The sequence below is a fragment of the Klebsiella sp. B345 genome (genome assembly GCF_051131735.1).
GTDB lineage: Bacteria > Pseudomonadota > Gammaproteobacteria > Enterobacterales > Enterobacteriaceae > Klebsiella.
In genome coordinates this window covers 1,603,202-2,064,574 of record NZ_CP180443.1, presented here as the reverse complement: position 1 = coordinate 2,064,574, position 461,373 = coordinate 1,603,202, and the positions used below count along the sequence as shown (strand labels likewise).

The 461,373-nt window shown below is 55.9% G+C and carries 411 protein-coding genes, 9 tRNA genes, 3 rRNA genes, 2 other RNA genes, 6 pseudogenes and 1 other annotated feature (2 of these 432 only partly in view); of the genes and pseudogenes, 246 read left to right on the top strand and 185 right to left on the bottom strand.

Annotated elements, in window-relative coordinates:
- Both ACMYSO_RS09585 and ACMYSO_RS09580 read right to left on the bottom strand, forming a co-directional pair.
- Window positions 1-703 carry the 5' portion of an amidase gene (locus ACMYSO_RS09585; protein ID WP_434670310.1) on the bottom strand. The gene continues 440 nt to the left of window position 1, outside the view, so 703 of the gene's 1,143 nt are visible here — the first part of the coding sequence; its start codon is at window positions 701-703; its stop codon lies beyond the left edge, outside the window.
- Between the two features lie 356 nt (window positions 704-1,059).
- Window positions 1,060-1,536, bottom strand: a complete 477-nt coding sequence (locus ACMYSO_RS09580) for a MarR family winged helix-turn-helix transcriptional regulator (protein WP_373876251.1) — start codon at window positions 1,534-1,536, stop codon at window positions 1,060-1,062.
- Window positions 1,537-1,640: 104 nt separating this feature from the next.
- On the opposite strand from ACMYSO_RS09580, the gene ACMYSO_RS09575 reads away from it, so the two are divergent.
- A complete protein-coding gene (locus tag ACMYSO_RS09575) occupies window positions 1,641-2,600 on the top strand; it encodes a nickel/cobalt transporter (RefSeq protein WP_434670780.1) in 960 nt (319 codons plus the stop codon).
- Here the strand turns inward: ACMYSO_RS09575 and ACMYSO_RS09570 are convergent.
- The gene (locus ACMYSO_RS09570) at window positions 2,597-3,103 is read right to left on the bottom strand and encodes a MarR family winged helix-turn-helix transcriptional regulator (protein WP_434670309.1); all 507 of its coding nucleotides are present in this window, start codon (window positions 3,101-3,103) and stop codon (window positions 2,597-2,599) included. The genes ACMYSO_RS09575 and ACMYSO_RS09570 overlap by 4 nt on opposite strands.
- A gap of 81 nt (window positions 3,104-3,184) precedes the next feature.
- Between ACMYSO_RS09570 and ACMYSO_RS09565 the strand changes: the two genes are divergently transcribed.
- Window positions 3,185-4,057 carry an EamA family transporter gene (locus tag ACMYSO_RS09565; protein WP_434670308.1) on the top strand — a complete coding sequence of 291 codons (873 nt, stop codon included), beginning with the start codon at window positions 3,185-3,187 and terminating at the stop codon, window positions 4,055-4,057.
- A 95-nt stretch (window positions 4,058-4,152) separates the two neighbouring features.
- Here ACMYSO_RS09565 and ACMYSO_RS09560 read toward each other — a convergent pair whose 3' ends face one another.
- Window positions 4,153-4,365 carry a YdgH/BhsA/McbA-like domain containing protein gene (locus ACMYSO_RS09560; protein WP_015585822.1) on the bottom strand — a complete coding sequence of 71 codons (213 nt, stop codon included), beginning with the start codon at window positions 4,363-4,365 and terminating at the stop codon, window positions 4,153-4,155.
- 365 nt (window positions 4,366-4,730) lie between these two features.
- Here ACMYSO_RS09560 and ACMYSO_RS09555 point away from each other — a divergent pair, with 365 nt between their 5' ends.
- From ACMYSO_RS09555 to ACMYSO_RS09520, 8 genes are all read left to right on the top strand, one after another.
- Window positions 4,731-5,057, top strand: a complete 327-nt coding sequence (locus ACMYSO_RS09555) for an antibiotic biosynthesis monooxygenase family protein (protein ID WP_434670307.1) — start codon at window positions 4,731-4,733, stop codon at window positions 5,055-5,057.
- Window positions 5,050-5,436 carry an amino acid-binding protein gene (locus ACMYSO_RS09550; RefSeq protein ID WP_434670306.1) on the top strand — a complete coding sequence of 129 codons (387 nt, stop codon included), beginning with the start codon at window positions 5,050-5,052 and terminating at the stop codon, window positions 5,434-5,436. The genes ACMYSO_RS09555 and ACMYSO_RS09550 overlap by 8 nt, the downstream gene beginning before the upstream one ends.
- A 9-nt stretch (window positions 5,437-5,445) precedes the next feature.
- Window positions 5,446-6,144, top strand: coding sequence for an ArsR/SmtB family transcription factor (locus tag ACMYSO_RS09545; protein ID WP_434670305.1), 699 nt, complete (start codon window positions 5,446-5,448; stop codon window positions 6,142-6,144).
- A 453-nt stretch (window positions 6,145-6,597) separates the two neighbouring features.
- On the top strand, window positions 6,598-7,206 hold the full coding sequence (locus ACMYSO_RS09540) for a fimbrial protein (RefSeq protein WP_434670304.1): 609 nt from the start codon (window positions 6,598-6,600) through the stop codon (window positions 7,204-7,206).
- Window positions 7,207-7,303: 97 nt separating this feature from the next.
- A complete protein-coding gene (locus ACMYSO_RS09535) occupies window positions 7,304-8,005 on the top strand; it encodes a fimbrial biogenesis chaperone (RefSeq protein ID WP_434583210.1) in 702 nt (233 codons plus the stop codon).
- An 11-nt stretch (window positions 8,006-8,016) separates the two neighbouring features.
- The gene (locus ACMYSO_RS09530) at window positions 8,017-10,503 is read left to right on the top strand and encodes a fimbria/pilus outer membrane usher protein (protein ID WP_434670303.1); all 2,487 of its coding nucleotides are present in this window, start codon (window positions 8,017-8,019) and stop codon (window positions 10,501-10,503) included.
- Entirely contained in the window at window positions 10,494-11,486 is a 993-nt protein-coding gene (locus ACMYSO_RS09525; protein WP_434670302.1) for a fimbrial protein, read from the top strand. The genes ACMYSO_RS09530 and ACMYSO_RS09525 overlap by 10 nt, the downstream gene beginning before the upstream one ends.
- A gap of 77 nt (window positions 11,487-11,563) precedes the next feature.
- Entirely contained in the window at window positions 11,564-12,151 is a 588-nt protein-coding gene (locus tag ACMYSO_RS09520) for a fimbrial protein (RefSeq protein ID WP_434670779.1), read from the top strand.
- 47 nt (window positions 12,152-12,198) lie between these two features.
- Here the strand turns inward: ACMYSO_RS09520 and mrkJ are convergent, their stop codons facing one another.
- The 6 genes from mrkJ to ACMYSO_RS09490 all read right to left on the bottom strand — a co-directional run bounded on the left by mrkJ (window position 12,199) and on the right by ACMYSO_RS09490 (window position 17,568).
- On the bottom strand, window positions 12,199-12,915 hold the full coding sequence (mrkJ, locus tag ACMYSO_RS09515; protein WP_434670300.1) for a cyclic-di-GMP phosphodiesterase MrkJ: 717 nt from the start codon (window positions 12,913-12,915) through the stop codon (window positions 12,199-12,201).
- Between the two features lie 161 nt (window positions 12,916-13,076).
- The gene (locus tag ACMYSO_RS09510; RefSeq protein WP_434670299.1) at window positions 13,077-13,592 is read right to left on the bottom strand and encodes a LuxR C-terminal-related transcriptional regulator; all 516 of its coding nucleotides are present in this window, start codon (window positions 13,590-13,592) and stop codon (window positions 13,077-13,079) included.
- 64 nt (window positions 13,593-13,656) lie between these two features.
- Window positions 13,657-14,361 carry a flagellar brake protein gene (locus ACMYSO_RS09505; RefSeq protein WP_434670297.1) on the bottom strand — a complete coding sequence of 235 codons (705 nt, stop codon included), beginning with the start codon at window positions 14,359-14,361 and terminating at the stop codon, window positions 13,657-13,659.
- Between the two features lie 399 nt (window positions 14,362-14,760).
- The gene (locus ACMYSO_RS09500; RefSeq protein ID WP_434670296.1) at window positions 14,761-15,627 is read right to left on the bottom strand and encodes an aldo/keto reductase family oxidoreductase; all 867 of its coding nucleotides are present in this window, start codon (window positions 15,625-15,627) and stop codon (window positions 14,761-14,763) included.
- A gap of 115 nt (window positions 15,628-15,742) precedes the next feature.
- Entirely contained in the window at window positions 15,743-16,972 is a 1,230-nt protein-coding gene (locus ACMYSO_RS09495; protein ID WP_434670294.1) for an amino acid permease, read from the bottom strand.
- Between the two features lie 134 nt (window positions 16,973-17,106).
- Complete coding sequence (locus ACMYSO_RS09490) at window positions 17,107-17,568, bottom strand: multidrug/biocide efflux PACE transporter (protein WP_434583219.1); 462 nt, start codon at window positions 17,566-17,568, stop codon at window positions 17,107-17,109.
- Window positions 17,569-17,705: 137 nt separating this feature from the next.
- On the opposite strand from ACMYSO_RS09490, the gene ACMYSO_RS09485 reads away from it, so the two are divergent.
- From ACMYSO_RS09485 to ACMYSO_RS09475, 3 genes are all read left to right on the top strand, one after another.
- Window positions 17,706-18,575, top strand: a complete 870-nt coding sequence (locus ACMYSO_RS09485) for a LysR family transcriptional regulator (protein ID WP_434670292.1) — start codon at window positions 17,706-17,708, stop codon at window positions 18,573-18,575.
- A 117-nt stretch (window positions 18,576-18,692) separates the two neighbouring features.
- Window positions 18,693-19,871 carry an acetyl-CoA C-acetyltransferase gene (locus ACMYSO_RS09480; protein WP_123756636.1) on the top strand — a complete coding sequence of 393 codons (1,179 nt, stop codon included), beginning with the start codon at window positions 18,693-18,695 and terminating at the stop codon, window positions 19,869-19,871.
- A gap of 242 nt (window positions 19,872-20,113) precedes the next feature.
- Window positions 20,114-20,809 carry an oligogalacturonate-specific porin KdgM family protein gene (locus ACMYSO_RS09475; RefSeq protein ID WP_434583222.1) on the top strand — a complete coding sequence of 232 codons (696 nt, stop codon included), beginning with the start codon at window positions 20,114-20,116 and terminating at the stop codon, window positions 20,807-20,809.
- 215 nt (window positions 20,810-21,024) lie between these two features.
- Here the strand turns inward: ACMYSO_RS09475 and ACMYSO_RS09470 are convergent, their stop codons facing one another.
- Window positions 21,025-22,200, bottom strand: coding sequence for an oligogalacturonate lyase family protein (locus ACMYSO_RS09470; protein ID WP_434583223.1), 1,176 nt, complete (start codon window positions 22,198-22,200; stop codon window positions 21,025-21,027).
- 556 nt (window positions 22,201-22,756) lie between these two features.
- On the opposite strand from ACMYSO_RS09470, the gene kduD reads away from it, so the two are divergent.
- Window positions 22,757-23,518 carry a 2-dehydro-3-deoxy-D-gluconate 5-dehydrogenase KduD gene (kduD, locus tag ACMYSO_RS09465; RefSeq protein ID WP_123756640.1) on the top strand — a complete coding sequence of 254 codons (762 nt, stop codon included), beginning with the start codon at window positions 22,757-22,759 and terminating at the stop codon, window positions 23,516-23,518.
- 308 nt (window positions 23,519-23,826) lie between these two features.
- Window positions 23,827-25,245 (top strand): arabinose-proton symporter AraE, encoded by a 1,419-nt coding sequence (gene araE / locus ACMYSO_RS09460; RefSeq protein ID WP_434670290.1) that lies wholly within the window; start codon window positions 23,827-23,829, stop codon window positions 25,243-25,245.
- On the opposite strand, the gene ACMYSO_RS09455 is transcribed toward araE, so the two are convergent.
- On the bottom strand, window positions 25,246-26,241 hold the full coding sequence (locus ACMYSO_RS09455; protein ID WP_434670288.1) for a LacI family DNA-binding transcriptional regulator: 996 nt from the start codon (window positions 26,239-26,241) through the stop codon (window positions 25,246-25,248). It abuts the gene before it with no gap.
- Between the two features lie 109 nt (window positions 26,242-26,350).
- Here ACMYSO_RS09455 and ACMYSO_RS09450 point away from each other — a divergent pair.
- The 3 genes and pseudogenes from ACMYSO_RS09450 to ACMYSO_RS09440 all read left to right on the top strand — a co-directional run.
- Window positions 26,351-26,428 (top strand): annotated as a pseudogene (locus ACMYSO_RS09450) (hypothetical protein); the annotation flags it as partial.
- A 58-nt stretch (window positions 26,429-26,486) separates the two neighbouring features.
- Window positions 26,487-27,728: an MFS transporter gene (locus tag ACMYSO_RS09445; RefSeq protein ID WP_434670286.1), complete on the top strand. Its 1,242-nt coding sequence runs from the start codon at window positions 26,487-26,489 to the stop codon at window positions 27,726-27,728.
- Between the two features lie 18 nt (window positions 27,729-27,746).
- Window positions 27,747-29,180, top strand: coding sequence for a glycoside hydrolase family 32 protein (locus tag ACMYSO_RS09440; protein ID WP_434670284.1), 1,434 nt, complete (start codon window positions 27,747-27,749; stop codon window positions 29,178-29,180).
- A gap of 55 nt (window positions 29,181-29,235) precedes the next feature.
- Here ACMYSO_RS09440 and ACMYSO_RS09435 read toward each other — a convergent pair whose 3' ends face one another.
- From ACMYSO_RS09435 to ACMYSO_RS09410, 6 genes are all read right to left on the bottom strand, one after another.
- Complete coding sequence (locus ACMYSO_RS09435) at window positions 29,236-30,363, bottom strand: oligogalacturonate lyase family protein (RefSeq protein WP_434670282.1); 1,128 nt, start codon at window positions 30,361-30,363, stop codon at window positions 29,236-29,238.
- 64 nt (window positions 30,364-30,427) lie between these two features.
- Window positions 30,428-31,714 carry an ABC transporter substrate-binding protein gene (locus tag ACMYSO_RS09430; protein ID WP_434583230.1) on the bottom strand — a complete coding sequence of 429 codons (1,287 nt, stop codon included), beginning with the start codon at window positions 31,712-31,714 and terminating at the stop codon, window positions 30,428-30,430.
- A 16-nt stretch (window positions 31,715-31,730) separates the two neighbouring features.
- Window positions 31,731-32,858: an ABC transporter ATP-binding protein gene (locus ACMYSO_RS09425; RefSeq protein WP_434670281.1), complete on the bottom strand. Its 1,128-nt coding sequence runs from the start codon at window positions 32,856-32,858 to the stop codon at window positions 31,731-31,733.
- Window positions 32,859-32,870: 12 nt separating this feature from the next.
- A complete protein-coding gene (locus tag ACMYSO_RS09420) occupies window positions 32,871-33,773 on the bottom strand; it encodes a carbohydrate ABC transporter permease (RefSeq protein WP_434670279.1) in 903 nt (300 codons plus the stop codon).
- Window positions 33,766-34,656, bottom strand: coding sequence for a carbohydrate ABC transporter permease (locus ACMYSO_RS09415; RefSeq protein ID WP_434583232.1), 891 nt, complete (start codon window positions 34,654-34,656; stop codon window positions 33,766-33,768). The genes ACMYSO_RS09420 and ACMYSO_RS09415 overlap by 8 nt, the downstream gene beginning before the upstream one ends.
- A 504-nt stretch (window positions 34,657-35,160) precedes the next feature.
- Window positions 35,161-35,481, bottom strand: coding sequence for a cupin domain-containing protein (locus ACMYSO_RS09410; RefSeq protein ID WP_123756650.1), 321 nt, complete (start codon window positions 35,479-35,481; stop codon window positions 35,161-35,163).
- Between the two features lie 139 nt (window positions 35,482-35,620).
- On the opposite strand from ACMYSO_RS09410, the gene ACMYSO_RS09405 reads away from it, so the two are divergent.
- Window positions 35,621-36,313 carry an aspartate/glutamate racemase gene (locus tag ACMYSO_RS09405; protein ID WP_434670778.1) on the top strand — a complete coding sequence of 231 codons (693 nt, stop codon included), beginning with the start codon at window positions 35,621-35,623 and terminating at the stop codon, window positions 36,311-36,313.
- On the opposite strand, the gene ACMYSO_RS09400 is transcribed toward ACMYSO_RS09405, so the two are convergent.
- Complete coding sequence (locus ACMYSO_RS09400) at window positions 36,300-37,226, bottom strand: LysR family transcriptional regulator (RefSeq protein ID WP_434670277.1); 927 nt, start codon at window positions 37,224-37,226, stop codon at window positions 36,300-36,302. The two genes, ACMYSO_RS09405 and ACMYSO_RS09400, sit on opposite strands and share 14 nt — an antisense overlap.
- A gap of 134 nt (window positions 37,227-37,360) precedes the next feature.
- On the opposite strand from ACMYSO_RS09400, the gene lysA reads away from it, so the two are divergent.
- Window positions 37,361-38,623: a diaminopimelate decarboxylase gene (gene lysA, locus ACMYSO_RS09395; RefSeq protein WP_434670275.1), complete on the top strand. Its 1,263-nt coding sequence runs from the start codon at window positions 37,361-37,363 to the stop codon at window positions 38,621-38,623.
- Here lysA and ACMYSO_RS09390 read toward each other — a convergent pair.
- On the bottom strand, window positions 38,620-39,618 hold the full coding sequence (locus ACMYSO_RS09390; protein ID WP_434670777.1) for a LacI family DNA-binding transcriptional regulator: 999 nt from the start codon (window positions 39,616-39,618) through the stop codon (window positions 38,620-38,622). The two genes, lysA and ACMYSO_RS09390, sit on opposite strands and share 4 nt — an antisense overlap.
- Window positions 39,619-39,931: 313 nt before the next feature.
- Between ACMYSO_RS09390 and ACMYSO_RS09385 the strand changes: the two genes are divergently transcribed.
- The 4 genes from ACMYSO_RS09385 (at window position 39,932) to ACMYSO_RS09370 (ending at window position 44,021) form a co-directional block, all read left to right on the top strand.
- Entirely contained in the window at window positions 39,932-41,269 is a 1,338-nt protein-coding gene (locus ACMYSO_RS09385; protein ID WP_434670274.1) for a PTS sugar transporter subunit IIC, read from the top strand.
- A 7-nt stretch (window positions 41,270-41,276) separates the two neighbouring features.
- On the top strand, window positions 41,277-42,704 hold the full coding sequence (locus ACMYSO_RS09380; protein ID WP_434670272.1) for a glycoside hydrolase family 1 protein: 1,428 nt from the start codon (window positions 41,277-41,279) through the stop codon (window positions 42,702-42,704).
- A 67-nt stretch (window positions 42,705-42,771) separates the two neighbouring features.
- Window positions 42,772-43,545, top strand: a complete 774-nt coding sequence (locus ACMYSO_RS09375; protein ID WP_434670270.1) for a GntR family transcriptional regulator — start codon at window positions 42,772-42,774, stop codon at window positions 43,543-43,545.
- Window positions 43,542-44,021 (top strand): GNAT family N-acetyltransferase, encoded by a 480-nt coding sequence (locus ACMYSO_RS09370; RefSeq protein WP_434670267.1) that lies wholly within the window; start codon window positions 43,542-43,544, stop codon window positions 44,019-44,021. Before ACMYSO_RS09375 ends, ACMYSO_RS09370 begins: the two co-directional genes overlap by 4 nt.
- Here ACMYSO_RS09370 and galR read toward each other — a convergent pair.
- Entirely contained in the window at window positions 43,982-44,998 is a 1,017-nt protein-coding gene (gene galR / locus ACMYSO_RS09365) for an HTH-type transcriptional regulator GalR (RefSeq protein ID WP_174509725.1), read from the bottom strand. The genes ACMYSO_RS09370 and galR overlap by 40 nt on opposite strands.
- A 631-nt stretch (window positions 44,999-45,629) precedes the next feature.
- On the opposite strand from galR, the gene aas reads away from it, so the two are divergent.
- Entirely contained in the window at window positions 45,630-47,789 is a 2,160-nt protein-coding gene (aas, locus tag ACMYSO_RS09360) for a bifunctional acyl-ACP--phospholipid O-acyltransferase/long-chain-fatty-acid--ACP ligase (protein ID WP_434670265.1), read from the top strand.
- A complete protein-coding gene (gene lplT / locus ACMYSO_RS09355) occupies window positions 47,782-48,975 on the top strand; it encodes a lysophospholipid transporter LplT (RefSeq protein WP_434670263.1) in 1,194 nt (397 codons plus the stop codon). Before aas ends, lplT begins: the two co-directional genes overlap by 8 nt.
- A gap of 49 nt (window positions 48,976-49,024) precedes the next feature.
- On the opposite strand, the gene ACMYSO_RS09350 is transcribed toward lplT, so the two are convergent.
- The 5 genes and pseudogenes from ACMYSO_RS09350 to ACMYSO_RS09330 all read right to left on the bottom strand — a co-directional run.
- The gene (locus ACMYSO_RS09350; protein ID WP_434583246.1) at window positions 49,025-50,065 is read right to left on the bottom strand and encodes an NADP(H)-dependent aldo-keto reductase; all 1,041 of its coding nucleotides are present in this window, start codon (window positions 50,063-50,065) and stop codon (window positions 49,025-49,027) included.
- A 220-nt stretch (window positions 50,066-50,285) separates the two neighbouring features.
- Window positions 50,286-50,504, bottom strand: coding sequence for a YgdI/YgdR family lipoprotein (locus ACMYSO_RS09345; protein ID WP_004867116.1), 219 nt, complete (start codon window positions 50,502-50,504; stop codon window positions 50,286-50,288).
- A 250-nt stretch (window positions 50,505-50,754) separates the two neighbouring features.
- Window positions 50,755-51,468, bottom strand: coding sequence for a TerC family protein (locus ACMYSO_RS09340; protein WP_123756663.1), 714 nt, complete (start codon window positions 51,466-51,468; stop codon window positions 50,755-50,757).
- Between the two features lie 63 nt (window positions 51,469-51,531).
- Window positions 51,532-52,227, bottom strand: a complete 696-nt coding sequence (gene mutH, locus ACMYSO_RS09335) for a DNA mismatch repair endonuclease MutH (RefSeq protein ID WP_434670261.1) — start codon at window positions 52,225-52,227, stop codon at window positions 51,532-51,534.
- Between the two features lie 88 nt (window positions 52,228-52,315).
- Window positions 52,316-52,456 (bottom strand): annotated as a pseudogene (locus ACMYSO_RS09330) (hypothetical protein); the annotation flags it as partial.
- Between the two features lie 453 nt (window positions 52,457-52,909).
- On the opposite strand from ACMYSO_RS09330, the gene rppH reads away from it, so the two are divergent.
- From rppH to recD, 12 genes are all read left to right on the top strand, one after another.
- Entirely contained in the window at window positions 52,910-53,440 is a 531-nt protein-coding gene (gene rppH / locus ACMYSO_RS09325; protein ID WP_123756667.1) for an RNA pyrophosphohydrolase, read from the top strand.
- A 12-nt stretch (window positions 53,441-53,452) separates the two neighbouring features.
- A complete protein-coding gene (gene ptsP / locus ACMYSO_RS09320; protein ID WP_434583249.1) occupies window positions 53,453-55,699 on the top strand; it encodes a phosphoenolpyruvate--protein phosphotransferase in 2,247 nt (748 codons plus the stop codon).
- Window positions 55,700-55,928: 229 nt separating this feature from the next.
- On the top strand, window positions 55,929-56,804 hold the full coding sequence (gene lgt / locus ACMYSO_RS09315; protein WP_434670259.1) for a prolipoprotein diacylglyceryl transferase: 876 nt from the start codon (window positions 55,929-55,931) through the stop codon (window positions 56,802-56,804).
- 6 nt (window positions 56,805-56,810) lie between these two features.
- Window positions 56,811-57,605, top strand: coding sequence for a thymidylate synthase (gene thyA, locus ACMYSO_RS09310; RefSeq protein WP_434583251.1), 795 nt, complete (start codon window positions 56,811-56,813; stop codon window positions 57,603-57,605).
- A 186-nt stretch (window positions 57,606-57,791) separates the two neighbouring features.
- Complete coding sequence (locus tag ACMYSO_RS09305; RefSeq protein WP_434670257.1) at window positions 57,792-58,259, top strand: prepilin peptidase-dependent protein; 468 nt, start codon at window positions 57,792-57,794, stop codon at window positions 58,257-58,259.
- A complete protein-coding gene (locus ACMYSO_RS09300; protein WP_434670255.1) occupies window positions 58,250-58,813 on the top strand; it encodes a prepilin peptidase-dependent protein in 564 nt (187 codons plus the stop codon). Before ACMYSO_RS09305 ends, ACMYSO_RS09300 begins: the two co-directional genes overlap by 10 nt.
- Window positions 58,810-59,217 carry a DUF2509 family protein gene (locus ACMYSO_RS09295; protein WP_434670254.1) on the top strand — a complete coding sequence of 136 codons (408 nt, stop codon included), beginning with the start codon at window positions 58,810-58,812 and terminating at the stop codon, window positions 59,215-59,217. The genes ACMYSO_RS09300 and ACMYSO_RS09295 overlap by 4 nt, the downstream gene beginning before the upstream one ends.
- Window positions 59,202-59,525 carry a prepilin-type N-terminal cleavage/methylation domain-containing protein gene (locus ACMYSO_RS09290; RefSeq protein WP_434670253.1) on the top strand — a complete coding sequence of 108 codons (324 nt, stop codon included), beginning with the start codon at window positions 59,202-59,204 and terminating at the stop codon, window positions 59,523-59,525. Before ACMYSO_RS09295 ends, ACMYSO_RS09290 begins: the two co-directional genes overlap by 16 nt.
- A 12-nt stretch (window positions 59,526-59,537) precedes the next feature.
- Entirely contained in the window at window positions 59,538-62,909 is a 3,372-nt protein-coding gene (gene recC, locus ACMYSO_RS09285) for an exodeoxyribonuclease V subunit gamma (protein ID WP_434670251.1), read from the top strand.
- A gap of 121 nt (window positions 62,910-63,030) precedes the next feature.
- Entirely contained in the window at window positions 63,031-65,916 is a 2,886-nt protein-coding gene (ptrA, locus tag ACMYSO_RS09280) for a pitrilysin (RefSeq protein ID WP_434670249.1), read from the top strand.
- The gene (gene recB / locus ACMYSO_RS09275; protein WP_434670247.1) at window positions 65,913-69,458 is read left to right on the top strand and encodes an exodeoxyribonuclease V subunit beta; all 3,546 of its coding nucleotides are present in this window, start codon (window positions 65,913-65,915) and stop codon (window positions 69,456-69,458) included. The genes ptrA and recB overlap by 4 nt, the downstream gene beginning before the upstream one ends.
- Complete coding sequence (gene recD / locus ACMYSO_RS09270; protein ID WP_434670245.1) at window positions 69,455-71,293, top strand: exodeoxyribonuclease V subunit alpha; 1,839 nt, start codon at window positions 69,455-69,457, stop codon at window positions 71,291-71,293. The genes recB and recD overlap by 4 nt, the downstream gene beginning before the upstream one ends.
- A gap of 50 nt (window positions 71,294-71,343) precedes the next feature.
- Here recD and argA read toward each other — a convergent pair whose 3' ends face one another.
- Complete coding sequence (gene argA / locus ACMYSO_RS09265) at window positions 71,344-72,675, bottom strand: amino-acid N-acetyltransferase (protein WP_123756679.1); 1,332 nt, start codon at window positions 72,673-72,675, stop codon at window positions 71,344-71,346.
- 226 nt (window positions 72,676-72,901) lie between these two features.
- On the opposite strand from argA, the gene amiC reads away from it, so the two are divergent.
- From amiC to cobS, 6 genes are all read left to right on the top strand, one after another.
- The gene (gene amiC / locus ACMYSO_RS09260; RefSeq protein ID WP_434670243.1) at window positions 72,902-74,155 is read left to right on the top strand and encodes an N-acetylmuramoyl-L-alanine amidase AmiC; all 1,254 of its coding nucleotides are present in this window, start codon (window positions 72,902-72,904) and stop codon (window positions 74,153-74,155) included.
- A gap of 18 nt (window positions 74,156-74,173) precedes the next feature.
- On the top strand, window positions 74,174-75,259 hold the full coding sequence (gene cobD, locus ACMYSO_RS09255; protein ID WP_434670241.1) for a threonine-phosphate decarboxylase CobD: 1,086 nt from the start codon (window positions 74,174-74,176) through the stop codon (window positions 75,257-75,259).
- Window positions 75,260-75,457: 198 nt separating this feature from the next.
- Complete coding sequence (cbiB, locus tag ACMYSO_RS09250; RefSeq protein ID WP_434670239.1) at window positions 75,458-76,417, top strand: adenosylcobinamide-phosphate synthase CbiB; 960 nt, start codon at window positions 75,458-75,460, stop codon at window positions 76,415-76,417.
- A 64-nt stretch (window positions 76,418-76,481) separates the two neighbouring features.
- On the top strand, window positions 76,482-78,005 hold the full coding sequence (locus ACMYSO_RS09245) for a cobyric acid synthase (protein ID WP_434670238.1): 1,524 nt from the start codon (window positions 76,482-76,484) through the stop codon (window positions 78,003-78,005).
- Window positions 77,999-78,544: a bifunctional adenosylcobinamide kinase/adenosylcobinamide-phosphate guanylyltransferase gene (cobU, locus tag ACMYSO_RS09240; RefSeq protein WP_434670237.1), complete on the top strand. Its 546-nt coding sequence runs from the start codon at window positions 77,999-78,001 to the stop codon at window positions 78,542-78,544. The genes ACMYSO_RS09245 and cobU overlap by 7 nt, the downstream gene beginning before the upstream one ends.
- A complete protein-coding gene (gene cobS / locus ACMYSO_RS09235) occupies window positions 78,541-79,284 on the top strand; it encodes an adenosylcobinamide-GDP ribazoletransferase (RefSeq protein WP_434670236.1) in 744 nt (247 codons plus the stop codon). Before cobU ends, cobS begins: the two co-directional genes overlap by 4 nt.
- Window positions 79,285-79,421: 137 nt before the next feature.
- Here the strand turns inward: cobS and ACMYSO_RS09230 are convergent.
- Window positions 79,422-79,498 (bottom strand) — tRNA-Met (locus tag ACMYSO_RS09230).
- A 215-nt stretch (window positions 79,499-79,713) separates the two neighbouring features.
- On the opposite strand from ACMYSO_RS09230, the gene mltA reads away from it, so the two are divergent.
- Window positions 79,714-80,811, top strand: a complete 1,098-nt coding sequence (gene mltA / locus ACMYSO_RS09225; RefSeq protein WP_174509742.1) for a murein transglycosylase A — start codon at window positions 79,714-79,716, stop codon at window positions 80,809-80,811.
- 108 nt (window positions 80,812-80,919) lie between these two features.
- Window positions 80,920-81,726, top strand: coding sequence for a tRNA cyclic N6-threonylcarbamoyladenosine(37) synthase TcdA (gene tcdA / locus ACMYSO_RS09220; RefSeq protein ID WP_434670235.1), 807 nt, complete (start codon window positions 80,920-80,922; stop codon window positions 81,724-81,726).
- Window positions 81,727-81,776: 50 nt separating this feature from the next.
- Here tcdA and csdE read toward each other — a convergent pair whose 3' ends face one another.
- Both csdE and csdA read right to left on the bottom strand, forming a co-directional pair.
- Window positions 81,777-82,205, bottom strand: a complete 429-nt coding sequence (csdE, locus tag ACMYSO_RS09215; protein ID WP_434670234.1) for a cysteine desulfurase sulfur acceptor subunit CsdE — start codon at window positions 82,203-82,205, stop codon at window positions 81,777-81,779.
- A complete protein-coding gene (gene csdA, locus ACMYSO_RS09210) occupies window positions 82,205-83,410 on the bottom strand; it encodes a cysteine desulfurase CsdA (RefSeq protein WP_434670233.1) in 1,206 nt (401 codons plus the stop codon). Before csdA ends, csdE begins: the two co-directional genes overlap by 1 nt.
- A 450-nt stretch (window positions 83,411-83,860) precedes the next feature.
- Here csdA and gcvA point away from each other — a divergent pair, with 450 nt between their 5' ends.
- The 3 genes from gcvA to rlmM are packed head-to-tail and all read left to right on the top strand — an operon-like array spanning window position 83,861 to window position 86,287.
- Window positions 83,861-84,778 (top strand): glycine cleavage system transcriptional regulator GcvA, encoded by a 918-nt coding sequence (gene gcvA, locus ACMYSO_RS09205; protein WP_123756690.1) that lies wholly within the window; start codon window positions 83,861-83,863, stop codon window positions 84,776-84,778.
- Between the two features lie 20 nt (window positions 84,779-84,798).
- A complete protein-coding gene (locus ACMYSO_RS09200) occupies window positions 84,799-85,194 on the top strand; it encodes a DUF423 domain-containing protein (protein ID WP_123756691.1) in 396 nt (131 codons plus the stop codon).
- Window positions 85,187-86,287 carry a 23S rRNA (cytidine(2498)-2'-O)-methyltransferase RlmM gene (rlmM, locus tag ACMYSO_RS09195; RefSeq protein ID WP_434670232.1) on the top strand — a complete coding sequence of 367 codons (1,101 nt, stop codon included), beginning with the start codon at window positions 85,187-85,189 and terminating at the stop codon, window positions 86,285-86,287. The genes ACMYSO_RS09200 and rlmM overlap by 8 nt, the downstream gene beginning before the upstream one ends.
- Before the next feature lie 97 nt (window positions 86,288-86,384).
- On the opposite strand, the gene fucR is transcribed toward rlmM, so the two are convergent.
- Genes fucR through fucP form a run of 5 tightly spaced genes read right to left on the bottom strand, consistent with a single transcriptional unit; the run spans window position 86,385 to window position 92,169 of the window.
- Window positions 86,385-87,101, bottom strand: a complete 717-nt coding sequence (fucR, locus tag ACMYSO_RS09190) for an L-fucose operon activator (protein ID WP_434670231.1) — start codon at window positions 87,099-87,101, stop codon at window positions 86,385-86,387.
- Between the two features lie 56 nt (window positions 87,102-87,157).
- Entirely contained in the window at window positions 87,158-87,580 is a 423-nt protein-coding gene (gene fucU, locus ACMYSO_RS09185; RefSeq protein ID WP_434670229.1) for an L-fucose mutarotase, read from the bottom strand.
- 1 nt (window position 87,581) lies between these two features.
- A complete protein-coding gene (fucK, locus tag ACMYSO_RS09180) occupies window positions 87,582-89,000 on the bottom strand; it encodes an L-fuculokinase (protein WP_434670227.1) in 1,419 nt (472 codons plus the stop codon).
- A 52-nt stretch (window positions 89,001-89,052) separates the two neighbouring features.
- Window positions 89,053-90,828 carry an L-fucose isomerase gene (gene fucI / locus ACMYSO_RS09175; RefSeq protein ID WP_434670226.1) on the bottom strand — a complete coding sequence of 592 codons (1,776 nt, stop codon included), beginning with the start codon at window positions 90,826-90,828 and terminating at the stop codon, window positions 89,053-89,055.
- A gap of 30 nt (window positions 90,829-90,858) precedes the next feature.
- Window positions 90,859-92,169 (bottom strand): L-fucose:H+ symporter permease, encoded by a 1,311-nt coding sequence (fucP, locus tag ACMYSO_RS09170; RefSeq protein ID WP_434583276.1) that lies wholly within the window; start codon window positions 92,167-92,169, stop codon window positions 90,859-90,861.
- A 598-nt stretch (window positions 92,170-92,767) separates the two neighbouring features.
- Between fucP and fucA the strand changes: the two genes are divergently transcribed.
- Window positions 92,768-93,415, top strand: a complete 648-nt coding sequence (gene fucA / locus ACMYSO_RS09165) for an L-fuculose-phosphate aldolase (RefSeq protein ID WP_434670224.1) — start codon at window positions 92,768-92,770, stop codon at window positions 93,413-93,415.
- 25 nt (window positions 93,416-93,440) lie between these two features.
- Complete coding sequence (gene fucO / locus ACMYSO_RS09160; RefSeq protein WP_434670222.1) at window positions 93,441-94,589, top strand: lactaldehyde reductase; 1,149 nt, start codon at window positions 93,441-93,443, stop codon at window positions 94,587-94,589.
- 60 nt (window positions 94,590-94,649) lie between these two features.
- Here fucO and xni read toward each other — a convergent pair whose 3' ends face one another.
- Window positions 94,650-95,405 (bottom strand): flap endonuclease Xni, encoded by a 756-nt coding sequence (xni, locus tag ACMYSO_RS09155; protein ID WP_434670220.1) that lies wholly within the window; start codon window positions 95,403-95,405, stop codon window positions 94,650-94,652.
- A 538-nt stretch (window positions 95,406-95,943) separates the two neighbouring features.
- Here xni and kduI point away from each other — a divergent pair.
- A complete protein-coding gene (gene kduI / locus ACMYSO_RS09150) occupies window positions 95,944-96,780 on the top strand; it encodes a 5-dehydro-4-deoxy-D-glucuronate isomerase (RefSeq protein ID WP_434670219.1) in 837 nt (278 codons plus the stop codon).
- Window positions 96,781-96,853: 73 nt separating this feature from the next.
- Here kduI and ACMYSO_RS09145 read toward each other — a convergent pair whose 3' ends face one another.
- The 4 genes from ACMYSO_RS09145 to queF all read right to left on the bottom strand — a co-directional run bounded on the left by ACMYSO_RS09145 (window position 96,854) and on the right by queF (window position 102,466).
- Window positions 96,854-98,221, bottom strand: coding sequence for an L-serine ammonia-lyase (locus tag ACMYSO_RS09145; RefSeq protein WP_434583283.1), 1,368 nt, complete (start codon window positions 98,219-98,221; stop codon window positions 96,854-96,856).
- A gap of 54 nt (window positions 98,222-98,275) precedes the next feature.
- A complete protein-coding gene (locus tag ACMYSO_RS09140; RefSeq protein WP_434670217.1) occupies window positions 98,276-99,565 on the bottom strand; it encodes an HAAAP family serine/threonine permease in 1,290 nt (429 codons plus the stop codon).
- A gap of 576 nt (window positions 99,566-100,141) precedes the next feature.
- Complete coding sequence (gene ppnN / locus ACMYSO_RS09135; RefSeq protein ID WP_123756705.1) at window positions 100,142-101,509, bottom strand: nucleotide 5'-monophosphate nucleosidase PpnN; 1,368 nt, start codon at window positions 101,507-101,509, stop codon at window positions 100,142-100,144.
- Window positions 101,510-101,620: 111 nt separating this feature from the next.
- Window positions 101,621-102,466 carry an NADPH-dependent 7-cyano-7-deazaguanine reductase QueF gene (queF, locus tag ACMYSO_RS09130; RefSeq protein ID WP_123756706.1) on the bottom strand — a complete coding sequence of 282 codons (846 nt, stop codon included), beginning with the start codon at window positions 102,464-102,466 and terminating at the stop codon, window positions 101,621-101,623.
- 68 nt (window positions 102,467-102,534) lie between these two features.
- Between queF and syd the strand changes: the two genes are divergently transcribed.
- The 8 genes from syd (at window position 102,535) to ACMYSO_RS09090 (ending at window position 111,235) form a co-directional block, all read left to right on the top strand.
- Window positions 102,535-103,080, top strand: a complete 546-nt coding sequence (syd, locus tag ACMYSO_RS09125) for a SecY-interacting protein (protein WP_434670214.1) — start codon at window positions 102,535-102,537, stop codon at window positions 103,078-103,080.
- An 851-nt stretch (window positions 103,081-103,931) separates the two neighbouring features.
- Window positions 103,932-104,261, top strand: a complete 330-nt coding sequence (locus tag ACMYSO_RS09120) for a YqcC family protein (protein WP_434583288.1) — start codon at window positions 103,932-103,934, stop codon at window positions 104,259-104,261.
- Window positions 104,261-105,055, top strand: coding sequence for a tRNA pseudouridine(65) synthase TruC (truC, locus tag ACMYSO_RS09115; RefSeq protein ID WP_434670213.1), 795 nt, complete (start codon window positions 104,261-104,263; stop codon window positions 105,053-105,055). Before ACMYSO_RS09120 ends, truC begins: the two co-directional genes overlap by 1 nt.
- Before the next feature lie 2 nt (window positions 105,056-105,057).
- Window positions 105,058-105,501, top strand: coding sequence for a flavodoxin (locus ACMYSO_RS09110; RefSeq protein WP_434670212.1), 444 nt, complete (start codon window positions 105,058-105,060; stop codon window positions 105,499-105,501).
- 459 nt (window positions 105,502-105,960) lie between these two features.
- Window positions 105,961-107,313: a galactarate/glucarate/glycerate transporter GudP gene (gene gudP / locus ACMYSO_RS09105; RefSeq protein ID WP_123756711.1), complete on the top strand. Its 1,353-nt coding sequence runs from the start codon at window positions 105,961-105,963 to the stop codon at window positions 107,311-107,313.
- Between the two features lie 2 nt (window positions 107,314-107,315).
- Window positions 107,316-108,656, top strand: coding sequence for an enolase C-terminal domain-like protein (locus tag ACMYSO_RS09100; protein ID WP_434670211.1), 1,341 nt, complete (start codon window positions 107,316-107,318; stop codon window positions 108,654-108,656).
- Window positions 108,657-108,685: 29 nt separating this feature from the next.
- Complete coding sequence (gene gudD / locus ACMYSO_RS09095) at window positions 108,686-110,026, top strand: glucarate dehydratase (RefSeq protein WP_434670210.1); 1,341 nt, start codon at window positions 108,686-108,688, stop codon at window positions 110,024-110,026.
- A 69-nt stretch (window positions 110,027-110,095) separates the two neighbouring features.
- Window positions 110,096-111,235: a glycerate kinase gene (locus ACMYSO_RS09090; RefSeq protein WP_434670209.1), complete on the top strand. Its 1,140-nt coding sequence runs from the start codon at window positions 110,096-110,098 to the stop codon at window positions 111,233-111,235.
- A gap of 73 nt (window positions 111,236-111,308) precedes the next feature.
- Here the strand turns inward: ACMYSO_RS09090 and barA are convergent, their stop codons facing one another.
- On the bottom strand, window positions 111,309-114,080 hold the full coding sequence (barA, locus tag ACMYSO_RS09085; protein WP_434670208.1) for a two-component sensor histidine kinase BarA: 2,772 nt from the start codon (window positions 114,078-114,080) through the stop codon (window positions 111,309-111,311).
- A 168-nt stretch (window positions 114,081-114,248) separates the two neighbouring features.
- Here barA and rlmD point away from each other — a divergent pair, with 168 nt between their 5' ends.
- The 5 genes from rlmD (at window position 114,249) to eno (ending at window position 122,101) form a co-directional block, all read left to right on the top strand.
- Window positions 114,249-115,553 (top strand): 23S rRNA (uracil(1939)-C(5))-methyltransferase RlmD, encoded by a 1,305-nt coding sequence (rlmD, locus tag ACMYSO_RS09080; protein ID WP_434670207.1) that lies wholly within the window; start codon window positions 114,249-114,251, stop codon window positions 115,551-115,553.
- A 167-nt stretch (window positions 115,554-115,720) separates the two neighbouring features.
- Entirely contained in the window at window positions 115,721-117,958 is a 2,238-nt protein-coding gene (gene relA / locus ACMYSO_RS09075; protein WP_434670206.1) for a GTP diphosphokinase, read from the top strand.
- A 113-nt stretch (window positions 117,959-118,071) separates the two neighbouring features.
- Window positions 118,072-118,863: a nucleoside triphosphate pyrophosphohydrolase gene (mazG, locus tag ACMYSO_RS09070; RefSeq protein ID WP_434670205.1), complete on the top strand. Its 792-nt coding sequence runs from the start codon at window positions 118,072-118,074 to the stop codon at window positions 118,861-118,863.
- Window positions 118,864-119,086: 223 nt separating this feature from the next.
- Window positions 119,087-120,724, top strand: coding sequence for a glutamine hydrolyzing CTP synthase (gene pyrG, locus ACMYSO_RS09065; RefSeq protein WP_123756719.1), 1,638 nt, complete (start codon window positions 119,087-119,089; stop codon window positions 120,722-120,724).
- Window positions 120,725-120,805: 81 nt separating this feature from the next.
- Window positions 120,806-122,101, top strand: coding sequence for a phosphopyruvate hydratase (eno, locus tag ACMYSO_RS09060; RefSeq protein WP_123756720.1), 1,296 nt, complete (start codon window positions 120,806-120,808; stop codon window positions 122,099-122,101).
- A 62-nt stretch (window positions 122,102-122,163) separates the two neighbouring features.
- On the opposite strand, the gene ACMYSO_RS09055 is transcribed toward eno, so the two are convergent.
- Entirely contained in the window at window positions 122,164-123,273 is a 1,110-nt protein-coding gene (locus ACMYSO_RS09055) for an SDR family oxidoreductase (RefSeq protein WP_434670204.1), read from the bottom strand.
- A gap of 338 nt (window positions 123,274-123,611) precedes the next feature.
- On the opposite strand from ACMYSO_RS09055, the gene queE reads away from it, so the two are divergent.
- Window positions 123,612-124,283, top strand: coding sequence for a 7-carboxy-7-deazaguanine synthase QueE (gene queE / locus ACMYSO_RS09050; RefSeq protein ID WP_434670203.1), 672 nt, complete (start codon window positions 123,612-123,614; stop codon window positions 124,281-124,283).
- Window positions 124,284-124,364: 81 nt separating this feature from the next.
- Here queE and queD read toward each other — a convergent pair whose 3' ends face one another.
- Window positions 124,365-124,727, bottom strand: a complete 363-nt coding sequence (gene queD, locus ACMYSO_RS09045; protein WP_174509763.1) for a 6-carboxytetrahydropterin synthase QueD — start codon at window positions 124,725-124,727, stop codon at window positions 124,365-124,367.
- 445 nt (window positions 124,728-125,172) lie between these two features.
- Here queD and cysJ point away from each other — a divergent pair, with 445 nt between their 5' ends.
- From cysJ to cysH, 3 genes are all read left to right on the top strand, one after another.
- Entirely contained in the window at window positions 125,173-126,972 is a 1,800-nt protein-coding gene (cysJ, locus tag ACMYSO_RS09040; RefSeq protein WP_434670202.1) for an NADPH-dependent assimilatory sulfite reductase flavoprotein subunit, read from the top strand.
- Window positions 126,972-128,684 carry an assimilatory sulfite reductase (NADPH) hemoprotein subunit gene (gene cysI / locus ACMYSO_RS09035; RefSeq protein WP_434583300.1) on the top strand — a complete coding sequence of 571 codons (1,713 nt, stop codon included), beginning with the start codon at window positions 126,972-126,974 and terminating at the stop codon, window positions 128,682-128,684. The genes cysJ and cysI overlap by 1 nt, the downstream gene beginning before the upstream one ends.
- 97 nt (window positions 128,685-128,781) lie before the next feature.
- On the top strand, window positions 128,782-129,516 hold the full coding sequence (gene cysH, locus ACMYSO_RS09030) for a phosphoadenosine phosphosulfate reductase (protein ID WP_434670201.1): 735 nt from the start codon (window positions 128,782-128,784) through the stop codon (window positions 129,514-129,516).
- Window positions 129,517-129,594: 78 nt separating this feature from the next.
- Here cysH and ACMYSO_RS09025 read toward each other — a convergent pair whose 3' ends face one another.
- Window positions 129,595-130,638, bottom strand: a complete 1,044-nt coding sequence (locus ACMYSO_RS09025) for an aminopeptidase (protein ID WP_434670200.1) — start codon at window positions 130,636-130,638, stop codon at window positions 129,595-129,597.
- A gap of 247 nt (window positions 130,639-130,885) precedes the next feature.
- On the opposite strand from ACMYSO_RS09025, the gene cysG reads away from it, so the two are divergent.
- From cysG to rpoS, 13 genes are all read left to right on the top strand, one after another.
- Entirely contained in the window at window positions 130,886-132,292 is a 1,407-nt protein-coding gene (cysG, locus tag ACMYSO_RS09020) for a siroheme synthase CysG (protein ID WP_434670776.1), read from the top strand.
- A 31-nt stretch (window positions 132,293-132,323) separates the two neighbouring features.
- Window positions 132,324-133,232 (top strand): sulfate adenylyltransferase subunit CysD, encoded by a 909-nt coding sequence (gene cysD, locus ACMYSO_RS09015; protein ID WP_434583303.1) that lies wholly within the window; start codon window positions 132,324-132,326, stop codon window positions 133,230-133,232.
- A gap of 9 nt (window positions 133,233-133,241) precedes the next feature.
- Window positions 133,242-134,669 carry a sulfate adenylyltransferase subunit CysN gene (gene cysN / locus ACMYSO_RS09010; RefSeq protein WP_434670198.1) on the top strand — a complete coding sequence of 476 codons (1,428 nt, stop codon included), beginning with the start codon at window positions 133,242-133,244 and terminating at the stop codon, window positions 134,667-134,669.
- On the top strand, window positions 134,669-135,274 hold the full coding sequence (gene cysC, locus ACMYSO_RS09005) for an adenylyl-sulfate kinase (RefSeq protein ID WP_434670197.1): 606 nt from the start codon (window positions 134,669-134,671) through the stop codon (window positions 135,272-135,274). Before cysN ends, cysC begins: the two co-directional genes overlap by 1 nt.
- A 48-nt stretch (window positions 135,275-135,322) precedes the next feature.
- On the top strand, window positions 135,323-135,649 hold the full coding sequence (locus tag ACMYSO_RS09000; protein WP_434670195.1) for a DUF3561 family protein: 327 nt from the start codon (window positions 135,323-135,325) through the stop codon (window positions 135,647-135,649).
- Between the two features lie 140 nt (window positions 135,650-135,789).
- A complete protein-coding gene (ftsB, locus tag ACMYSO_RS08995) occupies window positions 135,790-136,101 on the top strand; it encodes a cell division protein FtsB (protein ID WP_123756733.1) in 312 nt (103 codons plus the stop codon).
- A 19-nt stretch (window positions 136,102-136,120) separates the two neighbouring features.
- Complete coding sequence (ispD, locus tag ACMYSO_RS08990; RefSeq protein WP_434670194.1) at window positions 136,121-136,831, top strand: 2-C-methyl-D-erythritol 4-phosphate cytidylyltransferase; 711 nt, start codon at window positions 136,121-136,123, stop codon at window positions 136,829-136,831.
- On the top strand, window positions 136,831-137,310 hold the full coding sequence (gene ispF, locus ACMYSO_RS08985; RefSeq protein WP_123756735.1) for a 2-C-methyl-D-erythritol 2,4-cyclodiphosphate synthase: 480 nt from the start codon (window positions 136,831-136,833) through the stop codon (window positions 137,308-137,310). Before ispD ends, ispF begins: the two co-directional genes overlap by 1 nt.
- Complete coding sequence (gene truD, locus ACMYSO_RS08980; protein ID WP_434670192.1) at window positions 137,307-138,356, top strand: tRNA pseudouridine(13) synthase TruD; 1,050 nt, start codon at window positions 137,307-137,309, stop codon at window positions 138,354-138,356. Before ispF ends, truD begins: the two co-directional genes overlap by 4 nt.
- On the top strand, window positions 138,337-139,098 hold the full coding sequence (surE, locus tag ACMYSO_RS08975; protein ID WP_434670191.1) for a 5'/3'-nucleotidase SurE: 762 nt from the start codon (window positions 138,337-138,339) through the stop codon (window positions 139,096-139,098). The genes truD and surE overlap by 20 nt, the downstream gene beginning before the upstream one ends.
- Window positions 139,092-139,718, top strand: a complete 627-nt coding sequence (locus ACMYSO_RS08970) for a protein-L-isoaspartate(D-aspartate) O-methyltransferase (protein ID WP_434670189.1) — start codon at window positions 139,092-139,094, stop codon at window positions 139,716-139,718. Before surE ends, ACMYSO_RS08970 begins: the two co-directional genes overlap by 7 nt.
- 124 nt (window positions 139,719-139,842) lie before the next feature.
- Window positions 139,843-140,967, top strand: coding sequence for a murein hydrolase activator NlpD (nlpD, locus tag ACMYSO_RS08965; RefSeq protein WP_434583310.1), 1,125 nt, complete (start codon window positions 139,843-139,845; stop codon window positions 140,965-140,967).
- Between the two features lie 217 nt (window positions 140,968-141,184).
- The gene (rpoS, locus tag ACMYSO_RS08960; protein ID WP_123756740.1) at window positions 141,185-142,177 is read left to right on the top strand and encodes an RNA polymerase sigma factor RpoS; all 993 of its coding nucleotides are present in this window, start codon (window positions 141,185-141,187) and stop codon (window positions 142,175-142,177) included.
- A 65-nt stretch (window positions 142,178-142,242) separates the two neighbouring features.
- Here rpoS and ACMYSO_RS08955 read toward each other — a convergent pair whose 3' ends face one another.
- Window positions 142,243-142,620 carry a DUF4440 domain-containing protein gene (locus ACMYSO_RS08955; RefSeq protein WP_434670188.1) on the bottom strand — a complete coding sequence of 126 codons (378 nt, stop codon included), beginning with the start codon at window positions 142,618-142,620 and terminating at the stop codon, window positions 142,243-142,245.
- A complete protein-coding gene (locus ACMYSO_RS08950; RefSeq protein ID WP_434670186.1) occupies window positions 142,617-143,831 on the bottom strand; it encodes an MFS transporter in 1,215 nt (404 codons plus the stop codon). The genes ACMYSO_RS08955 and ACMYSO_RS08950 overlap by 4 nt, the downstream gene beginning before the upstream one ends.
- 109 nt (window positions 143,832-143,940) lie before the next feature.
- Between ACMYSO_RS08950 and ACMYSO_RS08945 the strand changes: the two genes are divergently transcribed.
- Window positions 143,941-144,828, top strand: coding sequence for a LysR family transcriptional regulator (locus ACMYSO_RS08945; RefSeq protein ID WP_434670184.1), 888 nt, complete (start codon window positions 143,941-143,943; stop codon window positions 144,826-144,828).
- Window positions 144,829-144,917: 89 nt separating this feature from the next.
- Here ACMYSO_RS08945 and mutS read toward each other — a convergent pair whose 3' ends face one another.
- Both mutS and ACMYSO_RS08935 read right to left on the bottom strand, forming a co-directional pair.
- Window positions 144,918-147,485, bottom strand: a complete 2,568-nt coding sequence (gene mutS, locus ACMYSO_RS08940) for a DNA mismatch repair protein MutS (RefSeq protein ID WP_434670183.1) — start codon at window positions 147,483-147,485, stop codon at window positions 144,918-144,920.
- Between the two features lie 273 nt (window positions 147,486-147,758).
- Window positions 147,759-148,691: a LysR family transcriptional regulator gene (locus ACMYSO_RS08935; protein ID WP_434670182.1), complete on the bottom strand. Its 933-nt coding sequence runs from the start codon at window positions 148,689-148,691 to the stop codon at window positions 147,759-147,761.
- A 92-nt stretch (window positions 148,692-148,783) separates the two neighbouring features.
- On the opposite strand from ACMYSO_RS08935, the gene ACMYSO_RS08930 reads away from it, so the two are divergent.
- Window positions 148,784-149,260, top strand: coding sequence for a GNAT family N-acetyltransferase (locus ACMYSO_RS08930; RefSeq protein WP_434670181.1), 477 nt, complete (start codon window positions 148,784-148,786; stop codon window positions 149,258-149,260).
- Window positions 149,261-149,350: 90 nt separating this feature from the next.
- Here ACMYSO_RS08930 and ACMYSO_RS08925 read toward each other — a convergent pair whose 3' ends face one another.
- The 5 genes from ACMYSO_RS08925 to ACMYSO_RS08905 form a co-directional block, all read right to left on the bottom strand.
- Window positions 149,351-150,130: a heme ABC transporter ATP-binding protein gene (locus ACMYSO_RS08925; protein ID WP_434670775.1), complete on the bottom strand. Its 780-nt coding sequence runs from the start codon at window positions 150,128-150,130 to the stop codon at window positions 149,351-149,353.
- 1 nt (window position 150,131) lies between these two features.
- Window positions 150,132-151,127 carry a FecCD family ABC transporter permease gene (locus ACMYSO_RS08920; RefSeq protein WP_434670180.1) on the bottom strand — a complete coding sequence of 332 codons (996 nt, stop codon included), beginning with the start codon at window positions 151,125-151,127 and terminating at the stop codon, window positions 150,132-150,134.
- Window positions 151,127-151,945 carry a heme/hemin ABC transporter substrate-binding protein gene (locus tag ACMYSO_RS08915; protein WP_434670178.1) on the bottom strand — a complete coding sequence of 273 codons (819 nt, stop codon included), beginning with the start codon at window positions 151,943-151,945 and terminating at the stop codon, window positions 151,127-151,129. The genes ACMYSO_RS08920 and ACMYSO_RS08915 overlap by 1 nt, the downstream gene beginning before the upstream one ends.
- Window positions 151,942-152,973, bottom strand: a complete 1,032-nt coding sequence (locus ACMYSO_RS08910; protein WP_434670177.1) for a hemin-degrading factor — start codon at window positions 152,971-152,973, stop codon at window positions 151,942-151,944. Before ACMYSO_RS08910 ends, ACMYSO_RS08915 begins: the two co-directional genes overlap by 4 nt.
- Before the next feature lie 75 nt (window positions 152,974-153,048).
- Window positions 153,049-155,418 carry a TonB-dependent receptor domain-containing protein gene (locus ACMYSO_RS08905; protein ID WP_434670176.1) on the bottom strand — a complete coding sequence of 790 codons (2,370 nt, stop codon included), beginning with the start codon at window positions 155,416-155,418 and terminating at the stop codon, window positions 153,049-153,051.
- A 215-nt stretch (window positions 155,419-155,633) separates the two neighbouring features.
- Between ACMYSO_RS08905 and ACMYSO_RS08900 the strand changes: the two genes are divergently transcribed.
- Window positions 155,634-155,927 carry a SelT/SelW/SelH family protein gene (locus ACMYSO_RS08900; protein WP_123756752.1) on the top strand — a complete coding sequence of 98 codons (294 nt, stop codon included), beginning with the start codon at window positions 155,634-155,636 and terminating at the stop codon, window positions 155,925-155,927.
- A 75-nt stretch (window positions 155,928-156,002) separates the two neighbouring features.
- On the top strand, window positions 156,003-156,353 hold the full coding sequence (locus tag ACMYSO_RS08895) for a nitrous oxide-stimulated promoter family protein (protein WP_434670175.1): 351 nt from the start codon (window positions 156,003-156,005) through the stop codon (window positions 156,351-156,353).
- A gap of 30 nt (window positions 156,354-156,383) precedes the next feature.
- On the opposite strand, the gene ACMYSO_RS08890 is transcribed toward ACMYSO_RS08895, so the two are convergent.
- The 9 genes from ACMYSO_RS08890 to ACMYSO_RS08850 all read right to left on the bottom strand — a co-directional run bounded on the left by ACMYSO_RS08890 (window position 156,384) and on the right by ACMYSO_RS08850 (window position 164,006).
- Window positions 156,384-157,229 carry a metal ABC transporter permease gene (locus tag ACMYSO_RS08890; RefSeq protein WP_434670174.1) on the bottom strand — a complete coding sequence of 282 codons (846 nt, stop codon included), beginning with the start codon at window positions 157,227-157,229 and terminating at the stop codon, window positions 156,384-156,386.
- On the bottom strand, window positions 157,223-158,071 hold the full coding sequence (gene sitC, locus ACMYSO_RS08885; RefSeq protein WP_434583327.1) for an iron/manganese ABC transporter permease subunit SitC: 849 nt from the start codon (window positions 158,069-158,071) through the stop codon (window positions 157,223-157,225). Before sitC ends, ACMYSO_RS08890 begins: the two co-directional genes overlap by 7 nt.
- Entirely contained in the window at window positions 158,068-158,889 is an 822-nt protein-coding gene (locus ACMYSO_RS08880; RefSeq protein ID WP_434670173.1) for a manganese/iron ABC transporter ATP-binding protein, read from the bottom strand. The genes sitC and ACMYSO_RS08880 overlap by 4 nt, the downstream gene beginning before the upstream one ends.
- Window positions 158,886-159,803, bottom strand: coding sequence for a metal ABC transporter substrate-binding protein (locus ACMYSO_RS08875; RefSeq protein WP_434670171.1), 918 nt, complete (start codon window positions 159,801-159,803; stop codon window positions 158,886-158,888). The genes ACMYSO_RS08880 and ACMYSO_RS08875 overlap by 4 nt, the downstream gene beginning before the upstream one ends.
- A 215-nt stretch (window positions 159,804-160,018) precedes the next feature.
- A complete protein-coding gene (locus tag ACMYSO_RS08870) occupies window positions 160,019-160,981 on the bottom strand; it encodes a LacI family DNA-binding transcriptional regulator (RefSeq protein WP_123756757.1) in 963 nt (320 codons plus the stop codon).
- Between the two features lie 54 nt (window positions 160,982-161,035).
- Entirely contained in the window at window positions 161,036-161,950 is a 915-nt protein-coding gene (locus ACMYSO_RS08865) for an ROK family protein (RefSeq protein WP_434670170.1), read from the bottom strand.
- A gap of 71 nt (window positions 161,951-162,021) precedes the next feature.
- A complete protein-coding gene (locus ACMYSO_RS08860; RefSeq protein WP_434587155.1) occupies window positions 162,022-162,336 on the bottom strand; it encodes a PTS lactose/cellobiose transporter subunit IIA in 315 nt (104 codons plus the stop codon).
- 23 nt (window positions 162,337-162,359) lie between these two features.
- Window positions 162,360-163,682: a PTS sugar transporter subunit IIC gene (locus tag ACMYSO_RS08855; protein ID WP_434670169.1), complete on the bottom strand. Its 1,323-nt coding sequence runs from the start codon at window positions 163,680-163,682 to the stop codon at window positions 162,360-162,362.
- 9 nt (window positions 163,683-163,691) lie between these two features.
- Window positions 163,692-164,006 (bottom strand): PTS sugar transporter subunit IIB, encoded by a 315-nt coding sequence (locus tag ACMYSO_RS08850; protein ID WP_434670168.1) that lies wholly within the window; start codon window positions 164,004-164,006, stop codon window positions 163,692-163,694.
- 174 nt (window positions 164,007-164,180) lie between these two features.
- On the opposite strand from ACMYSO_RS08850, the gene ACMYSO_RS08845 reads away from it, so the two are divergent.
- Both ACMYSO_RS08845 and ACMYSO_RS08840 read left to right on the top strand, forming a co-directional pair.
- Window positions 164,181-165,452 carry a PTS sugar transporter subunit IIC gene (locus ACMYSO_RS08845; RefSeq protein WP_123756762.1) on the top strand — a complete coding sequence of 424 codons (1,272 nt, stop codon included), beginning with the start codon at window positions 164,181-164,183 and terminating at the stop codon, window positions 165,450-165,452.
- 288 nt (window positions 165,453-165,740) lie between these two features.
- Complete coding sequence (locus ACMYSO_RS08840; RefSeq protein ID WP_434670167.1) at window positions 165,741-167,141, top strand: glycoside hydrolase family 1 protein; 1,401 nt, start codon at window positions 165,741-165,743, stop codon at window positions 167,139-167,141.
- A gap of 54 nt (window positions 167,142-167,195) precedes the next feature.
- On the opposite strand, the gene ACMYSO_RS08835 is transcribed toward ACMYSO_RS08840, so the two are convergent.
- The 8 genes from ACMYSO_RS08835 to hypA all read right to left on the bottom strand — a co-directional run bounded on the left by ACMYSO_RS08835 (window position 167,196) and on the right by hypA (window position 174,664).
- Window positions 167,196-168,143 carry an alpha/beta hydrolase gene (locus tag ACMYSO_RS08835; protein WP_434670166.1) on the bottom strand — a complete coding sequence of 316 codons (948 nt, stop codon included), beginning with the start codon at window positions 168,141-168,143 and terminating at the stop codon, window positions 167,196-167,198.
- A gap of 115 nt (window positions 168,144-168,258) precedes the next feature.
- Window positions 168,259-168,687, bottom strand: a complete 429-nt coding sequence (locus tag ACMYSO_RS08830; RefSeq protein WP_434670164.1) for a TOBE domain-containing protein — start codon at window positions 168,685-168,687, stop codon at window positions 168,259-168,261.
- 39 nt (window positions 168,688-168,726) lie between these two features.
- A complete protein-coding gene (flhA, locus tag ACMYSO_RS08825; protein ID WP_434670163.1) occupies window positions 168,727-170,799 on the bottom strand; it encodes a formate hydrogenlyase transcriptional activator FlhA in 2,073 nt (690 codons plus the stop codon).
- A 187-nt stretch (window positions 170,800-170,986) separates the two neighbouring features.
- On the bottom strand, window positions 170,987-171,997 hold the full coding sequence (gene hypE, locus ACMYSO_RS08820) for a hydrogenase expression/formation protein HypE (RefSeq protein WP_434670162.1): 1,011 nt from the start codon (window positions 171,995-171,997) through the stop codon (window positions 170,987-170,989).
- Window positions 171,994-173,115, bottom strand: a complete 1,122-nt coding sequence (gene hypD / locus ACMYSO_RS08815; protein ID WP_434670161.1) for a hydrogenase formation protein HypD — start codon at window positions 173,113-173,115, stop codon at window positions 171,994-171,996. Before hypD ends, hypE begins: the two co-directional genes overlap by 4 nt.
- Entirely contained in the window at window positions 173,115-173,387 is a 273-nt protein-coding gene (locus ACMYSO_RS08810) for a HypC/HybG/HupF family hydrogenase formation chaperone (protein ID WP_123756769.1), read from the bottom strand. The genes hypD and ACMYSO_RS08810 overlap by 1 nt, the downstream gene beginning before the upstream one ends.
- Entirely contained in the window at window positions 173,378-174,250 is an 873-nt protein-coding gene (gene hypB / locus ACMYSO_RS08805) for a hydrogenase nickel incorporation protein HypB (protein WP_434670160.1), read from the bottom strand. The genes ACMYSO_RS08810 and hypB overlap by 10 nt, the downstream gene beginning before the upstream one ends.
- Before the next feature lie 63 nt (window positions 174,251-174,313).
- Window positions 174,314-174,664, bottom strand: coding sequence for a hydrogenase maturation nickel metallochaperone HypA (gene hypA, locus ACMYSO_RS08800; RefSeq protein ID WP_434670159.1), 351 nt, complete (start codon window positions 174,662-174,664; stop codon window positions 174,314-174,316).
- Window positions 174,665-174,875: 211 nt separating this feature from the next.
- Here hypA and hycA point away from each other — a divergent pair, with 211 nt between their 5' ends.
- The 9 genes from hycA to hycI all read left to right on the top strand — a co-directional run bounded on the left by hycA (window position 174,876) and on the right by hycI (window position 182,680).
- Window positions 174,876-175,325, top strand: coding sequence for a formate hydrogenlyase regulator HycA (gene hycA, locus ACMYSO_RS08795; RefSeq protein ID WP_434670158.1), 450 nt, complete (start codon window positions 174,876-174,878; stop codon window positions 175,323-175,325).
- An 81-nt stretch (window positions 175,326-175,406) separates the two neighbouring features.
- The gene (locus tag ACMYSO_RS08790; protein WP_434670157.1) at window positions 175,407-176,015 is read left to right on the top strand and encodes a 4Fe-4S dicluster domain-containing protein; all 609 of its coding nucleotides are present in this window, start codon (window positions 175,407-175,409) and stop codon (window positions 176,013-176,015) included.
- Window positions 176,012-177,838, top strand: coding sequence for a formate hydrogenlyase subunit 3 (gene hycC / locus ACMYSO_RS08785; RefSeq protein ID WP_434670156.1), 1,827 nt, complete (start codon window positions 176,012-176,014; stop codon window positions 177,836-177,838). The genes ACMYSO_RS08790 and hycC overlap by 4 nt, the downstream gene beginning before the upstream one ends.
- Window positions 177,839-177,840: 2 nt before the next feature.
- A complete protein-coding gene (locus tag ACMYSO_RS08780; RefSeq protein WP_434670155.1) occupies window positions 177,841-178,764 on the top strand; it encodes a respiratory chain complex I subunit 1 family protein in 924 nt (307 codons plus the stop codon).
- A gap of 17 nt (window positions 178,765-178,781) precedes the next feature.
- Window positions 178,782-180,491 carry a formate hydrogenlyase subunit HycE gene (gene hycE, locus ACMYSO_RS08775; protein ID WP_434670153.1) on the top strand — a complete coding sequence of 570 codons (1,710 nt, stop codon included), beginning with the start codon at window positions 178,782-178,784 and terminating at the stop codon, window positions 180,489-180,491.
- Between the two features lie 9 nt (window positions 180,492-180,500).
- Window positions 180,501-181,043, top strand: a complete 543-nt coding sequence (locus tag ACMYSO_RS08770) for a formate hydrogenlyase complex iron-sulfur subunit (protein ID WP_123756777.1) — start codon at window positions 180,501-180,503, stop codon at window positions 181,041-181,043.
- Entirely contained in the window at window positions 181,043-181,810 is a 768-nt protein-coding gene (locus ACMYSO_RS08765; protein ID WP_434670151.1) for an NADH-quinone oxidoreductase subunit B family protein, read from the top strand. The genes ACMYSO_RS08770 and ACMYSO_RS08765 overlap by 1 nt, the downstream gene beginning before the upstream one ends.
- Entirely contained in the window at window positions 181,807-182,217 is a 411-nt protein-coding gene (locus ACMYSO_RS08760; RefSeq protein ID WP_434583348.1) for a formate hydrogenlyase maturation HycH family protein, read from the top strand. Before ACMYSO_RS08765 ends, ACMYSO_RS08760 begins: the two co-directional genes overlap by 4 nt.
- Window positions 182,210-182,680, top strand: coding sequence for a hydrogenase maturation peptidase HycI (gene hycI, locus ACMYSO_RS08755; RefSeq protein ID WP_434670150.1), 471 nt, complete (start codon window positions 182,210-182,212; stop codon window positions 182,678-182,680). Before ACMYSO_RS08760 ends, hycI begins: the two co-directional genes overlap by 8 nt.
- A 108-nt stretch (window positions 182,681-182,788) precedes the next feature.
- Here the strand turns inward: hycI and ACMYSO_RS08750 are convergent, their stop codons facing one another.
- From ACMYSO_RS08750 to ascF, 4 genes are all read right to left on the bottom strand, one after another.
- Window positions 182,789-183,280, bottom strand: coding sequence for a GNAT family N-acetyltransferase (locus ACMYSO_RS08750; protein ID WP_434670149.1), 492 nt, complete (start codon window positions 183,278-183,280; stop codon window positions 182,789-182,791).
- On the bottom strand, window positions 183,277-183,570 hold the full coding sequence (locus ACMYSO_RS08745) for a DUF1778 domain-containing protein (protein ID WP_123756782.1): 294 nt from the start codon (window positions 183,568-183,570) through the stop codon (window positions 183,277-183,279). The genes ACMYSO_RS08750 and ACMYSO_RS08745 overlap by 4 nt, the downstream gene beginning before the upstream one ends.
- 323 nt (window positions 183,571-183,893) lie before the next feature.
- Window positions 183,894-185,318 carry a 6-phospho-beta-glucosidase gene (locus ACMYSO_RS08740; RefSeq protein ID WP_434670147.1) on the bottom strand — a complete coding sequence of 475 codons (1,425 nt, stop codon included), beginning with the start codon at window positions 185,316-185,318 and terminating at the stop codon, window positions 183,894-183,896.
- Between the two features lie 26 nt (window positions 185,319-185,344).
- On the bottom strand, window positions 185,345-186,787 hold the full coding sequence (gene ascF, locus ACMYSO_RS08735; RefSeq protein WP_434670146.1) for a PTS cellobiose/arbutin/salicin transporter subunit IIBC: 1,443 nt from the start codon (window positions 186,785-186,787) through the stop codon (window positions 185,345-185,347).
- Window positions 186,788-187,052: 265 nt separating this feature from the next.
- Between ascF and ACMYSO_RS08730 the strand changes: the two genes are divergently transcribed.
- From ACMYSO_RS08730 to ACMYSO_RS08715, 4 genes are all read left to right on the top strand, one after another.
- Entirely contained in the window at window positions 187,053-188,066 is a 1,014-nt protein-coding gene (locus tag ACMYSO_RS08730; RefSeq protein ID WP_434670145.1) for a LacI family DNA-binding transcriptional regulator, read from the top strand.
- A gap of 147 nt (window positions 188,067-188,213) precedes the next feature.
- Window positions 188,214-188,741, top strand: a complete 528-nt coding sequence (hydN, locus tag ACMYSO_RS08725; RefSeq protein WP_123756786.1) for an electron transport protein HydN — start codon at window positions 188,214-188,216, stop codon at window positions 188,739-188,741.
- A gap of 12 nt (window positions 188,742-188,753) precedes the next feature.
- Window positions 188,754-190,988: a carbamoyltransferase HypF gene (gene hypF / locus ACMYSO_RS08720; protein ID WP_434670143.1), complete on the top strand. Its 2,235-nt coding sequence runs from the start codon at window positions 188,754-188,756 to the stop codon at window positions 190,986-190,988.
- Window positions 190,985-191,998, top strand: a complete 1,014-nt coding sequence (locus ACMYSO_RS08715; protein ID WP_434670142.1) for a HoxN/HupN/NixA family nickel/cobalt transporter — start codon at window positions 190,985-190,987, stop codon at window positions 191,996-191,998. Before hypF ends, ACMYSO_RS08715 begins: the two co-directional genes overlap by 4 nt.
- A 58-nt stretch (window positions 191,999-192,056) precedes the next feature.
- Here ACMYSO_RS08715 and norW read toward each other — a convergent pair whose 3' ends face one another.
- Window positions 192,057-193,190: an NADH:flavorubredoxin reductase NorW gene (gene norW, locus ACMYSO_RS08710; protein ID WP_434670141.1), complete on the bottom strand. Its 1,134-nt coding sequence runs from the start codon at window positions 193,188-193,190 to the stop codon at window positions 192,057-192,059.
- Window positions 193,187-194,638 carry an anaerobic nitric oxide reductase flavorubredoxin gene (gene norV / locus ACMYSO_RS08705; protein WP_434670139.1) on the bottom strand — a complete coding sequence of 484 codons (1,452 nt, stop codon included), beginning with the start codon at window positions 194,636-194,638 and terminating at the stop codon, window positions 193,187-193,189. Before norV ends, norW begins: the two co-directional genes overlap by 4 nt.
- Window positions 194,639-194,825: 187 nt before the next feature.
- Here norV and norR point away from each other — a divergent pair, with 187 nt between their 5' ends.
- On the top strand, window positions 194,826-196,370 hold the full coding sequence (norR, locus tag ACMYSO_RS08700) for a nitric oxide reductase transcriptional regulator NorR (protein ID WP_434670137.1): 1,545 nt from the start codon (window positions 194,826-194,828) through the stop codon (window positions 196,368-196,370).
- Here the strand turns inward: norR and gutQ are convergent.
- From gutQ to srlA, 7 genes are all read right to left on the bottom strand, one after another.
- A complete protein-coding gene (gene gutQ / locus ACMYSO_RS08695) occupies window positions 196,333-197,298 on the bottom strand; it encodes an arabinose-5-phosphate isomerase GutQ (RefSeq protein ID WP_434670136.1) in 966 nt (321 codons plus the stop codon). The two genes, norR and gutQ, sit on opposite strands and share 38 nt — an antisense overlap.
- Window positions 197,291-198,064, bottom strand: a complete 774-nt coding sequence (srlR, locus tag ACMYSO_RS08690) for a glucitol operon DNA-binding transcriptional repressor SrlR (RefSeq protein WP_434670135.1) — start codon at window positions 198,062-198,064, stop codon at window positions 197,291-197,293. Before srlR ends, gutQ begins: the two co-directional genes overlap by 8 nt.
- 71 nt (window positions 198,065-198,135) lie before the next feature.
- The gene (gene gutM / locus ACMYSO_RS08685) at window positions 198,136-198,495 is read right to left on the bottom strand and encodes a transcriptional regulator GutM (RefSeq protein WP_434670134.1); all 360 of its coding nucleotides are present in this window, start codon (window positions 198,493-198,495) and stop codon (window positions 198,136-198,138) included.
- Window positions 198,496-198,565: 70 nt separating this feature from the next.
- Entirely contained in the window at window positions 198,566-199,345 is a 780-nt protein-coding gene (gene srlD / locus ACMYSO_RS08680; RefSeq protein WP_434670133.1) for a sorbitol-6-phosphate dehydrogenase, read from the bottom strand.
- A 17-nt stretch (window positions 199,346-199,362) separates the two neighbouring features.
- A complete protein-coding gene (gene srlB, locus ACMYSO_RS08675; RefSeq protein WP_434670132.1) occupies window positions 199,363-199,725 on the bottom strand; it encodes a PTS glucitol/sorbitol transporter subunit IIA in 363 nt (120 codons plus the stop codon).
- A 13-nt stretch (window positions 199,726-199,738) separates the two neighbouring features.
- A complete protein-coding gene (gene srlE / locus ACMYSO_RS08670; protein WP_434670131.1) occupies window positions 199,739-200,716 on the bottom strand; it encodes a PTS glucitol/sorbitol transporter subunit IIB in 978 nt (325 codons plus the stop codon).
- Window positions 200,713-201,276, bottom strand: a complete 564-nt coding sequence (gene srlA, locus ACMYSO_RS08665) for a PTS glucitol/sorbitol transporter subunit IIC (RefSeq protein WP_154143960.1) — start codon at window positions 201,274-201,276, stop codon at window positions 200,713-200,715. The genes srlE and srlA overlap by 4 nt, the downstream gene beginning before the upstream one ends.
- A gap of 298 nt (window positions 201,277-201,574) precedes the next feature.
- Between srlA and mltB the strand changes: the two genes are divergently transcribed.
- From mltB to ACMYSO_RS08580, 17 genes are all read left to right on the top strand, one after another.
- Complete coding sequence (gene mltB, locus ACMYSO_RS08660; RefSeq protein WP_434670130.1) at window positions 201,575-202,651, top strand: lytic murein transglycosylase B; 1,077 nt, start codon at window positions 201,575-201,577, stop codon at window positions 202,649-202,651.
- Between the two features lie 201 nt (window positions 202,652-202,852).
- Window positions 202,853-203,563 (top strand): metal ABC transporter ATP-binding protein, encoded by a 711-nt coding sequence (locus ACMYSO_RS08655; protein ID WP_434670129.1) that lies wholly within the window; start codon window positions 202,853-202,855, stop codon window positions 203,561-203,563.
- Window positions 203,560-204,423, top strand: coding sequence for a metal ABC transporter permease (locus ACMYSO_RS08650; protein WP_434670127.1), 864 nt, complete (start codon window positions 203,560-203,562; stop codon window positions 204,421-204,423). Before ACMYSO_RS08655 ends, ACMYSO_RS08650 begins: the two co-directional genes overlap by 4 nt.
- A 7-nt stretch (window positions 204,424-204,430) precedes the next feature.
- Window positions 204,431-205,309 (top strand): metal ABC transporter substrate-binding protein, encoded by an 879-nt coding sequence (locus ACMYSO_RS08645; RefSeq protein WP_434670126.1) that lies wholly within the window; start codon window positions 204,431-204,433, stop codon window positions 205,307-205,309.
- A gap of 138 nt (window positions 205,310-205,447) precedes the next feature.
- Window positions 205,448-205,945: a nicotinamide-nucleotide amidase gene (pncC, locus tag ACMYSO_RS08640; protein ID WP_434670125.1), complete on the top strand. Its 498-nt coding sequence runs from the start codon at window positions 205,448-205,450 to the stop codon at window positions 205,943-205,945.
- Window positions 205,946-206,025: 80 nt separating this feature from the next.
- Complete coding sequence (recA, locus tag ACMYSO_RS08635; protein ID WP_434583370.1) at window positions 206,026-207,090, top strand: recombinase RecA; 1,065 nt, start codon at window positions 206,026-206,028, stop codon at window positions 207,088-207,090.
- 111 nt (window positions 207,091-207,201) lie between these two features.
- Window positions 207,202-207,702, top strand: a complete 501-nt coding sequence (recX, locus tag ACMYSO_RS08630; protein ID WP_434583371.1) for a recombination regulator RecX — start codon at window positions 207,202-207,204, stop codon at window positions 207,700-207,702.
- A 254-nt stretch (window positions 207,703-207,956) separates the two neighbouring features.
- Window positions 207,957-210,584, top strand: a complete 2,628-nt coding sequence (gene alaS, locus ACMYSO_RS08625) for an alanine--tRNA ligase (RefSeq protein WP_434670123.1) — start codon at window positions 207,957-207,959, stop codon at window positions 210,582-210,584.
- Window positions 210,585-210,822: 238 nt separating this feature from the next.
- Entirely contained in the window at window positions 210,823-211,008 is a 186-nt protein-coding gene (gene csrA / locus ACMYSO_RS08620) for a carbon storage regulator CsrA (protein WP_000906486.1), read from the top strand.
- A gap of 340 nt (window positions 211,009-211,348) precedes the next feature.
- Window positions 211,349-211,441, top strand: a tRNA-Ser gene (locus ACMYSO_RS08615).
- A gap of 4 nt (window positions 211,442-211,445) precedes the next feature.
- Window positions 211,446-211,522 (top strand) — tRNA-Arg (locus tag ACMYSO_RS08610).
- A gap of 318 nt (window positions 211,523-211,840) precedes the next feature.
- Window positions 211,841-212,155, top strand: coding sequence for a BON domain-containing protein (locus tag ACMYSO_RS08605; protein ID WP_434583384.1), 315 nt, complete (start codon window positions 211,841-211,843; stop codon window positions 212,153-212,155).
- A gap of 120 nt (window positions 212,156-212,275) precedes the next feature.
- Window positions 212,276-212,842, top strand: a complete 567-nt coding sequence (gene yqaB / locus ACMYSO_RS08600; RefSeq protein ID WP_434583385.1) for a fructose-1-phosphate/6-phosphogluconate phosphatase — start codon at window positions 212,276-212,278, stop codon at window positions 212,840-212,842.
- A complete protein-coding gene (locus ACMYSO_RS08595) occupies window positions 212,839-213,267 on the top strand; it encodes a YqaA family protein (protein WP_434583386.1) in 429 nt (142 codons plus the stop codon). The genes yqaB and ACMYSO_RS08595 overlap by 4 nt, the downstream gene beginning before the upstream one ends.
- A 187-nt stretch (window positions 213,268-213,454) precedes the next feature.
- Window positions 213,455-215,011 carry a glutamate--cysteine ligase gene (gshA, locus tag ACMYSO_RS08590; protein ID WP_434670122.1) on the top strand — a complete coding sequence of 519 codons (1,557 nt, stop codon included), beginning with the start codon at window positions 213,455-213,457 and terminating at the stop codon, window positions 215,009-215,011.
- A gap of 164 nt (window positions 215,012-215,175) precedes the next feature.
- Window positions 215,176-215,691, top strand: a complete 516-nt coding sequence (luxS, locus tag ACMYSO_RS08585; RefSeq protein WP_434583388.1) for an S-ribosylhomocysteine lyase — start codon at window positions 215,176-215,178, stop codon at window positions 215,689-215,691.
- A 52-nt stretch (window positions 215,692-215,743) separates the two neighbouring features.
- Window positions 215,744-216,511 carry an AraC family transcriptional regulator gene (locus ACMYSO_RS08580; protein ID WP_434670121.1) on the top strand — a complete coding sequence of 256 codons (768 nt, stop codon included), beginning with the start codon at window positions 215,744-215,746 and terminating at the stop codon, window positions 216,509-216,511.
- Here ACMYSO_RS08580 and leuA read toward each other — a convergent pair.
- From leuA to ACMYSO_RS08510, 14 genes are all read right to left on the bottom strand, one after another.
- A complete protein-coding gene (gene leuA / locus ACMYSO_RS08575; protein WP_434670120.1) occupies window positions 216,490-218,166 on the bottom strand; it encodes a 2-isopropylmalate synthase in 1,677 nt (558 codons plus the stop codon). The two genes, ACMYSO_RS08580 and leuA, sit on opposite strands and share 22 nt — an antisense overlap.
- 156 nt (window positions 218,167-218,322) lie before the next feature.
- The gene (emrB, locus tag ACMYSO_RS08570) at window positions 218,323-219,861 is read right to left on the bottom strand and encodes a multidrug efflux MFS transporter permease subunit EmrB (protein WP_434583391.1); all 1,539 of its coding nucleotides are present in this window, start codon (window positions 219,859-219,861) and stop codon (window positions 218,323-218,325) included.
- A 15-nt stretch (window positions 219,862-219,876) separates the two neighbouring features.
- Window positions 219,877-221,049, bottom strand: coding sequence for a multidrug efflux MFS transporter periplasmic adaptor subunit EmrA (gene emrA / locus ACMYSO_RS08565; protein ID WP_434583392.1), 1,173 nt, complete (start codon window positions 221,047-221,049; stop codon window positions 219,877-219,879).
- 130 nt (window positions 221,050-221,179) lie between these two features.
- On the bottom strand, window positions 221,180-221,710 hold the full coding sequence (mprA, locus tag ACMYSO_RS08560; protein ID WP_041146855.1) for a transcriptional repressor MprA: 531 nt from the start codon (window positions 221,708-221,710) through the stop codon (window positions 221,180-221,182).
- A 90-nt stretch (window positions 221,711-221,800) separates the two neighbouring features.
- Complete coding sequence (ygaH, locus tag ACMYSO_RS08555; protein WP_434583393.1) at window positions 221,801-222,136, bottom strand: L-valine transporter subunit YgaH; 336 nt, start codon at window positions 222,134-222,136, stop codon at window positions 221,801-221,803.
- Window positions 222,126-222,872 carry an AzlC family ABC transporter permease gene (locus ACMYSO_RS08550; protein WP_434670118.1) on the bottom strand — a complete coding sequence of 249 codons (747 nt, stop codon included), beginning with the start codon at window positions 222,870-222,872 and terminating at the stop codon, window positions 222,126-222,128. The genes ygaH and ACMYSO_RS08550 overlap by 11 nt, the downstream gene beginning before the upstream one ends.
- Window positions 222,873-223,107: 235 nt before the next feature.
- On the bottom strand, window positions 223,108-224,106 hold the full coding sequence (gene proX, locus ACMYSO_RS08545; RefSeq protein ID WP_434670116.1) for a glycine betaine/L-proline ABC transporter substrate-binding protein ProX: 999 nt from the start codon (window positions 224,104-224,106) through the stop codon (window positions 223,108-223,110).
- A 68-nt stretch (window positions 224,107-224,174) separates the two neighbouring features.
- Entirely contained in the window at window positions 224,175-225,239 is a 1,065-nt protein-coding gene (gene proW, locus ACMYSO_RS08540; RefSeq protein ID WP_434670115.1) for a glycine betaine/L-proline ABC transporter permease ProW, read from the bottom strand.
- Window positions 225,232-226,434 carry a glycine betaine/L-proline ABC transporter ATP-binding protein ProV gene (gene proV / locus ACMYSO_RS08535; RefSeq protein WP_434670114.1) on the bottom strand — a complete coding sequence of 401 codons (1,203 nt, stop codon included), beginning with the start codon at window positions 226,432-226,434 and terminating at the stop codon, window positions 225,232-225,234. Before proV ends, proW begins: the two co-directional genes overlap by 8 nt.
- A 356-nt stretch (window positions 226,435-226,790) precedes the next feature.
- Window positions 226,791-227,753, bottom strand: a complete 963-nt coding sequence (gene nrdF / locus ACMYSO_RS08530) for a class 1b ribonucleoside-diphosphate reductase subunit beta (protein ID WP_434670113.1) — start codon at window positions 227,751-227,753, stop codon at window positions 226,791-226,793.
- 10 nt (window positions 227,754-227,763) lie between these two features.
- Window positions 227,764-229,908, bottom strand: coding sequence for a class 1b ribonucleoside-diphosphate reductase subunit alpha (gene nrdE / locus ACMYSO_RS08525; RefSeq protein ID WP_434670111.1), 2,145 nt, complete (start codon window positions 229,906-229,908; stop codon window positions 227,764-227,766).
- A complete protein-coding gene (gene nrdI, locus ACMYSO_RS08520) occupies window positions 229,890-230,291 on the bottom strand; it encodes a class Ib ribonucleoside-diphosphate reductase assembly flavoprotein NrdI (protein ID WP_434670110.1) in 402 nt (133 codons plus the stop codon). The genes nrdE and nrdI overlap by 19 nt, the downstream gene beginning before the upstream one ends.
- Complete coding sequence (gene nrdH, locus ACMYSO_RS08515; protein WP_434583407.1) at window positions 230,288-230,530, bottom strand: glutaredoxin-like protein NrdH; 243 nt, start codon at window positions 230,528-230,530, stop codon at window positions 230,288-230,290. Before nrdH ends, nrdI begins: the two co-directional genes overlap by 4 nt.
- Window positions 230,531-230,714: 184 nt before the next feature.
- Window positions 230,715-231,146: a carboxymuconolactone decarboxylase family protein gene (locus ACMYSO_RS08510; RefSeq protein ID WP_434670109.1), complete on the bottom strand. Its 432-nt coding sequence runs from the start codon at window positions 231,144-231,146 to the stop codon at window positions 230,715-230,717.
- Between the two features lie 89 nt (window positions 231,147-231,235).
- Between ACMYSO_RS08510 and ACMYSO_RS08505 the strand changes: the two genes are divergently transcribed.
- The gene (locus tag ACMYSO_RS08505) at window positions 231,236-232,591 is read left to right on the top strand and encodes a PLP-dependent aminotransferase family protein (protein ID WP_434670108.1); all 1,356 of its coding nucleotides are present in this window, start codon (window positions 231,236-231,238) and stop codon (window positions 232,589-232,591) included.
- A gap of 570 nt (window positions 232,592-233,161) precedes the next feature.
- Here ACMYSO_RS08505 and ACMYSO_RS08500 read toward each other — a convergent pair.
- Window positions 233,162-233,488: a DUF883 family protein gene (locus tag ACMYSO_RS08500; RefSeq protein WP_123756826.1), complete on the bottom strand. Its 327-nt coding sequence runs from the start codon at window positions 233,486-233,488 to the stop codon at window positions 233,162-233,164.
- A 151-nt stretch (window positions 233,489-233,639) separates the two neighbouring features.
- On the opposite strand from ACMYSO_RS08500, the gene ACMYSO_RS08495 reads away from it, so the two are divergent.
- Window positions 233,640-234,002: a DUF2002 family protein gene (locus ACMYSO_RS08495; RefSeq protein WP_123756827.1), complete on the top strand. Its 363-nt coding sequence runs from the start codon at window positions 233,640-233,642 to the stop codon at window positions 234,000-234,002.
- A gap of 78 nt (window positions 234,003-234,080) precedes the next feature.
- On the opposite strand, the gene alaE is transcribed toward ACMYSO_RS08495, so the two are convergent.
- A complete protein-coding gene (gene alaE / locus ACMYSO_RS08490; RefSeq protein WP_123756828.1) occupies window positions 234,081-234,530 on the bottom strand; it encodes an L-alanine exporter AlaE in 450 nt (149 codons plus the stop codon).
- Window positions 234,531-235,245: 715 nt separating this feature from the next.
- On the opposite strand from alaE, the gene stpA reads away from it, so the two are divergent.
- Window positions 235,246-235,647 (top strand): DNA-binding protein StpA, encoded by a 402-nt coding sequence (gene stpA, locus ACMYSO_RS08485; protein WP_434670107.1) that lies wholly within the window; start codon window positions 235,246-235,248, stop codon window positions 235,645-235,647.
- Between the two features lie 93 nt (window positions 235,648-235,740).
- On the opposite strand, the gene ACMYSO_RS08480 is transcribed toward stpA, so the two are convergent.
- Genes ACMYSO_RS08480 through ACMYSO_RS08470 form a run of 3 tightly spaced genes read right to left on the bottom strand, consistent with a single transcriptional unit; the run spans window position 235,741 to window position 236,803 of the window.
- The gene (locus tag ACMYSO_RS08480) at window positions 235,741-235,920 is read right to left on the bottom strand and encodes a hypothetical protein (protein WP_434583416.1); all 180 of its coding nucleotides are present in this window, start codon (window positions 235,918-235,920) and stop codon (window positions 235,741-235,743) included.
- A 46-nt stretch (window positions 235,921-235,966) separates the two neighbouring features.
- Window positions 235,967-236,494, bottom strand: a complete 528-nt coding sequence (locus ACMYSO_RS08475) for a rhodanese family protein (RefSeq protein ID WP_434583418.1) — start codon at window positions 236,492-236,494, stop codon at window positions 235,967-235,969.
- Between the two features lie 9 nt (window positions 236,495-236,503).
- On the bottom strand, window positions 236,504-236,803 hold the full coding sequence (locus ACMYSO_RS08470; RefSeq protein WP_434583420.1) for an ArsR/SmtB family transcription factor: 300 nt from the start codon (window positions 236,801-236,803) through the stop codon (window positions 236,504-236,506).
- Between the two features lie 171 nt (window positions 236,804-236,974).
- Here ACMYSO_RS08470 and ACMYSO_RS08465 point away from each other — a divergent pair, with 171 nt between their 5' ends.
- A complete protein-coding gene (locus ACMYSO_RS08465; protein WP_434670106.1) occupies window positions 236,975-237,571 on the top strand; it encodes an undecaprenyl-diphosphatase in 597 nt (198 codons plus the stop codon).
- Window positions 237,572-237,602: 31 nt separating this feature from the next.
- On the opposite strand, the gene ACMYSO_RS08460 is transcribed toward ACMYSO_RS08465, so the two are convergent.
- Entirely contained in the window at window positions 237,603-239,399 is a 1,797-nt protein-coding gene (locus tag ACMYSO_RS08460; RefSeq protein ID WP_434670105.1) for a sigma-54-dependent Fis family transcriptional regulator, read from the bottom strand.
- Window positions 239,400-239,649: 250 nt separating this feature from the next.
- Between ACMYSO_RS08460 and exaC the strand changes: the two genes are divergently transcribed.
- From exaC to ACMYSO_RS08430, 6 genes are all read left to right on the top strand, one after another.
- A complete protein-coding gene (exaC, locus tag ACMYSO_RS08455) occupies window positions 239,650-241,170 on the top strand; it encodes an acetaldehyde dehydrogenase ExaC (protein WP_434670104.1) in 1,521 nt (506 codons plus the stop codon).
- A gap of 741 nt (window positions 241,171-241,911) precedes the next feature.
- Window positions 241,912-242,508 (top strand): fimbrial protein, encoded by a 597-nt coding sequence (locus ACMYSO_RS08450; RefSeq protein WP_434670103.1) that lies wholly within the window; start codon window positions 241,912-241,914, stop codon window positions 242,506-242,508.
- A gap of 101 nt (window positions 242,509-242,609) precedes the next feature.
- Window positions 242,610-243,278 (top strand): fimbrial biogenesis chaperone, encoded by a 669-nt coding sequence (locus ACMYSO_RS08445; protein WP_434670102.1) that lies wholly within the window; start codon window positions 242,610-242,612, stop codon window positions 243,276-243,278.
- Window positions 243,279-243,400: 122 nt separating this feature from the next.
- Complete coding sequence (locus ACMYSO_RS08440) at window positions 243,401-245,848, top strand: fimbria/pilus outer membrane usher protein (RefSeq protein WP_434670774.1); 2,448 nt, start codon at window positions 243,401-243,403, stop codon at window positions 245,846-245,848.
- A 17-nt stretch (window positions 245,849-245,865) separates the two neighbouring features.
- Complete coding sequence (locus ACMYSO_RS08435; protein WP_434670101.1) at window positions 245,866-246,969, top strand: fimbrial protein; 1,104 nt, start codon at window positions 245,866-245,868, stop codon at window positions 246,967-246,969.
- A gap of 160 nt (window positions 246,970-247,129) precedes the next feature.
- On the top strand, window positions 247,130-247,891 hold the full coding sequence (locus ACMYSO_RS08430) for a transporter substrate-binding domain-containing protein (RefSeq protein ID WP_434670100.1): 762 nt from the start codon (window positions 247,130-247,132) through the stop codon (window positions 247,889-247,891).
- A gap of 36 nt (window positions 247,892-247,927) precedes the next feature.
- Here the strand turns inward: ACMYSO_RS08430 and ACMYSO_RS08425 are convergent, their stop codons facing one another.
- Entirely contained in the window at window positions 247,928-248,830 is a 903-nt protein-coding gene (locus ACMYSO_RS08425) for a LysR family transcriptional regulator (RefSeq protein WP_434670098.1), read from the bottom strand.
- A gap of 135 nt (window positions 248,831-248,965) precedes the next feature.
- Between ACMYSO_RS08425 and speB (ACMYSO_RS08420) the strand changes: the two genes are divergently transcribed.
- Both speB (ACMYSO_RS08420) and ACMYSO_RS08415 read left to right on the top strand, forming a co-directional pair.
- A complete protein-coding gene (gene speB, locus ACMYSO_RS08420; protein ID WP_434670097.1) occupies window positions 248,966-249,937 on the top strand; it encodes an agmatinase in 972 nt (323 codons plus the stop codon).
- Between the two features lie 14 nt (window positions 249,938-249,951).
- A complete protein-coding gene (locus ACMYSO_RS08415; protein ID WP_434670096.1) occupies window positions 249,952-250,767 on the top strand; it encodes a transporter substrate-binding domain-containing protein in 816 nt (271 codons plus the stop codon).
- Between the two features lie 50 nt (window positions 250,768-250,817).
- On the opposite strand, the gene ACMYSO_RS08410 is transcribed toward ACMYSO_RS08415, so the two are convergent.
- The 8 genes from ACMYSO_RS08410 to speB (ACMYSO_RS08375) form a co-directional block, all read right to left on the bottom strand.
- On the bottom strand, window positions 250,818-251,612 hold the full coding sequence (locus ACMYSO_RS08410; RefSeq protein ID WP_434670095.1) for an SDR family NAD(P)-dependent oxidoreductase: 795 nt from the start codon (window positions 251,610-251,612) through the stop codon (window positions 250,818-250,820).
- Window positions 251,613-251,698: 86 nt separating this feature from the next.
- Entirely contained in the window at window positions 251,699-252,631 is a 933-nt protein-coding gene (locus tag ACMYSO_RS08405) for a 2-hydroxyacid dehydrogenase (protein WP_434670094.1), read from the bottom strand.
- A 5-nt stretch (window positions 252,632-252,636) separates the two neighbouring features.
- Window positions 252,637-253,365 carry a class II aldolase/adducin family protein gene (locus ACMYSO_RS08400; protein WP_434670093.1) on the bottom strand — a complete coding sequence of 243 codons (729 nt, stop codon included), beginning with the start codon at window positions 253,363-253,365 and terminating at the stop codon, window positions 252,637-252,639.
- Window positions 253,366-254,886, bottom strand: coding sequence for an amino acid ABC transporter permease/ATP-binding protein (locus ACMYSO_RS08395; protein WP_434670092.1), 1,521 nt, complete (start codon window positions 254,884-254,886; stop codon window positions 253,366-253,368).
- A 31-nt stretch (window positions 254,887-254,917) separates the two neighbouring features.
- The gene (locus ACMYSO_RS08390; RefSeq protein WP_434670773.1) at window positions 254,918-255,721 is read right to left on the bottom strand and encodes an ABC transporter substrate-binding protein; all 804 of its coding nucleotides are present in this window, start codon (window positions 255,719-255,721) and stop codon (window positions 254,918-254,920) included.
- Between the two features lie 9 nt (window positions 255,722-255,730).
- A complete protein-coding gene (locus ACMYSO_RS08385; RefSeq protein WP_434670091.1) occupies window positions 255,731-256,807 on the bottom strand; it encodes an isopenicillin N synthase family dioxygenase in 1,077 nt (358 codons plus the stop codon).
- A gap of 2 nt (window positions 256,808-256,809) precedes the next feature.
- A complete protein-coding gene (locus tag ACMYSO_RS08380; protein WP_434670090.1) occupies window positions 256,810-257,667 on the bottom strand; it encodes a sugar phosphate isomerase/epimerase family protein in 858 nt (285 codons plus the stop codon).
- Window positions 257,668-257,678: 11 nt separating this feature from the next.
- Window positions 257,679-258,629 carry an agmatinase gene (gene speB, locus ACMYSO_RS08375; protein ID WP_174510397.1) on the bottom strand — a complete coding sequence of 317 codons (951 nt, stop codon included), beginning with the start codon at window positions 258,627-258,629 and terminating at the stop codon, window positions 257,679-257,681.
- Window positions 258,630-258,741: 112 nt separating this feature from the next.
- Here speB (ACMYSO_RS08375) and ACMYSO_RS08370 point away from each other — a divergent pair, with 112 nt between their 5' ends.
- Entirely contained in the window at window positions 258,742-259,653 is a 912-nt protein-coding gene (locus ACMYSO_RS08370; protein ID WP_123756852.1) for a LysR family transcriptional regulator, read from the top strand.
- 67 nt (window positions 259,654-259,720) lie between these two features.
- Here ACMYSO_RS08370 and ACMYSO_RS08365 read toward each other — a convergent pair whose 3' ends face one another.
- Window positions 259,721-260,716, bottom strand: a complete 996-nt coding sequence (locus tag ACMYSO_RS08365; RefSeq protein WP_434670089.1) for an HAD family hydrolase — start codon at window positions 260,714-260,716, stop codon at window positions 259,721-259,723.
- A 267-nt stretch (window positions 260,717-260,983) separates the two neighbouring features.
- On the opposite strand from ACMYSO_RS08365, the gene ACMYSO_RS08360 reads away from it, so the two are divergent.
- Window positions 260,984-262,094 (top strand): IS3 family transposase gene (locus ACMYSO_RS08360; protein WP_434670087.1). Its coding sequence is split into 2 segments (ribosomal slippage): window positions 260,984-261,237 and window positions 261,236-262,094, totalling 1,113 coding nucleotides; the frame shifts between segments, so codons are not numbered across the junction.
- A 17-nt stretch (window positions 262,095-262,111) separates the two neighbouring features.
- Here the strand turns inward: ACMYSO_RS08360 and ACMYSO_RS08355 are convergent.
- The 3 genes and pseudogenes from ACMYSO_RS08355 to smpB form a co-directional block, all read right to left on the bottom strand.
- A pseudogene (locus ACMYSO_RS08355) lies at window positions 262,112-263,167 on the bottom strand (integrase domain-containing protein); the annotation flags it as partial.
- Between the two features lie 228 nt (window positions 263,168-263,395).
- Window positions 263,396-263,759: a transfer-messenger RNA gene (gene ssrA, locus ACMYSO_RS08350) on the bottom strand.
- Between the two features lie 143 nt (window positions 263,760-263,902).
- Window positions 263,903-264,385 (bottom strand): SsrA-binding protein SmpB, encoded by a 483-nt coding sequence (gene smpB, locus ACMYSO_RS08345; protein WP_123756903.1) that lies wholly within the window; start codon window positions 264,383-264,385, stop codon window positions 263,903-263,905.
- A gap of 152 nt (window positions 264,386-264,537) precedes the next feature.
- Here smpB and ACMYSO_RS08340 point away from each other — a divergent pair, with 152 nt between their 5' ends.
- Window positions 264,538-264,975 carry a type II toxin-antitoxin system RatA family toxin gene (locus ACMYSO_RS08340; protein ID WP_195723713.1) on the top strand — a complete coding sequence of 146 codons (438 nt, stop codon included), beginning with the start codon at window positions 264,538-264,540 and terminating at the stop codon, window positions 264,973-264,975.
- Window positions 264,965-265,255 carry an RnfH family protein gene (locus ACMYSO_RS08335; RefSeq protein ID WP_434670085.1) on the top strand — a complete coding sequence of 97 codons (291 nt, stop codon included), beginning with the start codon at window positions 264,965-264,967 and terminating at the stop codon, window positions 265,253-265,255. The genes ACMYSO_RS08340 and ACMYSO_RS08335 overlap by 11 nt, the downstream gene beginning before the upstream one ends.
- A 72-nt stretch (window positions 265,256-265,327) precedes the next feature.
- Here ACMYSO_RS08335 and bamE read toward each other — a convergent pair whose 3' ends face one another.
- From bamE to nadK, 3 genes are all read right to left on the bottom strand, one after another.
- Window positions 265,328-265,669, bottom strand: a complete 342-nt coding sequence (bamE, locus tag ACMYSO_RS08330; protein WP_123756906.1) for an outer membrane protein assembly factor BamE — start codon at window positions 265,667-265,669, stop codon at window positions 265,328-265,330.
- A 147-nt stretch (window positions 265,670-265,816) separates the two neighbouring features.
- Window positions 265,817-267,478 (bottom strand): DNA repair protein RecN, encoded by a 1,662-nt coding sequence (gene recN / locus ACMYSO_RS08325; protein ID WP_434670084.1) that lies wholly within the window; start codon window positions 267,476-267,478, stop codon window positions 265,817-265,819.
- A gap of 86 nt (window positions 267,479-267,564) precedes the next feature.
- Window positions 267,565-268,443 carry an NAD(+) kinase gene (nadK, locus tag ACMYSO_RS08320; protein ID WP_004866566.1) on the bottom strand — a complete coding sequence of 293 codons (879 nt, stop codon included), beginning with the start codon at window positions 268,441-268,443 and terminating at the stop codon, window positions 267,565-267,567.
- A gap of 124 nt (window positions 268,444-268,567) precedes the next feature.
- Here nadK and grpE point away from each other — a divergent pair, with 124 nt between their 5' ends.
- The gene (gene grpE, locus ACMYSO_RS08315) at window positions 268,568-269,158 is read left to right on the top strand and encodes a nucleotide exchange factor GrpE (protein WP_148060401.1); all 591 of its coding nucleotides are present in this window, start codon (window positions 268,568-268,570) and stop codon (window positions 269,156-269,158) included.
- Window positions 269,159-269,275: 117 nt separating this feature from the next.
- Here the strand turns inward: grpE and ACMYSO_RS08310 are convergent, their stop codons facing one another.
- Window positions 269,276-270,562, bottom strand: a complete 1,287-nt coding sequence (locus ACMYSO_RS08310) for an HlyC/CorC family transporter (protein WP_434670772.1) — start codon at window positions 270,560-270,562, stop codon at window positions 269,276-269,278.
- Window positions 270,563-270,637: 75 nt separating this feature from the next.
- Window positions 270,638-271,429, bottom strand: a complete 792-nt coding sequence (locus ACMYSO_RS08305; protein ID WP_123756911.1) for a cytochrome C assembly family protein — start codon at window positions 271,427-271,429, stop codon at window positions 270,638-270,640.
- A gap of 171 nt (window positions 271,430-271,600) precedes the next feature.
- Between ACMYSO_RS08305 and ffh the strand changes: the two genes are divergently transcribed.
- The 7 genes from ffh to ACMYSO_RS08270 all read left to right on the top strand — a co-directional run bounded on the left by ffh (window position 271,601) and on the right by ACMYSO_RS08270 (window position 277,195).
- Complete coding sequence (gene ffh, locus ACMYSO_RS08300) at window positions 271,601-272,965, top strand: signal recognition particle protein (RefSeq protein WP_123756912.1); 1,365 nt, start codon at window positions 271,601-271,603, stop codon at window positions 272,963-272,965.
- A gap of 249 nt (window positions 272,966-273,214) precedes the next feature.
- A complete protein-coding gene (rpsP, locus tag ACMYSO_RS08295; RefSeq protein ID WP_434670082.1) occupies window positions 273,215-273,463 on the top strand; it encodes a 30S ribosomal protein S16 in 249 nt (82 codons plus the stop codon).
- Between the two features lie 18 nt (window positions 273,464-273,481).
- Window positions 273,482-274,030 carry a ribosome maturation factor RimM gene (gene rimM, locus ACMYSO_RS08290; protein WP_004866548.1) on the top strand — a complete coding sequence of 183 codons (549 nt, stop codon included), beginning with the start codon at window positions 273,482-273,484 and terminating at the stop codon, window positions 274,028-274,030.
- A gap of 31 nt (window positions 274,031-274,061) precedes the next feature.
- Window positions 274,062-274,829, top strand: coding sequence for a tRNA (guanosine(37)-N1)-methyltransferase TrmD (trmD, locus tag ACMYSO_RS08285; RefSeq protein WP_123756914.1), 768 nt, complete (start codon window positions 274,062-274,064; stop codon window positions 274,827-274,829).
- Between the two features lie 39 nt (window positions 274,830-274,868).
- Window positions 274,869-275,216 (top strand): 50S ribosomal protein L19, encoded by a 348-nt coding sequence (gene rplS / locus ACMYSO_RS08280; protein WP_434583481.1) that lies wholly within the window; start codon window positions 274,869-274,871, stop codon window positions 275,214-275,216.
- A 120-nt stretch (window positions 275,217-275,336) separates the two neighbouring features.
- A complete protein-coding gene (locus ACMYSO_RS08275; protein ID WP_434670081.1) occupies window positions 275,337-275,771 on the top strand; it encodes a DUF2946 domain-containing protein in 435 nt (144 codons plus the stop codon).
- A 53-nt stretch (window positions 275,772-275,824) separates the two neighbouring features.
- Window positions 275,825-277,195, top strand: a complete 1,371-nt coding sequence (locus ACMYSO_RS08270) for a PepSY-associated TM helix domain-containing protein (protein ID WP_434670080.1) — start codon at window positions 275,825-275,827, stop codon at window positions 277,193-277,195.
- Between the two features lie 5 nt (window positions 277,196-277,200).
- Here the strand turns inward: ACMYSO_RS08270 and ACMYSO_RS08265 are convergent, their stop codons facing one another.
- The 3 genes from ACMYSO_RS08265 to ACMYSO_RS08255 are packed head-to-tail and all read right to left on the bottom strand — an operon-like array spanning window position 277,201 to window position 279,423.
- Entirely contained in the window at window positions 277,201-277,686 is a 486-nt protein-coding gene (locus tag ACMYSO_RS08265; protein ID WP_434670079.1) for an OmpA family protein, read from the bottom strand.
- A gap of 11 nt (window positions 277,687-277,697) precedes the next feature.
- Window positions 277,698-278,921 (bottom strand): diguanylate cyclase DgcN, encoded by a 1,224-nt coding sequence (dgcN, locus tag ACMYSO_RS08260; protein ID WP_434670078.1) that lies wholly within the window; start codon window positions 278,919-278,921, stop codon window positions 277,698-277,700.
- Complete coding sequence (locus ACMYSO_RS08255; RefSeq protein WP_434587167.1) at window positions 278,914-279,423, bottom strand: YfiR family protein; 510 nt, start codon at window positions 279,421-279,423, stop codon at window positions 278,914-278,916. Before ACMYSO_RS08255 ends, dgcN begins: the two co-directional genes overlap by 8 nt.
- Before the next feature lie 349 nt (window positions 279,424-279,772).
- Between ACMYSO_RS08255 and aroF the strand changes: the two genes are divergently transcribed.
- The 3 genes from aroF to ACMYSO_RS08240 all read left to right on the top strand — a co-directional run bounded on the left by aroF (window position 279,773) and on the right by ACMYSO_RS08240 (window position 282,913).
- Window positions 279,773-280,843, top strand: coding sequence for a 3-deoxy-7-phosphoheptulonate synthase AroF (gene aroF, locus ACMYSO_RS08250; RefSeq protein ID WP_123756920.1), 1,071 nt, complete (start codon window positions 279,773-279,775; stop codon window positions 280,841-280,843).
- Window positions 280,844-280,852: 9 nt separating this feature from the next.
- The gene (tyrA, locus tag ACMYSO_RS08245; protein WP_434670076.1) at window positions 280,853-281,974 is read left to right on the top strand and encodes a bifunctional chorismate mutase/prephenate dehydrogenase; all 1,122 of its coding nucleotides are present in this window, start codon (window positions 280,853-280,855) and stop codon (window positions 281,972-281,974) included.
- A 66-nt stretch (window positions 281,975-282,040) separates the two neighbouring features.
- The gene (locus ACMYSO_RS08240; RefSeq protein WP_434670074.1) at window positions 282,041-282,913 is read left to right on the top strand and encodes an SMP-30/gluconolactonase/LRE family protein; all 873 of its coding nucleotides are present in this window, start codon (window positions 282,041-282,043) and stop codon (window positions 282,911-282,913) included.
- Here the strand turns inward: ACMYSO_RS08240 and pheA are convergent.
- From pheA to bamD, 4 genes are all read right to left on the bottom strand, one after another.
- Window positions 282,910-284,070 (bottom strand): bifunctional chorismate mutase/prephenate dehydratase, encoded by a 1,161-nt coding sequence (gene pheA / locus ACMYSO_RS08235; RefSeq protein WP_434583493.1) that lies wholly within the window; start codon window positions 284,068-284,070, stop codon window positions 282,910-282,912. The two genes, ACMYSO_RS08240 and pheA, sit on opposite strands and share 4 nt — an antisense overlap.
- Before the next feature lie 32 nt (window positions 284,071-284,102).
- Window positions 284,103-284,227 (bottom strand) — a sequence feature (Phe leader region).
- A complete protein-coding gene (gene pheL, locus ACMYSO_RS08230) occupies window positions 284,179-284,226 on the bottom strand; it encodes a pheA operon leader peptide PheL (RefSeq protein ID WP_125294913.1) in 48 nt (15 codons plus the stop codon). It overlaps the preceding feature by 48 nt.
- Before the next feature lie 106 nt (window positions 284,228-284,333).
- Window positions 284,334-284,669, bottom strand: coding sequence for a ribosome-associated translation inhibitor RaiA (raiA, locus tag ACMYSO_RS08225; protein WP_004866516.1), 336 nt, complete (start codon window positions 284,667-284,669; stop codon window positions 284,334-284,336).
- 271 nt (window positions 284,670-284,940) lie between these two features.
- Window positions 284,941-285,678, bottom strand: a complete 738-nt coding sequence (gene bamD, locus ACMYSO_RS08220; protein WP_434670073.1) for an outer membrane protein assembly factor BamD — start codon at window positions 285,676-285,678, stop codon at window positions 284,941-284,943.
- A 131-nt stretch (window positions 285,679-285,809) separates the two neighbouring features.
- Between bamD and rluD the strand changes: the two genes are divergently transcribed.
- From rluD to ACMYSO_RS08180, 8 genes are all read left to right on the top strand, one after another.
- On the top strand, window positions 285,810-286,790 hold the full coding sequence (gene rluD, locus ACMYSO_RS08215) for a 23S rRNA pseudouridine(1911/1915/1917) synthase RluD (RefSeq protein WP_123756924.1): 981 nt from the start codon (window positions 285,810-285,812) through the stop codon (window positions 286,788-286,790).
- Window positions 286,787-287,518 carry a purine nucleoside phosphorylase YfiH gene (gene yfiH, locus ACMYSO_RS08210; RefSeq protein WP_434670071.1) on the top strand — a complete coding sequence of 244 codons (732 nt, stop codon included), beginning with the start codon at window positions 286,787-286,789 and terminating at the stop codon, window positions 287,516-287,518. The genes rluD and yfiH overlap by 4 nt, the downstream gene beginning before the upstream one ends.
- Before the next feature lie 128 nt (window positions 287,519-287,646).
- Complete coding sequence (gene clpB / locus ACMYSO_RS08205) at window positions 287,647-290,220, top strand: ATP-dependent chaperone ClpB (protein WP_434670070.1); 2,574 nt, start codon at window positions 287,647-287,649, stop codon at window positions 290,218-290,220.
- Window positions 290,221-290,686: 466 nt separating this feature from the next.
- A 16S ribosomal RNA gene (locus ACMYSO_RS08200) occupies window positions 290,687-292,228 on the top strand.
- Between the two features lie 84 nt (window positions 292,229-292,312).
- Window positions 292,313-292,388: transfer RNA gene (locus ACMYSO_RS08195), tRNA-Glu, on the top strand.
- A gap of 218 nt (window positions 292,389-292,606) precedes the next feature.
- Window positions 292,607-295,511 (top strand): 23S ribosomal RNA (locus ACMYSO_RS08190).
- A gap of 95 nt (window positions 295,512-295,606) precedes the next feature.
- Window positions 295,607-295,722: ribosomal RNA gene (gene rrf, locus ACMYSO_RS08185) — 5S ribosomal RNA — on the top strand.
- The 16S, 23S and 5S rRNA genes sit together here with 1 tRNA gene alongside, the layout of an rRNA operon.
- A gap of 401 nt (window positions 295,723-296,123) precedes the next feature.
- A complete protein-coding gene (locus ACMYSO_RS08180) occupies window positions 296,124-297,422 on the top strand; it encodes an MFS transporter (protein ID WP_434583497.1) in 1,299 nt (432 codons plus the stop codon).
- Window positions 297,423-297,425: 3 nt separating this feature from the next.
- Here ACMYSO_RS08180 and ACMYSO_RS08175 read toward each other — a convergent pair whose 3' ends face one another.
- From ACMYSO_RS08175 to trxC, 5 genes are all read right to left on the bottom strand, one after another.
- Window positions 297,426-297,749: a YfiM family lipoprotein gene (locus ACMYSO_RS08175; RefSeq protein ID WP_434670069.1), complete on the bottom strand. Its 324-nt coding sequence runs from the start codon at window positions 297,747-297,749 to the stop codon at window positions 297,426-297,428.
- Between the two features lie 41 nt (window positions 297,750-297,790).
- Window positions 297,791-299,146: a CDP-diacylglycerol--serine O-phosphatidyltransferase gene (pssA, locus tag ACMYSO_RS08170; RefSeq protein WP_123755427.1), complete on the bottom strand. Its 1,356-nt coding sequence runs from the start codon at window positions 299,144-299,146 to the stop codon at window positions 297,791-297,793.
- A gap of 120 nt (window positions 299,147-299,266) precedes the next feature.
- Window positions 299,267-301,918 (bottom strand): bifunctional acetate--CoA ligase family protein/GNAT family N-acetyltransferase, encoded by a 2,652-nt coding sequence (locus ACMYSO_RS08165; protein WP_434670068.1) that lies wholly within the window; start codon window positions 301,916-301,918, stop codon window positions 299,267-299,269.
- A gap of 35 nt (window positions 301,919-301,953) precedes the next feature.
- Entirely contained in the window at window positions 301,954-302,652 is a 699-nt protein-coding gene (locus ACMYSO_RS08160) for a tRNA-uridine aminocarboxypropyltransferase (RefSeq protein ID WP_434670067.1), read from the bottom strand.
- Window positions 302,653-302,722: 70 nt separating this feature from the next.
- A complete protein-coding gene (gene trxC, locus ACMYSO_RS08155) occupies window positions 302,723-303,148 on the bottom strand; it encodes a thioredoxin TrxC (RefSeq protein WP_434583501.1) in 426 nt (141 codons plus the stop codon).
- A gap of 203 nt (window positions 303,149-303,351) precedes the next feature.
- Here trxC and ACMYSO_RS08150 point away from each other — a divergent pair, with 203 nt between their 5' ends.
- Entirely contained in the window at window positions 303,352-304,422 is a 1,071-nt protein-coding gene (locus tag ACMYSO_RS08150) for a tRNA/rRNA methyltransferase (RefSeq protein ID WP_123755423.1), read from the top strand.
- A gap of 69 nt (window positions 304,423-304,491) precedes the next feature.
- On the opposite strand, the gene ung is transcribed toward ACMYSO_RS08150, so the two are convergent.
- Window positions 304,492-305,181, bottom strand: coding sequence for a uracil-DNA glycosylase (ung, locus tag ACMYSO_RS08145; RefSeq protein ID WP_434670066.1), 690 nt, complete (start codon window positions 305,179-305,181; stop codon window positions 304,492-304,494).
- A 316-nt stretch (window positions 305,182-305,497) separates the two neighbouring features.
- On the opposite strand from ung, the gene grcA reads away from it, so the two are divergent.
- A complete protein-coding gene (grcA, locus tag ACMYSO_RS08140) occupies window positions 305,498-305,881 on the top strand; it encodes an autonomous glycyl radical cofactor GrcA (protein WP_434583503.1) in 384 nt (127 codons plus the stop codon).
- A 56-nt stretch (window positions 305,882-305,937) separates the two neighbouring features.
- Here grcA and srmB read toward each other — a convergent pair.
- Window positions 305,938-307,262, bottom strand: a pseudogene (gene srmB / locus ACMYSO_RS08135) (ATP-dependent RNA helicase SrmB).
- 132 nt (window positions 307,263-307,394) lie between these two features.
- Between srmB and trmN the strand changes: the two are divergent.
- Window positions 307,395-308,132 (top strand): tRNA(1)(Val) (adenine(37)-N(6))-methyltransferase TrmN, encoded by a 738-nt coding sequence (gene trmN, locus ACMYSO_RS08130; RefSeq protein WP_434670065.1) that lies wholly within the window; start codon window positions 307,395-307,397, stop codon window positions 308,130-308,132.
- Here the strand turns inward: trmN and nadB are convergent.
- On the bottom strand, window positions 308,117-309,736 hold the full coding sequence (gene nadB / locus ACMYSO_RS08125; RefSeq protein WP_434583507.1) for an L-aspartate oxidase: 1,620 nt from the start codon (window positions 309,734-309,736) through the stop codon (window positions 308,117-308,119). The genes trmN and nadB overlap by 16 nt on opposite strands.
- A 422-nt stretch (window positions 309,737-310,158) precedes the next feature.
- Here nadB and rpoE point away from each other — a divergent pair, with 422 nt between their 5' ends.
- The 11 genes from rpoE (at window position 310,159) to acpS (ending at window position 319,573) form a co-directional block, all read left to right on the top strand.
- Window positions 310,159-310,734, top strand: coding sequence for an RNA polymerase sigma factor RpoE (gene rpoE / locus ACMYSO_RS08120; RefSeq protein WP_004866461.1), 576 nt, complete (start codon window positions 310,159-310,161; stop codon window positions 310,732-310,734).
- A 31-nt stretch (window positions 310,735-310,765) separates the two neighbouring features.
- On the top strand, window positions 310,766-311,416 hold the full coding sequence (gene rseA, locus ACMYSO_RS08115) for an anti-sigma-E factor RseA (protein ID WP_434583509.1): 651 nt from the start codon (window positions 310,766-310,768) through the stop codon (window positions 311,414-311,416).
- Entirely contained in the window at window positions 311,416-312,372 is a 957-nt protein-coding gene (gene rseB, locus ACMYSO_RS08110; protein WP_434583511.1) for a sigma-E factor regulatory protein RseB, read from the top strand. Before rseA ends, rseB begins: the two co-directional genes overlap by 1 nt.
- Window positions 312,369-312,848 carry a SoxR-reducing system protein RseC gene (rseC, locus tag ACMYSO_RS08105; RefSeq protein WP_123755415.1) on the top strand — a complete coding sequence of 160 codons (480 nt, stop codon included), beginning with the start codon at window positions 312,369-312,371 and terminating at the stop codon, window positions 312,846-312,848. The genes rseB and rseC overlap by 4 nt, the downstream gene beginning before the upstream one ends.
- Before the next feature lie 186 nt (window positions 312,849-313,034).
- Complete coding sequence (gene lepA, locus ACMYSO_RS08100) at window positions 313,035-314,834, top strand: translation elongation factor 4 (protein WP_434670064.1); 1,800 nt, start codon at window positions 313,035-313,037, stop codon at window positions 314,832-314,834.
- Window positions 314,835-314,850: 16 nt separating this feature from the next.
- Complete coding sequence (gene lepB, locus ACMYSO_RS08095) at window positions 314,851-315,825, top strand: signal peptidase I (RefSeq protein ID WP_174507685.1); 975 nt, start codon at window positions 314,851-314,853, stop codon at window positions 315,823-315,825.
- A 293-nt stretch (window positions 315,826-316,118) separates the two neighbouring features.
- Window positions 316,119-316,799 (top strand): ribonuclease III, encoded by a 681-nt coding sequence (rnc, locus tag ACMYSO_RS08090; protein WP_123755539.1) that lies wholly within the window; start codon window positions 316,119-316,121, stop codon window positions 316,797-316,799.
- Window positions 316,796-317,701 (top strand): GTPase Era, encoded by a 906-nt coding sequence (gene era / locus ACMYSO_RS08085; RefSeq protein ID WP_434583514.1) that lies wholly within the window; start codon window positions 316,796-316,798, stop codon window positions 317,699-317,701. The genes rnc and era overlap by 4 nt, the downstream gene beginning before the upstream one ends.
- 11 nt (window positions 317,702-317,712) lie before the next feature.
- The gene (gene recO / locus ACMYSO_RS08080) at window positions 317,713-318,453 is read left to right on the top strand and encodes a DNA repair protein RecO (RefSeq protein WP_434583515.1); all 741 of its coding nucleotides are present in this window, start codon (window positions 317,713-317,715) and stop codon (window positions 318,451-318,453) included.
- Between the two features lie 8 nt (window positions 318,454-318,461).
- Window positions 318,462-319,193: a pyridoxine 5'-phosphate synthase gene (pdxJ, locus tag ACMYSO_RS08075; RefSeq protein ID WP_434670062.1), complete on the top strand. Its 732-nt coding sequence runs from the start codon at window positions 318,462-318,464 to the stop codon at window positions 319,191-319,193.
- Complete coding sequence (acpS, locus tag ACMYSO_RS08070) at window positions 319,193-319,573, top strand: holo-ACP synthase (protein WP_434583517.1); 381 nt, start codon at window positions 319,193-319,195, stop codon at window positions 319,571-319,573. The genes pdxJ and acpS overlap by 1 nt, the downstream gene beginning before the upstream one ends.
- Window positions 319,574-319,591: 18 nt before the next feature.
- On the opposite strand, the gene ACMYSO_RS08065 is transcribed toward acpS, so the two are convergent.
- On the bottom strand, window positions 319,592-319,852 hold the full coding sequence (locus ACMYSO_RS08065; protein ID WP_004866440.1) for a YfhL family 4Fe-4S dicluster ferredoxin: 261 nt from the start codon (window positions 319,850-319,852) through the stop codon (window positions 319,592-319,594).
- A gap of 56 nt (window positions 319,853-319,908) precedes the next feature.
- Window positions 319,909-320,757, bottom strand: a complete 849-nt coding sequence (locus ACMYSO_RS08060) for a MurR/RpiR family transcriptional regulator (protein WP_123755407.1) — start codon at window positions 320,755-320,757, stop codon at window positions 319,909-319,911.
- Between the two features lie 283 nt (window positions 320,758-321,040).
- On the opposite strand from ACMYSO_RS08060, the gene yfhb reads away from it, so the two are divergent.
- Entirely contained in the window at window positions 321,041-321,613 is a 573-nt protein-coding gene (yfhb, locus tag ACMYSO_RS08055) for a phosphatidylglycerophosphatase C (protein WP_434670771.1), read from the top strand.
- Between the two features lie 58 nt (window positions 321,614-321,671).
- Window positions 321,672-322,178 (top strand): tRNA adenosine(34) deaminase TadA, encoded by a 507-nt coding sequence (gene tadA / locus ACMYSO_RS08050; protein WP_434670060.1) that lies wholly within the window; start codon window positions 321,672-321,674, stop codon window positions 322,176-322,178.
- Here the strand turns inward: tadA and mltF are convergent, their stop codons facing one another.
- Window positions 322,179-323,792, bottom strand: coding sequence for a membrane-bound lytic murein transglycosylase MltF (gene mltF, locus ACMYSO_RS08045; protein ID WP_434670059.1), 1,614 nt, complete (start codon window positions 323,790-323,792; stop codon window positions 322,179-322,181).
- A 174-nt stretch (window positions 323,793-323,966) separates the two neighbouring features.
- Here mltF and purL point away from each other — a divergent pair, with 174 nt between their 5' ends.
- The 5 genes from purL to glnB all read left to right on the top strand — a co-directional run bounded on the left by purL (window position 323,967) and on the right by glnB (window position 332,373).
- On the top strand, window positions 323,967-327,854 hold the full coding sequence (gene purL, locus ACMYSO_RS08040) for a phosphoribosylformylglycinamidine synthase (protein WP_434670057.1): 3,888 nt from the start codon (window positions 323,967-323,969) through the stop codon (window positions 327,852-327,854).
- A 632-nt stretch (window positions 327,855-328,486) separates the two neighbouring features.
- Window positions 328,487-329,923 carry a sensor histidine kinase gene (locus tag ACMYSO_RS08035; RefSeq protein ID WP_434670056.1) on the top strand — a complete coding sequence of 479 codons (1,437 nt, stop codon included), beginning with the start codon at window positions 328,487-328,489 and terminating at the stop codon, window positions 329,921-329,923.
- A 17-nt stretch (window positions 329,924-329,940) separates the two neighbouring features.
- Window positions 329,941-330,645, top strand: coding sequence for a two-component system QseEF-associated lipoprotein QseG (qseG, locus tag ACMYSO_RS08030; RefSeq protein ID WP_434670770.1), 705 nt, complete (start codon window positions 329,941-329,943; stop codon window positions 330,643-330,645).
- Window positions 330,632-331,969: a two-component system response regulator GlrR gene (gene glrR, locus ACMYSO_RS08025; RefSeq protein ID WP_123755400.1), complete on the top strand. Its 1,338-nt coding sequence runs from the start codon at window positions 330,632-330,634 to the stop codon at window positions 331,967-331,969. The genes qseG and glrR overlap by 14 nt, the downstream gene beginning before the upstream one ends.
- Window positions 331,970-332,034: 65 nt before the next feature.
- Window positions 332,035-332,373, top strand: coding sequence for a nitrogen regulatory protein P-II (glnB, locus tag ACMYSO_RS08020; protein WP_002914032.1), 339 nt, complete (start codon window positions 332,035-332,037; stop codon window positions 332,371-332,373).
- Between the two features lie 67 nt (window positions 332,374-332,440).
- Here the strand turns inward: glnB and hmpA are convergent, their stop codons facing one another.
- Complete coding sequence (hmpA, locus tag ACMYSO_RS08015) at window positions 332,441-333,631, bottom strand: NO-inducible flavohemoprotein (protein WP_434670055.1); 1,191 nt, start codon at window positions 333,629-333,631, stop codon at window positions 332,441-332,443.
- Window positions 333,632-333,954: 323 nt separating this feature from the next.
- Here hmpA and glyA point away from each other — a divergent pair, with 323 nt between their 5' ends.
- Window positions 333,955-335,208, top strand: coding sequence for a serine hydroxymethyltransferase (glyA, locus tag ACMYSO_RS08010; RefSeq protein WP_123755398.1), 1,254 nt, complete (start codon window positions 333,955-333,957; stop codon window positions 335,206-335,208).
- 67 nt (window positions 335,209-335,275) lie between these two features.
- Here glyA and ACMYSO_RS08005 read toward each other — a convergent pair whose 3' ends face one another.
- Window positions 335,276-335,698: a DoxX family protein gene (locus ACMYSO_RS08005; RefSeq protein ID WP_434670054.1), complete on the bottom strand. Its 423-nt coding sequence runs from the start codon at window positions 335,696-335,698 to the stop codon at window positions 335,276-335,278.
- 73 nt (window positions 335,699-335,771) lie between these two features.
- Window positions 335,772-336,968, bottom strand: coding sequence for an ROK family protein (locus tag ACMYSO_RS08000; RefSeq protein WP_434670053.1), 1,197 nt, complete (start codon window positions 336,966-336,968; stop codon window positions 335,772-335,774).
- A 112-nt stretch (window positions 336,969-337,080) separates the two neighbouring features.
- On the opposite strand from ACMYSO_RS08000, the gene ACMYSO_RS07995 reads away from it, so the two are divergent.
- From ACMYSO_RS07995 to ACMYSO_RS07980, 4 genes are all read left to right on the top strand, one after another.
- Window positions 337,081-340,356, top strand: a complete 3,276-nt coding sequence (locus ACMYSO_RS07995) for a DUF5107 domain-containing protein (RefSeq protein WP_434670051.1) — start codon at window positions 337,081-337,083, stop codon at window positions 340,354-340,356.
- Between the two features lie 70 nt (window positions 340,357-340,426).
- Window positions 340,427-341,863 carry a sugar porter family MFS transporter gene (locus tag ACMYSO_RS07990; RefSeq protein WP_434583532.1) on the top strand — a complete coding sequence of 479 codons (1,437 nt, stop codon included), beginning with the start codon at window positions 340,427-340,429 and terminating at the stop codon, window positions 341,861-341,863.
- Window positions 341,863-342,690, top strand: coding sequence for an aldose 1-epimerase (locus ACMYSO_RS07985; RefSeq protein WP_434670050.1), 828 nt, complete (start codon window positions 341,863-341,865; stop codon window positions 342,688-342,690). The genes ACMYSO_RS07990 and ACMYSO_RS07985 overlap by 1 nt, the downstream gene beginning before the upstream one ends.
- 87 nt (window positions 342,691-342,777) lie before the next feature.
- Window positions 342,778-343,911 carry a 3-phenylpropionate MFS transporter gene (locus ACMYSO_RS07980; RefSeq protein ID WP_434583534.1) on the top strand — a complete coding sequence of 378 codons (1,134 nt, stop codon included), beginning with the start codon at window positions 342,778-342,780 and terminating at the stop codon, window positions 343,909-343,911.
- On the opposite strand, the gene csiE is transcribed toward ACMYSO_RS07980, so the two are convergent.
- Window positions 343,908-345,185: a stationary phase inducible protein CsiE gene (gene csiE / locus ACMYSO_RS07975; RefSeq protein ID WP_434670048.1), complete on the bottom strand. Its 1,278-nt coding sequence runs from the start codon at window positions 345,183-345,185 to the stop codon at window positions 343,908-343,910. The genes ACMYSO_RS07980 and csiE overlap by 4 nt on opposite strands.
- A 124-nt stretch (window positions 345,186-345,309) precedes the next feature.
- Between csiE and ACMYSO_RS07970 the strand changes: the two genes are divergently transcribed.
- Both ACMYSO_RS07970 and ACMYSO_RS07965 read left to right on the top strand, forming a co-directional pair.
- On the top strand, window positions 345,310-345,948 hold the full coding sequence (locus tag ACMYSO_RS07970) for a DUF1007 family protein (RefSeq protein ID WP_434670047.1): 639 nt from the start codon (window positions 345,310-345,312) through the stop codon (window positions 345,946-345,948).
- Window positions 345,939-346,919: a nickel/cobalt transporter gene (locus tag ACMYSO_RS07965; protein ID WP_434670046.1), complete on the top strand. Its 981-nt coding sequence runs from the start codon at window positions 345,939-345,941 to the stop codon at window positions 346,917-346,919. Before ACMYSO_RS07970 ends, ACMYSO_RS07965 begins: the two co-directional genes overlap by 10 nt.
- 43 nt (window positions 346,920-346,962) lie before the next feature.
- Here ACMYSO_RS07965 and suhB read toward each other — a convergent pair whose 3' ends face one another.
- On the bottom strand, window positions 346,963-347,766 hold the full coding sequence (gene suhB / locus ACMYSO_RS07960; RefSeq protein WP_434670045.1) for an inositol-1-monophosphatase: 804 nt from the start codon (window positions 347,764-347,766) through the stop codon (window positions 346,963-346,965).
- A gap of 120 nt (window positions 347,767-347,886) precedes the next feature.
- On the opposite strand from suhB, the gene trmJ reads away from it, so the two are divergent.
- The 11 genes from trmJ (at window position 347,887) to sseB (ending at window position 356,713) form a co-directional block, all read left to right on the top strand.
- Window positions 347,887-348,621, top strand: coding sequence for a tRNA (cytosine(32)/uridine(32)-2'-O)-methyltransferase TrmJ (gene trmJ, locus ACMYSO_RS07955; protein WP_434583538.1), 735 nt, complete (start codon window positions 347,887-347,889; stop codon window positions 348,619-348,621).
- A gap of 208 nt (window positions 348,622-348,829) precedes the next feature.
- The gene (gene iscR, locus ACMYSO_RS07950) at window positions 348,830-349,321 is read left to right on the top strand and encodes a Fe-S cluster assembly transcriptional regulator IscR (RefSeq protein ID WP_434670044.1); all 492 of its coding nucleotides are present in this window, start codon (window positions 348,830-348,832) and stop codon (window positions 349,319-349,321) included.
- Between the two features lie 178 nt (window positions 349,322-349,499).
- Window positions 349,500-350,714 carry a cysteine desulfurase gene (gene iscS / locus ACMYSO_RS07945; RefSeq protein WP_123755386.1) on the top strand — a complete coding sequence of 405 codons (1,215 nt, stop codon included), beginning with the start codon at window positions 349,500-349,502 and terminating at the stop codon, window positions 350,712-350,714.
- 26 nt (window positions 350,715-350,740) lie between these two features.
- Window positions 350,741-351,127: a Fe-S cluster assembly scaffold IscU gene (iscU, locus tag ACMYSO_RS07940; protein ID WP_002913991.1), complete on the top strand. Its 387-nt coding sequence runs from the start codon at window positions 350,741-350,743 to the stop codon at window positions 351,125-351,127.
- A 15-nt stretch (window positions 351,128-351,142) separates the two neighbouring features.
- Window positions 351,143-351,466, top strand: coding sequence for an iron-sulfur cluster assembly protein IscA (gene iscA / locus ACMYSO_RS07935; protein WP_123755385.1), 324 nt, complete (start codon window positions 351,143-351,145; stop codon window positions 351,464-351,466).
- A 73-nt stretch (window positions 351,467-351,539) separates the two neighbouring features.
- Window positions 351,540-352,055 carry a co-chaperone HscB gene (hscB, locus tag ACMYSO_RS07930; RefSeq protein ID WP_123755384.1) on the top strand — a complete coding sequence of 172 codons (516 nt, stop codon included), beginning with the start codon at window positions 351,540-351,542 and terminating at the stop codon, window positions 352,053-352,055.
- Window positions 352,056-352,070: 15 nt separating this feature from the next.
- Window positions 352,071-353,921 (top strand): Fe-S protein assembly chaperone HscA, encoded by a 1,851-nt coding sequence (gene hscA, locus ACMYSO_RS07925; RefSeq protein ID WP_434670043.1) that lies wholly within the window; start codon window positions 352,071-352,073, stop codon window positions 353,919-353,921.
- Window position 353,922: 1 nt separating this feature from the next.
- Window positions 353,923-354,258, top strand: coding sequence for an ISC system 2Fe-2S type ferredoxin (fdx, locus tag ACMYSO_RS07920; protein WP_004866372.1), 336 nt, complete (start codon window positions 353,923-353,925; stop codon window positions 354,256-354,258).
- Window position 354,259: 1 nt separating this feature from the next.
- Window positions 354,260-354,460, top strand: coding sequence for a Fe-S cluster assembly protein IscX (iscX, locus tag ACMYSO_RS07915; protein WP_154144164.1), 201 nt, complete (start codon window positions 354,260-354,262; stop codon window positions 354,458-354,460).
- A gap of 110 nt (window positions 354,461-354,570) precedes the next feature.
- Entirely contained in the window at window positions 354,571-355,857 is a 1,287-nt protein-coding gene (gene pepB, locus ACMYSO_RS07910; RefSeq protein ID WP_434670042.1) for an aminopeptidase PepB, read from the top strand.
- 79 nt (window positions 355,858-355,936) lie between these two features.
- On the top strand, window positions 355,937-356,713 hold the full coding sequence (gene sseB, locus ACMYSO_RS07905) for an enhanced serine sensitivity protein SseB (RefSeq protein ID WP_434670041.1): 777 nt from the start codon (window positions 355,937-355,939) through the stop codon (window positions 356,711-356,713).
- Between the two features lie 33 nt (window positions 356,714-356,746).
- On the opposite strand, the gene sseA is transcribed toward sseB, so the two are convergent.
- The gene (sseA, locus tag ACMYSO_RS07900; protein WP_434670040.1) at window positions 356,747-357,595 is read right to left on the bottom strand and encodes a 3-mercaptopyruvate sulfurtransferase; all 849 of its coding nucleotides are present in this window, start codon (window positions 357,593-357,595) and stop codon (window positions 356,747-356,749) included.
- A 351-nt stretch (window positions 357,596-357,946) separates the two neighbouring features.
- On the opposite strand from sseA, the gene ACMYSO_RS07895 reads away from it, so the two are divergent.
- The 12 genes from ACMYSO_RS07895 (at window position 357,947) to ACMYSO_RS07840 (ending at window position 376,078) form a co-directional block, all read left to right on the top strand.
- Entirely contained in the window at window positions 357,947-362,893 is a 4,947-nt protein-coding gene (locus ACMYSO_RS07895; protein ID WP_434670038.1) for an alpha-2-macroglobulin family protein, read from the top strand.
- Complete coding sequence (gene pbpC / locus ACMYSO_RS07890; protein WP_434670037.1) at window positions 362,894-365,212, top strand: peptidoglycan glycosyltransferase PbpC; 2,319 nt, start codon at window positions 362,894-362,896, stop codon at window positions 365,210-365,212. It begins immediately after the preceding gene.
- A 161-nt stretch (window positions 365,213-365,373) separates the two neighbouring features.
- The gene (gene ndk / locus ACMYSO_RS07885) at window positions 365,374-365,805 is read left to right on the top strand and encodes a nucleoside-diphosphate kinase (protein ID WP_041146713.1); all 432 of its coding nucleotides are present in this window, start codon (window positions 365,374-365,376) and stop codon (window positions 365,803-365,805) included.
- A gap of 359 nt (window positions 365,806-366,164) precedes the next feature.
- Complete coding sequence (locus tag ACMYSO_RS07880) at window positions 366,165-367,331, top strand: bifunctional tRNA (adenosine(37)-C2)-methyltransferase TrmG/ribosomal RNA large subunit methyltransferase RlmN (RefSeq protein ID WP_123755374.1); 1,167 nt, start codon at window positions 366,165-366,167, stop codon at window positions 367,329-367,331.
- A 272-nt stretch (window positions 367,332-367,603) separates the two neighbouring features.
- Window positions 367,604-368,581: a cytoskeleton protein RodZ gene (gene rodZ, locus ACMYSO_RS07875; RefSeq protein ID WP_434670036.1), complete on the top strand. Its 978-nt coding sequence runs from the start codon at window positions 367,604-367,606 to the stop codon at window positions 368,579-368,581.
- Window positions 368,582-368,607: 26 nt separating this feature from the next.
- Entirely contained in the window at window positions 368,608-369,729 is a 1,122-nt protein-coding gene (gene ispG, locus ACMYSO_RS07870; RefSeq protein WP_123755372.1) for a flavodoxin-dependent (E)-4-hydroxy-3-methylbut-2-enyl-diphosphate synthase, read from the top strand.
- 91 nt (window positions 369,730-369,820) lie between these two features.
- A complete protein-coding gene (gene hisS, locus ACMYSO_RS07865) occupies window positions 369,821-371,095 on the top strand; it encodes a histidine--tRNA ligase (protein ID WP_123755371.1) in 1,275 nt (424 codons plus the stop codon).
- Window positions 371,096-371,129: 34 nt separating this feature from the next.
- Window positions 371,130-371,750, top strand: a complete 621-nt coding sequence (locus ACMYSO_RS07860; RefSeq protein ID WP_174507706.1) for a YfgM family protein — start codon at window positions 371,130-371,132, stop codon at window positions 371,748-371,750.
- Window positions 371,751-371,760: 10 nt separating this feature from the next.
- Window positions 371,761-372,939, top strand: coding sequence for an outer membrane protein assembly factor BamB (bamB, locus tag ACMYSO_RS07855; protein WP_123755369.1), 1,179 nt, complete (start codon window positions 371,761-371,763; stop codon window positions 372,937-372,939).
- A 160-nt stretch (window positions 372,940-373,099) separates the two neighbouring features.
- Window positions 373,100-374,578 carry a ribosome biogenesis GTPase Der gene (gene der, locus ACMYSO_RS07850; protein ID WP_123755368.1) on the top strand — a complete coding sequence of 493 codons (1,479 nt, stop codon included), beginning with the start codon at window positions 373,100-373,102 and terminating at the stop codon, window positions 374,576-374,578.
- 145 nt (window positions 374,579-374,723) lie between these two features.
- Entirely contained in the window at window positions 374,724-375,809 is a 1,086-nt protein-coding gene (locus ACMYSO_RS07845) for a Gfo/Idh/MocA family oxidoreductase (protein WP_434670035.1), read from the top strand.
- Between the two features lie 50 nt (window positions 375,810-375,859).
- On the top strand, window positions 375,860-376,078 hold the full coding sequence (locus ACMYSO_RS07840) for a zinc ribbon domain-containing protein (RefSeq protein WP_434670034.1): 219 nt from the start codon (window positions 375,860-375,862) through the stop codon (window positions 376,076-376,078).
- Window positions 376,079-376,091: 13 nt separating this feature from the next.
- Here ACMYSO_RS07840 and xseA read toward each other — a convergent pair whose 3' ends face one another.
- Window positions 376,092-377,462, bottom strand: a complete 1,371-nt coding sequence (gene xseA, locus ACMYSO_RS07835; protein ID WP_434670033.1) for an exodeoxyribonuclease VII large subunit — start codon at window positions 377,460-377,462, stop codon at window positions 376,092-376,094.
- 158 nt (window positions 377,463-377,620) lie between these two features.
- Between xseA and guaB the strand changes: the two genes are divergently transcribed.
- Complete coding sequence (gene guaB / locus ACMYSO_RS07830) at window positions 377,621-379,087, top strand: IMP dehydrogenase (RefSeq protein WP_123755364.1); 1,467 nt, start codon at window positions 377,621-377,623, stop codon at window positions 379,085-379,087.
- Window positions 379,088-379,152: 65 nt separating this feature from the next.
- The gene (gene guaA / locus ACMYSO_RS07825; RefSeq protein WP_434670032.1) at window positions 379,153-380,730 is read left to right on the top strand and encodes a glutamine-hydrolyzing GMP synthase; all 1,578 of its coding nucleotides are present in this window, start codon (window positions 379,153-379,155) and stop codon (window positions 380,728-380,730) included.
- 66 nt (window positions 380,731-380,796) lie between these two features.
- Here the strand turns inward: guaA and ACMYSO_RS07820 are convergent, their stop codons facing one another.
- The gene (locus ACMYSO_RS07820; RefSeq protein WP_434670031.1) at window positions 380,797-381,789 is read right to left on the bottom strand and encodes a nitrilase family protein; all 993 of its coding nucleotides are present in this window, start codon (window positions 381,787-381,789) and stop codon (window positions 380,797-380,799) included.
- 92 nt (window positions 381,790-381,881) lie between these two features.
- Here ACMYSO_RS07820 and ACMYSO_RS07815 point away from each other — a divergent pair, with 92 nt between their 5' ends.
- Entirely contained in the window at window positions 381,882-382,739 is an 858-nt protein-coding gene (locus ACMYSO_RS07815; protein WP_434670030.1) for a LysR family transcriptional regulator, read from the top strand.
- A gap of 48 nt (window positions 382,740-382,787) precedes the next feature.
- On the opposite strand, the gene ACMYSO_RS07810 is transcribed toward ACMYSO_RS07815, so the two are convergent.
- Window positions 382,788-383,903 (bottom strand): MFS transporter, encoded by a 1,116-nt coding sequence (locus tag ACMYSO_RS07810; protein ID WP_434670769.1) that lies wholly within the window; start codon window positions 383,901-383,903, stop codon window positions 382,788-382,790.
- A 191-nt stretch (window positions 383,904-384,094) separates the two neighbouring features.
- Between ACMYSO_RS07810 and ACMYSO_RS07805 the strand changes: the two genes are divergently transcribed.
- A complete protein-coding gene (locus ACMYSO_RS07805) occupies window positions 384,095-384,988 on the top strand; it encodes a LysR family transcriptional regulator (RefSeq protein ID WP_434670029.1) in 894 nt (297 codons plus the stop codon).
- Window positions 384,989-385,028: 40 nt separating this feature from the next.
- Here the strand turns inward: ACMYSO_RS07805 and ACMYSO_RS07800 are convergent, their stop codons facing one another.
- A complete protein-coding gene (locus tag ACMYSO_RS07800) occupies window positions 385,029-385,202 on the bottom strand; it encodes a YfgG family protein (RefSeq protein ID WP_154144172.1) in 174 nt (57 codons plus the stop codon).
- A 368-nt stretch (window positions 385,203-385,570) separates the two neighbouring features.
- Between ACMYSO_RS07800 and ACMYSO_RS07795 the strand changes: the two genes are divergently transcribed.
- Complete coding sequence (locus ACMYSO_RS07795; protein ID WP_434670028.1) at window positions 385,571-387,808, top strand: EAL domain-containing protein; 2,238 nt, start codon at window positions 385,571-385,573, stop codon at window positions 387,806-387,808.
- A gap of 53 nt (window positions 387,809-387,861) precedes the next feature.
- Here ACMYSO_RS07795 and ppx read toward each other — a convergent pair whose 3' ends face one another.
- From ppx to purM, 4 genes are all read right to left on the bottom strand, one after another.
- Window positions 387,862-389,394, bottom strand: coding sequence for an exopolyphosphatase (gene ppx / locus ACMYSO_RS07790; RefSeq protein WP_434583567.1), 1,533 nt, complete (start codon window positions 389,392-389,394; stop codon window positions 387,862-387,864).
- Between the two features lie 2 nt (window positions 389,395-389,396).
- Window positions 389,397-391,457: a polyphosphate kinase 1 gene (gene ppk1, locus ACMYSO_RS07785; protein WP_434583568.1), complete on the bottom strand. Its 2,061-nt coding sequence runs from the start codon at window positions 391,455-391,457 to the stop codon at window positions 389,397-389,399.
- A 275-nt stretch (window positions 391,458-391,732) separates the two neighbouring features.
- Window positions 391,733-392,374 (bottom strand): phosphoribosylglycinamide formyltransferase, encoded by a 642-nt coding sequence (gene purN, locus ACMYSO_RS07780; RefSeq protein WP_434670026.1) that lies wholly within the window; start codon window positions 392,372-392,374, stop codon window positions 391,733-391,735.
- Window positions 392,371-393,408 (bottom strand): phosphoribosylformylglycinamidine cyclo-ligase, encoded by a 1,038-nt coding sequence (gene purM, locus ACMYSO_RS07775; RefSeq protein ID WP_123755354.1) that lies wholly within the window; start codon window positions 393,406-393,408, stop codon window positions 392,371-392,373. The genes purN and purM overlap by 4 nt, the downstream gene beginning before the upstream one ends.
- A gap of 237 nt (window positions 393,409-393,645) precedes the next feature.
- Between purM and ACMYSO_RS07770 the strand changes: the two genes are divergently transcribed.
- The 4 genes from ACMYSO_RS07770 to ACMYSO_RS07755 all read left to right on the top strand — a co-directional run bounded on the left by ACMYSO_RS07770 (window position 393,646) and on the right by ACMYSO_RS07755 (window position 398,068).
- A complete protein-coding gene (locus tag ACMYSO_RS07770; protein WP_434670025.1) occupies window positions 393,646-395,076 on the top strand; it encodes a 6-phospho-beta-glucosidase in 1,431 nt (476 codons plus the stop codon).
- Window positions 395,077-395,258: 182 nt separating this feature from the next.
- Window positions 395,259-395,885 (top strand): uracil phosphoribosyltransferase, encoded by a 627-nt coding sequence (gene upp, locus ACMYSO_RS07765; RefSeq protein WP_434583573.1) that lies wholly within the window; start codon window positions 395,259-395,261, stop codon window positions 395,883-395,885.
- A gap of 97 nt (window positions 395,886-395,982) precedes the next feature.
- Complete coding sequence (uraA, locus tag ACMYSO_RS07760) at window positions 395,983-397,272, top strand: uracil permease (protein WP_434670024.1); 1,290 nt, start codon at window positions 395,983-395,985, stop codon at window positions 397,270-397,272.
- Between the two features lie 94 nt (window positions 397,273-397,366).
- Window positions 397,367-398,068, top strand: coding sequence for a DnaA inactivator Hda (locus tag ACMYSO_RS07755; protein ID WP_123755350.1), 702 nt, complete (start codon window positions 397,367-397,369; stop codon window positions 398,066-398,068).
- 47 nt (window positions 398,069-398,115) lie between these two features.
- Here the strand turns inward: ACMYSO_RS07755 and arsC are convergent, their stop codons facing one another.
- On the bottom strand, window positions 398,116-398,475 hold the full coding sequence (gene arsC / locus ACMYSO_RS07750) for an arsenate reductase (glutaredoxin) (protein ID WP_123755349.1): 360 nt from the start codon (window positions 398,473-398,475) through the stop codon (window positions 398,116-398,118).
- Window positions 398,476-398,484: 9 nt separating this feature from the next.
- Entirely contained in the window at window positions 398,485-399,948 is a 1,464-nt protein-coding gene (gene bepA, locus ACMYSO_RS07745) for a beta-barrel assembly-enhancing protease (protein WP_434583575.1), read from the bottom strand.
- A gap of 226 nt (window positions 399,949-400,174) precedes the next feature.
- Between bepA and ACMYSO_RS07740 the strand changes: the two genes are divergently transcribed.
- Window positions 400,175-401,242: an AI-2E family transporter gene (locus ACMYSO_RS07740; RefSeq protein WP_434583576.1), complete on the top strand. Its 1,068-nt coding sequence runs from the start codon at window positions 400,175-400,177 to the stop codon at window positions 401,240-401,242.
- A gap of 88 nt (window positions 401,243-401,330) precedes the next feature.
- On the opposite strand, the gene bcp is transcribed toward ACMYSO_RS07740, so the two are convergent.
- Window positions 401,331-401,801: a thioredoxin-dependent thiol peroxidase gene (bcp, locus tag ACMYSO_RS07735; protein ID WP_434670023.1), complete on the bottom strand. Its 471-nt coding sequence runs from the start codon at window positions 401,799-401,801 to the stop codon at window positions 401,331-401,333.
- A gap of 3 nt (window positions 401,802-401,804) precedes the next feature.
- Window positions 401,805-402,374: a glycine cleavage system transcriptional repressor gene (locus tag ACMYSO_RS07730; RefSeq protein WP_434587176.1), complete on the bottom strand. Its 570-nt coding sequence runs from the start codon at window positions 402,372-402,374 to the stop codon at window positions 401,805-401,807.
- 153 nt (window positions 402,375-402,527) lie between these two features.
- Here ACMYSO_RS07730 and dapA point away from each other — a divergent pair, with 153 nt between their 5' ends.
- The 6 genes from dapA to ypfH all read left to right on the top strand — a co-directional run bounded on the left by dapA (window position 402,528) and on the right by ypfH (window position 409,166).
- On the top strand, window positions 402,528-403,406 hold the full coding sequence (dapA, locus tag ACMYSO_RS07725) for a 4-hydroxy-tetrahydrodipicolinate synthase (RefSeq protein WP_123755344.1): 879 nt from the start codon (window positions 402,528-402,530) through the stop codon (window positions 403,404-403,406).
- 16 nt (window positions 403,407-403,422) lie between these two features.
- On the top strand, window positions 403,423-404,457 hold the full coding sequence (bamC, locus tag ACMYSO_RS07720) for an outer membrane protein assembly factor BamC (RefSeq protein ID WP_434670022.1): 1,035 nt from the start codon (window positions 403,423-403,425) through the stop codon (window positions 404,455-404,457).
- A 211-nt stretch (window positions 404,458-404,668) separates the two neighbouring features.
- Window positions 404,669-405,382 carry a phosphoribosylaminoimidazolesuccinocarboxamide synthase gene (gene purC, locus ACMYSO_RS07715; RefSeq protein WP_123755342.1) on the top strand — a complete coding sequence of 238 codons (714 nt, stop codon included), beginning with the start codon at window positions 404,669-404,671 and terminating at the stop codon, window positions 405,380-405,382.
- A gap of 120 nt (window positions 405,383-405,502) precedes the next feature.
- Complete coding sequence (gene ypfJ, locus ACMYSO_RS07710; RefSeq protein WP_434670021.1) at window positions 405,503-406,378, top strand: KPN_02809 family neutral zinc metallopeptidase; 876 nt, start codon at window positions 405,503-405,505, stop codon at window positions 406,376-406,378.
- Window positions 406,379-406,390: 12 nt separating this feature from the next.
- On the top strand, window positions 406,391-408,391 hold the full coding sequence (locus tag ACMYSO_RS07705; protein ID WP_434670020.1) for a tRNA(Met) cytidine acetyltransferase TmcA: 2,001 nt from the start codon (window positions 406,391-406,393) through the stop codon (window positions 408,389-408,391).
- Between the two features lie 76 nt (window positions 408,392-408,467).
- Window positions 408,468-409,166 (top strand): esterase, encoded by a 699-nt coding sequence (ypfH, locus tag ACMYSO_RS07700; RefSeq protein ID WP_434670019.1) that lies wholly within the window; start codon window positions 408,468-408,470, stop codon window positions 409,164-409,166.
- A gap of 81 nt (window positions 409,167-409,247) precedes the next feature.
- On the opposite strand, the gene ACMYSO_RS07695 is transcribed toward ypfH, so the two are convergent.
- From ACMYSO_RS07695 to ACMYSO_RS07685, 3 genes are read right to left on the bottom strand one after another with little or no spacing between them, the layout of a single operon-like run.
- A complete protein-coding gene (locus tag ACMYSO_RS07695) occupies window positions 409,248-409,448 on the bottom strand; it encodes a YpfN family protein (protein ID WP_123755338.1) in 201 nt (66 codons plus the stop codon).
- Window positions 409,449-409,477: 29 nt separating this feature from the next.
- A complete protein-coding gene (gene dapE, locus ACMYSO_RS07690) occupies window positions 409,478-410,605 on the bottom strand; it encodes a succinyl-diaminopimelate desuccinylase (RefSeq protein ID WP_434583585.1) in 1,128 nt (375 codons plus the stop codon).
- A gap of 3 nt (window positions 410,606-410,608) precedes the next feature.
- A complete protein-coding gene (locus tag ACMYSO_RS07685) occupies window positions 410,609-410,965 on the bottom strand; it encodes an ArsC family reductase (RefSeq protein ID WP_434583586.1) in 357 nt (118 codons plus the stop codon).
- Between the two features lie 408 nt (window positions 410,966-411,373).
- Here ACMYSO_RS07685 and ypfM point away from each other — a divergent pair, with 408 nt between their 5' ends.
- Entirely contained in the window at window positions 411,374-411,433 is a 60-nt protein-coding gene (ypfM, locus tag ACMYSO_RS07680; protein WP_100181659.1) for a protein YpfM, read from the top strand.
- Between the two features lie 130 nt (window positions 411,434-411,563).
- Here ypfM and acrD read toward each other — a convergent pair whose 3' ends face one another.
- Complete coding sequence (gene acrD, locus ACMYSO_RS07675) at window positions 411,564-414,677, bottom strand: multidrug efflux RND transporter permease AcrD (RefSeq protein WP_434670017.1); 3,114 nt, start codon at window positions 414,675-414,677, stop codon at window positions 411,564-411,566.
- A gap of 380 nt (window positions 414,678-415,057) precedes the next feature.
- Between acrD and aegA the strand changes: the two genes are divergently transcribed.
- The 3 genes and pseudogenes from aegA to ACMYSO_RS07660 all read left to right on the top strand — a co-directional run bounded on the left by aegA (window position 415,058) and on the right by ACMYSO_RS07660 (window position 418,828).
- Window positions 415,058-417,040 (top strand): formate-dependent uric acid utilization protein AegA, encoded by a 1,983-nt coding sequence (aegA, locus tag ACMYSO_RS07670; protein ID WP_434670016.1) that lies wholly within the window; start codon window positions 415,058-415,060, stop codon window positions 417,038-417,040.
- 57 nt (window positions 417,041-417,097) lie between these two features.
- Window positions 417,098-417,695: pseudogene (nudK, locus tag ACMYSO_RS07665) on the top strand (GDP-mannose pyrophosphatase NudK).
- Window positions 417,696-417,760: 65 nt separating this feature from the next.
- Window positions 417,761-418,828, top strand: a complete 1,068-nt coding sequence (locus ACMYSO_RS07660) for a DUF1176 domain-containing protein (RefSeq protein WP_434670768.1) — start codon at window positions 417,761-417,763, stop codon at window positions 418,826-418,828.
- On the opposite strand, the gene tkt is transcribed toward ACMYSO_RS07660, so the two are convergent.
- Complete coding sequence (gene tkt, locus ACMYSO_RS07655) at window positions 418,797-420,791, bottom strand: transketolase (protein ID WP_434670015.1); 1,995 nt, start codon at window positions 420,789-420,791, stop codon at window positions 418,797-418,799. The two genes, ACMYSO_RS07660 and tkt, sit on opposite strands and share 32 nt — an antisense overlap.
- 287 nt (window positions 420,792-421,078) lie before the next feature.
- On the opposite strand from tkt, the gene maeB reads away from it, so the two are divergent.
- On the top strand, window positions 421,079-423,358 hold the full coding sequence (maeB, locus tag ACMYSO_RS07650) for an NADP-dependent oxaloacetate-decarboxylating malate dehydrogenase (protein WP_123755332.1): 2,280 nt from the start codon (window positions 421,079-421,081) through the stop codon (window positions 423,356-423,358).
- 26 nt (window positions 423,359-423,384) lie between these two features.
- Here the strand turns inward: maeB and hemF are convergent, their stop codons facing one another.
- Window positions 423,385-424,284: an oxygen-dependent coproporphyrinogen oxidase gene (gene hemF / locus ACMYSO_RS07645; RefSeq protein WP_434670014.1), complete on the bottom strand. Its 900-nt coding sequence runs from the start codon at window positions 424,282-424,284 to the stop codon at window positions 423,385-423,387.
- Window positions 424,281-425,156, bottom strand: coding sequence for an N-acetylmuramoyl-L-alanine amidase AmiA (amiA, locus tag ACMYSO_RS07640; RefSeq protein WP_434670013.1), 876 nt, complete (start codon window positions 425,154-425,156; stop codon window positions 424,281-424,283). The genes hemF and amiA overlap by 4 nt, the downstream gene beginning before the upstream one ends.
- Window positions 425,157-425,367: 211 nt before the next feature.
- Here amiA and ACMYSO_RS07635 point away from each other — a divergent pair, with 211 nt between their 5' ends.
- The 4 genes from ACMYSO_RS07635 (at window position 425,368) to ACMYSO_RS07620 (ending at window position 427,912) form a co-directional block, all read left to right on the top strand.
- Window positions 425,368-425,793, top strand: a complete 426-nt coding sequence (locus ACMYSO_RS07635) for a GNAT family acetyltransferase (RefSeq protein ID WP_434583598.1) — start codon at window positions 425,368-425,370, stop codon at window positions 425,791-425,793.
- Window positions 425,780-426,229 (top strand): DUF2919 domain-containing protein, encoded by a 450-nt coding sequence (locus ACMYSO_RS07630; protein WP_434670012.1) that lies wholly within the window; start codon window positions 425,780-425,782, stop codon window positions 426,227-426,229. Before ACMYSO_RS07635 ends, ACMYSO_RS07630 begins: the two co-directional genes overlap by 14 nt.
- 61 nt (window positions 426,230-426,290) lie before the next feature.
- A complete protein-coding gene (locus ACMYSO_RS07625) occupies window positions 426,291-426,866 on the top strand; it encodes an RpoE-regulated lipoprotein (protein ID WP_434583600.1) in 576 nt (191 codons plus the stop codon).
- Window positions 426,867-427,012: 146 nt separating this feature from the next.
- Window positions 427,013-427,912, top strand: a complete 900-nt coding sequence (locus tag ACMYSO_RS07620) for a Dyp-type peroxidase (RefSeq protein WP_434670010.1) — start codon at window positions 427,013-427,015, stop codon at window positions 427,910-427,912.
- Window positions 427,913-428,016: 104 nt separating this feature from the next.
- Here ACMYSO_RS07620 and ACMYSO_RS07615 read toward each other — a convergent pair whose 3' ends face one another.
- Entirely contained in the window at window positions 428,017-428,829 is an 813-nt protein-coding gene (locus ACMYSO_RS07615) for a hypothetical protein (protein WP_434670009.1), read from the bottom strand.
- A gap of 44 nt (window positions 428,830-428,873) precedes the next feature.
- Window positions 428,874-429,422 (bottom strand): hypothetical protein, encoded by a 549-nt coding sequence (locus tag ACMYSO_RS07610; protein ID WP_434670008.1) that lies wholly within the window; start codon window positions 429,420-429,422, stop codon window positions 428,874-428,876.
- A 426-nt stretch (window positions 429,423-429,848) separates the two neighbouring features.
- Here ACMYSO_RS07610 and ACMYSO_RS07605 point away from each other — a divergent pair, with 426 nt between their 5' ends.
- From ACMYSO_RS07605 to cysM, 5 genes are all read left to right on the top strand, one after another.
- Complete coding sequence (locus ACMYSO_RS07605; protein ID WP_123755323.1) at window positions 429,849-430,865, top strand: sulfate ABC transporter substrate-binding protein; 1,017 nt, start codon at window positions 429,849-429,851, stop codon at window positions 430,863-430,865.
- On the top strand, window positions 430,865-431,698 hold the full coding sequence (gene cysT / locus ACMYSO_RS07600; protein ID WP_174507727.1) for a sulfate/thiosulfate ABC transporter permease CysT: 834 nt from the start codon (window positions 430,865-430,867) through the stop codon (window positions 431,696-431,698). Before ACMYSO_RS07605 ends, cysT begins: the two co-directional genes overlap by 1 nt.
- A complete protein-coding gene (gene cysW, locus ACMYSO_RS07595) occupies window positions 431,698-432,573 on the top strand; it encodes a sulfate/thiosulfate ABC transporter permease CysW (protein WP_123755321.1) in 876 nt (291 codons plus the stop codon). Before cysT ends, cysW begins: the two co-directional genes overlap by 1 nt.
- Window positions 432,563-433,657 carry a sulfate/thiosulfate ABC transporter ATP-binding protein CysA gene (cysA, locus tag ACMYSO_RS07590; RefSeq protein ID WP_434583604.1) on the top strand — a complete coding sequence of 365 codons (1,095 nt, stop codon included), beginning with the start codon at window positions 432,563-432,565 and terminating at the stop codon, window positions 433,655-433,657. Before cysW ends, cysA begins: the two co-directional genes overlap by 11 nt.
- A gap of 137 nt (window positions 433,658-433,794) precedes the next feature.
- Window positions 433,795-434,706 (top strand): cysteine synthase CysM, encoded by a 912-nt coding sequence (gene cysM, locus ACMYSO_RS07585; RefSeq protein WP_434670006.1) that lies wholly within the window; start codon window positions 433,795-433,797, stop codon window positions 434,704-434,706.
- Here cysM and ACMYSO_RS07580 read toward each other — a convergent pair.
- A pseudogene (locus tag ACMYSO_RS07580) lies at window positions 434,703-434,915 on the bottom strand (YybH family protein); the annotation flags it as partial. The gene cysM and the pseudogene ACMYSO_RS07580 sit on opposite strands and share 4 nt — an antisense overlap.
- Window positions 434,916-434,940: 25 nt before the next feature.
- Window positions 434,941-436,236 (bottom strand): transcriptional regulator PtsJ, encoded by a 1,296-nt coding sequence (gene ptsJ / locus ACMYSO_RS07575; protein ID WP_434670767.1) that lies wholly within the window; start codon window positions 436,234-436,236, stop codon window positions 434,941-434,943.
- An 82-nt stretch (window positions 436,237-436,318) separates the two neighbouring features.
- On the opposite strand from ptsJ, the gene pdxK reads away from it, so the two are divergent.
- Window positions 436,319-437,176 (top strand): pyridoxine/pyridoxal/pyridoxamine kinase, encoded by an 858-nt coding sequence (gene pdxK / locus ACMYSO_RS07570; protein ID WP_434670005.1) that lies wholly within the window; start codon window positions 436,319-436,321, stop codon window positions 437,174-437,176.
- 56 nt (window positions 437,177-437,232) lie between these two features.
- Here pdxK and crr read toward each other — a convergent pair whose 3' ends face one another.
- The 5 genes from crr to cysZ form a co-directional block, all read right to left on the bottom strand.
- Window positions 437,233-437,742, bottom strand: coding sequence for a PTS glucose transporter subunit IIA (gene crr, locus ACMYSO_RS07565; protein ID WP_003861316.1), 510 nt, complete (start codon window positions 437,740-437,742; stop codon window positions 437,233-437,235).
- 42 nt (window positions 437,743-437,784) lie between these two features.
- Window positions 437,785-439,512 (bottom strand): phosphoenolpyruvate-protein phosphotransferase PtsI, encoded by a 1,728-nt coding sequence (gene ptsI, locus ACMYSO_RS07560; protein WP_123755315.1) that lies wholly within the window; start codon window positions 439,510-439,512, stop codon window positions 437,785-437,787.
- A gap of 44 nt (window positions 439,513-439,556) precedes the next feature.
- Window positions 439,557-439,814 (bottom strand): phosphocarrier protein Hpr, encoded by a 258-nt coding sequence (ptsH, locus tag ACMYSO_RS07555; protein WP_000487600.1) that lies wholly within the window; start codon window positions 439,812-439,814, stop codon window positions 439,557-439,559.
- A gap of 379 nt (window positions 439,815-440,193) precedes the next feature.
- On the bottom strand, window positions 440,194-441,165 hold the full coding sequence (gene cysK, locus ACMYSO_RS07550; protein ID WP_434583615.1) for a cysteine synthase A: 972 nt from the start codon (window positions 441,163-441,165) through the stop codon (window positions 440,194-440,196).
- 200 nt (window positions 441,166-441,365) lie between these two features.
- A complete protein-coding gene (gene cysZ, locus ACMYSO_RS07545; protein ID WP_434670004.1) occupies window positions 441,366-442,127 on the bottom strand; it encodes a sulfate transporter CysZ in 762 nt (253 codons plus the stop codon).
- Window positions 442,128-442,357: 230 nt separating this feature from the next.
- Between cysZ and zipA the strand changes: the two genes are divergently transcribed.
- From zipA to ACMYSO_RS07530, 3 genes are all read left to right on the top strand, one after another.
- The gene (gene zipA / locus ACMYSO_RS07540) at window positions 442,358-443,371 is read left to right on the top strand and encodes a cell division protein ZipA (protein WP_434670003.1); all 1,014 of its coding nucleotides are present in this window, start codon (window positions 442,358-442,360) and stop codon (window positions 443,369-443,371) included.
- Window positions 443,372-443,446: 75 nt separating this feature from the next.
- On the top strand, window positions 443,447-445,462 hold the full coding sequence (gene ligA / locus ACMYSO_RS07535; RefSeq protein WP_434670002.1) for an NAD-dependent DNA ligase LigA: 2,016 nt from the start codon (window positions 443,447-443,449) through the stop codon (window positions 445,460-445,462).
- A 1-nt stretch (window position 445,463) separates the two neighbouring features.
- Window positions 445,464-445,682: a DUF3820 family protein gene (locus ACMYSO_RS07530; RefSeq protein WP_434670001.1), complete on the top strand. Its 219-nt coding sequence runs from the start codon at window positions 445,464-445,466 to the stop codon at window positions 445,680-445,682.
- Here the strand turns inward: ACMYSO_RS07530 and ACMYSO_RS07525 are convergent.
- Window positions 445,679-446,677, bottom strand: coding sequence for a bile acid:sodium symporter family protein (locus ACMYSO_RS07525; protein ID WP_434669999.1), 999 nt, complete (start codon window positions 446,675-446,677; stop codon window positions 445,679-445,681). The two genes, ACMYSO_RS07530 and ACMYSO_RS07525, sit on opposite strands and share 4 nt — an antisense overlap.
- Window positions 446,678-446,766: 89 nt before the next feature.
- Here ACMYSO_RS07525 and ACMYSO_RS07520 point away from each other — a divergent pair, with 89 nt between their 5' ends.
- A complete protein-coding gene (locus ACMYSO_RS07520) occupies window positions 446,767-447,693 on the top strand; it encodes a LysR substrate-binding domain-containing protein (RefSeq protein ID WP_434669997.1) in 927 nt (308 codons plus the stop codon).
- A gap of 32 nt (window positions 447,694-447,725) precedes the next feature.
- Here the strand turns inward: ACMYSO_RS07520 and ACMYSO_RS07515 are convergent.
- The 5 genes from ACMYSO_RS07515 to ACMYSO_RS07495 all read right to left on the bottom strand — a co-directional run bounded on the left by ACMYSO_RS07515 (window position 447,726) and on the right by ACMYSO_RS07495 (window position 448,278).
- A non-coding RNA gene (locus ACMYSO_RS07515) (RtT sRNA) lies at window positions 447,726-447,851 on the bottom strand.
- A gap of 31 nt (window positions 447,852-447,882) precedes the next feature.
- Window positions 447,883-447,958: transfer RNA gene (locus ACMYSO_RS07510), tRNA-Lys, on the bottom strand.
- Between the two features lie 4 nt (window positions 447,959-447,962).
- Window positions 447,963-448,038: transfer RNA gene (locus ACMYSO_RS07505), tRNA-Val, on the bottom strand.
- Window positions 448,039-448,084: 46 nt separating this feature from the next.
- Window positions 448,085-448,160 (bottom strand) — tRNA-Val (locus ACMYSO_RS07500).
- Between the two features lie 42 nt (window positions 448,161-448,202).
- Window positions 448,203-448,278, bottom strand: a tRNA-Val gene (locus ACMYSO_RS07495).
- Between the two features lie 258 nt (window positions 448,279-448,536).
- Here ACMYSO_RS07495 and gltX point away from each other — a divergent pair.
- The gene (gene gltX, locus ACMYSO_RS07490; RefSeq protein WP_434669996.1) at window positions 448,537-449,949 is read left to right on the top strand and encodes a glutamate--tRNA ligase; all 1,413 of its coding nucleotides are present in this window, start codon (window positions 448,537-448,539) and stop codon (window positions 449,947-449,949) included.
- 54 nt (window positions 449,950-450,003) lie between these two features.
- Here gltX and ACMYSO_RS07485 read toward each other — a convergent pair whose 3' ends face one another.
- Entirely contained in the window at window positions 450,004-450,396 is a 393-nt protein-coding gene (locus tag ACMYSO_RS07485) for a YfeC-like transcriptional regulator (RefSeq protein WP_434583621.1), read from the bottom strand.
- 4 nt (window positions 450,397-450,400) lie between these two features.
- Complete coding sequence (locus ACMYSO_RS07480) at window positions 450,401-450,754, bottom strand: YfeC-like transcriptional regulator (RefSeq protein ID WP_434669994.1); 354 nt, start codon at window positions 450,752-450,754, stop codon at window positions 450,401-450,403.
- Window positions 450,755-450,973: 219 nt separating this feature from the next.
- On the opposite strand from ACMYSO_RS07480, the gene ACMYSO_RS07475 reads away from it, so the two are divergent.
- Window positions 450,974-451,049 (top strand) — tRNA-Ala (locus ACMYSO_RS07475).
- Window positions 451,050-451,259: 210 nt separating this feature from the next.
- Entirely contained in the window at window positions 451,260-453,440 is a 2,181-nt protein-coding gene (locus ACMYSO_RS07470; RefSeq protein WP_434669992.1) for an EAL domain-containing protein, read from the top strand.
- Between the two features lie 40 nt (window positions 453,441-453,480).
- On the opposite strand, the gene ACMYSO_RS07465 is transcribed toward ACMYSO_RS07470, so the two are convergent.
- Window positions 453,481-454,683, bottom strand: a complete 1,203-nt coding sequence (locus tag ACMYSO_RS07465; RefSeq protein WP_434583624.1) for a NupC/NupG family nucleoside CNT transporter — start codon at window positions 454,681-454,683, stop codon at window positions 453,481-453,483.
- Between the two features lie 345 nt (window positions 454,684-455,028).
- Here ACMYSO_RS07465 and ACMYSO_RS07460 point away from each other — a divergent pair, with 345 nt between their 5' ends.
- Window positions 455,029-456,267 (top strand): Nramp family divalent metal transporter, encoded by a 1,239-nt coding sequence (locus ACMYSO_RS07460; RefSeq protein WP_434669990.1) that lies wholly within the window; start codon window positions 455,029-455,031, stop codon window positions 456,265-456,267.
- Window positions 456,268-456,315: 48 nt separating this feature from the next.
- Here the strand turns inward: ACMYSO_RS07460 and ACMYSO_RS07455 are convergent, their stop codons facing one another.
- Together ACMYSO_RS07455 and mgrA are read right to left on the bottom strand one after the other, a co-directional pair.
- Window positions 456,316-456,666 carry a DUF2502 domain-containing protein gene (locus tag ACMYSO_RS07455; RefSeq protein ID WP_434669989.1) on the bottom strand — a complete coding sequence of 117 codons (351 nt, stop codon included), beginning with the start codon at window positions 456,664-456,666 and terminating at the stop codon, window positions 456,316-456,318.
- A 152-nt stretch (window positions 456,667-456,818) separates the two neighbouring features.
- Window positions 456,819-457,811 carry an L-glyceraldehyde 3-phosphate reductase gene (gene mgrA, locus ACMYSO_RS07450; protein WP_434669988.1) on the bottom strand — a complete coding sequence of 331 codons (993 nt, stop codon included), beginning with the start codon at window positions 457,809-457,811 and terminating at the stop codon, window positions 456,819-456,821.
- 176 nt (window positions 457,812-457,987) lie between these two features.
- Here mgrA and ACMYSO_RS07445 point away from each other — a divergent pair, with 176 nt between their 5' ends.
- The gene (locus ACMYSO_RS07445; protein ID WP_434670766.1) at window positions 457,988-459,649 is read left to right on the top strand and encodes an alpha-keto acid decarboxylase family protein; all 1,662 of its coding nucleotides are present in this window, start codon (window positions 457,988-457,990) and stop codon (window positions 459,647-459,649) included.
- On the opposite strand, the gene ACMYSO_RS07440 is transcribed toward ACMYSO_RS07445, so the two are convergent.
- Window positions 459,646-460,881 carry an ion channel protein gene (locus ACMYSO_RS07440; protein ID WP_434669987.1) on the bottom strand — a complete coding sequence of 412 codons (1,236 nt, stop codon included), beginning with the start codon at window positions 460,879-460,881 and terminating at the stop codon, window positions 459,646-459,648. The genes ACMYSO_RS07445 and ACMYSO_RS07440 overlap by 4 nt on opposite strands.
- A gap of 264 nt (window positions 460,882-461,145) precedes the next feature.
- Between ACMYSO_RS07440 and glk the strand changes: the two genes are divergently transcribed.
- Window positions 461,146-461,373, top strand: partial view of a glucokinase gene (gene glk, locus ACMYSO_RS07435; protein ID WP_434669986.1) — the 5' portion only. The gene runs 738 nt beyond the window's last position; only the first 228 of its 966 coding nucleotides appear in the window; the start codon lies at window positions 461,146-461,148; its stop codon lies beyond the right edge, outside the window.

The window sequence follows — 461,373 nt, the reverse complement described above, 5'->3', positions numbered from 1 at the left end:
CGTCGGCAAAGCCCGGCAGCGTGGTATCCGCCGCAAAGATCCCTGACTGCGCCAGGCGTGCGAGGATCAACTGTTCAATCTCGGCTGTCGCTAGCCCGGAGAGAAAGGCGGTGGCCGGTCGGGCCGGGGCGGCAGGGGCGCGTTCGCCCAGCACGCTTTCCAGCACCGGTCGCAGGGTTGCTACGTCGCGACTGAAGAAACCAACGCAGTCCAGCGAGCTGTCGGCGGGCATCACTCCCTGGCGACTCACGCGGCCCCAGGTCGGTTTCAGGCCCACGACGCCACAACAGGCTGCCGGCATGCGTACTGAACCGCCGGTGTCGGTGCCAATCGAAAAATCGACCTCGCCTGCAGCCACCACGGTAGCGGAACCGCTCGACGATCCGCCGGGGATCAGCGCCGGATAGTGCGGGTTGACCGGCGTTCCGCTCCAGCTGTTGATGCCGGTGACGCCAAAGGCCAGCTCGTGCAGGGTGGTTTTCCCGCGCAGCTGATAGCCGTTATCCAGCAACTGCTGAACTACCCGGGCGTGGGCTTCAGCCGCCGGTACATTCTGTCGCACCGGGCTGCCGGCCTGGGTGGCGTGGTCGGCGATATCGATGGTGTCTTTGACCGCAAACGTCACTTCTCCGGCGCCCAGCGTAAAGCGCGAGATAAATCCGCAAGGCGCGGATGTCATGTCTGAGCGATGTTCATTAGCCATGGTTCATTTATCCGTTTAACGATACTGAGCGAAGTGATATGGGCATAAAACGTACAGCGTCGAACTTGAGATAATCTTGTCATTAAAACTTGAAAGTTCAAGTAATTTGTAACGTATTTTTCACATGGAATTTGATGATATGAATTTTTATAAATAAAAAATAATTTTTAATTTATTGTTTTTATGGTTATTATTGGGTGGTTATATTTTAATCTCTTGAGGGGGGTCACAAAAAAACAGCGCAAAATATAAGTTAATAAAATGATAAAAACTGTGCGAAAAACGCAGGGTAAACGGGATGAACGACAATACCCTTTTTGATATAAAGGTTATTGTCGCGTCGTCAGTGAGGGGGGTTAGTCGTTGAGATTGTGGAGCAGCAGGGACAGCACGTGGTTCATTTTCTTTTCCTGAGCGGGCGTGATGCCTTTAAATGCCCTGGCGAACACTTTTTTGCTCAGTATCTGGGCCTCGGCGACCTTCGCCTGGCCGGCGGGCGTTAGCTCTGCTTCCGTGACGCGGCCATCGCTGGCGCTGATATGGGTGGTCAGCAGTCCGTCATCGCGCAGGCGCCCCACAATTTTGGTGACGGTGGGCATTTTACTGACGGCATACTCCGTAATACGGGAGATGCTGGCTCTGTGATACTGATGGACCAGCATCAGCACCCGGAAACGGGAAAGATCGATGTCGATTTTTTTTAATTCGATTTCCATCAACTGCGTATACTTTGCATACACGTTGACCACCCAGAAGAAGGGAAACTCTTCTTTATGGAAGCGGCTCTCGTGGCTGTCGGGGTGTTCAGAGGTGTTATTTTGCTCCACAAGCATCTCCTTGCCTGACGACGGTAGAATGGCTGATGGTATGCGTAATCGGCGGGCATTGCAAAATGCAATCTACGCCTACTGAGGTAGGCTCTTAATGGTTAAAAATGATGACAACTCGCATTCTGACGCGTGACTGGCGTCTTCTTTCGCTGGGGCTGCCGGTGCTGGCGCTGCTGTGGGCCGGGGTGGCGCTCCATGCGCACTGGGGCGCATTCCTGCAATGGTGCCTGGCAACTCAAATTACTCTGCATCGCTATCTGGTGATGTATCTTTTGCAGCTCAATAACCATGAGTACAGCGGCGGGATGTGGCTGCTGGGCGGGGCGTTTCTGTACGGTGCACTCCACGCGGTCGGGCCCGGGCACGGCAAATTTATCGTCACCACCTATCTCAGCACCAACCAGGAGAGCCTGGTGGCGGCGCGGGTGGTACCGTTTCTCGGCAGCCTGATGCAGGGAGTGAGCGCTATTCTGTTTGTCTTTATCCTGGCGGTAGGGCTGAATCTGGCCTCTGGCGATCTCAGTACCAGCCGCTGGTATGTGGAGAAAATTAGCGCCCTGATGATCGGGGCGTTTGGCGCCTTTGTTATCTATCAAACCCTCAGGGGCCTGCGGCCGCGGAAGATGACTATCCGGGTGGCGACCCCGCTGCATCAGCACGACGAGCATTGCGGCTGCGGCCATCACGGCGTCGGGCGCGACCTGACCCAGGTTGACTGGAAAACCCGGCTTGGTGTGGTGCTGGCGATCGGTGCCAGACCGTGCAGCGGGGCAATCATGATCCTGCTGTTTTCTAACGCCCTGGGGATTGTCAGCTGGGGCATTGCCGCAGTCATGACGATGTCGCTGGGGACCGCATTATCGATTCTTGGCCTCTCGCTGGCGGTACGCTACGCGCGTGAACGGGCGGTCAGTCTGTTTGGCGGAGGCGATGAGCGTCGCCTCACGTGGCTGGTCCCGACGGTAAAAATTATCGGCGGAGTGATCCTGATGTTATTCGCCTGCGTGCTGTTTTTAACCGTGATCCCGATGAGCGCGAACGGCGACTATATCGCCGCCGGCTGCTAGCGGGTTTCCAGCAAACGCATCAACAGCGCCAGCGACTGATCCAGCTGCTGGCGCTGGGCGGTGGTCAATCCGGCCAGCAGCTGGCGTTCGTTTTCCACGTGGGTTTCTACCGCACTATCGATCCGCTCGCGCCCTTCAGGCGTCAGGGCAACCAGCATGCTTCGCGCATCGTTCGGGTCAGCTAACCGGCTGATAAAGCCTCTTTTCTCAAGCGCTTTCAGACGATGGGTCATGGTGCCGGAGGTGATCATCAGCGTCGAAAAAAGCTGGGTGGGAGAGAGGATAAATGGCGCGCCGGCCCGGCGCAGCGTTGCCAGCATGTCAAACTCCCAGCGCACCAGATCGTGGCGAATAAAAGCGGCTTCTATTTGCGGCTCCAGCAGCATGGCGCAGCGCTTCAGGCGCCCGATCGGCCCCATCGGGCTGCAATCGAGATCCGGGCGCTCCCGTTTCCACTGTTCAAGAATACGATCTACGGCGTCAGCCGGGCGGGACTTGTCCAATTGTGCTCACTTATCTTGATATCAAGACATTTATCGATACATACTTTAGCGACCAACTTACCTTGAAGTGAAGATAAAATCATGCGCTTTCTCTCGCAGTCTCCCGTTGTCGATTTACTGTTGACCGCCCTGGCTCCGGCTATCTGGGGAACAACCTATATTGTGACCTCGCAGTTTTTGCCGCCGGACCGCCCCTTTATCGCGGCACTGCTGCGGGTGCTGCCAGCTGGCGTAGCGCTGCTGATCTGGTGTCGGCGTTTTCCACGACGTGGGGAGTGGTGGAAGCTGATTGTCACCGGGATCCTCAATATTGGCGCATTTCAGGCGCTGCTGTTTATTGCCGCCTACCGTCTGCCCGGAGGGCTGGCCGCGGTGATTGGCGCCATACAGCCGCTGCTGGTGATGCTGCTGGCATGGTGTGTCGACCGACAGCGTTCGCCGTGGCTGGCGGTGGTCTCGGCGTGCAGCGGCATTATCGGCATGGCGTTGTTGCTGCTGTCGCCGGACGTTGTACTGGATCCGCTGGGGATCCTGGCGGCATTCGCCGGGGCGGTGAGTATGGCGCTGGGTACCTGGCTGTCGCGGCGTTGGGCGATATCACTGCCGGTAGTGGCATTAACGGGCTGGCAACTACTGATTGGCGGCGTGGTGCTGGCTCCGGTGGCGTGGTGGGTGGATCCGCCGTTGCAGCAGGTGACAATGACCCAGGCCGCCGGCTACCTGTGGTTGTGCGTAGCCGGGGCAATGCTGGCTTACGGGTTATGGTTTCGGGGGATTAGCCGTCTGCCTTCGGTCGCGGTATCGGCATTAAGTCTGCTGAGCCCGGTGACGGCTGTATTATTAGGCTGGGTTTTTCTCGGACAGAAAATTGAGGGGCTGGCGCTGCTGGGATTGGTCGTGGTGCTGGTGAGCGTGCTGACTATCCAGCGCGCACTCACAAAAAAAGCCCCATAAAGGGGCCCGACATTGCTGCATGGTGCTTGTGCGGTGGGAACCAAACGGGCCGCCTTTCGGCGGCCAGTCTGGCAGCTCCCTCTGCAACCATTCTCTTATTTAGACAGTTCGGCGGTCATATGAACCTGATTACCGGTATAGGCTTCGGTAATGTGGTAAGACGCGCCTTGATCTTTAGCGATAGTGGCAATTTTTGCTTCTGCGCTGTCCAGGGTGTCTGCAGTGACGCTGACCGGGTGCTGGGCAAAGCTTGCGAAAGAAACCAGGGAGAGCATACCGGCAGCGGCAAGTAATTTTACGTTTTTCATGGTGTGTATCCTTTTAACTTTTTAGGTGGAAAGCGTTGTGCTTTCGATGGGTTTATAATAAGCCTGCTAACTATAACCAGCGTTGCAAAAAGTGCGATTTAGATCACACTTTTGTGCCATCTTGATGACGATCAGGTGACGTTTTGGATCTTGTATCCATCAAAAACAATGGGTTAGTTACTGGCTTGTGAACCCGGTGAATTAAAAAAAAGTAGTGCTGATACCATTATTTTTTGAAATGTACGGCGATGTCGCGTCTTCCTGGCTGGTTAAAAGAGGGCCGGGGATACTTCGCTGGCCGGCGAAGCATCGGGTGAGCGGGAGCATTACAGTGGCGTCATCACTGACAGTAGAAGGACGACACAATGATCGCGGTACTCTTTGAAGCCGATGTCACCCCGGCAAAACAGGCGCGTTACCTGGCCCTGGCAGCGGAACTGAAACCGTTGCTTAGCACGATTGATGGCTTTATCAGCATTGAACGTTTTCAAAGCCTGACAACGGAGGGGAAAATTCTTTCCCTCTCCTGGTGGCGTGATGAACAAGCGGTGCTGGCATGGAAACAGAATCTCTGCCACCAGGCGGCCCAGCAGGAGGGCAAGGCAGATATCTTTTCCGCCTGGCAGATTCGCATTGCGCAGGTTATTCGCGCCTATGGCTCGGCCAACCGGGAGGAGCGCGGTGATGTATGATGTTCATGTGATCCTGCCCAATATGCCTGGCCAGCTGGCGAAGCTCGGGCAAACGCTGGGAAAACAGGGCGTGGGGCTGGAAGGGGGCGGCGTGTTTACCTGCGGCAATCAATGCCATGCCCATTTTCTGGTGGTTGAAGGCGAACGGGCCAGAGCGGTGCTGGAGCAGGCGGGGATCCCGGTCGCGGGCGTTTGCCAGCCGCTTATCCGCAGGCTAAAACAGGAACAACCCGGCGAACTGGGGGCGATAGCGCAGGCGCTGGCTGAGCAGGGAATCAATATCCTGACCCAGTACAGCGATCATGCCAATCGCCTGATTCTGGTGACCGATAACTTTTCACTGGCGCAGGACGTGACGCGTGCCTGGGCCATCACCTGATGAGGCACTATGTTAAAACCGGCCAACACGATTGCTGATGATGAGTCACTGGCGGAGGCCATCACCGCGCTGGCTGCCGCCATGGCCGACGCCTCGCGCATGAAAATGCTCTGCGCCTTAATGGATGGTCGGGCGTGGACCGCCACGGAGCTGTCGACGGTTGCTGAGGTTTCTGCCTCAACCGCCAGCGCCCACCTTAACCGGCTGGTCACCAGCCAGCTGCTGGTGTGCCTGGCGCAGGGGCGCCACCGTTATTACCGGCTGGCGAGTGCCGATGTGGCCGCACTGCTGGAAAACATGATGGTCATGGCTGGCAAACACGCGACGCCGCTCACCACCCGCACCCCGGTGAATTTGCGTACGGCGCGAACCTGCTACGATCATCTGGCGGGCGAAGTGGCGGTCGGGCTCTATGATTTCTTATTGCGCGAAGCGTGGATCACGCCGGATGGCGAGGCGCTGACGGCAACCGGAGAGGTGCAGTTTGCACGTTTAGGGGTGATCTTGCCGGCCGGGAGGCGCAGGGTATGCTGCGCCTGTCTGGACTGGAGCGAGCGGCGTTTTCACCCCGGAGGCGCCGTGGGAGCGGCGTTATTGCGCCATGGTCAGCTCCACGGCTGGTTTGTGGTCACCCCAGGATTTCGCCAGGTGACGATCGGCCCGAAAGGCAAGCAGGCACTGCGTCAGCACTTTCAACTGCTGCTGTAGACACATCGCGCAGGGGGTATTTGACGCGACTGATGACCCCTGCGTTTATTATTAAGAATATTCACGATAGCCAGGAAATAGCATTGTTTGTCATGATATTCCCTCCTCGATATATATCTATTGCGCCTTTTCCTTTTCAATGTAAATAACTTGTTGTTTGTTTTTGGCTATTGTTATGGTTTTATCAATAGTCAAAACTTATCGTCCATGGGATGTAACAAGTTATAAGCAAATGTATATTTGTTGCCGATAAATAGCATTCTTTGACGCCGATAGCATTACCGAACGCCATCAATTGTGTTCGTGTCCTGACGCCTTAAATATTGCGGCTTCCGGTCAGTCGAAGTTTCTATTCACAGTTGCACAAGTGAGCATCGCATAACGCTTCTGACTTTTGTGCAGATTTACTGCTGGTTTTATTGATATAAAACTCACTCTGACAAGGAAATGGCAATGAAAAAGGTTCTTCTCTCTGCAGCAATAGCGACTGCATTTTTTGGTATGACTGCGGCAAATGCGGCTGATACCAATGTTGGTGGTGGCCAGGTTAATTTCTTCGGTAAAGTGACCGATGTATCCTGCACCGTTTCTGTTAACGGCCAGGGCAGCGATGCTAACGTTTACCTGTCTCCGGTGACGCTGACTGAAGTTAAAGCGGCCGCTGCGGATACCTACCTGAAACCAAAATCTTTCACCATCGACGTCAGCAACTGCCAATCCGCGAGCAACGAGAAGCTGGATGAAGTCAGCAAACTGGGCGTGAACTGGACCGGCGGTAACCTGCTGGCTGGCGCGGCAGGCAAACAAGTCGGCTACCTGGCGAACACCGAAGCAGCAGGTGCGAAAAACATTCAGCTGGTTCTGTCCACCGATGACAGCAGCACCCTGACTAATAAAATCATCCCGGGTGACGCGACTCAGCCGAAAGCCACCGCTGATGAATCCGCAGTTCAGGACGGCGCGCGCTTCACTTACTTCGTGGGTTACGCGACCAATACCCCGGATACCGTGACCACTGGTGTCGTTAACAGCTACGCGACCTACGAAATTACTTATCAGTAATTCTCGCCAGAAAATAAAACCGTCGGTTACACCGGCGGTTTAAAACAATAATAAAGCGGCGATTGCTGCCGCTTATTTTTTTTCTTCTGAGGTCAGCATGAAGCATATTGTCCTTTTTTTCTGTTTCATTTTTAGTATTGCGGCTCATGCCAACAATATTATCGTCAATGGCACCCGCTTTATTTACCCAGGAAATGAAAAAGAAATAACGGTTCAGCTTTCTAATACCGCCGACCGTCCGGCCCTGGCGCAAGCCTGGCTGGATAACGGTAATGCCGACGCCACGCCGGATACCATTACCACGCCATTTATTATTACCCCGCCGATTTCACGCGTTGACGCGAAAAGCGGGCAGACCTTACGCATTAAGCTGGGGAGCGCTGCCGGGCTGGCACAGAATAAAGAGACGCTGTGGTGGCTGAATCTGCTCGAGATCCCGCCGGTGGTTGCCAACCAGAAAAATGAAGGCGACAACATCCTTCAGCTGGCGATCCGTTCGCGCTTCAAATTTATCTATCGTCCTGTCGGACTGGGCAACCGCGACGCCGCGCCAGAGCAACTGACGCTGACCGCGAATGGCAGCAGCCTGGCAGTTAACAACCCGACGCCGTTTTATCTCACCATCAGCCGTATTTCCCGCGAGGGCGGTAAAGCCCTGAACAGCAAAACGGTGATGCTGGCGCCGCAGTCAAGCCAGACCGTAGCGCTCTCTGGCGCCGTGAACCGTGGCGAGACCCTGACGCTCAACAATATCAATGACTATGGCGCAGATGTGGCGGTGAAAGTCGCGGTTAAATAAGGGATTCGATCATGACGCAGAGGTCTATCTGCCCGGGAAGATTAAGCACGGCGATCGCGATGGCGCTGTTCTGCTTCCCGCCATTTTCCAGCGGACAGGAAAACCCGGGAACGGTATACCAGTTTAATGATGGTTTTATCGTTGGCAGCCGGGAAAAGGTCGATTTGTCCCGCTTCTCCGCCAGTGCCATTACGGAAGGGACCTATTCGCTCGACGTTTACACCAATAACGAGTGGAAGGGGCGCTATGAGCTCAACGTCACCCGTGACAAAGAGGGCAACCTCGGGATCTGCTACACCCGCGAGATGCTCGAGCGTTACGGCATTTCGGCAGAAAAACTCAACCCGCAGCTGAGCAAGCAGGCAGGCTTTTGTGGCCGTCTGCAGGCGTGGTATGACGACGCTTCCGTCAAAGACAATCTGATCCAGTCCGCCCTGCGACTGGAGATTACCGTCCCGCAGATCTTTCAGGATCAGCGTCTGAAAAACTTTGTCAGTCCGGAATTCTGGGATAAGGGCATTGCCGCGCTGAATCTCGGCTGGATGGCGAATACCTGGACCAGCCATACCTCGGCGGCCAACGGTTCGGATAACAGCAGCGCCTATCTTGGTATCAATGCCGGTCTGTCCTGGGACGGCTGGCTGTTCAAGCATATCGGCAACCTCAACTGGCAACAGCAGCAGGGGAAGGCCCACTGGAACAGCAACCAGACCTACCTCCAGCGGCCGATCCCGCAGATTAATTCGATCGTCAGCGGCGGGCAGATTTTCACTAACGGTGAATTCTTCGACACCATTGGCCTGCGTGGGGTCAACCTGGCGACCGATGACAATATGTTCCCGGACGGCATGCGCTCCTACGCCCCGGAAATCCGCGGCGTGGCGCAAAGCAACGCGCTGGTAACCGTGCGCCAGGGCAACAACATTATTTATCAGACCTCGGTGCCGCCGGGGCCGTTTACGTTGCAGGATGTCTATCCTTCCGGCTACGGCAGCGATCTTGATGTCACGGTCAAAGAGGCCGATGGGTCGGTGCAGGTCTTCAGTGTCCCTTACGCTTCGGTCGCGCAGCTGCTGCGACCGGGCATGACCCGCTATGCGTTGTCAGCCGGTAAGGTCGATGATAATTCGTTGCGGAATAAACCGATGCTCTATCAGGCCACCTGGCAACGTGGTCTGAGCAACCTGTTTACCGGCTATACCGGCGTGACCGGTTTTGATGACTATCAGGCCTTTCTGCTGGGGGCCGGGATGAATACCGGTATCGGTGCGCTGTCGCTGGATGTCACCCAGTCGCGCTTGAAGAGCGACACCCTGGATGAGAAGGGGCAGAGCTATCGGGCCACTTTTAACCGGATGTTTACCGAGACCCAGACCAGTATCGTCCTGGCGGCCTATCGCTACTCTACTAAAGGCTATTACAACCTCAACGACGCGCTGTACACCATCGATCAAGAAAAGAACCGTAACCGTAACTACACCCTGTGGCGGCAGAAAAACGGCATGACCTTTACCGTTAACCAGAACCTGCCGGACGGCTGGGGCGGTTTTTATCTCAGCGGTAGCGTCTCTGATTACTGGAACCGTTCGGGAACCGAGAAGCAGTATCAGCTCAACTACAACAACACGTACGGGCGTCTTTCGTGGTCCGTTGGGGCGCAGCGCGTCTACACGCCGGATAACAGTGGGCATCGTCGTGACGATCGCGTCTCGCTGAACTTTAGCTACCCGTTATGGTTTGGCGAGAACCGTACCGCCAACCTGACCTCGAATACTTCGTTCAACAACTCGCGCTTTGGCAGCTCGCAGATTGGCATTAATGGCGCGCTGGATCGCGAAAATAACCTTAACTACGGCATCTCAACCACCACGGCTACCGGAGGGCAGCATGATGTGGCCCTGAACGGCAGCTACCGCACGCCATGGACCACCCTCAACGGCAGCTACAGCCAGGGCGAGGGCTACCGCCAGAGCGGACTCGGGGCCAGCGGGACATTGATTGCCCATCGCCATGGCGTGGTGTTCTCGCCGGAAAGTGGTAGCACCATGGCGCTGATTGAAGCCAAAGATGCCGCTGGCGCGATGCTGCCGGGGTCGCCGGGCACCCGTGTTGACAGTAATGGCTACGCTATTTTGCCGTATCTGCGCCCGTACCGGATTAACTCGGTAGAGATCGACCCGAAAGGGAGTCAGGAAGATATCGCGTTTGCGCGTACCGTGGCACAGGTTGTCCCGTGGGAAGGCAGCGTAGTGAAGGTGTCGTTCGCGACCACGGTGCAGAACAGCATCACGCTTCTGGCACGACAGTCGAATCATCAACCGCTGCCGTTCGCCGCCACCATTCTTGACCCGTCAGGAAAGGATATTGGTGTGGTAGGTCAGGGCAGCATGATGTTTATCAATGATGCCAGCGTTAAGCGCGTCACGGTGAAGTGGAGCGACGGACAATGTTCGGTGGATCTGGGTCAGGCAAAAACAAAGGAAACGGTATGTCGCTGAGTAAACGACTGATCATGGCGGCTGGCTTGCTTGCCCTCGGTACATCAACGGTGTGGGCGGACTGTTCGCGCCGTTCGGCCAGTACGGTGCAGTTTGATATGACTCTGGGACGCGTGGTGGTGTCGCCAGACCTGCCGGTCGGTGCGGTTATCGTCAAACAGGACTGGACCATGCCGGGCGGCAATGGCGTTAGCTACTACTGCACCAATAACAATACCTTTAAGGCCGACATTGTGGCCGCCGGCGTGCATGATCTGGGAAACAAGGTCTACTCCACCAACGTGCCGGGTATCGGCATGCGTTTTAGCCGTGGCGGTTCGACGGTGAATATTGTTTATCCCGGTAGTTACACCTCCAACGGTGGGCGGGGGACTAACTATACGCTGGAGGGCTCACGTTTTACCCTGGAGCTTATCAAGACTGCCGCAGTCACCGGCAGCGGGACGTTGGCGGCAGGAAAATATACCTCTTATGACTGGGAAAGAGGCAATAACCCGATCCTGGAAACCTACCTGAGCGCCAACGCGATCACCATCGTCTCCCCTTCCTGTACGGTGGTGGGCGGTAAGAATATGAACGTTGAGGTGGGCAGCATTAAACGCAGCGATCTGAAAGGGGTTGGCACCACCGCTGGCGGTCGTGATTTTAATATTGAACTGCAGTGCAGCGGCGGGTTAAGCGACACGGGATTCGCCAATATTCAGACCTCGTTCTCCGGCACGCTGGCGACCAGCACCACCCTCAAGCAGGGAGCATTGCTGAACGAAAAAAGCGGTAGCTCAGCAGCGAAAGGGGTCGGTATTCAGGTGCTGCGGGAGGGCGTGCCGCTGGAGTTTAACAAAAAGTACAGCATCGGCTCTCTACGTAATCAGGAGACGCGTTACTTTACGCAAGCTTATCATGCGCGCTTTTACCAGTATTTGCCGACTACCAGTACCGGCGAGGTGGAGTCGCATATGATCTTTAACCTGACATACGATTAATTCGGGAGGCCGGGATGAAGGATTATGAATGGGTTACCCGCAGCAAACAATGTCTGAGACTGGCGGTGGCAGGCAGCATGATTGTCACGTCGTCGGTCTACGGGTTTATGCCGGAATACGATAACGGACGAGTCGACTTTGCCGGGCGGGTGACGGATATTTCCTGCAGCGTGGCGCTTAACGGCGGCCATAATGCCGGCAGTGGCAACGTCTGGCTGGCGCCGGTGAGCCTGGCTGAGGTCCACGCGCGTGGTGCCGGAGCATTGATGAAACCGCAATCTTTCACTCTTGAGTTGTCGAACTGTCAACTACGTCACGATGGCGGCGCGGCGGATAGCCATGAGATCCGCTCGGTGAATGTGCGTTGGGTTGATGGATTTATGCTGACGGCGGCGGCCAACGAAAACGCCGGCTATCTGGCTAATATGCTGCCGGACGGGGCGCGAAATATCTATCTGGCGCTATCGACCAATGACAATAATACCCTCGATAAGAGCAATAAAATTGTGCCCGCAGATCCGCAGCAAAACCGGGTATCGATGGTAGAAAAATCGGTTAATGGCGGGGTATTTACTTACTATATTGGCTACGTGTCGCCGACACCGCTGCAGGCCACCAGCGGCCCGATAACCAGCTGGGCCACCTGGGAATTAGTATATAACTGAAGGTGTGCGCTTTTCGTCAGTAAAAATACCGGGTGGTTCCGGTATTTTTACTGGGTAATGTTTTCCTGAACCAGTTGTTCAATACTGACTTCTTTCCAGTAATGGCCCTGAACAGCAAACCACTCCATCCCCTGAAGCCATTTTTTATGCGCTTCGCTTTCCACCCCTTCAATAATGACGTTATGGTTATTGCGTGAAAGGAAGGTTACCAGAGCATCCATTAAAGGACGGCCGGACTCTTTTTTCATTAAATGCCAGAAGAAGTCTTTATCAATTTTGACATAATCAAAATGATATCCACGAATAGCATTAATGCCCGCATAACCAGAGCCAAAGTCATCGAGCCATAAGGTTGAGGTAGGGGTTGTTTGCCAGTTAGCAAGCGCATCGTTAAGCAAACTGTTGGCGTTTTCAGTCACCTCAAAGTGAACACAGCCCAGTCGTTTAATATAGTCTTCGATTTTTGGATGATGGAGCATGCTGAGAATGTGGTCGTCGACATTGATTGTCGCCGAAATGCCATTATCGATAAACCACGCTTTGTGCTTTTCAATTAATGCTAATTGCTCCATGAAAATACTTTCACGCAGCGCGGTGTTAGCGTGGCGAAAGAAATACTCCGGGGCCACCGGCATGGTATCGAAACGGCTTAAGCACTCCACAGCAACCAATGTATCTTGTGGTGAGAACATTTTTTGAAAGACATAACGTACGGCGATGTCACTACGGGACAAGTTGTTATCTGAAAATAGGTTGGCTTTCATTTTTTCTCGCCGGGAAATTACACATTGTTGTTGCAGGGTGTCATGATTATAAGTGACCTTGTTGTAGTTGGGAATAATTATTAAATGTAACTTCCCAATTAATTGTTTGGTTTTGATTGGTCTCCGATTGTTTTTATGCTGAAGATGGAAGATACCCGTTTTTAGCATTGATACAGGTTGACTATTTTCTGGTTCATCATCCGGGAATTATCCATACCCAGCTTTTTCATGATATGCATTTTATGGCTGTGTACCGTTTTATGGTCGATGTTCAGCAGGGTGGCGATTCGTTTGTTGTTATGGCAGGTCATCGTCAGTTCAAGAACCTGTAACTCTCTGGCGGAAAGTTTCTTCTGCGCCGGAGCATGGCGTCCGTTGAGCGGCGTGCTGGTGGCAAGATAAAAATCACCCAACGACGATTTTTCTGTGAGTATCAATACATTACCTATATCTATCAGCTCCAGGCACAGGCTGGCAATGTCACTTTTTACCATCAAAATCAGCCGGGTGCAGTTCAGGAGATACCCGCGCAGCGTATTGAGCCGCGACATTGTTTCGGCAGCCGATATGTCCTGATGGATGACATTAACGATGACGATGCCGGCGAAAGGCATCCCTGCCTTTTGCGCAATATCCTGATAACGAAATATTGAAATATTTTTATTATTATCAACCATATAGCGGTGTATTGATTGACCAATGATATTGTCATCAGTGTACAGCGATATCCTGTCCAAAAGATCAGACTCTCTTTTTACGTTTGGCTTCCAGAATCAAATCCAGCAGCATTTTCTCTATTCTGGTTCTGTCATCATGATGGCGGAATTTAAATTGACAGGACACCTGATGGTAGGTCTCCTGGTCTACGCTGCCATCGTCGAGGGTGACTTCAATGACATTCTTGATGACTAAATCGATAGTGATTTCGCCGTATTCAGCTAATGACAGAATTGAATTTTTTAACACCGAATGATGGCCGAGAAACTTTAAGTTAGGGTTTTTCGCCATCAACGCGCAGCCGCCATCTGAGATGTCTTTAATTTCGAACGTATAGTTCTCACCATTTTTATGTCGGCCACGACAAAAGAAATCATAGTGGTGATGAAGGCGAAAGCGCGGGTCGCGTCGGCGTTGAATCACCTGCAGACAGTCAGGCAGGGTAAATGAGAATTTATTACCCTGTTGGTGCTCGCCATCATAATTTTCCAGCAACGTCGAGTTGAATTCAATCTTGCCTGAATCACTATGCAGAATGAATCTATATCTATTCCCTGGAGGGATCTTGCTATGCGTGACGATATGGAACTCGGCAAAATCAACCCGTGTGAGTTGGGTCATGATGCTTTTGTTATTGAGGAAGATTTCTATCTCAGACTGTTTTCTGAGTTCTTCCCTGAAAATAGCAATGATCTCATACCTGCTGGTTTTTATTGTTCCCTCAGTCATCTAGATTCCTTGTTGATTTTTATTGTGTGTAGTTAATTTTTTGTATAGCAATGCCAACATTCTGATTGTATTAACCAGATGTTTTTCTGAGCATTTGATGTTATTAGCTATCTTTGTAGCTGGATTGATTTGTATAAACGTCGATTCAGATATTGTTTTTCCTGTAATCAAGAGTTCAAAAAAGTCTGGAAGGCAAAAACGACAGAAGTCCCCATTAAGGAGACTCGTCAAAAAAAGTATAATTCACTGCTGTGTATGAGGTTATTGGTTACGGAATGGTGTAAACAACTACCTGTTTATTCTATATATAGTGCCAGCACTGTTGAGCTAATTCCAGGCAAATAATGGGAGGACGAGCGGGTCGGTGCGAAAAGCCTCCGCACCGGATGCCCGCGACCATCAGGCCTGCAATTTATCTAACGTTGCAATAGCCTCTGGCGGAAGAGTCAGCGCGCCAGCGGCGAGGTTTTCCTGCAAATGCTGCAGCGAAGAGGTGCCCGGAATCAGCAGGATATTAGCCGAGCGTTGCAGCAGCCAGGCGAGGGCCACCTGCATCGGTGTTGCCTCCAGCGCGGCGGCGATATCGTTAAGTTCCTGCACCTGCAGTGGGCTAAATCCACCCAGCGGGAAGAACGGGACGTAGGCAATATTCTGCGCGGCAAGCTGGTCGATCAGCGCATCGTCGCCGCGGTTGGCGACGTTGTACTGGTTCTGTACACAGACAATGGGCGTCAGCTTTTGCGCGTCGGCCACCTGCTGTGCGGTAACGTTGCTGAGGCCAATGTGGCGGATAAGTCCGCGTTCTTTAAGCTCGAGCAGGGTGGTCAGCGGCCCTTCGAGCGACCCTTCGACCGGCCCGTGGGCGCTGAGCATGCTGCGCAAATTCACGACCTCCAGCACCTCGAGACCCAGATTACGCAGGTTATCTTCCACCGCTTGCGTCAGCTCTTCCGGCGATATTGCCGGGAGCCAGTTCCCTTGTTCATCACGGCGGGCACTGACTTTGGTCACGATGCAGAGATCGTCGGTGTAAGGGTGCAGGGCCTGTCGAATTAGCTGGTTGGTGATGTGAGGACCGTAAAAATCGGAGGTATCAATATGGTTGACCCCGGCTTCCACCGCCGCTTGCAGTACCCGGATGGCGCCGTCCGGGTCGGCCGGTGGGCCGAAGACGCCAGGGCCGGCCAGTTGCATGGCGCCGTACCCCAGGCGAAAAACCTGGCGATGACCTAATGTGCCGCTTCCGGATTGTTTTACGCTGGACATGGATTTTCCCCGATGATGAGCAAAGCCTAAGTGTAAGTCAGGGGGAAAACTTGTCGCGACAGGAATGTTGGCAGAACGTGCGGTGGCGGTAAGAACCGCCGCCGCAGAGGGGAGTTTAGCTGAAGAACATCACGGAAACGCACATCAGTCCGACGACCAGAGTGATGAAGTTACCCACGGAGCGGTATGGCTTCAGGGTCGGAATAATGTAGGTCGACAGCGTTGGCATGATGAACAGAATCATGGCGATCAGCGGTCCGCTGATGGCGTAGATCATCGAGATGGCATTCGGGTTGATAAAGCAGACCACGAAGGTCAGCGCTGAGACCAGCAGAATCGAGATCGCACGGTTAAAAGCGCGGCTTTTCCGAACGCCCACCTGACTCAGCGTGGTTTTGACGATTTCGCTGGCGCCTTCAATCACCCCGAAGTAGGTGCCAAGGAACGATTTGGACATGGCGACCACGGCGACCACAATTCCGGTCACCGCCAGCCACGCCGGAGAACCCGGCATCATCGAGAGGGCGGAGAGGATCGTTACCCCTTCATTTCGCGCATTCTCAATATAGGAGGCCGGGATCGCCAGCAAGCAGCTAAAGACAAAAAACAGCACGCTGGCGCAGATGATCGTGTAGGCCACCTTCATGATTTTTTTGCATTTACCCATGGCCTGCTCGCCGTATTTCTCCTGCTGATCGATGGCAAAAGTCGAAATGATAGGCGTATGGCTAAAAGCGAAAACCATCACGGGAATCGAGATCCAGATCTGGTGGAACGTGTGCGAAGTCAGCTGCATCTGGCTGGTGAGATGGTCTGGCTGCCAGTCGCGGATAAGATAGACAGACAGGAACAGGAAGCAGGCAATCAGTGGGAACACCAGAAAGCCCATCACTTTAATCGTGATGTGACGACCCATCAAAAAGATCAGATTCAGCACCATCACCACGCCGAGGCTCAGCAGCGCGCGAACGCCTGGCGTAATCGGCATATGCCGGCTCAGCTGCTCCGCCAGGGAGTTGGTGATGGCGACCGCGTAAATCAACACCACGACAAAGAAGGCGAGAAAATAGAGCGCGGTGATCAGGTTCCCCACTTTCTTGCCGTAGTAGTGATTGACCGCACCGGTGATCCCGAGGCCGGGGACGGCTTTCGCGGAGAGGATGAACTGACTCAGGGCTTTATGCGGCCAGTAGGTTAACGGCCAGGCGACGAGGGCAGTAATGAACAGGACAATGGCGCCCGCGGATCCTAGCTGGATCGGCAAAAACAGGGTACCAGCGCCTACGGCAGTGCCATATAAGGCAAAACTCCAAAGAGTTTCTTCTTTTGACCAAATTTTAGACATCGTGTGAATTTATCAACCGTAAAACCAAAAAAAAGGAGTGTAATTTACCACAACAATGGATGAGCCGTGGCGATAGTTTAGGATGACAAATAAGCGCGGCGATCGCCGGGTGGCCTCCCGGCGTCGCGTATCGATTAGCTGCGGGCCAGCATTCGCTGCTGGCGATATTTCAGGACCCGCTCGCGCAAGGTATCCCACAGCCAGTTAAACAGCATGGTGTAGGGCAGGAAGAACAACATAAAGCCGATTTCCAGCATAAATGCCTGGATCAACGAGACGCCGAGGACCCATGCCACGGCGGTGACCCCGATGATAATGAAGCCGCTCTCAAAGCCGATCGCATGCAGGGCGCGCACTTTCAGGGTGCGTATCACCCGAGAAACAGGCCACAGGCGATCGAAAACGGCGTTATAAATCAGGTTCCATACCATCGCCAGGGTGGCGAGCAGGATGCTCAGCCCACCCATCTCGACGACCGAGCGCTGCATCAACCAGGCGGCGGTTGGGGCGAGGATCAGCGTGGCGAGCCCTTCAAAGCTGACCGCATGGATAACGCGTTCTGTCAGCGTTTTACGTTGTAACGTATTCTGTTGCATGGTGTATGGCCTCCGATAAAACCATTATTCCGATCGACCCCTTCAGGGATGGGAAATCTATTGTCAGAATTTATGCCGCATTTTATGGATAATTGTGATAAACAAAAGATAGGTTCCATCGATAAAGTAGATAGTTCATGCGCTATTCACCTGAAGCTCTGATCGCTTTTGTGGAAGCGGTCGCCTGCGGTTCGTTTTCTGCCGCCGCCCGCCGCTTGCGGAAAAGCCAGTCCACCATCAGCACCGCGATTGCCAATCTTGAAACCGACCTCGGAGTGGAACTGTTTGACCGTTCCACCCGGCAGCCCACGCTTACCCCGCAGGGGGAGCAGGTGCTGAGCTACGTCAAAGCGATTCTGGCGGCCAGCGAACGCCTGGATGAGCTGGCTATTTCGCTCTCGGATGAGACCGAGGCGCGCCTCACCTTCGTGCTTTCTGACACCCTCCATCCGGACGTGCTGGAAGACCTGTTACAGCAGTTCGACCGGCGCTTTCCCCATACCGAGTTTGAGTGCCTGATTGGTGAAGATGAGGACGTCATTGACCTGCTGCAAAAGGAGCGTGCGCAGGTCGGGTTAATTGAGGCCAGAGACCGCTATCCGACAGAGATCGGCAGTACCCGACTGCCGTTGCAAACCGCGATGGCTATCTACGTTGCGCCGACGCATCCGCTGGCCCTGCAGGAGCGGGTGATCTGGGATGAGCTGCATAGCTGGCGCGAGCTCCGTCTCAGTACTTTCCTTGGCAACCCGGCGGAACCGGCAAAGGGGCAGGTGTGGTCCGCCCCTAACTATTTATTGCTGCTCAGTATGACGGTGCAGGGGCTGGGATGGTGCATTTTACCCTGCGCGTTGGTGGAGGAGTTTGCCGGTTCAGGTGGCCTGGTTGCACTGAACATTCCCGGTTGGCCACGGGCTATTTCCGTGGATTTATTATGGAATAAGCGGGCGCCACCGGGAAAAGCCGGGAGTTGGTTGCGTCAGCATTTACAGCACCAGGAGCACTGAGGCAGTCGCAATTCTTTGTGATTTACCTCACTTTTTTTAAACAATTGCGAAATTTTTTGATAACAATTCTCTACTATGTTGCTGTTTCTTTGCGCAGAGGCAGGCCAGAGGTAGAGGATGAAAGATGTCGTGATCGTCGGTGCGTTGCGGACCCCAATCGGTTGTTTTCAGGGGACCTTAGCGCGACACTCGGCGGTGGAACTGGGAAGTCTGGTAGTGAAGGCGCTGGTGGAGCGGGCCGGTATCGACCCCCACAGTGTGGATGAGGTGATCCTCGGGCAGGTATTAACGGCTGGCACCGGACAAAATCCGGCGCGGCAGTCGGCCATTCGTGGCGGGCTGCCGAATACCGTTTCCGCCATCACGATTAACGATGTCTGTGGCTCCGGGCTGAAGGCGCTGCATCTGGCGACCCAGGCGATCCAGTGCGGCGAAGCCGATGTGGTGATTGCCGGTGGCCAGGAAAATATGAGCCGCGCGCCGCATGTTCTCACCGATAGCCGTACCGGTGCGCAGCTGGGGAACAGCCAGCTTATTGACAGCCTGGTGCATGATGGCCTGTGGGATGCCTTCAACGATTACCATATGGGCGTGACCGCGGAAAACCTGGCGCGGGAGTATGGCATCAGCCGTGAGCTTCAGGATGCCTGGGCGCTGAGTTCACAGCATAAAGCCCGGCGGGCGATTGACTCCGGGCGTTTTCGCGATGAGATCGTGCCGGTGAGCACCGAGTTAAATGGCGCCCCGCGCATGGTCGATACCGACGAGCAGCCGCGGGTGGATGCCAGCGCAGAGGGGCTGGCGAGCCTGTTGCCGACCTTCGACCGTCTGGGATCGGTGACCGCCGGTAACGCCTCGAGCATCAATGATGGGGCGGCGGCGGTGATGATGATGAGCGAGAGCAAAGCGCAGGAGCTTGGCCTGCCGATCCTCGCGCGGATCCGCGCATTTGCCAGCGTCGGGGTCGATCCGGCGCTGATGGGCATTGCACCGGTGCATGCGACGCGTCGTTGTCTGGAAAGAGCCGGATGGCGCCTGGATGAGGTTGATCTTATCGAAGCGAACGAAGCCTTTGCGGCGCAGGCGATTTCGGTGGGAAGGGTGCTGGAGTGGGATGAGCGTCGCGTCAATGTCAACGGCGGCGCGATTGCGCTGGGCCACCCGATTGGCGCTTCTGGCTGTCGTATCCTGGTGTCGCTGGTACACGAGATGATTAAGCGCGATGCCCGTAAAGGGCTGGCAACGCTGTGTATCGGCGGCGGGCAGGGCGTGGCGCTGGCGGTGGAACGCGAATAAGTTCTTTCTTTAACGATTATTTATCAAGCCTCCGGTCGGAGGCTTTTTTTATTCCTGTTTTTTGCAAAACACCACCGTGAAAACGTCCCGCCGGGGCGTTTTTTGGTGAGCTTTGTCACGTCTTCTTGTGCCATGTTTTTTGAAACAAATAATTACGATCTCGATCACTAAAACATGAGTGTATAAAAATAAAATCCAGTTTCATAAAATAGAAACATAATTTTAATTTTGAGGGGTACCCCATGTTTGCAAGAACTCTGGCTCTGGCTGCGCTCTGTGCTGCAACTTTCTCTGCATCTGCTGTAACCGTCGATCTGCGTCATGAATTTATTGATGGTGGTAAAACCGATAAAACTAACGCCGACCGTGTTGCGGTCTCACATCGTTTTGCTAATGGCTTCGGCTTCTCCGTCGAGGCGAAGTGGAAATCAGGTGGCGATAATACCGACCAGCCTTATTCAGATTTCGTTGGTAATGGTCACGAGGAGACCATTAGCTGGCAGTGGAAGGCCAATAAGAATTTCTCAGTAACGCCTGGATTTAATATCGAGAGTAACGATAGCCGCTCAATCTACAAACCGAACCTGCGCGTGCAGTACAGCTTCGATAATGGCTTCTATGTAGCCGCCCGTTACCGTTATGACTACACCCGCTATCCGGCCAGCGCGGGTAAAGAAGATGATAAAGTGAACCGTGGCGATGCGTGGGCCGGTTATGTCCTTGGCGACTGGCGTGCCGAGCTGAACTATGTGTATGCACGTAGTTCCGAAGGCGTGAACCGTAACGACAACAAGCCGTACTCGCAGGAATACAACCTGAAAGTGGCGTATAAGCTGGATAAAAACTGGGCGCCGTATGGTGAGTTAGGTAACGTTGGGGTGAATGACCGTAGCGATCGCCAGACGCGTTTCCGTGTAGGTGTGGCTTACACCTTCTAAGAAAACCAATTTTGATGATGACCCTGGCGTAGTTGGCCGGGGTTTTCTGTTTTTGGCGAAACGTAAAAGCGGGGGAATATTTATTTAGATGGGCAAACATGCCAGCCAGTTTAATTCATCTCCCCATCCCATTCCCCTGAATTACCAGCCAAAAAAAAGCCCTCCGCGGGGGAGGGCAAGGCCAGTTACAGAAACACTCAATCAAAAAGTCTACGTTATGCTTTTAACATCTCTGGGTTTTCAGGCAATTTGGCAATGTAAAGCGCCGGCTTACCGTCTTTATCAGAGCTGTACAGAATGGCACTGTCGTCCGGCGTGAACGACGGGTGCGGGTGGGTAACCTGACGGCTGTTCGCCACCGTCGCCCAGGAGGTATCGTGACGCGCAACGCGATAGTAAGCCTGCTTCGCGACATCGAAAACATACAGATACGGATCGTTATCGATGGTGTAGCCGCTGGTATCTTTCACATCTACCGGCGTACCGGAGCCGTCGCCAACCAGCAACGTGCCGTCAAAATTGCTCATCAGATGGGAACAGGCCGGCATCTGCATCAACGCGGTGTTGACGCCGGTATCCGGGTTAAAGCTGTAAATGGTACGTCCCTGCTGACCTTTCAGATAAGAGACGTACACCAGCGCTGAACCGTTCGGCACCCAGAACTCATGGGTGCAGCTCTCGCCTTCCGCATGCTCTTTGACTTTGCGAACATGACTGCCGTCTTCATTGACCATCCACATACGCGCATCCACCAGATCGTGCGGGCCTTCGTGGCAGAAAGCGACGGTGTTATCGTCGAATGGGCGATAGATCGGGTGGCCCAGCCAGTTCTTCTCTTCATGAATCACGCTGCTGGCCCCGGTTTTTAAATCAACGCGCAGCAGGCGGCAGTGTGGACCTTTATGGAAGAAATCATGGAAAATCTGCCAGTCGTTGAGCGGCGTCCAGTCGCTTTTGGCAATTTCGATGCCGACCAGTTTGGTGCAGTCGCTGTTGGCAACCCAGGTACCGTAGCCGACCCACTCGTCGGAGACGCGATACACTTCGCGCTCCTTAAGGGTGGTGAGGTTCACTTCTAGCAGCGTGCGGTCGTTCTTCACGTAATACAGTGAAGCGTCATCCGGGGAAAGGAAACCGCCGAAGGTGTTGTCGCCAGCCCCTTCAGTCAACTGGATGGCTTCGGCTTTCGCGATATCTAACAGATAGTAGTTCCAGTGACCGTCGAACTCGCCTGCAAACAGCAGATGGCTGCCATCATTGAAAAAACACTTCTGATAGAAATAGTTACGATGACAGGTTACTTCCGGTGGGGTTAAGCGGGTAATTTCCGCGCCGGTATCCGGATCGTGACTGACTTCGTAGTTTAATTTTACCCGCATGCCTTTAGCCATGATGTACTCCTTTTCTTTCCTGCAGTATCGCCAGCCGCGAAGGGGGCGCGCGTCGCCAGGTGAAGTTGATTTAAAAGATGGGTGTTAATTTATCAAAACATTGTTTCATTATTTGTGATGGCGAACGCAAATCACCATAAAATCTTGCACTGGATCGCAGTTTTTTCCCGTCTCTGGCCGCGCGACGACGGCTAACTTTGATTTCATGCTCACTTATTGCCTTGTTTTGTCTTTTTTTGAAGATTGTTTAATTGACTGTATTTTAATGTTTTTTTAATGGTTTTTCCTCGTGATCAGGGACACGCTTCGTGATCCGTTTTGCATTTTTGATAATTACATCGTGAAAATATGAAACATCGTTTTAATAAAAATTGAAAACAATTTTCTCAAGGGGTAAGATGGCCGCAATAGCAAAGCAAAACTGTGTTTTATTTTTCTATTACGGATAACGCTCCGGGCGTTTCCCCAGGCGTCAGGAGCCGTGCGGGTTGCGGGCCGGACAACGAATAGAACCTTGCCTGTGTTGTACGGGCTCTGAAAGATTAAGGAATAAATTATGATTCTCGATGCATTCTCTCTACAGGGTAAAGTGGCAGTAGTAACGGGCTGCGACACCGGACTGGGCCAGGGTATGGCGGTAGGTCTGGCGGAAGCGGGCTGCGATATTGTGGGTATCAACATTGTTGAACCGACGGAAACCATCGAGCGTGTCACCGCGCTGGGTCGTCGTTTCCTGAGCCTGACGGCCGATCTGCGCCAGATTGATGGTATCCCGCAGCTGCTGGAGCGTGCGGTAGCTGAATTCGGTCATATCGATATTCTGGTGAACAACGCTGGTCTGATTCGTCGTGAAGATGCCATTGAGTTCAGCGAGAAGAACTGGGATGACGTCATGAACCTGAACATTAAGAGCGTGTTCTTTATGTCTCAGGCGGCGGCGAAGCACTTTATCGCTCAGGGCAACGGCGGCAAGATCATTAACATCGCCTCGATGCTCTCCTTCCAGGGCGGCATCCGCGTGCCGTCTTACACCGCATCGAAAAGCGCCGTGATGGGCGTGACCCGTCTGCTGGCGAACGAGTGGGCGAAGCACGGCATCAACGTGAACGCCATCGCGCCGGGCTATATGGCCACCAACAATACCCAGCAGCTGCGTGCTGACGAACAGCGTAGTACCGAGATCCTTGACCGTATCCCGGCGGGTCGTTGGGGTCTGCCGTCTGACCTGATGGGTCCGGTGGTGTTCCTGGCATCCGGCGCATCGGATTACATCAACGGCTATACCGTTGCGGTCGATGGCGGCTGGCTGGCGCGCTAATTGAGTGCCTCTTAGCGTCCAATAAAAAAACCTGCTGCGGCAGGTTTTTTTATATCGCAATAATAATTGTCCATACTCAAAAGCAGGAATAATCCATATTCATTTGTTATGAATTTCATGAGTCCCTTTATTTAAGCGGCTTTATCGTTGTTCGGATATTATTCATTGTTGTATTGAAAGTTGAATGTCCATCACAAAACAGGCTTTGCCAGCAAATTAGTCCATATCTTTGACCTGTCCTCCCTGACACATTATCGCGTCAATCACGTACTTTCAGTGCACGTCTTACTTTGCTCAGGCAGGAAAAAATGACTTCAATCAGTGATGGCGTGACGGCAATGCCGCGTAATCAGCGCGATACCCGACGCATGAACCAGTTCGTTTCGATTGCTGCCGCGGTGGCAGGATTGCTTTTTGGCCTTGATATTGGGGTCATTGCCGGGGCGTTGCCCTTTATTACCGACCATTTTGTCTTATCCAGCCGGCTTCAGGAGTGGGTGGTGAGCAGCATGATGCTGGGGGCGGCGATTGGCGCCTTGTTTAACGGCTGGCTCTCGTTTCGCCTTGGGCGCAAATACAGCCTGATGGTCGGGGCGGTCCTGTTTGTTGCCGGTTCCCTCGGTTCGGCGTTTGCGAGCAGCGTGGAAATGCTGCTGGCTGCGAGGATCGTGCTGGGCGTTGCCGTTGGGATCGCCTCCTATACCGCACCGCTGTATCTTTCTGAAATGGCAAGTGAAAACGTGCGCGGCAAGATGATCAGCATGTATCAGCTGATGGTCACGCTGGGTATCGTGATGGCCTTCCTGTCCGATACCGCGTTCAGCTATAGCGGTAACTGGCGGGCGATGCTGGGCGTGCTGGCTCTGCCGGCCGTGCTGCTGATTATTCTGGTGATTTTCCTGCCGAACAGCCCACGCTGGTTGGCGGAAAAAGGGCGCCATGTCGAAGCGGAAGAGGTCCTGCGTATGCTGCGTGATACCTCAGAAAAAGCCCGCGATGAGCTGAATGAAATCCGCGAAAGCCTGAAGCTGAAGCAGGGCGGCTGGGCGCTGTTTAAAATCAACCGTAACGTCCGTCGCGCGGTGTTCCTCGGCATGTTGTTGCAGGCGATGCAGCAATTTACCGGGATGAACATCATCATGTACTACGCGCCACGTATTTTTAAGATGGCCGGTTTTACCACCACCGAACAGCAGATGGTTGCCACCCTGGTGGTTGGCCTGACCTTTATGTTCGCCACCTTTATCGCCGTCTTTACCGTCGATAAGGCCGGGCGTAAACCGGCGCTGAAAATCGGCTTTAGCGTCATGGCACTGGGAACCCTGGTGTTAGGCTACTGCCTGATGCAGTTCGATAATGGCACCGCCTCCAGCGGCCTTTCCTGGCTGTCGGTCGGCATGACCATGATGTGTATTGCTGGCTATGCGATGAGCGCCGCGCCGGTAGTGTGGATCCTGTGCTCCGAAATTCAGCCACTGAAATGCCGCGACTTCGGGATCACCTGTTCCACTACCACGAACTGGGTGTCGAACATGATTATCGGCGCGACGTTCCTGACGCTGCTTGATTCGATTGGCGCCGCCGGGACCTTCTGGCTGTACACCGTTCTGAACGTCGCGTTTATCGGCGTGACTTTCTGGCTGATTCCGGAAACCAAAAACGTCACCCTCGAGCATATCGAACGTAAGCTGATGGCGGGCGAAAAGCTGCGCGATATTGGGATTTAATTACAGTGATGAACGGGGTAGCCACGGGCTGGCGACGCGTACCGTCTCCCGATGGCTGTCCCCGTTAATAATATGCAGGGCGCTGAGGCGCCCGATATCATAGTGCGGAAGCTGCACCGTCGACAGCGGCGGTAAAAACAGATCGCCAATCCCCACCATATTGTCATAACCCACCACTGCCACGTCCTGCGGGATCCGCAATCCCAGTCCCAGCAACGTTTGATAGACCATAAAGGCGATGCGGTCGTTACCGCAGATCACCGCGTCGAACTGCGCTTTCCCCTCGCGAATACCGGCCAGCACCATAGCGGGAATATCATGATAATGGCGATCGCCCAGGGCCATGTAGTGATGGGTGAGCGTTTCCGGCGCGATACCGGCCTCCCGGCAGGCGCGTTCCAGCCCCCGGCGGCGGCGCACGGTTGCCAGATGGTTTTGTGGAAGATGCAGGCACAGCGGGTTGCGATAGCCAGCGGCCAGCAGCGCCTGCACCGCGGCGTACTGACCCTGCTCATCATCCGGAATATAGCTGGCGACCGGATCGTTGAGGCTTTCGCAGTTGGCGAGGACGCAGGGCAGCGTCAGCAGTTTGGCCGGTACCGGCACCTGGCGCAGCCCCATGGTGGTGTAGATGATACCGTCAGGGCGGTGGGAGAGCAGCAGGTCGACAATGGTGTCCGGGCTGTCGTCGGAGAACATATTCACCACGAAGCTGTTCCAGCCGTGCGCCCGGGCGGTCTCTTCGATAGACAGCGTGATATCGACCGAAAACGGGGTGGTGACGGTATCCAGCGCCAGCACGCCGATGGTATTCGGCGTGGCGTGCGCGCCGCGGATTTTCTTGGCGGAAAGGTCAGGGACGTAGTTGGTCTGCTCGATGGCGGACTGCACGCGGGCCAGGGTCTCAGGCTTGAGACGTTCCGGGTTATTCAGCGCCCGCGAAACGGTCATCAGAGATACGTTTGCCAGTTTTGCTACATCTTTCAAGGATGCCATCTTTCATACTCCACCGTTGCTGCCCTGCCACAGGCTATACAACTAACTCACTGATGTAAAAGGATCATGCGATATTCTATCGCACGCGATGCGGGTGCTGGGGTGACGAATCTTTGATCGCGATCGCATCTCCATTATGTTAACGTTAACTTTTGTGATTAACATCATGTATCGCAGCAAAACGCCATGATTTATGTTTTTTGTTAACGTTACCATTGCATTCGTCACCCCTACACGAGCATGTCATGATGAAAGCACATCACTCTCACAGCTATCCGTTACTCAGTGCCTTACTGTTTTTCTTTTTTGTGACCTGGTCTTCCTCCGGCTCTTTGCTCTCTATCTGGTTACACCAGGAGGTGGGGCTGAAGGCGGGCGATACCGGGATTATCTATGCCGTTTTGTCGGTGTCGGCCCTGTTTGCACAGGTCTGTTACGGTTTTATTCAGGATAAGCTCGGGCTGCGTAAAAACCTGCTCTGGTATCTCACCGTGCTGCTGATCCTCTCGGGACCGGCCTATTTACTGTTTGGCTATCTGCTGAAAATGAACGTGCTGCTCGGCAGTATCTTCGGCGGGATCTATATCGGCTTAACCTTTAACGGCGGTATTGGTGTGCTCGAGTCCTACACCGAGCGCGTGGCGCGCCAGAGTCAGTTTGAGTTTGGCCGGGCGCGGATGTGGGGATCGCTGGGCTGGGCGGTGGCGACCTTTTTTGCCGGCCTGCTGTTTAACATCAACCCGAAACTCAACTTTGCGGTCGCCAGTTGCTCCGGTGTGGTGTTCTTTATTCTGCTGGCGCGGCTGCGGGTTTCGTCCGCGCCGCAGGCCATGCAGGAAGCGATCGCGGGCGGCAAAGTGACGCTGGAAGATGCGCTGCGGTTGCTGACGCTGCCGCGCTTTTGGGCGCTGGTGTTTTTCGTCGTCGGCACCTGTATTTACGGCGTCTACGACCAGCAATTCCCGGTCTATTTCTCCTCGCAGTTCGCGACCTTGCAGGAAGGGAACGCGATGTACGGTTACCTCAATTCGTTCCAGGTGTTCCTTGAAGCCGCCGGCATGTTCTGTGCACCGTGGCTGGTTAACCGCATCGGGGCGAAAAACGGGCTGATTTTCGCCGGGATGGTTATGGCGCTGCGTATGGTCGCTTCTGGCCTGGTGGAAGGGCCGCTGCTGATTTCCATCACCAAGCTGCTGCATGCGGTGGAGCTGCCGGTGCTGCTGGTGGCGATTTTTAAATACAACAGCATCAACTTCGATAAACGTCTCTCTTCGACGCTGTACCTGGTCGGCTTCGCCTGCACCAGCTCGGTGATTGCCACGGTGCTGTCGCCGCTGGCGGGCTACAGCTACGAGATTTATGGCTTCGCCCGGTCCTATCTGATCATGGGCCTGCTGGTGTTCTGCACCACTTTTATCTCCATTTTCTTGTTGCGCTCCAGCCGGTCATCTTCGGATCCGTTGATGTCGCAACCCTCCGCTATCTGAATGAAAAGAGTGACGAATATGACTTACACCATTGCTAACGCCGAACAGGAACTGCAGCAGAAAAGCGACGCGTTGAATCCGCGCTGGTATCCCCGCTATCACCTCGCCGCACGGGCGGGCTGGATCAATGACCCGAATGGCCTGGTCTGGTTTGACGGCTGGTATCACGCTTTTTATCAGCATCATCCGTACTCCACCCAGTGGGGGCCGATGCACTGGGGCCACGCCCGTAGCAAGGATTTGGTTCACTGGGAGCATCTGCCGGTAGCGCTGGCGCCGGAAGGGCCGGAGGATAAAGACGGCTGCTTCTCCGGTTCCGCCGTGGTGGATGGCGATACCCTGGCGCTGATTTATACCGGGCATAAATTCCATGGTGAGGCCGGTAACGAAGAACATCTTTATCAGGTTCAGTGCCTGGCCACCAGCCGCGATGGCGTGCACTTCGAGCGTCAGGGAACGGTGCTGGATACGCCGCCGGGGCTGCATCATTTTCGCGATCCAAAGGTGTGGCGTGAAGGGGAAAACTGGTACATGGTGGTCGGCGCCCGCGTCGGCGATACCGGGCAGGTGCGGCTGTACCGCTCGGCCGACCTGCGCCAGTGGCACGACGAAGGGATCCTTGATGAAGCCGAAGCCGGGATGGGCTATATGTGGGAGTGCCCCGACTTCTTTACCCTTGGCGATAAGCGGGTGCTGATGTTCTCACCTCAAGGCATGGCGGCTCATGGCTATCACAACCGCAATCTGTTTCAGAGCGGCTATCTGACCGGCGAGTGGCAGCCCGGGCAGCCGTTTGTTCGCGACGGGGAATTTGTTGAGCTGGATCTCGGCCATGATTTTTATGCACCGCAAAGTTTCCTGACGCCCGATGGTCGCCGCCTCATCATCGGCTGGCTGGATATGTGGGAATCGCCGCTGCCGGAGCAGGAGGATGGCTGGTCGGGCATGCTCTCGCTGCCGCGGGAGCTGATGCTGGGGGCGGACAATCTTCTGCTGATGCGCCCGGCGCAAGAGGTGGAGTGTCTGCGTGGCGCCTGGTTCCCCTGGCCGGTGAGCACCCTGAACAACCAGCAGTCGCTGATGGTGGAAAACGCTGAGGCGATGGAAGTGATTCTGCATTGGGATTGCGCTGGCAGCACCGCGGAACAGTATGGGCTGAGCTATGGTGACGGCCTGCGCATTTATGTTGATGCCCAGATGCAGCGGCTGGTCGTGGAGCGCCACTATCCGCAACACGGTCTGTGCGGTGTTCGCAGCGCCGCGATCTCCCTGACATCGCCGCTCAGGCTGCGCCTGTTTTTCGATCGGTCTTCGGTGGAAGTGTTTGTCAATGAAGGTGAGGCCTGCCTGAGCAGCCGTATTTACCCGGAGGCTGAGCGCCGGTCGCTGTCGTTATTCGCCTGCAACGGTAGCGCACTGCTCTCGGAAGCCGGTGCCTGGCAGCTAGAGTAATCGGCCAGATTGTGGTTAAGCCCCGTCCGTGATGCCGGACGGGGTGTTACTACGTTCAGACTTCAGCCAGATACAGCGCCGGCATACCTTCTTTGTCCGAGGTAAACAGCACCCAGCGGTTATCCGGTGAAAACGAAGGGTGAGGGTGGCTGACCTGACGTTCGCCGTTAATCACCGTCCAGGTGGAGTCATGGCGACAAATTGCTTTCTGCTCGCCAGAGCGCAGATCGAACAGCCAGATGTAGGGATCGTTAAGCTGAATATCGCCGGTATGATGAGGCGAACCGTCGCCGACTACCAGCGAACCATCATGGTTGCTCATCAGGTGAGAGCAGGGCGGTATTGTCATCAACTGGTGGTTCTCCAGGGTTGCCGGGTCGGCGCGCCAGAGATAGCGGTGCGGATCGTTCTCCTGGTGGGCAACGTAATACAGCGCCGAGCCGTCGGGAACCCAGAACTCATGGGTGAAGCTTTCGCCGGGCTGGTGCTGACGTACTTTACGCATATTGTTGCCATCGGCGTCGATAAGCCACATTCTGGCATCGATTGCATCGCGCGGTCCTTCATGGCAGAAAGCAACCGTGTGGTCATCAAACGGTCGGTAGATCGGATGGCCCAGCCAGCGTTTTTCCTGCAGGACCACGCGCTGTTCTCCGCTATGCAGATCGATGTTGATCAGCCGACACTCGGGTTCAGTAAAGTAAAATGCGCGGAATTTGCCCCAGTCGGTCAGCGGCTGCCAGTCGCTTTTTTTGATCTCAATCCCCACCAGTTTGCTGCCATCGCTGTTCGCCACCCAGGTGCCGTACGCGACCCACTGATCATCCACTTCGTAGACAACCTGTTCTTCCAGCGAGGCCAGATCCACCCGGCGCAGCTGATGGTTATTTTTGACATACCACAGCGAGCGATCATCGGCGGATAAGAAGCCGCCAAAGGTATTGTCGCCGGGGCCGTCGGTCAGCTGTATCGCCTGCTGCGCGGCGATATCTAACAAATAGTAGTTCCAGTGGCCTTCGAATCCGCCACCAAACAGCAGTTTACCGCCGTCGCGGGTGAAGCATTTTTGATAGAAGTAGTTGCGGTGGCAGATGACGTGCGGGGGCGTCATCCGGATCACCCGATGACCGGTTTCGCTGTCTTCCGTGGTGCGAAAATTCAGCGGGATGATTTTGCCTTTCATGACTCACTCCTGATAAAAAAATACCCCGCAGCTGGCGCGGCGGGGTAGGGACAGTGATATCGGATTAACGCATTGCGCGGCGCAGAATACGGTCAGACTGACGCTGGAAGTCTTCTGCCGTCTCTTCGACAGTTTTTTTGCCGTAGTCGATGTACTGCAGCGAAGTACCAAACTGCGCCACGATCTGCGGGTCATCAAAGTATGGCGAAACCGGCAGCTTGGTTGGCAGCGATTGCGCCAGCTTCAGACCGGCAACCGCCGGGTCATCGGCTTTAATGGTGCCGTCTTCGGTCAGGTATTGCACCGCCACTTTGCTCAGCGGCACGCCGCGCTCCAGGCCGAGGGTATCGACCCCTTCTTTGCTGTTCAGCAGGAAGTTAATCACTTTTGCTGCCGCTTCCGGGTTTTTCGTCGATTTACCGATCGACAGCATCTGTGCCGGTTTAAAGAACAGACCGGCATCGGTGGCCCCCGGCAGCATCGGGTAGGCGCCCAGATCCAGTTTCGCTGGTGGCTTCAGGTTATCGGAGTATTTGTTGATGGTGGAGTTCCACATATAGGTCCCCGCCCATTCACCCTGAATCCACGGCTTCATTTCGTACATATTGCTCTTACCGAAAGAGGCATAGTACTTGGTGTCCGGCATTACGTGGCTGTCGACCAGCTTTTTGTACATCTGGAAGAATTCCACCCACTGCGCTTTACTGTAGGAGAATTTCTTCGTTTTTTCATCGATAGCCGGCTGGTTATATTTCTGAATCATATAGGAATTCAGCAGGGCCAGCGTATCCTGGTGTTCCAGTACTACCGGGTAATACTGTTTGCCCAGTTTGCTCTCAAAGGTTTTCCCAGCCGCCATCAGATCGTCCCAGGTTTTTGGGTATTCGACGCCGGCTTTCTTCCAGGTTTCATCGTTGAAGTAGAACACGCGAGCGGTGACGGAGATCGGGATCCCGTTGAGCTTGCCGTCTACGGTGGTGGATTGCAGTTCTTTCGGATCGAACTGGCTCAGGTCGATCACGTCCTTCATTTTGTTCAGATCGTAGAAGCCGTCACCGTTTTTCGAGAAGATCGGCAGCCAGTTCCAGTTGGTCTGCATCACATCGGGCTCGGTACCCCCGGCGATCTGGGTGGTCAGACGCGAAAGATGGCCATCCCAACCGGTGTATTCGGCTTTAACGTTAATGTCCGGATTTTGTTTATGAAACTCTTCCAGCGCCTTCAGAGTGACCTGGTGACGGCCGTTGCCGCCCCACCAGGACATACGTAAATCAACATCTTTTGCCATAGAAGGTAATGCGGTCAGGCCCAACGTTGCGGAGATTGCGGCGCTTAAAAGCACTTTTTTCATTTTAATACTCCAGTAGTTACAGAGAGATATTCTGTTCTGTGGTGGCATCAAAGAGATGGCACTTGTTCATATCGAATTTGAACCAAACCTTACGGTGAAGCCCTTTTTCAATCATCGGTTTCGCTTCATCGGAAGGAACGCGGGCGGTCAGTTCATAGTCGGCGACTTTCAGGTAGACGAAGAACTCGTGACCCATGTTCTCGACGCGGACCATTTCGCCGGAGCAACCGCCCTCGGCAAAAGGTTCATCGGAAATGGAGACGAACTCCGGACGCACGCCGTAGAACAGTGACTGATTGGTGTGGCCGCTGGCTTTCTCCTGCAGCGCGTCGCTTAACGGCAGCAGTTCATCACCAATAGTCAGGTGCAGACGACCGGCGCGATCCACCAGTTTGCTCTGGCGGATGTTCATCTCTGGTGCGCCGATAAAGCCGGCCACGAACATGTTTTTCGGTTTGTGGTACAGGTTGTCCGGCGTATCGACCTGCATGATATGACCCAGCTTCATCACGCAGATGCGGTCACCCATGGTCATCGCTTCGGTCTGGTCGTGGGTCACGTAGACGGTGGTGGCCGGTTTGCCGGATTTCTTCAGCTGCTTGTGCAGGTCGGAAATACGGATACGCATCGAGGCACGCAGCTTCGCATCGAGGTTAGACAGCGGTTCATCGAACAGGAACACGTCCGGCTTTTTGACGATGGCGCGACCGACCGCGACACGCTGTGCCTGGCCGCCGGAAAGCTGGCGCGGCAGACGATCAAGCAGCTCTTCCAGCTCCAGAATTTTGGCCGCTTCATTAACCTGGCTTTCAATCTGATCTTTCGGCAGTTTGCTGAGCTTGAGGCCAAAGGCCAGGTTCTCACGCACGGTCATGTGCGGGTAGAGTGCATAGTTCTGGAACACCATCGCGATACCGCGTGATTTTGGCGCGAGGTTGTTGACGATTTTCTCGCCGATGCGCACTTCGCCACCGCTGATGGTTTCCAGTCCTGCCAGCATGCGCAGGGTGGTGGATTTGGCACAGCCGGATGGCCCGACGATAACCATAAATTCGCCATCCGCAATTTTCAGGTCGATAGCATGTACCGCTTTGAAGCCGTTGGAGTAAACTTTTTCCAGTTTTTTGAAAATAACTTCAGCCATGATATTTCCCTCTTAACCTTTAATTCCGCTGCTGGTAACGCCCTGTACGAAGTAGCGTTGTGCCAGGAAGAACACGATGATGGACGGCAGAATGGAGATACTCGCCATTGCCAGAATTTCGTTCCACGGAGCGCCTTCCGTGACGTCGATGGACATTTTCAGTGCCAGCGCGATTGGGTATTTATCAACGCTGTAGACATAGATCAGTGGGCCGATAAAGTCGTTCATTGACCACATGAACTGGAACAGCGCCACGGAGATGATTGCCGGTTTCAGAATCGGTACCACCACATACCACAGCACCTGGAAAGAGTTACAGCCGTCAATCTGCGCCGCTTCTTCCATATCACGCGGTACACCGCGCAGGAACTGAATCAGCATGAAGACGAAGAACCCTTGGGTCGCGAATGCCAGCGGCAGATACAGCGGCAGATAGCTGTTCAGCATGCCCATTTCACGGAACATCAGGTACTGCGGGATCAGCAGGACGGTGCTTGGCAGCAGCATGGTGGTGATCAGGGTGGCGAACCAGAATTTCTTCCACGGGATCTCGAAGCGGGCAAAGCCGTACGCCACGATGGTGGAGGAGATAATGGTCAGCAGCACTTTCGGGATCACATACTTGAAGGTGTTCAGCATGTAGTGACCGAAGTTGTACTCGGTGCCGGTTTTCCAACCGTTAATAAAGCCATCCCAGGTGGCGTGAGCCGGCCACAGGCTCAGGGTGGTGAAGATCTCATGGTTCGGTTTGAACGACGCAGAGAACATCCACACCAGCGGATAGAGCATCAGCAGGCCAACGAACAGCAGGATCACGTAGCGGATCATCCGGCTGATCTTTTCGCGGCGCAGGGTACGGGCCACTTCACGTTCCGCAATTTCCATCGCCGGGGTCATTTGTTGGATATCAGCCATTTTTGCCTCCCTTATCGGCGGAGTAGAACACCCAGTATTTCGATGACTTGAACGCGATGGCGGCAAAGACCGCGACGACGAGGAACAGCACCCACGCGAGCGCGGCACCATAGCCCATATCAAAGTACTTAAAGGCCGTATCGTAGATGTAGAGCGAGAACAGATAGGTGGAGTAGGTTGGGCCGCCGCCGGTGATAACGTACGGTCCGGTAAACTCCTGGAATGCCTGCGTCGTCTGCATAATGAAGTTGAAGAAGATAACCGGCGTAATCAGCGGCACGGTCACTTTCATAAACATCTGCCACTTGGAAGCACCGTCGATCATCGCCGCTTCATACTGTGACTGTGGGACGTTCTGCAGCGCTGCGAGGAAGATAACCATCGCGGAACCGAACTGCCAGACGCGCAGCAGCGTCACCGACATCAGCGCCAGAGACGGTTCGCCAAGCCAGTTCACCGGGTCAAATCCCAGCACGCCGATAAAGCTGTTCAGCAGGCCATCGATCGCAAACAGCGCACGCCACAGGACGGCAATGGCCACCGAGCTGCCGAGAATCGAAGGGATGTAGTAAGCGGTACGGAAAAAGCCGATGCCGCGCAGTTTAAAGTTGAGAACAAAGGCAATGCCTAACGCAAAAGCCAGTTTTAACGGGATCGTTAAAAAGACGTAAGCAAAGGTCACGCCCATGGATTTCCAGAAGAGCGAATCTTCGGTCAACATGTAGCGATAGTTTTCAATGCCGTTAAAGACCGGCGGACTCATCAAATCGTACTCAGTGAAACTGAGGAAGAAAGATGAAACAAAGGGAAAAGCGGTAAAGAGTATCAGCCCGATGATATAGGGCGATATCCATGCCAATCCCAAAAGCTTGTTTTCATTCATACATACCTACCTGGCTTACGAGTTTGTAAAACGGATTCGGTGTAATGGCTTTTTCCCGTGCCGAAGTTCGGCAGGAAAGTTAATCTGTTGCTGGTGTCTTCGCTGGCGTTAGCTTCCTTTTTAACCTTGTGTTTATTATCGAGGGTTGCTCGCAGCTTCCCTGCTGAACCTGTTCGTTTCGTTTTTTACCTACCCGACGCGTTAGTTTTATAAAACGCCGTTTTATTTTTATTTTATTGCTATTTATTACAGAGTCATTCGATTCATAACGGAAATGTGATCGAAGTCGAAACGATGTTTCAAAAAATGCGGGTCATGAACGATTTCTGTGGGGCATGGGACGGAGAAAAAGGGCGAGGCGGAGATTTGAACAATACGGAGTGATAATAAATAGTGGGCTAATGATTTGTTCGTAGAGGGTTTTTTGGTTAACGGAGCTGATGAGAAGAAGGGCGTCGTTACGTGAAGGGGGCATGTCAGGAATGCCCCCTAATGGGACTCGTTTTACAGGAAATCTTCACGGATAGGGGTGAAGGTATCCAGCAGGGTGCCAGGCTTCAGGCAGATGCAGCCGTGCATGATATGCGGTTTTTTATAGAGGGTATCGCCGGCGCGGACCACGTGTTTTTCTTCGCCGATGGTGAACTCAAATTCACCGGAAAGCACATAAGTCAGCTGCTCGTGCGGGTGGTTGTGCATCGGCCCGATGGCGCCGACGTCGAAATTCACCTCGACGGCCATCATGTGACCGTCGTGCGCAAGGATACGACGGGTCACGCCATTGCCCAGATCTTCAAGGGTGGTCTCTTTGTGAAAAATAAACATCCGGCAGTCCTGTTGTTAAGTGAAACAATGTTTCATTTAATTTATATCAGATTGCCTTGAAAAGAAACGATCGACAAGAGAAGTGGAAAGTTGATCACAAGTTTGTTTCACTGGAACAAACCCTGTTAAGGAGCAAATGATGAAAACGATTGGCCTGTTGGGCGGCATGAGCTGGGAATCCACCATCCCCTATTACCGCCTGATTAATGAAGGCGTCAAGGCGCGCCTGGGCGGGCTGCACTCGGCCAGCCTGCTGCTGCATAGCGTTGATTTCCATGAAATCGAAGCCTGCCAGTCTTCAGGGGAATGGGATCGTGCCGGGGAGATCCTGGCGCAGGCCGCGTATGGCCTGCAACAGGCCGGCGCGGAAGGGATCGTGCTGTGTACCAATACGATGCACAAGGTGGCGGAGGCTATCGAAAGCCGCTGTGAGGTGCCGTTCCTGCATATTGCCGATGGTACCGGGCGGGCGATTAGCGCCCAGGGGCAACGTCGCGTGGCGCTGCTCGGCACCCGCTATACCATGGAGCAAGATTTTTATCGTGGCCGCCTGCAGCAGCAGTTCGCCATCGAAACGCTGATTCCCTCTTCTGACGATCGTCAGCGCATTAACGAGATCATTTTTGACGAGCTGTGCCTCGGAACATTTAGCGATGCGTCACGCGATACCTATCTGCAGATCATCGCGGAGCTGGGGGAGCAGGGGGCTGAAGCGGTGATCTTTGGCTGCACCGAGATTGGCCTGCTGGTTCCCCCGGCGCTCAGCCCGCTGCCGGTGTTTGATACCACGGCGATTCACGCCAGCGATGCGGTGAATTTCATGCTCTCTTAAGCACCGCCTCGAGCGGTGTCTGAATACGCGTCAGGCTGCTTTGCAGATGCTGAATAAACGCCTCGACCAGCGCCGAACCGGGGCGGTGCAGCGGGCGGATCAGGCTGACGGTAAACGGGACATCGACGCTAAAGCGGCGCACCACCACGCCGCTCTCGGCGTAGTCTAGGGCGGTCAGCGGGTTGACGACGGAGATGCCGACGCCTGCCCGCACCATCGCACAAATGGAGGCCGCGCTGTGGGTCTCCACCACCATCCGGCGTTTGATCTGATGCTCCTGAAACAGGGCGTCAAGCAGCTGGCGATAGCTGTCGGTACGCGACAGGCTGATATAGTTTTCACCGTGGAAATCCGCGGGTGTCAGCAGCGGTTTACTGGCAAGCGGATGGTCCTGCGGCAGCACGCAGACTTCGTTGAGGGTCAGCAGCGGTGTGCGCTCGGTACCGGCGGGGGTGTGCAGAGTTTCCGTCAGGCCGAGGTCGTGGCGCTGGGCGGAGAGCCACTCCTCAAGCAGCGGTGACTCCTGGGGGACGATTTGCAGGCTGACTTCCGGATAGCGTGCCAGAAACGGCTGCAGCAGCAGCGGCAGAAACGACTGGGAAAATACCGGCAGACAGACCACCGACAGTTCCCCCTGGCGGAACTCGCGCAGGCTTTCCGCCGCGCTGACGATACGGTCCAGCCCGTACCACGAGCGCTGTACCTCTTCGAACAGTCGTAAGCCTTGGACCGTCGGCTGTAAACGCCCGCGGGTGCGGGTAAACAGCGTCAACCCGATCACTTTTTCGAAACGCGCCAGCTCCCGGCTGACGGTCGGCTGGGAAGTATGCAGCAGCTGCGCCGCTTCGGTCAGGTTGCCGGTGGTCATCACCGCATGGAAGATTTCAATATGGCGCAAATTGACGGCTGGCATAGCGACTCGCAAAAAGTGTCCGGTATCCATATCATTTTTGCATAGAGTCACGATAAAACGATATTTTTTATTCTCTTCACCCTATGGCGTAATCATAAAAAACACGCACAGTACAGACAACACCGGAGTTCACCATGCCACGCTCGCTTTATGCCACCGATACCGACCTGACCGCCGAGCATCTGCTCCGCCTGCCTGCCGAATTTGGCTGCCCGGTGTGGGTCTATGACGCGCAGATTATCCGCCGCCAGATTGCCCAGCTCAGCCAGTTCGATGTGGTGCGTTTTGCCCAGAAAGCCTGCTCTAACATCCATATTCTGCGCCTGATGCGCGAACAGGGAGTGAAGGTGGATTCGGTGTCGCTGGGAGAAATCGAGCGCGCGCTGGCGGCAGGGTATGATCCGCAGCAGCATCCGGAAGATATCGTGTTTACCGCCGATCTGATCGATGACGCGACGCTGGAACGCGTTAAGGCGTTACAGATCCCGGTCAACGCCGGTTCGGTCGATATGCTGAGCCAGCTAGGGGAAGTCTCGCCGGGACATCGCGTGTGGCTGCGGGTTAACCCGGGTTTCGGTCACGGCCACAGCCAAAAAACCAACACCGGTGGCGAAAACAGCAAACACGGGATCTGGTACAGCCATCTGCCGGCGGCGTTGGACGTGATCCGCCGCTATAAGCTGCAGCTGGTCGGGATCCACATGCATATTGGTTCCGGGGTCGATTATGGCCACCTCGAACAGGTGTGCGGCGCGATGGTGCGCCAGGTGATTGAATTTGGTCAGGATCTGCAGGCGATCTCCGCCGGTGGCGGCCTGTCGATTCCTTATCGCGAAGGCGAAGAGACGATCGATACCGATCACTACTACGGTCTGTGGAACGCCGCGCGTGAGCAGATCGCAAAACATCTGGGTCATCCAGTGAAGCTCGAAATCGAGCCAGGCCGTTTCCTGGTGGCGGAATCCGGAGTGCTGGTCTCCCAGGTGCGCAGCGTCAAAGAGATGGGCAGCCGCCACTTTGTGCTGATTGACGCCGGGTTTAACGATCTGATGCGTCCGTCGATGTACGGCAGCTATCACCATATTTCAGCGCTGGCGGCAGATGGCCGCGACCTGCGCGCTGCACCGCTGGTCGAGACCGTGGTGGCCGGGCCGCTGTGCGAATCCGGCGACGTCTTTACCCAGCAGGAAGGGGGCAAAGTGGAAACACGTCTGCTGCCGGATGTGGCGCCGGGTGACTATCTGGTGCTGCATGATACCGGCGCGTACGGGGCGTCAATGTCCTCTAACTACAACAGCCGTCCGCTGCTGCCGGAAGTGCTGTTCGACAACGGCCACGCACGGCTGATCCGTCGTCGCCAGACCATTCAGGAGCTGCTTGTCTTAGAGCAGTGCTAAATAAAAGGTCCCGTCGATACCGAGTCGCGCAATACCAGCGTGCCGGTAAACGGCGGGATCGTTTCGATCGGCTGGTCGTTGGCGAGCTTAATAGCCTGATCGATGGCGGTGGTGATCATGTTATCGATCGGCAGATAGACCGTCGACAGACCCGGCTCCAGCCATTTCGCGCTGGGGGCATCATCAAAACCGAACAACGAAATATCCTGCGGGATCCGCAGCCCTGCCTGGTGCAGCGCCTTCGAGGCGCCTAACGCCATATCATCGTTACAGGAAAACAGCGCGCTGAACGTGGTTTTCTCTGCCAGTAGCTCGCAGCACAGCTCGTAGCCGCGGGTCATTGTCGAATCGCCGTATTTTACTTTTGCCGGGTCCCACGCAATACCGTTCTTTTTCAGAGCGTTGCGGTAGCCCTGTAGACGGGCTTTACCGGTTGGCGTGTGCATCGGCACGGTGATACAGGCGATGTCGCGGTGGCCCTGGTTAATCAGATAATCTACCGCCTGGAAAGCCGCATCTTCCTGTTCGAAGAAGACGCAGCGCTCCCGCGCGAGGCTGACGTCACGGTTAATCACCACCAGCGGTGCTTCAATCGATTCGATCAGCGACATGATCTTTTTTTCGCTCATGTGGCGGGTATAGAGAATGATGGCATCGCACTGGCGGTCGGCGAGCATCTGCACCGCCTCTTCTTCACGCTCCGGCGCATCGTGGCCGTCGGTGACGATCAGCTGTTTTCCCCAGGCTTCCGTCTGACGCGAGGCCTGCTGCAACAGGCGACCAAAGTAGAAGCCATCAAAGGTGGATACCACCAATCCGATGCTGTTGCTTGTGCGGTTCGCCAGTGAACGCGCGAGAAAGTTTGGCCGATATCCCAACTCTTCCATCGCCTTGAAAACCTGTTGGCGGGTGCTCTCTTTTACCTGACCTGTGCCGTTCAACACGCGGGATACCGTCGCTTTAGAGACGCCTGCGCGAATTGAGACATCCAGCATTGTTGCCATTGATCGTTTCCTGATATCACGTGATAGGCCGCAGTTTATCACAGACATTCAGGGGGATATGCGCTCAACACAGAGCAAACAACCATCGCGATCACGCTTTTTACAGGAACTGCACGCCGCGAAAAGTGAACCCGGTTATGCGGTATACCAATATTAAATATTCTAATAATTTGGAATGCCACATTGCGTGTTGAGAGTTGAGTCACAGAACTTTTTACCACCAGTGACTATTTTTTGGTATGCCAAAAGGTGTTTAGCAGTACACCTTGTGTGCTAAAAAGCCCTTAAACCAGAGGTATCCTTTATGGCATTGCAGGAAAAACTGATCGACTCGCTGGGGAGTTTCGCCACGACATTCAACAGCTACCGCTACATCATGGCGATAAAATCTGCTTTTATTACCCTGATGCCGGTGATCATCGTTGGCGCCTTCTCGGTGCTGATTTCAAACATGGTGCTGGATCCGAAGAACGGGCTCGCCAGCTTTCAGTCGCTGTCATTCCTCGCCGCCCTGAAGCCCATTACCGGGGCGATTAACTACGCCACCCTGAACTTCCTGAATATCGGCGCGGTGTTCCTGATCGGGATCGAACTGGGGCGCATCAACGGGATTAAAAGCCTGTTTCCCGGCCTGCTGGCGGTTATCTGCTTTATCTGTGTCACGCCGACCACCGTCGAAATGATGGTCGACGGGCAGATGCGCGAAGTGAAAGATGTCCTGATGCGCCAGTTCTCCGATACCCGCAGCCTGTTCCTCGGCATGTTTATCGCCATTCTGTCGGTGGAGATTTACTGCTGGCTGGAGGCGCGCAAGGGGCTGAAGATCAAGATGCCGGATACCGTGCCGCCAAACGTCTCGGCCTCATTTTCGGCGCTGATCCCGGCGATCATTACCACCACGGCGATCGCCACCTTTGGCTTTATTTTCCATCAGGTCACCGGCATGTATCTGTACGATGCCATCTACCAGGTGGTGCAGCAACCGCTGGAACGCGTGATGCAAAGCCTGCCGGGGATCCTGCTGCTGATGTTTGTCGCTCAGTTGTTCTGGGTTATCGGCATTCATGGCAATCAGATGATTAAACCGATCCGCGAACCGCTGCTGCTGGGGGCCATTACCGTCAACATGAGCGCCTTTGAGCAGGGCAAAGAGGTGCCTAACATCATCACCATGCCGTTCTGGGATGTGTATATGAGCATCGGCGGCTCGGGGCTGACCATCGGGCTGCTGATTGCGGTGATGATCGCCACCAAACGCAAAGAGATGAAAGAGATCGCCAAGCTGTCGATAGGGCCTGGGCTGTTCAATATCAACGAGCCGGTTATTTTCGGCATGCCGATTATGCTCAATCCGATCCTCGCCATCCCGTTTATCATCACGCCGCTGGTAACCGGCAGCATCGGGTACTTTGCGACGGTGACCGGGTTTGCCGGTAAAGCTGTGGTGATGGTGCCGTGGACCACGCCGCCATTGATTAACGCCTGGCTCTCCACCGCCGGTTCGATGGGGGCCGTTGTGACCCAGCTTATCTGTATCGTCACCGCGGTGCTTATCTATCTGCCCTTTGTGAAGATTGCCTCGCGCCGGGCGGAAATTGCCCAGCGTGAAGCCGAAAATGCCCAGATCGCCAACAATGCATGAGGATGTCATGAGCACAAAAAGGATTGCGATTCCCCACGATTTTATTCTGGGAGCGGCCGCTTCCGCCTGGCAGACCGAAGGCTGGAGCGGCAAAAAAGAGGGTCAGGATTCCTGGCCCGATCTATGGTACAAGAACGACCGCCATGTCTGGCATAACGGCTATGGCCCGGCGGTGGCGACCGATTTTATCAACCGCTTTCGCGAAGATGTCCAACTGATGAAGCTGGCCGGGCTGACCCACTACCGGACCTCAATTAACTGGTCGCGCTTTCTGACCGACTATGAAAATGTCACCGTCGATGAAAGCTACGCTGCCTACTACGACCAGCTGTTCGATGAACTGCTGGCCAACGGTATCGAGCCGATGATCTGCCTTGAGCACTATGAGCTGCCAGGGTATCTGCTGGAGCACTACGGCGGCTGGGGCTCGAAAAAGGTGGTGGAGCTGTTCGTGCGTTACGCGGAGAAGGTGTTTGCCCGCTATCACCACAAAGTGACGCGCTGGTTTACCTTCAACGAACCGATTGTGGTGCAGACCCGGGTTTACCTTGATGCGTTGCGCTGGCCCTACGAGCAGAACACCGCAAAATGGATGCAGTGGAACCACCACAAGGTGCTGGCGACGGCGAAGGTGGTGGCGATGTTCCGCGAGAAGGGCTATCGCGGCACGGTGGGCTGTATCCTCAACCCGGAAGTGACCTACCCACGTTCGCAGGCGCCGCACGATCTTCATGCCGCCGAGATGTACGATCTGTTCTATAACCGTGTCTTCCTCGATCCGCTGGTGCATGGCGCCTATCCGCCAGCGTTGTTCGCGTTGCTCGAACAGCACCATGTGCGCTGGGACTACAACGATCGCGAGCTGGCGATTATTCGCGATAACACCGTCGATGAACTGGGGATTAACCTCTATTACCCGCACCGGGTGAAGGCGCCGTCGCGAGCCTGGCATCCGCAGACGCCGTTTCATCCGGCGTATTACTATGAACCCTTCGAGTTGCCAGGACGGCGGATGAATAACTCCCGCGGCTGGGAAATTTATCCGCGCATTGTTTTCGATATGGCGATGCGCATCAAAGACGACTACCGCAACATCCCGTGGTTTGTGGCAGAAAGCGGTATGGGCGTGGAAAACGAAGGGCAGTTTCGGAATAGCGAAGGCACTATCGCGGACGACTACCGGATCCGTTTTATCAGCGAACATCTCTGGCAAACGCTGCGTGCGCGGGAGGAGGGGGCCAACTGCCACGGCTATATGCTGTGGGCCTTTACCGACAATGTGTCGCCGATGAACGCCTTTAAAAACCGCTACGGGCTGATTGAGATCGATCTGCAAAACCAGCGTGCACGGCGGCCTAAGGCCTCCGCCAGCTGGTTCAGTACGTTAGGAGAAAGACGCGAACTGACGCTGGATATCGACGATGAGTGGCGCTAGCCCGGCGTAAACTTTGCTAAGATAGCGCCGATATGGATTCCCTCGCAGACAACGCACAGGTGATATTGTGGAGAAGGCTATCATTCCGCCGGAAAAGAAACCCTACCAGGAAATTGGTGATGATTTACGCGCACAGATTGCGCAGGGGCGCTATCCCGTTGGCTCGCGCCTGCCGCCGGAACGCAATATCGCCGAAACCTATGGCGTCAGCCGGACGATCGTCCGGGAAGCGCTGTTGATGCTGGAGCTGCAGGGAACGGTCGATATCCGCCAGGGGTCCGGGGTCTATGTCATGCGCATTCCGCACGAGGACGACAGCGAGGAAGAGCAGATGCTGAGCAGCGACGTCGGGCCGTTTGAAATTCTCCAGGCGCGTCAGCTGCTGGAGAGCAACATCGCCGCTTTCGCCGCCAAAATGGCCACCCGCGCCGATATCGATAATCTCAAACGTATTATCGAGCAGGAGCAGCGGGCGATTGCGACCAATGACACGGCCCAGGATAACGCCCGCCTGTTCCACCTGGTGCTGGCCGGGGCGACGCAAAACCAGATGCTGCTGGCGACCGTGGAGCGGATCTGGCTGCAGATGGACAGCAGCCCGCTGTGGCAGCAGTTTAATGTGCATATTGCCAGCCGTGCCTACCGTCTGAAGTGGCTCGGTGAACGGCAGGCGATTCTCGCTGCGCTACGTCGGCGCGATGTGATGGGAGCCTGGCAGGCGATGTGGCAGCACCTCGAAAACGTCAAAAACAGTCTGCTGGAGCTATCCGATGAAGATGCACCGGATTTTGACGGCTATCTGTTTGAGTCCGTACCTATTTTTCAGGGAAAGCTGGTATGACAATCCTGCCGCTGTATGCCGCACCGCAGCACGCGGAGCAGGTGACGGATTGGTTGTGGCAGGCCTTCGGCGGGGAGACGCTGCCGCGGCCCTTTTTTGCCAGCATCATTGCGCACAGTCAGGAGCCAGAGGCATTACCGATCACCTTTATCGCCGTCGAGGGTGAGCGGCTGTTGGGAACGGTGGGGCTATGGCGCTGTGATTTAATCAGCCGCCAGGATCTGTTTCCGTGGATGGCGGCGCTGTACGTTGCCGAGGATGCGCGCGGCCAGGGACTCTCTGGGGCACTGCAGCAGCAGGCGATCGACTATGCCCGCCAGCGTGGGTATCCGCAGCTCTATCTTTACTCCGGCTGCCGCGATTTTTATGAGCGTTTTGGCTGGCACTATATTGGCGAAGGCCTGGATTACCCGGCCACCGCCGTGAGCCTCTATCGCTACGATTTATCGCTTTCCGACGGCGCGCTGACCGAGTGACGGCGAACCAGCGTCGGGCTGAACAGATGAGTGATTTCCGGTGCTGGGCGTTGATCAGCCAGCGCCAGCGCCAGTTCTGCGGCCTGAGTTGCCATGGTGACGATAGGGTAACGCACGGTGGTCAGCCGTGGGCGAACATAGCGTGAGATCAGCACATCATCGAAGCCAATCAGTGAAATTTCCCGCGGCACATCAATACCATTGTCATTAAGCACGCCCATAGCACCCGCCGCCATTGAGTCGTTATAGCAGGCCACGGCGGTAAAATTGCGCCCGCGTCCCAGCAGTTCCGTCATCGCCAGTTCACCCCCGCTCTCATCAGGCTCAGCAAAGGTCACCAGCCGATCGTGACAGGGTAAACCGCTCTCTTTTAAGGCGTCGTAATAGCCCTGCAGGCGGTCTTCGGCATCGGAAATCGCGTGGTTGGAGCACAGATAGCCGATGCGGGTGTGTCCCTGTTGGATCAGGTGACGGGTCGCCAGCCAGGCACCGTAACGGTCATCCAGCGCGACGCAACGCTGTTCAAAGCCCGCCAGTATACGGTTGATCAGCACCATACCGGGGATCTGTTTCATCAACCCGGCGAGCTCGTCATCAGGGATCATTTTGGCGTGAACAACCAGCGCCGCACACCGATGGCGGATGAGTTGTTCAATGGCCTGGCGCTCTTTCTTCACGCTGTGGTAACCGTTGCCGATCAGCAAAAAATTACCGGTGTGGTAAGCCACCTGTTCGACGGCTTTGACCATCGCGCCGAAAAAGGGATCAGACACGTCACCGACTACCAGGCCAACGGTTTCTGTCGACTGCTGGGCAAGCGCGCGGGCATTGGCGTTGGGATGATAATTCAGCGTTTCCATCGCCGCGGTAACAGACTGGCGCGAGGTTTCACTGGCCTTGGGGGAGTTATTAATAACGCGGGATACGGTAGCGACGGACACTCCAGCGAGTCGGGCTACATCCTTTATTGTCGCCATACCTGACCTTTTATAGGGTAAGCGTTTACATAGAGGTTATGTTACGGGAAAGCTCGGCAGATTCAAGGCTGGCGGCATCTGGTATCACGCAAATGTGATACAGATTTGCCTTAACGGTGAAAAAGTTACACCGCGATAAAGTGCGAGGAAGGGGAATGAAACCGGGAAGGGAAGATTCACACCTTTGGTTACACTTTGCGATTAGCTGTTGCGAATGTTCGCTGGTTTATCCATTCAATGCATTGATATTCTGGCTATCCCAGAGGTATTGATAGGTGGAGTCAACGTTACGTTGGCCACTCTAATTACACCAGCCTGCGCAGATGCGCAGGTTTTTTTTTGCCCGCCGTTCCCCCTTGTTACAGTTACCGAAAATGGCAATAACTGGTTGCACTTAGCGTTATTCCCTTGCGTTTTATCGCTGGTGCGTCAGGGGCAAAAAACAGGACAATCAGGGTCCCAGAGGTATTGATAGGTGAGTTTTTAAGTACGCATTTCGTACTGATTATCTTGCACCAACCTGCGCAGATGCGCAGGTTTTTTTTATCCTGAATTCCGCGCCCTACACTGCATTTCCCACCTCTTCTCGTGTAACCTGCTTTGACTTACTCACCGGTCAAATGGAGTTGTTATGCTGTTGGCATTTTTCAGGTTGCTGTTCAAAGGGTTGTATCGGGTCAGATTGACCGGTGACACGCAGTCCTTGCAACAACAAAAGGTCTTGATCACCCCGAATCACGTCTCTTTTATCGATGGGATCTTGTTAGCCTTATTCCTGCCCGTCAAACCGGTCTTTGCAGTTTACAGCTCTATCAGTGAGCGCTGGTTTATGCGGGCGTTAAAGCCGATCATCGATTTTGTCCCGCTGGATCCGACCAAGCCGATGTCGATTAAGCATCTGGTGCGACTGATTGAGAAGGGGCGACCGGTGGTGATTTTCCCGGAAGGCCGTATTTCAGTCAGCGGCTCGCTGATGAAAATCTATGACGGCGCGGCTTTCGTGGCGGCGAAATCACAGGCGACGATCGTTCCGCTGCGTATCGAAGGCGCAGAGCTGACCCCGTTCAGCCGCCTGAAAGGGCTGGTGAAGCGCCGCCTGTTTCCACGCATTCAGCTCCATCTACTGCCACCAACCCGCATTGAGATGCCGCAGGCGCCTCGCGCTCGCGACCGCCGTAAAATCGCCGGTGAAATGCTGCATCAGATCATGATGGAAGCGCGCATGGCGGTTCGCCCGCGGGAAACCCTGTATGAATCGCTACTGGCAGCGCAGGATCGGTTCGGGGCGCGTAAAAACTGCGTGGAAGACATTAACTTTACGCCGGATACCTATCGCAAACTGCTAACCAAAACCCTGTTTGTGGCGCGTATTCTGGAAAAATACAGCGCTCAGGGTGAGAAAATTGGCCTGATGTTGCCTAACGCCGGCATCAGCGCGGCGGTAATCTTCGGCGCCATTGCCCGCGGGCGTATCCCGGCGATGATGAACTATACCGCAGGGGTAAAGGGACTGAGCAGCGCTATTACCGCCGCCGGGATCAACACCATTTTTACCTCCCGCACTTTCCTTGATAAAGGCAAACTCTGGCATCTACCAGAGCAATTGACGCAGGTACGCTGGGTCTTTCTGGAAGACCTGAAAGGCGACGTCACGACCGGCGATAAACTGTGGATCTTCGGCCATTTGCTGGCGCCAAAGCTGGCGCAGGTGAAACAGCAGCCAGAAGATGCGGCGATAATCCTGTTTACCTCCGGCTCGGAAGGCCACCCGAAAGGGGTGGTGCACAGCCACAAGAGCATTCTTGCTAACGTCGAGCAGATAAAAACCATTGCCGACTTCACCGCCAACGACCGCTTTATGTCGGCGCTGCCGCTGTTTCACTCCTTCGGTCTGACCGTTGGCCTGCTGACCCCGCTGTTTACCGGTGCTGAAGTGTTCCTTTACCCCAGCCCGCTGCATTACCGCGTGGTGCCGGAGCTGGTTTACGATCGCAACTGTACGGTGCTGTTCGGCACCTCAACCTTCCTTGGAAACTACGCGCGCTTTGCCAACCCGTATGATTTTTATCGTCTACGCTACGTGGTAGCCGGAGCGGAAAAGCTTCAGGAGAGTACCAAGCAGCTGTGGCAGGACAAATTTGGCCTGCGCATCCTCGAAGGCTACGGTGTCACCGAATGTGCGCCGGTGGTGTCAATTAACGTGCCGATGGCCGCGAAGGTGGGAACCGTCGGGCGCATTCTGCCGGGGATGGATGCCCGCCTGCTGGCAATGCCGGGCATTGAAGAGGGCGGCCGTCTGCAGTTAAAAGGGCCGAACATCATGAACGGCTATCTGCGGGTTGAGCAGCCTGGCGTGCTGGAAGCGCCAGCCGCCGAGAATCAGCATGGTGAAATGGAAACCGGCTGGTACGACACCGGGGATATCGTCACCTTTGATGAGCAAGGCTATGTGCGGATTCAGGGGCGAGCCAAACGCTTTGCGAAAATCGCCGGTGAGATGGTGTCGCTGGAGATGGTCGAGCAGCTGGCGCTGGCGCTCTCTCCGGACAAGATGCATGCCACGGCGATTAAGCAGGATGCCAGCAAAGGTGAGGCGCTGGTGCTGTTTACCACCGATGATGAACTGAACCGTGAAAAACTGCTGCGCTACGCCCGCGAACATGGCGTACCGGAGCTGGCAGTACCGCGCGACATTCGCTGGCTGAAGCAGCTTCCGGTTCTCGGCAGCGGTAAGCCGGACTTTGTCACTCTGAAAGGCATGGTTGAAGAGACGGAACATTCGCATGAGTGAGTCAGTACACACTAACACTTCGCTGTACTCGAAAGGCATGATGGCGGTCATCTGCGCTCAGTTTTTCTCGGCCTTTGGTGACAACGCTCTGCTGTTCGCCACCCTGGCGCTGATGAAGCAACAGTTCTATCCGGACTGGAGCCAGCCGGTGATGCAGATGTTGTTTGTAGGTGCTTACATACTCTTTGCGCCGTTTGTCGGACAGTTCGCCGACAGCTTTGCTAAAGGGCGGGTGATGATGGTCGCCAACGGCATGAAGTTGGTTGGTGCTGGCTGTATCTGCTTCGGTCTCAACCCGTTTATCGGCTATACCCTGGTGGGGATTGGCGCTGCTGCTTACTCACCGGCCAAATACGGCATCCTTGGCGAACTGACCACTGGCGATAAGCTGGTCAAAGCCAACGGCCTGATGGAATCATCCACTATTGCGGCGATTTTGCTGGGGTCCATGGCCGGCGGGATCCTTGCCGACTGGCACGTGCTGGCGGCACTGGCGATCTGTGCGCTGGTGTACGGTGCTGCGGTGATCGCCAACCTGTGGATCCCGAAACTGCCAGCGGCGCGCCCCGGGCAGTCATGGCGTTTCACGCCGATGACTCACAACTTCTTCAGCGCCTGCCGCACGCTGTGGCGCAATGGCGAAACGCGGTTTTCCCTGATGGGGACCAGCCTGTTCTGGGGGGCTGGCGTGACCTTGCGTTTCCTGCTGGTGCTGTGGGTTCCGGCGGCGCTGGGCATCACCAGTAACGCCATGCCGACCTACCTCAATGCGATGGTGGCGGTAGGGATTGTGTTGGGGGCCGGGGCGGCGGCGAAGTTGGTTACGCTGCAAACGGTCTCTCGCTGCATGCCTGCCGGGATTTTGATTGGTGTGGCGGTGATCTTTTTCACCGTGCAGCACGCACTGTTGCCGGCGTTTGGCCTGCTGTTGCTGTTGGGTATCTGCGGCGGTTTCTTTATCGTGCCGCTCAACGCGCTGCTACAGGAACGCGGGAAGCATACGGTTGGCGCAGGTAATGCTATTGCGGTGCAGAACCTCGGTGAAAACGTGGCGATGTTGCTGATGCTGGGGCTCTATTCGCTGGCGGTCAGCATCGGTATTCCGGTGGTTGGTGTCGGGATTGGTTTTGGCGCGGTGTTTGCGCTGGCGATCGCCGCGCTGTGGATCTGGGGACGGTGCAAATAAGTGCCTGTGTTTACCCGGGCTACAGCCGGTAGCCCGGGGCTTTCCCTTCTTACGGTGCCGGGTAGGTATACACCTGATGCACCGCTTCAATCTCTGCCAATACCTCAGCGCTCAGCTCAAGATGCAGGCTCTCGACGTTGGTCTTAAGCTGATCCATCGTGGTTGCGCCCAGCAGGGTACTGGCGACAAACGGCTGACGGCGTACGAAAGCCAGCGCCATCTGAGCCGGGTCAAGATTATGACGTTTGGCGATATCGACATAGGCCGCGACCGCTTTCTGCGTCTGCTCACCGCTGTAGCGTGTGAAGCGGCTGAACAGCGTATTGCGCGCCCCGGCCGGTTTCGCGCCATTCAGGTATTTCCCGGTCAGCGTACCGAAGCCCAGGCATGAGTATGCCAGCAGCTCCACGCCCTCATACTGACTGACTTCCGCCAGGCCCACTTCGTAGCTACGGTTGAGCAGGCTGTAGGGGTTCTGAATGGTCACAATGCGCGGCAGGTCGTGTTTGTCCGCCAGGTGCAGGTAGCGCATGACGCCAAAGGCCGTTTCGTTGGAAACGCCGATATAGCGGATTTTACCGGCGCGCTGGAATTCGGTGAGTGCTTCGAGGGTATCGAGCAGCGTCACCACCGGCGCGGAGTCGCTCCAGCTATAGCCCAGTTTGCCGAAACAGTTGGTCGGGCGCTGCGGCCAGTGAACCTGATAGAGATCGAGATAGTCGGTTTGCAGACGTTTCAGACTGTCGTGCAAGGCATCGCGGATATTTTTACGGTCGAGCACATGGTTAGGGCGAATGCTGCTGTCGCTGTTCCGCGCCGGGCCGCTGACTTTAGAGGCGAGAATGAGCTTTTCGCGATTTCCGCGTTTCGCCAGCCAGTTGCCGACGTAGGTTTCTGTCAGCCCCTGGGTCTCCGGGCGCGGTGGGACAGGGTACATCTCAGCAACATCAATCAGGTTAATGCCCTGACTGACCGCGTAGTCGAGCTGTTCGTGCGCGTCGGCCTCGCTATTTTGCTCACCAAACGTCATAGTGCCCAGCCCAAGCGTACTAATCTCAAGAGAACTGTGTGGGATACGGTGATACTGCATAGCCGGCTTCCTTTTTTATTAACAAGGTCAGGAGTTCCCCGACAAAGGAGTATCAACATGGCAGAGGGGAAGAAAAAGAGGAAGTAAAAAGATCAAAAAAGCCGGGCTTTCAGATTCCGCAAGCGTGATGCGGCGGATGTATCAGAACGTCCCGACTCTTTTATTAAGACGATACGGCGATGTTACAAGCGACGCCACGAATGCGTGCCGCTGAAGCGTGTTAACGTTTAATAATCTGTGAAACGTCATCGCGATTGATCTGCATTTTGTTGCCTTGCTGATCTTCGTAGCTGATAAGACCGGTGTCATCATCGACGGCCGGCTTGCCATCGGTCAGAATCATGCGTCCATCTTTCGTTGCCATCACGTAATCGCTGCTGCAACCGGAAACCGAGAACGCCAGTCCTACGGCGGAAATCAATACTGCCCATTTTTTCATCGTTATTACCTCTTTAATACCCAAAATAATTCGAGTTGCTTGTAGGCGGCAAGGCCGTAAATCCTCAGGAGCTTACTCAGGTAAGTGACTGGGGTGAACGGGCGCAGCCAACACCCAAGCAACTTGAAGGATGAAAGGTATAGATGGTCGCACCTCACACCAGTGTATTAATAGCCTGATTTGTGAGACATAAAAAGCAGTTAAGTCTTAAAAAAGATTACAGCCCAGGTTTGGGCTGTAATTTTGTGGGTTACAGCGGATTTTTTTTGTTGCGCAGCAGGTTAAGACTTTCGACGGCAATCGAGAAGAACATCGCGAAGTAGATGTAGCCTTTCGGGATATGTATCTCGAAGCTTTCCAGCATCAGGGTAAAGCCGACCAGAATCAAAAATGACAGGGCCAGCATTTTTACCGACGGGTGTCGGTCGACGAAATCGCCGATTGGACGAGCGGCGAACATCATGACGCCGACGGCAATCACCACTGCAGCCATCATGATAAACAGGTGATCCGACAGACCCACGGCGGTAATGACCGAATCGAGGCTGAAAATAATATCCAGCAGCATGATCTGCACGATCGCCCCCATAAATGAGTGGACGTTGGTTTTGAGCCCTTCTTCCTCGCCTTCTATCGACTCATGGATCTCTTTACTGGCTTTCCAGATAAGGAACAGTCCGCCGAGCAGTAAAATCAAATCGCGAAACGAAACTTCATGGCCGAGCACGCTAAACAACGGGTTGGTGAGCTTAATAACCCAGGCAATAGAGGCCAGCAGCGCCAGGCGCATTATCATCGCGCCCATCAGGCCGATTCGTCGCGCGTGAGCACGTTGAGCGGTCGGAAGTTTGGCGACAACCAGAGAGAGGAAAATAATATTATCAATCCCGAGCACGATTTCCAGCAGCGTCAGTGTACCGAGCGCCAGCCAGGCGTTAGGGTCGGTTATCCATGCAAATAACATTGTTCAAAGTCCAGCAAAAAAGAAAGTCGTAATTATATGCAACCCGGCTGGCAGAACAAAAATTTAATCGTGGCGTAGAAGAAAATGGCGGGCCAACAGGGCGGCGGTAAAATTCTTCTTCAGATAAAAACCCCGGGGCAGCGTGAGAATGGGTTCGCCGTGTGCGCCAATCGCTTCGGTTAGCGCTTTGCTGTTGGCGGCTTTTGGGCGCAGCTGCAGCACCTCGCCGTGACGGGCGGTGATACGCTCAACCTGGCCGAGGACGATCAGATCCATCAGCTCCTCCCAGTCCATTCGCAACTGACGATCTTCTTCCTCGTTTGGGGTCCACAGCAGCGGCGTGCCGACACGGCGTTGTGCCAGGGGGATCGCCCGATCGCCCTCTACCGGCACCCACAATACCTGTTTGAGCTTATGACGCACGTGGCTGCTTTCCCAGGTCACACCGCTGTTACCGGTCAAGGGGGCGACGCAGACAAAGGTGGTTTCCAGCGGGCGACCCTGGCTATCGACAGGAATGGTTTTGAGCTCGACGCCCAGCGTCGCGAAATCCTGCTCGGGCTTGCTGCCGGCGCTGGCGCCAAGCCACATCTCCAGCAGAATGCCGATCCACCCCTTATCGCGTTTTAAATCGCGTGGGATGGGAATGCCCGCCAGTGCCGCCAGTTCACCCAGCGAGTAGCCCGCCAGCTGCTGGGCCTGGGCCAGAAGTTGCTGTCGGGTTTGCGGTGGTGACGTCAACGGCGCGATGGCGGTCATACGATGAGTTTCCTGGTTAAAAAATGAACGCTAAAATAGCGCGTTGTGGACAGAGTTTACCTTTTCTTGAGTAACTATGACAATATGATGATTCATATGGTTTTTTTTTGATTTTTTTGTCGTTATGAAAATGATGGAAACAGGTTTTCCAGAACTGGTCACTGGCAATGAACAGGATCTTACACCATGTTATCCACAGAAAAATGGGATAACTGGGGAAAAGCCCCACTACTGTTTCCATTTACAGCCTTGACGTGCGACGAAAATCGAATTTTTAGACAAAATGTGCCCAGTGAGCTCGCATAATCTGTGGATAAAATCGACATTGTTCGATCTTTCATCAGTTCCAGGATTGCATGTGTGATGATCATCACGTTATGTTGCAATTATTGAAATATATATGTGCTAACATGATGAATATAATGCCATTATTAAATGATGTTATCCGTAAGCGGTTCAGACTACTCCGGGTTTTCCCTGGGTAATTCCATACTTCTTCACAACTCTATCCACAGAAAAAGTGAATAAAATGGGGCTGCGATCGCTTTCACTGTTTATAACTCTGCTGATTACTGTGAGTTATTCAAATGTTATTCGATCGCACAGTGGCAACAGAGTGGTTTACCGTTTACAGCGAGTGTGAAACAATCGTTCACATTGAAGATTATTTTGAGGTAGTCCGGTGATTGATGACGATGGCTACCGCCCAAATGTCGGTATTGTAATCTGTAATCGTCAGGGCCAGGTCATGTGGGCCAGACGCTATGGTCAGCACTCGTGGCAGTTCCCGCAAGGGGGCATTAATCCAGGGGAATCAGCCGAGCAGGCGATGTACCGGGAGTTGTTTGAAGAGGTTGGGTTAAGTCGTAAAGATGTACGAATCCTGGCTTCTACCCGGAACTGGTTGCGTTACAAATTGCCTAAACGTTTGGTGCGTTGGGACACAAAGCCGGTTTGTATCGGCCAGAAACAGAAGTGGTTTCTTCTGCAGTTGATAGGCAGTGATGCAGAAATCAATATGCAAACCAGTAGTACACCTGAGTTTGATGGTTGGCGATGGGTAAGTTACTGGTACCCGGTTCGTCAGGTGGTGTCGTTTAAGCGCGACGTGTACCGCCGGGTGATGAAAGAGTTTGCCAGCGTCACCATGTCGCTGGCAGAAACGGCACCTAAACCGCAAAGCGCGCCTGCTTATCGACGCAAAAGAGGTTAAGCCACGCACATTATGCTCACTCGGTTACGAGAAATCGTCGAGAAAGTCGCGAGTGCGCCACGTTTAAACGAGGCGCTGGATATTCTGGTCACAGATATCTGCCAGGCGATGGAAACGGAAGTCTGTTCGGTCTACCTGGCCGATAACGATCGACGATGCTACTACCTTATGGCCACTCGCGGGCTGAAAAAACCTCGCGGGCGTACCGTTGCGCTCGCCTTTGATGAAGGCCTTGTTGGCCTGGTTGGCCGCCTGGCCGAGCCTATCAACCTTGCTGATGCGCACAAGCACCCCAGTTTTAAATATATTCCGGCCGTTAAAGAGGATCGCTTCCGCGCGTTTCTTGGCGTACCGATAATCCAGCGGCGCCAGCTGCTGGGCGTGCTGGTGGTGCAGCAGCGCGAGCTGCGCCAGTTTGACGAAAGCGAAGAGTCGTTCCTCGTCACGCTGGCAACGCAGATGGCCGCCATTCTCTCGCAGTCACAGCTGACGGCGTTATTTGGCCAGTATCGACAAACTCGCATTCGCGCGCTGCCAGCATCTTCTGGTGTCGCGATTGCCGAAGGCTGGATGGACATTAGCCTGCCGTTGATGGAGCAGGTCTATGAAGCCTCGACGCTGGATACCGCTTCTGAACGCGAACGTCTGACCGGCGCGCTGGAAGAGGCGGCTAACGAATTTCGTCGCTACAGCAAGCGCTATGCCGCCGGGGCGCAAAAAGAGACCTCGGCAATCTTTGACCTCTATTCACACCTGCTGTCTGATGCCCGACTGCGCCGCGAGCTTTTTGCCGAAGTCGATCAGGGCGCGGTGGCCGAATGGGCGGTGAAAAAGATCATTGAGAAGTTCGCCGAGCAGTTTGCCGCGCTGAGCGATGGCTACCTGAAAGAGCGTGCTGGCGATCTGCGTACGCTCGGCCAGCGCCTGCTGTTCCATCTCGATGACACCATCCAGGGCCCCAATACCTGGCCGGCTCGCATCGTGCTGGTGGCGGATGAACTCTCGGCGACAACGTTGGCAGAGGTTCCTCAGGACCGGCTGGCGGGTGTTGTTGTGCGCGACGGGGCCGCTAACTCCCACGCGGCAATCATGGTTCGTGCCTTAGGTATCCCAACGGTGATGGGCGCCGATATTCAGCCCTCGCTGCTTCACGGCCGCATGCTGGTGGTGGATGGCTACCGCGGTGAACTGCTGGTGGATCCTGAACCGGCGCTGTTGCAAGAATATCAGCGGCTGGTCAGTGAAGAGAACGAACTCAGCCGCCTGGCCGAAGACGATCTTGAACGGATCTCAGAGCTAAAAAGCGGCGAGCAGGTCAAGGTCATGCTGAATGCTGGCCTGAGCCTCGAGCATGAAGAAAAGCTCGGCAACTTTATCGACGGAATCGGCCTGTATCGCACCGAAATACCGTTTATGCTGCAGAGCGGCTTCCCGTCGGAAGAGGAGCAGGTTGCCCAGTATCAGGGCATGCTGCAGATGTTTAATGAAAAACCGGTAACCCTGCGTACGCTGGATATTGGGGCCGATAAACAGCTGCCGTATATGCCGATCAGCGAAGAGAACCCGTGCCTTGGCTGGCGTGGGATCCGCATTACCCTCGATCAGCCGGAGATTTTTCTCATTCAGGTTCGCGCCATGCTGCGTGCCAACGCCGCCACCGGCAACCTGAGTATTTTGCTGCCGATGGTGACCAGCCTGGATGAGGTGGATGAAGCTCGACGGCTGATCGATCGTGCCAGTCGCGAAGTGGAAGAGATGATTGGCTATGCCATCCCGCGTCCGCGTCTTGGGGTGATGCTGGAAGTCCCGTCGATGGTCTTTATGCTGCCGCATCTGGCCAGCCGCGTCGATTTTATCTCAGTCGGTACCAATGACCTGACCCAGTACATCCTGGCGGTCGATCGCAACAATACCCGGGTTGCCAGTCTGTACGATAGCCTGCATCCTGCGGTACTGCGGGCGCTGTCGATGATTGCACATGATGCCGAACGTTTCGGCATCGACCTGCGGTTGTGCGGTGAAATGGCGGGTGACCCGATGTGTGTGACGATTCTGATTGGTCTCGGCTATCGCCATCTCTCGATGAACGGCCGTTCGGTGGCAAGGGTAAAATATCTGCTGCGCCGAATCGATCTCGAGGAAGCGCAAGAACTGTCGCGTCGTAGTCTTGAAGCGCAGATGACGACGGAAGTCCGTCATCAGGTGGCGGCCTTTATGGAGCGCCGTGGCTTAGGCGGTCTGATCCGCGGCGGCCGGTAGCCTTACTTCCGGGTAAGGCATTGACGCCGCAACCCGGGAGAACCTCACCGATTGAATCGTCTGCAGCACGATGGTCGTTAGCATCCGTATACATATCTTTTACAACAACGGCACGGCCAGTGAATTAACCTTATGTTATTATTCGCCCCCTTGGAGCACCCGCATAGCTCGGGCGTGTATGATGACCGCTGTCCACTTTCGGCGGAATAACAAGTCTTTATGGTGACAGATGAATAGTGGCTACCTGCATTTTCCGGAGTTTGATCCGGTAATATTTTCCGTTGGGCCGGTTGCCCTCCATTGGTACGGCATGATGTATCTGGTCGGGTTTGTTTTTGCGATGTGGCTGGCCACCCGTCGGGCTAATCGTCCGGGCAGCGGCTGGACCAAAAACGAAGTCGAAAACCTGCTGTATGCCGGATTCCTTGGCGTCTTCCTCGGCGGTCGTATCGGTTACGTTCTGTTCTATAACCTGCCGGTCTTCCTGCAGGATCCGCTGTATCTGTTCCGCGTCTGGGATGGCGGAATGTCGTTCCACGGTGGCCTGATTGGCGTCATCCTGGTGATGATTATTTTTGCCAAACGCACCAAACGCACCTTCTTCCAGGTATCCGATTTTATCGCGCCGCTGATCCCGTTTGGCCTTGGCGCCGGACGACTGGGCAACTTTATCAACGGCGAACTGTGGGGCCGCGTTGACCCGAGCTTCCACTATACGATGATTTTCCCTGGCTCACGGGCGGAAGATCTGGCGCTGTTGCCATCACATCCGGAATGGCAATCGCTGTTTGATACCTACGGCGCGCTGCCGCGTCACGCTTCACAGCTGTACGAGCTGGCACTGGAAGGGATTGTGTTGTTCCTGATCCTGAACCTGTTTATCCGCAAACCGCGCCCGACGGGCTCGGTATCGGGCCTGTTCCTGATTGGCTACGGCCTGTTCCGCATTATTGTGGAATTCTTCCGTCAGCCGGATCAGCAGTTCACCGGTGAGTGGGTACAGTACATCAGCATGGGCCAGATCCTTTCCATTCCAATGGTGCTTGCGGGTATCATCATGATGGTCTGGGCTTACCGTCGCCGTCCGCAGCAACAAACTTCTTGAGGAACCATGAAACAGTATCTTGATTTGATGCAGAAAGTGCTTACAGAAGGCACGCAAAAAAATGACCGCACCGGTACCGGCACGATCTCTATTTTCGGCCATCAGATGCGTTTTAACCTGCAGGAAGGTTTCCCGCTGGTGACGACCAAACGCTGTCATTTACGCTCCATCATCCATGAGCTGCTGTGGTTCCTCCAGGGTGACACCAACGTCGCGTATCTGCATGAGAACAACGTCAGCATCTGGGACGAATGGGCCGATGAAAATGGCGATTTGGGGCCGGTCTACGGCAAACAGTGGCGCTCCTGGCCTGCGCCAGACGGCCGCCATATTGACCAGATCAGCACCGTGATGGATCAGCTGAAAAACGACCCGGATTCGCGCCGTATCATCGTTTCTGCCTGGAACGTTGGCGAACTGGACAAGATGGCGTTGGCGCCGTGTCATGCGTTCTTCCAGTTCTATGTCGCGGACGGAAAACTCTCCTGCCAGCTCTATCAGCGTTCATGTGATGTGTTCCTCGGCCTGCCGTTTAACATCGCCAGCTATGCGTTGCTGGTGCATATGGTGGCCCAGCAGTGCGATCTGGAAGTGGGTGATTTTGTCTGGACCGGCGGGGATACCCACCTGTACAGCAACCACCTCGAGCAGACGGATCTGCAGCTGAGCCGCGAGCCTCGTGCACTGCCGAAGCTGGTTATTAAGCGCAAGCCGGCGTCGATTTTCGACTACCGCTTTGAAGACTTTGAGATCGAAGGCTACGACCCGCATCCGGGAATTAAAGCGCCGGTGGCGATTTAATTTACGCCGAATTCGACGTGACAGGAAACAACAACCGGTGCCAGTGGCGCCGGTTTTTTTTGTGTCATGAATAACTCTTCCAGATTTCCCGCAACGCGCTGCAAATGTTGATTCTTGCTTCGGCGCGCCACGCGAATCGCTCTTTTTCCTGTCGTTCCGGTGCCGCAACTTCCCCATACTTGCGCCATGAACAGACAACGCGGCTACACCCTCATTGAAACGCTGATAACGCTGGCTCTGATGTTAATCCTTAGCGCTGGCGCGCTGTACGGTTGGCAGAGTTGGCAGCAGCAACAGCGATTATGGCAAACGGCTAATCAGGTGCGCGATTACCTGGTGCTGCTGCGCGATGATGCCAACTGGCATAACCGCAACCGCCTGCTGAGCGTAGTCCAGCACGCCGATGGCTGGTGCCTGAGCGCCATGGAGGCTACTGCGAATTGTACGCCAGCCACCCCGTTTATATTACTGCCGCGCTGGCCAGAAGTATCGCTCAGCCATATCACGCCGGGCCTTGGCTTTTATGGGCTACGCAATAGCGCCTGGGCCGGTCACATCCGGCTGCAAAGCGCGGGCGGCAGTTGGAACATTATTGTCTCCAACTGGGGGCGCATTCGTCTGTGCCGCAATGAAGAGACCGCATCATGCCTGTGATCTCCCGTGGGTTCTCACTGGCTGAGACGCTCATCGCCATGGCCATCAGCGCCATTTTGCTGACCGGTGCCTCGCGTTTTTTACCTGCGCTGCAACGACAGGTACTGTGCCAGACGCAGCAACAGTCGCTGGATGACGAACTGTGGCAGCGCCTTTATACGGTAGCTAAACATCTACAACGGGCAGGGTATTGCCGTGGGAAGTGTGCGGGGGAGCCACTGCTGCTCCTCAGCAACGGCCACTGCATCATCGTCCGCTGGGACAGCAATAGCAACGGCGTATGGGATACCACGCCGGAGGCAACTTCCGATGCCACCGGTTTTCGTCTGAGTAACGGCGCGCTAGAAACCCGACGCGGGGTGGCCAACTGTTCTGGCGGCGGTTGGGAAAAAATGACCAATCCCGCGGCAATCAACGTGACGCAATTTCAGGTGACCCGTCAGGAGATTACCGGCTTTGCGCCAGAGCTTAGCGTGATCCTGGCCGCACATTCGACTGCGGACCCGCGAATGACGTCCCACGCGGAGTACCGCGTGACGGGATATAACCTATGAGTCGCCAGCAGGGGTTCTCGTCACTGCTAATGGTGCTTTTGCTACTGGTACTCGGTAGTACCTTGCTACAAGGGTTGAATCAGCGTCAGCGGGCATTACTGGCGCAAACTGCCGAAGAAACCCGAGCCATCCGGGAAACCGCCGGGGCGCACTCCGCTCTGCAGTGGGGAAAAGCGCAGTCGTGGTCGATAGATAATCCCGTGGCCTGTCTGCACGCCGGCAATGATGGCTGGCGCGCCTGTTTGCGTATCTTTAGCGATGCCTCCGTGCTGCTGATAGCCAGCGGCGGCAGCATCTTGTTATGGCAATCTGGGTGGGTTGAAAAGGGGACGGTGCAGTTTTCACCCCACGGCTGGAGCGACTTTTGCCCGCTGACGGAGGTTGAGTTATGCCAAATACCCTGAGTCGGGAGAACGGTTTTAGCCTGCCGGAAACGCTGTTGGCGATGGTACTGCTGATGATGGTGGTGACCGCACTTGGCGGCTATCAGCGTGGGTTAGCCAACGGTTTTATTCAATTAAATCAGTATCGCCAGCTGTGGCGTGATGCGTGGCGCTATGGTCAACTGAACCCTCCTGCCATCTCGGGCGGCAGGGCTGTCAGCCGTTTGCAGACATCGGCGGCAAGATGTGTCAGCATCACGGTAACGATCACCATGCCCGTTGAAAAACGGGTGCAGATGACCCGGCTGCATTGTCCGGTAAGCCAGTAGTCAGGAGCGAATATGTTAAGGGTGTACCACTCAAACCGTCTGGATGTTCTTGAAGCGTTGATGGAGTTTATCGTCGAGCGCCAGCGGCTGGACGACCCTTTCAAACCGGAGATGGTACTGGTGCAAAGTACCGGTATGGCGCAGTGGCTCCAGATGACCCTGGCAAAACGATTTGGCATTGCGGCCAATATCGACTTTCCGCTGCCAGCCAGCTTTATCTGGGACATGTTTGTTCGCGTACTGGCGGATATCCCCGGCGAAAGCGCCTTTAATAAACAGAGCATGAGCTGGAAGCTCATGACTTTACTGCCCCAGCGGTTGGACGATGACGCTTTTACGCTGCTGCGCCACTATCTGAGCGACGACAGCGATAAGCGCAAGCTGTTCCAGCTCGCCTCGAGGGTGGCAGACCTCTATGACCAGTATCTGGTCTATCGCCCGGAATGGCTGATGCGCTGGGAGGCTGACGAACGTGTTGATGGCCTTGGCGATGCGCAGCAGTGGCAGGCACCGCTGTGGAAAGCGTTGGTCGAACACACCGCCGGGCTGGGGCAGGAATCCTGGCACCGTGCGAATTTGTACCAGCGTTTTATCAGCACCCTGGAAGCGGCAGACGAGCCACCGGCCGGGCTACCTTCACGGGTCTTTATCTGCGGTATTTCGGCGCTGCCGCCGGTCTATCTGCAGGCGCTACAGGCGCTGGGCAAGCATGTGGATGTCTACGTGCTGTTTACCAACCCTTGCCGCTACTACTGGGGCGATATTAAAGACCCGGCTTTTCTGGCGAAGCTGATGTCGCGCCAGCGACGTCATCATCGCGAATCACGGGAGCTGCCGCTGTTCCGCGATGCTGAACAGGCGCCGGGGTTGTTTAACGACGCCGGGGAACAGGATGTCGGCAACCCGCTGTTGGCTTCCTGGGGCAAGCTGGGGCGGGACTATATCTATCTGCTGGCCGGGCTGGAGCGCTATGAAGAACTGGATGCCTTCGTCGATATCACGCCGGATAACCTGCTGCACAATATACAGGCCGATATTCTCGATCTGCGCAATGCGGCGGTGGCCGGGCGTAACGCCGAAGAGTTTGCCCGCAGTGACAGCAAGCGCAGGCTGGCTCTGGACGATCGTAGTTTGACTATTCAGGTGTGCCATAGCCCGCAGCGCGAAGTAGAAGTCCTGCACGACCGGCTGCTGGCGATGCTCGAAGAGGACCCGACCCTGACGCCGCGCGATATTATCGTGATGGTGGCGGATATCGACAGCTACAGCCCCTACATTCAGGCGGTATTCGGCAGCGCCAGCGGCGAACGCTGGTTGCCGTGGGCGATTTCCGACCGCCGCGCCCGTGAATCGCACCCGGCGCTGCAGGCGTTTATTACGCTGCTGTCGCTACCCGACAGCCGCTTTGCCAGTGAAGATGTCCTGGCTCTGCTGGATGTACCGGTCCTTGCCGCCCGCTTTAGCATTGACGAAGCGGGACTACGCTACCTGCGTCAGTGGGTTAACGAGTCCGGCGTACGCTGGGGAATGGACGACGATAACGTGCGTGAGCTGGATCTGCCCGCCACCGGGCAACATACCTGGCGTTTTGGTCTGACGCGTATGCTGCTGGGCTATGCGATGGACAGCAGCCAGGGCGAGTGGCAATCGGTTTTACCGTATGACGAATCCAGCGGGCTGATTGCCGAACTGGTCGGCAATCTGGCTTCACTGCTGATGAAGCTCAACCAGTGGCGCCACACGCTGGCGCAGGAGCGCCCGCTGGCCGAATGGCTACCGCTGTGTCGCGAATTGCTAGACGACTTTTTCCTGCCTGATAGCGACACGGAAGCCGCTCTGGCGCTGATCGAGCAGCAGTGGCAGACGGTCATTAGCGAAGGTGTTCAGGCGCAATATGCGCAGAGTGTTCCCTTGTCATTACTTCGTGATGAACTGGCCCAGCGCCTGGACCAACAGCGCATCAGCCAGCGTTTCCTCGCCGGACCGGTCAACATCTGCACCCTGATGCCGATGCGTTCGATCCCGTTCAAAGTGGTATGCCTGCTGGGAATGAACGACGGCATCTATCCGCGCACGCTGGCGCCGCTGGGCTTCGATTTAATGAGCCAGAAGCCGCAGCGGGGCGATCGCAGCCGTCGTGATGACGACCGCTATCTGTTCCTCGAGGCCCTGATGTCTGCCGAACAGACCTTATATATCAGCTATATCGGCCGCTCGATTCAGGATAATAGCGAACGTTACCCGTCGGTACTGGTACAAGAGCTGGCGGACTATATTGGCCAGAGTCACTGCCTGGAAGGTGATGAAGCGCTGGATTGCGACGCCAGCGAGCGGCGGGTCAAAGCGCACATCACCCATCTGCATACCAGGATGCCCTTCGATGCAGCCAATTTCCTCGACGATGAACATCGAAGCTATGCCCGGGAATGGCTGGCAGCTGCCAGCCAGCAAGGGGAGGCGCACAGTGACTTTATCCAGCCGCTGCCGGCGCCGCCCATTGACACCCTGCCGTTTGAGCAGCTGTTGCGCTTCTGGCAGCACCCGGTCCGGGCCTTTTTCCAGCAACGCCTGCGGGTTAACTTCCGCTCTGAAGAGAGCGATATCCCCGATGATGAACCCTTTACCCTGGAAGGGCTTAGCCGCTATCAGCTGAATCAACAGCTGCTGAATACCTTGATTGAACAACAGGATGCCGTAACGATGTATCGCCGTTTCCGGGCTGCGGGCGAGCTACCATTCGGTGCTTTTGGCGAGCTGGCCTGGGAGACGCAGCGTCAGGAGATGCAGAACCTTGCGGAGCGGGTTATTGCCAGCCGCCAGCCGGGGCAGAGCGTGGAAATCGATCTGCAATGTCACGGCGTTAACATTACGGGCTGGCTGCAGCAGGTACAATCGGACGGCCTGTTACGCTGGCGGCCTTCGCTGCTGAGCGTGGCGCAGGGGATGCAACTTTGGCTGGAACACCTTGTCTACTGTGCTGGTGGCGGAACCGGCGAAAGTCGGCTGTTGGTGCGAAAAGAAGGCGAGTGGCGTTTCCCACCGCTGGCGCAAGAACAGGCAAAGGCATATCTTGATGAACTGGTAGCGGGTTACCTGCAAGGCATGTCCAGACCGCTACTGCTGCTGCCTGAAAGCGGCGGCGCATGGCTAAAAGTCTGTTATGACGCTGAAAAGGATGTCATGTTAACGGACGAAGAGACACAACAAAAAGCGCGGAGTAAATTTCTTCAGGCCTATGAAGGCAATATGGTGGTCAGCGGTGAAGGTACCGATGTCTGGTATCAACGCCTGTGGCGCACTCTTGAACCGGAATACTATGACGAAATTATTACCCAAACACAGCGTTACCTGTTGCCGATATTTCGTTTCCATCAGTCCGAATAAATTGTAATAGTATAAAAATTGCGCAGATCAAGGTGTTCAATTATCATGCGCAACCAATCACGGACTGATGTGCACCGCGCCGATGCAACCGGCGCAAATTTGTTAATGATGAGGTTCGTGAATGCCCCGCAGTGTATGGTTCAAGGTTATTTTAGTGCTGGCGGCCCTTTGGGCGCCGTTAAGTCAGGCAGATACCGGATGGCAACCGATTCAGGACACTATCCGCAAAAGTGAAAAAGATCCCCGGCAGTATCAGGCAATTCGTCTGGATAATGGCATGGTGGTTCTGCTGGTTTCCGATCCGCAGGCGGTGAAATCGCTGTCTGCGCTGGTGGTGCCCGTGGGATCGTTGCAGGATCCCGTCGAACACCAGGGGCTGGCGCATTTCCTTGAGCACATGACGCTGATGGGCTCGCAAAAATACCCGCAGCCTGACAGCCTCGCCGAATTCCTCAAAATGCACGGCGGCAGTCATAACGCCAGTACCGCGCCTTATCGCACGGCGTTCTATCTTGAAGTCGAGAACGATGCGCTGGACGGTGCGGTCGATCGCCTGGCGGATGCCATCGCGGCCCCGTTGCTGGATAAAAAATATTCCGACCGCGAGCGCAACGCTGTCAATGCCGAGCTGACCATGGCGCGGACCCGGGACGGGATGCGTATGGCGCAGGTCAGTGCCGAAACTATTAACCCGGCTCACCCGGCATCACATTTTTCCGGTGGTAACCTCGACACGCTCAGCGACAAGCCCGGTAAACCGGTGCTCGAGGCCCTGCATGCTTTCCGTGATAGCTGGTACTCCGCGAACCTGATGAAAGCGGTGATTTACAGCAATAAACCGCTGCCGGAGCTGGCGAGTATCGCGGCTAATACCTATGGCCGGGTTCCCAACCACAATATCAGCAAACCGGAGATCACCGTTCCGGTGGTGACCGATGCGCAAAAGGGCATCATCATCCACTACGTCCCGGCGATGCCGCGTAAAGTGCTGCGCATTGAATTCCGTATTGATAACAATAGCGACCAGTTCCGCAGTAAAACCGACGAGCTGGTAACCTACATGATAGGGAACCGTAGCCCGGGGACCTTATCCGACTGGTTGCAGCAGCAAGGCCTGGTAGAAGGCATTCGTGCAGACTCCGACCCGGCGGTGAATGGCAACAGCGGCGTACTGGCGATTTCCGCGACCCTGACGGATAAAGGCCTGGCAAACCGCGATGAAGTCGCCGCGGCGATCTTCAGCTACCTTAACCTGCTGCGGAGTCAGGGCATCGACAAACGTTATTTCGATGAGCTGTCCCACGTTCTGGCGCTCGATTTTCGCTATCCCTCGATCAACCGCGATATGGACTATGTTGAATGGCTGGCGGATACCATGATCCGCGTGCCGGTAGAGCATACGCTGGACGTGGTGAATATTGCCGACCGGTACGACCCGCAGGCGATTAAAGACCGGCTGGCGATGATGACGCCGCAAAACGCCCGCGTCTGGTATATCAGCCCGCAGGAACCGCATAACAAAACCGCTTATTTTGTGAATGCGCCCTATCAGGTCGACAAGATTGGCACCCAGACCTTTAGCGACTGGCAGCAGAAGGCGAGCGCTATCGGCCTGAAACTGCCGGTGCTGAACCCCTATATTCCTGACGATTTTACGCTGATCAAAAGCGACAAAGCGTACCCGCATCCGCAGCTGATCGTGGATGAGCCGACACTGCGCGTGGTCTATGCGCCAAGCCAGTACTTCGCCAGTGAACCGAAGGCCGATGTCTCGCTGGTGCTGCGCAATCCGCAGGCCATGGATAGCGCCCGCAGTCAGGTGATGTTCGCCCTGAATGATTATCTGGCGGGTATCGCGCTCGACCAGCTCAGTAATCAGGCGGCGGTAGGCGGAATCAGTTTCTCTACTGGTGCCAATAACGGATTAATGGTCAATGCCAATGGCTACACCCAGCGTCTGCCGCAGCTGTTTACTGCGCTGCTGGATGGTTACTTCAGCTACACGCCAACCGAGGAACAGCTGGAGCAGGCGAAATCCTGGTACGCGCAGATGATGGACTCGGCGGAGAAAGGGAAAGCGTACGACATGGCGATTATGCCGGTGCAGATGCTGTCTCAGGTACCTTATTTCCAGCGGGAAGAGCGTCGTGGGCTTCTGCCATCTATCACTCTGAAAGAGGTGCTGGCCTACCGGGATAACCTGAAAGCCAAAGGGCGACCGGAGCTGATGGTCATCGGTAATCTCAGCGCCGAGCAGTCCACCGCTATGGCGCGCCAAATCCAGCAACAGCTGGGGGCCGATGGCAACGAGTGGTGTCGGAACAAAGATGTGCTGATCAACAGCCAACAGCTGGCGATTTTTGAAAAAGCCGGTAACAGCACCGACTCGGCGCTGGCCGCCGTCTTTGCGCCGCCGAATGTCGATGAGTACAGCAGTTCCGCTGCCAGCTCCCTGCTCGGGCAGATTATCCAGCCGTGGTTCTATACCCAACTGCGTACCGAAGAGCAGCTTGGATACGCGGTCTTTGCCTTCCCGATGAACATCGGTCGCCAGTGGGGGATGGGCTTCCTGTTGCAAAGCAGCGATAAACAGCCGGCGTTCCTCTGGCAGCGCTTTAAGGCCTTTTTCCCCACGGCTGAAGCCAAACTGCGGGCCATGAGTCCGGCTGAGTTTGCGCAAATCCAGCAGGCGGTGATTGGTCAGATGACTCAGGCGCCGCAAACCCTCGGCGGGGAAGCCTCGCAGCTGAGCAAAGATTTCGATCGCGGTAATATGCGTTTCGATTCACGTGATAAAGTAGTGGCTCAGATAAAACTGCTGACGCCGCAAAAACTTGCCGACTTCTTCCATCAGACGGTGGTGGATCCGCAAGGCATGGCGATATTGTCCCAGGTCTCCGGCAGCCAGAATGGCAAGACCGATTACGTCCACCCTGATGGTGGCAAAGTCTGGGAAAACGTCAGCGCATTGCAGAAATCCTTACCCCTGATGCGAGAGAACGAATGACCGAAACCGCCGAGCCTCTGAATCCTCTGCGCTTGCCCTTAACGGGCGAGCGCCTGATAGAAGCCTCTGCGGGCACCGGAAAAACCTTTACCATCGCCGCACTCTACCTGCGGCTGTTGCTGGGACTCGGCGGTGAATCCGCCTTTCCCCGGGCGGTCAGCGTGGAAGAGCTGCTGGTGGTGACCTTCACCGAGGCGGCCACCGAAGAACTCCGTGGCCGTATCCGCAGCAATATCCATGACCTGCGCATTGCCTGCTTGCGTGAAAGCACGACCGATCCCCTCTATGCTGCGCTGCTGACCGAAATCCCGGACAAAACCCAGGCGGCGAACACGCTGCTGCTGGCAGAACGGCAGATGGATGAAGCGGCGGTGTTCACCATTCACGGCTTCTGCCAACGGATGCTCAGCCTGAATGCCTTTGAATCAGGCATGTTGTTCGAACAGCAGCTGATCGAAGATGAATCCCGACTGCGCTACCAGGCCTGTGCCGACTTCTGGCGCCGCCACTGTTACCCGCTGCCGCGCGACATTGCCGCGGTGATCCACGAGGCATGGAAAGGCCCGCGCGATCTGTTGAAATCTCTCGATCGCTGGTTACAGGGCGAAGCCCCGCAGCTTAAATCCCCACCTGCGGCAGAAGAGACGCTGGCTGAACGTCATCAGCAAATCATCACCCGCATCAATGCGCTGAAAGCGCAGTGGCGCGAGCAGGTAGGCGAGATTGACGGCGTGCTGGAGAGTTCCGGTATTGACCGACGCAAGTTCAATCGTGGCAATCAGGGTAAATGGATCGACAAGATCAACGCCTGGGCCCAGGAGGAGACGCTAAGCTACCTGCTGCCCGACGCGCTGGAGAAATTCTCTCAGCCCTTCCTGTATGAACGCACCAAGGCTGACGGCGACCCGCCGGTGCATCCGCTGTTTAGCGCGGTGGAACAGCTGCTGGCCTCTCCGCTGACGCTGACGGATCTGGTGATTGCCAGGGCGATGGTGGAGATCCGCGACGCCGTGGCGCGGGAAAAACGTCGCCGCGGCGAGCTGGGTTTTGACGACATGCTCAGCCGGTTGGATGATGCGCTGCATAGCGAAAGCGGAGACGCGCTGGCCAGCGCTATCCGCCAGCGTTTCCCGGTGGCGATGATCGATGAATTCCAGGATACCGATCCGCAGCAGTATCGCATTTTCCGCCGCATCTGGCGGCACCAGCCGGAGACGGCGCTGCTGTTGATCGGCGATCCCAAACAGGCCATCTATGCCTTCCGCGGGGCGGATATTTTCACCTATATGAAAGCCCGTGGTGACGTTGCGGCTCACTATACGCTGGATACCAACTGGCGTTCTGCCCCCGGGATGGTGGGCAGCGTTAACCGCCTGTTTGGCCTCAGCGACAACCCTTTTATGTTCCGGGAAATCCCCTTTTTGCCGGTCAAAGCGGCCGGGAAGAATCACGGATTGCGGTTTACCGTGGATAACGCCGCGGTGCCGGCGATGAACATCTGGCTGATGCCGGGGGAGGCCGTCGGGGCAGGCGAGTATCAGGCGTATATGGCGCAACTGTGCGCGGCGCAAATTCGTGACTGGTTAAGCGCCGGTCAGCAGGGAAGTGCACTGCTCTGGCGCGGCGAAGATGCCCGGCCGGTCCAGGCCTCGGATATGACGGTGCTGGTGCGTAACCGCCAGGAAGCCTCGTTGATCCGGGATGCCTTGCGGGCGCTGGCGATCCCGTCGGTATACCTCTCGAACCGCGACAGCGTGTTTGAAACCCCGGAAGCGCAGGAGATATTGTGGATCCTGCAGGCGGTGCTGGCCCCGGAGCGCGAAAATACACTGCGTAGCGCGCTGGCGACATCGGTCTTTGGCCTGAACGCGCTGGATATTGAGAGCCTTAATCAGGACGAACGCGCGTGGGATGCGCTGGTTGAGGAGTTCAGCGAATATCGACAAATCTGGCGCCAGCGTGGCGTCATGCCGATGCTGCGGGCGCTCATGAGCGCGCGGAAAATTGCGGAAAACCTGCTGGTGACGGTCGGCGGCGAGCGCCGGTTAACGGATATTCTGCATATCAGCGAACTGCTTCAGGAAGCGGCCAGTCAACTGGAGAGCGAACATGCGCTGGTCCGTTGGTTGACGCAGCATATCGCCGAACCGGACAGCAATGCCTCAAGCCAGCAGATGCGCCTGGAGAGCGACAAGCACCTGGTGCAAATCGTCACTGTGCATAAATCGAAAGGTCTGGAATACCCGTTGGTCTGGCTGCCGTTTATCGCGCGTTTTCGTAAGCAGGATCAGGCGTTTTATCACGACCGTGACTCCTTTGCCGCGGTACTTGACCTCGACGAGAACGAAGGCAGTCTGGAGCTGGCGGAAGCGGAGCGCCTGGCGGAGGACTTACGTCTGCTGTACGTCGCGCTGACTCGTGCGGTCTGGCACTGCAGTCTCGGCGTCGCGCCGCTCAGTACCCGCCGTAGCGACAAACCTGGCGCCAGTGATTTTCACCAAAGCGCCCTGGGACGCCTGTTGCAGAGCGGCGAAGCGATGGATGCCGCCGGGCTGACGGCGCGTCTGCAGGCTTTATGCTGCGAAGATATTGCGCTGCAAACCCCGGCGGCGCTGGACCCAACGCCCTGGCAGGCGCCGCAGGAGTCGTTGCCGCCGCTGTCAGCGAGATTCCTGGCGCGCCAGGTGACGGACGACTGGCGCGTCACCAGCTATTCCGGGTTACAGCAACATGGTCATAGCCAGGCCCAGGATCTGCTGCCTCGTCTTGACGTCGATGCCGCTGGCGTTGGTGAGGTGGCCGACGATCCACAGCTCACTCCGCATCAGTTCCCACGTGGCGCATCGCCGGGAACCTTCCTGCACAGCCTGTTTGAAGACCTCGATTTTACCCAGCCGGTGCCGGCTGAGTGGATGGCGGCACAGCTGCAGTCCGGCGGTTTCGGCGAACAGTGGACGCCGGTCCTGACCCAGTGGCTGGACGACGTACTGCGTACGCCGTTGCCGGGCGCCGGTATTGCGCTAAATCAGCTTAGCGCGGGCGATAAACAGGTGGAGATGGCATTCTACTTGCCCATTGAACAGCCTCTGGACCCGCAGCGGCTGGATGCCTTGATTCGCCGCTACGATCCCCTCTCCGTCGATTGCCCACCGCTGGATTTCCGCCAGGTTCGCGGCATGTTAAAAGGCTTTATTGACCTCGTGTTCCGCCATAACGGCCGCTACTACCTGCTGGATTACAAATCGAACTGGCTGGGACCCGACCGCGAGGCCTACACCCGTCAGGCGATGGAGCAGGCCATGCGCGGGCATCGCTACGATTTGCAGTACCAGCTTTATAGCCTGGCGCTGCACCGCTATTTGCGCCACCGCATTGCTGACTACCAATATGAACACCATTTCGGTGGCGTGATTTATCTCTTTTTGCGCGGCATGGATGGCCAGGGCGGCGAACAGGGGATATTTACCACCCGTCCCGTTCAGCCACTGATTGAAGGCCTGGATGCGCTGTTTGCCGGAGACGTTCAGGAGAACATGTCATGACAATGGATGAACTGTTGCTGGAAGCGGCAAATCAACGGGTATTGCGCCCGCTAGACGTGCAGTTCGCGCTGATGGTGGCCCACGATGCGCATCCGGCGGTGAAACTGGCGGCTGCGGTGCTGAGTCGTGATGCCGGAGAAGGCCATGTTTGTCTGCCAGTGTCGCGCTTGTGCTCAGCGGAATTTCTGAGTGGTAAAGCCAGCGAGATGCGCGAGCAACTGCTGGCGCTGGCGGGATCGCCGGATGACTGGCCGGCGCTGCTGCTGGCATCACCTGCGGTTAGCGTCGGCGATCGCCCAACGCCGATGATCCTCTGCGGCGAACGGCTCTATCTCAATCGCATGTGGCGAAATGAGCTGACCGTGGCCCATTTCTTTACCGATGCGAACGAGGTTATCGAGGTGGACGATGCCCAGCTGGCCGCCACGCTGGATGCCCTGTTCCCGACAAGCGATGAGACCGACTGGCAAAAAGTCGCCGCTGCGGTTGCGTTGACCCGCCGTATATCGGTGATTTCAGGCGGCCCCGGTACCGGAAAAACCACCACCGTCGCCAGGCTGCTGGCGGCGTTGATTCAGACCACTCGCCAGCCCCGTTGTCGTATCCGTTTGGCGGCCCCGACCGGGAAAGCCGCCGCCAGATTAACCGAATCGCTGGGGGAAGCGCTGCGTCGTCTCCCGCTGAGCGATGAACAAAAAGCGCTGCTGCCCAGCGAGGCCAGTACGCTGCACCGTCTGCTGGGCGCCCAGCCTGGCAGCCAACGTCTGCGTTATCACGCCGGTAACCCGTTGCATCTGGACGTGCTGGTCGTGGATGAGGCCTCAATGATTGACCTGCCGATGATGGCGCGACTGATTGACGCGTTGCCGGAACACGGGCGGGTTATTTTCCTCGGCGACCGCGATCAGCTGGCGTCGGTAGAGGCCGGGGCGGTGCTTGGCGATATCTGTGCCTGGGTGAATGCCGGCTATACCGCCGGGCGTGCAGCGCAGCTGACGAAACTGACCGGCTATCCGCTGCCTGCCGGCGAAGGTGAGGTTGCCGGTGCGCTGCGCGACAGCCTGTGCCTGCTGCAAAAAAGCTATCGTTTTGGTCGTCATTCCGGGATCGGCAATCTGGCGCGTGCGGTGAATAATGGCGATCGTCAGGGGGTCAGGGCGACGTTACGCCAGCCGTTTGACGATATCGTTTTGCATCCGCTAAGCACCACCGAGGAGTACTCTGCGATGCTCGCCCAGTCTCAGGATGGGTATAGCCGCTATTTACAGCTGCTGCGTGAACGGGCGGAGCCCGAAGCGCTGCTCGCCGCTTTCGCGGAGTTCCAGCTGCTGTGCGCCCTGCGTGATGGCCCATATGGCGTTAGCGGCGTCAATGAGCAGCTAGAGCAACGGCTAAACCGCAACCGGGCGATTTCGTTGCTGCGCCATTCGCGTTGGTACGAAGGACGGCCGGTGATGATTTCGCGCAACGATAGTGCATTAGGGCTGTTTAATGGCGATATCGGCATTGCGCTGGAACGAGGGGAAGGGCTGCGGGTCTGGTTCCCGATGCCGGATGGCAGTATCAAGTCGGTACAGCCGAGTCGTTTGCCAGAGCATGACACCGCGTGGGCGATGACGGTGCATAAATCACAAGGTTCAGAGTTTGATCATGCGGCACTGATTCTGCCAGCGAAGAGCGTCCCGCTGGTGACCCGCGAGCTGGTCTATACCGCGATCACCCGCGCAAAACAGCGTTTATCGATGTATGCCGACGAGCAGGTACTGCTCCAGGCCATCGTTGCCCGCACCGAGCGGCGCAGTGGGCTGGCGGATATCTTCGCCAGTCATCAATAGTCGGCAGTAGCCCGGATACGGCGTTTACGTCGTTATCCGGGAAGGTTGCTTTAGCCGAGGTCGGCCATCATCACTTTTGAACGGCGCTGATAGTTGTACATCTCTTTCTTACTTTCCGGCAGCAGGTCGATATCCACTGGCGTGAAGCCGCGCTCCTGGAACCAGTGAATGCTGCGGGTGGTGAGAACAAACAGTTTGCTCAGCCCCATCTGTTTCGCCTGGGTGGCAATCCGGTTCAGCAGCACTTCGCCGCGGGATGAACTACGGTAATCCGGATGCACCGCCACGCAGGCCATTTCACCGATTTTCTCTTCCGGGAACGGATAAAGTGCGGCGCAGGCAATGGTGGTGTTATCGCGCTGAATAATGGTGAACTTATCGATCTCCATTTCCAACTGCTCACGGGAGCGGCGCACCAGAATCCCCTGTTGCTCCAGCGGGCTAATCAGTTCGAGGATCCCGCCGATATCGTTAATGGTGGCGCGGCGAATCTGCTCCGCACTCTCCATCACGATCTGGGTCCCGATGCCGTCGCGTGAGAACAGCTCCTGCAACAGTGCGCCATCTTCCTGATAGCTGATCAGGTGGCAGCGACGGACGCCGCTACGACAGGCTTTCACTGCGCCACGCAGAAAACGCACCGTGCCGGAGTTGTAATCTTCTTCCGCTTCCAGCTCTTCCACCCGAACCTGGGCTTCGTTTGGGAAGAGCTCGGGAACAATCTCGCCATCCTGGTTGTAAACGCCTTGCGAGGAGCAGAAGCCGATCATTTTCTCGGCTTTCAGCTTAATCGCCAGTTGGGTGGCGATCTCTTCCGAGGTCAGATTGAAGCTTTCGCCGGTCACCGAAACGGCAACCGGTCCCATCAGGACGATGGCGCCGTTATCCAGCTGACGATGGATAGCTTCTTCATCGATGCGACGAATGCGCCCGCTATGGCAATAATCAACGCCGTCATCAACGCCCAGCGGCTGGGCGATAATAAAGTTGCCGCTCACCACGTTAATATGGGCGCCCTGTAACGGGGTATTGTTCAGGCTCATCGACAGGCGCGCGGTAATTTCCAGCTGCAGCATACCGGCAGCCTGCTTCACCAGTTCGAGGGTTTTGGCGTCGGTTACGCGGGTCTGTTTATGGTAGACCGGTTCGTGACGGTGCTCCGACAGATTGGCATCAATCTGCGGACGGGCGCCATAGACCACCACCAGGCGGATGCCCAGGCTGTGTAACAGACCAATGTCATTGACTATGCTGGAGAAATTTTCATGCTCAATCGCTTCACCGCCAAGCATGATGACAAACGTTTTTCCCCGATGGGCGTTAATATAGGGGACTGAATGGCGGAATCCTTCTACCAGTTCGGTGCGACGTTCCTTCACCATGACAAACCCTCAATGCATGATTATTCGTAATAAGTGTATTTTTATTCTGTTTTGCGATTAAACGCAAGCCCAAATTTAGGGCTAAATTGATAATAATCTGTGGCCAAATACGCGTTCTCTAAGTTTGTTTACCCTTTTATTGATGACAGGTTATGCCGCTTTGGTTAAAGTTTCTGGTCAATCTGTTTGTTTTGAATACCAGTACGTTTTATTGCTTGGGAGTGGCATGCCGGGATACAAGTCAGGATTAAGCCGCCGTCGCCTGTTAAAAGGGGCGGGTGCGATGTGGTTAATGAGCGTCAGCCCGATCGGTTTTGCTGCGGCGGCGCAGGTCGTCGACGTCCGCGTCTGGCCGTCGTCAACCTATACCCGCGTGACGGTAGAATCTAATCATGTGCTGAAATACCGGCAGTTTGCTTTGAGCAATCCGGAACGGCTGGTGGTGGATCTGGAAGGGGTGAACCTGAACTCCGTGCTAAAAGGCATGGGGGGGAGCATCCGCGATGACGATCCCTATATTAAATCCGCGCGCGTCGGGCAATTTGATCCCCAGACCGTACGGATGGTGTTTGAGCTGAAGCAAAACGTCAAACCGCAACTGTTTGCCCTGGCGCCGGTGGCCGGCTTTAAAGAGCGTCTGGTGATGGATCTCTATCCGTCCAACGCCACCGATGTGCAGGATCCTCTGCTGGCCCTGCTGGAAGATTACAACAAAGGCGACCTCGAACGGCAGGTGCCGCCTGCGGAGAGCGGCCCGAAGCCGGGGAAAGCCGGGCGCGATCGGCCGATTGTGATCATGCTCGATCCGGGCCACGGCGGCGAAGATTCCGGCGCGGTAGGCAAATACCATACCCGCGAGAAAGACGTGGTGCTGCAGATTGCCCGCCGGCTACGGGCGTTAATCGAAAAAGAGGGCAATATGCGGGCCTACATGACCCGCAATGAAGATGTCTTCATTCCGTTAAAGGTGCGCGTTGCCAAGGCGCAAAAACAGCGCGCCGATCTGTTCGTCTCCATTCACGCCGATGCCTTTACCAGCCGGCAGCCACGGGGTTCTTCGGTCTTTGCCCTGTCGACCAAAGGGGCGACCAGTACCGCCGCTAAGTATCTCGCGCAAACCCAGAACGCCTCTGACCTGGTGGGGGGCGTCAGCAAGAGCGGCGATCGCTACGTCGACCATACGATGTTCGATATGGTGCAGTCGCTGACCATCGCCGATAGCCTGAAATTTGGGAAAGCGGTGCTGCAAAAAATGGGTAAAGTGAATAACCTGCATAAAAACCAGGTCGAGCAGGCGGGCTTTGCGGTGCTGAAAGCGCCGGATATTCCGTCGATCCTCGTGGAGACGGCGTTTATCAGTAACGTTGAAGAAGAGCGTAAGCTGAAAACCGCCACCTTCCAGCAACAGGTTGCCGAGTCCATTCTTGCAGGGATCAAAGCCTACTTCGCTGATGGCGCAACGCTGGCAAGACGCGGTTAATCAATACGGGAGCAGGAAATGGCGCTACTGAAGAGCGCGCATGGCGGTAATACCCGGGAAGCCGCAGCGCTGCTGGGGATTACGGCGGAACAGCTGCTGGATTTTAGCGCCAATATTAATCCGGCCGGCATGCCGGAAAGCCTCAGGCGCGCGCTGATCGATAACCTCGCGTGCGCCCAGCATTACCCCGATCTTGATTATCAGCAGCTGCATCTTGCTCTGGCCGAACATCACCAGATCCCCGCCGCCTGGATCCTCGCGGGCAATGGCGAAACCGAGTCCATTTTTACGCTGGTCAACGGCCTGAAACCGCGTTCGGCGATGGTGGTGACGCCTGGTTTTGCGGAGTATCGCCGCGCGCTGCTGGCGATTGATTGCGTTCCCCGGAGCTATGCGCTGCGTGAAGAAGATGACTGGCAACTGACCGAGGCCATTCTTGAGGTGCTGACGCCAGATCTGGACTGTCTGTTCCTTTGTACCCCCAATAATCCTACCGGCCTGCTGCCGGAACGCCCGCTGCTGGAGGCCATTGCCGCCCGCTGCCAGACCGCCGGTATTGCGCTGATTCTGGACGAAGCGTTTCTTGATTTTATTCCCGACCAGACAGGGTTTATCCCTTTCCTGCAGCACAATCCGCATATCTGGGTGCTACGGTCGCTCACCAAGTTTTACGCTATTCCTGGCCTACGACTGGGCTATCTGGTGAACAGCGATGAACAGGCCGTGGCCCGACTGCGCGAGAAGCAGATGCCCTGGTCGATCAATGCTTTTGCCGCGCTGGCCGGCGAGGTCGTCCTCAAGGATCGCGCTTATCAACAGGCGACCTGGCAATGGCTGGCGCAGGAGGGGGCACGCTTTTACCAGGCGTTGAACCAGCTTGATGATCTGACCGTCTATCCGGGGCGGGCCAACTATCTGTTTTTACGCTGTAATCGCCTGGGGCTGGACCTGCAACAGGCGTTGTTGCAGCAGCATATTTTAATTCGCAGCTGCGCGAACTATCCGGGCCTGGGTGAGGGTTATTATCGTGTGGCGATTCGCAGTACGGAAGAGAATCAGCGCCTGCTTGCGGCACTCCGTGCTATCTTCGCCGTCGATGTTTAACGCGGCAAGCGACCGACACCGCCCTATGGCATAATAGCGCCCCTGGTGCCTCCATCATCAGGGCAGATTCTCATCAACAGGTGCCAGGGAAGGGGGGATATTCCCCCACAGCGACCACTCTGAACAGGAACAGGGTATGGCGGTAACACTCCATCCATACATTTTCATTCACCGGCTGGCAACCGCGAGGCGTAAGTCATGACGCTGCTGGCCTGGTGTGTCGCCTGGGTTCTCGATGTTTTGATCGGCGATCCCCCGCGTTGGCCGCATCCGGTGCGCTGGATGGGCAATCTCATTACCGTTATTCAGTCTCTCGTCCGTCGACACTGCCGCAGCGACCGCGCGCTGCGCATCGGCGGCGCGCTGCTGTGGCTGGCCGTCGTCGGACTGACGTGGGGCCTGAGCTGGGCGGTGCTGAATGTCGCCCGGCATATCCATCCCTGGCTTGGCTGGGGAATTGAAGTGTGGCTGATCTTTACGCTGCTGGCCGGACGTTGCCTTGCGGACTCTGCCCGGGAGGTCGAACGTCCACTGCGGGCTGGCGACCTGGCGCAAAGCCGCGAAAAGCTCTCCTGGATTGTCGGGCGCGATACCTCTCAACTGCAGCCTGAACAGATTAACCGCGCGGTGGTGGAAACGGTGGCCGAGAACACCGTAGATGGCATTATTGCGCCGCTGTTCTTCCTGTTGCTGGGCGGTGTGCCGCTGGCGATGGCCTACAAAGCGGTGAACACCCTCGACTCGATGGTGGGGTATAAGCATCAAAAATACCGCGCCATTGGTATGGTCAGCGCCCGTCTCGACGACATCGCAAATTATATTCCCGCCCGCCTGAGCTGGCTGCTGATCGGCTTCGCGGCGTTCTTATGCCGTAACGACGGCGCGCGTGCCCTGCGGATCGGCTGGCGCGATCGCTATTGTCACAGCAGCCCCAATTGCGCATGGTCAGAAGCCAGCGTGGCGGGGGCACTAGGGATTCGCCTCGGTGGCCCGAATGACTATTTTGGCGAGCGGGTTGAAAAGCCGTGGATTGGCGACGCCGTGCGCGATATTTCGGTCGATGATATTCCCCGAACCATTCGCCTGATGTGGGTCGCCTCAACCTTAGCCCTGGTACTGTTTATGGTGCTGCGCTATCTGTGGTCAGGAGCTGCCTGAGCGCCGGCAGAGAACACAAAATGGATTGTAATGACATGCGAGAAACCGCGAGCGAGGAAGCCTTATGAAGCAGGCAATTATGTTGCAGGGGACGGCGTCCGATGTCGGCAAAAGCGTGCTGGTGGCCGGATTATGTCGAATTTTTTATCAGGATGGCCTGCGCACGGCGCCGTTTAAATCGCAGAATATGGCCCTGAACTCCGGTATTACCGCCGACGGGAAAGAGATGGGGCGGGCGCAGATTTTCCAGGCCGAAGCGGCCGGTATTGCGCCGGACGTGCGCATGAACCCGATACTGCTGAAACCGACCAGCGATCTCAAAGCCCAGGTGGTGCTGATGGGGAAAGTGGCCACCAACATGGACGCGGTGAGCTACCACGAGTACAAACCGCGCCTGCGCGAGCAAATCCTTGAGGTCTATCGTAGCCTGGCACAGGAGTACGATGTCATGGTTCTGGAAGGGGCCGGCAGTCCGGCGGAGATCAACCTGCGCGACCGAGATATCGTCAACATGGGCATGGCGGAGATGGCGCAATGTCCGGTGATCCTTGTTGCCGATATCGATCGCGGCGGGGTGTTTGCCGCCATCTACGGCACTCTGGCGCTGCTGCAGGAGCAAGAGCGCGCCAGGGTTAAAGGGGTGATCATCAATAAATTCCGCGGCGATATCGCGCTGCTCTACTCCGGGATCGAACAGATCGAAGCATTAACCGGCGTTCCCGTGCTGGGCGTGCTGCCGTGGCTGGAGGTCGACCTGGAAGATGAAGACAGCGTCGCGTTGCAGAAAGGCAAATACCTGAGCACCGCGCAGCGTGAGATAGACATCGCGGTTATTCAGCTACCCCATACCTCGAACTTCACCGATTTCAACGCGCTGGCGGCGCAGCCGGATGTCCGCGTCCGTTACGTCCGTTATCCGCAGGATCTGGCGGGCTGCGATCTGGTGATTCTGCCCGGCAGCAAAAATACACTGGGCGATCTACTGTGGCTGCGCGAAAGCGGGATGGAGCAGGCGGTGCTGCAGGCGCATCAGCAGGAGATCCCTGTTCTGGGGATCTGCGGGGGATATCAGATGCTGGGCGAGACGATCGTCGATGGCGTCGAGTCCGGTCTGGAGACATTGCCCGGACTGGGCCTGCTTAATACCGTGACCCGGTTTGCCCACCATAAAACCACCACCCAGGTTGAGGCGACGATGTCGGCTGTTCTGCCGGGTTGGCTGGCAGGTGTTGGCGGATTGCGCGTACGCGGCTATGAAATTCACATGGGAGAGACGGTGCTCCACGGAGACAACCAGCCGGTGATGGCGCTGGAGAAAAACGGCCAGCGGGTTGCGGACGGAGCAATGACCGCCGATGGCCAGGTATGGGGCACCTATCTGCACGGGCTGTTCGACAGCGATGATTTCACCCGCGCGCTGGTCAACGGCCTGCGTATGCGTAAAGGGCTGGACGCGCTGGATCTGGCGGTCCATTACGCACAATACAAATCACAGCAGTTTGATGTGCTGGCCGCCGCTATGCGCCAGCATATTGATATCGAAAAAATTTACCATATTATGCAGCAGCATCAGGAGCCATCATGCTGATTCTGGTTACCGGCGGCGCCCGTAGCGGCAAGAGCCGCCATGCCGAAGCGCTGATTGCCGATTCGCCGCAGGTTCTGTACATCGCGACGTCGCAGATTATTGATGACGAAATGGCCGAGCGGATCCAGCATCACCGCGATAGCCGACCGGCGCACTGGCGGACCGCCGAGCGCTGGCAGCATCTCGATGAACTGATTACGCCGCACAACGACCCGCAGGAAGCGGTGTTGCTGGAGTGCATCACCACCATGGTGACTAACCTGCTGTTTGCTCAGGGCGGCGAGAGTTCCCCGGACAACTGGGATTTTGCGGCGATGGAGCGGATGATAGACGACGAGATCCACATGCTGATCGCCGCCTGCCAGCGTTGCCCGTCGACGGTGGTGCTGGTCACCAATGAGGTGGGGATGGGTATTGTCCCGGAAAATCGTCTTGCACGGCATTTCCGCGACATTGCCGGGCGGGTCAACCAGCGTCTGGCGTCAGCAGCGGATGAAGTCTGGTGGGTAGTATCAGGTATTGGAGTCAAAATTAAATGATCAAATTATTCTGGGCAACGCTCTCTTTTATCAGCCGTTTACCGGTGCCGGGCCGCTGGTCGCAAGGGCTTGAGATCGAAAACTACGTGCGCGGGATTGTGATGTTCCCGCTGGTCGGGGTCTTGCTGGGTGGGCTGAGCGGACTGGTATTTCTGGCCGTGGCGTCGTGGTGCGGCGTGCCGCTGGCGGCGCTGTTCTGTGTGCTGGCGCTGGCGCTGCTGACCGGTGGTTTTCATCTTGATGGTCTGGCCGACACCTGCGACGGGGTGTTTTCCGCCCGTGGCCGGGAACGGATGCTGGAGATCATGCGTGACAGTCGGCTGGGTACCCACGGCGGGCTGGCGCTGATTTTTGTCCTGCTGGCAAAAGTGTTGGTGATTAGCGAACTGGCGCTGCGCGGGGCACCGGTACTGGCTGCGCTGGCGGCTGCCTGTGCGGCGGGGCGAGGTGTCGCCGTACTGCTGATGTATCACCATCGCTATGCCCGTGAAGAGGGGCTGGGCAATGTGTTTATTGGCAAAGTGAGCGGTAAACAAACCTGCGTGACGCTAGGCGTGACTGCCATTCTTGCGGCTATATTGCTGCCCGGTATGCAGGGCGTCTTAGCGTTGGGGGTCACCATGGTGGCAATTTTTGCTATTGGGCAATTATTGAAACGTACCCTGGGCGGGCAAACCGGCGACACGCTGGGAGCCGCGATAGAACTGGGTGAGCTGATTTTCCTGCTGGCGCTGTTGTGAGTCAGGACAAATGACCGTGCGCCATGGTCGCTCCGCATGGGGTGGCGATGGCGTATCTGGCATCAAAGTTATTGGATGGTTATGAGGATGAGTGTGTCGCAGAAACAAAAAAACACCCGTCAGGGTGTTCATTGTGTTGGTTGCGGGGGCCGGATTTGAACCGACGACCTTCGGGTTATGAGCCCGACGAGCTACCAGGCTGCTCCACCCCGCGTCCGTGGATGCGCACTATACTCCGCTAACGTTCTGATGCAACCCTTTTTCATCTAAAACAGCAATTTTGTAATAACTGATGTATAAAAGAGCGCTTTTAGATTGTTTTTTGCTCAAATTTGTATTTGTGATGCTTTAGCGCATTTCAATAGCCCTGGGGGTTTGTTATCTTCCCTCCTCACGAACCGCGACTAAGCAGCGTAAAGAAGAGATACCATGAAAGGACGTTGGGCAAAGTATGTAGTGACCGGGGCAATGATGGCAATGCTTGCCGCTTGCTCCTCAAAACCGACCGATCGCGGCCAGCAGTATAATGAAGGGAAGTTAACCCAGCCGTTTTCGCTGGTTAACCAGCCTGATGCGGTGGGTTCGCCCATTAACGCCGGTGACTTCTCCGAGCAGGTCAGGCAGATTCGCAGTGCCTCACCGCGCCTCTATAATAGCCAGAGCAACGTTTATAGCGCGCTGCAGCAGTGGTTAAGCGCCGGTGGTGATACTCGTACCTTAAGCCAGTACGGTATTGACGCCTGGCAGATGCAGGGTGCCGATAGCTACGGTAACGTGCAGTTCACCGGCTACTACACCCCGGTGGTGCAGGCGCGCCATACCCGCCAGGGTGAATTCCAGTACCCGATTTATCGCATGCCGCCGAAGCGCGGTAAGCTGCCGTCCCGCGCCAGCATTTATGCCGGTGGACTGAGCGACGCCTATATTCTGGCCTACAGCAATTCGCTGATGGACAACTTTATTATGGACGTACAGGGCAGCGGCTATATTGATTTTGGCGACGGCTCGCCGCTGAACTTCTTCAGCTATGCCGGCAAAAACGGCTGGTCTTACCGCAGTATTGGTAAAGTACTGATCGACCGCGGCGAAGTGAAGAAAGAAGATATGTCGATGCAGGCGATTCGTGAATGGGGCGAAACCCATAGCGAAGCACAAGTGCGTGAACTGCTCGAACAGAACCCGTCGTTCGTCTTCTTTAAACCGCAGTCTTTCGCACCGGTGAAAGGGGCGAGCGCCGTTCCGTTGATTGGCCGTGCGTCGGTGGCCTCTGACCGCAGCATTATTCCGCCGGGGACTACCCTGCTGGCAGAAGTGCCGCTGCTGGATAATAACGGCAAGTTTAACGGTCAGTACGAACTGCGTCTGATGGTGGCTCTGGATGTGGGCGGGGCAATTAAAGGACAGCACTTCGATATTTATCAGGGCATTGGGGCGGACGCTGGCCATCGTGCCGGTTGGTATAACCACTATGGCCGCGTATGGGTGCTGAAGAACGCACCGGGCGCTGGCAACGTCTTTAGCGGTTAACGCCTCCTTTTCCTCGTTCCCCGGTCGCCGCTGTGCGTACCGGGGCGACGGTAGCCCGCGACGGCGCCTGTGGCACCCTCCGGGTTTTTCCACTTATTCTGAGGTTTTATGTCTGTTGTAATCAGCGATGCCTGGCGCCAGCGTTTTGGCGGTACGGCGCGTTTATATGGTGAAAAAGCGTTGCTGTGTTTTGCGCAGGCGCACGTCTGCGTCGTTGGCATTGGCGGCGTTGGCTCCTGGGCGGCGGAAGCGCTGGCTCGAACCGGTATTGGCGCGATCACTCTCATCGACATGGACGATGTCTGTGTTACCAACACCAACCGGCAGATTCACGCCCTGGGCGGCAACGTCGGGCTGGCGAAAGCTGAGGTGATGGCCGAGCGTATCCGCCTGATTAACCCGGAATGCCGGGTGACGGTGATTGACGATTTTGTCACGCCGGAAAACGTGGCTGAGTATATGGGTGCCGGTTATAGCTACGTGATTGATGCTATCGATAGCGTGCGTCCCAAGGCGGCGCTGATTGCCTGGTGTCGCCGTAATAAAGTGCCGCTGGTGACCACCGGCGGTGCGGGCGGGCAAATCGACCCGACGCAGATTCAGGTGGCTGATCTAGCGAAAACTATCCAGGATCCGCTGGCGGCGAAGCTGCGTGAGCGGCTGAAAGGGCAGTTTGGCGTGGTGAAAAACAGCAAAGGTAAGCTGGGGATTGATTGCGTCTTCTCTACCGAAGCGCTGGTCTATCCGCAGGCCGACGGCAGCGTATGCGCCATGAAGAGCACCGCCGAAGGCCCGAAACGGATGGATTGCGCCTCCGGGTTTGGCGCGGCGACGATGGTGACCGCCACCTTTGGCTTTGTTGCCGTATCCCATGCATTGAAGAAAATGCTGGCGAAGGCCGAACGTCAGGGATAAGCGTTTTGCTTTCCCCGGCCAGGCGCCGTGCCAGCCGGGGGAATCAGTTGCTATACCTCGCGGGCGGCGGCAAGCACCGCAGCGCTGAGGGCCGACAGCCCCTGGCTGCGTGAAGCACTCAGCTGAGCGCGAAGCCCCAGCTCATCAAACAACGCCAGCGGATCCTGCGCCAGCAGCTCGGCTGCGCTTTTGCCTTCAACGGCGGTCAGCAGCACCGCCAGTAGCCCACGCACGATGCGCCCTTCGCTGTCGCCGAAGAAATGCAGCCTGCCATCAACCACCTGATATCCCAGCCAGACGCGGTTCTCACAGCCGGCGATCTCCCGAGCCTGAGCTTTTAATTCGTCGCTCAGCGCGGGAAGCTTTTTGCCGAGTAAAATCAGTTGCCGGTATTTATCCTCCCACTGGGTCAGCGGGACGAAGGTTTGCCGTAACGTTGCATCGGTGACGGCAGTGCCGAACGGATGTGAAGCTGTCATTAATCCACCAGTATTTCCAGGGCGCGGTCAACGGCGTGAACCAGCGCGTAAACATCGTCCTGGGTATTATAAGGGGCAAACGAGGCCCGCAGGGTACCGCTGACGCCCAGTGCCGCCAGCAGCGGTTGGGCGCAGTGCTGCCCGGCGCGTAACGCAATACCGGACTCTGCCAGCAGGGTGACCATATCGCTGTGGTGTACGCCGGCGAAATCAAAGGCCAACAGGCTGGAATCCTGGCAGCGGAACGAACGGAACCCCGGTCGTTTGGCCAACGCCTCTTCGGCCAGCGTCGCCAGGCTACGACTCCAGCTTTCGGCCTGGGTGATATCGCAATCTTCCAGCCACTCCAGCGCCGCGCTCAGGCCAATCACCCCGGCGACGTTGGGCGTACCCGCTTCCAGGCGATAGGGCACCGGCTGGGTGGTGAATCCTTCGAAGGTCACCTGCGAAATCATCTTGCCGCCGCCGAGCCACGGTGACATGGCGTCGAGGAGATCGCTTTTGCCATAGAGCACGCCAATCCCGGTCGGGCCATACAGTTTATGGCCCGAAAAAGCATAAAAATCGATATCCAGCGCCTGTACGTCGGCGGGGAAATGAACTGCGCCTTGCGCCCCGTCTACCATGACCACCATCCCGGCATCATGGGCGTGACGAATCGCGCTCGCCAGGTCCGGACAGCCGCCGGTGACGTTGGACATCTGACCGATCGCCAGCAGCCGGCTGCGCGGGGTGATCAACGAAGGCAGCAGGGTGACATCCGGTAGGCGATCGGCGCCGATCGGCAGTTTAACGATCCGCGCACCGGTCTGCTCTGCCACCATCAGCCAGGGCACCAGGTTGGCATGATGCTCCGCCTCGCTGACGATGATCTCATCGCCGGGCTTCAGGCGCGGGCGAAGATAGCTTTGCGCCACCATATTAATGGCTTCTGTGGTGCCGCGGGTCCAGACGATGTCTTTGGCGGATGGCGCGTTGAGCAGCGTTGCCACGCGTTCACGGGCATCTTCATAGCGCTCGGTCAGCCGCTGGGCAGCAGCGAACTGGCTGCGATGCACGTTACCTGCGCTAAGGCGATAAAACTGGTCGCTGGCGTCGATCACTGCAAGCGGCTTCAGCGCCGTCGCAGCGCTATCAAGGTAAACGCCAGCATCGGCCAGCGCAGGAAACTGGGCGCGAAATTGCGCAGGGTTGAATGCGTTCATGGAGCTCGAATTATTTAGGTTATATACGACGATCGTCGCGCAAATTAGCCATCAGGGCAAGGCTGGAGAGAGCAAGAGTGTGGGGAATTGTGAGCAAGCGGTGACGGACAGGCAAAAAAAAGCACCGCTTGTTGCGGTGCTACATTAAATCACTATGGACAGACAGGGTAAATGTACAGGAAGTGAAAAGGGGTAGCTTAGCTACCATGGTCCGCAAAGACAGACCAATTGCAAACACAACAACACAACATCACAACCGTAAGCCAAAAGCTTGTTGGAACACGCATTCCAAAAAAAGCTCTTCGTTCCGGCTCAGGAAGTGCCGCCACTATAGGTATTTGCTGGTAGAACCTCAACGGACAAATTATAATGTCTCAGATAAAAAAAACTAATAGGTTAACTGTTGTTTCCTGTTTGTTAAATTGCCTTAACATCTAAGCCAGAATAACTATGTCAAAGCGATTACCCCCCCTGAATGCATTACGTGTTTTTGATGCAGCCGCACGTCATTTAAGCTTCACTCGCGCCGCCGATGAGCTTTTTGTGACCCAGGCCGCAGTAAGTCATCAAATCAAGTCACTAGAGGATTTTCTAGGGCTGAAGCTGTTTCGACGCCGCAACCGTTCGCTGCTGCTGACGGAAGAAGGACAGAGCTATTTTCAGGATATTAAAGAGATTTTTTCGCAACTGACCGAAGCGACGCGTAAACTGCAGGCCCGCAGTGCAAAAGGGGCCTTAACGGTCAGTTTACTGCCCAGTTTTGCGATTCAGTGGCTGGTGCCGCGACTTTCAAGCTTTAACTCAGCTTATCCGGGGATCGATGTCAGGATCCAGGCGGTGGACCGTCAGGAGGATAAGCTGGCGGATGACGTCGACGTGGCGATTTTCTATGGCCGGGGCAACTGGCCGGGGCTACGCGTCGAAAAACTGTACGCTGAATATCTGCTGCCCGTGTGCTCACCGGCCTTGTTGACCGGCGACAGAGCATTGAAAACGCCTGCCGATTTGGCGCAACATACGCTGTTGCACGATGCTTCCCGTCGTGACTGGCAAACTTATACCCGCCAGCTAGGTCTAAGCCATATTAATGTGCAACAGGGGCCTATTTTCAGCCACAGCGCGATGGTGCTGCAGGCGGCGATTCACGGGCAAGGGGTGGCGCTCGCGAATAACGTGATGTCCCAGTCCGAAATTGAAGCCGGGAGACTGGTCTGCCCGTTTAATGATGTCCTGGTCAGTAAGAATGCTTTTTATCTGGTTTGTCATGACAGTCAGGCTGAACTGGGTAAAATAGCCGCCTTCCGGCAGTGGATTCTGGCGAAAGCGGCGAGCGAACAAGAAAAATTTCGTTTTCGTTACGAACAATAGATGATTGTAGGGTAAAAAACATGACCAGCCGTTTTATGCTGATATTCTCCGCGATAAGCGGTTTTATTTTTGTTGCTCTGGGCGCCTTTGGCGCTCATGTGCTGAGTCGCACCATAGGGGCGACGGAAATGGCCTGGATCCATACCGGGCTTGAGTACCAGGCGTTCCATACGCTGGCGATTTTCGGCCTGGCGGTGGCGATGCAGCGTCGCATCAGTATCTGGTTCTACTGGAGCAGCGTGTTTATGGCGCTCGGTACCGTATTATTCAGCGGCAGCCTCTATTGCCTGGCGCTGTCGCATTTACGCCTGTGGGCGTTTGTTACGCCGGTGGGAGGCGTGAGCTTCCTCGCCGGTTGGGTATTAATGTTAATTGGTGCAATTCGTCTGAAACGTAAGGGCGTTGTTCATGAATAAGGTTGTCCTCTATTGTCGCCCCGGGTTTGAGAAGGAGTGCGCAGCAGAAATTACGGACAAGGCTTCCCGCCTTGACGTCTTTGGCTTTGCCAGGGTTAAAGAAGACTCTGGCTATGTCATTTTTGAATGCTATCAGATGGAAGATGGCGACAAGCTGGTGCGCGAACTGCCGTTCAGCTCGTTGGTCTTTGCCCGTCAGATGTTTGTCGTTGGCGAGCTGCTGCGCGACCTGCCGCCAGAAGATCGCATCACACCGATTGTCGGCATGCTGCAGGGCGTGGTGGAGAAGGGCGGCGATCTGCGGGTTGAAGTCGCCGACACCAACGAAAGCAAAGAGCTGATGAAGTTCTGCCGCAAGCTGACGGTTCCGCTGCGCGCTGCATTGCGCGAAGCTGGCGTACTGACCAACTACGAAACGCCAAAACGCCCGGTAGTACACGTGTTCTTTATTGCCCCGGGCTGCTGCTACACCGGTTATTCCTACACCACCAACAATTCGCCATTCTATATGGGGATCCCGCGTCTCAAGTTCCCGTCCGATGCGCCGAGCCGTTCAACGCTGAAGCTGGAAGAGGCGTTCCACGTCTTTATTCCTGCCGATGAGTGGGACGAGCGCCTGGGCAACGGCATGTATGCGGTAGACCTCGGGGCCTGCCCTGGCGGCTGGACCTATCAGCTGGTCAAACGCAATATGTGGGTCTCTTCCGTGGATAACGGCCCGATGGCGCAGAGCCTGATGGATACCGGGCAGGTGACCTGGTTACGTGAAGATGGATTCCGCTACCGCCCAACCCGCAACAACATCTCGTGGATGGTGTGTGATATGGTGGAAAAACCGGCTAAAGTGGCGGCGCTGATGGCCCAATGGCTGGTGAATGGCTGGTGCCGTGAAACCATTTTCAACCTCAAACTGCCGATGAAAAAGCGTTACGAAGAGCTGTCGCGTAACCTTGCCTTTATCCAGGAACAGCTGGACGAAAATGGCATCAATGCGCAGATTCAGGCGCGTCAGCTGTATCACGATCGTGAAGAAGTGACCGTGCACATCCGTCGCCTGTGGGCGGCGGTTGGCGGGCGTCGGGACGAGCGCTAAGCGCAAGTGAACGCCCGGAGAGACTTGCCTTCAGTTACCGCATGATGAGGGTATCGCGGCGCCGCCTGTCGGCGCCGTGTCCGCGGCGACGATGGCGCTACTTCACCGTCAGTTGCTCATCAGAAATGATATGTGTCACATCATCAAGATGGCCAATACTGGCCTCTCCAGAACGGTTAAACTTACTTTTATCGATCAACAATAACGACTGTGCCGCGCGTTTGAGCAGCAGCGATTTAAACTCGGCATTTACAGTGTTCGAATCCCACAATGCACCGTTGCTATCGATGCCCTCGCAGGAAAAAATAAACAGATCGATCTCCAGCGACTTGAGCTGGGAGATCAGCGACGGACTGACGTAGCAGCCATATTTGCGTTGCAGAGTGCCGCCGGAGCAGGTGAGCTGAATATTTTCGCGCTTGCTCAGCTCCTGGCAAATGGGCTGGCTGTTGGTAAACACGTGCAGGTTGATATCCGGCAGCTGACGGGCCAGATACCAGCAGGTGGAGCTGGCATCCAGGGCGATTATCATCCCTTCTTCGATCCACGCCAGCGCGCCGCGGGCGATGTCCGCTTTATGGGCATAATGGCTTTTGAGGCGGATGTGAAACGGATCGCCGCTGTCCTGGCTCTCCCGATGAATGATTTTGACCCGCCCGTGGTTACGCAACACTTTGCCCCTGGACTGCAGGTCGCTGAGATCGCGGCGAATCGTCTCTTTACTGACGTTAAGCTGGAGTGATAAGGCTTCGGTCGTCAGGCTACTGTGGCTGATTAGCAGGTCTATTATCGCTTGCTGGCGTGCCGCTTTCATTGTCTCATCCTGTCATTCGATGAGCGCCCGCATCAGGCGGACGCTCCGGCATGAGATTACGGCGTTACTCCTTTTTTTAAAAGAATATTCCCGTACTTAGCTCGCTCGCCTGTGATAACGATCGCAAAGGCTTTTTGCGCCCGTTCATAGAAGGCAAAACGGTCGATACGCGTGATCTCCGGGCAGGAACCCTGGTACGAAAGCGCGTCGCGGTAGCGCGTTTCCACCTGCGGGTCGAGCGTATCGCCCTCAACCACCGCCATCATCACCAGCGGCGGTGCGTAGCTGTCGAGCTCAAACAGCGGAATAATCGCCCGCAGCAGATCGCTGACCAGCAGACCGTCGGCACGCAGTACCTGCGGCCCGACACTGTGGGCAGGAAAGTGCGCGTCGGAGAAAATAATTTCATCCCCATGGCCCATCTCAGCCAGCACCTTAAGCAGTTCCGGAGAGATAAGTGGAGAGATCGTTTTTAACATTTCAGGCTCCCTCTGTCAGTTCAGGTTCGGTTTGCGGGTAAAAGTAACGGTAATGATAGTTCACCTGGGCTCTGGCCTCCTCGGGCGTGGCAAACTCCCCCGCGCCAGACCAGGCGTACATTGCCGCGCCGGCGACGGTGGTTTCGGCGTCATCCAGGACTTTGATTGGGATATTCAACATGTTGGCTTTGATTTGATTCCACAGCAGGTTGCGACTGCCGCCGCCGACCAGCAGCAGTTCGCTGGCCTTAAAGTGGCCGATGGTTTCAAGGGTATGCAGGTTATTTCGCAGCTGGACGGCTAAGCCTTCCAGCGCGGCGCGATAAAAATGGCCGCGGGTGGTATTGAGCGTGACGCCTTGCCAGCCGGCATTCTGGCAGGCGAGCAGATCGCACTGCATGGTCACCCCCCCGGCACCCTCGGGGATCTGACGGGCCTCGTCAATCAGGGTTTGCCACGGCGTTTCTGCGCTCCAGAGCAGCTTGCGTACCCACTCCAGCACGCCGGATGCCAGCCACTGCATGCCGGGGTTAGTCAGTCCGGCCCGACTGTCCAGCTCGCAGGTAGAACCGGAATACTGGCTGAGCAATGATGTGTTAACCCTGGCGCTACGCACCATCAGGATTTCCCATGTCCCGGAGGAGAGCACCGGCTCATCCTGCTGCGCGCCAGCGCCAAACAGGGCAAATTGCGTGTCGTGACCGGCAGAGAACACCGGTATCCCGGCAGGCAGCCCTAGCAGCGTGGCGGCTGTATGTTGCAGGACGCCAATTCGCTCACCGGCTTCAACCAGCGCAGGAAACAGGCGACGAGGAATCCCGGCGGCATCGAGGATCGCCGGGCTAAAGTCACGCTGATGAAGATCGAGCATCTGGCTGGTGCCCGCCATGGTGATATCGGTGGTGAACACCCCGGTTAAGCGGTGGTTGATTAATGAGGAGATAAACAGCCAGGCGTGCGCTTTTTCCAGCAGCTGCGGATGGTTCTCTTTGAGCCATACCAGCTTGTATAACGTATTGAAGCTGAATGCGCCGACGCCGGAAATTTCCTGTAGCCGTTGCGGGGTCATGATGCGGCCGATGTTTTCCATCACCGCGAGCGTACGCGGGCATTTCCAGCTAATGATCGGGTAGAGCAGTTCGCCCTGTTCATCGACCAGCGCGCCGTCCACGCCGAAAGTGGTGACGGTGATGCCGCGGATCCGGCAGTGAGCCAGCTCCGTGCTCAGGCGCCGGCAGCACTCAGCGAAGCGTTGCAGAATGGCGTCCAGCGACCACTGGTGCCAGGCCGCATTCTCGTAGGCACTCTCGCTGGCGTTGGCGGTCGATGCGCGGGCGACAATCTTCCCCTGGCGATCGACAGCGATGGCCCGCACGTTGGTGGCGCCGCAATCGAGGACCAGGATGACTTCATTTTTCATAATCTCTCCCAGCAAACCATTACGCCCTACCGCGTGGGGAGGGCGCAGCGCATTAACGTTTGTACAGTGGTCCGTAATTCTGACAGGCGCGATAATCCTGGCCTTCGCTGTCCATGCCGTGGGCCGACCAACTGGAAGGCCGGTAGATTTTGCCCTCTTCCACGTTGTGCATGCACACCGGAATACGCAGCATCGACGCCAGGGTGATAAAGTCAGCGCCGACGTGACCAATGGTCAGCACTCCGTGGTTGGCGCCCCAGTTAGCCATCACCGAGTAGACATCGGCGAACGGGCCTTTGCCGGTCAGGCGCGGCGCAAACCAGGTGGTAGGCCAGGTGGAGTTGGTCCGCGCATCCAGCTGGGCATGTACCTCTTCAGGTAGTTCGACGCTCCAGCCTTCGGCAATTTGCAGTACCGGCCCCAGTCCTTTGATGATGTTCACGCGGGTCATGGTAAACGGCACGCCGCCTTCGGTCAGGAAGCGGGAAGAGAAGCCGCCGCCGCGGAAATATTCGTGGATCGCCGGGCACCACTCGGTGGCCGCCAGGCAGGCATCGGCCTCCTGTTGCGTAATGTCCCAATGCGGTTTGATCGTCGGATTACCGGCGCCGTCCCGCTGTTTACAGGAGCCGTCGAGCGCCGCTGAACCGGAGTTAATCAGGTGAATAATGCCGTGCTGCGCCAGGCCTGTAAGCGGCTGGCCGGTGACGCGTTCGACGGCATCCGGCGACCAGTAGGTACGCACGTCGGCAAAGACCTGCGCGGTACCGGTCAACTGGTGGCCCATCAGCATCGCCACCCCGTTAAGGCTGTCGTTCTCGGTGGCGACAACAAACGGTTCACGCACGCCGTTCCAGTCGAAGGAACTGTTGAGCAGCGCCTCGGCGGTATCGCCGTTGGGGTATTGATCGGTCCAGTGACGCTGGCCCTGGAAGCCGGCGGCAATGGCGTTAAAGCCCAGCGACTCTTCAACCAGCCCTTTTTCCGCCAGCTTGCTGTTGCCCTGCATCATGTCGCGAATGCACATCGCCATCAGCAGGCTCTCTTTCAGCACCGCGCGGCTCTGTTCTTCATTGCGCTTATACTGCTGGGCGTTCTGGTCCTCGCCATAGCGGAAGTTTTTATCCGCCCAGGCCAGCGCCATTTCCAGTTCGACTTCGTCATAGATCTTCTGGTCGATGCGGCGGCGCAGCTCGGTCATGTCCACCGCCTGGACCTTCATCCCCAGCCAGGATTCAAAGAAGTTATGGTCAACGATGGAGCCGGCGATGCCCATCGATACGCCGCCAACGGAGAGATAGCTTTTACCTTTCATGCTGGCAACTGCCAGCCCGGCGCGGGCAAAACGCAGCAGTTTTTCTTCGACGTCGGCCGGAATGGTGTTGTCGTCGGCATCCTGAACGTCATGGCCATAAATAGAAAAGGCCGGAATGCCTTTCTGGCTGTGGGCGGCCAGCGCGGCGGCGAGATACACGGCGCCGGGGCGCTCGGTGCCGTTGAAGCCCCAGATGGCCTTCGGGCGCATCGGGTCCATGTCGATAGTTTCGCTGCCGTAGCACCAGCAAGGAGTGACGGTAATGGTCACGCCGACGTTCTGGCGGCTGAACTTCTCTTCACAGGCGGCGGATTCCGCCATGCCTGCGATGCAGGTGTCGGCAATCACGCACTCAATCTGCGCGCCGCAGGCATGACGGAGTTTCTCGCCGATCAGCGCGGCGGTGGCTTTCGCCATGTTCATGGTTTGTTCTTCCAGCGACTCGCGAACCCCCATACGACGTCCGTCAATCACCGGGCGAATACCAATTTTCGGTAAGCTGATACTTTTCATTTCAGACTCCTCACGTTATTCGGAAAATGTTCAGTGTGTTGCCGCTTGTGAACGGAAGCGGGCAAAAATAAAGATGACGGCAAAGCACAGCGCCGGGACCAGTTCTGCGGTGGGAATATTGCCGGCGGCATCGCTGACAAAGCCCATCACTGGCGTGACGATCCCGCCGCCGATAATCGTCATGACGATAAACGACGACCCGTATTTGGTGTCCTGGCCGAGATTTTTGATCCCCAGCGAGAAGATGGTTGGGTACTGAATGGACATAAATGCGCTGCACAAGGTCAGGGCCAGCAAGCCGATATGCCCACCGCTGATGGCAGAGATCAGGCACAGCACCATGGCCAGCAGGGCGTAGGCCGCGAGCACTTTATGCGGGGCAAAGCGGCTGATAAGCCAGGTTCCGCTAAAACGACCGATAAAGAAGCACACCATCGTGCCGGTCAGGTAGTTAGCGGCGAACCCTGGGGTCATGCCGGGGATCTCTTCAATGGCGTAGCGGATCAGATAGCTCCAGCAGGCGGTTTGCGCGCCGACGTAGCAGAATTGTGCCAGCACCGCCCAGCGCCAGTGGCGAATACGGGCAAGTCTGGCAAATGAGGCCATGAAGGAGCTCTGTTCGGTTTCACTGTGGTCGTCACTCTGTAGCGCCGGGAATTTTGCCAGCATGATCAGCAGAGCAACCAGCAGCACGATAGCGACGATAATCATGTACGGGGTCTGAACCGACAAGACCAGGCTGTGTTTGTAGGCGCTGAGTTGCTCAGGGGTCAGTTTATCGAGCACGTCCTGAGATTGATGCGGCACGCGTGACAAAATAAGACTTTGCCCAAATACCACCGCAATAATGGCGCCAAAGGAGTTAAACGTTTGTGCCAGATTGAGACGAAAGTGACCGCCGCTTTCAGGCCCTAATACCGTGACAAAAGGGTTGGCCGCGGTTTCAAGGCACCCGAGTCCGGCTGCAATAATAAAAAGGCCGATTAGGAATAAAGTGTAATTCATTATTTCAGCTGCAGGCCAGAATAGCGCCGCACCGAAAGCATATAAGAACAATCCGGTAATAATACCCGCTTTATAACTAAGCTTTTTCATCAGTATCCCGGCGGGGATAGGAATGACAAAGTAGCCAAAATAAAATGCCGACTGAATCAAACCAGCCTGGAAATTACTTAAGGTAAAGGCCTGCTGGAATTGCGGCAGCAAAATATCATTAAGGTTATTGGCGACAGCCCACAGAAAAAATAATGAACACAGTAAGGCAAATGGAATGATATAGCGCTGGCGTTGGCCGACATCGACCGCGCGAAAGCTCTGCGTTTGTATTGTTGTGTTTCCCATAGCATCCTCATTAGTTCAGAAGCATTATCAGCATCTTAAGAGTGCGGTTGATATTGTTCACCAGACCATCAACAGGGTGAGTGCCTGGGCGTACAGACTCGTTATTCACCATTCGCCACGACACTGCATTTTGAATAAATCGTGGGGTAAATGAATTCGTGGAGGTCATTTTCAAATAAAAAAGGGCTTTTAATATGATAGCGGTCACATTTCCCCAGGGAACGGTGATTTTATGTGATAGCTATCACTTTAATTTTCATAAAAGAATGACCGTTTGCGACGATTTAATTTAAAAGCCACAGTCGGAGTGACCGATTTAATTTATTGTGGTGAAAACGGTCAGTTGTTAAATGCCATTGATGAATGACCGTTTAGAAACGTAAAAATAATAACGGGCATTTTTTTCTGCTGAAAGAGATGGCGCCGGAATTAAACCAATGGAATTAGTTGATGGGGGTCACAGAATACGCTGATGTAAATTCCATTCTGATTATTCAATATGATCATAGCGAATAACTATAAAGCTTATTCAACAGAACCAGAGCGGCGTGAAAACGGTTCTGTTGGTCGGGTTATGAATCACTGAGAGAGGTTAAGAATGGAACGTAACAGACTGGCGCGACAGATTATTGATACTTGCCTGGAGATGACCCGACTGGGGCTGAACCAGGGCACCGCAGGGAATGTCAGCGTGCGCTATCAGGGGGGAATGTTGATTACCCCGACGGGCATTCCTTATGAAAAGCTGACCGAGTCGCACATTGTGTGGATCGATGCAAACGGCCAGCACGAGCAGGGGAAACTGCCGTCGAGCGAGTGGCGTTTCCATATGGCGGCCTACCAGACACGGCCCGATGCTCATGCGGTTGTTCATAACCACGCGGTGCACTGCACGGCGGTGTCGATCCTCAATCGTCCGATCCCGGCGATCCACTACATGATTGCCGCCGCCGGAGGGAACTCGATTCCTTGCGCGCCGTATGCCACGTTTGGCACCCGTGAGTTGTCTGAGTTTGTCGCCGTGGCGTTAAAAAATCGCAAAGCGACCTTGCTGCAACACCATGGCCTGATTGCCTGCGAAGAGAATCTGGAAAAGGCGCTGTGGCTGGCCCACGAAGTGGAAGTCCTGGCCCAGCTTTATCTCAGTACCCTGGCGATAGTCGATCCCGTTCCGGTGCTGGACGACGAGGCGATTGCCATCGTGCTGGAAAAATTCAAAACCTACGGGTTACGGATTGAAGAGTGATTCGCAAAGCAAGCGGGAGGCAGCGATGGCGAACAGAATGATTTTAAATGAGACGGCATGGTTTGGGCGGGGATCGATCGCCGCGTTAACCGATGAAGTGGCCCGTCGGGGATATCGTAAGGCGCTGATTGTGACCGACAAAAATCTGGCGCAATGCGGTACGGTTGAGCAGGTGACCCGCAAGATGGATGCCGCGGGGCTGACGTGGGATCTCTTTGCAGGGGCGATCCCTAATCCAACAATTGCCGTGGTACAGGAAGGGCTGCGGGTATTCCAACACAGTGGTGCGGACTATCTGATCGCAATAGGTGGCGGCTCTCCGCAGGATACCGCGAAGGCGATCGGCATTATTAGCAATAACCCGGAATTTGCTGATGTGCGCAGTCTGGAAGGTCTGTCGCCGACCCGCCAGCCGAGCGTGCCGATCATGGCCATCCCGACCACCGCCGGGACGGCGGCTGAGGTGACCATTAACTACGTGATCACCGACGAAGACAAGCGGCGCAAATTTGTCTGTGTTGACCCGCATGATATTCCGCAGGTGGCGTTTATCGATGCCGATATGATGGACGGCATGCCGCCGGCATTAAAAGCGGCGACCGGGGTGGATGCGCTGACCCATGCCATTGAAGGTTACATCACGCGGGCGGCGTGGGCGCTGACCGATGCGCTGCACATTAAAGCCATCGAGGTAATTGCCGGGGCGCTGCGAGACTCTGTCGCCGGCGATCGCCAGGCGGGAGAGGCGATGGCGCTGGGGCAGTATATTGCTGGCATGGGCTTCTCCAATGTGGGATTGGGGTTGGTGCACGGCATGGCGCATCCTTTAGGGGCGTTTTACAACACCCCGCATGGGGTAGCAAACGCCATTTTATTGCCTCATGTGATGCACTATAACGCCAACTTCAGCGGCGAGAAGTTTCGCGATATTGCCCGGGCCATGGGGGAGAAAGTCGAAGATCTGAGTCTGGAGCAGGCCCGGCAGTCGGCGGTTGACGCGGTCTTGCGTCTTAACCGCGATGTTGGGATCCCGCTGCATTTACGCGATGTCGGGGTTCGCAAAGAGGATATTCCGGCGCTGGCGCAGGCGGCTTTTGACGATGTCTGCACCGGCGGAAATCCGCGGGAAGCCAGCCTGGCAGACATTGTGGCGCTGTATCATACGGCCTGGTAGATAATGTTGTCGGTCAGTACACAGGGCGATACTGCTATCGCCCTGTCGCCGCAGGCAAGTTTACGGCGTCAGTCGAAGCTGCTGTAAATTGCCGTCGAGCTGCAGGTCGGTCTGCAGACGGGCTACCTCGCGGCAGGTAAACGCCATCTCTTTATGCATTTCCAGCTTCTTGCGCCACTTCTCAGGCACGTCGGCCAGACGGGCATAGATCCCCTCCAGATCCTGAAAATCTGTCAACAGCTGTGCCGCGCTTTTTGGGCCGATCCCTGCCACCCCCGGCACTTTTGAACTGCTGATCCCGGCAAGTCCCCAGTAATCGGGTAGCTGCTCGGGCATGACGCCAAACTCGTTGGCGATGAAAGGGGCATCCAGCCAGCGCTTTTGAAAGTAGTCGCGGATACGGATCGGGGGTGACAGCAGCTGGCAGTAGCCTTTATCGGTGGAGACGATGGTTGCCTGATGCCCGGCATGCGCGACTTTTATCGCCAGGGTGGCGGCGAGGTCGTCTGCTTCATTGCCTGCTAAGGTCCAGCAGCGTATTCCACGTTGCTCAAAGGCCGCACGCAGCGCGGGCATTTCAGCCTCCAGCGTTTCTGGCATCGGCGAGCGCCCGGCTTTGTATTCCGGCAGACGCTGGTGGCGCCAGCCGTGAGCGCGATCTTCATCATCAAACACCGCCACGGCATGTGTGGGCTGACTATGGACGATGAGCTGTTCCAGCGCATGCAGGCAGGTATCCACGCAGGGAGAGCCCTGAACAGCATGGATGCGACGGATCAGATTGAGTGCGTCGACAATTAACAGATGAACGGCCACAGATGCCCCCTTAGCGCCCGGTGTTCTCTAAACCCTAAGGGTATCAAAGCCGTGCGGGAGTGGCTATCGGCATGCGGATATTCAGGAATGCGCCGCGCAAAGGCGTCATATTCGGCGGTGATGAATGCTGACTGGGATAGTCTCTAAATGACAAAACGGTGGCATAGCTGAAAATAAAAGGAGCCTTATGGCTCTTTGGACTGAATGATCACCCGTTAATGATTTCGTACTACCTGGGCCAGATCTTGTTCTTTTGCCTTATCACCGACCCTGCGTGACTCCGGAGAGCCTTGTTAAGGCTATAGCCTTAAATGTTGTGACCTGTCTGGGTATGCCATCCTTTTAAAAAACCATAACCAAATAAAATTGAAATAACATTTCAATTTGGATTACATTGTTTTTATTACCGCACTGATAAGATATTTTCAACGCAACTAAATGTGAACAATGGGTAATTAATTTTATTAAATATCGTTTTTTATGAATGAGATAGAGGTGGTTGCCGCGCCTGTATTGATTTTTCAGTGAGGAGTCATAAATGGATATTCGTCAAAGCATTCACAGCGATCATGCCAAAACGCTTGATACTGCAGGCTTACGCAAAGAGTTTCTGGTTGAGACCATCTTTACCGCCGATCGCTATACCATGACCTACAGTCATATCGATCGCATTATCGTCGGCGGCGTGATGCCGGTGACCCAGACCGTGAGCGTAGGCGGCGAAGTGGGCAAGCAGCTCGGCGTCAGTTACTTCCTTGAACGCCGCGAGCTGGGGGTTATCAATATCGGGGGACCGGGCACCATTACCGTCGATGGTACCTGTTATGAAATCGGCCATCGCGACGCGTTGTATGTCGGGAAAGGGGCAAAAGAGGTGGTCTTTGCCAGCGTCGATGCGGCGAAGCCTGCCCGTTTCTATTATAACTGCGCGCCAGCCCATACCACCTATCCGACAAAACGCGTGACCCCTGCGGACGTCGCGCCCGTTGTGCTGGGTGAGGATGTGACCAGTAACCGTCGCACCATTAACAAGTATTTCGTACCGGATGTGCTGGAAACCTGCCAGCTGAGTATGGGGCTGACCGAGCTTGCGCCTGGCAATTTGTGGAATACGATGCCGTGCCATACGCATGAGCGCCGGATGGAGGTCTATTTCTACTTCGGTCTGGAAGAGAACAGCTGCGTGTTCCATATGATGGGACAACCGCAGGAGACGCGGCATATTGTGGTGCAAAACGAACAAGCGGTGATTTCACCGAGCTGGTCGATTCACTCGGGTGTGGGGACGCGCGCGTATACCTTTATCTGGGGGATGGTAGGGGAGAACCAGGTGTTTGACGATATGGACCACGTCAAAGTCGGAGACCTGCGCTAACGCCTGAACAAGTCTGTCTGAGACAAGATAATATCGCCCTGAGCGTTGCTGCTCAGGGCGTTGTTTGTGCTGATTAATCGCAGGCGACGATTTTCATTGCCAGACCGCCGCGAGAAGTTTCGCGGTACTTGGCGTTCATATCTTTGCCCGTTTCGTACATGGTTTCGATAACTTTATCGAGACAGACGCGCGGCTCGCTGGTGCGGCGAAGCGCCATGCGCGCGGCGTTTACCGCTTTCACGGCGGCGATAGCATTACGCTCGATGCAGGGAACCTGCACCTGGCCTGCTACCGGATCGCAGGTCAGACCCAGATTGTGTTCCATGCCGATTTCAGCCGCGATACACACCTGGCCCGGGCTGCCGCCTAGCAGTTCTGCCAGACCAGCCGCCGCCATTGAACAAGCTACGCCGACCTCGCCCTGGCAGCCCACTTCGGCGCCGGAAATAGAGGCATTCATCTTATACAGCGAGCCGATGGCGCTGGTGACCAGCAGGTAGCGAGCCAGCGAGTTAGCGTTCACCTTACGGATAAACTTATCGTAATAGGCGAGTACCGCCGGCACGATACCGCAGGCGCCGTTGGTGGGCGCCGTGACCACGCGACCACCGGCCGCATTTTCTTCGTTGACTGCCAGAGCAAACATATTAATCCAGTCAACAACCGCCATCGGGTCGCTGTTGGTATTGTCCTGGCTGACCAGCATCCGGCGCAGGGCGGCGGCGCGGCGCGGTACCCGCAATCTGCCCGGCAGAACGCCTTCGGTGGTAATGCCACGTTCAATGCCGCCGCTCATCACTTCCCACACCGCCGCGAAGTGCTGTTCCAGCTGTGCTTTGCTGTGCAATGCCAGTTCGTTTTGCATCATCAGGCCGGACAGAGAGAGCCCACTTTCACGGCAGTGTCGTTGCAGATCTGCGGCATTTTTGTACGGGTAAGGTACTACGGCCGGGGCTTCATTGGTCTGGCCGAAGTGTTGCTCATCGACGATAAAACCGCCGCCAATGGAGTAGTAGGTTTGCGTATAGAGCACCTTGTCGCCGTTAAGGGCGGTGATACGCATGCCGTTTTCGTGCAGCGACAGGTTGTCGGCATGGAAATTCATGCACTGGTCAACCGGGAAGTCGACTTCATGCTGGCCGTTCGCCAGCATCAGACGTCCGTGGGTGTTGACGTCCTGAATAAACCCCGGGATGGCGTCGATATCGACGCTGTCTGGCAGGTTGCCCGCAAGGCCCATAATAATGGCGATGTCGGTGTGGTGGCCTTTACCGGTCAGGGAAAGGGAGCCGTAAACGTCGACAACGACTTTGCTGACGTCAGCAAGCAGCCCACGTGCAATAAGGTCATCGGTGAATTGTTTGCCCGCTTTCATGGGTCCAACGGTATGGGAGCTGGACGGGCCAATGCCGATTTTAAAAATATCGAATACGCTGATCATGATGCATCCAGTACTGTCGGGAAGCGCGCCGCCAGTTGGCGGCGCGAAGGGGGATTAGCTGAACAGAGAGTAGAAAATAGCGGAGATGGCAATCAGGCCCATAATCACAACAAAGACGTTGCTGATGTGGCCGCTGTATTTGCGCATGGCCGGGACTTTCTGAATCGCGTACATCGGCATCAGGAACAGAATCATCGCGATAATCGGGCCGCCGAGGGTTTCGATCATGCCGAGAATGCTTGGGTTCAGGGTCGCCACAATCCAGGTGGTGACCAGCATGAACAGCGCTGTGATTTTGTTCAGTTTGTTGATTTCGATGCTTTTACCTTTACCGCGCAGGGACTTGATCACCATGCCGTTAAAGCCTTCACGTGCGCCAAGGTAGTGGCCGAGGAAGGATTTGGTGATGGCAATCATTGCAATGATCGGTGCCATCCAGGCAATCAGCGGTGCGTTAAAGTGGTTCGCCAGGTAAGAGAGAATCGAGATGTTTTGATCTTTGGCCGCCGCCAGGTCTGCCGGAGACAGGCTCAGTACGCAGCTGAAGACGAAGAACATCACGGTGATAACCATCATGACGTGGGCGCGAGCCAGGATGCTGGAGCATTTCTTCTCTGCGCCGTCGCCGTACTCTTCGCGCTTCGCCACGGCGAAGGAGGAGATGATCGGTGAGTGGTTAAAGGAGAACACCATTACCGGAATCGCCAGCCACAACGTCATCCACAGGCCGTTACCGGTGGCGGAGGCGCTGCTCAGGGAGAGGGTTTCCAGTGCTGCGCCGTTCCACTGCGGGATCAGGTACAGTGCCAGAATCATCAGGGCGACCACAAACGGGAAGACCAGAATACTCATCGCTTTAACAATCATCTGCTCGCCGAAACGCACGATGGTCATCATACCCACGATCAGAATCAGCGAGAGGATTGCACGCGGCGGTGCCGTCATCTGCAGCTGGTGCGTCATAAAGCTCTCGACGGTATTGGTGATCGCCACGCTATACACCAACAGAATCGGGTAGATGGCGAAGAAATAGAGCAGCGTAATCAGCTTACCTGCGCCAACGCCAAAGTGCTCTTCAACCACTTCAGTGATGTCTTCGCCCGGGTTTTTACCGGAAAGCACAAAACGGGTCATTCCGCGGTGAGCGAAATAGGTCATCGGGAAGGCAAGGATTGCCATGATAATCAGGGGGATCATACCGCCGACACCGGCATTAATCGGCAGGAACAACACGCCCGCACCGATTGCCGTGCCGTACAGGCCCAGCATCCACATGGTGTCTGTTTTGCGCCATCCGCTGCGGGATTCACCCGTAACGATAGTGCTGGTTTGAGTGGTTTCCATCTGTTTCTCCTGGAGGAAGCGACCAAATATAATGATTAAAATCAATTAAGTAATACTAAATTCGTTTGTTTACGGTTTTTTAATGATTTTCTCCGTAACAAGTGGGGCGGGAAGATACATTTATCTGGTAAATGCATCAGTGATCGCGATCCCAATTGCAATAATCCACTTTCTATATGGGTGTTTTTAGTTCAACAGTCTGTTTCTGGTGATCAGCCAGATATTTGTGGCGCGAAGGCTATCATTTACAGGATATGAGATAAAAGGAGTGGGTCGTAATAACGAGGTTTTTGCTGTAAAAATGAGATGTAGACGATGTTTTCACGCTTAAATGCATTTTTATTAGTGATATTTATTGCTGTTTATGGAAACGCAAACGATTGGCTTTGTAAAAACAGAACAAACGATTCTTAAAATAATTGAATCATTCGGAAAGCTGCGCCGGGGAAAGGCAAGGCAACACGCAGGAGAAAGCAAGGGAGAGCGTTGGGAAGAACTAGGGAAGAACCAGGGCAGGAAAAGCGGGTTACGGCATCGCGCGTCGTAACCCGGTATGACTGGGAAATGGGCTACCTGTCAGGAGCCGATTTCATAGCAAGGAATATAGGCACTGCCGCCTGGCAGCTTCATACGATGCTGGGCGACGAAGCCCTGCAGCAGTTCGTCCATCCGACGCATGATTTCCGGATCGCCGTGCAGCTTGTAAGGACCGAACTTCTCAATCGCCTGAATACCCACCTCTTTGACGTTGCCGGCCACGATGCCGGAAAATGCACGACGGAGGTCCGCCGCCAGCACTTCTACCGGTTGGTCCGGATAGAGCTTGAGGTTGGCCATGTTTTCATGCGTTGGATCGAACGGCATTTGCAGGTCAGGAGTAATACGGATCGACCAGTTGAAGCTATAGGCATCCCCGGTCTCGCGGCGGTTTTCTTTCACCAGCGGCATCGCTTTCTTCATCTGCCGTGCCACCTCTGCGGCATCGTCAACGATAATGCGGTAGTGGCGACGGGCCGATTCACCCAGCGTGTGCACGATGAATTCATCCAGCACGCGGAAATAGTCAGCGCTTTCTTTTGGTCCGGTCAGGATCAGCGGCAGCACCTGCGACTGGTTCGCCGGGTGCATTAAAATACCCAGCAGATAGAGCAGCTCTTCTGCTGTCCCCACGCCGCCCGGGAAGATGATAATGCCGTGGGCGATGCGCACGAACGCTTCCAGACGCTTTTCGATATCCGGCATGATGATCAGCTCGTTCACCAGCGGGTTTGGCGGCTCGGCGGCAATAATTGACGGCTCGGTCATCCCGATAAAGCGGCTGTCTTTATAACGCTGCTGGGCATGGCCGACCGCGGCGCCCTTCATCGGTGCTTCCATGGCGCCTGGGCCACAACCGGTGCAGATGTTCAGCTCACGCAGGCCGAGCTGGGTGCCGACGCGACGGGCGTACAGATATTCATTTTCGTTAATCGAGTGGCCGCCCCAGCAGACAATCATGTTCGGCGCTTCACCGACGTGCAGGGCGCGGGCGTTACGCAGAATCGAAAACACCAGGTTGGTGATATGTACCGAGCTTTCGAGATCGAGATTCGGGAAGCGCACGGTGTTGTGGATTTGTCCGTAGACGAACAGGATATCGCGCAGCACGGCAAACAGGTTGGCCTGCAGGGAGCGAATAATCCGTCCGTCAACGAAGGCCTCTTCCGGCGGGTTGATCAATTCCAGCTTCACACCGCGTTCGCGGCGCAGGACGTTAATATCGAAGTTTTCAAAACGAGACAGTAGCTCCTTGCTGTTATCGGTCAGGCTCCCCGAATTGAGTACAGCAAGCGAGCAGTTACGAAAGAGTTGATAGAGGTCACTGCTGGCGGTGCGTTTAAGCATATCCACTTCCAGCTGTGACAGCATATCCATTGAACCAAGCGGGCTAACATGTGTAATCAAGTGAACTCCTTACAGGACGATTATCGTCTTCCTGAGATTACAATAGCCTTGCCGGTGACGTTTCCACAACCTTGCGCACGCGTTAACGCACGCAAATTGTGAAAATGTTTACTACTGGCGGGCGAGTCGGCCGATGGCCGGCACAAATTCGCCGTTGCTGCGCCACGGGTTAATGTCCAGCCCCCCACGGCGGGTATAGCGGGCGTAGACGGAAAGGGATTCCGGCTGGCAGAAACGCAGAAGGTCGTTAAAGATTCGCTCGACGCACTGCTCGTGGAATTCATTGTGGTGGCGGAACGACACCAGATAGCGCAGCAGCTTTTCGCGGTCGATTTTAGGCCCACGATACTGAATCTGTACCGAGCCCCAATCGGGCTGGTGGGTGATCAGACAGTTGGATTTGAGCAGATGGCTGACCAGCGTCTCCTCGACGACCTTGCCGCCTGCGGCATCCTGCAGATAGTCGGTGCTGAACTCATAGTTATCAATCTCGATATCCTGCTCATCGATGCAGGTACCGTGCAGATGCGCCACCGGTTGGCCTTCGAGTTCGTCGAGGCGATACAGCGACACCGTGACCTCGCCCTGGGCGCAGGCGCTGAGATCGCGCGTCAGCGTTGCCTGAACGTCCTGCCAGCTGGCAAAACGGGTCTGGTTAAAGCTGTTGAGATAGAGCTTAAAGCTCTTCGATTCCACCAGGTTAACGGTTGTGTCATTCAGCTCAACGTGACCGACGGCGACCTGCGGCAGCCCTTTGGCGTTCAGCCAGGAGAGCTCATACAGGGTCCAGATATCACCGCCGTGAAACGGCAGATTATCCGCGTGCAGCCCCAGCGGGTCGCGGTTCAGGCTGCGCGGCACGCCCTGAAGCAGGGAGGCATCATAAGTATCGCGGTAATCCGTTGATTTACCGAGCGTCAGGCCGGCCAGCGCCTGATGATTATCGTAAGAAGACATGTTTCACCATAGGAAAGCGGGTACACTAGCAACCAAGTGTATCCTGGCTAACGTGAAGAGAGAAACCGGTGGACCATCAAACTGCAGAAGCGCTGCAAGCCTTTACTCAACGCTATTGCGCTGCCTGGCAGCAGCAATACGCCAGCCTGCCGCGAAGCGAAGAGCTTTATGGTGTCCCGTCTCCCTGCATCAGCGCGACGGACGATGATGCGGTGTTCTGGCAGCCGCAGCGCTTTTCTTTAGAACCCAACATCAGCGCAGTTGAACGGGCGCTCGATATTGTGGTACAACAGCCGATTCATAGTTATTATACCACCCAGTTCGCCGGTGATATGGCGGCCAGCTTTGCTGGTGAGGCGATGACGCTTTTGCAGACGTGGAGTCCAGATGACTTCCAGCGCGTGCAGGAAAATTTAATCGGCCATCTGCTGGTGCAAAAGCGGCTCAAGCTGTCGCCGACGTTGTTTATTGCGACGCTGGACAGTGAGCTGGATGTCATTTCGGTCTGTAACGTGAGCGGCGAGGTCCTTAAAGAGACGCTCGGCACCCGCAAACGGACAACCCTTTCTCCTTCTCTTGCGAGTTTCCTTAATCAGCTTGAGCCAGTTCTGTAATCCATTTTGCCAACCTGTTTGTGAGAGATCTCTTACAAGACCTGTAAGAGATCGTCATCATTTACGCAATTTTTTAATCAATTGATTTGTAATAAATCCATAAAATTCAAATTGTTGTTCTTTTTTTTCGTTTCGCAGGGTGGGGTTAATCTTAAGAGATTCTCTCAAGAAGGCTTGTAAGACGAAGCGGAATCAGTGATCCTATGTACGTCGACAGGGAGTCGCGAGAAGAAGTGAACATCAGGATGATGACACTTCTTGCAGGACCCGCCGGGAAGGCGTTGCAAGGACAGGCTTCAGGATGAAGCACAGGATCACGCAGGAACGCGTAAGGGACACCTCCAGGATGGAGAACGTGAGCCGCTCATGATGAACGGTGGATCAGGAAGATCGGGACAAACTTAGGGATAAGTCATTTCACATCGGGGTGGTGTGAGAGCAGGATGCGCTAGTTTATGGATGAACATGGTCAGGAGACCACAGGAAAAGTTTTCATGGACGAGCAGGGAGCACCAATGTAGCTGGATTGCTGCGAAACGAACCGGGAGCACTGTTAACACAGTGCTCCCTTTTTTTATGCCTCTATACCCTTCATCCTTCAAGTTGCCTGGGTGTTGGCTGCACCCGTTATTCGGCTCATCCATGAGCCTCACCCTTATCAGGGCCGCTGCTCGCAGCGTTTAAATCTGTTCCAGACAGATTTGTCACCCCAGTCACTTACCTGAGTAAGCGCCTGGGGATTTACGGCCTTACCGCCTACAAGCAACGCGAATTATTTTGGGTATAATACAGTCGTTTTCGCTGCGGTATTTGCTATTCTGCGTCCGGTTTACAACTCATCGAGGTTTCCCATGACTCTTCACCTTAGCGTGCGCGAGCGTTTGCACGCCCTTGAAGCGCTGCTGCGCGAAACAGAACACTGGCAAGTCAATGCGCCGGAAAGCCGGGCTTTTGCCAGCGATCAGCCGTTCTGTATGGACACTCTGGAACCGCTGGAGTGGCTTCAGTGGGTCCTGATCCCGCGGATGCACCACCTACTTGATAGCGAACAGCCGTTGCCGCAGAACTTCGCAGTGGCCCCCTATTATGAGATGGCCCTCGATGCCACCCATCCGCTGCGTGAACGCGTACTGGCGGAACTGCTGCTGCTCGATACGCTGTTTACGAGCGACGACGCCTGATGCTGGAAATTATCTATCAGGATGAATGGCTGGTGGCGGTGAACAAACCCTCCGGCTGGTTGGTCCATCGCAGCTGGCTGGATCGCGATGAAAAAGTGGTGGTGATGCAGACCGTCCGCGACCAGATCGGTCAGCACGTGTTTACCGCTCATCGTCTCGACCGCCCGACCTCCGGGGTCCTGCTGATGGGGCTGTCCAGCGAAGCGGGAAGGCGGCTGTCGCAACAGTTTGAACAACACCAGATGCAAAAGCGCTACCACGCGGTGGTTCGCGGCTGGCTGACCGACGATGAGGTCCTGGATTATCCGCTAGTGGAAGAGCTGGATAAAATCGCCGATAAATTCGCCCGCGATGACAAAGAGCCCCAGCCGGCGGTCACCCATTATCGCGGGATGGCGACGGTCGAAATGCCGGTCGCGACCGGGCGTTATCCGACGACGCGCTACAGCCTGGTGGAGCTGGAACCGAAAACCGGACGAAAACATCAGCTGCGCCGCCATCTCTCCCATTTGCGCCATCCGATTATTGGCGACAGTAAACACGGTGACCTTCGGCAGAATCGTAGCGCCGCCGAACATTTTGCCGTAGACCGCCTGATGCTTCACGCCAGCCAGCTATCGTTAACCCACCCCTTTACCGGCGAACCGTTGGTGATCCGCGCGGGCCTGGATGAGGTCTGGATGCGTGCGCTGTCGCAGTTTGGCTGGCGCGGCCTTCTGCCGTTAAATGAAAGGGTTGAGTTTGCTGACGACAGCGGTCAGGATGAAGATATTGAGGGCAATCCAGGGAGATAATCATGGCAGAAGTCGGGATTTTTGTAGGCACGATGTATGGCAACGCGCTGCTGGTCGCCGAAGAGGCGGAAGCCATTCTGAGCGGACTGGGCCATAAAGCGAAGGTGTACGAAGACCCGGAGATCCAGGACTGGGAACCGTACAGCGGCAAATATGTGCTGGTGGTGACATCCACCACCGGGCAGGGCGATCTGCCGGACAGCATCGTCCCACTGTATGAAGGGATGAAGGACATGTACCAGCCGCATCTGCGTTACGGGATCATTGCGCTGGGCGATAGCACCTACGCCAATTTTTGCGGCGGCGGTAAGACCTTTGATGCGTTGCTGCAGGAGCAGGGCGCAAAACGGATCGGCGATATGCTGATGATCGATGCCAGCGAAGATCCGGAACCTGAGGGTGTTTCCAACCCGTGGGTGCAACAGTGGGCGAGCCTGCTGGAGTAACGCAATAACAGATTGCGCCCTCTGCGTCGCAGAGGGCCTTTTCGCCGCGGCCGGCGCTGGTTCACACCGTTTGGCCCGTGGTTCTGGCATTTGCACGATAGCCTTGCGGTTTATCTGGTTTTTTCCCCGACATTTCCACCGGGTCAAGAGAGACAATTCACACTCCTGCCGATAGTTTCACCGTTATCGTGGCTGGCGGCCATTGCTTTTCATTTCCGTGAACTACCCCCCATCTTCTCAGACAAAAGCCACAAATCTATTTCTAAATGCCCGCGAAAGCTGTGTATATGCACGGTGAGCCAGCCAGGGCCTCTTTCTATACTCTCCGAGCCAGTTAAAAAAACAGTACGTCAGACATAACAAAAATGAACAGAAACACGAACACGTCATTCTGATTACCCTACAGGTTGTGCCGTTCAGAATGAACGTAGCTATCGGCTATGATTCAGGAGTGCAACAATGAGTACATTAAGTCAGGCTGCGAGCGGCGCGGAAAAACGCACCAATGCTCGCTACTGGATAGTGGTGATGCTGTTTATCGTCACGTCCTTTAACTATGGCGATCGCGCTACGCTGTCGATCGCCGGTTCGGAAATGGCCAAAGATATTGGCCTCGATGCCGTCGGCATGGGATACGTTTTTTCCGCCTTCTCATGGGCTTACGTTATTGGTCAGATCCCCGGCGGCTGGTTGCTCGACCGCTTTGGCTCTAAACGCGTCTACTTTTGGTCCATTTTCATCTGGTCGATGTTTACCCTGCTGCAGGGGTTTGTCGATATCTTCAGCGGCTTCGGCATTATTATCGCACTGTTTACCCTACGTTTTCTGGTCGGCCTGGCGGAAGCCCCGTCATTCCCCGGCAACAGTCGAATCGTCGCGGCCTGGTTCCCTGCACAGGAAAGGGGCACGGCGGTAGCGATTTTCAACTCGGCACAATACTTCGCCACCGTGATCTTCGCGCCCATCATGGGCTGGTTAACCCATGAAGTGGGCTGGTCACATGTGTTCTTCTTTATGGGTGGGCTGGGGATTGTTATCAGCTTTGTGTGGCTGAAAGTCATCCATGAGCCGAATCAGCACCCCGGCGTGAACAAGAAAGAGCTGGAATACATTGCTGAAGGCGGTGCGCTGATCAACATGGATCAGAAGAAAGGCACCCATAAAGTCCCGATGAGCGAAAAATGGGGGCAAATCAAACAGCTGATCGGTTCCCGCATGATGGTTGGTATCTACATCGGCCAGTACTGCATCAACGCGTTGACCTACTTCTTTATCACCTGGTTCCCGGTGTATCTGGTTCAGGCGCGCGGTATGTCGATCCTGAAGGCCGGGTTTGTCGCATCAATCCCGGCGATCTGCGGCTTTGCCGGGGGCGTGCTGGGTGGGATCATCTCCGATTGGCTAATGCGGCGCACCGGTTCACTTAATATTGCCCGTAAAACCCCGATTGTCTTAGGCATGCTGTTGTCGATGGTCATGGTGTTCTGCAACTACGTAAGCGCAGAATGGATGATTATCGGCTTCATGGCGATGGCCTTCTTCGGCAAAGGGATTGGCGCATTGGGCTGGGCCGTCATGGCGGACACCGCGCCGAAAGAGATCAGCGGCCTGTCTGGCGGTCTGTTCAACATGTTCGGCAATATCTCCGGCATCGTGACGCCGATTGCGATTGGCTACATTGTCGGGACCACGGGCTCATTTAACGGCGCGCTGATATATGTTGGGGTGCATGCGCTGGTGGCCGTACTGAGCTATCTGGTGCTGGTGGGCGATATCAAACGTATTGAACTCAAACCGGTAACGGAGCGCTAAAGATGAATACACAATCAAGTCCCGTCGTCATCGATATGAAAGTTATTCCGGTGGCCGGTCATGACAGCATGCTGCTGAATATCGGTGGCGCGCATAATGCCTGGTTTACCCGCAATATCGTGGTGCTGACCGACAATGCCGGAAATACCGGCATCGGCGAGGCTCCGGGCGGCGAAGTGATTTATCAGACCCTGCTCGATAGCGTTCCGCTGGTGGTCGGGCAGGAGATCGCTCGCCTGAACAAAGTGGTTCAGCAGGTACACAAAGGTAACCAGGCTTCAGACTTCGATAGTTTTGGCAACGGCGCCTGGACCTTTGAGCTACGGGTGAACGCGGTGGCCGCGCTGGAAGCGGCACTGCTGGATCTGCTCGGTAAAGCACTGCAGGTCCCGGTCTGCGAACTGCTCGGTCCAGGTAAACAGCGTGATGCGGTCACCGTTCTGGGCTATCTCTTCTACATTGGCGATCGTAACAAAACCGACCTGCCGTATCTGGAGAAAACCCCAGGCGATCATGACTGGTATCAGCTGCGCCATCAGGAAGCGTTGAACAGTGATGCGGTGGTGCGTCTTGCCGAAGCCGCGCAGGACCGTTATGGCTTTAAGGATTTCAAACTCAAGGGCGGCGTGTTGCCCGGCGAGCAGGAAATTGATACAGCCCGTGCGCTGAAGAAGCGTTTCCCGGATGCGCGCATCACCGTCGACCCCAATGGCGCCTGGCTGCTTGATGAAGCAATTGCGCTGTGCAAGGGGCTGCAGGATGTGCTGACCTATGCCGAAGACCCGTGCGGCGCTGAACAGGGCTTCTCGGGGCGTGAGGTGATGGCCGAGTTTCGTCGTGCGACCGGGCTGCCGGTTGCCACCAACATGATCGCCACTAACTGGCGCGAAATGGGCCACGCCGTGATGCTGAACGCGGTGGATATCCCACTGGCGGATCCGCATTTCTGGACCCTCTCCGGGGCGGTCCGCGTCGCGCAGCTCTGCGATGACTGGGGGCTGACGTGGGGTTGTCATTCGAACAACCACTTTGATATTTCGCTGGCGATGTTTACCCATGTGGGCGCTGCTGCGCCGGGCAACCCGACCGCTATCGATACCCACTGGATCTGGCAGGAAGGCGATTGCCGCCTGACGAAAAATCCGTTGCAGATTACTCACGGAAAAATTGCCGTACCGCAGGCGCCAGGACTGGGTATTGAACTGGATTGGGACCAGCTGCAAAAAGCCCATGAAGCCTATAAGACGCTGCCTGGAGGCGCGCGAAATGACGCGGGTCCGATGCAGTATCTGATCCCCGGCTGGAAATTCGATCGCAAACGTCCCGTATTTGGTCGTGGTTAAGTCGCCACGTTATAAGAAAAGGATTCAAGATGAGTACATTATTTTCTACTCCCGTCGTTACTGCCATGCAGGTTATTCCGGTTGCCGGTCACGACAGCATGTTGATGAATCTTAGCGGGGCACACGCCCCCTATTTCACCCGTAATATTGTGATTATTAAAGACAACTCGGGCCATACCGGCGTTGGTGAAATCCCCGGCGGTGAGAAAATCCGCCAGACGCTGGAAGAGGCGGCAGAGCTGGTGGTCGGTAAGACGCTGGGTGAATATAAAAACGTGCTGGGCGCCGTGCGTCAGCGCTTCGCCGACCGGGATGCCGGCGGTCGCGGTTTGCAAACATTTGATTTACGTACCACCATTCACGTCGTGACCGGAATTGAAGCCGCGTTACTGGATCTGCTAGGGCAGCATCTTGGCGTCAACGTGGCCTCTCTGCTGGGCGACGGTCAGCAGCGTAGTGAAGTCGAAATGCTGGGCTACCTGTTCTTTGTCGGCAATCGTCATGCCACGCCGTTGGCCTATCAAAGCCAGACCGACGAGCGCTGCGACTGGTACCGGTTGCGTCACGAAGAGGCGATGACGCCGGATGCCGTTGTCCGGCTGGCGGAAGCCGCTTACGAAAAATATGGCTTCAACGATTTCAAACTTAAGGGCGGCGTGCTGGCGGGTGAGGAAGAAGCCGAATCGATTGTTGCCCTGGCGAAGCGATTCCCGCAGGCGCGAGTGACCCTGGATCCCAACGGCGCCTGGTTGCTGGACGAAGCCATCCAGATTGGCAAACAGTTGAAGGGCGTGCTGGCGTATGCTGAAGATCCTTGCGGCGCTGAACAAGGGTTCTCCGGTCGTGAAGTGATGGCGGAATTCCGTCGCGCCACCGGTTTGCCGACGGCCACCAATATGATTGCCACCGACTGGCGTCAGATGGGGCATACTCTGTCATTGCAGTCGGTGGATATTCCGCTGGCGGATCCGCACTTCTGGACCATGCAGGGTTCGGTGCGTGTGGCGCAGATGTGCCATGAATTTGGCTTGACCTGGGGCTCACACTCCAACAACCATTTCGATATTTCGCTGGCGATGTTCACCCACGTGGCGGCGGCGGCACCAGGCAATATCACGGCGATCGATACCCACTGGATCTGGCAGGAAGGTAACCAGCGCTTAACCAAGCAACCTTTTGAAATTAAAGGGGGGATGGTGCAGGTTCCGTCAACGCCGGGTCTGGGCGTTGAGCTGGATATGGACCGCGTGATGCAGGCAAACGAGCTATATAAAAAGCATGGGCTGGGGGCCCGCGATGACGCGATGGCCATGCAGTACCTGATCCCGAACTGGACGTTTGATAACAAGCGCCCGTGCATGGTGCGCTAAGGAAGATCCGGTTCCTGCGGGAACCGGAGACATATTGATACCGGGTGTTTGTTCATTTAAGGACAGCGTATGAAAATTGTGATTGCGCCGGATTCATACAAGGAGAGTCTGAGCGCCCTGGAGGTTGCGACCGCGATAGAGGCGGGGTTTCAGGAGATTTACCCTGACGCGGAGTATGTCAAACTGCCCGTTGCCGACGGTGGTGAAGGGACCGTCGAAGCGATGGTCGCCGCCACGCAGGGGCATCTGGTGCAGGTGACCGTGACCGGCCCGCTGGGGGAACCGGTGCAGGCATTTTACGGTTTGTCCGGTGATGAACGCTGCGCTTTTATCGAAATGGCGGCGGCCAGCGGCCTGGAAAGCGTCCCGGTGGCCAACCGCAATCCCTTAATCACCACCACCTGGGGAACCGGGGAACTGATTCGTCACGCACTGGATGCCGGTGTACAGCAGATCATTATCGGCATTGGCGGCAGTGCTACCAACGATGGTGGCGCCGGGATGGTGCAGGCGTTGGGGGGAAAATTGCTGACGCAGGATAACCAGCAGATTGCTACCGGTGGCGGCGCGCTGGAACAACTGGCGCGTATTGACCTTAGCGAGCTGGATAGTCGTCTTGCTGATTGTCGTATCGATGTTGCCTGCGATGTAACGAATCCACTGACCGGCCCGGAGGGGGCAACCGCGGTATTTGGCCCGCAAAAAGGGGCGACGGCGGAGATGATCGTCCGTCTGGATCGGGCGCTGGCGCATTTCGCGCAGATTATTCAACGTGATTTAGCCGTTGATGTCCTGCAGCTGGAAGGCGGCGGTGCCGCAGGCGGCATGGGAGCGGCGCTGTATGCTTTCTGTGGTGCCCGGTTACGCCCGGGGATCGAGATAGTGACCGATGCTCTGCATCTCGCCGAGCTGGTCGCCGATGCCGACCTGGTGATCACCGGCGAAGGGCGCATTGATAGCCAGACCATTCACGGCAAGGTGCCGGTCGGAGTCGCGAAGGTCGCCCAACGCTACAATGTACCGGTCATTGCCATCGCCGGGAGCCTGACCACCGATGTTGGTATTGTGCATCAGCATGGCCTGGATGCGGTATTCAGCGTGATCTATTCGGTGTGCACCCTCGAGGAGGCGCTGGCCAATGCCGCCGACAATGTACGTATGACGGCGCGAAATGTCGCCGCGGTGTTGAAACTCGGCCAGCAACGTTAACCCCCAGCCGTAACCCGGATAAGCGTCGTGCTATCCGGGACGCGGGCCGACGGTAGCCCGGACAGGCAGTGCGCTATCCGTTATATGGCGTTTTGATCCCCGGCATTTTGCAGGCTTCCCGGGTGACGTTATCCATCTCATCCAGCAGTTCAAGCAGCTCCGGCTCCAGATCTTCAGGCGCGGTTCCGGCCCGCAGCTGGCTTTCAAGGGTCTGACACAACTTTTTCAGCCGCGGTACACCGCTGTAGCTACAGCTCCCGTGGAGTTTATGAACCAGATCCAACAGCCCCTCCGGTTTTTCACCGACCAACTGCTCTTCCACTTTATTGCGCACCTCCGGCATAAAGGCGATCAGCATTTGCAGCATTTCTCGCGCCAGGTCCGGCTTCATGGCGGCCTGGCGTAGCGACAGCTGCCAGTTGAGCGTCACGTTATGGTCAATGGGCGGCTCGATGGTCTCTGCCGCTAACGGTGGCGCGACATGGCCTCCCGGCTGATAGCGCAACAGCAGATTGTGTAACTTCTCTTCCTCGATGGGCTTCGCCAGATAGTCATTCATGCCGGCGTTCATCAGCTTTTCTTTCTGGCCGTCAAAGGCGTGGGCGGTTACGGCGATCACCGGCGTCTGCTGCTGATGGGGAAGATGACGAATCAGCTCGCAGGCACGAATGCCGTCCATCTCCGGCATCTGGATATCCATCAGAATCAGATCCAGCTGCATCTCTTTGGCCTGCTCCACCGCACGCTGGCCGCTTTCACACAGCGTCACGTGCTGCACCAGATCCTCCAGCAACACGCCGATAAGCTTGAGGTTGGCCGGATTATCATCCACCGCCATTACCGTCATCGGCAGCTTGTCGCTGTCGGTGTGGGGAAGGGCGATCGGTGTTCTGCTACGGCTGGAGGCGATAAGCGCCGGCACTAAACGCGTGGCGGTTAGCGGTTTGAGCAGGCAGGCGGCAACGCCATCCTGCTTCAGCGTTTCGGCATTTATCTGCGCGTGGCAGGGGAGAGCCAGCAGCAAATGATCGGCGATGGCGCAGGCTTTCGCCAGATTGTCTTTCTGCTGGCTAATATCGCGCATCGATACCGGGAGCCCGGCCAGCAGAATATCGTAGTGTGCTTTCGGCAGCGCGGAGAAGGTCGGGCTGTAGACCACCTCCAGCGGCGTGGTAGCCAGCAGCTCCAGAGTGCACTGCGCCGCCGTCGCGTTGGCCTCAATGTAGGCCAGCGTTTTGCCCGCCAGAAGCGGCGTCATCGGGCTCTCCTGAACGGCGTTCGGGTTGAGGTCGAGACTGATGTGGAACCAGAAAGTGGAGCCGCGATTGGGCTGGCTGTGGAAAGAGATATCACCGCCCATCTCTTTGACCAGCCGTTGGGTGATCACCAGCCCAAGCCCGGTGCCGCCGTGACGCCGGGAAATGCTGGCATCGGCCTGTCGGAAGGCCTGGAATAACCGGGACTGATCGCGTTCGGGGATACCGATGCCAGTGTCGTGGATTTGAATCTCTATCTGCACGCTGGTGTTGCTGAGCGCCCGCTGTTCGACCAGCACATCGATATTGCCATGTTCGGTAAACTTGATGGCATTGCCGACCAGGTTTGTGATGATTTGCTGCAGGCGCAGCGGGTCACCGATAATATTATCCGGCACATCGTTTTTGATGTTTAGCGTCAGCTCCAGCCCTTTATCATGGGCCGAATGCGCCAGCAGGGTGACGACTTCATCCAGCGTATTGCGTAGCAGGAACGGAATGCTTTCCAGAATCAGCTTACCGGCCTCCAGCTTGGAGAAGTCCAGCACGTCATTGATGATCGCCAGCAGGTTATTTGCCGAACGTTCAATCGTGGTGAGATGATCACGCTGGGTGGTATTCAAATCGGTTTTCAGCGTCAGTCGGGTAAAGCCAATCACCCCATTGAGCGGGGTTCGCAGCTCGTGGGACATATTGGCAAGGAACTCCGACTTAATACGTGCGGCCTCCTGGGCGCGCTTTTTCGCCAGATCCAGCTCAACGTTCTGGATCTCCATCTGTTCGAGGGTTTCGCGAAGATCCGAAGTCGCTTGATCGATATTATGCTGCATCTCTTCGTGGTAAGCCGCCAGCGACATCGCCATCGAGTTAATGCCGTTTTTCAGCATATCCAGCTCGCCGAGCATAAAGCCCTCGACGCGGCTATCCAGTTGCCCACGACGAATACGGTCAACGGTATTGACCATGTTGCGGATTGGGCCGGTGACATCGCGCATCAGGCGCCAGCCAAAAATGAGCGCAATGCCAATACAGAACAGCATCATAACGCTGGAGATAAAAATCTCTTTGTACTGCTGCAGGCGTACCGATTTCAGATCGAGTTCAAGGGCAACATAGCCCAGCATATTGCCGGGCATCTTGGCATCGGTTCCCGGTGATTCATCTGGCGAATAGCTTTCGGAGACGATCGGGGTACGCAAAATCATCACGTCGCCTTCGCGTATCGCGGTGAGCTGCTGAGGAAATTTGGCCCCTTTCGGCAGACGCAGTTCGCTGGGGTTCAGCTGAAAGTTAGAGGTGACAAACAGGCGGTTCTGCGAATCATAGATGGAAATGGCCCGCACAATATCAGAGTGGCGGCGATGTAATACGCTAATGAGCTGGCCGATTGACTCGCGGTTTTGCAGATTCATGCCATATTCACTGGAGACCGCCAGTGGTTCAATAATGCTGGCTCCGGCGTCTTCCAACTGACGCTGCAGGTCGTGATAGCGATGGGCGACGAAGAAAATACTCAGCAGCAAACCAATGAGGACGGTAGGTGCCAGAATAAGAATCATCATGCGAGCACGTAGGCTGTAGTTGGTCATGCGGTTCCGTTATGGGAGAATATACGCTTCATCCTTCAAGTGCCTCTGCGTTGATGGCGTCAGTGCCGGGCTTACACACGCCGTCGTGGACTGCTGCCCGCCGCGCTGATGTACCTTGAAAGGACTCGTGTATAGAGTCAGTTTATTTGATTGAGACAAATCTCTACGATGGCGCAATTCTACTCTGCAAAACGGCGTGTGACGACGCGCCAGATCATAACCGTGACAGTAAACGACCTCGATCCCTTTGGCCAGGGCGTTGCGCGTCACCATGGTAAAGCGCTATTTGTTAGTGGTTTACTGCCGCAGGAACAGGCCGAAGTTGTCCTGGTGGAAGACAAAAAACAGTACTCCCGGGCCCAGGTCAAACGCCGTCTGAGTGACAGTCCTCAGCGTCAGGTACCGCACTGCCCGCATTTTGGCGTCTGCGGAGGCTGCCAGCAACAGCATGCCAGCATTGAGCTACAGCAGCACAGTAAACGTGCCGCGCTTGCTCGGCTCATGAAACACGATGTCGACGATATTATAGCCGCTTCGCCGTGGGGATATCGCCGACGTGCGCGTCTGAGCTTGAATTACCAGCCGAAGTCCCAACAATTACAGATGGGTTTTCGCAAGGCCAACACCAACGACATTGTCGATGTGGTGCAATGCCCTGTTTTGGTGCCCGATCTTGAGGCATTGCTGCCCGCGGTGCGCACCTGCCTGACGGGGCTGAAATCTCAGCGTCAATTGGGGCATGTTGAACTGGTGCTGGCGGATAATGGCCCGGTGATGATCCTGCGCCACACGGCGGCGCTGCCGGCAGGCGACAGAGAAAAACTGGAACGATTTTCGCAAACTCATGATCTTGCCCTGTATCTGGCCCCACAAAGCGAGATACTGGAGCATATTCGTGGGGAAGCGCCATGGTATACGTCAGACGGACTACGCTTAATGTTCAGTCCGCGCGACTTTATTCAGGTGAATGACGGCGTCAATCAACAGATGGTGCAGACCGCCCTGGCGTGGCTGGATGTTCAGCCGCAGGACCGGGTGCTCGATCTGTTTTGCGGCATGGGTAATTTCACGCTGCCGCTGGCGACACGCGCCGCTGAGGTTGTCGGGGTTGAAGGCGTTCCGGCGCTGGTGGAGAAAGGGCGGGAAAATGCTGCGCTCAATCAGTTGCACAACGTGACATTCTTTCATGAAAATCTGGAGGAAGATGTCACCCGTCAGGCGTGGGCGAAGCGCGGCTTTGATAAAATATTGATCGATCCGGCGCGAGCCGGGGCGCCAGCAGTGATCCCACAGATTATAAAGCTCGCGCCACGCCGCGTGGTTTATGTCTCCTGTAACCCGGCGACGCTGGCACGTGATAGCGAACACCTGCTACAGGCAGGCTATACGATCCAACGCCTGGCGATGCTGGACATGTTCCCGCATACCGGACATCTGGAATCGATGGTGTTGTTTGAGCATAAGCTTACATAACATCACTCGAATCGTATCGAGGTGGCAACAGAGTGAATGCTCAAGCGCTGGCCCAGGTCGGTGACTGAGGTGAACAAAAAAAGCCAACGCTGATGCGGTTTGAAGGATGACGTGTAAAAGTTGAGGCTTGCCGACTTCGGCAGGCCAGGTCCCTTAAGGAGAGGACAATGGTTGCGGTAAGAAGTGCACATCTTAATAAAGCTGGTGAATTTGACCCGAAGAAATGGATCGCGAGTCTGGGAATTTCCAGCCAGCAGTCGTGTGAACGCTTAGCCGAAACCTGGGACTACTGTCGCGAGAAAACACAGGGACATCCTCGAGCGGACCTTCTGCTATGGCGCGGCGTGGAGATGGTGGAAATACTCTGCACGCTGAGTATGGATATCGACACGCTGCGGGCCGCCATGCTTTTCCCGCTGGCGGACGGCAACGTCGTTAGCGAAGAGGTGATGCAAGAGAGCGTCGGCAAATCCGTCGTCACGTTGATTCACGGCGTGCGCGATATGGCGGCCATTCGCCAGCTTAAAGCTACCCACACCGATTCCGTCTCTTCAGAACAGGTCGATAATATCCGCCGCATGCTGCTGGCGATGGTCGACGATTTCCGCTGCGTGGTCATCAAGCTTGCCGAGCGTATTGCCCATTTGCGGGAAGTCAAAGATGAGCCCGAAGACGAACGCGTCCTGGCGGCAAAAGAGTGCACCAACATCTATGCGCCTCTGGCCAACCGTTTAGGTATCGGCCAGCTGAAATGGGAGCTGGAAGACTATTGCTTCCGCTATCTGCATCCGGACGAATACAAACGTATTGCTAAACTGCTGCACGAACGCCGCATTGACCGTGAACACTACATTGATGAGTTCGTGGGGCATTTACGCTCCGAAATGAAAACCGAAGGCGTCAAAGCGGAGGTGTACGGGCGGCCGAAGCACATCTACAGCATCTGGCGAAAAATGCAGAAAAAACACCTCACCTTTGATGAGCTGTTTGACGTGCGGGCCGTGCGTATTGTCGCTGAGCGCCTGCAGGACTGCTATGCCGCACTGGGGATCGTCCATACCCACTATCGCCACCTGCCAGATGAGTTCGATGATTACGTTGCCAACCCCAAACCGAACGGCTACCAGTCTATTCATACCGTGGTACTGGGGCCTGGGGGAAAAACGGTCGAGATCCAGATCCGTACCCGGCAGATGCATGAAGATGCCGAACTGGGTGTGGCGGCGCACTGGAAGTACAAAGAGGGCGCCAGCGCGGGCGTGAGCGGCGGGCGCGGCTATGAAGACCGTATCGCCTGGCTGCGTAAGCTGATTGCCTGGCAGGAAGAAATGGCCGATTCTGGTGAAATGCTGGATGAAGTCCGCAGCCAGGTCTTCGACGACCGGGTCTATGTCTTTACGCCGAAAGGCGACGTGGTGGATTTACCCGCCGGTTCCACGCCGCTCGACTTTGCCTACCATATTCACAGTGATGTCGGTCACCGTTGCATTGGCGCCAAAATCAGCGGGCGCATCGTGCCGTTTACCTACCAGTTGCAGATGGGCGATCAGATTGAAATCATCACCCAGAAGCAGCCGAACCCCAGCCGCGACTGGCTGAACCCGAACCTGGGTTATGTGACGACCAGCCGCGGGCGCTCCAAAATTCACGCCTGGTTCCGCAAGCAGGATCGCGACAAGAACATTCTTGCCGGGCGGCAGATTCTTGACGATGAGCTTGAGCACCTGGGAATCAGCCTCAAGGAAGCAGAGAAACACCTGCTGCCGCGCTACAACTTCAACGAGTTGGACGAACTGCTGGCGGCCATTGGCGGCGGCGATATTCGCCTTAACCAGATGGTCAACTTCCTGCAGGCGCAGTTCAATAAACCGAGCGCCGAAGAGCAGGATGCGGCAGCGCTGAAACAGCTGCAGCAGAAAACCTGGGCGCCGCAGAGTCGCAGCAAAGACAATGGTCGGGTGGTGGTGGAAGGCGTCGGTAACCTGATGCATCACATTGCGCGCTGCTGCCAGCCCATCCCGGGCGATGAGATTGTCGGTTTTATCACCCAGGGGCGCGGGATTTCCGTACACCGGGCGGACTGCGATCAACTGGCGGAACTGCAGTCGCATGCGCCCGAGCGTATCGTTGACGCGGTATGGGGAGAAAGCTACTCCGCGGGATATTCGCTGGTGGTTCGCGTTGTCGCCAACGATCGCAGCGGCCTGCTGCGGGATATCACCACGATCCTCGCCAATGAAAAAGTGAACGTGCTCGGCGTTGCCAGCCGTAGCGACACCAAACAGCAGCTGGCCACGATCGACATGAACATTGAAATCTACAACCTGCAGGTGCTGGGCCGCGTGCTCGGAAAACTGAACCAGGTACCGGATGTAATTGATGCCCGCCGTCTGCACGGTGGCTAATCGATCGTATTTTGCTTTCCCCGGCGGTGCATGACGGGCCGGGGATACGCTTTCACGTTAGCCGGGTAAGGCGAAATCCATACCCGGCATTATCGCTTGCAACAGGAAAAGACATGAACCAAATCGACCGGCTGCTCGGCATTATGCAGCGCCTGCGCGACCCGGAAAACGGCTGTCCATGGGACAAAGAGCAGACCTTCGCCACCATCGCCCCCTATACCCTCGAAGAAACTTACGAAGTGCTGGATGCCATCAGTCGTGAAGATTTTGACGATCTGCGTGGCGAGCTGGGCGATCTGCTGTTCCAGGTGGTGTTCTACGCGCAGATGGCGCAGGAAGAAGGGCGCTTTAATTTTGACGATATCTGTGCGGCTATCAGCGATAAGCTTGAGCGCCGTCACCCGCATATCTTCGGAGATGCGACCGCCGGCGATAGCGCCGAAGTGCTGGCGCGCTGGGAGCAAATAAAAAGCGCCGAGCGGGCCGAGAAAGCTCAGCATTCCGCACTGGATGATATTCCGCACAGCCTGCCAGCGTTGATGCGCGCGCATAAAATTCAGCGTCGCTGTTCTGCCGTGGGGTTTGACTGGACCTCGCTGGGTCCGGTGCTGGACAAAGTGCATGAAGAGATCGATGAGGTCATGCATGAAGCGCAGCAGGCCGTCGTGGATGAGGCTAAACTGGAGGAGGAAATGGGCGATCTGCTGTTCGCGACCGTCAATTTATCCCGCCATTTGGGGGTAAAAGCCGAAGTGGCACTGCAAAAAGCGAACCTTAAATTTGAACGCCGCTTCCGTGAAGTTGAACGAATTGTGGCCGCTCGCGGGTTAGAAATGACTGGCGTAGACCTCAATATCATGGAGGAAGTGTGGCAAGAGGTAAAACGGCAGGAAACTGATCTCTAACGGAATTTTGCGATCAAGCGCTATTTGTGTGATTTTTTAAATGACAAGCGCTTGATTTGCGTCAAAAACATTTACCCAAAAGGGGCTATTTTCTCACTCCTTATGTTTGTCATGGCCTGGAAAGGAGACGGAGAATGAAAGTTTGTGGCGCTCGTCGTGTTCGGGTATACTACTTTCCCGTCCTGGTTATTCCATCGTTTCACCCTAACTTCTCAGGTTCAGCATGACAACGAACTATATTTTTGTGACCGGCGGGGTCGTATCCTCTCTGGGTAAAGGCATTGCCGCAGCCTCCCTGGCCGCTATTCTCGAAGCCCGTGGGCTTAACGTAACCATGATGAAACTGGATCCGTATATCAACGTCGATCCGGGCACCATGAGCCCAATCCAACACGGGGAAGTGTTCGTTACTGAAGACGGCGCTGAAACCGATCTGGACCTGGGTCACTACGAGCGCTTCATCCGCACCAAAATGAGCCGCCGCAACAACTTCACTACGGGCCGTATCTACTCCGACGTTCTGCGTAAAGAGCGCCGCGGTGATTACCTGGGCGCGACCGTACAGGTCATCCCACACATCACCAACGCGATCAAAGAGCGCGTTCTTGCCGGTGGTGAAGGTCACGACGTGGTGCTGGTTGAAATCGGCGGTACCGTCGGTGATATCGAATCCCTGCCGTTCCTCGAAGCTATCCGTCAGATGGCCGTAGAGATTGGTCGTGAGCATACTCTGTTTATGCATTTGACCCTGGTGCCGTACATGGCAGCCGCCGGCGAAGTCAAAACCAAACCGACTCAGCACTCCGTGAAAGAGCTGCTTTCCATCGGTATTCAGCCAGATATTCTGATCTGCCGCTCCGATCGGGCGGTACCGGCCAACGAACGTGCTAAAATTGCATTGTTCTGTAACGTTCCGGAAAAGGCTGTTATTTCTCTGAAAGACGTCGATTCCATTTATAAAATTCCGGGCCTGTTGAAATCACAGGGGCTGGACGATTATATTTGTAAACGATTCAGCTTAAGCTGTCCGGAAGCAAACCTGGCCGAATGGGAACAGGTTATTTACGAAGAAGCCAATCCGGCTGGCGAAGTCACCATTGGTATGGTCGGTAAGTACATTGAACTGCCGGACGCCTACAAATCGGTGATCGAAGCGCTGAAACACGGTGGTCTGAAGAACCGCGTTACCGTCAACATCAAGCTGATTGATTCGCAGGATGTGGAAACGCGCGGCGTCGAAATTCTGAAAGATTTGGACGCTATCCTGATCCCGGGTGGCTTCGGCTATCGCGGTGTTGAAGGTAAAATCGCCACTGCACGCTATGCGCGTGAAAACAAAATTCCATATCTGGGTATTTGCCTGGGTATGCAGGTTGCGCTGATTGAGTTTGCGCGTAACGTCGCGGGAATGGAGAACGCCAACTCGACGGAATTTGTGCCAGACTGTAAGTACCCGGTTGTGGCCCTGATTACCGAATGGCGTGATGAAGAAGGCAACGTTGAAGTCCGTTCTGAAAAGAGCGACCTTGGCGGCACCATGCGCCTTGGCGCACAGCAGTGCCAGCTGGAAGACGAAAGCCTGGTTCGCCAGCTGTACGGCGAATCAACCATTACTGAGCGTCATCGTCACCGCTACGAAGTCAACAACATGTTGTTGAAACAGATTGAAAATGCGGGCCTGCGTGTTGCGGGCCGTTCCGGGGATGATCAGTTGGTCGAGATCATCGAAGTGCCGAATCACCCGTGGTTTGTCGCTTGTCAGTTCCATCCGGAGTTTACTTCAACGCCACGTGATGGCCACCCGCTGTTTGCAGGTTTTGTGAAAGCAGCAGGCGAGTATCAAAAGCGTCAGGCGAAGTAAAATGAGTTAGAACGGCAATGCACCCATCTGGGTGCATTGTTTGTCTGGAGTTTTAGTTTAACTTGTACTGAGGAAAACCTAATGTCCAAAATCGTTAAAGTCATCGGTCGTGAAATCATCGACTCCCGTGGTAACCCGACTGTTGAAGCCGAAGTACACCTGGAAGGTGGTTTCGTTGGTATGGCAGCAGCTCCGTCAGGTGCTTCTACTGGTTCCCGCGAAGCGCTGGAACTGCGCGATGGCGACAAATCCCGTTTCATGGGTAAAGGCGTACTGAAAGCTGTTGGCGCTGTCAACGGCCCGATCGCTCAGGCAATCCTTGGCAAAGACGCCAAAGATCAGGCTGGCATCGATAAAATCATGATCGACCTGGACGGTACTGAAAACAAATCTAACTTCGGTGCAAACGCCATCCTGGCTGTGTCTCTGGCTAACGCCAAAGCTGCTGCTGCCTCTAAAGGCCAGCCGCTGTTCGAGCACATCGCTGAGCTGAACGGTACTCCGGGCAAATACTCCATGCCGGTTCCGATGATGAACATCATCAACGGTGGTGAGCACGCTGACAACAACGTCGACATCCAGGAATTTATGATTCAGCCGGTTGGCGCTAAATCCCTGAAAGAAGCCGTACGTATGGGTTCTGAAGTGTTCCACAACCTGGCTAAAGTTCTGAAAGCTAAAGGCATGAACACTGCAGTTGGTGACGAAGGTGGCTACGCGCCGAACCTGGGTTCCAACGCTGAAGCACTGGCTGTTATCGCAGAAGCGGTTAAAGCTGCTGGCTACGAGCTGGGTACCGACATCACTCTGGCGATGGACTGTGCAGCTTCTGAATTCTACAAAGACGGTAAATACGTTCTGGCTGGCGAAGGCAACAAAGCGTTCACCTCTGAAGAGTTCACTCACTTCCTGGAAGACCTGACCAAACAGTATCCGATCGTCTCTATCGAAGACGGTCTGGACGAATCTGACTGGGATGGTTTCGCATACCAGACTAAAGTCCTGGGCGACAAAATCCAGCTGGTTGGTGACGATCTGTTCGTAACCAACACCAAGATCCTGAAAGAAGGCATCGAAAAAGGCATCGTTAACTCCATCCTGATCAAATTCAACCAGATCGGTTCTCTGACCGAAACTCTGGCTGCGATCAAAATGGCGAAAGACGCTGGCTACACTGCCGTTATCTCTCACCGTTCAGGCGAAACTGAAGACGCTACCATCGCTGACCTGGCTGTTGGTACTGCTGCTGGCCAGATCAAAACTGGTTCTATGAGCCGTTCTGACCGCGTTGCTAAATACAACCAGCTGATTCGTATCGAAGAAGCTCTGGGTGAAAAAGCACCGTACAACGGTCGTAAAGAGATCAAAGGTCAGTAAGTCTGACTTTCTCTCTTAACAAAAAACCCGCCTCGGCGGGTTTTTTTATGTCTGCGGTCCGGCTATTTAAAATCAACGGCCATCTGCTGTGGAATTGTCAGCCCGCGCGTGGTCTGTACGCAGCGGTCGATATAATCGGTAAAGCGCGGCGGCTTCGGCATTCCCATGCTGAGCAGCTTATCGTTGCTGAACCGCACGTTAAGCGTGGCAAAAGCCCCATACAGGCGCATTGCTTTGAGCATCAGGCGTTCATTGCAGGGCCCAAAGATATCCTTCAGCTCACGGCGCATCTTCACCAGTGTCTCATAGCTCACCTGCGCGTACTTATCGCCAACGGGAACCTTCTCCAACGCAGAGGCCATGGCGTTATCAATCTCGGCAAACTTCACGCTATTCTCTTCCCCGGCAGAAATATGGACTACCTCGCCACGGGCCAGCGGACTGCTGAGCAGCATTAGTAATGCATCGGCACAGTAATCGACGGGGATCACATCGATACGGTCTTCCATCGAACACATAAATTTTTGCAGCATCAGCCCCATGCTGAACACCCAGAAGATACTACTGGAAGGCTGGCAGCCGTGGTGAGTGTGGCCGACCACAATCGAGGGACGAGCGATGACCAGCGGTAGCATCGGGCATTCCTGCTGCATCAGGCGTTCGATAGTCGATTTGGAATGGGTGTACTCGACCAGATGCTCTGCACGTTCACGGAATATCGCGCTTTCCGCCACCAGTGAATCGGGTTCTGGCGAGCAGGACATCGCGGTACCAACATGCAGAAAACGTTGCAACGTACCAACCTGTGCCATGGTCTGGGCAAACTTCAACGTGCCTTCGACATTCACTTTCCAGATTAGTGGATTGTTGCCAAAGGAGGCGACGGCGGCACAGTTAATCACGTGCGTCACCTGCTGCAGTCGCGGGTCGCTGAGAAAGCTGTCGGGATTGGCCAAATCCCCCAGCAGCATGTTGCGCGGGGTCAGCTCCGCCAGGTTTTCTTCGGCGATGTTGAATTTACGCAGGTTTTCTTTGACCCGCTCCACCGCTGCAATATCCGTGTCGGCACGGACTAACAGCAGCAGGTTCACCTCATTCGTCTGATTAAGAATGTTTTCTAAAACCGCTCCGCCCAGAAATCCGGTCACGCCTGTAATTAATAATGTGTTCATGAATACAGTCTCATCATGGTTGGTTTGCGGATTTTAGGAGCGGGTAATTAAACGGCGGGTAAATAAAAAAAGGGCTATTTGTGCGCTGTCTTAAGACTATTTTAAGTAAATGAAGCGTAGCGGATAAGGTTGGACTATGGCTGCTGATAATAGATTCACAATAATATGTATCTGTTTGTACATCATTGAAAATTAAGTTTTTTATTTTTTGTGTTTCATTTTCATATGACGGTTTTTAAACATATTCTGTTACATCAAAATGACCGTGCAGCTGCGGACAAGACCTGAGCCTACAAATCTGCGATAATGTGTATTCATAACCCCACACCGAGATGATTATGCAGTACCCGATTAACGAGATGTTCCAGACCTTGCAAGGCGAGGGTTACTTTACCGGCGTGCCCGCCATTTTTATTCGTCTGCAGGGATGCCCGGTCGGTTGTGCCTGGTGCGATACCAAACATACCTGGGATAAGCTTGCCGATCGGGAAGTGTCGCTGTTCAGCATTCTGGCTAAAACCAAAGAAAGCGATAAATGGGGTCCGGCGAGCGGCGAAGATCTGCTGGCTATTATTGGACGCCAGGGCTGGACGGCCCGCCATGTGGTGATCACCGGCGGAGAACCCTGTATTCACAATTTAACGCCGCTGACCGTGCTGCTGGAGCAAAACGGCTTTAGCTGCCAGATTGAAACCAGCGGTACCCATGAGGTGCGCTGTAGCCCTCACACCTGGGTGACGGTATCACCGAAGGTGAATATGCGTGGCGGCTATGATGTGCTGTCCCAGGCATTGCAGCGGGCCGACGAAATTAAACATCCGGTGGGACGCGTGCGCGATATCGAAGCCCTCGACGAACTGCTGGAAACCCTGACGGATGACAAGCCGCGGATTATTGCTTTGCAACCGATCAGCCAAAAAGAAGACGCGACGCGCCTGTGTATCGAGACCTGCATTGCGCGAAACTGGCGGCTCTCTATGCAAACGCATAAGTATTTGAATATCGCCTGATAAAAAGGCCCGGTTCACAGATTGTGGACCGGGCCTTTTTGATCGACGGACCAGGCAGACGACACGCCGTCCGACCGGATATTACTCGCCGCGATAGATGCATCCTGCAGTACAGGTCTCTTTAATCATCACGGCGCTCAGCAGTGGAACGACGGGTTTCATCTGTTCCCAGACCCAACGGGCCAGTACTTCGCTGGTGGGGTTTTCCAGGCCAGGAATATCGTTCAGATAGTAATGATCCAGACGATCGTAGATCGGCTTAAAGGCGGCCTTGAGCTCGGCAAAATCCATGATCCAGCCCGTGTGGGGATCGACTTCACCGGTAATCTCCAGACGCACCATAAAAGAGTGACCGTGCAGGCGACCGCACTTATGACCTTCCGGTACGTGAGGCAGGTGATGGGCGGCTTCGAAGGTGAAATCTTTAAACAGGGTGGTGGACATCTTTCATTCTCATAAGACAAAAAAACCGCCGTAGGGTACCGGAAAGTCTATTTTTTATCATTAACTAAAACCGATCCTGGGGGAAAACAGCATCATTGACTATGTTGTCAGGAAAGATATCTTTATATTTTATGTGGTTAGCTAATCGCTTTTGTTGTTAATAACTATAACTAAAACAGGTTAGTCCATTTGGTTATTTGTTATTTCCATCCCTTCTTTAATTGTTATTATCTGCGCCGTTAACCTTATAACTCGTCATACTTCGAGCTGCATGTGCGTCGGTTTTGCTCGCTCACCCCAGTCACTTACTGATGTAAGCTCCCGGGGATTTGCTGCGCAACCGTCTTCCTGCAACTCGAATTATTTAGAGTAAATACATTTATTTCTGTTTTGGCGCGCTGACAGGGTGCGATGAACAGCTTAGCTTACTGGAACATAACGACGCATGACGACACAGGCCCCATCTTCCAATTTGCTGCCGCTTAACCCGGAGCAAATGGCGCGCCTTCAGGCGGCCACGACAGATTTCACCCCAACTCAGCTTGCCTGGGTTTCTGGCTATTTTTGGGGCGTGCTGAATCAGCAGTCCGGTGCTGCGGTTGCGGTACCTGCCCAGGCGGCGGAAGCCCCGAGCATTACCCTTATCTCCGCATCGCAAACCGGCAACGCCCGTCGGGTGGCGGAAGCGCTGCGGGACGATCTCCAGGCAGCACAGCTGAACGTCAAGCTGGTTAACGCAGGCGACTATAAATTCAAACAAATTGCCTCCGAAAAACTGCTGGTGATCGTGACCTCTACTCAGGGTGAAGGCGAGTCGCCGGAAGAAGCCGTCGCGCTGCATAAGTTCCTGTTCTCGAAAAAAGCGCCAGCGCTGACCGGGACGGCTTTTGCCGTCTTCGGCCTGGGCGATACCTCTTATGAATTCTTCTGCCAGTCCGGGAAAGACTTCGATAGCCGCCTCGCGGAGCTGGGCGGTGAACGCCTGCTGGATCGCGTGGATGCCGACGTCGAATATCAACCGGCAGCGGCAGAATGGCGTGCGCGGGTGGTCGAGGTGCTGAAAGCACGGGCGCCTGTTGCGGCTCCGGTTCAGGCTGTCGCGTCCGGTGCGGTCAACGACATTCACTCGAGCCCGTATACCAAAGAAGCGCCGCTGACGGCGACGCTGGCGGTAAACCAGAAGATCACCGGCCGTGATTCCGAAAAAGATGTGCGCCACATTGAAATTGATCTTGCTGATTCCGGCCTGCGCTACCAGCCGGGCGATGCGCTTGGCGTGTGGTATCAGAATGACCCGGCGCTGGTAAAAGAGCTGGTTGAACTGCTGTGGCTGAAGGGCGATGAGCCTGTTACCGTTGACGGTAAAACGCTGCCGCTGGCCGAAGCGCTGGAGTGGCATTTTGAACTGACGGTGAATACCGGCAATATCGTTGAGAACTATGCCACCCTGACCCGCAGCGAATCGCTGTTGCCGCTGGTGGGCGATAAGGCGCAGCTGCAGCATTATGCAGCGACCACGCCGATCGTCGATATGGTGCGCTTCTCCCCGGCGCAGCTTGATGCCGAGGCGCTGATTGCGCTGCTGCGTCCGTTAACGCCGCGTCTGTACTCTATCGCCTCGTCGCAGGCGGAAGTGGAAACCGAAGTCCACGTGACCGTGGGCGTCGTGCGCTTTGATATCGAAGGCCGCGCTCGCGCAGGAGGCGCCTCCAGCTTCCTCGCCGACCGTCTGGAAGAGGACGGAGAAGTTCGTGTCTTTATCGAACACAACGACAACTTCCGTCTGCCGGCTAACCCGCAAACGCCGGTCATCATGATTGGTCCAGGTACCGGCATTGCGCCGTTCCGTGCCTTCATGCAGCAGCGCGCAGCGGAAGGGGCTGAAGGGAAGAACTGGCTGTTCTTCGGCAACCCGCACTTTACGGAAGATTTCCTGTATCAGGTCGAGTGGCAAAGCTACGTCAAAGAGGGCGTACTGAGTCGTATCGATCTGGCATGGTCCCGCGATCAACAACAAAAAGTCTATGTTCAGGACAAGCTGCGCGAGCAGGGGGCCGAACTGTGGCGCTGGATTAATGACGGTGCCCATATTTATGTCTGCGGCGATGCCAATCGTATGGCAAAAGACGTTGAGCAGACGCTGCTGGAAGTGATTGCCGAATTCGGCGCGATGGACGCCGAAGCGGCGGACGAATTTTTAAGTGAGCTGCGCGTTGAGCGCCGTTATCAGCGAGATGTCTACTAATGAGCGAAAAACATCCTGGACCCCTGGTGGTTGAAGGCAAACTGGCCGACGCCGAGCGTCTGAAGGTAGAGAGCAACTACCTGCGCGGCACGATTGCAGAAGACTTAAACGACTCCCTTACCGGTGGCTTTAATGGCGACAACTTCCTGCTGATTCGCTTTCACGGCATGTATCAGCAAGATGACCGCGACATTCGCGCCGAGCGTGCGGCTCAGAAGCTCGAACCGCGCCACGCGATGCTGCTGCGCTGCCGTCTGCCGGGTGGCGTGATCACCACCAAGCAGTGGCAGGCGATTGATAAATTCGCCGCCGATAACACGATTTATGGCAGCATTCGTCTGACCAACCGCCAGACCTTTCAGTTTCACGGCATTCTGAAGAAGCATGTGAAGCCGGTGCATCAGATGCTGCACTCGGTAGGCCTGGATGCGCTGGCAACCGCCAACGACGTGAACCGTAACGTCCTGTGCACCTCGAACCCGAACGAGTCTCAGCTGCATGCTGAAGCCTACGAGTGGGCGAAAAAGATCTCTGAGCATCTGCTGCCGCGTACCCGCGCCTATGCGGAGATCTGGCTCGATCAGAAAAAGGTTGCCACCACCGACGAAGAACCGATCCTCGGTCCAACCTATCTGCCGCGTAAGTTCAAAACCACCGTGGTGATCCCGCCGCAGAACGATATCGATCTGCACGCCAACGACATGAACTTCGTGGCGATTGCGGAAAACGGCAAGTTGGTTGGTTTTAACCTGTTGGTGGGCGGTGGTCTGTCTATCGATCACGGCAACAAAAAAACCTATGCCCGCACGGCGAGCGAGTTCGGCTATCTGCCGCTCGAACATACGCTAGCGGTGGCGGAAGCGGTGGTGACGACTCAGCGCGACTGGGGTAACCGTACCGACCGTAAAAATGCGAAGACGAAATATACCCTTGAGCGCGTTGGCGTTGAGACCTTCAAGGCTGAAGTTGAGCGCCGGGCAGGCATCAAGTTCGAGCCGATCCGGGCGTATGAATTCACCGGTCGCGGCGATCGCATTGGCTGGGTAAAAGGGATCGATGATAAATGGTATCTGACGCTGTTTATTGAAAATGGTCGTATTCTTGATTATCCGGGCCGTCCGCTGAAAACCGGCCTGCTGGAGATCTCGAAGATCCACCAGGGCGAGTTCCGTATTACGGCGAACCAGAACCTGATTATCGCCAGCGTGCCGGAAGCGGAAAAAGCGCGAATTGAAAAGCTGGCGCGCGATCACGGGTTGATGAATGCCGTCACTCCGCAGCGTGAAAACTCGATGGCCTGCGTCTCCTTCCCAACCTGTCCGCTGGCGATGGCCGAAGCCGAGCGCTTCTTACCGTCGTTTATCGACAAAGTGGACGGGGTGATGAGCAAGCACGGCGTGAGCGATGAGCATATCGTAACGCGTGTGACCGGTTGCCCTAACGGCTGTGGCCGTGCGCTGCTGGCGGAAGTCGGGCTGGTGGGCAAAGCGCCGGGGCGTTACAACCTGCACCTGGGGGGGAACCGTAGCGGAACGCGTATTCCACGCATGTATCGCGAGAACATTACCGAGTCGGAAATCCTCGACTCGATTGACCAGCTGGTAGGGCGCTGGGCGAAGGAGCGCGAAGCGGGTGAAGGCTTCGGCGACTTTACGGTGCGTGCGGGCATCGTTCGCCCGGTGCTCGACCCAGCCCGTGATTTCTGGGAATAACGCAGCATCGCCCGCTAAGTTATGCTTATCGGGCGTACTGGTTTTGTAGGCCGGGCACAGGCAGTACCGCCCGACGAAACAGGCAAATGAGGTCCTTATGTCCGTACTCGATCTAAACGTGCTTAACGAATTACCGAAGGTCGATCGCGTTTTGCAACTGGCGGAAACCAACGCGCAGCTGGAGAAGCTCAGCGCCGAGGAACGCGTCGTGTGGGCGCTGGAAAACCTGCCGGGCGATTATGCGCTCTCTTCCAGTTTCGGCATTCAGGCGGCGGTCAGTTTGCACCTGGTGAATCAGATCCGTCCGGATATCCCGGTGATCCTCACCGATACCGGCTACCTGTTCCCGGAAACCTATCAGTTTATCGATGAGCTTACCGACAAGCTGCAGCTCAATTTGAAAGTGTATCGTGCAGAGACCAGCCCTGCCTGGCAGGAAGCGCGCTACGGCAAGCTGTGGGAGCAGGGCGTTGAAGGCATTGAGAAATACAATGAGATCAACAAAGTTGAGCCGATGAACCGGGCGCTGAAATCACTGAATACCCAGACCTGGTTTGCGGGCCTGCGTCGTGAGCAGTCCGGCAGCCGCGCCACGTTACCGGTGCTGGCTATCCAGCGCGGCGTCTTTAAGGTGCTGCCGATCATCGATTGGGATAATCGTACCGTTTATCAGTATCTGCAAAAGCACGGCCTGAAGTACCACCCGCTGTGGGATCAGGGCTATTTGTCGGTGGGCGATACCCATACGACCCGCAAATGGGAACCGGGCATGGCGGAAGAAGAGACGCGCTTCTTTGGCCTGAAGCGCGAGTGCGGACTGCACGAAGGGTAATTAACCGACCATGTAGCCATATGTCAGTAATGCCCTCTGTCTGAACGACGAGGGCATTTTTGTGACCAACCAGCCCGATCAGCGCTGTTTTTCGGTCTTTGCCAGCTCTTTGAGCAACGGCAGCATCACTTTGACGACATCGCGGCTACGGTGCTCAATACGACCGGGCAGGGCTTTATCGATATGCTGCTGGTTATCCAGCTGCACGTCATGCCAACTGGTTCCCTGCGGGAAAGAGGCCGACTTGTTGCGCTGCTGATAGCCATCTTTCTTACCCAGCGCCCAGTTGGTGGCCTCTACGGATAACACCGGGATCCCGGCGCTATCAAAAACGCTGGCGTCATTACAGCACCCGGTACCTTTGGGATAATCCGGATTGAGCCCAGGGTTGCTGTAAGCGGCAATGCCTTTGCTGCGGGCAATGGTCAGGGCGCGGTCCCGGGTGAGTTTGCGGATCGCGGCGGGGGTGCTGCGGCCGCTATTAAAATAGAGCTTATCGCCGACCACCAGGTTGTCGAGATTAATCACCAGCAGCGTATTTTTCTTCTCCGCATCACTCATGCGTTTGAGGACATTCTGCGCGCCGAGGCTGCCTTCTTCTTCGCCGCTGGAAGCGATAAAACGAATGCCGTAACGGGTCGGGACGTTCTTCAGGTGTTCTGCCAGCTCCAGCAATACGCCAACCCCGACGGCGTTATCGTCAATACCCTGCAGGGTTAAACCGCCGAGGTTGTTCTCAACATCGGTATCGCTCCTTGGCGCGTAGGTATCGAGGTGTGCCATCACGATGATCTGTTGGCGATCCGACCCCTCATGTGCCGCGATGACGGTACTGCCGGTGACGTTTTGCCAGTTTTTCCGCGCATCTTTATTACTGTAGATATAGCGTGCATGGAAGCTGCGAATGTCGCTCTGGTAGCCCATCTGGGCAAACTGCTGACGAACGTAATCCGCCGACAGCATCTCTGCGGGCGTTCCGGTCATTCTGCCGGGGAAAACTGTCGCGATATGACGAGCCTGGGTATTTGCGGTATCACCCATGGCGCTGAACGCCGGGGCGGAGAAGACAAAACCTGCGCCAAGCGCCAGGGGAAGGAGGCGGCGGCACAACGCGGAATACATAGAAAGGTCCTTTCTCGGCAGGAATATTTTAACCCATGTAGTATGAAACTGTGACCGGGGTTAAACAATTTCATTTGCTCTTAAATGGCGGAAAAATCGCGTGTTAAGCACTTTTTGATATTTGTATTTCCAGCTCGTTATTCTTTTGGGTAACAACTCATTCCATTTAGTAATTTCATTTGCTCAAAGCAGCACCCTATAGTCGCTCTATGACTGAATGTAAGCGAGTTGTTGCACCGTGGACTATTTGCCCTTATTTGCCGAAGTGAGAGAAAGACCCGTGCTGGTAGTTGGCGGTGGGGAGATTGCTGCGCGCAAAATTCTGTTTCTGCGTAGGGCCGGTGCAAAGGTTCAGGTAGTGGCCTCTGAGTTATCTGAAGCCATCGCCGGGCAGGTTGAACGCCAGGAAATTACGTGGCGCGCCCAGGCGTTTGAAGAGCAACAACTTGACGATGTTTTTCTGGTGATTGCCGCCACTGACGATGATGCGCTTAATCAGCGGATCTCGGCGGCGGCGAACGCCCGTTACCGCCTGGTTAACGTTGTCGATAATCAGCCGCTGTGCTCCGCGGTGTTTCCCTCTATCGTGGACCGCTCCCCGCTGCTGATCGCCATCTTCTCAGGCGGTTCGGCTCCGGTATTGTCCCGGCTGATTCGCGAAAAAATTGAAGCGTTGCTGCCAACCAATCTCGGACGCGTTGCCGAAGCTGCAAGCTACTGGCGGCATCATATTAAAACCCATCTGACCACCACCGCAGCGCGGCGTCGCTTCTGGGAGCGGGTCTTTAATGGCCGCTTTGCCAGCCTGATGATCGCCGGAAACAAAGCCGCCGCCGATAAGGCGCTGGAAGATGAACTGCATCAGCCGGAAAAACGGCTGGGCGAAATTATTCTCGTCGGGGCAGGACCGGGAGATGCCGGACTGCTGACGCTGCGAGGCCTTCAGGCGGTTCAGCAGGCCGACGTGGTGTTTTATGACTCTCTGGTGACGCCGGAAATCCGCGAGCTGGTGCGTCGTGATGCCGACATGATCTGCGTCGGCAAGCGGGCGGGCGAACACTCCGTGCCGCAGCATGAAACCAACCAGATGCTGGTGGATGCAGCGCGAGAAGGCAAAACGGTGGTGCGCCTGAAAGGCGGCGATCCGTTTATTTTCGGTCGCGGTGGCGAAGAGCTACAGGCGGCAGCGGCGGCGGGGATCCCGTTTCAGGTGGTTCCGGGCGTCACGGCTGCGGCAGGGGCGACAGCCTACGCCGGCATTCCGCTTACCCATCGCGATTACGCCCAGAGCGTGACCTTTGTGACCGGCCATTTCAAGGCGGACAGCGCGTCGCTCGACTGGACGCAACTGGCGCAAAGCCGGCAAACCCTGGCTATCTACATGGGCACCCTGAAAGCGGCGGAGATCAGCGCGCAGCTGATCGCCCATGGCCGGGATAGCAACACGCCTGTGGCGGTGATTTCTCGTGGTACCCGTGCCGATCAGCAAACGACGACGGGCACATTACAACAGCTGGAACAGCTGGCGAAAGAGGCTCCGATGCCAGCTCTGCTGGTCGTGGGCGAAGTGGTGCAACTGCATCAACAGCTCGCCTGGTTTCAACATTCAACTCAAGCAGAGGCATTTAATGCGTCTGTGGTAAATCTGGCTTAGTCCCGGCGCGACAGCCTTATAAGGAACGGTTATGGACCAAAAACGACTCACTCACCTGCGGCAACTGGAAGCAGAAAGCATCCATATTATTCGTGAGGTGGCCGCCGAATTCTCTAACCCGGTGATGATGTACTCCATCGGTAAAGATTCCAGCGTGATGCTGCATCTGGCGCGTAAAGCGTTTTATCCGGGAACCTTGCCTTTTCCGCTGCTGCACGTGGATACCGGCTGGAAATTCCGCGAGATGTACGAGTTCCGTGACCGTACCGCGAAAGCCTACGGCTGCGAGCTGCTGGTGCATAAAAACCCGGAAGGGGTGGCGATGGGTATTAACCCGTTCGTTCACGGTAGCGCCAAGCATACCGATATCATGAAGACCGAAGGCCTGAAGCAGGCGCTGAACAAATACGGCTTTGACGCCGCGTTTGGCGGGGCCCGTCGTGATGAAGAGAAGTCGCGCGCCAAAGAGCGTATCTATTCGTTCCGCGATCGCTTCCACCGCTGGGATCCGAAAAACCAGCGTCCGGAGCTGTGGCACAATTACAACGGCCAGATTAACAAAGGCGAAAGCATCCGCGTCTTCCCGCTCTCCAACTGGACCGAGCTGGATATCTGGCAGTACATCTACCTGGAAAATATCGAAATCGTTCCGCTGTATCTGGCGGCCGAGCGCCCGGTGCTGGAGCGTGACGGGATGCTGATGATGATCGATGACGATCGTATTGATTTGCAACCGGGTGAGATGATCAAAAAACAGATGGTGCGTTTCCGTACCCTGGGCTGCTGGCCGTTGACCGGCGCGGTAGAATCCAATGCGCAAACGCTGCCGGAAATTATTGAAGAGATGCTGGTCTCCACAACCAGCGAGCGTCAGGGTCGAATGATAGACCGCGACCAGGCCGGCTCCATGGAGCTGAAGAAACGTCAGGGGTATTTCTAAGGAGCCGCCATGAACACGACAATTGCACAACAAATTGCTAATGAAGGCGGCGTAGAAGCATACCTGCACGCGCAACAGCACAAAAGCCTGCTGCGTTTCCTGACCTGCGGCAGCGTCGATGACGGCAAAAGTACCCTGATTGGCCGTCTGCTGCACGATACTCGTCAGATTTACGAAGATCAGCTCTCATCGCTGCATAATGACAGCAAGCGTCACGGCACCCAGGGCGAGAAACTGGATTTGGCGCTGCTGGTGGATGGCCTGCAGGCCGAGCGCGAGCAGGGCATCACCATCGACGTGGCGTATCGCTATTTCTCCACCGAGAAGCGCAAATTTATTATCGCCGATACCCCGGGGCACGAGCAGTACACCCGTAATATGGCGACCGGCGCCTCCACCTGCGACCTGGCGATTCTGCTGATGGACGCGCGTAAAGGGGTTCTCGATCAGACCCGTCGCCACAGTTTTATTTCGACCCTGCTGGGGATTAAAAACCTGGTGGTAGCGGTGAATAAAATGGACCTGGTGGACTTCAGCGAAGAGACGTTCAACCGCATTCGCGAAGAGTATCTGACCTTTGCCGGGCAGCTGCCGGGCGATATCGATATCCGCTTTGTGCCGTTGTCGGCCCTGGAAGGGGATAACGTCGCTACCCAGAGCGCAAGCATGCCGTGGTACAGCGGCCCGACGCTGCTGGAAGTTCTTGAGACCGTCGAAATTCGTCGGGCGGTAGAAAACCAGCCGCTGCGTTTCCCGGTCCAGTTCGTCAACCGCCCGAACCTCGACTTCCGCGGTTTTTCCGGCACGGTAGCCTCAGGCAACGTGACGGTCGGCCAGCGTCTGAAGGTGCTGCCATCTGGCGTAGAATCCAGCGTTGCCCGTATCGTGACCTTTGACGGCGACCTGCAGGAAGCCGGCGCTGGTGAAGCCATCACCATCGTGCTGAAAGATGAAATTGATATCAGCCGTGGCGATTTGCTGGTAGATGCCCAGGTTTCGCTGCCAGCGGTTCAGAGCGCCAGCGTGGATGTGGTGTGGATGGCGGAGCAGGCGTTAGCGCCGGGCCAGAGCTATGACATCAAAATTGCCGGTAAGAAAACCCGTGCGCGAGTCGATGGTATTCGCTATCAGGTGGACATCAATAACCTGACCCAGCGCGAGGTCGAATCTCTGCCGCTGAACGGCATTGGCCTGGTGGATCTGACCTTTGACGAACCGCTGGTGCTGGATAAATACCAGCATAACCCGGTGACCGGGGGACTGATCTTTATCGACCGTCTCACCAACGTCACGGTCGGTGCTGGCATGGTGCGTGAGCCGCAGGAGCAATCCCAGGCATCGGCATCGTCCTTCAGTGCGTTTGAACTGGAGCTGAATCAGTTGATTCGCAAACATTTCCCACACTGGGACGCCCGCGATCTGCTGGGAGGCAAGTAATGGCCCAGCATGACGAAAATGTCGTCTGGCACGCCCATCCTGTCACTCAGCAGCAGCGTGAACAACACCACGGCCATCGTGGCGTGGTGTTGTGGTTTACCGGGCTGTCCGGCTCCGGTAAATCCACCGTCGCCGGGGCGCTGGAAGAGGCGCTGCATCAGGCTGGCGTCAGCACCTATCTGCTGGATGGCGATAATGTGCGTCATGGCCTGTGCAGTGACCTGGGATTCAGTGATGACGATCGCAAAGAGAACATTCGCCGCGTCGGCGAAGTCGCCAGGCTGATGGTTGATGCGGGGCTGGTTGTATTGACCGCATTTATATCTCCCCATCGTGCCGAGCGACAGATGGTACGTGAACGGCTGGGTGAAGGGCGCTTTATCGAAGTGTTCGTCGACACCCCGCTGGCTATCTGTGAGGCGCGGGATCCGAAAGGGCTATACAAAAAGGCGCGTGCGGGTGAGTTGCGTAACTTTACCGGGATTGATTCAGTGTATGAATCACCGGAAAAGGCGGAAATTCATCTGGATGGGGAACAATTGGTAACAAATTTGGTGCACCAACTATTAGACCTCCTCAGACAGAGCGATATTATCAGATCCTGAAACGGCGACGGCACTGAGATGCCGGTCGCCCGGTCAACAGGATTCGATATGCGTAACACCCAGAACCTCAGTCTTATTCGTTCAGAACCACCCGCGGTGGCCAATGACGAGACCACCTGGTCTCTGTCAGGGGCGGCCGTGGGCTTTATCTCATGGCTGCTGGCGCTGGGTATTCCCTTCCTTATGTATGGCAGCAACACGCTGTTTTTCCTGCTCTACACCTGGCCGTTTTTCCTTGCACTGATGCCGGTCGCCGTGGTGGTCGGTATTGCGCTGCATTCTTTGTTGAACGGTAAACTCCTGTACAGCACCTGCGCGACGATTTTGACGGTAGGACTGATGTTTGGTCTGCTGTTCCTCTGGTTACTGGGATAGTTCTTTTTGTGTGAGAATCAAGCCTGGGTATCGGCGGCAGAAATGTGTTACAGTCCCCGCGTTACGCGGCATCGTCCGCGCGTCGGAGTAACAAACTCAGACGAGTTATGGGATGATGATGCCGTTTTTCAGGGGGCAGAATGGGTAAATTAACGCTGCTGCTATTGGCGTTGCTGGTCTGGCTGCAGTACTCACTGTGGTTCGGTAAAAATGGTCTGCATGACTATAGCCGGGTGAACGACGACGTCACCGCGCAGCAAACCACTAACAGCAAATTAAAAGCGCGCAACGATCAGCTCTTCGCAGAAATCGACGACCTCAACGGTGGTCAGGAAGCGATCGAAGAACGCGCACGCAATGAATTAAGCATGACCCGCCCGGGCGAAACCTTTTATCGTCTGGTCCCGGATGCGTCTAAACGCAACCAGGGGTCGGCGCAGAACTCTCGATAAACCAGCCCAGGATTAAGACATGGCAGCCACTTTTCCGGGTGTTTGCGCCGTGGTGCCGGCCGCTGGCTTTGGCCGCCGTATGCAAACGGAATGCCCGAAACAATATCTCTTAATCGGTAACAAAACGATTCTCGAACACTCGGTTGCCGCGCTGCTGGCCAATGACTGCGTTCAGCGCGTGGTAATTGCCGTCAGCCCTGGCGATGTTCGCTTCAGTCAGTTGCCATTAGCCAGCCACCCACAAATTACCGTCGTCGACGGTGGCGCAGAACGCGCTGACTCCGTGCTGGCCGGCCTGCAGGCGCTGCCAGACGCCGATTGGGTGTTGGTGCATGATGCGGCCCGTCCGTGCCTGCATCAGGACGATCTCAACCGTCTGCTGGCGCTGCGTGAAAGCAGCCGCGTGGGTGGTATTCTTGCTGCTCCGGTGCGCGACACCATGAAGCGCGCTGAGCCCGGCAAGACCGCCATTGCCCATACTGTCGATCGAAATGACTTATGGCACGCCTTAACACCGCAATTTTTCCCTCGTGAATTACTCCTCGAATGCCTGACGCGTGCGCTCAATGAACGGGCAACCATCACCGATGAAGCGTCGGCGCTGGAGTACTGTGGCTTCCATCCTGAACTGGTCGCCGGACGAGCTGATAATATTAAAGTGACGCGCCCGGAAGACCTGGCGCTGGCAGAATTTTACCTTACCCGTTCCCCACACCAGGAGAAAGCATAATGCGAATTGGACACGGTTTTGACGTACACGCTTTTGGCGGTGAAGGCCCAATCATTATTGGTGGGGTGCGAGTGCCTTATGAGAAAGGGCTGCTGGCCCATTCTGATGGTGACGTGGCGCTGCACGCGTTGACTGATGCCCTGCTGGGGGCGGCGGCGCTCGGGGATATCGGCAAACTGTTCCCGGATACCGATCCGGCCTTCAAAGGCGCCGACAGCCGCGAGCTGCTGCGTGAAGCCTGGCGGCGGATTCAGGCCAAAGGCTATACCCTTGGCAACGTCGATGTCACGATCATTGCCCAGGCGCCGAAAATGTTGCCGCATATTCCTCAAATGCGCGTCTTTATAGCCGAAGACCTCGGATGTCACATGGATGACGTTAACGTAAAAGCCACCACCACCGAAAAGCTGGGGTTCACCGGTCGCGGCGAAGGTATCGCCTGCGAAGCGGTGGCGCTGCTGCATAAGGCTGCGCAATGATTGCTTTCAATGACCTCACCTGGCTGCATGGTCAACCGCAGGGGCAGGGGCTTCTGAAAGCCAATCCGGAAGATTTCGTGGTGGTCGAGGATCTGGGCTTTGGGCCGGATGGCGAAGGCGAGCATCTGCTGGTGCGGATCCTCAAGAAAGACTGCAATACGCGGTTTGTCGCCGATGCGCTGGCGAAATTTCTTAAAATCCATGCCCGCGAAGTGAGTTTTGCCGGGCAAAAAGACAAGCACGCCGTCGCCGAACAGTGGCTGTGCGCCCGGCTTCCGGGTAAAGAAATGCCCGATCTGAGCAAGTTTCAACTGGAAGGATGCCAGGTACTGGAATACGCGCGCCATAAACGCAAGCTGCGTCTCGGCGCCCTGAAGGGCAACCAGTTTACCCTGATCCTGCGGGAAATCAGTGACCGTGATGATGTTGAACGGCGCCTTCAGGCCATCGCCGCGCAGGGCGTGCCGAACTATTTCGGTGCCCAGCGTTTTGGGATCGGCGGCAGCAACCTGCAGGGCGCACTGCGCTGGGCGGAGAGCGGCGCACCGGTTCGCGATCGCAATAAACGCAGTTTTTGGCTGTCGGCGGCACGTAGCAGCTTGTTTAATCAACAAGTCAGTATTAGATTAAAAAAACCGGAATTTAATCAGGTTGTTGATGGCGATGCGCTACAATTAGCGGGGCGCGGGAGCTGGTTTGTCGCCACCTCTGAAGAACGCGAGCTGCTGCAGGCACGGGTTGATAGCCGTGAACTGATGATTACTGCTGCCTTACCGGGGAGCGGTGACTGGGGCAGCCAACGTGATGCGCTGGTCGCCGAGCAGGCGGCCATTGCTGAAGAGACGCAGCTTCAGGCTCTATTGGTGCGTGAAAAAGTGGAAGCGGCACGCCGGGCAATGCTGCTCTGCCCGCAGCAGATGAGCTGGAACTGGTGGGATGACGTAACCGTTGAACTGCGTTTCTGGCTGCCAGCGGGCAGCTTCGCCACCAGCGTGGTAAGGGAACTTATCAATACAACGGGTGACTATGCGAATATTGCTGAGTAACGATGACGGGATTCATGCGCCGGGCATTCAGACCCTGGCGAAGGCCTTGCGTGAGTTTGCTGAGGTCCAGGTAGTTGCACCCGATCGTAACCGCAGTGGCGCATCGAATTCCCTGACCCTGGAGTCTTCGCTTCGTACTTTCACCTTCGATAACGGCGATATCGCCGTCCAGATGGGCACGCCAACGGACTGTGTCTATCTCGGCGTTAACGCTCTGATGCGTCCCCGCCCGGATATTGTGGTCTCTGGGATCAACGCCGGGCCAAATCTCGGCGATGACGTCATCTACTCCGGCACCGTCGCGGCAGCGATGGAAGGCCGCCACCTTGGCTTCCCGGCCCTGGCCGTCTCTCTGAACGGCCACAAACACTACGATACCGCGGCGGCCATCACCTGTTCCATTCTGCGCGCCTTAAACCGCGAACCACTGCGCACCGGTCGAATCCTCAATATCAACGTCCCGGATCTGCCGCTGGAGCAGATTAAAGGCATTCGGGTCACCCGCTGTGGCAGTCGTCATCCTGCCGATCAGGTGATCCCGCAAAAAGATCCGCGTGGCAATACGCTTTACTGGATTGGTCCGCCGGGGGAAAAACGCGACGCCGGGCCGGATACCGATTTTGCCGCAATAGATGAAGGCTATGTTTCAGTGACCCCGCTGCACGTTGATTTAACCGCCCATCAGGCCCACAGCGTGGTGAGTGACTGGCTGGATCGCGTTGGGGTGGATACACAATGGTAAGCAAACGTGTTGAAAGTCTGCTGAATCAACTGCGCACGCAGGGCATTGTCGACGAGCGGGTGCTGGAGGCGATTGCCGTGGTGCCCCGTGAAAAATTCGTTGATGAAGCCTTCGAACATAAGGCGTGGGAAAACACAGCGTTGCCTATCGGCCAGGGGCAAACCATCTCGCAACCCTACATGGTGGCGCGGATGACGGAGCTTCTGACTCTGGCGCCGGAGTCGCGGGTGCTGGAAATAGGCACCGGTTCCGGCTACCAGACGGCGATCCTGGCGCACCTGGTGCATCACGTCTGTTCGGTCGAACGTATTAAGAGTTTGCAGTGGCAGGCGCGTCGTCGCCTGAAGCAACTTGATTTACATAATGTTTCAACCCGCCATGGTGATGGATGGCAGGGTTGGACCGCACGCGCACCTTTTGATGCGATAATCGTCACTGCCGCGCCCCCGGAAATACCGCCAGCGCTGCTGGCGCAGTTGGATGAAGGTGGCGTGCTGGTTTTACCGGTCGGCGAGGAGCATCAGTATCTGAAGCGGATCCGTCGTCGCGGTAATGAGTTTGTGATTGATACCGTCGAAGCCGTACGCTTTGTTCCCCTGGTTCAGGGGGAGCTGGCGTGAGACCCGGATTAATCCATGTTTTTTTTGCCTGACTTTAGGCGTAGGGTGGACACATTTTCAGTGTCCTGGCCGGGTGTTGCCCGGTAAGCAAGATATTGGCAGTTAACATATTCCTGGGGGATAAATGAGCGCGGGAAGCCCAAAATTTACCTTAAGTCGCATTGCGGCGTTATCACTGGTTTCACTCTGGCTGGCAGGTTGTTCAAATAACAATAACCCGCCTGCACCGGTTAGTTCAGCGGGTGGAGCCTCTTCTTCCGGAACCAATTCCGGGATGCTGATTACCCCGCCGTCGCCAACAGGATCCTCCACAGCGGTACAAACCGCCCCGCAGATTCAGCCGGTTCAGACGCAGAAGACTCAGGTTCAGCCAGTGGCGCAACAGCCGGTGCAGACCGTCGATGGCAAGATCGTCTATAACCGTAAATATGGCGATATTCCGAAAGGCAGCTACACTGGTGGCAGCACTTACACCGTGAAACGCGGCGACACGCTGTTCTATATTGCATGGGTTACCGGCAACGATTTCCGTGACCTTGCCCAGCGTAATAATATCCCCGCACCGTATGGCCTGAACGTCGGTCAGACGCTGCAGGTTGGCAACTCTGCCGGCCAGCCGATTACCGGCGATAACGCGGTTGCCCAGGCCAGCGCACAGTCCAGCGGCGGTATGACGGCGGCCGCAACTTCTGCACAAAAATCCACCGCAGTGGTTGCGTCGCAACCAACTATTACGTATTCTGAATCTTCAGGTGAACAGAATGCTAATAAGATGTTGCCGAACAATAAGCCTGCGACGACCACCGTCGCGCCGGTTACGGCTCCAGCTGTCAGCACTACCCAACCGACTGCAAGCAGTACGTCAACCAGTTCGCCGATCTCCGCATGGCGCTGGCCGACTGACGGCAAAGTTATCGAAAACTTTAGTGGTGCCGAAGGCGGCAATAAAGGGATTGATATTGCAGGCAGTAAGGGACAGGCTATTGTCGCGACAGCTGATGGTCGCGTCGTCTATGCCGGTAATGCGCTGCGCGGTTACGGTAATCTTATTATCATCAAACACAACGATGATTACCTGAGTGCCTACGCTCATAACGATACAATGCTGGTCCGGGAGCAACAGGAAGTTAAAGCGGGGCAGAAAATCGCTACCATGGGTAGCACCGGCACCAGCTCTACAAGATTACACTTTGAAATTCGTTACAAGGGGAAATCCGTCAACCCGCTGCAATATTTACCGCAGCGATAATTTGGCAGAGTACGGATAAGCGTCATATCAGTTTACTGGCGTCAGGCCGGTTGTCATCGCCCCTTCAGTGGGGCAAAAGTTTCCGTCCTGGCGTTATTTGATTGATATACACCCTAAGTAATTCGAGTTGCAGGAAAGCCAACGCTCATGCAACTTGAAGTATGACGGGTCATCGCGAAGGTGCTTTGCTCAGGGATCACGGGTAGGAGCCATCTTTATGAGTCAGAATACGCTGAAAGTTCATGATTTAAATGAAGACGCGGAATTTGATGAGAACGGAGTCGAGGCCTTCGATGAGAAAGCCTTAGTAGAAGAGGAACCCAGTGATAGCGATCTGGCTGAGGAAGATCTCCTGTCGCAAGGCGCAACACAACGCGTGCTTGATGCGACACAGCTCTATCTTGGTGAGATTGGTTATTCCCCACTGCTGACAGCGGAAGAAGAAGTTTATTTCGCTCGTCGCGCGTTGCGTGGTGATGTCGCATCACGCCGCAGGATGATCGAAAGTAACCTGCGGTTGGTGGTGAAGATTGCTCGTCGGTACAGCAATCGTGGTCTGGCGCTGCTGGATCTGATTGAAGAGGGCAATCTGGGGCTGATCCGTGCGGTTGAGAAGTTTGACCCGGAACGTGGGTTCCGTTTCTCAACTTACGCAACCTGGTGGATCCGTCAAACGATTGAACGGGCGATCATGAACCAAACCCGTACCATCCGTTTGCCTATCCATATCGTTAAAGAGCTGAACGTCTATCTGCGTACCGCCCGTGAGTTGTCCCATAAACTGGACCACGAGCCGAGTGCGGAAGAGATTGCCGAACAGCTGGATAAGCCGGTTGATGACGTGAGCCGTATGCTGCGTCTGAACGAGCGCATTACCTCGGTGGATACGCCGCTGGGTGGTGACTCGGAAAAAGCGCTGCTGGATATTCTGGCCGATGAGAAAGACAACGGTCCGGAAGACACCACGCAAGACGATGATATGAAACAAAGCATCGTAAAATGGCTGTTCGAACTGAACGCCAAGCAGCGTGAAGTGCTGGCCCGTCGTTTCGGTTTGCTGGGTTATGAAGCCGCTACGCTTGAAGATGTTGGCCGTGAAATTGGTCTGACCCGCGAACGCGTTCGTCAGATTCAGGTTGAAGGGCTGCGCCGCCTGCGGGAGATCCTGCAAGGCCAGGGGCTGAACATCGAAGCGCTATTCCGCGAATAAGACATTTTCTCTCAAAAAGGCCCGATCGCAAGATTGGGCCTTTTCCTTTCCTGGTCAGCCTGATTTTACCTCTGCCAGGTCTCCTGCAGATGGCGCCACAAAATCTGCTCATCCTTCAGCCTGAACACTACCGTTGACCAGCGTGCCGTCGGCGCCTGTCCGGGTAGGGTCTGCGTTTCCCGATAGAGAACCACCGCGCCATTGTGCCAGCGGGCAAGCTCCGTAAGGCTATCAATGGCGATCTTCAGGCCCGCGCGGCTGCCACCGGCCTGTTGGAAAAAGTCGCTGACCTTTAGATGATCCATATGAGCACCGCCGGTGGTGAGCAGGGTAAAATCGTGAGTAAAGCGTGCCATTAACGCCGCCGCGCTCCCTTCCTTGCGGCCTAACCAGTTTTCAATAACGACGTGGGCATCAACAACTTCCTCAAAATATGCGTTCATTTCTTCTCCATTTTGCTATGCAGGCGCCGGATCAGCGCCCGATTGTCGAATCGCAGGCAGCTCAGTAAGGGGATGAGGGTAATCCCGGCTGCGGTCATAAACACCCCGCGCCACGCCTGCGGGGTGGAATAATGGTGGAGCAGGACGCTGAGCAGCGACGCCAGCAGCGCCGCACCGGCTAAAAAGCTGAGCTGACGGTTGATATTCCACAGCGCGCTGGCGTCCGGCAGGTGGTGGTTGGCGATATTCAAAAAGGCGCTGCTTTGCGCCGTGCTGCTGCACAGGCTGCCACCTGCGCCCATCAACGTGAAGGCGCTTATCAGCGTGCTCGCGGAAGTCTGCGGGCCGACGCCGATCAGCAGTGAGATCCCCGCCGCCTGGAGCAGGCATCCGCTGATAATAAACGGTCGGGGGCCGAATCGATTGTAGTATCTGCCGGTCAGCGTAATCGCCACAAACGATGCCAGCGACCACGGCAACATCAGTGAACCGACGGCGGAAGGCGACATACCGGTGAGGGTTTGTAGATAAAACAGGCCGACCACGTTGATGCCAATAAACGTGCCGGGGACGCAGAGGTAAACCAGCATCGCGAAGCGCAGCAGCGGGTCGGCCAGCAGCGGCAGGTGTAAAAAGCGGCTCGGACGCGTCGTTTTCGCCTCTTTTTCAAGCCAGCAGGTAGCCAGGATAAGCGTCAGGGCTGCGACGGGCAGGCTGGCAAAGAAGACCCAGCGCCAGCTGAACGTCTGCACCAGCAGCCCGCCAAGCGCCGGAGAGCAGGCGGGAGCCAGCAACCCGACCAGCATTACTGCGGCAGAGAGCTTTGCCCGCTCGTGGCTCTGAAAGTACTGCCAGGTCATTGCCTGGCCAACGGGAATTAATAGCCCGCCGCCGATCCCCTGCAGGGTGCGCCAGAAAACCAGCGCGCTCAGCGAATCCGCCATTCCAGCTCCCAGCGCTGCGGCGCTGAACAGCAGCAGTGACAGCAGAAAAACGTGGCGGGCGCCAAATCTCTGCGCAAGCCAGGCGCTAAAGGGGATCACCAGCGTGAGCCCGACAATATAGCCGTTGCTGACCCAGGTGAGTTCGCCCACGGAGGCGTTAAGCGCCCGGCTCATGTCGGGAAAGGCAACGCTGGCGATAAACATATTGATTAAGTCGAGAAAAAAACCGAGCAGAAAAACGGTGGCAACCTTGCTGCGATGGGTCATGGCGATCTCCGGTAAAGAAGGTCGCTACTCTACCCGCCGGCGTCGGGCGGATAAACGCGGTGAAGCGGGATATACTGTCTTAAAATTTTTGACAATAAGCCGAATTAGCATGCTAAATCTGCAACGTATGGCCATGTTTGTGGCGGTCGTGGACTGTGGAAGTTTTACCGCGGCAGCGGTTGCCCTGGCCCAGACCAAGGCGGTGGTGAGCTTTAACGTGCGGCAACTGGAGAACGAGCTTGGCGTCACGCTGCTTTTACGCTCTACGCGGCGGTTGACCCTGACGGACGCAGGAACGGTGTTCTATCAGCGCGGCGTCGGGTTGCTGAAGGCGGCGGAGAATCTTCAGGATGAGGTGCGGGCCAGCCACGCTGGATTGAGCGGCGAGCTGCGTATTACTACCACCCCGGAATACGGGGCACGGGTGGTTGTTCCCGCGCTGGCCGAGTTTAGTCAGCTGTACCCGGCGCTGCGCGTGCGCCACGTTTCCTCCTCGCATCATGCCGATTTAATCTCTGAACGGTTTGATGTCGCCATTCGCCTCGGGACCCTGGCGGACTCGCGCTACCGTGCGGCGCTGATCTCGCGCTTTGCGATCCTGCCCGTTGCCGCTCCCGCGTGGCTGGCGCAGCATCCGCTGGCAACCCTCGAAGACCTGGCCCAGGCCGAGTGGATTATTCACGAGCGCCTGCAAACCCCGCTGCGCTGGCAGCTGAGCGGATTGGGGGAGAAGGCTATTGGTTTTGAGATTAAAAAGACCCCGCGTCTGTCGGCGGACAGCGCCAATGCGCTAATGGCCTTCGTCCTGGCCGGCAGCGGCGTGGCGCTGTTGCCGGAGTGGCTGGTGGCCTCATCGTTGGCGCAGGAGCGTTTGATCCATTTGCTACCGGAGCTGAGCTTTCCACCGCAGGGGGTCTATGCGGTTTACCCGGACGCGCGGCACGTGCCGACTAAGGTCCGGGCGTTTATCGATTTTTTACGCCAGCGGGTGGGGTAACCTGCCGGAGTTTTCGGTTACTCCTGCGGTGCAGACCCGGGCAAAGCGTTGCCGCTTGCCCGGGAGTGACGTTCAGAGGAGGAGGGGGATTACGCCAGACTTTTCAGCCGATAAATCCACTCCAGCGCCTGACGCGGGGTGAGTGAATCCGGGTCAAGATGTTCCAGCGCTTCGAGAGCCGGAGAGGTCTCTTCCGGAGCCGACAGCAGCGACATCTGGGTGCCGTCCACCTGAGTGGCAGCCGCGTTGGGGGCAATGCTCTCCAGCTCGCGCAGCTTCTGGCGCGCACGCTTGATCACCTCTTTCGGCACGCCGGCCAACGCGGCAACCGCCAGACCGTAGCTCTTACTGGCCGCACCATCCTGTACGCTGTGCATGAAGGCGATGGTGTCGCCGTGCTCCAGCGCGTCCAGATGGACGTTGGCGACCCCTTCCATTTTCTCCGGCAGCTGTGTCAGTTCGAAGTAGTGGGTGGCAAACAGCGTCAGCGCTTTAATCTTATTGGCGAGGCTTTCCGCACAGGCCCACGCCAGCGACAGTCCGTCGTAGGTGGAGGTACCACGGCCGATTTCGTCCATCAGCACCAGGCTGTGTTCGGTGGCGTTATGCAGAATATTGGCAGTTTCGGTCATTTCGACCATGAAGGTTGAACGACCGCTTGCCAGGTCATCTGCTGCCCCGACGCGGGTAAAGATACGATCGATGGGACCGATCTCGACTTTCTCTGCCGGGACGTAGCTGCCGATATAGGCCAGCAGCGCGATAAGCGCAGTCTGACGCATATAGGTACTTTTACCGCCCATATTCGGCCCGGTAATAATCAACATCCGCCGCTGCGGCGCCAGGTTCAGCGGGTTGGCGATGAACGGCTCTTTCAGCACCTGCTCGACGACCGGGTGACGGCCTTCAGTGATGCGAATGCCCGGCTTGTCGCTAAAGGTCGGGCAGCAGTAGTTCAGCGTTTCCGCGCGCTCGGCGAGGTTGATCAGCACATCGAGCTCTGCCAGCGCGTTGGCGCTCTGCTGAAGGTCGGCCAGGTGCGGCAGCAGCATATCGAACAGCTGCTCGTAGAGCTGTTTCTCCAGCGCCAGGGCTTTGCCTTTCGAGGTCAGAACCTTGTCTTCATACTCCTTCAGTTCCGGAATAATGTAGCGCTCGGCGTTTTTCAGCGTCTGGCGGCGGACGTAGTGGATTGGCGCATGCTGGCTCTGGCCGCGGCTGATCTGGATGTAGTAACCATGAACGGCATTGTAGCCGACCTTCAGGGTGTCCAGGCCCAGACGTTCACGTTCGCGAATTTCCAGCTTATCGAGATAGTCGGTGGCGCCATCTGCCAGGGCGCGCCATTCGTCGAGCTCCTCATTGTAGCCCGGGGCGATGACCCCGCCGTCACGCACCAGCACCGGCGGCGACTCGATAATCGCCTGCTCCAGCAGCTCGCGCAGTTCGCTGAACTCGCCCATTTTATCGCGCAGTTGCTGAACCGGCGCACAGCTGACGTCAGCCAGCATTTCACGCAGGGCCGGCAGCTGCTGGAATGCGTAACGCATGCGGGCAAGATCGCGAGGGCGTGCGGTACGCAGCGCCAGTCGTGCGAGGATACGTTCCAGATCGCCGACCTGGCGCAGAACCGGCTGCAGGTCGCTGTAGTACTCCTGCAATGCGCCGATGGTCTGTTGACGCTCAACGAGCACCGTGGTGTCGCGTACCGGCATATGCAGCCAGCGTTTCAGCATGCGGCTGCCCATTGGCGTCACGGTGCAGTCGAGCACCGACGCCAGGGTATTGTCGAAACCGCCGGCCAGGTTCTGGGTAATCTCGAGGTTACGGCGGGTCGCCGCATCCATGATGATACTATCCTGCTGGCGCTCCATGGTGATGGAACGAATATGCGGCAGGGAAGTGCGCTGCGTATCTTTGACGTACTGCAGCAGGCAGCCGGCAGCACACAGGCCGCGAGGCGCGTTTTCGACGCCGAAACCGACCAGATCGCGGGTACCAAACTGTAAATTCAGCTGCTGACGGGCGGTATCGATTTCAAATTCCCACAGCGGACGGCGGCGCAGGCCGCGACGGCCTTCGATCAGCGAGGACTCGGCGAAATCTTCAGCGTACAGCAGCTCGGCCGGGTTGGTGCGCTGCAGTTCTGCAGCCATGGTTTCTCGGTCCGCCGGTTCGCTGAGGCGAAAACGACCGGAGCTGATATCCAGGGTGGCATAGCCAAAGCCTTTGCTGTCCTGCCAGATGGCGGCCAGCAGGTTATCCTGGCGCTCCTGCAACAGCGCTTCATCGCTGATGGTGCCGGGGGTGACGATGCGCACCACTTTGCGCTCGACCGGCCCCTTGGTGGTGGCCGGATCGCCAATCTGTTCGCAAATCGCCACCGACTCGCCCTGATTCACCAGCTTTGCGAGATAGTTTTCCACGGCATGGTGGGGGATCCCGGCCATGGGGATTGGTTCGCCCGCCGAGGCGCCGCGTTTGGTCAGCGAGATATCAAGCAGCTGTGAAGCGCGTTTAGCGTCGTCATAAAACAGTTCGTAGAAATCACCCATCCGGTAGAACAGCAGGATCTCCGGGTGCTGAGCTTTCAGCTTCAGATACTGCTGCATCATGGGGGTGTGATTGGAGAAGTCCTTGTCTGTGGCTTCAGTCATAGTGGTATTACTCTTTTTTTAGTCTTTCTAGTGCTTATGTGGCCCATGCTCAATCCCTGTAAATCCACATAAACTCGCAAATTTTCTCGCCTGGCCCGCAACGATATTCTTGCTGTCATATCTGACGTTCGCTGCGTTGCGCCAGGCGGTACTGGCATGCCGTCAGTTTGACGAAAAACGCGAATCGAATCCAGCGAAGAGTATTCTCGTCAGAGGGTAATAGTCATGTATAACGGCTGGCTATGGTTATCAGCGAATGGGACCGGCACGCCTTTATGTTTGCGACCTGACCTCGTGTGCCAGCGCCTGCAGGACTTCCTTAAGCCAGTGGGTTACATCCCGCTTACCGCTGCGCTTATGAGAGTAAATTTTCACTTCAAATGGCGGGATTTCGAAGGGGAGCGCGAACATCTTGATATCCGCTGCCGGCAGCAGCTTATTAGCGGCAAAACGGGGAATGGCCATCAGCAGGTCGCTTTCCGCCACAATGAACGGCGCACTGAGCATTGACGGTGTTTTGATAGTGGTCTGGCGGGTATATCCCATCTGTTCCAGCTGTAAATCCAGTACCCCCAGTTTCTCATTCCAGGGCGTCACCACCAGATGCTGGGCAGCGAGATAATCCTCCAGCGTCAGCGCTGTCCGACGGGTATTGCTGATGACAACATACTCATCTTCGAACCAACTGAGCTCATCCAGCTCCGGATGCCGGATATCTTCCGCCGTGCTGAACCCAAGCGCCAAATCCACTTCGCCTGCCAGCAATTCGGTTAATGCCGGGCTGTGCGGCAGATAGCGTAGCTCGAAGCGCAGGCCCGGCGCGGCATGCTGCAGCTTGTGCATCAGGGCCGGGAAAATGCAAAACGCGGTAAAATCGGTAATCGCAATGTGTAAACACTCGGTACTGCTGGCGGCTTCAAATTTCGGCTGCGGCGTCAGCTCCTGGTTTAGTAGTTTCAGCGCCGCGCCCAGGGTCGGCGCGAGCTGAATGGCATACACGCTGGGGCACATCCGGTGGCCTTCACGATAAAACAACGGATCGTTGAGGGAGAGCCGTAGCCGCGATAACGCGTGGCTCAACGCCGAGGTGCTCATCGCCAGCTCATCCGCCGCCAGGCGAACCGAACGATGACGATAGATCGCATCGAAAACAGGCAGGAGATTTAAATCAATACGCCGTAGCGCCGGATGCATAATATTCATCATTACGTGATTTCATTGCACTTAATTCTCCTGACAATAACCCTTATGCTTAGCGCCATCAATGTTCACGCCAGACCGTCATAACAGGAAAACTTATGAGCATCAGGATTCGCCAGGCCCGCCCGGAAGATGTCACCACCATTTACGATATGATCTATGAACTGGCGGTGTATGAAAAAGCCCCGGAGCAGGTCGTTACCACGCCAGATGAGATCCGCGAAACGCTGTTTGGCGCAGACAGCAAGACCGAAGCGCTCATCTGCGAAATTGATGGCACATCGGTAGGCTATGCCGTCTTCTTTACCAGCTACTCCACCTGGCTTGGACGTAACGGTATCTATATGGAAGATTTGTATATTTCCCCTGAATATCGCGGCAAAGGGGCGGGAAGGGCGATGCTGAAACATATCGCGCAATGCGCGGTGCAACGGCAGTGCGGCCGTCTTGAATGGAGCGTGCTCGACTGGAACCAGCCCGCCATCGATTTTTACCTGAGCATCGGCGCGTTGCCGCAGTCCGAGTGGGTACGCTATCGCCTGGATGGTGACGCGTTGCTGAAATTTGCTGAATGACATTCCGCTTAATGTAAGAAACTCCGCCGCAGCGGAGTTTGGCGGATGGCCCGGTTTTACCTGCGTAAGCAAGGTGATGGCGTTTGACGTTTACGGCGCCAGATAGACCTGCGGGATGGCGATATCCGGGTGTTCGCCCAGGCGCACCTCGGCACCGTACCAGCGGCCGATCACCGACTGGCGGATGACCTCATGCGGTGTTCCCTGAGCCACCAGCTTGCCCTGATGCAGTAGCAGAATTCGGTCTGCCCAAAGCGCGGCGAGATTGAGATCGTGCAGTACCACGCAGACGTGCAGCAGGCCGCTGCGGGTCAGCCGTTTAAGCAAGCGCAGCAGATGCTGCTGATAGTACAGATCCAGCGCCGAAGTCGGTTCATCGAGAAACAGCCAGCCCTGGGGGGCATTTTCATGCCACAGCTGGGCGAGACTACGGGCCAGCTGCACCCGCTGCTGTTCGCCACCGGAAAGCGACGGGTAGCGTCTGCCCGCCAGATGATCACAGCCGGTTTCCACCATCACCTGCTCAATCATCTGCGGGTCCGGTTTTTTACCCCACGGCGAGCGTCCCATGGCGATCACCGTTTCAACGGGCCAGTCGGCCTGTAGCTGCGTGCGCTGCAGCATCACCGCCCGGCGACGGGAAAGCGCATCGGGGGACCAGCTTTCCAGCGGACGGCCTTCCACCTGACGTTCGCCGTCATCCGGGACCAGGAAACCGGTCAGCAGCCGAAGCAGCGTCGATTTTCCGGCGCCGTTCGGGCCAATCAGCGCCGCCACTTCTCCCGTGTGCAGCTGCACCGAAACATCATCAATCACCCGGCGTTTACCCAGTTGCAAAGAGAGGGAGGTGGCGCTGTAAGCGTGATTCAGGTTATCCATAGGTTGCCCTCTGCTGGCGAAAAATAAGCCACAAAAACCACGGCGCACCGAGCATGCTGGTCAGCAGACCGACCGGCATTTCAGCCGGTGCCGCGACGGTGCGGGCAAGGGTATCGGCCAGCAGCAGTAAAATCGCCCCGGCCAGCAGCGAACCCGGCACCAGCCCGCGATGGTCTGGCCCCAGCCACATGCGCATCAGGTGCGGAACCACCAGGCCGATAAAACCAATTACCCCGCTGATCGCCACCGACGAGGCCACCAGCAGCGCGCTGCACAGCAGCAACAGCCGCTGCAACGCCCGGACGTTGATGCCAAGGTAATGCGCTTCTTCATCGCCAAGCTGGAGCAGATTAAGGCGCGACGCCATCAGCCAGACGATCGCCGAGGCAGGGATCATTAAGGTGGCCGCTACCAGCAGCGTCGACCATTCGGCCTGTCCGAGGCTGCCCATCCCCCATAGCGAAAGCTGGCGCAGCTGGGTATCGTTGCTGATCCACGCCAGCACGCCAACCAGCGCGCCGCACAGCGCGTTAATGGCGATGCCGACCAGCAGCAGGCGCGAGAGCGAACCATCCCCGGCTTTGCTAAGGATAAAAATCACCACCATCACCGCCATGCTGCCGATAAATGCCGCCAGCATCGGAGCATACAGCGCCACCAGGACCGGAACCGACAGCGGCAACACCAGCCAGCAGGCGACCGCCAGCGCTGCGCCACTGCTGATCCCCAACAGGCCAGGATCTGCCAGCGGGTTACGAAACAGCCCCTGCATGACGCAGCCAGAGAGCGCCAGCGCGGCGCCGACCAGCAGCGCCAGCAGTACCCGCGGCAGACGAATTGTCAGCCAGATATGGCGGAGCATCTCATCACCGGGTGGCCACAGGCTGGCAATCGGCAACTGCATCGCCCCGAGGGTCGTGGCGAACAACGTCAGGCCGATCAGCAGCAGCACCATTAGCCACAAATAGCGGGAGGTGGTGGGGCGCATCAGGGGAGCTGCTCCGCTTTTTGGCGCAGCTGGCTGACGGCTTCAGGCGTACGCGGGCCAAAGCCGAGCAGGGCCATATCATCAATCACCAGCACCTGCTGGTTACGGCCGGCCGGGGTTTGCGCGAGGCCGGGCAGTTTCCACAGTCCGGCTTCGCCGCCCATGCCTTTGAGACCATCGGCGGAGATCACCACCAGATCCGGCAGACTCGCGACCACCCCTTCCTGGGACATACTGCGATAATGGTCAAAACCCTGCATTGCGTTTTGCAGCCCGGCCGCCCGAATAGCGCCGTCCGCCGCGGTCTGTTTCCCGGCAACCATAGTGTTCATGCCGCCATGGCTGAGAATAAACAGCACCCGCTTGTTGATGGGCTGTGTCGGTATCCTGGCGATTTGAGCGGCGACCGTCTGGCGTAGCGTATTGCCTTGCGCCTCTTTGCCCAGTGCCTCGGCCACGGCCGCAATTTTAGTATCAATTGCCGCAAGGTCGTTTCCACCCGGAATATTGACCACTTTTACCTGGCTCTCCTGCACCTTTTTCAGCACCAGCGAAGGCTGGGCCTGCGCGCTCGCCAGCACCAACGTCGGGCGCAAAGAGAGGATCCCTTCGGCATTAAGCTGGCGGATATAGCCAACATCCGGGAGCGCATGCGCGGCGGGAGGCCAGGTGCTGGTGCTGTCTTTGGCGACCAGCTGCTGTTGCGCCTGCAGGGCATACACGATTTCTGTCACGTCGCCGCCGAGCGACACAATGCGCTCGGTTGCCGCATGGGCCCACAGCGGAAATGCGGCACATAACATCAGCCAGTATTTCATGCGGTTTGTCCCTGCGTTGTCAGGCTGTCAACCTGGCTCCGCCACGTCGCTTGCTCCGGGTGGCCTTCGCTGCGTTGCCCGTACAGCTGAGCAATCTGGGTTCCGTCCTGGGCAAACAGTTCCACGCTGGTGACGTGGCCATCTGAAGTGGGCTTGCGGGTTACCCACACTTCATCGATGCTGTCTTCACGCAGGTGCAAGGTAAAGGTGGTGTTGAAGATGTTCAGCCAGCCGCGCATCGGCGTGAGTTTTTCCAGCGCGCCGGTAAAGATCTGTACACAGCCGCGGTTACCAACGAAGATCATGATCTCGTTCCCTTCTTCGCGGATGGTCTCCAGCAGACGCGGCAGGGCATCGCGGTCAATGCGGCAGGCCAGGTCGTCATTAACCAGGCGGAACGCCTGCTGGCGCGAGAGGTTATATTTGCGCAGCAGTCCGAAGAACTGATGCACGTCGGTCATGGCGCGCCATTCGCTTTCCAGCGCGGCGCCGTCGGCGGAATCCGCGTAGCGGGGGGCATCGACCGGGCGCAGCGCCAGCGCCTGAGGATCGGTCTGGGTGTGCCCGGCAACCAGGGCATCCCACGCCACTATATCGGTCTGATCGGTGGTGTAAACCTTCAGCAGCGCGTCGCCGTGATGGTCGAAGAACTGGATGCTCTGACGACCGTTGTCGTTCAGGTGGAAGGCGCTGGCCCACTGGCTGAGGAACAGGCGCAGATCGAGCGCGCGCGGGTTGAGAACCAGCCCTGCGTGGCCGCTCAGATGCTGGTGGGTAAACTGGCCAACCTGCTCATGGACCGCATATTCGTTACGGCAGATGCATTTGGTCTCACCGACGCTTTCCAGCCCGGCAATCAGCACTCGTGCGTCGTCCTGCAGGCGCGTGGCGTCATACCCGACGCGCGCGGCGGTCAGTTCGGCTTCACTGATTGCCATTTCGGCGGCGATATCGCGCGCATATTTGGCGGATGAGTTGGCTTTGGCGGTCTGATAACGCTGCCACAGGTCGTTTTGCGCGTTTTGCATAATTCACATCCTTCTCTACGATGAATATCCCCGGCCTCGTCAGGCCGGGGAGCAGGTTTATTATTATTGCGGCGATCAGAAGTCGACGTTGACGCCCAACTGCCAGGTACGGCCCGGCATGACCGCCAGCGCTTTATCGTTGGCATCCTGGTTTGTGGATGTCTCAATATTGCGGCTGCTCAGGTAATCCCAGTATTTACGATCGGTAATATTGTACACGCCGCCGTTCAGGCGCACGTTCTTCGCCACCTGCCAGTAAGCGGTCCAGTCCAGCATGCCGTAGCCCGGTACGCGCATGTATTCGCTGGTGGAGTCGGTGATCGCGGTGCCGCTGTTGGAGTAGCTTTCGCGGTTGGTCGCAGTGGCCTGCTTGCCTTTAACAAAGGTTGCGGTCAGCGCGGTACCATAGCGTTTTGCCGGGTCATCCCATGCTACGCCGACAATCGCTTTCATTGGCGCAACGCTATCGATGTCGACATATTTGTCGCCGCTGTAGCTGGATTTCGACTTGCCTTCGTTGTAACCGTAGGCAAGGGTCGCGCTCAGACCGTTGACCTCTTCAAACCAGGTGCCGAAATTAAACTTCGCACTGATTTCACCGCCGTAGATATAGGCTTTATCACGGTTTTCCGCCTGATAAATGGTGTAGATATTCGACGGAACATTGCTGAACTTATCCGGATTACCAGAGCGCGTATAGCGGCTATAGGCGATGAAGTTTTTATAGCTGTTGTAGAACAGCGCGGTGCGCATGGTGATCCCTTCCACCACTTCACCTTTTAAGCCCCATTCGAAGTTATCGCTGGTTTCGGTTTTCAGATCGGTGTTACCAATCAACGCGTATTGCGCCCGGCCGGCGTAGCTGGATCCGAGGTTCCACGAGCCGTACAGCTGGCTGGCATTCGGGAATTCAGCGCCACGCTTGTACTGCAGATAGGTCATGGTGCGTGGCGTAATGTCGTACTGGAAGGTTAAGGACGGCAAGACCTGGGTGTCGGAGTTTTTGCCGTACAGGGTGGCAACCGAGTCTTCGGTCAGCACGCTGCTGTTAGTAGTCAGCGAGCTGAGGTTCTCAGGCTTGGTGGATTGATGCACCACGCGCACGCCCGGGATCACCGCAAAATTGTGGCTATCCAGATCGAAGTTGATCTTGTCCTGCACGAAGCCGCCCAGCGTGTAGCCACGGCTGTCCGCTTCCGGCTGCATGATCGCGGTATAGACGCTTGGTACCGGCGACTGGCTAAACGGACGCTGAGTTTTGGTGGTGCTGGCGTTCAGGCCGGCGCTCAGGTCATGACGGCCGATCGACTTCGCCAGCGCGGTCTGGAAGCCCCAGGTGTCGGTATCGTAGTTGGAGTTGACCGTTTCCATTGCCAGGGAGGTGCTGTCCGGCATGTAGGTCCAGTCGTGGGCTTCGGTGTGCTGGTAATAGACTTTGGTCGACATGCTGTCGATGTAGTCATTCATCGGCGTCCAGTCGTCTTTCAGGCTGATGCCCCAGCGACGAGTCTGGCTGGTCTGGTTCGACGTGCCGATAACGCTGTTACCGCTGGAATCCCACGCATCGTAATGGGTATGGTTGGTTTTGTGGTAGTAATCGAAGGTGCTGGTCAGCTTGTGTTCGTCGTTAGGCTGCCAGATCCCGGAAGCCATAAACGCGTCGGAGTGCCAGTTTGCCGGGTACGCATCTACCGTACCGCTGTTATTTTCCGTCTCCTGGCCATCGCGGCGGCTGTAAACGAAAATGCCGCGCAGGGTTTCATCACCGCCCGCCACCGTCACGCCGTTATGCCAGCTCCGGTCCGCCGAGTCATAGCCGCTGCGGTAACCAAACGCGCTGGTTTTTCCCGGATGCAGATAGTCATCCGCCGATTTTGGCTGGAAGGAGACATTCCCGCCGATAGAGGTATTAACGGTTTCAGTCGAGGTCGCACCGGACTGAATATCGATGCTGCCGTACATGTACGGGTCGATATAATCACGGCCGATACCGAAGGTATTCAGGCCTGCGCGGCTAACGTAGCTGCGTCCGGTGGCGTCCGGCTGGGCAATGCCGTCGACGTCAATGCCGACGCGGTTGCTTTCCAGGCCGCGAATGTTATACCCGGTGTAGCCGCCGCGGTCGAAGCCGCTCTTGCCGTTGCCCGAACCACCGCTGGCGCCAGTTGCGCTAATCAACGGTTCGTAACGCATGATGGAGCCAAAGTCTTTGGCTCCTTTGTCCTGCAGTTCCTGGGCGCTAACCGAATGTTCGCTGCCCGGTTTAAGCACTGGCGCAGGTGCCGTGACCGTCATCTGCTCCGTCGTATCGGACGAAGCATCGTTGATCGCGGTTTGAGTTGTGGTATCAGCCGCCCCGGCGGTGGTCTGATACATTGCTGCGAGCAAAGAAGTCACCAGCAGGCTTTTTTTAAACCAGACAGGTGATTGAGTGGATTTATACATAGTAGCCACGCCTTGATAATTATTAGTATCGGCTCACGCGTTACTTCCAGATTTGCAGGTTAGTCCCGTTGTTTCCCTGACGGACCGTATTCTCCATGCTTATTGATTGCGAATGGTAATAATAGGCATTATCATTTGCAACAAGATAATCAATTATTCCTCATTTTATCTGCAATTTGTTTACAATTTGCCCTTTCAGACACCGTGAGATCACCATGAGCCATAAAGCCAACATCACTATTAACTACTGCTCGCAATGTAACTGGATGCTGCGCGCCAGCTGGATGGCGCAGGAGCTGCTGCATACTTTCAGCACCGATATTGCCTCGGTGAAGCTGGTTCCCGGCACCGGAGGGATCTTCACGATCCACGTGGACGAGGTACAAATCTGGGAGCGCAAGCAGGATCAGGGCTTCCCGGATGCCGCCGAACTGAAGCGCCGGGTTCGCGATGTCTGCTTCCCGGAAAAAGCGCTGGGGCACGTGGATAAACCGGCGGATCCGGCGTAAGCGGCAGGGGAAAAACGGCTGCGCCCGATACGTTAAAGGTGTATTATTTTTGCATCTTTATTGAGGGGAAAGGCCATGGCAGGAAAACGCATCGACCGTGAGAAACAGACCATTCGTTGCATGATTGCGCTCTACCAGCGCCGCTGCCCGGATGCGCAGGGCGATGCGGAGCACTATCAGGCACTGAACGCTTATGCGGATAAGCGGCTGGATAAGTGCGTGTTTGGTGAGGAAAAACCGGCCTGTAAGCAGTGCCCGGTCCACTGCTACCAGCCGCAAAAACGCGAAGAGATGAAGCAGATCATGCGTTGGGCAGGGCCGCGCATGCTCTGGCAGCACCCGATTCTGACCCTTCGCCATCTGATTGATGATAAACGCCCGGTGCCGGAGCTCCCGGAAAAATACCGGCCTAAAAAGTCGCGATGATCTCTTCGCTGGCGATGCGTACTCTGGCGACTAACCGCCACCCACGGTTGCCTGGGTTCGACTATCGCGAACCGACGTACCGACAAAGGCGATCACAAACAGCGCGCTGAACAGCACGACGATCGTCGGCGCCGGTGCGCTATCCAGATAAAACGACAGCCAGACGCCAGCAAAGCTACAGCTAACGGCGATGCCTACCGCCAGCAGCAGCGCGCTGATAAACCGTCGGGTCAGCAGCAGCGCAATGGCGCCAGGGGCAATCAGCAGCGAGATCGACAGAATAATTCCTACCGCCTTCAGCGTCGCCACGATGGTCAGCGCAATCATGCACAGCAGCCCGTAGTGCAGCAACCCACAGCGCAAGCCACTGGCTTTGGCCTGATGCGGGTCGAAGGCATGCAGCACAAAATCACGCCACTTTAACCCAACGATCAGCGTGATAATTAAGGCAATCGCCGACGTTTGCCCAATATCACTCGCCGAAATCCCCAGCATATCGCCAAACAGAATGTGGTCGAGATGGACCTCAGACTGGATCGAGACGTACAGCACCAGCCCGGCGCCAAACATCCCGGAAAAGACAATACCCATAATGGTATCGCGCTTGATGCGGCTGTTATCGTCGAGATAGCCGGTGGCCACGGCGCAGAACAGGCCAGCGACAAAGGCGCCGATAGCGAACGGAATGCCGATAATGTAGGCCACCACTACGCCGGGGAAGACCGCGTGGCTCATGGCATCTCCCATTAATGCCCAGCCTTTCAGCACCAGAAATACCGACAGCAACGCGCACGGGACGGCGACAATCGTCGCCACCAGGATGGCGTTAACCATAAACGAAAACTGGAAGGGCTCGAGGAGGGTTGTTATTAGCATGAAGACCTCCTGGCGCGGCGACGGTTAGCCAGCAGACCGTGTTTGGGCGCCATCACAAAGGTGATTAAAAAGATCAGCGTCTGGGCCACCACGATAATGCCGCCGGTGGCACCGTCCAGATAGTAGCTTAGCCAGGCGCCGAAAAAGCTGGTCAGGCTGCCAATGGCGACGGCAATCGCCAGCAGGCGCGGAAAGCGATCGGTCAGCAGCCAGGCGGTGGCGCCGGGGGTAACCACCAGGCAAATCACCAGGAAGGCGCCCACGGTTTGCAGGGCCGCCACGGTACAGGCTGCCAGCAGGGTAAAGAACAGCAGCTTCAGCCCGGTGGTATTGAGGCCAATGGAGCGGGCATGACTTTCATCGAAAAAGGTCACCATCAGGTCTTTCCATTTCAGCAGCAGAATCACCATTGAAAGCGATCCGATGGCCGCCAGCTGGATAATATCCTCCGGCGCAATCGCCAGAATATTCCCGAGAATAATGGTCTGGATATTCACCGAAGTAGGGTTGAGGGAGACCATAAACAGCCCGATGCCAAAGAACGAGGAGAATATCAGGCCAATAATGGCGTCTTCTTTGAGCTTCGAACGTTGGTTGAGAAACAGCATGCTGCCTGCCGCCAGTCCGCCGGAGAGAAACGCGCCGACGGCAAAGGGCAGACCCAGCATATAGGCTCCGGCAACGCCGGGTACGATGGAGTGGGAGAGGGCATCGCCAATCAATGACCAGCCTTTCAGCATCAGGTAGCAGGAAAGAAAAGCGCATACGCCGCCCACCAACGCCGACACCCACATCGCATTCAGCATGTATTGATAGCCAAATGGCTCAAGCAGCCAGTTCACTCTTCACCGCCCGTCGCCCGGCGGCTGATAAACGGACGTTCATCGTCAGTAATGACCTGGGTTTCACCGCCGCTGAGCACCACGTGACGCAGGACGCCGCTGAACGCGCGCTCAAGGTTTCCGGCAGTAAAGGTGGTTTCCGTCGGCCCGCTGGCCAGCACGGTACCTTTGACCATCACCGTATAATCGCAAAACTCGCTGACCGACCCGAGATTATGGGTGGAGACCAGCATGGTGCAGCCTTCATCACGTAGTTCGCGCAGCAGGGCGATGATCCGCGCTTCGGTCTGAACGTCAACGCCGGTGAACGGTTCGTCGAGCAGAATCACCTGGCCTTGTTGAGCGATGGCGCGGGCAAGAAACACCCGCTTTTTCTGCCCGCCGGAAAGCTCGCCGATTTGCCGATGGCGGTAGTCGCTCATGCCGACCCGGGCCAGCGCCGCATCGACGCGTTGGTGATCCTCGGCTTTAGCCCGCCGCAGCCAGCCCATATGCCCATAGCGGCCCATCATTACCACATCCTCCACCAGCACCGGGAAGGACCAGTCCACATCCTCAGACTGCGGTACATAGGCCACCAGGTTCTGGCGCAGGGCGCGATTTACCGGCTGACCAAGAATCGCAATGTCGCCGTGGGACAGGCGAACAAACCCCATCAGCGCTTTAAACAGCGTCGATTTCCCTGAGCCATTCACCCCGACCAGCGCGGCAATCGAACCGCGCGGGACGCTGAACGTCGCATCGCGCAGCGCCGTGTGACCATTGCGATAGGTGACGCTGACCTGGTTGACCGCAAGGCCCGCGATGTCTGTACTCATTGCTGTTTCCTCAGGCCGTCGTTGATGCCCTGGACGATGGTTTGCGTGGTGACGCGCAACAGGTCCAGATAGGTCGGAACCGGGCCGTCGGCGGCGCTCAATGAGTCCACATAGAGCACGCCGCCGTAATGGGCGCCGGCTTCTCTCGCTACCTGGCGCGCGGGTTTATCAGAGATGGTGCTTTCGCTGAAGATGGTCGGGATATGCTCTTTCTTCATGATGTCGATGGTTTTACGCACCTGCTGCGGCGTGCCCTGCTGGTCAGCGTTGATAGGCCACAGATAGCGCTCCTTCAGGCCGTTGTCCCGGGCCAGATAGGAGAAGGCACCTTCGCTGGTGACCAGCCAGCGTTTCTCTTCCGGCAGCCGGGCCAGCTCCGCTTTCAGCGGCTCCATGGTCTGGCGGATTTTCTCTTTGTAGGCCTCGGCGTTCTGGCGATAGGTATCGGCATGAGTAGGGTCGTACTTCACCAGCGCGTTGCGAATGTTATCGACGTAGATCAGTGCGTTATCCATCGACATCCACGCATGGGGGTTGGGTTTACCGTTATAGGGGCCATCGCTGATCCCCATCGGTTGAATGCCGTTGCTGACCACCACTTCCGGCACCCCTTTCAGATGCTGATAGAAGCGGGAGAACCATAGTTCCAGATTCAGACCGTTGGTGAGGATCAACTGCGCCCCCTGGGCGCGTTTAATGTCGCCTGGCGTGGGTTGATATTCGTGGATCTCGGCGCCGGGTTTGGTTATCGAATTGACCTGGGCCGCATCTCCGGCGACGTTTTGCGCCATATCGGCAATCACCGTAAAGGTGGTGATCACGGTGAATTTTTCGTTAGCCTGAGCCGGGGCGATCGTCATGACGGCCAGCAGCGTGGTAAAGAGCAGATGTTTCAGCGACGGCAAATGCAGCATAAGATCCCTCATAGCGATGTGGTTAATTAATCATCTTTTATAGCCATTGCTATGTTATATAGCACAGGCTATTTGCAAATGAAAATGATTATTATTTGCATGGTCTGGTAATGATTAGCACGGCAAGGATATCGCGGGAGCTAAGCGGGGAATCGCAGGAATAAAACAGGTTATCTGCCTGCCCGGCAGGGGATAACAACCCGGGCAGGATAAAATCAGGAAATGTCGGCGACTGACTGGCGTGGGATCAGGCGGCCTGCGAGAGTCCGTCCTTCGGTGGCAAATGCCGGGCGCTCATCAATCAGGTTGCGGATGCGCTGCAGGCAGTTTTCCATCAGTTGCTCCAGCGGCCACGAGATACAAGTCAACGGCGGATAGAGCAGCGAGGCCAGCGGCGAATCTTCAAGGCTCAGCAGCGAGACTTCCTGCGGTACGGCAACGTTAAATTCGCGCAGCAGCCGCATGGCTTCCGCCGCGTAGCGGTCACGCTTAACGATAATCACCGAATATTTGCTGAAGCTGTTGATAAGCGTAAGCAGGGCCTGTTCGACATCGTCGTTGGCCGTCAGCACCAGCTGGCGGTTGAAAGGAATCGAGTAGTTTTGCAGGACGTTACGATAGCCTTCCTGCATCTGGCGGCTGGCGTCATCGCTGTCGCTGTCCGAGAGCAGGGCGATATGGCGATGGCCTTTACCAATCACGTAGCGGCAGGCGCTTTCGGTGGCGAAGGCGTAGTCGTAACCCTGATTGTTGACCCCGGCGATGCTGAAACGATCGAAGGAGATCACGTTGCGCGGTGTATCCGCCGGCAGAGGACCGAGCACCACAACGGCGACACACTGGCGCTGGAAGTCGTCGATAACGGCGGCCTGTTCGACAGCATCCGTCACGTACTGGACAATCAGGTTTTTATTCAGGCTTTTGAGCGCCACAGACAGCAGAGGAAGCAGCCGTGCGCTGCTGCTTTCATCCCGCACCGGGAGGACCAGGCCGACATGATTGGATGTTTGACTGGCGAGATTCTGCGCGGCAAAACTTGGGCGATAGTTCAGCTCTTCCACTGCCCGCAGGACGGCTTCCCGGCTTTCGTCACGCACGCCGCGGGTGCCGGTCAGCACACGAGATACCGTCGCTCTCGAGACATTCGCTAATCTTGAAACATCATCAATGGTTGGCATGGTATTTTCTGCTTTGATTATTTCGCTTAGCTTAACATACCTGCTGAAAAAGTGTCATCGCCAGCGGTCCGCGGAATTTGCCAGAACCGGCAGCCACGCCGCACCGCGCACGCCGCTGGCATCGCCGAAGCGGGCCGGTTTAATCTGGGTTCTGCAGCTGTCGGAAAACAGATAAGGCACCAGCGCGGCCGGTAACGCGCCGTAGATTTTTTCAACGTTGGACAAGCCGCCGCCCAGCACAATGACCTGGGGATCGAGAATATTGATCACCGACGCCAGACTGCGGGCAAATGCATCAATAAAGTGCTGCCAGTGGGCCTGGGCCTGCGGGTCGCCGTCTCCTGCGGCCTGAATTATGGCTTCCGCTTGCGCCTGTTCGCCGAAGCGGCGGGCAAAGCCGGTGCCGGAGATAAAGCTTTCGATGCAGTTCACTTTGCCGCAGTAGCAGGGTTGATCCGGGCCATCACGCTCTGGCGTATAGCCCGGCAGCGTGTTGTGCCCCCATTCGCCCACGATGGCGTTGGGTCCGCTCAGCAGCTGCTGGTTGACGGCGATACCGCCGCCGCAGCCGGTGCCAATAATCACGCCGAATACCGTACTGGCGCCAGCCCCCGCGCCATCTACGGCCTCGGAGAGCGTGAAGCAGTCGGCATCATTGGCTATCCAGACCGGCTGGCCGAGCTGCTGCTTCAGATCCCGACGCAGGTCGTGGCCATTGAGCACCAGGCAGTTGCAGTTTTTAATCAGGCCGCTCTGCGGGTCGATGGCGCCCGGCAGGCCAATGCCAATCGTAAACGGCTGTTCGCTCCACTGACGCACGCTGTCGATCAGGCCAAGCAGCTGCAGCATAAAGGCCTCATAGCTCTCTTTGTGCGTCGGCCGACGTTGGCGATAGACGCATTCGCCGTCGGCGTTGAGCATCACGGCTTCCATTTTGGTACCGCCGATATCTAAACCCAGATGTAGCATGGTTGTCCTCAGAGAAGAGTGGGTGAAGGCACTCCCGGGCGGTCGCGTCAACGTCCGCCCGGGGCGTCCGGCTACTGGTGCAGCGGGCGTGAACGGTAGACGGCAATCAGTTCGGCGATCAGCTCTTTCGCCAGAATCGAGGTCATCAGGTGATCCTGAGCATGGACCATCACCAGCGTCATTTTGGTTTTCCCTTCGCCTTCGTCGGCTTCAATCAGCTGAGTCTGGACAAGGTGCGCTTCGCGGGAATAGTGCGCGGCTTCTTTCATCTTTTCGTCCGCGGCGGAAAAATCACCCTCTTTGGCACAGCTCAGTGCCTCAAAACAGAGGCTACGCGCCTGGCCGGCATTGATGATAATGCCCATGATTTGTTCTTCTAATTCCATCATAAACCTCAAAATAGTATGAATTAAGCGGACTGAGCCACGGCTTCAGTCTGGGTTGCTGCGTTGTCGTGTTCCTGCTGCAGCAGCTGTTTTTCGTAGGCTTTGAGGAACGGTAGATACATCACCATCGCCGTCGCCATACAAATCAGGCACATGATCACCGGGCTAAAGCTCCAGTTTGCCGCCCATGAGGCACCGACAGGAGCCGGAGTCGTCCACGGCGTCATCGACACTACGCGGCTTACCAGGTCCAGCTTCAGCGCAAAGTACGCCAGCGTGGCGTTCACCATCGGTACCAGCACGAATGGCAGGAAGAACAGCGGGTTCATAATGATCGGCGCGCCGAACAGAATCGGTTCGTTGATGTTGAACACGCCCGGTACGACGCCCATGCGTCCAATGGTACGCAGGTGGACCGCCTTGCTGCGCAGCAGCATCAGCGCCAGCGGCAGCGTGGAGCCAACGCCGCCGATCAGCAGATAGTGGTCCCAGAAACCTTGCACATAGATATGTGGGATCGCTGTGCCCGCCGCCATCGCAGCCTGGTTAATCGACAGGTTCGCCATCCAGAACGGGTTCATGATCCCGGTGACGATCAGCGCCCCGTGGATCCCGGCAAACCACAGCACCTGGCAGACCAGCACCGACAGCAGAATGGCGGGTAAGGTATCGGAGGCGGCGACCAGCGGTTTCACCAGCGACATGATCGCTTCCGGAATGATCATCCCCAGCTGTGCTTCGATAAACAGGTTCAACGGATGTAGCGTCAGGACGATAGCCAGCACTGGGATCAGAATTTCAAACGAGCGCGCAACGCCGGCCGGGACTTCAGGCGGCAGGCGAATGGTAATGTTGTGCCGCTTAAGGAAGGCGTACAGTTCGGTGGAGTAAATCGCCACCAGAATCGCGGTAAAAATCCCCTGTCCGGAGAAGTAGGCAGTGGAGATCTGCCCGTCTTTCAGCGGGGCGGCCACCAGCAGGAAGGACATCAGCGACAGCATGCCGGCGGTGAGTGAATCCAGGTTGTGGTGTTTTGCCAGGCTGGCAGCGATGCCGACCGCGATAAACAGGGTCATCACCCCCATGCTGAAGTTAAAAGGCAGCATCAAGGCATCGCGATGATCGAGGGAGAACTGCAGCCACGCCCGGGCAAATCCCCAACTGGTATCCGGTGAGAAGGGCGGAAAGATAAATACCAGCAGAAAAGATCCGACGATCATAAAGGGCAGCGCCGTGATGAAACCATCGCGGATCGAGGTGACATACTTTTGCTGCCCGATTGCCCCGGCCATCGGGGTAATTTTTTGTTCAATAACGGTGATCAATTTAGCGTACAGAGAGCTCATGATCTTTCCTTAGTTTTTGTTATCAATCAGGGAGAGCGCGAAATCCAGCACGGCGCCGCCTTTCTGCATGCCGTAATCCATCATGTTGATGGGCTCCACGCGGATCCCGTATTTGTCCGCCTGTTTTTGCAGATCTTTCTGCATGTATTTCACCTGTGGGCCGAGCAGTACGACCTGATAGTTCCGGACCTGCTGATCAAACTCGGCAACGCCGAAGGCATTGATCTCAACCGGTAGACCGCGCTGCTCTGCTTCAGCAATCATTTTTTTCATCAGCAGGCTGGTGGACATACCTGCGGAACAACACAACATAATCTTTTTCATAAACCGTTCCTGGTGAGTTGGATGTGTGGACTATAGTCACAGTGGACTCATTACGGAAAGCGCTTTCCGTTTGTGGATTTATTAATTGTGATGATGATCACCTAAGGCAGGCTTTTACTTTATGTTGTAGTGCGCGATCATCCTGCCAACAAAACCACTCGATAAGGTAGAACCATGAACAATCCGTTGATGAATGTTGCCGTGGACATCATCGAACAGCGCCTGGCGCCACTGGCGAACGTTCTGACGCGCAATAATCACATTACGGCGATGCGCGATAGTTTTGCGCTAGCGATGCCGTTCGTGATTGTGGGGAGTTTGCTGGTGCCCGTTTTGTTTCCGCCCGTTTCCATTAATGGTGCGACGACGTTTGGGCAGTTCTACCTGTGGCTGCGTCCGATGCTGTTGCCGACCTTTGAATTAACCATTGGTCTGGTGGCATTGATTGTCGCCTTCGGCGCCAGTGCCAGTCTGGCGAAGCAGTACCGCCTGCCGGAAAGGCTTTGCGGATTGACCGGCTGCCTGTCGTTCCTGCTGTTTATTGGCTTTCGTGATAATGGCGTAACCAATATTTTCCTCGGCGGCATGGGGATTTTTACCGCGCTGATATCCAGTACATACTCAATTGAAATAATTCGTTTTTTTTATAAGAGAGGCTGGTGCATTCGCCTGCCTGAAGAGGTGCCGCTGATGACCCGTAACGGGTTCCAGTTGCTGGTGCCGCTGCTGTTTGTGATGATTTCCATTAGCGTGGTCAACGCGCTGATGCAGCAGGCCACCGGGCGGATTTTACCAGAGCTGATCAGCGAAGCGGTCAGGCCGCTGGTGGTCGCATCGGACACCCTGACTGCGGTGCTTATCTCTTTGTTTATCTGTAACTTACTGTGGTTTGTTGGCATCCATGGCGCGCTGATCATTACCGGCATAATGAACCCGTTCTGGATGACCTATCTCTTTGAAAACCAGCAGGCGCTAGCGGAAGGGGCGACGGCATTACCGCATATTTATCTGCAGGGATTCTGGGATTTCTACCTGCTGATTGGCGGCATTGGCTCGACGCTGCCGCTGGTCTTTATGGCGATGCGAAGCCGATCTCGGCAGCTGAAAAGCGTCGGTAAAATTGGCCTTATTCCCTCGTTGTTTAATATCAACGAGCCGATATTGTTTGGTTTTCCTATCATTATGAACCCGGTTTTCCTGCTGCCATTTATCTTTGTCCCGCTAATAAATGCCTGTATCGCATGGTATTTGACGCAGATTGGCATTCTGGACCGGGCGGTGGCGATGCTGCCGTGGTCGATGCCGTCACCGCTCGGCGCGGCGTGGTCTGCGAACGGGAGCTGGAAAAACCTATGCATGACGCTGTTCGCCATCTTCAACGCCTGGATGCTGTACCGGCCGTTCTTTAAGGTCTACGAACGCCAGCTTGCCGACGCCGAACGCTAGTTTTTTGCCCTTCCCCTGGCCGCTATTCCGCCCGCGTTATGCGGGCGCTTGAATATTTCATTGTGTGATGTAAGTCGCAATTATATCTGAGCCATTCTCAAATCTGTGAACCAGACCGACAATAATGGAAAGCGTTTTCCAATTGTGGATGTACATTTCCGCATTTTGTCAGTAGATTTCTTTTGGTGCACTGGGCCGTATTTTTCACCTCAACAGATGAGGTGACAGGGTAGACCTTTTTTGGCTGCGCCCGTCAGGCGCGGCCTTTTTTCACTGACAGGAGGCGTTATGACCCGGTATCAGTTTCCGGAAGGCTTTTTTTGGGGGGCAGCAGCATCAGGTCCGCAAACGGAAGGGGTGAGCAACAAGCCGCACCGATCGATTTGGGACAGCTGGTTTGCCGAGCAGCCGGAACGCTTTTATCAGCAGATTGGACCGCAGACCGTTTGTGACACCTATCATCAATACCCGCAGGACGTGGCGCTGATGAAACAGACCGGCTTTAACTCCTTCCGCACCTCGATTCAATGGTCTCGCTTGATTGATGATTTTGAAACCGGGGCCGCCAATCCGGACGCGGTGCGTTTTTACAATGCCTATCTTGATGAGATGATCGCCAACGGTATCGAGCCGATGATCAACCTCTATCACTTCGATATGCCGGAAACGCTGCAAAAGCAGTACGGCGGATTTGAGTCGGCGCACGTGACGGATCTCTTTGCCCGTTTCGCCCGCACCGCCTTCGAGCTGTTTGGCCATAAAGTGAAATACTGGATCACCTTCAACGAACCGATTGTGCCGGTGGAAGGCGGCTATCTGTACGATTTCCACTATCCGTGCAAAAAGGATGGCAAGCTGGCGGCGCAGGTGGCCTTTAACATTATGCTGGCCCACGCCAAAGCGATTCGTGAGTTCCGTGAGCTGGCGCTGCCGGGCGAGATCGGAGTGGTGCTGAACCTGACGCCTTCCTACACCCGCAACGACAGTCCGGAGGACAAAAAGGCGGCATGGTATGCGGATCTGTTCTTTAACCGCAGCTTCCTCGACCCGCTGGTCAAGCATCAGTTCCCGAAAGCGCTGTGCGAAATTTTGGCCGCTCACGATTGCTTGCCGGAAGTATCGAAAGCCGACGTTGAGGTGATTACCGGTTCGCACGTCGATTTTCTCGGCGTCAACTACTACGTCCCGCGGCGGGTACAGGCGCGTGAGAGCGACTATACGCTGGACTACTTCACCCCGGAGTATTACTTCGAAAACTACGTCAATCCTGAAGGGCGGTTTAACCCGTATCGCGATAACAACGAAATTCTGCCGCAGGCGATCTATGACATTGCCGCTAACGTGCGCGACAACTACGGCAATATTAAGTGGTTCCTCGCGGAAATTGGTATCGCGATGGACATCGAGTCGGAAGGGGAACCGGGTGAAGACGGGGTGATCGATGATTCATTCCGCATTCGCCTGATGGAAGAGCATCTGGTACAGCTGCACCGGGCGATAGCCGACGGCGCCAACTGCTTCGGCGTGCATCAGTGGACCTTCATCGATAACTGGTCGTGGATTAACTCCTTTAAACGCCGCTACGGCTTCTGGCGCCTCGATCTGCAAACCGGCGAGCGGCAGATAAAACGCAACGCGCTGTGGTTTGCCGAACTGGCGGCCAGCAACGGCTTCAGTTGCGATAAATAACCCGCGAAATCTCCCGGAGGCGGCGCTGACACGCCTCCGGGGAACTATCTGATGCTACTTTTTCATCTCCGGCAGCGACGCAATCCAGTTCATCGCCAGCTGAGGCCACTCGGCGGCGGGCAGCCCCGTTGTTCCACGGATACCGAAACCGTGCTTACCCTCGGCAAACAGGTGTAACTCGGTCGGCACCTTGTGAGCACGCAACGCGTTAAACATCACCAACGCGTTATCGACCGGCACCGAAGGATCATCCACCGCATGCATAATGAACGTCGGCGGCGTCGCGGCGGTGACATTGTGCTCCGGCGAATAGCGACGTTGCTGTTCTACCGTCGGAGTATCGCCAATCAGCGCGTGGCGCGAACCGGGATGGGCAATGGCGGGATCCATCGAAATCACCGGATAGCCGAGCACCACAAAATCGGGGCGCGCGCTCAGGCGGTCGACGGCGTCCGTTGTGGGATAGACCGCATCGTCATAACGGGTCTCGAGGCTGGCGGCGACATGGCCGCCAGCAGAGAAGCCCATGATGCCGATTTTATGCGGGTCGATGCGCCACTCCGAGGCTCGGGCCCGCAGGGTGCGCAGCGCGCGCTGGGCATCGGCCAACGGCGCGTTGCTGCCTTCCGCGTGGGCGTCAGCCGGCATACGATAGGTCATGACGAACAGGGTATAGCCCTGTGCCGTAAACACCGGGGCCAGATCGCTGCCTTCCTTGTCCAGCACCACCCGCTGATAGGAACCGCCAGGGGTGACCAGTAGCGCAATACCGTTGGGTTTGGCGGGGGCATACACCGTGATCTCCGGCGCGCGGATACCGGTCACCGCGCGATCGGGCAGGGCGCCATCTTTGCTACGATCCACCAGAGACGGGACCACCGGGCTGTTTTTTGCACCGGGCGCCTCGCCGCCGGGCCAGACCGGGAGCGTGGGCAGAGCGGCAAGTGCCGCCTGAGAAGAGATAAGCAGAGTCATGGCTGCCGCCAGGGGTAAACGCGTCATAAGCATCTCCATGATGGAAAACGCTTATTTATCATTCATTCACGGTGGGTAACGCGAGGTGACTCACAGAACACTGTTTCACTTTTATCGAAATGAAACAGTGTTTTGGATAGTGCTATGCGCGGGTGGCAATCAGGATGGCAGACGCTTTAATCAGCGCCAGCACGCGGCTGCCCTGCACCAGCTGCATCTCTTCCTGACTTTCGTTGGTCACGACCGCCACGATATCAAACCCGGCATCGGTATTAATATGCACGGTCGCGTTCACCGCACCTTCGGTCACCCGGCTGACGCTGCCGGCAAACTGGTTACGTGCGGAGAACTTCAGGCCGCACGCTTCCGTTGCCAGGGTTACCCATGGCGCTTTAATCAACGCAATGGCTTCTTTGCCGGGGACCAGCCCCAGTGCTTGCTGGCTGCTGTGGGTGACAATCGCCACCAGTTTTGCGCCGCCGGTGAGCGTCAATTCAACTTCATCGTTGACCGCGCCGGTGGCAACGGCACTCACCGTGCCGGTCAGTTGGTTACGTGCAGATACCGCCATAAAACCTCCTTCCAGTGACAGATTGAAATAAGTACAAATTTATACTAACTCATCTTTGCCAATTCCCAGGCGTTTCATGCGGGAAAGTAGCGTCGTGCGTTTGAGACCGAGCCGTTGCGCGGCTCCTTTCGGCCCGGCAACCACCCCGTTACTCTCTTTCAGCACCCGAACAATCAGCTGATATTCGTCTTCCCCCTCCTGGGGCAGGACGGCTTCCGGCTGTGTCTCCGGCTCGATATTCAGCTCAGGCAGCGACAGCTGGAGCACGCTGCCGCGGGTCAGCAGCACCGCGCGCTCAATCACGTTCTCCAGTTCACGAACGTTGCCTGGCCACTCCATCCGGCTAAGTGTGCGCAGGGTCTCCGCCGGAATACTGTCAATATTGCGCCCGAGGCGGCGGGCGATTTTAAAGGTAAACGCTTTGACCAGCAGTGGGATATCGTCCGGGCGCTCGCGGAGCGGCGGTAGATGGATCGGGAAAACGTTCAGGCGGTAATAGAGATCGCTGCGGAATTCGCGATCGGCGACCATCTGTTTAAGATCGCGGTTGGTCGCGGCGATCAGCCGGACATCGGTCTGGATCAGCTTATTGCTGCCGAGCCGTTCAAACTCCTGCTCCTGCAGGACTCGCAGCAGCTTCGGTTGAAGCTCCAGCGGCATGTCGCCCACTTCGTCGAGGAACAGGGAGCTTTTATCCGCCAGCTCGAAACGGCCGATGCGCTGCGCGCTGGCCCCGGTAAAGGCGCCGCGTTCATGGCCGAAGAGATCGCTCTCCAGCAGCCCGGCAGGCATCGCGGCGCAGTTCATTTTGACCATCCGCCGGCCATTGCGCCCGCTGAGATTGTGGATCGCCCGGGCAATCAACTCCTTGCCGGTGCCGGTTTCACCGAGGATCAGCACGGTGCTGTCGCTCTGCGCCACCATCTCAACCTGCTTAAGCACGCTGTGCATGGCTTCGCTGCGGCCGATAATTTCACCAAACTCGCTCTCAACGTTATTCAGTTGCTCGGTCAGCGCCAGGTTTTCGTCGACCAGCCGCTCCTTCAGACGCTGAATTTCCTGGTAGGCGAGGGCGTTATCGACGGCAATCGACACCCGTTCGGCAATCTGGCGTAACAGCTTGAGATTGGCGGTGGTGAACACTTTTTCGTCGCACTGCGCCAGCTTCAGCACCCCCAGCAAGTTATTGCCGGACATCAGCGGCAGCAGGCACAGGGTCTGGATCTGGTTGCCCCACATCTCGAAGAGCATTTTTTCATACGGCGCCAGCGAGTCGTGCTCGTGCAGGTTGAGCAGCAGCATCTCTTTGCTTTTGAACACCCGCTCGGTCAGGGTACCGGCCTCATTGACCTCGCTCTGATCGTGCACAGGATGGCTGGCGTCAAGATAGTGGGTCGAGTAGATATTCAGCTTGCCCTTGCGGCTACTGTGCAGCACCACGCTGATGGCGTCGATGCGGAAATAGCGGTGGATCTCCTTCGCTACCTCGCTCACCAGCTCATCGATATCCAGCCGGGAGAGCACGGCGTTGGTGATGGCGACCAGAATGCGGAAGTTGTCGCGCTCGTGGCACAGCAGATCGTAATCGACATTGTTGCTGACCCGGCTCTGGATTTGTTCGGTCACCACGGCAACCAACTGGGTAAAAGTATGCAGCCGCTGGTACTCTTTTTCGGTCCAGGGACGGGCATCGTTGCGGATAAACTCGCAGCCGCCGAAGATGCGGCCTTCTGCCGCCAGCGGCAGCAGACAGTAATAGCCAAATGGCGGATACAAACTGCAGCCGGCCAGCTGTGGCCAGGCTTCGGCAAAGGTGGTGTGGTCACAATGAAGTGCATCGGGGCGCGACAGCAGGCGACGTACCGGCCCGTGGGCCAGCACAGTCTCATCTTCATAGCTGACCGGCAGGCCCGCGTCATCGCAGGCGTAGCGGGTCGCGCGGTGGTTTCCGGTATTCCACAAGATAATGGCCGCGCGATCTGCCAGCGCAGATTGCTGAACCAGGCGGGTTAGCGTTTCACTCAGCGCGGCCAGGTCTGGCTGCTGTAACAAAATACGGGTGATATCGAACAGCCCTTGCTGCCCAAAATCGCCCAGTGGTGTATACGACATTGCTTAAGTCCAAAAAGCGCCATTCAGGCGGCGCATAAGAAAGTGATGACACAAATAATAGTATGTTAAAAAGCAGTCGTTGCCGCGGTAATCCATCCGTGGTGGCCCGATGATTTGGGCTGGATAATCATGCTGAGATGCTGATGTTTTTCCCGGAGGCAATGCTGCGCATCTGTCCGGGCTACGGTTAACAAATTCGTGGCAAAGGCTCGGCGTGAGGCAGATCCAGCGTGCGCTTGACGCCGTATAAACCGACGGAACGTACGCCGCGGCGTTCAACCACCTCGCCAATCATCGCGGCATCCCGGCCCAGCGGATGGCTGCGCAGCTGTATCAATGCTGCTTCCGCCGCCTCCCGGGCAACGGCAATCACCAGTTTGCCTTCGTTGGCGAAGTTGAGCGCATCCAGCCCTAATAACTCACACACTCCACGTACGGTATCGTTGACCGGCAGCGTCTGCTCATGCAGCTCGATGCCGCAGCCGCTGGTGGCGGCGAACTCATGGGCCACCGCGTTGACTCCGCCGCGAGTCGCATCGCGCAGGGCTTTGACGCCGGGAACGTCGCGCAGGGTCTGAATCAGCGGCGTGAGCACCGCGCAGTCGCTGGAGAGCGCGCCGCCCAGCCCCATCTGCTCGCGCAGGTTGAGGATGGTGGCGCCGTGATCGCCGAGGGTACCGCTGACCAGCAGGACATCGCCGGGGGTAATCTGCTGCGCGCCCCAGCGAATGTCCGCTGGGATCGCGCCAATCCCGGCGGTGTTGATAAACAGTTTATCTGCCGCGCCACGCGGAACGACTTTGGTATCGCCGGTCACAATGGCAATCCCGGCGGCCTGCGCGGTATGGGCCATGCTGTTGACCACTCGCTCGAGGATGCTCATCTCCAGCCCCTCTTCGAGAATAAACCCGCAGGAGAGATAGCGCGGCAGGGCGCCGCTGACCGCCACGTCGTTGGCGGTACCGCATACCGCCAGCTTGCCGATATCGCCGCCGGGGAAAAACAGTGGGTCAATGACGTAGCTGTCGGTGGAGAAGGCAAGGCGATCGCCGAGGGCGGCTAACTGCGCCAGATCAAGACGCGCCTGGTCTTCCTGCTCCGCCAGCCACGGGTTGGCAAACGCCTGCATAAACAGGGAGGCGATCAGCTGCTGCATCGCCTGACCGCCGCTACCGTGGGCTAACTGGACGCTTTTCATGCTTCGTTTTCCTGACTGCGATATTGATACCAGGCGGCGCATGCGCCTTCTGATGAGACCATCAGCGCGCCGAAAGCGCTCTGGGGATTACAGACTTTGCCGAACAGTGAGCACTGGTGCGGCTTGCAGCGACCGGTCAGCACGTCGCCGCAGCGGGCGCGCGGATCGTCACAGACGCGCTGCGGCGCCGGGCGGAAATGGGCCTCGGCATCGAAACGCTGGTAGGCGGGCGTCAAGCATACGCCGGAATCGTTAATCACCCCCAGGCCACGCCATTCGCTGTCGCCGCTGAGGCAGAAAACCTCGGCTATCGCCGATTGCGCCAGCGGATTGCCTTCATCAGGCACCACGCGGCGATACTGATTTTCCACCTGACTGTGCTTCGCTATTGTCTGCTCAACCAGCATCACCGCGCCTTGCAGTAGATCAAGCGGTTCGAATCCAGCGACCACTAAAGGACGATGATAGTCGCTGGCGATAAAACCGTAGGCGTCGGTACCAATGACCATGCTCACATGACCGGGGGCCAGAAAGGCATCGATGCCGTTGTCCGGCTGGTCGAGCAGGCTGCGCAGGGTTGGGAGTAACGTGATGTGCTGGCAGAAGAAGTAGAAATTGTCGACGCCGCGCTCGCGGGCCTGGTGTAGCGTCAGGGCGGTGGCGGGCATGGTGGTTTCAAAACCGAGGCCGAAGAAGACCACTTCGCGTTCCGGGTTCTGCTGCGCCAGCTTCAGGGCGTCCATCGGCGAATAGACGATGCGCACATCGGCGCCGCGGGCTTTAGCCTGCAGCAATGAACCGTTTTTGCCGGGCACGCGCATGGCGTCGCCGAAGGTACAGAAAATCACGCCCGGACGGCTGGCGATGTCGATACAGGTGTCGATACGCCCCATCGGCAGCACGCAGACCGGGCAGCCAGGACCATGAATAAATTCAATATTGTCGGGAAGCAACTGGTCGAGGCCGAATTTAAAAATGGCGTGGGTGTGGCCGCCGCAGACTTCCATAATCCGCAGCGGGCGTTCGGCGGTATGGGGAAGCAGCTGCGCTCGTGCCTGCAGGTGCTCAACCAGTTGCATCACCTGTTCCGGGGAGCGGTATTCATCAACGAAACGCATTATCGCTCCTCGCCGTACAGCAGGGCGCCGACGTCCGGCTCGACCTCAAACATATTCTGCAGCGCCTCGAGAGTATCCCGGGCTTCGGCTTCATTAATGATGCTCATGGCGAAGCCGACGTGGACCAGCACCCACTGTCCAAGGCGCGGCTGGCCGTGCTCGTCGACGGCGCCGACAAGAGTAAGGTCGACCTCGCGCTGAATGCCGCACACTTCGACCTTCGCCTGATTGCCATCAATGGCGCAGATTTGTCCCGGAATGCCTATGCACATTGCTGCGCCTCCAGCCAGTTGAGCCACCTATCCATGCCTTCACCGCTGGTGGCGGAGAGCATGATTATCTCAATATTAGGGTTCACCTCTCTGGCACTGGCGAGGCATTTATCCACATCAAAGTTGAGGTACGGCAGCAGATCGATTTTGTTCAGCAGCATCAGGCTGGCGGCAGCGAACATATGCGGGTATTTCAGCGGCTTGTCTTCCCCTTCGGTCACCGACAGCACCGCCACTTTATGGCGTTCGCCGAGATCGAAGCTGGCCGGGCACACCAGGTTGCCGACGTTTTCAATAAACAGAATCCCGTTATCCGCCAGCGGCAGGCGCGGGGCGGCATCGGCGATCATCTGCGCATCAAGATGACAGCCTTTACCGGTGTTGACCTGAATGGCCGGGGTGCCGGTGGCGCGAATGCGTGCCGCGTCGTTGATGGTCTGCTGGTCGCCTTCGATAACCGCGCACGGCGTTTTGCCTTTCAGGCGCAGTAAGGTTTCGCTCAGCAGCGTGGTTTTACCGGAGCCGGGGCTGGAGACCAGGTTCAGCACCACCTGGCGGCGTGCGGCAAAGCGTGCGCGGTTGCGGGCGGCCAGTCGGTTATTTTTATCCAGCACGTCGATTTCTACCTCGAGCATCCGGCGCTGGCTCTGGCCCGGCGCGTGGGTTCCTGCCGCGCCGTGGCCGTAGTGCAGGTCGCCGCTTTCAGATCGGGTAGGGGTGAAGTTATCGGTTTTGACGCCGGTAATGGCCATGGTCTGGCGCGGGGCCGGCGCGAAGGGGGCGCTGCGAAACGCCGAGTGGGGGTTGTGTTCATCACCTTCGATATAAAGGTTGCCTTCCCCACAGCCGCAAGTCGTACACATAATTTACTCCTGGTCTATCCCGTCATCGTTCACGTTGTTTGGTCTTGCCGGAAACAACCCGAATCAGTCGGGGCTCACTTCTATTCGTTGGATCTGTAAGCCGTCGTCGGCGACGATTTGTAAGGTGCCGCTCTGACACTGCGGGCACCGACGCACATGCTGCGAGATGAGATGCACATACTGCTGGCAGGATTCGCACCAGCATTCCGCCTGCTGTTCGTCGATATGCAACTCGCAGCCTTCCGCCAGCGTCCCGCGGCACACCAGTTCAAAGCAGAAAGTCAGCGCGCTGGCTTCCACGCAGGAAAATGCACCCACTTTCAGCCATACACCGGTGACCCGTTGTGCCCCGGCCTGCTGTGCTTGTTGTTCAATAATTTCCAGCGCCCGCTGGCTGAGCGTGATTTCGTGCATGGTTGCCTCCGTATTGCTACGGGCCTTATATGCAATAACGATGCCAGCTCACCGTTATTGTCGGGGTGGCTGTCGATGACGACAGTGAATGGCTGTCATCGACATGTCAGTTCAGGACGTTGTTTTTATTAATTTCATTAAATATCAGATGGTTAAAATTTGGCATGGAAAATGCTAGTACGGTGCATCTCATGAAAACGGGGAATCCGAGATGACTATTTGGGAAATAAGTGAAAAGGCGGACTACATCGCCGATCGCCACCGTCGCTATCAGGATCAGTGGCGGCATTACTGCAACTCGTTGGTTCAGGGCATCACGCTGTCCAAGGCGCGTTTGCATCATGCGATGAGCTGCGCGCCGGACAAAGAGCTGTGCTTTGTTTTATTTGAACATTTTCAGGTGTATGTCGCACTGGCGGAAGGGTTCAACAACCACACCATCGAGTACTACGTTGAAACACGCAACAGCGATGATAAGCGTCTGATTGCTAAAGCAACGCTGGCCTCCGACGGCACCATTGATGGCCGTATCAGCAACCGTTCGCGCGAACAGGTGCTGGAGCATTATCTGGCGATTATCGCCAGCGTGTATGACCGTCTGTATGACGCCATGGAACGCGACCAACCGGTGGATTTCAGCCATCTGGCGTTGGCTCATTAACCGTAGGTGTCGACAGATGTCGAAAATGACAGCTGAACACCCTGATTTCGTCAAAAATGACTGTCACCCGAGGATGATCCGGTGAACCGTTTTGTAATTGCTGACTCCACCGTCTGTATTGGCTGCCGCACCTGCGAAGCCGCCTGCGCAGAGACGCACCGCCAGCACGGCCTGCAGGCCATGCCGCGACTGCAGGTCATGCGTAATGAAAAAGAATCCGCGCCGCAGATGTGCCACCACTGCGAAGACGCACCCTGCGCCGCCGTGTGCCCGGTTAATGCGATTAACCGCGTTGATGGCGCGATCCAACTGAACGAAAGCCTGTGCGTAAGCTGCAAGCTGTGCGGGATTGCCTGCCCGTTTGGGGCGATCGAATTCTCCGGCAGCCGTCCGCTGGATATTCCAGCCAATGCCAATACGCCTCTGGCGCCCGCTGCGCCACCGGCCCCGGCACGCGTCAGTTCGCTGCTTGACTGGGTTCCTGGCATACGTGCTATCGCCGTGAAATGCGACCTGTGCCATTTCGATGAACAGGGACCGGCCTGTGTCCGGACCTGTCCGACCAAAGCGCTGCTGCTGGTGGATATTCGCGATATCGCCCAGGCCAGCAAGCGTAAGCGCGAGCTGACCTTTAATACCGACCTCGGCGATCTGTCGCTGTTTCAGGCGCAACAAGGGGGCGTGAAATGAGTGTGATTTCTTTAGTCAATCAGGCCGTGGTCTGGTATGCCATCAGCGGCGTGCTGGCCTTTCTCTTTACCATGCGTAAATCACTGAGCGGCGCGATTGCCGGGATTGGCGGCGCGGTGGCCAGCGTCATGCTGGTGCTGGCGGGGGGCGCGGCGCTGCTGATGCCGGAGCGGATGAACGGCGGCGTCCTGCAGTTGCTGAACCTCACCATGCGGGTTGGTGGGGTTAACGCGCTGTGGCTGCTGGCCATTGGCCTGTCTGCCTTACCGATTTCGTTGTTCAATATCGCCTGGCATCGCCACCCGCAGGTCAAAGCCAACGGCCTGCTGGTGAACCTGCTGCTGGCGGCGGCCACCAGTGCGGTCGTGGTGACAAACTTCGGTGCGCTGGTGGTGATGGCGGAAATCATGGCCCTTTGTGCCGCCTTCCTTACCGGCTGCGCGCAGTCCGGCAAGCTGTGGTTTGTGCTGGGACGTCTCGGCACTCTGTTACTGGCCTGGAGCTGCTGGCTGGTCTGGTCGACCTACGGCACGCTCGAAGTGGCGCAGATTCACCGCCTGTCGCTGGGCGTCGCGCCGGATATGCTGCTGTGGCTACCGGGGCTGATAGGCTTCGCTCTGCTGGCCGGGGTGATCCCGCTGCACGGCTGGGCACCGCAGGCGCATGCTGGTGCCAGCGCTCCGGCTGCTGCGCTGTTCTCCACCGTGGTGATGAAAGTCGGTCTGTACGGCATATTGACGGTCTCACTGGCCGGGAGCGTACCGCCGTTGTGGTGGGGCGTGATGCTGCTGGTTCTGGGGATGATCACCGCCTTTGTTGGCGGACTGTATGCGCTGATGGAGCACAATATTCAGCGTCTTCTGGCGTACCACACCCTCGAAAATATCGGCATTATTCTGCTCGGCCTTGGGGCCTTCGTCACCGGCGTGGCGACCCACAACGCCACCCTGATGCTGCTGGGCTTTATTGGCGGCATGTATCACCTGATCAACCACAGCCTGTTTAAAACCACGCTGTTCCTCGGCGCGGGCGCGGTCTGGTTCCGCACCGGTCATCGTGACATCGAAAAACTCGGCGGGATTGGCAAAAAGATGCCGCTGATTTCACTTTCCATGCTGGTGGGCCTGATGGCGATGGCCGCGCTGCCGCCGCTGAACGGTTTTGCCGGCGAGTGGGTTATCTATCAATCCTTCTTCACCCTGAGCACCGGCGATGCTTTTGTTGGTCGTCTGCTGGGGCCGATGCTGGCGGTCGGGCTGGCGATCACCGGCGCACTGGCGGTGATGTGCATGGCCAAAGTCTACGGCGTGACCTTCCTCGGCGCACCGCGTAGCAAAGAGGCGGAAAACGCCACCTGCGCGCCCTGGCTGATGACCTTTAGCGTGGTGCTGGCTGCCGCCTGCTGCGTGGTGGGCGGGGTTGCTGCTCCGTGGCTGTTGCCGCTGGTTGGTGGTGCCTTCCCGGTACAGGCGGAAGTCTCAAGCGTGGTGTCGCAGCCGCTGATCGCGCTGCTGCTGATCGCCTGCCCGCTGCTGCCGTTGCTGCTGATGATCTTCTTTAAAGGCGATCGTCTGCCGGCCCGCTCGCGCGGTGCGGCCTGGGTGTGTGGTTACGATCATGAAAAATCGATGGTTATCACCGCCCACGGCTTCGCCATGCCGGTGAAGGAAGCCTTTGCACCGGTGCTTAAACTGCGTCACTGGCTGAATCCGGTCCGCCTGGTTCCCGGCTGGCAGAATGCTGCGGCACCTGCGCTGTTCCGCGGCGTCGCGCTGGTTGAGCTGGCGGTGCTGGTGGTGATTGTGATTTCGCGAGGAGCCTGAGAATGAGCGTATTAATTGCATTGTTGCAGGCGCTGGTGCTGTTCGCCGCCGCGCCGCTATTGTCCGGGATAACCCGCGTCGCCCGCGCGCGTCTGCATAACCGCCGCGGTCCGGGCGTGCTGCAGGAATACCGGGATATTTTGAAACTGCTGGGGCGCCAGAGCGTTGGTCCGGACGCCTCCGGTTGGGTATTCCGCCTGACGCCGTACGTGATGGTTGGGGTAATGCTGACCATCGCCACCGCGCTACCGGTGATCACCGTCGCCTCCCCGATGCCGGGGTTGGGCGACCTGATCACCTTGATCTACCTGTTCGCCATCGCCCGCTTCTTCTTCGCCATTTCTGGCCTCGACACCGGAAGCCCGTTTACGGCGCTTGGCAGCAGCCGCGAAGCGATGCTCGGCGTGCTGGTTGAGCCGATTCTGCTGCTCGGCCTGTGGGTCGCAGCGCAGGTCGCGGGTTCCACCCATATCAGCAACATCACCGATACCCTTTATCACTGGCCTGCCGCACGCAGCATTCCGTTGATTCTGGCGCTGTGCGCCTGCGCCTTCGCCACCTTTATCGAAATGGGCAAGCTGCCGTTCGACCTGGCGGAAGCGGAGCAGGAGCTGCAGGAAGGTCCGCTCACGGAATACAGCGGTAGCGGTTTTGCGGTCCTGAAGTGGGGGATCAGCCTCAAACAGCTGGTGGTGTTACAGATGTTTGTCGGCGTGTTTATCCCATGGGGTCAGATGACCCATTTCAGCGTCGGCGGACTGCTGCTGGCGCTGGTGCTTGCCGTCGTCAAGCTGGTGGCCGGCGTGCTGGTGATCGCCTTATTCGAAAACAGCATGGCGCGTCTGCGTTTCTGTGCCACCTCCCGCGTCACCTGGGCCGGGTTTGGTTTCGCCTTTTTAGCCTTCGTCTCCTTGCTGGTGGCGTGATTTAAGAGAGTTTGAGCATGTCTGAAGAAAAAATCGGTCAACACTATCTCGCCGCTCTGCACCAGGCCTTCCCGGGCGTGGTGCTGGATGAAGCCTGGCAGACCAAAGACCAACTGACGGTCACGGTGAAGGTCAACTACCTGCCGGAAGTGGTCGAATTCCTTTACTACCAGCAGGGCGGCTGGCTGTCGGTGCTGTTCGGCAATGACGAACGTAAGCTGAACGGCCACTACGCGGTGTATTACGTACTGTCGATGGAGCAGGGCACCAAATGCTGGATCACCGTGCGCGTGGAAGTCGATGCTGACAAGCCGGAGTACCCGTCGGTGACGCCGCGCGTACCTGCCGCGGTATGGGGCGAGCGCGAAGTGCGCGATATGTATGGTCTGATACCGGTGGGTCTGCCGGACGAACGTCGTCTGGTGCTGCCGGATGACTGGCCGGATGAACTCTATCCGCTGCGCAAAGATAGCATGGATTACCGTCAGCGCCCGGCGCCAACCACCGATGCGGAAACCTACGAGTTCATCAACGAACTGGGCAGCAAGAAAAACAACGTGGTGCCGATTGGCCCGCTGCACGTGACTTCTGATGAACCGGGCCACTTCCGCCTGTTTGTTGACGGCGAGAATATTATCGATGCCGATTACCGTTTGTTCTACGTCCACCGTGGCATGGAGAAACTGGCGGAAACCCGCATGGGTTACAACGAAGTGACCTTCCTCTCCGACCGCGTGTGCGGCATCTGCGGTTTTGCCCACAGCACCGCCTATACCACCTCCGTTGAGAATGCGATGGGCATCGTGGTGCCGGAACGGGCGCAGATGATCCGCGCGATTCTGCTGGAAGTGGAGCGTCTGCACTCGCATCTGCTGAACCTCGGTCTGGCCTGCCACTTTACCGGTTTCGACTCCGGATTTATGCAGTTCTTCCGGGTGCGCGAAACCTCAATGAAGATGGCTGAGATCCTCACCGGGGCGCGTAAAACCTACGGCCTGAACCTGATCGGCGGGATTCGTCGCGATCTGCTGAAAGATGACATGATCCAGACTCGTCAGCTGGCGCAGCAGATGCGTCGCGACGTGCAGGATCTGGTGGATATGCTGCTCAGCACCCCGAATATGGAGCAACGTACCGTCGGTATCGGTCGTCTCGATCCGCAAATCGCCCGTGACTTCAGCAACGTGGGTCCGATGGTCCGCGCCAGCGGCCACGCCCGTGACACCCGCGCCGACCACCCGTTTGTCGGCTATGGTTTGCTGCCGATGGAGGTCCACAGCGAACAGGGCTGCGACGTCATTTCACGCCTGAAGGTGCGCATCAACGAGGTGTACACCGCGCTGAATATGATCGACTTCGGCCTCGACAACCTGCCGGGCGGCCCGCTGGCGGTTGAAGGGTTCACCTACATTCCTCATCGCTTTGCGCTCGGCTTCTCGGAAGCGCCGCGCGGGGATGATATCCACTGGAGCATGACCGGCGACAACCAGAAACTGTATCGCTGGCGCTGCCGTGCCGCCACCTATGCCAACTGGCCGACCCTGCGCTACATGCTGCGCGGCAACACCGTCTCCGATGCGCCGCTGATTATCGGTAGCCTCGATCCTTGCTACTCCTGCACCGACCGCATGACCGTGGTCGATGTGCGCAAGAAGAAAAGCAAAGTGGTGCCGTACAAAGAGCTGGAGCGCTACAGCATCGAGCGTAAAAACTCGCCGCTGAAATAAGGAATCGCCATGTTTACCTTTATCAAGAAAGTCATTAAGACCGGGAATGCGACCCACTCCTATCCGCTGGAGCCGATGCCGGTAGATAAAAACTTCCGCGGCAAACCGGAGCACAGCCCGCAGCAGTGCATCGGCTGCGCGGCCTGCGTCAATGCCTGCCCGTCCAACGCCCTGACGGTGGAAACCGATCTGGCGACGAACGAGCTGGCGTGGCAGTTCAATCTCGGGCGCTGCATCTTCTGCGGACGCTGCGAAGAGGTCTGCCCGACGACGGCGATTAAGCTTTCGCAGGAGTATGAGCTGGCGGTGTGGAAGAAAGAGGATTTCCTCCAGCAGTCGCGTTTCGACATCTGCCATTGTCGGGTCTGCGAACGGCCGTTTGCGGTGCAGAAAGAGATCGATTACGCCATTGCGCTGCTCAAGCATAACGGCGATTCGCGCGCCGAACTGCATCGCGAAAGCTTTGAGACCTGCCCGGAGTGCAAGCGCCAGAAATGCCTGGTGCCGTCCGACCGTATTGAACTGACTCGCCATATGAGAGAGGCCAGCTGATGAGCAATTTATTAGGCCCGCGCGATGATAACGGCATTCCGGTGCCGATGACGGTGGATGAGTCCATCGCCAGCATGAAGGCATCGCTGCTGAAGAAAATTAAGCGTTCCGCCTACGTTTACCGCGTAGATTGCGGCGGCTGCAACGGCTGTGAAATCGAAATTTTCGCCACGCTTTCGCCGCTGTTTGACGCCGAACGCTTCGGGATCAAGGTGGTCCCGTCGCCGCGTCATGCTGATATTCTGCTGTTTACCGGCGCGGTAACGCGCGCCATGCGCTCTCCGGCGTTGCGGGCGTGGCAGTCGGCACCGGACCCGAAAATCTGTATCTCCTACGGCGCCTGCGGCAATAGCGGCGGTATTTTCCATGACCTGTACTGCGTCTGGGGCGGCACCGACAAAATCGTGCCGGTGGATGTCTATATTCCTGGCTGCCCGCCGACGCCTGCCGCCACGCTGTATGGCTTTGCGATGGCGCTGGGCCTGCTGGAGCAGAAAATTCACGCGCGTCTGCCGGGTGAAGAAGACGACAAAGCGGCGGAAATCCTGCACCCGAATATGGTGCAGCCGCTGCGCGTTCGCATCGACCGTGAAGCGCGACGCCTGGCGGGTTATCGCTATGGGCGCCAGATTGCCGACGACTATATGCGGCTGCTGGGGCAGGGCGACAGCCAGGTGCTGCGGTGGCTGGAGGCGGAAAAAGATCCGCGTCTGACCGAGATTATTACCCATCTGAATCAGGTGGTTGAGGAGACGCGTATCCGATGAGCGAGACGGTGGTGTTCAGTCAGCTGAGCCGTAAATTTATTGATGAGAACGACGCCACGCCAGATCAGGCGCAGCAGGTGGTCTATTACAGCCTGGCGATTGGCCACCACCTCGGCGTGATCGACTGTCTGGAGACGGCGCTGAGCTGCCCGTGGGATGAATATCTGGCGTGGATTGGCACGCTCGAAGCAGGAAGTACCGCGCGGCGCAAAATGGAAGGGGTGCCGAAGTATGGTGAGATTGTCATCGACAGTAACCACGTGGTGATGCTCGCGCATGCTTTCGATAAAGCCCAGGCCGGGCAGACTTCACAGCAGCAGGCATGGAGCAAAACAATGCTCAGCATGCTGCATGATATTCACCAGGAAAGCGCCATCTACCTGATGGTGAGGAGACTCCGTGACTGACGTTTTACTCTGTGTCGGCAACAGCATGATGGGCGATGACGGCGCCGGTCCGCTGCTGGCGGAAATGTGCGTGGCGAATCCGCAGGGCGACTGGGTGGTGATTGATGGTGGTAGCGCGCCGGAAAATGACATCGTGGCGATCCGCGAACTGCATCCCACGCGACTGCTGATTGTTGATGCCACCGATATGGGGCTGAACCCTGGCGAGATCCGTATCGTCGACCCTGACGACATCGCCGAGATGTTCATGATGACCACCCATAATATGCCGCTAAACTACCTGATCGATCAGCTGAAAGAGGATGTTGGCGAAGTGATCTTCTTAGGCATTCAGCCGGATATCGTCGGGTTTTACTACCCGATGACCCAGCCGATTAAAGAGGCGGTGGAAGTGGTGTATCACAAGCTGAATGGCTGGCAGGGACAGGGCGGCTTTGCCGCGCTGGAAGCGTTGGAAGAGTAGGTTTTACGCTAAGACCCGGCCTGAACAGGGGTCAGGAAGAGCATGCCGGAGAACGCTTCTCCGGCAACAAATGCAGAGTGTCTCTGGATGTGAGGATAACAGACGCGGTCACACACTCTCCTGCAAATCCCGCAATGTCACCATCAGTATCATCGGGTCTATCGGCGATGGCTCAAACCCTGACCGCAGATAAAACTCCCGCGCTTCATTCGATAGCGCGTGAACCAGCATTCCGCGAATACCGATAGTTTCCGCTACCTGAATAACCCTCAGTCCGGCATCTCTTATTAACGCTCGTCCTACGCCCTTTCCGTGCAGAGTGCTATCTACCGCCAGACGGCCCAGGACCACCACTGGGATCGGGTCGGGCATATTACGGCGAAAGTGACCGGGTGCCGCATTTGTCGTCACCGCGCTGGAAGCCAGCGAGTAATACGCCATGACTTTTGCATCGCCGTCACAACAGACAAATGTGCGGGATGCACCACTCATCTGATTTTTCATTGCCCGCTGTTTCAGCCAGTTATCCATAGAATCCACGCCGCAGCAGAATGCGCTAAGAATATGCCCGGCGTGAAGTGGCTCAGGGGCGGCGATCACTTTTCCTGCTCCCAGGGCGCCGGGGTTTGCATGGTTTTACGCAGCGCGGCATTAGACGCAGGGGGCTGATCGAGGCGAGTGAGAAACTCCTGATACGCCTCCGGGTCGGCCATAATGATGCGTTGTTCGAGCAGCGCTTCTTCAGCGGCGGCTCGGGCGGCTTCCAGCACAAAATCAGTCCGGTTTTTACCTTTGGCTTTCGCCGCCCGATCGATCAGATCGCGCTCGGCGGGCTTGATGCGCAGATTTAACGTTTCGCGCTTAATGGACATGCTGTTTGCGGTTGGCATGATGTCATCCTCTGGTGTTGCTATGGATAGTAATTATACAGCATGCGTAACGCAGATGTCAGTACGCAACAATGAAAAGACAGCGTACCACAGGGGAGGGAGAGTATTTCCCCCTCACGTAGAGCCTGGCCCATTAGGCTATTTTGTTTGCCATTTTGACCCTGGGCAGTGCTCACCATCCTCACGTATTGCGTGTACGCTCCGGTGGTTCCGCGCTGTCCGTGGCCAAACCGGCCGCATCAATCTACGCCTACTGGGATAGGCTCTTAGCCCCTTTATTTCTCAGAAAAATAAGGGCTAACCTTGAGGTGAGGGGGCATTCCTTACGCCAGGTCTTCGCCGTTGCTGGCAATGACCTTTTTGTACCACCAGAACGATTTCTTGCGCTTACGCTCAAGGGTGCCGTTACCGGCATCGTCGCGGTCAACGTAGACAAAACCGTAGCGCTTGCTCATCTCGCCGGTAGAGGCGGCCACCAGGTCAATACAGCCCCAGCTGGTGTAGCCCATCACCGGAATGCCGTCTTCGATGGCATCGCCCATGGCTTTAATATGCTCGCGCAGATAGCTGATGCGGTAGTCGTCGTTGATCTCGCCGTTGGCGTCAATCTCATCCCGCGCGCCGAGACCGTTCTCCACCAGGAACAGCGGCTTCTGGTAGCGGTCATACATCATGTTCATGGTGATACGCAGGCCGAGCGGGTCGATACCCCAGCCCCATTCGCTGGCCTGAATATGCGGGTTCTTCAGCGATTTCACAATATTGGCGGCGTTGGTATTGTTGGCGTTCATCTCTGCCGACGCACAACGCGAGGCATAATAGCTGAAGGAGACAAAATCGACGGTGTGCTTGAGGATCTTGTCGTCACCCGGCTGTTTGACAATCGTCACGCCTTTCTCACGAAACACCCGCTCCGCCCACACCGGATAGGCACCGCGCGCTTGCACATCAATGAAGAACAGGTTTTCGCGATCCTTCTCCAGCGCCATCCACACGTCTTCCGGCTTACAGGAATAAGGATAAAAATTGCCGCCCGCCAGCATGCAGCCGACCTGATTGTGTGGGTTTACCTCGTGGGCGATTTTGGTCACCATGGCGCTGGCGATCAGCTCATGGTGCGCCGCCTGGTACTTCACCTGCTCCTGGTTTTCTCCCTCTTCGAATACCAGCCCGGCGCCGGAGTAGGGGCTGTGCAGCATGATGTTGATTTCGTTGAAGGTCAGCCAGTATTTCACTAACCCGTCAAAGGCTTCAAAACAGGTGCGGGCGTAGTGGCTGAAAAACGTCACCATCTGACGGTTACGCCAGGATCCATATTCGGTCACCAGATGCATCGGCACATCGAAATGGCACAGCGTCACCAGCGGCTCGATATTGTGCTTTTTGCACTCTTCGAACAGCGAACGGTAGAAGGCGATCCCTTCGGCGTTCGGCTCCTGCTCATCGCCTTTCGGGAACAGACGGCTCCAGGCAATCGAGGTGCGGAACACGCTGAACCCCATCTCCGCCATCAGGGCAATATCGTCTTTATAACGATGATAAAAATCGATGGCCTCGTGGCTCGGGTAGAACTCATCGTCGCGCAGCGTAAAGCGCTTCTCGAGCCCCAGTTTTACCGGCAGGCGGTTTGCGCCATGAGGGATGGTATCAACCGTGGTCAGCCCTTTGCCGCCTTCCAGATACGCCCCTTCAGACTGGTTGGCGGCCAGTGCGCCGCCCCATAAAAATCCCTGTGGGAAAGTCGCCATGCGTTACCTCGTTATCAATATTGTGTTCAGGCGTGTGTTGCTTGAATGCTGGCCTGACGCTGTCTGGCGTCGGCGGCAGCCTCTTCAACCGGAATATCTTCGAAGCCGAGTACCAGAGTCAGGATAAACGACAGGACCACCGCCAGCGCCATCACCCCAAAGACCCACACGATAGTCATCGGATTGGCCGGGTCGAAGAACTGCACGCTGGTAAACAGGCCCGGTGCCGCCATCGAGTGGCTGGCAAGCCCGGCGATGCCGGCCACCGCGCCGCAGATAAAGCCGCTGATCAGGCTGGCGATGAGCGGGCGTTTCAGGCGGATCGCCACGCCATAGAGCGCCGGTTCGGAAATCCCGGCCAGAATTGCGGAAGCCGCTGCAGCCAGCGCCGTCTGACGCAGTTCCGGGTTTTTGGTTTTCCAGGCCACCGCCAGCGACGAACCGCCCAGCGACAGGTTAGCACCGATTTCTGACGGCATAACCATGCCCTCTTTACCGGTTTCGGCAATAGTCTGAATAATGGTTGGGGTAAAGACCCGGTGCATCCCGGTCATCACCAGCAGTGGCCAGAGCGCCCCCATAATGGCCACCGACAGCCAGCCCAGATAGCTGTGCACGGTGTACACCAGCGCGGATATCGCGGTGCCGATCCAGATACCGATCGGGCCAATCAGCAGAATCGACAGCGGGGCGGCAATTAACACGATCAGCATTGGTTTAAGGAAGTTTTTAGTGACCGCCGGGGTGATGCGATCGACCCAGCGTTCGATATAGGACAGACACCAGGTCATCACCAGCGCCGGGATCACGGTGTAGGTATATTTCACCGCCGTCACCGGGATAAAGGCGAATTCAACATGCTCGCCCTGGGCGGCTTTGGCCATCAGTTCGATAAAGCTCGGGTGCACCAGAACCCCGGCAATGGCGATGGCCAGCGACATATTGGTTTTGAATTTGACCGCGGCGGAGGCGGCCACCATCAGCGGCAGGAAGAAGAACGCGCCATCGCCGATCACCGTCAGGATCGTCAGGGTTGGCGCCCCTTTTGGCAGTACGCCACTCATCTCAAGGATCATCGCCAGCAGTTTCACCATCGATCCGCCGATAATCGCCGGGATCAGCGGTGACATGGTGCCGATCAGCGCGTCGAGGATCCCGGCGCCGATGCGTCTGAAGGTCAGCGGCGCTTTGCCCTGCGGTTCTGCGGGACGCATATCGCCCGGCAGCAGGTTGACCACTTCGCGATACGCCTGAGAGACGGTATTGCCGATGATCACCTGACACTGGTTATCGCTCTGTACCACGCCGAGCACCCCTTTCAGGCTCTTCAACGCAGCGCTATCCACCCGCGAATTATCTTTGACGACAAAACGCAGGCGGGTCATGCAGTGGGTGACGGCGGCGATGTTTTCAATCCCGCCTGTTGCCGTCAGTATTTGCTGCGCCAGGGCTGCATAATTTTTCGACATCGGATTTTATCCTGTTTAATCAATAGGGTACTAGCTTGTTATCGCCCCATCAAAACGGGGGACGTGGTCGATATGTAGGAAACCGGTTCCACAAAATCATGATGAGTTTCATTGATTCATACAAGATCTAAAAAAATCAGTTTCTCATTTTGTGATTTTGATCGCTTTGTGAGGTGAAAAAGAGTCCACCGTGGCGAGGGTCAACGCTGTAAAAAAGCGAGACGTGCAGTACACTGCGGGCATCTTTTGCAACAGGAAGAACAACATGGCAACGATGCTGGAGGTAGCGAAACGCGCGGGGGTGTCGAAAGCGACCGTGTCCCGGGTGTTATCGGGCAACGGCTATGTCAGTCAGGACACGAAAGATCGCGTATTCCAGGCGGTGGCGGAAAGCGGCTACCGGCCCAATTTGCTGGCGCGCAACCTGGCTACCAAAAAGAGCCAGACGCTGGGGCTGGTGGTGACCAATACCCTCTATCACGGAGTCTATTTCAGCGAGCTGCTGTTTCACGTCGCGCGAATGGCGGAAGACAAGGGGCGGCAGCTGATTCTGGCCGACGGCAAGCACAGTGCGGAAGAGGAGCGCGAGGCGATCCAGTATCTGCTCGACCTGCGCTGCGATGCGATTATTATCTATCCCCGCTTTCTCAGCGTCGATCAGATGGATGACATCGTTGAGAACCACAGCCAGCCGATTATGGTGCTCAACCGCCGCCTGCGTCGCAACGCCAGCCATTGCGTCTGGTCCGATCAAAAAGCCTCGGCCCTGGCGGCGGTGGAAAAACTAATTACCCGCGGCCACCGCGATATCGCGTTTATTACCGGTTCGCTGGACTCGCCGACCGGTATTGAGCGTCTATCCGGCTACAAAGACGCGCTAGCGCAACACGGCATTGCGCTGAATAACGATCTGATTGTCGAAGGGAAGTGGACCCCGGAAACCGGCGCCGCGGGCGTGGAAACGCTGCGCCAGCGTGATGTTCGTTACAGCGCGCTGGTGGCGAGCAACGATGATATGGCAATTGGCGCCATGAAACAGCTGCATCTGCAGGGTATCAAGGTGCCGGAAGAGGTGTCGGTGATCGGTTTCGATGACATCGTGCTGGCGCCGTATATGGTTCCGGCGCTCTCCAGCGTTAAAGTCCCGGTGACGGAAATGATCAAAGAGACCATTAACCGGCTGATCTTTATGCTCGACGGCGGCGATTTAAAATATCAGCAGACCTTCCCCGGCGAGCTGATTGAGCGCGACTCGATAGCCGCCGGTCCCGACGCCTGACGTCGACATCTGTCATCGTCAGATGTGACGATGACAGAATCTCCCTCCGGTACTCCTGTTGTTAATTCCCTTTATTATCATAATGATAAAAATTGGAACGTATTATGCATACTCCGCCGCGTAACCTTCTTACTGCTGGAGAAATGGATGAACCGTTTCATTATTGCCGACGCGAGCAAATGCATTGGCTGCCGCACCTGTGAAGTGGCCTGCGTGGTCTCTCATCAGGAAAACCAGGACTGCGCGGCGCTGACGCCCAAATCCTTCTTACCGCGTATCCACGTGATCAAAGGCGTAAACGTCTCTACCGCGACCGCCTGCCGTCAATGTGAAGACGCACCCTGCGCGAACGTGTGTCCAAATGGCGCGATCAGCCGGGATAAAGGGTTTATTCACGTGATGCAGGAGCGCTGCATCGGCTGTAAAACCTGCGTTGTGGCCTGCCCGTATGGCGCGATGGAAGTCGTGGTGCGCCCAGTTATTCGTCATAGCGGCGCCGGGCTGAACGTCATGGCGGAAAAAGCCGAAGCCAATAAATGCGATCTCTGCCATCACCGTGAAGCCGGCCCGGCCTGTATGGACGCCTGCCCGACCCACGCGCTGATCTGCGTTGACCGTAATAAGCTTGAGCAGATGAATATCGAAAAACGTCGCCGCACGGCACTGGCCTGGTAAGGCGTCAGCATCATGAACGGGGGGCAAATTCGCATTCGCGGTAAAGTCCAAGGGGTGGGGTTCCGCCCCTTCGTCTGGCAGCTGGCCCGGCAGCTCGGGCTGCGCGGCGATGTCTGCAATGACGGCGACGGAGTGCTGGTGCGCATCGTCGGCGATGAGACGGCGTTTGTTGCCGCGCTGGCTCAGCAGTGTCCGCCGCTGGCGCGCATTGATAGCGTGCAGAGCGCGCCATTCCACTGGCAGACGCTGCCTCAGGATTTTGCGATCCGCCACAGCGAGGGCGGGAGCATGCGCACCCAAATTGTCCCGGATGCCGCCACCTGTCCGGCCTGCCTTGCGGAGATGAATGATCCGCAAGAGCGCCGCTACCGCTACCCGTTTATTAACTGCACCCACTGCGGTCCACGCTTCACCATTATTCGCGCGATGCCCTATGACCGGCCGTCAACCTCAATGGCGCCGTTTCCGCTCTGTCCTGCCTGCGAGGCGGAATATCGCAACCCTGCCGACCGTCGTTTTCATGCCCAGCCGGTCGCCTGCGCCGACTGCGGCCCGCGTCTGGAATGGCGCGCCGAGGGCGAAGTGCTGTACGGCGAGGAGGCACTCCAGGCGGCGATCCAGCGCCTGAAGTGCGGCCAGATTGTGGCTATGAAGGGGATCGGCGGCTTTCACCTGGTCTGTGATGCCGGTAATTCCCAGGCGGTGACCACGTTACGTCTTCGTAAACATCGCCCGGCGAAGCCGTTAGCGGTGATGCTGCCAGTGACCGAAGGGCTCCCGTCGGCAGCGTTGGCTTTACTGACCACGCCCGCGGCCCCCATCGTCCTGATAGATAAATCACAGGTGGTTGGCCTGTGTGATGAGATTGCGCCAGCGCTGAAAGAAGTGGGGGTGATGCTGCCGTCTAATCCGCTGCAGCATCTGGTTTTACAGGCGCTGGCGCACCCTGTTGTGATGACCTCCGGCAACCTCAGCGGGCGGCCACCGGCGTTAAGCAACGCCGACGCGCTGCGCGACCTGGCGGGGATTGCCGACGGTTTTCTGCTGCACAACCGTGACATTGTCCAGCGTATGGATGACTCGGTGATACGCCAAAGCGGCGAGATGCTGCGCCGCTCGCGGGGCTACGTACCGGACGCGATGCCGTTACCGCCGGGGTTTCATGACGTGCCGCCGCTGCTGTGTCTCGGCGGCGACATGAAAAATACCTTTTGTCTGGCGCGTGGCGATGAGGCGGTGCTGAGCCAACACTTTGGCGATCTCGGCGATGAGGGCGTTGAAGCGCAGTGGCGCGAGGCGCTGCACCTGATGCAGGATATTTACGCCTTTACCCCCCAGCGGGTGGCGGCGGACGCCCATCCCGGCTATCGCGCCTCGCAGTGGGCAGCATCGCTGACCCTGCCGGTCGACAACGTCCTTCATCATCATGCCCATGCTGCCGCCTGCCTGGCGGAACACGGCTGGCCGCTGGACGGCGGGGATGTTATCGCCCTGGTGCTTGACGGTATTGGCATGGGGGAAAATGGTGCGCTGTGGGGCGGGGAGTGTCTGCGGGTTAACTACCGTGAGTGTGAACGCCTCGGCGGATTGCCGGCGGTGGCGCTGCCCGGGGGGGATCTGGCGGCTCGTCAGCCATGGCGCAATCTGCTGGCCCAGTGCCTGGCGTTTGTGCCGCAGTGGCAGAACTATGCTGAAACCGCCGCGCTGCATCAGCATAACTGGCAGCTGCTGGCGCAGGCCATCGCGCGGGGAATCAATGCGCCGCTGGCGTCGTCCTGCGGACGACTGTTTGACGCGGTGGCCTGCGCCCTGGCGTGCGCCCCGGACAGCCTGAGCTATGAAGGTGAGGCGGCCTGTCAGCTGGAAGCGCTGGCGACGGTTTGCGAAGGCGTTGCCCATCCGGTCAGCATCCCCTGGCGTGACGGTACGCTGGATCTGGCGACGTTCTGGAAGCTGTGGCTGGGGTGGCAGGCCACGCGGGAACAGAAAGCCTGGGCATTTCATGATGCGTTGGCCTGCGGACTGGCGACGATGGTCCGGGATTGCGCGACATCGCGCAGCGTGACGACGCTGGCCTTTAGCGGAGGAGTGCTACATAACCGCCTACTGGTCTCGCGATTGACGTTTTATCTGGCGGATTTTACTCTGCTGTTTCCGCAACAGTTACCTGCCGGAGATGGGGCGATCGCCTATGGTCAGGCGGTCGTTGCCGCCGCGCGCTGGCAGGCTCACAGGACATCACCATGATAGTGACGATTTTACGCCAGCAGCCGCGCGCCGCGGTGCTGGTTGGGGGGCTGATTCTGGCGAATGTCTTGGCCTGGATCTGGGCCTGGCAGGCGTTTGGCGACAGCGGTGCGCTGATGGCGGCCAGTCTGCTGGCGTGGGGATATGGCCTGCGTCATGCGGTGGATGCCGATCATATTGCGGCAATTGATAGCGTCACCCGTAAAATGATGCAGCAGGGGCGCCGGCCTTTCGGCGTCGGGGCGTGGTTTTCATTAGGCCATTCGTCGATTGTGGTGCTGGCCTCGGCGGCGATTGCCGCGACGGCCACCGCGTTCGGGCAACAGATGAGCTGGTTTCATGATACCGGCAGCGTGATCGGCACCGCGGTGTCGGCGTTGTTTTTATTGCTGATGGCGTTTGTGAACCTGGTGATTTTGCGCAGCGTCTGGCGTAGTTTTCAGGCGTGGAAGAAGGGCGGTAGCCTCAGCGATGAGGTGGCGACCGGCGGCGGCATGATGAGCTGGCTGTTTGGCAAGACCTTCCGCCTGATCAGCCGCAGCTGGCAGATGTATCTGGTAGGTTTCCTGTTCGGGCTGGGGTTTGATACCGCCACCGAAATCGGCGTGCTGGGCATTTCTGCCGCCAGCGCTTCGAGCGGGATGTCCATCTGGTCCATCATGGTCTTCCCGGCGCTGTTTGCCAGCGGAATGGCGCTGGTGGATACCCTCGACAACGTGCTGATGGTGGGGGCGTATGGTTGGGCATTCAGTAAGCCGCAGCGCAAGCTCTATTACAATATGACCATCACCGGAACCTCTGTGGTGGTGGCGCTGTTTATTGGCGGGCTGGAGGCTTTGGGACTGCTGATGGATAAGTTTTCGCTCAGCGGCGGCCTGTGGCGCTGGGTTGGCGCGCTGAACGATAATCTCGGCGATGCCGGGTTTGTGGTGGTCGGGCTGTTCGTCGCCTGCTGGGTGCTGTCAGTGCTCAACTATCGCTGGCGCGGATACGACAACCTGGCGCGTTGATATTTGCCCGGAGGCGGTGCTGTGCGCCGCCTCCGGGAATAACGTCAGTTGACCCTGATTAACTGACCAGCTGTTTGAGTAGGGCAAAGGCGTCTTTCATACGGTCCTCGCTGACCACAAACGCGCGTAGCTGGTTGTCGGCGTCAACGCCTCTCGCAACCAGACCGTCTTTGGCGGCAACAATATTCCATGTTAAATCGTCACGCTGGGTTGCGCCTGCCAGGTGCAATGGTAAATCCGGCGTTTTGACCTTCACCAGCATCGGCGGCAACGTCAACGCTCCCGACTGTCCCAGCAGATTTTTACTCAGGCACATGGCGCTGAGCAGAATCGGCTGCAGAAATGGCAGCACTTTGCCGTTAATTTCGGCGCAGTCGCCGAGGGCAAAAATCGCCGGATGGCTGCTGCGCAGATGGCTATCGACCATCACGCCACGATTAACCTCAAGGCCTGCCCGACGCGCCAGCGCGGTTTCCGGGCGCAGCCCGGCGGCGGCAACCACCGCATCCACGGTTACGCTGCGCTGGCGATCGACGGTCACGCGGATGCCGTCAGCGGTTTTCTCCAGCCCTTCGAGCTGGGTTTTCAGCATCAGGTGCACGCCCATATCGGCTAACCGATGCTGCAGTCGGCTGCTGGCCTCCGGTGGCATCAGCGCCGACAGCACGCTGGCGGAATTGTCGACCACCGTCACTGCTTTGCCGGCGCGGCAGAAATCCATCGCCAGCTCGCAGCCAATCAGCCCGCCGCCGACGATCAGCACCCGCCGGGCATCACGCAGCTGGCTGTTCGCCGCGCCATATTCTCGCTGGCTGTTCAGGGTCAGCATCAGCTCGCGCCCCGGTACCGGCGGGATAAACGGCGCGGCACCGGTCGCCAGCACCAGCTTGTCATAGCGCCACTCGCGGTCCTGGCTCTTCACCAACTGATTCCCGGCGTCGATATCGCTGACCCAGGTATGCGGAAACAGGCGCAGATTGTACTGCTCGGCAAACTCACCCGCCGTTTGCAAGGTCAGGTCGTCGGCGCTTTGACCGCGGCTGATGACGTGGCTGAGATCCGGTTTGTTGTACTCATCCATGCTGTCGGCGGCGATCAGCGTCAGCGGAACCTGGGCATCCTGCTTACGGATATTTTTCACCAGCTGACGGGCCGCAAAGCCCGAGCCGATGATGACGATGCCATCACTCATTTTGCCTCCGTTGCCAGAACGTCAAAGACCTCTTTGCCGAGAGAGCACTCAGGGCACAGGAAGTTATCCGGTACCTCGCTCCACGGGGTGCCCGGCTGGACGTCCTGGTTCGGTTCTCCTTGCGCCGGATCGTAAATCCACTGGCAGACGCTGCACTGCATTGACGGACCGAGGTCAGCCGCGGCCGCCGCTGCGCAGGCGCAGTCACTCTGCTCCGCCGGGCTTTTTTTATCAGCGCTGACCGGCAGCGGGGAGAGTGCCCACTGGCGGGCGATTTCACGGCCGTGCTCGCGGCAAATATCCAGCGCATCCATGTCCGGGCGCCATTTGGCCTTCAGGCTCAGGGACATCTCAAAACCGGCATCCTGTAAGCGGGTGGAAAGCCTGTCCACCGCGCCGCCGCTCCAGCCGTGAGAGCCAAAAGCGCTGGCACGTTTATTACGAAAACGCAGGCCGGTCATCTCTTCCACCAGACCAGCGATTTTCGGCATCATGACGTTGTTCATGGTGGAGGTGCCCACCAGCACCCCTTTTGAGCGGAACACGTTGGTCAGGATCTCGTTCTTATCGCTGCGGGCGACGTTAAAGATTTTTACCGCCACGCGGGGGTCGATGTCGGTGATGCCCTGGGCGATAGCGTCCGCCATCATGCGGGTGTTGTTGGACATAGTGTCGTAGAAGATGGTGATGCGATCTTCCTGATAATCCGCCGCCCATTTCAGGTACATTTCGACGATTTGCGTCGGGTTATCGCGCCAGACCACGCCGTGGGAGGTGGCAATCATATCGACGGGCAGATTGAAGCCGAGGATTTCGGTAATTTTGGGCGTCACCAGGCGGCTGAACGGCGTCAGGATGTTGGCGTAGTAACGCTGGCACTGTTCGAACAGCTCGGTCTGGTCCACTTCATCATTAAACAGGTGCTCGTCGCAGTAGTGCTGGCCGAAGGCATCGTTGCTGAACAGCACCGCGTCGCCGGTCATGTAGGTCATCATGCTGTCCGGCCAGTGCAGCATCGGGGTTTCCACGAAGATCAGCTGTTTACCGTTGCCGAGATCGAGGCTGTCGCCGGTTTTCACGACGTGGAAATTCCATTCCGGGTGATGATGATGGCCGGTAATGGAGTCGATGGCGTTGGCGGTGCAGTAAATCGGGGTGTCCGGGATGCTGTTCATCAGCTCGGTCAGCGCGCCAGCATGGTCTTCTTCCGCATGGTTAATGACGATGTAGTCGATATCGGCGAGGTCGATTTCGCTGCGCAGGTTTTGCACGAACTCGCGGCTGAATTTATGATCTACGGTATCAATCAGCACATTTTTCTCTTCGCGGATCAGGTAGCTGTTGTAGCTGCTGCCGCGCAACGTTTTGTATTCGGTACCGTGGAAATCACGCACTTCCCAGTCGCGTTGGCCAACCCAATGAATGTTATTTTTAACCAGAATAGACATAGCAACCTCAATTAATTCAGCATTGTTCTAAATAAGATGGTTTGCTTATATCAAGTTGCATGCCAACTTTTTAATGCGTTGATTTTAGTTGATTTATTTTTTTTATTAAAATCTTTAATGTCAAAGTGACAATGGTTAAAATAGTCTTTATGACTATTTTGGTTGTCAAAATGACAATGAGGCAGCGATGCGCTTTTCCGTGGACGTGCTGGCGAAGATCGCCATTGATTTACAAAGCGATATCGGCCATGCCGACCGCTTCTCTCGCCTGATTGCAACGCTGCGCCAGGTGCTGGGCTGTGATGCCTCGGCGCTGCTGCGTTATGAGGCGCATCAGTTTGTACCGCTGGCGATCGACGGACTGGCTGAGGATGTGCTGGGGCGGCGCTTTGCGCTGGCGGGCCACCCGCGGCTGGAGGCGATTGCCCGCGCCGGGGACGTGGTGCGTTTCCCGGCGGACAGCGACCTGCCGGACCCCTATGATGGCCTGATTCCCGGCCATGAGAGCCTGAAGGTGCATGCCTGCGTGGGGCTACCGCTGTTTGCCGGGCAGACCCTGATTGGCGCGCTGACCCTCGACGGTATGGAGGCCGACCGCTTCGATAGTTTCAGTGACGAAGCGCTACGCTTGATAGCCGCGCTGGTGGCGGGGGCGTTGAATAACGCGCTGCTTATTGCGCGGCTTGAGAATCAGAACGTGCTACCAGAGGCGAGTGTTCGCTATACGCCCCCGGACCATCAGGAGATTATCGGGCTGTCGGCGCCGATGGTGCAGCTGAAAAAAGAGATCGATATCGTCGCCGCCTCGGATTTGAACGTCCTGATCAGCGGTGAAACCGGCACCGGCAAAGAGCTGGTGGCGAAAGCGCTCCATCAGGGATCGTCCCGGGCGGCCAATCCACTGATCTATCTGAACTGCGCGGCGCTGCCGGAGAGCGTAGCGGAAAGCGAGCTGTTTGGGCATGTGAAAGGGGCCTTTACCGGAGCGATCAGCAACCGTAGCGGCAAGTTTGAAATGGCCGATAACGGCACCCTGTTCCTCGATGAAATTGGCGAGCTGTCGCTGGCGCTGCAGGCCAAGCTGCTGCGGGTACTGCAATATGGCGATATTCAGCGGGTAGGGGATGACCGCAGCCTGCGGGTTAACGTGCGGGTGCTGGCGGCCACCAACCGCGACCTGCGCCAGGAGGTGATTGAAGGCCGGTTTCGTGCCGATCTCTATCACCGCCTGAGCGTCTTCCCGCTGTCGGTGCCGGCGCTGCGCGAGCGGGAAGATGACGTGGTGCTACTGGCGGGCTATTTCTGCGAGCAGTGTCGGTTACGCATGGGGTTAGGGCAGGTGGTGCTCAGCGATGCGGCTCGTTTGGGGCTGCGCAAGGCACCGTGGCCGGGCAACGTTCGCGAGCTGGAACATGCCATTCATCGTGCGGTGGTGCTGGCGCGGGCGACTCAGACGGCGGATGAGGTACGGCTGGAGCCGCACCATTTCCAGTTTGCCGCCGGAGCGTCACTGCCGCCTGCCGCAACGCCGGTCGCGCTGCAGCACACGATCAATCTGCGCGAGGCAACCGAGGTGTTCCAGCGCGGGGCGATTTCCCGCGCCTTAGCGGATAACCAGCGTAACTGGGCGGCGGCGGCGCGGGCGCTGGAGCTGGACGTCGCCAACCTGCATCGGCTGGCGAAGCGTCTGGGGCTTAAAGGATCCCGGCCTGATAAAAGTTCTGCAGGTTAATGGCACCCACCAGAAGACCGTTTTCATCAACCACCGGCGCGGCGCTGATTTTGTGCTTCATCAGCCGTTCTTTGGCTTCTACCGCGCGGCTTTCGGCCTGAAGGGTGACGCCGTTGCGGGTCATCGCCTGGCTGACGGTATCGTCCAGCGTGCCGCCGCCTACCAGCCAGCGGCGCAGGTCGCCGTCGGTGAAGACGCCCTGGACGCGGTTTTGTCCATCGCAGACGGCAACCAGCCCCAGCCCGGTACGGCTGAGTTCCAGCATCGCGTCCATCACCCGGGTATCCAGTTCAACCCGCGGCACATCGCCATCGCGACGCATCAGGTGGTGAACCTTGTTCAGCAGTCGTGCGCCGAGCGCGCCGGCCGGGTGCGAGCGGGCAAAATCTTCTTCATTGAAACCGCGTGCCTGCATCACCGCCATCGCCAGCGCATCGCCGAGCATCAGGGTGTTGACGGTACTGGAGGTCGGGGCCAGGTGCATCGGGCAGGCTTCACGCTCCACGGTGATATCCAGCACCGCTTTTGCCGCCAGCGCCAGCGGTGAGGTGGATTTGCCGGTCATCGCCAGCAGCGGAATGGCTTTTTCTTCCAGACGCGGGACGATGAGGTCCAGCTCTTTGGCGCCGCCGGAGTAGGATATAAACAGCATCACGTCGCGGCCATCGAGCATCCCGAGGTCGCCGTGCAGCGCTTCCGCCGGATGAACAAAAAAGGCCGGGGTGCCGGTACTGGCGAAGGTGGCGGCCAGCTTTTTGCCAATGTGGCCTGATTTACCGATACCGGAGACCACCAGCTTTCCTTCGCAGTGGAGGATGGTTTCCGCTGCGCGGATGAAGTCGTCGCCCAGGCGCTCAGGCAGGCGGCTGGCCTCCTGTAACTCCAGTAACAGGGTCTGGCGTCCGGCTTCTAACAGAAAGTTACTCATGTTCTTCTCCAGTAATAATCACTTCTATGCCTTGCGCTTCCAGCGCCCGCTGGAAGGCCGGGTCGATGCCCGCATCGGTAATCAGCTTATCTACGCGCTCAAGGCCGCAGACAATATTCGGGCTTTTACGGCCAAACTTTGATGAGTCGGCCATCAGGATCACTTCTCTGGCGGCATTGCACATGGCTTTGCTGACGGTATACACCTCGTTGAAGGTGGTGACGCCCGCGTTGAGGTCGATGCCGTCTGTGCCCATAAACAGCTTGTCGAAGCTGAACTGTTCGAAGGCATTTTCCGCCAGTTGGCCATGAAAGGAAGCCGACTTTTTGCGGAACGTGCCGCCGGGCATCAGGATCGTTTGTTCATTATCCAGCTCGGAGAGGGCATTGACGATGTGCAGGCTGTTGGTCATCACCGTGATGTTGTTGAAGCAGCTGAGCAGCGGCACCATTTGCAGCACCGTGCTGCCAGCATCAAGAATGATCGAGTCGCCGTCATGGATATAGCGCACCGCCATTTCGGCGATTCGCGCTTTTTTATTGGTGTTAATCAGTGTCTTGTGATCGATAGGTGGATCGGGTTCGTCCTTGTTGAGGACCACGCCGCCGTAGGTGCGAATCACGGTCCCGGCATTTTCGAGGATCACCAGGTCTTTGCGAATGGTGGTGCCGGTGGTATCGAAGTGCTGCGCCAGCTCTTCAACCGAGCATTTCCCCTGAGATTGCAGGTGCTCAAGAATGGCTGCCTGGCGCTGACGTGGTTTCATAGCGGTAGTATCCTATCCTGCGTAAAGTTTCGAAGTGATAATTTCGCAAGATATTTACTTTTACAACGAAATTATACATGTTTCGGTTTAAGCGCTAATGATAGTGCATTCTGACAGAGTGAATCCTGGGGGAAGATCATATCTGGCTGCAATTCCTCGCGATATTGCCCGTTAATTGCCGGGATTTTGGTCGGGCGGGCGAACACCGTTAGCCCTTTCATCAGCAACGTGTCACGCACGCGGTCGTGCTCGTCAAAGGCAATAGCCACGATTGCCCGTGGTTTGAAGCGGCCCGATGAGCGGCCTACTCCGACTCGCCCCTGCTGGCAGAGCTGGTCAAAGGCGCGGTTGAACTGGCGAATCTGCCAGCCGCCAAAGGCGAGCTGGGTTATCCAGGCGATCGCCGCGACGGTGATTAATGCACTAACCATAACAGTCTCCTCAAGATGGGTGCCGGGAAGAACCCGGGTTGCGGCGCGAGCGCCTTACCCGGGCTTCTGTTTAAAACATGACCTGACCGCCGGTGACGTTGATCGACTGCCCGGTGCAGTAGGACGCCTGTGGGCTGGCGTAGAACATCAGTACGTTCAGGACATCCTGATAATCACAGCCGCGCTTGAGCGGGACCTTGTCGATGTAATATTGCTCGACCTCTTCTTCGGCGATGCCCAGTTTGCTGGCGTACTGCGGCAGCAGCGACTGGAACATCGGTGATTTCAGCAGGTTCCCCAGCATCAAGGCGTGGACGGTAATACCGTATTCCGCCAGATCCAGCGCCAGCGACTGGGTCAGCCCGACGCCGCCAAACTTCGCCGCGCTGTAGCCAGAATTGTGCTTGCTGCCCACTTTGCCGGATTTGGAGTTGATCTGAATAATTCGCCCCTTGATACCATCGCGAATCATCAGTCGCGAAAATTCGCGAGCGCAGAGGAAGTAGCCTACCAGATTCACCTGCAGTGAACGGTCAAAATCACCGAGGGCAAAATCGCTGATAAAGGCCGCTTTGGCGATCCCGGCGCTGTATACCAGCAGATCCACACGGGCGAAAATTTCGTCCACCCCACGGGCGAGTGCCATTACGCTGGCCTCGCTGGTGGCGTCGGCGCCAAAGCCGTATGCCTTCCCTTCACCATATTCGTCGTTGATAGCCTGGGCGACGCGCGTGGCTTTATCGCTTTGGATATCCACAACCGCGACACGGTAGCCCTGAGCGGCAAGGCCCCGACACAAAAACTCACCTAAGGTTTGTCCACCGCCGATGACAACAGCAACCTGATTCATAGTGTTCTCCTTCCAACTTAAGCAACAAATTTCAGTATGCAACCGGGAGCGAGCGCTTCCGGTACGGGGCCGGCAACGTGCACCGTCCCCGGAAACTCCGCCTCGCGATGGCCATCAAAGCGCAGCGTGATATGGCCCAGTTCGCGCAGATTCTGTTCGGCGACCTCGCCAACGGCGGTTACCGGATAGCGCCGTTCGCCCAACTGGAGCTCGGCACCAGCCGCCAGTGCGCCGGATAACTCGCCGTGGTTGTGAATAAAGCAATACTCTTCGATATCCGCCGGCGCCCCTTCGCGGAAGGTAATTAACATCTGCTCTTCGAGCGCCATCGTCGCGCTGGCGCCGATACGGGTAATGGTGGTCTGGTAAATCACGGTCATCGTCAGGCACCTCTTATTGATAAATAAATCCGGAAACAAACCAGGCGATCAACACCGTCGGCGCGCCGGTCAGAAAACGTCCCACCAGCACCGACGGGACCCCGACACGAACCGTGTCCTGACGCGCTTCGGCCAGCGACAGCCCTACCGGGATAAAGTCGCAGGCGGCCTGGGCGTTAATGGCAAACAGGGCGGGAAGCGCAAGGTGAGGGGGAATATTGCCGAGGCCAATCTGCACGCCGATCAGCACGCCAATGACCTGAGCGATTACCGCGCCTGGGCCGAGGAACGGCGACAGCAGCGGGAAAGAGCAGATGAGCGCCAGGGTTACCAGCCCGAGCGGATTACTGGCAAGCGGTGCCAGGCCGTGGGCAATCCAGTCGCCGATGCCTGAGGCCATAATGATGCCGATCAGCGCCGATACGAACGCCATAAACGGCAGGATTGTTTTCAGTACCGTGTCGATGGTGTCGCGCCCGGACTGGAACAGCACCGCTACTACGGAACCCATGCCCATGCCGACCTTCGCCAGCAGGCCATCGCTCTGCTCGGTAATTTTTTTGCTGGTGTCGTAATCCCGCGGAGCGGGCTGGCTGGTTTTCTGTTCTGCTGCTGCCGGGCTGGTATCGCTCAGCAAATGGATGTTCTCTTCTTTTACGCCGGAGACGTAAATATCCTCGACGATATACTGTGCCAGCGGGCCGGATTTGCCGGTCGCGTGGATATTGACGGTCGGGATGCGCCGTTTCGGATAGAGGCCACAGCGTAACGTTCCGCCGCAATCAATAATAGCGACGCCGATCTCCTCCTCCGGTGGTTCCCCTTCTTTGAAACCATCGACGGCCTGCCAGCCGGTGATGCTTGCGATTTTGTCGACGATCGTCGGGCGGGTGCCGGCGGTAATGTAGACGATTTTTTTGCCGGCAACGGCGTCCAGCTCAAGCGGGCCGCCCCAGCCGCTGGCGCCTTTTTCAATACGAATACGGGTCATGAGGTTGCTCCGGAGAGATGGACTTTCTGTTCAAGCTGGATGCCCATTTTTTTCTCAAAGATTGAGGTGGTCAGGTCGGTGACCCAGCCACGGAAGAAGTTGGTGACCAGACCGACCAGCAGATAGCTCACCGCCAGCGGCCCTAACGGCAGGCCAAGGGTGGTCAGTCCGCTGGCAATCCCGAGGTAGACGAACAGCTCGCCGGGGTTGATATGGGGAAACAGGCCGTTCATGGAGTGACAGCTGTAAGAGGCCGCCGCGTAGTAGCTGGGTTTGTACTTCTCAGGCATAAAGCGCCCAAGGCTCAGGGTCATCGGGTTACAGAAAACAAAGGTGCCGATGCAGGGCAGCAGCAGATAGCGCGAGATCGGGTTGCCTGCGCAACGTTGCGCCAGCTTTTCGATCCGCCGCTGCCCGATAAAGTTGATCAGCGCGTTCATGATCACCAGCAGACTGATCAGAAGCGGCAGGATCCCGGTCACCATCCCGGTAAATACCTCGCCTCCCTTCTGAAACAGGCCGATAAACCATTCGGCGCCGTGGGTAATGACTTCAATCATTGTGTTCTCCTTCAGAGTGTTATTTTTCTTGCTAACTGGCAGCTGATTTTAATCACTTTGAAAGGTTAAAAAGTGTTAATTTGATCTCAAAATGAAAGATAAATATTTTATTGTGAAAGTTATTGCGCCAGAAACGACGTTTTGAGCACATAAAAAGGGGAAGAGCAGACCGGTGGTAAGAGAAAAGCGGGCGGTATGAACAGGACTATTTTATCCGCAAATACATTGCCGCTTTCTTGTTGGCGGCCACATGCTTTACCATAATTACCCTTTGCCAAACTTGTTAAATGGATGTCCCATGTTGAAGCGTCGCTATCTGGCTCTACTTCCCCTGTGTGTTCTCCTTGCTGCCTGTAGCAGCAAACCTAAAGCCACCCCAGAAGCGGAGACGACGGGAGGAGGGGGCGGTTTTTTGCTGGAGCCGCAGCATAACGTGATGGCGATGGGCGGTGATTTCGCCAACAACCCGGCGGCGGAGCAGTTCATCGACAAAATGGTGAGCAAGCATGGCTTCGACAGACAGCAACTGCATGAGATCCTCTCCCAGGCAAAACGTCTGGATTACGTCCTGCGCCTGATGGACCGCCAGGCGCCAAGCGGCCTGCCGCCGTCAGGGCCTAACGGTGCCTGGCTGCGCTACAAGAAACAGTTTATTACTCCTGATAACGTGCAAAACGGCGTCGTATTCTGGAACCAGTATCAGGATGCGCTGAACCGTGCCTGGCAGGTTTACGGCGTGCCGCCGGAAATCATCGTCGGGATTATCGGTGTGGAAACCCGCTGGGGTCGCGTGATGGGGAAAACCCGGATCCTCGACGCGCTGGCGACGCTGTCGTTTAATTACCCGCGTCGTGCCGAGTATTTCTCCGGTGAACTGGAAACCTTCCTGCTGATGGCGCGCAGCGAGCAGGATGACCCGCTGGATCTCAAAGGCTCGTTCGCCGGGGCAATGGGCTACGGCCAGTTTATGCCGTCTTCATATAAGCAATATGCAGTCGACTTCAACGGTGACGGGCATATCAACCTGTGGGATCCGGTGGATGCCATCGGTAGCGTGGCGAACTACTTCAAACAGCACGGCTGGGTGAGCGGTGACCAGGTTGCGGTCCAGGCGCTGGGTCAGGCACCAGGTCTGGAGAATGGGTTCAAAACCAACTACAGCATTTCGCAACTGACGGCGGCAGGGCTGACGCCAACGCAGCCGCTGGGTAACCATCAGCAGGCCAGCCTGCTGCGCCTCGATGTCGGCACCGGTTATCAATACTGGTACGGCCTGCCGAACTTCTACACCATCACCCGCTATAACCACAGCACCCACTACGCCATGGCCGTCTGGCAGTTGGGTCTGGCCGTTTCTCAGGCCCGCGGGCAGTAAGCCTTTCTCTGATGCTCCCCTCGTCCTGAGGGGAGTCTGTTACATTTCGCAGCATTTCCCCTCGTTGACGTTGATTTACATTTTTCTGCTGATGCAATATTGTTACGTTATAACATATTAACTTGGTGAAATGATGACGTCTCTGTTTATGGCCTCCGCGGTGCGTCGTGTCGCCGTGGCCTGCACCCTGCTGGCGCTACTGTGGCTGGCGACCTGGTGGGCGGTCACGCTGCCATGATTGAACTGGATCACCTGGTAGCAGGTTACGAAGCGCTGGCGATTACGCCCGCCCTAAGCGGCACGATCGCCGCGGGCAGTATGACGGCCATTGTCGGGCTGAACGGCTGCGGTAAATCCACGTTGCTGAAGACCCTGGCCGGCTTTATTCCGCCGGTGAGCGGCAGACTAAGCTGGACGACATCGCGCCCGGTGATTGGCTGGCTGGCGCAGCGGCACGCCCTCGAATCGCAGTTTCCTCTGACGGTGCAGGATGTAGTGAGCCAGGGCGCCTGGCCGCACCTCTCTTTGCAGCGCGGCATACGCGGAGAATTCCGTCGGCGTATCGGTGCTGCGCTGGAGCGCGTCGGGCTGGATGCAATGGCGAAAACGCCAATAGAAGCGCTCTCCGGCGGGCAGTTTCAGCGCATGCTGTTTGCCCGGGTCATCGTGCAGCAAGCGCCGCTGGTGATGCTGGATGAGCCGTTTACCGGCATCGATGAATCCACCAGCCGCGAGCTGATGGCGCTGATCCTCGAGATGCATCAGCAGGGTCAGACGGTGCTGGCGGTGCTGCACGATAACCAGCGCGTCGCCGACTATTTTCCGGAAACGCTGCTGCTCGAGTCACAGCGTGCCCGCTGGGGCACGACGGATGCAGTTCTTCCGGCTTTTGACTCGGCGAGGCTGGCATGATCTGGCATACCTTCTTCCAACCGTTTATCGAATTCGGCTTTATGCGCCGTGCGCTGGTGGTGTGCCTGGCGCTCTCACTGAGCACCACCATGCTCGGCGTCTTCTTGCTGCTGCGACGCATGAGCCTGATGGGTGATGCGCTGTCGCACGCGATCCTACCCGGCGTTGCGGTGGGTTACCTGCTGAGCGGCATGTCGCTGCTGGCAATGACGATTGGCGGCTTTATCGCCGGTATCACGGTGGCGCTGGTGGCGGGCTGGGTCAGTCGACGCACGCCGTTAAAAGAAGATGCCAGCTTCGCCGGGTTTTACCTCGGATCGCTGGCGTTAGGGGTGACGCTGATTTCACTGCGCGGATCCAGCGTCGACCTGTTGCATTTGCTGTTTGGCTCGATTCTGGCGGTGGATAACGATGCCGCGCTGTTTGTTGCCGGGGTCGCCAGCCTGACGCTGATCTGCATAGCGCTGCTCTATCGCGGGCTGGTGAATGAGGCCTTCGACAGTGCCTGGCTGCAGGTGAACCACCCGAGGCTGCCGGCGCTATTGCACGGCCTGTTTCTGGCGCTGCTGGTACTCAATCTGGTGGCGGGTTTTCAGGTTCTGGGGACCCTGATGGCCGTTGGCGTGATGATGCTGCCTGCGGTTGCCGCCTGCTGCTGGGCGCGCACGTTACCCGGGATATTACTGCTGGCGGCCTTGAGCGGGGCCTTCTGTGCGTGGATGGGGTTGAGCCTGTCGTGGGCGGCGAATTTACCCGCCGGCCCCTCCATCGTGCTGACCGCCAGCGGGATCTTTTTTATTTCACTCTTTTTTGGCACACGCAGCCGACTGGTCGTCAGCTGGCGTAAATTAATGGGGTAAGGACAAAATGAAGAAACGAACGGCAGTAATCCTGACGCTGGCCTTTGGCCTGATGCAGGGGGCGATGGCGAAAACGCTCAACGTGGTGAGCAGTTTTTCGGTGCTGGGGGATATGGTGCAGCAGGTTGGCGGTGAGCATGTCAAAGTCGAGACGCTGGTGGGGCCGGACGGCGATCCGCATACGTTTGAACCTTCGCCGCAGGATAGCGCGTTGCTCAGTAAAGCCGACGTGGTGGTGGTTAACGGCCTCGGGCTGGAGGGGTGGGTCGACAGGCTGATTAAAGCCTCGGGCTTTAAAGGTGAACTGGTGGTGGCGTCAAACGGCGTGAAAACCCACACCCTGGATGAAGATGGCAAAACGGTGACCGACCCGCACGCGTGGAACAGCGCTGCGAATGGTGCGCTGTACGCGCAAAATATCCTTAATGGCCTGGTTGCCGCCTCGCCGCAAGATAAAGCCGCGCTGGAGGTCTCCGGTCAGCGCTATATCGGCCAGCTCAAAGAGTTGGATAGCTGGGCCAAAAGTCAGTTCAGCACGATACCGCAGGAAAAACGCAAAGTGCTGACCAGCCATGACGCGTTTGGCTATTTTGGCCGGGCGTATGGCGTCACCTTCCTGGCGCCGCAGGGGTTGTCGTCGGAAAGTGAGGCCAGCGCCGCGCAGGTGGGGGCGTTGATTACCCAGATTAAGGCCGATGGCGTGCATACCTGGTTTATGGAAAACCAACTTGACCCGCGTCTGGTGAAACAGATCGCCAGCGCGACCGGGGCACAGGCGGGTGGGGAGCTCTATCCGGAGGCGCTCTCTAAGCCGGGCGGCGTGGCGGACAGCTACGTGAAAATGCTGCGCCACAATGTGGAACTGATCGCAGCCAGCATGAAATAACACCATGGTTAACGGTCCCGGTATCGCCGGGACCGCTCATTTTTAGATGCCTCCTCGTAAATTCATCACCTCATCCCCATATCTGTGTTGAAAGTGCTATCTTTGATGGCCTCTTTATCTGGCTTAAACGGGGCGATAATGACTGATTCAGAATTAATGCAGCTGAGCGAGCAGGTCGGGCTGGCGCTGAAAGCGCGCGGTGCGACGGTCACCACGGCGGAGTCCTGTACTGGTGGTTGGGTCGCGAAAACGCTGACGGATATCGCCGGTAGTTCGGCATGGTTTGAGCGGGGTTTCGTCACCTACAGTAACGAAGCTAAATCGCAGATGATCGGCGTCAGCGAGGTGACCCTGCTGGAGCACGGTGCGGTGAGCGAACCGGTGGTGGTTGAAATGGCAGTGGGCGCGTTGCGTGCGGCACGCGCCTCCTATGCTATCTCGGTGAGCGGGATTGCCGGGCCGGATGGTGGCAGCGCCGAAAAGCCGGTCGGCACGGTGTGGTTTGGCGTCGCCAGCGCTAACGGGCAGGGCGTTACCCAGCGTGAATGCTTCCCCGGAGACCGTGAAGCGGTACGCCGTCAGGCAACGGCTTATGCGCTGAATCTCCTCTGGCAACAATTTCTACAAAACACTTGATACTGTATGACCATACAGTATAATTGCCTCAACAGAACAAAATTTATCACCCGGTTACACCCGGCATGACAGGAGTAAAAATGGCTATCGACGAAAACAAACAGAAAGCGTTGGCGGCAGCACTGGGCCAGATTGAAAAGCAATTTGGTAAAGGCTCCATCATGCGCCTGGGTGAAGACCGTTCCATGGATGTTGAAACGATCTCCACCGGTTCGCTTTCACTGGATATCGCGCTCGGCGCCGGCGGTTTGCCGATGGGCCGTATCGTCGAAATCTACGGGCCAGAATCGTCCGGTAAAACCACACTGACTCTGCAGGTCATTGCCGCTGCACAGCGCGAAGGCAAAACCTGTGCGTTTATCGATGCGGAACACGCGCTGGACCCTGTGTATGCACGTAAGCTGGGCGTTGATATCGACAACCTGCTGTGTTCCCAGCCGGACACCGGCGAGCAGGCACTGGAAATCTGTGACGCGTTGGCACGTTCCGGTGCGGTCGACGTTATCGTGGTTGACTCCGTCGCGGCCCTGACGCCGAAAGCGGAAATCGAAGGCGAAATCGGCGACTCTCACATGGGCCTGGCGGCTCGTATGATGAGCCAGGCAATGCGTAAGCTGGCCGGTAACCTGAAACAATCCAATACGCTGCTGATCTTCATCAACCAGATTCGTATGAAAATTGGTGTGATGTTCGGTAACCCGGAAACCACCACCGGCGGTAACGCGCTGAAATTCTACGCCTCTGTACGTCTGGATATCCGTCGTATCGGTGCGGTAAAAGATGGTGACAACGTCGTCGGCAGCGAAACCCGCGTGAAAGTTGTGAAAAACAAAATTGCCGCGCCGTTCAAACAGGCTGAATTCCAGATTCTCTACGGTGAAGGGATCAACTTCTTCGGCGAGCTGGTTGACCTGGGCGTGAAAGAGAAGCTGATTGAGAAAGCGGGCGCGTGGTACAGCTACAACGGCGATAAGATTGGTCAGGGTAAAGCGAATGCGATCTCCTGGCTGAAAGATAACCCGGGTGCGGCAAAAGAGATTGAGAAAAAAGTACGTGAACTGCTGCTGAACAACCAGGATTCCAAACCGGATTTCGTGGTGGATGCTAGCGGACCGGGTGCCGAAGAAACCCACGAAGATTTCTGATAATCTTCTGAATACCCCAAAGGGCTGCGCATGCAGCCCTTTTGCTTTTGGCTTGTCTTATTTTGGATTGCCTTACTTTGTATTGTCTTGCTGAGGATTGTCGAGGTGCCTGTGACTGAACCTTCATCCCGCCGCTCCGGCTACGCCCGGCTGTTGGATCGTGCGATTCGTATTCTGGCCATGCGTGACCATAGTGAACAAGAGCTGCGGCGCAAGCTTGCCGCTCCGGTGTTGGGGAAAAATGGCCCCGAATCGCTGGATGTCACGCCGGAAGAGGTCGATACCGTTATTGCCTGGTGCATCGAGAACCGCTACCTCGACGATGGCCGCTTTGTCCGCCAGTTCATTGGCAGCCGCAGCCGGAAAGGGTATGGCCCGGCGCGTATCCGTCAGGAACTCAACCAAAAAGGGATCCCGCGTGATGTTAGCGAGAGCGCAATGCGGGAGTGTGATATCGACTGGGCCGCGCTGGCGAAAGAGCAGGCGCAGCGAAAGTATGGCGAACCGCTGCCGGTGGCATTTGCTGACAAAGTTAAAATCCAGCGTTTTTTACTGTACCGTGGCTATTTGATGGAAGATATTCAGGAAATCTGGCGAAATTTTGCAGATTGACCCATCGGGTATTTTACTTCCCCGTAAAGAAAACTTATCTTATTCCCACTTTATTCCGTCCGGTCGCTGAGTGCTGGAAAGGCAGCCAGCGTCCACGACGATTATTCCTTATACACAAAATCATTCACGCTGCATCAAGGTGGCAAGAGAGTGAGTCCTCTGGAGCGTGCATTGGTACGCACCTGCTGGAGCGAGCGTAGCCAACAAAGAGGTGACGTGAAGGGTGATGTGTATAGCTTGATTTCAGGATAATTATGAGCAAGAGCACTGCTGAGATCCGTCAGGCGTTTCTCGATTTTTTCCATAGCAAGGGACATCAGGTAGTTGCGAGCAGCTCCCTGGTGCCGCACAACGACCCGACCCTGCTGTTTACCAACGCCGGGATGAACCAGTTCAAGGATGTTTTCCTGGGTCTCGACAAACGTAATTATTCTCGCGCGACAACCTCGCAGCGTTGCGTTCGTGCGGGTGGTAAACACAACGATCTGGAAAACGTCGGTTATACCGCGCGTCACCATACCTTCTTTGAAATGCTGGGTAACTTCAGCTTCGGCGATTACTTCAAGCATGATGCCATTCAATACGCATGGGAACTGCTGACCGGTGAAAACTGGTTCGCGCTGCCGAAAGATAAACTGTGGGTAACCGTCTACGAAACCGATGACGAAGCCTTCGACATCTGGGCAAATGAAGTCGGTGTTCCTCGCGAACGTATCATCCGTATTGGCGACAATAAAGGTGCGGCCTTCGCTTCAGACAACTTCTGGCAGATGGGCGATACCGGTCCGTGCGGTCCGTGTACTGAAATCTTCTTTGACCACGGCGACCACATCTGGGGCGGCCCTCCGGGAAGCCCGGAAGAAGACGGCGATCGCTACATTGAGATCTGGAACATCGTCTTCATGCAGTTTAACCGTCAGGCTGACGGTACCATGGAGCCGCTGCCGAAGCCGTCCGTCGATACCGGTATGGGTCTGGAGCGTATCGCTGCCGTGCTGCAGCACGTGAACTCCAACTACGATATTGACCTGTTCAGCAAGCTGATTGAAAGCGTCGCTAAAGTGACCGGCGCTACCGATCTGACCAACAAATCGCTGCGTGTTATTGCTGACCACATTCGTTCCTGCGCCTTCCTGGTGGCTGACGGCGTGATCCCATCGAATGAAAACCGTGGCTACGTGCTGCGTCGTATCATTCGTCGTGCGGTCCGTCATGGCAACATGGTTGGGGCGAAAGATACCTTTTTCTGGAAGCTGGTCGCTCCGCTGATCGACGTGATGGGCGCTGCGGGTGAAGAGCTCAAGCAGCAGCAGGCGCAGGTTGAGCAGGTACTGAAAACCGAAGAAGAGCAGTTTGCTCGTACTCTGGAGCGCGGTCTGGCGCTGCTGGATGAAGAGCTGGCTAAGCTGAAGGGCGACACGCTGGATGGCGAAACCGCTTTCCGCCTGTACGATACCTACGGTTTCCCGGTTGACCTGACGGCTGACGTTTGCCGCGAGCGCAATATCAAAGTCGACGAAGCTGGCTTTGAAGCCGCGATGGAAGAGCAGCGCCGTCGTGCGCGTGAGTCCAGCGGTTTTGGCGCAGACTATAACGCGATGATTCGCGTTGATGGTGCTTCTGAATTTAAAGGCTACGATCATCTGGAACTGAACGCGAAGGTCACCGCGCTGTTTATCGACGGTAAAGCTGTTAATAGCGTGGCGACAGGCCAGGACGCTGTTGTCATTCTGGATCAAACGCCGTTCTACGCGGAATCCGGCGGCCAGGTAGGCGATAAAGGCGAACTGAAAGGCGCTGGCTTCTCCTTCGTGGTCAGTGATGCACAGAAATACGGCCAGGCTATTGGTCATATCGGTAAACTGACCAGCGGCGCGCTGAAAGTGGGCGACGCGGTGCAGGCTGATGTCGATCAGGCTCGCCGTCAACGAATTCGTCTGAACCACTCCGCGACGCACCTGATGCACGCGGCACTGCGCCAGGTACTGGGTACGCATGTGGCTCAGAAAGGCTCTCTGGTGAATGACAAAGCGCTGCGCTTTGACTTCTCTCACTTCGAAGCCATGAAACCGGAAGAGATCCGTGCGGTGGAAGATCTGGTCAATGCGCAGATCCGTCGTAACCTGCCGATTGAAACCAACATCATGGATATCGATGCGGCTCGTGAATCTGGCGCGATGGCGCTGTTCGGCGAGAAATATGATGACCGCGTTCGCGTCCTGAAAATGGGTGATTTCTCCACCGAGCTGTGCGGCGGTACTCACGCCTCACGTACCGGTGACATCGGCCTGTTCCGTATTACGTCCGAGTCTGGTACTGCGGCAGGTGTCCGCCGTATTGAAGCCGTAACCGGTGAAGGTGCAATGGCTAACCTGCATACGCAGAGCGATCTGCTGGGTGATATTGCACAGTTGCTGAAAGGCGATAGCCACAACCTCGGCGATAAAGTGCGTGCCGCGCTGGAACGTACTCGCTTGCTGGAAAAAGAGCTGCAGCAGCTGAAAGAGCAGGCTGCTGCACAAGAGAGCGCAAACCTCTCCAGCAAAGCGGAAGAGATTAATGGCGTTAAACTGCTGGTCAGCGAGCTGGCTGGCGTTGAGCCGAAAATGCTGCGTACCATGGTTGACGACCTGAAGAACCAACTGGGTTCAACGGTTGTTGTGTTAGCCACGGTAGCGGATGGTAAGGTTTCTCTGATTGCCGGTGTGTCTAAGGATGTGACAGATCGTGTGAAGGCAGGGGAACTGGTTGGTATGGTCGCCCAGCAGGTGGGTGGCAAAGGAGGCGGTCGTCCGGATATGGCTCAGGCCGGTGGTACCGATGCGTCTGCTCTCCCTGCAGCGTTAGCCAGTGTGAAAGGCTGGGTCAGCGCAAAACTGTAATAACTATAAATGCATAGATGCCGTTTTCCCCGGATTACGGTATCTTGCGAGAGAAGCACTGATAACGATAAAGTCGGGTTGAAGTTGTGTATATCGGCTAAACTTAGGTTTAACAGAATGTGATGCCGTGACTGCTTACACCGTATGGTGTTTGTCATCGCTTACTTTTTGGCGTTATATGATGGATAATGCCGGGATACGAGAGACCCGACTCTTTTAATCTTTCAAGGAGCAAAGAATGCTGATTCTGACTCGTCGAGTTGGTGAGACCCTCATGATTGGAGATGAGGTCACTGTGACAGTTTTAGGGGTTAAGGGTAACCAGGTACGTATTGGCGTTAACGCCCCTAAAGAAGTCTCTGTGCATCGTGAAGAGATCTACCAGCGTATCCAGGCTGAAAAATCCCAGCAGTCCAGTTACTAAGGTTTTCGCGCCTCGCGGTTCCGTGAGGCGCACCCCATTCTGCTTTTACTCTCTTTTCTTCTGTATTCTCTTCTCTGTTCTCTTTCCCGTGGTCACTTTTTCGTTCACAGCTCATCATTCGCGACAGTTATCTTTTAGCATCAGCAAGGCGAACCCTCTGAATTCCTGTTGATAAAATACTCTTTTCGCCGTTTATGCAGTCTAATTGCGCGGTAAGTGTGCAAACGGAAAAAGCGTTCGAAAAATTGTTTGACTTATAAGTACCAGAAAGTAATATGTGCGCCAACGCAGCGACGAAGAGCAGAAACAAGTTCTTCGAAGCACTCGTAAGAGGCGTTGTGGTGAGGTGGCCGAGAGGCTGAAGGCGCTCCCCTGCTAAGGGAGTATGCGGTCAAAAGCTGCATCCGGGGTTCGAATCCCCGCCTCACCGCCATTTTGCATCCGTAGCTCAGCTGGATAGAGTACTCGGCTACGAACCGAGCGGTCGGAGGTTCGAATCCTCCCGGATGCACCATCTTCTCCCGATTTACACCTGTACTGTCGCTTCATGGTCTGCAAAATTATCGCCAGCACCAGGGAGGATAACGTTGCTTTAGCAACGGCCCGTAGGGCGAACACAGTGAGTCATCCTCCCGGATCCACCATATTCTCCAAACCATCCAAACCCCCAAATCCTTCATTCGTTCTCTGTTTACCTTTGTGGCTATCATCAGCACTGATTATCTTTCAACGTCTGTTTTTAAACTTTTTTCATTGGCAAGTGACTCTTTCCACTATAATTTACCTGTATATCAACCTGATTTAGGTGAGATAAGTGCAAGGAGAGAAATCCATGAAATGGTTCAAAGCAATACCTGCGTTTTGCGCGACGCTTCTGGTAGCCGTATCGTTAGCCGGCTGTGCGGGATCGTCCACAAAGGAAAGTACCGGTGGCTATATCGACGATACCGTCGTGACAACGAAAGTCAAAACCGCATTGTTTAACGAAAAGGACATTAAGTCCTCTGAAATCAGCGTGCAGACCTTTAAGGGACGCGTTCAGCTGAGCGGCTTTGTCTCGTCAGCAAAAGATGCCAGTCGTGCGGTGGAAGTGACCCGTCGGGTGCAGGGCGTTCGTTTGGTTGAGAATGATTTAAAAGTCAAATAAGCCACGACATTGATACGATAAAGGCGCCTGGTGGCGCCTTTATGGCTTAAAGTGCCGGCCGCGACAACCTGCGCCTTTTGCGATAAAGTAACGTTTTCTTATCCGGTTTGTGAGAACACGATGTACGAACGTTACGCAGGACTGATCTTTGATATGGATGGCACCATCCTCGATACCGAACCAACGCATCGTAAAGCGTGGCACGAGGTGTTGGGCCGGTATGGCATGCGTTTCGACGAGCAAGCGATGGTCGCACTCAACGGTTCTCCAACCTGGCGTATTGCGCAGGCGATTATCGAGTTGAACCGCGCGGATTTAGACCCTCATGAGCTGGCGCGGGAAAAAACCGATGCCGTGAAGAGCATGCTGCTGGACTGCGTGCGTCCCTTACCGCTGATCGAGGTGGTCAAGGCGTGGCACGGGCGTCGCCCAATGTCGGTAGGCACCGGCAGCGAAAGCGCTGTCGCAGAGGCACTGCTGGCGCATCTCGGTCTGCGTCACTATTTTTCGGCGGTTGTTGCCGCCGATCATGTCGAACATCATAAACCTGCCCCTGATACCTTCCTGCTGTGCGCTGAACGCATGGGCGTGGCGCCGGAAAAATGCGTTGTGTTTGAAGATGCGGACTTTGGTCTGCAGGCGGCGAAGCGCGCGGGGATGGATGTTGTGGACGTGCGTTTGCTGTGAGCGACGTGCTGTCGCTAGCCTCGTTGTTTGCCAGTAGTTTTTTGAGCGCGACATTACTCCCCGGCAACTCAGAAGTGGTGCTGATTGCTATGCTACTTACGGGAGCAAGTCAACCGTGGGCTCTGGTTTTAATAGCAACAATCGGCAATAGCCTTGGAGGGGTAACTAACGTTATTCTGGGGCGCCTGTTTCCGCTGCGCAAAACATCGCGCTGGCAGGAAAAAGCGACCGGCTGGCTAAAGCGCTACGGCGCGGTCACATTATTATTAAGCTGGGCACCGGTTATCGGTGATTTACTGTGTCTGCTGGCGGGATGGATGCGCATCTCGTGGGGACCGGTACTTTTTTTCTTATGCCTTGGTAAAGCGTTACGCTACATCGTCATTGCGGTGGTAACGCTTCAGGGTATGACGTGGTGGCACTAATTGTGGAACTAAGACTATCCCGGCAGGCCATTTTACTGGCTATGTTGTCGCGCTGCTAAGCCCGACACCACCAGACTTCGGCATTCGCGTGCGAACTGGCGGTAACAATAATATCTTCTGGGATAGCCTGTATGGTCACCATTACAATTATGCTTATTCAAACGATTTCGACAGGCGGGAGGTCAAATTGATCCCGGACGTATCACAGGCGCTGGCCTGGCTGGAAAAAAATCCACAGGCCCTGCAGGGTATTCAACGTGGTCTTGAGCGCGAAACGCTGCGCGTCAATGCCGATGGTTCACTGGCAACCACCGGTCACCCTCAGGCACTGGGCGCGGCGCTGACCCATAAATGGATTACCACCGATTTTGCCGAAGCGTTGCTGGAATTTATTACGCCAGTTGATGGCGACATTCAGCACATGCTTACCTTTATGCGCGATGTGCATCGCTACACCGCACGCCACATTGGCGATGAACGGATGTGGCCGCTGAGCATGCCTTGCTATATTGCCCCAGGGCAGGATATCGAACTGGCGCAGTACGGTACTTCGAATATTGGCCGTCTGAAAACGCTGTATCGCGAAGGGCTGAAAAACCGCTATGGGGCGCTGATGCAAACCATCTCCGGCGTCCATTATAACTTCTCGCTGCCGATGGCATTCTGGCAGGCGAAGTGTAGCGTTGAGGATGCGGAAAGCGGAAAAGAGGCGATCTCTGCGGGCTATTTCCGTTCTATCCGTAACTACTACCGCTTCGGCTGGGTAATTCCATACCTGTTCGGCGCATCGCCGGCTATCTGCTCTTCATTCCTGCAGGGCAAACCGACGACGCTGCCGTTTGAGGAAGCGAAGAACGGCATGTACTACTTGCCGTACGCCACCTCGCTGCGCCTGAGCGACCTGGGCTATACCAATAAGTCGCAAAGCAATCTCGGGATTACATTTAACGATCTGCATGAATATGTGGCAGGATTGAAGCGGGCGATTAAAACCCCGTCGGAAGAGTATGCCCGGATTGGCCTTGAGAAAGACGGTAAACACCTGCAAATTAACAGCAATATTCTTCAGATTGAGAACGAGCTGTACGCGCCAATTCGTCCGAAGCGGGTCACCCGCAGCGGAGAAACGCCATCTGACGCCCTGCTGCGCGGTGGTATTGAATATATCGAAGTGCGTTCGCTTGATATTAACCCGTTCTCACCGATTGGCGTCGATGAGCAGCAGGTACGTTTCCTCGATCTGTTTATGGTCTGGTGCGTACTGGCCGATGCGCCGGAAATGAGCAGCGATGAGCTGCTGTGCACGCGTACTAACTGGAATCGCGTGATTCTGGAAGGGCGTAAACCGGGCCTGACGTTAGGCATCGGCTGTGAAAGCGCACAGTTCCCGCTGGCTAAAGTAGGTAAAGACCTGTTCCGCGATTTGCGTCGCGTCGCGCAGACCTTAGATAGCATTCACGGTGGTGAAGCCTATCAGCAGGTGTGCGATGAGCTGGTTGCCAGCTTCGACGATCCGCAATTAACTTTCTCAGCACGCGTCCTGCGTTCTATGCTTGAAGAAGGGATTGGCGGTACCGGTCGGGCGCTGGCCGATCAATACCGGACGATGCTGCGCGAAGAGCCGCTGGAAATTTTACGTGAAGAGGATTTTATCACTGAACGTGAAGCTTCGGTGGTACGTCAGCAGAAGATGGAAGCGGAAGATAGTGAGCCGTTTTCAGCGCTGTTAGCGCGACACGCGTAGCAAAAAGCAGTACAAAAGAAAAAGGCCACATCAATGTGGCCAAACTTTCATCTCTGATTCAGGGATGATGATGATAATAAATGCGCGTCTTTCATATACTCAGACTTGCGGGTGTACAAAGAGTTCATTTTATTTTAAAAAAAAATCACTATCGGAGGTGAAGAATGCCGTTGTTAGATAGTTTCACAGTCGACCATACCCGCATGGAAGCACCGGCGGTGCGCGTTGCGAAGAAAATGAACACGCCACACGGCGATGAAATTACCGTTTTCGACCTGCGTTTCTGCGTGCCAAACCAGGAAGTTATGCCGGAAAGAGGGATCCATACGCTTGAGCACCTGTTTGCGGGCTTCATGCGCGATCACCTGAACGGCAATGGTGTGGAAATTATCGATATCTCTCCGATGGGCTGCCGCACCGGCTTCTATATGAGCCTGATCGGTACGCCAGACGAGCAGCGCGTAGCGGATGCCTGGAAAGCAGCGATGGCCGACGTGCTGAAAGTTAAAGAGCAGAAGCAAATTCCTGAACTGAACGTTTACCAGTGCGGCACCTATACCATGCACTCACTGGAAGAAGCTCAGGAGATTGCACGTCATATCATCGAGCGTGACGTGCGCATCAACAGCAACGATGAGCTGGCTCTGCCAAAAGAAACACTGCAAGAACTGCATATCTAGTGCTTCTGTGTCGGTCCGGCGTTCTTCGTCGGGCCGCTATTCCTGCGCCGCCATGTCGACGACCTCAACCTTCTCTTTTCAGCACCGTGCCCTGGTGCCATTTGCCCATGATTACGCCCACGGCGATAGCGAACCGTGGCATCAGCATGACTGCGCGCAACTGCTGCATATACTCTGCGGCGTGGTGCGGGTCGATACGCCGGTGGGCTACTGGGTTGTACCACCCGGACGCGGCGTCTGGCTGCCGGCGGGGACGCCCCACGCGCTGCGGATCACCGGTAAAGTTGCGGCCCGTACGCTGTTTATCGATCCCCTGGCGCGAGCCGATCTCCCGTCCACCTGTCAGATCGTGCAGATCACTCCGCTGCTGCGCGAGCTGATCGTCAGTTCGCTGGCGCTGGGCGAACGTTACGATCCCGGTAGCCGTGACGAACGGATCTATGAATTAATTCTCGATGAGATCCGCGGTATGACGGTACTGCCGTTTGGCCTTATGGAGCCTCAGAGCGAGGCCTTGCGCCGTTTATGCCAGAAGGTCCGTGAGATGCCGGGGGAGGCCTGGAGCAGCCAGCAGGCGGCGAAAGAGAGCAATATGAGCGAACGGACGCTGAACCGCCACTTTCAGCAGCAGACCACGCTGACCTGGAGTGAATGGGTGCGCCGGGCGAAGCTGATGGAAGCGCTGGTTCGCCTGGCGCAGGGGCAGTCGGTGTTACGCGTGGCGCTGGATCTGGGCTATGGCAGCCACAGCGCCTTCAGCGCCATGTTTCGTCGGGTGATGGGCGTCGCCCCCAGCGACTATTTCCGCCCGCCAGCGTGATCGCCTGCGCTGAGCGCATTGCACAGCGCCTGTAGTGAGGCGCGCGCTACGTCATTATCGATGCCCACGCCCCAGCAGCTGACGCCGTTGGGGAAGATGCAGCGGATATAGGCCACCGAACGGCTGTCGCTGCGTTCGCCAAGGGTATGCTCATGGTAATCCTTGATCACGAACGACTGCTTCAGCAGCCCGCTGAGCCCGCTGGCGGCGGCTGAGAGCAGGCCGTTGCCGCGCCCCTGAAGCCGCCGGGTCTCGCCGTTGATCCGCAGCGTAGCCTGTAAGGAAAGCTGGCCATCCTGCTGGCTGTCGCTTTGATAGTCCAGCAGCGCCAGCGGCGAGCTGTCAAGCAGCCCATAGCGGGAGCGGAACAGCTGCCACAGCGCATTCTGGGTCATCTCTTTACCATGGCTATCGGTTTCCTGCTGTACGTGGAGGCTGAAATCTTGCTGTAACGCCCGGGGCAGCTTCAGCCCGTGGTTCTGTTCGATTAGCCAGGCGCTGCCGCTCTTGCCGGACTGGCTGTTGACGCGGATGACCGCTTCGTAGCTGCAGCCGATGTCCTGCGGATCGACGGGCAGGTAGGGCATTTCCCAGTGCTCGCCGGGTTTACGGGCATCAAATCCTTTCTTAATGGCGTCCTGATGTGAACCGGAGAAGGCGGTGTAGGCGAGACTGCCGGCCCACGGATGACGCGGATGTACCGGCAGCTGATTACAATGTTCCACCACTTCCACCACCCGGTTCATCTCCGGGAAAGTCAGCTGCGGGGCAATGCCCTGGCTGTAGAGATTCATCGCCAGGGTGACCAGGCAGACGTTGCCGGTGCGCTCGCCGTTACCGAACAGACAACCTTCAACGCGGTCGGCGCCGGCCATCACCGCCAGCTCGGCGCTGGCAACGCCGGTCCCGCGATCGTTATGAGGATGAACGCTGATACAAACCTCGGCGCGACGGGAGAAGTGGCGGCAGAAATACTCGATCTGGTCGGCGTAAACGTTCGGGGTATTGACCTCGACGGTGGCGGGCAGGTTGATGATCATCGGCCGTTCCGCGCAGGGCTGCCAGATGTCCGCCACCGCTTCACAGATTTCCAGCGCAAAGTCCGCTTCGGTAAAGCAGAAGGTTTCCGGCGAATACTCATATTGCCAGCGGGTGTCCGGCTGCGCTTCGCACTGCTCACGAATCAGGCGGGTGGCGCGGGTGGCGAGGGCCACCACCTGCGCTTTATCCATGCCAAATACCAGCTTGCGAAACAGCGGCGCGGTGGCGTTATACAGATGGACGGTGGCGCGATGGGCGCCGCGCAGCGATTCAAAGGTTCGCAGGATCAGGTCTTCCCGCGCCTGGGTCAGGACCTGGATGGTGACATCTTGCGGAATACGCTGTTCGTCGATCAGCTGGCGGACAAAGTTGAAATCGGTCTGTGAAGCCGACGGAAACGCCACTTCAATCTCTTTAAATCCGCACTCCAGCAGCAGATTCCAGAACTGCAGCTTGCGGGCGCCGTCCATCGGTTCGGCCAACGCCTGGTTGCCATCGCGCAGATCGGTGGACAGCCAGCGCGGCGCGCGGGTAATCGTGTTGTCCGGCCAGCGGCGGCCGGGCAAGGAAATTGGCGGCCAGGGACGATATTTTTCGCCAGGGTTTGTCAGCATGATGCTCTCCTTGTGTTGGATCTTCATCCTGCAGAAACGTAAAGCGGGGCGCTTTATCAAAGCGGACAGAAACTAGCGAGAACTGGACAATGTGACCTTATGGCACGCCATAAAAAAAGGGATCCGCAGATCCCTTTTGATGACTGATGTTGGTCGCTAGTGCGCGCCACCGCCGCCGCCGCCGGCGCTAAACGGTGGTTTCGCAAACCACACCAGACCGAGCAGGAGGATAAAGATCGCCGCCGAGAACCAGAAAATTTCGTTGGCGGAAATAATCAGCCCCTGGTTGGTGATCTGCTGGGCTATCCAGCCGGATGCCTGCTGTTGGGTCAGCCCGAGTCCCTGCAGCTGATCGTACATCTGCTGGGCGTTAGGGTTATATGGCGTAACCGATTCGGTGAGCTGCGCATGGTGCAGCGCCTCGCGGTTGGTCCACATGGTGGTGGTGATCGAGGTCCCGATTGACCCCGCCAGCGTACGGGTGAAGTTCGACAGGCTTGATGCCGCCGCCAGCCGCTCCGGCGGCAGGCCGGACAACGTGATGGTGGTCAGTGGCATAAAGAAGCAGGCCACCGCAAAGCCCTGGATAAACTGCGGCCAGGCCGATGCGCCGAAGTCCATACCGGGCTCGAAGGTCCACGCGCGCCAGTAGAAGCAGACCGCATACATGATAAAGCTGAAGGTCACCAGCCGGCGCATATCCAGCTTATGGGCGAAGCGGCCGATAATCGGCGACAGGATCACCGGGATAATCCCCACCGGCGCGGAGGCCAGCCCTGCCCAGGTGGCGGTATAACCGTAGACCTCCTGCAGCAGCTGCGGCAGCAGTACGATGGCGCCGAAGTAGAGCATGTAGGCGAGACTGATACACAGGCAGCCGATGGTGAAGTTTCGCGATTTAAAGAGCGAGAGATCCACTATCGGGTTGTCGTCGGTCAGCTCCCAGACAATCAGGAAGCTGATGGCGACCACCGCCACAATCGTCAGAATGATAATCTCGTTTGAGGCAAACCAGTCCAGCTCCTTGCCGCGGTCGAGCATCACCTGCAGGCTACCGATACCGATCACCAGCAGCGCCAGGCCTACGCCGTCAATCCGTCGTTGTTCAGTACGGGTTTCGCGGCTACGCAGCGTCTGCAGCGTCATGATGACCACCGCGACGCCAATCGGGACGTTGATAAAGAATATCCAGCCCCAGTGGTAGTTATCGCTGATGTAGCCACCGAGAATAGGCCCGCAGATGGGGGCGACGATCACCGTCATCGACCACAGCGCCAGCGCAATAGAGCGTTTTGCTGGAGGGTAGTTGCTGAGCAGCAGACTTTGCGAAAGCGGAATCAACGGACCGGCGACGATCCCTTGAATAACGCGGAAGAAAATCAGCATCGACAGGCTGTTGGACATCCCGCAGGCCCAGGAGGCGATAGCAAATGCCACCGTAGACCACATGAACAGCTTCACTTCCCCGACGCGCTTTGCCAGCCAGCCGGTGATCGGAATGGAGATTGCGTTCGCCACCCCAAACGAAGTAATCACCCAGGTTCCCTGGCTCAACGATGAACCGAGGTTGCCGGCAATGGTTGGAATAGCCACGTTGGCGATGGTGGAGTCCAGCACCTGCATGAAAGTCGCAAGCGACAGCGCAATGGTCATGATGACCAGTTGCGCGCCTTCCAGCGGTTTTTGCTGTTGCATTACGCTCACCCCGAATTATCCCGCGTTTGCCTGGATGATACCGTCGATCAGTTTGTTCACCGGCGCCAGGCCGATTTCACGAGCGTTACTTTCATAAACCGGAGATTTACGGGTCTGGTTCGACAGCATCTCGCCGCCGCGGTCGGTGGTGTTGACCTCAACCAGCGTGGAGAGACCAATGCGCAGCGGGTGTTCCGCCAGCTGTTTGGCATCCAGCTCGATACGTACCGGCAGACGCTGGACGACTTTGATCCAGTTCCCGGTGGCGTTCTGTGCCGGCAGCAGTGAGAACGCGCTACCGGTCCCCATATCCAGCCCGACGACCTTACCGGTGTATTTCACGTCGTCACCATAGATGTCGCTGATGACGGTAGCTTCCTGGCCGATGCGCATGTGCGCCAGCTGGGTCTCTTTAAAGTTAGCGTCGATCCACAGATTGGTCGCAGGTACCACGGCCATCAGCGGCGTGGTCGGGCTGATTTGCGCCCCCGGCTGTACGGAGCGACGAGAAACATAACCGCTGATCGGGCTGACGATCTGTGTACGTTGCAGCGCAAGCCACGCGTTACGGACGTCAGTTGCCGCCTGAAGAACCGCAGGCTGCTGTTCCAGGCGGGTGCCCAGTACGATGGCCTGGTTGGCGTTGAATTGCTGGATAGCGACGTCCAGTTCAGCCTGTGCGCTGGCGACGGTATCGCGGGAGTGCTGCAGCTCTTCACGGCCAATCAGGTTGGCGGCGCCCAGCGGGATTCGACGGTTAAGGTCAGCCTGTGCCTGAGACAGCGCGGTTTTCTTAACGTCGATACTGGCCTGTAGCTGCTTGCTGTTGATCATCTGCTGGCGAGTCTGACGCACGCTGGCGGCCAGCTGAGTTTGCGCTTTTTCAAAGGCTTGTTGGGCGTCGGTCTGGTCAAGGGTGACCAGGGTATCGCCTTTTTGCACGAAATCGGTGTTGTCGGCCCAGACTTTCGTCACGCTGCCGGACACCTGCGCCATGATTTGAACCTGGTTCCCTGCCACGTATGCGTCATCGGTTTCTTCATAATGACGCAGTACTAAAAACCAATAAATCCCGTATGCCACGGCAACAATAATAAAGAGCAATGTCAGCAATAAAAGGGCGCCTTTGCGCTTGCCTTTCTTACTGTTCGGTTGCTGCGGGATTGGGCTCTCCGCATTTGCGCTCATGTTATTCTCCACGATCTTATTATTTCACATCGGCTGAGCCGACCTGTTTATCAGAAAGGCCAGCAGATAATCTGCTGGCCTGTCTGTTTTTCCTTGTCAATCCAGAAAAATTTTTGAGCGGTTCCCGCGCTTAGCGCAGCGACTCCGCAAGCACGCCATCCTCTTCCATCTGGTCAAGGCGACCTAACAGTTTGCGGGTGATGTGTTCGAGCTGATCTTTCTCGCTGGTGCTTAAAGAAGACCAGAGCTGATGCAGGCAGTTGTGCTGCGGCGGTAAGACTTCGCGTAAAAACTGATGACCTTTATCGGTCAGTTGCAGATGCAGGCAGCGGCGATCGTTATCGCTTTCACGGCGTTCAATCCAGCCGCGCTTTTCCAGTTCATCGGCAATACGCGTGGCGTTGGTACGTGAAGAGCCCAGCGCACAGCTCAGCTCGGAAGGCTGAATGCTGTGGTTTTCCTGAGACTCAAGGGTTATCAACGCCATAAATAATGTCTCGTTAATTCCCTGCGCTTTCAGCATCTTATTACGATTTTCCAGCAGCTTACCTTGCATGTGCATGCAGAGGCGAGTGAGTAAAATCTCCTGGAAGGGGAAATCTTCGTGGCGGCTGGCGCGGAACTTGAGCATTTGCTCAATGGGAGTAAACGAACTATCCATTAGGGTATGACCTCATTAATTACAGCCGATATAATAACTATTGTGACAAATAAATCAAATGAATTATTGACTAAAATTGATACGTTAAACTCAGATAAAAGTCGTGATTTTCCATGCTATTCCGTAGGCTAACGCGCTGAGCAGCGTTGGGAAAATGATGCTTCGCGTCTTCCAGAACGCCAGTCCCAGTACCGCAAATCCTACCAGGGTCGGCAACAGTCGCCGGGCGTCGCTGAGGATTTCCGGGACGCTGGAGACGACCAGCAGGGCGCAGATAGAGGCGATACCGATGGTATCGAGCAGGACGCTGACCGGACCACGGCGCGTAGGTCGCGCGTTATTCGCCCGCAGACGTAAGGGCAGATAGCGAAACAGATAGTTCACGCAGCCGACTACAATGCCGATAATCAGGACGTTACTGTTCATCGGGCATCCCCTGAATACTGGCCTGAATCAGCGCGACCAGACAGCCGCAGACGATCCCGGCGAGGATAGCCGCCGGAATAGAAAACAGAATAATGCCGCCCATCGCACCCACCAGTGCCGCCAGCACGCTGAGGGACTGCTTGCGCTGGAAGGAGGCCAGCAGGAAGCTCAAAAACAGCGCCGGGAGCATAAAGCCGAGTGCCGCTTCTACCGCCGGATAACCGGCCAGCAGGCCGCTACCGGAGTAAGCTCCGAGCAGCGTGCCGAATACCCAGGATATCCAGGAGGTGAAGGCGATCCCCAGCATCCAGTTTTCGCTCCAGCGACGGTTGTCGCGCACCAGTTTTGCAGTAGCGGCGGCGAAAACCTCATCGGTCAGACCAAAGGCCCAGAGCGCGGTTTTTCGCTTATCTAGCGCACGGTGAATGCGGCTGCGCAGCGAGGGGCCGTACAGGACATGGCGCACATCCATCGCCATCACGGTGAGGGCGGCGACCCAGAGTGAACTGCCGGCGGCAATCATTGCGGTGATCACAAACTGGCTGGCGCCAGCATAGATAATGCAGGAAAAGAACAGGCTTTCCAGTGGCGTAAAGCCGAGTCGGGTGGCATTCAGACCAAAGGCAAAGGCGACAGGAATATAGCTGATCACAATCGGCAGGCTGTCTTTAATCCCTTCAGAGAGCGTGGCTTCGCTGGCCGTGGAGGCGGGCGACACTGCGGCGGGTTTTTCCATTTAGCGTTATTTATTGATAACTCACGTGAATGTCACATGATTGAACAGGTCGGATTACCTTAGCAGAGAGCGGGGTGCATTTATACCCTTCATCCTTCAAGTTGTTTGGGTGTTGGCTGTACCCGTTATTCGGCTCAACTCGAATTTTTTGGGTATATACCTTGATGGGCAGGGGCAATAGCGTGGAGTGACGGCAGACCCGAAGCGCCGCAGGCGCTCCGGGTCAGGATCGTGATTACTTCTGCGCCGCCAGCGCTTCGTTCACCCAGCCGTCAAACTGCTGCTGGTGGGCTTTGATCCAACCGTCAACGTGACCCTGGATATCGGCTTCTGACGAGTGGCCTTCATGCATCATTGCGTTTTCGGCGTTAATGTCGGCAATTGGCAGCTTCATGATGCTGAACAGTTTCGCCGCCGCTGGGTTTTTCTCAGCCCAGGCTTTGTTGGCCACAATATGCATGGTGCTGACCGGGAAGCCGTAGTTGGCACCGTTCGCCAGCTTGGTGTCGATATTTTTCTGCACGCCCGGCAGGGAAGAGAACGGCACCTGCAGCCATACCACGTCTTTACCCGGTTTCAGCACGTCGCTGACCCAGTACGGTGTCCAGGTGTAGTAGATGACCGGTTTCCCTTCTTTATAACGGGCGATGGTGTCGGCCATCATCGCCGCGTAGTTGCCCTGGTTGTGTACTACCGTCTTGCTCAGGCCATAGGCATCGATCTGGTGGTTGATAACCGCTTCGCAGCCCCAGCCAGGAGTACAGCCGGTGAGATCGGCCTTACCGTCGCCGTTGGTATCAAACAGTTTGGCGATTTTCGGGTCTTTGAGCTGATCGATAGATTTGATGTGGTACTGCTCGGCGGTCTTTTTATCGATCAGGTAGCCCTGTGCTGCGCCGTTCACATATACGCCTTGGCGATAGAAGCTTTTGTCACCGCCGGCGGCGGCGTACATGTCGTCATGCAGCGGCTGCCAGTTGACGGCGGTAAAGGTCGCGTCCCCGGAGGCAATCGAGGTGTAGCCGACGTTATAGTCAACTTCGCTCGGCTTATCGACGGTGTAGCCCAGTTTCTCCAGCGCACGGCTGACTAACAGCGTCTGGAAGGTCTCTTCCGAAATGGTGCTCTGGATCGGTTTAACGGTGACGCCTTTCCCCGGCAGGTCGGCCGCCCAGGCGGCGCTGGTGGCAAGCAGAGTGGCAAGTGCGGTCGTAATAATCGTGTTATGTCGCATCGTTATTCCTTATTTAAAGAGCGGAAAACTGCAGGCCCGGCCGGCGTAATACGACCGGGCAAGAGAAGTTACTGACGGAAAGGACGGGTAATGAGCCCCAGAGGACCGGTCGCGTACCAGCGGCGGTTGCCCCGGCTACGGGAATCGCGGCCTACGGCCTGGGTCAGGCGGTCGAGAATAATCGCCAGAATGACGATCCCAACGCCGCCGACGCTCGCCAGCCCCATATCAAGACGGCCGATCCCGCGCAGTACCATCTGGCCCAGACCGCCCACGGCGATCATCGAGGCGATAACCACCATCGACAACGCCAGCATCAGGGTCTGGTTTACCCCGGCCATAATGGTCGGCATGGCCAGCGGCAGCTGGACCTTGAACAGCAGCTGGCGCGGGCTGGCACCGAACGAGCGTGACGCTTCAATCAGGTCGGCAGGCACCTGGTTAATCCCGAGGATTGTCAAACGCACGATCGGCGGCAGGGCGAAGATAATGGTCACCACCACCCCCGGCACGTTGCCGATACCGAACAGCATGACAATCGGCACCAGGTAGACGAACGCCGGCGTGGTCTGCATGGCATCCAGCATGGGGCGGATAATTTTGGCCGCCCGCGGGCTGCGCGCCAGCCAGATCCCCAGCGGGAGTCCTATCAGCATACAGAACAGCAGGGCGGTCAGGACCAGCGCCAGCGTCACCATGGCCTGCGACCAGGCACCGATAGCGCCGATCGCCACCAGGGAAATCAGCGTTGCCACGCCCATGCCGACGCTGGAGATTTGCCAGGCGATCAGGGCGAACAGCACGATGGCCACCGGTGCCGGCATCCCTAACAGCAGCTGCTGGAAGGCGCTGAGGATATAGTCCACCGGTACGCGGATGCCCTGGAACACCGGGCGGAAGTGGACCACGATCCAGTCAATCCCGTGAGTCACCCAGTTATCGAGTGGGATCAGGGTGTGGTGGAACGGGTCCATAATATTAAAATGTTCCGGCTGCGGCGCGGGCGCGCTATTCAGCCAGTCTGCACCGCCGCCATCGGTCGGTGCGGCTGCCGGCGTGCCCCAGGCATCGGCAGATTGTGCGGCGTTGTCCGCCGCCGGTGTGGTGTCCCACGGATTCGATTGATCAGCCATTGTTTGCCCCCTCGCGATCTAAAGCTTTCAGCAACATTCCTTTCGAAATAATGCCGATGTACTGTTGCCCTTCATCCACTACCGGGACCGCGCACGGTGCCTGGCCGACGTGGGAGAGCAGGTCGCTCAGCGACGTTTGTGCATCCACCGCCTGCGGGGATTCGAGTAACGCCGCGTCAATTCCCTGGCCTTCGCTCAATGCGGATTTCAGTGAATCAATAGAGACAATGCCGACAAACTTATTACCGCGTTCAATCACATAACCATATTCACGGTCCTGGTCCTGCAATAATTTCATTGCGGAGCGGGGACCAATGCCGGGCGTTTTACGAATTAAGCCAACGGGGCTACGACGTGCAATATCTTTGGCGCTAAATACCTGGCTAATATCGACGCCACGGAAGAAGGTTTTCACATAATCATTGGCAGGATTATTGAGAATTTCATCCGGGGTACCGACCTGAATCACTTCGCCATTTTGCATGATGGCAATACGATCGCCAATGCGCATAGCCTCATCAAGATCGTGGGAAATAAAGACCACGGTACGCTGATGTTTCGCCTGTAATTTTGTCAGCTCATCCTGCATTTCGGTACGAATTAATGGGTCGAGGGCCGAGAAGGCTTCATCCATTAATAATATATCGGGGTTGATAGCCAGGGCGCGGGCGAGACCGACGCGCTGGCGCATCCCGCCGGACAGTTCATCCGGGTAGGCGTGAGCATAGTTTTCCAGACCGACCTGGCGCAATGCCTCCAGAGCGTTTTGCTGGCGTTGCTGGGTTGGCACCCCGGCCAGCTCCATGCCGAAGGCGGCATTGTCCAGAACGGTCATGTGCGGCATCAGCGCAAATGACTGAAATACCATAGCGATCTTTTTTCTGCGCACCTCGCGAAGTTCAGCTTCTGAGATTTTGGCGATATCGACGCCGTCAATCAGCACCTGTCCGCGGGTAGGTTCAATCAGGCGATTGAGAAGGCGAACCATGGTGGATTTTCCTGAGCCGGAAAGCCCCATGATGACGAATATCTCGCCTTCTTCAATGGTCAGACTGGCGTCTTTTACGCCAAGCGAAAGTCCCGTTTTTTCCAGTAGTTGCTCTTTGGTAAATCCTTTTTCAATATATTTGAACGCTCGCTGTGGGTGCTCGCCAAATATCTTATAGAGATTCTTGATTTCTAATTTAATTGCCATGCAATAAAGAGTTTCCTGTTATTTGTATTATATCAATATAGTACCTGATGGAGATAATGACCTTTTTACACCCTAACATACTCAGATTCTGTGACAACCCTCAATGTCCCGCGGAGGCTGAAATTGGGCAGGGAAAGTTCCACGAATTCCCCGTGACATAAGGGCTGAGCGTTGATCTACAAAAGGTAATATTTTTTGATGATGGCTGGATAATAATTGGCGAATCAGATGATTCCTGATGAATATTGCGGCAATGTTTCAGTCAAATATCGCGTGGATTATTTTGTGTGATGAAAGGTAATTATGTGAAATAGATCACCAGGAAATTAGAGGCTAATTCCCTGGTGAGGTAAAGGTTAAAAATCCCAATCGTCGTCGGCGGTTTCTTCGGTTTTTCCCATCACATAGGAGGAGCCGGAACCGGAGAAAAAGTCGTGGTTTTCATCGGCGTTTGGCGAAAGGGCCGCCAGAATTGCCGGGTTAACTGCGGCCATCTCCGCCGGGAATAACGCCTCATAGCCGAGGTTCATCAGCGCCTTATTGGCGTTGTAGCACAGGAAGGCATTCACCTCCTCGCCCCAGCCGCTGTCGGCGTACAGTTCCTGGGTATAGGCCAGCTCGTTTTCATACAAATCCATCAGCAGGTCGAGGGCGAACTGCTTCAGTTGCTCGCGGGTTTGCGCATCGACGCTCTCCAGCCCTTTTTGGTACTTATAGCCGATGTAATACCCGTGCACCGCCTCATCGCGAATAATTAAGCGAATCAGGTCGGCGGTATTGGTCATCTTGCCGCGGCTGGAAAAGTACATCGGCAGCCAGAAGCCGGAATAGAAGAGGAACGATTCGAGAAACACGCTGGCGATTTTTTTCTTCAGCGGGTTATCCGCCTGATAGTACTCGAGCATCAGGCGGGCTTTATGCTGGAGCGAAACGTTTTCTTCGCTCCAGGCATAGGCGGCATCAACATCTTTGGTCTGGCATAAGGTCGAGAAAATCGAGCTGTAGGAGCGGGCATGCACCGCTTCCATAAAGCTGATGTTAGAGAGCACCGCCTCTTCATGTGGGGTGATCGCATCCGCCATCAGCGCCGGCGCGCCGGTGGTGTTCTGGATCGTATCAAGCAGCGTCAGCCCGGTGAACACGCGAATGGTCAGCTGCTGCTCCACCGCCGTCAGCGCCTGCCAGGCGGGAATATCGTTGGACAGCGGCACCTTTTCCGGCAGCCAGAAGTTGCTGGTCAGGCGGTTCCACACCTCCAGGTCCTTATCGTCCTCGATGTTGTTCCAGTTAATGGCGCGAATACGCGATAAATTGGTCATCCTGTTCTCCTTATAGCGCGCAGGATACGCAGCCTTCGATTTCAGTACCTTCCAGCGCCAGCTGGCGCAGGCGGATGTAATACAGCGTCTTGATGCCTTTTTTCCACGCGTAGATTTGCGCTTTGTTGATATCGCGGGTGGTGGCGGTATCGGGGAAAAAGAGCGTCAGCGACAGCCCCTGGTCGACGTGCCGCGTCGCTTCGGCATAGGTGTCGATAATCTTCTGTGGGCCAATTTCCCAGGCGTCCTGATAGAGCGCCAGATTTTCATTGGTCATAAACGGCGCGGGGTAGTAAACCCGGCCGGTTTTCCCCTCTTTGCGGATCTCAATCTTTGAGACGATCGGGTGGATGCTCGAGGTCGCATGGTTGATATAGGAGATAGATCCGGTCGGCGGTACCGCCTGCAAATTGCGGTTGTAGATGCCATAGCGCATCACATCGTCACGCAGTTGCTGCCACATGGCGCGGTCGGGCAGCCGGACGCCGGCACGGGCGAACAGGTTACGGACGGTGGCGGTTTTCGGCTGCCAGTCGCCCTGGAGATACTGCCCGAAGTACTCGCCGCTGGCGTAACGCGATTGGGCAAACCCGGCAAAATGCTGACCGCGCTCGCGGGCCAGCTGCATTGAGGTGTGCAGCGCGTGCCAGGTGACGGTATAGAAATAGAAGTTGGTAAAGTCCAGCCCTTCCGGACTGCCGTAGGCGATACCTTCCCGGGCCAGGTAGCCATGCAGGTTCATCTGCCCAAGACCGATGGCATGGGAAGCGGCATTGCCCGCCGCTACCGATGGCACCGAACGGATATCGCTCATGTCTGACACCGCCGTCAGGCCACGAACCGCGACGGCGATGGTCCGGGCGAAATCCGGTGAGTCCATGGTGTGGGCGATGTTAAGCGACCCCAGATTGCAGGAGATATCGTGGCCCACGTGAGCATAATCAAGGTTCTCATCAAAGGTTGATGGAGTGTTGACCTGCAAAATTTCCGAGCACAGGTTGCTCATGTTAATGCGCCCGGCAATCGGGTTGGCCCGGTTCACGGTATCTTCAAACATGATGTACGGGTAGCCAGACTCAAACTGGATCTCCGCCAGCCGCTGGAACAGATCCCGGGCGCGGATCCAGCGCTTGCTGACCCGCTCGTCGGCAACCAGCTCGGCGTACATCTCGCTGATGGCGATATCGCCAAACGGCTTGCCGTACAGACGCTCAACGTCATAGGGCGAGAACAGCGCCATCTGCGCATCCTCTTTCGCCAGCTGGAAGGTGATATCGGCGATCACTACGCCAAGCGACAAGGTTTTGATGCGGATTTTTTCGTCGGCGTTTTCCCGCTTGGTATCCAGGAAACGCAGAATATCCGGGTGATGGGCATGCAGATAGACCGCCCCGGCTCCCTGGCGAGCGCCGAGCTGGTTGGCGTACGAGAAAGCATCTTCCAGCATTTTCATCACCGGCACCACGCCGGAGGACTGGTTTTCAATGCGCTTAATCGGCGCGCCGGCTTCACGCAGGTTGGAGAGTAAAAACGCCACGCCGCCGCCGCGTTTGGAGAGCTGCAGGGCTGAATTCACCGCCCGGCCAATCGACTCCATATTGTCCTCAATGCGCAGCAGGAAGCAGGACACCAGCTCGCCGCGCTGCTGTTTTCCGGCGTTGAGGAAGGTGGGTGTTGCCGGCTGGAAGCGCCCGCTGAGGATCTCCTCGGTCAACTGACGGGCGAGGTTTTCATCGCCTTGCGCCAGGTTCAGGGCGACCATGCAGGTCCGGTCGGCGAAATGTTCGAGATAGCGTTTGCCGTCGAAGGTCTTCAGCGTATAGCTGGTATAAAACTTCCACGCGCCGAGGAAGGTCTGAAAGCGGAAGCCATAACCCTGAGCCTCGGCAAACAGCGCCAGCACAAACTGGCGATCGTAGCGGGCCAGTACGCTCGCATCGTAATAGCCTTCAGCGATAAGCCACTCCAGCTTGTCGTTCTGCGAGGCGAAGCTGACCGTATTGGGCTGCACGTGGGTCGCCATAAAGGCGTCCACCGCCTGGCGGTCTTTTTCAAATGGAATGCGACCGTTGCTGTCGTATAGATTCAGCATTGCATTGAGGGCATGGAAATCGGATGCCCCGGTGGTTTTCGCTTCTACGGTTGTCGTTGCCAAAATTCGCTCACTCCTTTACGCACGTTATCGACATCGGTTGGGGTGCCCATCAGCTCAAAGCGATACAGGTACGGGACGCCACACTTTTTAGCGATGACGTCGCCGGCCCGGCCGTAGGCATCGCCGAAGTTGCGGTTGCCTGCGGCAATCACGCCGCGTATCTGCTGGCGGTTATGGGGATCGTTGAGAAAGCGGATCGCCTGGCGGGGCACCGCGCCCGCCGTGCCGCCGCCGCCGTAACTGGGGACAATAAGAATGTAGGGCTCGTCTACCTGGATGCGCTGGCGCTCGTTCAGCGGAATGCGCACCGCGGGCAGCCCCAGACGCTGGACGAACCTGTGCGTATTTTCGGAACTGCTGGAGAAGTAGACGATCAGGCTCATGCGCTGGCTACCGGTTGAGGACGCAGGCGGTTGATCATATCCGGGCGGAAGCCGGACCACTGAGTGTCGCCTGCCATCACCACCGGCAGCTGGCGAAAACCCTGCTCGCGCAGCATATCGGCGGCATCCGGGTGATGCTCGACATTCACCATCTCGAAGGTCACGCCACGGCTTTCCATGGCGCGCTTGGTGGCGTGGCACTGAACGCAGTCATCTTTAGTGTAAATAGTAATGCGCATGATTCGTATTTCCATTTATGATAACAGAACGGCGCAAAAAGGCGTGATGTTCGGTATCGGTTAACTGTTCAGGAAATACTAGATGTAGTTATCTAAAAGTTCAACCACGCAATATATAGCGTTTTTCGATAAGGGTGTGCCCTCGCGTGTGGAACCCGCGAGGGTGGGGACGTTTGCTCTGAAATTACTGACGCATGCTGACGGCCAGGCGGTTAAAGGCGTTCATCAGGCTGATGGCGAAGGTCAAATCGCTGATCTGGCGTGGGCTGAAATGGTCCTGCAGTGGCAGGTAAACGTCATCTTCCGCATGGCTGGTGGCGATATCGGTCACGGATTCCGCCCACGCCAGCGCCGCCTGCTCCGCGGGGCTGAAATGCCCGCTGACTCGCCAGCCTGCCAGCGCATCCAGCTTATTCTGCGCCACGCCGGAGTGACGCAGCGCCTTACTGTGCATTTCCAGGCAGAAGGCACAGCCGTTTATCTGTGACACCCGCAGATACACCAGCTCCACCAGGGTGCTGTCCAGTTCGCTTTTATCCAGCGCCATCTTGGCTTGTAGCAGACCGTTATAGACTTCCGGGCTCAGTTGATTGTAAGGCTGACGTAGTTGGCTCATGGTGTTTTCCTCAATTAAGAACCGCTGCAAAATAGCACTATAATGGACTGCAAAAGATAGCCATATTGTAATCAAAAAAGCAGACCATAATGGACGTCAAAAAAGTACCGCACTATCAGCGCATTGCCCGCCAGCTCAAATCGGCGATAGAACATGGCGAGCTTGCGCCCGGTAGCCGCCTGCCCGCCAGCCGGGTGTATGCCCAGGCGTTGGGGGTCTCCCGGGCCACCGTGGAAAATGCCTGGGGCGAGCTGGTGGCTCAGGGCTGGCTCGAGCGACGCGGGCAGGCCGGGACGTTCGTCAGCGACAGGCTAAGCCCGCAGCAGCAAGCCCCGGCGCGTGAGCCGCTCAGCAGTGAACCGACGGCGCCGCAGCCGTTTCAGATGGGGCTGCCGGCGCTGGATCTCTTCCCTCGCGGCCTGTGGGCGCGGGTGATGGGGCGACGGCTGCGCACCCAAACGCGGTTTGATTTGGCGCCGGGCGATCCGTGCGGGGAGGCGATCCTCCGCCGCGCGATCGCCGATTATTTGCGGCTTTCCCGCAGTATTGAATGCCTGCCTGAACAGGTGCTGGTGACCGGGAGCTACGCCGCCTCGATGCAGTTGATCCTCCGCACTCTGGCGCAACCCGGCCAGCATATGTGGATGGAAGACCCCGGCTTTCCGTTGATTCGACCGGTGATTACCCGCCACGGGGTGATTATCGACCCGGTGGCGGTCGATGACGAAGGGATGGATGTGACCCAGGCGCAGCAAGACTACCCGGAAGCCCATTTCGCGCTGCTGACGCCGGCGCATCAGAGCCCGCTGGGCGTGGCGCTGTCGCTGAGCCGACGCCGGCAGCTGCTGGCCTGGGCGGCACAGCGCGATGCCTGGATCATTGAAGATGATTACGATAGTGAATTTCGCTACCAGGGGAAGCCGCTGCCGCCGCTGAAAAGCCTCGATGCCCCGCAGCGGGTGATTTATGCCGGCACCTTCAGTAAATCGCTGTTCCCGGCGTTGCATGCTGCCTGGCTGGTGGTTCCGCTGCCGCAGGTGGCTGCATTTCGCGAGCAGGCGCAGATGTTGAGCTGTAGCGTCCCGACGCTGTGGCAGCAGACGCTGGCCGATTTTATCCTTGAGGGCCATTTCTGGCGGCACCTGAAGAAGATGCGCGCCAGCTACGCCCAGCGTCGGCAGTGGCTGGAGTCGGCGCTGCAGCAGCAGGGGTTTGGCGTGGTGCCGCAGCTGGGAGGGATTCAACTGGTGATAACGGTAAGCGGCGACGATAGGGCGCTGGCTCGCAAAGCGCAGCAGGCCGGGCTGGCCGCCCAGGCGTTAAGCGACTGGCGGATGCAAAGTTTTGGTGCGGGAGGGCTGTTGGTGAGTTTTACGAATGTGACGTCGATGGAGATGGCGACAGAGGTGGTGCGGAGGCTCAGGCAGGCGCTGTCTTCTTCTTAGGGGTAACGCGAGTCATTGAGGCTCAGGAGGATTCGGGTAAACGGTGGTTTGCCCGAAAGTGGTTTATTGCATGGGCTCCGTGGACAATTCTGTTCGCTTTCGTGGAATGTTCCGTTCACGATGAATCCGGTACTTTTCTCACCTCCGGCATTGCGCTGAAAACGGCCGCTACGCGGTATGCTCCACTCCGGCTTCATCTGGCGGACCGGGCCGGACTCGACGTCCCTGTCTCGACCGGCCCTCTGACTACCGTCCTGGTGGTCAGTCCTGGATGTGCACCTGCGTTCCCGCCCGTTTTCTTGATGCGCCTTAACCCCCTCGCTGCCATCCCAAGGCTGTCCCGTCGCGATATCATGGCTGAAGGCTTATTCAGCGACAAAAATGCAGGCATGGGATATCGCAGACATTCTGCAAGGAGGTTGGTGCGGCTAAAAACCACTTCGCGTGAATCACCCTCTGTAGACAATCATGCCCACATCGGATGGCAAGCAATCAGACAACAAAAAGCCCCTGCGGACCAGAGGCTCGCAGGGGCGGACGCGTATTTGTTATCTTCATTTATCGTTTATATTATCGACGCAAATTCAATAATACGCCAATAAATAACCCAACGGCGGCGGCGGCACCCACACTCTGCCAGGGTTTATCCCGCACGTAGGTATCGGCACAGCCTGCGGCATCGCGGGCAGCCTGCTGCACACGGTTATTGCCATTGAGGCGGGCACGTGTCTCTTTCAGCAATGCCTGTGCTTTTTTGCGCGCGGCGTCTGCTTCATCTTTGGCATCGCTGCCCCATGATTTCAGCACTTCTTCCAGCGTATCCGCTAATTGGCTGACATCGCTATGAATATCCTCAGCGCTTTCATCGATATTGTTGCGGTTTGCTCGGTTCGCCATTGCGTTCTCCCTTAATTCCGTTGAGTGATTAAGTGTAGAACAAGATTTTGAATTATGCTGATAGTGTTCGGTTTCTGGAATTTTCCGAAAGCGTTATCAATGCTGAATAAGGTAAGGTTCAATGTGCGGTAAAAGATAATGAGGAATGAGTATGTATTTAAGACCCGATGAGGTGGCGCGCGTTCTTGAAAAGGCCGGCTTCACCATGGATGCGGTAACCCAAAAAGCGTATGGCTATCGCCGCGGTGATAATTATGTCTATGTGAACCGCGAAGCGCGCATGGGACGCACGGCTTTAATTATTCACCCTGCGTTAAAAGAACGCAGTAATTCGCTGGCGGAGCCCGCGTCGGATATCAAAACCTGCGATCATTATGAGCAGTTCCCGCTGTATTTGGCCGGGGAAGTGCAGCAGCATTATGGTATTCCACACGGGTTCAGTTCGCGAATGGCGCTTGAGCGCTTTATCAGTGGATTATTTGGCGAAGTGACGCCGAGCCTGTCTCACAGCTAAGCACAGAGCAGCAGGGGTGGGGATGTATCCGGGAAGCGACTGACAAGGGTCAGTCGCTGAGTCGTTGAACTGAAAGGATCAGGCCTTAATCTGTTGGTACGCGCTGACGCGAAACAGGCGGCGGCAGTAATCGAGAAAGTAGCCGTAAACCGCCCCCATCATCATCGATACCGCAATGTTTGAACTCACTGCTGCCGCAATCTGGTGCCAGTCCGCACCGACCGCAAATAAAATCGCGACATATACCGGCGACTGAAAGGTCACATACGCCACGACATCGGCAATATTCTTCATCCAGCCAGAAGGGCTGATATGGCGTGCCAGGCGCATTGCGCGATCACGATAAAAGCCATAAGGCACCGCAATAATAATGTTCACCGGAATGGCGACCAGTCGTGAGGAAAGCGACTGTTCAAAGGTCATTCCAGAGAGGAAAATTTCGATCATCATGTTTACAACGGTGCAGTACACCACCATCGCAAAGGTGTCTGCTACCGCATGACGCAAGCGGGACTGCGCAGAGAACATCGGGGTGCTCCTCGAAAATGAAGTCTGTTACGCCACAAAACGTGCTCATTTACAGCGTTTTGGGTTGTATCGTTTTGTGTGCGTAGATTATCTCTCTACATTAAAACTGGCAACTAGCTATAAATTTTTATTTAATGGCGTTTTGTCGATAAAATACTCTGTATGAGTTCCTTTTGTGAGCGTTGCGCTACTTTTGTCCTGGGTTTGTATTTTTTTTATTAATATCAAATGGTTGATTTTATGTTGGTGGAGGAGGGACGGGAGATACGAGGAGATGAACAGCCCGGATTGTGCCTGATGTCACGTTTCAGTGTGATGAGTGTCACTTTTGGAGTAATTCTCTCATTAATACCGTCATTAATGGCATGGTGTTCTATTTGTTAATTGTGGTTTTCATTCCAATTGAAAGCATACTTATGCACTATTAGCCTGGCGCGCTATCTCCCGGCCGTCGTCGTGATGCTGATAACCTGCTGAGCCTCCAGATAATATATCTACTGGTGCTATCAGTGTGTCTTTTTTATTCTATTCAGCCAGGCGGCAGCATCAGCTTTTTTTTAATTTGCCAATAATTCCTGCCGTTTAAAATTGAATTGAGAGAGAGATTTTGGGATGTATTTAATGGAAGGGATTAAAGGTGGTAATAAATAGCCTGATATATTAAAGTGTCACGGTAGTATTGTTTTATTTAAAATTTAGGATTGTTTGGTAATTTATGTCTTTAATGTTACAGAAATTGAATAATATCCGTTCGCTGCGGGCAATGTCGCGTGAATTCTCCATTGACGTGCTTGAAGAAATGCTGGAAAAACTCAGGATCGTCACTGAAGAAAAACGGGCAGAGCAGCAGGCTGCCAGCGAGCAACACGCTGAATACCAGGAAAAAGTACAGACCTGGCTGGAGCTGATGATCGCCGACGGTATTACCCCTGACGAGCTGGTCACACTGGATACCGCCCCCCAGCAAAGCAGTAAAAAACGTCAGCCGCGTCCGGAAAAATATCGTTTTACCGACGTCAATGGCGAACAGAAAACATGGACAGGCCAGGGGCGCATGCCGAAGCCGATTGCCAACGCCATCGCCGCAGGTGAAACCCTGGAAAGTTTTCTGATCTAATCGTTATGGCTAACGACGTTCGATCGGCGATAAACCCGGGTGGAATCAGATCGGATCAAATAGAAATAACGGTGGGTTGACCCACCGTTATTATTAACAAACGCCAAAATCACCGTCTTCGGTATAAGGCGAAACGTCAGCAGGCTTCAGCGTATATTGTTCGCCCTGCTCGTTACTGGCCTGTACGGCAACGATATGCTCTTCGCTGACGGCTACAATTTTCAGTTTCGGCCCGCCCATGCGTGGCTGTACCAGATCACCTACTGAATACATCGCTTTCTCCTCATCTGTCGTACAATATTGTTATTGTTGCTCAGGTTCACTGCGCACGCCGGTTCCATGGCATCACTGCCAGCAGACGCGCCATCCCGCAAAACCCGGTGAGGCCGGCCAGAGTCAGCCCGGCCCCGACGAACGCGCTGAGCAGGAAAAATCCGCTACTCACGCTATATCCTAGCACTACCCCCAGCAAAATGAGTCCGCCAGCGGCGATTTGCACCTGGCGCATCAGCGGCAGAGGCTGCGTTTTGTCTTCTTTGACCGGCAGACCTGCCGCTTTCCACGCCTGAATACCGCCGCTCATCAGCTTCACCTGGGCGGGGGCCGCGGCGGCGGCCAGCCGAATGGCGTTATTTTGTGTCCGCGAGCCCGCCTGACAATGGAAGATCACCGTGTCGTCTGCCGTGGTACGCAGCGTGGCGCCATTGTTGAGCGTGGCCAGCGGCACCAGTTCGGCATCAGGAATATGCTCGCGGGCATATTCATCGGCATCGCGAATATCGATTAATCTGGCGCCTTGTGCAATCTGTGCCCGGACGTCTTCGGGGGAAAGGGTAGCGATAGTCATGGCTGCTCCTTAAGGGCAATAGAGGGTCTTCAGCGTGGAGATAATTTGCTGAACCGCAGGATGAGTGATGAAGTAATGGATACGCTGTGCCTCGCGCTCGCAGCCGATGAGGCCTTCTTCACGCATGCGTGCCAGATGTTGAGAAGTGGCGGAAGGACTCAGGCCGGTGATGCGGGCCAGTTCGCCGGCGCTGGCCCGCGTCGTTTCGCATAGCATGCAGAGGATCAACAGCCGCTTGGGGTGGCTCATGGCTTTGAGCAGAGCGGCTGCCTCTCCGGCGGCTGACTGTAACTGATCGGGTGTCGTCATTTATTTTAGCTTTTTCTAAATTTAGGTAATTCTAAAATAAAGTCGCGCACTATGCCAGTGAGAGAGTGTGGTCACGAGACTATTGCGCAAAAAAGTTCGCTGATGGAGTTAAGCGTAACTTAAGAGAGAGTGGCGATAATGACAGTAATATGACCGTCATGGACTCTCACAATGAACGTACTGGAAACTGTTAATCAAAGCGTTTTTCTGGCATTGAATGCGCAGCCAGGGACATCGGAAACGCTGCTGAAGCTGGCAAGTCTGTGCGCCAGCGGCGTGATCGTTAGTGTTCCGGCTATTCTGCTTGGCCTCTGGTTCTTAGGCGGGCACCAGGGCCACCGGCAAGCCTTGTTTTGTACTTTGAGTATCCTGATAGCGCTGGTGCTGGGTTCGCTTTGTGGTTCACTGTGGTTCCACCCTCGGCCATTTATGATCCCTTTGGGTCATACCTGGATAAGCCATCCGGCGGATAATGGCTTCCCGAGCGATCATGGTCTGGTGATGTTCAGCATGGCTTTTGCGCTGCTCACCCTGGGCCAGCGCCGGATGGGCGTGTGTGTCTTGATCGCTTCGCTGTCCGTAGCCTGGGCCCGTATCTTCCTCGGAGTCCATTTCCCTCTGGATATGGTGGGTGCCGCGTTGGTTTCCGTCATGGCTATCGTGGTGACAAAAAGAGTCTGGCAGGCCTGTGGGCCCGCCATGGTGAGGATAGGTGAAGCCGTCAGTAAGCGGATCTTTTCCTGGCTTCCGGCGTGCTTTACTCCGTAATCGCGCGACGCGATACGTTGCCCCTTGCAGGTTAAGTTTGTCCGCGGCGTGCCGCGCGACGATAAAGCGTGCTACGGGCAACCCCCAGCGCCTGCGCGGCTTTACTGACGTTACCGTTGAAGGTGTTCAGCGTCTGAGCAATCAACTGGGCATCGTGCTGCTGTAACCCACGTGATGGTAGCGTCGGCGGCGTCTGGTATTCGGTGGGCAGATCGTCCACCGTCAGCTCATCCCCCTCGTCAGCCAGCGCCAGTAGCACCTTCATCAGGCTCTGCAACTGGCGGACGTTGCCCGGCCAGGGGAGGCTTGCCAGATGCGTCAGCAGCCCAGGCGAGAGCTGAACATGGCGCGCGGTGGCGCCGAGGTCGTGCCAGAGCTGCTGAATAAAGGCCGGCAGCGTCGTCCATTCGCGCAAAGGGGGAATGGTGAGGGCAAATTCGCGCAGGCGATACAGCAGGTCCTCGCGGAAGCTCCCCTCGGTTACGTGTTGCGCCAGGTTGCGGTGGGTGGCGCAAATCACCGCAAAGCTGACCGCCGCGCTACGGCTGGCACCGAGCGGAGTCACCTCTTTTTCTTGCAACACCCGCAGCAGGCGCGTCTGGAGCAGCATCGGCATATCGCCAATTTCATCAAGGAACAGCACCCCGCCGTCGGCCTCGCGGATTTTACCGATATAGCCGTTTTTACTGGCCCCGGTAAAGGCTCCCGGCTGGTAGCCAAACAGCTCGGATTCAATCAGCGATTCGGGAATGGCAGCGCAGTTGATGGCGACGAATTTGCCGTTTCGCCAGCGACTGTGCTGGTGCAGCGCCCGGCTGACGAACTCTTTCCCGCATCCTGTTTCCCCTTCAATGCAGAGCGCAATGCCGGCATTCAGCAGACGTAACAGTTTTTCCCCTTCCTGCGGGCTGGTGAAGGGCAGATGGAGAGGTTTGGGCTCAGGTGCCGGAGTCGGGGCCACCACCGCCACGCTGCTGCGGGCCGGGGCGCGTAAACGATAATAGCAGGTGTGCTGCTGTAGGGTGACCGGCAGTGGGATACTCACGGCGGTTTGCGTCAGCTGCGGGAACAGCTGCTGGAAGGTGACCTGGCCGAACTGCTCGGGATCGAGACCCAAATCGCGCATCGCCAGGCGGTTGCCGGCGGTCAGCACGTTATCGGAAAAGACCAGCAGCAGCTCTTCGACACTGTCGAGCTTATGGGGATCCGCATGCAGGCTCATCAGCCATTGCTGAGGGTGCAGGCTCTGTTTGACCCACAGGTACTCAATCTGTTTGGCCGCTGCTTTCACCCACGCCAGGGTATGAGGATGAGGCACCTGCGCCGGGCCGGAAATATCCAGCACTCCGGCTATTTTTCCGTCAGGGCTTTGCACTGGCATGGCGGCGCAATAGAGGTCCTGGTTGCTGGTGAGAAAGTGCTGGCGACCCTCAATTTCACAGCTATCGTCGATGGCCAGCGCGGTGCCGATAGCATTGGTCCCGCGACCGCTTTCACTCCACAGGTTTCCCGGCGCGAGGGCGAAGCTCTGCGCTTTCTCCATGGCGTGCAGGTTGCCGAAGGTTTGCAGCACCAGGCCGCTGGCGTCAGAGAGGATCACCACCGACTGCAGGTCAGCCACTTTACGCGACAGCGTGTTCACCACCGGCTGTGTGAGCTGCTGTAGCCGGGTATGGCTGGCCAGCACATCCGCCAGTTCGTTGGAGCGCAGGCGCGGAAAATCATCCGTCGTCGGTTCCAGACCATACTGCTGGCTACGAAACCAGGAATCGCTGAGCAACGGGTTGGTTTTCGCCTCGGGGTCGAGGGTAAACGAATTGCCTTGCACGGAGCACCTCATGGCCGCTTAAGTGATGTTGCAATATTGTAGCTTTATGGTTTCTCGTGTGTTGCGATTTGCGACACAGAAGCAAACATCAGTGCGACACCCGCAGAAGAAATTTATGTAACTATATGAATAAAATAATTATTTTATCGCTATAAAACTCTGGCATAACCCCTGCATTACTCCTCATGCAGCAGGCAACAGCACAAAACCAATACGCCGCTGCGCCTCAACCCTACAGAAGGAGATTGCAATGCGTTATGCACATCCTGGCAAGCCGGGCGCCTTAGTGTCATTTAAGTCCGCTTACGGTAACTATATAAACGGCAAATTTGTCGAGCCGATCGGTGGCGAATTCTTTATGAATACCTCGCCGGTGGACGGGAGCGACATTGCACAATTCCCCCGCTCGGATGCCAAAGATATCGACTTTGCGCTCGATGCTGCGCACCGTGCTGCAGAAGCCTGGGGTAAAACATCGGTCCAGCAGCGTTCAAATCTGCTGCTGCAGGTAGCTGACCGCATCCAGGAAAACCTCGAGTATCTGGCGATTGCCGAGAGCTGGGACAACGGTAAACCGGTGCGTGAAACGCTCAATGCCGATTTACCGCTGGCGGTCGACCATTTCCGCTATTTTGCTGGCTGCCTGCGCGCGCAGGAGGGGAGCACCGCGGAGATCGATGAAACGACCGTGGCCTACCATTTCCATGAGCCACTGGGGGTGGTCGGGCAAATTATTCCGTGGAACTTCCCGTTGCTGATGGCGGCATGGAAGCTGGCGCCGGCGCTGGCGGCCGGTAACTGCGTGGTACTCAAGCCGGCAGAGCAAACGCCGCTGAGCATCACTCTGCTGATGGAGCTGATTGGCGATATCTTCCCTGCGGGTGTGGTGAACGTAGTGCAGGGCTTCGGTAAAGAAGCCGGTGAAGCGCTGGCGACCAGCAAGCGCATTGCCAAAATTGCCTTTACCGGCTCCACTCCGGTCGGACGGCATATTATGGCCTGCGCAGCGGAGAATATTATTCCATGCACCGTTGAGCTGGGCGGCAAGTCACCGAATATCTATTTCGCCGACGTGATGGACGGCGAAGAAGAGTTTATTGAGAAGGCAGTGGAAGGGCTGGTTCTGGGCTTCTTCAACCAGGGAGAAGTCTGTACCTGTCCGTCGCGGGCGCTGATCCATGAATCGATTTATGAGCCGTTCATGGAGCGGGTGATGGCCAAAGTGGCGCAGATCCGTCGCGGCGACCCCTTTGACACCGATACGATGATCGGCGCGCAGGCGTCACGTCAGCAGTTCGATAAGATCCTGTCGTACATCAAGATTGCCCGTGAAGAAGGTGGTCAGATCCTGACCGGTGGCGAGCGTGCTAGCATTGCCGCCGAGTTGGACAATGGCTACTACATTCAGCCAACCCTGATTAAGGGGCGCAATGAAATGCGCAGTTTCCAGGAAGAAATTTTTGGCCCGGTGATTGGCGTGACCACCTTTAAAGATGAAGCGGAAGCGCTGGCCATCGCTAACCAGACCCAGTTTGGTTTGGGCGCTGGCGTCTGGACCCGGGACACCAATCTGGCCTACCGAATGGGCCGTGGGATCAAGGCCGGTCGCGTCTGGACCAACTGCTATCACGTTTATCCGGCCCATGCGGCGTTTGGCGGGTACAAGCAGTCAGGGGTTGGCCGCGAAACTCACAAAATGGCGCTTGAAGCCTACCAGCAGACCAAAAACCTGCTGGTGAGCTACGGTACTGCGCCGTTAGGACTGTTTTAATTGCGTATTTAATCGCGCATTTAACTGCGAAATGTTCGACACAACCCGTCACTGGCGTTTGCCGTGGCGGGTTTTTTTATGGAAAAACGGGGTTTTTTTTTATTTCACGCGGATTCATAATTAAGCGCGCAGAAATAATATCAATGCTAATTAATGAGATTTATTCAGCTTAAGCTTTCATATGAAATATGAGGCTGCAGGATAGTTATAACAGGTATTTATTAGTGCAATCATGATTGCCTATGTGACAAATATAACAGGGTGACTGTAACTAAGATTATTCTTAAAACAGCAGTTGTCCCTTGCGGCTTCACAGAAATAACGCAGCAAAACAGGGCCTCTTTTTGTTGATGTTGTTAACTGACGCGGCAAGTTGTTGCATTGCCCTGTTGTGCTGTTGGGTTTTTTGGGTTCTAAAATTAACAATTCTGGTGAGCTATAGGATTTTTATTTCATTGGTAAAATAAAACATCATTTCATTAACATAACAAGATATTGCGTTTTATTTATCGCAAGAATAGTATTTCTATTAATATTAAATGCCTTGTTTTATTTTTCCTGTTTGTGTTTTATTTCGCCATCCTGGTGCAATAAATTGAACGGGACGTATTGTCGAGCATTTAATATCCTGCTGATGGAACGCGCATATTCTTAACATGGAGAAACGGAAAGCAGAGGTGCTCAAACATACTGTTTCTGAGCGTTATCTGTCATAAAGATCTGTTAGCAATGAGATAAAAAATGAAAACCAAGTTTTGTATTATGGCAACGATGGTTGGTGCTCTGGTATCCGGCGTTGTAATGGCAAGTCCCGCACAACCTGCACGTTCCGCAGTGACCGTAAACCCGGGCTCTAACAGCGGCACGCAGGGTACGGGTGGTCAGGTCGAATTCACCGGCTCCATTACCGACACCTCCTGTGACATCGAGAGCACCAGCGCCAATCAGGTCGTCGACCTGGGAAAATGGGCGAGCAGCTTCTTTGCTGGCGCAGGCTCTGAAACCACCAAAACCGCCTTCCATATTAAAGTCAAAGATTGCCCGACCTCGGTCACCAAGGTATCGGTACTGTTCGATGGCACCCGGGATACCAACAACAGCGACCTGCTGGCGGTGAACGGCGGCGCACAGGGTGTGGCGATCAAACTGTACGAAGATGATAAATCCACGCCGATTAACCTTGGCACCGTCTCTCGCGACCAGACCGTGGTAGCCGGGGCCAGCGGCGTCAGCACCGGTACGGCCGATTTGGAATTCTTCGCCGATTATATCTCCACCAGTGCGGTGACTGCCGGTGCGGCAAACGGAACCGCTAACTTCAATATGGTGTACAACTAAGAAATCAATGAGCAGGAATACCTGCTCATTTTCTTTTTTGTATTTTGGATGTTTGTTGTGTTTTGCGGTTGTATTTAAACCGTTATTTGATGATTGTGACGATGAAATATACTCTGGCTGGCATCACTGCTGCTTTTATTCTGTTGATATCCACCACGGCTCAGGCCGGTATTGTGATGGGGGGGACGCGGGTTATTTATCCAGAAGGAAAGCGTGAGGCCTCACTGTCCGTGACGAATGCCGATACCCATTCACCTTATCTGGTGCAGTCGTGGGTGGAAAACTATGCAGCAAAAGATACCAGCCCGGTGCCTTTTATTGTGACGCCGCCGTTATTTCGCCTCGACCCTGAACAAGAAAACGTATTGCGAATTAATTTCATTGGCAAAACGCTGCCCCACGATCGTGAATCGGTGTTTTGGTTAAATGTGAAAAGTATTTCCCCGACGCAGCAAGGTGACGCCAATAAATTACAGGTCAATATTAAGTCGAAATTTAAGATTTTCTATCGGCCGAATGGCCTGACGGGCGATCCGACAAAAGCCTGGCAGTCTTTGATTTTTAAAGTGATCGGAAACCGGCTGGTGGCGCAGAACCCGACACCATATTTTGTCTCCTTTTTTACGATTTCGGTGGGCGGAAAAGAGATCGAAGAACCGGGAATGATTGCCCCGTTAGCCAGCAGAACGTGGCCGGTGAGCGGTTCCGGAGCAGTGAAATGGCGCGCCATTAATGATTTTGGCGGGATTACGGATTACGCACAGCAGTAATTATTGCGCTTAGCATCGCCAGGTCAGCTATTGTGAAAAAAAGATCCCCTGTTACCGTTCACGGCGATGCTGTGACGGCGTCCCCTAATGGGGATGCCCGGCTATTCGCCAGCGTTCCGCCCCTGCTGTGTTTGTTGTGCCACAGCGCAGCGGTATGGGCCGATGATTATTTCGACCCCGCAGCCCTCGAATTTGCTAATCCGCAGCAAAAAATGGCGGACTTACACTATTTCGCCAAATCTGGCGGGCAGCAGCCCGGCGCCTACCCGGTGAGCATCTGGGTCAACAATCAGGAAATCGGCCAGGGAACGGTCACCTTTGTTGAAGACCACGGGGCATTACAACCGGTATTGACCCCGGCGCAGCTGGCAGATTTTGGGGTGAATGTCAGCGCTTTCTCATCCTTTAACACTTTGCATGATGGTGAGACCTTCACCCGGATTGAACACTACATTCCGAATGCCAGCAGCCAGTTTGATTTTGCCACCCAGCGGTTGAATTTAAGCATTCCGCAGGCGGCGATGAACACCCAGAGCCGCGGCTATGTCGACCCGTCACGTTGGGATGAGGGCGTGCCGGCCGCGTTCGTTAACTATAACCTGACCGGGGCGCAGACCCGACAGTCTGAAGAACAAAGCCGCTCCAGCTATCTGAATTTACGCAGCGGGGCTAATTTTGGCGCCTGGCGGCTGCGCAATATCTCTTCGATGCAGTATGACCAGCATTATCGTTGGCATTCGCAAAGTACCTATGTACAACGCGATGTAGCCCCCCTTAAGAGCCTGCTGCGCATTGGCGATACCTTCACGACCGGCGAAGTTTTCGATAGCGTGCCGTTTCGTGGCGTGCAGTTGATGTCCGATGACGAAATGCTACCGGACAGTCAGCGCGGCTTTGCGCCGGTGATCCGCGGCATGGCGCACAGTAATGCCAAAGTGACGGTGCTGCAGCATGGTTACGTGATCTACGAAACCTTCGTCTCGCCGGGGGCCTTTGCGATTAAAGACCTCTATCCGACGGCACAAAGCGGCGACCTTGAAGTGCAGGTGAAAGAGAGCGACGGTTCGGTGCGCTCGTTCACCCAACCCTATTCCGCGGTGCCGTTTATGCTGCGCGAAGGGCGGGCTAAATTCAGCCTTAGCGGCGGGCGCTATCACTCTGACCAGAACGACGTCCGCTCGCCGGAGTTTATTCAGGGCACGTTGTTCTATGGGCTGCCCGCGTCGGTCACCCTGTACGGCGGCACGCAGCTGGCGCAGGATTATCAGGCCTGGGCGATGGGCATCGGGCGCGGCTTTGGCGAGCTGGGATCGCTCGGCGGTGACCTGACCTGGGCCAACACCGCCACCCCGTCGGATAAACATTTTACCGGCCATTCGTTCCGCGTGCAGTACCAGAAGGATTTTGCCCGGACCGGAACCTCATTCAGCCTCGCTAGCTATCGTTACTCTTCGAGCGGCTATTACGACTTCAGCGAAGCGAATGCCCTCGAAAGCCAGAGCCAGATGGTCGATAACAAACGCAGCCGGGAAGAGCTCTCGATTGCCCAGTCCTTTGGTACCGCCAGCAGTCTGGCGTTGTCCGCCTATTCGCAGGATTACTGGCACAGCAACAGCCGCGATGAAACGATACATCTCGGTTTCTATAGCGCCTGGAAAGGCATCTCCTGGGGCGTCGGCTACTACTACACCCAATCTTCCGACCGGGAGCGCGCGGACCGCTCCTGGTCATTGAATCTCAATATTCCGCTCAGCGGCTGGCTGGCGGAAAGCTCGGTGAGTTACAGCACCACCTCCGACAACAATGGCCACTCCTCACAGCAGGTCTCGATGTACGGCGTAATGCCGCACAGTTCGAACCTCTATTACTCGGTGCAGCAAGGCTACGCCAACGCCGGGCAGGGGAGTAACAGCAGCGCCGCGCTGGATTACCACGGCGGCTACGGCAGCGCCCAGCTGGGCTATCGCCATGACAGTGAGAGCAATCAGCTGACCTGGGGGGCTTCCGGTTCCATCGTGGCTCACCCCCATGGCGTGACGTTGGGGCAACCCGTCGGCGACAGCTTTGCCATCGTGCGGGCGCCTGGCGCTGCGGATGTGGCGATTCAGAACGGCAGTAATGTTCATACCGACGCTCGGGGTTATGCGGTCGTGCCGACGTTAACGGTCTATCGCAAAAACACCATCACCCTGGATACCGAATCGATGACCAACGATACCGATGTCGATCTGCAGGGACAGACGGTGATCCCCGGCGGTGGCGCGGTGGTGATGGCGAACTACCAGACCCACATTGGCAATCGCGTGCTGTTCACCCTGCGCAATCATGACGGGGCGATTCCGTTTGGCGCCAGCGTCCAGCTGCGCCAGGAGCAGGACGACACGGGCGCGGCGCCGCAGGGGATGGTCGCCGATAGCGGCCAGGTGTACCTCAGCGGTATCCCGGATGAAGGCACGCTTGAGGCGAGCTGGACCCAGGACAACCTCGCGCGGAAATGCACCCTGCATTTCCATCTTTCCAGTGAGCAACAGCAGAATAGCGTAAAAACCTTCAGCGGTTTTTGCCAGTGAGTTGAGGAGTAGCAGCCATGCATCGCGGCCTTCGAATAATGCAGTTGGTGTTCCTGCTGATGGCGGGGATTTACAGCCACTATGGCTGGAGTGAGAGCTGCAGCGGCAGCGTCGGGCAGATGACCATTAACGTGCCGAATATTCGCTATCTGCCCACGTTGCCCGACAACACGCAGATGACCAACGCCATGGCCGATAACGGTAGCGGCATTCATTTTGTCTGCGATCTGCAACTGCCCACCGCGGTCTGGAAACAGATTGTCTATCGGCAAAACAGCACCGGGACGCCGCTGGTGATTAACGGCCAGCATGTCTATCCCACGGCGCTTAGTGGTATCGGGTATTCGTTGGGATTTCAGTGCAGCGGTGGACCGGTGCGCTACATTGATGGCAGCCATGCGCCTGCCGGCAGCGAGTCCATGACCGTATGCGATAGTTCGCAATTGTCGGCGTTGCTGAACCAGCGAGAAACCGTGGTCAAAGCCTATATTACCTTTTACAAAACCGGCGACGTGGCGCTGGTGAGCGGCAACCATGCCAGCGTCCCGGCGCAGCCGCAGGTCGGTAATTTAACCATCGAGAAGCAGGATGTCAGCGGCGGGAGCCACACCGCCAGCGCGCCGGTGAGTATCGACCTTGGCGCGCTCAACGTTGACATTGGCTCCAGCGGCAGCTGCCAGGTGACCCGCCCGACCATCAACGTGAATCTGGGGACCGTGAATAAAGCGGAGTTCAAAGGCCAGACCACCACCGCTGGGACGGCGCAGACCTTCAGTATTCCGGTCTATTGCACCACCCCGACCGATATCCGGATTGGCTTTTTTGGCGTCACCGCCGACCCCAGTCTCAGCGATACCCTGGCGCTGGCAAACGTTGACGGGGCCGCCAGCGGTGTCGGCATCAAGCTGAGCTACGGCAATAATCCGGCACCGGCGCCCTCCACCGGGACTGCGGTAAAAATCAATGAATCCAGTAACCTGCCGGTGCTAAAGCATATGCCTGCCAGCAATGCCGCCGGCGCGGAGAACATCAATTACACTGCCCAGTACGTGCAAACCAGCACTGTGGTGACTCCCGGACGGGCGAACGGCCAGGTCACTTTCGCAATCGAGTATAACTAATCTGACGCGCCGTGCAGGGACGGCGCTTCTTGGTTGTACGTCACAAAAATAAAACATAACATTAACAAATGATCGGGTTGCCTCTCGGCAATCAAGCCATAAAACGCGGTGTAATAACGCGGAAAAGTACCCTAACGAACGCATTGAAAAGGATGATGGTATGAACCTGAAGGTCTGTCTTGCCTGTGTGCTGGTGAGCGTTGCCGGTAGCAGCCAGGCGCGCGATATGTCGACGATCCAACACAGCGGCGAGCTGAAAGTTGGTGTACCGGGAGATTACGCCCCGCTGGCATTTCATAACGAAGCGGGTGAGCTGCGCGGATACGACGTCGATATGGCGAAGGATCTCGGTCAGAAACTGGGGCTAAAGGTCACCTTTGTGCTGACCAGCTGGCCAACGCTCTCCAGTGACCTGAAAGCCGATAAATTTGATATTGCGATGGGCGGCGTGACCGAGACCCCGGAGCGGGCGAAGGATTTTGCGCTTAGTCATCCGGTGGTGGCGAACGGCAAAATTGCGCTGGCAAACTGTACCGCGGCTCCGGCGCTCGGCAGCCTGGAGAAGATAGACCAGCCGACGGTCAAAGTGATTGTAAATCCGGGCGGCACCAACCAGAGCTATGTCGATGCGCATATCAAACACGCGCAGATCATCAGAGTCAAAAATAACGTCGATAACCTGGAGGCGCTGCGCCAGAAAACCGCCGATATGATGGTCACCGACCTGATTGAAGGGTTTTATTACCAGAGTAAAGAGCCCGGCGTCTTTTGTGTTGCCACCGATAAGCCGTTCCCGGGTACCGCCAGCTTTAAAGTCTATATGATGAATAAAGATAATCAGCCGCTGCTGGAAAAGGTCAATCAATGGCTGGACCGCCAGGATAAAAATATCCTCAAGCAAAAATGGAAGATCCACGAGTAGCGCTCAGCGCTGCACGCCTTGCCTGAGGGCCGGGCGCTAACGTTTCCGCGCTTTGATCTCGGCGCGGACGTTGTCGCGTATCGCGCGAATTAAGGTCTCTTTGCTGCGGCCGCGGCGAAAAATCAGCGAGAAAGGTGCCTGGTAGCCGTACTCCGTCGGCAGCAGGGCGCGCAGCCGTTGCGAGTGTACCCACGGCAAGGCGTAGTGCTCCGGCAAATAGCCGACGTATTTCCCGGACAGAATCAGCATCAGCTGGGCTTCCATGCTTTCCGCACTCGCGACGCTCTGTTTAAAGCCTTTACGCCCCAAATCGCTGCTGCTCCAGTAGCTGCGGGTCACCATCCGCATCTGTGAAATTAACGCCTCGGTTGGATGTTTCACCGTAAATAGCGGGTGGTTGTCGGCGCAGTAGAGCCAGTTTTGCTCGCGATAGAGCGGGTGCGAGACCACGCTGTTGGCCTGAATCGAGAAGGTGCCGATCGCTAGATCCAGCTCGTTATTCAACACTCCCTGCAGCAGGGCGTTTGGGCTTCTGACCTGCAGGTTGATATGCACCAGCGGGTAGCGCTCGCTGAAGCTGGCGATGATTTTGCTCATCGGCAGCATCGGGTCGGTTATCGTGGAATCGATCACCCCAAGATTAAAAATTCCGCTCTGGTCGCCGCGCAGCATGGCGGTGCTGCGCTCGAAATGCTCCATCGAATCAAGCAGCTCAATGCTTTGCTGCAGTATGGTCTCGCCTTTTTCGGTTAGCGAAAAACCACCTCTTCCCCGGCGACACAGGGTGATACCAAGCTTCTCTTCAAGCTCGCTCATATAGTTGCTGATGGCGGAGACCGTCAGATTAAGCTCTTGCTGCGCATTGGCGTAGCCTTGATATTTTGCCACCGTAATAAAAACCTGCAGCAGGCGCAGATTCGGAAATTTGCCAACTGACATAAGAGGATGCTCCGCTGTAAGCCCCGGGAATTGTTTTTATTTTTCTAAACTAATTTTTTAGCTTTGACTATTTTTTCTCAGCATCCCGTTGCGCAGTATCTCTGCATCGACCCGAAAAGCCATGGAGATACCGCAATGACATTCGTCCCTGAACAGGCCTATCCGCAACCGCAGGATGGCGACATCCCGCGTTTCAGCGGACTACCGACTTTTTTCCGTCTTCCCTTTGCGCCACAGGCTGCCGATCTGGATATCGGCGTGGTGGGCGTGCCGTGGGATGGCGGGACGACCAACCGCGCGGGTACCCGCCATGGGCCGCGCGAGCTGCGTAATGCGTCGAGCCTGGTGCGCCGGGTGCACCCGGTCTCGCGCCGCTCTCCTTATGATTGTGCGCGGGTGGGGGATCTGGGCGACGTGCGCATTAACCCCATGGATGTGCAGGACAGCATGGCGCGCATTGAAGCCAGGTATCGCGACCTCGCCCAGCAGGGCGTTATGCCGTTAACGGCGGGAGGAGACCATCTCACCACCTTGCCGGTATTGCGGGCGCTGGGGCGAGATAAGCCGCTGGGGATGATCCATTTTGATGCCCACTCGGATACCAACGACAGCTACTTTGGCGGCGAGCGTTTTACCCATGGCACCCCGTTCCGTCGCGCCGTAGAAGAGGGCGTGCTCGACCCCCGGCGGACGGTGCAAATCGGCATTCGCGGCGCGCTGTTCTCTGAAGACGAACACTGCTGGGCGGAGGAAAACGGCATCACTATTTTCCGTATGGAACAGGTGAACGAGCTGGGTATCGACGCGGTGATGCAACGGGCCCGTGAGATCGTTGGCGATCGGCCGACCTACATCAGCTTTGATATTGACGTGCTGGATCCGGTATACGCGCCGGGCACCGGGACCCCGGAAATTGGCGGCATGACCACGATCCAGGGACAGCGCTGCATTCGCCAGCTTGCCGGACTGAACCTGATCGGTGCGGATCTGGTCGAGGTGTCGCCGCCATTTGATCAGGGCAACCTCACCAGCCTGACCGGCGCGACCCTGATGTTTGAACTGCTGTGCCAGCTTGCCGATGCCCACCATCGGCGTATCGCTTCCTGAACGGAGTCCGACAGATGAAACAATCTTTTGCAGTACGTACCCTCGCCAGCGCGCTGGTGCTGGCGTTGGGGCTGGCATCGTCGGCTCAGGCCGCACAGACGCTGCTTGCGCCAGGGAAAATGAAAGTCGCCATGGAGGTGGCCTATCCGCCGTTTGAGTCCTGGCAGGATGACAAGATCGTCGGTTTTGATGCCGAGCTGGCGGCGCTGCTCAGCGAGAAAATGGGCCTGACGCTGCAGCTGGTGGACACCAAGTTCAGCAGCCTGATCCTCGGCCTGAACGGCGGGCGCCAGGATGCGGTGATCTCCGCGCTCTATATCACCCCGGAGCGTACTCGCCAGGCGGATGCGATCCCCTATGCCAATACCGGGGCCTATATCATGGTGCGTAGCGACAGCCACGTGACGCCGAAAACGGAAAACGATCTGTGTGGCTTAAGCGTCGGTCTGCAGCAGGGGACGTCGTGGGTGAAAAAATTACAGGAGCTCTCCGTCGGGTATTGCCAGCAGCAGGGCAAAGGGGCTATCGAGATCAAAGAGTTCCCGACCTCGCCGGAGACCCTGCAGGCGCTGCTGTCCGGTAATATTCAGGCCCAGGTGGATATCGCCGGGGTGGTCAGCCTGTTTACCCAGCGCAGCAAAGGGCGCCTGAAGGTCAGCTCGCCGCAGACTATTTATCCGCAAACGCTGGGGATTTATGTCGGCAAGGGCAACCAGGCGCTGGCGCAGCAGTTCGCGGCGGCGTTGCAAACGCTGCGTGACAATGGGGAGTACCAGGCGTTATTGCAGAAGTATGCCGCCTACGGCATTACGGATGACAAGGCGAAGTAAATAGAGGAATAACCCGCCCGGCCGCGACAGTGCGGACGGGCGCAACGCCGTCAGATAATATCGTCCACTACGCCGCCATCAACGCGCAGCGCCGCACCGGAAGTGGCGGAAGCCTGGGTCGAACAGACGTACACCACCATGTTTGCCACCTCCTCAACCGAGGCCGCCCGCTGGATCACCGAACTCGGGCGATGTGTCATCACAAAATCTTTGGCGAGCTGGTCCAGCGGCTGGCCGGTTCTCGCGACTTCTTCTTTTAACATCTCGGCGAAACCGTCGGAGATCGTCGGGCCGGGCAGCACGCTGTTGACCGTGACGCCGCTACCGGCGACAAATTTCGCCAGCCCGCGCGCCAGCGAGAGCTGGGCAGTTTTGGTGACGCCGTAATGAATCATGTCCGCCGGGATATTGCGCGCCGACTCAGAGGAGATAAAGACCACCCGCCCCCAGCCTTTCTGGACCATCGCCGGCAGAAGGGTGCGCGACAGCCGCACGCCAGACATGACGTTGGTCTGCCAGTAGTTTTCCCAGGTGGCGTCATCGGTGGCGTAAAAATCCTGAGGCCCGTAAATCCCGGCGTTATTGACCAGAATATCCACGCCGGTGACGGCCTGTAGCAATTGCGCGACTCCGTCGGCGCCGCTAAGGTCGGCTACCGCGGCGCGCGGGCGCGCGCCAGGGACGTCATTTTGCAGGCGGGCGATGGCTTCACTGACGCTGCGCTCGCTCCGCCCGTTAACGATCACCTCCGCGCCGCTGGCGGCCAGCCCTTTGGCAATCGCGTAGCCAATGCCGGCCGTTGACGCGGTCACCAGCGCCACTTTCCCCGATAGATCAATGTGCATAATGTAGGCCTTATGGTGGATGAAACAGACCCTTAAGCGTAGCAGTTGCTTATCATGCACACCGGGGATTGTCCGGCAAAAAAGGATTAATAACCGCTCTGTTTATTGACCAGATTTTTCAGCGGCAGGGCCTGCTGCTGGCGCTGAATATTGTCCAGCAGCTGGCGGGCAATCACCTCGACCGGGGCGATGGAGGCCATATGCGGCGTGACCACCACCTGCGGATGGTCCCACAGCGGGTCATCCTGGGGCAGCGGCTCGACCGGGAAGACATCCAGCACCGCCCCGGCCAGCTGACCGCTATCCAGCGCCTGCACCACATCGTCATTGACCATATGCTCGCCGCGCCCGCAGTTGATCAGCACCGCGCCTGGCGGGAGCTGGTCGAACAATGGTTGCGCGAGGATCCCGCGGGTCTGCTCGGTGAGCGGCAAAATGTTGATTAGCGCGTCCAGCTGGCCCAAAAAGGCCCCGGCCTGCGCCTCGCCGTGATAGCACTGGACGCCAGCAAGCTGCTTCTCGCTGCGCGCCCAGCCGGAAACACGATAACCGAGTGCGGCGAGATGGCTGGCAATGTAGCCGCCGATCTCCCCCAGCCCCATCACCCCGACGTGATAATCGGCGGCGGCGCGCTGGGGATCGATCTTCCAGATCCGTTGGCGTTGATGCGCCAGGGCGCGGTCAAAATGGCGCTGGAACCACAGTACGCCCCACAGCGCATACTCGAACATGCCGTGGCGAAAATCTTCATCGACGACCCGGCATAATGGAACGTCGCTGGCGAAAACCGCCTCCGGGAGATGGTCCACACCTGCCGATGCGGCCTGGATTAATTGCAGAGCCGGTGAACGGGTCAGCAGGTCCGGGTCGGGGAACCAGCAACTGGCATACTGCGCGTCGCTGGCGGCCGGATGATCGGGCAGCACCGCCGTCACTTCGGGGAAACGCTGCAACGCGTCGCAAATCTCGCGGGCATAGTTCTGGTCGTTGCAATCGACGACGATAGTAAGGTTTGGCATAGGCGTTAGTCTTTATAAGAAGTGTCGAGACGGTCGAGGCGGCGCAACCACGCTTGCCAGACCTGCTGGCGCTCATGCTCCACGCCCATCAGCTGCTCGCAGGCGTGCTGGCTCAGGTGGGGCGGAATGGTGTGGATCGGGCTGAGCGGGGCGAGCTGCGCGGTCGCCATCTGAATTTCGCAGGCGCGGTTGAGGTAGTACATGATGTAAAACGCGTCGGCAACGGTGCGCCCCACCGACAGCAGCCCGTGGCTCTGTAAGATCATGGCGATGTTATCCCCCAGCGAGCGCTGAATGCGCGCACGCTCGTCGAGGTCAAAGGCGACACCTTCATAGGGGTGATAGCCGACACGCTGATAAAACTCAGTGCTGATCTGGTTGAGCTGCAGTAAGCCATCCTGACAGGCGGCGACCGCCATTCCCGGCAGCGTATGGGTGTGGATGACGCAATGCGCATCCTCCCGTGCCATATGAACCGCGCTGTGGATGGTAAACCCGGCGGAGTTTGCCGGGGCGTGGCCGGCCACCACTTTCCCCTGCATATCGACGACGATCAGATTGCTGGCGGTCACCTCATCGAACATCATGCCGAACGGGTTAATCAGAAAGCGCGGTTCGCCGTCGCCGGGCAGGCGCACGGAAAAGTGGGTGTAGAGCGTATCTTCCCAGCCAAACAGCGCCGCAAGGCGGTAGGCGGCTGCCAGATCCTGGCGTAGTTCACGTTCAGTCGTCATTTATTGCACTCCCATAAATTCACGTATGCGGCCTAGCGCCGGGCCATCCGCGTTATCACGAATGCGCTGCGGGTGGACATCGCTGACCACGACGCCGTTTTCCATCATCACTACCCGGTCAGAAATCGATAAGGCGAAGTCCATCTCATGGGTGACGATGAGCATCGTCATGCCTTCGCGGGCGAGGGACTGGATCACCTTCAGCACTTCGCCAACCAGTTCCGGATCCAGCGCCGAGGTGGGTTCGTCAAACAGCATGATGTCCGGTTTTAAGGCCAGCGCCCTGGCGATGGCGACGCGTTGTTGTTGGCCGCCGGAGAGCTGCCACGGGTATTTCTCGGCATGGGCCAGCAGCCCGACGCGGTCCAGCAAATAAAGGGCCTGCGCTTTGGCGACGTCGCGGTCAACCAGCTTGTGGTACAGCGGGGCGAGCATTACGTTGTCGAGCACCGTGCGATGGGGGAACAGGTTAAAGCTCTGGAACACCATGCCGATACGCCGCACGCCGGCGCGCATCTGCGGTTTATCGACGATTGCCGCCCCTTTGAGGTAGTCTTCGCCGTACAGCACGATCTCCCCGGCATCAATGCTTTCAAGGGCGTTGATGGTGCGGATAAGGGTGGTTTTACCGGAGCCGGATGGCCCGATAATGCTGATGACCTGGCCGTTTTCGACTTTCAGGTCGATGCCTTTCAGCACCTGATGCTGGCCCCAGGATTTTTCGATAGCCCGCAGGTCGAGCGCCGGCGGCGTGCCGCTGGTGGGCTCGGCTTTGACGGTCTGCTGCGGCGCTTTCAGAGTACTGCGCAGGGCGTCACATTCGGCGTCGTTGTAGGTTTGCGGACGCTTTTGCTGAATATCCAGCATGTTTTCCAGCGCCCGGAACAGCCAGGTAAAGAGAGTCACCACCATCACGTAGTAAACCGCGACCGCCAGCAGCGTCTCCATCACGAGGAAGTTCTGCGCATACAGCCGTTGGCCGGTGAGCAGCAGTTCCGGTAATGAAATGACCGACAGAATCGAGCTGAGCTTAATAATGGTGATGTATTCGTTAATCAGCGTGGGTAACGAAATCCGAAACGCCTGCGGAATAATAATTAAGCGTTGGATCCCGATAAAGCTGAAGCTTAATGCGTGACCGGCTTCGCCTTGCCCTTTGGCCACCGACAGTAAACCGCCGCGATGGATCTCTGCCATATAGGCCGCTTCGGTGACGGTCATTGACACCAATCCGGCAATAAACGGAATACCGAGCAACGGTTGGGTCACCGGGAAGAGCTGCGGCAGGTTATAGACAAATACCAGCAGCACCATTAACGGCACGCTGCGGAAAAACCAAATATAGAGTTCGACGGGAACCTTCAGCCAGCGCGGGCCGGAGAGCTTGGCACAGGCTAAAAGAAAACCCAGTATCAGGCCAATAAACCAGGACAATGAACTGACGACCACCACCGTGACACACGCCTGCCAGAATGCCCCAACGCTAAATAATGAGAAAAAGTATCCCCAATCGAACTCCATACCGACTCCTGTTTCTTATGGTTTTATTGTATTAATCGATGCGTTCTAAATTGTATTTCTTGATGATGGCGTCATATTTGCCGTTGGCTTTTAAGGTGGCCAGCGCCGATTTAATCGCGGTCACCAGTTCGCTATTGCCTTTGGCGATATAAATTCCCAGCGGTAATGGATACACCAGTCGTGTGGAGCTGATGGCCAGGCGGCCACGGCTTTTATCGACGATGATCTGCGCCGCCGGAGCGATTTCGACCTGCGCGCTGATATTTTTCGACAGCAGGGCCTGGGAGACTTCCGGCGAAGTCGGGAACTCTGAAATACTGATCGCCGGTTTGCCGTTTTTCAGGCAGTACTCATCAGAGTGGGTTTTCAGGCTGGTCACCCACGAGGTTCCCTGCTGCAGGCCAACCTTCACGCCACACAACTCATCTTCCGTCTTCGGCTGCACATCGCCGCCTTTGAGGGCAACGATCGCTGCGCCGGACAGGGCATACGGGATCGCATCGGCCTGTTTCAGGCGTTCCGGGGTGATATACATCCCGGAGATCACCGCGTCGTACTTCTTACCAATGCCTAAAATCAGGCTGGTGAATTTGGTATCGATCAGCTGCGGTTTGGCTTTCAGCTGCTCGGCAATCAGCGCGGCAAAATCCGGATCGAGGCCAACGATGTTGTTGTTGCTGTCGTAAGATTCAAACGGCGGATAGGTGACCTCCATGCCCACTTTAAAGACGCCATTGGTCAGCAGCTCTGCGGCGTGGGTCAGCGGGGAAAAGCAGGCGGTGACGGCGATAGCTAAAGCCACACGGCGCGAGAACTTCTTAAGCGTTTTTTTCATCATTTATCCTCACGGGTTATTAACGGTTTTTTGCTGTGCTTGTTTTTTCAGGTGGCCAAAGGTGTTGGTGCCGCGGGCGCGCTCCGGCAGCTGCAGCTCGCCTTTGGTGACTTTCTCGCGCAGGTAGCGATAGGTCTGCAGCGCCTGGCTCCACATATGTTCGCCGATGCTTAATTCCTGGTATTCGCCTGCTTCTCCGGCGGCCAAAAAGGTCGGCAGCGGGCGGATGAGCGTGTGATAATCACAGGCGAAAAACAGCGGGAAGGAGTAGCGTTCCTGCGGCACCTTGCGAACCCGGTGTGCTGTAGCAACAAATGTGCCAGCGCTCAGCACTTCCAGCATGTCGCCGATATTGATCACGAACGCCTCTTCTTCTGCGGCGTTCTTCTGCGGCGGCGCATCGATCCAGACGCTATCTTCATTCAGCACTTCAAGGCCCGGCTGGTCAGCGAGCAGCAGGGTGAAGCACTCGTAATCGGTGTGTGCACCAATACCGGGAACATCTTCGGCACTGGCATCAAAGGGATAGTGGATCAGGCGCAGCTTTGCCGGCGGGCAGGTGACCATCTCCTTGAAGTAGCCTTCCGGCAGGCCCAGCGCGAGGGCAAAGGCGTCAAACAGGCGATGGCCAAGGGCGAACACCGCCTCGTAGTAGGCCAGTACCCGGGATTGAAACTCCGCCAGTTCCGGCCACTCGTTGGCGCCAATCAGCGGCGTACCGGCCAGCACAAACGGGTGGTCGGCGGCGGCCTGGAAACCAATATCAAAAGCCTCTTTATGATCCGGTTTACCGGAACCATAAATCTCTTCCCCTTCAGGAACATAGCCTTTATGGCTGGCTGAACGGCCGATGTAGTACTGCATTTTTTGATCCATCGGCAGGGCGAACAGTTCTTTGGCTGCGCTGCGGACTCCGGCGATCAGTTCAGGGGCAATACCGTGGCCGGTAATATAGAAAAAGCCGACTTCACGCGCCGCCTGGCCAATCGCATCGGCCACGGTCTGGCGCTCGGCAAGATCGTCGCTGAGAAGAGCGCTGATATTAATGGTCGGTAATTCAGTGAAAGAACTTTTTGCAACGCTCATCTCTAAATCTCCTTGTCGGTGAGGGATAAAAAGTCGGCAAACTGCTGCTGTTGCCGGGTCGCCATCCACGCATTCAGCGACCACAGGTCAGCGACCGGGACGTTGGTGAACGGCAGATGATGCAGATAGCCATCGGGGCCAAACTCAGGGGTCAGCGTGGTGTACTGATAGCCGCGCTGGCGCTGCGAGTGCCAGATTTGCTGCCAGATACGCTGCTGGAAATCCAGCGCGGTGCGATATTCCGGCGCCGCCGGATGAGGCACCTGCGGTCCCTGGTCGTAACCGGCGCGCGCCTGGGTGTGGTGCACGCGGTCGATAAAGGCGCTGAAATCATCGCAAGGGTCATCCAGCAGGCGCTCGCTGACCACAATCCAGTGGCTGATGTCGGCGGTAAATCGCAGCTGTGGCAACTGGGCGATAATCTCGAGGGTCAGCCACGGGCTGTACAACGAGGTGGCGCGGTGGGTTTCAAAGCTGCAGGTCAGCTCGTACGCCGTTGCCAGCTCGTGGGCCTTGCCGAGAAAATCCACCTGCTGCGCCAGCGGCCAGCGGTCGTTGCCGGCTAGCAGATTGACGAAGCGCGGGTTCAGCGACTTTGCCTCATCAAAGCGGCTTTTTAAGCGCTCAAGATGCTGCTGCGGGGTTTCGGCCTGCGCCGGGATCACGCTGCCGCCGCTGAAGACAATGGCAATGTACTCCAGCGCGGACTCGTGCAACTGTTGGGCCAGCGCCTGGCGCGCGTCGGTGGTCAGCGGGACGCGAGCCTCGATGCCGCAGCAGCCGACCGCTTTCAGCTCGCTGAGCGTTTGTTGCCACGGGGTGGTGACGCCCCAGAGCGTGCGAAAAACCTTGAGTTGCATGGTCTGGATCCTTATGGGTATTTCACGCCGGGCAGCACGCAGAGCATTTCATACAGCAGGTTGGCCGCCAGTTGGGAGGTGTTGCCGCTGACGTCGTAGGGCGGCGAGACTTCAACCAGGTCGCAGCCAATCAGGTTCAGGCCGCGGCAGCCGCGGACGATTTCCAGCGCCTGAATGGAGGTCAGACCGCCGACTTCCGGCGTCCCGGTGCCGGGCGCCCAGATCGGATCGAGGCTGTCGATATCAAAGCTCAGATAGACCGGGCCATCGCCCATCTGCTCACGCACTTCGGCCATCAGCGGAGCCAGGGATTTGTGCCAGCACTGTTCCGCCTGCACCAGACGGAAGCCCTGATCGACGCCCCACTGGAAGTCGCCGGCGGCGTAACCCTGGGCACGTTGACCAATCTGCACCACCCGTTTGAGATCCAGCAGGCCCTCTTCCACCGCGCGGCGGAAGGTGGTGCCGTGGGCGATTTTTTCCCCGAACATCTCATCGTTGGTATCAGTATGGGCATCCACATGAATCAACCCGACCGGGCCGTGTTTCTTGGTCAGGGCGCGCAGAATCGGCAGGGTGATGGTGTGGTCACCGCCGAGGGTCAGCGGGATCAGCGGGAAACTATTTAATCCCGTGTAGTAATCCTCGATAATCTGCACCGATTTCAGCAGGCTGTAGGTGTTGATCGGCACGTCACCGATATCGGCAACCGATAAAGATTCAAAAGGCGCCGCGCCGGTCGCCATGTTGTAGGGGCGAATCATCACCGATTCAGTACGGATATAGCGTGGCCCGTAGCGAGTGCCGGAGCGCTGGGAGGTACCGATATCCAGCGGGATGCCCACGAATGCCGCATCAAGTCCCTGTAAATCTTCAATAAATGGCAGGCGCATCATGGTTGCGCGGCCGCCAAAACGTGGCATCTCGTTGCCACCCTGTGGTTGATGAAAGACGTTATCCATTTCAGCTCCTGAATCTGATACACAAATGCTCGACAGGGAGATAGTGCGAAAGATGTGCTGGACTTTAAATCGTCTGCTGTAAATACTTAGTTCATTTATTGGTGAACTAAATATGCTTAACGACGGCAGTCTCAATATTCGACAGCTGCAGGTTTTTGAGGCGGTGGCCCGCCTTGAGAGCTACAGCCGGGCCCAGCAGGAGCTGGGGATTTCGGTGTCGGCGATCAGCAACGCCATGTCTCAGCTGGAAACGCAGCTCGGGTTCAGCCTGTGTCAGCGCGGGCGTGGGGGCTTTGCCTTGACCGAGAAAGGCCAGCAGTTTTTACAGCAGGCGATTCGGGTGCTCAGCGAGCTGAACGAGCTGGAGCGCCAGTCGTCGCTGCTGAAGGGCGAGCACAGCGGCACCATTTGCATTTCGACGCTGGACTCGATCGAAACCGAAACCGCGCTGTCGCTGCCGGTGGTGCTGCGCAGCTTCAGCGATAAGTTTCCCCATGTGCATATCAAGCTGATTATCCGCACTCCGGCGGAGCAGCTGAACGGCGTGCTGAACAACCATATTGATTTGGCGATCGGCAGCTATAACTCCCAGGTGCATAACATCATCAGCGAGCCGCTGTACCGTGAACAGCACTGGCTCTACTGCAGCGACCTGCACCCGATGTTCTTCAGTCGCCAGCTCGATAAAGACCAGATCAGCCAGTGCCCGCTGGTGACCCGCAGCTACTGGAATACCAGCGACCTGCGCCGCCGTGGCTTTAGTAAAGGTAGCGCCACCGTCGAAACCGTGGATGCCCAGTTGCTGCTGATCCTGTCGGGGAAATATATCGGCTATCTTCCCGAGCACTACGCCTGGCCGTGGATCAAAGAGAACCGGCTGCGGGTGCTGTTGCCCAACGAGTTTGGCTTCCAGTCGCCGTTCTCGGCGATCTGCAAGCGCGGGCGCAGCAACGAGCCGTATCTGAAAGAGTTTCGTAATTTACTGAAAAAGAACACGGTGGCCAGGCCGAAGTGGAACTACTAGACGGCAGTTCAGAGCGGGTGGGGAGAATGCCAGCCGCAGGGGCTGGCATGTAAGCTATGCGGGAGGCTTATTTCGTCGGGCACAGTGCCGGGTCGAAGACCGTTTTCCAGTCCTGTTTCATGTCGACCACCGTCCAGCCTTTGGCTTTGGCTTCCGGCAGGGCCTCCACCAGCTTACCGCTGGCGGGCGGATGGCTGTCGTAGGCGTACTCGCGTGCTGCATCGGTGTGGTGGACCAGCAGGCCGAAGGCTTTGTAATCCGGATTGGCGGCGGCGTACTGCAGCATCTGCAGGTCGCCATCGCTGTTACCGAAGGCGCCGACCGGGCGATGCCCCATAAACAGATGGATCGCCACCGGTTTGTTGGCCTTATCGTCATTAAAGGCGCCCTGCATGGTCTTGCGGATTTGCGTGCCGTCAGCGCTCAGGGAAAATTCGCCCAGCGCAAATGAACCGACCACCTGCTCAGGCGGGATCCCGTACATCTTCTGCGACATCACACGCATAAAGTCGATGCCGCCGCCGGAAATAATCCAGGTTTTAAAGCCGTTCTCGCGCAGATAATCAAGCAGCTGGCGCATTGGCTGATAGCCCATCCGATCGTAGCGGCAGCCAAAACGCTTATCTTTATGCGTCTCCAGCCAGGTCGCGACCCGGCGATCGAATTCATCGGTGGTGATCCCGCTATGGGTTAACGCCAGCAGCTTCATCAGCCCTTTATCGCCGGCTTTCACTACGGTTTTCAGATCGTTGGTCAGCACGGCGTTGATCAGCGGGTCCTTTTTCCACTCCGGGTGCTCGGGGGCCTGACGGACAATTTCATCGAGGATGAACTGGATCTGGAAGGTCAACGGCGCCTCTGGCCACAGCGTTCCGTCGTTATCAAATACCACGTAGCGTTTGTCTGCCGGGATAAAATCGGGGCTACCCTGTTGCGTGGCATGCTGCACCCATTGCTCTATCGACTGTTTTGCCGCGGTGTCATTCCAGGCGGAAAGAGGGTCGGCATGGGCGGCGGTCGCACATCCCAGCAGCAAGGCACAGGCCAGTAGGTTTTTTTTCATTGTTTTCTCCTGTTCATAGGGGCTAATTCAGGGAGCGACACCGGGGACCAGAAGCGCTGCCAGCGGTGCAGCAACCAGACCAGGCTCTGGCGCAGCGGTCGACGGGCAAACCAGCCTGCGGCGGCTAGCACTATCAGTGTGAGCACAATCAGGGCTGTCTGCCATTTTTCGTCGTTGCGACGTCCTTCTGTAAGTATCCCGGGAAACCGGACCATTCACTTTTAGAGATCTTCCGACATACTGATTATGTCCTCTGAGGAGATCACCATGCGTAAAGCGCGATTCACCGAACACCAGATCATTGCCGTTCTGAAGTCCGTCGAAGCCGGACGTACCGTTAAGGATGTCTGCCGTGAAGCCGGTATCTCAGAAGCCAGTTATTACAACTGGAAAGCGAAATTTGGCGGGATGGAAGCCTCTGATATCAAAAAGATGAAAGATCTCGAGGACGAAAATCGTCGTCTCAAACAGATGTTTGCCGATCTCAGCCTTGAATGCCGGGCCCTGAAAGACGTTATCGAAAAAAGCTTTAAAACCAGCGATAAAGCGTGAACTCGTCAGCTATCTGACGGCACAATTTGCCATGAGTTTACGCCAGGCCTGCAGGACATTATCGCTGAGCAGGACTGTGTATTTTTACCAGCCCGATATCTGGCGTGATGAACCGGTGATCCAGGCGCTGACTGAGCTGGCAGAGCGCTACCCGCGGTATGGTTTTAAGAAGCTGTTCAAGTTAGTGCGCAGGCAGGGTAACGCCTGGAACCATAAACGCGTTCACCGGATTTACCGCCTGCTGAAACTAAATTTTCGCCGCAAGGGAAAGCAACGTTTGCCAGTACGCAACCCGGTGCCACTGGTGACGCCAGAAGCGCTGAACCAGAGCTGGTCCATCGATTTTATGCACGATGCGCTGGTGTGTGGCAGACGCTTCCGGACCTTCAATGTGGTTGATGACTTTAACCGCGAGGCTCTCGCCATAGAAATCGACCTGAATATCCCGGCGCAGCGGGTGGTCAGAGTGCTGGACAGGATCGTGGCAAACCGGGGCTACCCGCTGAAGATGCGGATGGACAACGGACCCGAACTGGTCTCACTGGCGCTGGCACAATGGGCTGAGGAACATGGTGTGATGCTGGAATTTATAAGGCCGGGTAAGCCGACACAGAATGCCTTCATCGAGCGTTTTAACCGGACGTACCGGACAGAAATTCTGGATTTTTATCTGTTCAGAACCCTGAATGAAGCACGGGAAATCACAGAGCGCTGGCTGACGGAATATAACAGCGAGCGGCCTCATGAATCCCTGAATAACCTGACACCGGAAGAGTACCGGCTAATGGCGGAAAAACCGGAACTCTCAAAAAGTGCGTGGAACTAAAACAGGTGTGCTTACAGGAAGCCTTGCTCGTTAAGGGCCGTACTGGCGATAGATCGCAGGCCATGCGAAACCAGCACTCCGGCGAAGCCCGCACGCTTTAGTGATGCGTTAACCGTCTGACTATTCATTGGTTGCTTTGGTTTGATACGGCTGGGAAAAATGAATTCCCGATTGCCACTTAACGGCTTCATCATTTCCAGAACAGAGATGGCTTCATCAGACAATGGCACAGTATGGTCGCGGTTCATTTTCATGCGTGATGCAGGAATCTTCCACTCTCGCGCTTCTATGTCTACCTCTTCCCAACGAGCTTCAGCCGCTTCGGCAGGGCGGGTAATAGTAAGAAGTTGCCACATGAACAGGCAGCGTGTGGAAAGGCTTATGCTGGTTGTTCGCATTGTCTGCATCAGTTGAGGTAGCTGATCCGGTCGAATGCTGGGCATGTTCTTTTTCTGAGGCTTCTCGAAGGCTTTACCGATATTAACGCTGGGAACAGCATCAATCAGCCCTGTGTTTTGGGCATAGATCATGACCTCATTAATGCGCTGGCACAGGCGACGGACGGTTTCTAATGCTCCTCTGGCCTGAACAGGTTGAACGGCCTGAACCAGTGTATGAGCTTTAATATCTGTAATGCTAACGTCGCCAATCGCAGGGAAGACATCTCTCTCAAGAGAGCGCCAAATATCCTCTGCATAGTCCTCAGTTACGCTGGCTTTCTTCACATTCCACCATCGTTCAGCTACGAGTTGGAAAGTATTGGTTTTAGCCTCCAGCGAACTGCGAAGTTGTTCTTGATGATGTTCCTGAGGGTCGATTTGTTTCGCCAGAAGAGAACGAGACTCTGCGCGATAGTTTCTGGCATCGGCAAGAGTAACTGACGGGTAGGGGCCTATGCTCTTCTTCGCACGTTTCTTGGTGACAGGGCGAATGTAGCGAAACTGCCAGATTTTACTCCCGCTGCATTTGATCAGTAGCTCAAGGCCATCGCCATCATAGAGAACGTAGTCCGCTTTCTTGGGTTTAGCAGATTCGATTTCTTTAACGGATAGAGGTTTGGTTTGTCTTGCCATTGCCGGATTTCCATAGTGTTAGGCACCTCAAAAACAATAAAGATTTATGAGGTGCCTAACAAGGTGCCTAACAAGGTGCCTAACAAGGTGCCTAAAAGGTTCGGATTTAATTAGTTGAGTTCAGACTTCGCGGGACAAATTGAGGGCACAAAAAAGCCCGCAGGGCTTGCGCCGTGCGGGCTCTTAGGACTTCATCGGATGACTCTGGTAATCACCGATGGAGAATTTTGGTGGAGCTGGCGGGAGTTGAACCCGCGTCCGAAATTCCTACATCCTCGGTACTACATGCTTAGTCAGTCTTTACATTCGCCTGGCACCTGCGGATTGACACGCCACTACCAGACTAGCCTGATTAGTTTTAACGCTTCAACCCCAGGCAGGATTTCCACGCGATCTCTTTTGGGTTTGACCTCTCTTGAATCCCCGTCTTAAGAGCGGAAGCTAGGGAGAGAGGGCTCAGAGCAGGTTATTAAGCTGCTAAAGCGTAGTTTTCGTCGTTTGCGACTATTTTTTTGCGGCTTTTTACGAGGCCAACCGCCCCTCGGCATGCACCTTGGGTTTCGCAAATCCCGTCGAATCCAGAATCAGCCCCAATGTGTTACGGCAAGTATAACAGATTAGTGAATGCGGTTACTAGTACTGCGTAGGATGATTATTACGGGGGAGTGGGCAAAAAAGCAGCATCAACAACGATATAGCGCAGAAGGGCCAGCTGGGCTGGCCCTGAAGAGGGGATTAGCGGCCTGCGTGTTTCATAATGCGCGCTTTATCCAGCGCCCACTCACGATCTTTGAGGTCGGTACGCTTATCGTGCTGTTTTTTACCTTTCGCGACGCCGATTTTCACTTTGCACCAGGCGTTCTTCCAGTACAGTGACAGGGCCACAACGGTATAGCCTTCACGGTTGATACGGCCATACAGGTTATCCAGCTCGCGCTGATTGAGCAGCAGCTTACGGGTACGGGTTGGATCGCACACGTAGTGGGTGGAGGCCACGGCCATCGGCGTAAAGTTTGCGCCGAACAGATAGGCCTCGCCATCTTTCAGGATAACGTAGCTGTCGCCGATGTTGGCTTTGCCAGCGCGCAGAGATTTAACTTCCCACCCTTGCAGAGCAAGACCAGCCTCGTATTCATCTTCGATAAAGTATTCATGGCGGGCGCGTTTATTCAGCGCAATGGTGGCTGATCCAGGTTTGTGGGCTTTTTTCTTGGTCATAATGTCCTGAAGTCATTGCTAAACGGGAACACAGTACCTCAATCCATCCTGCGAGGTGTAATGCGCTATCTTAGCACGAGTTGTGGCACAGCGTTTTTTTTAGCGCCAGATAAATGATATTATTTGCGCCGTGTTTAAATGTGGAACTTGCTATGCCTCAGATTAGCCGTACTGCGCTGGTGCCTTTCAGCGTGGAACAGATGTATCAACTCGTGAATGACGTGAAGTCCTATCCTGATTTCTTGCCTGGCTGCACCGGGAGCCGTGTGCTGGAATCTGGGCCGACGCAAATGATGGCGGCGGTTGATGTGTCTAAGGCAGGCATCAGCAAGACGTTCACCACTCGCAATACGCTTACCAGCAACCACAGCATTTTGATGAGTCTGGTCGATGGCCCGTTTAAGAAATTGATTGGTGGCTGGAAGTTTATCCCGTTAAGCCCCGATGCTTGCAAAATTGAGTTTCACCTCGATTTTGAATTCACCAATATGCTGATCGAGATGGCGTTTGGCCGCATCTTTAAAGAACTGGCGATAAACATGGTGCAGGCATTCACCGCCCGGGCCAAAGAGGTTTATCGTGTCGGCTAAAATTGTGGTTGAAGTGGCCTATGCGCTGCCGGAAAAACAGTATTTGCAAAGCGTGAAGCTGGAAGAGGGGGCGACCGTCGAGCAGGCGATTCAGGCCAGCGGCCTGCTGACTCTGCGCGACGATATCGATCTGACCAAAAATAAGGTCGGGATATACAGCCGTCCCGCTAAGTTGCACGATACGGTGCATGATGGCGACCGGGTAGAGATTTACCGCCCACTAATTGCGGACCCGAAAGAGTTGCGACGCCAGCGCGCGGAAAAAAGCGCCGACAAGTAACTGTCGTAACCGTGGTGATAAAAAAAGCGCTCAATGAGCGCTTTTTGCATTTCTGGACCGATATTTATCCGATTACTCGTTAGTCAGTGCCGGTTTGTTATCAATATTGGTTAACACGCCGCTGCTATCGAACGTCAGCGTCAGTGTCTGCTGGGTAATTTTTTCATGCCCAGGCTGCTGACGGAACACATAGAACCAGGTGTTGGTGCCAAACGGATCCGACATCATTGGGGTACCCAGCGCATAAGCAACCTGTTGTTGCGTCATGCCGACACGAATTTTTGCTACGTCGTTGGGTGCCAGATAGTTACCCTGGTTGATATCAGGACGGTAAACCACTCGTTCCAGAGTGGAACAGCCTGCGGTCAACATGAGAAGAACCGCTGCGGCAGCAGTCAGCGTTTTACAGCGCATAGTGATTTTATTCCTTTTCGGGCCCGAGCAGTACGTGGCTCATCTGTAATATGCCGATAATAATAGACCTTTGCCCGGTTGGAAACCTTCGACTGCAGGTCTTGCGGCAATTTGCTGTTCACTATGACTCTGCGAAATTCAAAAAGTTTACGCGGCGAGCAACTCTTTCGCGTTGGCGAGGGTGTTGCGCGTAACTTCGCTACCGCCCAGCAGGCGCGCCAGCTCCTGAAGTCGCGCCTTTTTATCTAACGGATGCATGTGCGTTTCTGTCATTTCGCCATCGGTCTCTTTGCAGACATAAAAATGATGGTGGCCACACCCGGCGACCTGCGGCAGGTGAGTGACGCACATTACCTGAGTGGATTCGCCTAGCTGACGCAGCAGTTTACCGACCACCGCTGCCGTCGGGCCGCTGATACCGACATCGACCTCATCGAAAATCAGGGCCGGGGTTTCCATCTTACGGGCGGTAATGACCTGGATAGATAACGCGATGCGCGAGAGTTCGCCGCCGGAGGCCACTTTCGCAATCGGCTGCAGCGGTTGCCCCGGGTTGGTGGTGACGCGGAACTCAATGCGGTCAGCCCCTTCGGCAGTAAGATGACGCTCATCGAAGGCTACATCGATGGCAAACACCCCGTGAGGCATGGAAAGTGAGTGCATACTTTCAGTAATCAGCTGAGTCAGCTCTTCTGCACTGCGTTGACGCAGGTCGTGCAGCTGGCGGGCGGTCTCCAGCGCCAGTTGATGATGTTCGACGACGCTATGGCTCAGGGATTCCAGCGAGCCGGCGCTATCGTCCAGCAGGCGCTGCTCTTCCAGCAGGGCCTGATAAAATGCCGGGAGCTCTTCCGGGGTGATCTGATGCTTCCGCGCCAGTGCTATCTGGCGGGAGATGCGTTGCTCCAGCTCGAACAGGCGGTTCGGGTCGAGATCCAGGCGGTCGTGATAGTGACGTAGTTCGTCGGTGGCTTCGCTGAGCTGAATGGCCGCTTCTTCGAGCATGTCCAGCACGCCGGAGAGCTTGCTGTCCATGCCAGCGAGTTCGGTCACCAGTTGCCTGGCGGTGTAGAGCTGGCTCTGCAGGTTAGCTTCTTCGCTATCGGCGAGTACCGTCAGCGCGTGCTGGCAGGTGGTCAGCAGCTGGCCGCTGTTGGCCAGACGCTTATACTCTTCGTCGATTTGCTCGTACTCACCCGCTAGCGGGTTGAACTCATTGAGCTCTTTTAACTGGTATTGCAGCAGGTCGGCCCGTGCGGCGCGCTCCTGGCTTTGTTGCTGATGTTGCGCCAGCTCGCGGCAGCTTTGGTGCCACTGGTGGTAATGTTCAGCCATGCGCTGAGTAAGCGCATACTCACAGGTGTAACCATCGAGCAGCGCTTTTTGATGTTCGGGACGGGTCAGCCGCTGGTGTGCATGCTGGCCGTGGATCTGGATAAGCAACTGGCCGAGTTCACGCAGCTGGGAGAGCGGGACGGCGGTGCCGTTAATAAAGCCCCGGGAGCGGCCATCTGTGCTGATAACGCGGCGTAGTAAACACTCACACCCGCTTTCAAGCTGGTTCTCTTCCAGCCAGCGCTGGGCCGCCGGTGTATCTTTCAAGGCGAAGCGGGCGCAAAGGTCTGCACGGCTGGCGCCACGTCGCACCATGTCTGCTTCTGCTCTTCCGCCAAGGCACAGCCCCAGCGCATCGATGGCGATAGATTTCCCGGCACCGGTTTCCCCGGTGATCGCGGTCATGCCGCTGTGAAAATCAATTTCCAGTTCACGAACGATAGCAAAATTACTGATGGTGAGTTGCGCCAGCATAGCCGCCTTCCTGTATGAAAAACCATTACTGTGTTTTCGTACAGTATAAACTGGTTTTTTATCCAGTAAAGAGGCGGCAGTAAAAATCAGAACAATTTTTTAGACCAGCCAAGCTTGGTACTCAATGTATTGAAATAGCTGTAATCTTTGGGGTGAATGAGATTCAGGTGATAATCGCAGCGGTGGATCAGTACATCTTCGCCGTCCTGAATCGGCAGCGCTATCTGGCTGTCACAGCTGATCTCCAGATCGCTGCAGCGCTGGGAGAAGCGCAGGCGGATGGTGCTGTCGCCGTTAATCACCAGCGGGCGGGCCGATAGCGTATGCGGGAACATCGGGACCAGGGTAATAGCGTCCAGTGACGGCGTCAGAATCGGGCCGCCGGCGGACAGCGAGTAGGCGGTCGAGCCCGTTGGGGTGGAGATAATCAGGCCGTCCGAGCGCTGGGAGAAGGCAAACACCTCATCAATGTAGACCTCAAACTCAATCATATGCGCGACTTTGCCCGGGTGCAGCACCACTTCATTAATCGCGGTGCTGATGCGTTTCTGACAGTCTTGCTGGCACACCTGCGCTTCCAGTAAAAAGCGTTTTTCGGAGATGTAGTGGCCTTCCAGTACGTCCGCGAGCTGCTGCAAGGCGTTATCCGGGTCTAGGTCGGTCAGAAAGCCGAGATTGCCGCGGTTAATGCCGATAACGTTGATATCGTAACGCGCCAGGGTCCGCGCTGCGCCGAGCATGTTGCCGTCGCCGCCGACCACCACCGCCAGATCCGCCTGCTGACCAATTTCGGCCAGCGTGCCGGTTTTGACATTGCTAAGCTGAAGTTCATGCGCGATCTGTTGTTCGACCAGGACCTCGTAGCCTTTGCCGCTTAACCAGCGCCAGAGCATTTCATGTGTGGTCAGCGCGGTTGGGTGACGAGGGTGTCCCACAATGCCTATACACTTGAAATGATTCTTCATGTTCTGGATGTCCTTGCGTTAAATGAATGATGACAATCTGACGGCTTCCCTTGAAACCCGGAAACGGATCCCCATAATAAGCGAAGTTAGCGAGATGAATGCGAAAAAAAACGCGGAGAAATTCATGAGTAGTAAAGAACAGAAAACGCCTGACGGGCAAGCCCCGGAAGAAATTATCACGGAACAGCACGAGAGCGTTGAGGCTGTTGAGCCTGAAGTTTCGGCTGAGCAGGTGGATCCGCGCGATGAAACAATTGCGAATCTGGAAGCACAGCTTGCTGAAGCACAGAAACGTGAACTGGAAGTGAAACTGCGTGCGAAAGCCGATGAAGATAACCTGCGTCGTCGTACCGAACTGGATATCGAAAAAGCGCATAAATTTGCGCTTGAGAAGTTCGTCAACGAGCTGCTGCCGGTTATCGACAGTCTGGATCGCGCACTGGAAGTTGCGGACAAAGCCAACCCTGACATGGCCTCAATGGTCGAGGGTATCGAGCTGACGCTGAAGTCGATGCTGGATGTTGTGCGCAAATTCGGCGTGGAAGTGATTGCCGATACCAACGTACCGCTGGATCCTAACGTCCATCAGGCCATCGCGATGGTTGAGTCTGACGATGTGGCTGCGGGCAACGTGCTGGGCGTGATGCAAAAAGGCTATACCCTGAACGGTCGTACCATTCGCGCGGCGATGGTTACCGTGGCAAAAGCGAAGTAATTCGCTTCCAAACGGCCGCCAGCCGGTGGCCGTTTTTCTCTTTCTCTTATCTTCAGCCCGTTTCCGGGGCAAAAAAACGGCGAACCCCAGGCCCGCCGTATCAAATTTGCCGGATGATTACTCGGCGACGCTTTCGCGAATGGGTTTGACCGGCATGACTTTGACCTGCTTAATCATGTTGTCCTGAACGTCGAGAATATCGATATCGTATTGCTCGATACGCACGCGCGTGCCGGGAACCGGTATCTCTTCCAGCGCTTCCAGAATAATACCGTTTACCGTCCGCGCTTCATCTTCCGGCAGATGCCAGTTAAAGGCTTTGTTGATTTCACGGACGTTGGCGCTGCCGTCGATAATCACCGTGCCGTCAGTTAGCGGCGTCACTTCTTCCGCCAGCGTAGGCGACATCGAGGTGGTGAAATCGCCGACGATCTCTTCGAGAATGTCTTCTACCGTTACCAGGCCCTGGATATCGCCATATTCATCGACCACCAGGCCGACTTTCTTCTTATTCCGCTGGAACTTCACCAGCTGTGTGCTGAGCGGCGTTCCTTCCGGGACGTAATAGATTTCATCGGCGGCGCGCAGCATCACCTCTTTGGTGAATTCTTTTTTCTCGGTCATCAGGCGGTAAGCTTCGCGCACGCGCAGCATGCTGATGGCGTCATCCAGCGAGCCGCGATACAACACAATGCGCCCGTGCGGGGAGTGGGTCAGCTGGCGAACGATGGCCTTCCAGTCGTCGTTAATATCAATTCCGATGATTTCATTACGCGGAACCATGATGTCGTCAACGCTGACCTTTTCGAGATCCAGCACCGACAGCAGCATGTCCTGGTTGCGGCGGGAGATCTGGGTCCGCGACTCGTTCACGATGGTGCGCAGCTCATCTTTGCTCAGCGCGCCGCTGACGATGATATCGGTTTTGATGCCCATCAAACGCATCAGCAGGCGGGTGATGGTGTTAAGAAACCACACCAGCGGCATCATCAGCACCTGTAACGGTGCCAGCAAGAAACTGCTGGGGTAGGCCACTTTTTCCGGATACAGCGCGGCGATGGTCTTCGGCAGGACTTCGGCAAAAACCAGCACCACAAAGGTCAATACGCCGGTGGCAATCGCCACCCCTGCATCGCCATACAGGCGCATACCGACAATCGTCCCGAGTGCGGAGGCGAGGATGTTGACGAGGTTGTTGCCGATCAGTACCAGGCTGATTAAGCGGTCTGGTTTACGCAGTAGTTTTTCGACACGCTTCGCCTGGCGGTTGCCCTGTTTGGCCATGTGGCGCAGACGGTAGCGGTTCAGCGTCATCATGCCGGTCTCTGAACCAGAGAAGTAGGCGGAGATGATCACCATGATGATCAGTGTGACGATCAGCGTGGTGGTAGATATGTGTTCCAGGGGGGACTCCTTAGCGCCTGACCCGGTGGGCTATTTGTCTCGATGATACCTGCCGGGCCAGGCTTGTAGTCTGGGTTAACTCATTAACTGTTGCAGCACGCGACTGCCGAAATAGGCCAGCGTCAGCAGTCCGGCCCCGGCGACGTTAAACCAGACGACCCGGCGACCGCGCCAGCCTTCATGATAATGTCCCCATAGCAGAACGATATAGACGAACCACGCCACGATCGACAGGACGGCTTTATCGATGTTTTCCGTGCTGAACAGATTCTGCATGTAGAACAGGCCGGTGCAGAGCGTCAGGGTCAGCAGAACCACGCCAACCTGGGTGATATGAAACATTTTACGCTCAATACTCATCAGCGGTGGCATTTCATGGCTGAAAGCGAGTTTTTTGTTTTTCAGCTGATAGTCAATCCATGCCAGCTGCAGCGCGTACAGCGCGGCAATGATCAGCGTCGCGTAAGAGAACAGCGACAGACCGATATGCACCAGCATCCCCGGCGTGGTTTCGAGGTGGGTGATGTATTCGTTGGGGACGAAGGTGGCGAAAGCCAGATTAATTAGCGCAAATGCATAGACGATGGGCAGTAGCAGCCAGCCACGATTGCGTGACGCTACAATCGTCATCACCGTACAGATCATCAGGCTCACCAGCGAGCCGACGTTAAGCAGGCTCAGATTTTGCCCGCTCTCGCCGCCGGGGAAAATACGTGACTCCAGCGCAAAAGCATGACAAATCAACGCAATTGTTGCGGAAAGTATCGCCATCCGCCGCCAGCTACTGTTTTTTTGCAGTAAGCCGGGGACGATCAGCGCAAGGCTGATGGAATAGGCGACAAGCGCGAGTAGAGCAAAAACAGGCATATGGGCGTCGACTGTTGACTAAATAAGTAAGAAAGATAAGCAGTATAGCGTTACGCGACGTCTGCTCCAACCGTTGCATCACATCGCGCTGCATGTCGTGTTATACTGCGCCAAATCCGTGTTTTTCGTGTCGCTACCGCGACCGACAGTTTCCACCTCAGGCGAGAGACAATGTTTGATAATTTAACCGATCGTTTGTCGCGTTCGCTGCGCAACATTAGCGGCCGCGGACGCCTTACCGAAGACAATATTAAAGACACCCTGCGCGAAGTGCGCATGGCGCTGCTGGAGGCGGACGTTGCTCTGCCTGTCGTGCGTGATTTCATCAGCCGCGTCAAAGAGAGCGCGGTGGGTCATGAAGTAAACAAAAGCCTGACCCCGGGTCAGGAATTCGTCAAAATCGTCCGTAACGAACTGGTTGCGGCGATGGGCGAAGAGAACCAGGCACTGGATTTAGCCGCACAGCCGCCGGCTGTCGTGCTGATGGCGGGCCTGCAGGGCGCAGGTAAAACCACCAGCGTCGCCAAGCTCGGCAAATTCCTGCGCGAGAAGCACAAGAAGAAAGTGCTGGTTGTCTCCGCGGACGTTTATCGCCCGGCGGCGATTAAACAGCTGGAAACGCTGGCCGAGCAGGTTAGCGTTGATTTCTTCCCGTCCGACGTGGGCCAGAAGCCTGTTGATATCGTCAACGCGGCGCTGAAAGAAGCGAAGCTGAAGTTCTACGACGTGCTGCTGGTGGATACCGCCGGTCGCTTGCACGTAGATGAAGCGATGATGGACGAAATTAAACAGGTCCACGCTTCATTGAATCCGGTAGAAACGCTGTTTGTCGTGGATGCGATGACCGGCCAGGATGCCGCGAATACCGCCAAAGCCTTTAACGAAGCGCTGCCGCTGACCGGCGTGGTGCTGACCAAGGTTGATGGTGATGCGCGTGGCGGTGCGGCGCTGTCTATTCGCCATATCACCGGTAAACCGATCAAGTTCCTCGGCGTTGGCGAAAAAACCGAAGCGCTGGAGCCGTTCCATCCGGATCGTATTGCATCCCGTATTCTCGGCATGGGCGACGTGCTGTCGTTGATCGAAGATATCGAGAGCAAGGTTGACCGCGCGCAGGCTGAAAAGCTGGCCTCCAAGCTGAAGAAGGGCGACGGTTTCGACCTGACCGACTTCCTTGAGCAACTGCGCCAGATGAAAAACATGGGCGGCATGGCCAGCCTGATGGGCAAACTGCCGGGTATGGGGCAGATCCCGGACAACGTCAAATCGCAGATGGACGACAAAGTGCTGGTGCGGATGGAAGCGATCATCAACTCGATGACTCTGAAAGAGCGCGCCAAACCTGAAATCATTAAAGGTTCACGTAAACGCCGTATCGCCGCAGGCTGTGGCATGCAGGTGCAGGACGTGAACCGTCTGCTCAAGCAGTTTGACGATATGCAGCGCATGATGAAGAAGATGAAGTCGAAAGGCGGCATGATGAAGATGATGCGTGGCATGAAAGGGATGATGCCGCCAGGATTCCCTGGTCGCTAATCGGCCTGGCTTGTTTGCCATTTCGGCACCGGGGTGTGCTCGCCATCCCCACGTACTACGTGTACGCTCCGGTGGCTGCGCGCACGTCGGCACCGAACTGACCGCACCGCCGACGGCCTTTTATAGCAGTCTTATCAACTGTTGATTGCAATTTCCCCAAAAATGAGTAAAATTTTCGGGCTTTTAATATGACACCCGGGCCCCGTTCCTCGATGGGGCCCGGTTGTTCTATTCACACAAGAGGATGTTATGGTAACTATTCGTTTAGCTCGTCACGGCGCTAAAAAGCGTCCGTTCTACCAGGTTGTTGTCACCGACAGCCGTAATGCACGTAACGGCCGCTTCATCGAGCGCGTTGGTTTCTTCAACCCGATCGCTTCCGCGAAAGAAGAAGAAACTCGTCTGGATCTGGATCGTATCGCTCACTGGGTTGGCCTGGGTGCGACAGTTTCCGATCGCGTAGCTACGCTGATCAAAGCAGCAAACAAAGCAGCTTAATCTGTCACGGTGGTCATGATGAGCAAGCAACACACCGCACAAGCACCTGTTGATCCGATTGTATTGGGCAAGATGGGTTCTTCCTACGGTATCCGTGGTTGGCTCAGAGTGTTTTCCTCCACCGAAGACGCCGAAAGCATTTTTGACTACCAGCCCTGGTTAATCCAGAAGGCGGGTCAGTGGCAGGTTGTTGAGCTGGAAAGCTGGCGCCACCACAATCAGGATATCGTGATTAAGCTGAAAGGCATTGACGATCGCGATGCTGCGAATCTGCTGACCAATTGTGAAATTGTCGTCGATTCCTCGCAGTTGCCGAAGCTCGAAGAGGGCGACTATTACTGGAAAGACCTGATGGGTTGCCAGGTAGTCACCACAGAAGGTTATGGCCTGGGTAAAGTCATCGATATGATGGAAACCGGGTCAAATGACGTTCTCGTCATTAAGGCAAACCTGAAAGATGCATTTGGCATCAAGGAGCGGTTGGTTCCGTTCCTCGATGGGCAGGTTATAAAGAAAGTCGATCTCGCTACTCGTACAATCGAAGTAGACTGGGATCCTGGTTTTTAAATTATCCGGATAAACGGTAAAAGACGGCGCTATGTGGATTGGCATAATTAGCCTGTTTCCTGAAATGTTCCGCGCAATTACCGATTACGGGGTAACTGGCCGGGCAGTAAAAAATGGCCTGCTGAGCATCCAGAGCTGGAGTCCTCGTGACTTTGCTCATGACCGGCACCGTACCGTGGACGATCGTCCTTACGGCGGCGGACCGGGGATGTTAATGATGGTGCAACCCTTACGGGACGCCATCCACACAGCAAAAGCCGCGGCAGGTGAAGGCGCTAAGGTGATTTATCTGTCACCTCAGGGACGCAAGCTTGATCAAGCAGGCGTCAGCGAACTGGCAACGAATCAGAAACTGATTCTGGTGTGCGGTCGCTACGAAGGGATAGACGAGCGCGTAATCCAGACCGAAATTGACGAAGAATGGTCAATCGGTGATTACGTTCTCAGCGGTGGAGAGTTACCGGCAATGACGCTGATTGACTCCGTTTCCCGGTTCATTCCGGGAGTTCTGGGCCATGAAGCTTCAGCAACGGAAGATTCCTTTGCTGATGGGTTGCTGGACTGCCCACACTATACTCGTCCTGAAGTGTTAGAAGAGATGGAAGTACCGCCAGTATTGCTGTCGGGAAACCATGCTGAGATACGTCGCTGGCGTTTGAAACAGTCGCTGGGCCGGACCTGGCTTAGAAGACCTGAACTTTTGGAAAACCTGGCTCTGACTGAAGAGCAAGCAAAGTTGCTGGCGCAGTTCAAAACTGAACACGCACAACAGCAGCATAAACATGATGGGACGGCGTAAGCCCCCAATATCAGTTTACCCAGGATAAGAGATTAAATTATGAGCAACATTATTAAGCAACTTGAACAAGAACAGATGAAGCAGGACGTACCTTCCTTCCGCCCGGGTGATTCCGTGGAAGTGAAAGTATGGGTTGTTGAAGGTTCCAAAAAACGTCTGCAGGCATTCGAGGGCGTGGTTATCGCTATTCGTAACCGCGGTCTGCACTCTGCATTCACTGTTCGTAAAATTTCCAACGGCGAAGGCGTTGAGCGTGTCTTCCAGACTCACTCTCCGGTAGTTGACAGCATTGCTGTTAAACGTCGTGGTGCTGTACGTAAAGCTAAACTGTACTACCTGCGTGAGCGTACCGGTAAGTCTGCTCGTATCAAAGAGCGTCTTAACTAAGATTCGCTTTCGCGACATCCTGATGAAAAGGGCTGGCCTGATGGGCCGGCCCTTTTTTTATCTTAAATTTAACCATCTTGATGTAAATCATTTACAATATCCCTTCATCTCGGAGGGGCGGTGGTCAGCGATATTTCTCAACACGCAACAATCGAACGGCGGGCCGCATGGCTGGCGCTTTTTTCGATCCTGCTGATCGTGATCGCACCCCTGATTTCAGTTTCGTTGCAAAAAGATCCGATGAGCGCTATGCCCGGCATGCACCATGCGATAATGGGCATGACGCACGATATGACAGAACCGCATTCTGCAACGTCCCATGATCCCTCATCAACGCATTCTCAGCCGCTTGACCATGCCGAAGCCTGCGGCTATTGCGTGCTGTTAGCCCACGTCCCGGGGCTGCTCTTTGCGCTGGCGGTGTTGCTTTCTATCGTCCTGCGTCGCGTGCGGGTCCTGTTCCCTTGTTTGGTGCTGAAACGCCGACATTACTTCCCCTGGCTTTACCCGGAAACCCGCGCACCGCCGCGCTGTTCTGCTTTTCCCGCTTTCTAAAAATAATGTGCGCACTGCGCAACGTTCTCTTTTTGCTTTCAGAAAGGAAAAGTATGACAACCTGCACCTCGCGCGCGGCATGGCTGAACCTGCTGCGACGTCTCCATTTTTACATTGGTTTGTTTATCGGGCCGTTTATCTTTGTGGCCGCCTTGACCGGTACGCTGTATGTCGCTACTCCGCAACTGGAGAACTGGCTTTATCAGGATGCCCTGCGCGGCACGCTCAATGGCGAAAGCCAGCCCCTGAGCTTACAGCTGGCGGTGGCACAAGACGCCACTAACGGTAACCTTCGTTTACAGGCGGTACGTCCGGCACTCAGCGCCGGTGAAACCACCCGGGTGATGTTTGCTGACCCGCAGCTGGGGGAGTCTGAAACGCGGGCGATTTTTATCGACCCGGTGACGCTGAAGGTGACGGGGAACATGACCGTCTACGGAACCAGCGGAATTTTACCGCTGCGCCAGTGGATCGATTACGCCCACCGCTCGCTGTTGCTAGGCGATAGCGGGCGGCTTTATAGCGAGCTGGCAGCATCGTGGATGTGGGTGGCGGCGCTCGGGGGGATCGTGCTCTGGGCGATGACCCGTCCCCGTCGACGGATCAACAACCGGATGCAGAACCACCGCCGTTTGCACGTCTCTTTGGGCTGGGCGCTGCTGGCGGGCATGCTGCTTTTTTCTGCTACCGGCCTGACCTGGTCGCAGTGGGCGGGTAGTAACGTCGATAAGATGCGTGCCGCGTTCGGCTGGCTGACGCCGCAGGTAAATGCCCAACTGCATAGCGCGATGCCGATGGCGCAGGACCCGCATGCAGAACATCATATGGGGCATATGGCAATGACGGAGGGCATGCCATCAGCATCGGGCGAGCAGTTTGATCGCGTGCTGACGGTGGCGCAGGCGGCGGGCCTGGATGCCAGCAAGCTGGAGATCCGCCCACCAGCATCGGCCGGCCGGGCGTGGACTGTCACTGAGATTGACAGAAGCTGGCCGACCCAGGTTGATGCGGTGGCAATTGATGGTGAACGGATGCAGGTAGTGGATCGTACCCGTTTTGCTGACTTCCCGCTGATGGCTAAACTGACCCGCTGGGGCGTGGATTTCCATATGGGGATTTTGTTTGGCCTTGCTAACCAGTTGCTACTGATCGCCTTTGGTATCGCGCTGTGCGTAATGATCGTGGTGGGATATCGTTTGTGGTGGATTCGTCGTCCAGCCCACGCTGCTTTTAACCCGGCAAATACGCTGGTTCAGGCGTGGGTGAATCTCGGGTGGCCAGCCCGTGTCACCACGCTGGTTATCGCAGTGATGTTGGGACTGGCGTTGCCATTGATGGGCATCAGTCTGGCGGCGTGCCTGCTAATCGACTATCTCCGCTGGCGAGCGGCAGCGGGCGTCACGCTCGCGAACTCCATCGACTAAGGCGCTTAAGGCGTGCTGATCACCACCGTGACGCGGCGGTTTTCAGCACGCCCTTTCGCCGTATCGTTGCTGGAAATCGGGTATTTTTTACCTAATCCGCGGGTAGTTAAATTACTGCGCGGGATGTTGGCTCCCTTCGTCCAGGCATCTGCAACGATATCAGCACGTTTAAGCGACAGCGCTTCGTTGTAGCTGTCCTCACCGTAGTTATCGGTGTGGCCATCCAGTCGGCCGTGTGTAATGCCGGTTGCGGCCAGTCGGGAGGCCATTTTCTGGATTTGCGCCTGGCTGTCGCTACGCAGATGGTAGTCGTTTTTATCAAACAGAATGCTGTCGGATAAACCCAGTGACCAGTCACCCTCACTTTCCGTAAAGCCGTATGATTGCATCGCGGCAATTTGTTCCGCAGAGAATTTTCCTTGCGGTGCCGTCTGGCAGCCGGTGAGTAAAGCCACTGCTATCAGTGCGGGAGCAAAATATTTCCTGAGCATGGTGGATCCCTTTAATTTTGTACTTGCTGAATACGCTGGTGTTTTTTCCGATACATATTTTGATCGGCGAACTCCTGCAGGCTTTCCGCTGAATGATGTTCCCAGGCTAGCGCATAGCCAATGCTAAGAGACAAGGTTGCCGTATGGCCGTTGTGCAAATTAAACGGCTCGAGAAACAGAGCTGATAACGTGGCGCACAGTGCCTGCACTTCCGCCTCTGAGTGAACATCGCGCAGCAGGATGGCAAACTCGTCGCCGCCTAAACGCCATGCCAGGTGGCGCTTGTTGGCAAAGGCCATCAGCCGACTGGCGACGTCGATCAGGACTTTGTCGCCCGTTGCATGGCCCCAGTTGTCATTAATCAGTTTAAAGTTGTCGCCATCGAGGAACAGTAATGCTGAGTGCTGGCGGGCGGTGTCATCCTTCATTAATGCCGTGATAGTACTGCGAAATGCAGCTCGGTTGGCCAGTCCGGTCAGCGGGTCATGTAGGGACGAGCGTAACAGCTGGGCATTTTTAGCCTGCAGCTGCTGCTGCCAGTCCTCCATTTCGCCCAGCAGACTATTAAAGTCCTGGGCAAAAAGATGAAATTCCTCGATGTGTTCTTCCGGAACCCGGCGAGAAAAATGGCGGTTTTCCCTAATGTCGTGAACCACTTCAGTAATACTTTGCAGAGCGGTGATAATACCGTGATGCAGTGAGTGAGTCAGCAATAAGGAAATAACAGAAGCCAGCAGAATACTGCCGGTTAATACGATAATCGAGATCCCGAGGAAATGACCGATCATGCTGTCCAGCGCCTTCAGTCGAAGCTCGCCGATGACTTTTCCTTGATGCAGGATCGGTTGCGTGGTTGGCTCCGGGAACAGCCATTGGCTGATGAAACCGCTCAGCTTCTCGTGGCGGACCAGATCGGTATTCCGCCAGACCGCAAAGCGGTTTTGCTGGTTGTCCAGCACCAGGGCTTCAGAGAATTGTCCCTGTTTCCCTAGCGTCGCCAGGGTTTCTTCCGCGGCTGAACTGTCATCAAACACCAGCGCGGCCTCAAGGCTTCGACTCATGGTGGCGGCGGTCAGCGCCAGGTTCTTTTGCGCATATTGCTTAAGCGTAAATACCGAGGCGGTGCTCAGCAGCATCCAGACCAGCGTCATTGAGATCACCACGCTTATCACGCTGATACGTCGCAGCGCTCTTTTAAACGTTGGGCGTGGAGCCTGTGATAAATCCTTATTCATGTGCGCTATTCCGGGCAAGCATCAGTACGTCTGGATTAACCCGTACGCCGCTGTGCGTCAGGACATCCAGATTCACGGAGAATCTGACCCTTTCGTCATTGATAATCAGGCAAAAAGCACTACCGATCGCGCATTCGCTATTTTGTTCTGCGATCAGCAAAAGGGGACGGGATTGGTATTTTGCGGTAAGTTCTGCCTGTTGAGACGGCGACTCGCTGCCAAAATAAAACCCATCACAGACCGTATTCATTGCTTCTTGCGTATTGTGAACAATGACCGGCCGATATGGCAACGCTTCAGGTTTTTCCTGAGCAAGGCTCTGTACGTAATGTGAGGTAGAAAAAATACATAATTTAGGCAGACCGGATAATGCAGGCCAGCGGGTATAAGTGACAATACCTGAAACAATAGCCCGAACATTTTTCGGTGGTTCGGAGGCGAAAACAGGGTAGCCCACGATAAATAATAAAAATATAAAAATAAGACGGTGAAACTGTTTCATTAACGGATCCGTCAGGTTCGTCTTAATGCATGAAGTGCAGATCGTTGATGCCCTGGCGCAGGATACCATTGTTGGCGAGGGCCGTCATTAATCACCGCCGAATCCTTGCGGTAATTTCACCCAGGATTTTTCGTAAAGGCATTGGGGATAAAGTGACGCTCTGGGTATCACTTTTGCGGAAGTGTATAAAAAAATTTACACGTAGTGGCGATTTTCAGCCTATTTAGTTTGCTTGTGTAAATTAAAATTTACGGATTATGGATTGAAATCTTTACTCTGTGTGGTATCGTTACGTCACTCCTCAGCCGAGGAACCCATTATCGCAAACGAGCTATACAGGATCGCCATCATGCAAAAAGACGCGCTGAACAACGTACATATTACTGACGAACAGGTTTTGATCACTCCGGATCAGCTGAAAGCTGAATTCCCGCTGAGCCTTGAACAAGAAGCGCAGATTGCGCAGTCCCGCCAGACGATCTCTGACATTATCGCCGGCCGCGATCCGCGCCTGCTGGTAGTGTGTGGTCCTTGTTCAATTCATGATCCTGAAGCGGCAATTGAGTACGCTCATCGTTTTAAAGCCCTTGCCGCAGAGGTCAGCGATAGCCTCTACCTGGTGATGCGCGTCTATTTTGAAAAGCCTCGAACCACCGTGGGCTGGAAAGGGCTGATTAACGATCCGCATATGGATGGTTCGTTTGATGTTGAAGGCGGTCTGAAGATTGCGCGTCGTCTGTTGGTTGAGCTGGTGAGCATGGGGTTACCGCTGGCAACAGAAGCGCTGGATCCGAACAGCCCGCAGTACCTCGGCGATCTCTTTAGCTGGTCTGCAATCGGTGCACGTACCACCGAATCTCAGACTCACCGTGAAATGGCGTCAGGTCTGTCGATGCCGGTTGGCTTTAAAAACGGCACAGACGGCAGTCTGGCAACGGCAATCAACGCCATGCGTGCCGCCGCGATGCCACACCGTTTTGTCGGGATTAACCAGGCGGGTCAGGTGTGTCTGCTGCAAACCCAGGGCAATCCGAACGGCCATGTGATCCTGCGCGGCGGAAAATCGCCGAACTACGGCCCGGAAGATGTCGAGAAATGCGAAAAAGAGATGGCGCAGGCGGGACTGAAACCGTCGCTGATGGTAGATTGCAGTCATGGTAATTCTAACAAAGACTACCGCCGCCAGCCTGCGGTTGCAGAATCCGTCGTTGCACAGATCAAAGATGGTAATCGCTCCATTATTGGTCTGATGATTGAAAGTAATATCCACGAGGGTAATCAGTCTTCTGAGCAACCGCGTTGTGATATGAAATACGGCGTATCCGTTACCGATGCCTGTATCAGCTGGGAAACCACCGATGCACTGCTCCGCGAACTTGATAAAGATCTGCGCGGTCATCTGGCGGCTCGTCTGGGGTAAGAGGAAAGTATGGTTGCTGAACTGACCGCGTTACGCGATCAAATTGATGAAGTCGATAAGGCGCTGCTGGGATTACTGGCTCGCCGCCTGGAGCTGGTTGCGGAGGTCGGAGAAGTTAAAAGCCAGTATGGCCTGCCGATTTACGTTCCGGAACGTGAAGCAGCGATGCTGGCTTCCCGACGGGAAGAAGCGTCAGCGCTTGGCGTCCCGCCAGATCTTATCGAAGACGTGCTGCGTCGCGTCATGCGCGAGTCATATTCCAGCGAGAACGACAAAGGCTTTAAAACGCTGTGTCCGAATCTGCGTCCGGTAGTGATTGTTGGCGGCGGCGGGCAGATGGGGCGTCTGTTTGAGAAAATGCTGACGCTTTCAGGCTACCAGGTCCGTATTCTCGAAAAAGAAGACTGGCCACGCGCGACAGAAATTGTTGCCGATGCCGGGATGGTTTTCGTCAGCGTGCCTATTCATACCACGGTAGAGACGATTGCCCGCCTGCCGCCATTACCGGCGGATTGCATCCTGGTGGACCTGGCGTCGGTTAAAGCAGAACCGTTGCAGGCGATGCTGGCGGCGCACCATGGTCCAGTGTTGGGATTGCACCCGATGTTCGGCCCGGACAGTGGAAGCCTGGCCAAGCAGGTCGTGGTGTACTGTGACGGTCGTCAGCCGGAAGCGTATCAGTGGTTCCTGGAACAAATTCAGGTCTGGGGCGCGCGCCTGCACCGTATCAGCGCCGTTGAACATGACCAGAATATGGCCTTTATTCAGGCGCTGCGCCATTTCGCGACCTTTGCTTACGGCCTGCATCTGGCAGAAGAAAACGTCCGGCTGGAGCAGCTGCTGGCGTTGTCATCACCGATCTACCGTCTTGAGCTGGCGATGGTGGGCCGTCTGTTTGCCCAGGACCCACAGCTGTATGCCGACATTATCATGTCGTCAGAAAATAACCTGGCGCTGATTAAACGTTACTACCAGCGTTTTGGCGAAGCGATTGGCCTGCTGGAGCAGGGAGATAAACAGGCGTTTATCGACAGCTTCCGCAAAGTGGAGCACTGGTTTGGCGATTATGCTCAGCGCTTCCAGAGTGAAAGCCGGACGCTGCTGCGTCAGGCGAATGATAACCGGCAGTAACGGAAAACCGTATATAATCAAAGCCAGAGGGGAAACCCGCTGGCTTTTTTTATAGGGATGACAACGATGGCTGAACCACAACCGCTGTTTGATTACGCAGGACATCTGCCGGAATGCCCGACCTGGAGCGAGACCGAGCAGGCCCTCTACTGGGCCGATATCCTTGAGTGTGAAATCCACCGCTATGACATCAACAGTGGTGAGCATCAGGTCCTGCAATTTCCCGAAGAAGTGGGCTGCTTTTCTCTGCGCGAGAAAGGCGGCTTTATCGTGGCGCTGCGCAGCGCTATCTGGTTAACCGATGCGCACGGCCTGCTGCGACGTAAAATTTGTGATAACCCAAGCAACCCGCAGCTGGCACGCTTTAACGACGGCGGTACTGACCGCGAGGGGCGCTTTTACGCCGGGACATTCTGGGGGCCGGGAGATTTTAACGGTGCGCTGCTGATGCGGATCAACCATGACCTGACGCCTCGGGTGATTCAGTGTGACATACATGGTGCCAATGGCCTGGCATTTAGCGATGATAAGCGCTGGATGTATACCTCTGATACGCCAAATGCCGTGATTTACCGGACGCCGTTGGATGAGCTGGGCGAACCCGGCAAGCGGGAAGTCTTCCGTCGTTTTCAACCGGGGGAGGGGATCCCTGACGGGGCGGCTATCGACGAAGAAGGGTGCTACTGGAGTGCAATGTTTGACGGTTGGCGGATTGCCCGCTTTTCCCCGAGCGGAGAAGCGCTGGAAACCTACCGGCTGCCGGTGCGCTGCCCGACGATGGTCTGTTTTGGCGGCGCGGATATGTGCACGCTGTACATCACCACCACCCGGGAAAACATGGACGCCGATGAAGTACAGCAATATCCGCTCTCTGGCGCCATCTTCACCCTGCCGGTTGCGGTAGCAGGGATGAAGAAGCCGGTATTTATTGAGCGTTAAATCGGGTCGACCGGCACCACGTTTTCGCCCGGGTAGCAGCCGAGAACCTTCATTGAACGGGTAATCTCGGCCAGCTCTTTCAGTGCCTTACGCATCGGGATTGATTCGAGGTTGGCCTGGATATCCAGATAAAACATCTCTTCCCACGGGTTACCGTGAATCGGGCGCGATTCCAGCTTGGTCATGATCAGGTTGTGGTTGCGCAGTACCAGAAGCGCTTCAACCAGCGCGCCCGCCTGTTGGCCGGTCGCCATCAGTAGCGTGGTTTTTGCCGGAACCTGATCGGAAACATTCACCGCTTTGCGTGCCAGCACCAGGAAGCGGGTGATGTTTTGTGTTTGATTTGCCTGGCAGTGTTCCAGCACCTGCAGGCCGTACAGCGCGCCGCCGGCTTCGCTACCCAGAGCGGCAACGGTGGGAGAGTTAGCCTGAGCCACTTTCTCCATCGCCGCCGAGGTGCTTTCGGTATATTCAATTTTCCAGTGCGGATAACGGCTCAGATACTGGCTGCACTGCTGAAACGGCTGCGGGTGGCTATACACGGTCTGAATACGTTGCGGATCGGTTGACGCCGAGACCAGCACACAGTGATCGATGGGGATCGTCAGCTCGCCAACGATCGACAGGCTGGTATGTTGCAGCAGATCGTAGACGTCGTTGATCCCGCCGGAGCTGGTGTTTTCAATGGGGACGACTGCATAGTCAGCCTGTCCGGTTTCTACCTGATTGAAGATATCGGCAAATTTAGCGCAACCGCTCTCGATAAACTGCTCGAAGTGGCGAGCGGCGTACTGGCGTGCGGCAAGATGTGAATATGACCCCTTTGGCCCGAGGAACGCCACCCGCGCTGAATGCGGATTGATTTTATTCAGGTGTTGCTGCAGCAGCGTTTGTTGAGTGAGTACCGAATCCTCAATAATCAGCTGGAACAGACGTGTGATGTAGTGGGCATCCAGGTGATGGCTTTTTCCCAGCGTCATCAGGCGCTCCAGCAGGTCGCGTTCGCGATCGATATCACGGACCGGACGGTGCGATGCCAGCTTTGCTTTACCGACTTCTACAGCCAGTCCGCGGCGTTCTGCCAGCAGCGCGAGCAGCTTTTCATCCAGTGCGCTGATCTTATCGCGCAGGGCCAGTAACGGGTTTTCCTCGGTCATATTGTGTTGCCTTTCTTGTTATTCATTTATCAATAAAAAAGGCCTCCCGTTTGGGAGGCCTTGTTGTTCGTCTTCGCATTCTTTATCACACGACGAATCGCCTCCCGTTCAGGGGAAGGTAAAAAAGAATGCGAAGAAGAACGGTAGTTGTTTCACGGTGATGTCCTTTGGTTGATGGCAGTTACAGTACCCGTACTGTTTTCATCCTGTCAATAAAAAACGCGCCCGAAGGCGCGTGGCGTTACACAATATTAAGTTAAGGATTACTCTTCTTCTTCCACAAAGCCTGCCTCTTTCACCGATGTTGCGGCGCGGCGGGCTTCCCCTTTGTGTTGCACTTTATTCAGCTGCCGTTCCAGCTTGTTGATTAATTCGTTGATAGCGACGTACATATCTTCACTTCTTCCACTGGCGACCAGGTGGCCATTCGGCGTGTTGATGGTTGCGTCAGCGACAAAACCCTGCGGCTCTTTAGAGAGAATGATGTGCGGGTTGATTAAGTGGGTTTGCCATTTATCCAATTTGGCGAGACGGTCTGCGACGTGCTGGCGAATTGCCGGAGTAATTTCCATTTGTTTACTGGTAATGTTCATTGTCATAAATTTTACCTCTTGTCTTTCCCGTCTTGGTGAACTCAGCATACCTCGCCCAATGTCAAGATGTGTGATTAAGATCACATTTTAATGTCACTTTTTGTCAACGAATCCATTTTGTGAGACAGGGCAGGAACAGGTGAGATTTTACTTGTCGAATAGGGGAAAGGGCGTCATATTTGATAGGATGACTCGACGCTAAAACGCTTCAGCTTTGGTGTCTGAGCAATAAAAAAACGGCAGCTCATCGCTGCCGTTTTGCTTATCTGAAATGCGATCAGGTGTTTTTGCCGTTAGCCGCGATGATTTTCGCTACTTTATCGGCCTGTGCATTCATTTGCATCTGGCGATAGGCGTTTTCCATCTTCGGCAATGCATCGCGAGTGGCCTGTGTATCCGGATAGCTGCGCAGCATGCCATCAACACGGTTTACTACGGCAACCCATGCACCACGGTCGGTGTAGTAATCCACGACCGACAGCTCGTACTTCGCCAGGCGATCTTTCAGGAACACCATACGTTTGTAGGCGTCGGTCGCATACTGGCTGCTCGGATAACCGCGCACCAGTTTGGAGAAGTCGTTAAAGGCATCGCGCGCGTGCTGTGGATCGCGGTCGGAACGATCGACCCCGAAGAAGCCTTGCAGCGCACTGTCATCCAGAGCCATATTTGTCAGACCACGCATATAAATGACGTAATCAATGTTAGGATGTGTTGGGTTCAGACGAATAAAGCGGTCGATAGCTGCCTGAGCCAGCGGTAGATCGGCATTTTTGTAATACGCATAAATCAGGTCGAGCTGTACCTGCTGGGAATAAGGTCCGAACGGGTAGCGGTTATCCAACGCTTCCAGTTGCGTTATTGCCTGTTTCCAGTTACCGTCCTGCAGCTTTTGCTGAGCGGTCGCGTAGATTTCATTCGGCGGATTATCAGGCACCTCTTCCTTTGAGCCGGAGCAACCCACCAAAGCCAGGCTCAGTGTGGCCGCTGCCACCAGGTATTTCATGCGCGTCATGACGTTTTGACTTCCTCAAAATGTTTATGCGGGAGAATCTCTGTTCCTGCTCCCGATTAAGACCAGCTACAATAGCACACTATATTAAACGGCAAAGCCGTAAAACCCAACGTTAAACGAAGAAGCTGTATATGGCACAACGAGTACAACTCACCGCAACGGTGTCCGAAAATCAACTCGGACAACGCTTAGATCAGGCTTTGGCCGAAATGTTCCCTGATTATTCGCGATCGCGAATAAAAGATTGGATCCTTGACCAGCGAGTGCTGGTAAACGGCGCTGTCAGCGACAAGCCGAAAGAGAAAGTTTTAGGGGGAGAGCTCGTCTCCATCGATGTTGAAATCGAAGAAGACGTCCGCTTCGAACCGCAGGATATTCCGCTCAATATCGTTTATGAAGATGATGACATCCTCGTCATTAACAAACCGCGCGACCTGGTTGTACACCCGGGCGCGGGCAACCCCGACGGTACTGTGCTGAATGCGCTGCTGCACTACTATCCGCCGATTGCCGATGTCCCGCGCGCGGGTATCGTGCACCGTCTGGATAAAGACACGACCGGCCTGATGGTCGTCGCGAAGACTATCCCGGCGCAAACTCGCCTGGTGGAATCGCTGCAGCTGCGTGAAATCACCCGTGAGTATGAAGCGGTGGCGATTGGCCACATGACTTCCGGCGGAACGGTGGAAGAACCTATCAGCCGTCACCCGACCAAGCGTACGCACATGGCGGTGCACCCGATGGGTAAACCGGCAGTCACGCACTATCGTATTATGGAGCACTTCCGCATCCATACGCGCCTGCGTCTGCGTCTGGAAACGGGTCGTACGCACCAGATACGTGTGCATATGGCGCATATTACCCATCCGCTGGTGGGCGATCAGGTCTATGGCGGCCGTCCGCGCCCGCCGAAGGGGGCTTCAGAAGCGTTTATTACTGCGCTGCGCAAGTTTGATCGTCAGGCTCTGCACGCGACGATGTTGCGTCTGTACCATCCGATCAGCGGTATTGAGATGGAATGGCATGCACCTATTCCACAGGATATGGTTGATCTGATTGACGCAATGCGTGCTGATTACGAAGACCACAAGGACGATATCGACTGGTTATGACTAAACTGATTGTACCGCAATGGCCTGTGCCGGAAGGCGTGGCGGCCTGTAGCTCCACGCGTGTTGGCGGCGTCAGCTTGCCACCGTTCGATTCACTCAATCTGGGTGCTCATTGCGGAGACAATCTGCAGCATGTGGAAGAGAACCGCCGGCGGATGTTTGCCGCAGGCGGGTTACCGTCGTATCCGGTCTGGCTGGAGCAGGTGCATGGCACTGCCGTGCTGAAACTGGACGGTGGGCCATATGAGTCAAAGCGAGCGGATGCGTCATACTGTAATACACCGGGTACGGTGTGTGCCGTGATGACCGCAGACTGCCTGCCGGTGCTTTTTTGCAATCGTGCAGGAACCGAAGTTGCCGCTGCACATGCCGGCTGGCGCGGATTATGCGATGGCGTGCTCGAAGCAACCGTCGCCTGCTTTGCCGATAAGCCAGAAAACATTCTGGCCTGGCTTGGCCCGGCCATCGGCCCCGAGGCGTTTGAAGTCGGCCCGGAAGTGCGCGATGCCTTTATGAGTAAAGACCCGAAGGCCGAGAGCGCTTTTCGGCCGGTTGGTGAGAAATACTTTGCCGATATTTATCAGCTTGCCTGCCAGCGCCTGGCTAACGTGGGCGTGACGCAGATCTTCGGCGGCGATCGCTGTACGCTAAGCGAAAAGGATGATTTTTTCTCTTATCGCCGTGATAAGACGACGGGTCGTATGGCGAGTTTCATCTGGTTGAGCTAACCTCGCGAGTCAAGACGATCCAGATGGCAAACATATTTTTCGCATAGTTCAGGTCTTTAACCTTGAATAATTGAGGGATGACCTCATTTAATCTCCAGTAGCAAATTTGACCTGTTATGGGAGGAGTTATGCGTCTGGATCGTCTTACCAATAAATTCCAGCTTGCTCTTGCCGATGCCCAGTCGCTTGCACTTGGGCACGACAACCAATTCATCGAACCTCTTCATCTAATGAGCGCCTTGCTGAATCAGGAAGGGGGATCGGTACGTCCTTTATTAACTTCTGCGGGCATTAATGCCGGAGAGTTAAGCACGACCATCACTCAGGCGTTGAGCCGTTTACCGCAGGTGGAAGGCACCGGCGGTGATGTGCAGCCGTCTCAGGATCTCGTGCGTATTCTGAATCTTTGCGACAAGCTGGCGCAAAAGAGGAAGGACAACTTTATTTCGTCAGAGCTGTTCGTTCTGGCGGCGCTTGAATCACGCGGTACGCTGACCGACCTTTTAAAATCTGCCGGAGCAACAACCGCCAATGTGACTCAGGCGATTGAACAAATGCGCGGAGGTGAAAGCGTGAACGATCAGGGTGCCGAAGACCAACGTCAGGCATTGAAGAAATTTACGGTCGATCTGACCGAGCGGGCTGAACAAGGCAAACTGGATCCGGTGATCGGCCGTGATGAAGAAATTCGTCGGACAATCCAGGTGTTGCAGCGGCGTACTAAAAATAACCCGGTTCTGATTGGGGAACCCGGTGTCGGTAAAACCGCCATCGTGGAAGGACTGGCGCAGCGTATCGTTAACGGCGAAGTGCCGGAAGGGCTGAAAGGCCGCCGCGTACTGGCGCTGGACATGGGGGCGCTGGTCGCCGGGGCGAAGTATCGTGGTGAGTTCGAAGAGCGCCTGAAAGGCGTGCTGAACGATCTCTCTAAACAGGAAGGCAACGTCATCCTGTTTATTGATGAGCTTCATACCATGGTGGGTGCCGGGAAAGCAGACGGCGCAATGGATGCCGGCAACATGCTCAAACCTGCGCTGGCGCGTGGGGAGCTGCACTGCGTCGGCGCGACCACGCTCGATGAATATCGTCAGTATATTGAGAAAGATGCCGCGCTGGAGCGTCGTTTCCAGAAAGTGTTCGTGGCTGAACCGTCAGTGGAAGATACCATCGCAATTCTGCGCGGTTTAAAAGAGCGTTATGAGCTGCATCACCACGTACAGATCACCGACCCGGCGATCGTCGCAGCCGCAACCTTGTCGCATCGTTATATTGCTGACCGCCAGCTGCCGGATAAAGCCATCGACCTGATCGATGAGGCTGCATCCAGCATTCGCATGCAGATTGACTCGAAGCCGGAAGAGCTCGACCGACTCGACCGACGTATTATCCAGCTCAAGCTGGAGCAGCAGGCGTTGAAGAAAGAGGCCGATGAGGCCAGTCTGAAACGGCTGGATATGCTCAATGAAGAGCTGGCGGATAAAGAGCGTCAGTATTCAGTATTAGAAGAAGAGTGGAAGGCGGAAAAAGCGTCACTCTCCGGAACCCAGACGATCAAAGCCGAGCTGGAACAGGCGAAAATCGCGATTGAGCAAGCGCGTCGCGTTGGTGACCTCGCGCGGATGTCTGAACTGCAGTACGGTAAAATTCCGGAGCTGGAGAAACAGCTTGCGGCTGCCACCCAGTCGGAAGGCAAAACCATGCGTCTGTTGCGAAATAAAGTGACCGACGCGGAAATTGCCGAAGTGCTGGCCCGCTGGACCGGTATTCCGGTGGCGCGAATGATGGAAGGCGAGCGTGAAAAACTGCTGCGGATGGAGCAGGAACTGCACAGTCGGGTGATCGGTCAGAACGAAGCGGTCGAAGCGGTATCCAATGCGATTCGTCGTAGCCGTGCCGGGCTGTCTGACCCTAACCGTCCAATCGGATCGTTCCTGTTCCTCGGGCCAACCGGTGTCGGTAAAACCGAGCTTTGCAAAACGCTGGCTAACTTTATGTTCGACAGCGACGATGCAATGGTGCGTATCGATATGTCCGAGTTTATGGAGAAACACTCCGTCTCGCGTCTGGTCGGTGCACCTCCGGGATATGTCGGCTATGAAGAAGGGGGCTATCTGACTGAAGCGGTTCGTCGCCGTCCGTATTCCGTCATTTTGCTGGATGAAGTCGAAAAGGCCCATCCGGATGTGTTCAACATTCTGTTGCAGGTGCTGGACGACGGTCGTCTGACCGATGGGCAGGGGAGAACGGTCGATTTCCGCAATACGGTGGTGATCATGACCTCCAACCTCGGTTCGGACTTGATTCAGGAGCGTTTCGGGGAGCTGGATTACGGCCATATGAAGGATCTGATTCTGGGTGTGGTCAGCCAGAACTTCCGCCCGGAGTTCATCAACCGTATCGATGAAGTGGTGGTCTTCCATCCATTGGGTGAAAAACACATAGCTTCTATTGCGCAGATTCAGCTGCAGCGTCTGTACAAACGTCTGGAAGAACGTGGTTACGACGTTCATATGTCCGATGAGGCGCTGAAACTGCTGAGCGCGAATGGTTACGATCCGGTGTATGGTGCGCGTCCGTTAAAACGCGCTATCCAGCAGCAGATCGAAAACCCGCTGGCGCAGCAAATTCTTTCCGGTGAGTTGATTCCTGGCAAAGAAGTCCAGCTGGTGGTTAAAAACGACCATATCGTCGCAGTGCAGTAAATCACAAAACGACAAAAACGGGCCCAATGGGCTCGTTTTTGTTTAAAAACCAGGCAAGAATTAAAGTCTGAATGCGAAATTGATTAATAAGTAAGCGAACAAATCATTTTTGTGAATTTAAACTTGTCACGTCAGAATTACTGCCTATAATGCGCCTCCACTGACACGGAACAACGGCTAACAAGCCGCTGGGTCAGCAGGGTTCTCCACTGAAAGCCAGTCGAGTTACCCGGCAGAGAAAAGCAAAAAATAAATGCTTGACTCTGAAGTGGGGAAGCGTATTATGCACACCCCGCGCCGCTGAGAAAAAGCGAAGCGGCATTGCTCTTTAACAATTTATCAGACAATCTGTGTGGGCACTCAAAGTGACATGGATTCTTAACGTCCTCGGACGAAAAATGAATACCAAGTCTCTGAGTGAACATACGTAATTCATTACGAAGTTTAATTCACGAGCATCAAACTTAAATTGAAGAGTTTGATCATGGCTCAGATTGAACGCTGGCGGCAGGCCTAACACATGCAAGTCGGGCGGTAGCACAGGAGAGCTTGCTCTCCGGGTGACGAGCGGCGGACGGGTGAGTAATGTCTGGGAAACTGCCTGATGGAGGGGGATAACTACTGGAAACGGTAGCTAATACCGCATAACGTCGCAAGACCAAAGTGGGGGACCTTCGGGCCTCATGCCATCAGATGTGCCCAGATGGGATTAGCTAGTAGGTGGGGTAATGGCTCACCTAGGCGACGATCCCTAGCTGGTCTGAGAGGATGACCAGCCACACTGGAACTGAGACACGGTCCAGACTCCTACGGGAGGCAGCAGTGGGGAATATTGCACAATGGGCGCAAGCCTGATGCAGCCATGCCGCGTGTATGAAGAAGGCCTTCGGGTTGTAAAGTACTTTCAGCGAGGAGGAAGGCGTTAAGGTTAATAACCTTAGCGATTGACGTTACTCGCAGAAGAAGCACCGGCTAACTCCGTGCCAGCAGCCGCGGTAATACGGAGGGTGCAAGCGTTAATCGGAATTACTGGGCGTAAAGCGCACGCAGGCGGTTTGTTAAGTCAGATGTGAAATCCCCGGGCTCAACCTGGGAACTGCATTTGAAACTGGCAAGCTTGAGTCTTGTAGAGGGGGGTAGAATTCCAGGTGTAGCGGTGAAATGCGTAGAGATCTGGAGGAATACCGGTGGCGAAGGCGGCCCCCTGGACAAAGACTGACGCTCAGGTGCGAAAGCGTGGGGAGCAAACAGGATTAGATACCCTGGTAGTCCACGCTGTAAACGATGTCGACTTGGAGGTTGTTCCCTTGAGGAGTGGCTTCCGGAGCTAACGCGTTAAGTCGACCGCCTGGGGAGTACGGCCGCAAGGTTAAAACTCAAATGAATTGACGGGGGCCCGCACAAGCGGTGGAGCATGTGGTTTAATTCGATGCAACGCGAAGAACCTTACCTACTCTTGACATCCAGAGAACTTAGCAGAGATGCTTTGGTGCCTTCGGGAACTCTGAGACAGGTGCTGCATGGCTGTCGTCAGCTCGTGTTGTGAAATGTTGGGTTAAGTCCCGCAACGAGCGCAACCCTTATCCTTTGTTGCCAGCGGTTCGGCCGGGAACTCAAAGGAGACTGCCAGTGATAAACTGGAGGAAGGTGGGGATGACGTCAAGTCATCATGGCCCTTACGAGTAGGGCTACACACGTGCTACAATGGCATATACAAAGAGAAGCGACCTCGCGAGAGCAAGCGGACCTCATAAAGTATGTCGTAGTCCGGATTGGAGTCTGCAACTCGACTCCATGAAGTCGGAATCGCTAGTAATCGTAGATCAGAATGCTACGGTGAATACGTTCCCGGGCCTTGTACACACCGCCCGTCACACCATGGGAGTGGGTTGCAAAAGAAGTAGGTAGCTTAACCTTCGGGAGGGCGCTTACCACTTTGTGATTCATGACTGGGGTGAAGTCGTAACAAGGTAACCGTAGGGGAACCTGCGGTTGGATCACCTCCTTACCTGAAGAACCTGCCTTTGTAGTGTCCACACAGATTGTCTGATGAAAAGTAAATAGCAAGGCGTCTTGCGATTGAGACTTCAGTGTCCCCTTCGTCTAGAGGCCCAGGACACCGCCCTTTCACGGCGGTAACAGGGGTTCGAATCCCCTAGGGGACGCCACTTGCTGGTTTGTGAGTGAAAGTCGCCGACCTCAATATCTCAAAACTGGTTCTCCGGAATCACGTTTGAGATATTTGCTCTTTAAAAATCTGGATCAAGCTGAAAATTGAAACGACACACTGTTTCCTTTCTCCGTAATAAGAAAGGAAAAGCGGTGTGTTCGAGTCTCTCAAATTTTCGCAACGCGGACTGTTTTACGAAACAGCTTCGGGTTGTGAGGTTAAGCGACTAAGCGTACACGGTGGATGCCCTGGCAGTCAGAGGCGATGAAGGACGTGCTAATCTGCGATAAGCGTCGGTAAGGTGATATGAACCGTTATAACCGGCGATTTCCGAATGGGGAAACCCAGTGTGTTTCGACACACTATCGTTAAGTGAATACATAGCTTAACGAAGCGAACCGGGGGAACTGAAACATCTAAGTACCCCGAGGAAAAGAAATCAACCGAGATTCCCCCAGTAGCGGCGAGCGAACGGGGAGGAGCCCAGAGTCTGAATCAGCGCGTGTGTTAGTGGAACGGTCTGGAAAGTCCGGCGGTACAGGGTGATAGCCCCGTACACTAAAATGCACACGTTGTGAACTCGAAGAGTAGGGCGGGACACGTGGTATCCTGTCTGAATATGGGGGACCATCCTCCAAGGCTAAATACTCCTGACTGACCGATAGTGAACCAGTACCGTGAGGGAAAGGCGAAAAGAACCCCGGCGAGGGGAGTGAAAAAGAACCTGAAACCGTGTACGTACAAGCAGTGGGAGCCTACTTGTTAGGTGACTGCGTACCTTTTGTATAATGGGTCAGCGACTTATATTCTGTAGCAAGGTTAACCGTATAGGGGAGCCGCAGGGAAACCGAGTCTTAACTGGGCGTTAAGTTGCAGGGTATAGACCCGAAACCCGGTGATCTAGCCATGGGCAGGTTGAAGGTTGGGTAACACTAACTGGAGGACCGAACCGACTAATGTTGAAAAATTAGCGGATGACTTGTGGCTGGGGGTGAAAGGCCAATCAAACCGGGAGATAGCTGGTTCTCCCCGAAAGCTATTTAGGTAGCGCCTCGTGAATTCATCTTCGGGGGTAGAGCACTGTTTCGGCTAGGGGGTCATCCCGACTTACCAACCCGATGCAAACTACGAATACCGAAGAATGTTATCACGGGAGACACACGGCGGGTGCTAACGTCCGTCGTGAAGAGGGAAACAACCCAGACCGCCAGCTAAGGTCCCAAAGTCACAGTTAAGTGGGAAACGATGTGGGAAGGCACAGACAGCCAGGATGTTGGCTTAGAAGCAGCCATCATTTAAAGAAAGCGTAATAGCTCACTGGTCGAGTCGGCCTGCGCGGAAGATGTAACGGGGCTAAACTGTGCACCGAAGCTGCGGCAGCGACACTATGTGTTGTTGGGTAGGGGAGCGTTCTGTAAGCCGTTGAAGGTGGCCTGTGAGGGTTGCTGGAGGTATCAGAAGTGCGAATGCTGACATAAGTAACGATAAAGCGGGTGAAAAGCCCGCTCGCCGGAAGACCAAGGGTTCCTGTCCAACGTTAATCGGGGCAGGGTGAGTCGACCCCTAAGGCGAGGCCGAAAGGCGTAGTCGATGGGAAACAGGTTAATATTCCTGTACTCGGTGTTACTGCGAAGGGGGGACGGAGAAGGCTATGTTAGCCGGGCGACGGTTGTCCCGGTTTAAGCATGTAGGCGGAGCGTTTAGGTAAATCCGGACGCTTGTTAACGCTGAGGTGTGATGACGAGGCACTACGGTGCTGAAGTAACAAATGCCCTGCTTCCAGGAAAAGCCTCTAAGCATCAGGTAACATCAAATCGTACCCCAAACCGACACAGGTGGTCAGGTAGAGAATACCAAGGCGCTTGAGAGAACTCGGGTGAAGGAACTAGGCAAAATGGTGCCGTAACTTCGGGAGAAGGCACGCTGATGGTAAGTGAAGTGACTTGCTCATGGAGCTGAAATCAGTCGAAGATACCAGCTGGCTGCAACTGTTTATTAAAAACACAGCACTGTGCAAACACGAAAGTGGACGTATACGGTGTGACGCCTGCCCGGTGCCGGAAGGTTAATTGATGGGGTTATCCGTAAGGAGAAGCTCTTGATCGAAGCCCCGGTAAACGGCGGCCGTAACTATAACGGTCCTAAGGTAGCGAAATTCCTTGTCGGGTAAGTTCCGACCTGCACGAATGGCGTAATGATGGCCAGGCTGTCTCCACCCGAGACTCAGTGAAATTGAACTCGCTGTGAAGATGCAGTGTACCCGCGGCAAGACGGAAAGACCCCGTGAACCTTTACTATAGCTTGACACTGAACATTGAGCCTTGATGTGTAGGATAGGTGGGAGGCTTTGAAGCGTGGACGCCAGTCTGCGTGGAGCCAACCTTGAAATACCACCCTTTAATGTTTGATGTTCTAACGTAGACCCGTGATCCGGGTTGCGGACAGTGTCTGGTGGGTAGTTTGACTGGGGCGGTCTCCTCCCAAAGAGTAACGGAGGAGCACGAAGGTTAGCTAATCCTGGTCGGACATCAGGAGGTTAGTGCAATGGCATAAGCTAGCTTGACTGCGAGCGTGACGGCGCGAGCAGGTGCGAAAGCAGGTCATAGTGATCCGGTGGTTCTGAATGGAAGGGCCATCGCTCAACGGATAAAAGGTACTCCGGGGATAACAGGCTGATACCGCCCAAGAGTTCATATCGACGGCGGTGTTTGGCACCTCGATGTCGGCTCATCACATCCTGGGGCTGAAGTAGGTCCCAAGGGTACGGCTGTTCGCCGTTTAAAGTGGTACGCGAGCTGGGTTTAGAACGTCGTGAGACAGTTCGGTCCCTATCTGCCGTGGGCGCTGGAGAATTGAGGGGGGCTGCTCCTAGTACGAGAGGACCGGAGTGGACGCATCACTGGTGTTCGGGTTGTCATGCCAATGGCATTGCCCGGTAGCTAAATGCGGAAAAGATAAGTGCTGAAAGCATCTAAGCACGAAACTTGCCCCGAGATGAGTTCTCCCTGACTCCTTGAGAGTCCTGAAGGAACGTTGAAGACGACGACGTTGATAGGTCGGGTGTGTAAGCGTAGCGATACGTTGAGCTAACCGATACTAATGAACCGTGAGGCTTAACCTTACAACGCCAAAGCTGTTTTGGTGGACAGAGAGAAGATTTTCAGCCTGATACAGATTAGTTGATGCGTCTTCAGGACGTGTTGATAACAGAATTTGCCTGGCGGCGATAGCGCGGTGGTCCCACCTGACCCCATGCCGAACTCAGAAGTGAAACGCCGTAGCGCCGATGGTAGTGTGGGGTCTCCCCATGTGAGAGTAGGGAACTGCCAGGCATCAAATAAAACAAAGGGCCCAGTCGAAAGACTGGGCCCTTTGTTTTGTCTGCAATTTACCCGGGAAAGGTGTCTCCGGGCCATCAGACAATACAAAAGCCCATCCTGACGGATGGGCTTTTTGCGTTTTATCTCTGCGAAATCCACTATTCATCATAAAACTGAACGGTGCTTACTCTCACCGACAACATAAAAGCCTGCTGTCGCCGCCTCCTCACCATATTTCACTTTATCCCTGGCCATGTTTTAGCGTTAATCCCGAAAACCAGATGACGGAAAAAATGTGAATTCATTCACATATAATTAAATAACAATTATATAACATTTGGTTTACTAATTGATTTGTCTCAGTGACGTGGAACGCCCAGACAGATTGCAGTCTTTGCTGGAGCAGAATAACAATGGCAGAAAGTAGTCTTAACGAACGGGGCTCGCTGGAGCACAGCGACACTCGTCGTCGCATATGGGCAATTGTAGGTGCATCTTCGGGTAATCTGGTTGAATGGTTTGATTTTTACGTCTACTCATTCTGCTCTCTCTATTTTGCACACATCTTTTTTCCTTCAGGGAACACGACCACTCAGCTATTACAAACCGCCGGGGTTTTCGCTGCAGGCTTTCTGATGCGCCCCATTGGAGGGTGGCTGTTCGGACGTATCGCTGACCGCCGTGGCCGTAAAACATCGATGCTCATTTCCGTCTGCATGATGTGTGCGGGATCGTTAGTGATTGCCTGTCTACCTGGCTATGAAACAATCGGCACCTGGGCTCCCGCACTGTTACTCGTGGCGCGCTTATTTCAGGGGATCTCCGTTGGGGGGGAATACGGGACCAGTGCAACCTACATGAGTGAGGTCGCTGTCGAAGGCAAAAAAGGCTTCTACGCGTCATTCCAGTACGTCACGCTGATCGGCGGACAGTTACTGGCCGTACTTGTGGTGGTGGCCCTACAGCAAATTCTCAACGACGAACAACTGCATGCATGGGGATGGCGAATTCCATTTGCGCTAGGGGCCGTGCTCGCCGTTGTCGCCTTATGGCTGCGTCGCCAGCTGGATGAAACCTCTAAGCAAGAGACTCGTGCGTTAAAAGAAGCGGGTTCTTTCAAAGGACTATGGCGCAACCGCAAAGCCTTTATGATGGTGCTGGGCTTTACGGCTGCAGGGTCGTTAATTTTTTATACCTTTACGACCTATATGCAGAAATATCTGGTCAATACGGCAGGGATGAGCGCCAGTACGGCAAGCGTAATCATGACCGCTGCACTGTTCGTCTACATGCTGGCGCAGCCGCTGTTCGGGGCGCTGTCAGATAAAATTGGTCGTCGCACATCAATGATTTGCTTTAGCGCATTAGCAACGCTCTTTACGGTGCCGATTTTAAGCGCCTTACAGAATGTGACCTCACCTTATGCCGCGTTTGCGCTGGTTATTTGTGCGTTGATGATTGTGAGTTTTTATACTTCGATCAGCGGTATTCTGAAAGCGGAGATGTTCCCGGCACAGGTACGAGCCTTAGGGGTCGGCCTGTCCTATGCGGTGGCGAATGCGTTGTTTGGCGGTTCCGCTGAGTACGTTGCATTATCGCTGAAATCAGTTGGTATCGAACACGTCTTCTATTGGTACGTTACCGTGATGTGCGCCATCGCGCTGCTGGTCTCTCTGATGCTGCATCGTAAAGGCAAAGGGCTGAGACTCTAGATATTACTGATGCGCTAGTTGCCACACGGCGTAACCCGTTGTGGCACCGGCGACATCCCATGCGAAGTCTTTCCAGCTCCAGCCGCTTCCAGCCGGGCGGCTGTCCCACAGTTCTTTCGATGCACCCAGACTAACGGAAAACATAAAGCCAATTGCCGCACTGCGGTCACGGCTGTAACCCTGATGTTGGGCATACTCATTCCCGGCAGCCGAGAGCATCGCCGACGCAATAAAGTGCTGAGCTTTATCCTGGCCGCTCCACGAATCGTTAGCCATATGGCTACAACCGGTGAGCAGTAGTGGGGCAAGAATGATGAAATTACGCATACACATTCCAGAAAAAAGCCCCGGCAAGACGGGGCAGATGTTCAGAGAATACGGCTGATCAGTCGATCAATACGAATACGCCTCAGGCGACGAATCAGTTTTCGCACTTTGACCGGATAATCGGCGATGCTTTGCAGATCGCGATAGTGTTTAACGATGGTGGTATGCTCGCGGATCAGATGCAGCTCTTTTTCGCGCATCGCGCCCAGCTGTTGCTGCGGATCGTGAATGAGGATGGCGTTTTCCAGATCCAGGCGCCAGGCACGCGGATTGAGGTTGTTGCCGGTCAACAACATCCACTCATCATCAACCCACATCCCTTTCAGGTGGTAGCTGTTGTCCTCATCCTTCCACAGTCGCACCACCAACTGGTCCGTATTGACATAATACTGCAGGCGGCTCAGAAAACGGCGGAGGTTAATTTCATACAGATACGGGAGCGCCCCGATAATCTTAAACGGCTGATCTTCCGGAATATAGAAGTCATTCGCCGTTTTATCGCCAACGATAATCTCGACTTTCTTGCCGCTACGCAGCAGCTGGATGATATTACGCACCAGCAGCGCGGGAAGGTTGAAGTAGGGGGTACAGATAGTCAGCTTATGCTCAGCACAGGGCATAAGATGGAAAATGGTTTTGTTCAGCAGGCTCGATTTGCCGAGGCCAACCAGCGGGGTGACCGACAGCCGATCGTCATCAGCATTGCCGACAAAATGATAGCTGCTGTCACGCAGGTCCTGGCGGTACTGACGGATCTCATTTTTGATTTCCGGGCTTTTCGGGCGGCTGGCGCTGTCGAGACGGTTAACACCACGCCCCTGGACCAGGTTGTGATCGACCCAATCGAACATCACATCGGCCATTTTGGCGTTGCGAATACACTGGTAGCGATCGTAACGATATTTATCGTGCTGATGCAGATAGACATCGTTCAGGCTTGCGCCGCTGTAGAGGACGCAATCATCGATGATAAAACCTTTATAGTGGAGAACACCCAAGGCTTCTCGGGTATTCACTGGTACGCCATATACCGGGACATTGACGCCAGGATTTTCCTGCGCCATGCGACAGTACCAGTCGGCATTGGTATTTGCCGCAGCGGCGCCGATACGCCCGCGTTGGGCGCGGTGCCAGTCAACCAGAATGCGTACATCTAACTCTGGACGCTGGCGTTTGGCGTCGTACAGTGCCTGCAGAATTCCTTTGCCGCCATCATCCTGCTCGAGATAGAGCGCAATAATACAAATACGCTGGGTGGCGTGGGCTATCTTGGCCAGTAACGCCTGACGAAAATCCGCAGGCGCGTAATAGAACTCGATATCATCAACTGACTGAGAAAGCTTAGGGAGTTGGGCAAGGTGTTGTTGATGTTTATTACGCTTAAATTTTGACAACATCACAGTGCGTTTCTTCTCTGTTTATTGAAGGGTCTTCTGTACCATGCAGACGACGTAAGCGGGCAATAATAACATTACTGTTCGCGAATGTGGTCAACAATTGCGGCCGCCAGTTTATGATTATTGCGGTGTAAATTGTAGGGATAAACTGACAATCCCATCTTCCAGCTGAATATCAACCGTGAATCCCAGTTTTCTGGCCAGGCCAATCATGCCTCTGTTATTTGGCATCGTGATGCCATTTAACCGCTGCAGGCCGTGGCTCTGCGTGTAGGTGATCAGTTTCTCCAGCAGCCGCCGACCAAGCCCCAGGCCTTTCAGGTCGGAACGGACCAGCACGGCAAATTCCGCATCAATATTATCAGGATCGGAAATGGCTCTTGTTACACCGAGAATTTCATTCCCCTCGGCGGTGGCACGCACGGCAACAAACGCCATTTCTCGATCGTAGTCGATCTGTGTCATATTGGCTAAGTCGTCGTGGGTAAATTCATTGATTTCGCTGAAATAGCGATAATACAGATCCTCTTTCGTCACCTGAGCGATGAACGCCATCAGCAACGGTTCATCTTCCGGCAGAATAGGGCGGAACAGGCAGCGCTCGCCATTTTTCATCACCACCCATTCTTCTTGCTGTTGAGGGTAGGGGCGGATAGCCAGCCGGCTTTCGCTGTCGCCGCTAAACGGGGCAAGGCCTAGCGTGACATCGAGCGCCGTGAACTCGTTCCCCGAGGCCAGCAGCGGATGAATGTCCAGCCGCTGGATCTCCGGGCAATCAACGATCAGATTCGACACCTGAACCAGCAACTGGCTCAGACCGGAGACATCCAGCGGACGTAGCGCGCTGCGGCCACGGATCTTCTTGCTTTTGATCGCCTGGATCACCAGATAGCGGGCAAGGTTCATATTGAGCGGTGGCAGTGCCACGGCGGCCTGATCTTCCGCTCGCCATTCGACACCACCTTCACCCAACATGATCAGCGGGCCAAAAACCGGATCGTGCTCAACAACAACACGCAGTTCCTGCGCCCCGGCACGGTTCGCCATGCTTTGCACCAGCAAGCCGTGGATACGCGCCTGAGGCCAGGCCATTTTTACGCGGTCAAAAATGGCGTCCGCCGCCCGTTGGACTTCGGTGGCCGTTCGCAAATAGAGCATGACGCCCTGAACTTCAGATTTGTGCGGAATATCCGGCGAGCGAAGCTTCAGGGCCACCGGGTAACCAATTTGTTCGGCGATATGTACCGCTTCGGCGCTGTCGGCGGCAATCCAGGTCGGTAGCGTATGGATGCCATACGCGTGTAACACCGGGCTGACTTCATGAGTATCTAGCGAATGTGCGCCTTCGTTAATTGCCTGCTGCAACAGCATATGGGCTTGTTCAGTATTTGCCGTCACCATATCTGACAGCACCGGTGTTTCCCGCAGTTGTTTCTGGTTACGTCGGTATTCAACCATGTGCATAAATGCGGTAATGGTCCCTTCCGGCGTACGGTAGGTTGGCAGACCCGCATCGCTAAACAGACGACGAGCTTCCTGGGATGAGTATTCGCCACACCAGTTCGTCAGTACCGTGACATATTTCCCGCGCGGATGCTGCTTCAGCGCGTCAATCAGCGCCAGTGCGCTTTCCGTTCCCGGCGCGGCGGCGCTGGGGGAGTGGATCACCAACAGGGCATCATAGTCATGGCTATCCAGCAGAACGTTCAGCGCCTTGAGGTAATGTTCACTGCTGGCATCATCACGGAGATCCAGCGGGTTTGCGATACCAATACCGGCTGGCAGGACCTGGCGCAACTGGCTACAGGTCTCGTCGCTGAGCGTGGCCAGCTTACCGTTGCGTAGCCACAGTTCGTCCAGCGCCAGCGCCGCCGGGGCGGCACCGTTGCTGATGATCATCAGCTTTTCACCCCGCAGTGGACGCATATGACTGAGGGTTTCAACTGCGGAGAAGAGCTCATGAGTATCCTGTACTCGCAGCAGGCCCGCGCGTTGAATTGCGGCATCCCAGGCCGGATCCATACCGGAATTGACGTGCAGCAGCTGTTGTGCTGCCGGGCTACGGCCGCTTTTGATCACCAGAATCGGTTTATTACGTGATGCGCTGCGCGCGGCAGAAACAAAGCTACGGGCATCGCTCAGGTGCTCAAGATAGAGAAGAATAGCGCTGGTTTTACTGTCGCGGGCCAGAAAATCGAGGAGATCGTCTACGTCGATATCGAGGCTGTCCCCGAGGGCAATAAAGTAAGAGAAGCCCATCTCACGCTGCTGAGCCCAGTCGAGAATGGTATTCGAAACTGCCGCCGACTGAGAGATAAACGCCAGTTTGCCACGGTGTATAGGTACCGGGGAAAAGCTGGCATTCAGCCCCTGCCACGGTGCGAGCAGCCCGAGGCTGTTGGGGCCAAGCAGGCGCATTTGGTAACGGGTTGCGCATTCAAGCAGCGCAGGGTACTGGTCCGGCGGGGAGGAGAGAATAATGCAGGTTTTACACCCTTTTTGCCCCAACGCTTCCAGCAGAGAAAGATTGCGTCGGGCATTGGTACAAAGCACCGCAAGGTCTGGAGTGAAGGGCAGGCTGTCGATGGTGGGCCATGCCAGCACGCCCTGAACGGCTTTCCAGGCGGGCGTAACGGGCAACACCGGGCCGTTAAATCCTCCGGCCAACAGGTTGCGCATCATCAGATAACCGGCACGCTGCGGTTTCATTGACGCGCCAATAACGGCAATCGACTTCGGACGCAGCAGTGCTTCCAGCCCTTTTTGGCTCATACCGGTCTCCTTTGATCCCCAGTGACCGAATGATTTTAAACGCTTTCTGCTATTTGTGCTGTGATACTGCCCTTATGCTGGGTTTTTCCCGCCAGATAGCGGGAACGAAACAGACTAAAATGATCGCCAAGTGCGCGGGCGGCCTTCCGATCGTCGGCAAGATCCAGCAGCGCAATGGCCACTTCCGCGGTGCAATACTGCCCCTCGGCATGCGCTTCTCTCAGGTGATAGGCCGAAATACGTGAGAGATCGACAGAGATGACCGGCAGCGCGTCAAGATACGGGCTTTTACGAAACATTTTTCGCGCTTCCGTCCAGGTGCCGTCGAGCATAATAAACAGCGGCGGTTTACCCTCTGGCGGCGCGCTCAGTACCTGGCGCTCAGCTCCCGCATAAGAGGCCGGGAAAACGACCATCGGCTGGTAATTCGGATCGGCGACGGCATCGAGCAGCGCCTGCGGTGGCTCCGTTCGCGACCATTGAAAAGCGGTGGTGTCCGGCAGGATATCGGCAATCAGCCGCCCGGTATTGCTGGGCTTCATTGGCTCGGTATCAAACATCACCAGACAGAAGCGGCTGGTGGCTGTAGCCGGTGTCAGCGTGCTGCACAGGCACTGTTTCAGCGGCAGCAAACAGCGCTGGCAGCGGTGAATACGGTTACCACGAGCGAGAAAAGGCCGGGTCGCGCGAGCGAGGCGTTCGGCGCGAAGACGAAGAACGGCGTTGTCCATCATAAAGGGTCGCTAAGAAAAAACGCCATTGTCGCAGAGGTAAAAAGGGGGCACAAGCGGTGCCCCGGCAGGTTTACTGTTGGTTGGCTTCGTTCAGCCAACTGTCGAACGGCGCTTTTGGTACTGCACCGTTCAGCATGTCGATGACTTCACCATTTTTAAACATCATAATGGTCGGGATACTGCGGATGCGGAAACGTGCGCTGAGCTCGCGTTCAGCTTCGGTATTGACTTTCACGAAGCGCATCTTACCGCTACGCTCTTCAGCAACGTCTTCGAAGATGGGGGCAAAATTACGGCAGGGGCCGCACCAGGGCGCCCAGAAATCAACAACAACGGGCAGATCGTCCTTGAGTAGTTTATCCAACGTTGCCCCGGTCGCGTTGATCACATCGCCGTCAAAAAGATCGTGGCCGCAGCGTCCGCACTTCGCGCCATCGGCGCTACGTTCGTCGGGGATGCGGTTCAGAGCCTGACAACTGGCACAAACGGTATTCATAACTAACCTCTGGTTATGGGTTGCAGCGTGGCACGTGGCCGATTTGTTTCTGTAATGTTACATATTATTGATTAGCGACGAGTAAACAACAACGCGTTTTGTTCGATGAGTACAATAGACCCTATCTTTTAAACGAAATAATGGCGCGGCGGTGACACATCGGGTAATCTGCGCGCTTCGCGCAGCGCAGGTGGAGAAAATTGATGAGCGACGAACTGAAAAATAAAAGCGGCAAGGTCAAAGTGATGTATGTCCGCAGTGATGATGATTCTGACAGACGCACCCATAACCCGCGTACCGGGAAAGGGGGAGGGCGCCCAGGAAAATCTCGTGTTGACGGCCGTAGCCGCCCTGCCCGCGATGAGCGAAACAGCCGCGGTGATGACCGCAAACGTGACGATCGTAAACGTGATGATTTCGATCGCGACGGTGGTTCTCCATGGCGCACCGTTTCGCGTGCGCCGAATGATGACGCGCCGGCCAAACCGGACCACGGCGGGATCAGCGGCAAAAGCTTTATCGATCCGGAAGTGCTGCGTCGTCAGCGCGCGGAAGAGACCCGCGTTTACGGCGAAAATGCCTGTCAGGCGCTGTTCCAGAGCCGTCCGGATGCGATTGTTCGTGCCTGGTTTATCCAGAGCGTGACCCCGCGTTTCAAAGAAGCGCTGCGCTGGATGGCGGCGAATCGCAAAGCTTATCATGTGGTTGATGAAGCCGAACTGGCCAAAGCCTCCGGTACCGAACACCATGGTGGGGTATGCTTCCTGATCAAGAAACGCAACGGGACCTCCGTGGCGCAGTGGGTTGCTAAAGCCGATGCCGAAGATTGCGTGCTGGCGCTGGAAGATGTTGGCAACCCGCACAACCTTGGGGCGATCATGCGTAGCTGCGCGCATTTCGGCGTGAAGGGCGTTGTCGTACAGGATGCCGGTATGCTGGAATCTGGTGCGGCGATCCGTACAGCAGAAGGTGGCGCGGAACACGTTGAGCCGATCACCGGTGACAGCTTCCTCGATACCCTGGAGCAGTTCCGTAAAGCGGGCTATGCGATTGTCTCTACCTCCAGCCACAACGGTACACCGCTGCACAAAGCTGAGCTGCCGAAGAAAATGGTGCTGGCGTTAGGTCAGGAGCGTGATGGTTTGTCCGATGCGGCGATTTCCAGCGCGGATCTTAACGTTGCTATTGAAGGGACTGGCAATGTCGAAAGCCTGAACGTCTCTGTCGCAACCGGCGTATTGCTCGCTGAATGGTGGCGCCAGAACAAGGCCTGATCGCAGAGTTGATCTAAAAAAATGCCAGCGTAATGCTGGCATTTTTGTCTCTGCAGGACGCCGACAGGGTTATTCCTGCCCGGCGGGTAACACCGGCATCCAGTCGATGGGCGGCTCGCCGCGCTCGGCCAGCCACTGATTCGCCTGAACAAAATGATTGCTGCCAAAGAAGCCGCGATGAGCGGAAAGCGGTGAAGGATGCGGTGCCTTCAATACGCAATGGCGCTGGCGATCGATAATCGCGCCTTTCTTTTGCGCATGCGCACCCCACAGTAAAAACACCACCCCTTCACGATGTTCATTGATCAGCGAAATCACTTTATCGGTAAAGGTCTCCCAGCCAAGGCTGGCATGGGAATGGGCTTGTCCCGCTCGTACCGTCAGGACGGTATTGAGCAACAGCACGCCTTGCCGTGCCCAGCTTTCCAGATAGCCGTGCGCAGGGCGGCTGAAACCAGGGACGGTCCCTTCCAGTTCTTTATACATGTTTAGCAGCGAAGGGGGCGTCGCGATCCCCGGAAGTACCGAGAAGGCCAGGCCATGTGCCTGACCAGGCCCGTGATAAGGATCCTGCCCCAGAATCACCACTTTGACATCGCCAAGTTCGGTATAACGAAAGGCGTTGAAGACATCTTTTTGCGGTGGGTAAATCGTCATCCCCGACTGGCGTTCTTCGGCGACGGTTTTCAGGGTATTCACAAAATAGGGCTGCTGCTTCTCTTCCACCAGCACGTCGTGCCAGGTCAATGGGGTCGTCATTCTGCTCTCCTGCAAAGTGTCATCGCTATAGCTTAACTGCTTCTTTCTGCATAACAAAATCTGCACGCCGCAGTTGACGTTTCACATGCAAAAATAATTGAAAATTTACAAAATTATTTTGCATTGGCTATGGCGTAACTTGATGTAAAACAATAATATCCCCCTATACCCATTTGCACTGCATGGTTTTTGTTGATTTAGGTCAATGAATGCCGGGTGGTTGACTGATATACATACACTCATACAACAATGGTTTTACCAATTGGCCGCAAACAGGCCAGGAAGACGAATAACTATTGCCTAAGGGAGGCATCAAATGATTACTGGTATCCAAATCACTAAAGCTGCAAATGACGACCTGCTGAACTCTTTTTGGCTGCTGGATAGCGAAAAAGGCGAAGCGCGCTGCCTGTGTGCCAAAGGCGGTTTTGCGGAAGATGACGTGGTTGCGGTGAGCAAACTGGGCGAAATCGAATATCGCGAAGTTCCGCTTGATGTGAAACCGGAAGTCCGCGTTGAAGGTGGTCAGCACCTGAATGTTAACGTGCTGCGTCGTGAAACGCTGATGGATGCGGTTGAGCATCCGGAAAAATACCCACAGTTGACCATTCGTGTCTCTGGCTATGCAGTACGTTTTAACTCCCTGACGCCAGAGCAGCAGCGTGACGTTATTGCTCGTACTTTTACAGAAAGCCTGTAAGTCGAAGCCTGAAAATAAAAACGCCGGGATATCCCGGCGTTTTTTTTGCTCTCTGCTTACTGCGGAGTACTGCTATCGCTACCGCTTGGCTTACGACGCTTACCCACATTTTTAGCATCACGGTGACGTTTCTTCACGCGTGTCTTATCTTTGTCTTTCTCTTTTTTCTGCTCGGCGCGCTTAGCCATTACCTTCTTGGAAGGTTTACCGGTCTGCTTTTCACTCGGTGCGCGGGTGGTCGGACGTAATTCATCGATAACACGCGGCTTGAGCGGCTCCTCGATGTAACGACCAATTTTCCCTAACAGCAGATGGTCGTGGGCTTCGACCAGAGAAATGGCAATGCCTTTTTTCCCTGCGCGACCGGTACGTCCGATGCGGTGCAGGTAGGTATCGGCCGTACGCGGCATATCGAAGTTGAATACGTGGCTTACGTCAGGAATATCGATCCCGCGCGCGGCGACGTCGGTGGCAATCAGCACGTTCATGCGACCATCGGTCATGCGCTTAATGGCTTCGTTACGTTTAGCCTGCACCATCTCGCCTTCCAGCCAGCAGGTATTAATACCCGCTTCGCGCAGCCAGGATGCCAGCTCATGAACACGCTCGCGTTTGCGTACAAAGACGATGGAGCGGGTCGCATCCGGCTGTTGCAGCAGGTTAATCAGCAGCGCGGTTTTATGCTTGATATCATCGGCGCGATAGTACCACTGGTGAATTTTCTTACGTTCACGGGTGGAGGGGCTGGCGGAGACTTCAACAGGCTCTTCCAGCAGACGCTCGGCAAAGTCTTTGATCGCATCGCCTTCCAGCGTCGCAGAAAACAGCATGGTCTGCTTACGCCAGCGGGTTTCACCGGCAATGTGCTCGATATCCTGGGCGAAGCCCATATCCAGCATACGGTCCGCTTCGTCGAGGATCAGCGTTTCGACAGCACGGCAATCGAAGTTTTCTTCTTTAATGTATTGCAGCAGTCGTCCGGTGGTGGCGACCACGATATCCTGATTCTCGCTGAACACTTCCGCATGGTTCATATACGCGACACCGCCGGTAATGGTGGCGATATCCAGATGCGTGTGCGCAGCCAGTTCGCGCGCATGGTCAGCGACCTGCATTGCCAGCTCACGGGTTGGTGTCAGGATGAGAATTCGCGGTGGTCCGGATTTTTGCGTGGGAAATCAAGCAGGTGCTGCAACGCTGGCAGCAGGTATGCCGCAGTTTTACCGGTGCCTGTCGGGGCTGAACCGAGAATGTCACGGCCATCAAGCGCAGGCGGAATAGCGGCGGCCTGAATGGCTGTCGGGCGTGTGAAACCTTTTTCCTGGAGGGCCTCCAGAAGGTTTTCGTCGAGTTCAAGTTCGGAAAAAGTCGTTACAGTCATGATCTACCTCTGAGTGGACCGACGATTATAGACGTTACGGGCATAATGTTCATCTGTTTGTAAGGCTATCTGTTCTCCGGTATTGTGCATAGCCTCAAGTCCAGGCGTTTTTCGTCCGCAAGGTTATTAAGGATGTCTCAGTCGAAGTTTGCGCTGCCGCGCAATGGTTTTACGTTTAAACAGTTCTTTGTTGCTCACGATCGATGTGCAATGAAAGTGGGCACCGATGGCATTTTGCTCGGTGCGTGGGCGCCGATCGCGCAGGTAAAACAGGTGCTGGATATTGGCACCGGTAGCGGCCTGCTGGCTTTGATGCTGGCGCAGCGAACCGATGTTCGGGTCACGTTAGATGCGGTGGAACTCGACGACAATGCGGCAGACCAGGCGCGGGAAAATGTCGATGCGTCTCCGTGGTCGGCACGAATCCAGGTTCATCAGGCGGATATTCAACAATGGCAACCTCCGCAAACCCGGCGCTATGAACTGATTGTCAGCAACCCGCCTTTTTTTGCTGAAGGTGTTCCCTGCGCGACATCGCAGCGCGAACAGGCGCGATATACCACCACGCTCGATCATGTGACGCTTTTAACCTGCGCCGCGGAGTGTATCACAGAAGAAGGGTTTTTCTGTGTGGTGCTGCCGGTAGATATCGGCAACGCATTTGTCCAGCGCGCTCAGAACATGGGTTGGCATTTGCGCTTGCGTACCGATGTGGCGGAAACGGAAATGCGCCCTCCGCACCGGGTGCTGTTGGCGTTCTCGCCGATGGCGGGAGAGTGTTTTAGCGATCGCCTGATTATCCGCGGGCCAGAGCAACAATACTCTGAAGGGTTTACTGCCCTGACCCAGGACTTCTATCTCTTTATGTGAAGCAGGGGCGAGAGGATTGACGGCCCGCTGTTTGGGAGCTGCTCTGGATAATCCAGCGTATAGTGTAATCCGCGGCTCTCTTTGCGCAGCATCGCGCAGCGAACGATCAACTCAGCAACCTGCACCAGGTTACGTAACTCCAGCAAATTGTTAGACACGCGGAAGCGCGCATAATATTCGTCAAGTTCCTGTTGCAGCATGGTGATACGGCGTAACGCGCGTTCCAGACGGCGCGTGGTACGTACGATACCGACATAGTCCCACATCAGTAATCTCAGCTCATGCCAGTTATGCTGAATGACCACCAGCTCGTCAGGGATCTCAACCTGGCTCTCATCCCAGGAAGGGAGCCCGTTGACCGGTTGGGCAAACGGCATGCGCTTCATAATATCTTCGGCGGCGGACCAGCCATAAACCAGACATTCGAGCAACGAATTGGACGCCATGCGGTTAGCCCCGTGGAGCCCGGTGTAGCTCACCTCGCCAATGGCATACAGTCCGTCGACGTCGGTGCGGCCGTGGTCATCGACCATCACACCACCACAGGTATAGTGAGCAGCAGGGACGATTGGCACCGGTTCTTTTGTCAGATCGATCCCCAGACCAAGCAGTTTTTCGTAGATCATCGGGAAGTGCTGACGGATGAAGGCTTCCGGTTTATGGCTGATATCGAGATACATGCAGTCGACTCCGAGTCGCTTCATTTCATGGTCAATGGCGCGGGCGACGATATCGCGCGGGGCCAGTTCGCCGCGTTCGTCAAAATCGGGCATAAACCGCGAGCCATCCGGGCGCTTCAGATATGCCCCTTCGCCGCGTAACGCTTCTGTCAGCAGGAAATTGCGCGCTTGCGGATGGTATAACGCGGTGGGGTGAAACTGGTTAAACTCAAGGTTAGCGACACGACACCCCGCTCGCCACGCCATGGCAATGCCATCGCCGGAAGAGACATCCGGGTTAGTGGTGTACTGATATACTTTGGCGGCACCGCCGGTGGCCAGAACCACGGACTTAGCGCTGCAGGTTTCTACCTTTTCTTTATTACGGTTCCAGATCCAGGCGCCAACGACGCGGCGCGTACCGGGCAGGCCGATTTTATCGGAAATGATCAGATCGACCGCATTGCTCCGTTCCAGCACCCGAATATTCGGGTGAGACAGCGCCTGGCTGACGAGCGTGGTTTCCACCGCTCTGCCTGTCGCATCGGCCGCATGAAGAATACGACGATGGCTGTGGCCCCCTTCGCGGGTCAGATGGTAGCTCTGCTCGCCGTTAGCCTGAGTTTGGGTATCAAACAGGACGCCCTGATCGATAAGCCACTGCACGCAAGGTTTGGCATTGCTGGCAACGAAAGAGACCGCGTGGCGATCGCACAGGCCAGCGCCGGCAATCAGCGTATCTTCAACATGGGATTCCACGCTGTCCGTCTCATCAAAGACCGCGGCAATGCCGCCTTGAGCGTATAACGTAGAGCCTTCGCTGATTGGGCCTTTGCTCAATATGGTCACGGAGCTGTTCTCCGCCAGCCGCAGAGCAAGGGATAAACCGGCGGCGCCGCTGCCTATAATCAGCACATCACAGGAAAAGTCAGGTGTAGTATTCATGGGCTTTGTTTAATTTACTAAACACAATAAAGCCACAATAGCACCAGGCTGTGATGAATCGTACATTTTTTTTTCGACTGGTTGCGGAAACTAAACACTGGTTGGCGGAGCGGCGTACAGGTAAAGGAGAGAAAATATTTGCGAAGCAGATCGTTAGCTTCAGATTTTATAGTGAAATAAAAACGATGTTACGTTACCCTTCTGGCGGACCTTACGCTTTTTCTTCATCATCTTACCTGGCGTTGAGTTGCGGGACTTATAATGAGAGATAACAAATCGTCCGCCGTTGCCAGAGAAAAAACAAAGGCGTAACGGAACTTTATTGTTTTCAGACACTCCAATCGTCTGCTTGCTCATAATGCAGTGATTGGGTAGTGCTTTGAAGGCGCATGGGAATTGGGTTTGGGGAGACATTACCTCGGATGAGCGAGCAGTTAACGGATCAGGTCCTCGTTGAACGGGTCCAGAAAGGAGATCAGAAGGCGTTTAATCTGCTGGTGGTACGCTATCAGCATAAGGTTGCGAGCCTGGTTTCCCGCTACGTGCCACCGGGCGATATCCCTGATGTCGTTCAGGAGTCGTTCGTAAAAGCATGGCGCGCGCTGGAGTCCTTCCGGGGAGATAGTGCTTTTTATACCTGGTTATATCGTATCGCCGTCAACACGGCGAAGAATTATCTGGTAGCTCAGGGGCGCCGCCCGCCGTCCAGCGATGTTGACGCCAATGAGGCGGAAAACTTCGAAAGTGGTGGGGCACTGAAAGAAATTTCGAACCCTGAGAATTTAATGTTGTCAGAAGAACTGAGACAAATAGTTTTTCGTACCATTGAATCGCTCCCGGAAGATTTACGCATGGCAATTACATTGCGGGAGCTTGATGGCCTGAGCTATGAAGAGATAGCCGCTATCATGGATTGTCCGGTAGGGACCGTACGTTCGCGTATTTTCCGGGCACGAGAAGCTATTGATAATAAAGTTCAACCGCTCATCAGGCGTTGACGATAGCGGAATACTGAAAAGGGTATCAGGCATGCAGAAAGAAAAACTTTCGGCCTTAATGGATGGTGAAACGCTGGATAACGAGCTGCTCAATGAGCTGAGCCGTTCTTCTGAAATGCAAAAGACCTGGGAGAGCTATCATCTCATTCGTGATTCGCTGCGAGGCGATACCGCTGAGATGCTCCATTTTGATATCTCAGCTCGCGTTATGGCCGCCATTGAAAATGAACCTGTTCGTCAGGCTGTGCCGCTTATTCCTGAATCTCAGCCGGCTCCACACCAGTGGCGCCAGATGCCTTTCTGGCAAAAAGTCCGCCCATGGGCCAGCTCTTTGACTCAGATGGGTGTGGCTGCGTGCGTATCGCTTGCTGTTATCGTCGGCGTTCAGCAGTATAATGGGCAGAACGAATCATCCCAGCAACCTGAAGCACCGGTGTTCAACACCATGCCGATGATGGGTAAAGCCAGCCCAGTAAGCCTCGGCGTTCCAGCAGATGCTTCTGCAGGAAGCGGTCAGCAGGCGCAGGTGCAAGAACAACGTCGCCGCATTAATGCTATGCTGCAGGACTATGAACTGCAGCGCCGCCTGCATGCAGAGCAGCTTCAGTTTGGGCAAGCCCAGACTCAGCAAGCCGCTGTTCAGGTGCCAGGTTATCAAACATTAGGAACGCAATCGCAGTAATGAAGCAACTTTGGTGTGCCATGTCGCTCATGGCAGGCAGCCTGTTCTTCTCTGTCAACGCCTCGGCTGATACATCGTCCGGGGCGTTGTTGCAGCAAATGAATCTGGCCAGCCAGTCCCTGAATTATGAGCTGTCTTTTGTCAGCATTAACAAACAGGGCGTTGAGTCGCTGCGTTATCGTCACGCGCGCCTGAACAATCAACCTCTCGCACAGCTGCTGCAACTCGATGGCCCGCGCCGGGAAGTTGTGCTGCGTGGTAATGAAATCAGTTATTTTGAACCTGGGCTCGATCCCTTCACGCTGAATGGCGACTACATTGTCGACTCATTACCTTCGCTGGCTTATACCGATTTCAAGCGGCTGGCTTCCTACTACGACTTTATCTCCGTTGGCCGGACTCGTATCGCCGATCGTCTGTGCGAGGTGATTCGTGTGGTCGCGCGCGATGGCACGCGCTATAGCTATATTGTCTGGCTGGATGCCGAAACGAAACTGCCGATGCGGGTTGATTTGCTCGACCGCGACGGGGAAACCCTCGAGCAGTTCCGGGTCGTCTCCTTTAGCGTTGGCGATAAAGTCAGCTCCAGCATGGAGACACTAGCAAAAGCGAGCCTGCCTCCTCAGCTGTCGGTGCCGGAAGGGGGCGATAAAGCCAACTTTAACTGGGCGCCAACCTGGCTACCGCAAGGGGTTTCGGAAGTCTCCAGCAGCCAACGCCGTCTGCCAACCATTGATGGTCCGGTTGAATCCCGCCTCTATTCGGATGGGCTGTTTAGTTTCTCCATTAACGTTAATCGCGCCACCTCAACCAGCAGCGATCAGCTGCTACGCACCGGGCGTCGCACCGTGAGCACGACGGTGCGCGATAACGCAGAGATAACCGTGGTCGGTGAAATGCCGCCGCAAACGGCTAAACGCATCTCCGACAGCATTAAGTTCAAGGCAGTGCAATGATTAAAGAGTGGGCCACCGTCGTCTCCTGGCAAAATGGCATGGCGCAGGTGCACTGCGACGTTAAAGCCTCCTGCAGCAGCTGCGCCTCGCGGGCCGGCTGCGGCAGCCGGGTGCTGAACAAGCTGGGACCGCAAACCAGCCATACCATCAGTGTCCCCAGCGACCAGCCGCTGTCCGCCGGGCAGAAAGTTGAGCTAGGAATAGCCGAAAGCAGCCTGCTAGGCTCTGCGGTGTTAGTCTATATGGCGCCGTTAGTCGGGCTGTTTGTGGTGGCTTCCATTTTTCAGGTGTTGTTTGCCAATGACTTCGCGTCACTGTGTGGTGCGGTGCTCGGTGGCGTTGGCGGATTCCTGATTGCGCGCGGTCTTTCTCCAGGGTTAGCCGCTCGTCAATCGTGGCAACCCGTTATCATTAGCGTGGGTCTGCCACCGGATTTACTGCGTACAGAGACACCCTCTTCAGAGCCAGGTCAGTGATTCCACTGGCCTTTATTTTTTATTAGTCACGCTCAGACCAACTCACCATTTGTTACGGTTATGCTGCTGGTAAGAGCATTTCCTGGTTTCGTGGATGTAGTGTAGAATGCGGCGTTTTCGGATTAAAAAACGTCAGGCACAGAACAGCGGCCTCATGATTCGCGTAAGGCAAAATTAACTCTAAATATGAAGAATATACGTAACTTTTCAATCATCGCTCATATCGACCACGGTAAATCGACGTTGTCTGACCGTATCATCCAGATTTGCGGTGGCCTTTCCGATCGTGAAATGGAAGCCCAGGTACTGGACTCCATGGATCTTGAACGTGAGCGTGGCATCACCATTAAGGCGCAGAGCGTCACCCTGGATTATAAAGCGACCAATGGCGAAACCTATCAGCTGAACTTTATCGACACGCCGGGCCACGTCGACTTCTCTTATGAGGTGTCTCGTTCTCTCGCCGCGTGTGAAGGTGCGCTGCTGGTAGTCGATGCCGGTCAGGGTGTTGAAGCCCAGACGCTGGCCAACTGCTACACCGCCATGGAAATGGATCTGGAAGTGGTTCCGGTCCTCAACAAAATCGACCTGCCTGCTGCCGATCCGGAGCGTGTAGCTGAAGAAATTGAAGACATTGTCGGCATTGATGCGGCTGATGCCGTGCGCTGCTCGGCGAAAACCGGTATTGGTGTTCCTGACGTTCTGGAACGTCTGGTACGCGATATCCCGCCACCGGAAGGTGACGCGGATGGCCCGCTGCAGGCGCTGATCATCGACTCCTGGTTCGATAACTACCTCGGTGTAGTGTCGCTGGTGCGTATTAAAAACGGCACCATGCGTAAAGGCGACAAAATCAAAGTCATGAGCACCGGACAAGTCTACAACGCTGACCGTCTGGGCATCTTTACGCCAAAACAGGTTGACCGTACCGAACTGAAATGCGGCGAGGTTGGCTGGCTGGTGTGCGCCATTAAAGATATCCTTGGCGCCCCGGTTGGGGATACCCTGACCACCTCCCGTAACCCGGCTGACAAAGCGCTGCCTGGCTTCAAAAAAGTCAAACCGCAGGTGTATGCTGGTCTGTTCCCGGTGAGCTCTGATGACTACGAAAGCTTCCGTGATGCGCTTGGCAAACTGAGCCTCAACGATGCCTCTCTGTTCTACGAGCCGGAAAGCTCTACGGCGCTGGGCTTCGGCTTCCGCTGTGGCTTCCTGGGCCTGCTGCACATGGAAATCATTCAGGAGCGTCTGGAACGAGAGTATGACCTGGATCTGATCACCACTGCGCCGACGGTAGTTTACGAAGTAGAAACTACGGCGAAAGAGGTTATCTATGTCGATAGCCCGTCCAAGCTGCCGCCGCTGAATAACATTCAGGAACTGCGTGAGCCGATCGCCGAGTGTCATATGCTGCTGCCGCAGGAATATCTGGGTAACGTTATCACGCTGTGTATTGAGAAGCGTGGTGTGCAGACCAACATGGTTTACCACGGTAAACAAGTGGCGCTGACCTATGAAATTCCAATGGCGGAAGTGGTTCTCGATTTCTTCGACCGTCTGAAGTCAACGTCACGCGGCTACGCGTCGCTGGACTACAACTTCAAACGCTTCCAGGCCTCCAACATGGTCCGCGTGGACGTGCTGATCAACAGTGAGCGTGTTGATGCGCTGGCATTGATTACCCACAACGATAACGCGCCGTACCGTGGTCGTGAGCTGGTAGAGAAGATGAAAGAACTGATCCCTCGCCAGCAGTTCGATATTGCGATTCAGGCGGCGATCGGCAACCACATCATTGCCCGCGCTACCGTCAAGCAGCTGCGTAAAAACGTTCTGGCGAAATGCTACGGCGGTGACGTTAGCCGTAAGAAAAAGCTGCTGCAGAAGCAGAAAGACGGTAAAAAACGTATGAAACAAGTGGGTAACGTTGAGCTGCCGCAGGAAGCGTTCCTTGCCATTCTGCACGTCGGTAAAGACGGCAAATAACCATTAAGGAGTTGGCATGGCGAACATGTTTGCCCTGATCCTGGTGATCGCAACCCTGGTCACAGGGTTGTTATGGTGCCTGGATAAATTCATCTTTGCGCCAAAGCGTCGTGAACGCCAGGCCGCGGCTCAGGCTGCGACAGGCGATAGCCTCGACAAGCAAACGCTGAAGAAAGTGGGCCCGAAACCGGGCTGGCTGGAAACGGGAGCCTCGGTCTTTCCGGTGCTGGCTATTGTGCTGGTGGTTCGCTCATTTATTTATGAGCCGTTCCAGATTCCATCAGGTTCAATGATGCCAACGCTGCTGATTGGCGATTTTATTCTGGTTGAGAAGTTTGCCTACGGCATTAAAGATCCGATCTACCAGAAAACGCTGATCGAAACCGGTCATCCGAAACGCGGTGATATCGTGGTCTTTAAATACCCGGAAGATCCGCGCCTGGATTACATCAAGCGTGCTGTCGGGTTGCCGGGCGATAAAGTCACCTACGATCCGTTGACCAAACAGGTCACGATCCAGCCGGGCTGCAGTTCCGGCCAGGCTTGCGGTAGCGCGCTGCCGGTCACTTACTCCAACGTTGAGCCGAGCGATTTTGTTCAGACCTTCTCGCGCCGTAACGGTGGTGAGGCAACCAGCGGGTTCTGGCAGCTGCCGAAGGGTGAGACCAAAGAAGACGGTATCCGCCTGACCGAACGTAAAGAGACGCTGGGTGAAGTGACTCACCGTATTCTGACCGTTCCGATTGCTCAGGATCAGGTTGGCATGTACTACCATCAATCGGGTCTGCCGCTGGCGACCTGGATTGTGCCGCCGGGCCAGTACTTCATGATGGGTGACAACCGCGATAACAGCGCTGACAGCCGTTACTGGGGCTTTGTGCCAGAAGCGAACCTGGTAGGTAAAGCCACGGCAATCTGGATGAGCTTCGAAAAACAGGAAGGTGAGTGGCCGACCGGCGTGCGTTTATCTCGTATCGGTAGCATCCACTAATTTCCCTGCCTTATTCACGCTGCCGTCGCAATACGGCAGCGTGAATTATTTAATATTTAAATCTATTCAAACTAACGACATCCCTTGTCGTTGCGTATAGAATATCCCCCCGAAGTTTTGGTTGTCTCTCGTAAGAGGACACTGCACACGAAACCGCGTTGGTTGATTTTACTCTGAAATAAGTTGGGTTGCGGAAGGCGACAGGTTTGCGCACAGGCAATCTACAATGAGACAGAGCTGCCCAGGTCGGTTTCGTGTGCTGCATTTTTGACGCATTCATTTATTGGTATCGCATGAACCCCATCGTAATTAATCGGCTTCAACGGAAGCTGGGCTACACTTTTCATCATCAGGAGCTGTTGCAACAGGCATTAACTCACCGCAGTGCCAGCAGCAAGCACAATGAGCGCCTGGAGTTTCTGGGTGACTCAATTTTGAGTTTTGTGATCGCGAATGCGCTCTATCACCGCTTCCCTCGGGTTGACGAAGGTGACATGAGCCGCATGCGTGCCACGCTGGTACGAGGCAACACGCTGGCGGAGATCGCCCGTGAGTTTGAGTTAGGTGAGTGCCTGCGCCTTGGTCCGGGTGAACTGAAAAGCGGCGGTTTCCGTCGCGAATCTATTCTGGCAGATACCGTTGAAGCACTGATCGGCGGGATTTTCCTCGACAGCGATATCCAGAACGTTGAGCGCCTGATTCTGAGCTGGTATCAAACTCGTCTGGACGAAATCAGCCCGGGCGATAAGCAAAAAGATCCAAAGACTCGTTTGCAGGAATATTTGCAGGGTCGCCATCTGCCGCTGCCGTCTTATCTGGTGGTGCAGGTGCGTGGCGAAGCACACGATCAGGAATTTACTATCCACTGCCAGGTCAGCGGCCTGAGTGAACCAGTGGTTGGCACAGGTTCCAGCCGTCGCAAGGCGGAGCAGGCTGCCGCCGAACAGGCGCTGAAAAAACTGGAGCTGGAATGAGCAACGAAAAAAGTTATTGCGGGTTTGTCGCTATAGTCGGCCGCCCGAACGTGGGTAAATCCACTCTGCTGAACAATCTGCTTGGGCAGAAGATTTCGATCACCTCGCGCAAAGCGCAGACGACGCGTCACCGTATTGTCGGCATCCATACCGAAGGGCCGTATCAGGCAATTTATGTTGATACCCCGGGCCTGCATATGGAAGAAAAACGCGCGATCAACCGCCTGATGAACAAAGCAGCGAGTAGCTCGATCGGCGACGTTGAGCTGGTTATCTTCGTGGTTGAAGGTACCCGCTGGACCGCGGATGACGAAATGGTGCTGGGCAAACTGCGTGATGCCAGAGCGCCGGTGATCCTGGCGGTCAATAAAGTCGATAACGTGCAGGAAAAAGCCGATTTACTGCCGCACCTGCAGTTCCTGGCAAGCCAGATGAACTTCCTGGATATCGTCCCGATTTCTGCAGAAACGGGGATGAACGTGGATACCATCGCCGGGATCGTCCGTAAACATCTGCCGGAAGCCATTCATCACTTCCCGGAAGAGTACATTACCGACCGTTCACAGCGCTTTATGGCTTCTGAAATCATCCGTGAAAAGCTGATGCGTTTCCTTGGCGCAGAACTGCCGTACTCTGTGACGGTAGAAATCGAACGTTTCCAGACCAACGAGCGTGGCGGTTATGATATTAACGGCCTGATCCTGGTTGAGCGTGAAGGGCAGAAGAAGATGGTGATTGGCAACAAAGGCGCCAAAATCAAAACCATCGGTATTGAAGCTCGTAAAGACATGCAGGATATGTTCGAAGCGCCGGTGCACCTTGAGCTGTGGGTGAAAGTGAAATCCGGCTGGGCTGATGACGAACGCGCGCTGCGCAGTCTCGGTTACGGCGAAGATCACTAAGCGCTATTTTGATGGAAGGCTGGCAGCGCGCTTTCGTCCTGCATAGTCGTCCCTGGAGCGAAACCAGTCTGATGCTGGACGTCTTCACGGAAGAATCCGGCCGTGTGCGCCTTGTTGCTAAAGGCGCACGTTCTAAACGCTCCAGCCTCAAAGGCGCTCTCCAGCCTTTTACCCCCTTATTACTCCGCTTTGGTGGCCGTGGCGACGTCAAAACGCTACGTAATGCCGAAGCGGTTTCACTGGCTCTGCCGCTCAGCGGTATCACGCTCTACAGCGGGCTGTATGTGAATGAGCTCCTCTCCCGCGTGCTGGAACATGAAACGCGCTTTTCCGAACTCTTTTTCGATTACCTGCACTGTCTCCAGGCGCTGGCGGGCACCAGCGGCACGCCGGAGCCGGCATTACGCCGCTTTGAATTGGCATTGCTGGGGCATCTGGGTTATGGCGTCGATTTCCTCCACTGCGCCGGCAGCGGTGATGTGGTCGATGACACCATGACCTATCGCTACCGTGAAGAAAAAGGCTTTATCGCCAGCGTGGTTATTGATAACAACACCTTTACCGGGCACCATTTGAAAGCGCTGGCGAGTCGTGAGTTTCCGGACAGCGATGCGCTACGAGCCGCCAAGCGCTTTACCCGTATCGCCCTGAAGCCGTATCTTGGCGGTAAGCCGCTGAAGAGTCGGGAACTGTTTCGCCAGTTTATGCCCGCACGCGCGGCGCGAGCAGATAAAACGAATAACGATCAATGAGGATTGTCATGGCTGAATTACTGTTAGGGGTCAATATTGACCATATCGCGACACTGCGTAACGCGCGCGGCACCGCTTATCCGGATCCGGTACAGGCGGCGTTTATCGCTGAGCAGGCCGGGGCTGACGGCATTACTGTCCACCTGCGCGAAGACCGCCGTCACATTACCGACCGTGACGTGCGCGTGCTGCGCCAGACGCTGGACACTCGCATGAACCTCGAGATGGCGGTCACCGAAGAGATGCTGACCATCGCCTGTGACACCAAACCACATTTCTGCTGCCTGGTGCCGGAAAAGCGTCAGGAAGTGACGACGGAAGGCGGCCTGGACGTGGCCGGTCAGCGCGAGAAAATGCGCGATGCCTGCAAGCGTCTGGCTGATGCCGGGATTCTGGTTTCTCTGTTCATCGATGCCGATGAAGCGCAAATTCAGGCTGCGGCGGATGTTGGCGCTCCCTATATTGAAATTCACACTGGCTGCTACGCCGATGCCGAAAGCGACGCCCAGCAGGAAAAAGAGCTGCAGCGTATCGCGGCCGCTGCGACCTTTGCCGCAAGCCTCGGTCTGAAGGTGAATGCTGGTCACGGCCTGACCTATCACAACGTCAAAGCGATTGCCTGCATTCCGGAAATGCACGAGCTGAACATCGGCCATGCGATTATCGGTCGGGCGGTGATGAGCGGTCTGAAAGAGGCGGTTGCCGAAATGAAACGCCTGATGCAGGAAGCCCGCGCGTAATGGCGATTCTGGGGCTGGGAACCGATATCGTTGAAATTGTGCGGATAGAAGCGGTGATTGCCCGTAGCGGCGATCGCCTCGCCCGGCGCGTGCTCAGCGACAACGAGTGGCTGATATGGCAGCAGCACCAGCAGCCGGTCCGTTTTCTGGCGAAGCGCTTTGCGGTCAAAGAGGCGGCAGCGAAAGCCCTGGGAACCGGGATCCGCAACGGTCTGGCGTTTAATCAGTTCGAGGTGTACAACGACGAGCTCGGTAAGCCCAGCCTGCGTCTCTGGGGTGAAGCGCAAAATCTGGCGCAGCGTATGGGGGTCAGAAGCATCCACGTGACCCTGGCGGATGAGCGCCATTACGCTTGTGCTACGGTTATCGTGGAGAGTTAACGCCGGCGGGGTGCCGCGTCAGATTTTGTCCGCATGATGCATCAGGACAAACTTATCCCACAACTGCTCTTCATTTTCGACGTGTGCCGGGTCTTTCAGAATGGTATTGGGGATCGGGCACACTTTCTGACAGGTGGGCGTTTCATAGTGGCCCACACACTCCGTGCAGCGGTCACTGTTAATCTCATAGATGCTGTCACCCATCGAAATCGCCTCATTCGGGCATTCCGGCTCGCACATATCGCAATTGATGCATTTTTTGGTGATTAACAGCGCCATCAGGAAATTCTCAGAAACATCACAAACAGGGCGGGCATTATACGCCCATTTTCTGCTCACACCAGTTTTTTCACCAGCGCCTCGCTGTGGCGGATCCTGTCCGGCGCATGTTCAAGATCCTGCTGAACCAACGCCATAAACAGCAGATCGGTGAGCATCATTTGCGCGCTGGTGGAGGAGATCGCGGCGCTGCGCGTTGCCTGCTCTTCGGCGATGGTGTACAGGCACTGCGTCGCCTGCTGCTGCAGCGCATTCGGTGTAAACCCGGTGATCGCCAGGATCCGGCATCCAACACGCAGCGCTTCTCCGGCGGCCATGTTGATCTCCCGGCGCTCGCCTGAATAGGAGATCGCCACCAGCAGATCGTCGGATGACATGGCCTGCACGGTCGCGAGCAGGGCGTGCATATCCTGTTCGGAAACGGCGTTAATGCCGATTTTCATCAGCTTCCAGCCGAAATTACGCGCCACCAGCCCGGATGCACCGATACCGGTGATCACCACCCGGCGGGCGTGGCGCAACAGCGCGACGGCTTCCAGCAGCTTCTCTTCGGTGTTGACATCCAGCGAGGCGTGCATCGCTGCCACGTTATCGTTGATCAGCTTCTCGCCCACCAGGCGCAGCGGATCGTCACCGCGGATCTGGTTATGGACCGGAACCGATTGTGGATCGGGCGCGCTGGCCAGCGCTTCACTTAAGGCTAGCTTCAGTGCCGGGAAACCTTTAAACCCCATCTTCTGCGCGAATTTCACGACGCTGGACTGGCTGACGCCGGCCTCGCCAGCCAGCTGCTGTGAACTGAGGTGGCGGGTCTGGTCAGGCTGAGCCAGAATAAAGTCTGCCAGCTTTTTATCGCTTGCCGCCAGCGATGGATAGCGCTGGCGAATGCGGATTAAACAGTTCATCGGTTTTCCTCAGGACAACTTTCGCCCTCTGCTGAAAGAATTTTGTATTCGATTATAAGAGGATTACAGCGAATTAAAAATTCTACCGCTGAGATTTATTGATTCCAGGAAAATAGCCTTAACCCAGGGTTAACGTCCGTAGATGTTTTCTCTGTTCATGGCATAAGACTGTTAAGCTAACGGCATCAGCTACGATATTTGCTAAAGAAAGAGGTTAGTTTTGAATAGCAGCACGCGGCGAGTGGTTTTTTTTGATCTCGATGGAACGTTACATCAACAAGATATGTTCGGCAGTTTCCTGCGTTACGTCTTGCGTCACCAGCCGTTGAATGTCCCGCTGGTGGTACTCATGTCGCCGGCAATTCTGCTGGGGCTGGCCATCAACGGTCGGGCGGCGCGCTGGCCAATGAGCCTGTTGCTGTGGGCTGCCACCTTCGGGCGCAGCGAGCGCGCCCTGAAACGACTTGAGGCCGGTTTTGTTCGCTGGTTTCGCCAGCGCGTGACTGCATTCCCGGTGGTGCAGGCCCGGTTGACGGACTACCTCGACCATCACGATGCCGAGGTCTGGTTGATTACCGGTTCGCCTCAGTCGCTGGTTGAACAGGTCTATTTTGATACTCCCTGGCTGCCGAGAGTCAATGTTATCGCCAGCCGGATGGAGCGCCGCTACGGCGGCTGGGGGCTGACCCTACGCTGCCTGGGGCATGAGAAAGTCGCCCAACTGGAGCAGAAAATCGGTGCACCGTTACAGCTGTACAGTGGCTACAGCGACAGCGAGCAGGATAACCCGTTGCTCTGTTTTTGCCAGCACCGCTGGCGCGTCACGCCGCAGGGCGATCTTCACCAGTTAGAATAGTGTGTAATACCGGTTGCCATGTATAATGCGCCCCGCTTTTTCCGCAGGAGTGCCCGCTTTGTCTGACCATGAACTAAACGATGAATACTGGATGCGTCACGCATTAACGCTGGCGAAACGTGCCTGGGAAGAGGGCGAAGTGCCGGTCGGGGCCGTGCTGGTACACAATAATCAGGTTATCGGTGAAGGCTGGAACCGTCCTATCGGGCGCCACGATCCGACGGCGCATGCTGAAATTATGGCTTTGCGTCAGGGGGGAATGGTCCTGCAAAACTACCGCCTGATTGACGCCACATTGTATGTCACCCTCGAACCGTGCGTGATGTGTGCTGGTGCGATGGTGCATAGCCGGATTTCACGGCTGGTATTTGGTGCCCGGGATGCAAAAACCGGCGCGGCCGGATCGCTTATCGACGTTTTACACCATCCGGGAATGAATCATCGGGTTGACGTCTGCGAAGGGATCCTGGCGGAATCGTGCTCGGGAATGCTCAGTGACTTTTTCCGCTGGCGCCGTGAAGAGAAAAAGGCGCTGAAAAAGGCGCGTTCTGGCGAAGACGTGTAGTTAATGCCCCAGACCGGGGATTTTCAGTCTGGCGTTGTCGACTAAAGACTGTGCATTAAACTGGAAAAAGGGAATGGTGCGTGGCTCTTTCTCCAGTTCGTCCGGCATCACCGCCGGATAGTCTCCGGCCATCGCCAGCCTCTGCGCTTCCTTTCTCTCTTTCTCGGACAAATAGCCCACCAGGCTGATGTGATATTTACGGATGTTTTCGACATACGCGTACGCCTCGTGACCGCGCGCGTAGCCATATTTCAGCCTGCTGTAATAAGGTTTCTGGCTAAGCAACGGCAGGCGTTGCTTCACGTCCGCCCAGCTGTCGGGATTGCCTTTCTGCTTTTTGGTCAGTGAAATCGCATCAAGCATATGGGCGTAACCCATGTTGTACGCCGCGAGCGCAAACCAGATCCGCTCATCTTTGGGGACGGAATCCGGTATCTTGCCCATCATATCCTGCAGGTAGCGCATACCGCCGTTGAGGCTTTGATCTGCATCCGTTCGGTCGGTCAACCCCAGGCTCTGTGCGGTGTTTTTGGTCAGCATCATCATCCCGCGAACCCCGGTCGGTGAGGTGGCCTGCGGATCCCAGTGTGATTCCTGCCACGCAATGGCCGCCAGCAGACGCCAGTCGATCTGTCGGGCGTACTTTTCAAACATCGGCTGCAGGTCGGGCAGGGCATTTTCGACGGCGCGCAGGAAGGTTCGAGTATCGACATAATCGAAATCGTTGCCGTGCCCGAGGTACTTCTCTTCCAGCCGCGCCAGAGTACCGTCTTCATTCATCGTGTCGAAGAAATCAAGCATCGCTGCTGAAAGTGAGTTGTCCTCGCTCTTGAGGCTAAACCAGGTGACCGGCTGCTCGTCGCTAATATCCAGTGCAACGGCTAACTCAGGATGAACGCGCTGGAACAGGCTGACCGCCACCGAATCGGCAATGGTGTAATCAAGCTCGCCGTCAATCACCGCCTGCATCAGCGCGGTAGTCCCACGCTTTTCATCTACGCGCCAGCCGAGGTCCGGGTATTTATGTGCTTTCAGCGCCTGCAGGTCGTTAATCGCAACGTGGCCTGGGGCGATGGCCAACTGATCAGCCGTGAGGCTGGCAAGACTACGCGGTCGCAGGCTGCCGACCCGATAAACCAGCTGCTGGGACACAGAGTAGTAGCTCGGTCCGGGCTGGTAGTTTTTGACCCGCTCCGAGTTATAGACCAGCCCGGCGGCTAGCATATCGGCCTTGCCGTTATCCAGGTCGTCGAACAGCTGGCTGATATTTTGCCGGACGGTCACTTTCAGCGGCACCCCGAGGTAGTCGGCGAACTGTTTAGCCAGCTCGTAATCCAACCCATAGGTTTTGTCATTGATAGTGGCGAAGGTCAGCGGCGAATTGATGGTGCTGATACGCAACTCCCCGCGGGCGATAATCCCGGCAACGCGGTTCTCTGGCTTGCCAGACCACGGGATCGACGGCCACAGGGCGGCCGCCAGCAATAAGGTCACAATGCCGATGAGCAGATAATTAATCTTCAGTTTTTTCAGATAGTTAATCTTCTGCAGCTCTGAGTTCCTCAGCAGGCTATTCGCGGGAAAGTGAAAAGACAGATGTCGAATGAGCGGCATTTTGCTTAAGAATGCGTCAATTGGCAACTTATTCGCGAGGGCGGTCACATTAATTGATAAACCAGGGGAATCATTTTATTTCCACGCAAACGGTTTCGTCGCGGCTCAGGATTCACTATAATGGCGCCCGTTTCCCCCCTGGCTCATATTGAAAGCTGCGAAGACGAGAGACTTATGATGGAAATTTTGCGTGGTTCACCTGCACTGTCGGCATTTCGAATTAATAAACTGCTGGCACGTTTCCAGGCGGCGAACCTGCCGGTTAGCACTATATATGCAGAGTATGTTCATTTTGCCGATCTGAGCGCGCCGTTAAGCGGCGACGAACGAGAGAGTCTGGCGCGACTGCTTAAGTATGGTCCTGATTTAAAAAGCCATACCCCAACCGGTAAATTACTGCTCGTCACTCCCCGCCCTGGCACCATCTCCCCCTGGTCTTCTAAAGCTACCGATATCGCCCATAACTGCGGCCTGTCTCAGGTTGTGCGCCTTGAGCGCGGTGTGGCGTACTATGTCGAAGCCAGCACCCTGAACGAAGCGCAGTGGGCCACCGTCGCGAGTGAACTTCACGACCGGATGATGGAAAGCGTCTTTGATACGCTGGAAGCGGGTGAGCAACTTTTCGCTCAGCATCAGCCGACGCCGGTTACCAGCGTCGATATGCTGGGTCAGGGGCGTCAGGCGCTGATTGACGCTAACCTCCGTCTGGGGCTGGCGCTGGCGGAAGACGAAATCGACTACCTGTTCGATGCCTTTACCACGCTGGGGCGTAATCCCAACGACATTGAACTGTATATGTTTGCCCAGGCGAACTCCGAGCACTGCCGTCACAAGATTTTTAACGCCGACTGGGTCATCGATGGCGAACAGCAGCCGAAGTCGCTGTTTAAGATGATCAAAAACACCTTCGAAAAGACGCCGGATTACGTTCTGTCCGCCTATAAAGATAACGCTGCAGTCATGGAAGGTTCGCAGGTAGGGCGCTTCTTTGCCGATCGCGAAAAAGGCCGCTATGACTACCATCAGGAAGATGCACATATTCTGATGAAGGTTGAAACGCACAATCACCCGACGGCTATTTCTCCGTGGCCGGGCGCGGCGACCGGCTCCGGCGGTGAAATACGTGATGAAGGAGCGACCGGCCGTGGGGCGAAGCCGAAAGCGGGCCTGGTGGGCTTCTCGGTATCTAACCTGCGTATTCCTGGTTTTGAACAGCCGTGGGAAGAAGACTTCGGTAAGCCGGAGCGCATCGTTACCGCACTGGATATCATGACCGATGGCCCGCTGGGCGGCGCAGCGTTTAACAACGAATTTGGTCGCCCGGCGCTGAACGGTTATTTCCGTACCTATGAAGAAAAAGTGACCAGCCACAACGGCGAAGAGCTGCGTGGGTATCATAAGCCGATCATGCTGGCTGGCGGGATCGGTAACATCCGCGGCGAACACGTGCAGAAAGGCGAGATCACCGTAGGTGCGAAACTGATCGTCCTGGGCGGCCCGGCGATGAATATCGGTCTGGGCGGCGGAGCGGCCTCCTCAATGGCCTCCGGTCAGTCCGATGCCGACCTCGACTTTGCCTCGGTACAGCGTGATAACCCGGAAATGGAACGCCGTTGCCAGGAAGTGATTGACCGCTGCTGGCAACTGGGCGACGACAACCCGATTCTGTTTATCCACGACGTCGGCGCGGGCGGCCTGTCTAACGCCATGCCGGAGCTGGTGAGCGACGGCGGACGCGGTGGTAAATTCCAGCTGCGCGATATCCTCAGCGATGAGCCGGGCATGAGCCCGCTGGAAATCTGGTGTAACGAATCTCAGGAACGCTATGTGCTGGCGGTCGCGCCAGAGCAGCTGCCGCTGTTTGATGAACTGTGCCGCCGCGAGCGCGCGCCTTATGCGGTGATCGGTGAGGCCACCGAAGCGCTGCACCTCAACATGAGCGATTCCCACTTCAACGATCAGCCGATCGACCTGCCGCTGGACGTGCTGCTGGGTAAAACGCCGAAAATGACCCGTGATGTGCAGACCCTGAAAGTCAAAGGTGAAGCGCTGGATCGTCAGCCCATTACCCTGGCCGATGCCGTCAACCGCGTCCTGCATTTACCAGCCGTGGCGGAAAAAACCTTCCTCGTGACCATCGGTGACCGTAGCGTCACCGGTATGGTTGCTCGCGATCAGATGGTTGGGCCGTGGCAGATCCCGGTGGCGAACTGCGCGGTGACCACCGCCAGCCTCGACAGCTACTACGGTGAAGCGATGGCTATCGGCGAACGTGCGCCGGTTGCGCTGCTCGACTTTGCCGCTTCTGCCCGCCTGGCTGTGGGGGAAGCGCTGACCAACGTTGCGGCGACGCAAATTGGGGCGTTGAATCGCGTGAAACTCTCCGCTAACTGGATGGCCGCAGCCGGTCACCCAGGTGAAGATGCCGGCCTGTATGAAGCGGTGAAAGCGGTGGGTGAAGAGCTGTGTCCGGCCCTGGGCCTGACAATCCCGGTGGGTAAAGACTCGATGTCGATGAAAACCCGCTGGCAGGAAGGCAGCGAGCAGCGTGAGATGACCTCGCCGCTGTCGCTGGTGATTTCCGCGTTTGCCCGAGTGGAAGATGTCCGTCATACCGTGACGCCACAGCTCTCCACAGAAGATAACGCTCTGCTGCTGATTGATTTAGGCAAAGGCCACAATGCGCTCGGTGCCACCGCACTGGCGCAGGTCTATCGCCAACTGGGCGATGTGCCGGCCGACGTTCGCGATGTTGCCCAACTGAAAGGCTTCTGGGATGCGATGCAGGCGCTGGTGGCGGAACGTAAGCTGCTGGCGTACCACGACCGCTCAGACGGCGGTCTGCTGGTGACTCTGGCAGAGATGGCCTTTACCGGCCACTGTGGTCTGACGGCTGATATCGCCGCGCTGGGTGACGATCGTCTGGCAGCGCTGTTTAACGAAGAGCTGGGCGCGGTTATCCAGGTTCGCGCGGCGGATCGCGAGGCGGTGGAAGCCCTGTTGGCCTCTCACGGTCTGGCAGATTGCGTCCACTATCTGGGACAGGCGACGGTAGGTGACCGTTTTGTTATCACTGCTGATGGCCAACCGGTGTTCAGCGAAAGCCGCACCACGCTGCGCATGTGGTGGGCGGAAACCACCTGGCAGATGCAGCGTCTGCGCGATAACCCTGAGTGTGCCGATAGCGAACACGAAGCGAAAAGCCGCGATAACGATCCGGGCCTTAACGTTAAGCTGTCCTTCGATATCAGCGAAGATATTGCTGCACCGTATATCGCCACCGGCGCACGTCCGAAGGTGGCCGTGCTGCGCGAGCAGGGCGTCAACTCGCATGTTGAAATGGCGGCTGCCTTCCATCGCGCGGGCTTTGATGCCATCGATGTGCACATGAGCGACCTGCTGGCAGGCCGTACCGGGCTGGCAGATTTCCAGGCGCTGGTGGCCTGCGGCGGCTTCTCTTACGGTGATGTGCTGGGCGCGGGTGAAGGCTGGGCGAAATCGATCCTGTTCAACGAACGCGTGCGTGATGAGTTTGCCACCTTCTTCCATCGTCCACAGACTCTGGCGCTGGGTGTTTGTAACGGTTGCCAGATGATGTCTAACTTGCGCGAGCTGATCCCGGGGAGCGACCTGTGGCCACGCTTCGTGCGTAACTACTCTGACCGTTTTGAAGCGCGCTTCAGCCTGGTTGAAGTGACGCAAAGCCCGTCTCTGCTGCTGCAGGGGATGGTGGGCTCCATGATGCCGATTGCCGTGTCCCACGGTGAAGGGCAGGTGGAAGTGCGTGACGGTGCGCATCTGGCGCAGCTTGAGAGCAAAGGCCTGGTGGCGCTGCGCTTTGTCGATAACTTCGGTAAGGTAACGGAAAGCTACCCGGCGAACCCGAACGGTTCAGCCAACGGTATCACCGCGGTAACCAGCGAAAGTGGTCGCGCGACGATTATGATGCCGCACCCTGAGCGTGTATTCCGTACCGTTGCCAACTCCTGGCACCCGGAAAACTGGGGCGAAGACAGCCCGTGGATGCGCATCTTCCGCAACGCGCGTAAACAGCTGGGTTAACCGCAGACACGTATCAAGCCCCCGGTATCGACCGGGGGCTTTTTTATTTGTGATAGCGGTCGCTTTCAGGTGTCGGGGATCGCCGACAAACGCCAGGATGTGGTGTCGCTAATTGGCGACATTTAACTTATTGATTTTAAATAATATAAATAAAGCGGCAATGAAGTGTTGCTAAATGACGACACTGTGAATAAAAATCGACCGTATCAGACAACAGCTAAAAGTATTAAAAATACATTATATTTCATTGTGTTAATAAATTGTTTTGCAATGTGGCATAGTTACTGCATAATAATAACCAGTGGCTCATTCACCTTCTTATGTCAGCCCCTTCGGGACGCGCTACATAAACTTCGAATGACGCACAACAAGGTGCCTGCCGTCCAACTATTGATAATAGCCTAGCTTTATCAGCCATCGGGCGAAACGTCGAGTTAGGCACCGCCTTATTCCTTAACAAAGCCAGGCATCCGCCTGGCTTTGTTATATCTGCGGTACTTCGCCTTTCTATAACTTGAACGCATTAGGGTATATATTGTGACCTTCCTGACGACAGCACGGTTGCCAGCACCTGTCACACTGTGATGTTTTCACCTGGCATCGTTATGAGCTAATCATTGAGACCCCTGGCCTTGAAGCGTATCTCTCTTTTCCCTCGTTCCCTACGTCAACTGGTCACGCTCTCCTTTGTGCTGATTCTGCTGCCGCTGCTGGTGTTAGCCTGGCAGGCCTGGCAGAGCCTGAATGCGCTGAGCGCTCAGGCGGCACACATCAACCGTACGACCCTAATCGATGCCCGACGCAGCGAAGCGATGGTCAACGCCTCGCTGGAAATGGAGCGTAGCTACCGGCAGTACTGCGTGCTGGACGACCCCACTCTGGCGAAGGTGTATCAGAACCAGCGCAAACGCTACAGCGAAATGCTGGATGCCCATGCCGGCGTACTGCCGGACGAGAAAATCTGGCAGTCGCTGAGTCAGGCGTTAAGCGATCTGGCCCAGCTCAAGTGCAGCAACAGCAGTCCTGATGCCAAATCCGGGGCCAGCCTGGAAGCCTTTGCCACGGCGAACAGCGAAATGGTTCAGGCCACCCGGACGGTGGTGTACTCGCGTGGACAACAGCTGCAGCAGGAGATTGCTGAACGCGGGCAGTTCTTTGGCTGGCAGGCGCTGGTGCTGTTTTTGCTGAGCCTGGCGTTGGTCCTGCTGTTCACCCGCATGATTATCGGCCCGGTAAAAGGGATCGAGCGGATGATTAACCGGCTGGGGGAAGGGAAGTCGCTGGACAATGCGGCGTTGTTTACTGGCCCACGTGAACTGCGTTCCGTCGGGGAGCGCATTATCTGGCTGAGCGAACGTCTGGCGTGGCTGGAATCGCAGCGCCATCAGTTTTTGCGTCACCTCTCCCACGAGTTGAAAACTCCGCTCGCCAGCATGCGCGAAGGGACTGAGCTACTGGCGGACCGCGTGGCCGGGCCGCTAACCGCTGAGCAGCAGGAGATTGTCGAAATTCTTGATAGCAGCAGCCGCAATCTGCAAAAGCTGATTGAACAACTGCTTGATTACAACCGCAAACAGGCTGATGGCCCGGTCCCGCGCGAACGCGTGGATCTGGCAGAGCTGGTTGAAAACGTCGTGGCGGCCCACAGTTTGCCCGCCCGGGCTAAAATGATGCATACCGACATTCAGCTGACGGAGCGGAGCTGTCTGGCGGACCCGGCATTATTCATCAGCGTGCTGGATAATCTCTATTCCAATGCGGTGCACTATGGGGCTGAATCCGGTAACATTCGTCTGCATAGTTACCGGCATGGCGAGCAGGTTCGTATTGACGTGATCAACAGCGGCGAACCGATTCCGCCTGCGGAAAAAAACATGATTTTCGAGCCGTTTTATCAGGGAAGCCATCAGCGTAAAGGGGCGGTGAAGGGAAGCGGTCTGGGACTGAGTATCGCCCGGGACTGCGTCCGACAAATGCAGGGAGAACTGAGCCTGGAAGAGGATGAACCCGGGTATATCTGTTTTCGCATCACGCTGCCCGCCGCTGAGTCTGGAAAAACCAACACATGAATCAACAACGGGTGAATATGTCCCACTTTTTCGTAGTGGTTCGTGCTGTCAAAGGACGGTTGCTGTCCGGCATCGCATGTCTGGCGCTGACGGGATGTTCCGCCTCTTTTTCGCCGCATACGGCAAATGACAAAGCACAGCCTGAACTGCCGCAGCATCAGGTTGCGGATTTTCTCTCGGTCAATTGTGCCGACATCTGGTCGCTGAAGAGCGAAGCCAGCGATAAAAACCCGTTGTACTGGCTACGCGGGATTGATTGTGCCGACCGCCTGGCACCGGTGCAGGCGCGGGCCGAAGCCCGTCTTCACGACGATAATAACTGGCAGGACGCGTTCAAACGCGGCATCCTGCTGGCCGATGCCAAAATTACGCCCAACGAGCGCCGCGATGTGGTGTCTCGCCTGAATACCTACAGCCCGCAGATTGCGGTGCAGGTCCGTCCTTTGTATCAGCTGTGGATCGATGGTCAGAACCGCCAGCTTCAGCTGGTAGAAGAGCGTGCGCGCTATGCGAAGCTGCAACAGTCCAGCGATGCCGAACTGGAGGCGCTGCGCCTCCAGGAAGAACAGCTGCGCAGCCAGCTGGAGCTGACTACACGTAAGCTGGAAAACCTGACCGATATTGAACGCCAGCTCTCCAGCCGCAAACCTGGCGGCAATTTTAATACCGACGGCAGTCACGGAAGCGATAAAGTTCCGGAGGTGATTCATGACGATCCGTAAACCCGCCCATTTGCTGCTGGTGGATGACGATCCAGGCCTGTTAAAGCTGCTGGGCATGCGTTTGACCAGTGAGGGGTACAGCGTTGTCACCGCCGAAAGCGGCCCCGAGGCGCTGCGTATTCTGGCCCGTGACAAGGTCGAACTGGTGGTTAGCGACCTGCGCATGGATGAGATGGACGGCCTGCAGCTGTTCAGCGAAATCCAGAAAGTTCAGCCGGGACTGCCGGTTATTATCCTCACCGCCCACGGTTCGATTCCCGATGCGGTCGCCGCCACCCAGCAAGGGGTATTTGGTTTTCTGACCAAGCCTGTGGACAAAGACGCGCTGTATAAAGCCATCGATGATGCACTTGAGCAAAGCGCGCCGGTTACGGATGAGCGTTGGCGCCAGGCGATTGTCACCCGTAGCCCGCTGATGCAGCGACTGCTGGAACAGGCCGGGATGGTGGCGCAGTCGGACGTTAGCGTGCTGATTAACGGCCAGAGCGGGACCGGGAAGGAGATCGTTGCCCAGGCGATTCATAACGCCAGTCCACGCCACGATAAGCCTTTTGTTGCCATCAACTGTGGGGCATTGCCGGAACAACTGCTGGAATCCGAGCTGTTTGGCCATGCGCGCGGAGCCTTTACCGGCGCGGTCAGCAACCGGGAAGGGCTGTTCCAGGCTGCGGAAGGCGGGACGCTGTTCCTCGATGAGATCGGCGATATGCCGGTCGCGCTCCAGGTCAAGCTACTGCGGGTGTTGCAGGAGCGGAAAGTGCGCCCGCTGGGAAGTAACCGGGATATCGATATCGATGTGCGAATTATCTCAGCAACCCACCGCGATCTGCCAAAAGCGATGGCGCGCGGCGAGTTTCGTGAAGACCTGTTTTACCGCCTGAACGTGGTGAATCTGAAGATCCCGCCGTTGGCCGAGCGTGCGGAAGATATTCCGCTGCTGGCGAACCACCTGCTGCGTCAGTCTGCCGATCGGCATAAGCCGTTTGTCCGCGCCTTTTCCACCGATGCAATGAAGCGACTGATGGCGGCCAAGTGGCCTGGTAACGTGCGCCAGTTGGTGAACGTGATCGAGCAGTGTGTCGCCTTGACGACTTCACCAGTGATCGGCGATGCGCTGGTGGAGCAAGCGCTGGAAGGGGAAAACACCGCGCTGCCGACCTTCGTTGAAGCGCGTAATCAGTTTGAGCTGAACTATCTGCGCAAACTGTTGCAAATTACTAAAGGTAACGTCACCCACGCCGCGAGGATGGCGGGGCGTAACCGCACTGAATTTTATAAGTTGCTGTCGCGCCATGAGCTCGATGCCAACGACTTTAAAGAGTAGCTCCGCAACATAACGCAAGCTATGATACGGTAAGCAACCGGTTACGCGACAAAGACAGGAACACCATGAAAAAGATTGATGCGATTATTAAACCTTTCAAACTGGATGACGTGCGTGAAGCGCTGGCCGAAGTCGGCATCACCGGGATGACGGTAACGGAAGTGAAGGGCTTTGGCCGTCAGAAAGGCCACACCGAGCTGTACCGCGGTGCAGAGTACATGGTGGATTTTTTGCCGAAAGTGAAAATCGAAATTGTGGTCACTGACGATATCGTCGATACCTGCGTGGATACCATTATCCGCACCGCCCAGACCGGAAAAATCGGTGATGGTAAAATCTTCGTCTTCGACGTGGCCCGCGTGATTCGTATTCGTACCGGCGAAGAAGACGACGCCGCGATTTAAATGTAAGACCGCATAGATCTGTAGCCCCGGTAGGTTCGCGCCACCGGGGCTACTTTGTTTTATTGGCTTACAGCACCTTGTGCGGGCCGAAACACTCGTAGTGAATGTTCTCGCCGCTCACGCCCAACGCCACCAGCTGCTTCGCGGCAAACTGCATAAACGCCACTGGGCCACAGAGATAATACTGCATCTGCGGATCGCGCAGCGCATCGGCCAACGCGGACAATTCAATCAAACCTTCGCTATTAAAGCGTGCTGCCTGACGGTCGGCGACGGTCGGCGTGCGATACCAGACGTGGGAACGAAACGCCGGTAGGGTAGCGCCCAGCGCGGCAACTTCATCGGCAAACGCGTGAACGTCGCCATTTTCCGCGGCGTGGAACCAGTTAACCTGGGCGGTATGCTGCGTTTTTGCCAGCGTCTCGAGCATTGCCAGCATCGGCGTCTGACCAACCCCGCCGGAGATCAGCGTAACCGGTGTTTGCGCCGTGACGTCGAGGAAGAAGTCACCAGCCGGTGCTGCCAGGTGCACGATATCCCCTTCCTGCGCCGCAGCGTGCAGCCAGTTTGAAACCTGGCCGCCGTTTTCACGTTTGACCGCGATGCGGTAGTTTTTGCCATTTGGTTTGCGGGTCAGCGAGTACTGGCGAATTTCCTGATATTCAAACCCTTCCGGCTTCAGCCAGATAGCCAGATACTGGCCCGGCTGGTAATCGGCGACTGGCTGACCGTCTACCGGCTCCAGATCGAAGCTGGTAATCAAGGCGCTGCGCGGAGCTTTGCGGGTAATGCGGAACGCTCGGGTGCCTTCCCAACCGCCGGTTTTGCTGGCGTTTTGCTGGTAGATTTCCGCTTCACGGTTGATAAAGACGTTTGCCAGTACGCCATAGGCTTTTCCCCATGCATCAAGCACCTCCTGACCCGGGCTGAACAGCTCGTCGAGCGTCGCCAGCAGGTGAGCGCCCACGATGTTGTACTGCTCTGGTTTGATCTGGAAGCTGGTGTGTTTCTGCGCGATTTTCTCGACCGCCGGTAGCAACGCAGGCAGGTTCTCGATGTTGCTGGCGTAGGCCGCTATCGCATTAAACAGCGCTTCACGCTGATCGCCATTGCGCTGGTTACTCATGTTGAAGATCTCTTTGAGTTCCGGATTATGCGCGAACATGCGATCGTAAAAATGGGCGGTCAGCCTGGGGCCGGTTTCGACGAGCAGGGGGATCGTGGCTTTGACGGTAGCGATGGTTTGAGCGTCGAGCATAGCAGCTTCCTTAAGAGTTACTTAAATGATGTATTTTATATGCATCTTATAAAAATAACCCTGCAATGTAAATGGTTCTTTAACACTTTTCCCTGTAGTGGTAACAACATGAATTATTTGCATCACAAACCTGAAAAGAAATCCGTTGATAATCGGGGAGTCGTTGTTGCTCAAAGCCTTGTGTCATGCGGGGCCAATCGTTTGCGTAAAATCCTTTGTCAAGACCTGTTATCACAGAACTATTCAGTTATACTGTGGGCCGTTGCCCGAAAAGGCCCCTCTTTTAGAGCTGTAATCTATTGTTAGCTGAGCAGGAGATGCGGATGTTAAAGCGTGAAATGAACATTGCCGATTATGATGCCGAACTGTGGCAGGCTATGGAGCAGGAAAAAGTACGTCAGGAAGAGCACATCGAACTGATCGCCTCCGAGAACTACACCAGCCCGCGCGTCATGCAGGCGCAGGGTTCTCAGCTGACCAACAAATATGCCGAAGGCTATCCGGGCAAGCGCTACTACGGCGGTTGCGAATATGTTGATATCGTTGAGCAACTGGCTATCGATCGTGCAAAAGAGCTGTTCGGCGCTGATTATGCCAACGTACAGCCGCACTCTGGTTCTCAGGCTAACTTCGCGGTCTATACCGCGCTGCTGCAGCCGGGCGATACTGTTCTGGGTATGAACCTGGCACAAGGCGGTCACCTGACTCACGGCTCCCCGGTAAACTTCTCCGGCAAGCTGTACAACATCATTCCTTATGGTATCGATGAGTCCGGCAAAATTGACTACGAAGATATGGCTAAGCAGGCTCAGGAACACAAACCGAAGATGATCATCGGTGGTTTCTCTGCTTACTCCGGCATCGTTGACTGGGCAAAAATGCGTGAAATCGCTGACAGCATCGGCGCCTATCTGTTCGTTGATATGGCTCACGTTGCAGGTCTGATTGCCGCAGACGTGTACCCGAACCCGGTTCCGCATGCTCACGTTGTGACCACCACCACCCACAAAACTCTGGCGGGTCCGCGCGGCGGCCTGATCCTGGCGAAGGGCGGTAGCGAAGAGCTGTACAAAAAACTGAACTCTGCGGTCTTCCCAAGCGCGCAAGGCGGCCCGCTGATGCACGTTATCGCGGGTAAAGCTGTCGCACTGAAAGAAGCGATGGAGCCAGAGTTCAAAGTCTATCAGCAGCAGGTTGCTAAGAACGCGAAAGCGATGGTTGAAGTGTTCCTGAACCGTGGCTATAAAGTGGTTTCCGGCGGTACTGAAAACCACCTGTTCCTGCTGGATCTGGTCGACAAAAACCTGACGGGTAAAGAAGCTGACGCTGCCCTGGGCCGCGCCAATATCACCGTCAACAAAAACAGCGTCCCGAACGATCCGAAGAGCCCGTTTGTGACTTCCGGTATCCGTATCGGTTCTCCGGCCGTGACTCGCCGTGGCTTTAAAGAAGCGGAAGTCAAAGAGCTGGCTGGCTGGATGTGCGACGTGCTGGACAACATCAATGACGAAGCGGTCATTGAGCGCGTGAAGGGCAAAGTGCTGGACGTCTGCGCACGCTTCCCGGTTTACGCATAACCTTTAACGCGCAAGCGTAAAGAAAAAGGCCGCATATGCGGCCTTTTTGACGTCTGGCGAACGGCGCTTAGCGACGGTCGAGGGAGAGCGATCCTGGCCCGGTAATGGCCAGCAGCAGGAAGGCCCCGGCAATACTGATGTTTTTGTAGAAGTTAATCATGTTAGGTAAAACCGCGTCACCGGTCATGTCCCAGTAATGGTGGCCAATGACGGCGGTGCCGAGGGTGTAAAAAATAAAAATGACCGCCAGCGGGCGGGTGAAGAAGCCGAGGACAATCAGAATAGCCGCCGGGACCTCCATCACAATGGCGATAATCGCCGACAGCGTCGGGAGCGGGGCGCCGGAGGCCGCCATGTACTGTACCGTGCCGCTAAAGCCCATCAGTTTGGGATAGCCAAACAGAATAAACAGCAGCACTACCGCAATACGGGCGATCAACAGCAACACGGGGCGGGAAGCACCAAAGTCAAAATAGCGTAGTGTGTTCATAATCAATCCGTTGTGAAGACGAGTGATTTAAACGTAATACACAATTTTGTGATCTGCCACATACCTTTTGCGTTCAGCGTAACGCCTGCAGCTGCTCTTCCACGTACAGATAACCAATGCCGAGCAGTTGCTGCTGGCGACTCAGATGGCCGAAGCCAATTTGGGTGGCGTGCGTCCGGGGGGAATCACCATGGTCGAAGGGGTTAAAACCGGTTTGTTTGACGATAGTGCTCAACCATGTCTCGCCAAAGGCGCAGCTGCGGCCATAGAGCCAGATTTGATTAATATTTAAAATATTCAGAAAGTTATAAAGGCTTAAACCAATGGCGTTGGCGGCGCTGTCGGCCCAGGCGCGAATATGCATATCGCCTGCTCTCCAGGCGTTCATCAGTGACTCGGTGGTGATGTTATCCGGAGAGAGGCTGGCGTCAGGCTGTGTTTTTAACCATGTCCGCGCCTGTTTCTTCAGCGCACTGAGCGATGCCACCGTTTCCAGGCAGCCGTATCGGCCACAATCGCAGGCCATGCCGTCAGGGTTAACGATGGTATGGCCGATTTGCCCACTACCGTAGAGGCTTCCGCGCCACACCTGATCGTTGATCACAAATGACGAACCAATACCGTAATCGACGTTAATTACGCAGAAATCCAGTTGATGCCCATCATTCTGCCATTTTTCCGCCAGCGCCAGCATCACGCAGTCGTTATCGACCATGACCCGAACGTTGAGCTTCTCCTCCAGCAGGTATTTTAATTCCACCGGCGTTTTCCAGCGCGCCTGGGGCATGGTTTGCGATACCCCGGTCACCGGATCGACCTGTCCATGTACGCCCAATGCGAGATTGATACTCGACTGCGGATACTGGCGGTGGACTTCCTGCCAGCATCCGGCAATCGCCGCAAGCAGAGCCTGTGGCGTGGGAGCATCGATGTGCAAATGCTGGAGGGGGCCAGTAGCCAGCAAGCGCGCGTCGGCAAGCTGATATTCAATGCTGGTCGGTGTGATGTTCATGCATAGCGTCCAGGCGCCGTGCTGCGGGATCTGAAAACTTCCGCTATTGACGCCCCGGTTGCTCATCTTTTCGCTGGAGTGGCTAATCAGTCCGTCACGTAACAACTCGTCGAGAATATTGCTCACTGCCGGGATAGATAAACCGCTGAGCTGAGAAAGCTGCGATTTGCTGAGCTGCTTCGCCCGCCAGAGGTGGGAAAGGAAAACCGATTTATTGGCCTGCCTGACCCGGGCGTTATTGAAACCGGTTCGCTGCATACACTTAACTCCCTTAACTATATTGCGTGAGCATTGCGCATTTTAGCAGCTATATAGCGATATAAACTGCTGTCATAACATCTTTTACTTTATTTGCTTTAGTGGAGGCGTCATGTACGGTGCGGTTAAGGTCTGGCAGGAAACGATTTCATTACCGACGTGGACGACGGGAACGGAAGATCCGAACCCGATGTTCCTTGAAAAGCGCGTGTATCAAGGCTCTTCCGGCAGCGTCTATCCCTACGGCGTGATTGATACGCTGACCGGCGAGCGGGAAATGCGCGAATATCAGGCGCTATGGATGGAGAATGATTTTATTCGCATCATGTTGTTGCCGGAGCTTGGGGGCCGCATTCATCGGGCGTATGACAAAGTCAAACAACGTGATTTTGTCTATTACAACGAGGTGGTTAAGCCGGCGCTGGTGGGGCTGCTTGGGCCGTGGATCTCCGGCGGCATTGAATTCAACTGGCCGCAGCATCACCGTCCGACCACCTTCATGCCGGTCGATTTTTCGATCCAGCAGCGAGAAGACGGCGTGCAGACCGTATGGATGGGGGAGGCTGAGCCGATGCGTGGCTTGCAGGTTATGACCGGATTTACGCTCTATCCTGACCGCGCGCTGATTGAAATCACCGGGAAGGTATTTAACGGTAATTCGACGCCGCGTCATTTCCTGTGGTGGGCCAATCCCGCGGTCAAAGGCGGCGATGCCCATCAGAGCGTTTTCCCACCCGATGTTACCGCGGTCTTCGATCACGGCAAGCGTGATGTTTCGGCGTTCCCGATTGCGACCGGTACCTACTACAAAGTGGACTACTCCGCGGGCGTCGATATCTCCCGCTATAAGAACGTCCCGGTGCCAACTTCCTATATGGCGGAGAAATCGGACTACGATTTTGTCGGCGCCTATCACCATGACGAGCGCGGCGGGCTGCTGCATGTCGCCGATCATCATGTCTCGCCGGGTAAAAAACAGTGGAGCTGGGGCTACGGTGATTTCGGCCAGGCGTGGGACCGCAATCTGACCGATGAAAATGGTCCTTACATCGAGCTGATGACCGGCGTGTTCACCGATAACCAGCCTGACTTTACCTGGCTTGCGCCATACGAAGAGAAGGTGTTTGTGCAAAATTTCCTTCCCTATAGCGAGCTAGGGATGGTGCAAAATGCCAATACACAGCTGGCGCTGAAGCTGGTTCGCGAATCTCAGCAGCTGCAGGTTGGCGTGTATGCCATCGCGCCGCTGGAGAATATTGTGGTTGAGCTCAGCGACGACAATCAGCCGCGTTATGAAACTCAATTGTCGCTCAAGCCGGGTGAGAGCTGGCTCCAGACGCTGCCGGAAAACAGCGCCGGACGTTTGACCCTCCATGTGAAAACCGCCGAAGGCCAGACGCTACTGGATTACCGGGAACATCTGGCCCAGGAAACCCCGCTGCCCGAACCGGCCACCGCGCCAGCGCTGCCGGAAGCGATTCACAATGGCGATGAACTCTATTTTATCGGCCAGCACCTTGAGCAGTACAACCACGCAAGCCGCTATGCCGCCGACTACTATCGTCGGGCAATTGCTCTGGATCCGCATGACTATCGCAACAACGTGGCCCTGGGGACGCTGGCGTTTAATCGCGCCGACTGGGCATCCGCTGAGCACTGTGCTCGTGCCGCGTTGTGCCGCGCCCATCGGCTGAATAAAAACCCGCGCGATGGCGAAGCCAGTATGCTGCTGGCTAATGCCCTCGAACGGCAGGGCGATGACGCTGGTGCCTGGGAGCATTATTACAAAGCCTCCTGGAGCGGCAACTGTCGCGACGCGGCCTGGTGGTCATTGGCGCGCCTGGCCCTGAAGCGCGGTGATACGGCCGACGCGCTGGAAAAAGTGAATATCAGCCTGCAATTCAATACCAGTAACCATCTGGCAATGGGGCTGAAAACGTTGGCGTTGGCGCAGTCTGCGTCGACACATGACGCGTTGGAATACAGTGCCGCCTGTCTTGAGCGTTATCCGTTGAGCTATCCGCTGCACTGCGTGCGCTGGATGATTGCGCCTGGCGATGAGGCCCGCGAGAACCTGTTGCGCGTGACCGGTGGCAGGGGGATCAATGCCAGCCTGCTGGCGGGGTGGCTGTTATCTCTTGGGCAAAAGCAGGCGGCAACAGAGGTCCTTGCGCTGCTGGATAGCCAGGAGGCGCTGCCGCTGCTGTGGCGCGCCTCGTTAAGCCATGATGCGACGCAACGGGAACAATTTATTGCGGCGGCTGAGGATTGCCATGCCCGAAAAGTTCGTTTCCCCAACACGCTCGACGAAGTCCAGATGCTGCAAACCCTGGGCGACAGCGCCTTTGCGCAGTATCTGCTGGGCTGTTTCTGGTACAGCAAGCGTCGTTATGAAGACGCGGTAGGCTGCTGGCGCAGGACGCTGGAGACATCCCCGGATTATGCACCGGCGCATCGGTTGCTGGGGGTCTACGCCTGGAACAAACAGCAGGATGCGCAACAGGCGCTGGCCTGTTTACAACGCGCCGTCGCGCTGGAGCCAGACAACGCCCGCTTCCTCTTTGAACTTGATTTTCTTCAGAAATTACTGGGCACTCCCGTGGCCGAACGCCTGGAGATGCTGGCGGCACGTCAGGCGGTGGTACTCAAACGCGACGATCTGACTGCTGAGCTATTAAGCCTATGGCACATTACCGGTCATTACGCGGAAGCAGCCTCTGTGCTCAGCTCGCGAGTCTTTCACCCCTGGGAAGGAGGGGAAGGCAAGATGACAGGTCAGTATTTGCTTAATCAGCTTCACCGGACGTTATGTTCTGTTGAACAACATGAGTACCTGTCAGCGGTGCAATATCTGCATGAGGCTTTGCACTATCCCCATAACCTGGGGGAGGGGCGACTGCCAGGGCAGACGGATAACGATATCTGGTATCTGCTAGGGTACTGTGCGGAGCAGTCCGGAGAGGTGCTGCAGGCAGCGCAATACTATCAGCGCGCTCTGCAAGGCGGTTCCACGCTGGATGCCGGGCGTTACTACAACGATCAACCCGCCGATTACCTTTTCTGGCAGGGCATGGCTTTACGTAAGTGCGGCAATATTGCGCAGGCCGATCAGCATTTCCGCGGCTTTATCGCCTGGGCGGAACAGCATCGGGATGACGTTCCACAGGCTGACTTTTTTGCCGTTTCTCTCCCGGATCTGGTGGTCCTCGATGTTTCAGCTCAACAGCAGCATCAACAACACTGCCTGTTTATTGAAGCGCTTGGTCATCTGGGGCTGGGTAATATCCCCGCCAGTCAGCAGGTGATGCAGCGGCTTCTGCGCATCAATCCTGCTCATGATAAGGCGCATCTGATTCAACATGCCCTGCAAAGCGGCATTTTTTCCTGAACCTCAAACGGGCGGGCTGGTCCCGCCTGAACCCTACTGTTCCCTGCGTTTCCCTTATAGAGGAATCATTATGAATAACGCGCAGACACATCTGAAAATGGGCTACGTCTGGACTATCTGTCTGGTTGCCGCCTGCGGTGGTTTACTGTTTGGCTATGACTGGGTGGTGATTGGTGGCGCGAAGCCATTTTACGAAGCCTGGTTCTCGATTACCGACCCGGCGCAGTCCGGCTGGGCCATGAGTTCGGCGCTGGTGGGCTGTGTTTTTGGCGCGTTAATCTCGGGGTGGTGCGCCGATAAACTGGGGCGTAAGCTGCCATTAATTCTGTCTGCCGTTCTGTTCAGCGCCTCGGCGTGGGGGACGGCGCTGGCCAGCAATTTCGACATGTTTGTGTTTTACCGCATTGTAGGCGGCGTGGGCATTGGCCTGGCATCGGCGCTCAGTCCGCTGTATATCGCCGAAGTCAGCCCGGCCGAAAAAAGAGGGCGCTTTGTGGCGGTCAACCAGCTCACTATCGTAATTGGCGTGCTGGCGGCCCAACTGATCAACCTGATGATTGCGGAACCTGTGGCGACGGGAGCGACACAGCAGATGATTGTGGATACCTGGAACGGTCAGACCGGCTGGCGCTGGATGTTTGGTGCGGAGCTGGTGCCGGCGCTGGCGTTTCTGGTGCTGATGTTTTTTGTGCCGGAGTCCCCGCGCTGGCTGATGAAAGCCGGTAAACCAGAGCGCGCTCGTGCCGCACTGGAGCGTATTGGCTCTGCCGATTACGCCGACAGAATATTGCGTGAGATCGCGCATACCCTGGAAAAAGATAACAACAAAGTCTCCTACAGCGCCTTGCTGGCTCCGCAGGTTAAACCGATCGTCATCATTGGGATGGTTCTCGCGATATTTCAGCAGTGGTGCGGGATTAACGTCATCTTTAATTACGCGCAGGAGATTTTTGCCTCAGCGGGATTTGATATCAACAGTACCTTGAAATCGATTGTGGCGACGGGGGTGGTCAACCTGGTGTTTACGATTGCAGCCCTGCCGCTGGTGGATAAAATCGGCCGCCGTAAATTAATGCTGCTAGGGGCCAGCGGATTGACGGTTATCTATGTGCTGATCGCCGGCGCTTATGCCATGGGAATTATGGGGTGGCCGGTGCTGTTGCTGGTACTGGCCGCGATTGCCATCTACGCGCTGACCCTGGCGCCGGTTACATGGGTATTGTTGGCGGAAATCTTCCCTAACCGCGTCCGGGGGCTGGCGATGTCGTTGGGGACGGTGGCGCTGTGGATTGCCTGCTTCCTGTTAACCTATACCTTCCCATTGCTTAATGCCGGGCTAGGGGCATCAGGCAGTTTCCTGCTGTACGGCGTGATTTGCGCTGCCGGATACCTCTACATTCTGCGCAACGTGCCGGAAACGAAAGGCATTACCTTAGAAGCGCTGGAGGAGCAACTGGCACAGCGTCATGCCGGTGGTCAGGCGATGAAACACGAGCAGACCCGCTAATGACACAGGCGTTGATGCTGGAAAACGCGCATCTGAGGATGCGCGTCTCAACGTTGGGCGGCAAAGTGCAAAGCCTGTTTTCGCCACGCTATCAGGCACCGGTGCTGTATGAAAACCCGGCTGGCGGCATGTTTCCGATGCTGCCACTGGCTAATCGGGTAGCCGGAAACCGTTTTAGGTTTCAGGGGCGCGAGATCCAACTGCCGCATCACCAGGCCGATGAGCAATTCTTCCTGCACGGCGACGGCTGGCTGCTGCCATGGGAGGTGCTGGAACAGGCTGACCACTACTGTCTGTTACAGCTGCGCCAGCAGCACGCCTGCGGTTTTGATTACCTGGCCCGGATACGCTACGAACTGCAGCACGGGACGCTTCACGCCACGATGACGCTGGTACATTGTGGGCAGGCTCCCATGCTGTACGGTGGCGGTTTTCACCCGTTCTTTGCCTTCGAACAGCACAGTCTGGTGCAGTTCCAGGCGAGCGGCCACTGGCCGGAAGGCGCATCGCATTTGCCGCTGGGCTGGCGCGACGATCTTCCTGAAGGAGGGGATTTCTCCCAGGCGACGTACGGAGAGGATCGCTGGTTGAATGTCTGCTATTCCGGCTGGAACGGCGTCGCAAACTTGCAGCGAAGCGTGATGTCCGTCACGATTTCATCACAAACTCCGTGGTTGATGCTGTTCCGTATGCCGGGTGAACCGTTTATCTGTCTGGAGCCGCAGAGTCACCCGGTGAATGCGCACAACATGGCGGGGCAGCCTGGGCTGGTGGTTTTAGGTCCGGGGGATAGCGTTTCATGGGCGCTGAAAATCACCGTTGATTAGGGTCTGTTTCGCGGAGGAACTCAAAATCCCTGGCTTGCGCCGGCTATGCTTTATCGCCAGACTATCGCCTCCATTCAGGAGGGAATCATGGTTTTGCACTCCACGCGCTGGCTGGCGCTTAGTTACTTCACCTACTTTTTTAGCTACGGCATCTTCCTGCCATTCTGGAGCGTCTGGCTGGCCGGAACGGGCTTAACGCCGGAAACCATCGGTATGCTGCTGGGAGCGGGGCTGGTGGCCCGTTTCCTTGGGAGCTTATTGATCGCACCCAGGGTCAGCGACCCCTCCCGCCTGATTTTCGCGCTGCGTGTCCTGGCGCTGTTGGTGCTGCTGTTTGCGCTAGCCTTTTGGGCCGGAAACCACGTCGCCTGGCTGACGCTGGTGATCGTCGGCTTCAACCTCTTTTTCTCCCCACTGGTGCCGCTGACCGACGCACTGGCGAACACCTGGCAAAAACAGATCACCATGGATTACGGGCGCGTGCGCCTGTGGGGATCGGTGGCATTTGTCATTGGCTCGGCGCTGACCGGTAAGCTGGTCAGCCTGTTTGATTACCGGGCGATTCTGGTCCTGCTCAGTCTCGGCACCGCCTCGATGTTGTTGGGGATGTTGCTGAAGCCCTCGGTGATGCCGCAAGGCGAGTCCCGTCACCAGGAAGGGGCGGGGCTGGCGGCCTGGCTGACGCTGGTGCGCCAGAGCTGGCGTTTTCTCGCCTGCGTCTGTTTGTTGCAGGGCGCGCATGCCGCCTACTATGGCTTTAGCGCTATCTACTGGCAGGAGGCTGGATACTCGGCCTCCGCTATCGGCTATTTATGGTCGTTGGGCGTCGTGGCGGAAGTGGTTATTTTTGCGCTAAGCAAAAAAGTTTTCAGTCGTTTCAGCGCCAGGGAACTGCTGTTGATTTCGGCGGTGTGTGGCCTGGTTCGCTGGACGCTTATGGGGTCTACCACTGCGCTACCGTGGTTAATTATCGCGCAGATCCTGCACTGTGGGACCTTCACGGTCTGTCATCTGGCGGCGATGCGTTATATCTCCGCACGTCAGGGCAGCGAAGTGATTCGCCTGCAGGCGGTCTACTCCGCGGTGGCGATGGGCGGCAGCATTGCCATCATGACGGTGTTTGCCGGTTTCCTCTACCAGCACCTGCATCAGGGAGTGTTCTGGGTTATGGCGCTGGTGGCGCTTCCGGCGCTGGTGCTGCGGCCGAAAGCGGTCGCCTAATCCTCCAGCATCTTACAAATATGCTGCCGCTGGTGATCGCTGAAGGTCTCTTCCGCGTGGAACAGCGGTGGCGAAAACAGCGGCAGCGCGGTTGCATAGGGCGTGATGACCAGGGTCACCCCTTTCGGCGCTCCTTCTTTCTGAAAGGTATGCACGCTCTGATATTTAATGGTGAGCGGCAGCATGGTCAGCTCGCGCAACTGCAGTTCCAGCGCCTGTTCACGGTCAGGATTATCATGGGTCAGCAGCACCACCTGCTTCTCATGCAGGTCGCTTTTTTGCATCAGCCATGCGCCGAAGATCACCGCAATTAACCCCACTTCCTCCTGATTAAAGGCTATCTCATACGCGGCTTCAAACTCGCTCAATGCCTGCTGAGTGGTGCGCATCAGGCGCGGATAGAGCCGGCTAATCTCCTCCGGTAAGGCGTTATCGATGCCAATGGCGAACACGCTGCGGTTGAGGGCCTGCGACAGATGAATATACAGCTGATCGCTGAGTCCCTGGTCGTCGCTAAACGGCCGGCCTGCCAGCTGCTGGAAACGATGAATTAAGTGGGAAATCGCCAGGTGCAGCCGCCGGTCCTGATGGTGGCCATCGCGGATCGGATCGGGGGTCTTCAGCAACATAAAGAGTAGCGTCAGAAACAGCTGTTCACCCGCATGCGGCGAGCTGGAGACCCGGCGTTGCCAATGGCGGACGATCTCCTGCGCCAACGTGAACTCCGCCGCTTCCTGCGCCCAGCGCTGCTGCTCGCGGGTAAAATCTGGCGTCAGTCCCTGATGATGCTGTAGCAGGCAATATTGCAGATACAGACACAGGAAGTGCATATCCCGACAATCAAACTGCCGATTGAGCGTGCGCGCGCAGCGATTCACCAGCGCCTGCAGGTTGGTGTCGTCATACAGCGTCCGCGCAATGCCCTGTCGTTTAAGCTGTGTTTTTAAGGCGGGCGTAAAATGGTGAGCAATAAAATGAGGGCATAAACGCAGCGCCCGCCGCAGGCCATGCAGCAGACAGAGGCGTTGATCGATAACGGCGCCTTCAATCCGGTAGCTACCGTCCACCTGTGACGAGAGCGTCAATCGGTGGTAACGCTGAATTTCACGTTCCGTCTCCGTGATATCCTGCCGGGCCGTTGCTTCATCAACCTGGTTGATGTGGCTGAGCTGTTCGGGTGTCACTGACTGCCCTGGCAGGTAAAGCATCAGGAGTACCTGGCTACGGCGCTGTGGACTGGAAAGCGCAGATGGTGGTTCAATGACGGTCATCATCTGGTGAGTTCCAGTTAGGGTTTTCGCTAAGAATAGCCAATGGATGAATGGAGATCAGGGCCGTTCGGCGGCTTTACGTCAGGAATGCTGGCGAGGTTCACAGAATTTTTCACGTGAGGAATAGATGAAGAGAGTGAAACAATGCACCAGTGCGGCATTTTTCATGGTTTTATCATTTAGCGTGCTAGCGCACCCGCATAGCTTCATCAGCATGAAAACGGACATCGTGACCGATAACGGGCTGCTGACCGGGTTTAAGATGCGCTGGACCATGGATGAGATCACCTCAGCAGACCTGCTGTACGATGCCGGGAAGGCGAAGCAGGGAGATGAGATCTGGAAAAAGCTGGCGGCAGAAGTGATGGCCAATGTCCTCGGTCAGCACTATTTCAGCGAGTTGTGGCATAACCAGCAGCGGGTCAAATTCGATAACCGGCCCGACGGCTATGGCCTCGAGCGCGAAGGCCATCAGGCGGTGCTGACGTTCACGATGCCGCTGGCAACTCCACAGCCCTTAGCGGGACAAACCCTGACCTTGTCGACATTTGACCCGACCTATTATGTTGATATGCACTATGAACACCCGAGCGACGTCACGCTGCCTGAGGCGTTACGCAAGATGTGCAAGGTGAAGGTGGTAACGCCGGAGCCAAATGAAAAAATGACGACGTTTGCGCTGTCGCTGGATAAAGCCGACGCACCGCCGGAGGACATGGCGCTTGGAACCTACTTTGCTCAGAAGGTAACGTTGACATGTCAATAATTCTGTCTCCAGCGACCCGGGCGTCGCGTCTGCGTCAACTGTGGCCGCTGGCCGTTTTTTTCCTGCTGGCCACGGGGGCTGGCATCTGGCTCTGGCGTGCCTGGCCGCAGGTGTTGCTGCAAAGCACCGTCTGGCAGCGGGCGTTGAATGTCGAGTTGAGCCAGCTGCTGCAGGCCGTGGCGGATAACCCGTCAGCAGCAGGTTTTACGCTGCTGACGTTTAGTTTTATCTATGGTGTGCTGCACGCGCTGGGACCGGGGCACGGCAAGATAGTGATTACCACCTGGCTGGCGACGCATCCGGCGAAGCTAAAATCCAGTATTGCTCTGACGCTGGCCGCTTCACTGCTGCAGGGCGTGGTGGCGATTGTGCTGGTGGTGGTGGTGTTGACGGTGTTGCAACTGCCCGCAAGACAGCTTCATCTCAGCAGCTTCTGGCTGGAAAAAGGCAGCTATCTGCTGGTCGGCGTGCTGGGTCTGTTGTTGTGCTGGCGGGCGTTGAAAAAGCTGCGGGGACTGCTGCGCCGGCCACGGTTTACCGCGTTTACGCCCCATCATGTTCATGATGCGCACTGCGGCTGCGGGCATCAGCATATGCCGGCACCGGAACAGCTCCAGAGCGGAGATGACTGGCGCGCACGGCTGGCGATCGTGTTGTCGATGGGGATGCGTCCCTGTTCAGGGGCGATCATGGTTCTGCTGTTTAGTAAGGTGATTGGCGTATTTAGCTGGGGTATGGCGGCGGCGCTGGCCATGGCGGCGGGGACGTCACTGACTATCAGCGGGCTGGCGTTGCTGGTGCATGGTTTTCGTCAGTTGGCCGTGAAGCTGAGCGGGAGTAAAACGCCTCCGCTCTGGCAGCAAATTGGCTGGTCGACGCTGGCGCTATCCGGCGGCGTCATTTTACTGGCGGCGGCGGTGGTGATGTGGAGTAGTGCAGTTCCGGGCGGCGGCGGATTGCGGCCGTTTTGAAAAACAACTTCACCCCGGATGAACCGGGGTGAAGTGAGAGAGATTAACGCTTCAGCGCTTCGCTCAGTTCGTCACGCATGTTGGCCAGCATCGCTTTAACCACACGCGGGTTACCTGCCACGATGTTGCCGGTGTGCAGGTAGTTATGACCACCGGTGAAGTCGCAAACGATCGCGCCAGCTTCGCGAGCAATCAGCTCACCAGCGGCGAAATCCCACGGCTTCAGCGCGATTTCAAAGTAACCATCAACGCGGCCAGCGGCAACGTAGGCCAGATCCAGAGCGGCAGAACCGGTGCGACGGAAGTCCGCGCATTCGGTGAACATTTTGCCCAGGATATTCATGTAAGAGGTCGCGTGCTGCTTGGCTTTGAACGGGAAGCCGGTAGCGATAATCGTGCCATCCAGATCGCGAGCGGTGCTGCCACGCAGACGGTAGCCGTTGAGCTGTGCGCCCTGACCACGGGTCGCGGTGAACAGTTCGTTGCGCATTGGATCGTAAACCACCGCGACTTCAGTACGGCCTTTAATGCGTACGGCGATAGATACAGAGAAATGAGGCAGGCGTTTTACAAAGTTGGTAGTGCCATCCAGTGGATCGATAACCCATTGAACATCCTGATCTTCACCTGCGTGTTCACCGCTTTCTTCGGTGATGATGGTGTGCTGCGGGTAAGACTTGCGAATGGTTTCAATAATCAGCGCTTCGGCTGCCTTATCGACGTTAGTCACAAAGTCATTGCTGCCTTTCTGGCTCGTTTCTACGGAGTCTGGGGTTTCGTAGTGCTTGGCAATTAAATTACCCGCCTTGCGCGCTGCGCGCACGGCGATGTTCAGCATCGGATGCATCGGTCTCTCTCACTGGATGTTAAAGAACGGGAAAAAACGGCGCACATAATAACAGCCAAATCTCCTTATGTCTCCGTTTTATGATAGCATGCGTGAATAATCTTTAGCCGAAGAACCATAATGCTGCAAAATATTCGAATCGTACTGGTAGAAACATCACACACTGGAAACATGGGTTCCGTTGCTCGCGCCATGAAAACCATGGGGCTGACTAACCTGTGGCTGGTCAATCCGCTGGTTAAACCTGACTCTCAGGCTATTGCCCTGGCGGCGGGTGCCAGCGATGTGATCGGCAATGCGCAGATCGTCGATACTCTCGATGAAGCGCTGGCAGGCTGTAGCCTGGTGGTCGGTACCAGCGCCCGCTCGCGTACTCTGCCGTGGCCGATGCTCGACCCGCGCGAATGTGGTCTGAAGAGCGTGGCGGAAGGGCAGCATGCGCCGGTAGCGCTGGTCTTTGGCCGCGAACGCGTCGGGCTGACCAACGATGAACTGCAGAAATGCCACTACCATGTTGCGATCGCCGCTAACCCGGAATACAGCTCGCTGAACCTGGCGATGGCCGTGCAGGTTATCGCTTATGAAGTGCGTATGGCCTGGCTGGCCGCGCAGGAGCAGGATGCCCCGGCGGTAGAACATGACGAAACGCCTTATCCGCTGGTCGATGACTTAGAGCGTTTTTACGGTCACCTCGAACAGACCCTGATTTCCACCGGTTTTATCCGCGCCACCCACCCAGGGCAGGTGATGAATAAACTGCGTCGTTTGTTTACGCGCGCACGCCCGGAAAGCCAGGAACTGAACATCCTGCGCGGCATGCTGGCGTCGATTGAGCAAAAAAACAAAGAGCAGTGATGCCCGTTTGCCGAGGGCGCACTGCATGTCCGGCCACCAAAAACGTAGGCCGAGCAAGCACATAAGCGCACGGAAGGTTAAATACCTGACTAAAACAGTCAAGTAAATAGTTGACCAATTTACTCGGGAATGTCAGACTTGCTTCTGCTATGCAATACCCATATTAATAAAAAGCCCGGGCAGGGGCGAGTTTGAGGTTAAGTAAGACATGAGACTGACATCTAAAGGGCGTTATGCTGTGACCGCGATGCTGGACGTTGCGCTCAACTCTGAATCGGGCCCGGTTCCGTTGGCTGATATTTCTGAACGTCAGGGGATCTCGCTGTCCTATCTGGAGCAGCTGTTTTCCCGTCTGCGTAAAAACGGTCTGGTTTCCAGCGTGCGTGGACCAGGCGGTGGTTATTTGTTAGGTAAAGAAGCCGGTAGCATCGCCGTAGGCGAAGTGATCAGCGCAGTAGACGAATCGGTAGACGCGACCCGTTGTCAGGGTAAAGGCGGCTGCCAGGGCGGCGATAAATGCCTGACCCACGCACTGTGGCGTGACCTGAGCGAACGTCTGACCAGCTTCCTGAACAACATCACCCTGGGTGAACTGGTCAATAACCAGGAAATCCTTGATGTTTCTGGGCGTCAGCATACCCATGAATCCCAGCGCAATACCCGCACTCAGGACGCCATTGACGTTAAGCTGCGTGCGTAACACTCGTCTGGTTTCAACTTGCGGCCTCGGCGCTGCAAGGTGAAACGGTCAGAGTCATAAAAGATAAAATAAAGATTTCAGAATCAGGCCGGGATGTTACGGCATCCCGCGTCCCCGGTCGTACATCAAGCCGGTTGCCTGGTTCCTTGCATTGAGTGATGTACGGAGTTAAAGAGCAATGAAATTACCGATTTACCTCGATTACTCCGCAACAACGCCGGTGGACCCGCGTGTTGCCGAGAAAATGATGCAATTCCTGACCCTGGACGGGACCTTTGGTAACCCGGCCTCTCGTTCACACCGTTTCGGTTGGCAGGCTGAAGAGGCGGTTGATATCGCCCGTAATCAGATTGCTGAGCTGGTCGGTGCTGACCCGCGTGAAATCGTCTTTACCTCCGGTGCAACGGAATCCGACAACCTGGCAATTAAAGGTGCTGCTAACTTTTATCAGAAAAAAGGCAAGCACATTATTACCAGCAAAACCGAACACAAAGCGGTGTTGGATACCTGTCGCCAGCTGGAGCGTGAAGGCTTCGAGATCACCTACCTGGCGCCACAGCGCAACGGGATTATCGATCTTAAAGAGCTGGAAGCCGCGATGCGCGACGACACCATCCTGGTGTCCATCATGCACGTGAACAACGAAATTGGCGTGGTGCAGGATATCGCTACCATCGGCGAACTGTGCCGTGCGCGTGGCATCATTTACCACGTTGACGCGACCCAGAGCGTGGGCAAACTGCCTATCGACCTGAGCCAGCTGAAAGTTGACCTGATGTCCTTCTCCGGTCACAAAATCTACGGACCTAAAGGTATTGGCGCACTGTACGTTCGTCGCAAACCGCGTATCCGCATTGAAGCGCAGATGCACGGCGGCGGTCACGAGCGTGGCATGCGTTCCGGTACGCTGCCTGTCCACCAGATCGTCGGTATGGGTGAAGCTTACCGTATCGCGAAAGAAGAGATGGAAACCGAGATGGCGCGTCTGCGCGGTCTGCGTAACCGTCTGTGGGAAGGCGTAAAAGATATGGAAGAGGTTTACCTCAACGGTGACCTTGAGCAGGGCGCGCCGAACATTCTCAACGTCAGCTTCAACTATGTTGAAGGCGAGTCGCTGATTATGGCGCTGAAAGACCTGGCCGTTTCCTCGGGTTCAGCTTGCACCTCCGCAAGTCTTGAGCCGTCCTATGTGCTACGTGCACTGGGCATGACTGATGAACTGGCACACAGTTCTATCCGTTTCTCTTTAGGTCGATTCACTACCGAAGAAGAGATTGACTACACCATTGATCTGGTTCGTAAATCCATCGGCCGTCTGCGCGATCTGTCTCCACTGTGGGATATGTTCAAGCAGGGCGTGGATCTGAACAGCATCGAATGGTCACATCATTAATCGGTAGGGTATAAGGAGAATTCATCATGGCATACAGCGAAAAAGTTATCGATCATTACGAGAATCCACGCAACGTTGGTTCTTTCGACAACAGCGATGAGAACGTCGGTAGCGGCATGGTTGGCGCACCGGCATGTGGCGACGTCATGAAGTTGCAGATCAAGGTCAACAATGAAGGTATCATTGAAGACGCGCGCTTCAAGACCTATGGTTGCGGTTCCGCTATCGCTTCCAGCTCCCTGGTCACCGAATGGGTGAAAGGGAAATCTCTGGACGAAGCTCAGGCGATCAAGAACACCGATATCGCCGATGAACTGGAACTGCCGCCGGTGAAAATTCACTGCTCCATCCTGGCGGAAGACGCGATTAAAGCCGCGATTGCGGATTATAAAAGCAAACGTGAAGCGAAATAATTAAGAGGTTATTGTATGTCGATTACTCTTAGCGACAGCGCAGCGTCGCGAGTTAATTCCTTCCTGGCCAACCGTGGCAAAGGCTTCGGTCTGCGCTTAGGGGTCCGCACTTCTGGCTGTTCAGGTATGGCCTATGTGCTGGAGTTTGTTGACGAGCCGGCGGCAGAAGACACCGTGTTTGAAGATAAAGGCGTCAAGGTAGTGATCGACGGCAAAAGCCTGCAGTTCCTCGACGGCACTGAGCTGGACTTCGTCAAAGAAGGCCTGAACGAAGGGTTTAAATTCACCAACCCTAACGTTAAAGATGAGTGTGGTTGCGGCGAAAGCTTTAACGTGTAATCGGTTATCCCTGACCCCACCGTAGTCTCGCTGCGCGTGGGGTTTGCTTTATCTCGTTAACCCTGAGGTTACTATGGACTATTTTACCCTCTTCGGGTTACCGGTCAGTTATACCCTTTCGCAAGAACAGCTGGCTGTCCGGTACCAGGATTTACAGCGCCAGTATCATCCCGACAAGTTCGCCAGCGCGAGTGCGGCCGAACAGCTCGCCTCCGTGCAGCAATCCGCCACAATCAACCAGGCGTGGCAAACGCTCCGTCATCCGCTGACCCGCGCCGAATATCTCCTTTCGCTTCATGGCTACGACTTAGCCAGCGAGCAGCACACCGTGCGCGATACCGCCTTCCTGATGGAACAGCTTGAGCTGCGTGAAGAGCTGGATGAGATTGAAAAGTCGCAGGATGAAGCGCGGCTGGCGGGGTTTATCAAGCGCGTGAAAGGGATGTATGACCTTCGTCATCAGCAGGTTGTTGAACAATTAAATAACGAGACGTGGGACGTGGCGGCAGATACCGTGCGTAAACTGCGTTTTCTCGATAAACTTCAGAGCGTGGCAGAACAACTCGAAGAAAAGCTGCTCGATTTTTAATTTTCGGAAGCAATTATGGCCTTATTACAAATTAGTGAGCCTGGTCTGAGCGCCGCGCCGCATCAGCGTCGTCTGGCCGCGGGGATTGACCTTGGCACCACCAATTCTCTGGTCGCTACCGTGCGTAGCGGTCAGGCCGAAACACTGCCCGATCATCAGGGTCGTTACCTCCTGCCTTCCGTGGTGAACTACCAGGCATCTGGCCTGAGCGTCGGTTACGATGCCCGGCAGAATGCCGCCCAGGATCCGGTTAATACCATCAGCTCGGTAAAACGTATGATGGGGCGTTCGCTGGCCGATATTCAGACCCGCTATCCGCATCTGCCTTACCAGCTACAGGCCAGTGAAAATGGTTTGCCGATGATCCAGACCGCTGCTGGTCTGCTCAACCCGATTCGCGTCTCTGCCGATATCCTGAAAGCGCTGGCCGCCAGGGCCACTGAAGCGCTGTCCGGCGAGCTTGACGGCGTGGTCATTACCGTCCCGGCCTACTTTGACGACGCCCAGCGTCAGGGCACCAAAGACGCCGCGCGTCTGGCGGGCCTGCACGTGCTGCGTCTGCTGAACGAACCGACCGCGGCGGCGATTGCTTACGGCCTGGACTCCGGTCAGGAAGGGGTGATTGCGGTTTACGATCTCGGTGGCGGTACCTTTGATATTTCAGTGCTGCGCTTGAGCCGTGGGGTGTTTGAAGTGCTGGCAACGGGCGGCGATTCCGCGCTTGGCGGCGATGACTTCGACCACCTGCTGGCGGATTACCTGCGCGAACTGGCGGGGCTGAGCGATCGTAGTGACAACCGCCTGCAGCGCGAGCTGCTGGATGCCGCCATCGCGGCTAAAATTGCCCTCAGCGATGCCGACGTTGTCAGCGTTAACGTGGGGGGCTGGCAAGGGGAGATTACCCGTAGCCAGTTTGATGAACTGATTGCGCCGCTGGTCAAACGGACTCTGCTGGCCTGTCGTCGTGCGTTGAAAGATGCGGGCGTGACGGCGGAAGAGGTGCTGGAAGTGGTGATGGTCGGCGGTTCAACCCGCGTTCCGCTGGTGCGTGAGCGCGTTGGCGAGTTCTTTGGCCGCACCCCGCTGACCACCATCGATCCGGACAAAGTGGTAGCCATTGGCGCCGCGATTCAGGCCGACATTCTGGTGGGCAACAAGCCCGACAGTGAACTGCTGCTGCTTGATGTTATCCCGCTCTCTTTAGGGCTGGAGACCATGGGCGGCCTGGTGGAGAAAGTGATCCCGCGTAACACCACGATCCCGGTGGCGCGTGCGCAGGAGTTTACCACTTTCAAAGATGGTCAAACCGCGATGTCCATTCACGTGATGCAAGGCGAGCGTGAACTGGTGCAGGATTGCCGCTCGCTGGCGCGTTTTGCGCTGCGCGGTATCCCGGCACTTCCGGCAGGTGGCGCGCATATCCGCGTGACCTTCCAGGTGGATGCCGACGGCCTGCTGAGCGTGACCGCCATGGAGAAATCGACCGGCGTCGAAGCCTCCATTCAGGTGAAGCCGTCCTATGGCCTGACCGATGGCGAAATCGCCACCATGATTAAAGATTCGATGAGTCACGCCGAACAGGATATCAAGGCGCGTATGCTGGCTGAGCAAAAAGTCGAAGCCGCACGCGTGTTAGAGAGCCTGGTCAGTGCGCTGGCCGCCGATGCCGCGCTGCTCAGCGCCGCAGAACGTCAGGCTATCGATGAGGCAATGGCGCAGTTGAGCGCGGTTGCCGCAGGTGATGACGCCGACGCCATTAAAGATGCTATTAAAAATACAGACACACAAACCCAGGAATTTGCCGCACGCCGCATGGACCAGTCGGTCCGTACTGCGCTGAAAGGCCAATCCGTGGACGAGGTTTAATATGCCAAAGATTGTTTTTCTGCCTCATCAGGACCTGTGTCCGGATGGCGTAGTTGTGGAAGCTGAGATCGGTGAGACCATTCTGGATGCGGCGTTACGTAGCGGCATCGAGATTGAACATGCTTGCGAAAAATCCTGTGCCTGCACGACCTGTCACTGCATTGTGCGTGAAGGGTTTGACTCGCTGGCGGAAAGCACGGAAGACGAAGACGACATGCTGGATAAGGCATGGGGGCTTGAGCCGGATAGCCGTCTGAGCTGCCAGGCGCGCGTGACCCACGATGACCTGGTCGTCGAGATCCCGCGTTACACCATCAACCACGCACGCGAGCATTAATATGGGACTGAAATGGACCGATAGTCGTGAAATTGGTGAAGCGCTGTACGACGCTTTCCCGGATCTCGACCCGAAAACCGTTCGCTTCACCGATATGCATCAGTGGATTTGCGAGCTGGAAGCGTTCGATGACAATCCAAACGCATCGAATGAAAAAATTCTTGAGGCGATTCTGCTAGTCTGGTTAGACGAAGCCGAATAATTTTCGCGTCATGCTCTACGCTGCAGAGTTCCTGCAACGCGGCGCATATAGCGGAAAAATTCTAACGGGCTGCCATAGGGTGGCCCGTTTGCTAATAAGGATGAAAAAAAATGACAGAAGCCATGAAGATTACGCTGACGACTCAACCTGCCGATGCGCGTTGGGGCGAAAAAGCGACTTACAGCATTAATGATGACGGCATCACCCTGCATTTGAACGGTAAAGACGACCTGGGTTTGATTCAGCGCGCGGCACGTAAGGTCGATGGCATGGGGATTAAGCATGTTGCGCTGAGCGGTGAAGGTTGGAATACCGACCGCGCATGGGCGTTCTGGGCCGGTTATAAAGGGCCGAAAGGTAGCCGCAAAGTGGAATGGCCGGCGCTGGACGACGCCCAGAAGAGCGAGCTGGACAGCCGCCTGACCATCATCGACTGGGTCCGTGACACCATTAACGCTCCGGCGGAAGATCTGGGGCCGGAACAGCTGGCGCAGCGTGCCGTCGATCTGCTGTGCGGGGTCGCCTGCGACAACGTCTCTTACCGCATCACCAAAGGTGAAGACCTGCGCGAACAGGGCTATCTCGGTTTGCATACCGTGGGTCGCGGATCCGAGCGTCCGCCGGTGCTGCTGGCGCTGGATTACAACCCAACCGGCGATAAAGACGCGCCGGTGTATGCCTGCCTGGTCGGGAAAGGTATCACCTTTGACTCCGGCGGCTACAGCATCAAACAGAGCGCGTTCATGGATTCCATGAAGTCCGACATGGGCGGCGCGGCGACGGTCACCGGTGCGCTGGCATTCGCGATTACCCGCGGTTTGAACAAGCGCGTGAAGCTGTACCTGTGCTGCGCTGACAACTTGATCAGCGGTAACGCCTTTAAACTGGGCGACATTATTCGCTACCGCAACGGTAAGACCGTCGAGATCATGAATACCGACGCCGAGGGCCGTCTGGTGCTGGCTGATGGCCTGATCGATGCCTGCGCGCAGAAACCGGCGCTGATCATCGACGCCGCGACCCTGACCGGTGCGGCGAAAACCGCGCTCGGTAACGACTACCACGCGCTGTTCAGCTTCGATGACGAGCTGGCTAACCGTCTGCTGGCGAGCGCGCAGGCAGAGAATGAAGCCTTCTGGCGTCTGCCGCTGGCGGAATTCCATCGTGGTCAGCTGCCGTCTAACTTCGCCGAACTGAATAATACCGGCAGCGCCGCTTACCCGGCTGGCGCCAGCACGGCGGCAGGTTTCCTGTCGCATTTTGTTGATAACTATCATCAGGGCTGGCTGCACATTGACTGCTCGGCAACCTACCGTAAATCCGCCGTTGAGCAGTGGTCCGCCGGTGCGACTGGCCTCGGTGTACGTACGATTGCCAATCTGTTAACCGCAGAGTAATAGCGCAGGGGCGATTGCCCTGACTCGTAGCCCCGGCCAGCGTTGCCGGGGCCATTCCGATTCTGATGTTGTGAGCATTATGTCCGAAACTAAAAATGAATTAGAAACCCTGCTGGAACAGGCGGCGATCGAACCGGGCCACCGTCCGGCATTTTTCCGTGTGCTGCTGGAATCCACCGTGTGGGTGCCCGGCGCGGCGGCGGAAGGCGACACGGTGGTTGAAGAGAGCGCCGTAGACTTACAGCATTGGGAGAAAGACGACGGGGCGTCGGTTATTCCGTTTTTCACCTCGCTGGAGGCCTTGCAGCAGGCGGTTACCGACGAGCAGTCCTTTGTGGCGATGCCGGCACGTACGCTGTTTGCCATGACGTCTGGCGAAACGTTGTTCCTCAATGCGAAGCTGCCTACCGGCAAAGAGTTTATGCCCAACGAGATCAAGCATCTGCTGGGGGAAGAGGGCACACCGCTCAGTACGCAGACGGTGATCGAAGGCGGTGAGTCGTTGTTGTTGTCAGAAGTCGCCGAGCCACCGGCGCAGATGATCGACTCGTTGACGACGCTGTTTAAAACGCTGAAGACCGTCAGACGTGCGTATCTTTGTTCGATCAAGGACAACGCAGAGGCACCGGCAAACTTGCTGATCGGCCTTGAAGTGGAAGGCGACATTGAGGCGGTGATTCAGGCGACCGGTAGCGTGGCGACCGATACCTTACCTGGCGATGAGCCGGTTGATATCTGTCAGGTTATCGAGGGCGAGAAAGGCATCAGCCATTTTATGATGGCCCATATCACGCCGTTTTATGAAAAGCGCTGGGGCAGCTTCCTGCGCGACTTCAAACAGAACCGCATTATCTAAGATAACGGGGGCATAGTGCCCCCGTTATTCTGTCTATTGCGCCGGCTCGATCGGCAGATCGCTGCGTGCGCCCCATTCGCTCCATGAGCCATCGTACAGGCAGACGCCGTTGACGCCCAACGTGGTCAGCGCCAGCACGACCACCGCCGCCGTGACGCCCGAGCCGCAGCTGGCGATAATCGGCCGCTCGAAATCCACGCCCTGGCGAATGAAAATATCATTCAGTTCATCAACGGTTTTGAGTTCACCGTTAATTACCAGATCGCCCCACGGTACGTTGAGTGCACCGGGAATATGGCCGCGACGCAGCCCCGGACGAGGTTCATCGGCCTGGCCATTAAAGCGGGGGGCCGGACGTGCATCGACGATCTGCGCCGATCCCTCATGGCTGACCAACAGCACATCGGTCAGACGTTTGATCACCAGTGGATCGAAACGCCCATCAAATTCACCTTCCGCCCGTTCAGGGATCCCTTGTTCCAGCAGGCGTTCCTCGCGCTGCCAGCCGGCCAGGCCTCCGGCGAGAATCGAGACGTTTGCCACACCAAAGGTGCGCAACATCCACCATGCTCGCGGCGCTGAGAAGAGGTTGCCTTCGTCGTACACCACCAGATGTTTATCGCTGCTCACGCCCAGTTCACGCATGGCGACGGCGAACGCTTCCGCTCGCGGCATCATATGCGGCAGCGGGCTGGTGTGATCGGACAGGGCTTCAATATCAAAAAATAGGGCACCGGGAATATGACCGGCGCGGTATTCCGCATCCATATCGCGCAATGCTTCCTGACCCGCCGGGGCCATTCGTGCATCGATTATTTGGATTTCCGGGTCATCAAGATGTTCCGCTAACCAGTCAGCGGCGACAAAAAACGAAGTGGACATGGCTGCCTCCGTATCATCAATAATAGATAGATTGTTGATGTTTTTGCCCTGACCGACAAGGCATTTTCACCGGAAGGCGACCGGAATGTGATACGCCCCCATAGCGCTCTGTGGACGGAATAGCAAAACGCCTGCTGATGCAGATAGCGCCAGGCACATTGCGCGTGCAGCCCAGCAGCGTTTTCTACTGCCTCATTGTTCACAGTACTGCACTAATGTCTCATTCGTTCCGGGCTGAATACCTGGTGTCAGCCCGGCAGAACAAATCGTCCCCGATTGGTAATTCTGCCTGCGACGCATAATAATGAGTGCACGATAGGTATCTGGCTGTTTGGGCCAAGGGGTTAAAGGATGAAACCATTTCGTTTAGCGGCAGTGTCGCTGGCGTTGCTGACCGCACTCTCACTCACCGGGTGTGACGACAGCAGTAAAACAGAGGCCGTCGCGCCTGCGGCGTCTCCCGCGGCGAAGGAGGATGGGGCAAAACTTGATAGCACCCAACTGGCGGCGCTGGCGGAAAAAAGTAAAGGCAAAGCGCTGACCCTGCTCGATGCCTCGGAGCTCCAACTGGATGGCGCCGCAGCGCTGGTGCTGACGTTTTCCGTGCCGTTAAAGCCGGATCAGGATTTCTCCCGCAGCGTGCACCTGGTCGATAAAAAAAGCGGCAAGGTTGACGGCGCCTGGGAACTCTCGCCTGATCTGAAAACGCTGCGACTGCGCCACCTTGAACCCAAACGTGAGCTGATTGTCTCCGTCGACCCGACGCTGGTTGCGCTGAACGCAGCGACCTTCGATACCTCATTTGAAAAAACCATCACCACCCGGGATATTGCCCCCAGCGTGGGCTTTGCCAGCCGCGGTTCGCTGCTGCCGGGTAAAGTGGTGGCCGGGCTGCCGGTTATGGCGCTGAACGTGGATAACGTCGACGTCAATTTTTACCGCGTCAAACCCGAATCGCTGTCGGCGTTCGTCAGTCAGTGGGAATATCGTAATTCATTGAGTAACTGGGAATCCGACGAGCTGCTGAAAATGGCCGAGCTGGTTTACACCGGACGTTTCGACCTCAACCCGGCGCGTAATACCCGGGAGAAACTGCTGCTGCCGCTGGCGGATATTCAACCGTTACAGCAGCCAGGCGTCTATGTGGCGGTCATGAACCCGGCGGGACGCTATAGCTACAGCAACGCCGCGACCCTGTTTACGCTGAGCGATATCGGCGTGTCGGCGCACCGCTACCATAACCGGCTGGATGTCTTTACCCAGAGCCTGGAAAACGGCGCGGCGCAACCCGACATTGAAGTGCAACTGTTGAATGCCAAAGGGCAGACGCTGGCCCAGGCGAAAAGCGACGGCCAGGGTCATGTGACGCTGCAAACCGACAAAGACGCGGCGCTGCTGCTGGCCCGCAAAGAGGGCCAGACGACGCTGTTGGATCTCAAACTTCCCGCGCTGGATCTGGCCGAGTTCTCGATTGCCGGTGCGCCAGGGTTCAGTAAACAGTTCTTTATGTTTGGCCCGCGCGATCTCTACCGCCCTGGAGAGACGGTCATTCTTAACGCGCTGCTGCGTGATGGCGATGGTAAACCGCTGGTCGAGCAGCCGGTAAAACTTGAAGTGGTTCAGCCGGATGGCCAGGTGATCCGTTCGCAGGTCAACAAGCCGGTCAACGGCCTGTATCAGTTTACTTATCCGCTCAGTAGCGATGCAGCTACCGGCATGTGGCACGTTCGCGCCAGTACCGGCGACAACCAGCCGCGCGAATGGGATTTCCACGTCGAAGACTTTATGCCGGAACGCATGGCGTTGAATCTGACGCCGCAAAACGCGCCGCTCGCCCCGGATGCCGACGTTCGCTTCGCGGTGGCCGGTGCCTATTTGTACGGCGCCCCGGCAAGCGGCAACCAGCTGCAGGGCAAGCTGTTCCTGCGCCCGCTGCGTGACGCGGTGGCTGCCCTGCCGGGCTTCCAGTTTGGCGATATTGCGGAGGAAAATCTCTCCCGGAGCCTCGATGAAGTCCAGATGACGCTCGACGAAAAAGGGCATGGTGAAGTGACCAGCGCCAGCCAGTGGCAGGAGAGCCATTCGCCGTTACAGGTGATCCTCCAGGCCAGCCTGCTGGAATCCGGCGGTCGTCCGGTTACCCGCACCGTGCAACAAGCGATCTGGCCTGCGGATACCCTGCCGGGGATCCGTCCCGAATTTACCCTCAAAGAGGTGTATGACTACCGCACCGACAGCACCGTGAAACAGCCGGTTGTCGATGAAAACAGCACCGCCGCGTTTGACGTTGTCTATGCCGATGCCAAAGGCGAGAAAAAAGCGGTCTCCGGCCTGCAGGTTCGCCTGATTCGCGAGCGTCGCGACTACTACTGGAACTGGTCAGACAGCGAAGGCTGGCAGTCGCAGTTTGATCAAAAAGATCTGCAGGAAGGTGAAACCTCGCTGGATATTCCGGCCGGGCAAACCGCGAAGGTGAGCTTCCCGGTGGAATGGGGCTCTTACCGCCTGGAGGTCAAAGGCCCGGATGATTCGGTCAGCAGCGTGCGTTTCTGGGCAGGCTACAGCTGGCAGGATAACAGTGACGGTACCGGGGCGGCGCGCCCGGATCGGGTCACCATGAAGCTGGATAAAGCGGCCTATAAACCCGGCGATACCATCAAGTTGCAGATCGCTGCGCCTGCCGCAGGCAAAGGCTATGCCATGGTTGAATCCAGCGAAGGCCCGCTGTGGTGGCAGGAGATTGACGTCCCGGCAAGCGGAATGGAACTGTCGATTCCGGTTGATAAAACCTGGAACCGTCACGACCTTTATCTCAGCACGCTGGTGATTCGTCCCGGAGATAAATCCCGCTCCGCAACGCCGAAACGGGCGGTTGGCCTGCTGCATCTGCCGCTGGGCGATGAAAACCGTCGTCTGAACCTGGCGCTGGAGGCTCCTGAAAAGATGCGTCCGAACCAGCCGCTGACGGTGAAAGTCAAAGCCAGCGTGCAGCAGGGCGACGTGCCAAAACAGGTGAACGTCCTGCTCTCCGCCGTGGATAGCGGCGTGTTGAATATTACCGATTACGCGACGCCGGACCCGTGGAATGCCTTCTTCGGTCAGAAACGCTATGGCGCGGATATTTATGATATCTACGGCCAGGTCATTGAGGGCCAGGGGCGTCTGGCCAGCCTGCGCTTCGGCGGCGACGGCGACGAGCTTAAACGCGGCGGTAAACCTCCGGTGAACCACGTCACCATTATTGCCCAACAGGCGCAGCCGGTGGTGCTTAATGAGCAGGGCGAAGGTGAGGTCACGCTGCCGATTGGCGACTTTAACGGTGAACTGCGGGTCATGGCGCAGGCGTGGACTGCCGATGACTTTGGCAGTAGTGACCAGAAGGTGGTGGTCGCCGCGCCGGTGATTGCGGAGTTAAACACGCCACGCTTCCTCGCCAGCGGCGACACAACCCGGCTGGCGCTGGATCTCAGCAATCTGACCGACCGGCCGCAAACCCTGAACGTTACGCTGAACGCCGGCGGCCTGTTGCAGCTCGATGGCGGGGCCATCCCGCCGGTACAGCTGGCGCCCGGCGCCCGCAGCACATTGTTTATTCCGGTGAGCGCGCGGGAAGGTTTCGGTGATGGTCAGGTGAACGCCACGATTGACGGTCTGACCCTGCCGGGCGAGACGTTCGCTGCCATCCAGAAACAGTGGAAGATTGGCGTGCGTCCGGCCTTCCCGGCACAAACGGTGAACAGCGGCGTGGTGCTGCAGCCGGGAGAGCAGTGGCAGGTTCCGGCAGCACAAACCCAGGGCTTCTCGCCGGCGACCCTCCAGGGGCAACTGATGCTCAGCGGCAAGCCGCCGCTTAACCTGGCACGCTATATCCGCGATCTGAAAGCTTACCCGTATGGCTGCCTGGAGCAGACCGCCAGCGGGCTGTTCCCGTCGCTTTACACCAACGCAGCGCAGCTAAAGACGTGGGGGATTGTCGGCGACAGCGATGAGAAACGCCGCGCGGCGGTGGAGATCGGCATCTCCCGTCTGCTGAATATGCAGCGTGCTGACGGGGGATTCGCCCTGTGGGACAAAGACGGGCCGGAAGAGTACTGGCTGACCGCCTATGCAATGGATTTCCTCGTGCGCGCTGGCGAGCAAGGCTATAGCGTACCGACCCAGGCGTTGAATAACGGTAATCAGCGTCTGCTGCGCTACCTGCAGGAGCCGGGGCTGATGACCGTGCGCTACAGCGATGATGCCGCAGCCAGCCGTTTCGCCGCCCAGGCCTATGCGGCGCTGGTGCTGGCGCGTCAGCAAAAAGCCCCGCTGGGTGCATTGCGTGAAATCTGGAACCGGCATGAGCAGGCGCGTTCCGGCCTGTCGCTGCTGCAACTGGGGATCGCCCTGAAAGCGATGGGGGATGCTCCGCGTGGCGATCGGGCACTGGAGCTGGCGATGACCACTCCGCGTCAGGATCAGAACCGCTGGCTTGGCGATTATGGCAGCGCGCTACGCGACGATGCGCTGAAACTGGCGCTGCTCGAGGAGAACAAACTGTTGCCGGAAGCACAGACCCGCTTACTGAGCGCGCTGGCAGAAGAGGCCTACGGCCAGCGCTGGCTCTCGACCCAGGAGACCAACGCTCTGTTCCTCGCAGGCCGGACGCTGCAGAATTTACCCGGTAACTGGCAGGCGCAGACCTCGCTGCAGGCGCAGCCGCTCTCCGCGGATAAACCGCTGACTCAAAACCTGAGCGCCGATCGCCTGGCGACCCTGCAGGTTAGCAACACCGGGAATCAGCCGCTGTGGCTGCGCGTCGACAGCAGCGGTTATCCGCTGACCGCATCGCAGCCGGCGGGGAACGTGCTGGGTATCGAGCGCCATATTTTTGATACTCATGGTCAGCAGAAATCGCTGAGCTCGCTACGCAGCGGTGAACTGGTGCTGGTGAAACTTGAAGTGACCGCCAACAGAAACGTGCCGGATGCGCTGGTGGTGGATCTGCTGCCGGCGGGGCTGGAGCTGGAAAACCAGAACCTGGCGAACAGCAGCGCCAGCCTGCAGGAGAATGGCGAAGGGGTGCAGAACCTGCTGAACCAGATGCAGCAGGCGGATATTCAGCATCTCGAATTCCGCGACGATCGCTTTGTTGCCGCGGTGGCAATTAACGAAGGGCAGCCGGTCACGCTGGTATATCTGGCCCGCGCGGTGACGCCGGGAACCTATCAGGTCCCGCAACCGCAGGTGGAATCCATGTATGTTCCGCAATGGCGGGCAACCGGCGCGGCCAGCGGCCCGCTGGTGATTACACCGTAAATGCGTCGGTGGCTGCGTCTAACCCGCCGCTGGCTGGCGGCGGGTATCGTTATGCTCTGGCTGGTGGTACTGGCCGCTGACCGTCTGTGGCCGCTGCCGCTCAATGAGGTGGTACCGGCCCGGGTGGTGGTAGCAGAAGACGGTACGCCGCTGTGGCGGTTCGCCGATAGTCAGGGCGTCTGGCGCTATCCGGTGACCCTCAAGGATGTGTCACCGCGCTATCTTCAGGCGCTGATCCAGTATGAAGATCGCTGGTTCTGGCGCCATCCGGGTGTTAACCCGTTGTCGGTGTTGCGCGCGGCCTGGCAGGATATGCGTGCCGGACGGGTGATCTCCGGCGGCAGTACGCTAACCATGCAGGTCGCCCGCCTGCTCGACCCTCATCCCCGCACTTTCGGTGGCAAGCTGCGCCAGCTTTGGCGCGCGTTGCAGCTGGAATGGCATTTGTCGAAAAGCGACATTCTGACCCTGTACCTTAATCGTGCCCCCTTTGGCGGCACGCTTCAGGGGATTGGCGCCGCCAGCTGGGCCTATCTCGGGAAACCGCCGACGCAGCTGAGCTATGGCGAGGCGGCGCTGCTGGCGGTGCTGCCGCAGGCACCGAGCCGCTTACGTCCTGACCGCTGGCCGCAGCGGGCTCAGGCTGCCCGGGATAAGGTGCTGGAGAGAATGCGTACTCAGGGCGTCTGGCCTGACAACGCGGTGCAGGAAGCAAAGGAAGAACCGGTCTGGCTGTTCCCGCGGCAGATGCCGCAGCTGGCGCCGCTTTTCTCGCGTCGCATGCTGGCAAGTAGCCGTGAGGAGAAAGTGGTGACCACTCTGGATGCCGCGCTTCAGCGGCAGCTGGAAGACCTGGCCCTCAACTGGAAATCACGGCTGCCGCCTCGCAGCTCGCTGGCGATAGTGGTAGTTGACCATACCAACATGCGCGTGCGTGGTTGGGTGGGCTCCGCGGATATCACCGACGATAGCCGCTTCGGCCATATCGATATGGTGTCGGCGGTTCGCTCTCCGGGTTCGGTGTTAAAACCCTTTGTCTACGGTATGGCGCTGGACGACGGGCTGATTCACCCGGCCTCGTTGTTACAGGATGTTCCGCGGCGCTTTAGCGATTATCGTCCGGGAAATTTTGACAGCGGCTTTCATGGCCCGGTCAGCGCCAGCGACGCGTTGGTGCGTTCACTTAATTTGCCAGCGGTACAGGTGCTTGAAGCCTACGGGCCGAAGCGCTTTGCTGCTACCTTACGCAACGCTGGCCTGCCGCTGATGCTACCGGCGGGCGCCGAGCCAAACCTATCTCTGATCCTCGGCGGGGCGGGGGCGAAACTGGAGGATATCGTGGCCGGCTATAGCGCCTTCGCCCGCCACGGCAACGCCGCACGGCTGCGAATGACACCGGATGCGCCGCTGGTGGAAAGGCCGCTGCTGTCGCCAGGGTCTGCGTGGATTGTCCGACGGATCCTGGCTGGTGAAGCGCAGCCGGTGCCGGATGCCTCTTTGCAACAGGTGGTGCCGCTGGCGTGGAAAACCGGCACCAGCTACGGCTATCGCGATGCCTGGGCGATTGGCGTGAACGCCCGATATCTGATCGGTATCTGGACCGGCAGGCCGGACGGTACGCCGGTGGTAGGGCAGTTTGGTTTTGCCAGTGCGGTACCGCTGTTAAATCAGGTCAATAATATGCTGTTGGCGCGGCCGATGACGGGGCGCGACGGGTTGCCCGTCGACCCGCGACCGGCGTCGGTGAGCGCGGCGACGATTTGCTGGCCGGGCGGGCAGAGCCTGGCGGCGGGAGACAGCAACTGCCGTCGGCGGCTGGCGACATGGCTGCTGGACGGCAGTCAGCCACCGACTCTGTTGCTTCCGGGTCAGGAGGGGGCTCGCGGCATTCGCTTCCCGGTGTGGACTGATGGGCAAGGACGGCGCGTGGCGGCAGACTGCCCCGGTGCCGTCGAGCGGCGAGTCGATGTCTGGCCGCTGCCGCTTGAACCCTGGCTGCCGGCGAGCGAGCGGCGTAGCGCCAGACTGGGGCCGGTCTCCGTGGACTGTCCGCCACCGCAGGTCTCGGATGTTGCCCCGCTGGTGTTGACCGGCGTAGGGGACGGCGCGGTGATCAAACGCCTGCCGGGAGCGGCGCGGGTAATGCTGTCGTTGCAGACAAGCGGTGGAGAAGGGCGGCGCTGGTGGTTCCTCAATGGTGAACCGCAGGCGGCGTCCGGCAGCAGTGCAACCGTGCCGCTGGAGCAGCCCGGCCGCTATCAGCTGGTGGTGATGGAGGAAAGTGGCCAGATTGTCACCGCGAATTTCACGCTGCAATAAGTGGAACAGGTATTGATTGGCTGTATTTGTTGTTGAAGGTCGCTTTTTTTTAAAAAAATGTTACCTAAACACATAGGCAACGGCGGCAGATGATGATTATAATTCGCGCCGTATTTATCGGTCTCATCTGCGAAACAGAACAACATATATAAGAGGTTATCATGGCTATTGAACGTACTTTTTCCATCATCAAACCAAACGCGGTGGCAAAAAACGTTATTGGCGGCATCTTTTCTCGCTTTGAAGCTGCAGGGTTTAAAATTGTCGGCACTAAAATGCTGCATCTGACCGTTGAGCAGGCTCGCGGTTTCTATGCTGAGCACGAAGGTCGTCCGTTCTTTGACGGTCTGGTTGAGTTCATGACCTCTGGCCCGATCGTGGTTTCTGTTCTGGAAAGCGAAAATGCCGTGCAGCGTCACCGTGACCTGCTGGGTGCAACTAACCCGGACAACGCGCTGGCGGGCACCCTGCGTGCAGACTACGCGGACAGCTTCACCGAGAACGGCACCCACGGTTCCGATTCTGTTGAGTCTGCGGCTCGCGAAATCGCGTTCTTCTTTGCGGAAGGCGAGGTTTGCCCGCGCACTCGCTAATCCTCGTCGTCTTTTCGGCCGTCGCTGTGTTGGCTTCGCGCGTTCACCCCGGTCACATAGTTATCTATGTTCCCGGGGATTTACTTGCTCGCCGCCTTGCGACAATCGAAAAGCCATAGAGGATTAAGTCTGCGGCAGCAGACTTTTTTATCGCCTCGTCGTCTTTTCGATAATCGGAGAGCCGTAGAGGATTAAGTACGCCGTAACAGATTTTTTCATCATTGCCGCGTGCAAACGTGGTATTGATACGCCAGAATTTGTACAATGCAGCGCCCCTGAACGAGCACTCGTTCTCAGGGGCGTTTCTTTTTTCAACCCTCCTGGGGCCATAACGTGTAACAACGAGGCCGGAATCGATTATGTCTGAACATATTGTCACACCTGATAACGCCGCTCTGCCGGTGCCGAACAAAGATGCCAAAATCAACCTGCTGGATCTGAACCGTCAGCAGATGCGCGAGTTTTTCAAAAACATGGGCGAAAAGCCTTTCCGCGCCGATCAGGTGATGAAATGGATGTATCACTATTGCAGCGATGATTTTGATGATATGACCGATATCAACAAAGTGCTGCGCAACAAACTCAAAGAAGTCGCGGAGATCCGTGCACCGGAAGTGGTCGAAGAGCAACGCTCCAGCGACGGCACCATCAAATGGGCGATTGCCGTCGGCGATCAGCGCGTTGAAACGGTCTATATTCCGGAAGACGATCGCGCCACTCTGTGCGTCTCGTCGCAGGTCGGCTGTGCATTAGAGTGTAAATTCTGCTCGACGGCACAGCAGGGCTTTAACCGTAACCTTCGGGTGTCTGAAATCATCGGCCAGGTCTGGCGCGCGGCGAAAATCGTCGGCGCAGCCAAAATTACCGGCCAGCGCCCGATTACGAACGTGGTGATGATGGGGATGGGCGAGCCGCTGCTGAACCTGACCAACGTGGTTCCGGCGATGGAAATCATGCTCGATGACTTCGGTTTTGGCCTGTCAAAACGTCGCGTCACGCTGTCTACCTCTGGCGTCGTACCGGCGCTGGATAAGCTTGGCGATATGATCGATGTGGCGCTGGCGATCTCCCTGCACGCGCCGAACGATACGATTCGTGATGAGATCGTGCCGATCAACAAAAAGTACAACATTGAGACTTTCCTGAACTCGGTTCGCGGCTATATTTCTAAATCCAACGCCAACCAGGGTCGCGTCACCATTGAGTACGTGATGCTCGATCACGTTAACGATGGCACCGAGCATGCACATGAACTGGCTGCGTTGTTGAAAGATACGCCGTGCAAGATCAATCTGATCCCATGGAACCCGTTCCCGGGCGCGCCGTATGGCCGTAGCTCCAACAGCCGTATCGACCGTTTCTCCAAGGTCCTGATGGATTATGGTTTCACCACCATCGTCCGTAAAACCCGCGGAGACGACATCGATGCCGCCTGCGGTCAGCTGGCCGGCGACGTTATCGACCGTACCAAACGTACGATGCGTAAACGTATGCAGGGTGAAGCAATTGAGGTGAAAACGGTCTGATAAATAACGCAGCGCGCGTCATAAAGCGCGTGCTGCGTATTTAAGCCTAATCGTCAGGCGAAATACGCCAGTTCAGGCAATAATTACGGTGCGTTTCTGTCGACTTTGAGGCAGTATGTAGCGGCACTACAACCGCTTAGCATGCAGTATTGATAAGTATATGTGAGAGTTAGCCAGGCGGATTTATACTCATTGTATGTCGTTTAGCAGATGTTTCGCGGCGCGGGTCTGACCGGCGCTGAACTTTAAATTCACGTACCAGTAGTTGTCGAATGAATACTGAAGCCACTCAAGACCATCAAGAAGCAAATACCACGGGCGCGCGTCTGCGTAATGCCCGCGAACAACTCGGATTCAGCCAGCAAGCGGTGGCTGAGCGCTTATGCCTGAAAGTGTCCACGGTCCGTGACATTGAAGACGATAAGGCGCCTGCCGATCTGGCTTCCACCTTCCTGCGCGGTTATATCCGCTCCTATGCGCGTCTTGTCCACATCCCGGAAGAAGAACTGTTGCCAATGATGGCAAAACAGGCCCCGATTCGTGCGGCAAAAGTTGCGCCGATGCAGAGCTTCTCTCTGGGCAAACGCCGTAAAAAGCGTGACGGCTGGCTGATGAGCTTCACTTGGTTGGTACTGTTCGTGGTGATTGGCCTCAGCGGTGCCTGGTGGTGGCAAGACCATAAAGCGCAGCAGGCAGAGATCACTTCAATGGCCGATCAGTCGACCGCGGAGCTAAATGCCGGCGACGGCAACCAGAATATTCCGTTGGATACTGGAGCAGGCAACGCGGCACCGGACAACGCGGGCGACATTGCCAACAGCGCACCGGTTGATACCACCCCAGCGCCAGCGGCCACAGCTCAGGCGCCAGCAGATAACAACGCCGTAGTGGCGCCGTCTCAGGCCAACGTTGATACGGCCGCAGCGACACCGGCTCCGACCACGCCGTTGCCAACTAACCCGGCTGACGCTACCGCAACCGCGGCTGCCGCTCAGGACCTGGTGCTGAACTTTTCTGCTGACTGCTGGCTGGAAGTCAGCGATGCGACCGGCAAAAAACTGTTCAGCGGTTTACAGCGTAAGGGCGGTAACCTGAACCTCAGCGGTCAGGCCCCTTACAAACTGAAAATCGGTGCCCCGGCAGCCGTACAGATCCAGTATCTGGGCAAACCCGTCGATTTAAGTCGTTTTATCAGAACTAACCAGGTTGCGCGTCTGACCCTCAGTGCCGAACCAACTGCGGCGCAGTAACAGACGGGTAACGCGGGAGATTTTTCATGCATAACCAGGCTCCGATTCAACGTAGAAAATCGAAACGTATTTACGTTGGGAATGTGCCGATTGGCGATGGTGCCCCCATCGCCGTCCAGTCGATGACCAATACGCGCACCACCGATGTGGAAGCGACAGTAAATCAAATCAAAGCCTTAGAGCGCGTTGGCGCGGATATTGTCCGCGTCTCGGTGCCGACGATGGATGCGGCAGAAGCGTTCAGGCTCATCAAACAGCAGGTCAATGTACCTCTGGTCGCCGATATCCACTTTGATTACCGTATCGCCCTGAAAGTGGCGGAGTACGGTGTGGATTGCCTGCGTATTAACCCGGGCAACATCGGCAACGAAGAGCGTATCCGCACGGTAGTGGATTGTGCTCGCGATAAAAATATTCCGATCCGTATCGGCGTCAACGCCGGTTCGCTGGAAAAAGATCTGCAGGAAAAATACGGTGAACCGACGCCACAGGCGCTGCTCGAATCAGCGATGCGCCACGTCGATCATCTCGATCGTCTGAACTTCGATCAATTCAAGGTCAGCGTGAAGGCGTCGGATGTGTTCCTGGCCGTTGAATCGTATCGTCTGTTGGCAAAGCAGATCGATCAGCCGCTGCACCTCGGGATCACTGAAGCTGGCGGCGCGCGCAGTGGCGCAGTGAAGTCGGCGATCGGGCTCGGTCTGCTGCTTAACGAAGGGATCGGCGACACCCTGCGCGTTTCGCTGGCGGCGGATCCTGTTGAAGAGATCAAAGTTGGATTCGATATCCTGAAATCTCTGCGTATTCGCGCCCGCGGCATTAACTTTATCGCCTGCCCAACCTGCTCACGTCAGGAATTTGACGTGATCGGTACCGTCAACGCGCTGGAACAGCGCCTGGAAGACATCATCACGCCGATGGATATTTCGATTATCGGTTGTGTGGTTAACGGTCCTGGCGAAGCGCTGGTATCGACGCTCGGGGTGACCGGCGGCAATAAAAAAAGCGGCCTGTATGAAGATGGCGTGCGCAGGGACCGACTGGATAACGACGATATGATCGATCAGCTGGAAGCGCGAATTCGTGCCAAAGCCTCGATGCTCGACGAAGCGCGTCGTATCGATGTTCAGCAGGTCGAAGAGAAATAATCTGGGGCGGTATATCACTTCCCGTGTATGATTGAACCTGCAGACGCGCGGCGTCGGGGTTCATTTTTGTATATATATAAAGAGATTAAACGTGGCAAAGAACATTCAAGCCATCCGTGGCATGAACGATTATCTGCCGGGCGAGACCGCTCTCTGGCAGCGCATTGAAGGCTCACTGAAACAGGTACTCGGCAGCTACGGTTACAGCGAAATCCGTTTGCCGATTGTAGAGCAGACCCCGTTATTCAAACGCGCGATCGGTGAAGTCACCGACGTGGTTGAAAAAGAGATGTATACCTTCGAAGACCGCAATGGCGACAGCCTGACGTTGCGTCCGGAAGGGACGGCGGGCTGCGTACGTGCCGGCATCGAACATGGTCTCCTGTACAATCAAGAACAGCGCCTGTGGTACGTCGGGCCGATGTTCCGCCACGAACGTCCGCAAAAAGGGCGTTATCGTCAGTTCCACCAGATGGGTGTTGAAGTCTTTGGCCTGCAGGGCCCGGATATTGACGCGGAACTTATCATGCTGACCGCTCGCTGGTGGCGTGAACTGGGAATTGCCGATCACGTCGCGCTGGAGCTGAACTCTATTGGTTCGCTGGAAGCTCGCGCCACCTATCGTGATGCGCTGGTCGCCTATCTTGAGCAGTTTAAAGATAAGCTCGACGAAGACTGCAAACGCCGCATGTACACCAACCCGCTGCGTGTTCTGGATTCCAAAAATCCGGAAGTGCAGGCGCTGCTGAATGACGCACCTGCGTTAGGCGACTACCTGGATGAAGATTCTAAAGCGCATTTCGCCGGGCTGTGTGCTCTGCTGGATGACGCCGGTATTCGCTACACCGTTAACCAGCGCCTGGTGCGCGGGCTGGATTACTACAACCGTACCGTGTTTGAGTGGGTAACTACCAGTCTCGGCTCGCAGGGAACGGTGTGTGCCGGCGGTCGTTACGATGGCCTGGTGGAGCAACTGGGTGGACGTGCAACGCCGGCTGTGGGCTTCGCGATGGGTCTGGAACGTCTTGTTTTACTGGTCCAGGCAGTTAATCCGGAATTTAAAGCCGATTCCGTTGTCGATATATACCTGGTAGCCTCCGGAACCGACACCCAGTCCGCCGCAATGCGTCTGGCTGAGCGGGTTCGCGATGCGCTGCCCGGCGTTAAGCTGATGACTAACCACGGCGGCGGCAACTTTAAGAAGCAGTTTGCCCGCGCGGACAAATGGGGCGCTCGCGTTGCTCTGGTGGTCGGTGAGTCAGAAATTGCTGACGGAAACGTGGTGGTGAAGGATTTACGCTCAGGTGAGCAAACTACCGTAACGCAGGATAGCGTTGCTGCGCATTTGCGCGCACTACTGGGTTAATCTCCCGGGAATCATTAGTCAGGAGAAGGACTGCGTGGAAACGTATAACAACGAAAACGATCAGGTCGATGCGCTCAAGCGTTTCTTTGCCGAAAATGGTAAAGCGCTGGCCGTTGGTGTGATTTTAGGGATTGGTGCGTTGGTTGGCTGGCGCTACTGGAGCTCTCATCAGCAGGATACGGCGAGAGAATCGTCTTTATCCTACGAGAACGCGATTTCTGGGCTCAAATCAGACAAGCCTGAAGCGCTGACGACGGCGGAGAAATTCGCGGCTGACAACAAAAATACCTACGGCGCGTTCACCTCACTGGAACTGGCGCAGCGTTTTGTCGACAAGAACGATCTGCAAAATGCCGAAAAGCAGCTTCAGCAGGGCCTCGCCGCGGCGCCGGATGATAACCTGAAGTCGGTTATCAATATGCGTCTCGCGCGTGTACAGCTGCAGCTGAAGAAACCAGATGAAGCGCTGAAAACCCTTGATGGTATTAAAGGCGAGGGCTGGGTTGCTATCGTTGCCGATCTCCGTGGTGAGATTCTGCTCGATAAAGGCGATAAGCAAGGCGCGCGCGCAGCCTGGGAAGCTGGCGTGAAAAGCGATGCTTCACCAGCGCTCAGCGAAATGATGCGTATGAAAATAAATAATCTGTCCATCTGAGAGGGACTCGATGCAATTGCGTAAATTACTTTTGCCAGGGCTGCTTTCCGTTACTTTATTAAGCGGTTGTTCGTTGTTTAACAGCGAAGAAGATGTGGTGAAAATGTCACCACTGCCGACGGTGGAAAACCAGTTTACGCCGTCCACGTCCTGGAGCACCTCTGTTGGCGATGGTATCGGCGAATTCTATTCTAACCTGCACCCGGCTTTTGCGGACGGCGTGGTCTATGCGGCCGATCGTAAAGGTACCGTCAAAGCGCTGAACGCTGACGATGGTAAAGAAGTTTGGTCAATTAACCTGGCTGAGAAAGACGGCTGGTTCTCCCGGACCCCGGCACTGCTTTCCGGCGGTATCGCGGTCTCCGGCGGCCATGTCTATATCGGTAGCGAAAAAGCCCAGCTGTATGCGCTGAATACCAGCGATGGTACCGTAGCGTGGCAGGCGCGTGTGGCCGGTGAAGCGATTTCTCGTCCGGTTATCAGCGACGGCATGGTGCTGGTGCATACCAGCAATGGCCAGCTGCAAGCGCTGAACGAAACGGATGGTGCGGTCAAATGGACCGTCAACCTGGATATGCCGGCGCTGTCTCTGCGCGGTGAATCTGCTCCGGCGACCGCCTATGGCGCAGCCATTGTTGGCGGTGATAACGGTCGCGTGAGCGCCGTGCTGATGCAACAAGGGCAGATCATCTGGCAGCAGCGTATTTCCCAGGCAACCGGCCCGACCGAAATCGATCGTCTGAATGACGTAGATACCACTCCGGTTATCGTTAATGGCGTGGTTTATACCCTGGCGTATAATGGTAACCTGACGGCGCTGGATCTGCGTAGCGGCCAGATCATGTGGAAACGTGAGCTGGGCTCGGTGAACGACTTTATCGTTGACGGCGATCGTATCTACATGGTCGATCAGAATGACCGTATCCTGGCGCTCTCCACTGAAGGTGGTGTGACGCTGTGGACGCAAAGCGATCTATTACATCGTCTGTTAACGGCGCCGGTGTTGTATAATGGCAACCTGGTCGTTGGTGATAGCGAAGGCTATATGCACTGGATTAACCCAGAGGATGGTCACTTTGTGGCCCAGCAGAAAGTGGATAGCTCCGGCTTCCGTACCGACGCGGCAGTAGCCGATGGTCGGCTGCTGATCCAGGCAACAGACGGCACGCTGTATTCCATTACGCGTTAGTCGTAGCGATATACCCAGTTGACTCGGGTTGCTTCGTGCGACGGGAGACAGCGGTATAGTGCATATTGATAAACGGCCCCTGGCACACAGGGGCCGTTTTGACTTTTTTAAAAACGTCGTCAACACGACGTTGCATAGCAATTTGTAAGAGGCATTTAACATGATACCTGTGGTCGCGCTTGTCGGGCGCCCTAATGTTGGAAAATCCACGCTTTTCAACCGTTTGACGCGCACTCGTGATGCGTTGGTCGCGGATTTCCCGGGGCTGACTCGTGACCGTAAGTACGGTCGTGCTGAAGTTGAAGGTCGCGAATTTATCTGTATCGATACTGGCGGTATCGATGGCACAGAAGATGGCGTTGAAACCCGGATGGCGGAACAATCCCTGCTGGCGATTGAAGAGGCGGACGTGGTGCTGTTTATGGTTGATGCCCGTGCGGGTCTGATGCCGGCGGATACGGCGATCGCGAAACACCTCCGTTCTCGTGAAAAACCAACCTTCCTGGTGGCGAACAAAACCGACGGCATCGATGCCGATCAGGCGATTGCCGATTTCTGGTCGCTGGGACTGGGTGATATTCATCCGATCGCGGCATCTCACGGTCGCGGCGTTACCAGCCTGCTGGAGCACGTCCTGCTGCCATGGGCAGAAGAAATCGACCCGTCGGAAGAAGTCGATGAAGATGCGGCGTACTGGGCGCAGTTTGAAGCAGAGCAAAACGGCGAGGAAATTGAAGAGCCGGAAGATGACTTCAACCCGCAGGATCTGCCGATCAAACTGGCGATTGTCGGCCGTCCGAACGTCGGTAAATCAACGCTGACCAACCGTATCCTTGGTGAAGACCGCGTTGTGGTCTACGACATGCCGGGCACCACACGTGACAGCATCTACATTCCGATGCAGCGCGATGAGCGTGAATACGTGCTGATCGACACCGCGGGCGTGCGTAAGCGCGGAAAAATTACCGATGTAGTCGAAAAATTCTCGGTGATCAAAACCCTGCAGGCGATCGAAGATGCTAACGTCGTGATGCTGGTTATCGATGCTCGTGAAGGCATCTCCGACCAGGACCTCTCTCTGCTGGGCTTCATCCTCAACAGCGGGCGCTCGCTGGTGATTGTCGTCAACAAATGGGACGGCCTGAGCCAGGAAGTCAGAGAGCAGGTCAAAGAGACCCTGGACTTCCGTCTGGGCTTTATCGACTTTGCGCGCATCCACTTTATCTCCGCCCTGCATGGTAGCGGCGTGGGTAATCTGTTTGAATCCGTACGCGAAGCCTACGACAGCGCAACCCGTCGTGTCGGGACGGCGTTGCTGACCCGTATCATGACCATGGCCGCCGAAGATCACCAGCCGCCGCTGGTGCGCGGTCGTCGCGTGAAGCTGAAATATGCTCATGCCGGTGGTTATAACCCGCCGATCGTGGTTATTCACGGAAACCAGGTGAAGGATCTGCCGGATTCTTATAAACGCTATCTGATGAACTACTTCCGCAAATCGTTGGAAGTCATGGGGACGCCGATCCGCATCCAGTTCAAAGAGGGCGAGAACCCGTTTGCCAACAAACGTAATACCCTGACGCCAAACCAGATGCGTAAGCGTAAGCGCTTGATTAAACACATCAAGAAAAGCAAATAATTGAAAACCCGCCGCTGGCGGGTTTTTTTTATCCCTCAGGAACGTATCGTCCCTCTGAATGAATCCGCAACGCACAATGGGACGGCATGTATAATAACCGCATACTTTTTACTGATTATCTGGCAATCACGATGGCAGGGTCACGATGCAAGTAGGATTTATTGGACTGGGTGCGGTTGTCGAAACCGCCTATCTTCCGGCTCTCGGGCGTCTGGCGATACCGCTCACGGCGTGCTGGGGCTTTGATGCCAATGCCGGGAGAAAACTGCCGGGCATCACCTGCTGTGAGTCGCTGGCGGTGCTGCTCGACAAACCACTGGATCTGCTGTTTATCACCACCGCTTCGTTACAGCATCTGCCGGTGCTGGAAGCGGCGCTGGCCTCAGCCTGTCCGCGCATTGTGGTGGAAAAGCCGGTTGTTGCTACCCTGGAACAGATTGCCCGTCTGCGAGCACGGCTTAGCGATCCGCATACCGCGCGGCGGGTTCTGGCGCTCGATCACTGGATGGCGCGTGATGGCGCGCTGAAGCTGGCCTTAGGTGTGCTGGACGCCCGTTGGGAAGGTCCGGCACTAAGCCGCCAGCCGCTGGTCTCTTCAATCCGCGACATCGTCCGTATCGACGGCTTTTTGCAGGAGCCTAGCGGTTTTAATGCAAACGGCGAGCCGGTGGCGCTCAACTTTGCCACCGGTGAACCTGACACCCGTCAGCTGCGCCATCCCGATGGCGTGATCCTCGATATCGGTACCCACGTGCTGGCCATGCTGCGCGAAACCATTCGCTACTGTGGCGGGGACGATGACATTCATCTTGCGGTCCGGCAGGCCTGCGACCGGCTCGGTCACGCCATCGCGCCTGGTGATTTTCGCACTGCAGAAGGCAGCGCCCACCTGACGGGGGAGATCAGCGGTCTTGCGCTTAATATCTGGTTGAACAAATATGCCGGGCCTTCCGGAGGCCAGAAAGGGCTTCGCCTGTGGTTGCGTGATGGACGGGTTATCAGCCAGGATCGCCGCAATAATTGCGAAGTGGTGTCGTTGATTGACGGGGAGCACGTTGATAGCTGGCAGCGCGCCGGTGCCATCTACGACCACTGCCTGGGAGAGCATATTCTGGGCGACAACAGCCTGTTTGTCCGCGCGCCCGATGAGGTCGCCCGCTTAACTCAGCGGCGAATCAACGAGGTGGCGTTGCTGCTGGAACTACAGCAGCAATTACGCGGGCCACACTGAAAGTGATGCCATGATAAACTGGGCAGACAAACCTTCAGTAAGGAATCACCATGGAACTTGCCTGTCCTGTTTGTCACGCACCGCTGGAACTGCAGGGGCAGAGTGCGCACTGTAGCCACTGTGCAACAGACTTTGCCCCGGAGGCCCGCTGCCCGGATTGCCACCAGGCGCTTGAGGTATTAAAGGCGTGCGGGGCGGTGGATTATTTTTGTCAGCACGGACACGGGCTGATCTCGAAAAAGCGGGTGGAGTGGGTTCTGCCTGAGTAAGACAGACGCGCTGTCAGGCTTTTTTCGCCCGTGTTTTCTTCACGGGCGTGACCGTAGTGACTTCACTTTCAACCCAGCCGTCATTCAGGCGAGTGGAGAGCCGATCGCCGGCCTTCACCTGTTTGGTTTGCTTCAGCACTTTGCCATCGCTGGCTGAAGTGACGCTATAGCCGCGCGCCAGCGTCGCCAGCGGACTGACTGCTTCGAGATGGGTCACCATGCTGCCAAAACGTTCCCGTTGATCGCTCAAACGCGCGCGCATGTTTTCGGCAAGACGATATTCCAGTTGTTGAATCCGTGACTGAATGCGATGAATGCGCGGCTGCGGGTTCTGCATATTCAGGCGTTGTACGACGCGCTGTTGACGCTGATCGGCACGCTTCATCTGCGTTTCAAGCGCCTGACGCATACGCTCACGCAGGCGTTCCAGAGTCGTTTGCTGGCGCACCAGGCGCAACTGAGGATGCTGCTGCTGAAGGCGGTGGAACAGCTGGGTAAAGCGACGATGACGGTTGGCGATGAAATAGTCCATCGCCATTTCCAGGCGCTGCTGTCCGGACTGCAGCTGACGCAACAGCTCTTGCTGATTGCGGCTGACAATTTCCGCAGCAGCAGAAGGGGTTGGCGCCCGCAGGTCAGCGACAAAATCGGCGATGGTCACGTCGGTTTCATGCCCGACGGCGCTGACGACCGGAATGCGGCTGGTAAAAATCGCCCGCACGACCCGTTCATCGTTAAAGCTCCATAAGTCTTCCAGCGAACCGCCGCCGCGACCCACGATCAGCACGTCACACTCTGCACGTTGGTTGGCTAAGGCGATGGCGCGAACGATCTGCGTTGGCGCATCATCACCCTGCACTGCGGTCGGGTAGATAATCACCGGCAGTGACGGATCGCGGCGTTTGAGCACCTGCAAAATGTCGTGCAGCGCCGCGCCGGTTTTCGAGGTGATCACCCCGACGCAGTGGGCCGGAGAGGGGAGTGCCTGCTTGTGCTGTTGCTCGAACAGGCCTTCCGCCGCCAGCAAGGCTTTTAATTGCTCATACTTCTGCTGCAGTAGCCCTTCACCGGCGGGCTGCATGCTTTCAACAATAATTTGATAGTCGCCGCGCGGCTCATAAAGGGTGATATTGGCGCGAACCAACACCTGCTGCCCGTGCTGTGGGCGGAAGGTGACCCGACGGTTGCTGTTGCGGAACATCGCGCAACGCACCTGGGCGTTATCGTCTTTTAAGGTGAAGTACCAGTGGCCGGAGGAGGGCTGGCTGAAGTTTGAGATCTCGCCGCTGATCCAGACCTGACCCATTTCCTGTTCCAGCAGCATACGAACCGTCTGATTAAGGCGGCTGACGGTGAAAATGGAGGGAGATTTAGATGGCAACATGTGAGCAAGATCAAATTTTAAATCAGCAGGTTATTCAGTCGATAGTAACCTGCTGAGGGGCAATCGCAAGTATTATTTTCAAAAAAGGGTGGATGCAATCGGTTACGCTCTGTATAATGCCACGGCAATATTTATCCACCCTGGTCGAGATATTGCCCATGCTACGTATCGCTAAAGAAGCTCTGACGTTTGACGACGTCCTCCTCGTTCCCGCTCATTCTACCGTTCTGCCGAATACTGCCGATCTCAGCACTCAGCTGACGAAAACCATTCGTCTGAATATTCCAATGCTCTCCGCAGCCATGGATACCGTAACGGAAGCGCGCCTGGCAATTGCCCTGGCACAGGAAGGCGGCATCGGCTTTATTCACAAAAACATGTCTATCGAACGCCAGGCGGATGAAGTTCGCCGCGTGAAGAAACATGAATCCGGCGTGGTTTCTGACCCACAGACCGTCCTGCCGACCACCACTCTGCGTGAAGTGAAAGAACTGACCGAACGTAACGGTTTTGCCGGTTATCCGGTGGTGAACGAAGACAACGAACTGGTGGGGATTATCACCGGCCGTGACGTGCGCTTCGTGACCGATCTGAACCAGCCGGTCAGCGTTTACATGACCCCGAAAGAGCGTCTGGTCACCGTGCGTGAAGGCGAAAGCCGCGACGTCGTGTTTGCTAAAATGCACGAAAAACGCGTTGAAAAAGCGCTGGTCGTTGATGCCGGTTTCCATCTGCGTGGCATGATCACGGTTAAAGACTTCCAGAAAGCGGAACGTAAACCGAACGCCTGTAAAGATGAACACGGTCGTCTGCGTGTTGGTGCAGCGGTTGGCGCTGGCGCGGGCAACGAAGAGCGTGTTGATGCCCTGGTTGCTGCAGGCGTTGACGTACTGCTGATTGACTCCTCCCACGGCCATTCCGAAGGCGTTCTGCAGCGCATCCGTGAAACTCGTGCCAAATACCCGGATCTGCAAATCATCGGCGGTAACGTTGCAACGGGCGCCGGTGCTCGTGCCCTGGCTGAAGCCGGCGTGAGTGCGGTGAAAGTGGGTATCGGTCCTGGCTCTATCTGTACGACCCGTATCGTCACCGGCGTGGGTGTTCCGCAGATCACCGCGGTATCTGATGCTGTCGAAGCCCTTGAAGGGACCGGTATTCCGGTTATCGCCGACGGCGGTATTCGTTTCTCCGGTGATATCGCCAAAGCGATCGCCGCTGGCGCCGCGGCGGTCATGGTTGGTTCCATGCTGGCAGGTACCGAAGAATCTCCGGGTGAAATCGAACTTTACCAGGGCCGTTCTTACAAATCTTATCGCGGTATGGGTTCTCTGGGCGCGATGTCCAAAGGTTCTTCAGACCGTTATTTCCAGAGCGATAACGCGGCAGACAAACTGGTACCGGAAGGTATCGAAGGTCGTGTTGCCTATAAAGGCCGCCTGAAAGAGATCATTCACCAGCAGATGGGCGGCCTGCGCTCCTGTATGGGACTGACCGGTTGTGGTACCATCGACACCCTGCGTACTAAAGCGGAGTTCGTGCGTATCAGCGGGGCAGGTATCCAGGAAAGCCACGTTCACGACGTGACGATCACCAAGGAATCCCCGAACTACCGCATGGGCTCCTGATTTTCATCGCCCGGCCCTGCGCCGGGCGATTTTATTTAATCGCTACTGCTCTGGAATAAACGTCAATGACGGATAACATTCATAAACATCGCATTCTAATCCTGGACTTCGGTTCTCAGTACACCCAACTGGTTGCACGTCGCGTACGTGAATTAGGGGTTTATTGCGAGCTGTGGGCATGGGACGTGACAGAAGCTCAAATTCGTGAGTTCAACCCAAGCGGCATCATTCTTTCCGGCGGCCCGGAAAGCACCACCGAGCATAACAGCCCGCGCGCACCGCAGTATGTGTTCGACGCTGGCGTGCCGGTATTTGGCGTGTGCTACGGCATGCAGACCATGGCAATGCAGCTGGGTGGCCACGTTGAAAGCTCTACCGAGCGTGAGTTTGGCTACGCGCAGGTTGAAGTGAAAACCGACAGCGCGTTGGTTCGCGGCATCGAAGACTCCCTGAGCGCTGCTGGTCTTCCGCAACTGGACGTGTGGATGAGCCACGGCGACAAAGTGACCGCTATCCCGTCCGACTTCGTGACCGTTGCCAGCACCGAGACCTGCCCGTTTGCCATTATGGCCAACGAAGAAAAACGCTTCTACGGCGTGCAGTTCCATCCGGAAGTGACCCACACTCGTCAGGGCCAGCGTCTGCTGGAGCGTTTTGTGCTGGAAATTTGCGGCTGCGAAGCGCTGTGGACCCCGGCAAAAATCATCGAAGATGCGATTGTTCGCATCCGCGAGCAGGTTGGTGACGACAAAGTTATCCTCGGCCTGTCCGGCGGCGTTGATTCCTCGGTCACCGCGATGCTGCTGCACCGCGCCATCGGCAAAAACCTGACCTGCGTATTCGTCGACAACGGCCTGTTGCGCCTGAACGAAGCCGCGCAGGTGATGGACATGTTCGGCGACCACTTCGGCCTGAATATCGTTCACGTTGAAGGCGAAGAGCGTTTCCTGACTGCGCTGGCGGGTGAAAACGACCCTGAAGCCAAGCGTAAGATCATCGGCCGCGTCTTCGTGGAAGTGTTCGACGAAGAAGCGCTGAAGCTGGAAGACGTTAAGTGGCTGGCACAGGGCACTATCTACCCTGACGTCATCGAGTCTGCCGCTTCCGCGACCGGTAAAGCGCACGTTATCAAATCTCACCACAACGTGGGCGGCCTGCCGAAAGAGATGAAGATGGGCCTGGTTGAACCGCTGCGTGAGCTGTTCAAAGATGAAGTGCGTAAAATCGGCCTCGAGCTGGGCCTGCCGTACGACATGCTGTACCGTCACCCGTTCCCGGGTCCAGGTCTGGGTGTACGCGTACTGGGCGAAGTGAAGAAAGAGTACTGCGACCTGCTGCGCCGCGCCGACGCTATCTTCATCGAAGAGCTGCACAAAGCTGACCTGTACAACAAAGTGAGCCAGGCGTTTACCGTGTTTCTGCCGGTTCGTTCCGTTGGCGTCATGGGTGATGGCCGTAAATACGACTGGGTTGTTTCCCTGCGTGCGGTCGAAACCATCGACTTTATGACCGCCCACTGGGCGCACCTGCCATACGATTTCCTTGGCCGCGTGTCCAACCGCATTATCAACGAAGTGAACGGTATCTCCCGCGTGGTGTATGACATCAGCGGCAAACCGCCAGCTACGATTGAGTGGGAATAATCTCCCGGCTTGATTAAACAAAACCCTCTGTCGTGACAGAGGGTTTTTTCTTTATATAGCGCCAGGTTAATTATTCGTTTTATTTATGAGCTGTGGAACCTCGTTTGAAAAGCGAGCGCTGCGGGCGTCTCGTTCGTAACCCTGCTTCTGGCTAAGGATGGTGTAAAGCTCAGGGCGTCGTCCGTTGATCCAGCGTCGGCCAGTAGACATGGTCAGCAGGCTTAAATCCAGTGTGGCGCCGACCAGCATGTTTTCAAACATATCGGTCTCTTTAATGATTCGACCATAGGGATCGATAATCATCGCATTCCCGGTACGGACCTCTCCGTTATCCAGTCCTACGCCATTACTGAACAAAATAAACATACCGTTATCATGCGCCCTTGAGGGTAACCAGCGGAGTAACCATTCCCGGCCGCTGCTACCCTGGAATGCGGTTTTCAGTGCATCAGGATCCAGATAGCGATTTTCCCAAAGGGCTACGGGAATAGGTTTCATTCCGAACGGGCTGCGAGAATGTGTACCGCCAGTTTGATGAGGAGCCAGCAGGATATCCGCACCCAGCAGCGCAGTGGCTCGTACATTTTCCGTTAGATTATTATCCCAGCAGATCAATACGCCAACCTTCACACCCCATGGTGTATCGAAAACGGTAAAATGATCTCCGCTATCCAGCGCCGGGTGTTCAAAGGCGTGTAGCTTGCGGTGAACATGTTTCCGGCCATCTGGCATACAAACGACGTAAGCGTTATACAAGCGATCATCACTCGCTCTTTCAATAAGACCGACGCCAATGGCCATATCATAATTTTGTGCCAGGTGGGCAATTCGAGCCAGCGAAGGGCTGTCGTCAATGCGTTCGGCCAGTGCTCCAACGTCCTCGGCGGTGAGATCGATAACGTGCCAATAGCCGGTAATACACATTTCTGGAAACGCCAGAATTCGGGTGCCAGCGCGAGCAGCCTGATGGATAAATTGTTCCATGATGTCCAGGTTGTAGGGCTTGTCATTGGCGAGATGGCAGAACTGTACCGTTGCGACCTGAAGTTCGTTGTTCATAGGTATCACCTCATAGGAAAACTGGACTCATTACGCCAGTCGGAACATGGGATGTATAATCACGCTTTCTCCATGTTTGATAAGGGACTGGAATGGATATCAAGTTAATCCGGGCGTTTGTCACGTTGGCGCAACAGCGACGCTACCATGCGGCGGCGGATATTCTTTGTTTGACCCAACCGGCGTTGACGAAACAAATCCAGACCCTGGAACATCTAACGGGAATGACGCTTTTTCAGCGGGGACGGCAGGGGGCGCAACTCACGGCGGCGGGTGAGGCCATCTATACTCAGGCTTGTCTTTTTGTGGAGCAGCATGATGTGTTTTGTGCATGGACGGAGCAGGTCAGACGCGGGAATATCGGTAGCCTGGCGCTAGGATTCGGCATCTCAACTTTCCAGTTGGCTCCTGGGCATGTCAGAGCTTTTCGCCAGCAATTTCCCGAGATTGAGGTGTCGCTGAATGATATTTCATCCCATGACCAGTACCGGATGCTGCTGGAAGGGCAACTGAATGCCGGGTTTGTGCGTATGCCCGTTCCCGATGAACTGGAAGCACAGGCACTAATGGAGGAATATCTGGTTCTCGCTGTTCCCTCTGACACAATGGAGGACTTCTCGGATATTGCCTCCGTACTCCGGCAGTTCCCGCTACTGCAAATTAACCCACAACGTGGGCGCGGACTGGTGGAGCAAACTGCTCGTTTCTTAGACATCAATAATTTGACGGCTGACATAGTAGCTGATGCTGACGATATTCATACGCTACTGGCGCTTATCGCGACCGGTAATGGTGTCTCACTTCTCCCTGCTGGCGCCTGTCATCTGCTGCCAGCAAGCGTAAAACTGATTCCTGTAACCGGGGAACTTGCGCGCTGGCAGGTTGGTCTTGCCTGGAATCCTCAGGTGACGGATGCCGTCCGCGATCGTTTTATTACGATGGTCCTTTGAAAGTGCGCTGAAAAATGCCTATCGCACCCCATCTCTCCGGCACTATTGCTACGTTTGGGAATCGATGGTTCGCGGAATGTTCAGACTCGGGCGTAGTCTCTGGTTGCGAGCAATGGCCAGCGCCAGCCCGGCGACCATCAGCGCCAGTCCGGTGGACACCCCTAAACTTCCCTGAATCCCGAGATGTTGATTAAGCCAGGCATAGCCAAAGGGTGAAGCAGCAGCCAGCAGCTGGGCCGGGATCAGCAGGATACCGGTGCGACGGGCGTAATCCCGGGCGGCAAAAAGCTGTAGCGGCAGCGTGGCCTTAAACACCGTGGTCAGCCCATTAATGGCGCCATAGCCCAGTACAAACCCTGCAGCGGCCCACGCGATGCTGGCGGCGCTCAGGCCGAGGGCGAAACACAGCGGCATCAGGAAGGTGGTCAGCAGGGTAAGTTTCAGCGGCGTGAGCGCGGAGCCGGTCACGACCTCCAGAAATCGAGCGCCAGTTTGCCCCACGCCCCACAGCATTCCCACCGCCACCGGTAGCCCATAACTGGCAATAAATTCCGGCAGGTGAGTGGAGGTGCCATTGGAGACAAAGGTGACCAGCGCGATCAGCGTGGCGTACAGCAGCCCCATGCGCTTTTCATGACGCGAAGCGGGAAGACGCTCGCACTGGCGTATCGCGACGGGCTGGGTGTGATTGGGCATCCGCCAGAGCAGGAGCGCACTCAGCAGACCCAGCAGCCCGTAGATCAGCAGCGCGTGCCGCCAGTCCGTCACCGTCAGCAACGCGGCGCCCAGCGGCCAGAACAGGGCGGACGCTAACCCGCCCGCCAGCGTGACCCGGGAGATCGTTCGCCTCGCTTGCTGGCCGTAAAGATTCACTAGCGCGGCAAACAGCGCATCGTACAGCGCCAGACGCATGCCGATACCGGTAAGCAGCCAGGCGCCCAGCCAGCCAGGCAGGGTATGTATCCCGGCCATCATGAAACAGCCCACCGCTATTGCCAGCGTGCCGCAGAGCACGACCCGCTGGCCGCCTGCCCGGGCCAGAAGCGGGGCGACGAAAGGAGAGAGCAGCGCCATTATCAGCATGGCGAACGTCAGGCCAAGGTAGATGTGGATCGCGGGCCAGCCGGTGTCCTGGTGGATGGCGCGGGCAAAGGTGCCCGGCATATAAAATGAAATCCCCCAGTTAATCAGCTGATTGCACCCGACAGCCAGCGTGAGTAAAGCGGTAGGGGAGCGCGTTTGTTCAGTCACTTTTATGGTGTTCCAGTCAGTTATGCGGTTGTCGGCAGCATAACCCGCACGCTATTGTGCTGGCAGACCGGTTCATTTATGACCCTTATAAGAGAAACTTTGCAATGACGACGCTTAATCTGGGATATCTGGCGACCTTTCGGCTGGTGGTCCAGCGCGGGAGCTTTTCTGCCGCGGCCGATGTGTTGGGGCTATCGCAGCCTGCGGTCAGCCTGCAGGTACGCCAGCTGGAACAGTTTCTTCAGACCCGCCTGGTTGAGCGTACCGGACGTGGTATTAAAGCCACGTCCGCAGGAGAGGCGCTACTGGGTCACAGCGAGCATATCGACCGTGCGGTTAGCGCCGCGCTGCAGTCGGTCAATGAGTGTAATCATGAGATCGGTGGGTCGATAACGCTGGGGACGGGGGCCACGGCCTGCATTCACCTTTTGCCTCCGCTGTTACAGCAGTTGCGGCTGGCACATCCGCTGCTGACGGTCGGCGTCACGACCGGCAATACGGTTGATATTGTGCGGGCCGTGGAAGAGAACCGGCTCGATCTGGGGTTGGTGACGCTTCCTGCCAGCGGGCGTAGCCTGGCCGTCACTTCGCTGCTGGATGAGGAGTTTGTTTTTATCTTTGCCCGCGATGGCGACGAATTGCCATCGCTGCTGACGCCAGAACAGTTACAGGCGCTGCCGTTGATTGCCTTTGAGGCAGGAAGCGGCACCCGGGAGCTCATTGACGGCTGGTTCCGTGCCGCCGGGCTGCTGGTAGCACCGGTCATGCAGTTGGGAAGCATCGAGGCGATTAAACGCATGGTACGCGCCGGGTTGGGGTATAGCATTGTCCCGCGTATGGCGGTTGAGCAGCCTGAAGACCGACACGGATTATCTGTTCAGTCGCTGACGCCGTCTCTGCACCGACAGTTAGGTGTGGTCATGCGTCAGGATAAAATTCTCAGCAAAGGGATCGGTGAAATACTGCGTCTGCTACGCGGCGTGCGTTTCCCCGTTTAAGGCGATGCGACCGGCATGTGGCTGACACGACAGTGTCGGCTTATTCCCGCGGGGGAGTATCAACAGTAATCGTAGACTGCTGAGACTGGATCTTGTCCTGATGATGGTACCAGGCGCCGATGGAGGAGTAGACGAATCGTCCAAAGAAAAAGATAAAACTGATAAGCAGTACGATACGGGTCATGCGACGGTTAAATCGATGTCGTTTACGCATACTGGGTGCCTGACTCACAAAAGGTTCCTTAAAGTATACCCACAAGTGGGCGATATGGGTATTAAGGCACAGGAAGGGCGCAGGGTCAATTGATGGGGATGTAAAAATCCGCGGCTCAAACATTACTTAATGTTATGTAAGATGTTCATCACATTTACATGGTTTCTCGTTCGGCGGTTCAACGCCAAAAAATAAGATTTATTAATGTTAGAGCATAATTTATTTGATTTAAATCAACTGTGCGCGGCTGTTGGTCACTAAAATCGTCTGCTCGTTCCGCGTCATTATTATTTTCGCGGTCAGGATGGTTGGGTTGGATGCCTGCCTGAATATACCCTGCTGGAATCTGGGTTATCCATAGAGCATCAATGACAATAATTAAACAATATAAACAGTATCGGGATAAATGGTGGGCGCTGCCGCTTATCTTACCCACGCTTTTACTGCCTCTGGCAAGAGAGGCAAATACCTACGCTGAGCTCAACGGTAGTGAAGTTTCTCTTTACTATTTACCGTTAGCCCTGGTCCTCAGTCTGATGCTTTTTTTTGGCTGGGCGGCACTGCCAGGTATTATCATTGGCCTGCTGTGCACTATCGCGCGCGGAATGAGTCCAGGGAACGCGGTCAGCGTTATTTTCCATTTCCTGATCCCTGCCGTGCTGTGCTGGGGCGGATACCGAATCTTCGTGCCACACCGGCAGCATATTGCGCATGGCAACGTGAGCCTGATGCCGCACCGATTGTTCTGGCAAATGTTTCTGCCATCACTCATTTTCCTGGTGATTTCCCAATTGGCCGAGTATCTGGGGATGCATCCGCGACGGGCGGATCTGATTGGCGTAGATCCGCTAAGCTTGCGTACGCTAATTACTTTTCAGGCTTTGATGGTGGGCTGTTTAACCGGCGTGCCACTATGCTATTTTCTGATTCGTATTATTCGTAATCCATGGCATATCCGTGGGTTTATTTCACAGGCGAATCTACAGGTTGACCCAAAAATAAAATATGTCGAATTTGTGTTATGGGCTGCGTCATTGTTAATGTTATTGGCACTATTATTTATGCCGCTGAATAGCAGAAGTACGATATTTAGCACAAATTATACATTATCATTACTTATGCCGGTGATGTTATGGGGAGCGATGCGTTTTGGTTATCGCTATATCTCGCTGATCTGGTCGCTGGTGCTGATTTTTGTTATTCATTTTCACGAGCGCTATTTACCCTCTTCAATGGTTTATCATAACCAGATAGCCATCACCTCTTCGAGCTATCTGGTGTTCTCTTTTATTATTGCTTATATGGCTATGCTGGCGACCCAGCAGCGCATGATTCATGACCGGGTTCGGCGGATGGCATTTCTCGACCCGGTGGTCCATATGCCCAATTTACGGGCGCTGAGCCGCTCGTTAGATAACTCAATCTGGTCAGTGCTGTGCTTTTTGCGGATACCGGAGCTGGAACTGCTTGGCCGTCATTATGGCGTTCTGTTACGTATTCAATACAAACAGCAGCTTGCCGAGCATTTAAGCGACGTTTTACAACCGAATGAAGCCGTCTACCATCTTTCCGGCCATGACCTGGTGATCCGCCTGAACAGCGGTGAACATAAGGCACGAATGGCGACACTGGCTGAACACATCAGGCGGTTCCGCTTTGTCTGGGACGGGATACCTCTGCAGCCTACCGTCGGGATCAGCTACTGCAGCGTTCGCTCACCGGTTCAGCATCTCTATTTGTTGTTAGGCGAGCTTAACAATATTGCCGATATGTCACTGACCAGCGGCCAGCCGGAAAATCTGCAGCGCCGCGGTGCCGTGCATATCCAGTCCGAGCTGAAAGATAAAGTGGCGATGATGAACCAGATCCAGCAAGCGCTGGAAAACAATCAGTTTCAGCTGGCTGCCCAGCCGATCGTCGGCATTCGCGGCGATAGCTATCATGAAGTGTTGCTGAGAATGGTGGAGGAAGACGGAACGCTGATTTACCCGGAAACCTTCCTTCCGGTCGCGCATGAGTTTGGCCTTGCTTCGCGTATCGACCTGTGGGTGCTGGAGCACACCATCGCCTTTATGAACCAGCACCGGCAAACGCTCCCGGGACTACGGCTGGCGATGAACCTTTCACCGGTTTCCGCCAGCAGAAGCCAGTTCCCCGGCGAAGTGGAGATCCTGCTGGCGCACTACGATGTTGAGCCCTGGCAGTTAATCTTTGAGCTGACGGAAAACCATGCGCTCACCAATCCAGAACTTGCGCGGCAAACTGTAGCACAGCTGCAGACGCTAGGCTGCCGCGTGGCCATCCGTGATTTTGGCACGGGTTCCGCCAGCTATGCTCGACTGAAAAGTCTGGATGTCGATCTACTGCGTATTGACGGCAGCTTTATTCGCAATCTGCCTTCCAGCAGTCTTGATTACCAGGTGGTGGCATCGATTTGTCATCTGGCGAGGATGAAAAACATGCAGGTGGTGGCGGAGGCTGTCGATACGCCGGATATTCGACAGGTGGTGCAGTCACTGGGGATTGACTACCTGCAGGGCAGTGACATTGGCGCACCGGTTCCGCTGGCCTCTCTGGCGAACAGGGACATAGCAAAGGCTGGCTGACGGGTAAGAACGCGGCCGGGTTGTCTCAACCCGGCCTGCGGATTACATGCGGATTAGCTGTCGGGCTCTTCTTCGGCAATTTTCAGTAACCAGTCGGGCACGCCTTCCCAGTACTGCTGCTCTTTTTCCAGATCGAGCAGGACCAGCGCATTCTGGCTGAACCAGTCGTGCGGGAAGACCAGTGTCCAGTGGTTAGCTTCCGTTTTCAGACGCAGCGTAGGCGGCGTGGTGGTCGCCTGACGCTGGTTATTCAACAAGATGCCCAGGCGCAAAAGCTGAATCAGCGGCAGGAACTGCTTTTTCTTAAACAGCGTAAAGCGCGGCAAATCGTCCAGCTTGATGGCTTTACGATGATAGCGAACCAGCGTTGCCATCAGCATTTGCTGTTCCTGATTGAAGCCGGGCAAGTCGCTGTTCTGCAGGATATACGCCGAGTGGCGATGCATCCCGCTATGGTTAATATTCAGCCCCACTTCGTGCAGCATAACCGCCCATTTCAGCAACGCCGACAGATTCGGGTTGTCCAGTTTAGGATTCTGTTCCTGCCACTGTTCGAACATATGAGTGGTGGTTTCCAGCACCCGACGGGCCTGCTCGCGGTCGATATTGTACTGGTTTGCCAGGCTCTGTGCGGTGCGGCTGCGGATATCCTGATGGCGGAAACGTCCTTCCATTTCGTACAGCACGCCTTCGCGTAGTGCACCGTCGGACAGACGCAGCTCTTTGATCGCCAGGGCGTCAAAAACGCCGCTCAGGATCGCCAGTCCGGGAGCGAAAACCGCTTTGCGTTCCTCCGACAGCCCCGGCAGGCTGAGAGCATCGAAGTTTTTATACTTCAGAACTTCATCCACCAGCATTTCCAGACGTTCCGGGGTGATAAAACCGTCTTTCTCGCCCATCGCCACCAGTACTTCCTGCGCGGCTTTGATGGTGCCGGAGGCACCCAGCGCCACGTTCCAGCCCTGGATACGGAATTGCCATGCCAGCGTTTCCAGTTTCTGCACGGCCGACAGGCGCGCACGTTGGAAATTCTCTTTGTTAATGGTACCGCCAGGGAAGTAGATCTGCGAGAAGCTGACGCAACCCATGCGCCGGCTTTCCACCAACCGCGGTTCGAAATCCTCGCCAATCACCAGCTCCGTCGAACCGCCGCCGATATCGATGACCAGTTTTCGGCCCCTTTCCGGTTGCGTATGCTCAACGCCCATAAAAATCAGACGTGCTTCTTCATTACCCGAGATTATCTCAATCGGATAGGGAATCACCTTTTCCGCACGCTTGAGAAACTCAGCGGCGTTTGTCGCCTGACGTAAGGTATGGGTCCCGACGATGCATACGCTGGAGGGAGAAAAACCCTGCAGGCGTTCCGCGAACAGCGACAGGCAGTTAAGCCCGCGGGTTATCGCTTCTTCGCTAAGCACGGAGTTTTCATCCAGGCCATCGGCCAGGTGAACCCGCTGTTTCAGGCGGCCGATGATCTGCATCGCGCCGTCGACGACACGCGCGATCACCATATGAAAACTGTTTGAACCAAGGTCGACCGCAGCAAACTCCTGAGGACGAGGGGTTTTTTCGTTTATTGGCATAGTTAGTCGGGCTGTTCGAGTGATTTGAGATAGTCGTAGATCGCCAGCTGTGCGCGTACCTTACGGCGGTTGCCGCGCGGTACATAGCGATTACTCAGTTCTTTATCAAGATAGCGTGCTTTGACCGTGTCGTTGAACAACAGATCAAAAATATCCAGTACGCGCTGTTTCAGGCGCGGATCCAGCAGCGGGGCGGCCACTTCAATACGATAGTCTATATTGCGAGTCATCCAGTCTGCGGAAGAGAGCCAGACCTGTTTGTCGCCACCGTTTTCAAAGACATAGACGCGATCGTGTTCCAGGAAGCGGTCAACGATGCTGGTCACGCGAATGTTTTCGCTGATGCCTTCCAGGCCGGGGATCAGCGAGCACATGCCGCGTATCAACAGATTAACCGGAACCCCGGAACTGGAGGCCGCATACAGGCGATCTACCAGTCCTTTATCCACCAGGTTGTTCAACTTCAGCGTGATGCCGGAAGGTTGTCCGTTCTGGGCGTTGGCGATCTCTCTGTCGATCATTTCATACAGCAGGCGGCGCGAATTCTGCGGCGAAACCAGCAGATAATCGAAGCTTACCGGGCGGTATGGGTTTTCGATAAAGTTGAAGACGCGACGCACCTCATTGGTAATACGCGCATCGGCGGTCAGCAACGAATAGTCGGTATACAAGCGGGCGGTTTTTTCGTTGAAGTTGCCGGTACCGATATGGGCATAGCGGACCACTTCATCACCCTCTTTACGTGACACCAGGAACAGCTTGGCGTGAATTTTCAGGCCCGGCGCGGAGAAGATTACGTGCACGCCCGCTTCGGTCAGGCGTTTTGCCCAATGAATGTTGGCTTCTTCATCAAAGCGCGCCTGCAGTTCTACCACGACGGTGACTTTTTTACCGTTATGAGCAGCGTGGATCATCGAGTCGATAATGCGCGAATCTTTGGCAACGCGATAAATATTGATTTTGATCGCCAGCACGCTCGGGTCGAACGATGCCTGACGCAGCAGTTCCAGCACGTGCTCAAAGGTATGGTACGGATAGTACAGCAGCACGTCGCGCTCGCGAATCGCATCAAACCCGTTACGGAATTTATCGAACCAGGTGTGGCGAAGGCGCGGCAGTGGTTTGTTGACCAGATTGGCCTTACCGACGTTCGGGAAGCCGATAAAGTCTTTGAAATTATGGTAGCGACCGCCCGGCAGCATCGAGTCGTAGCGCGAAATAGAGAACATCTCGCGCAGCATTTCGACCATGGTGTCCGGCATGTCGCGCTGATAGACAAAACGTACCGGTTCCGCCGTCAGACGCTGTTTCAGGCTGGAGGACATCAGTTCCATCAGGCTCGATTCCATCTCGTGTACCAGGTCGTACTCGGCATCACGAGTCATTTTCATCGAGTAGGCGTTGAGCGCATCGTAGTCAAAGAAGCCTTTAAAAATGTCATCCAGGCAGTAACGTAGGATGTTATCAAGCAAAATCATTGGCTTGCGACGACGTGGCGCTTCCGGTGGCAGGTTCACAAAGCGCGGGACTTTATCTGACGGAATTTCCAGCAGGGCGTAATTAATGGTCTCGCCGCGGATGATTTCTACCGCCAGATAGGTGTAATCGTCTTTCAGAAACTGGATCAGATCCGTTTCAGGGTTAATCAGAATAGGGGTGATATGCTGGCGCAGATACTGTTTGAAGTAGTTGCGTAGCCAAGACTGCTGATTGACCGAGAGCTGGCGTTCGTTGATCAGGAAGATTTGATTACGCGCCATCTCCAGCAGCAGCTCGTTGTACAGGCTGTCAAACTCCTGGTCAGCTTTGAGGACCCGGGCCTGGATTTTACCTAATAAATGGCGAGAATGGGCGGTACTGCCTTGTTCTTCGCTAATAATTATGCGGCGCTTAAGTTCAGCGAAGCGCACTTTATAGAATTCGTCGAGATTGTTGGAGTAGATCCCCAAAAAGCGCATGCGCTCAATCAGTGGGTTGCTTTTATCCGCCGCTTCCTGAAGTACGCGTTCGTTAAAGGACAACCAGCTGAGTTCTTTCTCGATATATAGCTTTTCCTGGCCCATTACAACTCACACTCCGGTTGATTGATGTTGCTTTTTCATTATGGCGAGCTTTGCCATTGAATGTCCAACTATGTCAAAGAAGTATGACAGTTTTCTTTCAATATGCTGCGAAGAAAAAAGGTGCTGCTCGTTTGCTGATATTGTAGACAAAACAAGCTCCTTCCCGGGCGTCGTCGTTGCATAAACGGACATGGGATGAGGGTAGGGAGGACGGTATAGCCACCGATAAAATGCGCCAAAAAAAACGCCTCTGGGTCAAGCAGAGGCGTTGATGTTTATTCTTCGGCGGCATATCCCTGCGCCGGCAGAGGAACATTATCAAGCCTGGCCTGATTTCCCTCCATGCGCAGACGACCGTCGACAAACCAGCTCACAACCAGCGGATAAATCGCATGCTCCTGAGCCTGTACGCGGGCGGTGATATCGTCTTCGCTGTCGTCGGTGAAAACCGGCACTTTGGCTTGCAGAATGACCGGGCCGCCGTCGAGTTCATCGGTGACAAAATGCACCGACGTCCCGTGCTCTTCATCGCCGTTTTCCAGTACCTGACGGTGCGTGTGCAGCCCCGGGTATTTTGGCAACAGCGACGGGTGGATATTCAGCAGACGCCCCTGATAGTGGGCGACAAACGCCGGGCTAAGGATCCGCATATAGCCCGCCAGCACCACCAGATCCGGTGCGTAAGCATCGATCTCTTGCATCAGCTCGCGATCGAAGGCTTCGCGGTTGGCAAACTGGCTGGCCGTTAACGCGTGGGCCGCAACATGGGCTTCACGTGCACGTTCAAGGCCGAACGCGTCGGCCTTATTACTGAATACCGCTCGCAGGGTGCCGTTGATCTGTTTCCGGGCGCAGGCGTCGATAATTGCCTGCAAATTACTGCCGTTACCGGAAATCAGCACCACGATGTTTTTCATTCAATGACCACACGCTGTTCGGAATCTGAAGCTTTGATATAGCCTATTTTCCACGCGTTTTCACCTTTCTCGCTCAGCAGCGCAATGGCGCTGTCGGCGACATCGGCCGGCAGGGCGATAACCATACCGACACCGCAGTTAAAGGTACGATACATTTCATGGCTGCTGACGTTACCGGCAGTTTGCAGCCAGTTGAAGACTTCCGGCCATTGCCAGGAAGATTCATCGATGACAGCCTGGGTGTTATCCGGCAGCACGCGCGGAATGTTTTCCCAGAAGCCGCCACCGGTCAGGTGAGCGATAGCATGCACATCAACGTTGGCAATCAAATCCAGCACCGACTTGACGTAGATGCGGGTCGGCGCCAGCAGGTGGTCCGCCAGCGGGGTACCGTTCAGATCGGTGGTCTGAGGATCAACACCGCTGACTTCGATAATTTTACGCACCAGCGAGTAGCCGTTGGAGTGCGGGCCGCTGGAAGCCAGTGCCACCAGCACGTCACCATCGGCAACTTTGCTGCCATCGATGATTTCTGATTTTTCTACTACGCCGACGCAGAAACCGGCCACGTCATAGTCTTCCCCGTGGTACATCCCCGGCATCTCTGCCGTTTCGCCGCCAACCAGCGCACAGCCGGACTGCAGACAGCCTTCGGCGATACCGCTGATGACGCTGGCTGCCGTATCGACATCCAGTTTACCGGTGGCATAGTAGTCGAGGAAAAACAGCGGCTCTGCGCCCTGGACCACCAGGTCGTTGACACACATCGCCACGAGATCGATACCGATAGTATCGTGGCGCTTCAGATCCATCGCCAGACGCAGCTTGGTACCGACGCCATCAGTGCCGGAAACCAGAACTGGTTCGCGGTATTTTTGCGGCAATGCGCACAGTGCGCCGAATCCGCCCAGTCCACCCATCACTTCCGGGCGACGGGTTTTCTTCACCACACCCTTAATACGGTCGACGAGAGCGTTGCCTGCATCAATATCTACGCCGGCATCTTTATAGCTGAGAGAGGTTTTATCGGTCACTGCGAAATCTCCACACATTTGCGGTAGCAAGAAAAATCGGCGCAATTCTAACAGGGATAGCAAACGTTTGCGAGCCTGCTTTACAGTCGGCGTGAATCAGCCGCAATATGCACAAATTTGATACTGTTCACGAAAATGAAACCGGGTACATTCTTGTGCTTGCCACTGTCTGTGGGAATCGCCATCATGCCACTGAAACCGGTTTCTTTTTTGTGTTCAGGATAAAAGGAAGAGAACATGTCTGGATTTAAAGAAGGTTTTCTGTGGGGCGGCGCAGTGGCGGCGCATCAGCTTGAAGGGGGCTGGCAGGAAGGGGGGAAGGGCATCAGCGTGGCTGATGTGATGACCGCCGGAGCGCACGGCGTGCCGCGTGAAATCACCGATGGCGTCGTGGCGGGAAAAAACTACCCCAACCATGAGGCGATTGATTTTTACCATCGTTATAAAGACGACATTCAGCTGTTTGCCGAATTGGGCTTCAAGTGTTTCCGCACCTCGATTGCCTGGACTCGTATCTTCCCGCAGGGCGATGAGCTGACGCCAAATGAAGCCGGATTACAATTCTATGACGACCTGTTCGATGAGTGCCTGAAGCACGGTATTGAGCCGGTGATTACGCTCTCCCACTTCGAAATGCCGTACCATTTGGTAACGGAGTATGGCGGCTGGCGTAACCGTAAACTGATCGATTTCTTCGTGCGCTTTGCGAAAGTGGTATTCCACCGCTATCAGCATAAAGTGAAGTACTGGATGACATTTAATGAGATCAACAACCAGGCAAACTACCACGAAGACTTCGCGCCATTCACGAACTCAGGCCTGAAGTATCAGTCGGGTGAAGACCGTGAGCCGGTGATGTATCAGGCGGCGCATTATGAGCTGGTCGCCAGCGCTCTGGCAGTGAAGGCCGCGCGCGAGATTAACCCGTCGTTGCTGGTGGGCTGCATGATTGCAATGTGCCCAATCTATCCGCTCTCCTGCGCCCCGAACGATATGATGATGGCGATGAACGCCATGCATCGCCGCTACTGGTTCACCGACGTGCATGTCCGTGGCCGCTATCCGCAGCATCTGCTGAACTACTTCGCACGCCGCGGGTTTGAGCTGGATATCACCGACGCGGATCGCCAGGCGTTGAGCGAGGGCTGCGTCGACTATATTGGCTTTAGCTACTATATGTCCTTCGCGACCAAAGCGACCGACGATAACCCACTGCTGGATTATGACGAGACAAAAAGTCTGGTCTCCAACCCGTACGTCCAGAAATCAGACTGGGGCTGGCAGATTGACCCCGTGGGCCTGCGTTACTCCCTGAACTGGTTCTGGGATCACTATCAGCTGCCGCTGTTTATTGTTGAGAACGGTTTTGGCGCCATCGACGTGCGCGAAGCGGACGGCACGGTGGACGATCGCTACCGCATCGATTATCTCTCCGCACATATTGCCGAGATGAAAAAAGCGGTGGTTGAGGACGGCGTGGATCTGATGGGCTATACCCCATGGGGATGTATCGATCTGGTGTCCGCCGGCACCGGCGAAATGAAAAAACGCTATGGCTTTATTTACGTTGATAAAGATAATGAAGGCAACGGTACGCTGAACCGCAGCCGTAAGACATCATTCGCCTGGTATCAACAGGTTATTAGTACCAACGGTGATACGTTGTAGTTGACCGTTCATTTCATCCAACCCCGCTTGTGCGGGGTTTTTTTTATTCTGTTTTATACTGGCTCAGGCAGCGTAAAGCATTTTGGTTGATCCCGGTCAAACATATCGGCTATGGCGCAAATGGAAAAAAGCGGTATAATCCCGCGATTTTTTTTGTGGCTGCCCCTCAGAGGAGAAAGAAAATGAAGATTGTGGAAGTGAAACACCCGCTCGTCAAACACAAGCTGGGCCTGATGCGTGAGCACGACATCAGCACCAAACGCTTCCGTGAACTTGCCTCAGAAGTAGGGAGCTTGCTGACTTATGAAGCGACCGCCGACCTGGAAACAGAGAAAGTCACCATCGAAGGGTGGAACGGTCCGGTAGAAGTCGAGCAGATCAAAGGTAAGAAAATCACCGTTGTGCCGATTCTGCGTGCTGGTCTGGGCATGATGGAAGGGGTTCTGGAACATGTACCGAGCGCGCGTATTAGCGTGGTGGGTATTTACCGTGACGAAGAAACCCTGGAGCCGGTTCCTTACTTCCAGAAGCTGGTGTCAAACATCGATGAGCGCATGGCGCTGGTGGTTGACCCGATGCTGGCAACCGGCGGTTCAATGATCGCGACAATCGATCTGCTGAAAAAAGCAGGCTGCTCCAGCATTAAGGTGCTGGTGCTGGTGGCGGCGCCGGAAGGTATTGCCGCACTCGAAAAAGCGCACCCGGACGTGGAGATGTACACCGCGTCCATTGACCAGGGCCTCAACGACCACGGATACATTATTCCGGGGCTCGGCGATGCCGGCGATAAGATTTTTGGTACCAAGTAATTGAATGAATAATAAGAAGCCGACTTTAAGAGTCGGCTTTTTTTTGAATAAAACAAAATCACAGCAACTAATTACACGACTCTCAGAGGAAAACGCTATGACGCGCCGCGCAATCGGGGTGAGTGAAAGACCGCCGCTTTTACAGACAATTCCACTTAGTTTGCAGCATCTGTTCGCTATGTTTGGCGCAACGGTGCTGGTCCCGGTGCTGTTTCATATTAACCCGGCCACCGTCCTGCTGTTCAACGGCGTCGGGACTCTGCTGTATCTCTTTATCTGTAAGGGCAAAATTCCAGCGTATCTGGGCTCGAGTTTTGCGTTTATCTCTCCGGTACTGCTGTTACTGCCGCTGGGTTATGAAGTTGCGCTCGGTGGCTTTATTATGTGCGGCGCACTGTTCTGCGTGGTCTCCTTTATTGTCAAAAAAGCAGGAACTGGCTGGCTGGACGTCATGTTCCCGCCTGCCGCAATGGGGGCGATTGTCGCGGTCATTGGTCTGGAGCTTGCAGGTGTAGCGGCAAACATGGCCGGTCTGTTACCGGCGGACGGCCAATCACCGGATAGCACAACCATTATTATTTCGATGGTCACCCTGGGCGTCACGGTGTTTGGTTCGGTGCTGTTCCGTGGCTTTATGGCGATTATCCCGATTCTGATTGGGGTGCTGGTCGGCTACGCGCTCTCCTTCGTGATGGGCGTTGTCGATACCACGCCGATTGCACAAGCGCACTGGTTTGCTCTGCCGACCTTCTACACCCCGCGCTTTGAGTGGTTTGCGATCTTCACTATTCTGCCCGCCGCGCTGGTGGTGATTGCGGAGCACGTCGGTCACCTGGTGGTGACCGCTAATATCGTTAAAAAAGATCTGATCCGCGATCCTGGCCTGCATCGTTCGATGTTCGCTAACGGTCTGTCGACGATGATCTCCGGCTTCTTTGGATCGACGCCGAACACCACCTACGGTGAAAACATCGGCGTGATGGCCATCACCCGTGTGTACAGTACCTGGGTGATCGGTGGTGCTGCCATCTTTGCTATTCTGCTCTCCTGTGTGGGCAAGCTGGCGGCGGCCATTCAGATCATCCCGCTGCCGGTGATGGGCGGCGTGTCGCTGCTGCTGTACGGTGTGATTGGCGCCTCCGGTATTCGGGTGTTGATCGAATCAAAAGTGGATTACAACAAGGCGCAGAATTTGATTCTGACCTCGGTGATTCTGATCATTGGCGTGAGCGGCGCGAAGGTGCACATTGGTGCGGCAGAGCTGAAAGGCATGGCGCTGGCGACGATTGTCGGCGTTGCCCTGAGCCTGATCTTTAAATTGATCAGCGTTCTGCGTCCGGAAGAGGTGGTCCTGGATGCGGCTGACAGTGAAGATGTAAAACATTGATCCTTCAACCGGGTGGCGATCCCACCCGGTTCTCACCTTGCCTTCTTCGTGCTAAACTCATCGCGTTTTTCTGTAAGCCTATGATGAGGTCCATCTGAACGCACCGGCACAGCTCTCTTTGCCACTGTATCTTCCCGATGATGAAACTTTCGCGAGTTTTTGGCCGGGTGATAATCCCTCTCTTCTTGCTGCGTTACAGAACGTGCTGCGGCAGGAGCATAGCGGGTACATCTATATCTGGTCACGTGAAGGCGCGGGGCGCAGTCATCTCTTACATGCCGCCTGTGCGGAGCTTTCCCAGCGCGGCGATGCGGTGGGCTATGTTCCTCTGGATAAACGTACGTGGTTTGTACCGGAAGTGCTCGACGGGATGGAGCAGCTTTCGCTGGTCTGTATTGATAATATCGAGTGCGTGGCCGGCGATGAGCTATGGGAAATGGCGATTTTCAATCTGTACAACCGGATCCTCGAGTCGGGAAAAACCCGTCTGTTGATCACCGGTGATTGCCCGCCGCGACAGCTGAATCTTGGTCTGGCGGACCTGGCGTCACGCCTTGACTGGGGGCAGATTTATAAGCTGCAGCCGCTGTCTGATGAAGACAAACTGCAGGCGCTACAGCTGCGTGCGCGCCTGCGTGGTTTCGAGATGCCGGAAGACGTCTGCCGTTTCCTGCTTAAGCGCCTCGATCGTGAAATGCGCTCGCTCTTTATGACACTCGATCAGCTCGATCACGCGTCTATCACCGCCCAACGTAAACTGACCATTCCTTTCGTGAAAGAGATCCTCAAGCTATAGCCGTCTCTCTTTAATGATTGCGCCATCGTTGCGATGGCGCTGGCCTGTTAGCTCACGATTTCCAGAACCTGCTCCGGTGGCCGGCCGATCCGCGCCTGACCATGGCTGACGACCACTGGCCGTTCCATCAGCTTAGGATTGTCGACGATGGCCTGAATCAGCGCGTCTTCACTTAGCTGCGGGTCGGCAAGATTCAGCGATTTATACAGATCCTCTTTCTGACGCATCAGTTCGCGGGCGCTGACCATGCCGAGCATTTTCAACAGCTGGCGCAGCGTAGCGGCATCCGGCGGCGTCTCCAGATAGAGCACCACTTCAGGATCGATCCCGTTAGCTTTCAGCAAACTTAAGGTATCACGGCTCTTGGAGCAGCGAGGGTTATGGTAGATCTTTACCGCGTCAGACATCGGGTCTCCTTACATTTTTTGATAGGGGCGGAATCGTTCCTGTAGCTGACGTAGCTGGTCGATACGTGCATCGTACCGAGCCTGCTGCAAACTGCCCAGTTTCACCTGTGAGCTGGCGCTGCTCAGTAGCGTAATCGCCTGGTCGAGCTGACCGACCAGCGCCATGCCTTCCGCACGTGCTGCCAGCTCCTGATCGCGATGACCGAGCGCTGCTTCAGATTGCGCCAGCAGATCCCACCCGTTGGTGTCGTCTTTGTAGTTAAAGGTGTAGCGGTTGAGGATAGTCGCCGCCTGCGCCGGCTGAGCGCCCTGCAGGTAAGCGTTGGCGAGGTTCAGCTGCAACACCGGATTGGTACGAATTTCACTGGCGTTTTTCAGACGGTTGATGGCATCAGCGGTTTTCTTCTGCCCAAGGTCGATATCGGTTGCCAGGTCGAGATACCAGGCATTTTGCGGATCGGCGCTGAGCAACGGCTGTAGCGTTTTGCGTGCCAGATCGTAATTATTGCTTCCCATCGCCAGCAGCGCCCGCCCGTACTGGGCAGCATGCTGTTCACGAATATTGCCTTTTGCCCACGCGTTGAGTAAATCATCCCCGAGCTTATTGGCCCCGGAGTTATACATTCCCAGGGTTCTGGCCTTGGCCAGATAAAAATCGGCGGAAGACTGAACCACTACCGGGCGCATCTGGTTTGCACGGTTACGGGCGTCCGACAGACGGCTTTCCGGCAAGGGGTGAGTCAGCAGCATTTCAGGCGGACGGGTGGAATAGCGCGACTCATCGAGCAGTTTGCCCATAAAGGCCGGCATGGCCTGCGGGTCAAAGCCGGAACGTTGCAGCACCTGAATTCCGATGCGGTCGGCTTCTTCTTCGTTCTGGCGGGTAAAGCTGATCATCCCCTGTTGGGTGCCCGCCAGCGTACCGGTAAGGGCTGCCATACCCGCCTGCGGGCTGGCCATCGCCAGCAGGATAGAGCCCAGTGCGCCGACCCATGTCAGCGGGGCATTGCGTTTTTGGTCTTCCATCGCGCGCGCCAGGTGACGCTGGGTGACGTGGGAGATTTCGTGTGCCATGACCGACGCCAGCTCGCTTTCGGTATCCGAATAGCGGAACAGGGCGGAGTGCAGCACGACGTTGCCCCCGAAGAAGGCGAAGGCGTTAATCTGGTCGTTATTGATCAGGTAAAAGTGAAATGGGGTCCGCACGGAGTTAGCGTGTGAAACCAGGCGCATACCTAAGCCATTGATATATTGCACCAACAGGGGATCGTTAATCAGCGGCGCGCTACCGCGCAGCTGGCGCACATAGTAATCCCCCATCTGCATTTCCTGGCCAATGGAGAGCGTGCTTCCAGCAGAGGTGCCCATATCTGGCAGGGTATCTGCGGAGTCCGCAAAAGCCGGCAAAATTGAACCCAGCGTCAGTGACGCTATGACGGTTGCCACCAGCGTTTTCTTTAACTGCCTGAACATAACCTCTGTCCTGTAATGTGGGTGTGCCAGTTTGACCGATAGGGCGGCGTAATGTTCCGTATCCGCGCGTCCTGCGAGTTTAGCTGGCGCAGAGGCTATTGAAAATATGATCTTCGTGCGAGCGTGAATGTTTGTGGCTTTGCTAATAAAAGCGAAGTCTTTCAGGTGACATTTAGATACAATTCCCTCGGTTTTTTTGCCGCTATGCGCTTCAGGGAAGGGTTTTATGCTTGAGATGTTAATGCAGTGGTATCGTCGCCGGTTCAGCGATCCGGAAGCGATAGCGCTGCTGGTTATTTTGTTGGCTGGTTTCGGCATCATGTTCTTTTTCAGCGGCTTGCTGGCGCCCTTACTGGTGGCGATTGTGCTGGCGTACCTGCTGGAATGGCCGACCGTCAGACTGGAGCGTGTCGGCTTTTCACGTACCTGGGCGACTTCGTTTGTTCTGATCCTGTTCGTTGGCGTGTTGCTGCTGATGGCGTTTGTGGTGATGCCGGTGGCCTGGCAGCAGGGGATCTATCTGATCCGTGATATGCCCGGGATGCTCAACAAACTCTCCGATTTTGCCGCAACGGTTCCCCGCCGGTATCCGGCGCTGATGGATGCCGGTATTCTCGACGCCATGGCGGACAATATGCGAAGCCGCGTGCTGACCATGGGCGATTCGGTGGTCAAATACTCACTGGCCTCGCTGGTCGGTTTGCTGACCCTGGCGGTCTATCTGGTGCTGGTGCCGCTGATGGTTTTCTTCCTGCTGAAAGACAAAGAGCAGATGCTGAATGCCGTGCGCCGCGTGCTACCACGCAACCGCGGCCTGGCCGGGCAGGTGTGGAAAGAGATGAACCAGCAGATTACCAACTACATCCGCGGAAAAGTGCTGGAGATGATCGTTGTCGGCGTGGCAACCTGGATCGGCTTTATTCTGTTTGACCTCAACTACTCGCTGCTGCTGGCGGTGCTGGTGGGTTTCTCGGTGTTGATCCCCTATATTGGCGCCTTCGTGGTGACCATTCCGGTGGTCTGCGTGGCGTTGTTCCAGTTTGGCGCCGGCCCGGAGTTCTGGAGCCTGTTTGCGGTCTATCTGATTATTCAGGGGCTGGACGGTAACCTGCTGGTCCCGGTGCTGTTTTCCGAAGCCGTGAACCTGCACCCGCTGGTGATTATCCTTTCGGTGGTCATCTTTGGGGGATTGTGGGGCTTCTGGGGCGTGTTCTTTGCGATTCCTCTGGCGACGCTCATCAAAGCAGTGGTACACGCCTGGCCGGATGGCATGGTCGTGGAAGGGGATAAGTAGGGACTGACGCGGAGAACCGTGGTTAAGTGGTTAAAATAGACGCCGGAATGATGAAACAGGGTCCGGCGTCCTTATATCAGGTGAACGGTTAGCCGTTTTCTTTCAGCCAGTTCAAGACGATATCGTGGTGATTACTGGTTTTAAAGTTATCAAACACGTGCTCGACTTTACCGTCGGTGTCTATCAGGAAGCTGATGCGGTGGATGCCATCGTAAGTTTTCCCCATAAACGTTTTTTCGCCCCAGACGCCAAACTGCTCACACACCTGATGATCTTCATCAGACAGCAGTGTGAAGTTCAGCAACTCTTTTTCGGCGAAACGGGAGAGTTTTTCCGGTTTATCAGTACTGATCCCCAGAACCTCAACGCCCGCTTTCTTTAAATCATCCATGTTATCGCGCAGGCCGCAGGCCTGAACGGTACAACCCGGGGTCATGGCTTTCGGGTAAAAATAAACCAGAACACGCTGTCCCTGGAAGTCGGTCAAATTTACTTCCTCGCCGTCCTGGTCCGGTAAGCTAAATTTCGGTGCAATATCACCGGCTTTCAGTGGATTCATTACTCAAACTCCATCCTGTTCATCATGCTGTGAATAATTAACGATATTAATACTGCCTTGTGCATTCAATTCTGTACATAGGGCTTTGAACGCTTGTTCGATATTTGATGCATTTTGTGTTGCGGGACTGTGAGCGGTTATCTGTATAAACAGCTGCGCTGACTCGTCATCACCGCTGAGCTGGGTACGAGAAACCAGCTCGGCGATATTCATATTCCACGCATCGAACAGGGCAGTGAAGCGCTCGATAATGTGTGGTGAGTCCGGTACCTCAACCTGGACCCAGACGGTGTTTGGCATGGCTTGAGGAGGACGCGCGGTTGTACGCTTCATTACGATCAGTAAATCCAGCTCGGCGCCTTTTAATGGCAGGGTCGACTCGATAAGCGTAATCGCGTTCCATGAACCTGAAAGCAGCATGATAAACGTAAACTCGTCACCAAGCATGGCCAGCCGGCTGTCTTCGATATTACAGCCGCAGCTGCTGACGTGGCGGGTGATAGTGTTCACGATGCCGGCACGGTCAGCGCCCAAAGCGGTAATAACCAGATAGTGTTGTAATGAGGCGGTCAAACCTGTTCTTCCTTTAAAAAGGTGAGGTAACATTAGGAAAGCATAAAAAAAACCGGCATACAACATCCCTGATGGCGTCGGGTCTCTTGCTTTTATTACGGCACCAAACGTAACATTGAGAATCTTGTTGCACTTCTGCTCTGAGGATGGCCCATGTTCACGGGAAGTATTGTAGCGCTTGTCACGCCGATGGATGAAAACGGTAACGTCTGCCGGTCAAGCCTGAAAAAACTGATTGATTACCATGTCGCCAGCGGAACCTCGGCGATCGTTTCGGTAGGGACTACCGGAGAATCTGCGACCCTGAGCCATGAAGAGCATGGCGATGTCGTCATGATGACGCTTGAACTGGCTGACGGGCGTATCCCGGTTATCGCGGGTACCGGTGCAAATGCAACCGCAGAGGCTATTAGCCTGACCAAACGTTTCAACAATAGCGGTGTTGTCGGTTGCCTGACGGTCACCCCTTATTACAACCGTCCGACCCAGGAAGGGCTGTTCCAACACTTTAAAGCCATCGCAGAACACACCGACCTGCCGCAAATTCTGTATAATGTGCCGTCCCGTACTGGCTGCGATATGCTGCCGGAAACCGTCGGTCGCCTGGCGGAAGTAAAAAATATTATCGGTATTAAGGAAGCGACGGGGAACTTAAGTCGTGTTCATCAGATCAAAGAGCTGGTTTCAGATGACTTTATTCTGTTGAGCGGCGATGATGCCACCGGAATGGACTTTATGCAGCTTGGCGGTCATGGCGTGATTTCTGTCACGGCGAACGTGGCGGCTCGCGACATGGCTGATATGTGCCGTCTGGCAGCTGAAGGCCAGTTCGCGCAGGCTCGTGTAATAAACCAGCGTCTGATGCCATTGCATACAAAATTATTTGTCGAACCCAACCCGATTCCCGCGAAGTGGGCATGTAAGGCGTTGGGTCTTGTGGCAACCGATACGCTGCGCCTGCCGATGACGCCGATTACCGAAAATGGTATTAAGGCCGTCACTGCAGCGCTGAAGCATGCCGGTTTGCTGTAAAGTTTAGGGAGATTTGATGGCTTACTCAGTACAGAAGTCGCGCCTGACGAAGGTTGCGGGCGTTTCATTGGTCCTGCTTCTCGCGGCTTGTAGTTCCGATTCACGCTACAAGCGTCAGGTTGGAGGCGACGAGGTCTACCTGCAAGCTGCGCCGCTCAGTGAAATTCACGCACCTGCTGGCATGATTCTGCCGGTTCAGGTGAGTGATTATAATATTCCGGTCGCGACCAGCACAGGCGCCGTGGGCAAAGCGCTGGACATTCGTCCACCGGCTCAGCCTCTGGCACTGGTGAGCGGTGCTCGCACTCAGTTTAACGGTGATACCGCGACGCTGATGGTTGAGAACGGTCGTAGCGGTTCGCTGTGGGCCCAGGTGACCAGCATCGTACAGTCAAAGAACTATGTCATCACCAAACGTGACGATGCCAGCCAGACGCTGAATACCGACTGGGTAGAATGGTCTCGCCTCGATGAAGACCAGCAGTACCGTGGTCGCTATCAAATCTCAGTGAAACCGCAGGGCTATCAGCAGGCGGTGATTGTGAAGCTGGTGAATCTGGAACAGGCTGGCAAACCGATCTCCGATCCGGCATCGCTGCAGCGCTACAGCACCGCGATGCTGAACGTCATCTCCGAAGGTCTGGATATGAACGCCACCAGTGCGCAGAACGCGGCGCAGAAAAATGCTGGCGCGACCTTCGACGTGCAGAGCGCTGCCGACGATACCGGTCTGCCAATGCTGGTGGTGCGCGCACCGTTTAACATGGTGTGGCAACGTCTGCCAGGCGCCCTGGAAAAAGTGGGTATGAAGGTTACCGACAGCACCCGTTCGCAGGGTAGCATGGCGCTGACCTACAAGCCGCTGTCTGACAGCAGCTGGCAGGAACTGGGCGCTCGCGACCCAGAGCTGGTTTCCGGTGACTACAAACTGCAGGTCGGCGACCTCGATAACCGCAGTAGTCTGCAGTTCATCGATCCGAAAGGCCATACGTTGACCCAGTCGCAGAACGACGCACTGGTTGCCGTATTCCAGGCAGCATTCACTAAGTAATAAATAAGGGCTGGAGTAATCCGGCCCTTTTTCATGTATAGTGACGCAAACGTGTGCGTATACACTAAATCCTGCTATTTGCTTCGTAGTTGGTCGCTTTCGTTGTTGACGAAGTTGTCGTTCCATTGCCGCGTCGAGGTAACCTGAATGATTTGGTGTATAGGCGAAAAGCGCAATTTTTATCGTCTATATCTTCACTGGAGTAACAAAGATGCAAAAGCAAGCTGAGTTGTATCGTGGTAAAGCGAAAACCGTTTACAGCACCGAGAATCCGGATCTGTTGGTACTCGAATTCCGTAACGATACATCAGCAGGTGATGGCGCGCGCATTGAGCAGTTCGACCGTAAAGGCATGGTGAACAACAAGTTTAACCATTTCATTATGAGCAAACTGGAAGAAGCCGGCATCCCGACCCAAATGGAAGCCCTGCTCTCTGATACCGAATGCCTGGTGAAAAAGCTGGATATGGTTCCGGTGGAGTGCGTTGTCCGTAACCGTGCGGCTGGTTCGCTGGTAAAACGCTTAGGCATTGAAGAAGGGATTGAGCTGTCGCCACCGCTGTTTGACCTGTTCCTGAAAAACGACGCGATGCACGACCCGATGGTCAACGAATCCTATTGTGAAACCTTCGGCTGGGTCAGCAAAGAGAACCTGGCGCGCATGCAGGAACTGACCTTCAAAGCCAACGACGTGCTGAAAAAACTGTTTGATGACGCCGGCCTGATTCTGGTCGACTTCAAGCTGGAATTTGGTCTGTTCAAAGGCGAAGTGGTGCTGGGTGATGAGTTCTCCCCGGACGGCAGCCGCCTGTGGGACAAAAATACCCTTGATAAAATGGACAAAGATCGCTTCCGTCAGAGCCTTGGCGGCCTGATCGAAGCCTATGAAGAAGTGGCCCATCGTCTGGGTGTGAAGCTGGACTAAATATCTCTCCGCCAGAAGACCGTCCGGTCTTCTGGCGTCTTCCTGTTGTTTCCTGTGGTAATTCTCCGCTTAACGGCCTACGATCTCTTCTATTCGTGAATGAAAGAGATAGAGGTTCCTATGCGTTGGCAAGGGCGTCGCGAGAGTGACAATGTTGAAGACAGGCGGAATAGTTCGGGTCCATCAATGGGCGGCGGCGGTGGCGGTTTTCGTCTGCCCACGGGTAAGGGCGGGATCGTCCTGCTGATTATCGTGCTGGTGGCCGGCTACTACGGCGTGGATTTAACCGGCATGTTGACGGGCGAGCCGATCGGCCAGCAGCAGCAAACAACCACCCAGCGTTCTGTCAGCCCGCAAGACGATGAAGCCGCCAAATTTACCTCGGTGATCCTGGCGACGACCGAAGATACCTGGGGTCCGTTGTTTGAAAAAATGGGGCGTCAGTATGTCAAACCGAAGCTGGTACTCTATCGTGGCGCGACGCGGACCGGATGCGGTACCGGCCAGTCAGTAATGGGGCCGTTCTACTGCCCTGCGGACAGCACCGTTTATATCGACCTGTCGTTCTACGACGAAATGAAGAATAAGCTCGGTGCGGATGGCGACTTCGCACAGGGTTATGTCATTGCGCACGAAGTGGGCCACCACGTGCAAAAGCTGCTGGGGATTGAACCTAAAGTCCGCCAGATGCAGCAGCAGGCATCGCAGACCGAAGTGAACCGCCTGTCGGTCAAAATGGAGCTTCAGGCTGACTGCTTCGCTGGCGTCTGGGGCCACAACATGCAGAAACAGGATATCCTGGAAACCGGCGACCTGCAGGAAGCGCTGAATGCAGCAGAAGCCATCGGCGACGATCGTCTGCAGCAGCAGAGCCAGGGACGCGTGGTGCCGGACAGCTTCACTCACGGTACCTCCGAGCAGCGTTACACCTGGTTTAAACGTGGCTTTGATAGTGGCGAACCGGCGCAGTGCAATACTTTCGGTAACTCGCTCTGATCGCGATAGCACATGGATAAGCTGCTTAACCTGACGGCGCAGATGGTGCAAACCGGTATTCGTCGCCTGCTGGTGCTCAGCGGCGACGACGCGTGGTGTCTGCAACAGGCGCTCGAGCTACGTGAACGTCTGGGGGGCGATGGCCTGTGGGTCGGCACCGATCCGCAGGTACAACCCACTATCTTGCCGGGTGCCTTAAAATCATTACTCGGGCGTGAATATCATCACGCCTTCTTCGATGCCCGTCGCGGGTTTGACGTGTCAGCCTTCGCGGCGCTGAGCGGTACCCTACGCGCCGGAAGCTGGCTGATACTGCTGACGCCAGATTTTGCGCGCTGGCCAACGTTGCCTGATGAGGACTCTCTGCGCTGGAGCGATGCGCCAACACCGATCCCAACCCCACATTTTGTCTACCGCTTCTGCCAGCAGGTCAGCGCCAGTCGTGACACGGTGATCTGGCGACAGGGAGAGACGTTGACCTTACCGGACAGCGTCCCTCGTCCTGAGTGGCAGCCAGCAGATGGTTATCCCCAGGCGGGGCAGGCGGCTCTTCTTGCGCGTCTGGCCACGCTCCCGCCGGGCATTGCCGTTGTGACCGCCGAACGTGGACGGGGAAAGTCCGCGCTGGCAGGGATGCTGATACGCCAGGTGGCTGGTGATGCCATCGTCACCGCTCCGGCCCGCGGTGCCACCGAGGTGATGGCCTCCTTTGCTGGTGAGGACTTTCACTTTATGGCCCCCGATGCGCTGCTGGCCAGTGATGTGCAGGCCGGGTGGCTGATCGTGGATGAAGCGGCCGCCATTCCCGGGCCGTTGCTGCGCCAGTTGGTTGCCCGCTTCCCCCGAACTTTACTAACCACCACCATCCAGGGTTATGAAGGGACCGGGCGCGGGTTTATGCTCAAGTTTTGCGCCAGCTTTGCGCACCTGTGGCAGTTCCACCTGTCGACCCCTATTCGCTGGGCGCCCGGCTGCCCGTTGGAAGCGCTGGTCAGCGATTTGCTGTTGTTCGGCGACGAAAGTTTTGCGCAGGCACCCACGGGAGAGGTAGAGGCGATCGCCGTGGATCAGGCCAGCTGGCAGCAGCACAACGGACTGGCTCCGGCGATGTACCAACTGCTTTCTGGCGCCCATTACCGCACATCGCCGCTGGATTTACGGCGGATGATGGATGCCCCGGGTCAGCACTTTACCTGCGCCCGCACGCTTGACGGGGTGGCTGGGGCATTGTGGTGCGTGGAGGAGGGCGGGCTGGAGCCTGCACTGAGCAAAGCGGTATGGGCGGGTTTTCGTCGTCCACGCGGTAACCTGGTGGCACAGTCGCTGGCGGCCCATGGTGGCAGTCCGCTGGCGGCGACCTTATGCGGGCAGCGCATTACCCGCATTGCCATCCATCCGGCCCGTCAGCGGGAGGGGCTGGGTCAGGCACTGGTCGCCAGGGCTGTCGAATACTCTCACGCTCTCGATTATCTGTCGGTGAGCTTTGGTTACACCCCTGAACTCTGGCGTTTCTGGCAGCGTTGCGGTTTTACCCTGGTGCGTTTAGGCACTCACCGTGAGGCCAGCAGCGGTTGCTATACGGCGATGGCGCTGTATCCGTTAACTGCTGCGGGCGGTGAACTGGTTCAGCAGGAGTCCCTGCGGCTGGCACGGGATGAATTCTGGCTGCGGGAGTGGCGTGACACGACGTTGCCGCTGTCAACGATACAAGCAGCTATGCTTACGGAAGAGGACTGGCTGGATATCGCTGGCTTTGCCTTTGCCCATCGCCCACTGCTGGCGGCGCTCGGCGCCCTGAATCGCCTGCTGCTGCAGAGCGAATGCCCGTTTCCGGCCCTGCGTGCGCGCCTGCAACGCCAGGATGAAGCGCTGATCTGCACAGAATTACGTCTGGCAGGGCGCAAGGCGCTGCTGGTCCGAATGCGGGAGGAGGCTGGACAGGCGTTGTTCAGCCTGGATCCAACGTGGGCTGAGGTGCTGCGCCAGCAGGTTGAAGAACTGCAATTTTTTTAACTAACTCATTCAGTTAAATGTCATGGTCATATTCCGCGTGCGGCGTAAACTGCCCACGTACACTAAGGAGACCGCCATGAAACACGACCATTTTGTTGTTCAAAGCCCGGCGACACCTGCCCAACAGCTGCTGTTGCTGTTTCATGGCGTCGGGGATAATCCCGTTTCAATGGGGCAGATCGGCAGTTTGTTCGCACCGCAGTTCCCCGATGCGCTGATTGTCAGTATCGGCGGGGCCGAGCCTTGTGGGCCTCCTCCGGGCCGGCAGTGGTTTTCCGTTCAGGGAGTCACTGAGGAGAATCGTCAGTCGCGAATCAACACGATTATGCCGACCTTTATTGAGACGGTTCGCTACTGGCAGAAACAGAGCGGTGTGGGCCCGCAGGCAACGGCGCTGATTGGTTTCTCCCAGGGCGCGATTATGTCTCTGGAGAGTATCAAAGCCGAATCGGGGCTGGCCTCACGGGTTATCGCGTTTAACGGACGTTACGCGACGCTCCCTCAGTCAGCGACGACAGCGACGACGATTCACCTGATTCATGGTGGCGAAGATCGCGTTATCGACCTGGCGTGGGCGGTGTCGGCGCAAGAGGCGCTGTTGCAGGCTGGTGGCGATGTAACGCTGGATATCGTTGAGGATCTGGGGCATGCGATTGACGATCGCAGCATGCAGTTTGCGCTCGAGCGTCTGCGCTATACCGTACCGAAGCACTATTTCGATGAAGCGTTAAGCGGCAGCACGCCAAAAGACGACGATATTATCGAACTGTTGTGATGAGATTGTCGCTTCCTGGATAACATTTTACACCGTCATCCGGGAGTACCCCGGCAGCGCAGTGCTGACCGGGGTCTGGACTTATTTCTTCGGCTGGTCGTGCTTCGGCCAGTCGTCGTCATCGTCCCACTTATCGTTGCAATCACGATGGGGGGGCAGGTCTGGCTTGTTGGCGAGAAATTTTTTGTGGTCAACGCGATTAAGATCTTTAATGACGTTAATCATGACGCCCACTAAAAAGACCAACACCAGAATCCACCAGTGGCTGATAAGCCATTCCATGTGCGCTTCCTCTTATTACATCGCGGTCGTCAGGCGACCAGCTGTTCCATGATGCGTTGATACATCCGTGCCAGCAGTTGCAGGTCGGCGGCATTAACACATTCATTGATTTTGTGAATTGTCGCATTCACCGGTCCCAGCTCGACGACCTGGGCACCCATTCGGGCGATAAAGCGGCCGTCAGAAGTACCGCCATTCGTCAGCAGCTGAGGTTTAATTTCATTATAGTGCTCTATCGCGTTTACCACCGCTTCGACCAGTTTGCCGCGACTGGTCAGGAACGGCTGACCAGATAACCACCAGTCCAGGGTATAGCGCAGCTGGTATTTATCCAGCAACTCAATAACACGAGCTTTGATCATGTCGTCGGTCAATTCAGTGCTAAAGCGGAAGTTGAACTGAACGTACATATCGCCTGGGATCACGTTATTGCTGCCGGTTCCGGCCTGCACGTTGGCAATCTGCATGCTGGTAGGCGGGAAGAACGCATTGCCCTGGTCCCACTCGATACCCACCAGCTCCGTCAGCATTGGCGCCGCGCGGTGAACCGGGTTATCGGCGAGATGCGGGTAAGCCACGTGCCCTTGTACACCATGAATGGTCAGGTTGCAGGTTAATGAACCGCGACGACCGTTTTTGACCACGTCGCCCACCACTTCGGTGCTGGACGGCTCGCCCACCAGACAGTAATCCAGGCGTTCGTTACGGGCCATCAGCGCTTCAACGACCTTCACGGTGCCGTTGTGGGCGCTGGCTTCTTCATCGGAGGTGATCAGAAACGCCAGACGGCCCTGGTGATTTGGGTACTGAGCGACAAAGCGCTCAGCGGCAACCACCATAGCGGCCAGCGAACCTTTCATATCTGCAGCGCCGCGACCAAACAGCATGCCGTCGCGAATCGTCGGCTCAAAGGGTGGGTTAATCCAGCGGTCGGCATCGCCGGCCGGGACCACGTCAGTATGGCCGGCAAAGGCCAGCGTTTCACCGTGTCCACGCCATGCCCAAAAGTTTTGGGTATCCCCGAAATCCATCGGTTCAACGGTAAAGCCAATCGCACGCAGGCGTTCAATCATGAGCGCCTGGCATCCCGCATCATCGGGGCTGAGGGAAGGGCGGCGAATAAGCTGCTGAGCCAGCTCAATGACCGGGCATGACATAGACTATACCTCGTTAACAAGCTTCTTATAAGTAAGTTCACTGAAGCCCAGCAGCATAGGCTGCCCGGGCGCGCAGAGCAATGGGCGTTTGATAATTGCCGGCATTTCCAGCATCAACGTCGCGGCGGCATCGGCGTTGGTGATGAGGTCGCGGCGGCTCTCATCCAGTTTACGCCAGGTGGTTCCGCGGGTATTGAGCAGAGCTTCCCAGCCCAGTTCGGCGATAAATGTGTTTAATAAATCACGATCGAGACCATCGGTACGATAATCATGAAAGCGATATTCAAGCTGATTCGCTTCCAGCCAGCGGCGGGCTTTTTTTATCGTGTCGCAGTTTTTGATTCCGTACATGGTCAGCATGATTAAACCTTTTACGTTTTTACGTTGAATTGAACTATAAACTCAGGAATATCCGAATATACCCGAAAAAATACTGCCTGAAATAATACGTTAATCAGGTTTAGAAATATAACTTTTTACCGTGCTTACATCACTTGGTTGAATATTAACCAGTGCATTTAATCATGGGCTGTATGTCGCCCCTCACCGGGCGTACAGCCGGCAGCGAGAACAATCTGAAAAAGTGGCTAATGTTGCAAAATGTTGCCATTGGTCACATTAAATCAACATGCTCAGGTCCATAGTAGCGCCAGGTCAACGAAGGCAGTAGCGTACGATGCAAACCAGCAATCACAGCGATAACTTCAATGAACTTCCCATCGGCAACAGATTTACTTAAAATCACCCATAATAATAAGAGAGGATATTATGATTGAACATGAATTAGGGAACTGGAAAGATTTTATTGAAGGCATGCTTCGTAAATAAATTCCACAATGTGAGCAGGGTAATCGCGTCACGCTAATAATGCTAATGCGGCTGTGAACAGATAAAAAAGGCGACTGTGATAGTCGCCTTTTTTGTTATTTCAGCACAGGATATTCGACCCCGTCGTGAATTATTGCGGCCGCTCCTTGCGCGGGAAGCGTCGACGCACCAGCACAAAGAACAGCGGTACGAAGAAAATGGCCAGGAACGTCGCGGAGATCATCCCGCCCATGACGCCGGTGCCGACCGCATGCTGGCTGCCTGAACCGGCGCCGGTACTGGTCGCCATCGGCAGGACCCCGAAAATAAAGGCCAGCGAGGTCATCAGGATCGGGCGCAGACGCTGCCGACAGGCTGACAGGGTGGCGGCGAGCAAATCTTCTCCCTTCTCATTCAGTTCGTTGGCGAACTCGACGATTAAGATGGCATTTTTCGCCGACAGGCCGATGACCGTCAACAGGCCCACCTGGAAGTAAACGTCATTCTCAAGGCCGCGCAGCCAGGTGGCGAGGAGCGCGCCAATCACCCCTAAAGGCACCACCAGCATGACTGAGAAGGGAATTGACCAGCTTTCATACAGTGCCGCCAGACACAGGAATACCACCAGCAGCGATATGGCGTACAGCGCCGGGGCCTGAGCGCCAGACAGCCGCTCCTGATAAGACATCGCGGTCCAGTCGAGGCCGAAGCCGTTTGGCAGCTGTTGGGCCAGCTCTTCCATGATATTCATTGCCGTACCGGTACTAACGCCCGGCGCAGCTTCCCCGATAATCTCTACCGCTGAATAGCCGTTATAGCGTTCAAGACGCGGAGAGCCGGTCTGCCAGCGTGAGGTGGCAAATGCCGAGAAGGGCACCATCGTGCCGCTGCTGTTGCGCACGTACCACTGATTAATATCGTCCGGTAACATGCGGTATGGGGCTGCGGACTGAACGTAGACTTTCTTCACGCGGCCGCGATCCATAAAGTCATTCACGTAGCTTGAGCCCCAGGCGGTTTGCAGGGTGTCGTTGATATCGTCAATGGCGACGCCCAGCGCCTGGGCTTTACGCTGATCGATATCGACCTGCAGCTGCGGGCTATCATCAAGGCCGTTATGGCGTACCCGGGTGAGTCGATCGTCTTTTGCCGCCAGATCAAGCAGCGTATCGCGTGCCGCCATCAGCGCGTCATGGCCGTTACCGGCATGGTCTTCCAGCTCCATATCAAAACCGGCGGAGCTGCCCAGACCGCTGATAGCTGGCGGGTTGGTCGCAAAGACGCGCGCTTCGTTAATCTGGTTAAACGCTTTCGTCGCCCGCTCGATAATCGCAAATGATGTCCCGGTTTTGGCATCACGCTCGTCCCAGTCTTTCAGCCGAATAAACATACGCGCGACGTTTTGCCCATTGCCGCCTGGGCCAGAGCCGACGGTGGCGAAAATCGACGCAATATTCGCTTTCTCGTGGCTGAAGAAATAGTCCTCAACTTTTTGCACCACTTTCAACGTTTGCTGTTGGGTAGAACCGCTCGGTAACTGCACGGAGGTGAGGAACATCCCGCGATCTTCCTGCGGCAGGAACGAGGTGGGCAGGTGCAGGAACAGTAGCACCATTCCGCCCAGCAACAGCACGTAGAGCATGATCCAGCGCAGCGTACGGTGGAGAATTTTGCCAACCGCCGTCTCGTAACTGCGCGCGCTACGGTTAAACATGCGGTTAAACCAGCCAAAGAAGCCGCTCTTACCGTGTTCTTCCCCTTTTTTAATTGGTTTTAGCAAGGTCGCACACAGCGCCGGGGTGAGGATCAGGGCGACGAGGACGGAGAGCACCATTGCAGAGACGATAGTGATTGAGAACTGGCGATAAATGGCCCCGGTGGTGCCGCCGAAGAAGGCCATCGGGATAAATACCGCCGATAGCACCATGGCGATACCCACCAGCGCACCCTGGATCTGCCCCATCGATTTGCGCGTCGCCTCGCGAGGGGAAAGACCCTCTTCGCTCATGATGCGTTCGACGTTTTCTACTACTACGATGGCATCGTCCACCAGCAGGCCTATCGCCAGTACCACCGCGAACATCGTCAGGGTGTTAATACTGTAGCCGCAGGCAAACAGGATCGCGAAGGTGCCCATCAAAACCACCGGAACGGCAATGGTGGGGATCAGGGTGGCACGAATGTTTTGCAGGAACAGGTACATGACCAGGAATACCAGCGCAATCGCCTCCAGCAGCGTCTTCACCACGTCATGGATCGAGGCTTTTACGAAAGAGGTGGTTTCGTAGGCGATTTTATACTCAAGGCCATGGGGGAAATATTGTGACAGCTCGTCTAAGCGGTTGAGCACCAGTTCGGCCGTCTGCATTTCGTTGGCCCCGGAAGCTAACTGAACGCCAAGACCCGACGCTGGATTGCGGTTATAGCGGCTGAGGTTATCGTAATTTTCCGCCCCCAGTTCGACCTTCGCCACATCGCCGAGGGTCACCAGCGACCCATCCTGATTCACCCGCAGGGTAATATCGCGGAACTGCTGCGGCGTTTGTAACAGCGACTGGGCGTTAATGGTGGCGTTCAGCGTCTGGTTATTTACCGACGGGGTGCCGCCAAGCTGGCCTACGGCAATCTGCGCATTCTGGGATGAGATGGCGTCGGTGACATCTTTCGCCGTCATTTGCACGCCGGTGAGTTTGGCCGGATCAAGCCAGATACGCATTGAATATTGTGAACCGTAGGCGGTGATATCGCCGACACCATTGACGCGGCTGAGCGGTTCCTGAATGTTACTGGCAACGTAGTCGGAGATATCCTGCTTATCCATGCTGCCGTCGGTGGAAACAAACGCGATGGTCAGGATGTTGGTATCACCGGTTTTGCGGACCGTCACCCCCTGATTCTGCACCGCCTGAGGCAGTTTTTTCATCGCCGATTGCAGCTGGTTTTGCACCTGCTGCATGGCTTCGTTCGGGTCGGTGCCGGCGGTAAATGTCAGAGTGATGGTTGCCTGCCCGGAGGAGGAACTCTGCGATGACATGTACATCATATTATCGAGACCGGTCATATTCTGCTCGATAACCTGAGTGACGGTATTTTCCAGCGTCTGTGCGGAAGCGCCTGGGTAATTGGCGGTAATTCGCACGTTAGGTGGCGCAAGATCGGGATATTGCTCTACGGGCAGCGACAGGATTGCGAGCGTTCCGGTCAGGCATAACAGAATCGCCAGCACCCACGCGAAAATGGGGCGATCGATGAAAAAATTCGCCATCAGAATTGAGACCTCATTGTGTACATGCTCTGTTGTTTCACAGTCTGTGACACTCTATAGCTAAGCCCACAGTCAATCGTGGAGAAATTAAGGAGATAGTGTAATTTATCTTATGCCTTTTGCGACACGACCGTCGCGGTCCACTACCTCAGTAGAATCGTGCTCTTACCTGCGTCAGGTTGAGCACGGCGATCTCATTTTCTTCTATAACCAGTCTAAATAAAACGCAATTTCATTTAAGTCAAAAAAACTTGATCCAGGCCGGATTATCACGAGAAAAAAAGTAATCTGGGCAAATGAACATTGTTCCGACCCTGTTTTGTCGGGTAATAAATAATCATGCGAATTGAGGGGTTATTCACCGAAGACCGAAGGATACCATGAACCACTTTATTATCAGCGACAGTCGCAAATGCATCGGGTGTAAAGCCTGCGAAGTGGCCTGCGTGATGGCACATAACGACGAACAGCACGTGCTGACCCCACAGCGCTTTTTACCGCGCATTAGCGTGATCAAGCATGAGAACAAGCGTAACGCCATCACATGTCGGCATTGTGAAAGTGCGCCCTGTCTGCGCAGTTGCCCGAATGATGCCATCAGGCAGGTCAACGACAGCGTGCAGGTCAATGAAGAAAAATGTATCGGCTGTAAATCCTGCATGGTGGCCTGCCCGTTCGGGGTGATGGAAATCGTGCTGCTTCCGGCGGCTGCGGGAAAAGTGAAGGCGACGGCGCACAAATGCGATCTGTGCAGCGGTCGCGAAACGGGGCCAGCCTGTGTGCAGAACTGCCCGGCGGAGGCGTTACAGCTCGCGACTGACGAGACGCTGTTCAGCATGGCCAAACAGCGGCGTCAGCGTACGGCGCGGCTGGATGCACGGCCGTGGCATGCGCATCCAGGTGACATAAGCGTGCCAGCAGAGGGGGCCAAAGTCCGCCAGATGGTGACAACATCGCCCCGCAGCGAGGCAGATAAACGTGCTGCCCGGGAGCGTAAAACAGATTTCGCCGAGATCTACCTGCCCTTTAATGCCGGACAGGCGCAGCAGGCGACAGAACGCTGTTTACAATGCGGCGAGCATAGCATATGTGAATGGACCTGCCCGCTGCACAACCATATTCCTCAGTGGATTGAGAGGGTGCAGGCGGGGGATATCTCCGGCGCCGCAGAACTCTCTCACCAAACGAACTGCCTGCCAGAAATTACCGGCCGCGTTTGCCCACAGGATCGCCTGTGTGAAGGGGCCTGTACTCTGCGCGATGACAAGGGTGCGGTCACCATCGGCAACATTGAACGCTATATTTCTGACCAGGCGCTGGCACAGGGCTGGCGCCCGGATCTTTCCCGTGTCGTTGATAGCGGCAAAAAAGTGGCCATTATTGGCGCTGGCCCGGCGGGGCTGGCCTGCGCCGACCGCTTGATTCGCCATGGTGTGAAGTCCGTTGTCTTTGACCGTCATCCAGAGATCGGTGGTCTGCTGACTTTTGGCATTCCCGCTTTCAAGCTCGATAAATCCTTGCTGGCCCGGCGCCGGGAAATCTTCAGCCAAATGGGGATTCACTTCGAGTTAGGCTGTGAAGTCGGCAAGGATATTGCCTTAACGTCGCTGCTGGAGGAGTACGACGCGGTATTTATCGGCGCCGGCACCTATCGCTCGATGAAAGCGGATTTGCCCAATGAAGATGCGCCGGGGGTGTATGACGCGCTGCCGTTCCTGATCGCCAATACCAAAAAGGTGATGGGGCTCAGCGAGCTGCCTGAAGAACCTTACATCGACACCCACGGCCTGAATGTGGTGGTGCTGGGGGGCGGCGATACCGCCATGGATTGCGTGCGTACTGCGATCCGCCACGGGGCGAAACAGGTGACCTGCGCCTATCGTCGCGATGAGGCCAATATGCCGGGGTCGAAAAAAGAGGTCAAAAACGCCCGTGAAGAGGGGGCGGTGTTTGAATTTAACGTGCAGCCGGTGACGCTGGAGCTGGACGGTGATGGCCGGGTCAATGGCGTGCGCTTTCTGCGAACCCAGTTGGGTGAACCGGACGCCCAGGGACGACGTAGCCCATCGCCGATACCGGGCAGCGAGTTTGTGATGCCTGCTGATGCGGTGATCATGGCCTTTGGTTTTCACCCGCACGGTATGCCGTGGCTGGAGTCCGTTGGCGTGCAGCTCGATAGCCGTGGGCGGATCAAGGCCCACGTGGAGAGCCGCTATCGCTATCAGACCACCCACAGCAAAATTTTTGCTGGCGGAGACGCCGTGCGCGGTGCCGATCTGGTGGTGACGGCAATGGCCGAAGGCCGTCATGCTGCATTGGGCATCATGGATTATCTCGGCGTAACATCAGCGCCGCTTCACTAACGACAAACCCGGCCCCGCGGCGTAGTATGGCATTGTTATTCCATGCTGCGGGGCCGTATGTCACTCAACATCAACGTTATCAAAGATAAACTCCTCTCCGAAAACTACTTTATTTTACGCAATATCACCTACGAGCTGACGCGCCGTGACGGCAGCGTCGTACGTCATAAGCGAGAGGTTTACGATCGCGGCAATGGCGCGACGGTCCTGTTGTATAACCGCCGTAAGTGCACGGTGGTGCTGGTCAGGCAGTTTCGCGTTGCCACCTGGGTCAACGGCAATGAAGACGGGATGCTGATTGAGACCTGCGCCGGGCTGCTGGATAACGACGAGCCGGAAGCCTGCATTCGCAAAGAAGCCATTGAAGAGACCGGCTACGAAGTCGGTGAAGTGCGAAAGCTGTTCGAACTGTTTATGTCCCCTGGCGGAGTCACTGAAATCGTCCATTTCTTTATTGCCGAGTACAGTGATGCCCAGCGGAAAAACCGTGGCGGTGGCGTTGAAGATGAAGACATTGACGTGCTGGAGCTGCCGTTCAGCCAGGCGCTTCAGATGGTCGCCAACGGCGAGATCCGCGACGGTAAAGCGGTCATCCTGCTGCAGTACCTGCAAACCTCGGGTCTGATGGCGGGGGATATCTGATAAATCCGATTGAGTAACATGGCGCGGCTGGTGAAGATGGCGACTGTTTTGAGCGTTTTCTCTGGGGTTGTGCCGCGCATGCTTTATCGGGTTCTCTTTTTTCTGCTTTTCGCTGTCCTGCCATCGTCACCGGCGTGGGCGGCGCCTGCGCAGCAGCTCTTCAATGACTGGCTGGTAACCTGTAATAACCAGAACTTCTGCGTCGCCCGCAACGTCGGTCTGCATCACGGACTGGTGATGACGCTGAGCCGCAGCGCCGGCGCCGTCACCGATGCCAGCCTGCGTATTGAACTGGGAGGTATCGGTAACCCGGTCGCCGCGCTGGCCCCTGTGGCGCCGCGCCTCCTGCTGGACGGTAAACCGCTGGCGTTAGTTGATAAAAACTGGCAGGTGGCGGATAAACTGATTAAAACCGGCGACAGCGTCACTATCGATGCTTTTTTGCAGCAGGTGCAGGAAGGTCAGGCGATAACCCTGGTCAACGGGCTACAGACTATTTCTCTGCAGGGGCTGAAGGCCGCCCTGTTGTTTATCGATAATCACCAGAAACGCGTCGGCAGTGAAACCGCGTGGGTGGGCAAAGGTGAAGAGCCGCCGCTCAGCGTTCCTCCGGCCCCAGCGCTACGAGCGGTAGGCAAAGTCGAGCTGACCCAATCGCCTCTGAGCCGGGATGAACTCAATGACCTGATGGATTATGGTAACGAGCGGATAGACAACAGCTCGTGCTCCCTGGATCCGTTCCGCCGTGAGATTCGGGTCACCGCGTTAACGGATGAAAAAGTGTTGTTGATGGTCAGTTGTGAAGCGGGCGCTTACAACACCATCTGGCGGGCCTGGCTGGTGTCGCGCCGGCCGCCGTATATGGCGCGGCAGCTGCGTCTGAGCTTACCTTTCCAGCCCCCGGCCAACGCGGCCCGCGAGATTGAACTGATTAACGCCAGTTTTGATGAACAGCGTCACGAACTGGTGACGCTGGATAAAGGCCGCAGCCCCGGCGATTGCGGGATCCAGACCCGCTGGCGCTATGATGGCCAGCGGTTTAGTCTGGTGCGCTATGCGCAGCAGCCGCAATGCGATAACTGGCAGGGGCCAGATGCCTGGCCCACGCTATGGGTTACCCGTTACATATTTCATCCGCTAAATTGACAATATGCTCGACGGTGAAGCCAAAGAACGGGAAGAGCTTGTCAGCTGGCGCTGACTCCCCGTAGCTGCGCATGCCGACGATTTTCCCCTTTAGTCCGACATACTTATACCAGTAGTCGGCAATCCCGGCCTCGACGGCAATGCGGGCGCTAACGTCGCCGGGCAGTACTGACTCCCGGTAGGCCTCATCTTGCGCATCGAAGACATCGGTTGATGGCAGGGAGACCACCCGGACGTTAATGCCTTTGGCGAGCAGTTGCTCTGCTGCCAGCACGGTAATCTCAACTTCTGAGCCGGTGGCAATCAGGATCAAATCCGGCTTGCCGCCGGCATCTTTCAGCACGTAGCCGCCGCGGGCGATATCCTGCACCTGCTGCGGCGTACGCGCCATTTGTGCCAGGTTTTGCCGTGACAGAATCAGCGCGGTGGGACCGCCATGCCGTTCAATGGCAGCCCGCCAGGCAACTGCCGTCTCCACCTGATCGCAGGGACGCCAGGTGCTGAAGTTGGGCGTCAGGCGCAGACTGGCCAACTGCTCCACCGCCTGGTGGGTGGGACCATCTTCACCCAGCCCAATCGAGTCGTGGGTATAGACCATTATCTGCCTGGCTTTCATCAGCGCCGCCATACGCGCTGCGTTACGGGCATACTCGACAAACATCAGGAAGGTGGAGGTATAGGGGATAAAACCACCGTGCAGGGCAATCCCGTTGGCGATTGCCGTCATCCCGAATTCACGCACGCCATAGTGGAGATAGTTACCCGCCAGATCCTCTTTGATGGAATGCGAACCAGACCAGATGGTGAGGTTGCTGGGCGCCAGATCCGCCGAGCCGCCCAGCAGTTCCGGCAATACCGGGCCGTAGGCGTTAAGCGCATTTTGCGACGCTTTGCGGCTGGCAATTTTCGCCGGTTCGGCCTGCAGTTGGGCAATATAGTCGTGCGCCATTTCATCCCAGTTCGCTGGCAGTTCGCCCTCCATCCGGCGTTTCAGCTCGGCTGCCAGCTCGGGGTACTGCTGTTGCCAGGCGCTGAACTGCTTATTCCACGTCTGTTCCGCCTGTTCGCCGCGCGGCCTGGCATCCCACTGCTGATAAATATCCTTAGGGATCTCGAAGGGCGGGTATTTCCAGCCCAGCTTCTCGCGGGTCAGCGCCACCTCTTTTTCGCCCAGAGCCGCGCCGTGGGACTCTTCCGAACCGGCTTTGTTCGGTGAGCCAAATCCAATGACCGTCCGGCAGATAATCAGCGACGGTTTGTCCGTCACGCTCTGGGCCTCAAGAATCGCCTGCTTCACCGCCTGTGGGTCGTGGCCGTCGATATCGCCAATGACGTGCCAGTGGTAAGCCCGAAAGCGCGCCGCGGTATCGTCGGTAAACCAGCCCTCGGTTTTCCCATCGATAGAGATGCCGTTATGGTCATAGAAGCCGATAAGTTTGCCAAGGCCTAACGTGCCCGCCAACGAACAGGCTTCATGAGAAACCCCTTCCATCAGGCAGCCGTCCCCCATAAATACCCAGGTGTAGTGATTGATAATATCGTGGCCTGGGCGATTGAATTGCGCCGCCAGGGTACGTTCGGCAATCGCCATACCGACGGCGTTAGCCAGGCCCTGGCCGAGCGGCCCGGTGGTGGTTTCGACGCCGGGGGTATAGCCGTGCTCCGGGTGACCTGGGGTTTTCGAGTGTAGCTGGCGGAAGTTTTTCAGCTCATCGAGCGGCAGGTCGTAGCCGGTCAGGTGCAGCAGACTGTACAGCAGCATGGAGGCGTGACCGTTGGAGAGCACAAAGCGGTCGCGGTCGTACCAGCCCGGATGGCCCGGATTGTGCTTAAGGAAATCATTCCACAGGACTTCGGCGATATCTGCCATCCCCATTGGGGCACCGGGGTGGCCGGAGTTGGCTTTTTGTACGGCGTCCATGCTGAGGGCGCGAATGGCGTTGGCAAGTTCTCTTCGGGACATAATTGACTCCTGAAACAAGATGTTGCATGAGTTTTTGCTGATTGTCAGTCGAGGTGTTTTTGGGATAGATAACTAAAAAGCATAGCAGACCGGACTATCATTGCTTTCGAAATAAGGTTACATAAATGTTATAAATCGATAACAAATATACCTTTGTGATGGCCAGAGTATGGCGGCGTTCAAAGTTTAAAAAGCCGTCAGGCGAGATACTAGGCCCACCTCAGGGTGGGCACCTGGCAGCCATTACGCACCACCCCCTACGACTGATACGTGAAAGGAACCATAAAATGGATGAGCAGTTGAAACAAAGCGCCCTCGATTTCCATGAATTTCCCGTTCCTGGGAAAATTCAGGTAGTCCCGACCAAACCTCTCGCGACGCAGCGGGATCTGGCGCTGGCCTACTCGCCTGGCGTGGCAGCACCGTGCCTGGAAATCGAGAAGGACCCGCTGGCCGCCTATAAATACACCGCGCGCGGCAATCTGGTTGCCGTCGTCTCTAACGGCACCGCCGTGCTGGGGCTGGGAAATATCGGCGCGCTCGCCGGGAAACCAGTGATGGAAGGCAAGGGCGTTTTGTTTAAGAAATTCGCCGGTATTGATGTTTTTGATATCGAAGTCGATGAACTGGATCCGGATAAATTTATCGATGTCGTGGCGGCGCTCGAGCCGACTTTCGGCGGCATTAACCTTGAAGATATCAAAGCGCCGGAGTGCTTCTACATCGAGCAAAAGCTGCGCGAGCGCATGAACATTCCGGTATTCCACGATGACCAGCACGGCACGGCAATTATCAGTACCGCTGCGATCATTAACGGCCTGCGGGTGGTGGAGAAGAATCTCTCCGACGTGCGGATGGTGGTCTCCGGCGCCGGTGCTGCGGCCATCGCCTGTATGAACCTGCTGGTGGCGCTGGGGATGCAGAAACACAATATCGTGGTCTGCGATTCCAAAGGCGTTATCTATAAAGACCGTGAGCCGAATATGGCGGAAACCAAAGCGGCCTACGCGGTGGACGATGATGGCAAACGCTCGCTGGATGATGTGATCGACGGGGCCGATATTTTCCTCGGCTGCTCGGGTCCGAAAGTCCTGACCCCTGAGATGGTGAAGAAGATGGCTCGCGCGCCGCTGATCCTCGCGCTGGCGAACCCGGAACCGGAGATCCTGCCGCCGCTGGCGAAGCAGGTTCGCGAAGATGCGATTATCTGTACCGGCCGTTCCGACTACCCGAACCAGGTGAACAACGTCCTGTGCTTCCCGTTCATTTTCCGCGGTGCGCTGGACGTCGGTGCGACGGCCATTAACGAAGAGATGAAGCTGGCGGCGGTCCATGCTATCGCTGAACTGGCCCACGCGGAGCAGAGTGAAGTGGTGGCCTCTGCCTATGGCGATCAGGATCTGAGCTTCGGTCCGGAATACATTATTCCGAAACCTTTCGATCCGCGCCTGATCGTCAAGATCGCGCCGGCGGTGGCGAAAGCCGCAATGGACTCCGGCGTGGCGACCCGTCCAATTGCCGACTTCGACGCCTATATTGAGAAGCTCAGCGAGTTTGTCTACAAAACCAATCTGTTCATGAAGCCGATCTTCTCCCAGGCGCGCAAAGAGCCTAAACGCGTGGTGCTGGCGGAAGGGGAAGAGACTCGGGTCCTGCATGCGACTCAGGAGCTGGTATCGCTGGGGCTGGCCAAACCGATCCTGATCGGTCGTCCGAGCGTGATCGAAATGCGTATCCAGAAGCTGGGTCTGCAGATCAAAGCCGGCGTCGATTTTGAGATCGTCAATAATGAATCCGATCCGCGCTTCAAAGAGTACTGGAGTGAGTACTACCAGCTCATGAAACGCCGCGGCGTAACCCAGGAGCAGGCACAGCGGGCGGTGATTGCTAACACCTCGGTGATTGGCGCGATCATGGTTCATCGTGGGGAAGCGGATGCGATGATCTGCGGCACCATCGGCGACTACCATGACCACTATTCGGTGGTGCAGCCGCTGTTCGGCTACCGCGATGGCGTCAGCACCGCAGGGGCGATGAACGCGCTGCTGCTGCCGAGCGGCAACACCTTTATTGCCGACACCTACGTCAACAACGATCCGACGCCGGAGCAGCTGGCAGAAATCACCCTGATGGCCGCAGAAAGCGTGCGTCGTTTCGGGATTGAACCGCGGGTGGCGCTGCTGTCGCACTCGAACTTTGGATCGTCAAACTGCCCGTCGGCCAGCAAAATGCGTGAAGCGCTGGAGCTGGTGAAGGCGCGGGCGCCGGAGTTGATGATTGACGGTGAAATGCACGGCGATGCCGCGCTGGTGGAGAGCATTCGCCACGAGCGGATGCCGGACAGCCCGCTGAAAGGCTCTGCCAACATTCTGGTGATGCCAAATATGGAAGCCGCGCGGATTAGCTACAACCTGCTGCGCGTCTCCAGTTCCGAAGGAGTGACCGTGGGTCCGGTACTGATGGGCGTGGCGAAACCGGTGCATATTCTGACGCCGATTGCCTCTGTTCGTCGTATTGTCAACATGGTGGCGCTGGCGGTCGTGGAAGCGCAAACCCAGCCGTTATAATGCAGAAAGCCCCATCGGGGCTTTCGTTAAATCCATTCTTTGACTTTGATGAAGTCACTCAGGGCAGCCTCCGGGCTGCCTTCTTCTGGATGGTAGTCATACTCCCAGCGCACCAGCGGCGGCATCGACATCAGAATCGACTCCGTGCGCCCGCCGGTCTGCAGACCAAACAGCGTTCCGCGATCCCACACCAGGTTGAACTCTACGTAGCGCCCGCGACGGTAAAGCTGGAAATTGCGCTCGCGTTCGCCGTAGGGCAGGGCTTTTCGCCGTTCAACAATTGGTAGATAGGCTGCCGTGTAGCCATCTCCCACCGCTTGCATAAAGGCGAAGCAGTGGTCAAAGTTCGGGGTGTTTAAATCATCAAAGAACAGGCCACCAATCCCGCGCTGTTCATTACGATGTTTAATAAAGAAGTAGTCATCGCACCATTTTTTATAGCGCGGATAGACCTCATCACCGAAGGGGGCGCATAAATCGAAGGCGGTACGGTGCCAGTGAATGGCATCTTCTGCAAAGCCGTAGAAGGGGGTCAGATCAAACCCACCGCCGAACCACCATACCGGATCAGCCCCAGGTTTTTCGGCGATGAAAAAGCGCACGTTAGCGTGGCTGGTTGGCACGTAAGGGTTGCGCGGATGCACTACCAGCGATACGCCCATGGCTTCAAAGCTGCGACCGGCCAGCTCCGGACGGTGCGCCGTCGCTGAGGCCGGCATCGCGTCGCCATGTACGTGGGAGAAGTTTACGCCAGCCTGCTCAAATACGCCGCCATCGCGCAGTACCCGGCTACGACCGCCGCCGCCGCCTTCGCGCTGCCAGCTGTCTTCGGCAAATTTACCGCCATCGACCGCGCTTAGCTGCTGGCAAATATGGTCCTGCAGCTGGAGGAGATAGCGTTTTACCTGCTCTACGTCGGGCTTCATTTACGTCTCTTAGAGTGGGCTTTCTGGTTATCAAACCAGTGGAAGTAGCTGATAATGCCCGAGGCTATCGCACTGGCGATTTTTTGCCGGAACGCGGTGGTGCCCAGCAGTTTTTCTTCGCCTGGATTGGTAATAAACGAGGTTTCGACCAGCACTGATGGTATCGATGGTGACTTCAGCACGACGAATGCGGCCTGCTCGGTGTTACGGCTATGCAGTTTATGCACCGGCTTAATATTTTTCAGGATATGCGAGCCCAGCGTCAGGCTGTTTTTAATGGTATCGGTCTGCACCAGGTCAAACAGCACCTGCTGTAACAGATGGTCTTTCGCCGTGGCTTTTTTACCGGCGACCTCATCGGCGCGGTTTTCGCGATCGGAAAGGTATTTCGCCATAGCGCTACTGGCGCCGCGGTTGGAGAGCGCAAACACCGATGCACCCGCCGCGCTTGGGTTAGTAAAGCCATCGGCGTGAATCGACATAAACAAGTCTGCACCGTGCTGATGAGCAATTTCGACGCGATCGTACAGCGGAATAAAGGTGTCGCCGGAGCGTGTCAGACGCGCGTCGATACCGTTGCTGCGCAGGATGCTGCGTACGTTTTTGGCAATCGCGAGGACAACGTGTTTCTCTTTGGATCCGTTGTGACCGATAGCGCCGGTGTCGATGCCGCCATGGCCGGGATCGAGCATCACGATGCGTTTAGCGCCCGCTTTTTTCGCCGCGGGTTTGCTGTGCCCATTGGACGTCGTCAACGGCTGTTCTTTGGCAGTAACCTGCGATGAAATCCCGGAAAGGGTCATGGCAGCCAGCCCTGCTTTCAGCACCTGGCGGCGCGAAGCAAGTATTTTTAATGGTTTAAAAGTGCTCATTCGGCCTGAATTACAAACAAGTGGTACCTGGTGTTATATCGTATCGCGTTTTCCGTTACGACCATTCAAAACAAGAATTGTTTTACTTTTCATTTCAATACATGACAAGGTCATAGTATGACATTTTTTCCGGTTCATTTCGCCTGATATTGGCTATCGGGTAAAATCACGCCATAATCGCTGTTTTTAAGCCTAAATAATGGGGAATACCATGGAGATACGCGTCTTTCGCCAGCAGGACTTCGAAGAAGTGATTACGCTGTGGGAGCGCTGCGAGCTGCTGCGCCCATGGAATGACCCGGAAATGGACATCGAGCGTAAGGTTAACCACGACGTCAGCCTGTTTCTGGTCGCGGAAGTAAACGGCCAGGTGGTCGGGACGGTGATGGGGGGCTACGACGGTCATCGCGGCTCCGCTTATTACCTCGGCGTGCATCCGGAATATCGCGGTCGCGGCATTGCCAACGCGCTGTTGAATCGCCTGGAGAAAAAGCTGATTGCCCGCGGCTGCCCGAAAATTAATATCATGGTTCGCGAAGATAACGACGTGGTGCAGGGCATGTACGAACGTCTTGGTTACGAATATGCGGACGTGCTCAGCCTGGGCAAGCGTTTAATTGAAGATGAAGAATACTGAGTTTATCCCCTCCGATTTTGATGCTCACGGGCGGCTCAGGTTACCGTTTCTGTTCTGGTGCGTTTTATTGCTGCAGGCGCGAACCTGGGTGTTGTTCATCATGGCCGGCGCCTCGCGTCAGCAAGGCGATGTACTGCTCAATCTGTTCTATCCCGACCATGATAATTTCTGGCTAGGATTGTTACCTGGCATACCGGCGGTGCTGGCGTTTATCGTCAGCGGGCAGCGGCAGCGTTTTCCCCGCCTCTGGCCGCTGATGCGTTGGCTGCTGGTGCTTTCTCAGGCTCTGCTGCTTGTCTGGCAGCCGCTGTTATGGATGAGCGGTGAGTCGCCTTCCATGTTGACTATCGGGCTGCTGTTAACCGACCTGTACGCCTTCTGGTGGTTACTAGCCAGCCGTCGGCTAAAGGCCTGTTTCCAGGAAGCGCAGTTCTAAGGGCACTTTTTGCCGATCCCGCACTCCAACGTGGGTCAAATTAACAAGAAAGGACTGTGTCATGAAATCGCTACGTTTACTTCTTTGCGCCTTACCGTTGGCATTAACTGGCTGTTCCACAATGAGTGCCGTTAACTGGTCTGCGGCCTATCCATGGAACTGGTTTGGTTCTTCAATGGAAGTGACCGAGCAAGGCGTAGGTGGCCTGACGGCGTCAACGCCGCTGAATGAACAGGCTATCAGCGACGCCATCGGCGGGAGCTATCGTCTGCGCAGCGGTATGAAAACTGCCAGCGGCAATATCGTTCGCTACTATGAAGCACTGAAAGGCGACAACGTTGCCATGACGATTAATGGCGATGCGGGAACCGTTAGCCGTGTCGAAGTGCGCGATAGCGAGATTAAAACCGCCAGCGGCGTGCAGGTCGGGACGCCGTTTAGCGATCTGTACAGTAAAGCCTTTGGCAACTGTCAGAAAGGAGCGAACGATAATGGCCCGATAGTAGAGTGTAAAGCCGATGGCAGCCAGCATATCAGCTACGCCTTTACCGGCCACTGGAGCGGCCCGGAAGAACTGATGCCGTCAGACGACACGTTGAAAAACTGGAAAGTCAGCAAAATTATCTGGCAACGCTAAATTGATCTGAAGAGACATGGCTCTGCTAAAAAACGGGTACAATAGGGCGATAAAGCCTGAATACGTTGCGTTGCAGAAAGCCAACGTGAAGTATGACGGGTAAAAAAGTCCCACAGCGTTGGGGTTGTATCATTTCAGGAGGAGCGATGTCTCAGGTTCAGAGCGGCATTTTGCCGGAACATTGCCGTGCGGCGATTTGGATTGAAGCCAATGTTAAAGGGGATATCAACGCCCTGCGCACAGCCAGCCGCGTGTTTGTTGATAAATTAGCGCATTTTCAAACGCAATACCCAGATGCCCAACTGGGGGCGGTGGTCGCCTTTGGCCATAACGTCTGGCGCGAGCTGAGCGGCGGTGTCGGTGCCGAAGAGCTGAAAGATTTCCCGGTATACGGCAAAGGCCTGGCACCATCTACACAGTACGATGTGCTGATTCATATCCTTTCCGCGCACCATGAGGTGAACTTCTCTGTGGCGCAGGCCGCGATGGCCGCTTTCGGCGACCTGCTGGACGTGCAGGAAGAGGTTCACGGTTTCCGCTGGATTGAAGAGCGTGACCTGAGCGGTTTTGTCGACGGTACTGAAAACCCGGCAGGCCTTGAGACCCGCAGCGATGTGGCCATCATTAAAGACGGTGTCGACGCCGGCGGTAGCTACGTGTTTGTGCAGCGCTGGGAACATAATCTGAAGCAGCTGAACCGGATGAGCGTCCCGGATCAGGAAATGATGATTGGCCGCACCAAAGAAGCCAACGAAGAGATTGATGGCGACGAGCGTCCGGCCACGTCGCACCTGAGCCGCGTTGACTTAAAAGAAGACGGTAAAGGGCTGAAGATCGTGCGTCAGAGCCTGCCGTACGGGACCGCCAGCGGCACCCATGGCCTCTATTTCTGCGCTTACTGTGCGCGGATCTATAACATCGAACAGCAACTGCTGAGCATGTTTGGCGATACTGACGGTAAGCGTGATGCCATGCTGCGCTTTACCAAACCGGTAACAGGTGGCTACTACTTCGCGCCGTCTCTGGATCGTCTGCAGGCGCTGTAATCGTTACGTTATCGCTGTCTGAATAAATGAAGCCGATCAAAACGATCGGCTTCATTGCTTCTGGAGATTAACCGGCAGAGAGGGGGGCCGCCGGATAAGCAATATTAGTTAACCTTCAGGGTACCGCCGCTACCAAGGCCACCTTTCACTTCGCTGGCTTTGTAGTTACGTAATGCGACAACCATGTTGTTATAGGATTCCAGGAAGGCCGCAACGGTCGCTTTTCCTTCTGGTGTTCTGGACATGCCGCCTAAAGCACCGCCCATCGAGGAACCAAACCCCGCGAGAGCCGCACCGTAATTGGTGGCCGTGGCGCTTCCCTCTGCCGATGCAATTTGTACGGACGAGCGGATATCGAACAAGCTGAGTGTAACAACGGATGCCTTCATCTGGACACTGCTTGCTACGGCACTGATCATGCTATTACCGAAGAGGCCGCCAAGGCTTCCTGCCAGGCCGCCAACGGCTGAATTATCAATAACGATATGCGGTTCCAGGAAGTAATCTGCAGCTACCCTTTGTCCTTTCTGCTGTTTAGAACCCGCACGATACTCACCTGAGTTACGCTGTTTATCTGTGATGTTTGAGAGGCGAGAATCCGTTTTTTGGTTACCGATAGAGGTGATAACGAAGCAGTTAGACTGTTGTACCGCGATGCGTAACAGAGGCTCAATACTGGTAATTTTGGTGGCGCTACCAAATTGACCAAACCAGTCCGCATTACGCCCGTCATCAATAGCCAGGGTACCCAGTGGCGTACTGCAGCGTTCCAGAGCGCTATCGGCGTTGGTGCTTGAGGAACCTGCCGCGGCCCCGGATACACCATATTTCTGATTGCCCGTGGTGATATTAGAACAACCCACCAGGCCAGCCATGGCGGTAATTAACAATAAAGGTTTAATATATTTTTCTATCATCGTTATTTCCATATGTATTTATAAGGGTGATTTATAGGGTTGTGTTAATATGTTCTTATTATTATCGGCGGGCTATACCATTGAGTATGATACAGGAAGCGATAAAAATACTTTCGCCGCTCGTTCAGTTCGTATTTTTCATGCTCATTACGTTTTTCATCGCGAGCAATCTTAAGCAACTCCGCCGTTTCGGCACTGCCATCAACTGCCGCCGCCGCAAGCCAGCGCGCAGCCTGGGATGGATCGCTTCCCATCTCCTCCATGCCGTAGAGATATATTTCACCCAACGCCTTCTGCGCCTGATGGTGGCCGCTTTCAGCCGCACGGGTCAGGAATTTAATCGCCAGATAGCTGTCCTGTCCGACACCATCACCACGGAAATAACGTAATGCCTGTTGGTATGATTCATCCGGGGATTGCTGTTTCTCATCCCGCCCGGTGGTTGCAGTAACGGTATCTTTATCCTGAATATGACAAACGCTTCCCTGACAGACTTCAACAGTTGAATTATCTTTTTTTTCACTACTACATGCTGATAAAAAAAGAGCGAAAATAATAATTAAGTTTCTAATTTTCATGCGTGACACATCCATTGAAGTATCCGGTCGCTTATTTTATTTTGCACGCTATCATGGGCGTCATGGGGTCACAATAAAAGCAGGGTGTTTTCGGATTACATCAAGATAATGACATTTTATTATTTATTGTGTGTATATCCTTAGCCGCTTATTATTTGAATGACATATTCAAAATGACGTTTTTTAGAGGAGGGGCTGATGCATTGATGATCGCCGCTTCCGGCTGGCGTCGGTATGCCTGGTGGACGCATTAGGTGGCCAGCAGATGTTGTCTGATGGGCAATGCCAGGCGCGAACTGCGCTTTCGTCGTTGGGAAAGGCTCGGCCTTATTCCCTTTTCGACTTCCAAATCGCCAAACGGTATATAAAACCGTTACTCCTTTCATACCCGTTATAAATATTATGGCTATAAGAAAGTCATCAAACTGATAAGGGTGCGCAATGGCGGTTAAATCATTGAACAAAGGATATCTGGCACTGGCTGCTTCCATGCTGCTGGTTGCGCAGGCTCAGGCGACAGAACTGCTGAACAGTTCGTACGATGTGTCTCGCGAGCTGTTTGCGGCCCTGAACCCTCCGTTTGAACAGCAGTGGGCGAAAGATAACGGCGGCGATAAGCTGACCATTAAGCAGTCCCACGCTGGCTCTTCCAAACAGGCGCTGGCGATCCTGCAAGGATTAAAAGCCGACGTGGTGACCTATAACCAGGTGACGGACGTGCAGATCCTGCACGACAAAGGCAACCTGATTCCCGCTGACTGGCAAAGCCGCCTGCCGAACAACAGCTCGCCGTTCTACTCCACCATGGCATTCCTGGTGCGTAAGGGGAATCCGAAAGGGATCCACCAGTGGAGCGACCTGGTGCGCCCGGACGTGAAGCTGATTTTCCCGAACCCGAAAACCTCCGGTAATGCGCGCTATACCTATCTGGCCGCGTGGGGTGCCGCGGATAAAGCCGACGGTGGCGATAAAGCCAAAACCGAACAGTTTATGACTCAGTTCCTGAAAAACGTCGAAGTGTTTGATACCGGCGGTCGCGGTGCGACAACGACCTTCGTGGAACGGGGGCTGGGCGATGTGCTGATTACGTTTGAATCGGAAGTAAACAATATCCGTAAACAGTATGAAGATCAGGGCTTCGAAGTGGTAGTGCCGAAGGTCAATATTCTGGCGGAGTTCCCGGTCGCGTGGGTGGATAAAAACGTGAAGGCGAACGGTACCGAGAAGGCGGCGAAAGCCTACCTGAACTGGCTCTACAGCCCGCAGGCCCAGACCATCATTACCGATTACTACTATCGTGTGAACAACCCGAAAGTGATGGACTCTCTGAAGGATAAGTTCCCGCAGACTGAACTGTTCCGTGTTGAAGATCAGTTTGGCTCCTGGCCGCAGGTGATGAAAACGCACTTTGTCAGCGGCGGCGAGCTGGACAAACTGCTGGCGGCGGGGCGTAAGTAATGTTTGCAGTTGCTTCTAAGCGCGTGCTGCCGGGGTTTACCCTTAGCCTCGGTACCAGCCTGCTGTTTGTGTGTTTGATTTTGCTGCTCCCCTTGAGCGCGCTGGTGATGCAGCTGGCGCAGATGACCTGGGGACAGTACTGGGACGTGGTGACTAACCCGCAGGTGGTCGCAGCCTATAAAGTCACGCTGCTGTCAGCGTTTGTGGCGTCCATTTTTAACGGTGTGTTTGGCCTGCTGATGGCCTGGATCCTGACCCGTTATCGTTTTCCAGGCCGCACGCTGCTGGATGCGTTAATGGATCTGCCGTTTGCGCTGCCGACGGCGGTTGCGGGCCTGACGCTGGCTTCGCTGTTTTCGGTCAACGGTTTTTACGGCGAGTGGCTGGCGAAGTTTGATATCAAAGTGACCTACACCTGGCTCGGTATTGCGGTGGCGATGGCCTTTACCAGCATTCCGTTCGTGGTGCGTACGGTACAGCCGGTGCTTGAAGAACTGGGCCCGGAATACGAAGAAGCGGCGGAAACGCTGGGCGCAACGCGCCTGCAGAGCTTCCGTAAAGTGGTGCTGCCGGAACTCTCACCGGCGCTGCTGGCGGGGATTGCGCTGTCGTTTACCCGCAGCCTTGGCGAGTTTGGCGCGGTTATTTTCATCGCCGGCAACATCGCGTGGAAAACCGAAGTAACCTCGCTGATGATTTTTGTGCGTTTGCAGGAGTTTGATTACCCGGCGGCGAGCGCCATTGCTTCGGTTATCCTCGCGGCGTCGCTGCTGCTGCTGTTTTCCATCAACACCCTGCAAAGTCGCTTTGGTCGACGTGTGGTAGGTCATTAATGGCGGAAGTGACTCAATTGAAGCGTTATGACGCGCCCCGTATTAACTGGGGTAAATGGTTTCTGATTGGTACCGGGATGCTGGTGTCCGCCTTCATTCTGATTGTGCCGATGGTGTACATCTTTGTTCAGGCTTTCAGCAAAGGGCTGATGCCGGTTCTGCACAACCTGGCCGACCCGGACATGCTCCATGCTATCTGGCTGACGGTGATGATTGCGCTGATTACCGTGCCGGTAAACCTGGTGTTCGGTACGCTGCTGGCGTGGCTGGTGACGCGCTTTACCTTCCCAGGCCGCCAGCTGCTGCTGACGTTGCTGGATATCCCGTTTGCCGTCTCGCCGGTGGTTGCCGGCCTTGTGTACCTGCTGTTTTACGGTTCGAACGGTCCGCTGGGCGGCTGGCTGGATGAGCACAACCTGCAGGTGATGTTTGCCTGGCCTGGCATGGTGCTGGCGACCATTTTCGTGACCTGTCCGTTTGTGGTGCGTGAGCTGGTACCGGTGATGATGAGCCAGGGCAGTAACGAAGACGAAGCGGCGATTTTGCTCGGCGCTTCTGGCTGGCAGATGTTCCGACGGGTTACCCTGCCGAATATTCGCTGGGCGCTGTTATATGGTGTGGTGCTGACGAACGCCCGCGCTATCGGGGAGTTTGGTGCGGTATCGGTCGTATCAGGCTCGATCCGCGGTGAAACCCTGTCCCTGCCGCTGCAAATTGAATTGCTCGAGCAGGATTACAACACCGTAGGTTCCTTTACCGCCGCAGCTTTGCTGACGTTAATGGCTATTTTGACCTTGTTTTTAAAGAGTATGTTGCAATGGCGTCTGGCCAATCAGGAAAAACGCGCGCAACTGGAGGGGAATCATGAGCATTGAGATCGTTAATATTAAGAAATCTTTCGGCCGCACTCAGGTGCTGAACGATATCTCTTTGGATATTCCTTCCGGGCAGATGGTTGCGCTACTGGGGCCATCCGGTTCCGGGAAAACCACGCTGCTGCGGATCATCGCTGGGCTGGAGAATCAGTCCAGCGGCCATATTCGTTTCCACGGTACCGACGTGAGCCGGGTACACGCCCGCGACCGTAAAGTGGGTTTCGTGTTCCAGCACTACGCACTGTTCCGTCATATGACGGTGTTCGAAAATATCGCTTTTGGCCTGACGGTGTTGCCGCGTCGTGAACGTCCAAACGCTGCCGGGATCAAACAGAAAGTCACCCGCTTGTTGGAGATGGTGCAACTGGCCCATCTGGCTGACCGTTATCCAGCCCAGCTTTCCGGCGGGCAGAAGCAGCGCGTGGCCTTAGCGCGCGCGCTGGCTGTTGAGCCACAGATTCTGCTGCTGGATGAGCCTTTCGGCGCGCTGGATGCGCAGGTGCGTAAAGAGCTGCGCCGCTGGCTGCGCCAGCTGCATGAAGAGCTGAAGTTTACCAGCGTGTTTGTGACCCACGACCAGGAAGAGGCGATGGAAGTCGCTGACCGCGTGGTGGTCATGAGCCAGGGCAATATTGAACAAGCCGATGCACCTGAACGAGTCTGGCGCGAGCCGTCCACCCGTTTTGTGCTGGAGTTTATGGGCGAAGTTAACCGCCTGAAAGGCACAATCCGCGGCGGTCAGTTCCATGTAGGCGCCCATCGCTGGCCGCTGGGCTATACGCCGAGCTATCAGGGGCCGGTCGATTTGTTCCTGCGTCCCTGGGAAGTGGATATCAGCCGTCGAACCAGCCTCGATTCCCCGTTGCCAGTGCAGGTACTGGAGGCCAGTCCGAAAGGCCACTACACCCAATTAGTGGTGCAGCCGTTAGGCTGGTATGACGAACCGCTGACCGTGGTACTGCCGGGCGAAGACGCGCCTTCTCGCGGCGAACGTCTGTTCGTTGGCTTACAGAATGCACGACTCTATAACGGTAACGAGCGTATCGAAGCGCGTGAGGCGCTTGCTCTGGCGGAATCAGCCTGATAGCTTAATCGCTAGTTTATCGCTGTTCCGACAACGGCAGGGTGTGGTGCCCGGATAAGACGTACAGCGTCGAACTCCGGAGATAATTGCAGGCCGGGTAAGCACAACGTACCCGGCCTTTTTATTGGGTAAAAACCGTGAATACATTAGAACAAACCATCGGCAATACTCCTCTGGTGAAGTTGCAACGACTGGGGCCGGATAACGGCAGTGAAATCTGGGTCAAACTGGAAGGCAATAATCCGGCGGGTTCCGTCAAGGATCGCGCTGCGCTTTCGATGATTGTTGAAGCGGAAAAACGGGGTGAAATAGCCCCCGGCGACGTCCTGATTGAAGCCACCAGCGGCAACACCGGCATTGCGCTGGCGATGATCGCTGCGCTGAAAGGCTATCAGATGAAACTTCTGATGCCGGACAACATGAGCCAGGAGCGCCGTGCGGCCATGCGTGCCTATGGTGCAGAGCTGATTCTGGTGACTAAAGAGCAGGGCATGGAAGGCGCGCGTGACCTGGCGCTGGAAATGGCACTGCGTGGCGAAGGTAAATTGCTGGATCAGTTTAACAATCCGGACAACCCGTATGCCCATTACACTACCACCGGGCCGGAAATCTGGCAGCAAACCCACGGACGTATAACCCATTTTGTCTCCAGCATGGGCACCACAGGGACCATTACCGGCGTGTCACGCTTTCTGCGCGAGCAGAATAAGCCGGTGAGCATCGTGGGGCTGCAGCCGGAAGAGGGCAGCAGTATTCCGGGGATCCGTCGCTGGCCGGCAGAATATATGCCGGGGATTTTTAATGCTTCGCTGGTTGATGCGGTGCTTGATATTCACCAGCAGGAAGCAGAAAGCACCATGCGTATGCTGGCGGTGCGGGAAGGTATTTTTTGCGGCGTCAGCTCCGGCGGCGCGGTAGCCGGTGCATTACGTATAGCACGTGAAAACCCTGGCGCGGTGGTGGTGGCGATCGTCTGCGATCGTGGCGATCGCTATTTGTCCACCGGTGTTTTCGGCGAAGAGCACTTCAGCCAGGGCGCGGGCATTTAACTGACCGGCGCGTCCAGCAGGTCGGTACCGTAGGAGTTATCGACGGTGCACAGCCAGCGCTCTCCCTCCTGGCGAAAAACATAGGTTGCGCGCCGCGTAACCTGTGTGGTTCCTCCTTCCGCAGTCGGGATATCCAGCCGGGTTTCCATAATCACCAGCGTATTATCGCCCCCTTCCAGAATCTCTATTCTGCCCTGTGTCACGACCAGTGTATCTGCTTCGATATTACCTGCGTCAGGGGCGCAGCACGAGGCGTAAATCATTGGCCAACTGGCGAATCTGATTATCACTCAGGGCACCGAGCGACAGCCGTAGCCCATGGGATGGGGCATGAACTCCGAAAATTTCACCTTCACGAACCAGCCAGCCGGCACGTGCTAAACGCAGGGCGATCGGTTGAGCGGGTTGGCTTAATGGCAGCCAGAAGTTGAGACCGTCTCCAGCAGGAAGCGGATCAAAACCGTGGGACACCAGGGCTGCCGCCAGCTTTGCATTTTGCTGACGGTAATGGCGCCGGATCTGGTCCAGTGCATCAATAAAGACACTATCGCTCAGGCAGGCGAAAGCCAGATCCTGCAGCAGATGACTGACCCACTGGCTGCCGGCATTGAGCCGCAGGCGCAACGCCGCAGAGGTGGTGCTATCGCTGGCGACAAACGCCAGCCGCAGGTCCGGCCCGAGGGTTTTGGACATTGAGCGCACCAGCGCCCAGCGCTGTGTCGTCGCCGGGAGCGGCGAGTGCCAGGGCGCTGAAGATAGCAGCGCGAAGTGGTCATCGATAATCACCAGCACCTGCGGATAGCGGGCCAGTACTTCCTGAATAGCCATGGCACGGGCGTCGCTGAGGCTGCATCCGGTAGGATTATGTGCGCGGGGGGTGACAATGACCGCACGAACGCCGTTGCGTAGGGCAATCTCCAGCGCTTCAGGCTGCATTCCTTGTTCATCGACCGTCACCGGACAGGCGTTAAAGCCGGTGTAGCGCAGCATGTTGATGCTGCTCAGGAAGCAAGGGTCTTCGACGACCACGCCATCGCCGGGAAGCAGCAGGGCGCAGAGCAGGCGCTCCAGCGCGTCGATAGCGCCGCTGGTCAGGTTAATCTCGGCATCTCTTTGCAAATCCTCGTGCATCCAGCGCTGCGCCCAGCGTCGCAGCTCAGGCTTGACGGCGTCGTCGCCATAGAGATGCGGGGTCAGGGAGAGCTGGCTCAGATAGCGGGTGAGATCGGGCAGAAGGCGTGGGTCCGGATTGCCGCTGGAGATATCGTTGAGTGGGGAAGCGGGATCTCGGCCTTCCAGCGCCAGCGGCGTGGTCAACCCTCGGATAACCGTTCCGTTACGGCCCAGGCTGCTGGCCAGACCGGTGCTCACCAGCCGTTTGTAAGCGGCGGCTACGGTATTGCGGTTAACCGTCAGGTCCGCCGCCAGCTCTCGTACCGGAGGCAGAGAGGCTCCGGGTTTCAATACTCCGCTCTGGACCAGATGGCGGATGTTATCAAAAATCTCACTGGCGGTTTTTCCAACGATCATCATTGACCTATGACAAAATGGATTTTAGCATAGGACAAATGATAATCAGGGTGTGACCCGCTGTCCAGCGGGGGGAGAAGGGATGGGCCAGCAAGACGAAATACAATCGGTGCTCTTCAATGACAAGAGCCGGGCGCTGCAGGTCGATATCGTTGCCGTGCAGTCGCAGGTGGTGTATGGCAGCGTCGGTAACAGCATCGCGGTACCGGCCATTAAGCAACATGGATTGCGGGTTATGGCGGTGCCGACCGTGTTATTCAGCAATACCCCGCACTACGATACCTTTTACGGCGGGGTGATCCCGGAAGCGTGGTTTGTGGGCTATCTGCAGGCCCTCGAGGAGCGCGATGCGCTGCGTGAGCTGCGGGCGGTGACCACGGGTTATATGGGCAGCGCGGTGCAGATTGAACGCCTGGCGCAGTGGCTAAACCGAATCCGCGAATCTCATCCCCATCTGTGTATTCTTGTGGATCCGGTGATTGGCGATGTGGATAGCGGCATCTACGTGAAGGCCGAAATCCCGGATGCCTATCGTCGCCATCTGCTGCCGCTGGCCGAGGGCATTACGCCGAACCTGTTTGAGCTGGAAACGCTGAGCGGGATGCCCTGCCATCATCAGCAGGAGGCAGTGATTGCCGCGCGCAGTTTGCTATCCGATACCTTGAAGTGGGTGGTGATTACCAGTGCGCCGGGCGTCGACAATGCGACGATTAACCTGCTGGTGGTCACGGCAGATTCTGTTGAGGTGGTGGTTCATCCACGGGTCGAAACGGATCTGAAGGGAACCGGCGATCTGTTCTGTGCCGAGCTGATTAGCGGGCTGGTTTCGGGTCTGGCGCTGGGAGAGGCGACGCATGCTGCAGCGCAACGCGTTCTGGCGGTGATGACCTGGACTGAGCAACACGGCTGTGATGAGCTGATTCTGCCGCCGCTTGAGTGAGGCCGCAATGGTAAAAAAAATGGCGCCGGAAGGCGCCATTTTTTCTGCGGCAAGAATTACTTCTTGATGCGAATGACCGGAGTTTCACCCACGGTTACGCTACCGGACAGTTTGATCAGCTCTTTGATCTCGTCCATGTTGGAGATAACAACCGGAGTCAGGGTAGACTTGGCTTTCTCTTCCAGCAGCGGCAGATCGAATTCGATGACCGGGTCACCGACTTTCACACGCTGACCTTCTTCGGCAATGCGTTTGAAGCCTTCGCCTTTCAGCTCAACGGTATCAATACCGAAGTGAACGAAAAGTTCGATACCACTATCAGATTCAATAGAGAATGCATGGTTGGTTTCAAAGATTTTACCGATGGTACCATCTACCGGCGCTACCATTTTGTTGCCGGTAGGTTTGATAGCAATGCCATCACCCACAATTTTTTCCGCAAAAACTACATCCGGCACGTCTTCGATGTTGACGATCTCGCCAGAGAGCGGAGCAACAATCTCAATAGTTCCGGAGTCTTTTTTGTCATCAGAAACCAGAGATTTCAATTTATCGAACAAACCCATGATCTTCTCCTAAGCAGTAATTTGGGCCGCGCATCTCGTTGATTAGCAGATTGTTTTTTCTTCAATGAACTTGTTAACCAGCGTCATTAACTCGTCCGTTGTCGGTTGAGCAAGAGCCTGCTCTGCTAATACTTTCGCATCTTCGAAGTTCGTGTTACGAATAATCTTCTTGATACGCGGGATGGAAATGGCGCTCATAGAGAATTCGTCCAGCCCCATACCCAGCAACAGAAGTGTAGCACGTTCATCGCCCGCAAGCTCACCACACATGCCAGTCCATTTACCTTCAGCGTGAGAAGCATCAATAACTTGCTTAATCAGCGTCAGGACAGATGGCGACATTGGCTGGTAAAGATGTGAAATCATATCATTACCACGGTCAACTGCCAGAGTATATTGCGTTAAATCATTGGTTCCGATACTAAAGAAATCGACTTCTTTTGCTAAATGACGAGCAATCGTTGCCGCGGCTGGTGTTTCAACCATCACGCCGACTTCGATGGTTTCGTCGAATGCTTTGCCTTCGTCACGCAGTTCCTGCTTGTAGATCTCAATCTCTTTCTTCAGTGCACGCACTTCTTCAACAGAGATGATCATCGGGAACATGATGCGAAGTTTACCGAAAGCCGAAGCACGCAGGATGGCGCGAACCTGGTCACGCAGGATCTCTTTACGATCCATCGCGATACGCACGGCACGCCAGCCGAGGAACGGGTTCTCTTCTTTCGGGAAGTTCATGTACGGCAGCTCTTTGTCGCCGCCGATGTCCATGGTACGCACGATAACGGCCTGAGAGCCACAGGCCTCAGCAACCGCTTTGTAGGCAGCGAACTGTTCTTCTTCAGTTGGCAGCGCGTCACGGTCCATGAACAGGAATTCTGTACGATACAGGCCAACGCCTTCTGCGCCGTTGCGCTCTGCGCCATCGACGTCACGTACGGTACCAATGTTGGCACAGACTTCAACCTGATGTCCGTCCAGCGTAATCGCCGGCAGATCTTTCAGCTTCGCCAGCTCCGCTTTTTCTTCTGCGACCTGGGCCTGCAGATTGCGCAGCTCTTCGATTTGTTCGTTGGTCGGGTTTACCAGAACCTGGTTATTTACCGCGTCGAGGACCAGATAATCGCCGTTTTTCACCTGCGTGGTGACGCTACCGGTGCCCACGATGGCCGGCAGTTCAAGAGAACGCGCCATGATAGATGTGTGGGAAGTACGGCCACCAGCGTCGGTGATGAAACCCAGCACCTTGTTCAGGTTCAGCTGTGCGGTTTCCGACGGGGTGAGATCGGCTGCAACCAGAATGACTTCGTCCTGGATTGCACTCAGATCGATGATTGCCAGACCGAGGATATTGCGCAGCAGACGCTTACCGATATCACGTACGTCAGCGGCACGTTCTTTCAGGTATTCATCGTCCAGCTCTTCCAGCGCAGTGGCCTGACCTTCGATAATTTCATTGGCTGCCGCGTCGGCAGTCATGTGCTTATCTTTAATCAGGGCTATGATTTCCTGCTCAAGCTCCTCATCTTCCAGCAGCATGATGTGCCCTTCGAAGATGGCTTCTTTTTCTTCACCGAAAGTTTCACCAGCTTTGGTTTTGATGACCTCCAGCTGGGCGGAGGCCTTGGTGCGGCCGCTCAGGAAACGTTCGACTTCCTGGTCAACCTTATCGGCAGAAATTTTCTTCCGGTCGATGACAATTTCGTCTTCTTTCAGCAGGAGAGCCTTACCGAAAGCGATACCCGGGGATGCTAAAATGCCTGAAATCATAACCCTACCTTACTTGTGACTGATATTAAAAAGAACCCGTGAACTTATTCGAGTTCAGCCATCAGTTTTACCAGATGCTCAACTGCTTTTTGCTCATCTTCGCCTTCAGCGGAGATGGTTACAACGGTACCCTGAGTCAGGCCCAGAGTTTGCAGTTTGAACAAGCTTTTGGCGCTGGCGCTTTTGCCGTTGGAGGTCACAGTGATCTCAGAAGTGAAGCCTTTCGCTTCTTTAACAAACTGAGCAGCAGGGCGGGTGTGCAGACCGTTCGGAGCGGTAATGGTAACTTCTTGCTGGAACATTATATTTCCCCAACTTATAGGTTTTGTGTTGTGGACCTAAAGTCTAGCCTAACGGCGAGGCTTTAGCCTGTATTGTTAGCGCCGGCGTTACGTTTCTGGCTAAGGTGTCAACAGCGTGTTCGCTGTGAGGACCATCTGGCCGTTGACGTCTGGCACGTCATTAAACATTATGCAGCGAAAGGAAGACTTGAACCAAATCATAAAATCGATTCAGCACGTGGAAATCCGATTTTGAATAATTTCGCGCATCAAAATAAATGTGTTGGTTAAATACCAGACCCTACGCGGTGAATCAATGCCAGGAGGGGTAAAACTTTGACGTATGCCACAAAAAAGCACCTAAAAAGGTGCTTTTTTACACGATACTAGCCGGTTGGCATCACTGTTGCAGTTCTTTCTCAGTGAAGAGATCGGCAAACAATGCTGTGCTTAAATAACGCTCACCTGAAGACGGTAGGATAACCACAATATTCTTATTGGTAAAGGCCTCATCTTCCTGCAGTTTGAGTGCCGCTGCGACGGCCGCACCGGAAGAGATACCCGCCAGAATGCCTTCTTCATCCATCAGACGACGGGCGGTGGAAATGGCTTCTTCGTTGGTAATACCCACGACTTTATCGATCAGTTTCAGATCAAGGTTACCCGGAATAAAGCCTGCACCGATGCCCTGAATTTTGTGCGGGCCTGGCTTCAGCTCAACGCCAGCCAGCGCCTGAGCGATAACCGGGGAGTCGGTTGGTTCTACCGCAACGGAGAACAGATCTTTTTTGCCCTTAGTCCCTTTAATGTAGCGGCTCACGCCGGTCAGCGTACCGCCGGTACCGACGCCCGCGATGAACACATCAACCTGGCCGTCGGTATCTTCCCAGATCTCCGGACCGGTGGTTTTTTCGTGAATTTCCGGGTTTGCCGGGTTGCTGAATTGCTGCAGCAGCAGATATTTTTGCGGATCGCTGGCGACAATCTCTTCGGCTTTTTGGATGGCGCCTTTCATGCCTTTAGCGCCTTCGGTCAGCACCAGGTTTGCTCCCAGCGCTTTCAGCAGTTTGCGACGTTCAATACTCATGGTTTCCGGCATGGTCAGCGTCAGCTTATAGCCGCGCGCTGCCGCAACATAGGCCAGAGCAATCCCGGTGTTGCCGCTTGTCGGCTCGACTAACTCGACGCCGGCTTTCAGCACGCCGCGTTTTTCGGCATCCCAAATCATATTGGCACCGATTCGGCATTTCACGCTAAAGCTCGGGTTGCGAGACTCGACTTTCGCCAGGATGCGTCCGTTACCGATTCGGTTCAGTCGTACTAACGGCGTGTGGCCGATAGTCAGGGAGTTGTCTTCAAAAATCTTACTCATGGCCCGTCCTTAACTGTATGAAATTTGGGAGTACGGCTCCAGCATACCCGCTTAAGGAATATGCGGAAGTAAGGAAATAGCATATCTATATTCGGAAGGGAAATAATGATGAGTCAGAAGGAATAAGGCCCGGTATATAGCCGTTCTGCTTCAGGCCATCGTGCGATTGGCCTGAAGCAGTTGTTGACAGGGAGAAGGGGTTATTTCCACATCGCGTGTTTATCACGATAGCAGTCGACCCACATGGCCGTTGCCCCGCAAATAGCGACCGGCAGAATCACCAGGTTCAGTACGGGGATCATCGTAAACAAGCTGGTCAGGGCGCCAAACTGCATGTTCGTCACCTTACGGGTACGCAGCGCCTCGCGCATGGTTTTAAAGGGCACTTTATGGTTATCGAACGGATAGTCGCAGTACTGGATGGCCAGCATCCACGCGCTAAACAGGAACCACAGTACCGGGGCCACGGTCTGGCCAATGCCCGGGATGAAATAGAGGATCAGCAATACGATCGCCCGTGGCAGGTACCAGGAAAGCTTCTGCCATTCACGCTTCATAATGCGCGGCACGTCTTTCATTATGCCGAAAACGCCGACGTCTGGCGGAGTCGCGCCGGTCAGGCAGGCTTCCAGCTGTTCGGCGAGCAGCCCGCTAAACGGGGCGGCAATCCAGTTTGCAATCGTTGAGAAAAAGTAACCGAACACCAGCAGGATCGAGATAACCACGATAGGCCACAGCAGGTAGTTTAGCCACTGTAACCAATCGGGCACATGACCCATCAAGGAAGGGATCCAGCTATCGAGGCGTGTAAACAGCCACCAGAAAGCGCCGCCCATCAGGATAATATTGACTAATAAAGGCAGAAAGACGAAACGACGAATGCCGGGCAGACCGATCAGTTTCCAGCCCTGTGAAAAATAGTAGACGCCACTACGCGGGGTAGATGCGGATGTTGAAACCATGGTCAGGCAATGCTCCTGTTTTGACATTCAGACTGAATGCCCGCTTATTTTATCGGGTTGCCAGACAATAACCAGTTAGGAAATGTTCGAAAAAACAGCAAAAAGCACGATTTAGTTCATCTTTATGTAGTGAAAGCGGCAGACGCACTTGCACTCGACGTAATCGACAAATACTCTTAGTAAGTAAATGTTTGCCGTGGTGGCAAGGTGTTAGAACAACAGAGAATATAATGATGCAGGATTTGCGTCTGATATTAATCATTGTTGGCGCGATCGCCATACTCGCTTTACTGGTACACGGTTTCTGGACCAGCCGTAAAGAACGTTCCTCGATGTTTCGCGATCGCCCACTGAAACGCATGAAGTCTCGCGATGACGAAGAGTCTGAGAGCGATGACGTTGATGACGATGTTGAAGGCGTGGGTGAAGTTCGCGTTCACCGGGTTAATCACGCCCATAATGGCGTGCACGGTGAGCAAGAAGCTCCTCGTCAGGCGCCGCCGCAGCACCAATATCAGCCTCCTTATGAGCGTCAGGTTCAGCAGCCTGTGCGCCAGGAAGAGCCGGTACGCCAGCAGCCTGTTCAACATCAGGTTCCGCAACCTCAGGTGACGCAGCAACCACAGCCTGCCGTACAGCAGCCTGTACCACCGCAATATCAGCCACCGCCTCAGCAGCCTGCGGCGCAGCAGAACACGCCGCCGCATCAGCCGACGCCCGTTCAGCCAACGCAGCCTGTGGCGCCGCCACAACCGGTCGCCGCGCAGCCTCAGCCAGCGCCTGAACCTCAGGCCGCTGAACCTGCGCCTCAGCCGAAAGAGCGCAAAGAAACGGTCATCGTGATGAACGTCTCTGCGCATCAGGGTACGCAGATTAACGGCGAAGTGCTGATCAACAGCATCCAGCAGGCGGGCTTTAAATTTGGTGATATGAATATTTTCCATCGCCACCTTAGCCCGGACGGTAGCGGTCAGGTGCTGTTCAGCCTGGCAAATATGGTTAAACCGGGTACATTCAATCCGGATGGCATGGCGGACATGACCACGCCTGGCGTGACCATCTTTATGCAGGTGCCATCGTTTGGTGATGAACTGCAAAACTTTAAACTGATGCTGCAATCCGCACAGTACATTGCTGACGAAGTCGGTGGTGTCGTGCTGGACGATCAGCGTCGGATGATGACTCCGCAAAAGCTGCGCGAATATCAAGACCGTATTCGCGAAGTGAAAGAGGCTAACGCCTGATTTTTCCTCCCGGCGTTTCGTCTTCCAATCCAGAACCCCCGCCTGCCGGGGGTTTTTTATCATTGATGGTGCGATATGGAACCGATCGAACAAAAACTGACTGAACTGCGAGCCACGCTTCGCCATCATGAATATCTGTACCATGTTATGGATACCCCGGAGATTCCCGATGCGGAATATGACCGGTTGATGCGCGAACTGCGTGAGCTGGAAGCCAACCATCCGGAACTGATTACCTCTGATTCACCAACCCAACGCGTCGGGGCGACTCCGCTGGCCTCATTCAGCCAGATTCGCCATGACGTACCGATGCTGTCGTTGGATAACGTCTTTGATGAAGAGAGCTTCCTGGCCTTCAACAAGCGCGTTCAGGACCGTCTGAAGAGCAGTGATGATCTGGTTTATTGCTGCGAGCTGAAGCTGGACGGGTTAGCGGTCAGTATTCTGTATGAAAACGGCGTATTGATTCAGGCCGCGACGCGCGGCGACGGGACCACCGGCGAGGATATTACCTCCAACGTCAGAACGATTCGCGCCATCCCGCTGAAGCTGCGCGGCGACAACATTCCGGCGCGCCTGGAAGTGCGCGGTGAAGTGTTCTTGCCGCAGGCCGGCTTTGAAAAAATTAATGACGAAGCCCGCCGTACTGGCGGAAAAGTGTTTGCCAACCCGCGTAATGCGGCGGCAGGTTCTCTGCGTCAGCTTGATCCGCGCATTACGGCGAAGCGACCACTTACTTTCTTCTGCTACGGCGTGGGCGTGCTGGAGGGCGGGGTACTACCGGATAGCCATTCCGGCCGTCTGCAGCAGTTTAAGGCGTGGGGATTGCCGGTAAGCGACCGGGTGAAACTGTGTCACACCCCAGAGGAAGTACTTACTTACTATCGCAAGGTCGAGCAGGACCGCCCGCATTTAGGCTTTGATATCGATGGCGTGGTGATCAAAGTGGACTCCCTGGCGTTACAGGAGCAGCTGGGATTCGTTGCCCGGGCGCCGCGCTGGGCCGTTGCTTTTAAGTTCCCGGCGCAAGAACAGATGACCTTCGTGCGTGACGTGGAGTTCCAGGTCGGGCGCACCGGAGCGATTACGCCGGTAGCACGGCTGGAGCCGGTGCATGTGGCTGGCGTTCTGGTGAGCAATGCCACCTTGCATAACGCCGATGAAATTGCCCGTCTGGGTCTGCGCATTGGCGATAAAGTGGTGATTCGTCGTGCAGGCGACGTGATCCCGCAGGTGGTGAACGTTGTGCTGTCTGAACGCCCGGACGATACGCGAGAAATCGAATTTCCGACCCATTGCCCGGTCTGTAACTCCGACGTTGAACGCGTGGAAGGAGAAGCGGTAACGCGCTGTACCGGCGGGTTAATCTGCGGTGCGCAGCGAAAAGAAGCCTTAAAACATTTCGTCTCACGTCGTGCATTAGATGTGGAAGGGATGGGGGACAAAATCATCGACCAGTTGGTGGAAAAAGAGTATGTCCACACGCCGGCCGATCTGTTCCGTTTGAGCGCCGGTAAGCTTACGGGCCTGGACCGAATGGGGCCGAAATCCGCGCAAAACGTGGTGAATGCGCTGGAAAAATCCAAACAGACCACCTTTGCGCGCTTCCTGTATGCGCTGGGCATTCGTGAAGTAGGCGAAGCCACGGCGGCGGGGCTGGCGGCCTACTTTGGCACTATCGAAGCGCTGGAGCAGGCTTCTATTGAAGAGCTGCAAAAAGTTCAGGATGTCGGGATCGTCGTCGCCACGCACGTCTTCAACTTCTTCGCAGAAGAGAGCAATCGCGATGTGATTGCCCAGCTGCGGGCCGAAGGCGTCACCTGGCCTGCGCCGGTGGTGGTCAATGCCGAGGAAATCGACAGTCCGTTCGCCGGTAAAACGGTGGTGCTGACCGGCAGCCTGAGCCAGCTGTCGCGCGACGACGCGAAGGCACGGTTGGTTGCCTTGGGGGCGAAAGTGGCCGGCAGCGTATCGAAAAAAACCGATCTGGTGATCGCCGGTGAAGCGGCGGGTTCTAAGCTGGCTAAAGCGCAGGAGCTCGGCATTGAGGTGATCGACGAAGCCGAAATGTTGCGTCTGCTGGGAGATTAACATGGATAAAGCGCAGCTCGTCGAGATTGCCAATACGGAAATGCCGTTTGGCAAATATAAAGGTCGTCGCCTGATTGACGTGCCGGAAGAGTATTTGCTGTGGTTTGCCCGCAAGGATCAGTTTCCTGCCGGGCATCTTGGCGAGCTGATGGTGTTAACCTTGTTGATTAAAACCGAAGGGCTGACCCAGTTGGTTCAGCCCTTAAAGCAGCCGCGTTAAGCTTCAGAGGCGCGGGCTTTCTCCTGCGCCTGCAAGGCTTCTGCCTGCCGTTTATAGCGTCGTGCCATCACGGCGCAAACCATCAGCTGAATCTGATGGAAAATCATCAGCGGCAGCACCATAATCCCCAGAATTGACGTCGGGAAGAGAATATTGGCCATCGGAATGCCGTTTGCCAGACTCTTTTTCGAGCCGCAGAAAACAATCGTGATTTCATCGGCCTTGTTAAAGCCGCAGCGGCGGGCGACGAAAATGTTGACCGCAATGACGATAGCCAGCAGTACCAGGCTGACGACGACGATGAACAGCAGCGAACCAACTCCCACTTTATGCCAGATCCCGTTAACCACCGCTTCGCTAAACGCCGAGTAGACCACCAGCAGAATCGAGGTCTGGTCAGTTTTTGAGATCCACTTTTTATGCCGCGCCACCCAATCGCCAATCCACGGACGAGACAGGTGACCAAGCACAAACGGCAGCAGCAGCTGCAGCATAATTTTCCCGACCTGCTCTACGCTCCCTCCCGCACCGTGCAGGTTCATCAGCAACCCGACCAGCAACGGCGAAACAAAGATCCCCAGCAGGCTTGACGCCGATGCCGAACAGACGGCCGCCGCGACGTTACCACCAGCCAGTGAGGTAAAGGCAATCGCCGACTGGACGGTGGCGGGCAGGATGCACAGATAAATAAAGCCGGTATACAGCGCCGGGTCGACGTTAATGGGTGCCCACCAGGCGAACAGTACCCCTAAAACCGGGAAGACCACAAAGGTGCTGCACATGACCCACAGGTGTAAACGCCAGTGGCTTCCCCCGGCGACGATTGCCTCGCGGGAGAGTTTGGCACCATGCATGAAAAACAGCAGCGCGATGGCGGCGGTGGTCAGATACTCAAAGAAGGGGACAAAGTTGCCGCGGGCCGGGAAAAAAGAGGCCAGCAGCACTACGGTCACGAGGGTAAGGGTAAATGGATCAAGAATGCGGAAAAGTTTCATAAACGCTCCTGAAAATCGATATCGCTATTGTGCTTTTTCTATTTTGAGAAATAAAATTGATTTATTGCATCTATTCATGAATAAAAGAGATGAATTACTCACTACGTCAGTTAAAGGTCTTCGTTACCGTTGCGCGGGTAAAGAGTTTCAGCCGGGCAGGGGAGATTATCGGCCTCAGCCAGTCTGCGGTCAGCCATAGCGTAAAAGAGCTGGAACACCAGACCGGCGTGCGGTTGCTTGACCGTACCACCCGGGAGGTGGCGCTGACGGAAGCCGGGCAGCAGCTGGCCGGTCGCCTTGAACGTCTTCTGGATGAGCTAAACAGTACGCTGCGTGATGCCGGGCGGGTAGGGCAACAGCTTTCGGGAACCGTCCGCGTTGCCGCCAGCCAGACGATTTCAGCACACCTGATCCCGCAATGTATCGCACACAGCAATCAGCGTTACCCGGAGATAAGTTTTGTCCTCCACGATCGCCCTCAGCAATGGGTTCTGGAGAGTATTCGCCAGGGCGACGTAGATTTCGGCATCGTTATCGATCCCGGCTCTGCAACCGATTTGCAGTGCGAAACGGTGCTGGCCGAACCTTTTTTACTGCTCTGTCGCCAGGATCATCCTTTTGCTTCCAGGGCCTCGGTGAGCTGGCAGGATCTTCAGGGGCAGCGCCTGGTATTACAGGATTATGCTTCCGGCAGTCGTCCGCTGATTGATGCGGCGTTACAGCATTTTTCGATCGAGGCGACCATTGTGCAGGAAATTGGTCATCCTGCGACTCTGTTTCCGATGGTGGAGTCTGGGATTGGCATCAGTATTCTGCCCGCGCTGGCATTGCCGCTTCCGCAAGGCAGTCAGTTAGTGGTGAAGCGATTGACGCCGATTGTGGAACGACAGCTGATGCTGGCGCAGCGTAAGAACCGGTCGTTGTCGACTGCCGCGCAGGCGCTGTGGGAAGTGGTGCGTGAAGAGGGGCAAAATCTGACGTCAGCTCGTATGCAGGATCCGCTGTATCAACGATAAGTCGGTTAAGTCGACGGGATTGTTTCAGGAGGTGATGGGTCGTGCAGGATGACTCGCTTCGCTCGCCCTTCGGGCCGTCGCCGCAAGCGGCGCCGTTGTCTCACTTCGTTCGACTCGAACCTGCTGCAGGTTCTCATCCTACACGAATGACGCATAGCAAAAAGGCGCCTTTAGGGCGCCTTTCTACATTGGTGGGTCGTGCAGGATTCGAACCTGCGACCAATTGATTAAAAGTCAACTGCTCTACCAACTGAGCTAACGACCCGAAGTGGTGGGTGATGACGGGATCGAACCGCCGACCCCCTCCTTGTAAGGGAGGTGCTCTCCCAGCTGAGCTAATCACCCACTTCGGTACTTCAAATTTTAACAAGAAATCCAGCTGGCGAGAAAGTGGTGGGTGATGACGGGATCGAACCGCCGACCCCCTCCTTGTAAGGGAGGTGCTCTCCCAGCTGAGCTAATCACCCACTTCTCAATTTCTTGTTACACGGCGGAGACTACCTAAGTAGTGGTGGGTGATGACGGGTTCGAACCGCCGACCCCCTCCTTGTAAGGGAGGTGCTCTCCCAGCTGAGCTAATCACCCCCGCTGTGTGGAGTCGCATTATAGGGAGAGTTGAAAATGAGTCAACGCCTTTTCTAAATAATTTGTTTGTTCGTCGTAAAATTAGCCAATGCGATCGTTAAAGCGGCTGTGGCGCATGATTTATAAACAAAAATAGCAAAGCGTGACGTTCAGACCTGAACAACATTGAGGAATCAGCCCACAGTGTTAGAATAATCACCCATAAATACCCACGGACTCTGCCGGTTGTCGGCATCTTTATAAACGTAAGGCCAATTCATGAAAATCAAAACTCGCTTCGCGCCCAGCCCGACAGGCTATCTGCACGTTGGCGGCGCGCGTACTGCTCTCTATTCCTGGCTTTTTGCTCGTCATAACGGCGGTGAGTTTGTACTGCGTATTGAAGACACCGATCTTGAGCGCTCAACGCCGGAAGCAATTGAAGCCATCATGGATGGGATGAACTGGCTGAACCTGGAGTGGGACGAAGGTCCGTACTTCCAGACAAAACGTTTTGACCGCTACAACAGCGTTATTGATGAGATGCTGGAAGCGGGAACAGCGTATAAATGCTACTGCTCCAAAGAGCGTCTGGATGCGCTGCGTGAAGAGCAGATGGAGAAGGGCGAAAAGCCGCGTTATGACGGACGCTGCCGCCACGGTCACGAACATCATGCTGATAACGAGCCGTGCGTGGTGCGTTTTGCTAACCCGCAGGACGGTTCGGTCATTTTTGATGACCAGATCCGTGGGCCAATCGAGTTTAGCAACCAGGAACTGGACGATCTGATCATTCGTCGTACTGATGGTTCCCCGACCTACAACTTCTGCGTGGTGGTGGATGACTGGGATATGGAGATCACCCACGTGATCCGTGGCGAAGACCATATCAACAACACCCCGCGTCAGATCAACATCCTGAAAGCGCTGAATGCACCTGTCCCGGTGTATGCCCACGTTTCGATGATTAATGGCGATGATGGTAAAAAACTCTCCAAGCGCCATGGTGCAGTCAGCGTCATGCAGTATCGCGATGATGGCTATCTGCCGGAAGCGCTGCTGAACTACCTCGTGCGTCTGGGCTGGTCCAGCGGCGATCAGGAGATCTTCAGCCGTGAAGAGATGATCAAGCTGTTCTCGCTGGGTGCGGTAAGCAAATCTGCCAGCGCGTTCAACACCGACAAACTGCTGTGGCTGAACCATCACTACATCAACTCGATGGCGCCGGAATATGTGGCGACCTACCTGCAGTGGCACATTGAGCAGGCAAATATCGATACCCGCAACGGTCCGCAGCTGTCTGAGCTGGTTACTCTGCTGGGTGAACGTTGCAAAACGCTGAAAGAGATGGCGGCAAGCTGCCGTTACTTCTATGAAGAGTTTGACGAGTTTGATGCTGACGCCGCGAAGAAACACCTGCGCCCGGTTGCGCGTCAGCCGCTGGAAGTGGTGCGTGATAAACTTTCCGCTCTCAGCGACTGGACGGCAGAAAACGTCCACCACGCCATTCAGGCGACGGCAGATGAGCTGGAAGTGGGGATGGGTAAAGTCGGGATGCCGCTGCGTGTAGCGGTAACGGGCGCTGGCCAGTCACCGGCTCTTGATGTGACGGTTCATGCGATCGGTAAAATCCGTAGCGTAGAACGTATTAACAGAGCGCTGGCATTTATTACAGAACGCGAAAGCCAGTAATTCTGATTGCGGGCTTAATAAAACGGCGGGTTATCTCCTGCCGTTTTTTTTTGCTTATTTCTGGCTGACAATGCCCAGTCGTGACAAAAAGCCGCTGATCCCTTCGCGGGCAAGTAGATCCCGTAGGTGCTGCTGTTCTTTGGTCGTCATCAGATGTAGCGTTTCGGTGATCTGCCGCCAGATGGCATCGGTTTCGCTTACGACATAATGACTGGAGGGTTCTGCCAACTGATAGTCGGTAAGCAAATGCCGCAGTGCGGGTATGTTGGCCAGAAAATCGAGGACCGGCTTATCAATCACGATAAGACGCGCGCGGCCACCTTTCACTCCGGGAATAGCCTCCGTGCGCCAGTGTTGTTCTCTGACCCAACGATTAATCGTCTGTCTGGCAAGGCCAAGACAATCCGCCAGCTCTGCTGGGGTCATTTTATCTTTTAGTTTCATCATGATGTTACTGGTCACGAATATCCAGACGCTGGAGTAGCCCGGTGATGCCTTCACGCAAAAGTAATGACATCAGCTGTTTTTGTTCACCTGGGGTCATTTCTTTACTGAGCGTCAGGAGCAAAGGTTCAAGGTCACTTTCGACTGTAGAATAAGAAGGGGCTGGCTCTACCACGCGTTGGGCGCTGCGTATAAATGCTTTTACTTGCTCATTTACGTGCACGAGACGTGCCTTTCCGCCTTGTACTCCAGGCCGGGGGGAGGTTTGCCACCCCTCTTTACGTACCCATTTATTGATTGTCTGCCGACTGAAGCCAGTAAGGTGGGCGATTTCTTCAGGTGTCATTCGTTCCTTGAGCATACTATTTCCTGAGTAAATATGTGGGAATTAGTTGTCCATGTTATAGCATCCTTTTACATGAAAGGGTGACATGTTTAACGTCTACCTGCGATAAGGTTCGCAATGTCAGCGAGTTGCCTGCTTTTTCAGCGATCAAATGACGAGGGGACATTTTGCCGTTGACACCAGATGAAGGAATTCATATTATGCCGCCCGTCAACACGACACGTTTTACGGTTAGGGGCTATAGCTCAGCTGGGAGAGCGCTTGCATGGCATGCAAGAGGTCAGCGGTTCGATCCCGCTTAGCTCCACCAAAATTCGAAACCCTCGCTACGGCGGGGGTTTTTTGTTTTCGCCATCCACTGTAAGCCTGTTTCAGGTTAAGTCAGAATTTCACAACCTTTAGAATAAAGTGTAATTTAAGATTCTTCCTCGGGTAAATTACTTGCCTGGTATAATTATTCATTTTAATATTTCTCTTGATGAAATAATGTTCCCGTGCGCTGGAGTTTTGATTAACAATAATGATAGCTAAATTTAACATTAATATTAGAAAAACTTTACTCGCGCTCATTGTTTGTTTGATCTCTATTCCATTAGCCCGATTTATTTCACCTGTAGCCCTTGTTGACGGAAATGAAGTATTCCTCGCCTGGCTGCCATTAAGCATGATGTATGCTGTGATATTTATTTTCGGCCGCTATGCTGTCGCCCCATTAATTATTGCCTTTGCCATTACCAATCATTTTATTCTTTCGGTGACGCCGTTGCAGGCGGTGCTCATATTATTCTGTCAGCTGTTTTCAGTACTGGTGTCGTGCCTGATTGTCCGGGCGCTGGTGGGCTCGCGCTGGCGTGCTGGCTTCTCTGCCAGGCTGATGGGGATGCGGATCTTCTGGGGGGGCTTTTTTTCCCCGATACTGATGAAATTAACGATGTATCTGGTGGGCGTCTATTTTTCTTTTCCACTAAGCATATCCAGTTATTTCAAAGGGATGCCGGCAATTTACACCATAATTGATATCCAAAGTTTGATTGGTGCAGCGTTAATATTTACGACGTTTTTCTATTATCCAATGCGGATGGTTATCAATCCACATTATGCCAAAGTATTCTGGCGTCGACATTGCCAACCGTGGATGACCCGGAAACGTCGGGCCTTTACGCTGTATTGGTTTATGGCGCTGGCGGCAATATTGCTGGTGCTCTGTGCACCTTATAATTCTGATTATATTGCCGGTTATTTAGTGCCGCTGATCTTCATTCTTTATTTTATTGGCATTCGGCGTCTTGGAAATGTATTAATTCGCATTTCGTGGTCTGTGTCGGCCTTTTTGTTGGTGGTCTATAACCGCAATTTTCTCCAGGGCGTACAGACTGAGTATTCAATGTCGTTCGTGCTGTCCGTGCTGATCTCCTTCACCATCTGTCTGTTTTATATGGTTGATATTTATGGGCAGAATGAAAGAATCAAGATCAGATGGCGCGACCAGGCGCAAGAAGACCCGTTAACCGGGTTGCCCAATCTGCGTGCGCTGGAGTGCTATTTGCGCCAGGAGGGTGACTTCATCATCAGCAGCCTGCGGATCGCGAATCTGGATTTCCTCAGCCGCCATTACGGTATGATGATGCGGGTGCATTGCAAACGGCAAATTGCCAGTAAGATACAGCCGTTACTCGGGGGGAAAGACGGCCTGTTTCAGCTACCCGGAAGTGAGCTATTGCTGGTATTAAGCGGGCCAGAACCCGCGGCCCGGTTGGGACACATTGTCGCCATGCTCAATCACAAGAAATACAGCTGGCACAACCAGACGCTGGAATTAGAGTTTGGCGCCGCCTGGGGGCAATACCGTGGCGTAGAAGAAGAGCTTCACCCGATGCTGGGTCAACTGAGCTGGCTGTCAGAGCAGGCCGGGACCGGTCATCAGGTGCTGGCGCTGGATGCGGCGCAAGAGCATGTATCTGACCAGACCAGCGAACAGGTGCGGATGCTTACTCTGGTGAAGCGCGCGCTCAATGAACGCGATCTGCTACTGTATGCTCAGCCTATCCAGAATGCGGCCGGGGAAGGGTACTACGAAATTCTGACGCGCATGCAATGCGGTAGCACGACGATTACACCGGACCAGTTCATTCCCCTGATTGTTCAGTTCAACCTGAGCCAGCGTTTTGACATGCTGGTGCTGGAGACGCTCTTCAGTACCTTACACCAGCATCCAGGGCAGCACTTCTCCGTCAATTTATTGCCTTACACGCTGATGCAAAACAATAGCGCAGCGCAGATTATCGCCCTGTTTAAACGTTATCAGCTGTCGCCGGAGGCCATCACCATTGAGATCACCGAAGAGCAGGCGTTCAGCGATGCAGGGGAAAGCATGTATAACATTCAACAGCTACGGGACTTTGGCTGTGCCATCGCCATTGATGACTTTGGCACCGGCTATGCGAACTTTGAACGGTTAAAGCGGCTGCAGGCGGATATCGTCAAGATTGATGGCTGCTTTGTACGCGATCTCGGGCGCGACCCGCTGGATGCCATCATGATTAAATCCATCATTGATGTAGCGAAAGTCAAAAACCTGTCGGTGGTTGCTGAGTTTGTTGAGACAGAACAGCAGAAAGAGACGCTGCTGGCGTTAGGCGTCGACTATTTACAGGGATATTTAATCGGTAAGCCACGTCCGCTTAGCGAACTACGGGCGTAAAAAAGCCGGGACGAGCCCGGCTTTTCGGCATTGGTTGAGATTACAGAACCAGCGCCGCGATAGAAGCAGAGAGCACGCTCACCAGCGTGGAACCGTACACCAGCTTCAGACCAAAGCGGGAAACGACGTTACCCTGCTCTTCGTTCAGGCCTTTAATCGCCCCGGCAATAATCCCGATAGAAGAGAAGTTAGCGAAGGAGACCAGGAAGATAGAGATAATGCCTTCAGCGCGCGGAGAGAGCGTGCTGGCAATTTTCTGCAGATCCATCATCGCGACGAACTCATTCGAAACCAGCTTGGTCGCCATGATACTGCCCACCTGGAGCGCTTCACCCGCCGGAACACCCATCACCCAGGCAACTGGATAGAAGATGTAGCCCAGAATCCCCTGGAAGGAGATGCTGTAGCCGAACCAACCGGTAACGGTAGCGAACAGGGCGTTCAGCGCGGAAATCAGGGCGATAAAACCGATCAGCATGGCAGCAACGATAATCGCTACTTTAAAGCCTGCCAGAATATATTCACCCAGCATTTCAAAGAAGCTCTGACCTTCGTGCAGGTTGGACATCTGCAGGTTTTCTTCACTTTCTTCCACGCGATAAGGGTTAATCAGCGACAGCACGATAAAGGTACTGAACATGTTGAGCACCAGTGCAGCAACCACATATTTTGGCTGCAGCATGGTCATGTACGCGCCGACGATAGACATGGAAACGGTCGACATTGCGGTCGCGGCCATGGTGTACATGCGGTTGCGTGACATTTTGCCCAGGATATCTTTATAGGCGATAAAGTTTTCCGACTGTCCCAGAATCAGCGAGCTGACGGCGTTGAAGGATTCCAGCTTGCCCATGCCGTTAACTTTAGACAGCACGGTACCAATCGCGCGAATGACGATCGGCAGGATACGGATGTGCTGCAGAATACCGATCAGCGCGGAGATAAAGACGATAGGGCACAGTACTTTCAGGAAGAAGAAGGCCAGGCCTTTGTCGTTCATGTTACCGAAGACGAAGTTGGTCCCTTCGTTGGCAAAGCCGAGCAGCTTTTCGAACATCTCGGAGAAGCCTTTCACGAAACCCAGACCAACATCGGAGTTCAGGAAGAACCATGCCAGCAAGACTTCAATAACAAGTAATTGAATAATATAACGAATGCGAATTTGCTTACGGTTATGACTGACCAAAAGGGCCAGTATAGCCACCACTACGATCGCGAGAATAAAATGCAAGACGCGGTCCATATTTGCTCCAAATATGAGGCAGGTTAAATTTCTTTGCACATTCTATGTAACAAGGACAAAGAAAACGAGATCAAATCCACACTATTGCAAGGAACTGTGACCAGTGATTGAAATAGTGATCAAACATACATTTTTGTTATGTTGCGTAAAGGTTTTAAAAGTTGCTTAGATTGTACTACTCTGTGATCTGGCGAGGTGCAATTCCATCCATACCCGTTTTTCGTTGTTAGCCGCTATCGTTCCCCCCTATCAAAGCAATAATGACTATCTTTCCAAATGAACTTGATAAGCATTCGCATTTTGATAGCATGAAACATAGCAAAGGCTATATTTCAGAGGCAGAAAATGACAGGCACTCGCGTTGAGAATAGCAGCGGTCGCGCAGCGCGCAAGATGAAGCTCGCATTGATGGGGCCTGCGTTCATTGCTGCCATTGGTTATATCGATCCCGGCAACTTTGCCACCAATATCCAGGCCGGGGCCAGTTTTGGTTATCAGCTGCTGTGGGTCGTGGTGTGGGCTAATTTGATGGCAATGCTGATTCAGGTGCTGTCGGCAAAGCTTGGCATTGCGACCGGTAAAAATCTGGCGGAGCAAATCCGCGATCACTACCCGCGTCCGGTGGTGTGGTTTTATTGGGTGCAGGCGGAAATCATCGCCATGGCTACCGATTTGGCTGAATTTATCGGGGCGGCGATTGGCTTCAAGCTGATACTCGGTATATCGCTGTTGCAGGGGGCTGTCCTCACCGGAATTGCCACCTTCCTGATCCTGATGCTTCAGCGTCGCGGGCAAAAGCCGCTGGAGAAAGTCATCGGCGGATTACTGCTGTTTGTTGCCGTCGCCTATATTGTTGAACTGATCTTCTCACGACCGGCGCTGGCGCCGCTGGCGAAGGGGATGATTGTTCCAGGCCTGCCCAATAACGAAGCGGTTTTCCTGGCGGCCGGTGTGCTGGGCGCAACGATAATGCCGCACGTTATCTATCTGCACTCCTCGTTAACCCAGAATCTGCACGAAGGCACACGCAAAGAGCGTTATCACGCCACTCGCTGGGACGTGGCGATTGCCATGACCATTGCCGGGTTTGTTAATCTGGCGATGATGGCCACGGCGGCGGCGGCTTTTCACTTTAATGGTCATACGGGCATTGCCAATCTTGATGAGGCCTACCTGACGCTGGAGCCGCTGTTAAGTCATGCGGCGGCGACCATATTTGGCCTGAGCCTGGTGGCTGCCGGTCTGTCATCGACCGTGGTGGGCACGCTGGCAGGGCAGGTGGTGATGCAGGGGTTTATTCGTTTTCATATTCCGCTGTGGTTCCGCCGTTTAGTCACCATGCTGCCATCCTTTATTGTGATTATGATCGGGCTGGACCCGACCCGCATTCTGGTGATGAGCCAGGTGCTGCTCAGTTTTGGTATCGCGCTGGCGCTGGTTCCGCTGCTGATTTTTACCAGCAATGCGCAGTTAATGGGCGAGCTGGTGAATACGCAGTGGATTAAACGACTGGGCTGGGTGATTGTCGCCGTCGTGGTATTACTGAACGGCTGGTTACTGGTGGGAACGGTACTTGGATTGTAATTGCACTGATGGAAATAATTCGGGGAGCCTTGTGGCTCCCCGAGATGTTTAATGATGGCCATGATCGTGTCCGCGGCCACCGCCTGGACCTCGTCCCCAACCGTCGTGACGGTCGCGACGATCGTTCCAGCCTTCGCGATAACCACGCTCGTAAGCATTGCGTTTATCCCAGCCGCGATGGCGCCCGTTGTCATGGTGGCGCCAGCGATTATCACGCCATTCATAATTACGACGCCAGTAATCGCGGTCTCGCCAACCGCCGCCGTCCCAGTAGTTACCGTAATTATCACGATCGCCTATTTGTAATTTTACAGATGGCAGCAGGGTGATTTCTCCGGCGTTGGCAACCAGTGGCGTTGAAGCCAAAAGCACTGCTGCCAGAATCAGTGACCTGAACATACTCTTCTCCTTCACGATCGGGGCCTGAGAGCCTGATAAATAGGCTCTCATTGGGCCTGTTAACGTGATATTACGGGGCGGTAAAGCGCCGTAGCATTGGAGGAACTCCTAAATCACGGATAAGAGCACTTTTTGCTAAAGGAAAATTTGCTTTACGCCGCCAGGATCGCGTCAATTTTCGCGCACTCTTCCGCGCTAAAAAGCCGGTTGCCCAGCATGCCGACAGCATCATCAAGCTGTGCGGTTTTGCTGGCGCCAATCAGTACCGAAGTCACTTTTTCTTCCCGCAATACCCAGGCAAGCGCCATCTGCGAGAGCTTTTGTCCACGGGCCTGAGCAAGCGCGTCCAGCTGGCGTACTTTCTCCAGCTTCGCGTCGGTCAGCTGATCCGCTTGCAGGAAGCGACTGCCGCTGGCGGCGCGAGAATCGGCCGGTATACCGTGTAAATAGCGATCCGTCAGTTGACCTCCTGCCAGCGGTGAAAACGCTATGCTTCCTACCCCTGCCGTCTGCAGAAAATCAAGCAGTCCGTCCTCAACCCAGCGCTCAAGCATCGAATATTTCGGCTGATGAATCAGGCACGGCGTGCCTAGGTCGTTGAGAATATTCACCGCTTCAGCGGCCTGCTCAAGGGGATAGTTGGAGAGCCCGACATACAGCGCTTTACCCTGACGGACAAGATGGTCCAGCGCGCGCATGGTTTCCTGCAGCGGCGTTTCCGGATCCGGGCGGTGATGATAGAAGATATCGACGTACTCCAGCCCCATTCGCTTCAGGCTTTGATCGAGGCTGGACACCAGATATTTACGCGAGCCCCAGTCGCCATAAGGCCCGTCCCACATGGTGTAGCCGGCTTTGCTGGAGATAATCAGCTCATCGCGGTAGGGCAAGAAATCTTCCCGCAGGATACGGCCAAAATTGCTCTCCGCCGAACCCGGAGGCGGCCCGTAATTATTGGCTAAATCGAAATGGGTGATGCCGAGATCAAAAGCATGGCGAAGCAGTTGGCGGCTGGTTTCCACCCGCGTTTCGTCACCAAAGTTATGCCACAGACCGAGTGAAATTGCCGGCAGCTTTAAGCCGCTGCGGCCACAGCGGCGGTATTCCATCGTCTGGTATCGCGCCGAATTTGCCTGGTAAACCATACTTCCTCCGTAGACAGAACAGGTAGTGTATACGTTTACACTAAAGAATGTTCTGCGCAGAGTACACTCCCCACTGGCGTAAATTTTGCTTTCCACTGTGAATATTGATCACAATCTGGACAGTTCGATCGCTTATTCAATACTCAAATTACCTGCAACGGGATTGGAGTATGGAAATGCAACCGACTTACACCATTGGTGATTATCTGCTGGATCGTCTCGTAGATTGCGGCATAGACCGCTTGTTTGGCGTACCCGGAGATTACAATTTACAGTTCCTCGACCGCGTTATTGCCCATGCTGCGTTGGGATGGGTTGGTTGTGCGAATGAGCTGAACGCCGCCTATGCCGCCGATGGATATGCACGTATTAAAGGGGCTGGCGCGTTGCTGACAACCTATGGCGTCGGCGAGCTGAGCGCGCTTAACGGCGTAGCCGGCAGCTATGCCGAGCATGTTCCGGTTCTGCATATTGTCGGGGCACCCTGTACCGGCTCACAGCAGCGGGGGGAGCTTCTGCACCATACCCTGGGCGACGGCGATTTTACGCACTTTGCCCGCATGAGCGAGCAGATCACCTGTACCCAGGCCACCCTGACGGCAGAGAACGCCTGCCATGAAATCGATCGCGTGCTGAGCGAGATGCTAACGCACCATCGCCCCGGTTATTTAATGCTGCCGGCCGACGTGGCCAAAGCAAAAGCCACGCCGCCGGCTCGTCGTTTGACAATAGAAGGGCCCCCTGCCGATGAAAACCAGTTAGCAGGCTTCCGTGAACACGCCGGACAGATGCTGCGCAGCAGTCGCCGGGTATCGCTGCTGGCTGATTTTCTTGCTCAGCGTTATGGACTGCAGGATACGCTGAGAGCGTGGGTGGCGAAAACGCCGATGGCGTGCGCCACCATGCTGATGGGTAAAGGGTTGTTTGATGAACAACAGCGCGGTTTTGTGGGTACCTACAGCGGGATTGCCAGCGCGGTATCCACGCGTGAAGCCATTGAAAATGCCGATACTATCATCTGTGTCGGGACCCGCTTTACCGATACCATCACCGCCGGATTCACCCAGCATTTACCGCAGGAGCGGACGATCGAGATCCAGCCTTTCGCCGTCAGAGTCGGGGACCACTGGTTCAGTCGTATCCCTATGGATCAGGCGCTTGGGGTGTTGATGACCTTATCCTCCAGCCTGGCCGCAGAATGGTCGATGCCGACCTGTCATGCGCCGGAAGTAGCCTGCGCAGCGAGTGGGTCTCTCACCCAGGAGAATTTCTGGAGTACCGTCCAGGAACAGCTGCGCCCGGGCGATATTATTCTGGCGGATCAGGGAACCGCGGCGTTTGGCGTTGCGGCGCTGAAACTTCCCTCTGATGCCACCTTGCTGGTCCAACCGCTATGGGGCTCCATTGGATTTACCCTACCTGCCGCCTACGGCGCGCAGACCGCGGCGCCGGGCAGGCGAGTGGTGTTGATTGTGGGCGACGGGGCGGCGCAGCTGACCATTCAGGAGCTGGGCTCCATGTTGCGGGATAAACAAAACCCGCTGATTCTGCTGCTCAATAACGAAGGCTACACCGTTGAGCGCGCGATACATGGGCCGGAGCAGCGTTATAACGATATCGCGCTGTGGGACTGGAACCGTCTGCCAGAGGCTTTTGCTCCTGATGTTCCTTCCCGGTGCTGGCGCGTGACGGATACGCAAGCTCTGGAGGACGCGATAAGCGACAGCGTTGGCTCAGATAAGCTGACGCTGGTGGAAGTCATGCTGCCGAAAATGGACATCCCTGATTTCCTGAGGGCGGTCACCCAGGCGCTGGAGGAGCGAAACAGCCGCGTTTAGTCGTTCCGGTGCCTGGCGATCATCAACGGCTTCCCGGCCAGCAGTAGCCAGGCCGGGAGCATCACGATACACAGCAGCGGTAACAGCGTGGTGTCGGGCACCACTACTGCGGCCATAAAAAGACTCAGCCAGCCATCGCGGGTCACCACCAGCGTCATGCCAAGGATGGCGCAGGAGACGGTAATCGCTGCCGGCACCGCATCAACGTGAGCGTGCAGCATTAAGCCCAGCGCCACGCCGACGAACACCGCAGGGAAAATGCGCCCACCGCGAAAACCACTGGCGGCCGCAATCACCAGGGCCGCCAGTTTCACTAGTGCAATCAGCAAAAAGTCGCCTGATGTCAGCGTCTGGCTCACGGCGATTTGCTGCATTTCATCCAGCCCTTTGAACAGCGTGATATGGCCACCCAGGGCGCCAAGGATCCCTAGCAACAAGCCGCCGAGGCCCAGGACTAACACCGGGTTTTTCAGGCTATTCATCAGCGCGTGCAATCGCGGTAAACACCAAACGGCCACCATGCCGACGGCGATGGCGATAAGGGTCACAATCGCGCCGCTGAAGATATCGACCAGATGCATTTGCGAATATACGGGGATCGGCAACGAGAAACTCGGGTGGAAGAACATATCGGTGGTCAGGGCACCAGCTGCTGCCGCAAGCAGAGGAGCGAACAGCCGGTCCCACAGCGGCACGTCGTTGCTGCTATTGAGGGTTTGCGAAAAGATCAGCGCGGCGGCCACCGGCGTGCCAAACAGGGCGCCGATAGTGCCGGAGGCGGCAAGAATGGTCCAGTCTAGCGAACTGACGCGGGGGAACAGACGGGAGCCCACCGCCACCGCCAGCGCAATATTCATCACCATAATCGGATGTTCTGGCCCGAGGCTGACGCCACCGGCGAGGCCGAGCACTAATGCCGCCACCAGGCCCGGCAGCGCCGCGGTATGAATGGGCTCGCCGATTAACGCTTCAGTGGCCGGGTCCGGCCCGGCATGTCCGGGGCTAAAACGCACGATCAGACCGACGGCGATACCCGTCAGCGTCAGAATCGCGATGATCCACAACGGGCCGCTGGCGTCGATGCCTAAACCCGACGGCACGCTGGACCACAGGAAATGCTGCAAGATGGCCGCAATCTTCATCGTCACAATCAATACCAGGCTGGAAGCGATACCAATAATGACGGCCGGTATCGCTAACAACAGCATTGTTCTTGCACGCGGATGCAGCATGAAGCATTTCCTTTTAAAGTCGTAAATTACGATTTTGCACTTGCGCTTCAGAGAGCGTCGATGCAAATGGTGCTGAAACGAGAAACTTACGATGGTGCCTGACGATCCCCGAAGATGAACGGAGTCATTTTGCACAGATTACAACCTAAATGTGATACAGGTCGCTAAACTGTGGGCACTTATACGTTGGTCGTTGTTGTTAAGGCATCATGAATTTACAGTGTGCCAAAAGAATCATTTTGACTTTAGTGGAGCCGTAACGGAATGACAAAATTTGCTTTAGTAGGAGACGTCGGCGGGACCAATGCCCGACTGGCATTATGCGACATGGCCAGTGGGGAAATTTCCCAGGCAAAAACCTATTCCGGGCTCGATTATCCCAGTCTTGAGGCTGTGGTGCGCGTCTATCTGGACGAGAAGGGCGTTGCTGTTGAGGATGGCTGCATTGCGATTGCCTGTCCGATCACCGGTGACTGGGTGGCGATGACCAAC

Coding starts and splice junctions, on each gene's coding strand:
- ACMYSO_RS09580 (WP_373876251.1), bottom strand. CDS start 1,536: ATGCTTGTGGAGCAAAATAACACCTCTGAACACCCCGACAGCCACGAG.
- ACMYSO_RS09575 (WP_434670780.1), top strand. CDS start 1,641: ATGACAACTCGCATTCTGACGCGTGACTGGCGTCTTCTTTCGCTGGGG.
- ACMYSO_RS09565 (WP_434670308.1), top strand. CDS start 3,185: ATGCGCTTTCTCTCGCAGTCTCCCGTTGTCGATTTACTGTTGACCGCC.
- ACMYSO_RS09560 (WP_015585822.1), bottom strand. CDS start 4,365: ATGAAAAACGTAAAATTACTTGCCGCTGCCGGTATGCTCTCCCTGGTT.
- ACMYSO_RS09555 (WP_434670307.1), top strand. CDS start 4,731: ATGATCGCGGTACTCTTTGAAGCCGATGTCACCCCGGCAAAACAGGCG.
- ACMYSO_RS09550 (WP_434670306.1), top strand. CDS start 5,050: ATGTATGATGTTCATGTGATCCTGCCCAATATGCCTGGCCAGCTGGCG.
- ACMYSO_RS09545 (WP_434670305.1), top strand. CDS start 5,446: ATGTTAAAACCGGCCAACACGATTGCTGATGATGAGTCACTGGCGGAG.
- ACMYSO_RS09540 (WP_434670304.1), top strand. CDS start 6,598: ATGAAAAAGGTTCTTCTCTCTGCAGCAATAGCGACTGCATTTTTTGGT.
- ACMYSO_RS09535 (WP_434583210.1), top strand. CDS start 7,304: ATGAAGCATATTGTCCTTTTTTTCTGTTTCATTTTTAGTATTGCGGCT.
- ACMYSO_RS09530 (WP_434670303.1), top strand. CDS start 8,017: ATGACGCAGAGGTCTATCTGCCCGGGAAGATTAAGCACGGCGATCGCG.
- ACMYSO_RS09525 (WP_434670302.1), top strand. CDS start 10,494: ATGTCGCTGAGTAAACGACTGATCATGGCGGCTGGCTTGCTTGCCCTC.
- ACMYSO_RS09520 (WP_434670779.1), top strand. CDS start 11,564: ATGATTGTCACGTCGTCGGTCTACGGGTTTATGCCGGAATACGATAAC.
- mrkJ (WP_434670300.1), bottom strand. CDS start 12,915: ATGAAAGCCAACCTATTTTCAGATAACAACTTGTCCCGTAGTGACATC.
- ACMYSO_RS09510 (WP_434670299.1), bottom strand. CDS start 13,592: ATGGTTGATAATAATAAAAATATTTCAATATTTCGTTATCAGGATATT.
- ACMYSO_RS09505 (WP_434670297.1), bottom strand. CDS start 14,361: ATGACTGAGGGAACAATAAAAACCAGCAGGTATGAGATCATTGCTATT.
- ACMYSO_RS09500 (WP_434670296.1), bottom strand. CDS start 15,627: ATGTCCAGCGTAAAACAATCCGGAAGCGGCACATTAGGTCATCGCCAG.
- ACMYSO_RS09495 (WP_434670294.1), bottom strand. CDS start 16,972: ATGTCTAAAATTTGGTCAAAAGAAGAAACTCTTTGGAGTTTTGCCTTA.
- ACMYSO_RS09490 (WP_434583219.1), bottom strand. CDS start 17,568: ATGCAACAGAATACGTTACAACGTAAAACGCTGACAGAACGCGTTATC.
- ACMYSO_RS09485 (WP_434670292.1), top strand. CDS start 17,706: ATGCGCTATTCACCTGAAGCTCTGATCGCTTTTGTGGAAGCGGTCGCC.
- ACMYSO_RS09480 (WP_123756636.1), top strand. CDS start 18,693: ATGAAAGATGTCGTGATCGTCGGTGCGTTGCGGACCCCAATCGGTTGT.
- ACMYSO_RS09475 (WP_434583222.1), top strand. CDS start 20,114: ATGTTTGCAAGAACTCTGGCTCTGGCTGCGCTCTGTGCTGCAACTTTC.
- ACMYSO_RS09470 (WP_434583223.1), bottom strand. CDS start 22,200: ATGGCTAAAGGCATGCGGGTAAAATTAAACTACGAAGTCAGTCACGAT.
- kduD (WP_123756640.1), top strand. CDS start 22,757: ATGATTCTCGATGCATTCTCTCTACAGGGTAAAGTGGCAGTAGTAACG.
- araE (WP_434670290.1), top strand. CDS start 23,827: ATGACTTCAATCAGTGATGGCGTGACGGCAATGCCGCGTAATCAGCGC.
- ACMYSO_RS09455 (WP_434670288.1), bottom strand. CDS start 26,241: ATGGCATCCTTGAAAGATGTAGCAAAACTGGCAAACGTATCTCTGATG.
- ACMYSO_RS09445 (WP_434670286.1), top strand. CDS start 26,487: ATGATGAAAGCACATCACTCTCACAGCTATCCGTTACTCAGTGCCTTA.
- ACMYSO_RS09440 (WP_434670284.1), top strand. CDS start 27,747: ATGACTTACACCATTGCTAACGCCGAACAGGAACTGCAGCAGAAAAGC.
- ACMYSO_RS09435 (WP_434670282.1), bottom strand. CDS start 30,363: ATGAAAGGCAAAATCATCCCGCTGAATTTTCGCACCACGGAAGACAGC.
- ACMYSO_RS09430 (WP_434583230.1), bottom strand. CDS start 31,714: ATGAAAAAAGTGCTTTTAAGCGCCGCAATCTCCGCAACGTTGGGCCTG.
- ACMYSO_RS09425 (WP_434670281.1), bottom strand. CDS start 32,858: ATGGCTGAAGTTATTTTCAAAAAACTGGAAAAAGTTTACTCCAACGGC.
- ACMYSO_RS09420 (WP_434670279.1), bottom strand. CDS start 33,773: ATGGCTGATATCCAACAAATGACCCCGGCGATGGAAATTGCGGAACGT.
- ACMYSO_RS09415 (WP_434583232.1), bottom strand. CDS start 34,656: ATGAATGAAAACAAGCTTTTGGGATTGGCATGGATATCGCCCTATATC.
- ACMYSO_RS09410 (WP_123756650.1), bottom strand. CDS start 35,481: ATGTTTATTTTTCACAAAGAGACCACCCTTGAAGATCTGGGCAATGGC.
- ACMYSO_RS09405 (WP_434670778.1), top strand. CDS start 35,621: ATGAAAACGATTGGCCTGTTGGGCGGCATGAGCTGGGAATCCACCATC.
- ACMYSO_RS09400 (WP_434670277.1), bottom strand. CDS start 37,226: ATGCCAGCCGTCAATTTGCGCCATATTGAAATCTTCCATGCGGTGATG.
- lysA (WP_434670275.1), top strand. CDS start 37,361: ATGCCACGCTCGCTTTATGCCACCGATACCGACCTGACCGCCGAGCAT.
- ACMYSO_RS09390 (WP_434670777.1), bottom strand. CDS start 39,618: ATGCTGGATGTCTCAATTCGCGCAGGCGTCTCTAAAGCGACGGTATCC.
- ACMYSO_RS09385 (WP_434670274.1), top strand. CDS start 39,932: ATGGCATTGCAGGAAAAACTGATCGACTCGCTGGGGAGTTTCGCCACG.
- ACMYSO_RS09380 (WP_434670272.1), top strand. CDS start 41,277: ATGAGCACAAAAAGGATTGCGATTCCCCACGATTTTATTCTGGGAGCG.
- ACMYSO_RS09370 (WP_434670267.1), top strand. CDS start 43,542: ATGACAATCCTGCCGCTGTATGCCGCACCGCAGCACGCGGAGCAGGTG.
- galR (WP_174509725.1), bottom strand. CDS start 44,998: ATGGCGACAATAAAGGATGTAGCCCGACTCGCTGGAGTGTCCGTCGCT.
- aas (WP_434670265.1), top strand. CDS start 45,630: ATGCTGTTGGCATTTTTCAGGTTGCTGTTCAAAGGGTTGTATCGGGTC.
- lplT (WP_434670263.1), top strand. CDS start 47,782: ATGAGTGAGTCAGTACACACTAACACTTCGCTGTACTCGAAAGGCATG.
- ACMYSO_RS09350 (WP_434583246.1), bottom strand. CDS start 50,065: ATGCAGTATCACCGTATCCCACACAGTTCTCTTGAGATTAGTACGCTT.
- ACMYSO_RS09345 (WP_004867116.1), bottom strand. CDS start 50,504: ATGAAAAAATGGGCAGTATTGATTTCCGCCGTAGGACTGGCGTTCTCG.
- ACMYSO_RS09340 (WP_123756663.1), bottom strand. CDS start 51,468: ATGTTATTTGCATGGATAACCGACCCTAACGCCTGGCTGGCGCTCGGT.
- mutH (WP_434670261.1), bottom strand. CDS start 52,227: ATGACCGCCATCGCGCCGTTGACGTCACCACCGCAAACCCGACAGCAA.
- ptsP (WP_434583249.1), top strand. CDS start 53,453: ATGCTCACTCGGTTACGAGAAATCGTCGAGAAAGTCGCGAGTGCGCCA.
- lgt (WP_434670259.1), top strand. CDS start 55,929: ATGAATAGTGGCTACCTGCATTTTCCGGAGTTTGATCCGGTAATATTT.
- thyA (WP_434583251.1), top strand. CDS start 56,811: ATGAAACAGTATCTTGATTTGATGCAGAAAGTGCTTACAGAAGGCACG.
- ACMYSO_RS09305 (WP_434670257.1), top strand. CDS start 57,792: ATGAACAGACAACGCGGCTACACCCTCATTGAAACGCTGATAACGCTG.
- ACMYSO_RS09300 (WP_434670255.1), top strand. CDS start 58,250: ATGCCTGTGATCTCCCGTGGGTTCTCACTGGCTGAGACGCTCATCGCC.
- ACMYSO_RS09295 (WP_434670254.1), top strand. CDS start 58,810: ATGAGTCGCCAGCAGGGGTTCTCGTCACTGCTAATGGTGCTTTTGCTA.
- ACMYSO_RS09290 (WP_434670253.1), top strand. CDS start 59,202: ATGCCAAATACCCTGAGTCGGGAGAACGGTTTTAGCCTGCCGGAAACG.
- recC (WP_434670251.1), top strand. CDS start 59,538: ATGTTAAGGGTGTACCACTCAAACCGTCTGGATGTTCTTGAAGCGTTG.
- ptrA (WP_434670249.1), top strand. CDS start 63,031: ATGCCCCGCAGTGTATGGTTCAAGGTTATTTTAGTGCTGGCGGCCCTT.
- recB (WP_434670247.1), top strand. CDS start 65,913: ATGACCGAAACCGCCGAGCCTCTGAATCCTCTGCGCTTGCCCTTAACG.
- recD (WP_434670245.1), top strand. CDS start 69,455: ATGACAATGGATGAACTGTTGCTGGAAGCGGCAAATCAACGGGTATTG.
- argA (WP_123756679.1), bottom strand. CDS start 72,675: ATGGTGAAGGAACGTCGCACCGAACTGGTAGAAGGATTCCGCCATTCA.
- amiC (WP_434670243.1), top strand. CDS start 72,902: ATGCCGGGATACAAGTCAGGATTAAGCCGCCGTCGCCTGTTAAAAGGG.
- cobD (WP_434670241.1), top strand. CDS start 74,174: ATGGCGCTACTGAAGAGCGCGCATGGCGGTAATACCCGGGAAGCCGCA.
- cbiB (WP_434670239.1), top strand. CDS start 75,458: ATGACGCTGCTGGCCTGGTGTGTCGCCTGGGTTCTCGATGTTTTGATC.
- ACMYSO_RS09245 (WP_434670238.1), top strand. CDS start 76,482: ATGAAGCAGGCAATTATGTTGCAGGGGACGGCGTCCGATGTCGGCAAA.
- cobU (WP_434670237.1), top strand. CDS start 77,999: ATGCTGATTCTGGTTACCGGCGGCGCCCGTAGCGGCAAGAGCCGCCAT.
- cobS (WP_434670236.1), top strand. CDS start 78,541: ATGATCAAATTATTCTGGGCAACGCTCTCTTTTATCAGCCGTTTACCG.
- mltA (WP_174509742.1), top strand. CDS start 79,714: ATGAAAGGACGTTGGGCAAAGTATGTAGTGACCGGGGCAATGATGGCA.
- tcdA (WP_434670235.1), top strand. CDS start 80,920: ATGTCTGTTGTAATCAGCGATGCCTGGCGCCAGCGTTTTGGCGGTACG.
- csdE (WP_434670234.1), bottom strand. CDS start 82,205: ATGACAGCTTCACATCCGTTCGGCACTGCCGTCACCGATGCAACGTTA.
- csdA (WP_434670233.1), bottom strand. CDS start 83,410: ATGAACGCATTCAACCCTGCGCAATTTCGCGCCCAGTTTCCTGCGCTG.
- gcvA (WP_123756690.1), top strand. CDS start 83,861: ATGTCAAAGCGATTACCCCCCCTGAATGCATTACGTGTTTTTGATGCA.
- ACMYSO_RS09200 (WP_123756691.1), top strand. CDS start 84,799: ATGACCAGCCGTTTTATGCTGATATTCTCCGCGATAAGCGGTTTTATT.
- rlmM (WP_434670232.1), top strand. CDS start 85,187: ATGAATAAGGTTGTCCTCTATTGTCGCCCCGGGTTTGAGAAGGAGTGC.
- fucR (WP_434670231.1), bottom strand. CDS start 87,101: ATGAAAGCGGCACGCCAGCAAGCGATAATAGACCTGCTAATCAGCCAC.
- fucU (WP_434670229.1), bottom strand. CDS start 87,580: ATGTTAAAAACGATCTCTCCACTTATCTCTCCGGAACTGCTTAAGGTG.
- fucK (WP_434670227.1), bottom strand. CDS start 89,000: ATGAAAAATGAAGTCATCCTGGTCCTCGATTGCGGCGCCACCAACGTG.
- fucI (WP_434670226.1), bottom strand. CDS start 90,828: ATGAAAAGTATCAGCTTACCGAAAATTGGTATTCGCCCGGTGATTGAC.
- fucP (WP_434583276.1), bottom strand. CDS start 92,169: ATGGGAAACACAACAATACAAACGCAGAGCTTTCGCGCGGTCGATGTC.
- fucA (WP_434670224.1), top strand. CDS start 92,768: ATGGAACGTAACAGACTGGCGCGACAGATTATTGATACTTGCCTGGAG.
- fucO (WP_434670222.1), top strand. CDS start 93,441: ATGGCGAACAGAATGATTTTAAATGAGACGGCATGGTTTGGGCGGGGA.
- kduI (WP_434670219.1), top strand. CDS start 95,944: ATGGATATTCGTCAAAGCATTCACAGCGATCATGCCAAAACGCTTGAT.
- ACMYSO_RS09145 (WP_434583283.1), bottom strand. CDS start 98,221: ATGATCAGCGTATTCGATATTTTTAAAATCGGCATTGGCCCGTCCAGC.
- ACMYSO_RS09140 (WP_434670217.1), bottom strand. CDS start 99,565: ATGGAAACCACTCAAACCAGCACTATCGTTACGGGTGAATCCCGCAGC.
- queF (WP_123756706.1), bottom strand. CDS start 102,466: ATGTCTTCTTACGATAATCATCAGGCGCTGGCCGGCCTGACGCTCGGT.
- ACMYSO_RS09120 (WP_434583288.1), top strand. CDS start 103,932: ATGACTCTTCACCTTAGCGTGCGCGAGCGTTTGCACGCCCTTGAAGCG.
- truC (WP_434670213.1), top strand. CDS start 104,261: ATGCTGGAAATTATCTATCAGGATGAATGGCTGGTGGCGGTGAACAAA.
- ACMYSO_RS09110 (WP_434670212.1), top strand. CDS start 105,058: ATGGCAGAAGTCGGGATTTTTGTAGGCACGATGTATGGCAACGCGCTG.
- gudP (WP_123756711.1), top strand. CDS start 105,961: ATGAGTACATTAAGTCAGGCTGCGAGCGGCGCGGAAAAACGCACCAAT.
- ACMYSO_RS09100 (WP_434670211.1), top strand. CDS start 107,316: ATGAATACACAATCAAGTCCCGTCGTCATCGATATGAAAGTTATTCCG.
- gudD (WP_434670210.1), top strand. CDS start 108,686: ATGAGTACATTATTTTCTACTCCCGTCGTTACTGCCATGCAGGTTATT.
- ACMYSO_RS09090 (WP_434670209.1), top strand. CDS start 110,096: ATGAAAATTGTGATTGCGCCGGATTCATACAAGGAGAGTCTGAGCGCC.
- barA (WP_434670208.1), bottom strand. CDS start 114,080: ATGACCAACTACAGCCTACGTGCTCGCATGATGATTCTTATTCTGGCA.
- rlmD (WP_434670207.1), top strand. CDS start 114,249: ATGGCGCAATTCTACTCTGCAAAACGGCGTGTGACGACGCGCCAGATC.
- relA (WP_434670206.1), top strand. CDS start 115,721: ATGGTTGCGGTAAGAAGTGCACATCTTAATAAAGCTGGTGAATTTGAC.
- mazG (WP_434670205.1), top strand. CDS start 118,072: ATGAACCAAATCGACCGGCTGCTCGGCATTATGCAGCGCCTGCGCGAC.
- pyrG (WP_123756719.1), top strand. CDS start 119,087: ATGACAACGAACTATATTTTTGTGACCGGCGGGGTCGTATCCTCTCTG.
- eno (WP_123756720.1), top strand. CDS start 120,806: ATGTCCAAAATCGTTAAAGTCATCGGTCGTGAAATCATCGACTCCCGT.
- ACMYSO_RS09055 (WP_434670204.1), bottom strand. CDS start 123,273: ATGAACACATTATTAATTACAGGCGTGACCGGATTTCTGGGCGGAGCG.
- queE (WP_434670203.1), top strand. CDS start 123,612: ATGCAGTACCCGATTAACGAGATGTTCCAGACCTTGCAAGGCGAGGGT.
- queD (WP_174509763.1), bottom strand. CDS start 124,727: ATGTCCACCACCCTGTTTAAAGATTTCACCTTCGAAGCCGCCCATCAC.
- cysJ (WP_434670202.1), top strand. CDS start 125,173: ATGACGACACAGGCCCCATCTTCCAATTTGCTGCCGCTTAACCCGGAG.
- cysI (WP_434583300.1), top strand. CDS start 126,972: ATGAGCGAAAAACATCCTGGACCCCTGGTGGTTGAAGGCAAACTGGCC.
- cysH (WP_434670201.1), top strand. CDS start 128,782: ATGTCCGTACTCGATCTAAACGTGCTTAACGAATTACCGAAGGTCGAT.
- ACMYSO_RS09025 (WP_434670200.1), bottom strand. CDS start 130,638: ATGTATTCCGCGTTGTGCCGCCGCCTCCTTCCCCTGGCGCTTGGCGCA.
- cysD (WP_434583303.1), top strand. CDS start 132,324: ATGGACCAAAAACGACTCACTCACCTGCGGCAACTGGAAGCAGAAAGC.
- cysN (WP_434670198.1), top strand. CDS start 133,242: ATGAACACGACAATTGCACAACAAATTGCTAATGAAGGCGGCGTAGAA.
- cysC (WP_434670197.1), top strand. CDS start 134,669: ATGGCCCAGCATGACGAAAATGTCGTCTGGCACGCCCATCCTGTCACT.
- ACMYSO_RS09000 (WP_434670195.1), top strand. CDS start 135,323: ATGCGTAACACCCAGAACCTCAGTCTTATTCGTTCAGAACCACCCGCG.
- ftsB (WP_123756733.1), top strand. CDS start 135,790: ATGGGTAAATTAACGCTGCTGCTATTGGCGTTGCTGGTCTGGCTGCAG.
- ispD (WP_434670194.1), top strand. CDS start 136,121: ATGGCAGCCACTTTTCCGGGTGTTTGCGCCGTGGTGCCGGCCGCTGGC.
- ispF (WP_123756735.1), top strand. CDS start 136,831: ATGCGAATTGGACACGGTTTTGACGTACACGCTTTTGGCGGTGAAGGC.
- truD (WP_434670192.1), top strand. CDS start 137,307: ATGATTGCTTTCAATGACCTCACCTGGCTGCATGGTCAACCGCAGGGG.
- surE (WP_434670191.1), top strand. CDS start 138,337: ATGCGAATATTGCTGAGTAACGATGACGGGATTCATGCGCCGGGCATT.
- ACMYSO_RS08970 (WP_434670189.1), top strand. CDS start 139,092: ATGGTAAGCAAACGTGTTGAAAGTCTGCTGAATCAACTGCGCACGCAG.
- nlpD (WP_434583310.1), top strand. CDS start 139,843: ATGAGCGCGGGAAGCCCAAAATTTACCTTAAGTCGCATTGCGGCGTTA.
- rpoS (WP_123756740.1), top strand. CDS start 141,185: ATGAGTCAGAATACGCTGAAAGTTCATGATTTAAATGAAGACGCGGAA.
- ACMYSO_RS08955 (WP_434670188.1), bottom strand. CDS start 142,620: ATGAACGCATATTTTGAGGAAGTTGTTGATGCCCACGTCGTTATTGAA.
- ACMYSO_RS08950 (WP_434670186.1), bottom strand. CDS start 143,831: ATGACCCATCGCAGCAAGGTTGCCACCGTTTTTCTGCTCGGTTTTTTT.
- ACMYSO_RS08945 (WP_434670184.1), top strand. CDS start 143,941: ATGCTAAATCTGCAACGTATGGCCATGTTTGTGGCGGTCGTGGACTGT.
- mutS (WP_434670183.1), bottom strand. CDS start 147,485: ATGACTGAAGCCACAGACAAGGACTTCTCCAATCACACCCCCATGATG.
- ACMYSO_RS08935 (WP_434670182.1), bottom strand. CDS start 148,691: ATGATGAATATTATGCATCCGGCGCTACGGCGTATTGATTTAAATCTC.
- ACMYSO_RS08930 (WP_434670181.1), top strand. CDS start 148,784: ATGAGCATCAGGATTCGCCAGGCCCGCCCGGAAGATGTCACCACCATT.
- ACMYSO_RS08920 (WP_434670180.1), bottom strand. CDS start 151,127: ATGCGCCCCACCACCTCCCGCTATTTGTGGCTAATGGTGCTGCTGCTG.
- ACMYSO_RS08915 (WP_434670178.1), bottom strand. CDS start 151,945: ATGAAATACTGGCTGATGTTATGTGCCGCATTTCCGCTGTGGGCCCAT.
- ACMYSO_RS08910 (WP_434670177.1), bottom strand. CDS start 152,973: ATGCAAAACGCGCAAAACGACCTGTGGCAGCGTTATCAGACCGCCAAA.
- ACMYSO_RS08905 (WP_434670176.1), bottom strand. CDS start 155,418: ATGTATAAATCCACTCAATCACCTGTCTGGTTTAAAAAAAGCCTGCTG.
- ACMYSO_RS08900 (WP_123756752.1), top strand. CDS start 155,634: ATGAGCCATAAAGCCAACATCACTATTAACTACTGCTCGCAATGTAAC.
- ACMYSO_RS08895 (WP_434670175.1), top strand. CDS start 156,003: ATGGCAGGAAAACGCATCGACCGTGAGAAACAGACCATTCGTTGCATG.
- ACMYSO_RS08890 (WP_434670174.1), bottom strand. CDS start 157,229: ATGCTAATAACAACCCTCCTCGAGCCCTTCCAGTTTTCGTTTATGGTT.
- ACMYSO_RS08880 (WP_434670173.1), bottom strand. CDS start 158,889: ATGAGTACAGACATCGCGGGCCTTGCGGTCAACCAGGTCAGCGTCACC.
- ACMYSO_RS08875 (WP_434670171.1), bottom strand. CDS start 159,803: ATGCTGCATTTGCCGTCGCTGAAACATCTGCTCTTTACCACGCTGCTG.
- ACMYSO_RS08870 (WP_123756757.1), bottom strand. CDS start 160,981: ATGCCAACCATTGATGATGTTTCAAGATTAGCGAATGTCTCGAGAGCG.
- ACMYSO_RS08865 (WP_434670170.1), bottom strand. CDS start 161,950: ATGCTACATCTGGGTTTAGATATCGGCGGTACCAAAATGGAAGCCGTG.
- ACMYSO_RS08860 (WP_434587155.1), bottom strand. CDS start 162,336: ATGGAATTAGAAGAACAAATCATGGGCATTATCATCAATGCCGGCCAG.
- ACMYSO_RS08855 (WP_434670169.1), bottom strand. CDS start 163,682: ATGAGCTCTCTGTACGCTAAATTGATCACCGTTATTGAACAAAAAATT.
- ACMYSO_RS08850 (WP_434670168.1), bottom strand. CDS start 164,006: ATGAAAAAGATTATGTTGTGTTGTTCCGCAGGTATGTCCACCAGCCTG.
- ACMYSO_RS08845 (WP_123756762.1), top strand. CDS start 164,181: ATGAACAATCCGTTGATGAATGTTGCCGTGGACATCATCGAACAGCGC.
- ACMYSO_RS08840 (WP_434670167.1), top strand. CDS start 165,741: ATGACCCGGTATCAGTTTCCGGAAGGCTTTTTTTGGGGGGCAGCAGCA.
- ACMYSO_RS08835 (WP_434670166.1), bottom strand. CDS start 168,143: ATGACGCGTTTACCCCTGGCGGCAGCCATGACTCTGCTTATCTCTTCT.
- ACMYSO_RS08830 (WP_434670164.1), bottom strand. CDS start 168,687: ATGGCGGTATCTGCACGTAACCAACTGACCGGCACGGTGAGTGCCGTT.
- flhA (WP_434670163.1), bottom strand. CDS start 170,799: ATGTCGTATACACCACTGGGCGATTTTGGGCAGCAAGGGCTGTTCGAT.
- hypE (WP_434670162.1), bottom strand. CDS start 171,997: ATGAAAAGCGTCCAGTTAGCCCACGGTAGCGGCGGTCAGGCGATGCAG.
- hypD (WP_434670161.1), bottom strand. CDS start 173,115: ATGCGTTTCGTTGATGAATACCGCTCCCCGGAACAGGTGATGCAACTG.
- ACMYSO_RS08810 (WP_123756769.1), bottom strand. CDS start 173,387: ATGTGCATAGGCATTCCGGGACAAATCTGCGCCATTGATGGCAATCAG.
- hypB (WP_434670160.1), bottom strand. CDS start 174,250: ATGTGTACGACTTGCGGCTGTGGGGAAGGCAACCTTTATATCGAAGGT.
- hypA (WP_434670159.1), bottom strand. CDS start 174,664: ATGCACGAAATCACGCTCAGCCAGCGGGCGCTGGAAATTATTGAACAA.
- hycA (WP_434670158.1), top strand. CDS start 174,876: ATGACTATTTGGGAAATAAGTGAAAAGGCGGACTACATCGCCGATCGC.
- hycC (WP_434670156.1), top strand. CDS start 176,012: ATGAGTGTGATTTCTTTAGTCAATCAGGCCGTGGTCTGGTATGCCATC.
- ACMYSO_RS08780 (WP_434670155.1), top strand. CDS start 177,841: ATGAGCGTATTAATTGCATTGTTGCAGGCGCTGGTGCTGTTCGCCGCC.
- hycE (WP_434670153.1), top strand. CDS start 178,782: ATGTCTGAAGAAAAAATCGGTCAACACTATCTCGCCGCTCTGCACCAG.
- ACMYSO_RS08770 (WP_123756777.1), top strand. CDS start 180,501: ATGTTTACCTTTATCAAGAAAGTCATTAAGACCGGGAATGCGACCCAC.
- ACMYSO_RS08765 (WP_434670151.1), top strand. CDS start 181,043: ATGAGCAATTTATTAGGCCCGCGCGATGATAACGGCATTCCGGTGCCG.
- ACMYSO_RS08760 (WP_434583348.1), top strand. CDS start 181,807: ATGAGCGAGACGGTGGTGTTCAGTCAGCTGAGCCGTAAATTTATTGAT.
- ACMYSO_RS08745 (WP_123756782.1), bottom strand. CDS start 183,570: ATGCCAACCGCAAACAGCATGTCCATTAAGCGCGAAACGTTAAATCTG.
- ACMYSO_RS08740 (WP_434670147.1), bottom strand. CDS start 185,318: ATGGCGACTTTCCCACAGGGATTTTTATGGGGCGGCGCACTGGCCGCC.
- ascF (WP_434670146.1), bottom strand. CDS start 186,787: ATGTCGAAAAATTATGCAGCCCTGGCGCAGCAAATACTGACGGCAACA.
- ACMYSO_RS08730 (WP_434670145.1), top strand. CDS start 187,053: ATGGCAACGATGCTGGAGGTAGCGAAACGCGCGGGGGTGTCGAAAGCG.
- hydN (WP_123756786.1), top strand. CDS start 188,214: ATGAACCGTTTCATTATTGCCGACGCGAGCAAATGCATTGGCTGCCGC.
- hypF (WP_434670143.1), top strand. CDS start 188,754: ATGAACGGGGGGCAAATTCGCATTCGCGGTAAAGTCCAAGGGGTGGGG.
- ACMYSO_RS08715 (WP_434670142.1), top strand. CDS start 190,985: ATGATAGTGACGATTTTACGCCAGCAGCCGCGCGCCGCGGTGCTGGTT.
- norW (WP_434670141.1), bottom strand. CDS start 193,190: ATGAGTGATGGCATCGTCATCATCGGCTCGGGCTTTGCGGCCCGTCAG.
- norV (WP_434670139.1), bottom strand. CDS start 194,638: ATGTCTATTCTGGTTAAAAATAACATTCATTGGGTTGGCCAACGCGAC.
- norR (WP_434670137.1), top strand. CDS start 194,826: ATGCGCTTTTCCGTGGACGTGCTGGCGAAGATCGCCATTGATTTACAA.
- gutQ (WP_434670136.1), bottom strand. CDS start 197,298: ATGAGTAACTTTCTGTTAGAAGCCGGACGCCAGACCCTGTTACTGGAG.
- srlR (WP_434670135.1), bottom strand. CDS start 198,064: ATGAAACCACGTCAGCGCCAGGCAGCCATTCTTGAGCACCTGCAATCT.
- gutM (WP_434670134.1), bottom strand. CDS start 198,495: ATGGTTAGTGCATTAATCACCGTCGCGGCGATCGCCTGGATAACCCAG.
- srlD (WP_434670133.1), bottom strand. CDS start 199,345: ATGAATCAGGTTGCTGTTGTCATCGGCGGTGGACAAACCTTAGGTGAG.
- srlB (WP_434670132.1), bottom strand. CDS start 199,725: ATGACCGTGATTTACCAGACCACCATTACCCGTATCGGCGCCAGCGCG.
- srlE (WP_434670131.1), bottom strand. CDS start 200,716: ATGACCCGTATTCGTATTGAAAAAGGCGCCAGCGGCTGGGGCGGCCCG.
- srlA (WP_154143960.1), bottom strand. CDS start 201,276: ATGATTGAAGTCATTACCCACGGCGCCGAATGGTTTATCGGCCTGTTT.
- mltB (WP_434670130.1), top strand. CDS start 201,575: ATGTTGAAGCGTCGCTATCTGGCTCTACTTCCCCTGTGTGTTCTCCTT.
- ACMYSO_RS08650 (WP_434670127.1), top strand. CDS start 203,560: ATGATCTGGCATACCTTCTTCCAACCGTTTATCGAATTCGGCTTTATG.
- ACMYSO_RS08645 (WP_434670126.1), top strand. CDS start 204,431: ATGAAGAAACGAACGGCAGTAATCCTGACGCTGGCCTTTGGCCTGATG.
- pncC (WP_434670125.1), top strand. CDS start 205,448: ATGACTGATTCAGAATTAATGCAGCTGAGCGAGCAGGTCGGGCTGGCG.
- recA (WP_434583370.1), top strand. CDS start 206,026: ATGGCTATCGACGAAAACAAACAGAAAGCGTTGGCGGCAGCACTGGGC.
- alaS (WP_434670123.1), top strand. CDS start 207,957: ATGAGCAAGAGCACTGCTGAGATCCGTCAGGCGTTTCTCGATTTTTTC.
- csrA (WP_000906486.1), top strand. CDS start 210,823: ATGCTGATTCTGACTCGTCGAGTTGGTGAGACCCTCATGATTGGAGAT.
- ACMYSO_RS08605 (WP_434583384.1), top strand. CDS start 211,841: ATGAAATGGTTCAAAGCAATACCTGCGTTTTGCGCGACGCTTCTGGTA.
- yqaB (WP_434583385.1), top strand. CDS start 212,276: ATGTACGAACGTTACGCAGGACTGATCTTTGATATGGATGGCACCATC.
- luxS (WP_434583388.1), top strand. CDS start 215,176: ATGCCGTTGTTAGATAGTTTCACAGTCGACCATACCCGCATGGAAGCA.
- ACMYSO_RS08580 (WP_434670121.1), top strand. CDS start 215,744: ATGTCGACGACCTCAACCTTCTCTTTTCAGCACCGTGCCCTGGTGCCA.
- leuA (WP_434670120.1), bottom strand. CDS start 218,166: ATGCTGACAAACCCTGGCGAAAAATATCGTCCCTGGCCGCCAATTTCC.
- emrB (WP_434583391.1), bottom strand. CDS start 219,861: ATGCAACAGCAAAAACCGCTGGAAGGCGCGCAACTGGTCATCATGACC.
- emrA (WP_434583392.1), bottom strand. CDS start 221,049: ATGAGCGCAAATGCGGAGAGCCCAATCCCGCAGCAACCGAACAGTAAG.
- mprA (WP_041146855.1), bottom strand. CDS start 221,710: ATGGATAGTTCGTTTACTCCCATTGAGCAAATGCTCAAGTTCCGCGCC.
- ygaH (WP_434583393.1), bottom strand. CDS start 222,136: ATGAACAGTAACGTCCTGATTATCGGCATTGTAGTCGGCTGCGTGAAC.
- ACMYSO_RS08550 (WP_434670118.1), bottom strand. CDS start 222,872: ATGGAAAAACCCGCCGCAGTGTCGCCCGCCTCCACGGCCAGCGAAGCC.
- proX (WP_434670116.1), bottom strand. CDS start 224,106: ATGCGACATAACACGATTATTACGACCGCACTTGCCACTCTGCTTGCC.
- proW (WP_434670115.1), bottom strand. CDS start 225,239: ATGGCTGATCAATCGAATCCGTGGGACACCACACCGGCGGCGGACAAC.
- proV (WP_434670114.1), bottom strand. CDS start 226,434: ATGGCAATTAAATTAGAAATCAAGAATCTCTATAAGATATTTGGCGAG.
- nrdF (WP_434670113.1), bottom strand. CDS start 227,753: ATGACCAATTTATCGCGTATTCGCGCCATTAACTGGAACAACATCGAG.
- nrdI (WP_434670110.1), bottom strand. CDS start 230,291: ATGAGCCTGATCGTCTACTTCTCCAGCAGTTCCGAAAATACGCACAGG.
- nrdH (WP_434583407.1), bottom strand. CDS start 230,530: ATGCGCATTACTATTTACACTAAAGATGACTGCGTTCAGTGCCACGCC.
- ACMYSO_RS08510 (WP_434670109.1), bottom strand. CDS start 231,146: ATGAGCCAACTACGTCAGCCTTACAATCAACTGAGCCCGGAAGTCTAT.
- ACMYSO_RS08505 (WP_434670108.1), top strand. CDS start 231,236: ATGGACGTCAAAAAAGTACCGCACTATCAGCGCATTGCCCGCCAGCTC.
- ACMYSO_RS08500 (WP_123756826.1), bottom strand. CDS start 233,488: ATGGCGAACCGAGCAAACCGCAACAATATCGATGAAAGCGCTGAGGAT.
- ACMYSO_RS08495 (WP_123756827.1), top strand. CDS start 233,640: ATGTATTTAAGACCCGATGAGGTGGCGCGCGTTCTTGAAAAGGCCGGC.
- alaE (WP_123756828.1), bottom strand. CDS start 234,530: ATGTTCTCTGCGCAGTCCCGCTTGCGTCATGCGGTAGCAGACACCTTT.
- stpA (WP_434670107.1), top strand. CDS start 235,246: ATGTCTTTAATGTTACAGAAATTGAATAATATCCGTTCGCTGCGGGCA.
- ACMYSO_RS08480 (WP_434583416.1), bottom strand. CDS start 235,920: ATGTATTCAGTAGGTGATCTGGTACAGCCACGCATGGGCGGGCCGAAA.
- ACMYSO_RS08475 (WP_434583418.1), bottom strand. CDS start 236,494: ATGACTATCGCTACCCTTTCCCCCGAAGACGTCCGGGCACAGATTGCA.
- ACMYSO_RS08470 (WP_434583420.1), bottom strand. CDS start 236,803: ATGACGACACCCGATCAGTTACAGTCAGCCGCCGGAGAGGCAGCCGCT.
- ACMYSO_RS08465 (WP_434670106.1), top strand. CDS start 236,975: ATGAACGTACTGGAAACTGTTAATCAAAGCGTTTTTCTGGCATTGAAT.
- exaC (WP_434670104.1), top strand. CDS start 239,650: ATGCGTTATGCACATCCTGGCAAGCCGGGCGCCTTAGTGTCATTTAAG.
- ACMYSO_RS08450 (WP_434670103.1), top strand. CDS start 241,912: ATGAAAACCAAGTTTTGTATTATGGCAACGATGGTTGGTGCTCTGGTA.
- ACMYSO_RS08445 (WP_434670102.1), top strand. CDS start 242,610: ATGAAATATACTCTGGCTGGCATCACTGCTGCTTTTATTCTGTTGATA.
- ACMYSO_RS08435 (WP_434670101.1), top strand. CDS start 245,866: ATGCATCGCGGCCTTCGAATAATGCAGTTGGTGTTCCTGCTGATGGCG.
- ACMYSO_RS08430 (WP_434670100.1), top strand. CDS start 247,130: ATGAACCTGAAGGTCTGTCTTGCCTGTGTGCTGGTGAGCGTTGCCGGT.
- ACMYSO_RS08425 (WP_434670098.1), bottom strand. CDS start 248,830: ATGTCAGTTGGCAAATTTCCGAATCTGCGCCTGCTGCAGGTTTTTATT.
- speB (WP_434670097.1), top strand. CDS start 248,966: ATGACATTCGTCCCTGAACAGGCCTATCCGCAACCGCAGGATGGCGAC.
- ACMYSO_RS08415 (WP_434670096.1), top strand. CDS start 249,952: ATGAAACAATCTTTTGCAGTACGTACCCTCGCCAGCGCGCTGGTGCTG.
- ACMYSO_RS08410 (WP_434670095.1), bottom strand. CDS start 251,612: ATGCACATTGATCTATCGGGGAAAGTGGCGCTGGTGACCGCGTCAACG.
- ACMYSO_RS08405 (WP_434670094.1), bottom strand. CDS start 252,631: ATGCCAAACCTTACTATCGTCGTCGATTGCAACGACCAGAACTATGCC.
- ACMYSO_RS08400 (WP_434670093.1), bottom strand. CDS start 253,365: ATGACGACTGAACGTGAACTACGCCAGGATCTGGCAGCCGCCTACCGC.
- ACMYSO_RS08395 (WP_434670092.1), bottom strand. CDS start 254,886: ATGGAGTTCGATTGGGGATACTTTTTCTCATTATTTAGCGTTGGGGCA.
- ACMYSO_RS08390 (WP_434670773.1), bottom strand. CDS start 255,721: ATGAAAAAAACGCTTAAGAAGTTCTCGCGCCGTGTGGCTTTAGCTATC.
- ACMYSO_RS08385 (WP_434670091.1), bottom strand. CDS start 256,807: ATGAGCGTTGCAAAAAGTTCTTTCACTGAATTACCGACCATTAATATC.
- ACMYSO_RS08380 (WP_434670090.1), bottom strand. CDS start 257,667: ATGCAACTCAAGGTTTTTCGCACGCTCTGGGGCGTCACCACCCCGTGG.
- speB (WP_174510397.1), bottom strand. CDS start 258,629: ATGGATAACGTCTTTCATCAACCACAGGGTGGCAACGAGATGCCACGT.
- ACMYSO_RS08370 (WP_123756852.1), top strand. CDS start 258,742: ATGCTTAACGACGGCAGTCTCAATATTCGACAGCTGCAGGTTTTTGAG.
- ACMYSO_RS08365 (WP_434670089.1), bottom strand. CDS start 260,716: ATGAAAAAAAACCTACTGGCCTGTGCCTTGCTGCTGGGATGTGCGACC.
- smpB (WP_123756903.1), bottom strand. CDS start 264,385: ATGACCAAGAAAAAAGCCCACAAACCTGGATCAGCCACCATTGCGCTG.
- ACMYSO_RS08340 (WP_195723713.1), top strand. CDS start 264,538: ATGCCTCAGATTAGCCGTACTGCGCTGGTGCCTTTCAGCGTGGAACAG.
- bamE (WP_123756906.1), bottom strand. CDS start 265,669: ATGCGCTGTAAAACGCTGACTGCTGCCGCAGCGGTTCTTCTCATGTTG.
- recN (WP_434670084.1), bottom strand. CDS start 267,478: ATGCTGGCGCAACTCACCATCAGTAATTTTGCTATCGTTCGTGAACTG.
- nadK (WP_004866566.1), bottom strand. CDS start 268,443: ATGAAGAATCATTTCAAGTGTATAGGCATTGTGGGACACCCTCGTCAC.
- grpE (WP_148060401.1), top strand. CDS start 268,568: ATGAGTAGTAAAGAACAGAAAACGCCTGACGGGCAAGCCCCGGAAGAA.
- ACMYSO_RS08305 (WP_123756911.1), bottom strand. CDS start 271,429: ATGCCTGTTTTTGCTCTACTCGCGCTTGTCGCCTATTCCATCAGCCTT.
- ffh (WP_123756912.1), top strand. CDS start 271,601: ATGTTTGATAATTTAACCGATCGTTTGTCGCGTTCGCTGCGCAACATT.
- rpsP (WP_434670082.1), top strand. CDS start 273,215: ATGGTAACTATTCGTTTAGCTCGTCACGGCGCTAAAAAGCGTCCGTTC.
- rimM (WP_004866548.1), top strand. CDS start 273,482: ATGAGCAAGCAACACACCGCACAAGCACCTGTTGATCCGATTGTATTG.
- trmD (WP_123756914.1), top strand. CDS start 274,062: ATGTGGATTGGCATAATTAGCCTGTTTCCTGAAATGTTCCGCGCAATT.
- rplS (WP_434583481.1), top strand. CDS start 274,869: ATGAGCAACATTATTAAGCAACTTGAACAAGAACAGATGAAGCAGGAC.
- ACMYSO_RS08270 (WP_434670080.1), top strand. CDS start 275,825: ATGACAACCTGCACCTCGCGCGCGGCATGGCTGAACCTGCTGCGACGT.
- ACMYSO_RS08265 (WP_434670079.1), bottom strand. CDS start 277,686: ATGCTCAGGAAATATTTTGCTCCCGCACTGATAGCAGTGGCTTTACTC.
- dgcN (WP_434670078.1), bottom strand. CDS start 278,921: ATGAATAAGGATTTATCACAGGCTCCACGCCCAACGTTTAAAAGAGCG.
- ACMYSO_RS08255 (WP_434587167.1), bottom strand. CDS start 279,423: ATGAAACAGTTTCACCGTCTTATTTTTATATTTTTATTATTTATCGTG.
- aroF (WP_123756920.1), top strand. CDS start 279,773: ATGCAAAAAGACGCGCTGAACAACGTACATATTACTGACGAACAGGTT.
- tyrA (WP_434670076.1), top strand. CDS start 280,853: ATGGTTGCTGAACTGACCGCGTTACGCGATCAAATTGATGAAGTCGAT.
- ACMYSO_RS08240 (WP_434670074.1), top strand. CDS start 282,041: ATGGCTGAACCACAACCGCTGTTTGATTACGCAGGACATCTGCCGGAA.
- pheA (WP_434583493.1), bottom strand. CDS start 284,070: ATGACCGAGGAAAACCCGTTACTGGCCCTGCGCGATAAGATCAGCGCA.
- raiA (WP_004866516.1), bottom strand. CDS start 284,669: ATGACAATGAACATTACCAGTAAACAAATGGAAATTACTCCGGCAATT.
- bamD (WP_434670073.1), bottom strand. CDS start 285,678: ATGACGCGCATGAAATACCTGGTGGCAGCGGCCACACTGAGCCTGGCT.
- rluD (WP_123756924.1), top strand. CDS start 285,810: ATGGCACAACGAGTACAACTCACCGCAACGGTGTCCGAAAATCAACTC.
- yfiH (WP_434670071.1), top strand. CDS start 286,787: ATGACTAAACTGATTGTACCGCAATGGCCTGTGCCGGAAGGCGTGGCG.
- clpB (WP_434670070.1), top strand. CDS start 287,647: ATGCGTCTGGATCGTCTTACCAATAAATTCCAGCTTGCTCTTGCCGAT.
- ACMYSO_RS08180 (WP_434583497.1), top strand. CDS start 296,124: ATGGCAGAAAGTAGTCTTAACGAACGGGGCTCGCTGGAGCACAGCGAC.
- ACMYSO_RS08175 (WP_434670069.1), bottom strand. CDS start 297,749: ATGCGTAATTTCATCATTCTTGCCCCACTACTGCTCACCGGTTGTAGC.
- pssA (WP_123755427.1), bottom strand. CDS start 299,146: ATGTTGTCAAAATTTAAGCGTAATAAACATCAACAACACCTTGCCCAA.
- ACMYSO_RS08165 (WP_434670068.1), bottom strand. CDS start 301,918: ATGAGCCAAAAAGGGCTGGAAGCACTGCTGCGTCCGAAGTCGATTGCC.
- ACMYSO_RS08160 (WP_434670067.1), bottom strand. CDS start 302,652: ATGATGGACAACGCCGTTCTTCGTCTTCGCGCCGAACGCCTCGCTCGC.
- trxC (WP_434583501.1), bottom strand. CDS start 303,148: ATGAATACCGTTTGTGCCAGTTGTCAGGCTCTGAACCGCATCCCCGAC.
- ACMYSO_RS08150 (WP_123755423.1), top strand. CDS start 303,352: ATGAGCGACGAACTGAAAAATAAAAGCGGCAAGGTCAAAGTGATGTAT.
- ung (WP_434670066.1), bottom strand. CDS start 305,181: ATGACGACCCCATTGACCTGGCACGACGTGCTGGTGGAAGAGAAGCAG.
- grcA (WP_434583503.1), top strand. CDS start 305,498: ATGATTACTGGTATCCAAATCACTAAAGCTGCAAATGACGACCTGCTG.
- trmN (WP_434670065.1), top strand. CDS start 307,395: ATGTCTCAGTCGAAGTTTGCGCTGCCGCGCAATGGTTTTACGTTTAAA.
- nadB (WP_434583507.1), bottom strand. CDS start 309,736: ATGAATACTACACCTGACTTTTCCTGTGATGTGCTGATTATAGGCAGC.
- rpoE (WP_004866461.1), top strand. CDS start 310,159: ATGAGCGAGCAGTTAACGGATCAGGTCCTCGTTGAACGGGTCCAGAAA.
- rseA (WP_434583509.1), top strand. CDS start 310,766: ATGCAGAAAGAAAAACTTTCGGCCTTAATGGATGGTGAAACGCTGGAT.
- rseB (WP_434583511.1), top strand. CDS start 311,416: ATGAAGCAACTTTGGTGTGCCATGTCGCTCATGGCAGGCAGCCTGTTC.
- rseC (WP_123755415.1), top strand. CDS start 312,369: ATGATTAAAGAGTGGGCCACCGTCGTCTCCTGGCAAAATGGCATGGCG.
- lepA (WP_434670064.1), top strand. CDS start 313,035: ATGAAGAATATACGTAACTTTTCAATCATCGCTCATATCGACCACGGT.
- lepB (WP_174507685.1), top strand. CDS start 314,851: ATGGCGAACATGTTTGCCCTGATCCTGGTGATCGCAACCCTGGTCACA.
- rnc (WP_123755539.1), top strand. CDS start 316,119: ATGAACCCCATCGTAATTAATCGGCTTCAACGGAAGCTGGGCTACACT.
- era (WP_434583514.1), top strand. CDS start 316,796: ATGAGCAACGAAAAAAGTTATTGCGGGTTTGTCGCTATAGTCGGCCGC.
- recO (WP_434583515.1), top strand. CDS start 317,713: ATGGAAGGCTGGCAGCGCGCTTTCGTCCTGCATAGTCGTCCCTGGAGC.
- pdxJ (WP_434670062.1), top strand. CDS start 318,462: ATGGCTGAATTACTGTTAGGGGTCAATATTGACCATATCGCGACACTG.
- acpS (WP_434583517.1), top strand. CDS start 319,193: ATGGCGATTCTGGGGCTGGGAACCGATATCGTTGAAATTGTGCGGATA.
- ACMYSO_RS08065 (WP_004866440.1), bottom strand. CDS start 319,852: ATGGCGCTGTTAATCACCAAAAAATGCATCAATTGCGATATGTGCGAG.
- ACMYSO_RS08060 (WP_123755407.1), bottom strand. CDS start 320,757: ATGAACTGTTTAATCCGCATTCGCCAGCGCTATCCATCGCTGGCGGCA.
- yfhb (WP_434670771.1), top strand. CDS start 321,041: ATGTTCGGCAGTTTCCTGCGTTACGTCTTGCGTCACCAGCCGTTGAAT.
- mltF (WP_434670059.1), bottom strand. CDS start 323,792: ATGCCGCTCATTCGACATCTGTCTTTTCACTTTCCCGCGAATAGCCTG.
- purL (WP_434670057.1), top strand. CDS start 323,967: ATGATGGAAATTTTGCGTGGTTCACCTGCACTGTCGGCATTTCGAATT.
- qseG (WP_434670770.1), top strand. CDS start 329,941: ATGTCCCACTTTTTCGTAGTGGTTCGTGCTGTCAAAGGACGGTTGCTG.
- glrR (WP_123755400.1), top strand. CDS start 330,632: ATGACGATCCGTAAACCCGCCCATTTGCTGCTGGTGGATGACGATCCA.
- glnB (WP_002914032.1), top strand. CDS start 332,035: ATGAAAAAGATTGATGCGATTATTAAACCTTTCAAACTGGATGACGTG.
- hmpA (WP_434670055.1), bottom strand. CDS start 333,631: ATGCTCGACGCTCAAACCATCGCTACCGTCAAAGCCACGATCCCCCTG.
- glyA (WP_123755398.1), top strand. CDS start 333,955: ATGTTAAAGCGTGAAATGAACATTGCCGATTATGATGCCGAACTGTGG.
- ACMYSO_RS08005 (WP_434670054.1), bottom strand. CDS start 335,698: ATGAACACACTACGCTATTTTGACTTTGGTGCTTCCCGCCCCGTGTTG.
- ACMYSO_RS08000 (WP_434670053.1), bottom strand. CDS start 336,968: ATGCAGCGAACCGGTTTCAATAACGCCCGGGTCAGGCAGGCCAATAAA.
- ACMYSO_RS07995 (WP_434670051.1), top strand. CDS start 337,081: ATGTACGGTGCGGTTAAGGTCTGGCAGGAAACGATTTCATTACCGACG.
- ACMYSO_RS07990 (WP_434583532.1), top strand. CDS start 340,427: ATGAATAACGCGCAGACACATCTGAAAATGGGCTACGTCTGGACTATC.
- ACMYSO_RS07985 (WP_434670050.1), top strand. CDS start 341,863: ATGACACAGGCGTTGATGCTGGAAAACGCGCATCTGAGGATGCGCGTC.
- ACMYSO_RS07980 (WP_434583534.1), top strand. CDS start 342,778: ATGGTTTTGCACTCCACGCGCTGGCTGGCGCTTAGTTACTTCACCTAC.
- csiE (WP_434670048.1), bottom strand. CDS start 345,185: ATGATGACCGTCATTGAACCACCATCTGCGCTTTCCAGTCCACAGCGC.
- ACMYSO_RS07970 (WP_434670047.1), top strand. CDS start 345,310: ATGAAGAGAGTGAAACAATGCACCAGTGCGGCATTTTTCATGGTTTTA.
- ACMYSO_RS07965 (WP_434670046.1), top strand. CDS start 345,939: ATGTCAATAATTCTGTCTCCAGCGACCCGGGCGTCGCGTCTGCGTCAA.
- suhB (WP_434670045.1), bottom strand. CDS start 347,766: ATGCATCCGATGCTGAACATCGCCGTGCGCGCAGCGCGCAAGGCGGGT.
- trmJ (WP_434583538.1), top strand. CDS start 347,887: ATGCTGCAAAATATTCGAATCGTACTGGTAGAAACATCACACACTGGA.
- iscR (WP_434670044.1), top strand. CDS start 348,830: ATGAGACTGACATCTAAAGGGCGTTATGCTGTGACCGCGATGCTGGAC.
- iscS (WP_123755386.1), top strand. CDS start 349,500: ATGAAATTACCGATTTACCTCGATTACTCCGCAACAACGCCGGTGGAC.
- iscU (WP_002913991.1), top strand. CDS start 350,741: ATGGCATACAGCGAAAAAGTTATCGATCATTACGAGAATCCACGCAAC.
- iscA (WP_123755385.1), top strand. CDS start 351,143: ATGTCGATTACTCTTAGCGACAGCGCAGCGTCGCGAGTTAATTCCTTC.
- hscB (WP_123755384.1), top strand. CDS start 351,540: ATGGACTATTTTACCCTCTTCGGGTTACCGGTCAGTTATACCCTTTCG.
- hscA (WP_434670043.1), top strand. CDS start 352,071: ATGGCCTTATTACAAATTAGTGAGCCTGGTCTGAGCGCCGCGCCGCAT.
- fdx (WP_004866372.1), top strand. CDS start 353,923: ATGCCAAAGATTGTTTTTCTGCCTCATCAGGACCTGTGTCCGGATGGC.
- iscX (WP_154144164.1), top strand. CDS start 354,260: ATGGGACTGAAATGGACCGATAGTCGTGAAATTGGTGAAGCGCTGTAC.
- pepB (WP_434670042.1), top strand. CDS start 354,571: ATGACAGAAGCCATGAAGATTACGCTGACGACTCAACCTGCCGATGCG.
- sseB (WP_434670041.1), top strand. CDS start 355,937: ATGTCCGAAACTAAAAATGAATTAGAAACCCTGCTGGAACAGGCGGCG.
- sseA (WP_434670040.1), bottom strand. CDS start 357,595: ATGTCCACTTCGTTTTTTGTCGCCGCTGACTGGTTAGCGGAACATCTT.
- ACMYSO_RS07895 (WP_434670038.1), top strand. CDS start 357,947: ATGAAACCATTTCGTTTAGCGGCAGTGTCGCTGGCGTTGCTGACCGCA.
- pbpC (WP_434670037.1), top strand. CDS start 362,894: ATGCGTCGGTGGCTGCGTCTAACCCGCCGCTGGCTGGCGGCGGGTATC.
- ndk (WP_041146713.1), top strand. CDS start 365,374: ATGGCTATTGAACGTACTTTTTCCATCATCAAACCAAACGCGGTGGCA.
- ACMYSO_RS07880 (WP_123755374.1), top strand. CDS start 366,165: ATGTCTGAACATATTGTCACACCTGATAACGCCGCTCTGCCGGTGCCG.
- rodZ (WP_434670036.1), top strand. CDS start 367,604: ATGAATACTGAAGCCACTCAAGACCATCAAGAAGCAAATACCACGGGC.
- ispG (WP_123755372.1), top strand. CDS start 368,608: ATGCATAACCAGGCTCCGATTCAACGTAGAAAATCGAAACGTATTTAC.
- bamB (WP_123755369.1), top strand. CDS start 371,761: ATGCAATTGCGTAAATTACTTTTGCCAGGGCTGCTTTCCGTTACTTTA.
- der (WP_123755368.1), top strand. CDS start 373,100: ATGATACCTGTGGTCGCGCTTGTCGGGCGCCCTAATGTTGGAAAATCC.
- ACMYSO_RS07845 (WP_434670035.1), top strand. CDS start 374,724: ATGCAAGTAGGATTTATTGGACTGGGTGCGGTTGTCGAAACCGCCTAT.
- ACMYSO_RS07840 (WP_434670034.1), top strand. CDS start 375,860: ATGGAACTTGCCTGTCCTGTTTGTCACGCACCGCTGGAACTGCAGGGG.
- xseA (WP_434670033.1), bottom strand. CDS start 377,462: ATGTTGCCATCTAAATCTCCCTCCATTTTCACCGTCAGCCGCCTTAAT.
- guaB (WP_123755364.1), top strand. CDS start 377,621: ATGCTACGTATCGCTAAAGAAGCTCTGACGTTTGACGACGTCCTCCTC.
- guaA (WP_434670032.1), top strand. CDS start 379,153: ATGACGGATAACATTCATAAACATCGCATTCTAATCCTGGACTTCGGT.
- ACMYSO_RS07820 (WP_434670031.1), bottom strand. CDS start 381,789: ATGAACAACGAACTTCAGGTCGCAACGGTACAGTTCTGCCATCTCGCC.
- ACMYSO_RS07815 (WP_434670030.1), top strand. CDS start 381,882: ATGGATATCAAGTTAATCCGGGCGTTTGTCACGTTGGCGCAACAGCGA.
- ACMYSO_RS07810 (WP_434670769.1), bottom strand. CDS start 383,903: ATGCCGGGCACCTTTGCCCGCGCCATCCACCAGGACACCGGCTGGCCC.
- ACMYSO_RS07805 (WP_434670029.1), top strand. CDS start 384,095: ATGACGACGCTTAATCTGGGATATCTGGCGACCTTTCGGCTGGTGGTC.
- ACMYSO_RS07800 (WP_154144172.1), bottom strand. CDS start 385,202: ATGCGTAAACGACATCGATTTAACCGTCGCATGACCCGTATCGTACTG.
- ACMYSO_RS07795 (WP_434670028.1), top strand. CDS start 385,571: ATGACAATAATTAAACAATATAAACAGTATCGGGATAAATGGTGGGCG.
- ppx (WP_434583567.1), bottom strand. CDS start 389,394: ATGCCAATAAACGAAAAAACCCCTCGTCCTCAGGAGTTTGCTGCGGTC.
- ppk1 (WP_434583568.1), bottom strand. CDS start 391,457: ATGGGCCAGGAAAAGCTATATATCGAGAAAGAACTCAGCTGGTTGTCC.
- purN (WP_434670026.1), bottom strand. CDS start 392,374: ATGAAAAACATCGTGGTGCTGATTTCCGGTAACGGCAGTAATTTGCAG.
- ACMYSO_RS07770 (WP_434670025.1), top strand. CDS start 393,646: ATGTCTGGATTTAAAGAAGGTTTTCTGTGGGGCGGCGCAGTGGCGGCG.
- upp (WP_434583573.1), top strand. CDS start 395,259: ATGAAGATTGTGGAAGTGAAACACCCGCTCGTCAAACACAAGCTGGGC.
- uraA (WP_434670024.1), top strand. CDS start 395,983: ATGACGCGCCGCGCAATCGGGGTGAGTGAAAGACCGCCGCTTTTACAG.
- arsC (WP_123755349.1), bottom strand. CDS start 398,475: ATGTCTGACGCGGTAAAGATCTACCATAACCCTCGCTGCTCCAAGAGC.
- bepA (WP_434583575.1), bottom strand. CDS start 399,948: ATGTTCAGGCAGTTAAAGAAAACGCTGGTGGCAACCGTCATAGCGTCA.
- ACMYSO_RS07740 (WP_434583576.1), top strand. CDS start 400,175: ATGCTTGAGATGTTAATGCAGTGGTATCGTCGCCGGTTCAGCGATCCG.
- bcp (WP_434670023.1), bottom strand. CDS start 401,801: ATGAATCCACTGAAAGCCGGTGATATTGCACCGAAATTTAGCTTACCG.
- dapA (WP_123755344.1), top strand. CDS start 402,528: ATGTTCACGGGAAGTATTGTAGCGCTTGTCACGCCGATGGATGAAAAC.
- bamC (WP_434670022.1), top strand. CDS start 403,423: ATGGCTTACTCAGTACAGAAGTCGCGCCTGACGAAGGTTGCGGGCGTT.
- purC (WP_123755342.1), top strand. CDS start 404,669: ATGCAAAAGCAAGCTGAGTTGTATCGTGGTAAAGCGAAAACCGTTTAC.
- ypfJ (WP_434670021.1), top strand. CDS start 405,503: ATGCGTTGGCAAGGGCGTCGCGAGAGTGACAATGTTGAAGACAGGCGG.
- ACMYSO_RS07705 (WP_434670020.1), top strand. CDS start 406,391: ATGGATAAGCTGCTTAACCTGACGGCGCAGATGGTGCAAACCGGTATT.
- ypfH (WP_434670019.1), top strand. CDS start 408,468: ATGAAACACGACCATTTTGTTGTTCAAAGCCCGGCGACACCTGCCCAA.
- ACMYSO_RS07695 (WP_123755338.1), bottom strand. CDS start 409,448: ATGGAATGGCTTATCAGCCACTGGTGGATTCTGGTGTTGGTCTTTTTA.
- dapE (WP_434583585.1), bottom strand. CDS start 410,605: ATGTCATGCCCGGTCATTGAGCTGGCTCAGCAGCTTATTCGCCGCCCT.
- ACMYSO_RS07685 (WP_434583586.1), bottom strand. CDS start 410,965: ATGCTGACCATGTACGGAATCAAAAACTGCGACACGATAAAAAAAGCC.
- acrD (WP_434670017.1), bottom strand. CDS start 414,677: ATGGCGAATTTTTTCATCGATCGCCCCATTTTCGCGTGGGTGCTGGCG.
- aegA (WP_434670016.1), top strand. CDS start 415,058: ATGAACCACTTTATTATCAGCGACAGTCGCAAATGCATCGGGTGTAAA.
- ACMYSO_RS07660 (WP_434670768.1), top strand. CDS start 417,761: ATGCTTTATCGGGTTCTCTTTTTTCTGCTTTTCGCTGTCCTGCCATCG.
- tkt (WP_434670015.1), bottom strand. CDS start 420,791: ATGTCCCGAAGAGAACTTGCCAACGCCATTCGCGCCCTCAGCATGGAC.
- maeB (WP_123755332.1), top strand. CDS start 421,079: ATGGATGAGCAGTTGAAACAAAGCGCCCTCGATTTCCATGAATTTCCC.
- hemF (WP_434670014.1), bottom strand. CDS start 424,284: ATGAAGCCCGACGTAGAGCAGGTAAAACGCTATCTCCTCCAGCTGCAG.
- amiA (WP_434670013.1), bottom strand. CDS start 425,156: ATGAGCACTTTTAAACCATTAAAAATACTTGCTTCGCGCCGCCAGGTG.
- ACMYSO_RS07635 (WP_434583598.1), top strand. CDS start 425,368: ATGGAGATACGCGTCTTTCGCCAGCAGGACTTCGAAGAAGTGATTACG.
- ACMYSO_RS07630 (WP_434670012.1), top strand. CDS start 425,780: ATGAAGAATACTGAGTTTATCCCCTCCGATTTTGATGCTCACGGGCGG.
- ACMYSO_RS07625 (WP_434583600.1), top strand. CDS start 426,291: ATGAAATCGCTACGTTTACTTCTTTGCGCCTTACCGTTGGCATTAACT.
- ACMYSO_RS07620 (WP_434670010.1), top strand. CDS start 427,013: ATGTCTCAGGTTCAGAGCGGCATTTTGCCGGAACATTGCCGTGCGGCG.
- ACMYSO_RS07615 (WP_434670009.1), bottom strand. CDS start 428,829: ATGATAGAAAAATATATTAAACCTTTATTGTTAATTACCGCCATGGCT.
- ACMYSO_RS07610 (WP_434670008.1), bottom strand. CDS start 429,422: ATGGATGTGTCACGCATGAAAATTAGAAACTTAATTATTATTTTCGCT.
- ACMYSO_RS07605 (WP_123755323.1), top strand. CDS start 429,849: ATGGCGGTTAAATCATTGAACAAAGGATATCTGGCACTGGCTGCTTCC.
- cysT (WP_174507727.1), top strand. CDS start 430,865: ATGTTTGCAGTTGCTTCTAAGCGCGTGCTGCCGGGGTTTACCCTTAGC.
- cysW (WP_123755321.1), top strand. CDS start 431,698: ATGGCGGAAGTGACTCAATTGAAGCGTTATGACGCGCCCCGTATTAAC.
- cysA (WP_434583604.1), top strand. CDS start 432,563: ATGAGCATTGAGATCGTTAATATTAAGAAATCTTTCGGCCGCACTCAG.
- ptsJ (WP_434670767.1), bottom strand. CDS start 436,236: ATGATCGTTGGAAAAACCGCCAGTGAGATTTTTGATAACATCCGCCAT.
- pdxK (WP_434670005.1), top strand. CDS start 436,319: ATGGGCCAGCAAGACGAAATACAATCGGTGCTCTTCAATGACAAGAGC.
- crr (WP_003861316.1), bottom strand. CDS start 437,742: ATGGGTTTGTTCGATAAATTGAAATCTCTGGTTTCTGATGACAAAAAA.
- ptsI (WP_123755315.1), bottom strand. CDS start 439,512: ATGATTTCAGGCATTTTAGCATCCCCGGGTATCGCTTTCGGTAAGGCT.
- ptsH (WP_000487600.1), bottom strand. CDS start 439,814: ATGTTCCAGCAAGAAGTTACCATTACCGCTCCGAACGGTCTGCACACC.
- cysK (WP_434583615.1), bottom strand. CDS start 441,165: ATGAGTAAGATTTTTGAAGACAACTCCCTGACTATCGGCCACACGCCG.
- cysZ (WP_434670004.1), bottom strand. CDS start 442,127: ATGGTTTCAACATCCGCATCTACCCCGCGTAGTGGCGTCTACTATTTT.
- zipA (WP_434670003.1), top strand. CDS start 442,358: ATGATGCAGGATTTGCGTCTGATATTAATCATTGTTGGCGCGATCGCC.
- ligA (WP_434670002.1), top strand. CDS start 443,447: ATGGAACCGATCGAACAAAAACTGACTGAACTGCGAGCCACGCTTCGC.
- ACMYSO_RS07530 (WP_434670001.1), top strand. CDS start 445,464: ATGGATAAAGCGCAGCTCGTCGAGATTGCCAATACGGAAATGCCGTTT.
- ACMYSO_RS07525 (WP_434669999.1), bottom strand. CDS start 446,677: ATGAAACTTTTCCGCATTCTTGATCCATTTACCCTTACCCTCGTGACC.
- ACMYSO_RS07520 (WP_434669997.1), top strand. CDS start 446,767: ATGAATTACTCACTACGTCAGTTAAAGGTCTTCGTTACCGTTGCGCGG.
- gltX (WP_434669996.1), top strand. CDS start 448,537: ATGAAAATCAAAACTCGCTTCGCGCCCAGCCCGACAGGCTATCTGCAC.
- ACMYSO_RS07485 (WP_434583621.1), bottom strand. CDS start 450,396: ATGATGAAACTAAAAGATAAAATGACCCCAGCAGAGCTGGCGGATTGT.
- ACMYSO_RS07480 (WP_434669994.1), bottom strand. CDS start 450,754: ATGCTCAAGGAACGAATGACACCTGAAGAAATCGCCCACCTTACTGGC.
- ACMYSO_RS07470 (WP_434669992.1), top strand. CDS start 451,260: ATGATAGCTAAATTTAACATTAATATTAGAAAAACTTTACTCGCGCTC.
- ACMYSO_RS07465 (WP_434583624.1), bottom strand. CDS start 454,683: ATGGACCGCGTCTTGCATTTTATTCTCGCGATCGTAGTGGTGGCTATA.
- ACMYSO_RS07460 (WP_434669990.1), top strand. CDS start 455,029: ATGACAGGCACTCGCGTTGAGAATAGCAGCGGTCGCGCAGCGCGCAAG.
- ACMYSO_RS07455 (WP_434669989.1), bottom strand. CDS start 456,666: ATGTTCAGGTCACTGATTCTGGCAGCAGTGCTTTTGGCTTCAACGCCA.
- mgrA (WP_434669988.1), bottom strand. CDS start 457,811: ATGGTTTACCAGGCAAATTCGGCGCGATACCAGACGATGGAATACCGC.
- ACMYSO_RS07445 (WP_434670766.1), top strand. CDS start 457,988: ATGCAACCGACTTACACCATTGGTGATTATCTGCTGGATCGTCTCGTA.
- ACMYSO_RS07440 (WP_434669987.1), bottom strand. CDS start 460,881: ATGCTGCATCCGCGTGCAAGAACAATGCTGTTGTTAGCGATACCGGCC.